Source organism: Neolewinella antarctica, assembly GCF_011927835.1.
Classification (GTDB): Bacteria; Bacteroidota; Bacteroidia; order Chitinophagales; family Saprospiraceae; genus Neolewinella; species Neolewinella antarctica.
Map to the genome: position 1 here is coordinate 230,686 of NZ_JAATJH010000002.1, position 345,134 is coordinate 575,819.

Annotated in this window: 255 protein-coding genes and 3 tRNA genes (1 of these 258 running past the window's edge); 109 read left to right on the top strand and 149 right to left on the bottom strand. The window is 55.6% G+C overall.

Going from position 1 to position 345,134, the window contains the following annotated elements:
• The 3 genes from GGR27_RS06270 to gpmI form a co-directional block, all read right to left on the bottom strand.
• On the bottom strand, positions 1 to 483 hold the 5' portion of the coding sequence (locus GGR27_RS06270; protein WP_168036566.1) for an aldose epimerase family protein. It extends 552 nt beyond the left edge of the window; 483 of the gene's 1,035 nt are visible here — the first part of the coding sequence; its start codon is at positions 481 to 483; its stop codon lies beyond the left edge, outside the window.
• Positions 484 to 575: 92 nt separating this feature from the next.
• Entirely contained in the window at positions 576 to 1,679 is a 1,104-nt protein-coding gene (locus tag GGR27_RS06275) for a methylmalonyl-CoA mutase family protein (protein WP_168036567.1), read from the bottom strand.
• Positions 1,680 to 1,857: 178 nt separating this feature from the next.
• Complete coding sequence (gene gpmI / locus GGR27_RS06280; RefSeq protein ID WP_168036568.1) at positions 1,858 to 3,393, bottom strand: 2,3-bisphosphoglycerate-independent phosphoglycerate mutase; 1,536 nt, start codon at positions 3,391 to 3,393, stop codon at positions 1,858 to 1,860.
• Positions 3,394 to 3,648: 255 nt separating this feature from the next.
• Between gpmI and GGR27_RS06285 the strand changes: the two genes are divergently transcribed.
• On the top strand, positions 3,649 to 4,044 hold the full coding sequence (locus tag GGR27_RS06285; protein ID WP_168036569.1) for a DUF4783 domain-containing protein: 396 nt from the start codon (positions 3,649 to 3,651) through the stop codon (positions 4,042 to 4,044).
• A 14-nt stretch (positions 4,045 to 4,058) separates the two neighbouring features.
• On the opposite strand, the gene GGR27_RS06290 is transcribed toward GGR27_RS06285, so the two are convergent.
• Complete coding sequence (locus tag GGR27_RS06290; protein WP_168036570.1) at positions 4,059 to 5,084, bottom strand: glycosyltransferase family 9 protein; 1,026 nt, start codon at positions 5,082 to 5,084, stop codon at positions 4,059 to 4,061.
• Positions 5,085 to 5,220: 136 nt separating this feature from the next.
• Positions 5,221 to 6,114 carry an SdiA-regulated domain-containing protein gene (locus GGR27_RS06295; protein ID WP_168036571.1) on the bottom strand — a complete coding sequence of 298 codons (894 nt, stop codon included), beginning with the start codon at positions 6,112 to 6,114 and terminating at the stop codon, positions 5,221 to 5,223.
• Between the two features lie 58 nt (positions 6,115 to 6,172).
• Here GGR27_RS06295 and pdeM point away from each other — a divergent pair, with 58 nt between their 5' ends.
• Positions 6,173 to 6,850 (top strand): ligase-associated DNA damage response endonuclease PdeM, encoded by a 678-nt coding sequence (pdeM, locus tag GGR27_RS06300; RefSeq protein WP_168036572.1) that lies wholly within the window; start codon positions 6,173 to 6,175, stop codon positions 6,848 to 6,850.
• 89 nt (positions 6,851 to 6,939) lie between these two features.
• Here pdeM and GGR27_RS06305 read toward each other — a convergent pair whose 3' ends face one another.
• The 4 genes from GGR27_RS06305 to modA all read right to left on the bottom strand — a co-directional run bounded on the left by GGR27_RS06305 (position 6,940) and on the right by modA (position 10,121).
• On the bottom strand, positions 6,940 to 7,665 hold the full coding sequence (locus tag GGR27_RS06305) for an inorganic pyrophosphatase (RefSeq protein ID WP_168036573.1): 726 nt from the start codon (positions 7,663 to 7,665) through the stop codon (positions 6,940 to 6,942).
• Between the two features lie 125 nt (positions 7,666 to 7,790).
• Positions 7,791 to 8,612: an ABC transporter ATP-binding protein gene (locus tag GGR27_RS06310; RefSeq protein WP_168036574.1), complete on the bottom strand. Its 822-nt coding sequence runs from the start codon at positions 8,610 to 8,612 to the stop codon at positions 7,791 to 7,793.
• Between the two features lie 5 nt (positions 8,613 to 8,617).
• Positions 8,618 to 9,289, bottom strand: coding sequence for a molybdate ABC transporter permease subunit (gene modB / locus GGR27_RS06315; protein WP_168037273.1), 672 nt, complete (start codon positions 9,287 to 9,289; stop codon positions 8,618 to 8,620).
• Between the two features lie 13 nt (positions 9,290 to 9,302).
• On the bottom strand, positions 9,303 to 10,121 hold the full coding sequence (gene modA / locus GGR27_RS06320; protein ID WP_168036575.1) for a molybdate ABC transporter substrate-binding protein: 819 nt from the start codon (positions 10,119 to 10,121) through the stop codon (positions 9,303 to 9,305).
• 27 nt (positions 10,122 to 10,148) lie between these two features.
• Between modA and GGR27_RS06325 the strand changes: the two genes are divergently transcribed.
• The 3 genes from GGR27_RS06325 to purE all read left to right on the top strand — a co-directional run bounded on the left by GGR27_RS06325 (position 10,149) and on the right by purE (position 13,234).
• Positions 10,149 to 11,681, top strand: a complete 1,533-nt coding sequence (locus GGR27_RS06325) for a nicotinate phosphoribosyltransferase (RefSeq protein WP_245184472.1) — start codon at positions 10,149 to 10,151, stop codon at positions 11,679 to 11,681.
• Between the two features lie 246 nt (positions 11,682 to 11,927).
• Positions 11,928 to 12,641: an NUDIX hydrolase gene (locus tag GGR27_RS06330; protein ID WP_168036576.1), complete on the top strand. Its 714-nt coding sequence runs from the start codon at positions 11,928 to 11,930 to the stop codon at positions 12,639 to 12,641.
• A gap of 101 nt (positions 12,642 to 12,742) precedes the next feature.
• Complete coding sequence (gene purE / locus GGR27_RS06335; protein ID WP_168036577.1) at positions 12,743 to 13,234, top strand: 5-(carboxyamino)imidazole ribonucleotide mutase; 492 nt, start codon at positions 12,743 to 12,745, stop codon at positions 13,232 to 13,234.
• Between the two features lie 66 nt (positions 13,235 to 13,300).
• Here purE and GGR27_RS06340 read toward each other — a convergent pair whose 3' ends face one another.
• The 3 genes from GGR27_RS06340 to GGR27_RS06350 all read right to left on the bottom strand — a co-directional run bounded on the left by GGR27_RS06340 (position 13,301) and on the right by GGR27_RS06350 (position 18,823).
• Positions 13,301 to 15,607 (bottom strand): TonB-dependent receptor domain-containing protein, encoded by a 2,307-nt coding sequence (locus GGR27_RS06340; RefSeq protein ID WP_168036578.1) that lies wholly within the window; start codon positions 15,605 to 15,607, stop codon positions 13,301 to 13,303.
• A gap of 278 nt (positions 15,608 to 15,885) precedes the next feature.
• A complete protein-coding gene (locus GGR27_RS06345) occupies positions 15,886 to 18,438 on the bottom strand; it encodes an ankyrin repeat domain-containing protein (protein ID WP_168036579.1) in 2,553 nt (850 codons plus the stop codon).
• On the bottom strand, positions 18,431 to 18,823 hold the full coding sequence (locus GGR27_RS06350; RefSeq protein WP_168036580.1) for a BlaI/MecI/CopY family transcriptional regulator: 393 nt from the start codon (positions 18,821 to 18,823) through the stop codon (positions 18,431 to 18,433). Before GGR27_RS06350 ends, GGR27_RS06345 begins: the two co-directional genes overlap by 8 nt.
• 329 nt (positions 18,824 to 19,152) lie before the next feature.
• On the opposite strand from GGR27_RS06350, the gene GGR27_RS06355 reads away from it, so the two are divergent.
• Positions 19,153 to 19,665, top strand: coding sequence for a hypothetical protein (locus GGR27_RS06355; RefSeq protein WP_168036581.1), 513 nt, complete (start codon positions 19,153 to 19,155; stop codon positions 19,663 to 19,665).
• Between the two features lie 122 nt (positions 19,666 to 19,787).
• On the opposite strand, the gene GGR27_RS06360 is transcribed toward GGR27_RS06355, so the two are convergent.
• A complete protein-coding gene (locus tag GGR27_RS06360; protein ID WP_168036582.1) occupies positions 19,788 to 20,834 on the bottom strand; it encodes a hypothetical protein in 1,047 nt (348 codons plus the stop codon).
• 285 nt (positions 20,835 to 21,119) lie between these two features.
• On the opposite strand from GGR27_RS06360, the gene GGR27_RS06365 reads away from it, so the two are divergent.
• Together GGR27_RS06365 and GGR27_RS06370 are read left to right on the top strand one after the other, a co-directional pair.
• Complete coding sequence (locus GGR27_RS06365) at positions 21,120 to 22,403, top strand: AAA family ATPase (protein WP_168036583.1); 1,284 nt, start codon at positions 21,120 to 21,122, stop codon at positions 22,401 to 22,403.
• Between the two features lie 87 nt (positions 22,404 to 22,490).
• On the top strand, positions 22,491 to 23,063 hold the full coding sequence (locus tag GGR27_RS06370; RefSeq protein ID WP_320060348.1) for an RloB family protein: 573 nt from the start codon (positions 22,491 to 22,493) through the stop codon (positions 23,061 to 23,063).
• Positions 23,064 to 23,065: 2 nt separating this feature from the next.
• Here the strand turns inward: GGR27_RS06370 and GGR27_RS06375 are convergent, their stop codons facing one another.
• The 3 genes from GGR27_RS06375 to GGR27_RS06385 are packed head-to-tail and all read right to left on the bottom strand — an operon-like array spanning position 23,066 to position 29,127.
• Complete coding sequence (locus GGR27_RS06375; protein ID WP_168036584.1) at positions 23,066 to 24,382, bottom strand: restriction endonuclease subunit S; 1,317 nt, start codon at positions 24,380 to 24,382, stop codon at positions 23,066 to 23,068.
• On the bottom strand, positions 24,382 to 26,013 hold the full coding sequence (locus GGR27_RS06380) for an HsdM family class I SAM-dependent methyltransferase (RefSeq protein ID WP_168036585.1): 1,632 nt from the start codon (positions 26,011 to 26,013) through the stop codon (positions 24,382 to 24,384). Before GGR27_RS06380 ends, GGR27_RS06375 begins: the two co-directional genes overlap by 1 nt.
• Before the next feature lie 15 nt (positions 26,014 to 26,028).
• On the bottom strand, positions 26,029 to 29,127 hold the full coding sequence (locus GGR27_RS06385) for a type I restriction endonuclease subunit R (RefSeq protein ID WP_168036586.1): 3,099 nt from the start codon (positions 29,125 to 29,127) through the stop codon (positions 26,029 to 26,031).
• Positions 29,128 to 29,335: 208 nt separating this feature from the next.
• Between GGR27_RS06385 and GGR27_RS06390 the strand changes: the two genes are divergently transcribed.
• The gene (locus tag GGR27_RS06390) at positions 29,336 to 29,914 is read left to right on the top strand and encodes a YdbT family protein (protein ID WP_168036587.1); all 579 of its coding nucleotides are present in this window, start codon (positions 29,336 to 29,338) and stop codon (positions 29,912 to 29,914) included.
• 340 nt (positions 29,915 to 30,254) lie between these two features.
• Here GGR27_RS06390 and GGR27_RS06395 read toward each other — a convergent pair whose 3' ends face one another.
• The 3 genes from GGR27_RS06395 to GGR27_RS06405 all read right to left on the bottom strand — a co-directional run bounded on the left by GGR27_RS06395 (position 30,255) and on the right by GGR27_RS06405 (position 33,082).
• The gene (locus GGR27_RS06395) at positions 30,255 to 31,157 is read right to left on the bottom strand and encodes an ABC transporter substrate-binding protein (RefSeq protein WP_168036588.1); all 903 of its coding nucleotides are present in this window, start codon (positions 31,155 to 31,157) and stop codon (positions 30,255 to 30,257) included.
• A 165-nt stretch (positions 31,158 to 31,322) separates the two neighbouring features.
• Positions 31,323 to 32,036, bottom strand: a complete 714-nt coding sequence (locus GGR27_RS06400) for a LytR/AlgR family response regulator transcription factor (RefSeq protein WP_168036589.1) — start codon at positions 32,034 to 32,036, stop codon at positions 31,323 to 31,325.
• The gene (locus tag GGR27_RS06405) at positions 32,033 to 33,082 is read right to left on the bottom strand and encodes a sensor histidine kinase (protein WP_168036590.1); all 1,050 of its coding nucleotides are present in this window, start codon (positions 33,080 to 33,082) and stop codon (positions 32,033 to 32,035) included. The genes GGR27_RS06400 and GGR27_RS06405 overlap by 4 nt, the downstream gene beginning before the upstream one ends.
• Before the next feature lie 212 nt (positions 33,083 to 33,294).
• On the opposite strand from GGR27_RS06405, the gene GGR27_RS06410 reads away from it, so the two are divergent.
• Entirely contained in the window at positions 33,295 to 34,161 is an 867-nt protein-coding gene (locus GGR27_RS06410) for a DUF5694 domain-containing protein (RefSeq protein ID WP_168036591.1), read from the top strand.
• Between the two features lie 264 nt (positions 34,162 to 34,425).
• On the opposite strand, the gene GGR27_RS06415 is transcribed toward GGR27_RS06410, so the two are convergent.
• Both GGR27_RS06415 and GGR27_RS06420 read right to left on the bottom strand, forming a co-directional pair.
• On the bottom strand, positions 34,426 to 35,820 hold the full coding sequence (locus tag GGR27_RS06415) for a YfcC family protein (RefSeq protein WP_168036592.1): 1,395 nt from the start codon (positions 35,818 to 35,820) through the stop codon (positions 34,426 to 34,428).
• 60 nt (positions 35,821 to 35,880) lie between these two features.
• On the bottom strand, positions 35,881 to 39,012 hold the full coding sequence (locus tag GGR27_RS06420) for a DNA polymerase III subunit alpha (RefSeq protein WP_168036593.1): 3,132 nt from the start codon (positions 39,010 to 39,012) through the stop codon (positions 35,881 to 35,883).
• Positions 39,013 to 39,519: 507 nt separating this feature from the next.
• On the opposite strand from GGR27_RS06420, the gene GGR27_RS06425 reads away from it, so the two are divergent.
• From GGR27_RS06425 to GGR27_RS06445, 5 genes are all read left to right on the top strand, one after another.
• Positions 39,520 to 40,539 (top strand): hypothetical protein, encoded by a 1,020-nt coding sequence (locus tag GGR27_RS06425; protein WP_168036594.1) that lies wholly within the window; start codon positions 39,520 to 39,522, stop codon positions 40,537 to 40,539.
• A 532-nt stretch (positions 40,540 to 41,071) separates the two neighbouring features.
• Positions 41,072 to 42,106 carry a hypothetical protein gene (locus GGR27_RS06430; protein ID WP_168036595.1) on the top strand — a complete coding sequence of 345 codons (1,035 nt, stop codon included), beginning with the start codon at positions 41,072 to 41,074 and terminating at the stop codon, positions 42,104 to 42,106.
• A gap of 335 nt (positions 42,107 to 42,441) precedes the next feature.
• Entirely contained in the window at positions 42,442 to 42,672 is a 231-nt protein-coding gene (locus GGR27_RS06435) for a hypothetical protein (protein WP_168036596.1), read from the top strand.
• Entirely contained in the window at positions 42,650 to 42,850 is a 201-nt protein-coding gene (locus GGR27_RS06440) for a hypothetical protein (protein WP_168036597.1), read from the top strand. Before GGR27_RS06435 ends, GGR27_RS06440 begins: the two co-directional genes overlap by 23 nt.
• A 155-nt stretch (positions 42,851 to 43,005) precedes the next feature.
• A complete protein-coding gene (locus GGR27_RS06445; RefSeq protein WP_168036598.1) occupies positions 43,006 to 43,746 on the top strand; it encodes a (Fe-S)-binding protein in 741 nt (246 codons plus the stop codon).
• 160 nt (positions 43,747 to 43,906) lie between these two features.
• Here the strand turns inward: GGR27_RS06445 and GGR27_RS06450 are convergent, their stop codons facing one another.
• On the bottom strand, positions 43,907 to 44,719 hold the full coding sequence (locus tag GGR27_RS06450) for a transporter (RefSeq protein ID WP_168036599.1): 813 nt from the start codon (positions 44,717 to 44,719) through the stop codon (positions 43,907 to 43,909).
• A gap of 167 nt (positions 44,720 to 44,886) precedes the next feature.
• On the opposite strand from GGR27_RS06450, the gene GGR27_RS06455 reads away from it, so the two are divergent.
• On the top strand, positions 44,887 to 45,600 hold the full coding sequence (locus GGR27_RS06455) for a polyprenol monophosphomannose synthase (protein WP_168036600.1): 714 nt from the start codon (positions 44,887 to 44,889) through the stop codon (positions 45,598 to 45,600).
• A 305-nt stretch (positions 45,601 to 45,905) separates the two neighbouring features.
• On the opposite strand, the gene GGR27_RS06460 is transcribed toward GGR27_RS06455, so the two are convergent.
• Positions 45,906 to 47,015 (bottom strand): OmpA family protein, encoded by a 1,110-nt coding sequence (locus GGR27_RS06460; protein WP_245184474.1) that lies wholly within the window; start codon positions 47,013 to 47,015, stop codon positions 45,906 to 45,908.
• Between the two features lie 233 nt (positions 47,016 to 47,248).
• Here GGR27_RS06460 and GGR27_RS06465 point away from each other — a divergent pair, with 233 nt between their 5' ends.
• Complete coding sequence (locus tag GGR27_RS06465) at positions 47,249 to 48,892, top strand: ArnT family glycosyltransferase (RefSeq protein ID WP_168036601.1); 1,644 nt, start codon at positions 47,249 to 47,251, stop codon at positions 48,890 to 48,892.
• A 78-nt stretch (positions 48,893 to 48,970) separates the two neighbouring features.
• On the opposite strand, the gene GGR27_RS06470 is transcribed toward GGR27_RS06465, so the two are convergent.
• The 3 genes from GGR27_RS06470 to GGR27_RS06480 form a co-directional block, all read right to left on the bottom strand.
• Positions 48,971 to 49,732, bottom strand: a complete 762-nt coding sequence (locus tag GGR27_RS06470; protein WP_168036602.1) for a TIGR03915 family putative DNA repair protein — start codon at positions 49,730 to 49,732, stop codon at positions 48,971 to 48,973.
• A gap of 163 nt (positions 49,733 to 49,895) precedes the next feature.
• On the bottom strand, positions 49,896 to 50,852 hold the full coding sequence (locus GGR27_RS06475; RefSeq protein WP_168036603.1) for a TIGR01777 family oxidoreductase: 957 nt from the start codon (positions 50,850 to 50,852) through the stop codon (positions 49,896 to 49,898).
• 64 nt (positions 50,853 to 50,916) lie between these two features.
• Positions 50,917 to 51,915: a PorP/SprF family type IX secretion system membrane protein gene (locus GGR27_RS06480; RefSeq protein ID WP_168036604.1), complete on the bottom strand. Its 999-nt coding sequence runs from the start codon at positions 51,913 to 51,915 to the stop codon at positions 50,917 to 50,919.
• 376 nt (positions 51,916 to 52,291) lie between these two features.
• Here GGR27_RS06480 and porU point away from each other — a divergent pair, with 376 nt between their 5' ends.
• The 3 genes from porU (at position 52,292) to GGR27_RS06495 (ending at position 58,203) form a co-directional block, all read left to right on the top strand.
• Positions 52,292 to 56,188 carry a type IX secretion system sortase PorU gene (porU, locus tag GGR27_RS06485; RefSeq protein ID WP_168036605.1) on the top strand — a complete coding sequence of 1,299 codons (3,897 nt, stop codon included), beginning with the start codon at positions 52,292 to 52,294 and terminating at the stop codon, positions 56,186 to 56,188.
• 117 nt (positions 56,189 to 56,305) lie between these two features.
• Positions 56,306 to 57,280: a polyprenyl synthetase family protein gene (locus tag GGR27_RS06490; RefSeq protein ID WP_168036606.1), complete on the top strand. Its 975-nt coding sequence runs from the start codon at positions 56,306 to 56,308 to the stop codon at positions 57,278 to 57,280.
• 56 nt (positions 57,281 to 57,336) lie between these two features.
• Positions 57,337 to 58,203 (top strand): glycosyltransferase family 2 protein, encoded by an 867-nt coding sequence (locus tag GGR27_RS06495; protein ID WP_168036607.1) that lies wholly within the window; start codon positions 57,337 to 57,339, stop codon positions 58,201 to 58,203.
• 15 nt (positions 58,204 to 58,218) lie between these two features.
• Here the strand turns inward: GGR27_RS06495 and GGR27_RS06500 are convergent, their stop codons facing one another.
• The 3 genes from GGR27_RS06500 to GGR27_RS06510 all read right to left on the bottom strand — a co-directional run bounded on the left by GGR27_RS06500 (position 58,219) and on the right by GGR27_RS06510 (position 62,751).
• On the bottom strand, positions 58,219 to 59,241 hold the full coding sequence (locus GGR27_RS06500; protein WP_168036608.1) for a glycosyltransferase: 1,023 nt from the start codon (positions 59,239 to 59,241) through the stop codon (positions 58,219 to 58,221).
• 59 nt (positions 59,242 to 59,300) lie between these two features.
• On the bottom strand, positions 59,301 to 60,065 hold the full coding sequence (locus GGR27_RS06505; RefSeq protein WP_168036609.1) for a class I SAM-dependent methyltransferase: 765 nt from the start codon (positions 60,063 to 60,065) through the stop codon (positions 59,301 to 59,303).
• A gap of 244 nt (positions 60,066 to 60,309) precedes the next feature.
• The gene (locus tag GGR27_RS06510) at positions 60,310 to 62,751 is read right to left on the bottom strand and encodes a DUF3536 domain-containing protein (RefSeq protein WP_168036610.1); all 2,442 of its coding nucleotides are present in this window, start codon (positions 62,749 to 62,751) and stop codon (positions 60,310 to 60,312) included.
• Between the two features lie 186 nt (positions 62,752 to 62,937).
• On the opposite strand from GGR27_RS06510, the gene GGR27_RS06515 reads away from it, so the two are divergent.
• Both GGR27_RS06515 and GGR27_RS06520 read left to right on the top strand, forming a co-directional pair.
• A complete protein-coding gene (locus tag GGR27_RS06515) occupies positions 62,938 to 63,645 on the top strand; it encodes an NAD-dependent epimerase/dehydratase family protein (protein ID WP_168036611.1) in 708 nt (235 codons plus the stop codon).
• Between the two features lie 48 nt (positions 63,646 to 63,693).
• On the top strand, positions 63,694 to 64,308 hold the full coding sequence (locus GGR27_RS06520) for a trimeric intracellular cation channel family protein (RefSeq protein ID WP_168036612.1): 615 nt from the start codon (positions 63,694 to 63,696) through the stop codon (positions 64,306 to 64,308).
• Between the two features lie 120 nt (positions 64,309 to 64,428).
• Here GGR27_RS06520 and GGR27_RS06525 read toward each other — a convergent pair whose 3' ends face one another.
• The 3 genes from GGR27_RS06525 to GGR27_RS06535 form a co-directional block, all read right to left on the bottom strand.
• Positions 64,429 to 65,049 carry a CatB-related O-acetyltransferase gene (locus GGR27_RS06525; protein WP_168036613.1) on the bottom strand — a complete coding sequence of 207 codons (621 nt, stop codon included), beginning with the start codon at positions 65,047 to 65,049 and terminating at the stop codon, positions 64,429 to 64,431.
• Between the two features lie 94 nt (positions 65,050 to 65,143).
• Positions 65,144 to 65,587: a hypothetical protein gene (locus GGR27_RS06530; RefSeq protein ID WP_168036614.1), complete on the bottom strand. Its 444-nt coding sequence runs from the start codon at positions 65,585 to 65,587 to the stop codon at positions 65,144 to 65,146.
• Positions 65,569 to 65,955, bottom strand: a complete 387-nt coding sequence (locus GGR27_RS06535) for an alkyl hydroperoxide reductase (protein WP_168037277.1) — start codon at positions 65,953 to 65,955, stop codon at positions 65,569 to 65,571. Before GGR27_RS06535 ends, GGR27_RS06530 begins: the two co-directional genes overlap by 19 nt.
• Before the next feature lie 372 nt (positions 65,956 to 66,327).
• Here GGR27_RS06535 and GGR27_RS06540 point away from each other — a divergent pair, with 372 nt between their 5' ends.
• The 11 genes from GGR27_RS06540 (at position 66,328) to GGR27_RS06590 (ending at position 82,114) form a co-directional block, all read left to right on the top strand.
• Positions 66,328 to 66,762 (top strand): HYC_CC_PP family protein, encoded by a 435-nt coding sequence (locus GGR27_RS06540; protein WP_168036615.1) that lies wholly within the window; start codon positions 66,328 to 66,330, stop codon positions 66,760 to 66,762.
• Between the two features lie 75 nt (positions 66,763 to 66,837).
• Complete coding sequence (locus GGR27_RS06545) at positions 66,838 to 70,551, top strand: efflux RND transporter permease subunit (RefSeq protein ID WP_168036616.1); 3,714 nt, start codon at positions 66,838 to 66,840, stop codon at positions 70,549 to 70,551.
• Between the two features lie 124 nt (positions 70,552 to 70,675).
• On the top strand, positions 70,676 to 71,905 hold the full coding sequence (locus GGR27_RS06550; protein ID WP_168036617.1) for a TolC family protein: 1,230 nt from the start codon (positions 70,676 to 70,678) through the stop codon (positions 71,903 to 71,905).
• A gap of 188 nt (positions 71,906 to 72,093) precedes the next feature.
• Positions 72,094 to 73,815 (top strand): efflux RND transporter periplasmic adaptor subunit, encoded by a 1,722-nt coding sequence (locus tag GGR27_RS06555; protein ID WP_245184477.1) that lies wholly within the window; start codon positions 72,094 to 72,096, stop codon positions 73,813 to 73,815.
• A gap of 50 nt (positions 73,816 to 73,865) precedes the next feature.
• Positions 73,866 to 74,135: a heavy metal-binding domain-containing protein gene (locus GGR27_RS06560; protein WP_168036619.1), complete on the top strand. Its 270-nt coding sequence runs from the start codon at positions 73,866 to 73,868 to the stop codon at positions 74,133 to 74,135.
• Positions 74,136 to 74,602: 467 nt separating this feature from the next.
• Complete coding sequence (locus GGR27_RS06565) at positions 74,603 to 75,166, top strand: helix-turn-helix domain-containing protein (protein ID WP_168036620.1); 564 nt, start codon at positions 74,603 to 74,605, stop codon at positions 75,164 to 75,166.
• 87 nt (positions 75,167 to 75,253) lie between these two features.
• Positions 75,254 to 76,000 (top strand): heavy-metal-associated domain-containing protein, encoded by a 747-nt coding sequence (locus GGR27_RS06570; protein WP_168036621.1) that lies wholly within the window; start codon positions 75,254 to 75,256, stop codon positions 75,998 to 76,000.
• Between the two features lie 75 nt (positions 76,001 to 76,075).
• Complete coding sequence (locus GGR27_RS06575; RefSeq protein WP_168036622.1) at positions 76,076 to 76,546, top strand: DUF305 domain-containing protein; 471 nt, start codon at positions 76,076 to 76,078, stop codon at positions 76,544 to 76,546.
• A 43-nt stretch (positions 76,547 to 76,589) separates the two neighbouring features.
• Entirely contained in the window at positions 76,590 to 76,919 is a 330-nt protein-coding gene (locus GGR27_RS06580) for a four-helix bundle copper-binding protein (protein ID WP_168036623.1), read from the top strand.
• A 74-nt stretch (positions 76,920 to 76,993) separates the two neighbouring features.
• Complete coding sequence (locus tag GGR27_RS06585) at positions 76,994 to 79,492, top strand: multicopper oxidase domain-containing protein (protein WP_168036624.1); 2,499 nt, start codon at positions 76,994 to 76,996, stop codon at positions 79,490 to 79,492.
• A gap of 285 nt (positions 79,493 to 79,777) precedes the next feature.
• Complete coding sequence (locus GGR27_RS06590; protein ID WP_245184479.1) at positions 79,778 to 82,114, top strand: heavy metal translocating P-type ATPase; 2,337 nt, start codon at positions 79,778 to 79,780, stop codon at positions 82,112 to 82,114.
• Between the two features lie 145 nt (positions 82,115 to 82,259).
• On the opposite strand, the gene GGR27_RS06595 is transcribed toward GGR27_RS06590, so the two are convergent.
• The gene (locus tag GGR27_RS06595; protein ID WP_168036625.1) at positions 82,260 to 83,264 is read right to left on the bottom strand and encodes an endonuclease/exonuclease/phosphatase family protein; all 1,005 of its coding nucleotides are present in this window, start codon (positions 83,262 to 83,264) and stop codon (positions 82,260 to 82,262) included.
• 513 nt (positions 83,265 to 83,777) lie between these two features.
• Between GGR27_RS06595 and GGR27_RS06600 the strand changes: the two genes are divergently transcribed.
• The 6 genes from GGR27_RS06600 (at position 83,778) to GGR27_RS06625 (ending at position 90,351) form a co-directional block, all read left to right on the top strand.
• Positions 83,778 to 85,898 carry a HEPN domain-containing protein gene (locus tag GGR27_RS06600; protein WP_168036626.1) on the top strand — a complete coding sequence of 707 codons (2,121 nt, stop codon included), beginning with the start codon at positions 83,778 to 83,780 and terminating at the stop codon, positions 85,896 to 85,898.
• Between the two features lie 193 nt (positions 85,899 to 86,091).
• The gene (gene cobA / locus GGR27_RS06605; RefSeq protein ID WP_209037893.1) at positions 86,092 to 86,850 is read left to right on the top strand and encodes a uroporphyrinogen-III C-methyltransferase; all 759 of its coding nucleotides are present in this window, start codon (positions 86,092 to 86,094) and stop codon (positions 86,848 to 86,850) included.
• Between the two features lie 67 nt (positions 86,851 to 86,917).
• Positions 86,918 to 87,739 (top strand): precorrin-2 dehydrogenase/sirohydrochlorin ferrochelatase family protein, encoded by an 822-nt coding sequence (locus GGR27_RS06610; protein ID WP_168036627.1) that lies wholly within the window; start codon positions 86,918 to 86,920, stop codon positions 87,737 to 87,739.
• A gap of 82 nt (positions 87,740 to 87,821) precedes the next feature.
• The gene (locus GGR27_RS06615) at positions 87,822 to 88,505 is read left to right on the top strand and encodes a phosphoadenylyl-sulfate reductase (RefSeq protein ID WP_209037894.1); all 684 of its coding nucleotides are present in this window, start codon (positions 87,822 to 87,824) and stop codon (positions 88,503 to 88,505) included.
• Positions 88,506 to 88,615: 110 nt separating this feature from the next.
• The gene (locus GGR27_RS06620) at positions 88,616 to 89,647 is read left to right on the top strand and encodes an NAD(P)/FAD-dependent oxidoreductase (protein ID WP_168036628.1); all 1,032 of its coding nucleotides are present in this window, start codon (positions 88,616 to 88,618) and stop codon (positions 89,645 to 89,647) included.
• Positions 89,648 to 89,739: 92 nt separating this feature from the next.
• Positions 89,740 to 90,351: a Uma2 family endonuclease gene (locus tag GGR27_RS06625; RefSeq protein ID WP_168036629.1), complete on the top strand. Its 612-nt coding sequence runs from the start codon at positions 89,740 to 89,742 to the stop codon at positions 90,349 to 90,351.
• A 130-nt stretch (positions 90,352 to 90,481) separates the two neighbouring features.
• On the opposite strand, the gene GGR27_RS06630 is transcribed toward GGR27_RS06625, so the two are convergent.
• From GGR27_RS06630 to GGR27_RS06645, 4 genes are all read right to left on the bottom strand, one after another.
• Complete coding sequence (locus tag GGR27_RS06630) at positions 90,482 to 91,120, bottom strand: O-methyltransferase (protein WP_168036630.1); 639 nt, start codon at positions 91,118 to 91,120, stop codon at positions 90,482 to 90,484.
• A 35-nt stretch (positions 91,121 to 91,155) separates the two neighbouring features.
• Positions 91,156 to 91,644 (bottom strand): TlpA family protein disulfide reductase, encoded by a 489-nt coding sequence (locus GGR27_RS06635; protein ID WP_168036631.1) that lies wholly within the window; start codon positions 91,642 to 91,644, stop codon positions 91,156 to 91,158.
• A gap of 19 nt (positions 91,645 to 91,663) precedes the next feature.
• Positions 91,664 to 91,984 (bottom strand): hypothetical protein, encoded by a 321-nt coding sequence (locus GGR27_RS06640; RefSeq protein WP_168036632.1) that lies wholly within the window; start codon positions 91,982 to 91,984, stop codon positions 91,664 to 91,666.
• Between the two features lie 114 nt (positions 91,985 to 92,098).
• Positions 92,099 to 93,118, bottom strand: coding sequence for a hypothetical protein (locus GGR27_RS06645; RefSeq protein WP_168036633.1), 1,020 nt, complete (start codon positions 93,116 to 93,118; stop codon positions 92,099 to 92,101).
• Between the two features lie 312 nt (positions 93,119 to 93,430).
• Between GGR27_RS06645 and GGR27_RS06650 the strand changes: the two genes are divergently transcribed.
• The 3 genes from GGR27_RS06650 to GGR27_RS06660 all read left to right on the top strand — a co-directional run bounded on the left by GGR27_RS06650 (position 93,431) and on the right by GGR27_RS06660 (position 97,855).
• Positions 93,431 to 93,952, top strand: a complete 522-nt coding sequence (locus tag GGR27_RS06650; RefSeq protein ID WP_168036634.1) for a YfiT family bacillithiol transferase — start codon at positions 93,431 to 93,433, stop codon at positions 93,950 to 93,952.
• A gap of 558 nt (positions 93,953 to 94,510) precedes the next feature.
• Positions 94,511 to 96,127, top strand: a complete 1,617-nt coding sequence (locus GGR27_RS06655; protein ID WP_168036635.1) for an LVIVD repeat-containing protein — start codon at positions 94,511 to 94,513, stop codon at positions 96,125 to 96,127.
• Positions 96,128 to 96,382: 255 nt separating this feature from the next.
• A complete protein-coding gene (locus GGR27_RS06660) occupies positions 96,383 to 97,855 on the top strand; it encodes an SLC13 family permease (protein ID WP_168036636.1) in 1,473 nt (490 codons plus the stop codon).
• A gap of 156 nt (positions 97,856 to 98,011) precedes the next feature.
• Here the strand turns inward: GGR27_RS06660 and GGR27_RS06665 are convergent, their stop codons facing one another.
• Together GGR27_RS06665 and GGR27_RS06670 are read right to left on the bottom strand one after the other, a co-directional pair.
• A complete protein-coding gene (locus GGR27_RS06665) occupies positions 98,012 to 98,866 on the bottom strand; it encodes a DUF4249 family protein (RefSeq protein WP_168036637.1) in 855 nt (284 codons plus the stop codon).
• Positions 98,867 to 98,869: 3 nt separating this feature from the next.
• Positions 98,870 to 101,272: a TonB-dependent receptor plug domain-containing protein gene (locus GGR27_RS06670; RefSeq protein ID WP_168036638.1), complete on the bottom strand. Its 2,403-nt coding sequence runs from the start codon at positions 101,270 to 101,272 to the stop codon at positions 98,870 to 98,872.
• 663 nt (positions 101,273 to 101,935) lie between these two features.
• On the opposite strand from GGR27_RS06670, the gene GGR27_RS06675 reads away from it, so the two are divergent.
• Complete coding sequence (locus GGR27_RS06675) at positions 101,936 to 102,793, top strand: alpha/beta hydrolase (RefSeq protein WP_168036639.1); 858 nt, start codon at positions 101,936 to 101,938, stop codon at positions 102,791 to 102,793.
• A 139-nt stretch (positions 102,794 to 102,932) separates the two neighbouring features.
• Here GGR27_RS06675 and GGR27_RS06680 read toward each other — a convergent pair whose 3' ends face one another.
• On the bottom strand, positions 102,933 to 104,018 hold the full coding sequence (locus tag GGR27_RS06680; RefSeq protein WP_168036640.1) for a trypsin-like peptidase domain-containing protein: 1,086 nt from the start codon (positions 104,016 to 104,018) through the stop codon (positions 102,933 to 102,935).
• A 155-nt stretch (positions 104,019 to 104,173) separates the two neighbouring features.
• On the opposite strand from GGR27_RS06680, the gene GGR27_RS06685 reads away from it, so the two are divergent.
• Positions 104,174 to 105,955, top strand: a complete 1,782-nt coding sequence (locus GGR27_RS06685; RefSeq protein WP_168036641.1) for a MutS-related protein — start codon at positions 104,174 to 104,176, stop codon at positions 105,953 to 105,955.
• Between the two features lie 163 nt (positions 105,956 to 106,118).
• On the top strand, positions 106,119 to 107,132 hold the full coding sequence (gene galE, locus GGR27_RS06690; protein WP_168036642.1) for a UDP-glucose 4-epimerase GalE: 1,014 nt from the start codon (positions 106,119 to 106,121) through the stop codon (positions 107,130 to 107,132).
• Between the two features lie 178 nt (positions 107,133 to 107,310).
• Here the strand turns inward: galE and GGR27_RS06695 are convergent, their stop codons facing one another.
• The 15 genes from GGR27_RS06695 to GGR27_RS06765 form a co-directional block, all read right to left on the bottom strand.
• Positions 107,311 to 108,210, bottom strand: coding sequence for a hypothetical protein (locus GGR27_RS06695; protein WP_168036643.1), 900 nt, complete (start codon positions 108,208 to 108,210; stop codon positions 107,311 to 107,313).
• Positions 108,200 to 109,216, bottom strand: coding sequence for a Gfo/Idh/MocA family protein (locus GGR27_RS06700; RefSeq protein WP_168036644.1), 1,017 nt, complete (start codon positions 109,214 to 109,216; stop codon positions 108,200 to 108,202). The genes GGR27_RS06695 and GGR27_RS06700 overlap by 11 nt, the downstream gene beginning before the upstream one ends.
• A gap of 324 nt (positions 109,217 to 109,540) precedes the next feature.
• Entirely contained in the window at positions 109,541 to 110,557 is a 1,017-nt protein-coding gene (locus GGR27_RS06705; RefSeq protein ID WP_168036645.1) for a DUF354 domain-containing protein, read from the bottom strand.
• Positions 110,554 to 111,714 (bottom strand): non-hydrolyzing UDP-N-acetylglucosamine 2-epimerase, encoded by a 1,161-nt coding sequence (gene wecB / locus GGR27_RS06710; protein ID WP_209037895.1) that lies wholly within the window; start codon positions 111,712 to 111,714, stop codon positions 110,554 to 110,556. The genes GGR27_RS06705 and wecB overlap by 4 nt, the downstream gene beginning before the upstream one ends.
• A 197-nt stretch (positions 111,715 to 111,911) precedes the next feature.
• A complete protein-coding gene (asnB, locus tag GGR27_RS06715; protein WP_168036647.1) occupies positions 111,912 to 113,759 on the bottom strand; it encodes an asparagine synthase (glutamine-hydrolyzing) in 1,848 nt (615 codons plus the stop codon).
• A 1-nt stretch (position 113,760) separates the two neighbouring features.
• A complete protein-coding gene (locus GGR27_RS06720; RefSeq protein WP_168036648.1) occupies positions 113,761 to 114,513 on the bottom strand; it encodes a formyltransferase family protein in 753 nt (250 codons plus the stop codon).
• Positions 114,514 to 114,530: 17 nt separating this feature from the next.
• Positions 114,531 to 115,382: a polysaccharide deacetylase family protein gene (locus GGR27_RS06725; protein ID WP_168036649.1), complete on the bottom strand. Its 852-nt coding sequence runs from the start codon at positions 115,380 to 115,382 to the stop codon at positions 114,531 to 114,533.
• Positions 115,379 to 116,344, bottom strand: coding sequence for a glycosyltransferase (locus GGR27_RS06730; protein WP_168036650.1), 966 nt, complete (start codon positions 116,342 to 116,344; stop codon positions 115,379 to 115,381). Before GGR27_RS06730 ends, GGR27_RS06725 begins: the two co-directional genes overlap by 4 nt.
• On the bottom strand, positions 116,341 to 117,468 hold the full coding sequence (locus GGR27_RS06735) for a glycosyltransferase (protein WP_168036651.1): 1,128 nt from the start codon (positions 117,466 to 117,468) through the stop codon (positions 116,341 to 116,343). Before GGR27_RS06735 ends, GGR27_RS06730 begins: the two co-directional genes overlap by 4 nt.
• A gap of 34 nt (positions 117,469 to 117,502) precedes the next feature.
• On the bottom strand, positions 117,503 to 118,537 hold the full coding sequence (locus tag GGR27_RS06740) for a glycosyltransferase family 2 protein (protein WP_168036652.1): 1,035 nt from the start codon (positions 118,535 to 118,537) through the stop codon (positions 117,503 to 117,505).
• A 10-nt stretch (positions 118,538 to 118,547) separates the two neighbouring features.
• Positions 118,548 to 119,723, bottom strand: coding sequence for a glycosyltransferase family 4 protein (locus tag GGR27_RS06745; protein ID WP_168036653.1), 1,176 nt, complete (start codon positions 119,721 to 119,723; stop codon positions 118,548 to 118,550).
• A complete protein-coding gene (locus tag GGR27_RS06750) occupies positions 119,720 to 120,988 on the bottom strand; it encodes a hypothetical protein (protein WP_168036654.1) in 1,269 nt (422 codons plus the stop codon). Before GGR27_RS06750 ends, GGR27_RS06745 begins: the two co-directional genes overlap by 4 nt.
• Positions 120,988 to 122,418 carry an oligosaccharide flippase family protein gene (locus tag GGR27_RS06755; RefSeq protein ID WP_168036655.1) on the bottom strand — a complete coding sequence of 477 codons (1,431 nt, stop codon included), beginning with the start codon at positions 122,416 to 122,418 and terminating at the stop codon, positions 120,988 to 120,990. The genes GGR27_RS06750 and GGR27_RS06755 overlap by 1 nt, the downstream gene beginning before the upstream one ends.
• 14 nt (positions 122,419 to 122,432) lie before the next feature.
• Positions 122,433 to 124,751, bottom strand: a complete 2,319-nt coding sequence (locus GGR27_RS06760; RefSeq protein WP_168036656.1) for a GumC family protein — start codon at positions 124,749 to 124,751, stop codon at positions 122,433 to 122,435.
• Positions 124,752 to 124,790: 39 nt separating this feature from the next.
• Positions 124,791 to 125,561, bottom strand: a complete 771-nt coding sequence (locus tag GGR27_RS06765; protein WP_168036657.1) for a polysaccharide biosynthesis/export family protein — start codon at positions 125,559 to 125,561, stop codon at positions 124,791 to 124,793.
• A gap of 456 nt (positions 125,562 to 126,017) precedes the next feature.
• Here GGR27_RS06765 and GGR27_RS06770 point away from each other — a divergent pair, with 456 nt between their 5' ends.
• Complete coding sequence (locus tag GGR27_RS06770; protein ID WP_168036658.1) at positions 126,018 to 126,902, top strand: YicC family protein; 885 nt, start codon at positions 126,018 to 126,020, stop codon at positions 126,900 to 126,902.
• Positions 126,903 to 126,918: 16 nt separating this feature from the next.
• The gene (gene gmk / locus GGR27_RS06775; protein ID WP_245184481.1) at positions 126,919 to 127,473 is read left to right on the top strand and encodes a guanylate kinase; all 555 of its coding nucleotides are present in this window, start codon (positions 126,919 to 126,921) and stop codon (positions 127,471 to 127,473) included.
• A gap of 548 nt (positions 127,474 to 128,021) precedes the next feature.
• Here gmk and GGR27_RS06780 read toward each other — a convergent pair.
• The 3 genes from GGR27_RS06780 to GGR27_RS06790 all read right to left on the bottom strand — a co-directional run bounded on the left by GGR27_RS06780 (position 128,022) and on the right by GGR27_RS06790 (position 144,505).
• A complete protein-coding gene (locus GGR27_RS06780) occupies positions 128,022 to 132,623 on the bottom strand; it encodes a putative Ig domain-containing protein (protein ID WP_168036660.1) in 4,602 nt (1,533 codons plus the stop codon).
• 238 nt (positions 132,624 to 132,861) lie between these two features.
• The gene (locus GGR27_RS06785; protein ID WP_168036661.1) at positions 132,862 to 139,920 is read right to left on the bottom strand and encodes a malectin domain-containing carbohydrate-binding protein; all 7,059 of its coding nucleotides are present in this window, start codon (positions 139,918 to 139,920) and stop codon (positions 132,862 to 132,864) included.
• 1,414 nt (positions 139,921 to 141,334) lie between these two features.
• Positions 141,335 to 144,505 (bottom strand): VIT and vWA domain-containing protein, encoded by a 3,171-nt coding sequence (locus GGR27_RS06790; RefSeq protein ID WP_168036662.1) that lies wholly within the window; start codon positions 144,503 to 144,505, stop codon positions 141,335 to 141,337.
• 142 nt (positions 144,506 to 144,647) lie between these two features.
• On the opposite strand from GGR27_RS06790, the gene GGR27_RS06795 reads away from it, so the two are divergent.
• Positions 144,648 to 145,241: a hypothetical protein gene (locus GGR27_RS06795; protein WP_168036663.1), complete on the top strand. Its 594-nt coding sequence runs from the start codon at positions 144,648 to 144,650 to the stop codon at positions 145,239 to 145,241.
• Between the two features lie 339 nt (positions 145,242 to 145,580).
• Here GGR27_RS06795 and cls read toward each other — a convergent pair whose 3' ends face one another.
• Together cls and GGR27_RS06805 are read right to left on the bottom strand one after the other, a co-directional pair.
• On the bottom strand, positions 145,581 to 147,044 hold the full coding sequence (gene cls / locus GGR27_RS06800; protein ID WP_168036664.1) for a cardiolipin synthase: 1,464 nt from the start codon (positions 147,042 to 147,044) through the stop codon (positions 145,581 to 145,583).
• On the bottom strand, positions 147,041 to 147,763 hold the full coding sequence (locus tag GGR27_RS06805; protein ID WP_168036665.1) for a phosphatase PAP2 family protein: 723 nt from the start codon (positions 147,761 to 147,763) through the stop codon (positions 147,041 to 147,043). The genes cls and GGR27_RS06805 overlap by 4 nt, the downstream gene beginning before the upstream one ends.
• Before the next feature lie 550 nt (positions 147,764 to 148,313).
• Between GGR27_RS06805 and GGR27_RS06810 the strand changes: the two genes are divergently transcribed.
• From GGR27_RS06810 to GGR27_RS06825, 4 genes are all read left to right on the top strand, one after another.
• Positions 148,314 to 148,799, top strand: a complete 486-nt coding sequence (locus GGR27_RS06810; protein WP_168036666.1) for a GbsR/MarR family transcriptional regulator — start codon at positions 148,314 to 148,316, stop codon at positions 148,797 to 148,799.
• Positions 148,800 to 149,108: 309 nt separating this feature from the next.
• Positions 149,109 to 149,966 (top strand): MBL fold metallo-hydrolase, encoded by an 858-nt coding sequence (locus GGR27_RS06815; RefSeq protein WP_168036667.1) that lies wholly within the window; start codon positions 149,109 to 149,111, stop codon positions 149,964 to 149,966.
• Between the two features lie 474 nt (positions 149,967 to 150,440).
• On the top strand, positions 150,441 to 150,923 hold the full coding sequence (locus tag GGR27_RS06820; RefSeq protein ID WP_168036668.1) for a GbsR/MarR family transcriptional regulator: 483 nt from the start codon (positions 150,441 to 150,443) through the stop codon (positions 150,921 to 150,923).
• Positions 150,924 to 150,976: 53 nt separating this feature from the next.
• Positions 150,977 to 151,627 (top strand): acyloxyacyl hydrolase, encoded by a 651-nt coding sequence (locus tag GGR27_RS06825; RefSeq protein WP_168036669.1) that lies wholly within the window; start codon positions 150,977 to 150,979, stop codon positions 151,625 to 151,627.
• A 449-nt stretch (positions 151,628 to 152,076) separates the two neighbouring features.
• On the opposite strand, the gene GGR27_RS06830 is transcribed toward GGR27_RS06825, so the two are convergent.
• The 9 genes from GGR27_RS06830 to GGR27_RS06870 all read right to left on the bottom strand — a co-directional run bounded on the left by GGR27_RS06830 (position 152,077) and on the right by GGR27_RS06870 (position 164,860).
• Positions 152,077 to 152,544 (bottom strand): hypothetical protein, encoded by a 468-nt coding sequence (locus GGR27_RS06830; protein WP_168036670.1) that lies wholly within the window; start codon positions 152,542 to 152,544, stop codon positions 152,077 to 152,079.
• Positions 152,545 to 152,652: 108 nt separating this feature from the next.
• Positions 152,653 to 155,949, bottom strand: coding sequence for an efflux RND transporter permease subunit (locus GGR27_RS06835; protein WP_168036671.1), 3,297 nt, complete (start codon positions 155,947 to 155,949; stop codon positions 152,653 to 152,655).
• Positions 155,950 to 156,047: 98 nt separating this feature from the next.
• Positions 156,048 to 157,172: an efflux RND transporter periplasmic adaptor subunit gene (locus GGR27_RS06840; RefSeq protein WP_168036672.1), complete on the bottom strand. Its 1,125-nt coding sequence runs from the start codon at positions 157,170 to 157,172 to the stop codon at positions 156,048 to 156,050.
• 67 nt (positions 157,173 to 157,239) lie between these two features.
• On the bottom strand, positions 157,240 to 159,636 hold the full coding sequence (locus tag GGR27_RS06845) for a TolC family protein (protein WP_168036673.1): 2,397 nt from the start codon (positions 159,634 to 159,636) through the stop codon (positions 157,240 to 157,242).
• Positions 159,637 to 160,072: 436 nt separating this feature from the next.
• Positions 160,073 to 160,630: an outer membrane beta-barrel protein gene (locus GGR27_RS06850; protein WP_168036674.1), complete on the bottom strand. Its 558-nt coding sequence runs from the start codon at positions 160,628 to 160,630 to the stop codon at positions 160,073 to 160,075.
• Positions 160,620 to 161,843: a hypothetical protein gene (locus GGR27_RS06855; protein ID WP_168036675.1), complete on the bottom strand. Its 1,224-nt coding sequence runs from the start codon at positions 161,841 to 161,843 to the stop codon at positions 160,620 to 160,622. The genes GGR27_RS06850 and GGR27_RS06855 overlap by 11 nt, the downstream gene beginning before the upstream one ends.
• Before the next feature lie 57 nt (positions 161,844 to 161,900).
• On the bottom strand, positions 161,901 to 162,209 hold the full coding sequence (locus GGR27_RS06860) for a hypothetical protein (RefSeq protein WP_168036676.1): 309 nt from the start codon (positions 162,207 to 162,209) through the stop codon (positions 161,901 to 161,903).
• Between the two features lie 188 nt (positions 162,210 to 162,397).
• Positions 162,398 to 163,171, bottom strand: a complete 774-nt coding sequence (locus GGR27_RS06865; RefSeq protein ID WP_168036677.1) for a glucose 1-dehydrogenase — start codon at positions 163,169 to 163,171, stop codon at positions 162,398 to 162,400.
• Between the two features lie 378 nt (positions 163,172 to 163,549).
• On the bottom strand, positions 163,550 to 164,860 hold the full coding sequence (locus tag GGR27_RS06870; protein ID WP_168036678.1) for an ATP-dependent DNA helicase: 1,311 nt from the start codon (positions 164,858 to 164,860) through the stop codon (positions 163,550 to 163,552).
• Between the two features lie 140 nt (positions 164,861 to 165,000).
• On the opposite strand from GGR27_RS06870, the gene GGR27_RS06875 reads away from it, so the two are divergent.
• The 4 genes from GGR27_RS06875 to GGR27_RS06890 all read left to right on the top strand — a co-directional run bounded on the left by GGR27_RS06875 (position 165,001) and on the right by GGR27_RS06890 (position 168,009).
• The gene (locus tag GGR27_RS06875) at positions 165,001 to 165,537 is read left to right on the top strand and encodes a DUF3575 domain-containing protein (protein WP_168036679.1); all 537 of its coding nucleotides are present in this window, start codon (positions 165,001 to 165,003) and stop codon (positions 165,535 to 165,537) included.
• Between the two features lie 676 nt (positions 165,538 to 166,213).
• Positions 166,214 to 166,774, top strand: coding sequence for a transposase (locus GGR27_RS20545; RefSeq protein ID WP_168036680.1), 561 nt, complete (start codon positions 166,214 to 166,216; stop codon positions 166,772 to 166,774).
• 104 nt (positions 166,775 to 166,878) lie between these two features.
• Positions 166,879 to 167,499 (top strand): hypothetical protein, encoded by a 621-nt coding sequence (locus tag GGR27_RS06885; RefSeq protein WP_168036681.1) that lies wholly within the window; start codon positions 166,879 to 166,881, stop codon positions 167,497 to 167,499.
• Between the two features lie 78 nt (positions 167,500 to 167,577).
• Positions 167,578 to 168,009 (top strand): FKBP-type peptidyl-prolyl cis-trans isomerase, encoded by a 432-nt coding sequence (locus GGR27_RS06890; protein WP_168036682.1) that lies wholly within the window; start codon positions 167,578 to 167,580, stop codon positions 168,007 to 168,009.
• An 8-nt stretch (positions 168,010 to 168,017) separates the two neighbouring features.
• Here the strand turns inward: GGR27_RS06890 and GGR27_RS06895 are convergent, their stop codons facing one another.
• From GGR27_RS06895 to GGR27_RS06960, 14 genes are all read right to left on the bottom strand, one after another.
• A complete protein-coding gene (locus GGR27_RS06895) occupies positions 168,018 to 170,354 on the bottom strand; it encodes an alpha/beta hydrolase family protein (protein ID WP_168036683.1) in 2,337 nt (778 codons plus the stop codon).
• A gap of 102 nt (positions 170,355 to 170,456) precedes the next feature.
• Complete coding sequence (locus tag GGR27_RS06900; protein WP_168036684.1) at positions 170,457 to 170,807, bottom strand: hypothetical protein; 351 nt, start codon at positions 170,805 to 170,807, stop codon at positions 170,457 to 170,459.
• Positions 170,808 to 170,929: 122 nt separating this feature from the next.
• Positions 170,930 to 171,793 (bottom strand): M15 family metallopeptidase, encoded by an 864-nt coding sequence (locus GGR27_RS06905; RefSeq protein ID WP_168036685.1) that lies wholly within the window; start codon positions 171,791 to 171,793, stop codon positions 170,930 to 170,932.
• On the bottom strand, positions 171,790 to 172,206 hold the full coding sequence (locus GGR27_RS06910) for a hypothetical protein (RefSeq protein WP_168036686.1): 417 nt from the start codon (positions 172,204 to 172,206) through the stop codon (positions 171,790 to 171,792). Before GGR27_RS06910 ends, GGR27_RS06905 begins: the two co-directional genes overlap by 4 nt.
• Positions 172,207 to 172,222: 16 nt before the next feature.
• On the bottom strand, positions 172,223 to 172,447 hold the full coding sequence (locus tag GGR27_RS06915; protein ID WP_168036687.1) for an AtpZ/AtpI family protein: 225 nt from the start codon (positions 172,445 to 172,447) through the stop codon (positions 172,223 to 172,225).
• On the bottom strand, positions 172,434 to 172,886 hold the full coding sequence (locus GGR27_RS06920; RefSeq protein WP_168036688.1) for a bactofilin family protein: 453 nt from the start codon (positions 172,884 to 172,886) through the stop codon (positions 172,434 to 172,436). Before GGR27_RS06920 ends, GGR27_RS06915 begins: the two co-directional genes overlap by 14 nt.
• A 162-nt stretch (positions 172,887 to 173,048) precedes the next feature.
• Entirely contained in the window at positions 173,049 to 173,540 is a 492-nt protein-coding gene (msrA, locus tag GGR27_RS06925) for a peptide-methionine (S)-S-oxide reductase MsrA (RefSeq protein ID WP_168036689.1), read from the bottom strand.
• A 358-nt stretch (positions 173,541 to 173,898) separates the two neighbouring features.
• Positions 173,899 to 174,945 carry a PorP/SprF family type IX secretion system membrane protein gene (locus GGR27_RS06930; RefSeq protein ID WP_168036690.1) on the bottom strand — a complete coding sequence of 349 codons (1,047 nt, stop codon included), beginning with the start codon at positions 174,943 to 174,945 and terminating at the stop codon, positions 173,899 to 173,901.
• A 288-nt stretch (positions 174,946 to 175,233) separates the two neighbouring features.
• Complete coding sequence (locus tag GGR27_RS06935) at positions 175,234 to 176,712, bottom strand: DASH family cryptochrome (RefSeq protein WP_168036691.1); 1,479 nt, start codon at positions 176,710 to 176,712, stop codon at positions 175,234 to 175,236.
• Between the two features lie 254 nt (positions 176,713 to 176,966).
• Positions 176,967 to 177,677, bottom strand: coding sequence for a hypothetical protein (locus GGR27_RS06940; protein ID WP_168036692.1), 711 nt, complete (start codon positions 177,675 to 177,677; stop codon positions 176,967 to 176,969).
• 95 nt (positions 177,678 to 177,772) lie between these two features.
• The gene (locus tag GGR27_RS06945) at positions 177,773 to 178,483 is read right to left on the bottom strand and encodes a hypothetical protein (RefSeq protein WP_168036693.1); all 711 of its coding nucleotides are present in this window, start codon (positions 178,481 to 178,483) and stop codon (positions 177,773 to 177,775) included.
• 103 nt (positions 178,484 to 178,586) lie between these two features.
• Entirely contained in the window at positions 178,587 to 179,867 is a 1,281-nt protein-coding gene (locus GGR27_RS06950) for a serine hydrolase domain-containing protein (protein ID WP_168036694.1), read from the bottom strand.
• A 56-nt stretch (positions 179,868 to 179,923) separates the two neighbouring features.
• Positions 179,924 to 182,032, bottom strand: coding sequence for a 3-hydroxyacyl-CoA dehydrogenase NAD-binding domain-containing protein (locus GGR27_RS06955; RefSeq protein ID WP_168036695.1), 2,109 nt, complete (start codon positions 182,030 to 182,032; stop codon positions 179,924 to 179,926).
• A 134-nt stretch (positions 182,033 to 182,166) separates the two neighbouring features.
• On the bottom strand, positions 182,167 to 183,381 hold the full coding sequence (locus GGR27_RS06960) for an acetyl-CoA C-acyltransferase (RefSeq protein WP_168036696.1): 1,215 nt from the start codon (positions 183,379 to 183,381) through the stop codon (positions 182,167 to 182,169).
• 452 nt (positions 183,382 to 183,833) lie between these two features.
• Here GGR27_RS06960 and GGR27_RS06965 point away from each other — a divergent pair, with 452 nt between their 5' ends.
• Entirely contained in the window at positions 183,834 to 184,379 is a 546-nt protein-coding gene (locus GGR27_RS06965) for a hypothetical protein (RefSeq protein WP_168036697.1), read from the top strand.
• 155 nt (positions 184,380 to 184,534) lie between these two features.
• Here GGR27_RS06965 and GGR27_RS06970 read toward each other — a convergent pair whose 3' ends face one another.
• From GGR27_RS06970 to dcd, 4 genes are all read right to left on the bottom strand, one after another.
• Positions 184,535 to 185,305, bottom strand: a complete 771-nt coding sequence (locus tag GGR27_RS06970; protein WP_168036698.1) for a DUF695 domain-containing protein — start codon at positions 185,303 to 185,305, stop codon at positions 184,535 to 184,537.
• Between the two features lie 380 nt (positions 185,306 to 185,685).
• Positions 185,686 to 186,486 (bottom strand): 3'-5' exonuclease, encoded by an 801-nt coding sequence (locus GGR27_RS06975; protein WP_168036699.1) that lies wholly within the window; start codon positions 186,484 to 186,486, stop codon positions 185,686 to 185,688.
• 69 nt (positions 186,487 to 186,555) lie between these two features.
• Positions 186,556 to 187,401: a peptide chain release factor N(5)-glutamine methyltransferase gene (gene prmC / locus GGR27_RS06980; protein WP_168036700.1), complete on the bottom strand. Its 846-nt coding sequence runs from the start codon at positions 187,399 to 187,401 to the stop codon at positions 186,556 to 186,558.
• 63 nt (positions 187,402 to 187,464) lie between these two features.
• A complete protein-coding gene (gene dcd / locus GGR27_RS06985; protein ID WP_168036701.1) occupies positions 187,465 to 188,001 on the bottom strand; it encodes a dCTP deaminase in 537 nt (178 codons plus the stop codon).
• A 123-nt stretch (positions 188,002 to 188,124) separates the two neighbouring features.
• Between dcd and GGR27_RS06990 the strand changes: the two genes are divergently transcribed.
• Positions 188,125 to 188,805 carry a DUF2459 domain-containing protein gene (locus GGR27_RS06990; protein WP_168036702.1) on the top strand — a complete coding sequence of 227 codons (681 nt, stop codon included), beginning with the start codon at positions 188,125 to 188,127 and terminating at the stop codon, positions 188,803 to 188,805.
• A 208-nt stretch (positions 188,806 to 189,013) separates the two neighbouring features.
• Here GGR27_RS06990 and GGR27_RS06995 read toward each other — a convergent pair whose 3' ends face one another.
• The 12 genes from GGR27_RS06995 to GGR27_RS07050 form a co-directional block, all read right to left on the bottom strand.
• Positions 189,014 to 191,575, bottom strand: coding sequence for a TonB-dependent receptor (locus GGR27_RS06995; protein WP_168036703.1), 2,562 nt, complete (start codon positions 191,573 to 191,575; stop codon positions 189,014 to 189,016).
• Between the two features lie 500 nt (positions 191,576 to 192,075).
• Complete coding sequence (locus GGR27_RS07000; protein ID WP_168036704.1) at positions 192,076 to 192,459, bottom strand: response regulator transcription factor; 384 nt, start codon at positions 192,457 to 192,459, stop codon at positions 192,076 to 192,078.
• On the bottom strand, positions 192,449 to 195,193 hold the full coding sequence (locus GGR27_RS07005) for a sensor histidine kinase (protein WP_168036705.1): 2,745 nt from the start codon (positions 195,191 to 195,193) through the stop codon (positions 192,449 to 192,451). The genes GGR27_RS07000 and GGR27_RS07005 overlap by 11 nt, the downstream gene beginning before the upstream one ends.
• Entirely contained in the window at positions 195,194 to 195,385 is a 192-nt protein-coding gene (locus GGR27_RS07010) for a hypothetical protein (RefSeq protein WP_168036706.1), read from the bottom strand.
• Positions 195,386 to 195,538: 153 nt separating this feature from the next.
• Positions 195,539 to 196,666, bottom strand: coding sequence for a TRAP transporter substrate-binding protein (locus GGR27_RS07015; RefSeq protein ID WP_168036707.1), 1,128 nt, complete (start codon positions 196,664 to 196,666; stop codon positions 195,539 to 195,541).
• A 12-nt stretch (positions 196,667 to 196,678) separates the two neighbouring features.
• A complete protein-coding gene (locus tag GGR27_RS07020) occupies positions 196,679 to 198,025 on the bottom strand; it encodes a TRAP transporter large permease (RefSeq protein WP_168036708.1) in 1,347 nt (448 codons plus the stop codon).
• Between the two features lie 105 nt (positions 198,026 to 198,130).
• A complete protein-coding gene (locus GGR27_RS07025; protein ID WP_168036709.1) occupies positions 198,131 to 198,628 on the bottom strand; it encodes a TRAP transporter small permease subunit in 498 nt (165 codons plus the stop codon).
• Positions 198,629 to 198,680: 52 nt separating this feature from the next.
• On the bottom strand, positions 198,681 to 199,940 hold the full coding sequence (locus GGR27_RS07030; protein WP_168036710.1) for a porin: 1,260 nt from the start codon (positions 199,938 to 199,940) through the stop codon (positions 198,681 to 198,683).
• Between the two features lie 154 nt (positions 199,941 to 200,094).
• Entirely contained in the window at positions 200,095 to 200,385 is a 291-nt protein-coding gene (locus GGR27_RS07035) for an ArsR/SmtB family transcription factor (RefSeq protein WP_168036711.1), read from the bottom strand.
• A gap of 315 nt (positions 200,386 to 200,700) precedes the next feature.
• The gene (dinB, locus tag GGR27_RS07040) at positions 200,701 to 201,819 is read right to left on the bottom strand and encodes a DNA polymerase IV (RefSeq protein WP_168036712.1); all 1,119 of its coding nucleotides are present in this window, start codon (positions 201,817 to 201,819) and stop codon (positions 200,701 to 200,703) included.
• Positions 201,779 to 202,216, bottom strand: a complete 438-nt coding sequence (locus GGR27_RS07045) for a hypothetical protein (protein WP_168036713.1) — start codon at positions 202,214 to 202,216, stop codon at positions 201,779 to 201,781. The genes dinB and GGR27_RS07045 overlap by 41 nt, the downstream gene beginning before the upstream one ends.
• A gap of 200 nt (positions 202,217 to 202,416) precedes the next feature.
• The gene (locus GGR27_RS07050) at positions 202,417 to 203,427 is read right to left on the bottom strand and encodes a DUF2279 domain-containing protein (protein ID WP_168036714.1); all 1,011 of its coding nucleotides are present in this window, start codon (positions 203,425 to 203,427) and stop codon (positions 202,417 to 202,419) included.
• 638 nt (positions 203,428 to 204,065) lie between these two features.
• Between GGR27_RS07050 and GGR27_RS07055 the strand changes: the two genes are divergently transcribed.
• Positions 204,066 to 204,139: transfer RNA gene (locus GGR27_RS07055), tRNA-Lys, on the top strand.
• Positions 204,140 to 204,372: 233 nt separating this feature from the next.
• Here GGR27_RS07055 and rpsO read toward each other — a convergent pair.
• From rpsO to GGR27_RS07070, 3 genes are all read right to left on the bottom strand, one after another.
• Positions 204,373 to 204,648 carry a 30S ribosomal protein S15 gene (rpsO, locus tag GGR27_RS07060; protein WP_168036715.1) on the bottom strand — a complete coding sequence of 92 codons (276 nt, stop codon included), beginning with the start codon at positions 204,646 to 204,648 and terminating at the stop codon, positions 204,373 to 204,375.
• A gap of 290 nt (positions 204,649 to 204,938) precedes the next feature.
• Positions 204,939 to 205,784: a mechanosensitive ion channel family protein gene (locus GGR27_RS07065; RefSeq protein ID WP_168036716.1), complete on the bottom strand. Its 846-nt coding sequence runs from the start codon at positions 205,782 to 205,784 to the stop codon at positions 204,939 to 204,941.
• A 178-nt stretch (positions 205,785 to 205,962) separates the two neighbouring features.
• Positions 205,963 to 207,237, bottom strand: a complete 1,275-nt coding sequence (locus GGR27_RS07070) for a ThuA domain-containing protein (protein ID WP_168036717.1) — start codon at positions 207,235 to 207,237, stop codon at positions 205,963 to 205,965.
• Positions 207,238 to 207,605: 368 nt separating this feature from the next.
• Here GGR27_RS07070 and creD point away from each other — a divergent pair, with 368 nt between their 5' ends.
• A complete protein-coding gene (gene creD / locus GGR27_RS07075; RefSeq protein WP_168036718.1) occupies positions 207,606 to 209,009 on the top strand; it encodes a cell envelope integrity protein CreD in 1,404 nt (467 codons plus the stop codon).
• A gap of 317 nt (positions 209,010 to 209,326) precedes the next feature.
• Here the strand turns inward: creD and GGR27_RS20550 are convergent, their stop codons facing one another.
• Together GGR27_RS20550 and GGR27_RS07085 are read right to left on the bottom strand one after the other, a co-directional pair.
• Positions 209,327 to 209,683, bottom strand: a complete 357-nt coding sequence (locus GGR27_RS20550) for a PIN domain-containing protein (protein ID WP_168036719.1) — start codon at positions 209,681 to 209,683, stop codon at positions 209,327 to 209,329.
• 235 nt (positions 209,684 to 209,918) lie between these two features.
• Positions 209,919 to 210,245 (bottom strand): hypothetical protein, encoded by a 327-nt coding sequence (locus GGR27_RS07085; protein ID WP_168036720.1) that lies wholly within the window; start codon positions 210,243 to 210,245, stop codon positions 209,919 to 209,921.
• Positions 210,246 to 210,460: 215 nt separating this feature from the next.
• Here GGR27_RS07085 and GGR27_RS07090 point away from each other — a divergent pair, with 215 nt between their 5' ends.
• The 3 genes from GGR27_RS07090 to GGR27_RS07100 all read left to right on the top strand — a co-directional run bounded on the left by GGR27_RS07090 (position 210,461) and on the right by GGR27_RS07100 (position 213,944).
• Positions 210,461 to 212,143, top strand: a complete 1,683-nt coding sequence (locus GGR27_RS07090) for a hypothetical protein (protein ID WP_168036721.1) — start codon at positions 210,461 to 210,463, stop codon at positions 212,141 to 212,143.
• A 719-nt stretch (positions 212,144 to 212,862) separates the two neighbouring features.
• Positions 212,863 to 213,402: a hypothetical protein gene (locus tag GGR27_RS07095; RefSeq protein WP_168036722.1), complete on the top strand. Its 540-nt coding sequence runs from the start codon at positions 212,863 to 212,865 to the stop codon at positions 213,400 to 213,402.
• 44 nt (positions 213,403 to 213,446) lie between these two features.
• Positions 213,447 to 213,944: a hypothetical protein gene (locus GGR27_RS07100; RefSeq protein WP_168036723.1), complete on the top strand. Its 498-nt coding sequence runs from the start codon at positions 213,447 to 213,449 to the stop codon at positions 213,942 to 213,944.
• Positions 213,945 to 214,122: 178 nt separating this feature from the next.
• Here the strand turns inward: GGR27_RS07100 and GGR27_RS07105 are convergent, their stop codons facing one another.
• On the bottom strand, positions 214,123 to 214,857 hold the full coding sequence (locus GGR27_RS07105; protein ID WP_168036724.1) for a LytR/AlgR family response regulator transcription factor: 735 nt from the start codon (positions 214,855 to 214,857) through the stop codon (positions 214,123 to 214,125).
• Complete coding sequence (locus GGR27_RS07110) at positions 214,854 to 215,927, bottom strand: sensor histidine kinase (protein WP_168036725.1); 1,074 nt, start codon at positions 215,925 to 215,927, stop codon at positions 214,854 to 214,856. Before GGR27_RS07110 ends, GGR27_RS07105 begins: the two co-directional genes overlap by 4 nt.
• Positions 215,928 to 216,172: 245 nt before the next feature.
• On the opposite strand from GGR27_RS07110, the gene GGR27_RS07115 reads away from it, so the two are divergent.
• The 5 genes from GGR27_RS07115 to GGR27_RS07135 all read left to right on the top strand — a co-directional run bounded on the left by GGR27_RS07115 (position 216,173) and on the right by GGR27_RS07135 (position 226,541).
• Positions 216,173 to 216,895, top strand: a complete 723-nt coding sequence (locus GGR27_RS07115; RefSeq protein ID WP_168036726.1) for a hypothetical protein — start codon at positions 216,173 to 216,175, stop codon at positions 216,893 to 216,895.
• Positions 216,896 to 216,957: 62 nt separating this feature from the next.
• A complete protein-coding gene (locus GGR27_RS07120; RefSeq protein ID WP_168036727.1) occupies positions 216,958 to 219,117 on the top strand; it encodes a carboxypeptidase regulatory-like domain-containing protein in 2,160 nt (719 codons plus the stop codon).
• A gap of 122 nt (positions 219,118 to 219,239) precedes the next feature.
• Positions 219,240 to 221,759, top strand: a complete 2,520-nt coding sequence (locus GGR27_RS07125) for a PIG-L family deacetylase (protein WP_168036728.1) — start codon at positions 219,240 to 219,242, stop codon at positions 221,757 to 221,759.
• A 203-nt stretch (positions 221,760 to 221,962) separates the two neighbouring features.
• Complete coding sequence (locus tag GGR27_RS07130) at positions 221,963 to 222,772, top strand: hypothetical protein (protein ID WP_168036729.1); 810 nt, start codon at positions 221,963 to 221,965, stop codon at positions 222,770 to 222,772.
• Positions 222,773 to 223,358: 586 nt separating this feature from the next.
• Positions 223,359 to 226,541 (top strand): cellulase family glycosylhydrolase, encoded by a 3,183-nt coding sequence (locus tag GGR27_RS07135; protein ID WP_168036730.1) that lies wholly within the window; start codon positions 223,359 to 223,361, stop codon positions 226,539 to 226,541.
• Positions 226,542 to 226,715: 174 nt separating this feature from the next.
• On the opposite strand, the gene GGR27_RS07140 is transcribed toward GGR27_RS07135, so the two are convergent.
• The 5 genes from GGR27_RS07140 to GGR27_RS07160 all read right to left on the bottom strand — a co-directional run bounded on the left by GGR27_RS07140 (position 226,716) and on the right by GGR27_RS07160 (position 234,275).
• On the bottom strand, positions 226,716 to 227,807 hold the full coding sequence (locus GGR27_RS07140; protein ID WP_168036731.1) for an outer membrane beta-barrel protein: 1,092 nt from the start codon (positions 227,805 to 227,807) through the stop codon (positions 226,716 to 226,718).
• A gap of 293 nt (positions 227,808 to 228,100) precedes the next feature.
• Complete coding sequence (locus GGR27_RS07145) at positions 228,101 to 229,195, bottom strand: outer membrane beta-barrel protein (RefSeq protein WP_168036732.1); 1,095 nt, start codon at positions 229,193 to 229,195, stop codon at positions 228,101 to 228,103.
• Positions 229,196 to 229,454: 259 nt separating this feature from the next.
• Entirely contained in the window at positions 229,455 to 230,708 is a 1,254-nt protein-coding gene (locus GGR27_RS07150) for a LamG-like jellyroll fold domain-containing protein (protein WP_168036733.1), read from the bottom strand.
• An 80-nt stretch (positions 230,709 to 230,788) separates the two neighbouring features.
• Entirely contained in the window at positions 230,789 to 231,199 is a 411-nt protein-coding gene (locus GGR27_RS07155; protein ID WP_168036734.1) for a thiol-disulfide oxidoreductase DCC family protein, read from the bottom strand.
• A 124-nt stretch (positions 231,200 to 231,323) separates the two neighbouring features.
• A complete protein-coding gene (locus GGR27_RS07160; protein ID WP_168036735.1) occupies positions 231,324 to 234,275 on the bottom strand; it encodes a glycoside hydrolase family 3 N-terminal domain-containing protein in 2,952 nt (983 codons plus the stop codon).
• A gap of 586 nt (positions 234,276 to 234,861) precedes the next feature.
• On the opposite strand from GGR27_RS07160, the gene metF reads away from it, so the two are divergent.
• From metF to GGR27_RS07175, 3 genes are all read left to right on the top strand, one after another.
• Positions 234,862 to 235,818, top strand: coding sequence for a methylenetetrahydrofolate reductase [NAD(P)H] (gene metF, locus GGR27_RS07165; protein ID WP_168036736.1), 957 nt, complete (start codon positions 234,862 to 234,864; stop codon positions 235,816 to 235,818).
• Positions 235,819 to 236,028: 210 nt separating this feature from the next.
• Positions 236,029 to 236,102 (top strand) — tRNA-Met (locus tag GGR27_RS07170).
• 58 nt (positions 236,103 to 236,160) lie between these two features.
• Positions 236,161 to 236,249 (top strand) — tRNA-Ser (locus GGR27_RS07175).
• Positions 236,250 to 236,869: 620 nt separating this feature from the next.
• Here GGR27_RS07175 and GGR27_RS07180 read toward each other — a convergent pair.
• From GGR27_RS07180 to GGR27_RS07205, 6 genes are all read right to left on the bottom strand, one after another.
• Positions 236,870 to 237,883, bottom strand: coding sequence for a DUF3078 domain-containing protein (locus GGR27_RS07180; protein WP_168036737.1), 1,014 nt, complete (start codon positions 237,881 to 237,883; stop codon positions 236,870 to 236,872).
• Positions 237,884 to 237,924: 41 nt separating this feature from the next.
• Entirely contained in the window at positions 237,925 to 238,785 is an 861-nt protein-coding gene (locus GGR27_RS07185) for a mechanosensitive ion channel family protein (protein WP_168036738.1), read from the bottom strand.
• Positions 238,786 to 238,793: 8 nt separating this feature from the next.
• Positions 238,794 to 239,087, bottom strand: a complete 294-nt coding sequence (locus tag GGR27_RS07190) for a hypothetical protein (RefSeq protein ID WP_168036739.1) — start codon at positions 239,085 to 239,087, stop codon at positions 238,794 to 238,796.
• 4 nt (positions 239,088 to 239,091) lie between these two features.
• Positions 239,092 to 239,688 carry an RNA polymerase sigma factor gene (locus GGR27_RS07195; protein WP_245184484.1) on the bottom strand — a complete coding sequence of 199 codons (597 nt, stop codon included), beginning with the start codon at positions 239,686 to 239,688 and terminating at the stop codon, positions 239,092 to 239,094.
• 238 nt (positions 239,689 to 239,926) lie between these two features.
• Positions 239,927 to 240,826: a DUF4249 family protein gene (locus GGR27_RS07200; RefSeq protein WP_168036740.1), complete on the bottom strand. Its 900-nt coding sequence runs from the start codon at positions 240,824 to 240,826 to the stop codon at positions 239,927 to 239,929.
• A 129-nt stretch (positions 240,827 to 240,955) separates the two neighbouring features.
• A complete protein-coding gene (locus tag GGR27_RS07205; RefSeq protein WP_168036741.1) occupies positions 240,956 to 243,340 on the bottom strand; it encodes a TonB-dependent receptor in 2,385 nt (794 codons plus the stop codon).
• Between the two features lie 258 nt (positions 243,341 to 243,598).
• On the opposite strand from GGR27_RS07205, the gene GGR27_RS07210 reads away from it, so the two are divergent.
• A complete protein-coding gene (locus tag GGR27_RS07210; RefSeq protein WP_168036742.1) occupies positions 243,599 to 245,605 on the top strand; it encodes an alpha-ketoacid dehydrogenase subunit alpha/beta in 2,007 nt (668 codons plus the stop codon).
• Between the two features lie 120 nt (positions 245,606 to 245,725).
• Complete coding sequence (locus tag GGR27_RS07215; protein WP_168036743.1) at positions 245,726 to 246,127, top strand: DUF5606 family protein; 402 nt, start codon at positions 245,726 to 245,728, stop codon at positions 246,125 to 246,127.
• 138 nt (positions 246,128 to 246,265) lie between these two features.
• On the opposite strand, the gene GGR27_RS07220 is transcribed toward GGR27_RS07215, so the two are convergent.
• Positions 246,266 to 247,456 (bottom strand): OmpA family protein, encoded by a 1,191-nt coding sequence (locus GGR27_RS07220; protein ID WP_168036744.1) that lies wholly within the window; start codon positions 247,454 to 247,456, stop codon positions 246,266 to 246,268.
• A 203-nt stretch (positions 247,457 to 247,659) separates the two neighbouring features.
• Entirely contained in the window at positions 247,660 to 249,786 is a 2,127-nt protein-coding gene (locus GGR27_RS07225) for a peptidylprolyl isomerase (RefSeq protein ID WP_168036745.1), read from the bottom strand.
• A 361-nt stretch (positions 249,787 to 250,147) separates the two neighbouring features.
• Here GGR27_RS07225 and GGR27_RS07230 point away from each other — a divergent pair, with 361 nt between their 5' ends.
• The 6 genes from GGR27_RS07230 to GGR27_RS07255 all read left to right on the top strand — a co-directional run bounded on the left by GGR27_RS07230 (position 250,148) and on the right by GGR27_RS07255 (position 266,435).
• Positions 250,148 to 250,516, top strand: coding sequence for a hypothetical protein (locus tag GGR27_RS07230; protein ID WP_168036746.1), 369 nt, complete (start codon positions 250,148 to 250,150; stop codon positions 250,514 to 250,516).
• Positions 250,517 to 250,555: 39 nt separating this feature from the next.
• Positions 250,556 to 251,095 (top strand): hypothetical protein, encoded by a 540-nt coding sequence (locus GGR27_RS07235; RefSeq protein ID WP_168036747.1) that lies wholly within the window; start codon positions 250,556 to 250,558, stop codon positions 251,093 to 251,095.
• Between the two features lie 156 nt (positions 251,096 to 251,251).
• Positions 251,252 to 257,164 carry a reprolysin-like metallopeptidase gene (locus tag GGR27_RS07240; RefSeq protein ID WP_168036748.1) on the top strand — a complete coding sequence of 1,971 codons (5,913 nt, stop codon included), beginning with the start codon at positions 251,252 to 251,254 and terminating at the stop codon, positions 257,162 to 257,164.
• Between the two features lie 687 nt (positions 257,165 to 257,851).
• A complete protein-coding gene (locus tag GGR27_RS07245) occupies positions 257,852 to 262,834 on the top strand; it encodes a reprolysin-like metallopeptidase (protein WP_168036749.1) in 4,983 nt (1,660 codons plus the stop codon).
• A 116-nt stretch (positions 262,835 to 262,950) separates the two neighbouring features.
• A complete protein-coding gene (locus GGR27_RS07250; RefSeq protein WP_168036750.1) occupies positions 262,951 to 263,205 on the top strand; it encodes a hypothetical protein in 255 nt (84 codons plus the stop codon).
• Positions 263,206 to 263,279: 74 nt separating this feature from the next.
• On the top strand, positions 263,280 to 266,435 hold the full coding sequence (locus tag GGR27_RS07255) for a reprolysin-like metallopeptidase (RefSeq protein ID WP_168036751.1): 3,156 nt from the start codon (positions 263,280 to 263,282) through the stop codon (positions 266,433 to 266,435).
• 158 nt (positions 266,436 to 266,593) lie between these two features.
• On the opposite strand, the gene GGR27_RS07260 is transcribed toward GGR27_RS07255, so the two are convergent.
• The gene (locus GGR27_RS07260; RefSeq protein WP_168036752.1) at positions 266,594 to 268,159 is read right to left on the bottom strand and encodes a hypothetical protein; all 1,566 of its coding nucleotides are present in this window, start codon (positions 268,157 to 268,159) and stop codon (positions 266,594 to 266,596) included.
• A gap of 231 nt (positions 268,160 to 268,390) precedes the next feature.
• Here GGR27_RS07260 and GGR27_RS07265 point away from each other — a divergent pair, with 231 nt between their 5' ends.
• Both GGR27_RS07265 and GGR27_RS07270 read left to right on the top strand, forming a co-directional pair.
• On the top strand, positions 268,391 to 269,545 hold the full coding sequence (locus GGR27_RS07265) for a 2-isopropylmalate synthase (protein WP_168036753.1): 1,155 nt from the start codon (positions 268,391 to 268,393) through the stop codon (positions 269,543 to 269,545).
• A gap of 103 nt (positions 269,546 to 269,648) precedes the next feature.
• Entirely contained in the window at positions 269,649 to 270,977 is a 1,329-nt protein-coding gene (locus GGR27_RS07270) for a serine hydrolase domain-containing protein (protein ID WP_168036754.1), read from the top strand.
• 71 nt (positions 270,978 to 271,048) lie between these two features.
• Here the strand turns inward: GGR27_RS07270 and GGR27_RS07275 are convergent, their stop codons facing one another.
• Complete coding sequence (locus GGR27_RS07275) at positions 271,049 to 271,903, bottom strand: S1/P1 nuclease (protein WP_168036755.1); 855 nt, start codon at positions 271,901 to 271,903, stop codon at positions 271,049 to 271,051.
• Positions 271,904 to 272,244: 341 nt separating this feature from the next.
• Here GGR27_RS07275 and leuC point away from each other — a divergent pair, with 341 nt between their 5' ends.
• From leuC to leuB, 6 genes are all read left to right on the top strand, one after another.
• Positions 272,245 to 273,639, top strand: coding sequence for a 3-isopropylmalate dehydratase large subunit (gene leuC, locus GGR27_RS07280; protein ID WP_168036756.1), 1,395 nt, complete (start codon positions 272,245 to 272,247; stop codon positions 273,637 to 273,639).
• A 91-nt stretch (positions 273,640 to 273,730) separates the two neighbouring features.
• A complete protein-coding gene (locus GGR27_RS07285; RefSeq protein ID WP_168036757.1) occupies positions 273,731 to 274,114 on the top strand; it encodes a four helix bundle protein in 384 nt (127 codons plus the stop codon).
• A 70-nt stretch (positions 274,115 to 274,184) separates the two neighbouring features.
• Positions 274,185 to 274,787 (top strand): 3-isopropylmalate dehydratase small subunit, encoded by a 603-nt coding sequence (gene leuD, locus GGR27_RS07290; RefSeq protein ID WP_168036758.1) that lies wholly within the window; start codon positions 274,185 to 274,187, stop codon positions 274,785 to 274,787.
• Between the two features lie 92 nt (positions 274,788 to 274,879).
• Positions 274,880 to 275,137: a hypothetical protein gene (locus GGR27_RS07295; RefSeq protein ID WP_168036759.1), complete on the top strand. Its 258-nt coding sequence runs from the start codon at positions 274,880 to 274,882 to the stop codon at positions 275,135 to 275,137.
• Positions 275,122 to 275,418: a type II toxin-antitoxin system RelE/ParE family toxin gene (locus GGR27_RS20555; protein ID WP_168036760.1), complete on the top strand. Its 297-nt coding sequence runs from the start codon at positions 275,122 to 275,124 to the stop codon at positions 275,416 to 275,418. Before GGR27_RS07295 ends, GGR27_RS20555 begins: the two co-directional genes overlap by 16 nt.
• 3 nt (positions 275,419 to 275,421) lie before the next feature.
• Positions 275,422 to 276,480 (top strand): 3-isopropylmalate dehydrogenase, encoded by a 1,059-nt coding sequence (gene leuB / locus GGR27_RS07305; protein ID WP_168036761.1) that lies wholly within the window; start codon positions 275,422 to 275,424, stop codon positions 276,478 to 276,480.
• 51 nt (positions 276,481 to 276,531) lie between these two features.
• On the opposite strand, the gene GGR27_RS07310 is transcribed toward leuB, so the two are convergent.
• The 6 genes from GGR27_RS07310 to gcvP form a co-directional block, all read right to left on the bottom strand.
• Entirely contained in the window at positions 276,532 to 276,942 is a 411-nt protein-coding gene (locus GGR27_RS07310; RefSeq protein WP_209037897.1) for a GNAT family N-acetyltransferase, read from the bottom strand.
• On the bottom strand, positions 276,827 to 277,066 hold the full coding sequence (locus tag GGR27_RS19815; protein ID WP_209037898.1) for a hypothetical protein: 240 nt from the start codon (positions 277,064 to 277,066) through the stop codon (positions 276,827 to 276,829). The genes GGR27_RS07310 and GGR27_RS19815 overlap by 116 nt, the downstream gene beginning before the upstream one ends.
• A 1-nt stretch (position 277,067) precedes the next feature.
• A complete protein-coding gene (locus GGR27_RS07315; protein ID WP_168036762.1) occupies positions 277,068 to 277,628 on the bottom strand; it encodes a phosphoribosyltransferase in 561 nt (186 codons plus the stop codon).
• An 88-nt stretch (positions 277,629 to 277,716) separates the two neighbouring features.
• Positions 277,717 to 278,049: a hypothetical protein gene (locus tag GGR27_RS07320; protein WP_168036763.1), complete on the bottom strand. Its 333-nt coding sequence runs from the start codon at positions 278,047 to 278,049 to the stop codon at positions 277,717 to 277,719.
• A gap of 394 nt (positions 278,050 to 278,443) precedes the next feature.
• On the bottom strand, positions 278,444 to 278,983 hold the full coding sequence (locus tag GGR27_RS07325; RefSeq protein WP_168036764.1) for a hypothetical protein: 540 nt from the start codon (positions 278,981 to 278,983) through the stop codon (positions 278,444 to 278,446).
• 217 nt (positions 278,984 to 279,200) lie between these two features.
• Positions 279,201 to 282,092: an aminomethyl-transferring glycine dehydrogenase gene (gene gcvP, locus GGR27_RS07330; RefSeq protein WP_168036765.1), complete on the bottom strand. Its 2,892-nt coding sequence runs from the start codon at positions 282,090 to 282,092 to the stop codon at positions 279,201 to 279,203.
• A 404-nt stretch (positions 282,093 to 282,496) separates the two neighbouring features.
• On the opposite strand from gcvP, the gene GGR27_RS07335 reads away from it, so the two are divergent.
• The 3 genes from GGR27_RS07335 to GGR27_RS07345 all read left to right on the top strand — a co-directional run bounded on the left by GGR27_RS07335 (position 282,497) and on the right by GGR27_RS07345 (position 287,027).
• Complete coding sequence (locus GGR27_RS07335; protein WP_245184486.1) at positions 282,497 to 284,212, top strand: glycoside hydrolase family 32 protein; 1,716 nt, start codon at positions 282,497 to 282,499, stop codon at positions 284,210 to 284,212.
• Between the two features lie 118 nt (positions 284,213 to 284,330).
• Entirely contained in the window at positions 284,331 to 285,671 is a 1,341-nt protein-coding gene (locus GGR27_RS07340) for a saccharopine dehydrogenase C-terminal domain-containing protein (RefSeq protein ID WP_168036766.1), read from the top strand.
• 6 nt (positions 285,672 to 285,677) lie between these two features.
• A complete protein-coding gene (locus GGR27_RS07345; RefSeq protein ID WP_168036767.1) occupies positions 285,678 to 287,027 on the top strand; it encodes a lipopolysaccharide biosynthesis protein in 1,350 nt (449 codons plus the stop codon).
• Positions 287,028 to 287,075: 48 nt separating this feature from the next.
• Here GGR27_RS07345 and GGR27_RS07350 read toward each other — a convergent pair whose 3' ends face one another.
• From GGR27_RS07350 to GGR27_RS07365, 4 genes are all read right to left on the bottom strand, one after another.
• Entirely contained in the window at positions 287,076 to 287,948 is an 873-nt protein-coding gene (locus GGR27_RS07350) for a class I SAM-dependent methyltransferase (RefSeq protein ID WP_168036768.1), read from the bottom strand.
• Positions 287,949 to 288,110: 162 nt separating this feature from the next.
• Positions 288,111 to 289,349, bottom strand: a complete 1,239-nt coding sequence (locus tag GGR27_RS07355) for an acyl-CoA dehydrogenase family protein (protein ID WP_168036769.1) — start codon at positions 289,347 to 289,349, stop codon at positions 288,111 to 288,113.
• 342 nt (positions 289,350 to 289,691) lie between these two features.
• Entirely contained in the window at positions 289,692 to 290,984 is a 1,293-nt protein-coding gene (locus GGR27_RS07360) for a T9SS type A sorting domain-containing protein (RefSeq protein ID WP_168036770.1), read from the bottom strand.
• A gap of 42 nt (positions 290,985 to 291,026) precedes the next feature.
• On the bottom strand, positions 291,027 to 292,523 hold the full coding sequence (locus GGR27_RS07365) for an SUMF1/EgtB/PvdO family nonheme iron enzyme (protein ID WP_168036771.1): 1,497 nt from the start codon (positions 292,521 to 292,523) through the stop codon (positions 291,027 to 291,029).
• 182 nt (positions 292,524 to 292,705) lie between these two features.
• On the opposite strand from GGR27_RS07365, the gene GGR27_RS07370 reads away from it, so the two are divergent.
• On the top strand, positions 292,706 to 295,075 hold the full coding sequence (locus GGR27_RS07370; protein WP_168036772.1) for an APC family permease: 2,370 nt from the start codon (positions 292,706 to 292,708) through the stop codon (positions 295,073 to 295,075).
• 211 nt (positions 295,076 to 295,286) lie between these two features.
• Here GGR27_RS07370 and GGR27_RS07375 read toward each other — a convergent pair whose 3' ends face one another.
• Entirely contained in the window at positions 295,287 to 295,925 is a 639-nt protein-coding gene (locus GGR27_RS07375; protein WP_168036773.1) for an outer membrane beta-barrel protein, read from the bottom strand.
• 261 nt (positions 295,926 to 296,186) lie between these two features.
• Between GGR27_RS07375 and GGR27_RS07380 the strand changes: the two genes are divergently transcribed.
• From GGR27_RS07380 to GGR27_RS07415, 8 genes are all read left to right on the top strand, one after another.
• On the top strand, positions 296,187 to 296,768 hold the full coding sequence (locus GGR27_RS07380; protein WP_168036774.1) for a hypothetical protein: 582 nt from the start codon (positions 296,187 to 296,189) through the stop codon (positions 296,766 to 296,768).
• Positions 296,769 to 296,775: 7 nt separating this feature from the next.
• Positions 296,776 to 297,627 carry a DUF3822 family protein gene (locus GGR27_RS07385; protein ID WP_168036775.1) on the top strand — a complete coding sequence of 284 codons (852 nt, stop codon included), beginning with the start codon at positions 296,776 to 296,778 and terminating at the stop codon, positions 297,625 to 297,627.
• A gap of 204 nt (positions 297,628 to 297,831) precedes the next feature.
• Positions 297,832 to 298,392, top strand: a complete 561-nt coding sequence (locus GGR27_RS07390; protein ID WP_168036776.1) for an RsmD family RNA methyltransferase — start codon at positions 297,832 to 297,834, stop codon at positions 298,390 to 298,392.
• A gap of 143 nt (positions 298,393 to 298,535) precedes the next feature.
• Positions 298,536 to 300,065 (top strand): GH3 family domain-containing protein, encoded by a 1,530-nt coding sequence (locus GGR27_RS07395; RefSeq protein ID WP_168036777.1) that lies wholly within the window; start codon positions 298,536 to 298,538, stop codon positions 300,063 to 300,065.
• 368 nt (positions 300,066 to 300,433) lie between these two features.
• Complete coding sequence (locus GGR27_RS07400) at positions 300,434 to 303,223, top strand: 2-oxoglutarate dehydrogenase E1 component (RefSeq protein ID WP_168036778.1); 2,790 nt, start codon at positions 300,434 to 300,436, stop codon at positions 303,221 to 303,223.
• Positions 303,224 to 303,650: 427 nt separating this feature from the next.
• Positions 303,651 to 305,297: an amidase gene (locus GGR27_RS07405; RefSeq protein WP_168036779.1), complete on the top strand. Its 1,647-nt coding sequence runs from the start codon at positions 303,651 to 303,653 to the stop codon at positions 305,295 to 305,297.
• Between the two features lie 75 nt (positions 305,298 to 305,372).
• On the top strand, positions 305,373 to 306,371 hold the full coding sequence (locus GGR27_RS07410) for an NADP-dependent oxidoreductase (protein WP_168036780.1): 999 nt from the start codon (positions 305,373 to 305,375) through the stop codon (positions 306,369 to 306,371).
• Positions 306,372 to 306,416: 45 nt separating this feature from the next.
• Positions 306,417 to 306,689 carry a hypothetical protein gene (locus GGR27_RS07415; protein ID WP_168036781.1) on the top strand — a complete coding sequence of 91 codons (273 nt, stop codon included), beginning with the start codon at positions 306,417 to 306,419 and terminating at the stop codon, positions 306,687 to 306,689.
• Between the two features lie 3 nt (positions 306,690 to 306,692).
• Here GGR27_RS07415 and argH read toward each other — a convergent pair whose 3' ends face one another.
• The 4 genes from argH to rsfS all read right to left on the bottom strand — a co-directional run bounded on the left by argH (position 306,693) and on the right by rsfS (position 311,779).
• A complete protein-coding gene (gene argH, locus GGR27_RS07420) occupies positions 306,693 to 308,036 on the bottom strand; it encodes an argininosuccinate lyase (RefSeq protein WP_168036782.1) in 1,344 nt (447 codons plus the stop codon).
• Positions 308,037 to 308,158: 122 nt separating this feature from the next.
• Entirely contained in the window at positions 308,159 to 308,833 is a 675-nt protein-coding gene (locus tag GGR27_RS07425; protein ID WP_168036783.1) for a nitroreductase family protein, read from the bottom strand.
• A 513-nt stretch (positions 308,834 to 309,346) separates the two neighbouring features.
• Positions 309,347 to 311,314, bottom strand: a complete 1,968-nt coding sequence (gene ftsH, locus GGR27_RS07430) for an ATP-dependent zinc metalloprotease FtsH (RefSeq protein WP_168036784.1) — start codon at positions 311,312 to 311,314, stop codon at positions 309,347 to 309,349.
• 69 nt (positions 311,315 to 311,383) lie between these two features.
• Positions 311,384 to 311,779, bottom strand: a complete 396-nt coding sequence (rsfS, locus tag GGR27_RS07435) for a ribosome silencing factor (RefSeq protein WP_245184488.1) — start codon at positions 311,777 to 311,779, stop codon at positions 311,384 to 311,386.
• A gap of 116 nt (positions 311,780 to 311,895) precedes the next feature.
• On the opposite strand from rsfS, the gene GGR27_RS07440 reads away from it, so the two are divergent.
• Positions 311,896 to 312,681: a biotin--[acetyl-CoA-carboxylase] ligase gene (locus tag GGR27_RS07440; RefSeq protein ID WP_168036785.1), complete on the top strand. Its 786-nt coding sequence runs from the start codon at positions 311,896 to 311,898 to the stop codon at positions 312,679 to 312,681.
• A gap of 56 nt (positions 312,682 to 312,737) precedes the next feature.
• On the opposite strand, the gene GGR27_RS07445 is transcribed toward GGR27_RS07440, so the two are convergent.
• The gene (locus tag GGR27_RS07445) at positions 312,738 to 315,536 is read right to left on the bottom strand and encodes an alpha/beta hydrolase family protein (RefSeq protein ID WP_168036786.1); all 2,799 of its coding nucleotides are present in this window, start codon (positions 315,534 to 315,536) and stop codon (positions 312,738 to 312,740) included.
• Between the two features lie 166 nt (positions 315,537 to 315,702).
• On the opposite strand from GGR27_RS07445, the gene GGR27_RS07450 reads away from it, so the two are divergent.
• Together GGR27_RS07450 and GGR27_RS07455 are read left to right on the top strand one after the other, a co-directional pair.
• On the top strand, positions 315,703 to 317,085 hold the full coding sequence (locus tag GGR27_RS07450) for a gluconokinase (protein ID WP_168036787.1): 1,383 nt from the start codon (positions 315,703 to 315,705) through the stop codon (positions 317,083 to 317,085).
• 115 nt (positions 317,086 to 317,200) lie between these two features.
• Entirely contained in the window at positions 317,201 to 318,364 is a 1,164-nt protein-coding gene (locus tag GGR27_RS07455; protein ID WP_168036788.1) for a T9SS type A sorting domain-containing protein, read from the top strand.
• A 128-nt stretch (positions 318,365 to 318,492) separates the two neighbouring features.
• Here GGR27_RS07455 and GGR27_RS07460 read toward each other — a convergent pair whose 3' ends face one another.
• Complete coding sequence (locus tag GGR27_RS07460) at positions 318,493 to 319,431, bottom strand: UbiA prenyltransferase family protein (protein ID WP_168036789.1); 939 nt, start codon at positions 319,429 to 319,431, stop codon at positions 318,493 to 318,495.
• A gap of 70 nt (positions 319,432 to 319,501) precedes the next feature.
• Between GGR27_RS07460 and GGR27_RS07465 the strand changes: the two genes are divergently transcribed.
• The 3 genes from GGR27_RS07465 to GGR27_RS07475 all read left to right on the top strand — a co-directional run bounded on the left by GGR27_RS07465 (position 319,502) and on the right by GGR27_RS07475 (position 323,766).
• Positions 319,502 to 320,053, top strand: a complete 552-nt coding sequence (locus GGR27_RS07465) for a class I SAM-dependent methyltransferase (protein WP_168036790.1) — start codon at positions 319,502 to 319,504, stop codon at positions 320,051 to 320,053.
• A 186-nt stretch (positions 320,054 to 320,239) separates the two neighbouring features.
• Positions 320,240 to 323,092 carry a TolB family protein gene (locus GGR27_RS07470; RefSeq protein ID WP_168036791.1) on the top strand — a complete coding sequence of 951 codons (2,853 nt, stop codon included), beginning with the start codon at positions 320,240 to 320,242 and terminating at the stop codon, positions 323,090 to 323,092.
• A gap of 44 nt (positions 323,093 to 323,136) precedes the next feature.
• On the top strand, positions 323,137 to 323,766 hold the full coding sequence (locus tag GGR27_RS07475; protein ID WP_168036792.1) for a hypothetical protein: 630 nt from the start codon (positions 323,137 to 323,139) through the stop codon (positions 323,764 to 323,766).
• 79 nt (positions 323,767 to 323,845) lie between these two features.
• Here GGR27_RS07475 and odhB read toward each other — a convergent pair whose 3' ends face one another.
• Positions 323,846 to 325,138 (bottom strand): 2-oxoglutarate dehydrogenase complex dihydrolipoyllysine-residue succinyltransferase, encoded by a 1,293-nt coding sequence (gene odhB, locus GGR27_RS07480; protein ID WP_209037899.1) that lies wholly within the window; start codon positions 325,136 to 325,138, stop codon positions 323,846 to 323,848.
• 381 nt (positions 325,139 to 325,519) lie between these two features.
• On the opposite strand from odhB, the gene GGR27_RS07485 reads away from it, so the two are divergent.
• The gene (locus GGR27_RS07485) at positions 325,520 to 328,648 is read left to right on the top strand and encodes a SusC/RagA family TonB-linked outer membrane protein (RefSeq protein ID WP_168036793.1); all 3,129 of its coding nucleotides are present in this window, start codon (positions 325,520 to 325,522) and stop codon (positions 328,646 to 328,648) included.
• Positions 328,649 to 328,663: 15 nt separating this feature from the next.
• Complete coding sequence (locus tag GGR27_RS07490; RefSeq protein WP_168036794.1) at positions 328,664 to 330,085, top strand: SusD/RagB family nutrient-binding outer membrane lipoprotein; 1,422 nt, start codon at positions 328,664 to 328,666, stop codon at positions 330,083 to 330,085.
• Positions 330,086 to 330,207: 122 nt separating this feature from the next.
• Here the strand turns inward: GGR27_RS07490 and GGR27_RS07495 are convergent, their stop codons facing one another.
• Complete coding sequence (locus GGR27_RS07495) at positions 330,208 to 330,801, bottom strand: 1-acyl-sn-glycerol-3-phosphate acyltransferase (protein WP_168036795.1); 594 nt, start codon at positions 330,799 to 330,801, stop codon at positions 330,208 to 330,210.
• Between the two features lie 253 nt (positions 330,802 to 331,054).
• A complete protein-coding gene (locus GGR27_RS07500) occupies positions 331,055 to 331,543 on the bottom strand; it encodes an asparaginase domain-containing protein (RefSeq protein WP_168036796.1) in 489 nt (162 codons plus the stop codon).
• A 255-nt stretch (positions 331,544 to 331,798) separates the two neighbouring features.
• Here GGR27_RS07500 and GGR27_RS07505 point away from each other — a divergent pair, with 255 nt between their 5' ends.
• Positions 331,799 to 332,176 carry an SET domain-containing protein-lysine N-methyltransferase gene (locus tag GGR27_RS07505; RefSeq protein ID WP_168036797.1) on the top strand — a complete coding sequence of 126 codons (378 nt, stop codon included), beginning with the start codon at positions 331,799 to 331,801 and terminating at the stop codon, positions 332,174 to 332,176.
• A gap of 1,162 nt (positions 332,177 to 333,338) precedes the next feature.
• On the opposite strand, the gene GGR27_RS07510 is transcribed toward GGR27_RS07505, so the two are convergent.
• From GGR27_RS07510 to GGR27_RS07525, 4 genes are all read right to left on the bottom strand, one after another.
• On the bottom strand, positions 333,339 to 334,289 hold the full coding sequence (locus GGR27_RS07510) for a hypothetical protein (RefSeq protein ID WP_168036798.1): 951 nt from the start codon (positions 334,287 to 334,289) through the stop codon (positions 333,339 to 333,341).
• Positions 334,290 to 334,316: 27 nt separating this feature from the next.
• A complete protein-coding gene (locus GGR27_RS07515; protein WP_168036799.1) occupies positions 334,317 to 334,886 on the bottom strand; it encodes a hypothetical protein in 570 nt (189 codons plus the stop codon).
• Positions 334,887 to 335,100: 214 nt separating this feature from the next.
• Positions 335,101 to 336,285: an acetyl-CoA C-acyltransferase gene (locus GGR27_RS07520; RefSeq protein WP_168036800.1), complete on the bottom strand. Its 1,185-nt coding sequence runs from the start codon at positions 336,283 to 336,285 to the stop codon at positions 335,101 to 335,103.
• A 104-nt stretch (positions 336,286 to 336,389) separates the two neighbouring features.
• Positions 336,390 to 337,862 carry a hypothetical protein gene (locus tag GGR27_RS07525; RefSeq protein ID WP_168036801.1) on the bottom strand — a complete coding sequence of 491 codons (1,473 nt, stop codon included), beginning with the start codon at positions 337,860 to 337,862 and terminating at the stop codon, positions 336,390 to 336,392.
• Between the two features lie 619 nt (positions 337,863 to 338,481).
• Between GGR27_RS07525 and tesB the strand changes: the two genes are divergently transcribed.
• A complete protein-coding gene (tesB, locus tag GGR27_RS07530) occupies positions 338,482 to 339,342 on the top strand; it encodes an acyl-CoA thioesterase II (RefSeq protein WP_168036802.1) in 861 nt (286 codons plus the stop codon).
• 87 nt (positions 339,343 to 339,429) lie between these two features.
• Here tesB and GGR27_RS07535 read toward each other — a convergent pair whose 3' ends face one another.
• The 4 genes from GGR27_RS07535 to GGR27_RS07550 form a co-directional block, all read right to left on the bottom strand.
• The gene (locus GGR27_RS07535; RefSeq protein WP_168036803.1) at positions 339,430 to 339,999 is read right to left on the bottom strand and encodes a DUF697 domain-containing protein; all 570 of its coding nucleotides are present in this window, start codon (positions 339,997 to 339,999) and stop codon (positions 339,430 to 339,432) included.
• A gap of 71 nt (positions 340,000 to 340,070) precedes the next feature.
• A complete protein-coding gene (locus tag GGR27_RS07540; RefSeq protein WP_168036804.1) occupies positions 340,071 to 341,084 on the bottom strand; it encodes a nucleoid-associated protein in 1,014 nt (337 codons plus the stop codon).
• A 222-nt stretch (positions 341,085 to 341,306) separates the two neighbouring features.
• Complete coding sequence (gene bamA / locus GGR27_RS07545) at positions 341,307 to 343,853, bottom strand: outer membrane protein assembly factor BamA (RefSeq protein ID WP_168036805.1); 2,547 nt, start codon at positions 343,851 to 343,853, stop codon at positions 341,307 to 341,309.
• A gap of 143 nt (positions 343,854 to 343,996) precedes the next feature.
• A complete protein-coding gene (locus GGR27_RS07550; RefSeq protein ID WP_168036806.1) occupies positions 343,997 to 344,740 on the bottom strand; it encodes an isoprenyl transferase in 744 nt (247 codons plus the stop codon).
• Positions 344,741 to 345,134 lie beyond the last annotated feature (394 nt).

A 345,134-nucleotide genomic window follows, 5' to 3' on the forward strand; every position in this document is an offset into this window, starting at 1 on the left:
GTAATTAATGCGCAGGGCGTTCTCGTTGTCCCAGGTGTAGGTGACGTGAACGGTAAGCTCACCCGGGAAACCCATGTCGCCGTCCGGGCTAACGTGGGTCAATCGGAGGCTAGCGTAATGGCTAGTTTCTTCGGTGCTGGCCGTCCAGACGTACTTATCGAAACCTTTGGGGCCACCGTGTAGCTGGTTACCATTGTCATTTGCCACGAGGTCGAACTGCTCTTCGTTTAAACTGAATTGTGCCCCGGCGATGCGGTTGCCATACCGGCCGATGGTGGCACCGTAGTAAGGGTTGCCCTCCAAGTAACCAGCTAAGCTGTCGAAACCGATTACCATCTCGCCACCGTAACAGACAATGGAAGTCACCAGCGCGCCGTAGTTGGTAATCTTAACCGTGTTGCCCAGGTCGTTCGTGAGTGCGTACTGCTGAACCATCCCCTGACCGGGTGCTTCGCCGAAATCAGTAGTGATAATTGTGGGCATAGTTGATGTTTACGCGCCGTCTGCTCGACCCACCACTACGGGGCGTACCGCAAGCCAGCACTGTTGTCTGAAATAGGAAATGTGAGAAATAGTTACAGATCTACGGCGGTAGCGAAACCACCCTGCTCGACCAAGTGCTGATAATTGTCGTAGGCGGCCTCGCTGAGCCGGTCCGTGATGGTTTTCAAATCACGTTCCTGAGCCAGGCTAGTGTATTCTTTGCGTAGTTCTTTCTGTACGTCGGTGGCGTGATTACGCGCGCGTACGGTTGGGGAATCGTCCACCTGCTCCAAGGGGGTAAGGAAAACCAGGTTGGCCCCACCCTGGATCATGGCGTGCGCGTGAAGACTTAAGCGCTTACGGTTTTCCGCCCAGTCGTTCGTGAGCGTAGTGACGTCGGTGTGGGCGGAAATAAGTACTTTATCTTCCGTCGTGGTTACCCCGAACTCTTCTTTGAGCACGGTTGTCCAGAGCCGGCGAATTGCGCGCAACTTGGCCACGTCGCCGTGGAAGGACGTACCGACCGAAAGGGCAAACTTCAGGTGCCCGCAAGCCTGCCGGGCCGGATAACCTGCCGCCTCCAACGTCTTGAGGTAAGCAACGGCTTTCGCCAGGGAAAGGGCTATTTCCGTATCCGCCAGGTCGGTTCCGTTGTTAAAGCCGGCCGCATTCACCTGCAGAACGGTAAAGCCGGGCATCCACTTAGCAACGAAGCGCAGTAAGCGCACCAGCGGGGGGAACGGCGGTTCCGACCAGTCCAGCAGGGGGTCGAAATCAACCGAGCCCACGACTTTACTCAGGTCGTACCCGTGCTGGCGCAGGTAGCGGACGAGGTCGCGAAACAACTCCGCCGGGTCCTGGCCGGGGTAACGCAGGGAGCAGTGGAGGCCCGTCGTGGAGGCGTCGATGTCTTTTAGGATTCTGTTGATCGTCGTCGCGTCCGGCTGGCGGTAGAGGCGGAACAAAAGTGCCTCGGCCCCGCGTTCGATCTCGGCTTTGGCGTAGCGATTTATTTCCCCGTAGGAACCCTCGTCCACGTACGCGCCGATGAGCCAGTCCGGTGCAGCCCGGCGCTCACCACCGCCCTGCGTAAGTTGTTCGGCCACCAGCCGGTCGAGGTCGGTCAGCGACCGGTCGGCCAGTAGGGTCTGGAGCGGTTCCGTCCAGTCGAGGGTGGGGGGGGAGGAAGCATTCATTGGCGAGGGGTGTGCGGGGAATCCTGTAAACGTCGGTGAAAGTTACGGTGTGCGGTGCTAGCATTGGGGCTTTTCACGGCTTTGCCGTTCCCATTTTACCCCGCACCCGTCCCGATAGCTATTGGAACGCAAAATTAGGGCGTGGTCGCGGGTGCCATGAAATGGGGATGAAGCAGAGTTATACCAACAACGAACGACCACCCATGACGGCCGGCTGTTCGAGGCCCATAAAGGCCAGTAGGGTAGGGGCTACGTCGCCGAGCTTACCGTCTTTACGCAACTTAACGGACGCATCCGGGCCGACGTAAATAACCGGGACCGGGTTGGTCGTGTGCGCAGTATGCACCGTGCCTTCCGGGGTCCGCATCACGTCGGAATTGCCGTGGTCGGCGATAACCAGCACGTGGTAACCGAGCGCCGTAGCGGTCTGCAGGACTGTGCCGAGGCAGCCATCAACAACCTCGGCGGCCTCGATGGCGGCCTCCCAAACACCGGTGTGGCCCACCATGTCGGTGTTGGCGAAATTCAGGCAAATGAAGTCTGGCTGGTTGTCCCGCATGTCCTTCACGATGGCGTCGCGGATACCGTAAGCGCCCATTTCCGGCTTCTTGTCGTACGTTTCCACGTCGCGCGGGGAGTCGATCAAAATCCGCCGCTCGCCGGGGAATTCATCTTCCTGGCCACCGCTAAAGAAGAAAGTAACGTGGGCGTATTTCTCCGTCTCGGCAATTCGGACCTGTGTTTTCCCGGCCTTTGCGATTACCTCGCCCATGGTTTGGTTCAGGTCGTCCGGCGTGAAGAGCACCTCTACGTCACGAAATTTCTCGTCGTACTGGGTCAGGCAAACGTAGTGCAGATCGGGCACCGGCGTCATTTGTTGTTCGGGGAAAGATTCCTGCGTCAGCGCCCGTGTGATCTGCCGGGGCCGGTCCGTCCGGAAGTTGAAATTGATGACCACGTCCCCCGGCTCGATGGTCGCGACGCGCGAACCGTCCGGATCGACCACGGAAATAGGGTCGATAAATTCGTCGGTTTGTCCGCTATCGTAGGCGGCCCGTACGGCGGCGAGTACGTCCGTCGTGGGTGTTCCCACCCCACGGACCAGCAGGTCGTAAGCTTTCTGGATGCGTTCCCAGCGAGTGTCGCGGTCCATGGCGTAAAAGCGGCCGATGACGGAAGCGAGTTTGGCGGGGCCGCTCGCAATGTGCTCCGTCAATGTTTTCAGAAAATCCATACCGGAGGTAGGCGCCACGTCGCGCCCGTCGGTGAAGGCGTGGATGAAGATTTTCTCGTTACCCGCCTCGGTGGCGATGTCCGTTAGTCGCAGCAAGTGGTCGATGTGCGAATGCACGCCGCCGTCACTGACCAGACCGATGAAGTGGACGTTCTTATCGTTCTCCCGGGCGTAGCGTAGCGCGTTTTGCAGGACGGGAAGTCGTTGCAATTCGCCCTCCCGAATAGCTTTGTTGATGCGGGCAAAACTCTGGTAGACGACCCGCCCGGCACCGATGTTGAGGTGGCCGACCTCGGAGTTGCCCATTTGACCTTCCGGCAGGCCGACTTCCTCGCCGTAGGTGACGAGCGTCGCGTGGGGGCAGTCGCGGTTAATACGGTCGAAATTGGGGGTTCTTGCCTGGGCGAGGGCATCGTCCGCGGGGCGGGCGCCGAGGCCCCAACCGTCGAGGATGATGAGGAAGGCTTTGTTGGAAGTCATGTTTTCGGGGGTACGTGGACACGCGAAGGTACGTGGTTTTGGGGGCGGGTAGCGCAGTCGCCACCTCCCGAACTTTAACCTTAACTTCACAATCCTGTTTCCCACGAAGACGTTTCCTGGCTGAATGCGACGTAACCCATAATCTACCATTCGAGCGCGAAAAGCTTTAATTGAAGTTCATTTTACTGCGCGTTCGCTTCCGGCCCACCCTCGCCGTACTGTACTTATAACACCACGCTTAAAAACCCTATCTCCATGAAAACGCTACTCATTCTACTTTCCGGGCTCTTTGTTTCTTCTTCCGTGGGCATCGCCCAGAAACCCGCTTCCCTGGAAGAAGTCTGTGCCGCCGTAGGGGCGGCCAAGGTCGAATCACTGGTGGCCGCAATTGGTGACGACCTGGAGCTGAGTATCCTGGATAATGAAGCCGTGTACAGCCGGGCCGACGCCGCCACGGCGCTCAAAAAGTTCTTCGCCGGCTTCACGAAAACGAGTTTTGGTAAAGTCCACCAGGGTGCTTCCAAGGCGGACGATGCGGAGTACTGCATTGGGACGTTGACGACGGATAAGGGCTCGTTTCGCGTCTACATCTACGTAGCTAAAAAAGGGCCGGGCATCGTCCTGGAGGAGCTGCGGTTCGACCCCAGCTAGGGTAAAACTTACTGTTATTCGCTCAGGATACTGGCGCAAATACTAGCCAATTCCGATGCGGACTGGTCCTTGATGCAGCGAAAATGCCCCCGGGGGCACTCCGCAAAACCGATCTTCGAACAGGGGCGGCAGGGCAGGTCAAGTACCTCCTGCCGCCTTTCTTTTTCCACTTTTTCCTGCCCCGGTAGGTAAGGGTACATCCCCAGCGCGGGCACCGTGTTACCCCACACACTCACGATCGGTTTACGGAAGGCGGCGGCGATGTGCATTAACCCGGTATCGTGGGTGATGACGGCGGTCGCTTGGCGGACCACATCGGCCGATCCGGCAAGGTTAAACGTCCCGCAGGCGTTCGTTACGTGGGGTAAATCATGAGCTATTCTTGCACCAATTTCTTTTTCCGCCGGTCCGCCGAGCAGGACGATCGGGTGGTCGAGCGCTGCACAAAATGCCCGCATCTGGGTTTCGGTCAGTCGTTTGGTGGCGTGGGCCGCACCGATGACGAAGGCTAGGTACTTTGTCGGAATACCCGCCTCTTCGAGGTCCACCCGGTCTTTTTCCGGAATAAAATAATCTAGCCCCAGGCCGTCATCCACGACGCCGAAGGGTGCCGCCGCCGCGAGGTAGCGCTGGACGATGTGGACCTCCGGCATCCGGTTGATCTTCAGCTTGGTCAGCAGGAACTTCTCGAAATTTAGCTTATCGAACGTAGTAATCAGGGGGCGCGGCCGCATGTGCCGGGTTAGTGGGAAGGGGAGCAAAATCCGGCACTTCAACTCCAGCGTTCGTAAGTTGCCGTGCAGGTCGATGCACCCGTCGTATTTACTTTGCACCAGCGACCGCGCCACTTCCTTTAGATCCTTTTTGATGACGATGACCTTGTCGACGTAAGGGTTTGCTTCGAGAATACCCGCAAAAGGTGCTTTCGTCAGAAAGTGAATCTCCGCCCCAGTCTGCTGCTTCAGGCACCGGATAACGGGAGTAGTAAGGACGATATCGCCGATGGACGAAAACCGGACGATGAGGACCTTTTTGGGCATGGCGTGAAGGTAGTCGCTTAATTGATCATCGGGCTTTTACCAAATTTTCACCACAAAGGACACAGAGTACACAAAGGGTAGCTCTACTGTGTGCTTTTTGTGTCCTTTGTGGTAGAGATTAATATGTCTCACAAGTTTATCTGGCTACGGGAGCAAGCTTAAATATTCTTGCCTTGGCTTTTCCTTTCGCTTCGGTGCTGATGTACAAGGTCCCGTCGGGCGCAAACGCGAGGCCTTCCGGCTGGGCGAAGTAGCTTTTTTTGAGCCGGTGTAATTCCAGAATATCGCCGGCGGGGCTGAGGACCATCAGTATTTTACCGACCGAAGAAGTCAGGTAAAGATTTCCCGTGCCGGGCTGGATGGCGAGGGCGGAGGGGGCCAGGTCGTACTTTTCCTCGGCGCTGAAAAAAGCGGTTAGTTTCTCGTGGTTGGCCGACCAGGTTGCTCCGGTCAGGTAATCATTAACGGCGGTGCGTTGAATGCCGTAAACGGGGTCGTCGGCCAGGGTTTTTGTGGCGAGGTCGAAGGCGAAAATGTAGCGGCCGTCCTTGGCATTTCCGTCGTCGTCCGCGTCTTGTTTGCAGGCGAGTAGGAGGCGGTTGTTGGCCCGGTCGTAGGCGAGGCCCTCGACGTCGTTATCGCCGGTCAGGGCGGTATTATACTTTTCGACCCGTTGATCCGGTTGGCCGGGGCGGATGATGTGGTAAAGCGTACCGGTGCTCTTGACGACCCAGATATCTTTGTCGACGACTTCAATGCCTTCGTAATCGCCGTCTTTCCAAAAATCTATGCTCCAGAGTACCCGGCCCGCGGCGTTGAGGCGATAGACTTTACCGGATTCATCCTGCACGGCCAGAAATTCGTCCGGGCGGTCGTAGGCGACGCTCAGGCCGGAGATTTCGGCGAGTTCATCGGGCAGTTCCGCTACCAACGTAGGGCTGGTAAAATCGTAGCTCGACGGGGCGGACTGGGACATAGCGAAAGCGGAGAAAAAAAGCAATAAGCTCAGGAGAGAGATTCGTGTTGGCATAGCAAAGGGTTCGGAAAATAAAACGACACTTATCGGACCGATGTTTTAGCCACAATTCGTGGTAGCCGACTTAGTTTTGCCACCGATTATGGAAGAAGTCTACGTGCACGGCAACCGGTTCTTACTGCACCCCCAAAAGGCGATCTACTGGCCGGCGGAGAAAGCGCTGCTGCTGAGTGATTTACACTTAGGAAAGGGTGCTCACTTTCGCAAGGCGGGCATCGCCGTACCCCGCAGCGTAGCGGACGTAAATTTCAAACGGTTAGACATTCTGATCGAAGACTGCCAGCCGGAACGCGTTATTTTTCTCGGCGATCTTTTCCACAGCGACTACAACCACGTGTGGCGGATGTTTTGCGACTACCTGTGCGAGTACAACCACGTCAGCTTCGAGCTCGTGCCCGGCAACCACGATATTTTACCGGGCTCGGCCTACGAGGAAAGTTGCATGAAAATGCAGCCGGAAATCCTGGTCGTGGGTAACCTCGCCCTGAGCCACCACCCGTTGGAAAAACATGAATTGCCGACTGGGACGTATAACATCTACGGACACATCCACCCCTGCGTTCGATTGGTGGACGCGGCGGGCTCGACGCTGAAGCTGCCGGCCTTTTTCTTCGGCCCCACGGCGGGTATCCTGCCGGCTTTCGGGGAGTTCACGGGGTGCGCGGAGGTGAAGGCGCGGGCGGCGGATCGGGTGTTCGTGCTGGCGGAGGGGGCGGTTATTGGGATGTAGATTTTTGGTCTTTGGTCTTTGGTCTGAGGTCTATGGTCTCTACTCTAGACTACAGACCAAAGACCAAAGACTACAGACCAAAGACTCTTCTACAAGTCCCCCAGAATAGTATCCCGACGCTGACCAAGGCGCATCGCTTCCATCAAGGTGCTCGACATAACTTCTTCCAGGTTACCGTAATGCTCCTGGTAGTCTTTACGACTCGCTTGAATCACGATTTTGGCCTCTTCCGCCCCGTAGACGTGGGTGATCTCACACTTGGGCGCTTCGCTCGGAAGTTGCTTGTAGGTAAGGAAGTAATGCTGAAGACGACGGAGGATGGACTGGGGCAGATCTTCGATGTCGCGCCACTTGTCGTAGACTTCGTCGTTTTCGAGCACGGCGATGATTTTGTCGTCGGCTTCACCACCGTCGAGCATTCGGAAGCCACCGATGGGGCGGGCTTTGACGATAATGTTTCCGTGGGTAATCTCCCGCTCGGTTAAGACGCAAATGTCGAGCGGGTCGCCGTCGCCAACAATGCCTTCGCGGCCGGTTTGCTTCATGCAGTAATCGGCCACGGCGTCCATACAGTAAGTCTGGGGGATGAAGCCGTAGAGAGCCGGAACGATGTTGGAGAACTTCTGGGGGCGGTCGATCATCAGAAAGCCGCTCTTCTTGTCGATCTCGTACTTGACGGTGTCGCTCGGAATAACTTCGATAAAAGAGGTTAGGATATCCGGGGCACGGGAGCCGATTTCAATGCCGTGCCAGGGGTGGCTGGCGTAGCGCAGGCCGATAAGTTTCCAGAGTTTGTCGTAGGCTTCGGATGCCATGGTCAGTCGTTTTCTTGTTGAAGGGGGCGCAAAGGTACGGTTTACCGGTGGAGGAAGATGAACGGGTGGATTATGATTACTGATCGGAGTACACTTCCTCGCATCAGCCAAATTCCGCACCCGCGTCAGCGCAAAATAGATACGCCGGACTCCGTAAAAACGATCGCAATGCGCTGCCCGGGGAAGAAGGAACGCCCCGCGCTGGGCACCCGTAAAAGATCGTTGCCGAGGCGGAGCGTGAGCTCATTTTTATCCACGTTGATGCTAATGACTTCCGCGGAAAGTACCCCGGCCGGGGGGAAATAATCTCCGGGTAACCCATCAAAAATCACCTGGCCCTCGCCCAAAACGAGTACCCGGTCCGCCAGAGTTTTGAGCTCCGTTGGATCGTGGGTAATGAGGATCGTCGTGATGCCAAACCGACTTTTTGCTTCTAGTAGGTAAGACTGCATTTCTTGGCGAAGTTCCGTATCCAGCGCGTTTAATGGCTCATCGAGGAGCATTAACCGTGGCCTTTGTACCAGCGTCCGCGCCAAAGCCACGCGTTGCGCCTGGCCACCGGACAGTTGCGTCGGCCGCCTATCGGCCAGCTGCCCAAGTTGGAAGCTTTCCAGCAGTTCGTCGATGAGTCGCGCGTCCTTATCCCGACTGGCGTAACGGAGGTTTTCCAGCACGGTAAGGTGGGGGAACAACGCGTAACCCTGAAAGACGAAACCTACCCCACGCTTGCCCGGGGCGAGGTTTGTTTTTTCGTCAAACCAGCGTTCTCCGGCAAAACTAATTTGCCCGCCGTCCGGCCGCAACAAGCCCGCGATCATCCGCAAAGTCGACGTTTTGCCTACCCCGGACGGTCCGTACAACCCCAGCGTTTCTCCCACCGCTAACTCGAAAGCTACCGACAGGTCCAGCGGCCCGGTCGCCGCCCGCAAGCGTTTATGAATATCCACCGAGATCATAGGACCGTGCGCCGCAGCGACCGCGCGTTAGTGAGGTAAACCAATAGTAGGATGCCGAAGCAGAGTGCGAAGAGCACCAACGAATACTGATTGGCACCCGCATAATCCAGCGCCTCGACTTTGTCGTAAACCGCGATTGACGCCACCCGCGTCTCCCCCGGAATATTACCACCGATCATCAGCACCACCCCGAATTCGCCGATTGTGTGCGCAAAGGAGAGCACGGTTGCCGCCAGTAAGGCCGGCCGGACGTTCGGTAACTCGATGCGCCGCAAGGTTTCCCAGCGCGATTTCCCCATCAGGTAACTAGCTTCCAGCATGGACTTCGGTAGGCCGCGCAGCCCGGCTTGAATCGGGTGGACCATGAAGGGTAGACTGTAAATGACGGAGGCGATCACCAGGCCGGGGAAGGAAAAAGCCAGGCGCAAACCCACCGTTTCGTTCAGCCACGCCCCGAACGTAGTCGTTGGGCTAAAGGCCAGCAGCAAGTAAAATCCCAGCACCGTTGGTGGCAACACCAAGGGCATGCTTACCAAAGCTTCCACCACTGGTTTCCACCGGCTTTCCGTACGCGCCAGCCACCAGGCCAGGGGGAGGGCCGGCAAAAATAGCAGCGCCGTCGTGACGGTAGCGAGCTGAAGCGTGAGGATGATGGGGGACCAGTCGATAACGGGTTTAAGTTTATTCCGGGCGGGGTGGTTCGGCGCCGGTCAAATATCCGAATTCCTGAAGGATAGCCCGGGCTTCGGCCGTCTGGAGGAACGTTGTGAAACGCTGAGTGCCTGGCTGCGCGTCCGTGTCTCTTCTTATGATCACTAAGGTCTGGGCGATTGGCGGAACTGATTCGCCGGACAGAATTGTGTGCGACCCTCTTCTGTTCTCGGGTAATCCCAGGGGAACCGCAAGGGCCGTAAAACCCAGTTCCGCCGCCCCGGAGGTCACGAACTGACTCGCCTGAGAAACGCTTTCCCCGTAGACGTATTTTGGCTGGAGTTGCTGCCAAAGGCCCACTCGTTCCAAGTAATTCTTTGCCGCCGCACCGTACGGAGCAATGGCCGGGTTGGGCAGCGCTACGTGTTTAACGGTGGACATTAGGAGGCCGTTCGTATCCGCCGGAACCGCCGCATTGAGTGACCAGATGATCAGTTGTCCGTAAGCAAAAGTGCGGGGCGGGCCGAGCGCGAAACCCGCCCGGAAAAGGCTGTCGGGATAAACCGCGTCGGCCGCAAGGAACAGATCGTAAGGCGCACCGGCCATGATCTGGGCGGTGAGTTTGCCGGAGGAGCCGTAGATCATCCGGCAGGCGTCTCCCGTCCGTGCTTCGTAGCGGGAAGCTAGTTTTTCCAGGGGCCCACGCAAACTGGAGGCCGCTGCGATGGTCAGGGGCGGGCGGTCGTCGGAGTTGCAGGCCGCTAGCATAATTAGCGGGAAGATCACGACGAAGCGAATCCGGTATTTCCTCAATTGCGCGGAACACTTGCACGGAAAGCCAACGTTCATTACCTTTACTTAAAATTTAAACTAACTATGAAGACCGCTTCCCACTTGTCTCAGGTTTACCGTCCGGATTTTGGCATGCTCACCGATTTGTACCAGCTCACGATGGCGGCTGGCTACTATCAGCAACGGATGCACGAGCGTAAGGCGATCTTCCACTTGTTCTTCCGCAAAGCGCCTTTCGGGGGTGATTTCGCGGTGGCGGCTGGTTTGGCCCTGGCGATCGAGCTCGTCAAAGGTCTGCATTTCTCGGCGGATGACGTGCAGTATCTCGGGCGGCTGAGGGGGATGAACGGTGGTCCGCTCTTCAAAGAGCCGTTTCTAAATTATCTGCAACGGATGAAATTCACCGGAACCATTCACGCCGTCCCGGAAGGTGAGATTGCCCTGCCGCACGAGCCGCTGCTGCGAATCGAAGCCCCGCTCATCCAGGCGCAACTCCTGGAAACGGCGCTACTCACGGTCATAAATTTTTCCACCCTGATCGCCACCAAAGCCGCCCGCATCAAGGAGGCCGCCGGTGACGATACCGTGCTGGAATTCGGCCTTCGCCGCGCCCAGGGCATTGACGGTGGCCTCACCGCCAGCCGATCTGCTTACATCGGTGGTTGCGACGCGACTAGTAATGTTTGGGCTGGCCGCTACTACGATATCCCGGTCAAGGGAACCCACGCCCACGCCTGGGTGATGGCTTTTCCCAGCGAGCTCGAATCTTTCGAGGCCTACGCGGAAGCGATGCCGAATAACAGCACTTTTTTGGTGGATACGTACGATACGCTCGCGGGCGTAAAAAGAGCCATGCAGGTGGGTCGAAAGCTGCGGGAGCGTGGCCACGAAATGCTCGGTATTCGGTTGGATAGTGGGGATTTGGCCGATCTGTCCATCAAGTCCCGCGCCCTGCTCGACGCGGGTGGTTTTCCCGACGCAAAGATCGTCGCTTCGGATAGTCTGGACGAATACGCCGTCCGGGATCTCAAGGCCCGTGGTGCCAAAATCGACGTGTGGGGTATCGGCACGAACCTCGTCACGGCAAAAGATCAGCCCGCGCTCGGGGGCGTTTATAAGTTGGCGGCGCTACAAAACGAGGACGGCTCCTGGACGCCAAAAATTAAGCGTTCGGAGACGGCGATTAAGACTTCTAACCCGGGTAAACTTAACGTGCGGCGGTTCACGAATTCTACCGGGCAGCCGGTCGGGAGCATCCTGTACGATGAGTTGCAACCGGTGGCAAAAGATCCGTCGGCATACGTAAAAGGGGAAGCGGAGGCACGGATGCCCCGACTAAGTGCGGGACTCGCTGGCGCATCGCGGGTGCAGGGAGGTGAGTTGAGGAGCAAAGAATTGTTGGCACCCGTTTTCGTGGATGGCGAGTTGGTCTACGATCTACCCGAGCTGCCGGCAATCCGGGAGTTAGCTCTGCGGAATTGGAAACTTTGGTCGGAAGCGGGCGAGGTTGGCTACGGTCTCAGTCCGGCGCTGTACGAGCAGAAGTTGGCTTTGCTGGAAGAATATGTGGGGGAACGGGGGACAATGATTTTTAATGATTTGGGGCAAGGATTTTAGGAGGTATTGACTGTGATCTTGGTAAGAAGCATATTTCACTGCACCCGCGGCCGCGCCAAAAATCTCTTTCCAACGTACTTTGCCCGTATCCGATCTATCAAAAACACGCGGTAGCACGAGCGCGGTGAGCAGAGCCGAGAAATCAAATATCGAGAGCACGGAGTACTGCGCAGCAAATCGCGTATCAAATATCGCATATCAACAAAACCGCTCACCCTATCTTAGCGCAATACCTAACCTAAGCCCATGCCAACCTACAAATATCCCCGTCCATCCGTCACCGTCGACATCGTCGTCTTCGGTTACGACGGCGGAGCACAACTCAAGTTGCTCCTCATCAAACGGGGTAGTGAACCCTACAAAGGGAGCTGGGCTTTACCCGGCGGCTTCGTCGACATGGACGAGACGCTCGAAACGGCCGCCCTGCGCGAACTGGAAGAAGAAACCGGGGTCAAAGACCTCTACGTCGAACAACTCTACACCTACGGCGCCCCCGACCGCGACCCCCGTGGCCGCGTCATCTCCGTAGCCTACTTCTCGCTCGTTAACCTCCAGGACCACCCCGCCGTCGCCGCCTCCGACGCCACCAAAGCCGAGTGGTTCCCCACCAACGAATTGCCTGATCTGGCCTTCGACCACGCCGACATCATCGCCGCGGCCACCAAACGCCTCGCCGCCAAAGTCCGCTACCAACCCATCGGCTTTGAGTTGCTCCCCGAAGAATTTACGCTCGGCCAACTTCAGCACCTCTACGAGACGGTCCTCAACGTCGAAGCTTTCAACAAGCGTAATTTCCGTACCCGGATTTTGCGTACTGGTATTCTTGAGGAAGTTGGCCGCCAAAAGAACGTGGCTCACCGGCCGGCGGTGTTGTACCGCTTTAATGAGACGGCTTACAAGAAGCTGGCGGAAGAACGGGATGGGGCGGTTTTGCGGCGGGCTTTGGATTTTGAGATTTAAATCACTTTAATTGGCTGCGGCCACAGAAACACAGAAATACAAAAGGTACGCGGATACGGCTTTCCGTGATTTTGTGTTTTTGTGGCTAAACAGAAAAGTACATGGTATCAATAATAATGGGTTCCGATTCCGACTTACCGATCATGCGCCAAGCCGCCGAGGTCCTCACCGAATTCGGCATCGCCATCGAAGTCACCGTCGTCAGCGCCCACCGCACACCGGACCGCCTCTACGAATACGCCAAGAAAGCCGCCGGCCGGGGCGTGCAGGTAGTCATCGCCGGAGCGGGCGGGGCCGCGCACTTACCGGGCATGGTCGCTAGTCTGACGCCGCTGCCGGTGATTGGCGTACCGATCAAGTCCCGCAATAGTATCGACGGGTGGGATTCCGTGTTGTCCATTCTCCAAATGCCGGGCGGTATCCCCGTCGCCACGGTCGCGCTGGACGGCGCCAAAAACGCGGGCCTACTGGCCGCCAGAATCCTGGGCGCAACCGACGAAAACATCCGCAAAAAGATGGCGGACTACCAGGAAAACCTGCGCGCCCAAGTACAAGCAAAATACGAGCGCCTGGAAAAAGAAGGCTGGCAATAAACTAAAAATGGTTGTTCAGGCCAAAACGCCTACCGCCTACCCAACTACCGCCTACCAGCCTACCGCCTATTTCCCCCCAAACCGATACTGCACCGTAAACCGCCCCCGCCACCGAGACCAAGTCCCCGACCCCTCCACCCGAAAATCAGGCCGAACAACTTCATTCCGATAGCCACCCACGCTGCGCAAACCGCCCGTCACCGTGAAGCGCTCCCCGAGTTTACGGCTTAGCGCGCCGGTAAACGTCGGTCGGCTCAGCCAAAACGTTTGTACCGTCCGGTAGGGAGTCTGATAGCTAAAGCGACCGGTAAAATCCAGTTCACCGGGCAGAGTAGCTTCGATCCGTAAGCTAGCGTAGGCGACCGACTGCGACGTGCTTAAGTCTTCCCCCTCGTAAAAACCCGTCTGCTCGAAGGCAAACCCGTTGACGTCCAGTCCGAAATTCAAATCTTCCGTCGGACGGTAATTCAGACTGACGTCCATGCCCAGCCGGTACTCTTCGTCGAGGTTGACCGGCCCGTTGATGATCGTGCCCGTCTCCAAACCGAAGAGATTATCTTCGAGTCTTTCGTTGACGTAGAACTGAAAATCCCGCACCACTCCAGCGTAAACGGCGGCCGTGATCGACCACTTGTCCGTTTTGGTCAGCACGTTGACCTCCACCCGATCGCTAATGACGGGTAGTAAATTCGGGTTGCCGACCGTGTAACGGGTTGGATCAGCTACGGTAGGGAAGGGGTTAATTTGGTATTGACGCGGCCGCCAGATGCGCCGGCTAAAACTCAACTGCGCCTGCGTCGCCTCACTAAATTTGTAGCTCAGGTTGAGGGACGGAAACAGCCGGGGGTAGATGCGGAGGTAATCGTCTTCCGGACTACCCGGGTAGTTGACTTCCTGCTCGGTGTATTCGTAACGAAGACCCATCTGTACACCGATCCATTCGCCCTCGTAAGCATACTGCGCGTACGCTGCGCCGATTCTTTCGATGTACGATAATTCGTTGTTCAGTTCAGGGAGCACATCTACTTCATAATCAACTCCGATAAAGCGGCGATCCCCCCTGAAACCGAATTCGGCCGTTGCTTTGTCGCTGAAAGGATGTACGTAATCTCCTTGTAGGAGCAGGTTTCTACCCATCTCGTCGTTCCTTGTTTCGTAGCGGGTTATGTTTCTTTCGGTGGGGACGGTCTGGTCGGTGAGGACGGAGTTCATTTCTGTTTCGTTCAACGCGTTTTGCTGAAAGATCAACGTTAGTTTACGTCCCTCCTGGGCAAAATCTTTCGCCAGGGATGCTTCGAACTGGCCGTAGCGATAAGGCTCCCGGTAGCTAGCTGTTTGCTTCCACGTTTCCGTGGGCTGGCCGGTAGTATCTGTATACCGGTAGTCCACGAACTGGTCGTCGATATTATCGATGCTGTTATAACTGTAGCTGGCCGTTAGGGTGGCCCTTTCACTAAGCTGGTAGTCGAAGCCGAAGTAGGTATTCCAAACGTAGTCGTTTCGCTCCTCCCGACTATTTTGATCGAGCCGTGCGTAGCGGGCTTCTCCATCTTGCCGTCGGGTAAGTTCACTGCGGCGGAGGTAGTCGGTGTAGCGAAGGCCACCGGTTCCGTAGAGTTTCCATTTTCCCCGTCGGTAGTTTAGGTTGAGGTCGGCCCGGTAGTCGGCGGGGAAGCCGCCAGTGAGTCCGATCGTGCCGCCGTAACCCCGTTCGGGATCTTTTTTCAGGATGATGTTAATGATGCCCGCCGATCCGGAAGCCTCGTAGCGGCTGCTCGGGTTCGTGATGATCTCCACCCGTTCGATGGCTGCGGCGGAGAGGCTCGCCAGCCCCCCACTTTCCGCCAAGGCGCTTGGCCGGCCGTCGATTAGGATCTTGACCGAGCCGTCGCCCCGCAACGATATTTCACCATCGGCCGAGACCGTGATCGCCGGTAACTGGTCGAGCACTTCGGTCACGGTGCCGCCTCGGGCCAGAGCATCCTGACCGATATTGAATACTTTTTTGTCCAGTTGCAAGCTCACCGTTGTGCGTTCTGCGCGGACTTCGATGGTTTCGGTGGTAACCGCATCGGGCTCCAGAATTAAATCACCCAGTTTAGTCGGGCCGTTAATTATACGCCGTTCGGATAGTTTGCCGTAGCCCAAAAATTCGAAGATGAATTCGTACGTACCGGGCTCCAGGTTCAGGATAAAGCTGCCGTCCTCCCCGGTTACCGTCCCTTCCACCAGGTTGGTATCGGCGTACACGGAGGCGGTGGCGTAGGCGAGGGTTTCGCCGGTTTCGGTCAGCAGGCGGCCGGTGACGGGCACGGCGGTGGCCAGGAGGCTACCGGACAGGAGCAGCAGCCCCAGGATTAAGTGGGTTCTCATTAGTTGATGGGTTTTGGTTTGCGCCCGGGGCTTTGCCCGCTTGGCTTTTTTACGTACTTACTTTACTCCCGTCCCGACTTAGTCGGGACGCAAAATGGAAGTGGCGCTAAGGCAGGTAAAAGAGGGGAATTAGGAAATAAGAGGTAGTCAGTTTTTCTGCCACACAGAACACAAAGAGCACATAGCTCCGCCATAACCGCTTTAGGTAGCTCGATGACAATAACGGATTTGGCTTTGTGTCCTTTGTGAACTGTGTGGTAAAACTTGTTAGAGGCAGCCTAGCGCCGCAGCATCCGGGCAACTTCCTCATTACCGGCAGCCACCGCAACGTCCAGCGCCGTCTTGCCATCCGAATTCTTAATCGAAACATCCGCCCCAGAATCAAGTAACAACTTGACGGCAATCGCGTAACCCCGCTCGGCGGTGTCCATCAGCGGCGTCCAGTTCTTGATGATGTGGACGTCGAACTGACTTGGTTTCAAATCCGTCAAGAAAGTGATCTTTGATAGGTCGACTTTCTTGGTATTGATTCGGAAAGTGACACGGTCGCCACCCTCGTTTAGGTCCATGCCGGCTTTGATTTCGGCTATCAAGGGGTCGGCGCTGCTGCTGCGTACGGACCGTAAGACTTCCGGCGCGCTGGCGTAGTAATTAATGACTTGGTCTTTACCGTCGCGGAAAGGGTAGACCATACTGGTGATGTTCTGGTCCGCAAGAATGTTAGCGGTCTTGGCCATGCCCGCCCAAGACGGCCATTCGTCGGTGGACTGGTCAGAGGGGTAACCCTCATAGCTTTCGTAACCTCGGTAAGCCTTGGTACGGGAGTTGCTACTACCGTCCGCTTCACATTCACAGTTTTCCTCCATCGTTTCCGTGCTGGCCCCAGCGTTAAGGAGTTGCTCGGCCACGTCCGTATGGTCGTGGGAGACGGCCAGTTCGAGGGCGGATTTATTGTGGTGGTCCCGCAGGTTGATGTCTGCCCCGGCTTTGAGGAGCAGCGCCACGATTTCGAAGTTTCCCTTGTGGGCGGCGATGCCGAGGACGGGGTGGCCCTCCAGCAGTTGGTCGGGGTCGGCGCCCGCTTTGAGCAGGCGGGCAACGTCGGCGGCATTCTCCGCTTTGACGGCGGCGGCAAGGTCGTTGCTACTTACGTTCGCGCCGGCTTTACGCAGGATGTCGAGGCAAGTGGTGCAGTTTCGTTTGGCGGCTTCCCGGGCGGCCGTCCATCCGCCGGGGCTGGCGAAATCGGCTCGTGCGCCGCCTTTCAGCAGCAAGCTCATGCCCTTGGTGTAGCGGTCGCTGGTCGCCTTCATGAGGGGCGTCCAGCCGTTGGGGCCGGTCAGATCGGGGTTTGCGCCATTGCTCAGTAACAGTTCGATTATCTGGGTTCTTCTGCCGTTTACTGCCGTAAAGAGTGGTGAGTTCAGGTCTTTCGTCCGGGCGTTCACGTCGACACCCCGTTCGATGAATAATTTTACGGATTTGCTACGGCCTTCGCGGATGGCGAGGAGTAAGAGGTCTAATTCGGAGTCGTTAACCGTGCGTTCTGTTCCAATTGTGGGCGCGGTCGCCGGTGCTGGGTTGATTGGGTTAGGAGCCATAGCCAAGTTGGTAGGTAGCTCTGCGGCAATTTCGCTCAACTTATCGGTCGGTACCATACTGGCCGGAAGGGTTGGGGGCGTAACTTGTTTCTCGGTTTGTACCGCTTGAGCTGCGGATACCTGATTATTCATTCGGTCGATCCCCTCTAGTTGTGCCGGAAATAACGCCAGGTAACCGGCCACGCAAAGAATCAAACCGGTCATGATTCCTTCGTTGAATGTTGCTCCGGTAAAAGCGCCGCCGACCAACCGGTGAATGCGGGTTGCGAGGGTAGAGGAATTCCCCCCGCCGGCCGCCATGGCGAGGTTTGGGGCGACGAGCTGGCGCGCCTGTAACTCCACCAACGTTTTAGCGTAACCAACGCGTTTCCCGGTCGCGGCCACGGCGAGGTCGTCGCAGCAGTGCTCCCGTTCTTCCCCGATGCGGGCGTTCATCCACCAAACGCCGGGGTGGAAGAAGAATAGGGTGTTGATCAGGCTCTGGACGATGCCGACTACGTAGTCGTGGCGGCGCACGTGAGCGAGTTCGTGGGCGAGGATGGATACGATTTCCCTTTGGCGTAGCTCGGCCAGTAGCTCCGGTGGGAACAGAATGGCCGGTTTCAGCCAACCTACGGTGAGGGGCGAGTTGACCCGTTGCGAGATTAGGTAGCGGACGTGCCGCTTCACGCCGATCTTCTCTTCGAGTTCTTGAATGGTGGCCGCCCATTCCGCCGGGAAGCGACTGACGCCGTAGTGCCTTAGCCGTTGCACGTAAGCTAATTGCCCCAGGAAACGGAGTTGCATGATCAGCACGCCCAGTAGCCAGAGGGTAACGATAACGGGTAGGTGGGTGTCGAAGTAGGCCCGCATTTGTTGGCCAATTCCGGTACTCGTCGCTTCAGTCTGGACCTGGTCGGTTCGGAACTCGTAGGAGCCTGGCGTCGGCACTGCCGTTCCATTAATCTCTGCACCTGCGGCCTCGCCCACATCTGGTGCACCTTTCAGGGAAACTATTGTTGGACTGGTGCTAGCCGTATTATAGAGCTGGCTAAAAGTAACGCCCGCCGACACCAAAAAAGCCGTCAGCAAACCAATCGAAACCAAGTAGCGGGACCGGGGTGAAAACCGGCGCAACAACACCAATAACAAGCCGAGTAAAAGCGCGAACGCGGCACCCTGCCAGAGGGCGTGGATCAGCGTCCAGCCGAGCGCGTGGGTGAGTTGGGGTGGGAAAATTTGCTCAATCATCGTCCTCGGTGTCTAATTGGTTAAGAAAAGTGCGGAGCTCCGCGATCTCCTGCTTGCTGGCCCGGCCGTTGCCGAGCGCCCGCATGACGAGGCCCTTGGTGGAGCCGCCGAACGTGCGGTCGAGAAAGCCGTCGAGTAGGTTTTCCTGAATGGCGTGTTTCTCGACGGCCGCGGTATAAACGTGCTTGCGGCCCGCGCTTTCCCGCGTCAGCAAACCCCGGTCGAAGGCGATTTGCATCGTCTTCAGCACGGTAGTGTAGACAACGGGCTTGTCGCCGTCGAGCGCCTCGTGAATCTCCCGGACACTCAGCGGGCCGCGCGCCCAGAGTTGTTGAAGGATGACGAGCTCGGCGGCGGTGGGTTGAAAATTGGGCGGTGATGCCATCTGGTACGAATTGATTCGTAGTAAAAGTACGGAACGTTTCGTAGTTGCGCAAGTGATCTACGAAGTATTTCGTAATTGGTGTTTGTTTATGTGTTTGATAAATACATTATTAAACTACTGCATCCCAAGTGAATGGCAATTTCCTGTACCTTAAGTACTTGATAAATTTATTATCACTTCTTTCTTGCTCCGACGGCTATCATGTCCCCCCTCTACCTTCGGACGCGTCGACCCCGTCGTAAGCCCGGGGGAGAGGGTTACAAAATACACGTTTAACATTGGTCAAGTACCTTGGCTCAACCCCTACCATCATCAACTACTGACGCCGCATGCCACACCAATCCGTCCTAATTTACTGCCTACTACTGAGCGTATTCGCCGCGTGCGGCAACCCAACCGGCGTCAATGCACCACCGACCGCAACGGTAGCGGCCAATCAGGAAGCCACCAAAGCCGCCATCCTCAAAGTACTCAACGACGAAACCATCGCCGCCTTCAACCGCGACTACGCCGGCTGGCAAGAAAAATGGGTACACGAACCCTACGTCGCCAAAACCTACATGAACTTCGCCGACAGCAGCCTGACCGAAACCCTGGGCTGGGCTGCGGTGGATGCTTTCGTAGTGGACTACTTCGCCGCCCACCCCGAACCCGATCCGCTACCCACGCCGCTTACGGACATCGACGTACGTCTGTACGGCACCGGTGCCTGGGTCAGCTACGCGCAGAACGACCCCGCCCGTGGCCGCAAGCGCGAAACCCGGTTGCTGGAGTTGGTGGAGGGCGAGTGGAAAATTGCCGGGATGCAGACGGTTATTTACGGAGAGGGCAGTACCGAGTAACGGGGAGCGAACGTAAAGGCGAACATGGATTGAGATTCTTCTCCATTCAGGTTGCTTGGGTAGGAAAGGATTGATTTCTAACTTGAAACTTCATCAGCAGCGACTCTTTTCGTTCCTCCACATCACCGCCGAATAACCCACCTGATACCGGCGCTCAGGCCGAAGTAGCCCGTCCCGGAAAGCTCTCCCGTCAGGTAGCGAAAGCTGGGTCCGAACTCAAGGGCGAAGTCTTCGCGCAGGAAATACTGCCCGCCGCCGGCCAGGCCGAGCGCCAGGTTAAAGCGACTGCCTCCGTCGATGATACCCGAAGTAGTGAAGCTACCGGACGCCGTGCTGAAGCCGGCACCAACCGAGGTCTCCCCGAAAAAACGCAGCCGGCTTACCTTCCCGAAAAAGCGGCGCAGGCGGACGTCCGCCGCTAAATTGAAACTGGATAGTAGTCTGTTGCTCCTGTCCCCGATCCGACCGTACCCCAGCAGCACGCCCGCCCCGATGGCCGTGCGTTCGTTCAAAAACCGGTAGGCGGAAGGGAGCACGGTAACCGACGTTCCGAGCCGCTGAAAGTTTGCGAGGAATAAATTAGTCCCCAGTAGGTAATCGCCCTTCACGTAGCCGCGCGGGACAAAAGCTTCGGCCCGGGGGCGGAGGTTAAACTCGAAGCGCGTACCCAGCGATACCCCGTTCGAAAAATTACCGACGTTGTAAGCCAGTACGGGGGCGAATAGAACGTTATCCGTAAGCGACAACTGGTAGCCCACTTCCAGGCCGGCACCCAGTTGGTTGTCGCTACGAGAGGTAAAACTGTAGTCCAGCGCAAGGCCGACGAATAGATCAGCACCGGGGGTATCGGTCACATAGTACCGCACGTTAGGAGATAACTGGAGAAAATCAGCGTTAAAACCTTCCCCAAAGCCGGAGAAATATGAAGTCTCCATGCCCACTAAAAACCGGTTCGTTAACGCGTACCGGGCGCTAACGGAAAAGCCCAGGGTGGTTTCTTCGAGCTCCGTAAAGATGGTCCCGTTCAAGTTCGTGCTCGCGATAGTAGTTTCGAAATTGGCTACGTTGCTTACGTCCGTGTCGTAGGAAAGTAGCCAGTCGCCTTTTTCGATTTGTGCGGAGAGGGATAGGGTGGTGATTAGGGTGATGAGCAGGGTAATGTGCCGCATGGATTGGTGTTTTTTGTAGTTAAAGGTGTTTGAGTGGGGCCGTTTGCTTACGGCGTGGGTTTGGGAGGTGAAAATAGCGACTAGTACCGGTTTTCTGTGTGCCCCAGACGTTAAGGCAGCCGTAAATTCTGGCGCGGCCGCGGGTGCGGGGGAGGTAGAAACGCCTTATTGACTTGTAGTACTTTGGGTGTAGACACTCAATACGGCTTCGGGGTAGCTCCGTGCTTAGGTAACCATCGAGGCGAATCGCAAACAAACCTTATCCCACCAAAAAACCTTATACTTGTGAAAATTTCACAAACCATGGTGCTCAGTTTCAGTGTCGGCAACTTTCGCTCCTTCCGTGAAGTACAGACCTTCAACATGATGGCAACCGATAAGAAGCCGCGTTTTGAGTTTCAAAACGACAACCTCATCCCGGTAACGGATAAGATAGCGGGGCTAAAAGTTAACGTGGCTTACGGAGCGAACGGTAGTGGAAAGAGTAACCTGATACAGGCATTTATCGAGTTTATACACATCTGCAAAAAATCTTTAGTTGGTCCCTCCGCACTCCAGGGCCTCGTTCCTTTTCTTTTAGCGGACGACTCCCCGAAGCAACCCACTTTTTTCGAGATCGTGGTAGCGGCGGAAGGTATAATTTACCGCTACGGATTTGAAGCCGACACCAAGCGATTTCACTCAGAATGGCTCTACGTGGAAGAGAATGGTCACGAAGAAATGTACTTCGATCGATCTAAAGAGGGCGTTAATATCAACGATCGATCCTTTAGCGAAGGGCGGAAAATTATGAGTAGTCTCGATCCCGAAGTAAGCACGTTGGATGATGACAAATTACTGCTTAGCTTAGGCATCTTGCAGAAAAGTAAGACGCTACTTCGTCTGCAAGCAGCACTAGAAAAGATCATTATGGTCGAAAACGAACTCGGAGATCATTTGCACGGACTCGCCATGGAAATGCTAAGGGATCAGGACGTTCGTCAGAAGACTGCTAAGCTGCTAAACAACCTTAGCGTCGACGTTGACTACATTCTGCATACGGGAGTTGCCGAAGATCAGGAATTCATCAAAGATTCCGGGGCAGCAATAGATAGCCTTAATGACAAAATTATCTTCGGCCACATTATGGGTAAAAACCCCGATGGAAAAGATAAAGTGTCCGCCTGGCTAATGGAAAGCCTAGAGTCCGCCGGCACCCAAAGGCTAACACTTCTGGCTCCCTACCTACTAGCGACCGTTGCTAAAGGCTACACCCTCATCATCGACGAATTCGAATCCCGCCTCCACACCAACCTCTCCCGCGCCATCATCGAGATGTTCATCGAGCCGGACAGTAACCCCAATAACGGCCAACTAATCGTGGCTACCCACGACACGAACCTGCTCAGCGCTAACCTGCTCCGGCGCGACCAAATTACCTTCTTGCAAAAAAAGGAGGATAAATCCACGGAAATCTTTCGCCTATCCGACATCAAAGGCGTACGCAGCGACCGTAGCCACGAGAAGGACTACCTGACGGGCCGCTACGAAGCCATCCCCAACATCGACCGCCTAATCTTCACGGAATAATGCCCAGAAACCCCAAAGCCTTCCGGCCGGTCGGCGAAGGGTCGGAAAACCGTCGAACGCAACCCGGTCGGTAAGATCTTCTACGTAATCGGTGAAGGAGAAAACACGGAGAAGTACTACTTCGAATCCTTTAGCCGAAAAGGCCAAGTACAAGTTAAATACCAGCATTACCGGCGCAGCAACCGCCAGTTGATCGAAAAAGCCATCGCCAATACGAGGGGCAAAAACTATTCCGCCGTCTGGGTAGTCATCGACCTCGATCTGAACCCGGCTATGGCGGAAGCTGAACAGTACCGGCAACTAACGGAAGACTTGGCTTACGCAGAAAGGAACAAGATCAATGTCGCCTATTCCGCGGATGCCTTTGAACTGTGGTTCCGACTTCACTACGAAAACGTCACCGGCTTTCTCGGCCGCGAACAACTCTACGAGGATTTGAGCCAGCGCTGGACCGTTAATTACGATCCTGACGGCAAAGCACAAGCGTTTGCGCAGTCAATCCCACAACTGATCTCGGAGGACGATGCCGCTAACCAAGAGAATGCAATCGCGTGCGCTAAAAATCAGCACCAAGCAGTACAACACCTTCCGCTCAGCGAGCAAGGTGCCGTAACTACCGTTTACCAGTTGGTTGCCGCGCTGCTGGAATCTGCCCGGTGACGTTACTGGGTATCGCCCACCGTCACCTCACCGCTCATCAGGAGGGGGAGGAGCCAGTCGCGGAGGTTGGCTAGTTGGGTGTTTTCTTTCAAGTTTAATTGCTTCTTAGCATCAAATTCATTTAGTAAATGGTAAAATTTTAACACAACATCTCTAGGTGGTAATGCAACTCGAATGGAAGCCATTGCCGAATCAAAAAGTAAATTCTTGATTCCGCTTGTCTTGCCTTCGAAATTAAAAAAAACTCCCTGATCGTACGCCTTTTTCCAGTGCATTACAAAGTAGTAGAAATATGCAGAATCCTTTAATGTAAGTGCTTTGCAAAAGTTAGAACAAATCAACGGTTTGTTAAACCGATTAAGAGCATACTCACTCACATATCCTAGACGTCCCGTTGATTGCGTTGGACTCCCTCCCGAAATTTCAACAATGAGATCATGCGCTGATAAGATTTTATGACTGTTCTTTTCAAGAATAAATCTATCAGGAGGACTGAGGTCGGCAATTCCAGAAAGGCCATCCAAATCTGTGCCACGCAGGCAGGTCACGTGCTTAACGTAATTACCTGTTTTAGCCTCCTTGCCCCAATCACCCCCTTTGTATTCTGCAATCAACTCACTGAACGTGTTCACTTCCCACTTAACCGGAATATCCCGCCCCAACCCCGCATCAAACCGCATCGCCCCACCCGAACTCCGGTAAGGCCGCCCCGCCGCATCCGGAAAATCAAACTGCAAAAACCAGTAGTCGTAGATCGTGCGGGCTAGGTTTTCTAGCTCGGTGTTGATGCGGTTGTTTAGGTCTATTTTGGCGTCTATATCTGAAAGTACGTTTGCAATTCTACATTGTTCTTCCATTAATGGAAGTGAGAGCTTGAATTTAGGGAAATCTGAAATTGGAATTCTTTTGACCGTTGCGCCTACGATAACGTTCTGCTCCATCGTTTGACGCCACTCCGAACTAAGGAAGTAGTAAAGTAAAAATTGAGGTAATACTTGCCGTTTGTCTAACCGTAGCAAAGCCATTCTTCTACCTAGGCAACATCTAAGGTTATGTGGCAGCAATCCGTATCTGTGAAGACTAGCTTCATAAATAAAAACTACATCGTTTTCTTGAGGTAAAACGCGTTTGGTCCAGCGACTAAAATCTTTCTCTGCTATATGCTTGATTTGGCTGAGATCCAGTCTTCCATCTTCATTTAGATTTTTTACTCCTAAGAAAACAGGGCCAGTTTCAGAAGGTGAAGGAGTTGCATGAGGTCCATCAAATAATCCTTCAATTATATCCTTAATCTTATACTCTTTCCAATTCTTTCTCATCAAGCTTGATTCAACTTTAGGCGGCTCATATTTTCTAATATTGCGGACTTCACGTCCGTAGACTCTTGAAATAACGTAGTAAGTGCCTGATTATAACCTTCAATTTTCTCCGCAAACTCCCCAGCAGTAATCTCCGAATACTCAATCTTAACCTCAAAATACTGCCCCGCCGAAAAGCTGTAATTCTTCTTCTTCAGCTCCTCATAAGTAACCGCCACGGTAAAGTCCTCCACCGCCTCCCGCGCGTTGAACGTCTCCGTAATCCGGTCCTCTTCTTTCATCGAAAGCACCGTTTTCTGGTTCTTCCCCTCCTTAACTTTCGTACCCAAATTAGAAGCATCCATCAGCAGCACCTTACCGTCGTTCGCCCGGTCCAGAAACAGGATGGATACGTTGGTGCCGGTCGTCGCAAAGATGTTGGACGGCATCGACACCACGCCGCTCACCATCTTACTCTCCACCAGCTTCTTGCGGATCTTCTTATCCGCACCACCCTGCGCGGTCAGGAAACCGGTGGGTAGTACGATGGCCGCGCGACCATTCTCTTTCAGTACGTGCATAATGTGCTGCACGAACAGCGGGTAGATCGCCATACCGTCTTTCTTCTTCTTCGGCACGTTCGGCAAACCGGCAAAAAACCGCTCGTTGTTCTCCGGCACGTCCAGATCCTCCACGAAATCACTGAAGTCGAGTTTGAACGGTGGGTTGGCCACTACGTAGTCGTATTTCAGTAAACTCCGGTCGGCCGCCCGGTGGGCCGGCGACAGAATGGTATTACCCTGGACCACGTTGGGGATCGATGCCACCAGGTTGTTCAGGATCAGGTTGAGCCGCAGTAGGCTACTCGATTTCTGGCTGATGTCCTGGCTGTAAATAGTACAGCGTTCTTCGCCCACGGCGTGCGCGAGGTTCATCAGCAGCGTACCGGAGCCCGCGCTGGGGTCGTAGCAGCGGATGTTGTCGCGCTCCTCCGTCACCAGGATCGCGGCCATGATCCGGGCCACCGCGTGGGGCGTGTAGTACTCGGCGTACTTGCCGCCGCCGTCCTTATTGTAGTCACTGATGAGGTACTCGAAGATGGTCGCGAAAAAGTCGTACTTCTCCGCAAAGATCGGCTCGAAACTAAAGGTCACCAGTTGGTTGATGATCGCGCGGCAAAAAGCATTGCGCTTACTCGGGTCGGCAATGAATAGGCTCAGCCGGTCGAACAGCGTGATCTTCGTGCCGCCGTCGGTCTGTACCGAAAAGATGTCGGCGTTCAAAATGGCGATGTCGATCAGCGTTTCGTCAAACCGCTGGGCGAAGTCGTTATCGTTCTGGTGGCCGAACAGGCTACGGATCAGGTGGTGGCGTTCCAGTCTGGCCGTGTTCTCCAGTAGTTGCAAGTGCAGCATTTCTACGTCGTCGTCGGAGTAGGTCGCCAGTTTCTCTTCCCAGTGCGGCGCTTTGCGCAGCAGCACGTCGAGTTGCTGCATCTCGTGGGCGAACTTATCGTTCATGAATTTATACAAAAACGCCTGGGTGATGATCTTGAACTCGTTGCCATCGTTACCCAGGCCGTAGGTGGCACAGGTCTTTTTCAGGCCGTCGATCAGTTCCTTGGTTTTCGTCTCGAATTGGCTGGTTGTCATGTACAGTAAGCTTCTTTATAATCCCCGAAATTCTCGCACGTACTCCCCGACAATAAGTTGGTTGATGTACGTCACGTCCTTCGGTCCCAAAGGTAATTTTTGTCGCGTTCTAAACTCGGATATGACCGACCTAATCAGCGACCGCTCGAAGAAGGCTTCGTTGGTCAGCACGTCCTGATTCTTCAGTACGCGGTCGTCCGCCTTGTCTTTTATACAAGTGACCGAGTCGAACAGCAGGCGGTCGCTGAGGCTGATGCTGTCCTTTTCGCGGAGCCGCTTGTGCACGCGCGCCGCTTTCTCATCGCCCCCGTACCTACTTTTCAGCTGGCGATTTTTTCGATTGAGTTCGCGCACTTTATCGCGCAGGGCGACGAGCGCCTGGTTGTTGGCGATCATGTCTTCCTGGCCGGTTTCGTCGAGTTGTTTGCCGCGGAATAGGCGTTCGAGTTCTTCGTAGAGTGATACGTATTCGGGGTCGCGCTTGTCGAAGTTGTCGGCCAGGGCCTCGCGGGTTTGGCGCAGATTACCCTTCAGCTCGTCGGCCAGGCGGAGTTCATTTTCTCCCACTTTGGTGAACAGGAACACGATGTCTTCCAGGGCCATGTTCAACAGGCTACTGTTGTCGCTCGCGTTGTCGAGTGCGTCGCGTTCGCGGAGCAGGGCCAGTCGGTTGTTGGCTTCGCGCGACAGGACGGCGATCATTTTGAAATCAAGCTTATCCATCATCTCTCTCTGCCCCTTCAGGCGGATGAGGTTGTACAGCTCCCGCGCACCGGTGAGCTGTTTGGTGATGCCGCGCATCGTTTCTAGGTCGGTGATCTCGCTCAACTGGCGGCTAAAAGCTTCGGGGTTTTCGGTATCGTAGGCAAACAAAAAGTCTTTGATTTCCTCGATCTCGGCGTTGATTTCTTCCTCGGTTTTGAACAGCTTCGAGTAGTGCTCCATCTCATCGCCCAGCTCGGCCTGCAACTCGTTGAAGTAATCGCGGTTGGTGGCGGCGAATTCACTGCTGATGTCGGCAAAGTCCACCACGTAGCCATAGCGGGCATCTTTGTACGTTCGGTTCACGCGCGTCAGGGCCTGCAGCAGGTTGTGCCGGCGGATGATCCGCGTGAGGTACAGCTTTTTCAGGCGCTTGGCGTCGAAGCCGGTCAGCAACATATTGTACACGAACAGGTAGTCGATCTTGCCGTCTTTGAAGTCGTCGACCCAGTCCTTGCGGTCCTGTTTGCTTCCGTTGTCGTGCAGGATCAGGGCGGCTTTGCTGGGTACCTGCTGCACGTAGGGCTGGTGTGGTATTTCACCAGTTATCATTTCCGCGTTTTTCGTTTGCGCGGTCGCGGGTGCCGGGTTGTTGGGAAGAGCGGGGGAGGAAGGGCTAATTTCCAGCTCCCGAAACTGCCGATATAACTCCCGGGCCTGTTCGGAGCTATCGCAGACTACCATCGCCCCCACGTCGGCGTGCAGCGGACCGGCCGCGCTCCGGCTCTCCGCAAAGTCTTCGGTGATGTAGCGCAGCATCGGGGCCACGAATTTCTCGTGGGCGTAGATCTCTTTTTTACTGAACGTCCCCTTCAGTAATTCGACTTCCTTCAGGGCCGCTTCCATCGCCATCTTATAGCGGGTCGAGATTTCTTCCCGGATCAGCCGCAACGTGTAGCCGTCGGCGATGGAGGCGTTGTAATAGTACTTGTGGAAGTAGTCACCGAATAAGTCTTTGCTGTCGTAGTCGGTACTCAGCAGCGGCGTGCCGGTCAGCCCGATCTTGATGGCGCCGGGGTCGGAGCGTTCCAGGTTGGCCAGGAAGCTACCCCTGGGGTTGTAGCTCCGGTGCACTTCGTCGAGGAAGTAGACGCGTTGGATGTCGATGGCGTAGTCGGTCGCCGCCGTTGCCGTGGAGTCGTCGCTGAATTTCTGGATGTTCACCACCGTGATCTCGGCCTGGCCGCCGGCGTTGTGGGTGGCGGTCTGCTTTTTGATGTCCGCCAGGAAATCCTTGCGCGAGTTAACGTGGTGGACGGTCAGCCCCCGCGCTCCGAACTCTTTGGAGGCCTGGGTTAGTAAATCCAGCCGGTCCACGATGAAGTAGAACTTCGGGATGGTCCCGACTTTACGGAAGTGCTCCGTGAGGTACTTCACGTTGTAGTAGGCCAGGGCCGTTTTGCCGCTGCCCTGGGTGTGCCAGACGATGCCTTTTTTCACGCCTGCGGTTAGCTTTTTCCCGATGGCCCGGGTGGCAAATAGCTGGGGATAGCGCATCACGTGTTTTTGCAGTCCGCTACTTTCCCGCACGTAGGCGAAGGCGTATTTCAGGAGGAACTCCAGGCGGTCGCGGCTCAGCAGGGAAGTGAGGATACGGTTGGTCGGCGTGCCGGGCGCTTTACTCAGCAGGAAATCGGGTGAGTGTTTGAGCGTCTGGTAGTTGACGTCCTTCAGTACTTGGTTCTCCAGTTCGTCGCTTGGTTCCGGCCCCACCATCCAGTCGGTGTCTTCCTCCTCGCGGAAGTAATTAAAGACGGGTTTCCCGTAGGCCGGCGCGGCGTAGAAAGCCCCCTGCAATATGGCCGACGTGCTGTCGTCGTATTCCATATTATTGCTGAAGATCATTAGCTGGGTCAGGTTCATAAACTTGCGGAAGGCCGGCAGACTGGCGCGAGTCTTCATCCGATCCTGCTCGGCGTGCAGGCCCCGGATGTTGTTGGGCTTTTTGACCTCTACGAAAGCCAGCGGCATCCCGTTCACGAGGCAAATGATGTCGGGCCGGAACTCCTCGTCGCCGTGCTTGTACGGTAGCTCGGTCACCACGTGGAAACTGTTGTTGCCGAAGTGCTCCAGGTCGAGGAGTCGGAAGCTAGTTTGGTCCGTTAGTTGCTTAAAAAAGGCTTCCCCCAGGTCGTGATTGCCCAGATTGAGTAAGACATCCTGATAAGCCCGGTCTACGTCCGCCGGGGTGGATCCCGGATTGATGCGCAACAAGCTTTCGCGGAATTGGGCCAAAAAAATATTGCTCTCTTCCTCCCACTGCACCCGCGACAGCGCCAAATACGTATAGCCCAGGCGACACAAATGCAGGATGGCGGGAATCTTTACGCGGGTGTCTTCATTAAAATTCATAGCGGGGGATAACCAAGTCGCTACCGTGAAAAAGCACGGTGCGCGGCCAATATCGGTAAAGTCTTTGTGTACACCAAATTGCCGGGTGCGTAAAGCGTTACGTGAAGCCTGGGGGTAGATTTCTCGCTGCTGACAACCCGGTGAACGGTAACAATTATTTACAAAGGTCTTTGTTCCGATATCTTTGTCTCGTTCGTACTTTTGGTTCATGAATGCTCCCGCAATTTGCGTTTCCAGAAAGCACTGGGCGACGTACACACCTTGGATATTTATCAGCCCCGTTGCATTTTTGTTTTTGTTAGGATCAATTGGCTCCACTACCTATAAAACGTTAGTTCTTACGATCGGGCTAACAATCTTGGCGGGGATAGTAAATAAAATTCTGTCACAGCGGGCGGTAAAGTGGTCGCTCTTTGACGATAAGTTGGTGGTGGAGTCCGGGTACCTTCCCTGGACAAAATCTTACTGGACCTTCCCAATCGAAACGATCTATGAATCTTTTTACGAATCTGGATTTTTACATAAATTATTGGGTTTCGGAACACTCGTCATTCGTCGGACCGAGGGTAGCACGACCAGCATCGAGTCGCGCGTAATGACCAATGCTTCCTCAATGGCTAGTGATATAAATTATCTCGTGAAAGAATTTAGGGGTCGGCAGAATTCTTCCAGTAACACAAATAGTGGGTCGGTAGCCGATGAGCTACTAAAACTGGGTGAATTACTGAAGCAGGGGTTGATTACGGAGCAGGAATTTAACCTGGAAAAAAGGCGTGTTCTGGGGTGAGGTGGATAATCAACTAATCGAGAATCAAACCAAACTCTTCTGGACCTCGTCATTTTCCTCCACGTCTTCACAAATTTCTACTGGATGGTGTTCGACGTGGCCAACAACGCGGCCGCTAGCGTTTAGGCGAACGTTTTTCGGGTGGTGACACTGATCCTTGCTACCAATCGGACGGTCTGGCGGGATAAGCGGGTCCCGATTAAGTCAGGGCTGGTGTAGGGTTTAGGGGAAGAAGCTGACCCATTCACTGAAGACCTAATCCTCTTCAAACACTACCGGCCCAGGATCCATCTACTTCTGCCGTCCCGACCTAATTAGAATGGGTGCTGAGAAAGAGATCTCAAAGCAGTGCGTTAGTCACAATCGCCGAAACCGCCGGTGCATCCCGTTCCAGCCCCTGTTCCTTCAGCCAGGTAAGAAAAGCGGCGACGTTTTGCTCGTTCATACGGCCCCAAGTGCTGTCGTCCCCGAAACTTCCCGCCGTAAGGGCCAGCGATTTTTGCAGGTCGATATTCTGGTCCCGCTCGGGGACGAAACGACCGAGGATGTCGGCGGCCTCCCGTTGGTGGTCCGCGGCGTAGCGGTAACCGCGTTTGGTGGCGGCAAGAAAATCAGTGTAAGCGGATCTTTTTTCCTCCAATAAAGCTTCGTTAGCGGCAATTACCGGCGAGTAGGAGTAGGGAATACCGTAGTCCGCCATCTTGAAATACTGGAGATCCGCTTCCTCGCCCGCCTGTACGGCTTCCCAGTTGAGGAATACCCAGGTAGCGTCAAACTCACCGCTCAGGAGCGTATTCCAGATACCCAGCTTAGCGGGGTAGTCGGTCGTCAACTCCCCGCTACCACCATCGTTACGAATCATTTGCTTCACGATCCCGTCCTCATAGCGAGCCTGGTAAGAAGCGTAACGTTTCCCATCGAGATCAGCCGGCCGGGCGATGCCGCTGTCCCGGCGGCAGGCGATGGCGCTCAGGTCGTCCTGCAGCACGGCCGCCACGGCAATCAGCGGGAAGGGATTCTTCTTCGTGCGGTAACTGATGATGCTCTCGATGGGGCAAAGGGCAAAGTCCGCCCGCCCGAGCTCGACTTTTTTTGCGGGCGTCGTCGCGTAATTGTCCTGGGAAGGGTCCTGAATATTCACATCCAGGCTCGCCTCCGCGTAAAAGCCTTTTTCGCGGGCGATAAAGAAACCGATGTGGTTGGTGTTGGGCGTCCAGTCGAGGGCTAGGGTTAGTTGTTGCATATTCAGGGGCTGAGATTGAGTTAAAGGTATGTCAAAGCTTTTGTTTGGATTGTTTTGCAGCCAATCGTCTTCCCTGCTTCAGCTCCTTACCCTAAGGGTGGAGATCAAGTATGGCTACCGTGCTCTAAGGTGCGTGCGATTATTCGGAAACGATACTTCCCTAGCTTACGAGTGCCCCTCCACCAAGCGCCAAAACTCATCGTGGTAGGTTTGGCTGACGGGCAGGTACACCCCGTCGAGCACCACCCGGTTGCGTTCTATAAACTCGATCTTATCCATGGCGATCACGTGGGAACGGTGGATGCGGCAAAACCGGGGAGGGTGCAGCCGGTTAGCAAAAGAACCGAGGTTTTCGAGGGTAAGCAATTTTTTACCGCCCGCCAGGTGGAGGGTTACGTAGTCTCCGTTACCGGAGAGGTACCGAATATCGTCCAAGTTTACCCGTTGGTGCTGGTGACCGGATTTTATGAACAGGTAAGCATTAGCCAGCGATGCTTCGGTAACTCCCTGGCTGACCGGCCCGGCGACTACTTTTTGCACGGCCCGCCCAAACCGTTCGTAACTAATGGGTTTCAGCAGGTAATCGACAACGTTTAAATTGTACCCCTCCAGGGCATATTCGTCAAAGGCGGTGGTGAAAACGATGGGTACGGTATCCCCCACGATCTGTGCGAATTGCAAACCGTCGAGTTGCTCCATCTGAATGTCCAAAAAAATAAGGTTCACCCGCCCCTCCCGCAGAAAGTGCAAAGCTTCGATCGGGTTTTCGTAAGCACCGGCGAGGGTTAGCCCTGCCAACTGCTCTACGTAAGCGGTAAGGAGTTGGCGGGCGAGTGGCTCATCATCAACAATCAAGCAGTGAAGTAGGTCGGGCATCATTTCGCACTTAAGGTAAGTCGAATGGAGAAATCGTTCTCGCCATCCTCCACGTCGAGTGTATGGCGGCCGGGGTAAAGGAGGTTGAGTCGCTGGCGGACATTAAAAATACCAATGCCGCCCACCTGATCGATGCTGGTTTTACGCGTTGACTTCCGGTTAACCACGGTGAACACGAGGGCGGAGTGATCATCTTCGTGTAATTCAACCTTAATCGGCGCGGTACCACGCGACCCGTCACCGTGCTTAAACGCATTCTCGACAAAGGGAACGAACAGCATTGGGGGTACGTACCATTCCTCGTGGAAAACGCCCGCGCTGATACTGGCTCTCCGATCAACTGACAGGCGCATGTTTTCGAGCTCGATAAAATCTACCAGGTAATCGATCTCGCGCGCCAGGGGAACAAGGTCCTTTTTTTCGTACAAGCTGTACCGCATCAGGTCAGAAAGCCGCTCAATTGTTTTTAGGGCCTGGCCCGAACCGGCCTGGACCTGCGCATAGACGCTGTTGAGCGTATTAAACAGAAAGTGAGGGTTCACCTGAGACCGGAGAAATTTCAATGCTGCCGTCCGTTTCTCTAACTCCGCGCGCTGGGCCCGGTCGCGGTTGAAACCCGACAGCCGGGCAAAGTAAAAGATCATCCCAACGCTGGTGTAAATAACGGCAAAGTATAGGTTGTCGAAAATATAGTAGCGGACGGTGGTAGCGGGGTTGTAATTTCCCCTACCGGTGACCCAGCGGAGGAGGCCTTCCTCCAGAAAAGCCCGGAAGAAAACACACACGAAAACACCCGCCAGGATCGCCACGAGCAGTTGCCACCAGGGCCGTTTTCGCTGAAAGCAGTAAAGGATCGAATACGCGGAAAGGGAATAGGAGAAAAAGGCTAGACAACCCGTAACGGTCAGTACTAGACTGGGCCACGTGACCAAATCACTAAGCTCTTCCACTGGGGTGGGAGACAACATTACCCTTCGTACCGGCCCCCGCAGAACGTAAACCAACAGGAACCAGGCAAACAGTTCGCAGGGGCGGAAGGGAAGTTTCATGCCTCAAGACTAAGAATTACGGGAGAGAAAACCGACCCGGAGCTACAATTATCGGCGGGTAATCGGTAGATGTCGGGTTTTGATCGGTGAATGAGGCGGATGAAAAATGGTGGCTCCACCGACGGACTACCGTATTCTAGCGATTTGAATTGCGTCACTCCGTCAGCATCCCGTCTTTTGAAGTATTCATTAACCCCGTAACGACCATTTCAATGCGCCTCGCCTTACTCCTCCCCTTCGCCTGTTGTCTGAACTTACTTTCCGCGCAGTCTACCGACCTGACCGTGTATGACCCCGACGATATCCTGGTGGCTGGCGATGCGCAAACCAAGGTCTTGCTTTTCGGGACTTTCCACATGGACTACCCCAACCTCGACGCTCACGTAACCGGTACGGAAGATCAGGTGGACGTGACCGATGCCAAGCGAGCCGCCGAAATGCGGGAGTTACTCGACTACCTGGCCCGGTTTGAACCTACTAAAATTGTCGTGGAACGCTGGCCGGAGAGCAACGAAAATGATAAGTACCGGGCCTACCGCGCGGGAGAGAAAAAATTAGGGAAGAGCGAGATCGAGCAGATTGGTTACCGCCTGGCCAAAAGATTTCAGCACGATTCGCTTATCCTGGCGGATGCGGGGACTTTGGTCAGGTCCTTCCTCAACGACCCCGAGTTGGCCTGCCTTCAGCCGAAACTGGACAGTATTTACGCCGATTGGGACTTTCGGAGTGAGGACAAGATCAGCCAACGTTACGGTAAAATGTATGCGCACGATGATGAGCTACTTCAACACAATACGCTGCTTGATTTTATGAAGTACGAGAACTCCCCCAAACGCATTTTACGGGGCCACGGCGCCTACCTCCACGGCGATTTTGAACTGGGGAACACCCGCGGTCAGGACGCGCTGGCCATGCACTGGTACGCTCGCAACCTTCGTATTTTTCGCAATATTCAGCGGACGTCCACCTCGCCGGAAGACCGGATCCTGGTTATTTTCGGTGCCGGCCATTTGGGTATTTTGCGGCAGCAATTCGAGAGTTCGCCCCAATTTGAGCTGATTGAATTCGGGGACTTATGAGGGAACATTCCCATATATAATATCACGCCGGGGGCGCGGGCGCGGGTGCAAAGTGATGGGTTCGAGCATTGCTGGAACTAAAATTAACATCCCTACCGAATGTCAAGGAAACGTGGTAAACGTCCATCATCAAACCACCTGATCACCACAAAAATGAAGGCGGTGAGCTTAACCCCACGGGATAACGACCTCGAATATCAGGAGTAAGCAGCATCGTACGGCTAATCGTAAATCGCGTAGCAAAAGGCAGTACGTCCCAATCACTCAAACGTACCCGATCGCCACCGCCACCAATAACCCCAGCCACGCCCAAACCAAAATAACCCCGACCAGCGGCAGCACGAACCGCAACCACCGATCGAAAGGCACCCGGCACAAACTCAGCATCGCCACCAACCCACCCAGCGAAGGGTTAAACAAATTAGTCACCCCGTCCCCCACCTGAAAGGCAAGAATGGACACCTGCCGCGTCAGGCCCAGCGCCTCCCCGAGCGGAATCATGACGGGCAAAGTCGCCAGCGCCTGGCCACTACCGCTCGGGATGAGCAAGTTCAAGCCGCTCTGGCCGATCGACATCCCGATCGCCGAAAGGTAGGTGGGCAAGCCCTCCAGCGACAGCGCGAGCCCGTAGCTGATCGTGTCCTGAATCTGCCCCTCCTCCAGCAGTACTTTGACCGTCGCCGCCATCCCAATAATGAACGTAGCCGGGGCCATCTCCGCCACGCCCCGCATCCCGGCCGCCGAGATCCTACTCAAACTCAAGCCGCTACAGAATGCCGTCGCCACGAAAACGATCAGAAAGATCGCCGAGATGTCGTTGATGAACCATTGATAATTGAACACCCCGAACAGTACCCAGCCCAGTCCGGCGAGGAAGATGCCGAGCAGCAGCCAGTCCCGCCCGGAAAGTGCGTATTCGGCCAGCGGTTTGGATAGCGCAAGTCCCCGCTCATCCAGGCCTTGACCAACGGATGCACTGGGGTCGCGAAGTATTTTGCGGTAGTAACGGACGTTAAATGCCGCCGTGATCGCCAACGCGCCAAAACAAAGGACCGAACGCAGCCCGGCCCCGCTGAACAGCGGTAGTTCCGCAATCTCATGGCCAATGCCGACGGTGTACGGATTGATCGGCGAAAGCCCGAACGCCACCGTCATGCCCCCGGCGCTAACCCCGGCGGCCAGCACCAAGTCTCCGCCGAGCGCCAGCACGACGACCGCCGCGATCGGGATCATCGCAATGTTGTTTTCGTAGCCCACCATGATGCCGAGCAGGCCGTAGAAAAAAGTAAGCAGCACGAGGATCAACTCCGCGCGCTTCGTCCCGAGCCGGTGCAGTAGCCGACCGACGGCGTTTTCGATCGTCTTGGTCTCGTCGAGCACGGAGAACATCAGGGCGCTGGCCAGGCAAATGAAGATGATCGGCGTCGCCACGCGGTAGCCCTCGGGAAAGGCCCGAAAGAGTTGCAGAAAGCCGATCGGCGTGGAGTCGACCGTCTTGTAACTTCCCGGAATCACCCGCATTCGCCCGGCTACTTCGGCCCGCTCGTAGTGCCCGGCGGGGAGCAGGTAAGTCAGTACCGCCACGAACACGAGGATGGCGAAAAGCATGATTAGCGGCGGCGGAATGTTGGCGTACCAGGGAGACTTTTGGGGCTTCATTATGGCAAAGCTAATCGCGAATGAGCTTCTCGGGCACTTAGCTGATTTTACAACCAGCGTTCACCCAAAGCGCAAATCCCCCAAATAGGCCAGCCGTTCCATCCGGTACACCTCCAGGCTCGGGTACTCGAACTCCCGGCTCACCAGCCCCCGTAACTCATAAACCCCCGCGCCCCGGAACGGAAAGGCCACCAGACTATCCGGGAAGTGCACCGTATCGAAATACTGCCCGTTCTCGTTGAGCCAGCAACCGAAACTCATCCGGTCGCCCCGGATGGTGGGGACGAGTTTGTCACACACGAAGTAGGCGCGCAGCGTCAGGTGGTGGCCTTCACGGGTACCGGCGAGGGGGTGGGGGGCGTTACGGCCCCCCCAGGTGTTGACGTTGGATCGGACGTGGGGGTGGGCGCTGTCGCGGGTGCCGGGTAGTGAGGAGAAAGCAAGGTCGTCGGGACGCACCGTTTGCGAAAGTACCGGTGGTAAGTTTCCTAACTCCCCCTCAGTCGACTTGGCAGCGGGCACATCGGAACCTTTAACAAGTAAGAACGGGGAGCAAAGCGGGTAACCCAGCAGTTCCAACTCGTCAAAAGCCTGGTCGAGTTGGCGGGCACTCAGGGGGTGGCCGGGGCGGTGGTTGGGGCTGAGGTCGAGGTGGAAATACTGTTTCGGCGCGGCGCTCGCAAAGAGTTCCGGCTCCTTGACGTGGTTAGCTTTGGGGTTGAAAACGGCGTTTTTTTCCCAGAGTAACTCCGCCTTCGTTTTGCCCGTAAACTGGAAGGCACCGCAGCGGATGAGTAATTCCAGCTGGCTACTCTCTACTTCGATCCGGTTGGTAAAATCCGTCAGCGTCCGGAAGCCACCGCCGCGCATTCGTTCGATAAGGATTTTTGTAACGATTTGCTCGGTCATCCCCTTCACTAGCCCGAAACCGAGGTGGACGTCGGTGCCGCGTAGCGTCGTCAGGTATTTAGAGTAGTTAACGCAGGGCGGGTGGAGGTTCGCGCCGTCCATTCGGCCTTCGTGGACGTAGAACTCCGTCTTGTAGAAGCCCCCAAAGTTGTTGATCACCCCGACGATAAATTCCAGCGGGTAGTAAGCCTTGAGGTACAGGGACTGAAAGCTCTCCATCGCGAAGCTGGCCGAGTGGGCTTTACAGAAGCTGTAGCCGGAAAAAGACTCTACCTGCCGCCACACTTCCAGGGCTGTTTCGTCGGAATGACCCAGCACCCGCGCCCCCGCAAAAAACTTGTGCTTCAGGTTCTCCAGCGTGTCTCCATCGTGCTTCTTCCCACTCATGATGCGGCGGAGGATGTCCGACTCGTCCAGATCCAAACCGGCGAAGTGGTGGACGATCTTCATCACGTCCTCCTGGTAGACCATGATGCCGAACGTCTCGCCGAGGTGCTCCTCGAAAACGGGCGCGATGTACTCGAAACTGTGGGGAAAGTGGTAGCGGCGGATGTATTCCTTCATCATGCCCGACTTGGCCACGCCCGGCCGGATGATGCTCGACGCGGCTACGAGGTGGACGTAATTGTCGCACCCCAACTTCGACAGCAAGCCCCGCATCGCCGGGCTTTCGACGTAGAAACAGCCAATCGCCCGGCCACTCTTCAGCATTGCTTTCACCTTTACGTCGTTCTTGACCGCGTCCAGATCGTAGATGTCCACCGCCTTGCCCTGGTTCTTTTTGACGAGCTCGACCGCCGAGCGCAGGTGCCCCAACCCACGCTGACTGAGCACGTCGTATTTGTGCAGGCCCATGTCTTCGGCGTGGTACATGTCGCAGTGCGCGACCGGAAAACCTTTCGGCATCATCCGCTGCGCCGTGTGGTAATGGATCGGCTTTTCCGTGATTAAAATGCCGCCGGCGTGGATACTGAGGTGGTTGGGCAGGCCGATGATGCCGACGGCGATCTTCAGTACTTCCGCCGCCTTGGGGTCCGCCGCCGCCCGTGCGTGGGGCTCGCGCACGAGCAGGTCGACCTCCTCCTTCGGCAGGCCGTAAACTTTGGCAACCTCCCGCAGCGCGGCACGGCCCTTGAAAGTAGAATACGTAGCGAGTAGCGCCGTGTGGTCCTTGCCGTACCGCTTAAAAACGTAGTCGATCACGTCGTCCCGCTCGTCCCAGCTAAAATCGATGTCAAAATCGGGCGGGTTAATGCGGTAGGGGTTGATGAACCGCTCGAAGTAGAGGTCGAGCTCCATGGGGTCGACGTCAGAAATACCAATGGCGAAAGCCACGATGGAGTTCGCCCCGGAGCCGCGCCCGACGTGCTGGTAACCCACCGCGCGGGCGTAGCGGACGATGTCGTAGGTGATGAGGAAGTAGGCGCAAAAATCTTGCTTCTTGATCACGGCCAGTTCGCGCTCCGTGCGCAGCCGGGCCTTTTGAAACCTGGGGCCGGGTGGGTAGCGCCGGGCGACGCCGGCCAGGCTGAGTTTTTCGAGGAGGGCGTAATCACCATCCTTGCTACCCGTAAAGCTCTGGCGGTTGATCTGTAATCCTGTTTCCAGCTCCGCCGTGCAGGAGTCGATAATCCGCTGGGTGTTCTCGACGATGGCGGGGTAGGGCTTGTAGAACTGGAGAAGGGTGTCCGGCGGAAGCAGTCGGTCACCTTTGCCCGCTAAGTCTCTGGGGGTGAGTTTGGTGTGGACGGTGTTCAGGTCGATGGCCCGCAGCGTTTTGTGGCGGGCGTAGTCCTGGTCGGTCACGCCGACGACGGGGGCGAGCACGACGAGTTTGTGCTGAAATTGCCGCAGTTCGTGGCTGAACAGCCGGTTGACGTGCTGGGGGCGGATGCCGAGAAGCTCGTTGTCTTTAAAGTCTCGGATCGGTTTGCAGAGGCGGGGGTAGATGATCCAGGTGTCGGGCAGGGGCGGGGGGCAGGTGGGGAGTTCTTTGTCTTCGAGGGAGTGTTTGCTGAGGTAAGCGCAGAGGTTGCGCCAGCCCTCGGCGTTGCGGGCCAGGCCGGTGTAGAGCCACTGGCCGTCGCGCCAGAAGGAAATACCTAGGATGGGTTTGATGTCCGCTTTTCGGCAACGGTCCACGAATTCGACGGCGCAACTGGTGTTGTTGGCATCGGTTAGGGCGAGCGTTCGAACGCCCCAGGCAGCCGCTTTGCTGACGAGCGCCTCGGGGGTGAGGACGCCGTAGCGTAGGCTGAATGCGGTGTGGCAGGTCAGGTGCACGCCCGGGCTAGTCTGGATGCGTGGTGGTGGGCAATGCGAAACCGTCCGGACGGCCGAAGCCTTCCGGTAACTGCGGGCCTGAGGGAAATCATGTTAATTGGAGTGAGTTAGTAAACTGGTGGAAAACCTACCGAACGGGGAGGTGGCAATAAATAATTTTAAAACAATACCTTGCAATAATAGTACAAATTCCGGTCTGTTTCAAATAAAATGTTTGTTTATGCCCAGAACGTCGGTAGCCGGGTCTTGCTTTCGGGACCGGCACTCAGTAAAATTATATATTATCGTTTTGTTAAATATTTAAGCTTATGGCCGGCTGGTCGCGGGTGAATCCACTACCTTCATTGGCGTAGCGCCCTGATTGCCAGCGGAGAATTGTTTTTCACCGGTGTTTAGCCGTTTTTGCGTAGGCAAGTTTTTGTATAATTGCAAAGTCAGCGGCCTGCATCAGTTCGCTGGCATAGTTGCACCCGCTGATTCGGAGCGGACGCTCAAATTGTTACGACCATGAGTGATGCGTCACCTACTTTTCAACACTCTTTTCTGGAGCGCGTACGGAGTCGTTTCAACTCCCGCAGTGAATTAGTTCGCTCCCTGGGCGAGACCCTGGGCTTAGGACGTGATGCCATCTACCGCCGCTTGAGGGGAGATACGGCACTGACGGCGGATGAATTGGTGACCATTTCACGTAAGTACCGCGTACCAATCGAAGAGGGGCGCGACCTATCCAACGTGCCGGTGATGTACTACCACAACGGAGAGTACAAGATCACCGATGACGAAGATTACTTCCGGGATTTTCGCAAACACACGGTGCACTTGCTCAATCTACCGGGGGTAAGGGTAGACTACGCCACTTCGGAACTACCCATCTTCTACGAACTATCCCCCCCCGTGCTGCGGGCCTTCAAGGTTTACATCTTCGGTGTCACGACCTGGAGACTAAAAAAATGGGAAGGCATCCCCTTTAGCCCCGCCTTGCTTTCACCCGCCACCAACGAAGTGATCGAAGGCATTATCGAGGATGCTTACCGGCTTCCCGCCCGGGAGCTGTGGTCGATCGGGATTCTGGACGTTACCCTGCGCCAGATCACCTACATGGCCCAGGTCGGTCGCTTCGCCGATGATAAAGACCTACTTACTATTTTCGAGGAACTACACGGGATCGTCAACCACCTGGAGCAAATGGCTAAATCGGGCAAACGCTTTCGCCCCGGTACGCAACCTACCGACGCTAGCCCTGACTTTTCGGTGAGCCACAACGAGCTTTCTAACACCAACAATGCCATCATCATTAACTCCGACGCGGGCCGCATGATGTTCAATACGCTCGTCAACCCCAATTACCTGATGACTACCGACCCGCGCATACTCAACGACGTGGCGAGTTGGTTCGAGCGGCTCGTGGAGAACGGAAACGCCTTGAACAATGCGTCGGGAAAGTACACGAACCAGTATTTTGGTCGCCTGCGCCAGCAAATTGACGCTACCAAAGACCGGGTTTCCTATACTAGTATGATTTTTTGATTAACTGATGTTACGCAGATTATATCGCCACGTAGCACGAAGTACTGCGAAGCAAAACACAAAAGCACAAAAATCGGTGTACGGCTACGCCGAAGCACCATTTACTTATTCTTGTGTGTTTATGGGCATAATCAGGTTGCGTAAGGTCGGTCTGGGTTTTTGCTGGTTAAAATATTAACAAGAAACTTAATTCCTGATGTTACGCAGATTATTTCGCCACATAAACACAAAAGCACAAAAATCGGTGTACGGCTACGCCGAAGCACCGTTTACTTACTCTTGTATGTTTTTGTGTTTATGTGGCATAATCCAGTTGCGTAAGGTCAGTTAATTCGTAAAGCGTAGTGTTTTGAGAACCTAGCAATACGTTATCTAATAATATTGATGAGCCACGCAGGTGCGAAATCACAATAAGCGGTGCCATTCGCAAACTGCACTTGTTCTTACGGTACGCTAATGTTATTGGGCAAAAACAATTTCTTGGAGTCCTTCTTTCTAAGTAGGGTTTAATTCTTCAGCGCTGCCCAATACTATGAGTTTTAATCATATCGATCAACAACGGGAATTTTTCTTACGGGTAGAAAGTTTATTTGCCTCCAAAGCAAAAATGGTTGCCGCCGTGGGGGAGGCACTCGGTATTGGTTCCAACGCGGTGTACCGCAGAGTGAAGGGAGACACGGTACTGCCCGCGGCTGAGATGCTGCACTTGGCGGGTCTTTACCACCTCGATCTGAATTTGTTCCAGGGTTTCGAAAGAGACGGGCAGACAATCTACGAGACGAACACCCCGGATGACCTAAGCTCGGAAGTAGATTTTTTTCGCATAATGAGCGAGCGGATGGAGTTTTTCATGCTACTCACGGACCGGCAGTGCCGAATGGTTACGCCAGAGTTGCCCCTCAGCTACGAAATGACCCAGCCGACCCTACGGGCTTTTAAAATTTATACTTACGGGGTTACTTCCTGGGACTTTAAAAAATGGGCTGACTTACCTTTTTCTCCCGAACTGATTCACCCCGATACGTGGCAACACGTGGATAATTACGTACGCATGTGCTTCGACCTGCCCAGCGTTCAGTTCTTATCGCCGGGGATGGTCGACATCACCCTCAGCCAGATTATCTATTTCGTCGAACTAGGCAAACTAAAGGATACAAAACTCGTCGATAGCTTATTTGACGAATTACACGCCCTGGTAAATCACGTGGAGCAGATGGCCAATCACCGTTTGCGCTACCTTATCGGAGATGTCGTAGACGATACAAGACCACAATTTAACATACGTAAAAACGAGATTCCTAGCAACAAAAGCCTTATCTTGCTAACCTCATTAGAAAGATCAATCGCGTTAATTCCTGATTTGCACCCCAACGTGTTGACAACGGTCAGCAAAGAAGTAATTCATAAATCAGAACAGTGGTTTAAGCTGCTAGCCGAAAAAAGCACGCTGTTGGGGCCCGGTGCGGGCAAGCAGACACACCGCTTTTTTCGGGACGTCCACCGACGAATCAACGCCGCGCAGGAGCAACTGCTAAAACGACGAATCAACTTAGCGCACTTCATTTAGCTACGGGTTGAACGTGCATTCTTAATATAAGCGAAATTTAAATATGAAGTTCTCCCATATCGCAGCCCCGGTAAATGTTGTATGACGTAACTTTGTGCCAGTTCAAAGGAACACAAGAATAGGTTTATTTTTCATGAGAGACGCTGTGGACAGCACAGTCGTATAGTAGACCCAGACGCGATTCGTCTGGGTCTTTTTTTTGTGACCGGTGCAAACGATTGCGGTGGTCGAGTCGAGATAAAGGCAGCAATCAAGCTATGCTCGTACCGTTTTGGCGGGTAGCTGCCCTCCGGTAGCACGGGTGGTTATAATTCCTTACCGTTATCTTTGTGGCTATGGACGGACCGCAAGAACTTCCCGGTTGGTTAAAATACGCCGGCTGGCTACCGCTCGTTATTTATTTCGGGCTCAAGTACCTAGTCATCGGGCCGGAAAACCTGACTCAACTGCAGGGCTTTATCTTACTCGGTGCGGCGGTGTTGGCGCACCTGGCCGTTTGGAAGTACCGGAAATCCTTCAACCCTCAACCAAAAGACCCCAACGATGGAACCCATCCGGAAAGATAAACCCTCCGTAGGCCTGTTCCTGCTCATGACGGCTGTTTACCTGGGCGCTTATTTTGGCCTTAAGTACGGCGTCCTCGGTGGTAACCTACCGTGGTACTACAACCTTGCCCTCATCGTCAGTTGCTTGCTGCTAGCTTTTTTCCTACGCAACAAAGTTGGGGAGCGTACGGGAGGGTAATCCTGTCTTTCGCAAGGACAAATCGAATCCTTCTGATTTCTTAAAAATTGGTATCCGGAGCTACCGTACGCACTTAGGTGTTCAAACTTAAAACGGTAGGAACGGGACACTCGTACGCTCGGTCGGTGTTAACTTGGCTGTTCAAGTATCAGCCCATGACCGTTGCCCTTTTCATCCCTTGCTACATCGACCAATTCTACCCCAAAGCCGGCATCGCGACGCTGGAACTACTGGAGAAATACGGCTGCACGGTCGTCTTCCCCCGCGAGCAAACCTGTTGTGGCCAGCCCCTGGGCAACTCGGGGATGGAGAAAGAAGCACGGCCGATCTACGAGCACTTCGTCGAGACGTTCAAGTCGTTTGATTACGTCGTTTGCCCTTCCGGTAGTTGCGTCTACCAGATTCGCCATCATTACGAAGCACTGGAGCAAACGCCGGACGTCGTTGCCCTACGGGAAAACACCTACGAATTAGCCGATTTTCTCGTCAACGTCCTCGGCGTGACGGAAGTGAACGCCAGTTTCCCCCACCGCGTCGGTATTCACAACAGCTGCCACGGACTGCGGGGCTTGCGCCTCGGCCAAGGGTCCGAACGCGTCGGCGAAGCCTTTAGCCACTATAAGTACCTGCTGGGCATGGTCGACGGTATCGAACTGGTTACCCTCGAGCGGTCGGACGAATGTTGCGGCTTCGGCGGCACCTTCGCCGTCAACCAACCTGAGTTGTCCACCAAAATGGGCCGCGACCGCATTGCCGACCACCTCGCCCACGATTCGGAAGTAATCACCTCCGGCGATATGTCCTGCCTGATGCACATGGAAGGTCTTATCCGCCGCGAAGGCAAACCGCTACGGGTGATGCACGTCGCGGAGATACTGAATAGTCAGAAAGTATAGCGGTTCGTTGGTCTGATGGTACGATAACAGTCTCACAACCCATTATCTTCCCAGACCCCAGACCCCAGACCCCAGACCCCAGGCCCCAGGCCCCAGGCCCCAGACCCCAGACCCCAGACCCCAGACCCCAGACCCCAGACCCTAGACCCCAGACCCTAGTCTACTCCACCCCCAGCTTAAAAATAACCCCCGCGTTCAGCCGCCCACTTTCCCCGATAAAATCCCCACCCAGCACCCACGCCCCGCCCCCCACGATGCCTAGCCAGGGTTTGATCGGGACGTAAGCCGTAATGCCGGCACGTTGCCAACTGGAGCCGGTGCCGGCCGCGGCGGTCTGGATGTCGGGGCCGCTTTCGAGGGAAGTAATGAATTCCAGCCAGCTTTCCACGTAGAAGTACCGGCCCCCGTAACCCGTCCGGAACAACAGCGGCCACGCGGAGCGCGTCTCGGGCGCGAATTGAAAGTCGATGCCCGACTGCGCGTGCAGAAACCAACCGTCGTCGTGCTGAAACTGATAGGCCAGCCGGCCCTGAAAAACGGTAGCGCGCTGGCCGATGGCCTCCACGCCCGTAACCTCGTAGTTGCCAATGGGGAAGCTGAGCCCGACGGCGGTGAAAAAGCGGCTCGCGAAACGGTCTCCGCGTTTATCCAGGTTCATGTATTTAATCCACACCGAAGCATCCTGCAGGCTTCCGTCGCGGCCATTCGTGATCATGTAGGGTAGGGTGGCGATCAACGAGCTGTTTTTACTCACGCCCACCTCCGCGAACAGGCTGTAACTAATCGTCTCGATATCCCGCGCCTCGCTTGCGTTGTCGGGGAGCAGATAAGTATCATATTTTTCCGCGCTGTAGCTCAACGCGATCACCGTTTCACCCTTCGGCGTGGGAAAACCACCAATCGGGCCCTGGGCGCGGACGCCGGTGCAGAGTAAAAGGGTAAGGCAGAGGAGGGTGGGCGCGCGTAAAGACATGAAACAAAGAACGGCAAACGGAGGAACATCGATTGCGCAAGAATAGCCGGGTGTCCGATCCTGACAATTAACGCACGAAAATTTACTTGCGGAATAAAATTCGGTGCAACTTTCTAATATCCCGCTCGCTCTTATCTTTACCCGGAACGAATTAACCCTACCACGTCTTGAGCGATAGCCTCGTCATCATCCCTACGTACAACGAGAAGGAGAACATCAGTAAGATGGTCCGAACGGTGTTTGCCCTCGCGCATCCCTTTCACCTCCTGGTCGTGGATGACGGCTCCCCCGACGGCACGGCTGCCATCATTAAGCAGCTACAAGAAGAATTTCCCGACCGTCTCTTCCTGCTCGAAAGATCCGGGAAGCTTGGCCTCGGCACGGCTTACCTCGACGGGTTTCGCTACGGGATGAAAAAATCCAGTGATTACCACTATTTCTTCGAAATGGATGCCGACTTCAGCCACAACCCGCAAGACCTCATCCGACTTCGGGAAGCTTGCCGGACGGGCGGTGGCGACCTCTCCGTGGGCTCCCGCTATACGTCGGGCGGTGGCGTGGAAAACTGGCCCTTCGATCGGCGCTTCCTCTCCTACGGTGCTTCCGTTTACGTCCGCGCGATCACCTGGATGCCCGTCAAGGATCCTACGGCCGGTTTCATGTGCTACACCCGCCCGGTGCTAGAGGCCATCGATTTCGACGCCATCCGCTTCATCGGGTATGCCTTCCAGATTGAAATGAAGCACACGGCCTGGAAGCTGGGCTACAAGATCGTCGAAGTACCCATTACGTTTACCGACCGGGTGCTGGGCGCTAGTAAAATGCACGGGTCGATCGTCAAAGAAGCGGTCAGGGGGGTTTTGAGTTTGCGGTTTGGATAGCTCGGTGTCCCGCCACGGCAATACGTAGCTGAATACTATCCGGTCGATGCACCGTCCCGGCGCGAGAGGGACAACCACCTTCCAAGTTAGATTTTCTCGCGCCGGGACGGAGTATCAGCCAGACGCACCGCGCAAAGAAGTATTTGTTTGTCGATACGTACAAACGGGTCCGTACGACCTAACCCGGCTGCCTACTGACCTAGCCTGCACCCGCGGCCGCGCCAAAAAAGCCCCTAATTACCGAAGTAACTAGGGGCTTTATCTTTTGTAACACTATGTCACTTCCGAAGAAGTAACGAAGTTATTTACATGTCCATGTTCAGTACACGGAACTCGGTACGGCGGTTAACGCGGTGCTCGGCTTCGGAACAGTTAACGCCATCGGCGCAACGGTTCGTCAGTTGGCTCTCACCGTAACCACGGGTTACGAGGCGCTGGCGGTTGATGCCACGGCTAACTAGGTAGTCAGCAACGGACTTGGCGCGGCGCTCGGAAAGATCCTGGTTAGAAGCGGCGGAACCACGGCTGTCCGTGTGCGCGTTCAACTGGATACGGATGTTGGGGCGCTCCTGGAGGAGGTTCAACAGGCGGTCGTCGATGATGCGGCGGCTTTCTGCGGTGATGGCGGCGCTGGCCAGTTCGTACTGGATGGGAAGAACGTTGTAGCTAGTCAGCTCACAGTCGATTTCTTCGTAGCTGCTCAGGCCACCTTTAGAAGCCAAAACTTCCTTGGTGATGGTCGTGTACTCAGCTTCAACGGGCTGTGAAGAAACGCTAGCGGGCTGGTCGACAACCTGCTTAGTGATCGTTTCGTAAACGGCTTCCACGTCGATTTCGCGGACTTGTGCTGGCGTGGCGATCACTTCTTTGGAGTAAGTAGAAGAAGAACCGGGAACGGTGGATGCGGTAGAATCGGCGTTGTTAGCGAGGCGCTGTACGGGGACGGTGCGGTACTCAGCTTCGTAAGTACGGTAACACAATACCTGACAATCGTTGGGGTCATCGGACTCACAGCCTTCATAGGCGGTGGTTTCCCAACGGCTGACTTCTGGCTTGATGAGTACGCGTTCGGTAGCATCACTAAAGGTAGCGGCGACCACGTTCAGGCTCGTTGCGGGGGCCTGTGATTCGTAAGAGACAGATTCCGTCCGGAAAGTAGCGGGGACGAATTCGTAGCGCTTATAAGCTTCCTTGACGAGTACACGCTCCGTTACCGTGCGGTAAGTGGCGGGGACGACGCTGAGTCGGTTGTAAGAAGGCTGCGTCTGGATCCGGGTCGTTTCCGTTTGGTAGACGTCGGGCGTCACACAACGAACGTAACACTTATTGGGATCGGGGTTGGCGGGGAGCTGCTGGGCCTGGACACTCGTGGTGCCAATTGCCATAGCGGCAAGAATGGTTAGTGGTAATCTCATATAAAGGATGTTGATTTGCGAGTAATTGAGCCGATGGGCTCAGTAGTAGAAGGTTAACTTTGGGATTAGTGTTCACTAAAACTAAGCCTTGACTAGTTCCTAGTGAGTAATAGACGCAGCCCACCAAGGATGGATGGGCCAGCGTTTACATCAGTATAAACGTAAATATTACGGGAAGTCACACTATTTCGTACAATTTTGTGTGCCTCACGTATAATAATTCCAAAAATTCTTTGGCCAGATTTCTTCCACTTGCGATTATTTTGCTCTTTGGCACCTGCTTTTTCGGGACCAATAATTTACAACTTTTTGACTGGGATGAGCTCAATTTCGCGGAAATCAGCCGGGAAATGTTGGTTACGGACAACTGGGTGCAGCCGACCGTCAATTATTTACCCTTCCACGAGAAGCCGCCACTGTTTTCCTGGATGCAGCTACTGAGCTACAAAATCTTTGGCGTCAGCCCCCGGGGCGCTCGGTTTCCAAATTTGGTCTGTGGCATCGTCACCTTCTTACTACTGTTGCAGTTAGGAAAGAAATCTTTTGGCGGAAATGACCGACGGTGGTGGCCATTATTTTTGGGCCTGAGCGTGCTACCGGCGCTTTACGCGCAGTCTGGCATCATCGACCCGTGGTTCAATCTCTTCACGCTGGCGGGGCTCTGGTGGAGCCTCACTGGGGCAGCGTTAACGGCTAGGCAAGTATTACTCTCCGGGCTAGTGCTCGGTTTGGCCGTGCTGACCAAAGGCCCGGCGGCGGGGTTGATCGCCGGGCTGTGCTGGTTGGTACTGCTGCTCGTAAACCCCGCCCACAGGGGGCGTCGTGCGGCTCGCTACTTAGCCATCGGCCTGCTCAGCTTGCTACCGATTGGAATTTGGCTGGTATTTTTGTGGCAGGAAGACGGTGGTTATTTCGCCCGCGAGTTCCTGCGGTACCAGGCGCGCTTATTTTTTCGGGAGGACGCCGGCCACGGTGGCTTCCCGGGCTACCACGTGGTGGTGCTCCTGCTGGGTTGTTTCCCGGCCAGTTGGCTCGCCCTACCGGCCCTGTTTAACCGGCGACGCTTTTCCGACCCCACCGACCGGGGGATGCGGGTGCTCTTTTGGGTAGTACTGGTGCTCTTTTCGGTAGTCAATACCAAGATCGTGCACTACTCGAGCTTGTGCTATTTCCCCCTCTGCTGGTTTGCCGCCCGTACGCTTACCGGCGGTGAAGCGCACTTATCCCCCCGGTGGCGGCGGGTCGTTCGCACCGGCCTGCTGAGTAGCTGGATTCTTTACACATTACTCCTGCTGGCCGTGCCGCTACTCGCAATAACGGCGGCATACTGGCTTCCCCTGGTCGACGACGCCGAAGTGACGGCGCGCCTGGCGATGCTCGTTACCTGGCCCTGGTACACCTTCGTGCCCGGTGTGGTGGGTATTGCGGGAATCGTATTCCAAACCAACGCTGCTCTTTTACGAACCAACCCGGCATCTACGACCGCGCAAAATCAGTTGAAGAACCGCGCCGCCACCTACTTACTGTTTACCGGGTTACTGACGCTAACTACTTTGTGTACCATCGTCCCGCGCGTCCAACAGTACACCCAGGGCGCGCCGGTGGCTTTCTTTAAAGAACTGCGCGGCCGGGACGTCTACGTGGGGACGGCGTACTACAAATCTTACGCCCACTGGTATTACGCCGACCTTCCGCCGGAACGGTACGCAGATGGCTGCCGCGAGCGTCAGTGCCGGTTCCACGAAAACATCAGTAAACCGCTATATTTCGCCAGCCCCGCGCGGGTGACGGAACAAGTTTTACGGGAAGTGCCGGACGCGGTGTTGCTGCGTCAGGCGGGCGGGTTTTCTTTTTATGTTAGGGAGGTGAAAAGGTAAGTGGTCTGGGGTCTAGAGTCTATGGTCTGTGGTCTTTACTCTTTATTCTATCCTCTTTTCTCCCCATCCCCTCACGATTCACTTTTCAATCAAATACTGCCAGTAGCGCCGCGGCACGTGCTGCAGGTGCAGGGGCATGTTGCGCCGCTCCGGAATATCCACCGCCCGGAAATAAGCTTTCCAAAGATCCTGGTACCCCGTTTCCTGGCTGGCGAGCATTTCCGCGGAAAGCTGTTTTAGTCTTCCGTTACTGGTGGTGGTGAGGGTGATGAATTCCGCCTTTTTGATTTCCTTATCCCAGTGCAGGCCGTACTGCCGGGTGGTATCGTAGATGAGCCAATCCATCGCCGGGTAACGGGCGCCGAAGTGTTCGCCGAGGAGCGGGAGGCAATTGAAATCTGGATTGATCAAACCGACGAAGAGACCATCCGGCGTCTCCTGAAAGCGCACGAACGCGTGCATGCGGTGCACCTCGCGGCCCATTTGCTGGTGGAGGCGTTGGAGGGCACGAATTTTCTCGTCGGCGGCATCCTTTTGGACGTCCAGCCGGCTTGCCATTTGGCGGCGGACGTAGTGCAGGATCAGCCGCTCGGTACCCGCCTGCTCGCTGAGAAAAATCTTGCGGAGCCACTTTCCGGCACCGGGGGAGCGCTTTTCCAAGCCCACTACTACGCGTTTGGCCTGCGCCTCGTCCGTTTGAATCAGGACCGGCTCGGCGAAAAGTTGTTGCTGGTGCTGGTCTTCGGGCACGATGTCTACGTCGCCGGCCTTACGGGCGAAGGACTGGAAGATGGCGGTTAGGAGGCCGGGGAAGGTGGTGTCGTAGGTGTAGGTTTGCATTTCATCCCAGTAGGGCCTCCGGCGGTTTCCAGAAGAAGGGTAAGAGGTATAAGAAGAGGAAGAAGTGTAGAAAAGTAACGCTTCCCCTTTCTCTCCTTATTCCTCCTTTACTTCCTCCCCCGACTAAGTCGGGACCGGAGGCAAATTCACGAAAGCACTAAGACTACCCCAACAAATCCATCAAAGCCTGGCTCAACTCCGGGTGCATAAACACAAACCCCGTCTCGGCCAACTTCTCCGAACTAACGTAAGCCGAATCCAGCACCGTGTGGCTCATCTCACCCATCGCCAACTTCAGCGCAAAGGCCGGGGCGGGGATCACCAGCGCCTTCTTACCCGCCGCCGGGGCTAGCATTTCGGCAAAAATCTTGTTCCGAACGGGCGTCGGCGCGACGCCGTTGTAAACGCCCGTGAGCTTATGCTCGATGGCGTGGGAGTAGGTCCGGATAATGTCTTGCAGGTGGATCCAGGAGTAATATTGCTGGCCACTGCCGAAGTAGGTACTCGTGCCGACCTTGAGGGGGAGCACCATTTTTTCCAACGCGCCGCCTTCGGGGTGGAGGACGATGCCCGTCCGGTTGATGAACACCGGGACGCCCTGGTCGGCGACCATTTTGGTTGCCTCTTCCCACAGGATGCAACTCCGGCTGAGAAAGCCACTGCGGGGCGCGTCCAGTTCGGTCAGGACCTCGTCGGCGCGGTCGCCGTAGTAACCGACGGCGCTGGCGGAAAGGTAAAGCTTAGGTTTGCGTTCCATGGCGGCAATGCCGCGGGCCAGCAGGGCGGTCGTCTCGGTGCGGCTCTTGATGATGACGTCCTTGCGTTTGGTCGTCCAGCGCTTGTCGGCGATGCCGGCACCGGCGAGGTTAATGACGTAGTCGACGTCGCGCAGGGCGGCGGGGTCCAGCTCACCCGTTTCGGTGTCCCACTTAAAGGTCAGGTAGCGGCCGCCGGGTTGGGGGCTACGGCTGAGGATGCGGACCTGGTAACCGATGTTGGTCAGGTGGCGCGAGAGGTGAGAACCGATGAAGCCACTGCCGCCGCCGATGAGGACGGTGCCTTTGTGATTCGGGGCGGGGGGCGTTGGGGAAGGGGTGTTTTCTTGGATGATGGTTGCCATAGTAGGGTTAACCGTTTGGCGGGGCGTTTGTGTTCGCGGGGCCGCTGCCTAAGGTCGACTGCCTTTACTGAAACATTCGGAAACACTCACTGTAGCGCCGGCGGAACCGATTTTTTTTCAGCCGGTCACTGTCCGCAAAATCAATCATCACGCTAACTTCGAACGTAGCGCCGAGCCCGCCGGGTACGTTGCGGAGGTCGGACACCACGGCATCGTAGCTAAAACCCACTCTCAAAATATCCTGTCGGAAGCTTACCGCGGTGATGAAACCGTCCGCATTCTCAAAAGCGTGGCGGTACCAACCACCGATGGCCAGGGGGCCGTAACCAAAATAAGACCCCAGGGTGAGTTGCCGCAGCTTCGCCTGGCCGACGTACAGGATATTCGGGGTTACGTAAGCCGGCCGCTTGCGCGTACTGATGCTCTTCAGGTCGATTTGTGAACCCGCCGTAAGCGTGAGCCGCTGGGGCCGGCCGGAGTAAAGCTGGTTGTTGAGCTCGAAAAGATTCTCGTCCGGCCGGTTGATGTGCTCAAAGCTGACACCGCCGTAGTGGGAGCCACCGTAGACGACAACGCCCGCGCCAAAATCAGCGGAAGTATTGCTGGCGGCCTCCAGGATTTCCCGGCTGGTACCTTCCGCGGAGCCGGTGACGGGGTCGAGGATGTCACCAAAAGTGAGGCGACTGAAGTCGAGGGAAGTGTTGAGAATACCGGCCGCCAGACCAAGGCGTGCGTGTAGGGTGGGGGTGAACTGAACGTCGTAACTGTAGACCAGCGCGGCTTCCGTGTTCCGGTAGGCACCCTCGAGCTGGCGGTCGCTCATAAACCGGACCCCGAAACTGGAAGGCGTCTTCGCAACCGGCTGCTCGTAACTGGCCGCCATGGTGACGAAGGCACTCGGGTAGCTCGTGTGTTGGGTGCGGTAGTTGACAGTTAGGCGTGGCGCGGCGCCGATGCCGGCCAGGGCGGGGTTGAGCCGCAGCGGGGCGGCGTAGAACTGGCTAAATACCGGGTCCTGGGCGCTCAGCGGGAGGGCCGTCAGGAACAACAGTAATAAGGGCATAAACTTTTTTGGCATCTGTTTAGGGCTGAAATCCGTACCTTAGTAACTCACCCGGCGTGAACGAATTGTGCCACAAAACACAAAGACACGGCAAGTCGTAACGAACGCTAGCACGGTGGCTCACGAATAATAAAAAAAGTAGCTTTGTGGTCAAGCAATCGTGCGGCCGAAGAATCTGCGTACGACAACTGGGTGATCATTTGTACTCCGCACGCTTATCTCCAAAGCTAGCAAAATTTACGTCGCGCAAAGGTTAAATGCGGCCCCGGCGGTCCGCCCCGCGACACCCCGCCGCGTTGCCCGCACATTATGTGTCCGGGCGGACAACGTTACTTCCTGGCACCGGTATCTTATTTTTGTGCTTTCCCTCCTGCCTATGCGATCCCTATTTACCCTCCTTTTCTTTCTTTTCATCGTACCCCTCGGTGCGCAAATCCGCGTACAAGTCACCTTCGAGTGGGCGCCGGAACCGCGCATCGTCAGCTGGGAGGAAGCCCGCCAGTTGCAGTATGGCTTCCGCACGGTAGCGCGGGGGGGCGCGGACGCGGGTGCCATGGAATGGGACGTAGCGCCAAGTTTCCTGGCCACCTTCCCCGCGCAACCCGGAAGGAGCTACGGGGTAGAAATTCTCAACGCATCTTTCGAACCCATGGCGGCGGGTAACCAGGGGCGGGAAGATTTCCCTACCGAACTCGTTTTCACCACCAGCGCCAGCCGCCAGCCGGAGGGTTACCTCGGTAAGGTAGCCGGCCCGGCCATCATCAACACGCCCACCGGGCTCCAACGGCTCACGGCGCTCGACCTGATCATTACGGCATCCGGCGGAAACGCCCAAAACCGCATGACCTTCGCCACCAACTCCGTCCTGCGCCAGGGGAATTGGTACCGGATCGAAGTCGAACGCGAAGGGGTTCATAAGATCGATCGCGCCTTCCTCACCGACGAGCTCGGTATCAATCTCGACGGCATCAACCCCCGCAACATCGCCCTTTTTGGCCAGTCCGTTTCCGGGAAACTCCCCGAGATCACCAACAACACCCCGCCGGACGACCTCACCGAAATGGCCATCACCATCGAGGGGGAGGCTGACGGTTCTTTCGACGGCAACGACTTTATTCTGTTCCACGCCCTCGGCCCGGACAGCCGCACCTACGATGCCGACCAGGACCGGTTCGGTTACGAAAAAAACATTTATACGAATACCAACGCCTACTTTCTGCGGGTCGGTGGGGCCGTTGGCCGCCGCGTAAGTGACTTGCCCATTGGTGTTACCACCGCAGACGGCGTGCCCACCACCACGTACGACGCGCTCTACCACTTTGAAGAAGATAAATTCAACGTCCTGCACGAGCTCGGCGGCAACGCCCACGGCTCCGGCCAGACCTGGTACGGCGATTTTTTTCGGGTGGCGCGCGAGAAGAACTACCCAAATCTCTTTCGGATACCCGGTCTGGTAACCGAGGAGCCGGCCCGCCTGCGCGCCGTCATGGGGTTGCGGAGTGACGTGAGCAGCCGCTTTGAGCTGACGGTGGGTGACCAACGAGCTCAGAGTTCCGCCGCGCAACGCGTCAACATCGGCCGCCAGGAACAGCAGAACGCCGTGTACGAGGCAACAATCAACGCCGGTATTAACCTGACCGATCCGAATTTCTCCGTCCGGCTCAACTACCCGACGCCCGCCGGTGCGGGCACCAGCGAGGGCTGGCTCGACTACATCGACTTACGCGTCCGCCGCCGCCTTCAGTTTGGTAATCTGGCGCAGTTTAGCTTCCGGGATGCGCTTAACCGAACTGCCTCCACGGTCTTTTACACCTTCAGCGACTTTCCCGCGGATGGCCGCGTCTGGCGGGTTGATGGGGCGGACATCCGCTCCGCTCCCGTTAGCGACAATCAATTTGGCGCCGTTGCCGGTGGGCGGTTATTCGAGTTCATCGCCTTTCGAACCGGCGCTAATTTGCCCGGCCCGGTAGGGGGTGAAAAGGTCGATAATCAGAACCTTCACGCGACTAATTCCGCCGAGCTAATCATCGTCACTCACCCGGAATTTCTCGTCCAGGCAACCGAACTGGCCGAGCACCGGCGGCAGCACAACGGGCTACGGGTATCGTTGGTGACGACCGAGCAGATCTACAATGAGTTCAGCAGCGGCCGCGATGACGTGGCGGCCATTCGGAACTACGCGCGGATGGTTTACGAGCGCGACCCGGAACTGCGCTACCTATTGCTCTTTGGTGACGGTAGTTTCGACCACCGAAACATCCTCGAACTCGGGACGACCTTTATCCCCACCTTCCAGCACGACGGGCGGCCCACGGAGGTAAACAGCTTTCCGGCCGATGACTTCTACGGCATTATGGGGGCCGCCTCCCGCGCCCAGCCGCTGGAGCCGGATTTGAACGTGGCCGTGGGCCGCCTGCCCGTAAAGACGGGCGACGAAGCCGTCGCGATCGTGAAAAAACTGATTCGTTACGATACCGACCCCAGTACCCTCGGGGATTGGCGCACCCGCATGGCGTTCGTGGGGGACGACGAAGACCGGGGGCAGCACACCGAGGACGTCAACCGGGTCGCTAACTCGGTTGCGGCCCGTAAACCCGATCTTAATTTCGACAAGCTATACTTCGATCTGTTCCCCCAGCAGAGTATTTCGGCCGGCGACCGCTACCCTGACATCACGGAAGGTCTCGACCGGGCGGTCTTTCGGGGAGCCCTGGCCGTGACTTACCTGGGCCACGGTGGCCCGCGTGGTTGGGCGCAGGAAAGGGTACTGACCATTCCGCAGATTCGCAACTGGCAGCGTCCGGAGAATTCCTCGAACCCCATCCAGCCGCCCGTCTTCATCACCGCAACTTGTACTTTCTCAAACTACGACGATGCTTCCTTCGTCTCCGCCGGCGAGGAAGCTTTGCTCACCCCGAACGGCGGGGCGTCGGCGTTACTGACGACGACCCGCCCGGTATTTGCTACCCAGAACTATGCGCTGACGAATAACACCGTACTGGCCATGTTGGAACGCGACGATGGGAAGTGGCGTAGCCTCGGCGACATTATTCGAATCGCCAAGAACGAAATTACCCGCCCTTCCACTTCGAATAGCCTCAGTTCCAACACCGAGAACGCCCGTAAATTTACCCTACTGGGCGACCCCGCGATGACGATTGCCTTCCCGGAGCACGCCGTCCGGACGACGATGATTGACGACCAGTTAATTAGCGACGAGCGCACCGACACCGTTCGTGCGCTACAGCAGATGAAGATTAGCGGCGAAGTCACCGACCTGGCCGGTAACCTCCTCGAAAACTTTAACGGACAAGTCTTTCCTACGATCTACGACAAACCCGTAACGGTGACCACCCTGGCGCAGGATGACGGGTCGCCGCCACTCGACATCCAGGTACAACGCAACATCGTTTTTCGGGGCCGGGCAACGGTGACGAACGGTAAGTTTTCCTTCGAATTCGTCGTCCCCCGCGACATCAACTACTCTTTCGGCGCGGGCAAGATCAGCTACTACGCGGCGGATAAATCTCAGTTTACCGACGCCGCTGGTTTTTACGATAAGCTCGTCATCGGGGGCACCTCCGAGGGCAACGTCGGTAACGACGAGGGGCCGACCGTCGAAGTCTTTCTCGATACGGAAGACTTCATGACCGGCGGCACGGTCGACGAAGACCCCGTGTTGTTGGTAAATTTGACGGACGACCTCGGTATCAACGTGACGGGCAACAGTATTGGGCACGATTTGGAGGCCGTCCTTGACGAGGACACGCGGAACGCCATCGTCCTCAATGATTACTACGAAGCGGATGCGGACGACTTCCGGAGCGGCAAAGTACAGTACCCACTCTTCGACCTGGAGCCCGGCCTGCACACCGTCACGGTGCGGGCGTGGGACGTGGCCAATAATAGCGCCATCGGTAAGACGGAGTTCATCGTCGCCGCCGATGGTGAGGACGCGATTACCCGCATCCTTAACTACCCCAATCCGTTTACCGACCGGACGTGTTTCCAGTTCGACCATACGCTGGTCGGCCAGGAAGTCGAAGCCATCATTCAGATCTACACCGTGACGGGTAAACTCGTCAAAACGCTCGAAGACGCTTTTCCCTTCAGCGACGGCACCATTCGCCGCGATGATTGCGTGGAGTGGGACGGCCTGGACGACTACGGCGACCAGTTAGCACGGGGCGTTTACCTGTATCAGGTACGCCTGCGTGGTGACGGAATCAACGTCGTGGACGGAGAACTGGAAAAGCTGGTGATCCTTAAATAAAGCCGCCCGCGTTGGACAGTGCGCGCCGGGTCAAACCACGGCCACCAGTTTTCAGAAAAAAATGAAACTTTAAGTCCCGGGAGCAATTATCTTTGCGAACCACCCGAAAAACCCTGCATGCCCCGGAGCCTGGATGACATAAAAGCGCCCATCGCCCGCGAGTTGCAAGCCTTCGAGAAACGCTTTCGGGATACCCTGCGCTCGCCGGTCGCGTTGATGGATCGCATCACCTACTACATCGTTAAGCGGAAGGGCAAGCAAATGCGGCCCATGTTCGTGTTTTTTGCCGCCAAAGCTTGTGGCGAGATCAACGATAATTCTTACGTCGCCGCCTCCCTCATCGAAATTCTCCACACAGCCAGCCTGGTGCACGACGACGTGGTGGACGAATCCTACGAGCGGCGGGGTTTCTTCAGCATCAATGCCCTGTGGAAGAATAAGATTGCCGTGCTGGTGGGGGACTATTTTCTCTCGAAGGGATTACTGATCGCCCTGAAGCACAAGCAGTACCGCATTCTGGAAATAACGTCGAATGCGGTGCAGGCGCTGAGCGAAGGAGAGCTCCTACAGATCGAAAAAGCCCGTCGGCTCGACATTGACGAAGCGATCTACTTTGACGTCATTCGTCAAAAAACGGCCAGCCTGATCGCGGCGGCCTGTGAGGCCGGTGCCGCCAGCACGACGCAGGACGAACCGACGCTGCAATTGATGCATGACTTCGGGGAAAAAATCGGGATTGCTTTCCAGATTCGGGACGATCTTTTCGATTTCGGCACGGATAAAGTCGGTAAGCCGCTCGGCATCGACATCAAGGAAAAGAAGATGACCCTGCCGCTGATCCACGCCCTCAATCAGGCTTCGGGTAGTGACCGGCGCCGCATTATCCGCACCATCAAAAAGTATTCCGATAAACCCGAAAAGGTGGCCGAAGTGATCAAATTCGTCCACGCGGGTGAGGGCATCCCCTACGCCGAAGCGGCCATGCACCGCTACCGGGACGAAGCTTTTGAATTGCTTCACCAACTCCCACACTCCGCGGCGCGGGACGGGCTGGAAGAGTTGGTTAATTACGTGGTGGACCGGAAATATTAGGAACGGAAAATTACCGCCCGTTTGCTCCTCGTCTTTATCACGCTCGCTACTATTTTATGCTCCAACCTACCGTATCCCTACTGACCATTGTGAAGGGCCGCCGGCAAAACCTCCACAACCTAGTGCGGGGGGTGGCGGCGCTGACGCGGGTGCCGGGTGAATTGGTGGTCGTTCATATGAACGAGCCAACCGACCCGGATTTACCCGACCCCGGTTGTCCGTTACGGGAAGTGAGCATAGTTAGTATCGGCAGCGATAAGCTACCCATCGCCCGCGCCCGTAATCACGCCGCGAAGATGGCTACGGGTGACATCCTGGTCTTTTTGGACGTGGACTGCATCCCCGCTCCGGACTACCTAGCTAATTTGGTGCCCGCCGTACAGGCCACCCGTGGCCTCGTTATGGGGTCACCCCACTACCTCCCCGCCGGCAGCGCCCGGGCCGACTGGACGACCGCCGAACTAACGCGGTTAGCCATCCCGCACCCGCTTTTGCCCGAACCACCGCGGGGCGGCGTGCTTGCGGGGCAGCCATACCAGTTGTTCTGGTCGCTTTGTTTCGGGCTGTACCGGGAAACGTTCGAACAAATCGGCGGCTTCGACGAAAGTTTCCACGGTTACGGAGGGGAGGATACGGACTTTGCCTTCGTGGCCAGGGCCGCCGGTATTCCTTTCTTCGTGGTGGATGCCCGCTGCTACCACCAGTACCATCCCACCTGTACGCCACCCTTCAATCACCTCGAAAACATCGTCACCAACGCAAACGTATTTCGGGAAAAGTGGGGTTTGTGGGCGATGGAAAATTGGTTAACGGTCTTCGAGCAGCACGGATACGTGCGGTGGACGGAAGACGAGCTACGGGTACTCCGACTTCCCACGCAGGAGGTTATCGATGCGCACCAAAGTACCGATCCGTTCGCCTGAAGGGCCACGAGCGTTCTATACTTTGCCCCGGAGGATCTCCGCGTACAGCCGGAGGTACCCGTCTACCATCTTATCCACGGAAAAGTGCGCCGCGCGTGACGTACACGCGGACCTTTGCTTGCTAGCGACTTCCCCCAGCACTCGCGCCAGCGCCCCCGTCTCTCCCTGCGGAACAATGGCCGAGCAGTCGGGCGTAAGAATCTCGGCGACGGCACCACTATCAAAAGCGGCGACCGGTGTCCCGCAGGCGAGCATCTCGACGCAGATGAGGCCGAAAGGTTCTTCCCAAATGGGGGTAACCACGCCGACGCTGGCCTGCGCCATCAGTACCGCCAACTCTAGCTGGGTGACGTGGCCGAGGTACCGAATGGACTCATCCAGCAGGGGCGCGATCTGCTCCTCAAAATAATCGTGATCCACAATCGGGCCGACTAGGTCGAGTGAAAAACCCGCCGCCCGTGCCGCCAGGGCTGCGTGGTGCGGCCCCTTCGTGGGGTGGATCCTGCCACACCAGATGGCGGACTTCGCAACTACCTCGTGCTCCGGCGAGAAACCCGCCAGGTTGATGCCGTTGTGAATAACGTGGCTTGAGTCGATGTACGGTGCCCACTTAGTGGCCACAAACTGGCTAATCGCGATGAAATGCTGGTTGCGGGACCGCCCCGCCAGCCTGGTGGCCCAGCGAATAAATTTGTACGGTGGCGTGTGGAGCGTCGTCACCACGGGGAAGGCGAACGAGCGGGCCAGCAGGACCGGCAAAAAGTAGAAACTGTTGTTGTGCAGCAAGTCGAACTGACCGCGTGCGATTAACCGGAGCGCGTGCCGGTAAGACCGGAAAACGGACCGGTTCGACGCTGGTTGCGCGATGGTTATGGGAACCAACGGGCAATCTTCGTCCGAGCCCGGGTGGGCGAAGAGGGTCACTGCGTGCCCCCGCGCTTGAAACCCCTTCACCAGGCTGTGGGTGTGCGCCTCGACGCCACCGGCGTAAGGTTCCGAAACCGGGTTGTTGAGGGGGGCTAAAATGGCAATCCTCATGGCGCGAGGTAGCGGTAAGGAGCGAAAGACTTACGGGGTTGCAAGCAATCGTACGCTGCTTATTTGTTGCGGGTAAAGGATAACCGGGCTAAATCTCGCTTGGTGGTCAACACGGAGTCCAACTGCTTAGTGAGCGGCATGAGCGCCGCCTGAATGCCGAGCGAAAGCTTCGTGAGTGGTTCACCCTCTTCGCGCACTTTGGGGTTGAGCAGCTTTCTGGTCGCGCCCGCCACGAGGTAACTCGAGTGGATGTTGATAAACTCGGTCTCCTTGAGGCCGAAACCACCCTTTCGGAACAAGTCTTCGTAGTAACCCACGGGGCGGCCCATGCACAGTTCGTCACCGGCAATGGGGTCGTCGATCCGCTCGAAGATGTGGACCTCGCCGTTCGCCACGCGGCAAATCTCGGCGATGATCGTCGCGAGCATTTGCTCGTCCGTATTGTGTTGCAGGACCGTTGCGGTAAACACGATGTCGAACGACTTATCCGCAAACGGCAGGGACGTCCCGTCGATCTTGGTTAGCTTTATTTCCTCGGGAAGGTGCTTACCCGCCAGCTCGACCATGGAGGTGGAAATGTCCACGCCCTGTATTTCTTTTGGCTTGAAGTTGTCGTAAATGTACTTGAGGTTGCCACCGGGCCCGTGCCCGATTTCGAGTACCGACTTGCCCGCAAAATCCACGTTACTGAGCATTTCCAGAAAGCGGTGGCGCTTATAGCGGTAGTAAGGCTCGTCGTCCCCCGCAATTACGTTTCTACCTCCGCGTCCGTCGATGCGGTCCGCTACTTTAGTCCAGTACGGTTCGGGATGATAATCGGCCATGCTCTGCTGTTATTTATGGATTCGCTAGTAGCTCGTTAAAGCTACGGATACAAAAGTAACCATTATTTGGTGATTCCGTTGGAAACTGATGGTGCCGGGCTCCGTAAGCTTTTGGCCCGGAGCACTTTGGCAAATCACCGTGCAAAGGGTCCTCGTTGGATCGGGCCATCTGGATCACCCAATTGCTGTGAACCGGGTTGTAGCCGGTTGATTATTGACTGTTTAGTATCAAGTCAACTTATAACTATCCGGTGACTTCCGGCACCATGCCCGCCGTGACTAATTGACCCAGTTCCAATTTCAACGCGCGTGCTACCGCCAGCCCCGCCCGCCGGTGCGGTTCCGACAGGGAGGAGGCGTAGTTCGCGGACCATCCTTCGAGAAAGATATTCTGGGAGCGGTAGAAGTTGGGTTGCAGTTTAAGTAACTCGAGTGAATCCAGTAGCTGCCGTGTCTCCGTCCAGTACTCCGGGTCATCGAGCCCGGCTTTGACCCGGTCCATCAGGCGGTCTTCTGCTGCCTTTTGCAGGTCGAGGTTGCTGTCCTGCCAACTGTGGTCCCAGTGCTGGAAGTCGGCGACGATGCGTGCGAGCCGCGTTTGGTCCAGCGGGCCGGCCCCGGTTAGTGCTTCGGAAAGCCGGCGGTGGAGCGTGTAACGAATGGATGCCTTGTACGCGTCCGGCAGGGGCATATTGTTGGCTTTGAGCGAGCCCATCAACTGGTAGTTATCGTAGTAGACGTCGCTGAAATTCCGGGCGGCGAGGCGCATCGTCTGGGCGGTCATCATGCCGAGGATGCGCTGCTTTTCGTCCTTGAACAGGTTCCAGATCGAGAAGGTCTCCGAGCCGAAGTTGGCGCTCATCAGGTTGATCACCTCGCCTACGTGGCCTACGCGGAACTCGCGTTCCAGTTCCGGCGCGACGGCCTCGAAGTCGGCGGCCTTGATGTCGTTCCGCAAGCTGCCGATCAGCGTTTGCTGGCCCAGATAAAGGACCGCAAACGTAAAGGTCGCCTGCGCCTGGGTGATGCGGGAACGGATGGTCATTCGTCCCAGCGCCAGGTTGTAGGAACCCGCCCGGACGCGCCGCAGCGAGTGAATTTCCGACCGGTAGTTGAACAGTTCGAGGTTATGCATATCCTCCTCGAAAAGGCTACTGGCGGCAAAGTGCATGCCCACTCGGTGTAAACCAACGCGAGCGGGCATAACGGCTTCACGGTAGGAGACGGCAGCGTTCTCCCGGACGTTAGAAGGTACGCTTTCCAGACTTTTGACAAACTCCGGATGGTGGTCCACCCCGGTAATGACCAGGCAGAGGTGTAGCGCGCGGTTGGCGTACTGGAGCACTTGTAAGGTCTCGATGCCCGTCACTTCGTTGAAGAACCAGGCGCAGCTCGTGTACATGAGCATCGCGTGGCGTTGCATTTCGAGCAGACGTAGCATTTTTACCCGCTGAATTTGGGTGAGGTCAGTCCGATTGGTGTGTCGGTCGAGGAAGGTGTTTGTCGTGTCGGTGTCGCGGTCGAGGATGAGCTCTACGTAAGCGTCGCGCGCGGCCCAGGGGTCGCGGAAAAGTTTGCCGCCTTCGGTCTCGAAAACGGTGATGAGCCGGTCGCGGACAACGTCGAGGGCATCACGTAAAGGCGCGCGCCAGCTTTGGTTCCAGCCCGGACCGCCGCCGGTGTGGCAGCCACAATCGCTCCGCCAGCGTTCGACGCCGTGGACGCAGGACCAGGAACTGTTGTCGTGGATTTGTGCTTCCCAGACGGGAGGGTGAAGTTCGAGGAACTGGGCGTAGTTGGTCAGTTCGAAGTCGGGATTATCCTCGACGTGGGTGAGGCAGGCGGCCAGGGCCATTTCTCCCTTGGCGTGGTGGTGGCCGTAGGATTCACCGTCGGTGGCAATTTGGGCGATCTGTACTTCGTCGTTCGCGTCCAGACTGTTCATCAGGCGGTTGGCCAGGCGGCGGCCATCGTTGAGAAGGCCTTCGAAGGCAACGCCTTTGCTGACGTCGCCGTCGTAGAAGAACAGGTCGATCGTGCGACCGGAGGGTAGGGGGCAGCGGTAGGCGCGGCGGCTATCAACGCCACCATTCACCTCTTGCCAGTCGTCGTTATCCTGGTGGCGGACGGATTTGCATTGGCGGGGTGCCAGGATGGTAAACTTGATGCCGTTATCGACCAGGGCTTCGAGCGTTGCCGTGTCGGTGGCCGTTTCGGAGAGCCACATCGCGTCGGGTTTGCGGCCGAAGCGGTGCTCGAAATCGGCCACGCCCCAGCGGATCTGCGTCTGCTTATCGCGCTCGTTGGCGAGAGGCATGATGATGTGGTTGTAGGACTGGGCGATGGCGTTGCCGTGGCCGCCGAAGCGTGCTTGGCTCTGCTCGTCGGCTCCGATGACCCGGGCGTAGGTAGCGGGGTCGTGCTCCTCAAGCCAACTTAGGAGCGTAGGCCCCATATTCCAGGAGATGCCGGCGTAGTTATTGCGGATCTCGCTGATCTGTTCGTCGCCGGTGAGGACGCGGGCCGTGGCGTTGGGGGCGTAACATTCTTCGTTGATGCGTTCGTTCCAGTCGTGGTAGGGCGCGGCGGATTCCTGGACCTCGATCGTTTCCAGCCAGGCGTTTTCGCGTGGGGGCTGGTAATAATGACCGTGGATGCAGATGTACTTCTTGGGGTTGCTTGGCATGGGCGGCAAGATACGACGGGGTTGGGGTGGGAGAGTATGAGAACCCGCTTGCATTTTTTGGAAAGTCCGGTGCCTGGCTCCTTTGCCATCGCTTGCCGAACTAACTTTGCGCTTCCCACGGCACGGCACCCGCGGCCGCGGCTAATTATTCTGCTGCGCTATCTTACGAGATTACAATATTATCCTATGGCCCTTCACGTATTACTTACCGGCGCGACCGGAATGATCGGTAAAGGCGTCCTGTTGGAATGCCTCGAAAGCTCCGCCGTCGCTAAGGTGCTTTCCGTCGGCCGCCAGTCGCTCGGGATGACGCACCCGAAACTGGAAGAGTTAATCCACCGGGATTTCACTGATTTCTCGACTAGCCAGGAGCAAATTTCCGCATTTAAGCCCGGTGCTTGTTTTCACTGCATGGGCGTCTCATCGTTGGGGATGAACGAAACCGATTACAGCCGATTGACCTACGACGTGACGAAAAGCCTGGCCGACACTATCTATCTGGCGAACGACCGTGCGGTGTTTACCTACGTCTCCGGCGCGGGGACGGACAGCTCCGAAAAAGGATCCCTCATGTGGGCGCGCGTGAAGGGGCGGACGGAGAATTACGTGATCAACCGGGGCTTTGGGGGGGCTTATGCTTTTAGAATTGGAATGGTAATCCCGGTAAAGGGCGTGAAGTCGAAAAGCGGTTGGGTAAATGCAATTTATACCATTACGCGGCCGATTTATGGTCTGTTCCAGAAATTGGACTCGGTAGTGACGAGCGCGCAGGTGGGGCAGGTAATGATCAAGTTAGCGGTTGCGCGGACGCCCCGACAGAGTACGGGACTTGCTAACGCGTCGCAGGTGCAGGGTGAATTTTTGGAAGCAAAGCAGATCAAAGCCCTCGCTTAAGCGACGCGGGCGCGATCAAATACGGCTCGCCGCCGTTAATCCCGAACTATGGAATATTTCATCATCAGCATCGATTACGCCGGGACCCTGGTCTTCGCCGTATCGGGCGCTCTGGCGGGGATGAAGCGGAAGTTCGACGTGTTCGGCGTCTTCATCATGGCCCTCGTTACGGCGATCGGCGGGGGTACCCTGCGTGACCTATTAATCGGTGCGACGCCCGTTGCCTGGATGCTGACGCCACGCTACGTCTACCTCGTCATGGTTGGCGTGGGCCTTACCTACCTGTTCAAGCGCCACGTGCGGAAGTTGCGGCGCAGTATGTTTCTTTTCGACACGATCGGGATTGCGCTTTACACGATCCTCGGTTTGCAAAAAGCTCTGGCGTTTGGTTTGGGGCCGATGGTGGCCATTATGCTCGGGGTGGTTTCGGCTACGTTTGGTGGGGTGATCCGGGATGTGCTTTCCGGGGAGGTGCCGCTTATTTTTCGTAAGGAGATTTATGCTTCTGCTTGTTTGGTTGGGGGTATTTTGTTCGTACTGATAGACTCCTGGTTCGGAACGGTAGCAGGGATGATCACCGCCATTTTAGTCGTTTTTCTGATTCGATTTTTTGCTGTTCGGAATAAGTGGTCTTTGTCGTTTGGCAATGATGTGGAAAGTTGACCGCTTAACCGAACGTTAGTTTAGAGCCACTGATTTTGGCTCCTCCGGTGTATTACCCGGCACCCGCGACCGCGCCCAATAGTTTTAATTACTCGAGTTGCTCTGTTGCGGGAAATGTATTTAAATAATATTTCCTAAATCATTCCCCGTAAGTGCACCGACGTTGGCCGTAATGCGCTCAATTTTCCAGTCCCACCATTTTAACTCCAGTAATCTTTTACTAGTTTCTTCCGGAAACCGCCGCTTGATTTCTCGCGCCGGATTACCACCCACAATGGAATACGGCGCTACATCCTTGACGACCGTTGCGTTCGTCGCGATGATGGCCCCGTCGCCGACCGTGACGCCCGCCATGATGGTGGCGTTGTAGCCGATCCAGACGTCGTTGCCGATGTTGATATCGCCTTTGCGCGGGTATTCCCGGCCGTCCATCGCGTCCTTCCAATCCTCCCCAAAAATAGCGAAAGGATAGGTGCTAATGGCGTCCGTCAGGTGGTTCGCACCGTTCATGATGAAGGTTACATCGGAGGCAATCATGCAGAATTTGCCGATGTTGAGTTTGTCGCCTACGAAGTCGAAGTGGTATTTGACGTTCTTTTCGAAATTGTGCACGTCTTCAAAGTCGTCGTAATAGGTGTAGTCGCCGACGGTGATGTTGGGGTTTTTGATGATGTTTTTTAGGAAGCAGAGGCGGTTGTAGTTGGCGAGGGGGAATTTTGTGGCGGGGTTGGGGGCGGGCATGGGTTAGTTTTTCTTGCGCGGTCGCCCCGACAAAGTACGGGACTAGCTAAAGCGTCGCGGGTGCGATGTTGCTTGGGTCTGTGGTCTAGGGTAATTAAGGTACCAAAATATTTATTACCGTTATTGACCAAATCAGCGTCCAGGTTCCGGTGCGCCACCAGTTGATGTTGATGAGTTTTGTAGAAAGGGCGCGGTGGTCCGTAGCTTCCCCGTCCAGCGCGGCGTGGAGGGGGACGGCGCCGAAAAAGGTGATCGCCCAGGCAGCGGCAATTAAAAAGGTATTCGCGACTACATCAATGCCGGGATCAGTCAGTATGGCCAGCGCGTAGACACCAACCTGCCCGAGCATGATAGGCATCACCACGTAAGTAACCCGCCGGGTATAAACCGGGTGCCAAACACGAAAATCTTCCGTCCGCGCGTACAAAAAGACGGGATAAATCACCCGCTGGACCAACCAGATCAGCACCAACGCCGCCGTATCAAAAATCAGCCGCCCCTCCGTGAGTAGTTCAGCACTCAACCAGTCAATCTCCATCGGTATACTTTATGGACGCGCCAGAGAATGAGGCCGAAGGGAACCCACCAGAGAAAATCGTTCGTGATCAAGGTGTAGAAAAAGCCGAAGGGCACGTCGCCGGTGAGGTAGTTCATGGCGAAGCCGATCGGGCCGAAGATCTTGCCCAACATCCCCACCGCCACGATCGGCCAGTGGCGCATCGGGTCGTAGCTGGCCCACCAGTAGCCCAGTCCGTAAACCCCGATGACCATGCCCATGCCCTGCCAGACGAGCGGGTGGGTCATGGGTTCCATCCCGACGAGCTCCCAGAAATGCTGCGGAAAAAGGACGGCCCAGGCGCCCCAGAGGATGTTGTAGATGGCGGCGGCGCGCAGGACGGTGCGCATCCAGGGGGGAGAGGTGGTTTCGATCATAATTAGGGTAGTAAGGACTGGGCGGCGGTTTGGTTCTGTCTCGTGGATAGTAAAGCCCGGTCACTAAGCTCACGCATGGATTTTCCTGGATCACGAGAGGCGGGGAAATGGAACACAAAAGAAACAGAAAGGAAAAGAAAAAGCACAAAAGAAGACCCGTGTACAAAACAGGCGTTGTCACGCCATTTTGTGCTTTTGTGCCTTTTGTGTTGAAAAATACAACAAAAGTGCTTGCCAAAGACCAAGCAATTCAACACTTGCCAAATCATGATCTAAGCTTTCGATATCATGTCACCCGCAAACAATCCCACTCTTTAAGCGTAATTTGTACCACGCCAAGCGCATATGTTGCCACGCCTCCTAAATATCTCCCTGGCCTTTTTGGTCCTCATCGGTTCCGTCGGTCTGCCCGTCAGCCGGCACTTCTGTATGGGGGAGTTGAAGTCCGTGGCGATCTTTGGGGAAGCGGAAAAGTGCCATGAAGAACAGCAAAAGGCGCACTGCCCCTTCCATCCTGCGCCCACGGCGGATGACTCGGCCACCGATAAAAAAGATTGCTGTAGCGACGAGCAAGACCTGATCCAAATAGACGATCAGGAACCGACCACGGCCACGGTCCTGCCGCCCGTCGTGGCCATCGTACCGGACTTCCCAACCTTGCTCTTTACGTATCGCCCCGCCTCCCGATTAAATCGGGACAAAAACAACAACTTCGAAAACTACCGCCCGCCCCCGCTACTGACGGACGTGGTGCGCGCCTTCCAGATTTTCCGCATTTAACGACTCGACGCTATCCAGTATCCCCGCCAGCCACCGCTGACCGGGGTTTTCGTGATTTCCGTCAAGTATCGCTTTATGCTCAACGCTTTCGTGCGCTTTTTCCTGGAAAATAAGCTCGTGGTCTGGCTCCTCCTGCTGCTCTTCGTCGGCTGGGGACTGGCTACCGCACCCTTCGAATTTAACATCTCCGGCCTACCGCGCGAACCCGTCGCCGTGGACGCCATTCCGGACATCGGCGAAAACCAGCAGATCATCTTCACCCAGTGGCCGGGCCAGTCGCCGCAGGACGTAGAGGACCAGATCACCTACCCACTGACGTCCACGCTGCTGGGCATCCCGGGCGTACGGTCGGTGCGCTCTAACTCCATGTTCGGCTTCTCCAGCATCTACCTCATTTTCGAGGAGGACGTGGAATTCTACTGGTCACGCAGCCGCATCCTGGAAAAACTTAACTCCCTTCCGGCTGATCTATTACCGGAAGCCGCTACGCCCACGCTCGGCCCCGACGCCACCGCCCTCGGCCAGGTGTTCTGGTACACCCTCGAAGGCCACGGCCCGGACGGCGAACCACTCGGCGGCTGGGGACTCGACGAGCTCCGCAGCGTCCAGGATTTCTACGTTCGCTACGGTCTCAGCGCCGCTTCCGGCGTCAGCGAAGTGGCCAGCATCGGCGGCTTCGTCAAGGAATACCAGGTGGACGTGGACCCCGACAAAATGCGCGTCTACGGCATCACCCTTAACCAGGTCATGAAGGCCGTCAGGGAATCCAACCTCGACGTGGGCGCGGCGACTTTGGAGATCAACCTCGCCGAATATTTCGTCCGCGGCCTCGGCTACCTCCAGAATCTGGAGGACCTGGAAACGGCCGTCGTCAGCGAGAGCAACAACGTCCCCGTCTACCTCCGCGACGTGGGCCGGGTGACCGTCGGCCCCGCCGCGCGCCGGGGTATTCTGGATAAATCGGGTGCCGAAGCGGTTGGTGGGGTCGTCGTCGCGCGCTACGGGGCGAACCCATTGGAAGTCATCAACAACGTCAAAGACAAGATTGCGGAATTGGCACCCGGCCTCCCAAAAAGAGAGCTGGAAAACGGGAAAATCAGTCAGGTAACCATTGTGCCTTTTTACGACCGTTCCGAGCTCATTCGCGAGACCATCGGCACGCTCGAAGAGGCCCTAACGCTGGAAATTCTGATCACGGCCATCGTCGTCATTCTCCTGCTTTTCAACCTGAAATCCTCGCTTTTGGTGGCCGGCACGCTGCCCGTCGCGGTGCTGATGTGCTTCATTGCCATGCGTTATTTCGGGGTGGACGCCAACATCGTCGCGCTCTCCGGCATCGCCATCGCGATCGGGACGATGGTGGACATGGGTATCGTTCTGACGGAAAGTATGGTTTCTCGCTTGGATGATCCGCCGGAGGGGGAGAGCCGGTTGGAGAGCATTTATGAGGCGACCGTGGAAGTCGGTTCGGCGGTCGTGACGGCCGTGGCGACGACCATCATCAGTTTTCTGCCCGTCTTCACGATGGAGGCGGCCGAGGGTAAGCTGTTTCGGCCCCTCGCCTTCACGAAAACCTTTGCGTTGATCGCGGCGATCATCGTGGCGTTGGCGATTCTCCCGGCGCTGGCCCACACTATTTTTGGCTGGGAGCGGAATAGTAAAAATCGAAAGCTGGCTGGTAATGGCTTACTGATTGCCGTGGGTGTTGCTGCCGGGGTTTACGTGGCCTGGTGGCTGGGCTTAGTCGCTATTCTGGCGGGAATACTAGGTCTGGCAACGGCACTTTTGGGCGCGGACGCGGGTGCCGGGCAAGAATGGAAAAAGCAGGGTTTAACGGCTACCATCAACGTGCTGATCGCGCTGGTACTGGCCTGGCTACTGGCTGGGTATTGGCTGCCTTTGGGCGTAGAAAAAAACCAGGCGATCAACTTCCTCTTCGTCGTCGTGGTGGCCGGTACCTTGCTGAGCTTCTTCTGGCTGGTCATCAGGTTTTACGCAGCGATTCTGGGCTTTCTCCTCCGGGTAAAATTACTCTTTCTCCTCCTCGTAGGTCTCCTCGTCTTCGCCGGTTTCCAAACCTTCCGCGACATCGGAGAAGAATTCATGCCCGCCCTCGGCGAAGGTGCTTTCTTGCTGATGCCCACCAGCATGCCCCACGCCGGCATCGAAGAAAACCGCCGCAACCTCCGCACGCTCGACATGGCCGTCACGACCATCCCCGAAGTAGAGACCGTCGTCGGCAAAGCCGGCCGCGTCAACAGCCCGCTCGACCCCGCCCCGCTTTCCATGTACGAGAACATGATCCTCTACAAAAGCGAATACCTCACCGACAAAGACGGCCACCGCTTACGCTTCAAGACTGACGATGAAGGCAGATTCTTGGTTGCAAATGCTGAAGAGGTTGCTTCTCCCCTCTCCCCCGGAGAGGGGCTGGGGGAGAGGTCATTGATACCCGACAAAAACGGTCAATACTACCGCCAATGGCGCCCCCACATAACTTCCCCCGACGACATCTGGGACGAAATAATAGCAGCCGCCCAACTCCCCGGCGTCACCTCCGCCCCCAAACTCCAACCCATCGAAACCCGCCTCGTCATGCTCCAAACGGGGATGCGCGCGCCGATGGGCATCAAGGTCCGGGGTCCGGATCTGAAAACAATTGAATCCGTCGGTCTCGACCTGGAACGCGAACTGAAAAACGTCGAAGGCGTAAAGGACGCCGCCGTCTTTGCCGACCGAATCGTCGGTAAACCTTACTTGCTTCTCGACGTCAAACGAGCCGCCATTGCCCGCTACGGTCTGAGCGTAACCGACGTGCAACAGCAGATTATGGCCGCCGTTGGAGGAATGAAGCTGACGACCACCGTTGAAGGCCGCGAGCGCTACGCCGTCCGCCTCCGCTACCCCCGCGAGTTGCGGGATGACCCGGAAGCGATCAAGAATATCTTGGTACCGACCCGCAGCGGACAGATCCGGCTAGGCGAACTGATCGACATTCGTTACGAGCAAGGCCCGCAGTCGATCAAATCCGAAGATGGCTTCCTGGTCGGCTACGTACTCTTCGACCGGCTGGACGGTTACTCCGAAGTGGAAGTCGTAGAAAACGCGACGGCCTACCTAAATGGGCTACGCGAACGGGGCACGCTAGATATCCCCGCCGGCGTGAGTTACCGGTTTGCGGGCAATTACGAACAGCAGGTCCGGGCCAATGCGCGCCTGGCGTTGGTGGTGCCCATCGCCCTCGCGCTGATCTTTTTGATTCTCTATTTTCAATTCCGTTCGGTAACGACGGCCCTAATGGTATTCAGTGGTGTTTTCGTAGCCTTCTCGGGAGGTTTCATACTACTCGGTGCGTACGGAGACCCGGGTTTTCTCGATTTCAATTTCTTCGGGGCCAACCTCCGCGAACTCTTCCAGGTGCGGACGATCAACCTCAGCGTGGCCGTCTGGGTGGGCTTCCTGGCTTTGTTCGGCATTGCGACCGACGACGGCGTGCTCGTGGCCACCTTCCTACGGGATAGTTTCGCGCGGAATACGCCGGATAACGTAGCGGAGATCAGGGCGGCGGTAATCGAAGGCGGCTTACGGCGGGTGCGCCCGGCGATGATGACGACGGCGACGACCATCCTCGCGCTACTCCCCGTCCTTACCGCGACCGGGCGCGGGGCGGATATTATGCTACCGATGGCGATCCCCAGTTTTGGTGGTATGGCGTTGCAGGTGGTGACGATGTTTACCGTCCCGGTGCTTTGGTGTATGCGGGAGGAAATTAAACTTAAATTTCGTTGATATGCGATATGCGATTAATTGCGCTGTACTTCGTACGCTTGATATGCGATATGCGAGTCTCGATATGCGATATACGATGTGCTCCGCTGATATCTGCTCGCTGCGCTCGTGGCTGCCGCGTGTTGTGGCTCTGCTCGTACTGACTATTCTCTGCACCGGCGTCCGCGCCCAGAGTTTGGACAGCCTGAAAGCCGAACTACGCCGCGAAAACCCGGAACTCCGCGCCCTGCAACTCGACTACGAAGCAGCCACGAAAATTGGCGCCCAGCAGAACCAATTACCCGACCTGGAGATCGGCGCTGGCGTCTTCGTATTACCGATCGAAACCCGCACTGGCCCACAGCAATTTCGGATCGGCGCAACTCAAATGTTACCCTGGCCGGGGAAACTGGCGGCGCTGGCGGAACTGGCGGACGCCCGGGCCCGGCCCGTCCTGGAGCAAGCGGCCGCGAAGCAACTGGAACTGATCTACCAACTCGAAACGGCTTACTACCAAATGGCCGCCCAAAGCGCCCGCGTCGCGATCCTCCGCGAGAGCCTCGACCTGTATGAAAGCCTGAACCGCCTGGCGCTGAGCCGGGTCGAAACAGGTCAGGGCAGTTCGGTGGACGTCTACCGCATCCAACTCGAAAAATCGCAAATCTGGCGGCGGCTATCGGAATTCGACGCGCTGATCGAACAGGATCGACTTCGAATAAACAACTTACTGAACCGACCTTTGGACACGCCCGTGGTCCCGGTCCTGAACCTGGAAGAAGCCGCGGCAACGGCACTGATCACCGCCTCACTGCTACCGGAAATCCCTGATCTGACCGGTCATCCGCAACTCCGAATTTACGAGTTACAGCAGGAAATCAACCGCCAGTCCATCGCCGCGAACGACCTCGATGCCCGCCCGGATTTCGGCGTCGGCCTCGACTACATCGCCACCGGCAGCCGCACGGACATGATGCCGCCGGGCAACGGCCGCGACGTAATCTTGCCCCGGGCGATGGTCACGTTACCTCTCGGCAAAAGGAAATACACTGCCAAACGGCAGGAGGAGGAAATCCGCATCCGCGCGCTGGCGACCCGCCAGGAGGGTGCGCTCCAGCAACTACAAACCGAAGTTGCCGCCGCCCGGGTGGTCATCACGGACACCGGCAAACAACTCGGCTACCTGGCGGAGCAACAACGCATCATCGCGGCTACGCTTTCCATCGCCAACAGTGAATACAGCAACGGAAAAAGACCGTTTGACGAGTTGCTCCGCTTGCAAAATCAGGCCATCGAGTTGCGTACGGTCACGGTCCTGGCGCAGGCCAAAATTCTTAATCAGCGGGCGATTATTGATCGCTACCTTTTAAACCAATAGAGATGAATACTCGAACGATAATTTATATTTTGGGGGGGGTGGTTTTGGGGTTGCTGGTGGGGTATTTCCTCTCCCAGCTTATTTCTAGGGCCCCATCCCCAGAAAACGCGTCTCCAGAAGAGGAGAGGGGAGACGTTGTAGGTGTTACAGGGCATGACCATGAAAATAGTGAAATATGGACTTGCTCCATGCATCCACAGATTCAGCAGGAAGAGCCGGGTGATTGTCCGCTCTGCGGTATGGATCTAATCCCCCTGGTGACTGGCAATTCCAACGATCCGGCGGTGCTTACCATGACGGAAGCAGCAGTGGCAATGGCCAGGGTACGGACAATAGTCGTCGGAGTCACTCCAACGTTCTCCCTCTCCTCTTCCGGACCTCCGCAGGAAGCAGCGCAGCTAAAGGGGCCGGGGGAGAGGACTATGAACGCGGGCGCGGACGCAGGTGCAAAAGAAATTGGTAAAGCAGGGTTAACCCTAACCGGCCGCCTATCCCCCGACGAGCGCACCGCCGCCGTAGAAGTATCAGAATTCGCCGGCCGGGTAGAACGTCTATTCGTCTCCTTCGCCGGAGAGCAAGTCCGCGCCGGTCAGCGGATCGCCACGGTGTATTCGCCGGACTTAGTGGTCGCCCAGGAGGAGTTGTTACAGGCTAAAAGATTCGCCGACGTCAATCCGGATCTGGTTGCGGCGTCCCGTGCGAAGTTGAGCAACCTAAAGGTCTCCGACGAGCAAATTGTCAAACTGGAAGAAACGGAAGAAGTCATCAGCGACTTTCCGATCTACGCGGACCAAAGCGGTACCATCCTGGTTACCAAAGCCGAAGTGGGCGAGTACGTCAAAGCCGGCGGCGCGCTGTACACTTACACCAACTTGAGTAATCTCTGGGCCTTGTTCGATGCTTACGAACAGGATTTAGCGCGGATTAACGTGGGGGATAAAGTATCCTTTACGGTCCCCTCCCGCCCCGGAGAAACCTACAACGCCCGGGTGACTTTCATCGACCCGGTCATCGACCCCAAAACCCGGACGGCGGCGGTGCGGGCGGAAGTCCGTAACCGGGGTGGGCGCTTGAAACCGGAGATGTTTATTGAAGGCACTATCTATACGAGCCCCGCTACGCGTGGAGTGGAAAATACCGGAGAGGCGGCGGGATCGGAAAGTTTTCTCGTTCCCCGCGGCGCGGTGCTGTGGACGGGAGAACGGTCCGTGGCCTACGTCGAACTGCCCGACACGCCGGTACCGTCCTACGAATTTCGGGAAATCACTGTTGGCGAGCGTGTAGGGGATAGCTACCGCATCACTGCCGGCCTGGCTGCCGGCGACCGGGTGGTGGTTAATGGTGCTTTCCAAATCGATGCCTCCGCTCAATTGAACAACAAAGCCAGTATGATGAACCGGGATGTACTCATCCGGGGAAGGGAAGCTGGCGAAGTCACTACGCTGACTATTCCCGACTACCGCCAAGACACGCCCGAAGCTTTCCGTAAGCAGTTGGGGGAAGTCGTTGAAGCTTACCTCCCGCTCAAAGACCGGATGGTGGCTACGGAGACAGCCGATGCGGCATCCTTAAATCCTTTGCGCGAAGCACTGGCTAAAGTCAATATGAGCCTCGTAAAGGGAGAAGCCCACGTCTATTGGATGCAGCAACTGGAAGCCGTGGAAGCGCACGCCGCTGCGCTCTCAAAAGCGGCCGAGATCGAAGCCCAACGGGAGCAGTTCGGCTTTCTTTCTCAAGCACTAATCAATGCCCTGACGGCCTTCGGCGTGGACGGCACTTACTACGTCCAGCACTGCCCGATGGCTTTTGACAACGCCGGCGCCAACTGGCTCAGCAACGAAGAACAAATTCGCAACCCCTACTACGGCAACCAGATGCTGACGTGCGGGAGCGTAACCGACGAACTATAATATTTTATTCACCCGGCTACTTTCCGAAAGCGGCCACAGTTTACTACAATATGTATTTTATTAAATCGATGGCCAGCCTGATATTGGTTTTGTGTCTCACTTTTGCCTTCACCGCCTGTGGTGATGCTGCCACGACAACGGACGCGGCCACGGAAACAACCATCGTTACTCCTCACGGCGAAGGCAAGGAATTTACTTCCGCCTACGTCTGCCCGATGCACTGTGCCGATAGTGGTAGCGATGCGCCCGGCAAATGCCCGGTTTGTGGTATGACCTACGTTGCTCAGGAGGAGCACACTGGTAATGACCATAAGCACTAGGACCCATACTACTGAACATTTTCCCTAGACGCTTGGAGGACCTCAACAATTACGCCTTCGGCTTCACGGCAGAGGACGCTCCAAGGTCCTTAAATAGGATTTTGGAACCTTGGAGCGTCTCGAAACTAAAGCGTAGCGAAGGGTTTCGAGTCCTCCAAGCGTCCGATTTGAAAATGTCCAGTAGTGTGACTAGAACCATAAAGGGAAGCAGTCGCTAGCCCTTCTTTACTCGGATAATTGAGCGGCTGTTTAATCAGTGATCTTACGCAGCTAGATTTCGCCACATAGCACGAAGTACTGCGAAGCGAAACACAGTGCATGAAATACTGCGAAGCAAATCACAAAAGCGCAAGTAAGAGGCGCTTCGGCGTAGCCTAAAAGAGCTTTTCTGTGCTTTTGTGCTTATGTGGCAAAAAAATCTAGGTAACCTCGGTTATTCATTATATTAGATTAAACGAAACGACAGCATGAAACTTGAAACACTCCACATCGATAACATGGTTTGCCCACGTTGTGCCACGGCGGTGACCGAGGTATTAAAAGAACTCGGCTGGGAGGTTCGGTCGGTTGAACTGGGCAGCGCTACGGGAATCCCGCCCGCTGGGTGGACCGGAGAGGAGGAACTCGAGCGACGACTTCAACGAATCGGCCTTAAGCTGGCGGACGAAGGCTCGCTGATCGGTCGAATGAAGGGCCTGATCATTGAATACGTACATCACGAAAAGAAATGGCCTAATCAAGTTCTATCCGATGTGCTGGCCGAGTCGCTTAACCGTAGTTATGGCCACTTGAGTCGAAATTTTAGTGAAGTAGCTGACCGCACCATCGAGGACTTTTACCAGGCCCACCGGATCGAGCGGGCGCGACAGTTACTTCACCAAACGGACTTACCGATCTCGGAGATCGCGCCGCAACTCCGTTACGGCACGGCAGCTCATTTTTCTAATTCCTTTCGGCAGCATACCGGTCAATCCCCCTCCGCATTTAAAAGATCAAAAAATTACGTCCCCAAAGATTTGACGCGGGTGTAGGCTGAGATCATAATGTCGCAAGTGATAGCAATGAATCGTTAGGCCTGGGATCGGTAGATCAGGTTTACTGTATAAATAAAAGGAACGATGAATTACGAAGTAAAAGGGATGACGTGCGGTAGTTGCGTCAATAACGTCCGTAAGGGGCTTGAAAAAGTGCAGGGTCTGGAAGATGTCCAAGTGCAGTTGGCGCGGCCGCAGGTGCAATTTAATACGGAAAGAGCCGTGCCGGTTGAAGAACTACAGGCGGCGATCGGTCACTACGAAATTAAACCCATCGCCGAGCCTAAAGTAAGCTTTGTTGAGACGCCGGTAGCTTCATCCGAACCAACTGAAACTGCCGTACCGGAGCCGAGTCTGACGGCCTACCGCCCCTTGCTCCTGATCGTCGGTTTCATAGCCGGCGTAAGCTTATTGGCGCAATATCCATTCGCGGATTTCAACGGCGGCCTGTGGATGCGTCATTTTATGGCGGGCTTCTTCATCGTCTTTGCGTTCTTCAAACTACTCAACATCGGCGGCTTTGCCGATAGCTACCGGATGTACGACATCGTCGCGGCGAAATGGCCAGTGTGGGGCTACGTCTATCCGTTCATCGAGTTGGGCCTTGGCGTGCTTTACCTAATCAACGTTTTCCCATTCTGGACGAACGTAGTGACCATCGTCGTACTCGGAGTGAGTAGCATCGGCGTAATCCAGAGCAACCTGAATAAGCGTAAAATTAAGTGCGCGTGTTTGGGGGATGTCTTCAACCTGTCCATGTCAACCGTTACGATCGTCGAGGACGTGAGTATGGTAGTGATGGCTGGGTTGATGTTGATTTCGATCGGTTGAATTACCGTCTTTTCCACTTAACCCTACACCTGCGACCGCGCAAAAAAAATTATTAACCATATTAAAAGATATTAAATGGAACACCAAAACGGGATGAACCCCTACCTCAAATTTGCCCTGATGATGGGCACGTCCTTTCTCTTGATGTACGCGATCATGTACCTCAACGTCGATCGCTTCGAGCACATTTATCTGGCCGACACCCGCAATTACATGACCACGCTGATGATCTCGGCCATGGCAATCGTAATGTTACTTTTTATGTGGGGCATGTACCCGAAAAAAGGAATGAACTACGCGATTATCGGTGGCGCGGGGCTCCTCTTCGTGCTCTGCTTAGTAGGAGTAAGAAATCAGACTTTCGTCGGTGACGTGCAGTGGATGAAGGGAATGATTCCCCACCACAGTATTGCCATTATGGTCAGTAAGCATGCGGATTTGAAAGATCCCGAAGTAATCAAATTAGCCGAGGACATCATCGAGGCCCAGGAGCGTGAGATCGCCCAGATGAAAGCGATGCTCGACCGATTAGAAAACGAAAAATAACCCGGTGCTCGCAAAGAAGCGTACACCACAAATCTATTTTATTATGAATGCATTAATTAACCCCGCTTACGCAAAATGCCTGGAAATCTGCCAGGAATGCCTGATCGACTGCAAAGTCTGTCTGGCGAAAATGGCCGGTAAGGAATCGATGAACGATTGCCCGTACTGCTGCGTGCAGTGCATCGAAGTGCTGCAGGCCACCATCGGCCTGATGGCCGCCGACAGCAAGTTCACCAAGGAGCAGTGCGAACTCTGCGCCAAAGTCTGTGACTACTGCGCCGACATGTGCGAAGCCCACGACCACGAGCACTGTAAGAAGTGCGCCGAGAGCTGCCGCAAGTGTGCGGAGCATTGCCGGAAAATGGCGAAGTAATCCAATAATCTATTGGTTAAAGAGCGTCCGTTTACCAACCGGTGGCGGGCGTTCTTTTATTAAAATATAATGATATGAAATTCTACGTTCCGATAACTTTACTGCTCGCGCTCTTTCTCCCCCTAATGGGCATGGCCCAGCAGATAGGGATGCAGCCACAAGGCTCTCTGGAAGGCAATACCGATAATTTGCCCGTGCACGAATATGAGCTCGTCCTCGAAGACGCGATGGTAAATAAGACGGGTAAGACAGTTCGAGGCATGACCGTCAACGGGGGCGTACCCGGTCCCGTGCTGCGCTTTAAAGAAGGGGAATACGCTAAGATTACCGTTGTCAACAAAATGAAAGAAATGACATCCGTGCACTGGCACGGTATCTTATTACCTAATTTCTACGACGGAGTTCCGTACCTCAACACGCCGCCAGTTAAGCCAGGGGAAAGCTTCACTTATGAATTTGCGATCAAGCAGTCTGGTACTTATTGGTATCATTCTCACCTCGCGCTACAGGAGCAAAGTGGCGTTTACGGTTCGATAGTCATCGAGCCTAAGGAGTCTTCTCTGGACTACGATAAGGATCTGGTGCTTATGCTTTCCGACTGGACCGACGAAGATCCGCACAGCGTACTAAAAAACCTGAAACGTGGCAACGAATGGTACGGCATCAAAAAAGGGACCGCCACGCCACTCAACCGCGTAATTGCCCGGGGCGGACTCGGCGCGCAAATCGACTTTTGGCGGCAGCGGATGGAAGGGGCGGACATTGCCGACATCTACTACCCGGCTTTCCTGATCAACGGAGAGTCCAGTTCGGAAAATCCAGAATTCGAGCCCGGTGAACGGGTACGCCTGCGAATCATCAACGGCGCGGCCTCCTCCTATTTCTGGCTGACCTTTGGTGGCCCGACGCCAATGCTGGTGTCCGCCGACGGCCTCGATGTCGTTCCCGTAGAAAGAAATAAAACGTTGATCGGAAACGCGGAAACGTACGATTTCATCGTAACGATTCCGGAAGACGGAAAACTTCAGGTGAAAGCGTCAGCCTTTGACGGCTCCGGAAAAGCAGTCACTACCCTCGGTACCGGCCAATTATACCCGGCAATGGAAATCCCCCGGCCCGATAAGATCGGGATGATGAAGATGATGGCAAAGATGAACATGCGGATGGGTGCCCCGGCACTGAAAGCTAATCCGAAAAAAGATGAACGCTACGAGATTAAGCGTAAGTACGGTATGCAGATGGATATGGACGGTATGGATATGCCGAGTATGCAAATGGACGATATGGGTATGTCCAAAAGCAAAGACAAAGAAGAGAAAATGGATGGCATGAAGATGCCCACGGACACGATGGCGATGACCAAATCCGAAATGCCCGCCATGAACGGTATGGACCACGGCACCATGAGTCCGGAAGAACACGCCAAGATGATGGGTAACGAAAAGATGCCCGACGGAGAAATGAAAATGAACGGTAAGAAAAAAGACATGGCGGGTATGAACCACGGAAAGATGTCCGGTATGAGCAAAGGCGATCCCAACCTGATGCCCCCGGCGGAAATGATGGGCCGCGCCTTCGATTATAATTACCTGCGATCTCCCGAAAAGACTACTTACGCACCGGACGCGCCGGTCACCGAGATACTGCTCAACCTGACGGGCAACATGAACCGCTATGTCTGGAGCTTCAACGGCGTCGGACTAGCGGAGACGGATAAAATAAAAATCAAAGCGAATGAAGTAACGAGGATTACCTTCAACAACTTAACGATGATGCATCACCCGATGCACCTGCACGGCCACTTCTTCCGGGTGCTCAATGAAAATGGCGAATACTCCCCGCTGAAGCACACGGTTAACGTAGCGCCGATGCAGGAAGTAACCATCGAGTTCTACGGTGATGAATACGGCGACTGGTTTTTCCACTGCCACATTCTTTATCATATGATGGGCGGTATGGCGCGTATCTTTAGTTACGATACGCCACGCGATGAGCGTCTGGCCGATTCGCCCTTAAAGAATTTAATCGCCGAAACGGATCAATTCTATACTTGGGGTATGGCGGACGTAGCGTCTCACATGAGCGGTGTTAATCTAGTTTCCTCCAATATTCGTAATCAATTTAACTTAAACGTCGAGTATGGCTACAATAAGAATTTCGAGGCGGAAGTATCTTACGAGCGCTATATCTACGACTGGGTGCGGGTATTCGGTGGCATCAACGTAGAGAATGGCGTGGAGAAGAGTTTTGACGACCCTTCGATCACGGCCGTAGCCGGTGTTCGCTGGTTGAGTCCTTATTTATTCAACGTCGATATGCGGGTAGATAATAAGCTACGGCCGCGCGTCAGTGTCGGTCGGAGCATCATGCTATTTCCGCGCTTATCTGCCTTTGGCTACTACGAATACGGAGCGGACTTCGGCATTGTGAGCGGGGAAGATGGTAACTCCGATTACGAGGGCGAAACCGTTTGGAACGCTGGCGTGGAGTACATGTTGAGCCGTAATTTTTCACTGATGGGCAGTTATGATAACCGCTTTGGATACGGTGGTGGTTTGAGCGTTCGCTTTTAATCAAAATATTTTTGGGTTGGGCGCGGTCGCGGGTGCAAACATAAAATCACTGAAGAGCAAGGGAGGTTTGATGATGATTAACATGGCTACCGGATAGTTTAATCACTGATCGTTCCACACTTTAATTGGTATCTTCTAATTCATATACATTAAATGTGCTAGACTTATGAAAGACTGTTGCAAACCGGACGAAAACCCAGGCATCCTAAAACGGCTACTCAACGGATTCACCATACTGGTCCTAATTGCCTTGGCGCTGTTTGGGGTCGCATCAATATTTATATTATGATCCACGCATATGCTATTTCCGGAATGACCTGCGACCACTGCGTTGACACGGTTCAGAAGGCACTGGAAGCCGTCCCCGGTGTCTCCTCCGCTGAAGTAAACCTGGACCCACCGCAAGCCGCGATCACGATGCACCATCACGTAAGTACGGAACAGCTCAACGCTGCCCTTTCTGCCGCTGGGAATTATCAGCTAGCGCCGGAATCCGGTCCCGTAACCGCAACGAAAGACCACCTGGCGGAACTCACGGAGCACGGTCACGAAGCTGCCATCAGCAAGGAGAATCATCAAGGAATGAATCACGACAAGATGGACCACGGGGTGATGGACCACGGCAAAATGGGGCAGGAAAAAATGGATCACTCCGAACACGAGGGCCACGGTAACCACGGCGATCACCACCGGATGATGATCGAAGATTTTAAGCGTCGGTTCTGGGTATCGCTAATCCTAATGCTACCGGTGCTTTTGCTTGCGCCGATGATTCAAAATTTTCTGGGGGTGACGTGGACCTTTCCGGGCGACCGCTACTTACAGTTCGTGCTTTCTTCCGTCATCTACTTCTACGGTGGTTGGCCGTTTTTGAAGGGGCTAAAGGAAGAGCTGGGGAAACGGACGCCCGGTATGATGACGCTGATTGCCGTAGCGATCACGGCGGCTTACGTCTACAGTTCCGCCGTCGTCTTTGGCCTGGAAGGAAAAACCTTCTTCTGGGAATTAGCCTCCTTGATCGTGGTAATGCTGCTCGGCCACTGGATCGAGATGCGTTCGGTACTCGGGGCAAGTAAAGCCCTGGAAGCACTCGCCGCGCTGATGCCGAACGAAGCCACGCGCATCGATAGTGATGGTCAGGCGCATAAAGTGCCGGTGAATGACCTGAAGTCCGGCGACCTGATTCTAATCAAGCCGGGGGAGAAAGTACCCGCGGACGGCGTAATCAAAGAAGGAAGCAGTTCCCTCAACGAAAGTATGCTGACGGGCGAAAGCGTCCCGGTAAGTAAAGCGGAGGGGGCCGAAGTCATCGGAGGTTCCATCAACGGTAGCGGTGCCATCAAAGTGGAGGTCAAAGGAGTAGGGGAGGACAGCTACTTAGCTAAAGTCGTAAAGCTGGTACAGGACGCGCAGGGCCAAAAATCCAAAACGCAGCACCTGGCCGATCGCGCAGCCTACTGGCTAACCATCATTGCGCTGGTAGCCGGTTTCGGCACCTTCGGTGTCTGGATGCTCCTGGGCAAAGAACTGGCTTTCGCCCTGGAGCGCATGGTGACCGTGATGGTGATTTGTTGTCCGCACGCCCTCGGCCTGGCCATTCCCCTGGTAGCGGCTATCTCCACCAGCGTATCCGCCAAGCACGGTCTGCTGATCCGCAACCGGACGGCCTTTGAGAACTCCCGCAAGATCACCACTATTGTGTTTGACAAGACGGGAACGCTAACTAAAGGCTCGCATGAGGTCACGCGGGTGGTGACACTGGCTGAAGATTGGGACGAAGTGAAGCTGTTACGCTACGCCACCGCGGTAGAAAGTAGTTCCGAGCACCACATTTCAAAGGGGCTGCAACGGCGGGCTAAAGCTGAAGGATTGACAATCCCCGCGAGCAAGGACTTTAAATACGAAGCCGGAGTTGACGTGAGCGGAACGGTAGAAGGGAAAGCGGTTCGCGCCGGCGGCTACCTGATGCTGGAAGCTGCCAGCATCACCGCCCCGGCCGATAGTGACGACGGTGTAGAAACCAAAATATTCCTGGTTGTCGACGATCGGCTCGTCGGCTTCATCACCTTTGCCGACCAAATACGCGAGTCCTCGGCGGGCGCCATCGACACCCTGCAAAAGAACGGCATCAAGTGCCTGCTGTTGACGGGCGATAACGAGCGCGTCGCCGCCTCGGTCGCCAAGGAACTCGGTATGGATGATTACCTGGCGGAAGTCCTCCCGGATCAAAAGCAAGACAAGATCAAAGAACTACAGGCGGCGGGGGAGTTCGTAGCCATGACGGGAGACGGCGTAAATGACGCCCCGGCCCTCGCCCGCGCCGACGTAGGTATCGCCATCGGTTCCGGAACGGACGTGGCGGCCGAGACCGCCGACATCGTCCTGGTCGATAGCGACCCGAAAGACATCGCTAACCTTATCCTATTTGGGAAAGCTACCTACCGCAAAATGATCCAGAATTTGTGGTGGGCTACGGGGTACAATGCGGTGGCGCTGCCGCTGGCTACGGGCTTTGTTCCCGGTTTTGTGATTAGCCCGGCCGTTGGGGCTGCGCTTATGAGTATTAGTACGGTTATTTGTGCTGTTAATGCTCAGTTGCTGAAGGGGCAGTTGGAGAGGTAAACCCGTATAGGTTAACGATTATAAGCAAAAACCATACTCCTGCGAAGTTGTCAATTCTCGTGCTTCCGCCGGATCCTATCGCCCTGGGTACTAGTGAGAAAGCGAATTGACACATTTAGACAGAGCGGGAAGGGGATACAAAATTCTATTCCGTCAGCGCCAACCGCACGTAAATAGGAAAGTGATCCGACCCGATATCCGGCCCTCGCTCCAGTTCCACTACACTAAACTCTTTCGTAACGAAAACATGATCGATCGGCCAGCGCATGTACCACTTAGTGGCATCGAAGGTACTAAGGATACTACGGCCAACGCGGACGTCATGGAGTATATTTTCCTCCGTCCCGACGAGTGTATTGGTGAAGCCCCAGACGACGTCGTTAAGGTCGCCGGCTACGATGTTGGGCAGCTCGCTATTGGCTACTTTATCACCGATCTTGAGTAGGGCGACCTCGTCCTGGCCTTTATTGTCCGGCAACTTCTCAAAGAGTTTCGGCGGGACGGGGTGGACGGTGTGGAGAATAATTTCCCGACCGTTCGCCAGCCGGACGCGGGCTTCGAAGGAGGGGACTTTTTCGTTATTGAGTTCAGTCACTTCTACGTCGAGCAGGGGGAATTTGCTGTACAAGCTCATACCGTAGCCGACTTCGTTGATCTTTTCTTGTACGTAGGGGTACTGCTCTTCGATGGGCCGCAAGTGCTCGTCCCACCACGCGTTGACTTCCATGGCGACGACGAAATCCGGATCCTTTTCCCGGACGAAGTCGATGATGGGTTGGGCGTCACGGTTCTCGCGGAGTACGTTGGCGAGCAGTAGGCTCACTTCGTCTTGTTCCGCAACCACGCCCTCCGCACTGGGCACCCGGGGGGAAACGAGCGGGGTATAATTGATTAGGTAGCGACCATTGATAAATATTCCACCAAGTAGACCGACAACTAGCGCATAATCGTACCAACGCCAGTGTTTAGTCATGATGATGAACAGGATCATCGTGACGAGGGAAGTGATGAAAAACTGAATGCGCGGGAAATCGAGCATTTTCAGATAGCGGTTCGGCGTATTGCGGAATACGGAAAGCACGGAGGCTAGCATTACGAGGACCGTGATGACGCAGAGGATGAGGTAGATGGCTTTTCTTAGCTTTTCCATGGAGGGGGTTGTGCAAGGGTAACCCGGTTTGTAGCGCTATGTTAGGGTGGATGGGGTTAGGTGGTAGATTTTTGGCCACAAAAGCACGAAAACACACAACAGGGTGCTTCCGCTATTCTTAATTTACTGTTTTGGCGGTAGTTGGGGAACAAATCTGTATATACTATTAACCTGACGGATATATTTTCTGAGTTAGTCCGGCTAAGCCACCGGTAGTAGGTGCGCGGAAGATCTCCATTCCCCGGTCGATTCCGTTGCTGCCTCCCCCCGTCATGGCACCCGCGTCCGCGCCACCTTGAAAGTATAGTGAAAGGAAACACCTACTTAGCTTAGGAAATAAGCAAAATTACGAATGGTTACAATATAGATGTGTTAAGATTACAATGTATGTGTTTTATAATGATGTATATTGGTCTAAAAATGAAATAGTTGGTCTAAAATATTATCCGTTCATACGTTCCTTTGTTCATGCTTCGACTCGACTAATCACGCTGCCCCCGGGTACCTTGGGGTATGATGACCAGCCAAAATTTAGACATTGCCCACATCGACGCCCCCGCCCGCGCGGACATTCAGGAACTCTCCGACCGCATCTACGCCTACCAGCGCGGCCAGGAAGATGAGGACCGTTTCAAGCATTACCGCCTCACCCGTGGTGTATACGGACAGCGCCAACTCGGCGTCCACATGTTCCGTACGAAGATTCCTTTCGGCCACATTACCCCCGACCAATTAATTGCGCTGGCCAACATGTCTGAACGCCACACGAACGGACGTTTGCACATCACGACGCGGCAGAATATCCAGATGCATTACGTCAAACTGAACGACAGCCCGAAAATCTGGAAGGAACTCGCCGAAGCCGGCATGACCGCCCGCGAAGCCTGCGGCAACACCGTCAGAAACATCACCGCCAGCCCGTTAGCCGGTGTCGACCCCGACGAACCTTTCGACGTGACGCCCTACGTCCAGGCCAGTTTTGAATACTTTTTGCGCAACCCCATCTGCCAGGAAATGGGCCGCAAGATCAAGCCCGCCTTTTCTTCCAGCGAACAAGACAGCGCCTTCACCTACTTCCACGATTTCGGCTTCATCCCCCGCATCGTTGATGGCGTAAAGGGCTTCAAAGTAGTCATCGCCGGTGGCCTCGGCGCCGTCTCGATGATTGCTCCCACGGCTTACGAATTCCTCCCCGCCAACCAAATCCTCCCCTTCATGGAAGCCGGCCTGCGCGTATTCGACCGCTACGGGGAGCGCGAAAAACGGATGAAGGCGCGGATGAAATACCTGCTGAAGAACATGGGCCTGGAGACCTTTATGAAGCTGGTCACGGAAGAACTCGCTGCGCTACCGGACAAAACCGTCGAGGTCGACGAAAACCTGGTTCCTGGTCTCGGCGATATCCCCTCCGATGATTTCGAATTCGCCGAACCACTCCACCCCGAGTTATACGCCGAGTGGTTGAAAACCAACGTGACCGAGCAGAAGCAGGGCGGTTACCGGGCGGTAGCCATTCGTATTCCCCTGGGTAACCTGGAAGCGGAGCAAGCCCGCCTCCTCGCCGGCCTGGTGCAGCAATTCGCCAGCACCGACATCCGTCTGAGCGTACAGCAAGGAATGATTTTGCGCTACGTCCCGCCGACCGCGCTGCCCCACCTGTTCAACGGTCTCTACGCCCTCAACCTCGGCCTGCCCGGCTACGACACGACGGCCGACATCACCGCCTGCCCCGGCACGGATACCTGCGCCCTCGGCGTGACGAACTCCACCGGTCTGGCGACGATCCTCGAAAACCTGGTTCGCGACGAGTTCCCAGAAATGGTGACCGAGGACGACATCCGCATCAAAATATCGGGCTGCATGAACGGCTGCGGCCAGCACATGGCGGCCAACATCGGTTTCCACGGGTCCAGCATCCGGGTGGGTAAGAAGATTGCCCCGGCCATGCAGGTCGTCGTGGGCGGCGGTATTACGGAGGATGGCCGTGGATTCGTGGCGGAAAAAGTAATCAAGGTCCCGACGCGGCGGATTCCGCAGGTTGTGCGCGACCTATTTAACGATTATAAGGAATACGCTGGCGAAGGCGAATACTATAACGATTACGTCGTGCGCCAGGGGAAACGGTATTTCTACAATATACTCAAGCCGCTCGGTGACGCTTCCACGATTACGGAACAAGAGTTTTACGACTGGGGCCAGGACGCTGAATACGTGCAGGAAATCGGCGTCGGCGAGTGCGCGGGCGTGAGCCTCGACGTCATCGGTGCCATCCTGAATGACGCCAGTAATAAAGTCATCGCGTCCGGCGAGGCACTGAAGGCTGGTCTGGTGCCGGACGCTGCTTACCACGCATATACCGCAATGATTACCGCAGCCAAAGCTTTAATGCTGGCGGAGGATAAGAAGTGTAATACGCACATTGGTATTCTTCGTGATTTCTCCGAGCATTTCGGCAACCGGTTTTCCGAAGCGATGCCGTTCGAAGAATTTGTGTTGCGAATCAAGAAGCAGGAACCTACCGAAAGCTTCGTTACCGAATATTTAGCGGACGCGCGCGCTTTTGTATCCAAAGCCATTAAGGAACGCGAAAGTCAACTGGACAAGCAGGTGATTGGGGAATATTATAAAGCATAGGCCCGGAGGGTCGTCTCTCGTAGCGTGGGGTGCAGCCCCACGTTTTCGTTTATTACCAGCATTTTCCCACGTTTTCGATTATTACCAGCGCATTCCCCATATTTCCAATTATTACCAATGCAGCCCCACGTTTTCGATTATTACCATTGAATTTTCCTACGTCCAATTTAGTATCTACCTAAATCATAACCAAATGATTTCCCCCCACATAACCCTAGTAGGCGCCGGCCCCGGAGACCCCGACCTAATCACCCGCAAAGGCCTAAAAGCCATCCAGTCCGCCGACGTGATCCTCTACGACGCCCTGAGTTCCGACGAATTGCTGGACGAAGCCCCCGCGCACGCCCAGAAGATCTTCGTCGGTAAGCGCGCCGGTTGTCACTACAAGAAGCAGGAGGAAATTAATCGGTTGATCGTCGCCTGCGCGTTCGAATACGGGCACGTCGTGCGGCTGAAGGGTGGCGATTCGTTCGTGTTTGGTCGCGGTCAGGAAGAGGCCGCTTTTGCCCGCACGCACGGGATTGACGTGACGGTCGTTCCCGGTATTTCCAGCTGCATCAGCTTGCCGGCATTACAGGGCGTCGCACCCACCAGCCGGGGTTACGCCGACAGCTTCTGGGTATTGACCGCCCACACGCGCGACCACGGGCTGAGTGCCGATTTGCTGCTCGCGCCCCGGTCCGACGCGACGGTGATCATCCTGATGGGCCTCGGTCGGCTCGACCAGATTTGCGCGCTGTGGGACGCCGAAGGCAAAGGTGACTTACCCGCGATGGTCATCCAGAACGGAAGTCGGCCGAACGAAAAATGTTGGTTGGGCACGGTCAACGACATTAGCGAGCGCGTGTTTGCGGAGAAAGATAAAGGCCCGGGCATCATCGTTTTGGGGCAGACGGTGTCGCAGCACCCGGACTTTAAATTGAAAATTTCTGATTTAGCATTTAAAATTTAATATTTACCAGAATATCAATGATTGCCAGAAAATGTTGAATATTAAATATTCAAATCAAAAATATTAAATGACTAACCAACTATACCCCGCTTTTTTTCGTCTTGATCGCTTGCAACTGCTGGTGGTCGGGGCGGGCGAAGTAGGGGAGGAGAAGCTAAGTTTTATCCTGAAGTCTAGCCCCAACGCCCGCGTTGTCATCGTTGCGCCTTGGATGGGGGAGGAGTTAAAGGAGTTGCTAGACAAATTTGATATGGCGGCGCAGTCGCGGGTGCAAAGTAAACCGGATGAAGCAGGGTTCGGGGGGCAAAGCCTCCAGGCGGCCCGCTTCAACGACGAAACCCCGAGCGGAGAATGGCAAACCCCCGCTGGCGGAACGGTAATCTACTACGCTCGGAAATTCCGGACTACGGACGTAGAGATCGCCGACCTCGTCGTCGCCGCCACCAACTTCAAAGAAATCAACCACACCGTCTGGTCTGCCGCCAAGGCCGCCCGTAGACTAGCCAATATTGCCGACACTCCAAGCCTCTGTGATTTTTACCTCGGCAGCATCGTAACCCGCGGTCCCTTAAAGGTCGCCATTTCTACGAACGGGCAAAGCCCCACCTTCGCCAAACGCTTCCGGCAGTGGCTGGAGGCGGAGTTGCCCGAACTCGAAACAACTTCCCTGCTGGAGAACCTAAAACTGTTTCGCGACCGGTTAACCGGCGATTTTCAAACCAAGGTGCGCGAACTCAACGGCGTCACGAATAGTTTGCTTGCTTCCACCGCCGGTGATGAGCCGGTTTACCGGTGCCCGCCGGGTGGTTGTTTGGTTGCTGCTGCGGCCGCTAAAGAGTCTCGGAAAACAGTTGAGCCGGACCTGAATAGTACCGCTCCTTCCGCGTAAACCCTGCACCCGCGAAGCCTAAGCAAGTCCCGTACTTAGTCGGGACGACCGCGCCCATCCAACCACTCCCACTAAACTGACTATGACTGCCATCCCCAGACCGATTCTGAAAGTCGATATAGAAGCCCTCAACGCAGAGTTCGAGCACCTGACCTTTGAGGAGCGATTCACCCGACTCTACGAGCGTTTTCCGGTGGACGAGGTGCTTTTCACCAGCTCCTTCGGCACCAAATCGGTCGTGATGCTCACCTTCGTCAGCCGCGCTAATGCCCGACAAAAGGTACACATGCTCAACACCGGCTACCACTTTCCGGAAACCCTAATTTATAAAAACACGTTGAGCGAGGTGACTGGTCTGGAAGTCGTCGAGATCCTCCCCGACCCGGCGCGCCACCGGCAAACCCTGGAAGCTGAAATGTGGGACAGTCAGCCCAGCCGCTGCTGCCACTACAACAAAGTGATGCCGTTAGCGGGCGTGAAGGCGGCGCACACGGTCTGGATGTCCGGCGTTCACAGCTACCAGACGATGAACCGCGCGGCGATGCGCATCTTCGAAGCGGTCGACGGACTGATCCACTTTCACCCGCTGATCGACATCACGGAGGGCGAGTTCCTGTATTACCTAGAAAAAGACCAGCTCCCCCGGCACCCGTTGGAAGCCCAAGGCTACGGATCGATCGGCTGCCACCACTGTACGCACCCGGGGCAGGGGCGGGCGGGGCGCTGGGTGGGCAAGGAGCGGGATGAGTGTGGCTTGCATACTTAAAGCATAAAATTTACGCCACAAAAACACAAAAGCACAAAGCAGTACGATCTTTACAAATCAATTTTTGTGTTTTCGTGTTTTTGTGGCTAACTGAGAATAAATATAATAGCGTGATTCAAACAGACATCCTAATAATCGGCGCCGGCCCCGTAGGCCTATTCACCGTTTTCGAAGCCGGACTATTAAAACTCCGTTGCCATTTAATTGACTCCCTCGGCCAGCCCGGCGGACAGTTGACGGAGATCTACCCTAAAAAACCTATCTACGATATCCCCGGCTACCCAACCGTGCTGGCTGGAGAGTTAGTGGATAACTTGATGAAGCAGATCGAGCCGTTTAATCCGGGCTTTACTTTGGGTGAACCCGCCGCGAAGATCGAGGAAGTCGGTGAAAAAATGTACCAAGTGACGACCGTGAAGGGAACCGTTCACCAGGCGCCGGTCATCATGATCGCGGGTGGCCTGGGTGTCTTCACGCCCCGCAAACCACCGATCCCCAACATCGATAAGTACGAGGATAACGGCGTGGCTTACGTGATCCGCGATCCGGAAGTTTACCGGGGTAAGGACGTACTGCTGGCCGGTGGCGGTGACTCCGCCCTCGACTGGACGATCTTCCTGGCCGACGTAGCCAACAGCGTTACACTCGTTCACCGCCGTGATTCTTTCCGGGGTGCGCTCGATAGTGTAGAAAAGGTCACGGAGCTGGCGGAATCTGGCAAGATCAATCTGGTCACGAACGCTCAGGCCGTCGGGATCATCGGTGAGGAAAAAGTAGAAGGCGTGACGGTCAAACACAAGTCCGGTGAGCTGGAAGACATCCCCGTCGACAGCTTTATCCCCCTCTTCGGTTTAGCACCGAAACTCGGTCCGATTGCGGAATGGGGCCTCAACATCCACAAAAACGCCATCATCGTCGATACGAAAGATTACAGCACGGGCATCCCCGGCATCTACGCCATCGGCGACATCAATCACTACGAGGGCAAGCTGAAGTTGATCCTCTGTGGGTTCCACGAGGGGACGATGGCGGTGCAGAGTGCGTTCTCCTACATTTACCCGGATAAGAAGCTCAGCTTTAAGTACACGACGGTGAACGGGGTGCAGGGTTTGCCTAAGGAAGCGGAAGCGGCGGTAGTTTGATGCTGTAATTAAAATTAGTAAGAGGATTACGGGAGCACGAACCAAAGTTCGTGCTCCCGTCGTTTTTATCCGAAACTCGTATCTTTATATTTATGACAAAGGCCATCACGGAATATGGACTGGAGGAAGCGCCGAGGAGGGATGAGCGCTTTCGTTGGACGTTGGAACGGTATCACCTGGCCATCACGGCGGGTGTAATCACGCCGCTCGATAGGGTAGAACTGGTACGAGGAAAATTAAAGGATAAAATGGGATTAGGCGTTTTACACAGCGAATATCTCTACTACCTCACCGAGTTCATTCGTCAATTTGCGGGGGATTATAAGGTCCGGGCGCAGGATGCAATAACGTTGCCGCCGGATTCTGAACCGGAGCCAGACTTAGCCGTCGTAACTAAAAAAAGGTACACCGTAGCGGGTGGCCACCCCGGGCCGGAAGATGTTTTCTTTCTGGCGGAAGTCTCACACTCCACGCTTAGTTACGATATCGGAGATAAAGCCCAGCTTTTTGCCGGAGCGGGGATTAGGGAGTACTGGATTATCGACGTCAAAAATGATCAAATTATAGTACACCTATCTCCGAATAAAGAGGTGGGCGTTTACAATTCCATTGCGAGGTATTCGCGTGGAGAGAATTTTGAATCTCAGTTTTGTGGGATGGTGCAGGTTGAAGATGCACTCATGCCTTTCGTTGACGAGGTATAAAGGGGAAAGCCAACTAAGTTGATTATCTCTGCTTCGAAGTAACGTCCTTTTTTCTTATTAAAAGAAAACATACTGGGGAGCGGACAGGAATTGAGTAGTATTTGTAAGCTATTTCGTCAGCGTAGACCAATCAAACCCGCCGCGCCAGACTTAACCCATCGCGAAGCGGTAAAACAACCGTAACTACTCGCGGGTCCGTAGCCACGAGCTCGTTGTATTCCCGCAGTGCCGCCACGTCCGCGTTCTGCTTGCCACCGTTGCTGACTTTGCCATCCCACAAGATGTTATCCGCGATCAGGAGGCCGCCGGGGCGGAGGCGGTCGATCAGCTCGTAAAAATAGCCCGGGTAACCACGCTTGTCGGCGTCGAGGAAGATGAGGTCGAAGGTATCGGGCAGGGTAGGGAGGACTTCGGCGGCCGTTCCCACGTGCAGCGCAATCTCGTCGGTAAACGGAGAAGCGGCAAAATTCCTTTTCGCCCAAAAAGCGTTTTCGGGGTTGCCCTCGATGGTGTGGACGGTGCCGCCGGGCGCGAGGCCTTCGGCGAGGCAGAGGGTGGCGTAGCCGGTGAAGGAGCCGATCTCTAATACGGCAACCGGTTTGACCAAGTGGGATAGCAGGGAAAGAAGCCTACCCTGGAGGTGGCCGCTCAGCATTTGCGGGGCCATGGTTTTTAGGTAGGTTTGGCGGGCTACTTCCTCTAAATAACTGGGGACGGGGCCGGAGAGGGCTTCGGCGTAGTCTTGGGCCTGGGTTATTTTGTCGCGCATGGGGTTTGGTTGGCTTCCGCCGGGAGGAATACCGTCTAGTCAAAAAGCTCCAACAAATCTACGTTTACCCCCAGGACAACTCCGTCCGCCCCCACCAAAACATTGCTGGGTACCGAATTAATCCCGTAGAGATCCGCAATCGGGCCATTCAGGAACTTCAGACTGGTCGTTTGCTCCATCACTTGGTAATCCCAAAACCTGGAATCCTGCGTCCGCGCCCTAACCCAAGCAGCGCTATCCCGCTCAATGGCTACGCTGACGATGGTAAGCTCGCCACCCACCCGCTCGTGTAAGTCAACCAGGACCGGACTCTCTCGCCGACAAGGGCCACACCAGCTACCCCAAAAATCGAGCAATACGGGCGTACCGCGCAGGTCACTCAGTGAAAAGGTTTGCCCGTCCGCCCGCGTGGCCGTGAAGTCCGGCGCGAGCTCATTTGCGGTGGCGTTGGGGCTAAAATACCAGGCCCGCCCACCGAAGTACAGCGCCAAAAATAGCAGGGGAATAAAAAGTTTTTGCTTCACGGTACTTGTACTTGGCGCGCTACCACGCATCCGCATCGTCGACGGGGGGGCTTTTGATGGTTTGTTGGGTCGCTAACCGCCGCAGTTGCCGCGCGTAAAGCAGCCGCGCCAGGCCGAGATTTGCGGGCTCCGGAGCGGAAGGATGAAACGCCCGCGCTACGCCCGCTTCGTTTACGTCGAGCGTGTAACAAAGGCTCATGAGCTCTTCCATCCGGTACTGCATCCAGTAATCCACCGCGTCGGCGAGTCGCTGAATGAACTCTTCTTCCGAGAACGTGCGCCCGTCCTTTGGGGCAGGCATATCCAGGGCGTTCATCAGAGTTGTTGCGGGCGTCTGCATCCCGCAAAGATAGGTTGAGGGCTTACAAGCCCGAACGCACGTGCGGCAGCTCTCTACTGGAAAGCTGCCGCACGATCGTTCGGGCAATAGACCCTCAAACCTAAAGCTACATAATTACTTAAGCACCACCGTGCCCGTCCCAACAAAGAATCCTTTGTTGTACAACTCGGCTACGTAAGTACCTTTCTGAAATTCCTGATTCCCAACCGCCCAGTTAGCGCAGTGGCTGTTGGCGCTGCCGTCGAAGTCGAACATGACCTGGGTCGTGTAGGGGATGCGGTCGCCGGACTCGGTGCTGGTGAAAACGCCGGAGCCGTCGGCGTCGATCTGAATCGTCTCGCCGGTGGGGTTGATGAGCCGGACCTGGAAAGCTTCTTCGCCCGCCTGCGCCACGGCGTTGTCGAGGCTGTTGAAACAGACGTTGATGCGCTCCACGTTGCGGGCCGTATTGCGGTTAACCCACTTGCCGTTGTTGCGTTCTTTCTGGCCGACGACGTTGATGTTGTTGGCCTTCAGGACGCTGGCGATGCCGACTTTGCGGCTCAACTCCTGGTTGTTGGACGTCAGGCGTTCGCGTTCGGTGACGAGCACGGCGCGTTCGCTGCTGAGGCTTTCGTTTTGCTGGCGGCTGTCGGTCAGGTCGGTGGTCAGTACGTCGCGCTCGCTGGTCAGGCGCTGGTTATTTTCGGCCAGGGCGGCGTTGGCCAGGCGGAGGTCTTCGATCTCGATGACGTAGCTCTGCACCTGCGTTTTCATGTTCGCCAGTTCGCTGCGGGCGGCGCCGAGGTTGCGGCTATCGCGGGTGAGGCCTTCGATTTTATCCTTCTGGGTGCGCAGCTCTTCCTTCTGCTGGTCGATGAGGGCGTTGAGCTCCTCGTTGCTGCCGCGCATCTCTTCGAGTTCGGCGATGGATTCGTAGTACTGCTTCTCGGAAGCGAGCTTGAACTGTTCCATTTCGGTGTAGTCGGCCGACAGTTCGGCGTTTTCCGTACCGCGGCTGACGTAGGCGATGCCGAGGCCGATCAAGCCGATCAGCAACACGGCGATGATACCGAGCAGCAGGGGCGTCCGGTTGGGCTGGGGCGTCGGGCCGGGGCTAAATTTGGGGTTGGGGTCGTTGATAATAGTAGACATACGTATTGGTTTGTTGGGGCTAGTAAACGAGGCAGCGCCAGTGCAACGGCGGGTGCTTCGGCCCCTGTATGATCGATCCGCGGGGGCTTCCCTTGGATTCGGTTTGTTAAACGTTGTTCGCCGCAAAAGTATTACTAAAATCCGGTAAAGTTGTATTTTGGGGCGCGGTCGCGGGTGCAGGGCTGGGTGGGAAGGGGAGCAGACACGGCTGGCTACGCGTCAAGGCTGAGGGCATCCTGCCCGAACGTAACGGCGGAAGCGCTGCCGTATGAGCGTTCGGGCGGGATGCCCTCAACCTTTAAAATTACCACCATGCAGTATCCCATCGGTAAATTTCAACTACCCACCCTTGAAGTCGCCGCCGCCAACCGCCTGGGATACGTCCGCCAAATAGGTGACCTCCCCCAGCAGTTCGCCGAGGCCGCCCGTAACCTGAAAGCCCGCAAACTCCTCGACACCACCTACCGCCCCGGCGGCTGGACGGCCCGCCAGGTCATCCACCACGTTTGCGACAGCCACGTCAACGCCTACGTCCGCCACAAACGCATCCTCACCGAAGACCACCCGACCCTGACGGGCTACGACGAAAAACGTTGGGCGGAGTTGGCCGACGTGACGGCCGTCCCGATCGAAGTGAGCCTACGGGCGCTGGAAGCTTTGCACCTGCGCTGGTCCGTGCTACTGGCAACCTGCTCGCCCGCGCAGTGGGACCGAACGGCCTTTCACGGTGGCGCTGGGGTCGACTACCGGTTGGATCAGTTGGCGGCGCAGTACGCTTGGCACGGGCGGCATCATTTGGGGCACTTGGGGGTGGTGGGTAGTTTAGGTAGCTAGCTTAAATTTAATTTTGATCGGTGCAGATACCCTAAATAATTCTATAATGGAAGAGGATGTTGTCGTTTGGTATCATGATGTTGCGAATAGAAGCTTCTTTTATTCTAAGCAACACGACAGATCAAAAACGTGGCTACGCATGAACGATTTTCCCGACGAGCCGCTGTATACTCTTCACGCAAACGGTTGCGAGGTTCATTTTGACGATCTTCCAAAACCTTGGACGGTAAAGTTTTATGATGATTAGATGTCAATAAGTATGGTTGAAAATTAGATTGCTCTTCACGGCGGCGCGTGGATTGACTACCAATTGGATCAGTTGGGGGCGCAGTATGCTTGGCACGGGCGGCATCATTTGGGCCATTTGGAGATTATTAGGGGGTAGGAAATTAGGCGGTAGGCGGTAGGCAGTAGGAAGAAAGGCGGTAGGCAGTAGCCTCCAACGTGCGGATGCCCTACTGCCTACTGACTACTGACTACTGCCTACCGCCTTTCTACCCACCACCTATTCCTTCCCTATCTTTAGACACTTCAGCTGACCCCGCCAACATTCTTCTAATGTTCAAAAAACTTAGCTTTTTCACCTGCCTAGCCTTGCTTCTGCCCGTCTTCCCCGGCACCGGCGTCCGCGCCCAACAGGCGGAAAACATGACTTTTTTGGGGAGCTGGGATGACCAGACGCTCGAGCGGTACAGCGACCTCTGGGGCTACGCCGCCGGCGGAAAAGAGTACGCCCTACTAGGTTCGGCTTCCCTCGTGCATATTCTGGACGTAACCGACCCCGCCAACATTACGGAACTGCACCGGCTGAACAGCTACGAGAATTCGTCGACGATCTGGCGGGACATCAAGGTGTACGGCGATTATGCTTACTGCGTGACCGACCGCGCAAACGAAGGGCTACAAATAATCGATCTGCGTGACATAGAAAACACGCGGAGCGAAGATATGATCGTGTACAGCAGCACCGCGTTTTTCGCCCAGGCGCATAACTTATTCATCGACGAGACGACCGACCCCGTCCGGCTGTACGCATTCGGGACGGACAGCACGCGTAATGGATATATTGCATTAAGCCTGGCCGACCCGATCAACCCGGTAATGATCGGCAACGTAGACCTATCCAACAATGGCGGATATATTCACGATGGCTACGCCATTAACGACACGCTTTACGCCAACAGCGAGGCGCGGGGCATGTACGTGTACGACGTGTCGCAGCCCGATACCGCCGTCGAACTCGGTCTGCTCAGCAACTACGTGGAGGCCGGCTACAACCATAGCGTTTGGCGGACGCCCGACGGCACCCACGCGGTCATGTGCGACGAGACGCCGGACCGGGGCGTCAAGATTGTCAACGTAGAAAATCCGCTGGATATGGAGGTCGTCGGCCTGTTCCGGTCGACGCTTAGTGACCCGACGAGTGACAGAAGCCTGGCCCACAACCCTTACGTACTGGACGACGACCGCGTCGTGATGAGTTATTACGGCGACGGTATTCAGGTGTGGGACATCTCCGATAAAGAGAACCCCACCCGGCTGGGGTATTACGATACTACGCCCAAAACCACGGCGTACGGCAACGGCGTTTGGGGCGCTTACCCCTACTTACCGTCCGGCAACATTATCGGTAGCGACATACTTAATGGCCTGTTCGTGGTCGCCCTCGACGGGGCATTACCCGTTACGTACACGAACTGGTCGGTGACGGGCGACGGTAAAAATGCTATGCTGGACTGGTCCGTCGCCGCCGAGGTGAACAACGCCGGCTGGTCGGTGGAGCACGCGCTGGAGGGGGGCACGTTCGCCGAGATCGCTTTTGTCGCTGCCGGTGAGCGCGAAAATCATTTCCTGCACGAAGCCCCCGGCCCGGGCGTGCATTATTACCGCCTGCGGCAAATGGACCTCGACGGGGTGGCGCACCTGAGTGAGGTGCGGACGGTTGAATTCGCCGGGCTTGCGAGTGCCATCACGGTATTCCCGAATCCCGCGCGGGTGGGGCAGACGGTAGCGCTGGAGGGCGCGGACGCGGGTGCCGGGTGGAGTTTGTGGACGGTGGGTGGGCAGCTGGTGCGGCGTGGCGTGGGGGCTCGTTTGCGGGTGGACGTGCCGGCGGGGGCTTACTATTTGCGGGTAGGAGAGGAGGTTGTCGGAGGGGTAGTTTTTCTGGACTAGCGTTTGCGAACTACGTGCGGTGGTGGTTTAGTCCGCGCCCCGTAAGCGGTCGAGCAGCTGGCATAATTGCGCCGGGTTTTTGATGGCCAAGTTCAAAGTGGGCTCACTTAATAATGGTCCTGTCGCTCAAGAAAACGCCGTGCCGATTTGTTCCCTCATTTCGTGGCTGGGTTACTGGTAGTTACGGTAATGCTTACCGGCGGTCGCTATTCCGCCGTCCGTGCCGCATCTTCACTCCCGCGCTAATCCCTGACCATGAACCAATCGACCAACCGCATCTCCCTCGTATGCGGCCCGGCCCTCTTCGTCCTCATCCTACTGTTTTTCCAACCGCCGGGGATGTCCGACCAGGCGAATGCCGTTTTAGCCTGTACGGCCTGGATCGCCACCTGGTGGATCTTCGAAACCCTGCCCATCAGCGTAACGGCCCTGCTCCCCCTGGTAATTTTCCCGTTATCGGGCGCTTTAGATATTCAGACAACCGCCGCCTCCTTCGGCCACAAATACATTTTCCTGTACCTGGGCGGCTTCGTCCTGGCCATCGCCATCGAGCGGTGGAATCTCCACAAGCGCATAGCTCTGAACATCATCAACGTGATGGGCACCAGTATTCCACAAATCATCCTGGGGTTTATGGTGGCTACGGCGGCGCTGTCCATGTGGATATCGAACACGGCCACTTCGGTCATGATGCTACCGATCGGCATGGCCATCGTCAGCCAACTCAACGACAACCCGGCGACCGTTGCGGACGAGAACAAGCTATTCGGCAAATCACTAATGCTGGCCATCGCCTACGCCGCCTCGATCGGTGGCATCGCCTCCCTCATCGGCACGCCACCCAATCTCGTGCTGGCGGGCGTAGTCGAGGAATTATACGGCATTGAAATCTCCTTTTTACAGTGGATGAAGTTCGGTTTGCCCATTTCAATCATTCTACTCGCCTGCTGTTGGGTCTACCTGACTAAAATAGCGTTCCGGTTCAAGCAAGCGGAGTTCCCCGGCGGCCGGTCGGAGATACAGCGGTTGTTGCGGCAACTCGGTCCGATGGGGCACGAAGAAAAGATAGTACTGGTCGTCTTCATCACTACGGCCCTCCTCTGGATTCTTCGCTCCCTGGTCCTCACGCGTTTTCTACCCGCGTTGGACGACACGATCATCGCCGTGACGAGCGCCATCATCCTATTCCTCCTTCCCGCCCGGGGCGGTGAGCGCAAGCTCGTCACCTGGGAGGAGGCCGTCAAATTACCCTGGGGCATTATCCTGCTCTTCGGCGGTGGCCTGGCCCTGGCCAGCGGGTTTCAGGAATCTGGCTTAGCGGAATGGATCGCGACCCAACTCACGCTCCTACAAGGTGTCAGTTTGGCTATTTTACTGCTGATCATCATCACCTCGGTCAATTTTCTCACCGAGATCACTTCCAACCTGGCGACCACCGCCATGCTCTTACCCGTGCTGGCGCCGATGGCCTTGTCCCTTGGTTTTCATCCCTATATTTTGCTAGTCGCCGCCACCGTTGCCGCCTCCTGCGCCTTCATGCTGCCCGTCGCCACGCCGCCCAACGCGGTGGTATTCGGCTCCGGTTATTTGCGGATTCCGGACATGGTGCGGAATGGGGTTTGGATGAATCTTTTTTCTGTTTTGGTGGTGTTGTTGGCGGTGTATTATTTCTTGCCTGTCGTTTGGGGGTTTGATCCGTTTGTTTATCCGGTGGGATGGGGTGGTTGATCTGCTGGAGTAGGGGAGTGAGGCGCGGTCGCGGGTGCAGAGTTTATTAGTAGAATTGTTTTCCCATCCATTTCGGCCAAACCTGACGATTCACACCACTTGAGGAAGAACTATTTTGTACCTTACAGTAGACCAGTAGTATGGTCTCCGATACCTCTATTCTAAGCGAATCAATTGTCGTTTTTCGTGGAAGTAGGACAGGAGGCCGAATCCACCCTCCAGGTTACTTATATCCTTGATCTCCGTTAGAGGAAGCTCCGAAGCCCCCAGTGGTATGCGGATCAAGGCTGCTTCCGCTTCCAAGTATTGAGTCAACTCCTCGCTGTAACGATAGGCCACAAATTGTAGTCCGCTCAGGGAGATGGTTGTCGGTTGAGGTACTTCGGGAGGTGTTAGTTGACGCGTAATCTTTACGGAAAATGTATCTAGCAGGGCTGAATCAGGCCTATCGATCATACGGAGTTTGAAGCCTGGGAAAAAGCTATCTACAGCCTCATCAATTTCAAAGTAGATCCAATCTTCCCCAATCGAGTAGTAGCCTAGTTGAAAATTTGCGTCGGATACCTTCTCGTTAATTTTGAAAGAAAGTGTAGAATTGGACCTTGAGATCGTATCTATTATACGATCGGCCCCTAATTCTAAGGGGGGTATCGTAATTTCACCCTCAATGGAGGGGTAGGCCGGGTGAGACACTTTTAAAGTATATTTAATGTCTGGCAGAAGAGCGTATTCGTTGGTCCCTACGTACAAATCATTCTCAAACGTAAGGCTATCTACTATCCGCTCATTAACATATATGAGAACAGTTGCATCCATCAATGCAATAAGTTGACCGGCTTCCGTTACTCCTAAGCTATTGCCAACAAAGACCTGGTGAGGTTTCCCAATAGACCAAATTGCGTAAACAGTCATTTTCTTCTCCGTTGGCAATTCAAAATTGATCTCTTGCCTAATAACGGAGCAACCGTAAAATCCTAATCCACAAAAGATAGCGACCCAGTACCGATTCATAATCTAGTAATTAAATGATTTACTGAAGGCCACGTACGGGAGCAAGCCAAATACACCGTTACCCAGCGTCCTTCGTTCTGGCTGATTAATGGGAAACTTTGTATCCTGCCTGGGTATGATCACCGAACCGAATGTGAGGTCGGTTGGGTTAATTCTGTTATAGACATTGTACACACCTGCACTCAGCGTATTGTTATTTCCTCTTTTGCCCGACCAATGACGATCCAAAGCCAGATCGAGCCGGTGTACTGCTGGAAACCGTGCATTATTCACGTTACGGAAGACTGGAACGTTCCTTGACAATCCTAGCCCTGGAATTGTCGCAACGGGTGCCGTGTAGGCGATCCCGGATTGGTAAAGGAGCTGCATGTTTAGGCTCCATTTGTTCGCGGCGAAAGATTGACTTAACCAAAGATTTGCGGAGTGCCTACGGTCGAACCGTGGTGAAAACCACGTATTATTAGCAACATCCGAGAATCGGACGCTGGACTTTGCCAGCGTATAATTAAGGCCGACGTTCGTAGCGCTGTGCTCATACTCAAGACTTGTTTCTACCCCGTAATTTTCGCCCTCGCCACCGGTAAGGCAGCAAACTGGACTCGTAGATTGATTGTCTTCGCGTAATACGGCCGTCAAATCTTCGGTTGCCGTTCGGAAGAGTTGATTTGCCTTGCGGTAATACAAAGCCTGTAAGACTGTCCAACGTGGACTAATTTGAGACTGCCAACCAACTTCTACACGATCGGCAATTTGCGCCGGGGCCTGTTGCGAAGACGGAAGCCAAGTATTGAGCTGCCAGGCTCCCCCGAAGGCAGGAAGCGCGTGTTCAAATTGCGCTACCCGTTCCAGAGAAAATCGCAGTAGTAATGCTTCGGATGCTTGGTGACTGAGCTGTAAATACCCGGTCGGAATAATTGTGGAGTAGTTGTTTACCCGGTAGCCATGTACCTTGCCCGAAGCTTTCAAACGCGTCCGACTACCCATACTATAATCCGCAGAAAAAAACGCATCGATTCTTTGGGCGGAAGTTTCCGAAAAAAGTTCCGGAACGATATTTTCTGCTTCCAATAATTCAATGGGATTGAATAATTGTATTTTGGCGTTGATTCCTCCAATGAGGTTAATTACTTTATTTTGATAACTTTGATTTGCGCGCAAGCCAACATCCTGAAGGTTTCCCTGAAATGTGAAGCTAGCTTGATCGGTAGGATATTGTTCCGTATTTTTGATGCTGTAATTGTAACTAGCAAAATATGCTTGGAGATAAGTCTTACGCCCCCGCTCCTTGATTTCATAAGTGATCGAAGTCCCCAAGTTTGACCATTTAGTTGCGTCACTCTCCCGTACGGTAACAAATTCGTTGTTTCTCGCCGTGGTTGTAGTTGTAGCAAAGAATGCCTCATCGTGCGTATAGAAGGCACGTAGTAAAAGGTCATTTTTCGTACTGCTTTTGTACCGGTAGGCTACGTTGATATCCCCCAACTCAATCAAGGTAGCGTTACTAACCGATTGGCGATCTACGAACGGGCTGAGAATACTGAGCGGAGAACCCCGCAGGGCCACCTGAAGAGCAGTTTTGTCTTTAGCGCCCAGGGGGCGGTTTAAGTAAAACCCACTATTTATCGGACCTACATTAAATTCTGTAGCCTTCGCAAATAAATTAGGCTTTCTTGTGGTCGCATCGAGGAGTGCACTGATTCCACTTCCTTTCTCCACGGGAGCCGCCGTTTTATAAACCGTAAACGACTCCAGTACCGCTGCGTTGAATACGGAGAAAAGTGGCCCTACGTGAGTTTCGTTATACACTGGCACGCCATCCAGCAGGGTAAGGTTTTCACCGGGCAGTCCACCCCTTACGTGCAACCTACTGCTTGCCTCACCACCACTTTCGACGCCGGCAATTCTGAGCGCCGCGCGTAGTGGATCCGCTTCTCCCAGGAGACGCGGTACAGCGTTGATCTCGGTCTTGCTCAATTCGTTTGCCGCGGAAAAAGGATCCCTTCGCTGGGAGGTGACGGAAATGAGTGTAATGTTTTCATTTTTGGGTAATAAGGTGATGTTGGCGGTAGCGGGGTTTTCACTCATTAAAACCGTATCCGGAAAATACCCGATGTGGCTAGTTATAAATTCGTCCCCTATCGCCCCTAACAGGACCGCTACCCCTTGCTGATTGGAGACTCCCTTAATTTGAGAGGAATGGTTCCCTAGAAAGTAAACCTCGCTAATTGGCAACCCGGTTACGTAGTCGTTCACAACGACGGTAAGTTCCAGGGAATCTTGCGACCGCAACGGACAGGCAAAGACAACCGCCAGAAAGAACTGAAATAAATAAGCTGACCAGGATCTTCCTGGCCAGCTTATACTTGATAATTGTTGTATTACTATGATGTCGTAACGTTTAATCATACTCTATTTAAAAGGAATTGTAAGTTTTGTCGGCACAATCCTACGGACAACAAGCAAACGTAATTGAGCCATTCTCTTCATCATCCCTGACGCCACTCGTAACGTAATCAAGTCGGTAGTTATTGATGGCTGTGGTGACTTCCGAAATGAAAGAACCTATAAAATTGGTTGAGGTGATAAAGGAATTCTGCTGAAATTAACGATTTTTACGGTAATCTATTTTCTGCATGTGTCATTTCCAAAACTGCCTTTCAGCTAAATAACTAACTTTACGTAACCAGACTTTGCCTCACAAACTACACTATTGGACATTTTCAAATCGGACGCTTGGAGGACTCAATACCCTTCGCTACTCTTCAGTTTCGAGACGCTCCAAGATCCTTAAATAGGATTTTAGGACCTTGGAGCGTCCTCTGCCGTGAAGCCGAAGGCGAAATTGTTGAGGTCCTCCAAGCGTCCGGGGAAAATATCCAGTAGTGTGCTCACAAACACAATATCGCAAGGGTATAACTAAGAGCTGCTTCGGCACAGTTGAAAAGAGCTTGTCTCTGCTTTGGTGTTTATGTAGCTGAAAACTATGCGCGACAGCAGTGAATAACTCAGTAGCGTAACGTTAGAAGCACTTCCGCTCGTTAGGAAATAACTCACTCACCCCTCTCAAAAATGCTAACCAACCTAAAAAAATACCACACCCAGTGCGCCACCGTCCAAAAAACCATGGACGTCCACCAACAAAAGATCCCCTACGGCCCCCACCCCCGCCAGTACGCCATCGTAGTCCAAAACCGCGACCCCGCCCTGCGCCAACCTAATAAATACGCCTTCTACTTCCACGGCGGCGCTTGGACCTTCGGCCAGCCCGAAACCTTCACCCCCGCCGCCATTCCCTGGCTGCGGATGGGCTTCACCGTCATCCTACCGAGCTACCGGCGGCCGCCTTTCGTGGGGCTCAACCGAATCGTGACGGATTGCTGGGCGGCGGTGAACCACTTCCGCCCGGCTTCTTCCGCAATAAACCGTGCACCGGCGACCGCGCCAACTACCGAGCAACAAGCATTGACCGACCCCATCATTCACCTCGGCGGCATCAGTGCCGGTGCCCACCTAGCCGCCGTCCTAGCCACCCAACCCCAAAAATGGCTAGCCGCAGGATGGGGCAGCGCGCCCGAAAAAGCCCTCCTCTGCGCCGGACCGCTTTCCCTCGGCCACCTCCGCACCGGCCGCCTGTTCCTGCCCCGTTACGACCACCTCGACCCCATCCAGCTCCTCCGGGCCCCGCGCTCCGACACGCCAATCGACTGGCAACTCCTCCACGGCACCAGCGACCCGGTAGTCGCTCCGGTACATTCACAATTATTCCTCGAAAAACTACAATCCCTGGGCCACCAAGCAAACCTCCGTTACCTAAAAGGCGGCCGCCACCTCGACGCCGGCCGCTGGATGTTCGGCGAAACTGCTAGTGATACGGTAGCGAATTTCCTGGCCCAAAAACCTGCCCAAACTAGTACTCCGAGGAGGTAGCCTAAATAGCCTAGGGCACGAAGATTTGTTATACGTTGACGAGCGTAGCGAGCTGCCTTGTCTCCCCTCTACCTTCGGACCTCCGCAGGAAGCAGCGAAGCTAAAGGGGCCGGGGGAGAGGGCTCCGTCGCCTAAAACCCTAATCCCCCGAAACAACAGTACTACCAGCCCCCAACCACCGAGCCCCAAACCGCTCTACCAAAATATCATCATAATAATCAGCCCGCTCAAACAAATGCGTGAATCGCGGTAATGCCGCTTCCACCGTTAAATACCGATCGTAGATCAATAAAGACAAGATTACGTCGCGCCCGTAGGTGCTGAACGTCAATTGTTTCAGATTAAAATTCTCCCGCAACAAGTACGCGAACAAGCCCGCCTCGGGGATTTCCGGTAAAGAGCACAAATAAGCATCCCCCGTCACCAAACCACTGTCCTCGTGGTAGGCCAGCTGGATGATCGCGCTGCCCTGGCGGATGTTCCAGAGGTTCGGGCCGCGCCGCGCCAACCTGGGGTCGTGGCCCGCGTGGCTAATGATGTCTTCGACCGTAGCCGGAATACCGGTGGCTAGGTAATCCTCCAGCATATTTGGTAAAACAATCGCTTCTCCGCAGTTCGGACAATACCCTTCAGGATTCTTTACCACCTCAAACACCACCCGCTGACAGTCAAAACAACGCGCCGCACTGTCGCCCTCTCCCTCCGCAAACCGATCCAGCGACTCCCGCAAATAACTTGCCGGTAAACTCAGCGCGCGGCCCTTCCCCTCCTTAATGTCGTACATATTGATGCCCACCAACCGACCCTCCGCATCAAATAAAGGACCACCGCTGTGCGCCGCATCCTGCCACGCATCGTGCAGAATAAAGGGAATGCCGTGGTGCAGATGCCCGAGTTCCAGCACGTGGCCCTCGCTTCTCCGCAACGGGTGTCCGAAATGCTGGCCGATCGCCAAAACGGACGCTGCTACCGCGGGCGGACGGGTTTGCAGAGGCAGTTCCGGTAAATCTAACGGCTCCGCTAACCGCAGAAAAGCCAGGTCGTAATAAGCATCCAAATAAACCACAGGTGCCAACTGTTCCGGCAGGCCCTCACCCCCCACGACCACGTTCGCATTATCCCGCACGACGTGCTCGTTCGTGACGATCAGTCCGCAAGCGGGCAGGTACACGCCGGTGCCGGTGCTGAAGGGGGTGGCGACTTGAATAACGTACTTAGCTAACATTTCGCAAGATAGTATGTACTATGATACCCAGTGCGCAGCACGCTACCACAGACCACAGACCAAAGACCAAAGACCACAGACCAAAGACCAAAGACCAAAGACCAAAGACCAAAGACCAAAGACCCTAGACCCTAGACCAACTATCTTCACCCCCCATGAACCCAGCCCAGGATTTCTACGAACAATTACGCACCCGGCAACTGTCGCTCTACGCCACGTCAAAGAAGGAATACGACCGGTTTGCCATCGTGCGACTGGTGGTGATTCTGGCGCTGCTGGTGGCGGTGGTGCTGGCGTTCGGCTACAGTTTTTTGGCGGGGTTCTTGTCGCTGCCGGTTTTCGTCGGCGTGTCCTATTTCCTCGTCAAAAAGCACGACAGCATCAAACGGACGGCCGACCGGGCGGAGATTCGGGCGGCGCTGGCCGATCGGGAGTTAGGCGCGCTGAACCACGATTTTCGGGTGTTTGACGGTGGTGACGATCTCCTCGACCCCGCCCATCCGTACGCGCTCGATCTCGACATTTTTGGTCCCCACAGTCTCTTTCAGTTTCTCAACCGGACGGTTACGGCGGGCGGTCGCCGGAGCCTGGCCGATGCATTGTTGGCGCCGCAGGATCAGGATAAGCGGGCGCGGACGCAGGTGCAGGGAAAAGACCTGAGCGCGATGCCGGCGTGGTGCCTCGAATTCAGAATGCTGGGGGAAGGATTAAATGATTCGCTCGCTCAGCAGCAAAGACTACGGGATTGGCTCCTCCGCCCCGCCGTGGTGCAATCTGGTTTGGATAAGGCCTTACTGTACGTCATTCCGTTTCTGACAATCGGTTCAATTGCCGCCATGCTACTCATCGATCCCTGGTTTGTTGGCTTGATCGGATTAGTCCCGGCCGTTCTCCTGTACCGAAAATACTCTGCCGCTATCGCTACGGAACACGCGTACACCTCCGCGATGGGAAGTCTCCTCAAGCAATACGCCGATCTGCTACAACACGCCGACGGTTGGTCCGGAGCCAGCGCGGACGTAGCCCGGTCCGTCCCGGCCATCCGCAAACTATCCTACTACATCAGCCAGCTCGACGTGCGGAGTAACCCCTTCGCCATGCTCGTAGAACTGGGTGGCGCGTGGAGCATGCAGTGGCTCACCAACCTCGACGGCTGGCGGGAAACATACCGGGAGGAATTACCCGTCTGGCTGGACACCATCGCGCGGGTCGATACGCTCGTGAGCTGGGCGACCCTGCGGTACAACCACCCCGACTGGGTGGACCCGGAGTTTACCGACGAACCCGTCTTCCAAGCCACCGGCCTCGGCCATCCACTACTCAATCCCGCCGGTAGAATCACCAACGACATCGACATGCGGACGGATGGCCACATCCACTTGGTAACCGGTTCCAACATGGCGGGTAAGTCAACCTGGCTACGTACGGTAGGGATCAACCTCGTGCTGGCCCAGGCCGGCTCCCCCGTATGTGCCTTGCACCTGCGACAGCGCCCCCTCCACGTCTGGACGAGCATGCGCACCCAGGACGACCTGAGTGAATCTACCTCGTCTTTCTACGCCGAACTGAAGCGCCTCCAGTCCATCATCCGCGCCGTTAGTGAGAAGGACGAAGACGTCTTTTTCCTGCTCGACGAGATCCTGAAGGGCACCAACTCCCGCGACCGCCACACCGGCTCCCGCGCGCTCATCCGCCAGTTGATTCGCGACCAGGGTGCCGGCATCATCGCCACCCACGACCTCGAACTGGCCGTCCTCGAAAACGAACCCGGCAGCCGCGTCGAGAACTACGCGATGGAAGTCCAGACCCGCGGCGACGACCTCGTTTTTGACTACAAACTTCACCCCGGCGTTTGTACCAGCTTCAACGCCACCGCCCTGATGGCCCGTATGGGTATCGAAATCCCCGCCGAAGAAATCAAACTCCACCACGACTAATTTCTGAAATAATCAGGGCAAAAAGGTTGGGTAACCAGCAAAATAAAGATATTTACGTTCTTTCCACTTAATCAAACCACGCATTAGCCGCTGAGCGAGCCTAACCGTGACTCCAGGCCAGCGGCTCGCAAGACTAATAACTTAGGAAACACACACATTTATCATGAAAAAAATCTTAGTAACCGGAGGTACCGGCTACATCGGCAGCCATACCGTAGTGGACCTCCTCCAGAATGGCTATGAAGTAGTCACCGCCGACAACTACTCCAACTCCCGCCCGGAAGCCCTTGCCGGCATTAAAGCCATTACGGGTAAGCCCGTGCAGCACCACTCCGTCGACCTGGCGGACCGCGCTGCGACCCTCGCCCTGTTCGAGCAGCATAAGTTTGACGGCGCCATCCACTTCGCCGCCTACAAACAAGTCGGCGAAAGCGTGGACAAACCGCTGGAATACTACCGCAACAACATCAATAGCCTCCTCAACGTCATCGAAGGTTTGGCGGCGCAGGGAAACAGTAACCTAGTCTTCTCTAGCTCCTGCTCCGTCTACGGCAATGCCGACGAGCTGCCCGTCACGGAAAGCACGCCGCGCAAGCTGGCCGAGAGCCCCTACGCGATGACCAAGCAAATCGGCGAAGACCTCATTACGGATTACTGCGGGACGCGGCCGGACTTCAAGTCCATCATCCTCCGCTACTTCAACCCCGCCGGCGCGCACGAAAGCGGCCTGATCGGGGAAGATCCTTCTAACCCGCCCGCCTCCCTAGTCCCCGTCATCACTGGCGTCGCGGCGGGCAACATGAGTTTCGATAAAATGACCGTATTCGGTACGGATTACCCCACGCGCGATGGCTCCAACATCCGCGACTACATCCACGTCCAGGACCTAGCCCGCGCCCACACCCTCGCCCTCGAATACCTGATGGGCGGCAAAATGAAGAGCAACCTCGACTTATTCAACCTAGGTATCGGCGAAGGCCTCACCGTCCTCGAAGTCATCAACGCCTTCGAGAAAGTGACCGGCGAAAAACTCAACTACGAGCTCGGCCCCCGCCGCGCCGGCGACGTCGTTGCCGTTTACGCCGACCGCACGAAAGCCACGAACGTACTCGGCTGGGAACCGACCAGAGGCGTTGACGAAATCATGCGGACGGCCTGGGCTTGGGAGAAAAAATAACGCCTAGCAAGGCCCGGAGGGTCGTCTCTCGTAGCGAGGGTGCGCAGCCCCTCGTTTTCGTTTATAATGAAAGAATTATTTGTGTTTTCAGGACGAATCACCAATTCAAAATAAATAGGTAGACAAAAAAAGGGTCATTAGCACAGCTAATGACCCTTTTAAACATCAATTAGTCACATCACACCTCCTGAGCAACCGGGAAGTTCTCCTCAATCATGTGAATATTCTCGGCAATGTGCTGCTTCGAGCCGGAGCCGAATAGGACGGATTCGATTCTCGGGAACTGACCGAGGTAGGCAAATGCTTCTTTCGGCCGCAACGCGCCGGCTGCCAGGGTCTGCATGGCAATGGGCCGGAAGGTCTTTTCCCTTAGATACATTTCATTACGCTCGATACCACCGGACATCCGAAAACCCGATTTATTAATGGACGCACAGATGATTGGATTATAGATACCCACCGATTCCAGTGCATCCAGCAAATCGGGCATGTTCATGGTGATGTAGCCCGGCTCGACGTTGTATTTCTCGCGGATGTACGCATCATAATCCTTGAATACCTCGTACATGCCGAGGCCCAGGATCATGTCCACGAGGACGTTCTGGATGAAAATGACCGGGGTATCGATTTTATCGAACATCTTCATCTCCGCGTCGATCAGGATCTGCATCAACTTACTGTAGTTGCCCCGTACGACGGCCATTCCGCCCTTCGCAAAGGTGCCGAAAAGGGTGCCGGGTACGTACTGGTTGATGGTCCCCATAATCCCCAACTCCGTGACGGCGTTGGCGTACTTATGTGCGTACGGCATACAGGGAAATATCTTGAAGCCCCGGTAGCGATCCGGATGGGCCCGCATGTGGTTACAGATGTTGGCGATCCGGTCGTGGGTGGTACACATGAAGGTGCGGACCCCAGCTTCGTAAGCCTGGTCGAGCACCCTAATGATGGACTGGTCGTCTTTAAAGCGCATCGCCTGGGCGCGGGACTTGTCGTCGGAGGCGTGGTTGACCCCAAAGAATTGGTTGTCCCCAAAGAGGACGCGGTCGAGGTGGGTGTGGTGTGTGTTAGGCTGCATTTTTAATAATCATTTCGATGACCTTATCGGTGTAAAGTCCTTGTTCAAAAGTGTTGATGGTACCGGGTTTTTGGCGACGTACGTTTTCGACGAAGTATTCGATCTGGGCGCTGTATTCTTCTCCGCGGAGGTAGTAGCCAACGGGAAGGGCCAGGTCGGTGATCCACTTGATCGTCCAACCAGCTTCGAGCCCCTCGGCTTTATTCTCCTCCTTCAGGTAGATCTTCAGCTCGGTGGCGTCACAAACGATCTTGCCGTTCTTGCCCTGTACGGTTAGGGAAGTCGACATCTTGCGGTACGTCTCGTCGCTCCAGTTGACGAGTAAGGTGCCGGTCAGACCGTTCTTTAGCGTGATTAAAGAGTAAACGGCGTCTTCTACTCCCTTGGAATAGATTTCTTTGAGAAGGCTGCCGTTGATTTCAACCGGGCGGCTCACGACTTCCTGCAGTAGGTTCAGTACGTGGGATGCGTAATCGAAAAGGCAACCGCCTCCCTCGCTGGATTTCGACCGCCAAGTGCCGCCCTTCGCTTTGGTAACTACCGGCCCGTAGGCTTCGCCGCTAAAGTGGACCAAGTCCCCAATTACATCAGCGGCCAACAGCCGCTTCATTTCGCGGAAGGTGCCGATAAAGTGGTTGTGGTAGCCCAATTGATTGACCAGCCCCTTGCTCTCGGCCAGTTGCACCAATTGCTTACCCTCGGCACTGTTCAAGCTAAACGGTTTTTCGCAGAATACGTGAACGCCCTGCTCGAGGGCGGCTTTGACCATGTCGAAATGCAACTTCGTGGGCGTGGCAATAACGATGAGGTCGAGATTTTCCTTCCTGAGCATCTTACGGTAATCCCCGTAGATTTGCGCCTTGGCGTACTTCTTGAAGGCATTAGTAACGATCAACGAAGTATCGCAAACGGCCACCAAGTCTACCCCTGGCTGAGCACTAACGATAGCTGCGTGGGAGAGCCCCATCTTACCAAGGCCGATTATTCCGGCTCTTAATGTTTTCATGTTTAAGTAATGTTTTAGTGTATGTGTGGAAAGTACCAATTGAGTTGGCAGTGTGTAATAGATAATGCGCTACTAGATTTAACTATAGCGTAGATCGGCCCCTCCCAGAATTGTTATTCTGGGTGTTAAAGCGGACTTTATGGTCGTATGTGTAATTGACGCGTGTGTGACGTAAGATAATCAATAATGTAACACGCTGAGAAATATTCATTTTGCTGAATTGATTTAAAAATCGGAGGTGATCGAATCAGTCCCCTCCGCACCGGCAATAGCGAGCCCGTGAGAATGTGCTCCCACCGTTGTCGGATGCAGGCGGCTTGGTGTTTAGGAGGCGCGTAAATCATGGATGTTTTTTAGAATAAGGTGAAACGCAACGCCCCCGGTTTCGAGCACCGACCGGTCGCGGGGTTTTTTAGCCCCACCGCTCAGCAACTTCTGAATGCCCGCGTAGTCCAGTTGCGGGTCGACGTGCAGTAGCCCCCGGTCGACTAAATACTCGTCCACGGCCAGCAGATCAGCCTGGTAGATCGATACGACGGGAACGCCCAGCACGGCTAGCTCCCGCGTCATCGACCCCCCCGCCCCGATGAAAAGCAAACAACCGGAAACGATGTCACGCAATTTCAGCGGGCCGTCCGGTACCCGCACGCCGGCAAACTCCGGTTGGCGGTAGTGGTCCGCCTGGTTTTTGTCGCGCGGTAAAACGACTATTTCGTATTCTTTGGCCAGTTCCCGCAACGCTTCGTCGAAGAAATTGAGCGGGCCGTCGTAGTACTGGGCCGACCAGGGCTCGGGCCGGAAGTAAATCTGGCGCTTGGGTTCGTCGATGGCGGCCAGAAGGTCGGGTTGTTGGGATAGGTAAATCGCCTCCTTCACCCCGGGGTAAAAACGCAAACGATTCTGGAGATAAGGTTTTTGCGTGGCCGGTGTGCCCCTTAGTGGTTCGGGTAAGAACACCTTCGTCGCGAAGCGAAAGCCGAAAAAATTACCCTGCGCGTGCTCGTTATCATTCGTGTACAGGCTCGGGACGCCGAGTAGCTTAGCAATCAGAGGCAGGTAAAAACTGCTCTGCCCCGCCGCTACGTCCGGTCGGCGCGTCCGGACGAACCGGTACAGCGCGAGCATCCGGCCGGCGAATTGTTGGGCCTTGTCGAAGGTCCCGGTGCCCACCCGCTTGCCCACCACGTGGTGCGCGAGCCCGTGCTGCCGTAGCAAGCCGACGGTGTTGCCGGAATCCCGACACGTTAGCAGCAACTCGTGCCCATCACTCTCCCAGCGCCGGATGAACGGTACAAAAAATGCTACCTGCGGGGTGTTGATGAAATCGAGCCAAATCTTCATACCGACGTCGTTGTACGCGCGGCGGCGATGATGGCCGCGACGATCCGGTCTGCGGTCTTACCGTCCCAGTATTCGGGGGAAACCGGTTGGTTCGGTAGCTTAAGGGTGGCGTAAAATTCTGTGCGGATGCGCTCGACGTCGTTGCCGACCAGCACGCTCGCCCCGCCGTGCTCCCGCAGCGTGATCGGCCGTTCGGTGTTCCAGCGCAGCGTGAGGCAGGGCGTGCCCAGTACGCAGCATTCTTCCTGTAGCCCGCCGGAATCGGTGAGCATAATTTTCGCCCCCACGTTGAGGCGCAGCATGGCGTGGTAACCGATGGGTTCCAGCAGCAGAATGCGTGGGTGGTGCAGTACTTCTTCCCAGAGGCCAGCGGTTTGCAGTTGTTTGCGCGTCCGCGGGTGCAAGGGCCATACGATCGGCACCTCCTGGGTGGCTTCGTCCATCAAAAAACGCATCAGGGCGGTTAGTATTTCCTTGTGGTCCACGTTGGAGGGCCGGTGCATGGTCATCAACCCGTAGGTGTTGTCGGCCAGGGAAATTTCTTTGCGGGGCTGTTCTTTGATGGAGTTCTCGGCCACGATTTCGGAGATCAGTAGCTTAGCCGCCTCCGCCCGGTTGTTCTCCAGGGTATCGATCATGATGTTCCCGACGAAGCAGATCTTTTCTTCCGGGACGCCCTCGTCCGTAAGGTGCTTACTGGCAATCCGGTCCGGCGTGAGCAACAGATCCGATAACCGGTCGGTCACGAGGCGGTTGATTTCTTCGGGCATCTCAATGTCACCCGACCGCAGGCCGGCTTCGATGTGGGCTACCTTTTTCTTCAGGCGCTTGGCAATGACGGAACAGGACAACGTAGCGTTCACGTCACCAACCACTACGATCCAGTCCGGATCGTGCTCCACGACGACCGGTTCGAAGGCCATCATGGTCTGCCCCAACTGCACGCCGTGGCTACCGGAGCCGATCTCGAGGTTCACGTCGGGGGCGGGGATGCCCAGCGAGTCAAAAAAGGAAGCCGACATCCGGTCGTCGTAGTGCTGGCCCGTGTGTACGAGCACGTGGTCGATGTGTTCGCCCCCCGCCTTGTTGTGCCGGTTCACGGCCTGGATGAAGGGCGCGATTTTCATGAAGTTCGGTCGGGCTCCGACTACTGACATTATTTTCATTGTATTGATATTTTAGAGCTTGCTGGGGAATTGATTTTCTGACCGAGGGAAGTCTATTTTAGTCTGATCAAGGTCAGAAAATCATCTTATAATGGGTTATTAGTTGAGTTTTTGGATGAAGATCAGGCTGAAAAAAGGCGTTCGTAGGTCGAATACTAAGTTTCCGATAAGCTCTTAATTTGTAGATATTATTTCGCTTGCGTGTCCAGCCAGAAGTAAATACTCAATAATAAGAATATCTGCTTCTCGCGGTTGTACCCCGTCTGGTGCTGGGTGATGATTTCGCGCACCGCCGGAAGGTGAAATACCTTGCCGAAGGCGGAGCTGTCGTCCAGTAAAAGCGACTGGATTTCGGTAGCGCCGTCCCGAAACCAAAGTTGGGTAGGCGACTGAAATCCCTTTTTTTTACGATTAATGATGTTCGCCGGTAATCGTTCGCGGGCGTACTGTTTGTGGATCAGCTTCCCGCCACGGAGATTTAATTTGTTGGCCGCCGGTAGCGACTCGATGTACCGCACGAGTTCCAGGTCGAGCATGGGAACTCGGCATTCGAGGGAGAAATTCATGGTGACCTTATCCGTGTAGTTCAGCAGGTCGTCGGCCAGGTTAAGCCGTGTATCCAGGGCCATCATCCTTTCGGCGCCAGCGGGCCTATTTTGGCAACCGAGCAGCTCGTAAAAATAGGCTATTCTTGGCTTGCTCAGTTTGTCTTCGGTTCCGATCAGTCCGCTGATTTCGCTGGGCGTAAAGACTTGGTAAGCGGCTAAGAAACGGGCAATTTCGTCGGTCTCGGCCAGGGCGGCGGCGCCCCGGCTGACTTTCTCGTTACGGCTACTGATCCCGCCGAGCGCCGCGGCAACGGGGGCGCGCAACACGCGGGGGATTTTTTCCCGCAGTAGTTCGGACTTGTACCGCACGTACCCACCCAGGGGTTCGTCGGCGCCCTGCCCCGTTAGTACCACTTTCACGTGCTGTGCGGCGAGCTCCGCCAGGTAGTACATGGGGATGATCGAAGTCGTGGCCAGCGGTTCCTCAACGATGCGGACGCATTCCCGCATCGTACCCAGGAAATCCGTAAAGTCAATGCGCTTGACGTGGTGCTCCAGACCCAACAGCGCGGCCGTTTCGGCTGCGTCGTTTATTTCGTCCTCCTGGTGTTCTCCCCGAAAGCCGATCGTGAATGCTTTCAGCGGGGTAGTGCTTTTCTCCTGCGCCAGCGCCGCTACGATGGCCGAATCCACCCCGCCGCTGAGGAGAATCCCCACCTCCACGTCGGCGAGTAATTGCCGTTCTACCGCGGCGGCTATTTTTCCGCCGTACCCGGCCACGGCTTCGTTTTCATTAATCACCCGCGTGGTTGGTAACGGCGCTAGATAGGGTACTTCCCGCAGCTGCGTTTGCTCACCCCCGAGGTCAAAATGAAGATAATGCCCGGGCCGAACCTTGTCAATTTGCGTGTATAAAGTGTCTGGTGCGGGGTTGTAACGTAATCGCAGTAGCGTTGCCAGGGCATCTTTATTCAGGGTGGTATTGCCGAGAATTGCCTGGAGTGGGCGCATCTCGGAAGCGAAAGCCAGTTTGTTGCTACCTGCGGGCTGACAATAATAGAGGGGTTTGACGCCGAAGGGGTCACGCGCGATTTGCAGGGTCTTGGCTTCACGATCCAAAAAACCCAGGGCGAAAATGCCATTGAACGCTCTTACGCCCTCGATACCGTGAGCAATTAAATAATGTAGTATCGTTTCGGTATCCGAATGGCCCCGGTAATCGATCGTGGCCGGAAGTTCGTCCCGCAGGTCCTGGTGGTTGTACAGCTCCCCGTTGTAGATCAGGGAATAGCGCCCGCAGGGGCTATTCATGGGTTGGTGGCCGGCCGGAGACAGGTCGACGATCGACAGCCGGCGCTGCCCAAAATACACTTCGAAACTGCCGACGCTCGCCCGCTCGATGCCACTATCGTCGGGCCCGCGGTGCGCTAGCAAATTCAAGATCTCGTCATCGACCTCAACGTTAATGGTCCCTAAAATTCCACACATATTATTTTCTTTTCCAGATTCTGTACTGTAGCCTTAGCCACTGCCGGAGATCCGGTAGCGTATACACCTTGCCAAATTCTTCAATCTCCGGAGGTACAAACTCCGGGTTGGCGAGCCGAGTCAGGGCGGCATGTAGCATCGGTTCGCTCATCCGCAGCGCCCGCTCGGTGAGGCGGTCGACGTCGTCCCCTTTTTCGATGGGAATTGTCATCTCGACCAGTGGCCGTCCGTTGTCCAAACCCGGCGTAAGTAGCTGTACCGTTGCGCCCATCTCCGTTTCTTCATTGTAGAGTTCCCACAGTGCCATTGGCATTCCTCGGTAATTCCGCATATCCCCGTGGTGGTAGGAGACCACACCGCGCGGGGCCGCATCGATCATTCCCTTCTTTACGATACCGAACCCATCCACTAACACTAAAGCGTCGAGCTCGCTATTTCTAACCTTCGTCAGCGTTTCCGTTCCGTAGGGTCTATTGGTTCGGTGCACCTCGATACCGTGGCGTTTGCAGTAGGTTTCCGTGTTTTCTTGCGCGGACGCGGGTGCAGGGTTTGCCGAAGGCAGCCGTGAGGCTAAATTTCGTAGGGCCATGACGATCACGTAGCCACCCCGGCCCCGGCGCAGATTGTTTCTCAGTCGTTGCCCGGCGGACTTTTGCGGCCGGTCGTCAATCACCGCCACGACCACCGAAAAGGCCGGGTCCGTGAGGACGGGCCGCAGGGTATTCTTCCGGAAGGCCCCAATCGTGGGGCTCATTAGTAGTCCTATTCTCATCATTGCCGGACTGCTTTGAGGTACTGCCACGCCCCGCTGGCTTTCAGCGCTAGTTCGTGGGGGTTAGCGGTGTCATTCACGTCGAGGCGGTGGAGGCGGTAGAGATCCGTTGTGGCGTCGTTGAAGCCGTGTTCGACCGTCAGGCCACACGCGTAACCGGCGTTCTTGGTTTCTTCGATGGTGCCGGCGTCGTAATCGCCATTGGGGTAGGCCAACGCGTTGATCCGCAGGCCGAAGTCATTTTCGAGTTTTTCCTTTGCTCCTACCAGAGTAGCCTGCACCCGCGCTTGTCGGCAACTGGTTAAAATAGGGTGGAAGCGCGTGTGGGACTGGAAATTAATGAACGGCCGCATCTCCTCAATTTCCCGCGCGGAAAGCGCCTGACGTACGTCGTATTCCTCTTCCTCGTTGAATCCAATGTCGGCTAACTCTTCGAGGCGCTCCTGATTAGTCAGCAGCTTGAGCTCTTGCACCGGTAACTTGCCCTCGGCGTGAAGAAACCAGAAGTGGCGCTGAGTATTCACGATGGCGGAGCACAGAAAGATGGTGGCGGGCACGCCGTATTTTTTGAAAACGGGCAGCAGCGCGTAATTGCCGCGGTGGCCGTCGTCGAAGGTGATGACGGTGGAATAGTCGGGTAATTCCGCCGTCGTCCCGTTACGCCTGGCTTCCAGGTAAGCGTCGAGGCTGATGATGTGGTACCGCGCCGTGAGGTACGCCAGGGCGCTTTCCATGGCGGCGGGCGTGGGGTCGTGAAAGAGCAAGATCGTAACCTTGCGCCGCTGGTGAAAGCTGCGGAATAAGCTGGCCAGGCCGCCCACGTGGAGTATTTTGAAGAGTTGATCTATCATTTAGTCAGCAGTTTTTGCTCCGCCCGCTCGTAAAGATCGGCCCAGCGGCGGCTGATGGATTCGTGATCGTATATGCCTTTACCGATGAAAGCGTTACGTATTTGCGTGCGATCCGCCGCAAAAGCTGCCGTGACCGCCGCGGCGATCACCTGCGGGTCGCGCGTGTGGACCACCCGGCAGGACGGTACGTTTTCGACCATTTTGGCCACGTCGCCAACGGCCACCGACACGACCGGCAAGCCACAACTCAGTGCTTCCTTCACCGCCTGGGGCGAGCCTTCACTGACGGAGGTCATCACCAAACAATCGGCCCGGTTCATCAGGTCCCTTACTCCGGTGCGCGTCAGTTTTTCCAGAGGTGCGAAAGCTACCTCCGTTCCGGTCTGAAACTTTACCTCTGCCATAATGCGCTCGAAAAGAGGGAAATCTTTGACCGGCACGCTGGGCGACCCCGGAAAGACTAACAGCCTACCCGGGCCCCTGCTCGTGTGACCGGTTGGCTTGAACAGATCGACGTTGACGCTGCACGGGAGCATCTCGTAGGCGTCGGTGTACTGGCTTACGATGGCGTTCATGTTGTCGTTGAGGGTAAAGACGCGGTCTACTTTCGGGAGTAACCTTTTGGTGATCGCCACCTGCGCGTGCTGCCCCTGCTCCTTCTGAATATCCGCCCCGTGTAGCGACAAAAACACCGGCACGTCCGGCCGGTAGAACAACCGCCACAGGCCGGCGAGGCCGTAGTGGACGTGAATGAGGTCGTAGTTGCCCCGGCGGATCATCCGCGGGACCAGGTAAATAGCCTTTAAGTATTCCTTCCAACCGTGTTCCATGCCATTCATTAGGTACACGTCGTGGGAGGCATCCAGATAGCGGGCCGCATCCGCGATCTGCTCCTTCACGAAGATGCCAAAGACGGGCTTTTTCTCCGTGGGGTACATGTTGGTTACGTAGAGGATTCTCATAAGGGCAGGGTGTTTTCGTGTGCCACTGGCTTGGTATTCGATCCTGGGTGGGTTCCCATCACCCTACGTAGGTAGGGCATCAGTTGTGTATCCACGATGTGCGCGTAAGAGAATTGTGCCGCCCGTTCGCGAATTTCGGTAGCGGAGAAGTCAGTGCGGCGGCGGTAGATTACTTCCAGGCCTTCGGCAAAAGACTCCGGCGTGTTCTTAATGAGGACGCCGTTGTGCGGTTTGATGATCAATCGGTGTTCGTGGGTGGCGGTAGCGATCACGGGTAAGCCCGCAAGAAAGTATTCGTAGGTTTTGGTAACCGGCTGGAAATTGTAGTAATCCGTGATCGGTACGTAGGAGACACCTACGTTCGCCCGGCTCAGGTACGGTCCTACTTTGTCGCGCTGAATAAATCCGGTCATTTCCACCACCTCATCCAGTCCGTAGCGGGTGACCGCCGCACGCATCCGCTGCTTTTCCGCGGCGGAGCCCCCCCCGATGATGGTGTACTTACACCTAACCTCACCCGCATGGCGCTGGTAAAAAAGACCGAGACCGGCGATGGACTCTTCAAGGTCACGGGTCTCAAAAGTGCCAACGTAGAGGAGGTGTAATTCGTCGTAAGACCGCACGGGAGCGTCGGTAACGGAAGCGCCCAGCGGAAGTACGTTGTAGTTGGTGAACCCAAGGGACTTTCCCAAACTATCGGAAATGAAGGAGTTATGGCGAAAAGCTTTCATCTCCGCCTTCAAAATGGTATTCTTTATGAGTCGCTGAATCGCGCGCCCGTTAACGCTGCCGGTGCGGACATCACAGACCAAGCGCTCTTTCAGCTCACCAATGCCCGACAACACCAGCGACGCTCCGTGAAAGTGAAAAATCAAGGACGCCGCGAAATCGGGAAGATGATTTTTCAATTCGCGCACAAATCGGCGGTTACGGGCAATCAGGCTTCCGTCGCGGCTGGAGTAGATCACTTCCACACCGGGGGCTTCCACGCGCGGCCGGTTGTAATCCCAACAGAAATAAGTGACGTCGCAGTGACGGGTCAACTCCCGCGCGTAAGCGTAGGGGTCCACGTGGTAACCAAACTGGTCACGGGTGACGAGAAGGATTCTTTGTCTTGGTGACATCAAAGGAGTAGTCGGATGATTCAAAATAGCTGGATTAAAATTTATCGTAACGGATAATACAGCGAACCACCAATTTCATGAGAGGTAAAGGGTGGAAATATAAGATATTATGGGCGAACGATTTACGTGCGTAGAAAATAAGCGTGCGGATGCCAAAAGAAGTGGCTTTTTTAGTGATGAAGTAGAACCGGTTGGCGGCTACCCGCCGGAACGCCGCCACGTCGTATTTTTTGTGTTGTTCGTTGTGGCGCAGTAGCCCTAGCAACCAGTCTAACGCGGCTACGTACTGCGGGAAGGTCCGAAACGTCAAGTCTGAATTTAGGATACGGTGAATCCTCAATTCCACGTCGGTGGCGGACATCCCAAACCGTTCGAGTGCCTTTCCGTGCACGATTTTCGAAATGGCAAAAGCACCTTCCTCCTCGGCGTCAAAGCGCTGCGTGAGGCTGTTCTCCGCCGCTCGGTACCGGTAAAGCGCTCGCTGTACAATCCCGAACGAAAAGTGCTCACTGCACCGTAACACAAAATCATAGTCCTCGGCTACGGGTAAAGTGATGTCGTATTCTAAGCCGAATTTACGCACGAGCTCCACCCGCAACATCACCGTGGCGTTGGGGATGATGGGCGTAAAGAGCAAAAACGCACGGAGCACCGCGGGCGACTCCGGGGGGCGCCCCGTGGTTTCTTTACCGGCGCCGAACAGCTGTATCCAACTTCCGCAGGCACCTAGTTCGGGGTGGTCGCTTAGGTAGCTCAGTTGGGTTTCCAGGCGATCCGGGGTGATGAGGTCGTCACAGTCCAACCACGCGAGGAATTCTCCCCGTGATGCGGCGATTCCAGCGTTGCGGGTGTAAGCAACGCCCTGGTTGCCGTCGTTGGCTAACAATCGGATACGCGGGTCGGAGAAAGTATTGCGCACCAGGGCGGGGCCACCGTCCGCTGATCCGTCGTCGATGACCAGGAGCTCCCAGTCCGCGAACGTTTGTTGCAGAACACTTTCGATGGCGGCGACCACGTAGGGCTCACCGTTGTACATTGGCATGACTACGCTGATGACGGGCTGCTGCATTGTGGGCGGATTAAATGGCTTGTTTGTAATACTCGGCGGTGCGGGCTACCTGGGTTGGCAGGGAGAAATATTCTTCGAAAATCTCGTAAGATTTATTCCCCATGCGCCGCCTCTTTTCCGGGTCAGTGATCAGCTCGTAATAGAATGTCGCGAGGGCCTTGTCGTCACCCGGTTTCATCGTGTATCCGTTCTCCCCGTGGTGGATGATTTCGGGGTTACCGCTCACGTCGCTACCCACGCACGGTAGGCGACACGAACAGGCTTCCATCACCGAGACGGGCAACCCCTCCTTACGGGAAGGCTGGGTGTATACGTCAAAGGCGGGTAGGATTTTAGTAATATCACTCCGCACCCCGAGCCAGTGTACGTGCTCGGAAAGGTCCAACTCGGTGATCGTTCGTTTGAGCGCCTCCAGGTGGTTACTCGTTTGCGCCCCGGTACGCAGACCGCCGATGTGACAAAAGGCAAAATCACGTAGCCCATACTCCGTCCGTAACCGGTTGAGGGCGAGTAAGATGGTGTCGATTCCTTTGATTGGCTCGATGGCGGAAACGTTGACGATTAACACCTGGTCCGGCGGCAAACCCAGCCGTTGGCGAATTGAGACCGGGGTCTCCTCAGTGCCGCCCGCCTCGACCCCCAAGTACAATGCTTTCACGTTATCCCGGTCGCCTACGAAATTTAGGTACTCCTCCTGCACTTTGCGGGACACGCAAAAACAGAACTTGCTGTTGCGCGCCAGGAAGCGCAGGTAGTTGCGCATTAAAATTGTTTTCACCCGCCCTTTCTCCGCCCGGTACGCAGCGGGGGATGGAAACGGGGTGATCTCGGAGTGAACGCTGGTAATCAATGGCACGCCGAACCAGCGGGCACAGATGGTAATCATGACCTTCAGGCGGTCATCGAAGTGCGTGTGGGCCAGCGCGGGGCGGTATTTTTTGAACAGCCGGTATATTTGCCGGAACTGACGCGATGCCGATGCGTTTTCCTTAAGCAACTCGACTACTAGTTCCGCCTCGGTAATGTCATTCGCTAGCGTCGGTGCGTAATCTAGGGTATCCACGAATACCATCACGGTCTGGTAACTCTCCGTACGCATTCTTTGCGCCAGAGCAATGCTGAACTTGTCGAAGCCGGAATAGACGATCGGCTGGTAGTTCATAAATTGTAGGATGTGTTTTTTCATGGTAGATTTTTGACGGGCGTAGGAAAAGGACCGGGTTGCTGGGGGAGGTAGTATTTTCGCTCGATACCGTCTTCCTGCACCACGACCGTCCGCAGTTGGATCACGTGGTAGATGTAAAGCGCGAAGACGGTAGCAATCACGTAATGGTGGTGGTAGACCGAAAACCAGGTCACGCTGGTAAACAGTAGGTACCACAAATAATATTTTAGGTACTGGTACTCGGCCGGTAAGGGGACGGTAAAGCTCCGGTACCACATCAACGCGAAGCCCAGGATGGCGAGCAGACCGAAATTTGCGTACACCGCAATGATGCCAACGTCGGACAGGTAATAGCCCCGCCGGTTACCGAGTAATTCCACGAAGCGACCGTAGTAGCCTTCGCCCCAGCGCGCCACGCCGTTGCCGAACACTTGGGCCGGCCACTCGGGAGAAAAATCCGTGAGAAAGTAGGTGCCGGCCCGGACGCGGATGTATTCTTTGCCAAGGTCGGCATCACGCTGCCCGGCTGCGATCACACCGTCGATTTGGGGAATGTCGGCGTTCAGGAGACCGATGAGAAAAAGCCCCGCCGTGGCCAGGGTGACGATGCGGAGCAGAATGTTTTGGGAACGCAGCACGTGGTAGAGAATCAGCAGCGTCATGCCGAGGATAAACTGCCGGGTCACCTGCATCACCGGGATGATGAGCCCCATGGCCGCCAGCGCAATCCAGAACGGCCGACCCGGAGCGCGGGAGGTGATCTTGTTGATTGCCATGAGCGCGGCAAGGATAAAGATGCCGGCCCCGGGAAAGATGATCCGGATAACCCCCCGGTCAACGGAAAACGTATCCCCCCAGAGTGAGCGGCCGAAGTAAATGGTCGGGGCCATCACGAACTGAAAGAAATAGAGCGCCAGGTAAACCAGGCTGAAGCCGACGATTATTTTCTCCAGCGTCGCAATGGAAAAGTTAAGTCGGATCAGTACGAAGAAATAGATCCAGGGCAGGTAGGGTAGCGTTTCGAAAACGGAAACGCTCAGGCTCTGCCCCCACACCAGGTAGGCCATGGGGATGGAGAACACGATGGCGAATACGATGACGCGTACGGCCGGCGTGAACCCACCTTTAGCGCTGATGAGCTGCGGAAGGGCGGCTAGCGCACTAGCACTGATCAGCAGGTAGTTGGTGTAATTTAAGAACTTCGTAGGTACGAACTTGGCGTCGAAAAACTTCAGCGCGAAGGCAGTGATCGTAATCAGGTACAGGGTGGGTAGTAGCTTTTTCATCACCGTACCGCCGTTTTGTAGGTTCGTAAAGTGTACCAGCCCATCCCGCCGCTGATGAGTAGCCAAATTGCCCCCTTCCACAGCCATACTTGTTCGGTAATGAGCCGGTCCGCCGCGGTGGTTACCACAAAAAGCACGATGGCCAGGGCCCAAACCCAGCCTGCCCCCTTAACCGTGATGGCTAGTTTGGTCCGAAAAACGTACCACAGGTAGAACTGAAACAAGACAAACGCAACCACGTAAGCGTAGGCGAGGCCTACCGCACCGAAGTAGCTACCGTAGAAGAGTAAGGGCGTAGCAAAGAGTGAATTAACGATGGCGAGCTGTAGAATGTAGCGCTCGTTGTCGGTCGCCCCCAAAATAGTACCCACCCCGCTGTCGATGGACGTGAGAAAAAGGTACCACACCTGCATCTGGCAAACTACCACGGCTGGTAAGTAACTCGCGGGAAACAACAGGTCTACGACTTCCCGGATGAACAACGAGAACGAGAAACACATCAACAGGCCCGCCAGCATGAAATACTGAAAACCGCTGCTGACGAGCGATTTCAGGCGACTACGGTCACTGACCCACAGGGAAGACAGGTTGGGGAACACGGCCGCCATGGCAAAGTCAAGCACCAAAGAAACCGGTCCGATCAAACGCTGCGCCAGGTTGAAGTAGCCGACCTCGTCGCTGGTCGAGTTGATGTCCAGGAAGTTGTTGGAAAGCCGCGTAAACGGTAACATGACGAGCAGCACGAGGAAGTAAGGCCAGCTCTCGGTCAGCAGGGCGCGGGATGATTCCCAAAAGTTTTTGATCTGACCCTTGAGCAGGTCGTACTTGACTAAAAAGTAGTACAAGAAGACTGCCTTACCCAGGTAAAGACAGAGGTAAATCAGAAAAAGATTGTTGGGCTCGATGAGCTCTACCGGCAGCAGAAAAACCGCTAAGAACCAAAGGACGCTGTGAATAATACTCATCAGCGACGGCGGCAGCATCCGCTCGTGGCCCAGGAAAGCATTCTCGAATAAGTTGCCAAAGACGTTGACGAAAGAAAAGGCGAACACCAGGAACAACTGCCAGGCGTCCAGCGTCCCGAAGTAATAATTATAGATCAGGTAAATCAGCGACAAAGCAATTAGGGAAACCGTTCGCAAAATGGCACCGTTGACCATCAGGTCGTTCGTCCGCTCACCATCCCTAGCGATCGACCGTATGATGATGTTGCGGATGCCAAGGTCACCCACGCTCATGAGCAACATGCCCTGGGCCGACAAAAAAGTAAAAAGCCCGTAGTCGTTCGGAGCCAGTAAGCTCGTCACTTTCAGCACGGTGAAAAAACTAATCACCTGCGCCAGCGCATTACCCGCCGCCAGGTAGGAGAAGTTCCGAACCACCTGGTGGTTCAGGATACCTTTGATCCACGATGTAGCGGGAAACCTCACGCGTGTTGCTTTACTTAAGTGTAGTAGTCCTGCTGACCGGAAGTAACGGAGTTCAGCACCAGGACGGGGTTCATCAGGCGGTCCGCCTCGATTGTTTCTCGGCCCTGCTTTAGGGACGCCTTGGTGCTTACACCTACCCGAATGACGTAAAGCGAGGCGGTGATGTAGCGGTGGAGCAAAACAGCGTCGGACAAAATACCGATCGGGGGCGCATCCACGATGATCACGTCGAAACGTTCGTGTAGGTGCGCGAAAAAGGCTGCTAGTCCCCGGTCATTCGAGATCAAGTCACCGGGGTTCTCAAAGTAGTCTCCGGCGGGCACGTAGTGAACGCCGAGATCCTCACCGGCGGAGTGCACGACCTCGCCGACGCTCGCCTGACCGCCCAGGAAATTGCTGAGGCCCGTGCCGTTGGGCTGGCCCAGGTAATTAGCCACCTGAGCGTTGTAAAAATCAAAATCGACGATCACCACCCGCTTGCGCGCGTGGGCGAAACTTACCGCCAGATTAGCCGCCACGAATGATTTACCCTCTCCCTTTCCGGCGGAAGTCAGGAGAAATACGTTGTCGGCGGCGGGGAAGTGGAACAACAAATTATTACGGAGCGAGCGAAATTGGTCCGATATTTCGCTGCGGGAGGAACCAGCCACCGCCATCCGGTCCTTCCCCCGGTGCTTACTGATCTGGCCCAGTACCGGGCGCCGGGAAAATACCCGTTTGACGTCGCGGACCGCCCCGACTTTGTAATTAAAGATTTCTTCCCGGGCCACGGAGTATAAGAACGGAATGGCTCCACCGAGCACCAGGGCGAGGAACATGAACAGCTTTTTGTTCGGGCTAACGGGGTCGGAGCCGGCGTGGGCCGCGTCGATGATCTCGGCCGTGGTGACGTTGTTGACGTAGGCCAGGGCGGTCTCCTCTTTCTTTTGCAGCAGGTAGACGTACAGGTTCTCGACGATCTTCTGTTCCCGCGAGCGATCCTGCACCTCCCGCTGCTTGGTTGGTACGCTGCGTAACTGGCCCAGGGAGCGGTCGTACTGCGATTGGATGAGCGACTGCCGTTCCACGAGGCTCTGGCGTAGGTTGGTGACGGAGCTTTCGATCGCGCCGCGCAAACTCGCGATGCGTTGGCTAATGGAAATAACGGCGGGGTTGTCCGTCTGGCCCGAAACCAGTAATTCTTTTCGTTCCAGGACGAGCCGGTTGTAGAGCTGCACCTGGTCCGGTATCTGCCCGGTAATCAGCACGGAATTATCGATCGAGATCAGTTGCGGCTCGTCCCCGCGTACGTCCAGTACGCGCTCTAACGAGCGTAGGATGTTGAGTTGCAGCGTGAGGTTTTCTTTTTCCCGCCCGTACTGGTCTACGTTTTGCAGCACGAGGTTGAGGTCGGAGGTCGATTCGTCCGTGATTTCGTTGTTGAGTTTGTACCGCTCCAGGTTGGCCTCTATGCGTTGCAGCTTCTGGTTCGCTTCGGTCAACCGTTCGTCGATGAAGCCCAGCGTATGCTGCGCCGCCTTGTCGGCCTCGGCCATCTTCATCTCGTTGTAGTTGGTCATTAACTCGGTGAGAATGTCTACCCCACGGGCGGGGACGGCGTCCTGAATGCGGAGCAGGACGGTGGTGGAGTTGATGCCCGTGAAGTTGGCTTCCAGGCGGCTGAGGTACGCGTTGGCGACCGCTCGGGTATCGGAAATGGATACGTGCAGCGTCGTTTCACTCGACTGGGGCAGCGCGCCGTTGAGCGCAAAGCGAAAGACGCCAAACTTAGTGGTGATGAGCGAGTCGAACGGGTAGTTACCGACCAACTTGTCGTCCGTGTAAAGCCGGAAGCTTTCGTAGTCTTTCGGTTCTAACCGGAAGCTCAGGTCCACGGGGCCTGCGTTCAGCGGGAGAAAAGAATCGATCAGTACCGGGAAGTCCCGGTAGCCGTCCTTTCGCTCCAGGCCCGCTTGGGTCCAGTAGCCGTACTGAAGGTCTAATTCGTCGACCACCGAGCTCATTAGTTCGTAGGACGTGATTCGCTCGATCTCGTTGTACACGTTCTGAGCCGCGGAAAACACCTGGGTGCTGCGCCTTAGCGGGTCGTCGGTGGGGCCGGTATCGTCACGTTCCGTGATGACGATGCGCGCCGTGACCGCGTATTCGTGCTGCTTCGTCTTGAGGTAAAAGAACATGGCGGCGACCGCGGCCCCCACGAAGAGCACGTAGAGGTACCACCGCCGTAAAAAGTAGCGGCTCAGTAAGTCGACGTAATCGACTTCGGTGACGGCGGAAAGCCCCCTGGTCGGTTCGATAATTAAACCGGTAGGGCCCTGTGGTTGCTCGCTCATGCGGATGGGTTGTGGCGACGGCCGGGCGTGGCGGAGTCGTTAGTTTTGCGTGAGGTTGATGATGACCGCCAGAATGGTCGCTACGGCCGTGATGATGGGAACCGTTTTCGACGTCTGGTCGCGAATTGCCCCGCCCTTCGCCCGGATGGGTTCTACGTACAGCAAGTCGTTCTGTTTGAGGTAGAAATATTCGGAGCTGAAGACGTCGGCCGACGTCAGGTCGAAGCGTTCGTAGTAGCGCTGCCCGTTGGTCTCCCGCACCAGCAGAATGTTGCGGCGGTTCGCGTAGTCGCTGAGGCCGCCCGCCCGCGCAATGGCTTCGGGGATGGAAATGCGATCGTTGAAAATACTGAAGGAGCCTTCCCGGTTTACTTCACCACTCACCGTGACGCGAAAACTCAGTAACCGGACGTTCACAACGGGGTCTTTCATGAATTTCTCCAACAGGCCGACCATCATTTCCCTGACCTGGACGATAGTCTTGCCCTCCACCGGTACGCCACCGACTTGTGGGAAAAAGATGTTGCCCCGGTCCGAGACCAGGTACCCGCCGAGCTGGATCGCCTCTACGTCGATGATGTTGGCGGACGTAGTTGACTTGTTGACGAACGGGGCGATGATTTTTTCGTCGGGCCCAAAGACCTCGATGCTCAGTACGTCGTTCGCCTGGATCTTGATCTCGGGCAGATTGTCGATGGACTGGGAAGTCGCGGCCGGAATGTCCCGCTGGTAGTTGACTAACTCACGGTGCGGGACGCAGGCCGTCAGCAGACAGACTACTCCTAAAACTAAGAGGGAGAAAAATTTCATTGAGCAGTGTTGTGTACGAGCTGAGCAGCCGCTGGTCGGGAAGTGCGTTAAAAACCAACCGGTAGATTTATGTATGAGAGAACTAAAAAGCAGCCCTGCTCAAACGTGCGGGTAGGACGACAGAAAGTACGAAAGTAACGCATTGCTCCGACAATCGTAACCACATGCCCCCACTATTTCTTGTTGGGCCCCCGCGACGTTTCCGTGTTCTTGAGAAAATAATTGTCGACCCGTGGGTGCATTCCGCAGTCTCTTTTGGCTCACCAACAAATATCTCACCCCCCAGGCTGACGCAAAGATTTCTCTGGCGCGGACGCGGGTGCAAGCAAATTGGGTGAAGAAGCAAAATTTACTACCCAAAGACTAAAGACTAAAGACTAAAGACCCCAGACCAAAGACCACAGACCACCAGACCCCAGACCACCAACTCCCAAACTATCCAACTACCTTTACCCCATGCTTCTATCCATGACCGGCTACGGCCGCGCGACCCAGACCGCGAACGACAAAACCTACACCGTCGAGATCCGCTCGCTGAACACTAAGCAGAACGACCTCCGGCTACGCGCCAACCAAACGCTACACAAATACGAAGTCACCCTACGTAAATACTTGCTCGACGCGGTCAAGCGCGGGAAGCTCGACGTTTCCGTAGACATCACCGATGAATCGGGTGGGGGAGCCGTCCGCGTCAACACCGCCCTGCTGACAAAGCTCTACGAAAGCATCTGGAACGATTCGCCCGTCAGCATGGACAATCAGAACCACGAGAATGGCCTGTGGGCCGCCCTCCTCCGCGTCCCGGGCATCATCGAAAGCGCAAACGAACGCCTGTCCGACGAAGATTGGGCCATCGTGAAAGCCACCGCCGCGGCCGCCGTGCAACACCTCAACGAGTACCGGACCCAGGAAGGCGAAGCCATGGCTACCGACCTGACCGGCAACTGCCAAACCATCAAGGACCTTCTCGAAGAAGTCGGTAAGTACGAAGACGAGCGCATCCAGTCCGTCCGCGACCGCATGGAACGCCACCTCGCCGACTTCATGGGCCGGGGCAACGTGGATAAGAACCGTTACGAACAGGAAGTACTGTTCTACCTGGAAAAGATGGACGTCAACGAAGAAAAAGTCCGCCTGAAGCAGAACTGTGACTACTTCGTCGAAATTATTACCAACGACGACGACGTTAAGGGCCGCAAGCTGGTGTTCATCAGCCAGGAGATTGGCCGCGAAATCAACACCCTCGGTGCCAAGGCTTACTCCCCGAACATCCAGAAGCTGGTCGTCAACATGAAAGAACAGCTCGAAATGATCAAAGAACAACTCGCTAATGTCGCCTGATACGCCTACCGGTAAAATGCTGATTTTCACCGCCCCGTCCGGTGCCGGTAAAACCACCATCGTCCGCCACCTACTGAAGCAATTTGACGAACTATCTTTCTCCGTCAGTGCCACCAACCGCCCGTTGCGGGACGGCGAGGTGCACGGCGTCAGCTATTACTTTCTATCCGACGAGGACTTTCAGCGGTGCATAACGGACGATAAATTCGCCGAGCACGAAGAGGTCTACCCCGGTCGCTTTTACGGCACGCTAAAATCCGAGATCGAACGCATCTGGGCCGAGGGGAAAACGATTGTTTTCGACATCGAAGTCAAGGGCGCGACCAATCTTAAAAAGATGTACCCCCGGCGGGCGACGACTATCTTCATCAACCCCCCATCCGAAGAAGCCTTGTTCCAACGCCTCCGCGACCGGAGTACGGAAACGGAAGAGCAATTGCGCGTCCGCATGGAACGCGCGGTTATGGAGCTTGGGTACGTCAATTCGTTTGACCGGGTGTTAGTTAACGATGATCTGGCAATTGCGCTGGCGGAGGCGGAGAAAATCGTGTCCGGTATTTTAAGTAGCTGATGTTACGCAGACTATTTCGCTACACAGCACGAAGTACTGCGAAGCAAAACGCAAAAGCACAAAAACCGGTGTACGGCTACGCCGAAGCACAGTTTGCTCATTCTTATGTGTTTTTGTGCTTATGTGGCATAATCCGGTTGCGTAAGGTCAGTTAAGCAGTTGAGATTATCCCTCCGCTTGTATTAGGTTAAAGGGGCGGGAAAGCATGAATTTAAAAGATATTTTTAAAGATTATCTTGGGGCATCACGAATATGCTTCAAAATATCTACTGTACGCTTTCCATGCCCCCTTGCTTTGTTCCGGTACGTCACGCTCGATTTTACGGGGCGGTCATTTAATCAGGACCGCCCGTGCGTGGATAAGATCTTGTCCCCAGCCGAGAGTGAGAAAAGGTTGCTAAACCCTACCGTAGGTGATCATAGCCGGTGATAGAAGACACTGAAATAATCTTGGTTATCCGGTTTAACGGTGGATGGGCCGACCAGTCATTCGTGCGTGAATTTAACCGGCACGATCGAGTAAGGTCGGCCCGCCGCCGGCGTTTCGCTTACCGAACAATGACTCGCTTCGTCCAGTGATCGGAATCAGTTTTGGCGGAAAGAAGGTAAACGCCTTCGGCGAGATTGGATTCGGTTCCGTCCGGTGAGCCTTTCGACTGGAGGAGTGAAGTCGTAGTAGAAGTGGCTTTTCGCTGCCAGACGACCCTTCCGTTGAGGTCATAGAGGGTCAGTATGGTCGACTCGTCGGTTGGTAATTGGATGGTAAATTCGCCATCGCTGGGATTGGGGTAAACAACCAGTTCACCGGCCGCGATGCCTCGCTTTAGGTACACCACGTCGCTGTAAGTGAAGCTATCGTCCAGGTCCACCATCCGCAGCCGGTAGTAAGCGGATTGGGGTGGGGCAACGTCGTGGTAAGTGTACGTCCGCACTTCTCCAACTTGCCCTGCACCCGCGACCGCGCCCACTACTTCCCAGCCGCTAGCATCTTCCGGTAAGCGTTCTAATTCGTAGTAATTAAAGGCCTCTTCGCTGGCCGAAATCCACTCGAGGGTATTTTGCTTTTTCCCCGTGCGTCCGAGAAAAGAAACAAGTTCAACGGGCAAAATGGCCCCGTCTGATAAGTTGCAGATCTGGATACCTTTCAGGGCGGGGTTTTCGATGCCGTGAATGAACTCGATGTCCAACGTGCCGTCCATCACCGTGATGGTAGCGGAGCGGGTGAAAGCGCCCTTTGCGCCGGCAATGGCGAAAGGGTCGATGTCGTCAAATGCGGGTAGCACGATCCCCTCGATGGTAACGTCAAATACCCGATCTCCCACCTGGTTGATTCCTCCGAAAAGCTCCGCAAAAAGTAGGGTTATCTGAACCTCAGTACCGGGTGTTACGGGGAATTCCCATTTCATTTCTGGATTCGAAGTACCGTCGTAGCGCTCCGTGTTAAAGACGGCAGCCGGTGCGGAGGTAGGAACGGTGGGGTCGGTCATGATGATGGGGCCACCGTGCGCGCTACCGGCATTGCCGCTGTAGATGCTACCGCCTCCTGACATGGCAGCTAAGAACGGCGAGTTGCCTGCACTCATGAAGTTGCCCACGTCGGAGCTCCAGCCAAGAGAAGTAGTATCCGCGGAAGCCTGCGCCGGGCCGCCAACGTTGACGCGGTAAAGGGTGTTTGCGCACGGCTCGGGTAGTTCCACCGGGATAGTTTCGTCCACCGTGAAGGTGACAACGTCGTTGATGTAGCTCGTCGGATCGTTCGGGTTAGACAGGAATTCTTCGTGAAACTGATCGGCAATACGGATGACGACCGTATTAGTACCGGCGGTGATGCCGTCGGCGTCGGTCAAATCCCAAAAAGTTTGCTCGATGGCGGATGCCGTCGATATGCGGTCGTCAGTATCTAAATTATTTAGGTCCTGCGGATTGACGTAGAGGTGAAAGTGCTCTTGCCGACCGTACAGTACCTCCGTAGCCGTCCATTCTATCTGCACGTCGGTACTGGTCACCGTTGCGTTATCCAACGGTGACGTTAAGTCCACCTGGGGGCCGGAGACCGTCACGGTGACGACATCAGATCCACTGAGGTTGCCACCATCCACGACGGTAGCGGTGATGGTTTGGCTACCCGGTGTCACTAGTTGGCCGGTAATGCTGGCGCCCACGCCGCCACTTACGGCGTCCGGCGTAAACTGGGTGTCACTGGAAGACCACTGTAAGCCAGTTTCCAAGTTATTCTCTTCCGCATCGGTTACCGTGCCGGATAAGGTAATATTAGTGCCCCGGGGCACGGCGGACCCATCAACCGGCGAATCAATCGTAACGACGGGTGCCGTATTTACGATGACGGGTTCACTGACGGTCCAAGAGAACGTAGTCGCAGCGTTCAGAGTGGGGGTCCCATCGTCCGTGACGGTTACCGTAACGGAATAAGGCGTAACCGATGCTGCGCCCACAGTGATGGTGCCCGAGATTAATCCACTTTGATCGATAATTATTCCCGCCGGAAGCCCCGTAGCTGTATAAGCGAGGATATTTCCCGCGTCGGGATCGGACGCGGTAGTCTGGAGGCTAATCACGTCGCCTTCGGTGCTGATTTGATCGGAGATGGTTGTGATACCCGGAGCGCCATTAGCCGGGGTCTCTTCGTTTACTTCCAATATTTTCCAGGTTGCCGTAAACGGGTTTCCGTTCGTAGTGCTAGAACTTCCGGTAGTAGTAGTTGAAATAATCCCAACCGCTAGTACTCCGTTAGCAATAAAACCGGAAATATCGTAAGGTGAAAACGCGGCTCCAACTGGCACCCCGTCCAGTTCGTACCGGGGCGTCGCCATACCGGCAGCGTCCACGTCGATGTACAGATCGACTAAGGAAGCAGCTTCGATGGCCGCCGTATTGACAAAATTATCTTCCGACGGTACGTCATTGACTTCCGAAGCGCGCTGGGCCCTAACGTTGTTGCCCTGCACCCCGAGCACAAATTTCATGAAATTTGCTTGGGTTCCGTCACCCACCTGAATTCCGGCGCTCTGGTACTGGTTGCCCGTGAATCCCGCAGGAAATGGATTTTCTAATTGACCGTGAATGGTGTAGGCACCCGCGGGGACGGTGAAACCAAGTTGAAAACCATTATTGGCATTATTCTGAGTCTTAAATACGTCGCCCGCGTCGGCTGACGTAAGGTTGATGGTTAGCGTTCCCGCGCCATTATCGACGGTGATGTTGTTGGAGTTAAACTGGTCGAGGTAGTTTGTCACCCCGTTACTTTGGATGCCGGTGAACCCGGAACAAAGCAGCGTATTCGTGATTTCAGCATCAAAGCTCAGGTTGATGGGTAGTGTTTGAGTAGTTCCGTTGGCGGCATCCAGTGCAAATATGTCTAACTCATCCGTCACGCCGTCACCGTCGTCGTCGGTATCTAGGCTGTTGATTTCGCCATCATTATTTAAGTCTACGGCTCCGATGTCAGAACAATCCGCCGCCACGCCTCCATTTACGATGACTTCTAAAATCTCGGTGTCCGAAAGCGGGTTGGTTGGGTTACTGTCGGTAACCGTATAGGTGATAAAGTAGGAACCCGGAGTATTGGCGTCGACCGTTCCGGAAACTTGAATCGCTGCAGTGAGGTCACCATCCTCGGCATCAGTGGCGGTAGCTCCGGGATTAGCGAAAACATCCCCCTCGGTAATATTTAAAGGGTTAGCACCAGCCACGGTAATCACTGGCGGTGTATTGACGGCGGTTGTGAGTGGCGTAAATTCAAATTCGTCGCTATTACAACCACCGTTAAAATCTAATCTGATTTTCTGTAAGCCAGCGTTGGTGAAATTGACATTAGTGAGAAAGTCATCATAATTTTGCCATCCGTCATTAGGGACATTTACGGACCCGATTGTGCTAAAACCACCGTTATCTTCAGATAAGGTGACCGTGGTGATTCCACCGTTTCCTTTAGCACCGCTGAACCGCCATTCGTAGTCACCGGCTACCGGGACGTTTACCCAGTACTCCACGAAGTCTCCGCCGTCAATGTATCCAATGTTCTTGGCCGTGTTGTCTTCGATAGCGACTGAAAAACCTGCTCCCGGTGGTGAGCTACCGTACCAGGGAAAGGGGTTGCTGAATGTCCGGGATAAAATTGTCCCCGGAATTTGCTGCGCTACGTCAATTGAGAATGATTGCGTGACCTCAGTATTAGAACCATCATCAGCCGTGACGACGGCTCGGTACGACCGACCTGCACCAGCTAGTGGTGACCAGGAAAGGACGTAGTTTCCATTACCGTTATCCGTAAACGTATAGCCAGTTATGGCGGTACTGGGCATGAAAGGATTCGTCCCGCCGTTACTTTTATCAAATATCTGTAGGGTGGCGGATGGTAAATTATCGTCGGTCACTTTTATGTTCACCGAGATTAAATCGCCTTCGTTCGCGACGACATCGGTAATTGCCTCGATGGCCGGAGGATTGTTAACCAATCCTTCGACGACCCAGTTAAAACTAATTTGCTCGCTGAGTGGAGCCGGGCTTCCGTCATCCGTAGCCGTGACGGTAACCGCGAACGGGCTCGAGGCGAGGGCACCGGAAGTAATCGTACCCGAAATAATACCCGTCGTACCGTCAATACTCAACCCGGATGGCAGGCCCGTTGCCACGTAAGTAATAACATCATCGTCGGGGTCGTCAGCGCTTGCGTCGAGCGAGATTATATCGTTTTCTGTACTTACTTGGTCGGCGATGGTGTTATTGAAAACGGGTGGCGCGTTAGTGCCATTAATCGTGATGGTAGCACCGGTGGTGGTTCCCAGGACGAGGTCACCACCTCGCGTGATTCTAGTTACGGGGTTTGCCGGCCCGGGGCCAAATGAAAAGTCGATAGAAGTCGTGCCCGCCGCCTTGGCCGTCAGGTCGATCGTCAGGTAGTCAAAGGGGCCGGTAGCGAAACCACTCAGGCGGGCGGACGCCCCGTCGATGTTACCCAATGGATCAAAATTTCCGGGGTCTAATAGCATCACGTTCAACTCGGTAGTGGCGTTATACACAACCGAATCGATGGTGATAAACGCGGGGTTGAAGTCTAAAAAAGCTTGAATGCCGTCTATTTCTTGGGGGCCCGCGGCCACCCGCATAACCACCGTCAGTTTGTCTCCCACATCAACCGTTGAGGTAGCGGGTAACAATACTAAATCGGCCTGCGCCCGAGTAACCTGACTCGATAGCAGGAAACAAAATAGTAGGCATACCTGAAAGCATTGTTTCAGTAAGGAACATACGGATGCTAAAGAGCGTGAAGTGGGCTTCATAAGTAGATAGTTGTCGTTGTCAGCATGATTTTGTTAACGGGGCCGGGATGAGCTTAAGCGCAGGCTCATCCCGGCAAATAAGGTGTTGTCAATTGTTGTCTAAGGAGGCGCCGGCCTGCAGAAAATTAGAAGTTAGTAGTGAAACGTCTTGGATATTAGTGAGGCCGTCACCGTTAATATCCGATGACTCCCCGGCCTGCAGAAAAGTGTTGGCCAGTAGTGAGAAATCTTGAATGTCTACTAGGTTGTCATCATTCAAATCACCCGCTCTCAACTCGTCGAAAGTGACGGCCGTGTTGCCACTGTTCAGCGTCAATTCTTGTACTCTTTGCAAATACCCAGCTCGCTTGACCAATACTTTGTATTCGCCGGGGGCAAACACCGGAACCGTCATTTGCCCGTTTGCGTCGGCAATCGGTGCGTAACTGCGCAGGGGGGTATTTAAATCGTCCAGTGCGTATAACTCGACCGTATGCACACCACTAGCGTTGGTGCGGCCCTGGCTTGTTGCGGTAAGTGTCAGGCTGGCCGCTGGTTGGTCCGTTACGTCCCAGGTAAAGGAGGTTTGGGCGCTGCCTGCCGGTACGCAACTATCGGTTACCGTTACGACGACGTCATAGGGGCTACCGTCGGCGGCGCCTACGGTTCCACTTTGGCTGCGTACTGACTCGGGTAAGTTGAGGTTCTGTGGATTACCGTTGTAATCTGAGCGTGACAATACCATCCGGTCAATTGCGTGGGAAGAAGACCGTGCGGATACTTGAATGTTATAAACACCGGGTGCATCAAACCTGGCGAAGATCGGGTGAGGGTCGTTATCGCTGGTGTTGGTACCCCAACTCCAGTTGTTTGCACCACTGGAGTAAATTTTAAACCAACCTCCATTTCCGGCACCATTCGGCGCGGCGCCGACGCATTCATTTTCCCCGGCGGCTGAGCCTTTGGGGCAGACGATGCTTCCACCTTTCTGGCCATAAAAGGCATCGGCTTCAATTTTTAACCAGGAATCATTGTGCTCCGTAGTGTTCGTCCCGTTACCCACCTGATTACGCCACTGGAATCGATATACCCCAGGCTCCGTAATCTCTACGGGATAAGTCAGTACGCCATTACCCGGGGCACCGAAGTACTGAGGACCCTGCCAGGTAATAAAATCACTGCCGGTGGCACCGGCCGGGTTATTGATGTTCGGCGAAGAAGTGGTGCTATAGGTAGCCGCATTTTTCCAGTCGCCGGGTAGCGTTTCGATTGACTCCATTTCGATCACGACAATTCCCCCGCTCTCGATAAACGCACCATCCGACCCACCTCCGATACCAGCAACACTTTCGTCCAGGGTTCCCGTAATTAGACCCGAGCTGGGGTCAATGGTCAGGCTGGGTGGAAGCCCCGTCGCGCCGTAGCTAAGGCCACCACAGTCGTCGCTGTCGGTCGCATTAATTTGCAGCGATACCACATCGCCTTCCTCTCCGAATTGCGCCCCGGGGTTCATTACTATTGGTGGGTCGTTAGCGGAAAGTGTGCCGCTACTGATAATTTCAATGGCTTTGAGGTTGGGATTCTGTGCTCCCTTAATAAAATCAATATCCAGATTACCGTCCGTGACGGTTACGGGAATTGATTCTACGCCGGCCGTATTCCAGCCGTAAGCTGCCGTCTGATCAAAGTTGTCGAGTATTGAGATCCCTTCCACCGACACACCAAAGACGCGGGTGCCGGCCGTCTGCGCACCGGTCCAAATCTCCGCGAACAGTAGGTTTACCGTATAATTACCATTTTCTACTGGGAAGTCCCACTGCATATTATCTGGATTCACTACTGAACTGTACCGCTCGGTAAAGAATAGCTCGTTGGGATAGCCCGTGTTGTTGGCTCCCGTGAAGTCGGCACCGTAAGTAATATCTTCCGCCGGAGCAGTGAGGTTGTAGTGCGGAGAAGGGGTGCCCGTGACCGCGGTACCATTAGCGGTAACGGCAGCCTGATCAGCCGACCAGTTCATAGTATCGACGTCGTTCGTGGCGGTAAGTGGCCCACCCGTGTTGAGCCGATACAGGACCGTACCGGGGGCTACTCCGGTACCAGTCAGCGCAACGGTGGCGGTGCTGGCGTTTCCGTAGTCGATCTCTAACGTAGCCGTTTGCCCACCTGTGGAACCGGCGAAGCCTACGGTGAGGTCTAAACTGACCCCGGGTGCGAGCAGGGCAAACCCGACTGGAGTGTCCAGGGAGAACGATGCAGCATCCGGGCCGGTAATTGTTACGTTGGTAACGATAATACCGGTATTACCGCCCGCACAGCTTACCGGAATGTTAGAGTTACCGTTCGCACTGATATTCGCACTGGCGGGTACCTGGAGCTGGCTAGCAGTGAGTGGTGTTCCGAACGGATCGTCCGTGCCGAGGTACTCCATTTTCTTCATTGTTCCACCTCCGCCCTTACTGTTGGAGCCAGCCGTCACGTGAATTCCATTTCCCGAGACAATTGCCTGGGTGCCGTGTCTTTCGGTGATTAGGTCGGCCTTAGTCGACCAAGTCCCCGTGGCGGCATTGAACGCTTCGGTCGTTTTCACGGCATCGTCGATGTCGTTGCCCTGCAAATCTTTTCCGATCTCTCCGCCGATCACGTATAGTTCGTCCTCAAAGGCGGCCACGGAGGCAGCTGCCCGGGGTGTGGGTAAATCGGGTACGGTTGACCAAGTACCGGTAGAAAAATCATACACGTCTACTTCCGCAATTAAGGGGCCGAAAGTGCCGCCCGGGCCGCCGGATAAGCGCCCGCCCGCCAGGTATAGTTTGTCATCAATTACGCCGGCGTGAAAATGATCCCGGGCGCGGGGGGAGTCCGCTAGGGCCGTCCAGATGCCCGTCGCGGGGTCGAATTCATCGAACCAGGGAATGTAGCCACCATTGTGGCCAATGGTATTACCCGCAATAATGTAGAATTTATCGTTATGAATGACCAACCCAGCCGAGCCCCGCTTGCGGTCGGTCGGAACCGCCGGCCCCTGGATCCACTCATCCGTGGCGGGGTTGTAAGCCCAGACAAAATCAGCCGGCACTTCATTGGGGAAATTATTGGTCTTAAAGGCACCAATTACCCAGATTAGCCCCCGGTACTCCAGCGCCTGAAAGTGGTTAAACTCAGCCGGTGCGGAGGTGGCAATTTGACTCCAGGTCTTTGCCTGGTAGTCGTACACATCCAGCGTGGTGGCGCTTTCCCGACCGCCAAATAGATAGAATTTATCGCCAGCCTGCACGAACGAGCATTCGTGGCGGGCCGTGTAGTTTTCGTCGTCCGTCTGGTTGGTCCAACTCGCATTTTGCACTGGGGCGGTAACCGTCCAGGCAATGGGGACGGTAGTGGCGGTGCTACCGGGTTTATCAACCGTAAGGAGTGCATTGTAAACGCTACCCACGCTGGCCCCGGTGGTAATGGTGCCGAAAATCAACCCGGTGGTTGGCTCTACTTGAACTCCCGGTGGCAGACCGGAAGCGTTGAATGAAAAGTTTTCGGTGGCGCTCCCGCCCGCGGCCATTACGGTTAGGTTGATGAGGTCGCCTTCCATATTATTTTGATCGGGGATCGGCGTTACCGTAATGGGTGGTGAAATTGGGGCGCTGGCCGCCAGAATTTCAATGCCGTTGATCAACGGATTTTCGACTTCGTGTTCAAATAAAATATTAAGGGTGCCATCCGTCAGGGTGACTGGGTATTCAAGCATACCAGCAATTTGATGGCCGAAAGTCGCCACGAGGTCGAGGTCATTTTGCACGACCGAGCCTTCAATGGAAATATCAAATACGCGCTCGCCGGGTTGGTCAGTCCCACCGAAGCCATTTCCCATGTATAATCGCACCAAATAATCGCCATCGGGTAAGCCGAAGGTCCATTCCATCTCCGGAGCAGCCCCGATATCGTAACGTTCATTGGTAAACAGGGCCTGCGGCACGTAGGCGGGTACCGAGGCGCTACGTCCCGCCGTATTTTGGGTAGAAAGTAATCCGGTGTTCACGGTATACGTCATGCCGTTAAAGCTGCCGCTCTGCGCACCAAAATCTAGTCCACCCAACCAGTCCGGGTTAGCCGCGTCGGTAGCCGCCAGCGTTGGTCCGTTCGCCCTGATGCGTAGGATGGGCGTAGCCTCTTCGGATACCGTAACGGAAAAGATTTGTTCCACGAACAAGCCATCGTTATCGGTCGCCCGCACGGTAAACACCGCAATTCCGGGCGTGGGTGGGAAGGACAGCGTCATCGTACCGTCCGTAATGCCCGCGGTAATGGTTGGGTTAGTATTAGATTCGACGGAATAAGTAAGATTATCATCTCCATTATCGTCGCTGAAGTACTCGTCGAGATTGATGTTTTGTGCACTAGCGTTGACCAGTTTCTCGATATTCGGTAATACCTGCTGAACGAAGGGCATGGCGCTTTTTACGTATAAATAATCCCAAGTCCCTTCCACTTCCTGACCCGCCGCACTAGAGGTACCGATCAATCCCGTAGCCAGCGGTTCGCCAGGGTTTTGGATAGCCGAGAGAATACTGCCCTGGGCGGTGATGGTACCCAGCGTCTGTGTGCTCAGGCTGTCTACGGTGTACTGCAACGTGACGTCCCCGCTGGCGGCATTCACCCGAAAGAACATCACGATACTTCGGTTAGCCGAAACGTTTGCGGTTATGGGCGTTTGGGGAACGTCGTTGATTTCCTGGAGCGCCTGCAAGCTGCCGCCAGCGGTAAGAACGAATTTAATGTAGTTGCTCTGGGTGCCGTCGCCGATAAACAGGCCTAGTTCACCATTCTGAGGAGCTGAATTTCCGTAGAGTTGAAGCGGGTCGGAGAAGTTAACCAGGCGACCTTCAACGGAAAAAGTATTGGTGCTTTGGTCCACATTTACGCCGTACTGGAAGGCTTTCTCCTGGGTGTTCGTGTTTCCTAGCGCCGTGCCGGCGGTCATCTGCATGGTCATGGCACCAACCGCACCGCCGAGGATGTCGTTGGGGTTAGGATCGCTGGGGCTGTCGCGGCGGTCGAGCCAATCCATCCAGTTGGGGTTGGCGGCGCCATTATTCATCATACCCGTGAAGCCGAGGCCCAGGTATCCCTTCAATTCTTGGTTGTCGGAAAGCAGATCGTTGATGACCGGTAAATTGAAGGCATCGCTGCCGCCGACGGTCGGGTCACCCAGTTGGAAAGGGTCATTAGCATCGGGGATATTGTCATTGTCGTCGTCTAAATCGTTTAGATCCGAGGTGAGGGTACCACCCGCTGCCTTATCGAAGTCATTGGGCTGATTGCCCCCGTTACAGATAACTTCCTTTACCGTCTGCGCCGCATCTTTGTTATCAATCTCGTCCTGGTTCGTATAGCCGTCCAGATCATTATCTCCCGTTGCGGAATAACCAGGTTCGCCGGGTTCGAAGCAAACAAAATCCTGGGGCTCGAGTACCTTGATGGTACCGTTAAAAGTAGCGACCCAAACGGTGCCGGGAAAAGGGTCGACGTCACTGTTGCAGGTAATACCGAGTGCGTTACCCCCCAGGTTGGATATGAAAGAAGGCGTCAGTTGCAAAAGACCGCCGTTGGCGTCTAATTCAACCCGGCGCAGAACTCCTCCGTTCTTGCCAGCCAGTAAGTTACCCTGCATCGCTCCGTTGAAATTGGAGGCCGTGTACTCGTCAATACCGTTGGTGTTGGTGCCCCAGGTCGTTACGAGTACGTCATCGTCACCGTCCGGATTAGAAGTTCCCGGGCCCCGCCAATCCCCCTCGCGGGCGTCGGCCAAACTCACGGGCACCGGCGGCCAGTTGGCGGGCAGTCCGATGCTGGGGTCATCCGTGTAACCAGCCCCGCGGGAGCCATCGGGGTCGTAGATCAGCGTACGAAAGACGGAATTGGTGTTGGCATTGACCGTGGGGTTCGTGAATAGGCCCGCCCCGGTCGGATTGGCTCGTACGGGCACGGGGTGGCCACCGTAAAAGCTCCCGAGGCCGTAGCTCTGAATATCGTTCGTAATTAGGGTAAGGTGATCCTGATTATTTACCTGCTCCCCACCCACCTGGCTGGAGCTGCCGGGTTCGGATGAAATGTATTCGTTGGTAACCAGACCACCACCTTCGTTGGCGGGCAGACCTCCCCAGCCTCCATTGGCACCATTGTCGGTGCAAAATACCTTGCCAGCCGCGGTAACGACAAGATCATAGGAATTACGGTATCCCCCCGAAAAAATCTGTACGGGGCCACCGACAACCATCATGGCCTGGTTGAGCCCGTCGTTGCCCCCCCAGGGGTCGTTGATGTCTATACCCGTGTATCCTACTGCATCGGGGTCGATAATACCGTTCGCGTTAGACCGCGTGGGGTCATCCAAAGTAGGTAGATCGTAAATGAATTTTCGGCTGGAAATGGGGTCGGTTGTGGGAGGTATGTTCTCCAGTTGAGTCAGGTTGACCGACAGGATGGCTGCGGACAGTGCGTACTCCGTCGTCCAGGCGAAGTTGTCGGATGGCGACCCCGCATTGGTGTGGCCACCGGAGCAAACGATCAGGAAGTCGGTGCCGTTTACCGTGACGAACTCTAACCCGTTCGTAGCGTGATTTTCCTCGGAGCGGGGAAGACCCCTCACGATATCAACCACGTCCCAGGAAGTACCATTCCAGGTCAGCCGGGTGATGACTCCGGAGTTAGTATCGAGGTTCTGATCACCACTGGGTCCACCAATCCGCGAATCGCTGGAAGTGACGTAAATCACGGGTGCGGCAGCCGTACCCGCTACCGTTAGTCCCGTAGCCTCCCGCTTGTTGCCAATGTTGGCGAGCCCGTCGTCGTTGTGGTTGGGAATATTTTTTACGTCAAGCAACTCTTCGGAACTAAGGACGACGTAATCGTTCGGCCCGTTCCTTTGGATGGAGAAAATATCGACCGCGCCATCAATGCCGACCACGTAAAGCCGACCGTCGGGGCCAAACATTAATGAAGTGCCTTTGGCTACGCCACCGATGTTGTTGAAATCCAGGTTACTTTCCCCAAAACTTTGGCCCCTTAAAATGGGGGTTGTAAAAAGAAGAAAACCTAGCAGTACGTAGCGTACGTTAATCAGTACGCGGCATAGCAAGGTTTTATCCGTAGTAGTAGGTAGAATGATGTTCATAACTGTTTGGTGTTGTTCAAAATCCAAAAGCTGGAAAAATAGGGTTACAACACATTGATGTGCTGTACAGCGTGTCGTCACGCCGTCCGGTACCGCTAAGTATGTTGTGAAGTCCAGTGTGCTACTCAGGCTTTGTCAAATACGCAAGCCAGTGCACAATTAGTGCGGCATCCGGTGCAGGCTATAAATTATAAGGTCAGTGTGTAATCCGCGTGTTCCCGATTGTTGCCGAGCACGCATACCGGTGCGTTGCCCGTCCAGCGGGCTGCTAAACGCACTGTCCAGTACGATTAAATGTGCGATAATTATCGAGGTACGGTTGAGCGTATTGCTCGGTGCGTCGCTAGCGCGCCGTTAAGCGCAGTCAAACGTGTCGTAAAGTCCACTATGTCTCCGGCGTAATACCCAGCACGCAATTCAATGCGTGTTGGTGCAGATGTCCGGGACATATAGTCCAGTGTGTTGTGTCGTTGTTGGAAATATCAGTGTATAATCAAAAGTGTTGTTCAATGCGTTGCCGCTGCGCTTCTCAGCGCCGTCTACCGAGTCGTAAAGTCCGTTATATCTCCAGTGTAACGCCTGGTACGCATTTCAATGCGTTGTCAGATCAGCTACCCGGGGCATATAGTCCAGTGTGTTGTGTCGTTGTTGGAAATGTCAGTGTATACCAAATGCGTCGTCGCCGCGCTTTTCAGCGCAGTCTTACCGAGTCGTAAAGTCCATTATGTTTCCGGTACGGCGCTCGGCACGCAATCCATTGCGTGGTTTAAGCAGCCAACCGTGTAGTAAAGTCCAGTGTGTTGTGTTGTTGTTGTAAATGCTCTCTCTAAATCTAAAGTAAACATACGTCACTTTTCTTACATAACAAAACAGGAGAAACTTTTTTTTAGAATATAATAGCGTAAAATTTTGCATTCGTTTTAAATTAGCCCGTACGGGAAAATCTTGGCGACCCGTTTTCAATGGAGTAGTTGACAAGGAAGAATGATCGGGAGGATCCTCCCGACATCATCAAGTACTTGTCTGGAGTACCTCTCGGAAATTTTATAGAAAGCTGCTGCCCTCAAATTCGGGTGAAATAAGGAAAAAAATTAACTGACCTTACGCAGCTCATTCTTTTCCTATCACAAAGGGCACAGAGAACACAAAGAAAAGTTACCCTTTGTGATCTCTGTGGGCTATGTGGTTAAATCTTTTGCGTAACATCAGTAACTAAATCTCTTTGTCCAGCAATATCGTAGGAGTATATGCGGAGTAGCCAGTCCGATTAATAGTTACTCGTTACTATAGTGTACGTTATTTGAATAGTAGGCTTTTAAATCATTATTTAATTATCAATGTACCCCATAGGTGGGTCATGTCCCAGCGAATTGCCCCTTCTTAGAAGTGGGTTTGTTGGCCTCGCGTCCTGATTTTACCCCCGCGAATAACGCAAAGAAACCATCTCGGTCTCTCCACCATCCCGTGGCAGCAAAACACAAAACAACCGCGCCACGCCACTGGCCGTAACCGCCGGAATACTCCCCCCGTCCGCCAGCGCGTAGTCCCCCGCCACGAAATCCCACGAGAAATCTTGTGGTGCCAGTCCCATTTTATCCAGTGTTCGGAGGAGCTGCGCTTCGTTCTCTAACCAGGCTCGTTGCTGCGCTTCCGCAGTGGGTTCGGTGGCGGCATCCTGCTCGGGGTAAACGCGCGTCCACTTGACGGGCACATTAAATTGATATAAATGCGGCGCCAATTCAGCGGAAAAACGGCTATTGTCCAGCGCCTCGTCCCAGTCCACCCGTTTCTCGGGGTGCTGGCGACGGAAACGCGTAGCCATCACCTCCGGCAGCGGATAATCCCCGAGCGGGCGGGCACGGTAGACGAAATCGGCGTATTGCCGCTCCATGCCGTGAATGCCTTTGCGAAATAAGGTGAAATCCTCGCTCGCCGAAACGATGGGGTAGCGGTGGCCCCGCCCGGCAAAAGCACGGCTGAATTCTAGCAGTAGCGCGGTATCGCGGCCGACGCTGCAACCGTGGATGATAATTTCGGTCGTTTCGTTAACGACGTTGCGACCCAGCTGACCCGCCGGTTGCCAGGCGGCGAGTTGGGCACTCGTGACGCGTGGTTCAGCGCTGTTCATTGCCAACTTCGTCGCGAGGCCGGTCCACTGGTTGCCGTGCGCCACAATATGTATCTTTTCCCATGCACCCTGCACTCCCGATAGTGATCGGGACCGCGCCAAAAAATTGTGCACTTCGGCGAGGCTCCGAAAGTCCGTGATCACCCGTTCGCCCGCCTCCTCCGGGTGCCAGCGGAAGTACTCGGCGGCGCGGGTATAGTAAGCGTTAGTGCCCTCGTCTTCGCCCAGGATGAATGTGATATTCCGCTCGCGGGCATCACCCTCCGCCTGAATTTTTGCCACCTGAATATTCCCCTGGGCGCGGTCGCAGGATGCCGTGAAGAGGGGCAAGGAGCAAAGAAGTACGAGCCCCAGCAAATCACGCGGCCCCCCGAAACCCGTGAAATCCGGCCAACCCTTCCGCCGTACGATGCGGTATCCGATCAGGAATAAAATCAACCCACCGAGGGCAAAAATGCTCCAGTGCCAGCGTACCTCCGTAGTCGGCAAACCGGCCACGCCCAGCACTCCGAGGTCAAACCCGACCGCCGTAGCCGCCACGTTCTGCGGCAGCGGCAAGGGTTGCTTGACCGTCTCCAGCGGAGCGTTCGGATCAGCCACAATGATCTCCTCCACCGCCACGAAACTGGTGTACTGGGTTAGTAAATTGTAGTCCAGACCAAGCTGCGTAACCTCTTCGATCAGGGTGGAATCCGATCCGTAAGTCAGGTCGTTGTAATCATCCAGGCGGCGGATCCGTTCCCGCGCCCAGAGTTGGCCGAGGGCGGCGTGGCGCTCACTGTTCTTGGCGTCCTTCAAGTTATACGTAAAGGTCTGCTTGCGATAGTTTGCCTCGTCGGTATTCGTGGTGCTTTGCAGACCCGTTGGCCCGCCCGTCCCTGCCAAACCGGTGTATCCGCCGTAACCCGTTAAGGTCATCTTACCCTTCGCCTTGCCCCGGTACTTCCCGAAAACGACCAGCGGCCGCTCGCGCGACACGTCGGGGATACTAATGGGTTCCACGTCGTACGCGTCGAATTTATCCCCAAAATCCAGACTCAATTCCGTCAGGACGGGCTCACTGATGTACCGCTGAAAACGACTGGCCTCCGCCTCCGCGTCACTGGGGTCGAGTACGTAGGCCGGGCGCCCCTGCCCCACGCGCGCCATACCGTCGATCAGGTGGCTGTTCACGCCGGAGCCGATGCCGAAACTGTAGACGTTGGCCTGATTAAGGTTATTCCGGATCAGGTCGAACGCTTCCGGCTCCACGCTCACGTAACCGTCCGTGACGATGACGATGTTGCGGCTCAGACCGGTGGAGGAGCGGGGGAGGGCGTAGGCGACGTTGAGGGCGGGGAGTAACTGCGTGCCGCCGCCGCTACGGGCGTTTTGCAGAAAGGCCAGGCCAGCCTGCAGATTAGCTGGCGTAGCGGACAAAGATTCCTGCGACCAGACGTCGCTAGCCCCCGCGAAAAGAAGAATGTTGAACCGGTCGACCGGGCGAAGCTGGCCGACCAGGTTGGTCAGTAATTCCTTACTCACGTCGAGTGGAAAACCGTTCATGGAGCCGGATACGTCGACGACGAAGATGAACTCCCGGGGCGGGTAGTCGCCCTCCGCGACGGTTGCCGGTGGCTGGGCCATGTAAAGAAAATAATTTTCGTCTGCTCCCTCGAAAACGAGCATCCCGGTCTGAATTTCTTTGCCTTGCAAATTGTAGTCCAGGACAAAATCCCGGTTACCGCCCTTCGACTCCGAACCGGCCAGCTCCACACTCACCGCCTCGCCGTAGCGGGTATTGACGACTTTGTGGCTGGGGCTGGCGACCGTGCTGATCGGCATCCCGGCGTCGAGGTGGACGGAGAGGTCGAAGGCGTACGTCGGCGTGCCCGACTTCGTATAAGGTTGCGCGGTGTACGCTTCCCGCGCTGCTTCCGGGCTCACGTAACGTGGGCCAACGACCGTGGGGTAAACGAACGAATACACCCCGCCCGTCGGGACGAGCACTTCCGTGTACTTCAATTCAACCTTCACCGTATCGCCCGGCAGGATGTTGGCGACGTTCATTTGAAAGACGTTGGGCCGGTGCTGCTCCAGCAAACTGGCACGTTTACCTTCCTCTTTGGCCTTTTCGTAGGTTTCGCGCGCCTCTGCCTTCCGCTGAATTTCGCCCTTGATACGGCGGTTACCGACGATCATCGTCATACTGTAAACGGCGGAGTTATTGGAGCCGGGGAAAACGTAGGTGGCTTCGAGTCTGTTGTCGCCGTCGTTCACGTACGTCTGCGTGACGGTCACGTCGGCAATTACACCGCTGATGTCGACGTTGGCGGCGGTGGCTTTGAGGGGGAAACTGGCGCCTTCTTCGGTGAGTTCGAAATATGGGCTTCCGGTTTTTGGATCTTCGAATGTGCCCTGGGCGAAAGCAAAATGGCCGAGGAGGCAGAGTACGAGAAACAGCAGTAAGTTCTTCATAGCGCGGTAGATTTTCGTTTTGTCTACCGCAAATTTGGGGGCGGGGCCGGGCGGTCAAACCGGCCAACTAGTATTCGTGGCGGTTGGTCTAGCATTTGGGGGCAGCATTGACTCGTATAGATGATTTTGCTATCTTGGTGTGATGAAACGAGCGCTGCTATCCCTACTTCTTCCTTTTGCGCTAACGCCCCTAACCGCCCAGCGCGCCGTGGATCTTAGCATCAACACGCTTGCGCTTCGCTACGAAAATAGCCTGACGGGGGCGGCGGAGGTGTCGATTCTCCCCCGGGTAGGTATCGTTTTGGGCGTAGCTTACCAGGGTGATCCTTTCGACTTCTCGGGTAACGACCTCAACGGCCGCCGCATTCGCATCATCCCCGAAGTGCGCTATTACCCCTTTGCTACCGAAAATGGCAACGTCACGCTGGAAACCTACCTCGGTGCGTACGGCAAACACGTTCTGATCGATAACCGGACGGAAGCGGGCGACTGGGGCAACCGCCGGAGCAAGAACGTAATCGGCGGCGTCGTGGGCGGGAAACTCCTCTTCTGGGGGAAGCTGCTGGTCGAAGGAAACGTTGGCATGGGGCGCATCATTGATCCCGTTACCCAGGAATTCCCCTTACCGCTGGGCTTCCAAATCGTAAACCGGAGTACTTTCGATCTCCGCCTCAATTTTTCGGTGGGCTACCGCTTTGGCTCCGTGCTCGGAAGGGTTAAGGCAAAAAATAAATAACCAGGTCATAAAAACTCCTTTACGTATTTGCCGATTTTATTGATTGGTTCGATTGGTAGACAACTGGCTTTAGGTAAATGGACAATATTGAAGCAACTTGTCAAAGCCCCCTCCCCGGCCCCGAACGACATCAAGGTCTGGGTGATCTCCGTCTTGACCGGGCTAGCCGCTACGTGGTGACTAAAAAAAGTTAGCCAGCAAACCGCCGATCGACACTCTAACGCCTGCGAAACTAGTGTAGAGAAAAAGAGGTAGCGACACGTAACCTGAATTGAAACAGTAAAATAAAAGTGGTTCCCCTTGGATGTCGGAAGAAGAAGTCGGATAATGGTAGGCGCGTCAGAGCACTGGCGATAACAAGCGCGCCAGCTTCTCCCCGAACCGAGCAGCCACCCCACGCTCATTCCACGTCGCCAGGGTGAGCTCGACTGCGTCACGGCAGTCGGCGGCGTAGAGGTCGGCTATTCGGTTGCCGGTGTCCTTGTCGTAGACAATTGCGTTGATCTCAAAATTCAGGTCGAAGCTCCGCACGTCGAGGTTGGCCGTGCCGACGATCGCCACCGAGCGGTCCGCGACCAGCGTCTTCGCGTGTACGAATCCCTTTTTGTACCGGTAGATTTTGACGCCGGCCCGCAACAGGCGCTCGTAGTAAGAAGCCGCCGCTTTGCTGACGAATATGCTGTCCCCCTTCAGCGGCGTAAGTAAACGAACGTCGACCCCGGAGCCCACCGCGATGCAAATGGCATTCAGTAAGCTTTCGCCGGGAATAAAATAGGGCGTCGTAATCAGTACCTCCCGCTGCGCCAGATTGATGGCCTCGATGATGGAATACATGATCGCCGGCGCATTGGAGTCCGGGCCGCTAGCCGTAATCTGGACGGGTTTATCGCCGGAAGAGTGGGTAGGAACTGAAAAATACCGGGCTTTCATTTCGTCAAAAGGTATTTCCTGGCCGGAGCAGAAACGCCAATCGTTAAGAAAAACCGCTTGAAGTTGCTGCACCGCGGGGCCGGTGATCATCAGGTGGGTATCCCGCCAGAAAGGTGCTTTTTTGTCGTCGCCCACGCCGTTCACGTAGTCTTCGCTAACGTTGATGCCGCCCACGAACCCGGCCCGCCCGTCCACCACGATGATTTTACGGTGGTTGCGGTAATTGATGCGGTTGGCAAACGCGCTCAGGGTGATCTTGTAGAAGGGCACGACCTCGATACCCGCCTGCTTCATGCGCTCCGCCATCTTGCCCCGGATGCTGCGGCTGCCAAAATCGTCGTAAATCAATCGCACCTTCACCCCGGCCCGCGCCCGCTCCGTCAGTGCTTCTTCAATGGCCCGACCCACCAGATCGTCTTCGAAACGGTAATACTCTACGTGGATGTGATCGCGGGCGTCCCCCAATGCCTCCAGCACGCGCGGTAGCTTTTGCTCTCCGTTAACCAGTATTTCTACGGTATTGCCCACGGTTAGCGGATCCAGGTTTTCGTTCAGCATCAGACGGGGCAGGCTGGCGTAGGTGGTCAGCAGTGGTGACTTTGCTATTTCTTCCTCACTTTGCACCCGCGACCGCGCCACGATGTCTTGCCGCAACGGAGAGTCGCCAATCAATTTATTGCGGTACAATTTGCGCTTGCGGTGGTTGGTGCCGACGGCGTGATAAAACAGGATGCCCACCACGGGAAGCAGAATCACCAGCAGTAAATAACCCAGCGTTTTGGCCGGGATTTCCGTGTCGTAAACGATGCGAACCACCGTGGCGGCGAGCACGAGTAAGTAAAGCAGTTGCGCCAGTAAAAGCCAGTAATTCATGGTCGCGCGTTATTTCGTACTTCAGAAGTCACGACGGCGGGGTCGTCCTGTCGGCTAGCGTACCAGCCGGCCAGCACGATCAGGCACAACAGGCCGATGAGGAAGCCCGCCGCCACGTCCGTAAACCAGTGTGCGCCCAGGTACATCCTGGAAAACGGAACGGTGAAGATCAGTGCCAGGCAAATGATTGCGGCCGTCCAACGTAGCCACGTCCAGACCCACGTAAGCCGGTACATCAGGAAGACCACGAAACCGAAGAAGGTGACGTAAAAAGTGACGTGCCCACTCGGGAAACTCTGAAACTGCGCGTCCTCGATGATGCGGATGAGGTCCGCCGTCGGCCGCGGCCGGTCGATGAGTATTTTAATCCCATAAATCACCGCCCCGGATAGTAAGGTGAGCAAAGTAAATAGTGCCTCCCGCCGCGCACCCAGGAGCAGGAACGTAAGCGCAACGAGCGCGGGAATTAAGCCCGGAGCAATGCCGTTACCGAACCAACTTACGGCGTGCATGGCCGCATCGAGCACCGGGCTCTGGTCCTCCTGCACCTCGAGGCTAAAGCCCAGGTCGAACAGGGCGGGCGGGACGAACAACACCAGCAGGGTCAGCACCACAAAGCCGGCCAGGAGTAGCAGTGATAGGTGCCGGAGCAAACGCACGTCGCGCTGGACGTAAGCGGAAAGCGCCCGTAGCGACTGTAGTAAACGATCGATGAGCATGAGCATTTTTTGGGGGCGCGGTCGCTGGTGCAAAGTAAATCGGCGTGAAGCAGCCCGGGGGAGAAATATTACTTTTCGGCTAACGACGGTTGGGGTGAAAATGATCGCTACCACGCTGGTACATATTTACGGTACAACTTTAAACGCTTTAACGACCCGCGAGTAACGCTCCGCGTCAATTCAGTTAAGGCTCAGGTCTGCGAGCCCCGGTACAATCCAAATTGTGTTCAAAACGTTTCGCGGTACGTCCGGCGAGTGGGGGATTTGGACCGGTGGTTGTCCTTAATCCGCCTAATCAGCGGCTGGTACATACGTCGGGTCAGGCACCTTATTAGAGAGTAATAAGCACCACAACGGCACCATAAATATTGTGGGGCAGGTACGTGACGAAAAATTCGGACATCGAAGAGATTTAAAAAAGCGGTAAGCGAACTACGGGCAACAATATACACAACCTTATGGTTCTGTACTTAGCGAACAACATATTGAGTACGCGATAATCGATTAGTGTTAACTTCGGCCTTCCAAAAACCAAAAAAACCAAACTCTCTTGACGAACGATAACAAACAGGAAATAGAAAACCTCGGCACCTTTTTCGAGGGCCGGGGCATGACGCCGATGGAAGCCAGGGTATTTGCGCTATTGTTGCTGTCAGAACCCCACTACCAGGATTTTTTCACCATCCAGGAAAAGCTTAGCGCCAGCAAAAGCGCGATCAGCAACGCCGTCAACCGGCTAATGAACGCAAAGCGGGTCGATTACCTCACCCTGCCCGCCGACCGTAAACGATACTTCAAGGTGAACCCCAACCAGTGGTTGGCGGAAATGAAAGTAGAGATTGCCGCCGTTGCCCCCATGCTGGAAAAGGTTAACGGTATTCTCCGGAAACGCGCCGACATGGACACGCCCGAATTTAACGAAGAGTTGGAGCGCGTGCGGGACTTTTTCGCTTTTATGGCTAAAGAATTTCCAAGGTTGATCGCGAAGTGGGAGAAAAAGAATGCTAAGGCACGAAGCGGTGTGTCGGTGCTGTGATCATACTCCCTAATCTCCCAGCGGCTATCAAAATTAAGAATCCATTACTCGGGTATTATGTAAAAGGAGAATATAAGTATCTGGACAATATTAAACGAACATTCTGTAACCCTCTCCCCCAACCCCTCTCCGAAGGCAGAGGGGAGCAAAGGCAGCTCGCTTCGCTCGTCAAAATGTCACAATAATATTGTCCAAGTACTTATTTAGTAAATTCATTACTAAATGAATGATGTTAACAATCATCTTTGCCGTATAGCTACTATGCTACGGTAAGTAACACCGTGAAAAATTAGGTAAGTCTCCATCAATATGTCCGATCCTACTTGGCAGATAAAACTTTTCGGCACCCGTGGTTCTACACCCGTCTGTGAAAATGGCGTGCAACTCCACGGTGGCAACACAACTTGTATTTACGCGGATTTGCTCACCAACGACCGTAGTAAGGGGTGCATCGTTTTTGACGCCGGAACCGGCATTCGCCGCCTCGGTAAAGAGTTGAGCGACGGCACCTTGCCCGATGTCGACAGTATTTTCATCCTGCTTACTCACTTTCACTGGGACCACATTCAGGGCCTGCCCTTCTTTGGCCCGATCTATAACCCGTCCCAAAGGATTTGTGTCTTCGCCCCCCACGAAGACATGAGTGATACCCGGCTTCAGGAAATATTCGAGCTCCAGATGCAGGAAGAGTACTTTCCCGTGCAGTTGGATAATGCCGGCGCAAAGTTTGAATTCATCACGCTCGAAAAACAGACGACATCCCTGCTGGCTGATGGTGGGGTGCGCCTCACTTACCGACTGCACAACCACCCCGGCGGAGCCTTCAGCTATCGCCTCGAAGCGAACGGTAAGGTTATCGTGATCTGTACCGACCTCGAGCACGGTGAAACCATCGATGAAGCGACCGTTGCTTTCTGCCGGGGGGCCGACCTGTTGATCCACGATGCGCAGTACACGGACGGTGAACTTGCCGAACACCGCGGCTGGGGGCACAGCAGTTACTCACAAGCCATCGAAGTGGCCAAACGCGCCGGAGTAGCGCAGTTGATTTTTACGCACCACGACCCCGACCACGATGATGACTTTCTGGCACGCACGGAAAAGGAATGCCAGCAGATTTTTTCCAACTGCCGAATGGCGCGGGACGGTATGGAAATTTTGGTGTGACGGGCGGTGCATCGACGCTTGTGCAATAATATCGACGTAGGCGGTCGGGGTAAAATTTAATACGCTTCAAGTCCTGTACCGGGTTACGCATTCATTGAGCAAGAAATTAGTTAGCCTAATCAAGTTCTTTTATTACCGAACAAGAAGTTGTATCTTTGTGTTGTTGTCACGACGGGACTGACCACCGTAGAAGGGCTGATTTTTCTTTTCCTCCTGTTCACCGTGTTTCTAGCTCCCCCCGTAAGACAAACAAACAGGTGTCAAAAGATTCCCCCGGTCGACCCGGCGGCCGACAAAAGAGGACCGGTCGACCCGGCGGCCGACAAAAGAGGACCGGTCGGCGCTACCCGGGCGGTTCGGACTGTTTTTGGTGAAGATATTAATGATTCTGAGGACTGCATTACCCCTACCCGTCGTCTTATCTTTTAAAATAATTTAATGGACTACTCCTAATGAGTAGTAAGCCAAAGGCACATGATTAATCAGACCAGTAAAATTGCGGCTTTAAAACAGAACGTTGAAGAGCTCGGGGTCTTTTTCGAGACCACCGGGCTGACACCGATGGAAAGCCGGGTATTCGCACTACTCTTACTTTCCGACCCACCCGAACGTTGCTTTAACGACATCTGGACCTTTCTTTCGGCCAGCAAAAACTCCGGAAGCGTTGCCCTTCGCCGTTTGGCGGAAACGGGCAAAGTCACCAGCCAACCTGGTGCCGTTAATCGTAGGCGAGCATTCCGGGCGGACCCCGCTGGCTGGCTCCAACACCTGGAAGCGGCACTTGCTAAGGCCAGCCCACTGGCCGCCGTCCTCGATCACGTTGTCCGGCAAAGGACCGTTGATCCACCGTCAGACTTCTCCAAAGGTTTGACGCACGTACGTGATTTCCTGCACTTCGTAGAACTAGAAACAGCGGACCTTTACGAACGACGAAGAAAAATTACCAACGATAATTAACTCAACCACGCACGGTCCCAAAGTCCGGGACCGCACCCGTAAACTATTAGTCCATGTTCAAATTTACCCTTGCCTGCCTACTTTGCGTCTTTACGGCATCCGCGTCCGCCCAGTCGACTGACGCCAACTTCACGAATTGGTCCGCCCACGTCGGGGCCAATCGGTTCTTTCGCAGTGGCATTAATTTCGTCGAAGGCGAGATATCCATCAAGGAGTCCATTTCCTACACGGCGGGGTTCAAAAGAATGTTGCCCTTCCAGCGGGCCGCCGGCCTGTCCTACACCTTCGTTCCTACCGTCTTGAGCTTTACGCCGGACGCGCGCTACGCTACCGAATACGACGGCGGGGCAGCCGACATGAATATCCATTTTATTAATACGAACGCTACCCAGTACATCGGTGCGGGACCAATCGTGGGCTTCTTCGATGCCGGCGTCGGTCTTGCCATCTATGACATCACCAGCGAGGACATAAAGACGCGCACTCACTTCCTCATGAGCTTCGGCGCGGGCGTAGAATACGCCGTAACCGAGCGCATCGGGATTCGCCTGAATGGCGGCCTCAAACTACCGCTCTTTGCCAGCAGCAACGGTGTTTACTGTGGCATCGGTAGCTCTTCCGGCGTCAACTGCGGGCTTTCCCTCAACAGCGGCGTCATTATGACGCACTGGGAACTCGGCGGGGCGGCTATCTACAATTTCTGACAAATTCGGTACATACGGCTGAAACTGGGTACGGAATAAGGTGCTTGTTTTGCCCGGGCCGGAAGTTGATGAGTTGTTTTCGCGGGGTTTAAGTAAGTGGAGAATATTTAAGTAATCAATTAATTAGCGATCAAGCGCTACGTGCCTCCGGAGGCAGTAGCCTAATTATGCGCGGTCGCGGGTGCAAGGGGGATTGGGCGTAGTCGGTTGGTTTAAACCAGTGAAATTGTAAAGGCCAGGCTGAAAAGTTTAGAGCGTGTTTGAATGCTGCTAATCCGAGCATTATCGATTAGCTCCGTTGCTTCCGTAGGCTTCCTGTTCCATTTAAATAAAAATGAGCTTTTTTGCTCCTCCGGGAGTGCGAGTCCAGCGAGCTAAAGGAGTCGATTTCTGGGAAGCCAGGTGCGTAAAACATTAGTGGTCAGGAAGGTGGAAATTTAAACACGACTTTAGTCTAGATAATCCAGCACCTTCACGTAAGTCTCAGGATTATCCTCCACCTCTTCCTGAGAAATTTCCACACCCATTGACCCGTTGGGCGTGTACTCCCCGTCTTCGGCGGTCAACGTCCGGTAGGCACCATCACTCCAGACGATCAGGTTTTTCCAGGTGCCGGTGGATTCCTCGTTCTTGAGGTACACCGGCAGCTTTACGACGGTGGTATTAGAGATGATCTCGTTACCTTGGTTAGTAACGTACAGGTTACACCCTCCCGAACCACAGTTCTCCATACCCATCAGATAAACTATATATTCGGTGGTTGCCGGATTGCCATCGAGGTCCACTACTTGTTCCAGAAACCTTACGGTATCCAGGTAGGCAGCATTAAGGTCCGTGCTTTGCGCAAAACTCAGTAGTCGGGTGCGGTCAGTCGTGTTTATGGCACCTTGGGGATACGTCGTATTTGAATCCTCCATAGTGCTGACAATGCGCCGATTGCAAGAAAAAATTGAAAAAACGCAAAATACTGCCAGAACTGAAATTCTTATGTTGTGCATAAGCTTATTATTTTCTATTGTATATATTTAATGCGCTTCGGTACTGATTTCAGGGGCGGCGGTGTCGCCTCCCTCCCTAATTCGAAACAACAACTTATAAACAACCGGCACGAATAACAAGGTAATCACCGTGGCAAACAACAGGCCGATCATAATGGAAATAGCCATCGGCTCCCACATCAAGCCACCGCCCAAGTAGAGTGGAATCAACCCCAGGGCCGTGGTGAAAGTAGTCAGTAAAATAGGCCGGAAGCGTTGCTGGCACGCATCGATAATGGCGTGAAATTCGTGCTTCCCCGCTTTCTCCTCGATCTCGATCCGGTCGAGCAACACGATGGCGTTGTTGATCAGGATACCCGCCAGCGAAATGACGCCCAGAAAGGCCATGAAACCGAAATAAGACTGAAACAGCAGTAAGCCGATAATCACCCCGATAATCCCCAGCGGAATCGTCGCCAGCACAATCCCCATTTTCCGGAAGCTGTTGAACTGGACCATCAGTAATAGGATGATGATGAAGCCCGCAAGCGGTAGTTTATTTGCTACGGCCATCATGGCTTCCGCGCTCCGCTCGCTCTCGCCGCCAAGTTCGAACTTGTAGCCGATCGGCCAGTCTTTTTGCATCTCTTTGAGTTTCGGCACGAGTTGCGAGGTGAGGTCCGTCGCCGTCGCCCCTTCGAGCGCGTCGGCCGAGATCGTCAGGGTCCGGTACAGGTCGCGGCGAATAATCTTGGCGTACTGCCACGCAACGTCCACCTCGGCTACTTGCGTGAGGGGGACGTTATTGCCGGTCGCCTGCGCAAACACGTTGAGGCCCTTCAGATCCTGCACTTCGTACGCTTCGGCACCGATGCCCCGCATCATGATCGGTAAGGACTCTTCGCCCTCCCGGAAGGAACCCGCGTTGAACCCGGATAGGCTCGTCCGTAGGGAGACCGCAATGTCCTGATTCGTTACCCCGGCCCGGTTGGCCTTATCCTGGTCGATGTCGATGACGACCTTTTTGCTCTTTGGGCCCCAGTCGTCGGAAATATTGGTCGCTACCGATATACCGGTCATCTCCCGCTTGATGTCGTCGGCAATGCCGTAAAGCACGGCCACGTCGTCGCCGCTGACGCGCACGGCCACGTCGGCACCGCCGCCGCCGCCACTGCCCAGTGGGCCCACGCTGATGTCCGCATCCGGGAAGTTCTCAAAGGTGTAATCTTCCAGCTTACGGATCATCGCCCGGTTGGCTTCGTAGCTACTGGTGTTCATCAGTAAGTGGGCGTAGCCGCTGTTGGCTTCGCCCGGTTGGTACCCCAGGTCGTAGGACTGCGGGCCTTCGCTGATGAAACTGGTAAAGTCGGTGATTCCCGTCGCTTTTTCATCGTCCCCGGTCACGAGTAACGATTCGTTGATGTAGGTTTCGATCTGCGCCACGATGTCCGCCGTCCGGCCGATGTCGGTGCCCAGCGGCAAGTCGATGTCCATCGTAATCAGGTTCCGGTCACTATCCGGAAAAAAGGTAAACGGGATCAGGGGGAACAAGAAAAGGGAACCGATGAACATTCCGATAATGAGCGCCAGCGTCAACCACGGCCGCTTCAGTGCCGTATAAATCAGGTTGCCGTAATGCTTGTTCAGGCGGGCGAAAATGTCGGGTTTTTCTTTCGTCTGCTCCTCTTGCCCACCTACGCTTGCACCCGCGTCCGCGCCCAAAAACGTTTCTTCCGACCCCACTGCGGAGGAGGGGGACGCAACGGTATCCACGAAGACAGCATCACCGGACGTCTCGGATACTATTAACGCCTCCGACGCCCGAGCCGTCTCCTCGTCTCCGTCGGGCATGGATGAGGGCTGCTTGACCCGAATCAAAGCCACCCCCAGCATCGCTACCACCGTCATCGCCATGATCCAGCTACTCAACAGCGCGAAGGTGATCACCACGAAAAGCGGCCCCATCATCTCGCCCATGGTATTCTCCGCGAGGAAAAAGGCAAGGAAAGCCGCCGAGGTCGTCAGCGAAGAAATGAGTAGCGGAATGGCCAGCTCGGAGGTCGCCGCGTAGGCCGCGTCCCGGGGTTTCATGCCCTCCTCCATCCGCACCATCATCGCTTCGGAGATCACGATGGCGTTGTCCACCAGCATCCCGAGGGCCATGATGAGCGCGGCCAGCGTGACCTGGTTGAGGCCGACGTCAAAGACGTTCATCAGCAGCAAAGTCATGATGATCGCCAGGGGGATGAGGCTGGCCACGACGAGGCCCGTCCGCCAACCCAGGAACAAAAACATGACGACCAGCACGATGCCCACCGACTGCAAAACGTTGCTCAAAAAGCCGCTCACGCTCGCGCTCACGTAGGTGTCCTGGCTCGCGATCCGCTCCACTTTCATGCCCACCGGAAGCGTCTGATTAAAAATCGCAATCCGCTCGTCGACCTGCTCGCCGAGCTGAATCAGGTTAGCACCCTCCTTGACCGCGACACCGACGACGAGGCCCACCTGGCCGTCGACTCGCACGATCCGCTCCGCCGGGGTAGGGTAGCCGCGCGTAATCTTGGCAATCTCTCCCAGTTTAGCCGTTTCGGTCTGGTTGAGCTGAATAATGATGTTCTCCAGGTCGGCGAGGCTTTCGAAGTTACCCGTCGGTTCCAGCACCACGCGTTGGTCGCCGAGGCCCACGTCGCCGCCCGGGAAAACGATGTTGGTCGCCGAGATCGTTCGCTGCAGTTCATTCGCCGAAAGGCCGTAGCGGGCCAGGCGGGCGTTGTCGAATTCTACGTAAATCTGCTCGGTCCGCAGGCCGTTGATTTTTACTTCGGCGGCGTCCTCCAGCTTGACCAGGTCGTCGCGAATGTCCTCCGCTTTTTCCTTCAGGTCTTTCAGTTGATAACCCCCGCCGGTAAGGCCGACCTGGATGCCGTACACCACGCCCAGGCCGTCGTCCTTCACGTTGATCGTACCCACGCCGTCGGGCATGGTCACAGCCAGTTCTTCCATTTTACGCCGCAGTTTATCCCAGACCGGCTGCATGTTTTCCTTAATTACGCTGGGTTCCAATTCTACGTTGACGACGCTCAACCCCGTTCGGCTTTCACTCGTAATTTGCTTGACGGCGGCCAGCTCCTGGGCGACCCGTTCGATGCGTTCCGTCACCAGTTCTTCCACCCGTTCGGCACTCGCGCCGGGGAAGGACGTCACCACGCTGGCCACCCGGATCGTGAAGGGCGGCATGGCGTTGCGCGACAGGTTACTGTACCCCACCAGGCCCATGATGGCGATCATCAGTACGACCAGAATCGTGACCCGGTTGTTCTCGAGGGCCGCTTTTGAAATATTCATCGCTAAAATTAATTAAATACCGTTTCGCCGCATTTTTCGGCGCCCCGATAGCTATCGGGGCAGGTGCAAGGAAATTGGGGAGTGCAGGCTTGGGGGGGCTATTCCATTAGCCGGACTTCCATGCCGTCGAGTAAGGACTTGATCCCGGCCGTAGCTACTTTATCACCGGCCGCCAGGCCCGCCGACACCGCAAAACCAGCGGTGTGTAAATCACCGATGGTGACGGCTTGTTTGTTGGCTACGTAGGTGCCGCCCGCGCCCGCCGTGAGCAGGTAAACGAAACGACCTTCGGGGCCTTCCGCTACTGACTCGATGGGGGTGAGCAACAACGGCCCGGCGTCATTGCCCTCCCCAAACGTGAACCGGACGTTGGCCGCCATCCCGGGCCGGATGCTGGACGTGGCCTCGCCGATCCGGACCGTTACCGGATAACTGGGTGCGTCACCGGCGGCGTAAGCCACTTCACTCACTACGCCGGCGTACTCCCGGCCGGGAAGCGATGGGAAAGCGATGGTCACTCGCATGTCCCGTTCGATCGCCCCGATGCGATTTTCCGGTAAGTTGACTTCTACTTCCGGATCTTCCTCCGTGCTCAGCGTCACGATGGCTTTGCCCGAGCCCGCGAACTCGTTGCGTTCTACCTCTACCCGCGTAATCACGCCGGCAAAGGGAGCCGTCAGCCGGGTATAACTCACCTGGTTGCGGGATGCCTGGACCGAAGCACCACTCGCCGCTAGCTGACTTTTAGCCGCCTGCACTTGCGCCTGCGAGCTTTTGAACTGGCTGCGTGCCTGCTCGAATTCGCTGAGCGAGACGCTGTTGTTCTCGTATAATTTCAGAGTGCGGTCGTAGGCGGCCCGGGCGGCGATCAGTTGGGTTTCTCCGCTTTCCACCTGCGCTTCGGCCGCCTGGTAGTTGGCGCTGGCCTGGCTACTTTGGACTTGTAAATCCACCGGGTCGAGCGTAGCGATCAGCTGTCCGCGCCGGGTGCGATCGCCCAATTTTACTTTCATCTCCCGAATGGTGCCGCCCACCCGAAACGATAGCGGTGTTTCCCCCGCGGCCGTCACCACGCCGGTGTAGGACTGGCTGGTACTGCCGTCGTCGGTAACCACTTCGCCGTAGCGAATGGCGCGGAGCGGGAGTTCCGGGGCGGCTTCTTCCCCACCGCCACAGGCGGTCAGCAAGGCAAGAAAAATCGGTATGACGGATAAATATCTCATGGGTGTATTTAAGGTTGAGGACCTCCAGGTCCGAATGCATCAGGTTACGCTAAAGGCTTTTCCGGCCCTATTTAAATTCCATAAACCGCCGCAAGAAATCCGCCTGGTTAGCGTCACTCTCCAAAAATTGGTACGACCCGGTGCTGCGTTGCAAATTGATGAAATCGGCAACGAATTGATACCCGGCGTTGGTAGCGTTGATGTTGGACTGCAGCGTCACGTTCTGCGCGTCGACCAGACTGGTGATGTTGGTCACGCCCGCGAGGTACAGGTCTTCCACGATGGCGAAGTTTTTCGTGGCCGTCTCCGCCGCCGAGCGTGCCAACTGTACGTTGCGGTAACTGGCCACTACGCTTTCCACGTCGGAATACAGCCGCTGTAGGAGTTGATTTTGCACGTCCTGGCGTTGCGTATTTGCCTGCAGGGTGGCCACGCGCGACCGCTCTACCTGCAACTTCCGCCGGCCACCCTGGAAGATGGGTAACGAGGCGTTGAGGGCGACGTTGTAGGTGCTGCGGGGCCGGTCCTCGCTGGCGAAATCAAAGCCCAATTCCGGAGGTAAGGGCACGGTTCCGTAGTTCGCGATGCGGTAATTGTACTGCCCGCCGATGCCGATGGTCGGCAGGTAAAGCGACCGGCGGGAAGCCAGCAGTTGCCGTTCCTGGGCGTTGATGGCCGCCTCCAGCTGGTCGAGCGTCGGTAGGTCGCGGACTGCTTCCGCGGCCAGGAAGTTGGCGAGCCGGTCGAGATCGCGCGGGCTGTTCAGTAAGGGGATTATGGTCTGGCCAATGGTGCCCAGCAGACTATCCTGGCCGGTAAATTCCGGCAGCGTGAATTCTTCGTTGATCGGCCGGTTCAGCAATTGGTTAAGGTTGTAACGGGATTGGGCCAACTGCGCCTGGGCGTTATTGACGTCGATCCGGTTTAGCGCCAGTTCACTCTCCCAGCGGTACACGTCGGAGGCGCCCACCGCCCCGGCTTCCCGCTTGGTACTCGCCGCGTCGAGGTTGGCGCGGGTGACGGCCAAGTTATCGTTCTGTAGGTCCGCGAATACTTTTGCCTGCACCGTGTTCAGGTAGGCGGTCGCTACGTCGAGCACCACGTCGAGCTGGGCCACTTCCAGCGCGGCCTCCTGGCCTTCCAGGAGTAGTCGGTTAATGGCCACGTTGGCAAATGCCGGCTCCGAAAGAATTACTTGATTGACGGTCCCCTTCGCCGTCCAGTTCAAACTTCCCTGCTGGCCGAAGGAGCTGGCGATGGTCTGCGCGTCGAGGTGGGTGAGGGTGGTGGCGATTTCGGCCTGGGGCAACAGATCGCTTTTGGCAATACCCAGGTCGCTCCGGGCAATGTCCACGTCGTAGGCAGAAAACTGGTACCCGAGGTTGTTGGCCAGCCCTTCCAGGACGGCGCCCCGCAGCGTCAGCTCCCGGGCATCGGGTAGATCGTTTGGATTGAGGAGTATGGCCGTTTGCATCGTCTCCCACGATGGGTAGACCCCCGCCGCGCGCGCCGTAGCCATGTTGATGACTAAGCCGGAAGTGGCGGCGGAAAGTTCGGTGCTTAACTCCGCGGCGGGGATGCCGTCGAGAATGCGCAGGACGTCCAGTGCCACCCGCCGGGGTAGTTTACTAATGTTCTCGGAGGAAGAGTGGGCGGCCAGGGCACCGAGTTCGAGCAGGGGCTTATCCAGTAGGCCGAAGGTTGCCGCACCGCGCGCGGTTAGGCTGTCCAGCAAGATTTTCTGCTGGGGGTAGGGTAGGGTAGTCTCTAGAGGCGTCAGGTACACGGCTTTGGTTTCCCGTGGAATTTGCCGGAGTATTTCGGTTACGGTCCCGGTAGCCGTCACGTAATCAACCGGGGTGCTCAACGCCTCTTGAATGACCGGGGCCAGGGCGGGCCGTAAAGTAGCGGTGGTCAAGACGGTTAGCCGGCCGAAATCGGTCATGGCTTTGAGGGCCCGCAGGTCACGCCCGATGTCGAATGGCGATTGTACGAAAGTGAAGTTGGGGATGCCCGTCCCGCTCGTTTCTCCCACTTGCCCTGCACCTGCGACCTCGCCCTTGTTCAACACGACGGCGGCGATGGTCGATTTAGGGTACTCCGTAAGGTTCATCAGCGCGGAGCTGGTACCCAACCCACTACCGACGACGAAATCCGAAACCGCGTAAGCCTGATCGGTGGCGGTGCGGATGTCCGCCGTGCGGCCACCGGTGTAGACGATGTCCAGCGTCAGGTCGTAGCGGCTGCCCAGTAAAGCCGCTAATTCATCGGCGATGAGCGCATCGAGGCTCGGTGTTGTAGCGGTTTCCAGATCGGACAATAAGGTAATCCGTAGCGGGGACTGGGCGAACAGGCCCGTATTTAAACCTGCTATAAGCACCAGTAGCAAAACCAATTGCGTAGGGGAACGAAGTCGTAAAGCACCCGTCGGAAGCATTTCTCGGTAAAGCTGGAATGAAGGCATATTCTTGTGTTTCGCGGTGGACCGTTGCTGCAACGCACTCGGAAACAAAAGGTTCTTTTTATTAAGAACTAAACACATTTTAAACGGAGCTTATTCTCGTAATTAAATGTGGCTCACCGGGAGTGAAAATTATTTCGACGTTGTCCGAGTAGATTCATCACCGACGTGATCTGGACCAGATCAGTTAAGTTATCGAAATTTCGCGTTACTTCACTACGTGCGGATTATCTCAACGGGAATAATTGCCTTGGCGAGCCAATTAGGCAACTGGCATACCGCGGTTTAGAGAATAATAGGACTTTACCTTCCAGCCTTGTTTTAGCCACTTCTGCGCTAGTTGTCACTGACAAAATACTCACTTAGCTATGACTATCCCGAAGGAGTAGCGCAGCTAAAGTACCAACGTGCCCCAAGTTTATGCTCAGCTACCGCCGCGTCAAAAGTCTCCAAAATCGTAAGCAAACCCCAACGTGAAATCAAGGTGTGGAAAGTCGTTTAGGTAACTGTACTCGGCACCCAATCGCAGCGCCGCTTGCTCAGTCAGCATCAGAACCCCGCCGGCACGGACCCCAAAGCCGACGTAAGTATTTCCCTGGCGCTCCAGCGTAGAGAGCGAAGGCCCGACAATAGCTTTGATCTGGTGGATCGCCCCGGAAAGCCCTACGTAAGGAATAAAGCGCCGGGTTTCGGAGAACACGTAATCTACCCGCGGCCCGATTCGAAACGAGCGTACTTCCAATCCCTCGATCCGGGGTTTGTACTCTACGTAACGGGTATCGAGGCCCACCGACACGCGGTCAACGGAATAGCTAAGCCCCAGGCCGATGCCATAGTTGGCATCCGTCAGGTCACGGAAGCTAAAATCTGGCGAAAATTGATCGTCGAGCGGTACGGACCGAACGATGAACAGCTCCCCCCAGGCCTGCCCCGCCAGGGGAGGGCTTACGGTTGCCGCCAGGAGCAAAAAGACAAAGGGTAGTTGTTTAAAATGCATTGTATCCAATTGACCATTCGATGTAATCCGCGGCAAACGTCCGCGCTTTAAGCCCCGCCCCGACCACCAGACCATTCCAGACCCGGTACTGTACCCCAAACCGCTGGTAGTGTACACTCGTGTACTCATACCTGCGGGCTACGTGCACGCCCCAACCCACCACGAACCCCCAACGGTTATACACCGCTTCGTGGCCCGCAAAAATGCCCAGGCTGTACAAGTTGTTGGGGTTATCTCGGTCAGCTACCGGGACGATATCACGCGGCCCCTCCCCGGTATTATTTGAGGAATCATAAAATACGTCCGCCTGCACGAGCCAGCGGTTACGGTAGCCGCTCCACCATTTGTAAGCCAGGCCAGTGGTGGAATTGAAGTAGCGTTTGCCCCCGGAAGTGACCTGCTTGCCACCGATGGCCTGGTAAACGAATAAACCATGGCGAGATGTCCACTCGGGAATGTCGTCACGCTTAAAGGTCGTCGGCCGCTCCCGCACCAAATGGTGCTTAATTTGCAAATTGGGGCCAATCATGTTCATCCCCTGGTTCGGTAAACTACTCGCCCCGTTACTAAAGTGGATAAACTGAAACCCGCCCCTGATGTCTATTGATTCGGATAATTTGTGGCTAGCCCAAAAGCCCAGATCAATAAATACGTTGTTGTAGGAGCCAATTACGTTGTTGAGCGGGTTAAAATCCGGATTATTGGGCTGGAAATTAAAGCTCAACCCGCCACCAATGTGGTAACCCCACGTCCAGCGCCGCTCCGGTGAAAAGGTTTTTCCCGGAATATCGATGTAGCCGAATAGTGCATTCGGCACGCCGAAAACCTCATCGTTGTAGAGTTTAACGCCATAGTACCCCACGCCCCATTCCGGATAGCGCCAAAGTTGCTGATACACCCGCCGGCCGGTGGTTTGGCTACCCATTCTGAAGTCGATGGATAGGAAACGGGGCCGCTCGACTAAGGCTTTCGGTCCCTCCATCAACAGGTTTACGCCCGAAGCGGCGTTTCCGGAAAGCACCGGATAGAAATTATGCTTATTCGCGGATAAGGTGTCCGGCAGCTTTTCGTCGAAATATTCGTAGAGCGCGCGGGCGGCGGGTCTCGCTACTTCGTCCTGTCCGTTGAGGCTTAGGGAAAGTAATAAGAAGAATGCCAACAACGTACGGCTCGCGAGGGAATATATTATGTGCGCGGTAGCTATTACTTTCATATGGGTCCATTTAAATGAGCGCGGATTTGAGGAATAGAAGTAATTAATTTTACGGTATTAATTTATCACCTCCTGGAGATTTGCCACTGCTCCGGCTGATTTACTTTGCACCAGCGGCCGCGCCCCGTAGTAAACATTATTTGGCGCTGACGCAGGTGCGGGGGAGGTGGCCGGGAGCCAAAACGGAAAGGCTAATACGCCAGCACCGAGTACCGTGTGCTCCTCGTTCGCGATGGAATCGCGCGGAAGTGGTAATGGCGTCGTACCCCACAACACGAAGTACTGAATCGCACCATTAATTAGCGTATTGATCGTACTACCCTTCAAGGCATCTTGAAATAACTGCGTATCGGTCTTGATTTCCATGAAAGCGGATTGGTAGTTGAATAAAATGGCCAACCGTGCCGCAAACCAGTTGGGAGCACTAATTCCCCGGCAAGCGCTTGATCTAATGCTTCGCTGAACGGGCTACACTAGTATTTGTGAGGGATGATCGGCGCGGACAAAAAATAAGCCGGCAGTAAACAGACCGTCTACCGCCGGCCACAAATCATCTACTCCAACACCTGCTCACCACCACCATTCACAAAAATGGTCTGGCCACTGACCCACTCCGATACCGGGGAGGCGAAGTAGAGCATCGCCCCGGCAATGTCGTCGGACGTGCCCAACCGTTTAATCGGCGTATGCGCCAGCATGGTCTTTTCGATCTCCGGCGTCAGGACTGATTCCAGCGCGGCGGTACGGGTAGCGCCCGGCCCGACACAGTTGATTCGTACCTCCGGCCCAAAGTCGTGCGCAAGGTTAGCGGCCATGTGGTTGAGGGCGGCTTTAGAGCTCGCGTAGCCACTCATGTTGGGGCTCTTGTTGATGCTCGACATGGACGTGGTGATCACAATCGAACCGTAGCCGCCGTCCTTCATGTGCGGTACACAGAGTTGGCACAAGCGCCAGGTGCTGAACACGTTAAGCTGAAAGTCGCGCTCAAAGTCTTTACGGTCAATCTTAAACGGGTTCTCCCGGCCACCGCCACCACCACCGGCGTTAGCGATCAGAATGTCGATTCCGCCCAGGTCTTTTACGGTGCGGTCTACAAGATTTACGAGTTGGTCGTCTTCCAGTATGTTACAGGAAACGGCAAGTGCTTTTACACCGAGTTCACGAATCTCGGCGGCGGTTTTTTCGGCATCCGCTAGTTTGAAGTCTCCGATGGAAATGTTGGCGCCCGCCTTGGCCAGCATGACGGCCGTAGCCTTGCCAATGCCGTTGGCGCCGCCGGTTACGATGGCAGTCTTACCGCTGAGGTCGAATAATTTTGAGAAGTCCATTATTAAGAATTTTTAGGATTAAGAAAATATGTTTGAAGCATCGCCGAGAATAAACGAGATAAATAATTATACTGCTTTATTGGTGTAATAATCACTGTATCAATGGCCTGAAATTATTAGCTGCTCTCAGCGACACAGCGTCCACAATCAATCGGCGAGATCCCAAATATACATATTTAACCTAAAGTTCAGAAACTAAAGAACTAAAAATCTGTGCTGTGTAGGCATGACGCTATCATTTTCAAACTAGAGAGGCTTGAATAATTATGAATACCGATCTACGGGCGTCGGCTACCGCCTTGGTTCCGTGCCCGGCAGAATCAACAAGCCGCCCAAATAATAGATTGACCAAAGACCAAAGACCCCAAACCCCTTCCTTCACCGCCGCATCATCTCATAATACTCCACCACCGCCGGGTCGATCATCACGTCCCGCGGCGTCAACGGCCGGCGCAGCACGATGCCCTCCAAAGTCCGGCAGCGAGATAAGGCTACGTACGTCTGCCCGTGCTCGAATGCGCCACCGCTTCCCAAGTCGATAATGATTCGGTCGAACGTCTTGCCCTGCGACTTGTGAATCGTCACCGCCCAGGCCAACCGAACGGGGATCTGCTTGAATTTCCCCATCGACTCCGTACCGATTTTCGTCAGGTCCGCGTCGTCGGCTTTGTAGCGGATAATGTCCCACTCCTCGTAACCGACTTCGATGTCCGCCGTCTTTCCGTCTTCTTTGATGGTGATGATGACCGATTCCGGCTTGCATTCCTTCACCGTGCCGATCGTTCCGTTGACGTACTTGCGGTCGGTGTCGTTGCGCACGGTCATGACTTGTGCACCAACCTTTAGCTTTAGCGCACCCGGGACGGGGAACAGGTTTTCCTTAAACGAACCGGTGACTTTCGCCACGTACAGCATCTCCGGGTTTTGGTTTTCGGCCAGCGCCGTGACGTTGATTTTATTGACGGTTGCATTACGAGCGGCGAGCGTGAGGTAATTATCTCCTTCCTCCACGGTAAAATCCTCGACGTGGCGCTCGTTCAGGCTTTCCAGTTCTTCGTAGTCCATCGTTGCGTTGCGGATCGCCTCCAGCAGCCGTAAAAAGTGGGTCGAGTCCTGTCGGTAAACCTGCTGTAGTTCGATCATTTCCAGGTCGATGTAGTCCAGACAGGGCGCGGCGAAAAAGTAGGCGCTCGAATATTTTAAGCTGAACCAGTTCCGCTCTTCCTGCGTGCTCACGACGGGTGGCAATTGGTACAAATCCCCAAAAAAGATCACCTGCACGCCGCCGAAGGGCTTGCCGCTGTCCCGGTTAATCTTCAGCGCGTAGTCGATCGCCATCATCATGTCCGCACGGACCATGCTGATTTCGTCGATGACCAAGGTTTCGAGGTTCAGAAATAGGCGCTTGTAGCGGCGGTTGGGCCGTACGTCCTTCTTTTGTAGTAAGCGGGGTGGAAAGCCAAACAGGCTGTGGATCGTCTGCCCGCCCACGTTCAGCGCCGCCACGCCGGTGGGTGCCACGACGACGACGTTTTTCTGCGTGCTGCGCCGGAAAATTTGCAGCAGGGTAGATTTGCCCGTCCCGGCCCGCCCGGTAATGAATAGGTTCGCGCCGGCTTCCATCCGTTCGAGGGCGTAATTAAAATCGTCGGAGAGAATGAGCGGTTCGAGGGCGGTGGGGTTTTCCATGGTTCGCGAAGATACGGTGGGCGGGGCGTGGTAAGACGGTCTTAAGCCGCTTTCCTAAAGGTCTCGTAAAGCTTTGTCGGGCACTGGCACGGAGACTTTATTTAGGCGTTCCTTTGCCCCGCGCCAAATAGTAACACATCATGGTCCGTTTTCTTCTGCTCGCCTTTTTTTGCTGTTTGTCCACCGCTTCCTTTGCGCAGCTGCGGGTCGACGCTAAGATTAACGTCGGCTCTCTAGTTACCGGTGGCATCAACGTGTCTGGTGACGCCATGGTCGATCCGAATCTTTCCGTAGCGGTCGGCCTGGCCTACGCGACCACAAAATTTAGTCTGAACGATGAAGAGTTCCGCCGCCGGGGTGCTCGCCTGATTCCCGAAGTGCGCTACTACGTTAGCCCTAGCCTGGGCGCGGACCGGTTCTTCGTCGGCGCTTACGGTAAGGTCGTACTCGTCAGGGCGGAAGAAATCGGTGCCGACCTGTTGTTAAGCGGCACCCGTGGCGTGCTTGGTGTTCTGATGGGCTACAAGTGGGTCTCCGAGCGGGGCATCGTTATCGAAACCAATGCCGGCCTCGGGCGGGGCACTTTCTTTGGTGCGCGCGATCTGTCTTCGCGCGCCTTCGGCTTTGCGAGTTCGTTTGATTTGCGTTTGGGTATTTTGGCGGGCTACCGGTTCTAATGTTTTTATTGCGCGGTCGCGGGTGCAAAGTTGATGGTATTTTGCCCAAGTAGCGTACGGGAGCTTCAATTTAGGCTACTTTTTTGATAATGCTTTCGCAGCTATTGGGGCAATGTTAGGAACGGGCTGCGCTGCTGATTTATTTAAGTTTACTCGGGACTGCCTGCCGTGTGAAAATGTTTGATCGCTTACGTCTGTACCGGCACAGAGAGATAATCCACTCATAAATAGTTGGCTTAGGTATTATGATATTGCACAATAAGTCTTTCTCTTTAATAGAGAAGCGATCTCAGAAAGGCTAACAACCCATAGGGTGTAATTCAGATTGTCGCTTATGAAATATTGAGTGAATAGAAGACTTTTAGCGGACATCAAGTGTTTGTTGGGCCTCAAGTTAAATAGCGTATTTGAAGATACGACAATATGAATTATACCTAACCCCATACTACTGGATATTTTCTCCCGGACGCTTGGAGGACCTCAACAATTTCGCCTTCGGCTTCACGGCGGAGGACGTCCCAAGGTCCTCAAATAAGATTTTGGAACCTTGGAGCGTCTCGAAACCAAAGCGTAGTGAAGAGTTTCGAGTCCTCCAAGCGTTCGATTTGAAATGTCTAATAGTGTGACCTAACCCATACATTATGCGTATAATAATGATCCGTTCAAATGGACAGGATTGTTCCACGTCGAGGTTACCGAAACGGACGAAGTTTACCAAATCGCTGGAGAAAAAGGAATTGCCCACCTAGATCCTCAAGACCCACCTCGGCGGAGGGCTAATAAAAAAAAGGGGCTCGGTAACTTCGCCAACGACCGACCGGGAATAATGGGAACGATCGGACGTGAGACGGGCCTAGTACGTTTGCACGTCCGACAGCGCACGACAAAAGTAGAAGTCCAGAGCAAGTTAGCCGAGCAACGAATCATGAGAGGAAGTTGCCATACTGATGAGCATCTAGCTTACTGGAAGCTCGCTGATTTAGGCGTTCATCACGCAACCGTCTGTCACCATATTAAAGAATGGGCTAAAGACGATGATGGAGATGGAATTAATGAGGTATATACTAATACGGCGGAAGGATTTTGGACTGGACTACGCAATTTTCTGAGACCTTTCAGAGGCGTTAGCAAACACTATCTTTGGCATTACGTCGGCATGCATCAGTGGTTTCATGATACTAAAATTGTCACGAGTGAATTTATCCAAGCAACGGCTTTCACCCCTCAAAATACATGAGCCAAAGAAATAAATTTAAATGCATATCCTGGGGGGGTGTATTGTATTATTCTAAAATTCGCCGATGGATCAGAGAGTCAAACTTCTAAATTTGTAATTGTACGATGATGAGAAAACATATTATTATCTTATTTCTGCTAGCAACGCTGGGTCAATTAGATGCTCAATCAAAATACGAATTGAGTGGAAATGTCGAATACGGAATTTCAAGAATCGAAGGTAGACACATTTCCAACAAGTTCACTTGGGGTAACACAGCTTTGGTAGGTTTGTACTACCAAACCAGTGAGAAGACAAACTCTTTTGTATTAGGATTTGGCTACAGGTATTTTTCCACTGTTAATTCTTTCAACGATCTCTCCATTGGTCGATCTTCCGTTCGACTTGAATTAGGGTTTAAACGTACAATACTTGCGAAAAAATTATTCGGTACCGTTTCTGTTTATGGTGACAGATTAGTTGCAACTTCCGCAAATTCGGATGACGCAAGAATCAGTAGCGATTTAGAAGCCTTCTCTAAAAACTATGAAGCGGGGTCAGTCGTAAGACTTTACTGGAATATTGCAAGCTTTGTAAAGGTCGCTGAAAAAAGGTCTGTTTTGCTTAGTATTGGTTACGAGTTTGGTTTTTCTAACTTGTATGACCGGTATTTTAACTATTTGTCAGCAACGGCATTACCTATTCGAAGTAGGTCAATCAGGGCTGGCATCTCAGTGGGTCTGTAGTTTGTTGACAATGAATCGAGAGCTTCACTCCTACTCAATCTCCAAGTTCTTCCCGGTCCCCGCTACCTTACCCCCCAAATGAAAAAGAAAGAAACCGCCCGCATAAAATCCCGCCGCCCCGCAGTGCTCGCCCACGCCGAATCCGTTCGCACCGATTACCAATCCGGCGATCTCAACCCCAAACGAACTACCGGTGGTTTAGGCTACGTGATCCACGAGCGGGGCGATGGCCGCCAACTTCTGCGCGGCGAACGGGTGCAAGTCCTTTACGTAGGCTTACTCTCCGCGACCGGAGAAGTATTCGACGATAATTTTGCCTCCGGTAAGCCCTTTCGCTTCCACCTCGGTAATGGCGAGGTAATTGACGGCTGGGATGTTGGTATTGCGCTCATGCGGCGGGGTGACCGCGCTACGCTGTTTATCCCACCCGCTTTAGGCTACGGAAAAGATGGTTATCCGCCAGAGATTCCGGGTGATAGCGAGTTAGTCTTTTACGTTGAGTTGGTTTAACCAATCAATTAAGCCTTTTTGCTCATCCATGTTTCCATCTCCCAGAGCATGTGTAAAATACTTTCTTCCGCTGCATAACCGTGGTCCTCGTAGGGCAACAAACACAAGCGAGCCGTCTTGCCGAGCGCATTGAGTGCTTTGAACAGTCGCCGACTCTGCACCGGGTAAGTGCCGCTGTTGGAATCTTCCTCCCCGTGAATCAACAACAAGGGCGCGTCGATCTTATCCGCGTACATGAAGGGGCTGAGCTTGATGTAGGTATCCGGCACCTCCCACAAGGAGCGTTCTTCCGCCTGAAAACCGAATGGCGTCAGCGTCCGGTTGTAAGCACCCGAGCGGGCGATGCCCCCGGCGAAAAGATCCGTGTGCGCTAGTAGGTGCGCGGTCATAAAGGCACCGTAGCTGTGGCCACCGACGTAAATGCGCTCGGGGTCCGCCACACCTGCATCGACCAGCGTTTTTACCGCCGCCTCCGCGTTCATTCTCACTTGTTCCACGAACGTTTCGTTGGGCTCCACGTCACCCTCACCGACGATTGGCATGGCGAAGTCATCGAACACGGCGAAACCGGCGGCGAGGAAGGGTAGGGGAGCTAGTGGAGATATCCGGGTAAATTGGTGGGGGCTGGTCGTCACCTGTCCCGCATTGTCCGCGTCTTTGTATTCCTGTGGGTAAGCCCAGAGAAGAATGGGCAGGGGAGCGTCTTCTCCGGCTTTGAAGTGCTGCGGCGTGTGCAGCTCTCCGGAAAGCTTCACGCCGTCCGTCCGCGCGTACTGGACCTTCTCGTAGTTCGCGTCGCGAAGCTGCGGGTAGGGATGCTCGAAGTGCGTCAGTTGCGTTTCCTCGCCCGTCAAAATTTGCCGTAGAAAGTAGTTGGGTCGCTCCGTCTTCTGCTCCCGCGCGAGGATGAAGTAATCCGGGTGCTGGTCGAGGAAAAACAGTGGCCGTTCGAAGTGGGGCGGGGTGCTTTGCCAAAGGCGCTCCGTTGCTCCGGTGGCGATGTCGTATTCATCCACGAAGGGTTGGGTGCCCGCCGGTCCGTGGCCGGAGCCGGTCAGCACGAGCTTTTTGCCCTGGTCGCGCGTGAGCAGCACGTTGTGGTCCTGGGGGTTAGTGATGCTCACGAAGCTACCCGGGTCGTTGTAGCTATCCTCCCAGTTCACGTCGTACATGATGACGGGCTCGCGCGTAGGTTCGTCCGGCCACCAACGGCGGGTAACCTGGCGGCGTTCCTTCCAGCTCCAATCGACAATGATGGCCAAATCACCCCGGCACCAGCCGACCGCGCCGTAGCGAAGGGGCAGCTTGACGCTGGGCTCCGGCTCGCCCGTAAAGGGTTCCGTGAGGGCATAAAGCTGGTCGCGAAAATCAGCTTCGTTGCGGGGGTCTCCTGCGTCGAGTGCCTTCGTCCAGAAAACCTGGGCCGGATGGTCACTCCGCCAGGTGAAGCGGCGGCGCTCGGTGATAACCGAACCAAAAGCGGGGGGAAGGTGCTCCATGGTTGGCCGTTCTTCCAGCAAGACTACCCGCTCCCCGTGCTCGTCAAGAATCTCGACCCGGTCGGCAAATTTGTCGTAGGGTACGTTGAAACTGAAGGGCTCCTCGACGAAAGTGACCAGGAAGTATTTATAATTGGGGCTGGCCGCCAGACCGGCGATGATGCCCGCCGACCCCCACTTTTCTTCCGTTCCGCTAACCCCGTCGTGGAGGTAGAGTTGGCCACTACTGTAGTACCGGAACAGGTCTACGTCGTACTGGGTCTGAAGCAGATTCGTGTACGTGCGGTTGCTACCTTCTTTCCCGCTCGTGTCACGCACGTTCGGCCCCAACACTTTCTTCTCCTTCACCGGGCGTACCGCCGCCGGATTCCGCCGCCGGATGAGGTACGTGTTGTCGTTGACGAAGTCGAAGGGGGAGCCACCGAGGCTATTGTTGATGGTAGCTTCCCCGTGCGGGGTGCACTCCAGGTCATCGATGGAACACGACCACAACTGCAAACCCGTCGGCGTAGCGAGACAGAACGCGATCCGCTTACCGTTCGGCGACCAGTTAAAGTACCGGAAATAAGCACCCGCCGGGACGCCGCGCAGCGGTAGTTCTTCTTCGGTATCCAGGTTGCGGACGCGGGGGTCGAAATAGCCCCGGTGCCCGTGCGGCGTGAATGTGTCGGGGTTGATGAGCCGGCCGGCGAGCTTGAGTTTAGGTTCCCGTAGCTCTTCGATGGAAGGGTAATTCGGCCGGTCGGCCATGACGATGTGCTTACGGTCGGGGCCGAAAAGCATGAGTGGGTCCGGTTTGAGGTTAACCAGGTCCGCAATGGCGGCGGAGGGTGTTTGGTAGTGCATGCAGTGTGGGTGGGGTGGGCCGTAGGTGGTGGATGGTTACGAAGTAATCCGTAATCCAGAAAAGCAAATCAATCTTGTCGGGGGGTACGTGCGGAGGCCGATTTATTCCTCCTCGTCGTAAGCGGCGTCGACCGTGTCGATCACCATATTACTTAAAGTAAAGTCCGCGTATTTCTCCAGCTGCTCCAAGTCGAGCTTCTCGGGCCACAGCTCGGTATCCGGAATCCACTCTTCCAGGAGCGTTTCCAGGACGGCATCGGCGTTTTGCTCCACCCAGTCCTCCGCTTCTTCCATGTCTCCGAAATCGGGCAGCAGGTAAACCGTCGCCAGATCGTCCGTATCGTCGGGGTCTACCTCCTCACTCAGGGTCGGCTCCTCGCTGATCGCCCATTTGAGCAGCGCTTCACTGGGGGTGACGATGAGGGCAAAGCGATTGATGTCGTATAATTCCATGCTGGGCGATTTATGGGAGCAACAAGATATTTACGTGGCAAGTTCTTGGGTCTAAAGTCTTTGGTCTCTGGTCTACAGTCTTAAGACCGTAGACTACAGACCAAAGACCGTAAACCAAAGACTCACCTACAAGCCCGATTAATCCCCAGCACGTAATTCTCCAGCACCCGAATACTAACCGCCGCTTCCGCCCCGTCGAACCCGCTGATGTCGGCGTCCTTTAGTTGGCTGGCGGCGTAGTCGGTCAGGCGGGCGGCGAGGGGGACGTAGCTCCAGTGCCATTTTTCTTCTTCGTAGCCGTTGGGGCGACCGTCACCCTTGGCGGTGTAGGGTTGGCAGAAGCCGTAGGTTACTCCGTTCGTGGTGAGCCAGTCGTAGACTTTCTTGCCGGTGCCGCTGGCGAAGTAGCTGTTTTCCAAGTCATTTAGGTCGATATCCGTGCCCCAGTGGTGGCGGCTCGTGCCGGGCATGGAACTGTAGCGGAGGATGGCGCGGGCGCGGTCGGCGGGGTCCGGGTAGACAACATCGGCCTTTTGCGTGCCTTCCAGCAGGCGTTGGCCGTTCCACTTAGCTTCCCAAATTTGCTTCTGCCGGGCGAAGTTGCGCGTGGCGGAAACCATCGTTAACGTGACGCCGTCGGCCTTCGCGGCGGCGTGCATTTTTTCGAAAGCGACGTAGGTTTCCCGGTGTAGAAGGTAGGGGTCACCGTCGGTGTACTCGGCGGCTACCGGTACGAAGTCTGGGTGAACGGCCGGGTCGAATTTGCCCGTCAGGTATTCGTAGCTGGGAATGGGAGGCCTGGTCGAATCGTAGTTTGTGGGCGCTATCGCCGGTGCCAGGTTAGTTAGGGAGGGAGCAGTGGTGTCCCGGGTAACCGAACTTACGCTGCTCTTCCGGACTTCCACGGCACCCGCGTCCGCGCCCTGCGGAGCGTCAACGGTACAGCCGAACAAAGGCAGCGCGAGCAACCAACTGAGATACTTCATGAGGTTTCGAGTTTGGCCGCCGCTTCCGCTTCCTGCGCCTCGCCGGCGATGGTCACCAGGCAAATGATCTCCAGCAGCGTAAAGACAAAATAGGAAGTGAAAAAGGGGATTATGAACATCTTACCGGCCGGCTCCCCAAGCACGATGTACGCCCCGATCAAGCCCCCGCAGGCAAACATTTTGACCATCGTAGCCCCCATGAACACATTGCTGAACAAAAACTTATTCGCCGCCCCGACCGTCCTTTTGCTCAAGTAAAAGATCGCTACGCTGAGCAGCAGCAAAAGGATGATCATCCCCACCGTGAGGGGGAGGGCGTAATCAATGTCCCAGTAAGCGTGGGCCGCGGCGGCCAGTAGCCCCGCGATGAGGGTGGTGACGGCCAAGAAGATTCCGTAGCGTGCGTAGGTCATGAGCGGCGTTGTGGCGCTAGATAAAGTCGCGCAAAGCTACGTACAAACCAGCCCCTACGCCAGTTAAGCTCAGCACCAAAGTCCAGGTCGAGCCCGTCGCGAACCGCTCGTCGAGCCAGGTGCCGGCGAAGACGAACGCGCAGATCACGGCAACCATCTGGAAGCCGATCGCGCTGTACTTCACCCAGTCGCGATTCTGATCGAGTTTCCGGTTTGGCTTCCCGGGGTCAGGCGTTTGCATTGGCTAGTTGTTTGGGGGGTGGGGCCGTGTCGTTGTCGTTGGGTGGCCCGAGGTACGGCACGGTACAAGCACCGGCGATTTGTGCGCCACCGAGCACGGCCATCTTCTGCGCCCTGATGTCGCCATTAAGCTGGGAATTGCTTTCCAACGTTAGCACTTCCCGCACGAGTAAATTACCTTCGAAATTACCCTCGATGATGGCGTTCTGACAAGTGACGTCGCCTCTGATAGCTCCCTCCGGGCCGATGATGAGCATCCCACTACAGTTCAAATCACCAATCAGCGTCCCGTCAATACGCAGATTGCCGTCCGCCTTGATGGTACCCTCCACGCGAGTCCCCGCGTCGATAACGTTAACACCCGTACCGGATTGGCCGGGCGATCTACCTGGTAAGTCTTTTTTGATGTTCTTACCGGATTTGTAGCTATTCCAGGCCATGAGTTGGGTACTGTAGTGGTCGGACTAAGTGCTAGTTCAGCACTCGCCCGGCCGCGTAAGGTAGCGGTTTGTCCGTTGAGTTGGACCGCAAAATTTGAGCGTGCTTCCGTAGGGCCTTTCCGCCATCGGCAGCGTAAACGGGCCTAATGAATGCAGGCGGTTCTAAACGAAACTACCAAAGCGTTCCGAGTGGCAAGTGTACCCGTTGGGGTTTTTAACCAGATAGTCCTGGTGAGCGGGCTCGGCGGCCCAGGCCCGGGTGAAGGGCTCGAGCGTAGTGGCGGCGTCGGCGCGCCATTTGCCGGATTTGTTGACCACGGCGATCATTTCCTTGGCGACCTTTTTTTCTTCTTCGTCTTGAAAAAAGATGGCGGACCGGTAGCTCGAACCAACGTCATTGCCCTGGCGGTCGACGGTCGTCGGGTTGTGGATACGGAAGAAGTAATCCAAAATGAGTTTGAAGGACGTCTCCTGCGGATCGTAACTCACTTCGAGCCCTTCGGCGTGGCCCGGGTGGTTGCGGTAGGTCGGGTTTTCGTTCTCGCCACCGAGGTAGATGACCTCCGTGTCCTTAACGCCGGGCCGCACCCGGAACAGGTCTTCCATCCCCCAGAAACAGCCACCGGCGATGTACGCTTTTTTTAGATTGCTCATTGTCTTCAAATTTATGGTTGAGGTTAAGCCCCCGCATCGGTTTGACGCTCCGGTAGGCCGGGTAAAATTGTTACCACCACTCAAGCTTCTTCGTAAATTCCGGAACAAGTAAAAAGTTGATCCCCGCAGCGCGTTGCCCGCCGATTTGGTCGATTTGTCCACCCGGGTCACCCCGTATTCTAGCGCAGGTCGAATCACCAGACGAAACTGATTAAAGCAATGATCCGGGTGACCAGCGGACTGATGTCCAATAAAGAGGGACGCACCGACTCCAAGCCAGTACGTCCCTTTTCTATGTTCTTTACTCTTTGTTCTTTACTCCAAAAATCCAGAAGTATAAAACAAAGATCACCATTAATTAAAACGTAGGACAGTACACCCCCCGCTGCTGCTTCCCACAAATCTTGTACTGCAGACTCAGCTCGAAGCCGCCGTTGCCGTTCGTCACGTCACTCAGGCCGCTCGTGTTGATGTCGTAGCTGAAGCCGAGGGCAAAGTTTTCGTAGTCGAAGCGGCTGCTGAGGATGATGGCGTCCGTCAGTACGCTGTCGTCGAGGCGGTTACTCACCCGCGTCCACAAGCCGACCTGAAAGGACTGAGTATTGGTGTTGCGGCCCCCGTCGAGCAGGAATTTTACGTTGGTGCCCGCATTAACCTGGAAGCTTGGCCCCTGGCTCATCATGATGACGCCCGGCACCAAACCGATGCGCCGACCGAGCATGAACTCACCGCCGGCGTGGACGGTGTAGCGGCTGTACAGTAGGTCCTCTTCGGCGCTGCTGAAACTCTGGTCCGCCCGGTTCAGGTGGTGAAAGGAGCCACCGGCATAAAGGCTGTTGTTTTCGTCAAAGACCATGAACCAGAGCAGGCCGGCCGCCAGGTCCATGAACAGAAATTGATCGCGGTCGAAACCCGTTTCGAGCGTCGGGGCGGCGGGGTCGAACCCACCGGCGCCGTCGTGCTGGGTGCCCCAGCGAAGTTTTAGGAAATTAAGGCTGCGCTGCGCGGCGCCGCCTTCAACGCCGGCCACGAGGTAGTTGCCGTACTTGCGGCTACCGCCTACTTTCTTGGCGTAGCTCGCCGACAGCTTGCCGGTGGTGGTTGCAAAGTCTGCCTGCCCGGCCCGGTCGCCCCAGAAGGTGGCACCGATGCCGAAGTTATCGTCACGTCCAACGGCAATGCGCTGGTCGTAGCTGACGGAGTAAGTTTGGAAAGCGGAACTGCCCAGAATGGACGCCCACTGGCTGCGGTAGTTGATCGCGACGCGGCTGTTGCAATTCATCACCCCCGTCATGGCCGGGTTCAGATTGAGCGGCGACATGTAGAACTGAGAGAAGTGAATGTCCTGAGCGGAAACGCTGAGGGAACAAACAATGAAAAAACAGAGAGAGTAAAATGTACGCATAATTTAAAGTAGGCTACACTGGGTGGGTAGGAAAGGCCGCTGAATCGAGCAGTAGACAGTCGGGATGAAGCAAATGTACGAAAATCACCCCGGGCTAAATGTCGGGGGAGTGTTAAGGACCGTTACCGGGAGTTAACGGGCGCTTCGATAATCGTAGTCTACACGAATCCATCTTTAGCCCTTACGGTCGTGGAGATTTAACTCGTCTCGCTTCGCGCTCGACACTTACCGTTCTTCCTAACCCCACAAAAAGGTCGACCTGGTAAGTAAATACTTCCCTTCACCAATTCAACGCCGCCGCCGCCCGCGCCCCGCTTTGTGTGCCCCTTTTTTCTTCATCCATTTCTCGCTCGGCACCAGTGGCATCGGGTAACTGGCGCCCAGGCGTAGGTCGTACTGGCTTTGCTGCGCATCGGTTAGCCCATCCGGGTGGTGGACGGACTCGGCCGGCACCTGACCCAGTTCCGGCAACCAAAGTTTCACGTATTCCCCCTGGGGGTCGTAGCGTTGCGCCTGCGACATGATGTTGAAGTACCGGTCTTCCCGGGGGTCGGAGCCGACGCCGGCTACGTACATCCAGTTGCACCAGTTGCTCGTCACGTCGTAGTCCGTCAGGATGTGCTCGAAGTACTCCGCACCCATGCGCCAGTCGATGTTGAGGTCCTTGACCAGGTAACTCGCCACGTTCTGCCGGCCGCGGTTGCTCATGAAGCCGGTGCGGGCGATCTCGACCATGTTGGCGTCGATGAAGGGCGTGCCGGTCGTTCCGTCCACCCAGCGCTGGAATTTTTCTTTGTCCTGCGACCAGTCCTTCGCCTCCTTCTTGATGCCGCCCTTGTGAAAGATCTTGTTGCCGTACTTCTTGCCGAGCAGACGAAAAAAGTCCCGCCAGAGCAGCTCGAAGTGCACCCAGTAAGTGTTGTCGTTGGCGCCGTTCTTGTCCTCGTACGCCTTCAGTTCCCAGTAAATCTTCTTGGGGCTCAGGCAACCGTTGGCGAGCCAGGCCGAGAACTTCGTCGAGTAATCGGAGCCGATCAGCCCGTTGCGCGTTTCCTTGTAGGTATCGACGGCCTGGCTTTCGAAGAAATAGTAGGCAAGTCGGTCCAGGCCGGCCGTTTCGCCACCTCGCTGGCGGATGGCCGCGCGGGGGTCTTCGGGGGGGAGGCGCAGGTCGAATTCGCTCAGGTCCGGAATCTGTCCGTAGTCGATAGCGTCCTCACAGGCGTGGATCTTACTGGGGGCCGGTAGGGGGTCACGGACGGGCGTGAAGCGCTCGGTGTCCTTACGGAATTGCGTGAACACGTCCGGCGTTTGGGTGATCGGAAAGGGTAAATCGGCGGTGTAGTAAAGTAGCTTGCCCCGGCTGAAGTAGACTTCCCGGCCGATCGCCCACAACGCGATTTCGACGGCGTTCTGGATTTTCAACTCCTCATCCATCCTTTCCCGGTTGCAGAAGACCCAGCTGGCGTGGGTTTCCTGGCTGAGTTCGGCCAAGACTTCTTCCGCCTTGCCGAAGCGGACGAGCAGATCACTCCCCCGGTCGCGTAAATTTTGCTTCAGGTCGATCAGGCTTTCCAGAATGAACTGGCCCCGGTGCGCGCCCATCTTACGGTAGCCGGTCAGGGGCAGCGTGTCCCGCCAGACGCGGGGGTCGAAGATATAAACGGGTAGTAGTTCGTCAGCGTGTTTGAGCGCGTCCGTCAGCGCTTCGTTGTCGTGTAATCGTAAGTCGTTCCGGAACCAAAGTATGCCTAATCGCTTCGCCATGGGGGTGTTAATAGTGTTCCTGGCTAACGGGAGGCGGGGGGCTTGGTTGTGGTTTCTAACCGCTTTTACCTGGGTTTTACTTTGCTTCCGACAATCACTTTTGTGCGCGGTCGCGGGTGCGGGGTTTGGTGGTAGGAAGGAGCCTGAGCTCGCAGTCGAACCGGGTACGTGGTCCCTAGCGGACCTGCGCACCCGGTGTTAACGGGGTCAAACCAATGGGGGGGGGGCAAGGCCAACGCGCAAGTACGAGGGCCTTAACGGAAGAGCACGAAGGAAAAACCGATCGTAGATACCTTATAGCTGTTACCAAAGCTAAGTTGCGTTCCACCGTCGTCCAGATCGTCAGTAATAGAACTACCTAAGTGAGTGCCATGACGAGCGAATATGCCATAACGCCGGTAGGTCACGTTGAGCCCGGTCTCGAAGAATAAGTGGGTTGGTCTGATAGAGCCTTCAACGGCTTCTATGAATGTCTTCACTTGTTCTTCCCAAACACCAGGAAAGGAATCCGTGTCTTTGTTCTTGTAAATTTCCGTCAAGTACTTTATACTTAGTATTGGCTGGACGCTAAAATTACGCGGCAATTTTATCTGATAACTCGCCTCTAGGAAAGGGACTATGTATTCTTTCGTATTTGTTATAACAGACTGATCGTCAACACTAGTGTTACTGTTTGGCACTTCTAAACGAGTTATAAAAGAGGTGGTTATTGTCCTGTTGTGTGCACCGATGGACAAGACAATACTTTTATCGTTGAATAGCGTTAGATCAAATCGACCCCCAAATTCCGTATATCCAAAGGCATCGTTATTGACTTCGTATCGTACGTTAGCAAATTCTCCTGTTGTGTTGAGCGTGTGCTTGCTGCGTGAATGCTGTACGAAAGGGGTAAAGCTTACTTTTTGTGCACTTAGATTGGGCGCGTACGTCAGTAATAAAAATAGCGTGTAGATAATGAAACGCATGTAATCAATTCTTGCTGTTATGAATGAGACTTATTACCGACCTAACTCTCGTTGGGTACATGTTTTCAGCGGATAGAGACACAAGCGTGGAGTTCTTACCTGAAAAGTTCGTAGGAAAGACCAATCGTCGACACTCTATAGCGGTTACTAAAGCTACGCTGCGTGCCATCGTCGTCTAGGTCGTCCGTGATAGAACTACTCAAATGGCTCCCATGACGGATAAACACGCCATAACGCCGATAAGTCAGGTTAATCCCATACTCGTAGAACAGATGGCTTGGCTTGATGGAACCTTCGACGGCTTCTTCAAATTCTTGTATATCTGGTTCCTCCTGACGTGGAAATAAATCCGTGTCCTTATTCTTATCAATTTGCGTCAACCACTTTATTCCTAATACGGGTTGAACCTTAAATTTGTGTGATAGCTCTACCTGATAACTTGCCTCCAAAAAAGAAGCTATGTATTTTTTGGTGTTTACCATAACGAAGATGTCCTTAGTAGAGCTAGTCATGGTTGGTACTTCTAGGCTGGCTGCGAAAGAAGTACGTAGTCTTCTGCCGTGTGCACCAATGGACAGAACGATATTTCTATTGTTGAATAGCCTGAGATCAAAACGACCCCCAAATTCTAAATGATCAAATGACTGATCACTGATTTCATATAGTACGTTGGTAAAGCCTTCTATTGATTTTAATGATTGCTTATTGCGTGCGTTTTGTATAATAGGGGTGAAGCTTACTTTTTGCGCACTGAGATCAGCTGCGTACGTAAACAACAAAAGTAATGTATATATAGTGAAACGCATATAATCTATTCTTACTCCCATGGAAAATGAATATTATCGACCTAACACAGTTGCTGGTTAGGTCGATAATATTTTGCTACGTAGGTAGGGCTACGTTACGCAATTACCTGGCACCCGCGTCCGCGCCCTCCGCTTCCGTCAATTCTTCCCTGATCGCCTCGAACAACCACAAATATCCACCATCCCACTTCTTGCCCAGCCGGACCATGATCAGGTTGTCCGTGGGGTCGACGTACAGCAACTGGTTCAGGATGCCCTGGGCGTAGTACTCGTCGGTGGCCGTGTCGAGGTAGTACTGACCGGGCTTGCGTTCGCTGGCCATGGTCCGGACGTAGTCCGCCTCAATTTGAGGAGCGTAGGCCGCCGCCGCCAGCGAATCCGGGAAGTACATCACTTGCTTACCGTCCGGCTCCCGCAGCGATTCCCCGATGCTGTACCACTGATATTGATACTGATCGTTGGCAAAATCCGGCGTCGTGGAAGCCTCGATCCACGCCTCGGAAACAATACGCCGGTCGCCCGCCATCCCCTTATTTAGGTACAGCCGGCCGATCTTCGCCAGGTCGCGCGCCGTAGCGTTCACCCCGGAGTAGGCTTTCGCCGAGCGGTGTTTCTTGTCGTCCAGGCTCACGGAAGCGGCGTATTCCATGCCCAGTGGCTCCCACACTTTTTGCGCGAGGTAGTCGCCCAGTGGCATACCACTCGCCTTTTCGACTACGATGCCCAGGATGGCCGTCGACACGCTCTGGTAACGGTGGACCGTTCCCGGTTCCTCCCGAAAGTCCATCTTCTCGATCTGCCCCAGCTGGTCGCGCCCGTAGTAAAGCTTAGCCATCGGCGCGAACGGGTTGGAATACGATTCCGTGTAAGCCAAACCCGACCGCATGTTGAGTAAATGACGGATCGTCTGGCGCTTAAAGCCCTCCGCCGCATCCCGCAGCTCGGGAATGTACTTCGTCACCGGGTCGTCTATACTTTCGATAATCCCCTCGTCCACCGCAATGCCGACGAGTAGCGACGTGATGGATTTGCTGACGGAGAAGAACGTGGAAATGTCCTGCGGCTCGTAACCGTTGAAATACCGTTCGTAAAGAATGGAGTCGTTACGGATGACGAGGAAGGCCGTCGTCGACGTTTCGTTTTCTAGGTACTGCGAGACGTTCATCTTCCCCCGCTTCGGCACCCCGAGGCTCACTTCGTCCACCAACGCCGGGCCCAGTGGCTGGACCGCGAAGGGCGCGGGCGCACTCGACGCGGGGAGCTCCGTGGCGGGGAAGATCTTGTGGTCGGTGATGTTCGCGAAGTTGTAGACGAAAAACCGACCGATGTGGCAGCTACTCAGGCTGGTGACAAGCAGGAGAGCCGCCAGGCGTAATACTTTCATTTTGGGTGTTTGCGGGGCCTGCGCCCGTCCGGAATGGCCCTAAATATAATCTACATCTAGCTCAATTCTCGTAAGTACTTCGGCACCGTGAATCGCTGCCCGTACCGTTCGATCAATTCCCCGCACCGCTGCTGGAACCGCTCGTGCCCGTAACTCTCTACGTAGCGGAGCACGCCACCGGTGTATTTGGGAAAGCCCCAGCCGTACACACTCCCTAGGTTAGCCGCGGCTTCTTCGGTGATTACCTTTTCCTGCAAGCACCAGGCGGATTCGATGATCTGGCAGAAAAGAAAGCGGTCTTCCATTCTGCGGCGGTTGTAATCATCTTTCGTTACCGGGAAATACTCCGCCGATCCTTCCCAGAGCCGGCCGCGCCCCTGCGCGTCGTAATCGTAGAAGCCAGCTCGCTTCTGCCGGCCACCGCGGTTAATGTCGTTCAGCATTTTCTCCAGCGCGGGCACGGCGGGGTGTTGCTGGTAACGGTCGCCGTAGTGCTCGGAAGCCTGCTGCTCGTAACGCATGACGAGCTCCAAACCGAGCTCGTCGGCCAGGGCGAGGGGGCCGACCGTCATGCCCGCCTGGCGGCCCATGTTTTCGATCAGCGCCGCGGGGTACCCCTCGTTGAGCATCGTGACGCCCTCCAGGATGTAAGTGTTACGGACCCGGGCGGCGAAGAAGCCCCAGGTGTCCTGGACGACCAGGGGAAGTTTCCGGATCGCCGTGGCGAAATCGAACGCACGGGCGATGGTTTCGTCGCTCGTCCGCTCGCCCTGGATGATCTCGACGACGTTCGACAGCTCCGCAGGGGGGAAGAAGTGAATGCCCACGTAGTTTTCCGGGCGGAGGCTCTGCTTACCCAGCTCGGTGATGGGGATGGAGATGGTATTGGTCGCGAAGACCGCGAACTCGTCCAGTTGCTCCTCCGCTTCCCGCGTCACTTTTTGCTTGATGGATTTGTTCTCGAAAACGGCCTCCACGACGATGTCGCAGTCCAGAAAATCTTTGCTCTTGTCCGTCGTCTTGATGCGGCTGAGCAGGTCTTCTCTCTCCTCGGGCTGGAAGGTTCCGCGCTCGATGTACTCGTCTATTTTGGCGATCACGAAGTCGCGCCCCCGGTCGGCGATCGGCTGGCTGACGTCCTTCAGCACGACTTCTAGCCCGTTGCGCAGGCAGAGGAAAGCGATTCCGGAGCCCATTTGCCCCGCGCCGATGACGCCGACCCGCCGGGGCCGAAAGCGCCCGAAGCCCTTCGGCCGGCCCAGTCCGTCCCGAATCGCTTGCTTGTCGAACCAGAAGGTCGAAATCATATTCTTGCTGACCTCCCCGGTAACGATCTTGGCGTAGTGACGGCTGTCCACGCGGCAGGCCGTCTCGAAGTCCAGCTTAGAGCCCTCCGCCAGCAGGTCGATGATGGCCCGCGCGGCGGGGTAGAGGTCGTTCGTGTCGGCGGACAGGCGCGCCGTGAGCAGGCGGATGCGGTGGCCGAGATTTGGGTCGGCGGCGGAGCCTCCGGGGATTTTTGCGAAAACATCGTCCCACGGGCGGCGGCTCGGCGGGTCGGAAAGTAACCACTTTTTTGACTTGCTCATCAGTTCGTCCTGGTCTTCCGCCAGCTCGTCGACGATGCCGACCTTGACGGCCTCCTGGGGGCTGTAGCGGCGGCCTTCCATCAGTAGCGGGTAGGCGCGTTCGATGCCTAAAATCCACAGCAGACGCATGACCGCGCCTCCGCTGGGGATCAACCCGATCTTGACTTCCGGGTGGCCGAGGCGCATTTTGGGGTTCGCCAGGGCGATCCGCCGGTGGCAGGCCAGGGCGAGTTCGAAACCCGTGCCCAGCGCGTCACCGTTGATGGCCGCGACGACGGGCACGCCCGGCATTTCCAGGTCCCGGAGAAACTGTTTGAGGTCCTGGGCGTGGTCGAACGCCTTTTTGGGGTCGGTTAACTCGCGGAGGTAAGTCAGGTCGCCCTGCCGTAGGAAATCTTTTTTGCCCGAAGTAATGATGATGCCGCGCAGCCGCCCGGCCTTCTTTTCCCGCTGGAGGTGCTCGATGACGGGCTTGAAGGCGCTGACCAGTTCGTGGTTCAGCAAGTTGCTTTGCCGGCCGGACATGTCCAGGATCAGCGTGACGATGTTGTCCGTGTCTTTTAGGTATTCAATCATGGCTTGGTGCTTGTGTCGCTAACCGGAAGTCTTGAAATTAAAGTTGAAATCGGAAGCCTTTTCTGGAGTTTTGCCCCAAAAACATTGCTTCCCCGGCGGATGGGAAAAACTGAGGGGACTGGGATAAACAACCCTTACCCCACCCGCTCGATGATCGTACTGACCGCCAACCCGGCACCCGCGTCAATCGTCAAACTACCCAGCGTCAGGTCGCGCCGCTCCAACTCCGTGAGCAGGTGGCAGAGCATCATGCCGCCGACGGCGCCCAGTGGTTCCCCGAGCGCGATCGCGCCACCGAGGACGTTGAACTTGTCGGGGTCGATGTCCAGGTCCTGCCGGAAGCGGAGGGTGGGCGCGGCGAAAGATTCGTTGAACTCCCAAAGGTCAATGTCAGCTTTGGTGAGGCCGGCCTGTTCGAGGGCCAGGTCGGAAGCGTTGACGCCGCCGGAGAGTAGGGTCGCGTCCACGGCGGACATGGCCACCGCCCGAATGCGCGCGCGGGGTTTTAAGCCCAGTTTCTCCCCGAAAGCCGCGTCGCCGAGTAGCGCTAGTGCGCAACCGTCGGCTGGTTTACTAGTGTTGCCGAGGGTGTGGAGGTGCTCGACGTGGTCGACCAGCGGGAAGCGGTGGAGGGCCATCTCGTCGAAGCCAGCCAGGCCCATCTCGGCGAAGCGGGCGGGTAAGTCTTTGAGATCCTCGGTGGTGAGTTCCGGCTTGATCACGCTGTCGTGGTCGAGGATGGTGAGGCCGTTCTGGTCCAGGATCGGCTCCATGCTGGAAGCGAAGTGACCGGCGTCGGCGGCGGCGGCGGCCTTGCGGTGGCTTTCGACGGCGTAGGCGTCGAGGTCCGCCTGGGAAAACCGGTAGCGGCTCGCGACGAGGTCGGCCGCCACGCCCTGGGGGATGTAGTGGCTGTTGATGACCGTGGCCGGGTCGTTCATCATCGGGCCGCTATTGAGGTAGGTCGGCACGCGGCTCATGCACTCGATGCCCCCGGCGATCATCACCCGGCCGTAGCCGGCGTTGATGCGCGCTGAGGCGAGGTTGATCGCTTCGAGGCCGGAAGTGTTGAAGCGGTTGATCTGCAGGCCACCCCGCGCGTTGGCCCACCCGGCGTTGAGTAGGCCGGCGCGGGCAATGTTGTAGCCCTGGTCGCCGGCCGGTGTGTTGCAGCCGATGATGAGGTCGTCCACGCTCGCGGGCAGGTCTTCGATGCCGGTGCGGCGCTGGAAGGCCCGCAGGCACTGGCTCAGTAGGTCGATGGGCTTGACTTCGTAGAGGTCGACGGTGCCTTCGGCGCGGCCGCGGGGGCTGCGGAGGGCGTCGTAGATGTAGGCGGGGATGGGCATTTTTGGTCTGGGGTCTTTGGTCTGCAGTCGGCGTAAGTTACTTCATCCGGTTGGTTTTGGTTGGGGGGATTTTGGGTTTGGTGGTAGGCGCGGTCGTCCCGACTAAGTGCGGGACTAGCTGGCGCGGTCGCGGGTGCGGGGTTTTTTAGCGAGGAGTAACGATACTGTGTTTGCTGGTGCGAGCGAAATATTTTCCTGCCCCGGGTGCAGGGCGTGTGGGCGGATAAATACCTGAGCCGGGTGCGCCCAACTGCGTATGGTGTGCTGTATCCTGAGTGAGTTACCGACCGCAACTCGTGCCGCTACGCTGCGACGCAAAGCCCAAATCTCGCTAATCGTTTATATTTGTGGGGTGATGGTTTAGGTGCTTCCTGATGCAAATAGTATCAAGTTGGAGTATTAACCGACGCGCTCTGGGTTATGACTTATTACGTGAATAAACAGCAAAATAAATGGAACAGGTAAACGTATTATTCTTTATTCTCAGCACTTTTTTTGGTTTGGGAAACCCCTCCGTACTAGCTGACAAAACGACCGTAACGATAAACCCCCAGGCACAACGGATGGAAATAACGCAGGAGGACTTATTCACTTTTTCCAGATCGGCGGAAGAAGCAGCACTCGTACTGAAACAGTGGGAAAAAATCGTTAACTGGGAAGATAACGAAACACCGTGGTCAACGGAATTGGCTGCTTTTCCCGGGAAGAAGCTCACCTTGCTTTCCGGTGAGGGGGGCATACGGACGAGGATAACCATCAGCTACACGAACCCCGAGGATTTGGAAGTATTTGGAATCTGGTACGATGCGGGTAAAGACCGATATTCGACCAACCAAGTACCTCAGCTAAATATCAAAACGGAGACGGGAGAATTAGCGGGTAACTACTGGCGTTTCAATGGTGAGGGTGCTTTTAGCTTCGTGGTGGAGCCTTTCTTGCAACTGCCCGAAAAGATATTAAAAACAAAAATATCAGTGGCTGAACTGCTGGCGGAGTGAGTGGGGTTGATGCCTTTGTATTGAAAAAATAATCAATTCAGATTTCTGCCGACATTCTGACTAATCCTACGTCGCTGCTACAGATACGTGTTGGCTACAGTCGGTTACCGTTCGATTAGTAAAGTAAAGTTTGTGAAAGCATGAGTGAGTGGATTTTAATCCTGCTCAATTGAAGTCTCCCATCCATCATAATTGCCATCACATTTAATCGCAGTCTTTCGTAGTGAGGAAGTAATCTTGTTGATTGAATCAATGTCGACTTTATCAGTTCTCCAAATTTGAAGTTGAAAATTTAGTGAAGAAGATTTAATTTTTCTAGAAGTATGAATGACAAATTCTTGTTCCTCTACTTCTTTCTTACACTTCTTCATGTCGCGCGCGGTTGAGAAATATAACCAATGATCGACCCTTCTCACCTTTGTCAAAGAGTCCCCACCTTTTTTTAGGTTCTCGACGACCGATGCATCAGCCATGTAATTGAGTATCTCTTGATTTGGATAAAGGAAGTCCTGGTAACAGGTCCAGTCTTTGTCCTCTTCAACCTTCAGGTGAAATCCAAAACCAGCGTGTTTTTGCGTATAATACTTCTCGATTTCCTCTTTGAGGTGCAAGGTGTCACTCACGTAAAAGTATTCTAATCTCTCTCCATCGTGCGTGAACGAACCCACCGGAAGAGACTGAGTGACATGAGTGATTAATTCAGTCAGTTCTTCTCCGACTTCGTACAAAAAATCCAACGTACCACTCTCTGGGAATCTATCTTCTCTGGTAGTTTTGTACGAAATCCCCGTAATTACGATAAAAGGGAAATTATGGAACGGAACATTATTTATTAAGTCCATTCTCAAAGTTGTAGATCCCGGCAGTCCGTTTTCGTAAGCAGCGATGTAAGCATCCCAATTTTCTGCTTTTTCCTGAGCGGCCATGGTGGTTACTGTTGTAAGTAATAATAGGATTATTGTAAATAATTTCATTATTTGGGTATTTCAACAGTATTACTTTTTTTTCCTGGCGCTTCCCAATATTTTTTATCTGGATTACAGTACTGTTTACCACACTACTGGACATTTTCAAATTGGACGCTTGGAGGACTCGAAACCCTTCGCTACGCTTTAGTTTCGAGACGCTCCAAGGTTCTAAAATTCTACTTGAGGACCTTGGAGCGTCCTCTGCCGTGAAGCCGAAGGCGAAATTGTTGAGGTCCTCCAAGCGTCCGGGGACAATGTCCAGTAGTATGACTGTTTACGTTAATAAATGGCCATTTTTCAACCTGAATGAACGTGCAATATACCATTAAAATAGATACCTACCCCCGCCGAGCATCATCAATAGCCTTAACCAACGCCTTAACCTCCGTAGAAAAGTCCTTACTCAAAATCCACTTCAGGTAGTGGGCGTCCTTACTAAACACGTCCGCCACGTTCTGCCCGGAATACTTGCCGAAATTGAACTGGGGCGTGCCGTCGGGGCCGCGCTTGAGTCTGCGGGTCGCGTCGAGAAAGCGATCGTCGGCGCAAAAGGCGGCTACGGCGTCCATATCGGCGAAAGGGTGGATGGTCTCTTTGCCTTCCTCCGCAAACTCGGCACCCGCGTACGCGCCCAACTGTCCTTCGAATACGTCGACGGTGGCGCGCACGTCGGCCAGGGCGTCGTGGGCGTTGGTCATTTCCTTTTTGGCGTAGAATTTGAGGGCGGCCGCGAGCGTGCGGGGCTCCATTCGGTAGAAGATGATCTGGGCGTCGATTAGCCGGCGGGCGCTGGTGTCGAGGTAGAGCCCGGCGCGGTAGAACTCTTCCTGAAGCATCGGGACGTCGTAGCGGTTGGAATTGTAACCGCCTAAATCGGACTGGCCGATGAAGTCGTACAACTGCTGTGCAACCTCCTTGAAGCTCGGTGCGTCAACCAAATCTTTTTCGTAAAGACCGTGTACCTCGCTCGCCTCGGCGCTAATGGCCACGTCGGGCTTGATTTTCATCTCCAGCTCCTCATTCGGCCCACCGTCGGCGCGGAGTTTGATCAGCGCAATCTGGACGATGCGGTCGGTGATGATGTTGAGGCCGGTGGCTTCGAGGTCGAAGAAAACGAGGTCTTTGTCGAGGGGGAGCATGGGTTTTTATTTTCGGGGTGTGGCGCAAGGTACTCAGAATTGCCGCGTCCCAACACGGTGCACCGTGGTCTATTGAGTCGCGGGTCGGGTTCCCCGTACCATCCGCCATTTTCCTTGCAGATCTTTGCGGCGTTCGACAGCGTAGCCCTGCTTTTCAAAGAGCGCAGCGACCTCCGCGTTGTTGAATTCGTTCGTTTCGACGTACAGTTGGCCACCGGGGCGTAAGCGTTTCCATCCAATTCCAGCGAGCGCACGGTAAAAGATCAATGGGTCGTTTTCCGGCACGAATAGCGCCAGCCCCGGTTCGTGGTCGATCGTCGAAGGAGACATGTTGGCCTTCTCCGACGGTGGAATGTAGGGTGGGTTGCTACAAATAATGTCGTAAGTGGGCTGGGCTGGGCTTCCGGGTCGTAGGATGTCAAACTGGCTAAAGGCCACGTCAAGTTTGAGTAGGCCTGCATTCTCTCTTGCCACGGCCAAAGCGCCTTCACTCACGTCGGAGCCGGCGCAAGTCCAGAACTCGCGCTTGGAAGCAATAGCCAGGGGAATACAACCGGAACCGGAACCTAAATCCCATAAGGCAAAGGGCACGTCGCGTGGATTATCCGCCAAAATCCACTCCACCAATTCCTCCGTTTCCGGCCGTGGAATCAGCACGTCGGGCGTCACTTTGAACTGCAAGCCATAAAAATCCGCAATCCCGGTAATGTACTGCACGGGCTCGCCGGCCACGAGGCGGTTGACGGTCGTCCAGGCGAGCACTTCTTCATCCTGGGTCAGGAGGCGAGGGCGGTGGCCGCGGCGCCAACCGAACAGGTCTTCCAGCACGAGGCGGCTGACGGAATTGGCTTCGCCGACGCCGAGGGTGGGGGAGAGCTCGGTGATTAGGTGTTGGGCTAGGTCGGAGGTGCGCATTTTTGGTAGGGTAGTCTTTTAGTATGGTGGTCTGATAGTCTGCGTGACCATTAAATCGTCACCCTAAAAGGAATTCTTCCACATCATGGACTCCATCGGCCGCTCCGTCACCTTGTTGTATTTCGCGCTCGGCTTTTTGTTGTAATAGTTTTCGATGTCTCCTTCGACGGCGAAGTAGATCAACTGCCCGATCGGCATGCCGGCGTAAACGCGGACGGGGTGGGTGCAGGAGATCTCCAGCGTCCAGTGGTTGCAAAAACCGACATCGCCCTTGCCGGCCGTGGCGTGGATGTCGATGCCGAGGCGGCCGACGCTCGATTTTCCTTCGAGGAAGGGGACGGAACTGTGGGTTTCCGTGTACTCCAACGTCACCCCGAGGTAAAGCGTATTGGGGTGGAGAATTAGTCCTTCCTCCGGGATTTCGTCGTGGATGATCTCGTTGTGCGCGCGAGCGTCGAGGATGTGGTCCTTGTAACGGGCCACGTATTTACCGAGGTGGACGTCGTAGCTGTTCGTGCCGAGGTTGGCGCGGTCGAAAGGCTTGATGACGATTTCACCGTTAGCGACGGCGGCGAGGATTTTTTTGTCTGACCAGATCATGGCGGCGAAGGTAACGTGGGGAAGAGGGATTAAGGAGTGGGGAGCTGAATTCGTGGCTTTCACCTTCTGGTCTGAACTCGTTAACCAAACAGAATACCTACCTTTTCCCGAAATATTGAGTGCATGATAGTTATCTGGAAAGTGATCAAATGGATATTTTTACCACTACTAGCTCTCGTAGTGCTTTACGTTGCGTTTTCGTTCCTGCTTACTTACATCCCTACCGGAAAGGAAGTCGCAGGAAATAGAGAAACCACCAAAGTCTACTTCTTCTCCAACGGCGTCCACCTCGACTTCGTCTTCCCGCTTGAGCTCATTCCCACCGACCTCCGCTCCCAGTTTACCTACACCGAATCAGCCAAATTAATGGGCATTGGCTGGGGCGACAAAGGCTTCTACCTCGACACCGAAACCTGGGCGGACCTCAAAGCAAGCGTAGCGATCCGCGCCATGTTCCTCCCCAGCGCCACAGCCATGCACGTCACCGAGCACCCGGGCGTGTCTAGCCAATGGTCCTACGCCGAATTTACCGACGCGCAACTTGCCGAAATCTGGACGCATATCCGCGAAACCTTCGAATACGACGCCGACGGTAAAATCATCGAACTAGTCGGCGAAGGCTACGGCGACCTCGATCGCTTCTACGAAGCCGAAGGCAATTATTCCTGCTTCAAAACCTGCAACACCTGGGTTAACACCGGCATGAAAAAGATCGGCTACCGGACTGCGGTTTGGACGCCACTGGATAAGGGTGTGCTTCGGTATTTACCCCTGGTCAGCGACCCTGCGCCTACGGAAGATTAGGCGGTAGGCACGTAGGCGGTAAGGCTTACCGATAACTAATACACCAGCAGAAGAATAATACGTAAATCAGAAAATTACCTCTTAGGCCCGGTAGGGTCGTCTATCGTAGCGTGGGACCCCGAAGGAGCTGCGAAGCACATGCTTCCCCACGTTTTCGTTGTTGATGGATATCCTTCCCCACATCTTCTCTGCATTTCGTTGAAACCATTCAAAAATCAAACCCCAACCCAACCATATAATTCCGCCCAGCCTGCGGGTACATCCCCTTCAGCGTAGTCTCCGCCCCGGCGGTGCCGTAGCGGTAAGACCACCCGTTGGAGACATAAAGCCGATCCGTAACGTTCCGCACCAAAAAGGTTAACCGCAGGGCACCCAACGGAGATTCCGTAGGCGCAAACCGGTAAGAGACCCGAAGGTCGGCGTAGTAGTAAGCGTCCAGCGCGGACTGCTCGAAACCACTATTGTCGACAAAACGCTCCCCCACGTATTTACCCTGAAGCGCGGCGGAAAGACGGTGGTTCTTAGTAGTGATCGCCAAATACTCCAGCCCGAGCGCACCCGTGACGGAAGGGCTGAACGAGAGCGGCTTATCTTCCTGAAGCCGCTCCTCTTCACCTATATAGTTACCAGCGAGCCCACCTTCATCAAAAAGATCGAGCCGCTCCGTAAAGCTGGCTACCCGGTTACGGCTCAACGTCACGTTGCCGCCGAGCACAAAGTCGCCGAGCTGGTAACCGCCCTGTAATTCCACGCCGAGGCGGTAACTGTCCGCTACGTTCGTGCGTACGTTCTCCCCGACGTCATTGATCGCGCCCGTCAGAACAAGCTGATTTTGGTAATCCATGAAGTAAGCATTTACCCCATAATTGAAACTACCCGCCTGCTTGCGAATGCCGATCTCCGTATTGAAGAGTTTTTCCGGGACCGGCCGGCTATCCACCGGGTTGTCCACGAAGTCGCTCCGGTTCGGCTCCCGCTGGGCGATTCCGAAACTAGCGTACGCCTGGCCGTCGCCAAAGTCGTAGAGTAGGCCGAATTTCGGGTTGAAAAAGGTCAATTGCTCATCCTGGTTAATGAACTCACCGGTGTTGTCGATGCCCTCAAAATCGTAATTTACCGTCCGGACCTGAAGGTCTACGTAAGCGTTGAATCCATCCGCAAAACCATAGTTTGCCCGTAGGTAATTAGAAAAATCCCGCTTAGAGGCATCGTTTTCGTAATACCGGTCCCGAATCTCGGAATCTCCCGCATCCCGCGCCCAGATCACCTGACCGTAGTGGTCACCCAGGTATTCGTTGGCGGAGCCGCCGAAGGTGAAGTCAAGGTTCCGGGTTGCCCGGTAGCGCAAGCTGTAAACCGTACCGTAGAAGTGGTTATCCAACCACCGGCGGCGGATGACGTCAGTCTCCTCAACGCCCGCGTTGGTAATTAGGTAATCTGCGGGGTCTTCGTCCGCTTTGTACTGTTCGAAATAACCGAGTCCACGCGTGTAGTGGCCGGAAACTCCAAAGTTCCACTTACCGCCAAACTCATTGTTGTAGTGGAGCTGGTAGTGGTTCTGGCGGTAGTTGTCTACTTCATTGTCGTAAGGTTCTCCATCTTTTTCGGTGCCGACGGAGTTGTAAGTACGTCCGGCTTCGTCGATGTCGCGCTGCGTTATTTCGTCCGCTAATGGTTGTAATATTCCGCCCAGCACTGTTTGGTAGGACCTGCGGCCGGCCGCGTCAATCTCACCCTGCGTCACGCCGTTCCAGGATTGGTAAGTCACCTCGTGGCCCCCGAATGCATTAAACCGCAACACGGCGTTAGTGCCCGGCTTATTGTAGGTTACTCCCGCGTAATACCCGTCTAGATCTGCGGACGCCCGGTCGATATAACCGTCGGAGTGAATTTTGCTGTAGCGGGCGTCGACCTTCAGGCCGTTATCCAGCAAGCCGGACGTGTACTGTACCGCGCCGCGCCGCGTCCCGAAACTACCGAGGGAGCCATCGACGCTCAGCTTACGCGCTTCCGCTAATTGATTAGTATTGAAGTTGATGCTGGCCCCAAAGGCTCCAGCACCGTTCGTGCTCGTTCCCACGCCGCGCTGAATTTGGATCTGGTCGGCCGAAGAGGAAAAGTCGGGCAGGTTGACCCAGAACACGCCCTGGCTCTCTGAATCGTTATAAGGTATGCCATTAATGGTAACGTTCGTCCGCGAAGGGTCGGAGCCCCGGATCCAGATCCCGGTGTACCCGATACCCGTGCCCGCGTCGGAGTTGACGACTACGGAAGGCGTCCATTTAAGTAAGTATGGCGCATCCTGACCCAGGTTCCTTTCTTGGATTTCCGCTTTCTCTAAATTAGTGTAAGTGACGGGCGTCTTGGAGGTAGCCGCCGTCGCCGATACGATGATTTGATTAAGTTCGTATCCAGTGGGCTGCATGACAATCCGCTGCGGCTTGAACGTCATGACGTCGAGGATCTGGAAGCTGCGTTGCGCGTAGCCGATCGACTGAAAAGAAAAGATCCGGTCATCCATTGGAGAGCCGTTAGCCGAGAGTCTCGCCTGATTGTCCGACGAATTGTAAGTTGCTTCTTTATCCGGCGGGGGCAGTTGAAACTTGCCGCGCCCGTCCGTATACGTCGTTTGCGTTGAGGTGGGGCTCGTGATGGCTACGCCCTCGATCGGAAAGCCTGCATTATCAACAACGGTGGATTGATCGAATTGGGCCGTTAGCGTACAGATAGTAGCCAGCGCCAGGCCGGCGCTTAGTAGAAATCGCTTCATGCGAGTAAAAATTTTCCCTTCCCGGCATTACCCGGGCAGGTTCCTGATTAAAAAATCTAAGGGTTTGATCTCAGCCGGCGCTCTAATTGAGCCAGCACCCCTTGCTTGTGGCGCGAAGATACGCTTTTGATATGCGATATTTGATACTTGATATCCGATATTTGATTAGCTGCGCTGCTACCTGCGGTGGTTAGCTACCGCACGGCTCTTTCGTCGCTTCACTTCTCATCTATACGTCATCGTGGTGGCTAGGGATGCTTGGTAGCTGAGCGAAGCGAATGTAAGAGCGGTAGCCAAATCGAGAATCGAGAATCGCATATCGCATATCGAGAATAATCGTATATCCTGATGGCGCGGTCGCGGGTGCGGGGTAAATGGGAAAACGCGCGCGGTCCCGTCTGTCTCCGGATTGAGGGGACAAGGTGCCGCGTGGGTGAATCTTCCCGAAGCGGTAGAATTTGTTGTTCCGGTTGCGCGACGCACCACTCCCGTAAGCGGGCTTACTTTTCCCCCGCCCGCGGTGGCAAGTTGCCGTGGACTGTTTCCAGCAGTTCCTCCATGGCGTAGGGCTTGACGATGTAATCATCCCCCCCGGTAGCGTATCCCTCGCGGCGGTTGTCTTCCATTCCCTTGGCGGTCAGGTAGACGATCCGGGTATCCAGGCTATTGGAGTCAGCGCGAATCTGGCGTACCATATCGTAACCGTTGAGTTTCGGCATCATCACGTCCACCAGGATTAGGTCCGGACGGAAACTCCGGTATAGCGCGAGGCCGGACTGCCCGTCAGCGGCAACCTCTACTTCAAAGCCTTCGAGTTCCAACAGCGTACGGATGGCGAGCAAGATGGATTGTTCGTCGTCGACGACGAGAATTTTATGGGTCATTCGGGGGTAATTGTAGGGTGAAGCTAAACTCGGTCCATTGGCCCGGCTGGCTGCGTACGCCGATCGTACCGCCGTGCCGTTCGATGATCTTGCGGGTAATGGCCAGGCCGAGACCGGTGCCGCGGGCCTTATCCGCCCGGTCCTGGTGAACCTGCACGAAGCCCAGGAAAATGCGCTCGCGATCCTCGGCGGAAATACCGATGCCGTTGTCCCGTACCGTGAGGTGGAGCAGCCCACCGGCCGCCGTCGGTTCTTCCCGGGCCTGAATCCTCACCCAGCGGTCCGCCTTGGCGGGGTCGGCAAACTTAAAGGCGTTGTCGAGCAGGTTGATAAATACCTGACTCAGTTTATCCGGGTCGGCCCGGGCGATGACCGCCCGCTCGGGAAACACTATTTGGACGTCGACACCCTGCCGCCGCGCCAGGGGTTCCAGGCACTTGATCGCCCGGGGTAGCCACTCGTTGAGGTTCACCCGCTCCAGCTTGAGTTCGGTACCGGTCTGCCGCAGCTTTTCGAACGTCAGGATTTCGTCGATGAGTTTACTAAGTCGTTCGCTTTCCGTGCTGATGATGTTCAAGAACTCTCCCTCCCGCTCGCGGAGGTCGTACTTCTTGCTGGCCAGCATTTCTGAGAAGGCCCGGATCGACGTCAGGGGCGTTCTTAACTCGTGGGTAACCGAACTAATGAATTCGTCCTTGAGGCGGTCCAACTCCTTCAGCCGCTCGTTGGCGTACTGCAACTGCGCGGAGGTGATCTCCAGGGCGCGGGACTTTTGCTCCAGGTCACGGGAATAGGAGATGGCGGCGGTGGCCTCGGCAACGACCTTCAGTAACTCGCCCTCGGTCAGTGCTTTGCGTTCGACGATCTTGGAGATCAGGACACGGGCGGCGGTGCTACCGACTACGCCGGTCAGTAGATTTTCCGCGTAGTGGATGAAATTAGCCGTCACGTTGTCGCTTTCGCGGAAGTCTACCGCGTACTCGGCTTTGTAGTCGGCGATCAACTTTGCCGCGTCGCCTTCACCGAAAAAGCGACTGAGCAACTGCCGGAGTTTCCGGAAGGGGACGCCGCTCGTGTCGTACGTGCTGGTAATATTATTACCGATGAGGTTCATCCGGTTGGCGTTGAAGATTTCCGCCTGCTCCATCTCGTACAGGTCCGGCGAGGTGGTCAGGGAAACGACGATGAATCCACCCGCGTTGAGCAACAAACTCCAGAACATGCCGTGGGGAATGTTGCCCATACCGGTGTAACCAAAAAGTGCGTAGGGTCGCAACATGCTGAAACCACCGACGCCGGTGGACAATACGTCGAGGTCCAGCAGCAAGCCGGCTTTCACCATTAGGGGAAACACGAGGGTGAACAACCAACCGGTCACCCCGAGCAGCAGGCCGGTAATCACGCCCTTTTTGTTGCCGCCCCGCCAGAATACGGCGGCGTAAAAGGCCGGTGCCAACTGGACGATGCCCACGAAAGAAACCAGGCCGATCTCTACAAGCGAATGCTCCGTAGCCACCAGCCGCAGGAATACGTAGGAGAGCGCCATGATCGCAACGATGCTCAACCGCCGGGAAATGATCACGAGGCGGGGGTACTGCGCATCCTCCAGCTGCGGGAAGTAGGGTAGCACGTTGGCCAGCACGAGGTTGTTAGATAGCATCATCGAAATGGCGTAGGCCGAAGCGATGATCATGCCGGTCGCCGCGGCGAACCCCCCGAAAAAGACGAGTAGCGACAGGAAGTTGTGGCCCTGGGCTAACGGTAATAGCAACACGGTCATATCGGCGTCGATGGGTTGGCCCCGAAAGTAGATCAGCCCACCCAGCGCCAGCGGAATGATGAAAATATTAATGGCCAGGAGGTAGAGGGGAAACAACCACGTAGCGGTGTGGCTGTGCTCCTCGTCCGTATTCTGTACGCCGATGAGGTAGAACTGGCGGGGGAGCAGCATAAAAACGAGAAAGGAGAGATTGACTAGCATGAACCAATCCCAGTAACCTCCCGCGCTACTCGACTGGACGCTGACTACCTGGTTCATGACCAGCTGTTCGCTAGCGCGGGTAAAGATGTCTCCGAAGCCGTTAAACATCGAAAAGGTAACGTACCCACCCACCGCGAGGAAAGCGACGAGTTTGAACACCGCCTCGAAAGCGATGGCGTACACCATACCCTCCTGCCGCTCGGTGGCGTCGATGTTGCGCGTTCCGAATACGATGATGAATACGCTCATCAGCACGGCCGTAATTAGCCCCGCCTGCTCGGTGATGATGCCGTCGGCGTCGGGCACGAGCGCACCGACCAGCGTGGTAAAACTGACCGAGATGGCCTTTAGTTGTAGTGAGATGTAGGGGACGATCGCCAGGATGCAAATGAGGGCCACCATCGACCCCAGCAGGTTGCTGCGACCGTACCGCGTGGCGATGAAATCCGCAATCGAAGTGATCCGCTGCTTCTTGCAGATGCGGATCACGATCTTGAACAGGTAAACCCACGCGCCGGCCAGGATGATGGGCCCCAGGTAGGTAGGCAGGAAGCCGATGCCGCTGGTTGCCGCCTTACCGACGGAGCCGTAAAACGTCCAGGCGGTGCAGTAGGTCGTGAGGCTCAGGGCGTACACGTAGGGGTTTGCGATCAGGCTACGCCCTAGTTTGCTCCGGCGCTCGGCGTGGTAGGCGATCCCGAACAGTACCAGCAGGTACGTGATGCACATCGCGATGATTTGCCAGAGCTGCATTTATTCGCCTGCTTTTCGGGAGAGTAAATAATAAACGAGGATCAGCATGACCCAGAGCAGGTACAAATAGAGGTACACGCCGGGGAACAGCCCCCAACTACCGGAAGCGTCGGCGATGGCCAAAAACGGAAAATTGACGAGCAGGAAACTGATCGTCAATACTAAGAAAACAATGCTCAGCGGGTGCTTCATGGGGGCCGGGGGATCGGTCTAAGGTAAGACTAAGGGCCGGTACGGATCAAAAAGTAGAAAACCGCCCGGGAAACCTAGGTTCCCGGGCGGTGGATCGGCATTCAGTCGTCAACAAATTCTTGGTGGCGAGTCGACGGAGCGGGGGAGCGTTGACTACTTTTCAATCTTGTCGTAGTAAGCCCGTTCCGTGATGGCGGACCAGGCTTTCGCCTTGGTGCGGAACGCATTGTAACTCGCGTAAACTTTATTGGCGACCGGGTCGGAGCCGATCAGTTCGGTGATCGCTTCCTCAGTGTATCCCCGCAGCGCGCTGAGTACGGCGTCCGGGAATTCCTTCATGACCGTGCCTTCCGCCTTCATTTTTGCGAGGTATTCGCCGTTGCGCGCGTCGAACTCTGCGAGTACCCAGGCCTGTACGCGGAGGGTGGCGGTGTAGAGGATCTCCTTGAGGTCGGCGGGTAGTTTGTCGTGAGCGTCCTTATTGGCAAAAAACTCCAGTTGGGTGCCGGGCTCGTGCCAGCCGGGCGTATAGTAGTACTTGGCTACTTTGTTGAGGCCGAGTTTGTAATCGTGGTAAGGCCCCACCCATTCGGTGGCGTCGATGACGCCGCGTTCGAGGTTGGTATAGAGCTCTCCCGGTGCGACGTTGATGGAAGCGCCGCCGGCTTTTTCGAGCGCTTTTCCGGCCAGACCGGGGATGCGCATTTTCAGCCCCTGAAGATCGGCTACCGAATTGATCTCTTTATTAAACCAGCCACCCATCTGCACGCCGGTGTTGCCGGCCAGGAAAGGGACTAGGTTAAAGGGTGCGTAGACTTCCTTCCACAACTCGTACCCCTCCGCGTCGCCGCCGATTAGCCAACTCTGTAGTTGCTGGCCGTTCATGCCGAAGGGGACGGCGGCGAAAAAGGCCGCCGCGGGCGTTTTCCCCTGCCAGTAGTAGGACGCGCCCGCGCCCATTTCGGTAGTGCCCGCCGCCGTGGTGTCGAAGCTTTCCAGCCCGGGAACGAGCTCGCCGGAACCGAATACCTTGATCTTGAAGCGTCCGCCGGACATGGTGTCCACCCACTCACTGAGTAAGTTGGCCGCCTCGCCGAAGACGGGGAAATTCTTTCCCCAGACGGTCGTCATGCGCCAGTCGAACGTTTGCTTGAAAGCTTGCTTGGCACCCGCGCCCGCGCCCACCTGCTCCGTATCATCCGCACAACCGACGAGGGCCGTCGCGCCCACTATGCCAGCGGCACCGAGGAGACCTTTTTTGAGAAATTCATTGCGTTTCATGGTAGTTGTATTTTATTTTATTAAGTAAATGATTTCGGGAAACAGGACGATCAGCCCGATCACCAGCACCTGGATGATGATGAATGGAACGATGCCCCGGTAGAGGTGCTGGGTGGTGATGCCCGGCGGTGCCACGCCCTTGAGGTAGAAAAGCGAGAACCCGAAGGGAGGCGTTAGGAAAGAGGTTTGCAGGTTGATGGCCATCAGGATGCCCACCCACAGCATGTCGACTTCGTAGAGATCGAAAATGGGTGTCACGACGGGCACGAAAATGAAGATGATCTCGATGAAGTCGATGAAGAACCCACAGATGAAAATGACGATCATTACGATGGCAAGAAAGGCCATGGCCGAGAGGTCGGCCGCCTGGATTAATTCGGTCAGGTATTCGTCTCCGCCCAGGGTGCGGAAGACGAGCGTGAAGGTGGTCGCCCCCAGCAGGATCCAGAAAACCATGGCGGTGAGCTTCGCCGTTTGCTGCATCACCTGGCGCAGTATGTCGAGCGTCAGCCGCCCTTCGATGAGCGTCAGGACGGTTGCCCCGATGGCCCCGACGGCGGCGGCCTCCGTCGGCGAAGCGATGCCGGCGAAGATGGACCCCAGCACGGCCAGGATCAGTAGCATCGGCAGGACGAATGCTTTAAGCACTCGCCCCAGAAAACCCGGGCCCCGGAACGCGGCGATCTCTTCCGGCGAGACGGAAGGTGCCCAGTGGGGGCGGAGGATACTTATGACGGCGATGTAGACAATGTAGGCGACCACGAGCAAGAAGCCGGGAACGAACGCCGCGCGGAACATCGTGCCGACGTCCACCTGTGCCGCCCCCTGGGTGCTGGCGTTGATCTGTTCGGCCAGTAGGATGAGGACGACGGAAGGCGGGATGATCTGGCCTAGAGTCCCGGAAGAGCAGATGACGCCGGTGGCTAGCTCTGGTCGGTAACCGCGCTTGAGCATCACCGGCAGACTGATGACGCCCATCGTCACGACGGTTGCCCCGACGATACCCGTCGAGGCGGCGAGCATGGCACCCACCAGCACCACCGAGATGGCCAGCCCGCCCTTCAGCCGGCCGAGCAGGTTCGCCATCGTTTCGAGGAGACTCTCGGCCAGGCCGGACTTTTCCAGCATGATGCCCATGAAAATGAACAGCGGCACGGCCATCAGCATGAAGTTGTCGATCGTGCCCATGAACCGATTCGGCAGGAGACTCAGGTCCCGCATACCGATGGCGTCGGGGACGAAGACCATCAGGATCAACGCGAACAGGGTAGACACGCCCGCCAGCGTAAACGCCACCGGGTAACCCTTAAGAATGAGCAGAAAGATGATGCCGAATAGCAACAGTGCGAGTGCACCCATGGGAGGTTGGTTTTTTCGCTGCCCGGCCCGGCAAACGGGCAAAGCGGTGGTCGGCCCGCCGGTGACGGGTCGGAATAACGGAGCGATATTGTAGGGGAAAGGAGACTACCGCTGGCGGAGCGTCTGCACGGAGCGCAGCGCCAGGGCCAGCCCCTGGATCAGGAGCAGCACAAAGCCGAACAGGATGATGAACTTCAGCACCCAGACGGCCGGCAGTCCGCTCGGTTGGGAGGATACTTCGCCTAACTTGAAGGAGTTATAGGCGTACTTCCAGCACGTAAAAATGGCGACCAGACACCACGGTAACAGAAAAAAAGCGGTGCCTAGTAAGTCGACCCAGGCCCGGCGACGCTCGCTCCACTTGGCGTAAAACAAATCTACCCGTACGTGGCTGTCGTGCTTTAGCGCGTAGCCCGAAGAGAACAGGAACGAGAGGGCAAAAAAGTAAGTCGTCAGCTCGCCGAGTTGCTGGTTGAACGAACCGAATCCGTACCGCATCACCACCAGGAAGAAGATCACGGCTACCATCAGCGCGGTGCTCCAGGCGGCCAGGCGGCCGACGCGCTCGCTGATGGCTTCCAGAAAATTAATGGTGGTCTGCATGAGGAAGGTGTTTGGGTGGGATGATAATGCCGGTGCGGTGCCTGAAGCAAGCTTACATGAAGAAGTGAAACTGCAGGCGGAATTGCTGCTGGTTGACCTCCTCGTTAATGTTGATGCCGTGGTACTCGCCGGTGACTTTCATGTTGTGGCCCGAGATGAAGTAGTTCACGCCGGCGTTGATCGAGTTGCCGTCAGTGGCTTCGGCTTCGTAATCGCGGGTCTGGTAGGACAGATACGGCATCACTTTCTTGCCCGGAAGCAGGTAGCCTAGCTCACCGTAGAAAACACTGCCGGTGGCGGCGCGGACGGCTACGTTGGTGTTCGACTGGTTCGGTCCGTAATCGAAGTTGTAGTAAGCGGTGTAGGCGTGGAGCATCCCGTTGGCGCCCTTTTCACCGAAGGGCAGTTCCAAAAAGGCATCCACGGAAAGGTGAGTAACGTTGTGGTAGTCGAGCGTTTCTCCGCTGGGGTTCGACACCGATCCTTTCGGCACGGCGTAGAAGCCGGCACCCAGGTTGAATATCTTCTTGCCGCCGAGGTAGCTACCGACGTAGAAGGGTAGGGCATTGCCTTCGGTATCCCAGAAACTGTAGCTGAAGTACCCTTCGTAGATGCGTTTGCCACCGTCGGGTAGCGACCAGGCACCGTACTGGGCCGTGCCCGTGCCGTCGCTCGGCGCTTCCGATAAACCACCGCCCATGCGGGGGTCGGAGATGGCGACGCGGTAGTTGAAGGCGTCGCCAAACGTACCCTTTACGTACAGGCCGAGTTTTCGGGCGAACTGGTTCGTCAGACCGATGTCGTTCCAGTGGACGAACGGGCGGGTCGCGTCCAGGGTCATCAGGTTGATGGTACTGAGATTGGACATCCGGCTGAGCCCCTGCCAGTAGTGCAGGCCGTAGCCGACCTGGACGTACTTGTTGAAATTGTACTCGCCCCAGGCGTCGTGCAGGAACATTTGCGGCCCGTCGCCCCCGTTACCGAGCGCGTCGAGATTATTTGGGTCGAGGCTGTTGAGACCGAACTGCATGAAGATCTGAAACTTTGGGGAGAACTTAGATAGGAAGGCAAAGCGCGACCGGCGGATGGAAGATTGGATGCGGTTGTCCGCGTCCTCCCGTAGATCGGATACCGCCCAGAATTGCTGCCAGGTCAGGAAACGAACGAAGGCCGAGCCATCTTCATTCAGGTTCAGCTTCATCGGTTTGTAAGGGAATGTCTTCGGTATGGGCACCTCCGGAGCGGCTTGTGCCGTGAGGCAAAGAGCACCACTAAAAAAGAGCACGACCGAAAAGAGTAAACGTATCAGCATAATTGAATAATCGAATAGTTAAATATTCCAATACTCAAATATAGTATCGCTCAAGCTTGCCGTCCAAATTTTTGCGTAAAAATTCGGCGCAGCCGATAAAGTTGGTGCTTTAGATTACTCTAATGAATGGTTGCCAAACATAATTCTGCTGGGCCTACAGGAAAAGCTCCAAAATTCGGAGTGCTTTTTCGTTCTCAATGCGGTAGAAAACCATGTTGGCCTTTTTGGCCGACCGCAAAATCCCCTTACTCTTCATCTGCAGCAGGTGGTAAGAGGCAGCAGCTTGCTCGATGTTCAGGGCCTCCTGGATATTGCTTACCGTCAGCGTGGGGTTGTCTTTCAATAGGTCGATAATGGCCAGCCTGACGGGGTGGGCGAGGGATTTCATGATGTCGGCCGTGCTTTCCAGCACGGCAAAGTCGATGCGGCTCTTGAAATTTTCCATGCGGGGGGTAGGGTAGGGGCACAAGATAGGTTTCTGACGCTGCTTGTAGAAAGATTAACGGCCTCTAGCCGCCTTATGACTACGGTCAGCTTCTCCCACTGCCAGCAGCATAACTAAAAAAAGCAATGATCCCAATGGCGTGATATTAGCAATTGAGCGTAGCGAATAAACCGGCAGTAGTATCCCTGACCAACGCAGGTAACACTATAAAAGGCGGTAGCTGAGCGCAGCGAATGCAGCAGCGGTAGCACCGCGAAGCAGCTACGAAGTAAAATCAAATATCGCATATCGTATATCGTATATCGCCAATCATTCCTATTCTTCCTCCCCATCAAAAGGCAACAACAACTGCACCCCAACCCCACCTTCCTGCTCCAAATTAGAAACCGACAAACCCAACAGCCGCACCACCGGCACCGCCTCGATGTTCTCATCTAACAACTCGTAAGCCGCTTCCTTCAGCTTCGCCAGCGTCCGAATCTCTCCACCAAAACTCCGCGAGCGGGTGTGGATGATAAACTCCGGCGTTTTCATCTTCAGGGTAAGCGTCCGCCCGAAGTTTTGCCGCTCGGTGAGGTAATTAAAAATCTTTTCGGCCAGCCAGTCGAGCTTGTCGCGCATGACGGCGCGGGTGCTGACGTCGTCGGAGTAGGTCCGTTCCGCGCCAACGGACTTTCGGTCCCGATTTGGGTTCACCGGGCGGTTATCGAGGTTGTTGACGATCTGGTAGAGCTTGCGGCCGAACTTGCCGAAACGGGTCGCCATCTCGAACTCGGTGAGGGCAACGAGGTCGGCGCCGGTCCGGAAACCCATCTTTTCCATCCGCTCGGCCCCTTTTTTGCCGACACCATGGAAATCCTTGACCCGCAACTGCGCGATGAAGTCCGGTGCCTCGGCCTGGGTGATCACCTTCATGCCGTTCGGCTTGTTGATGTCCGAAGCGACTTTGGCCAGAAATTTGTTGAAACTGATGCCAGCAGAGGCGGTCAGGCCGGTTACGTCGAGAATGTCTTTACGGATTGCCTTAGCAATCAACGTCGCGGAAAGCGGTCCTTTTTTAGGGACGGTGACGTCTAGGTAAGCTTCGTCGAGCGAGAGGGGTTCGACGAGGTCGGTATAGGATAAAAAGATCTCCCGGATCTGCTCGGAAACTTCTTTATACCGGGGGAAATTAGACTTCACGAAAATTAAATCAGGGCACATCCGCTGCGCGGTGATGCTCGGCATGGCGGAGCGGACGCCGTAGACTCGCGCCTCGTAACTGGCCGCCATCACCACGCCGCGCCGCTTGGACCCACCGACGGCTACGGGCTTACCGCGCAGCTCGGGGTTGTCGAGTTGCTCCACGGAGGCGTAGAAGGCATCCATGTCGACGTGGATGATCTTGCGGTCGCTACTGGGGGGCGGTCGGTTGGCTTTTCGCTTCCATTTCATGCATCAGTACCTCGGTGTCTTGCGTGAGGTCATCTAGTTTACGCTTGCCCTCGGTGGAGAGTTCGTCGCCTTCGCTACGTAACAGGTCTTCGAGTTCGCCGCGGCGCTCGACCAGCTCGTTGAGGCGGTCCAGCGCGCCGGAGTCTTTGACTTTTTGGGCGCGGTCTTTCAGGTCGGCATACAGTTTGTCGAGCTTGTCGAGGGCATCGTCGTACTTGCCTTCGTTCATCTTTACTTTTTCGGATTTCAGCAGTTTCCAGGCATCGCCACCGATGTCACGCACTTTACCGACCATCTCGCGGCTCTGCGCTTTCTCTGTTGCGTCGCCCAAAAAGTAGTTGTAGCCCACGATCCCCACGACGAGTACTAGGCCGATTTTTAAAATAAATTTGATCATAGTTTCCGGTAGTATTAAACCCGCAAGGTAAGGCGGTAGGAAGAAGTAGGCGGTAGCGATGTTACTTGCGCCTACCGCCTACCGCCTACCGCCTACCGCCTACCGCCTACCGCCTACAAACCTACCGCCTACCACCTACCACCTCTCTTCCTAATAATGCGCGGTCGCGGGTGCCAAGCAACTCCGGGAAAAGCAAAGATCTACCACATCAGCCAGTGTCCTTTAAGCTTACCCTCGCTGTACTCCAGCGCCGGTGCCGGTAACTTGATGAAATCCAACGCCCCGAGCACCAGGCGGACCCACCGCTTTTTCGTGGGGATGCGGCTGAGGTAGACGTCCGGGCTCAGGAACACCTGCCGGTAGCCCTCTTTTTCGTACCGAAAACGTTGACCGTTCTCGGTCCAGCCATTACCGTAAGCGCCGTAAACGTTCTCGGAGCCGTACCCTACGGCGACGTTTAGCCAGGTCGGGAGTCGAGATTTTGGGAAGAATGCCTTCGGGTTAGCACTCAGCCAAATGGTTTGTGCATTGTAATCTTTGAGGTAGCGCTCAAGGAGATTTTCTCCGAACCGCGTCCGGCTCGGATAGGAGAGGTTACTGATGGCCCCGTTTCCGTTGGTGACGGGCACGTCCGGATGGTCCCGCAGATCGTTGGATACCTTCAGTAGAATCCGTTGCTCCTTCCAGGCGATGTCCTGAACCGTAAAGAGTAAACTACCGCTCAGGTTAGCCCCCATGTCCGACCAGCTAAAGCCCCACTCGGCGGAGTAGCCGTCCATTACTTCGATCGTCCCCTGCAGTAAATTGGCGACTCCGAGGGCGGCGTACCGAGCCGCCGGCCGTTTCATGCCCGCCCAGCGCAGGCCGGCGAAAGAATAGCGACTGAAGATGTAAGCGGAAAAAGCGTGGCCCGCCTTGTCCATTTGGTTCCATTCCCCCCAGTCGTCAAAGGAACGTAGCGGCGCTCGTTCGTAGTCCGCGTACCAGGCTTGGTACAGCCCGTAGCTAGCGGACCCGTAGAGTGCCGCACCGACGCCCAGTGAGGTGTAGAAACGCCCGGCACTGAACGTACTGTCGGGGCGTAGCCAATTGTCCGCCGCGACGCCCTCGAGGGGATCACGCTCTGTGAAATCAGGATTTATCGGGCGGCCCTGCCCCGATAGAATGGGCGTCCACAGGGTGAAAAGTAGTAGAAGTTGTAAATGGCTCATTCGGTGGTGAAAATATCTTAAAAGAAAAAGTTTGACTCCTAATTTGCATTTTGGAACGGTAAGGTGCCATAAACTGCGTGTGAAGTGGAAATACCGGTAGATTAGTTGGCGGATGGCTCTTACGTTAGTGTATCATTCGGCGTATCCGCGCGGTGCAAGTTGATAAATATTTTACTGCTGGGTTGTACAAATACAATAATTATCGCATATTTGTCTTACTGTCGTCGGTAAAGCTACTTCGCTTGTTCCGTAGACGGTTTATACTTTATGGGATACTGGCACAAGTGGCCATCATCTCACTTTCAACATAGCACAGCGTTCGCCAGGAGCGACCTACTTCGTCTTCTGTATTTATCCCTGGCATTGACGTTTCTCTCATTTAAACCTAGTTTTTTCTTTTTTATATTTACCTACTTCAGGCAGTAACACAAGTCTCTCACTGAAACTGACCAAACTTATTTGCACGTAAGCGTTGCTAACGCCGAAGATTCTTTTAGTAGGAAGCCGCCCCCGAGCAATCGGGGGCGGTTTCTTCATTCAAAAAGAAACTTTTCCCAAGTTAAAAATATTTGATGGTCACCTTGTCTATTTACGATAACCGAATTACCTTTGCGTCGCTTTAGAGATGAAGTAGTGATGATTCCTTAGCTCAGCCGGTTAGAGCATCTGACTTTTAATCAGAGGGTCCTGGGTTCGATCCCCAGAGGGGTCACTTTATAAAACCTCGTTCGCTAACGCGAACGGGGTTTTTTTGGTCGCGCCACGTGCGCTTAGACGCTTCGCTTGCAGACTGCCGTATGTTTTAGCCGTGCGGCCGTCACCCGCGGTAGCCTAAAAGCGAAGCGTCTAATCAGCGTAGCCCGCCTGAAAGCATTGTTTCGCACAAACAAAAATCCCCACCCAGCGAAGCTGAGCGGGGATTTTCCTTTACGCGAACAATGCGTTCTACTTACGGATGCCGAGTTTGGCGATCAACTCCCGGTAACCGGTCAGGTTCTTCTTTTGGAGGTAGGCGAGGTGGCGGCGGCGCTGGCCTACGAGACTCAACAGGGCCTTCCGGCTGCTGTGGTCCTTCCGGTGGCGCTGGAGGTGCTCGCTGAGCTCCTGGATGCGGTAGGTGAATAGGGCGATTTGGCCCTCGGTGTTGCCGGTGTTCTTGGCGTCGCCAGCGTATTCGGCGAAGATTTCTTCGATCTTCTCTTTAGCAAGATATACTGCCATAATAAAAAAGCTTGTGGGGATCACGTGGATCGGGTGAAGCGAAATTAGTTTCGGGGCACGAAGGTACGAGGAAAAGGGGAGAATGGGAAATCTTTGGCGTGGGCGCGGGCTCCGGCACTACGTACGTAAACGAGACCCAAGGCAATGACCGGCTACGCCACCATTCTAAGCTGCCCGTTTATCCTTAACGGGGGCGGACGGTAATTCTTCCGGGCCGTATAAACCAACTGACATCATTGAGGTGCACGTACCTACCGGCCTACGAGTCTACCGCCTATCAGCCTACCAACCTACCCCCCTCCAACCCGCTTCCCCGCCAAATGACTAAACACCACCCGCACCGTCTTCCGCTTAATGTCCCGCTGTAACTCCCGGTCGAAGCGCTGGAGGCGGTACTGGAATTTAAGTTCTAGTGAGTCCTTGTGCATGGCAACGACTCGTAGATTAAAGGATTCCGGCTCGATGTATTCGTCGAACTCCGTAAGCGCCGCCGCCAGGTCGCTTTCGAGTTGCTCGATGGAGTCTACGTTGTTGATGTTCACCTCGAAATCGACACTCATCGCGCGGGTATCCCGTCGGGTGTAGTTGATGATTTCGGAGTTGTAGACTTTGCCGTTGGGGATCAGAACGGAGTCGTCGTTGTCGTTCAGCAGGCGGATCTTGAGGATTTGCAGCTCGGTAATCTTGCCCTTGTACTCGCCCATCTTGACGTAGTCGTTGATCTCGAAGTTGCGGCTAAAGCTGAAGTAAAGGCCGACCAGGAAGTCGTTGATGTATTCTTTGGTGATAATCGCGATGGCCGCCGCGACGATGCTCATCGACGTCAGCAACGTCTGTGGGTCGACCCCGAAGAACCGAAAAGCGTACACCAGCCCACCGAAAGTCATGACAACCTTGGCGATGTTATCGATGCCGTACTCAAAATTACCCTTTATGCCCCGGTCCCGCCAAAATTTAGGCGCGTACCAGAGCCCGATGAGTCGCCGCAAAGCATCGACGAAGGCAAGGAAAATCATGAACTCCGCCAACAGTGCGAGGCCGTCCGGGTAACCTTTTAACCACTTGAGTAGCCGACTTCCGTAGAGGAAGTACACACCGATCAGAATGATCTCCAGAACGAATAGGACGTACCGCATGGCGAAGCTTGCTTTGACGGCGGCAAAGGTAGCGCAAACAAAACCCCTAATTCACAAGCCGTGCCCGCCCGCCGCCTGATTCCGCCGTCACCGGTTGTTGTTAGTCTGAACTCCGTGGAAGAAGCAGCGTGCGCTACCGCTTGGGATCCGAGCCTGGGTTACGGAACGAGCAGCCGACCTACCGAACCCGCCACCGCAGCGTCTCGGTGCCGAAGGGAAAGCGAATGAAGTACACACCCGGAGTGAGGTTGGGTAATGTGTTGGTTCCCTCCCCAAGCGAAAGGGTGGCCATGCGCCGGCCGTTTGCGTCAATGATCCAGGCCGCCTGCGGACCGTCTTTGGGCACGGCAAGCGTCGCTCCTCCGTCAGCATATTGCACCCGCGGCCGCGCCCCCGGCTCCGCCAAAGGAGGTGCCGTCAACCAGGGGCTCCAGGTGGCAATGCCCGAAAAATCAGTGAAGCGCAGGCGGTAGTAGAACCACCGGACGCGGTCGGTCGGCGTGTGCTCCAGCGCACCGGAAAATCTGGATGCGCCGGTAAGCCTCGTCAATAACCCCGCCTCCGTCTGGGCGTAACCACCGTGGAGTTCGACCGTGCTCGGGAGCTCGCCGTAAACCTGATACCACACCCGATCGACACGTTTGCCCCGCTCCAAACCAACGCTCGTGATCTCGATCGGCAAACTGGCGGATTCCGCCGCAACGGCCCAGCAGAGCGCGTCGCGCAAATGCAGGCGAAAGTTATTATTTGGTTCGGTGTAGTTGCCGGCGGCGTGGCCGAGGCCGGTGTAGAAGGAGCGACCGCCAGAACCGAACTCCTGGAACCAACTGATGGGCCGCGGGGCGTCGTAGGGTGCGTCGCCCGTGCTGCGGACGCTCAGTACCGGGGTGATCGTTTTCACCAATCCGGTATCCGGCCAGTAGTAATATTCTTCCTGCTTGGGGTAGGTGCTTGGTAGCTCGGCCGTGCTCGGGTGGTCCCCCACAACGTCCATCGTGCCGTTAAAACGGTTCGACGTGTGGGCGGGGCTGTTGCGTCGCTGGCCGCCCATCAAGCCGGTGTAATACGGGAAACTGCCGTCGCGGTACATGTCCGTCGCCGCGTGAATACCCAGCACGCCGCCACCGCCGGCTACGTACTGCTTCAGGTGCTGACGTTGGGTCGCCGTGAAGGGAATGTTGCCGCTTGTATTGGCGAAAATGATGACTTGAAAAGACCTCAATTCTGCTAAATCATCGAAGACGGTTAACTCGCGCGTATCCACAACCGTAAAGTTCTCGTCCGCGCCGATGGCGGAAAACATGGCGGCGCTTTCGTCGCGGGTGCGGTGATCGAAACCGGCGGTTTCGGTGAAGTGAAGCACCCGAAATGTTCGGGAGCTACCGCAGGTGTTTTGGGCGGCTAAGGGCAGGGAAACGAAGGAAACAAAAAGAAGCAAAGCAAAGTGACGCATCGTTGGAAAGAGTTTTGGGGCCGTGCGTTCACCGCGGAAGGTCGGAAATTATTCGGAGAAAACGTTACCATTAAGGATCCGCTCCGCGACATAAACCAGCTTTCAGTCCCCTTAACGAGTAGCCGCCTTTGCCGCCACGGACCGCCGAACCTAATTATGGCTGGAACCCTACGCTCACTAGCCAGAAGCCAACGAATTATACTTTGTACAAAGAACTTCGAAAAACAAAGTATATTTGCATTGTCATTGCTCGGACTGAGACTTTTTGAGTAAAGACCCAAAACCCAAGACCCAAGACCCAAGACCCAAGACCCAAGACCCAAGACCCAAGACCCAAGACCCAAGACCCAAGACCAAAACTCCTCCCCATGCCCTTCTACGAACGCCTAAATAACTGGATCAAAACCAGCCTAACCCTAAAGCTCGCCATCATCGGCATCCTGCTCCTGCTGTTGATGATCCCAACCTTGCTGATCGACGAACTCATCAACGACCGCCGCCGCCTGCGGGACGCCGCCCAGGACGAGGTTGCCAGTAAATTCGGCCGCGAGCAGACGTTCGGTGGCCCGGTCGTTTCCGTTCCCTTTTCTCATAATGTGACCAACTACGCGGCCGACGGCAAAGCCATTATCTCCACTCGCACCGGCTACGCACACTTCCTGCCGGAAGACCTGGAGATCGACGGCGAACTCGTGCCGGAGGAACGCCACCGGGGCATCTTCGTCGTCGTGCTCTACAATACCCAGTTTACGGTGACGGGCCACTTCGACGGGTTCGACGCCGCCGCCCTCGACGTGCCCGAAGAAGCGTTGCGGTGGGAAGACGCCCGCTTCACCGTCGGCATTTCGGACATGACGGGCGTCGACGACGAGATCATGCTAAATTTCAAGGACTCTACGCTTAACCTCGGCCCGGGAACGGTCACGCGCGATATTTTTAATAGCGGCGCGAATGCCCCGATCAATCTCGACGGTACGGAGGGGCGGACGGAATTTAGCTTCGCCATCAACCTGAACGGTAGCTCAGGGCTGTACTTCCGGCCCTTCGGCGCCAAAACGACCGTCAACCTGGAAAGCGCCTGGCCCGACCCCAGCTTCGATGGCACTTACCTGCCGCAAGACTATACGTCGGCCGAGACCGGGTTCAATGCTAACTGGGAAGTCCTGCAGCTCAACCGGAACTATCCGCAGCAGGGCACGGGTGCCTTTACGCCGCGTTTCAATAACAATAACCGCGCGTACCCAGCTAGGGTCGAAGACATCGAAGGACCCGCCGCCACCTACGGCGAAGACCGCTTTGGCGTCCGGCTGCTCCTGCCCGTTGACGAATACAGCAAGATCTACCGCAGCACCAACTACGCCCTGCTGTTCATCATCATCACTTTCCTTACCTTTTTCTTCATCGAGGTGCTCAATAAAAAGCGTGTTCACCCCATCCAGTATTTGCTCATTGGCGCGGCGGTGATTCTGTTTTATGTGCTTTTATTGTCCATCAGCGAGCACCAGTATTTTGATGTGGCCTACTGGATTAGCGCGCTGACGATCACGGTCCTCATCACGGCTTATAGCTCTACGGTCCTGCGCAACACGCGGCTGACGGCGCTCGTCGGTGGGGTACTGCTGATCCTTTACGCGTATTTCTACAGCTTGTTGCAGTTGCAGGATTTTGCCTTACTGGTCGGCTCCGTCGGGTTGCTGATGATTTTGGCGACGATTATGTATTTGACGCGGAACATCGATTGGTACGGGCTGAATGGTGGGGGAGCGGAATAAGCCTGCTTCTTGCATATTTCACCGCACCCACGTCCGCCTACCACCTAATTTCATACCGCCTAATAATGCGCGGTCGCGGGTGCAAGGGGATTTAGAGCATGTTGGGACTTTAGCTTCCGGCCTTGTTTTGGCCACTTTTTCGGTGGTCTTCGTTAGTAAAATCCTCATTCCCCGATAGCTATCGGGGTGGCTAAACTCCGGTTTTGCTGCCTTAACCATCACAAAACTGTCTCACCACGCAGTAGCAGCGTAGCTAAAACCGACCAGGAATCCAAAGTCCTAACATGCTCTTAGTGTGGCAATTCCAGTTAATTACTTCACGGTCTTATCATCGGGAAGGGGTCGGGCGGGATACGATTTCTAAATAAGTGAGAGAACACTATATCTCCTGGAAAGGGATTTACGTACCGAAGGTCTGTTATTTGTAAGAAGTCTTTATCGTTGCGGGAGATGAGTGTTAGATCACTAACAATAGCTGTTGCTGCAATCACGGCATCAGGTAGCTTAATATTGTAATGTCTGTGAATTTCGATTGCTTTCTCTTTGACATAATCGTCAAGTTCCAGACAGGTCAATTCTTTTACATAACTGACCTTACGCAACCGGATTATGCCACATAAACACACAAACACAAAAGAATAAGTAAATGGCGCTTCGGCGTAGCTATGCACCACATTTTTGTGCTTTTGTGTTTATGTGGCGAAATAATCTGCGTAACATTAGTTACATAATTTTCAGCAATCAAGTTTTCCTGCTGGGTGCCATTCTTAAAACCCCTTACTTCTATCTCACTTATAATAGAGATAGCAATCGAGGCGGGGTGGGTATACCGCTGCAAAATCTTTTTGATTTTAACCGGAAGTGAACCGTTGATCACGTAGATGACGATGTTTGTATCCCAGAGATGAGTTAAAGCCATCCTTCACGTCCTTTCTCGATCTCTGCGTCAATTTGGTCGAGGGTCAGGTCCTTTCTCCAGGCTCCATAGTAACTCCAAAGACCAGTGTTCTTTGCATGGCTTTCATCGTGGTCCCAAACCCCTAAAAAATCCAACAGATTTTTTCGCTCCGTTTCAGGTTGTGATTCATTAGGCAGGTTCTCATTGGTGGAGGTGACGGGCGAGGGCGTTTCTTCGGATCGAATAATTCGCAGCACGTTTAACTTGCGTAAACCCTCCAGAATGTCCATCCCGTCCTCTTTAAGCAACTCGATTTGTAATAGCATGGCTTTATTCATTTAGTCAAAATAACGAACTCAAGATAAGCATAGTTGCCGGATGAATGCTAGCCCCAAACCTTGCATCTACGACCGCGCCCGCTTATTCAGGATAATCAGGACCCGTACTTTACCGACGTGCACCAGACGTTTTCTCACCCAGAACAGTATTGGCGGTCAACGGCAGGGCATTGTCGTGATTTAAATCTATTTTGCAATTCTAATCAGCACCAGCCATGTCAGAAGAAGAAAGGGAAGCCCTCAACCGCCACTTAAGCCAATTTGCGAACGAACGGAACAACACGCCAGTCGATGACTTTCTCGGCCTTAATCCGGCTCAGGTTCACCAATTGCGCAGTGATCCCCTGGGGGAGGGCTGCGTTTTGCGGTGGCGCGATGACATCTCGGAAGTAGTGCTGGATGAAATTCCGGCACTACGGATAGCTACGGAACTGCTGAATCGCCTCAGCACGAAAGAGATCAAGTTGACGGCCAAGGGAAACCTCCCGCGCGCCACCGTCCGGGACCTTTTCCTGCTCGGTCTGGCACCGGAAGACCGAGCTAACTTTAACGTTGCGGACATCAAGTCAGAGGACGACACAGTAATGGTTACTTGCGTGAAATTAGTCCTGGGCGATCTTGGGCTGACCAAGAAGCGACAGGGGAAACTAAGCCTGACGGCAAAAGGCAAAAAAGCTCTCAAGCAGCCCCGGAAAGTGCTTTTGAAAGATCTTTTTACTAAAACCACCAAAGCCTTCAATTTGGCCTTTTACGTAGGCTGGGGTTTCGTGGATGATGACGAAACGCACATCATCCAGGAAAACGTTGGGTTCGCTCTCTACACACTACTCCAATTAGGTAAGGAATGGCGGCCGATCGACGCCTACGCGGAGGCATTTTTGGTAGCCTTCCCGGCGGTGCTCGGTGAATTTAGTGACAGCCCCTACCGAAGCCGGGAGGAGAAAGTAGTTGCGGATTTCAACAGTCGCTTCACCCAGCGGCTCTTTCCCTGGTACGGCCTGTTGCGCCAGCGGGGTGAGTATGCCGTCAAGGGTGACAACCGCGAAGTCATGGCGACCGACCTGTGCCGCGCCCTTTTCGAAGTCGATACCGAAGCCCGGGCGCCCGAGACGGACGCGGACGTCGACACTCAAATCCGCTCCGCCCTTTTCGACGCCGAAACGGGGGGCTCCTCCTGGACGGCTGCCGGTACCGATCCGGAAATACAAAAGCATTTCCACGAACAGATCCGCGCCTTCCACAGTAAGGAAAATGAAGTCGGCCGCATCACGGTCGGCAGCCTGATGGCGGGCATCGAAACCGTCGACCCGGACAGCCTTACTGACGAAGAAGCGGCCATACCACTGGTCGGTGAACTCGCCCAGGCGATGGCGGACCGCGGCGTCTTCTTCCCCCCGCCCGCCCACGTGCCGCCGATTTTACTGTACCGCTTCATGGTCACGGACCTGCTTGCTCACGAGATTCCGCGGCCGTCGCCGACGATGCCGGCCTTTATTCCGTTTGAATCGGTAGCGACCGATCTTCCGATCCCTAGCGAAACGGCCTGGGCCGCCGAAAGTCTGCTGGCCTATCTCTTTACGCTCGACCGACCGCTGCCGAAAGATGCTTTTTCTCCGACGATGCGCCTTGGTGACCGGGTTGTCCCCCGCGCCGAAGCACTGGCCCACGCGGATCGGTGGCGTGGAAAGTGGTCCTCCATTCGTCCGCTTTCGTTTGGCCTCGGGCCCGTCGAGCCGGGGGAGGATGGGGTGGTTTTCCAGTTCGTACAGGTTAGTTACGAGGCAACGGATCACCAGGGGAAGATGACGCTTTTTGACGGGCCGGGTACGGTGCAGTTGGCCCCGTCGGAGGAGGGGTGGTTGATTCAGGGGGGGACTTTTGAGGGGTTTGGTTTTTAGGTTGGTGGTTGGTGGCCTTGGTCAGCCGTCAAAACACTAATCGAGCTTACACTCCCTTATTTTGTTCCAATCAAGTCGGGATGCCTGCACCCAAATCCATCAAATATAATATTTTCATGCCTTCCGTAACTTCCCGCAACCACCCGCACAAATGAGGCGAAACTAGCTAAAAACCTGCACCAAAATCATGCCTGAATTCGCGCTGGAGAGCTTTATTTGATCTAGCTCACCCTAAGCAACTGTAGAAGGCGATGATCACACTGCTATAAATTTGGATGGAAAATCACCAACGAATCCGTCAATTTTGGGGAAATTACGCTGGAGAAAGAACCCTTTGGCGTTGCCCTCCAGAGGTTTTCTACTAGTAGGCGGAATAGCTGAATTAAGTTAGTGTACGTCGGTCAATATTTCATCTTTGATAGCTTGCGGTAGTGTTATGTTTGGCGTTACGAGGTTTAGTCGGTAATTTCCATACCTATTAACTCACACACACTAAGGATGAAAAGAATTATCAATACCCGACTAGAAGCGTGCATTGAGGCAAGTACTGATTATCCGAGAGCGCTACTCATAAAGAAATATCATATGGTGATGGCTTCCCCAACGCACCACGCGCCAGGGACTGCTTGGCGAATTCCGTATTCAACCGACCGACCGCCCACCTCCTGAGCTAAGTGAGTGGCGTTCCGGAAAGGGTACTGCTGGAACAGACCATAATAATGGACCCAAATCAATCGATCTATCCCTGGTTTAGCAGCAACAGCGGCGGAGGGGGCTTGACTTCCGGTAACGGTCAAAACTTCTCTATTCACTATACCGATAATTTCTTTTCCGGTGACCCTAGCTCGTATAATAATCACGGGTATGGAAGAAACACCTATAAGTGGCTTTTCATTAGTTCTCATGAGGTAGTGCACATCAAGCAAAATATTGATTGGGCTATATCTTTAGGTTACTATTCGCCTCCAATGTTAGTGAAGAACGCTTATCTGGGGCACGCTGCCGGGCAGTATGCTATTGCGGGAAGCCACGATGGGGCTAGAAACGAAATATTGGCTGACATTGGAAGTGAAACGTTCAAGGACTTCGACAAATTTATCGATAAATTTGCTAGCAATCAAGCTTTGATCAAGTTGTTAGAGTCGCAGCATGCGGATGCATTTAAAGTCGCTCAAGTTGATAGATGGTGGAAGAAGTATCGAGTAAAAGTAACAAAAGGTAGGGGTGGCGCTATATTTTTAGGGAATAACCCCAAATAATCAGGCTACTCGAGAGTTATGCATGCCGAGGAATATTTAAAATTATGAATTTACTTTCTATTGTCAATAAAAACTTTGTTAATATCAGTGAGGGCAGCGTAAATGTACTACAACCTTCACGCCGTCTCCACCCAATTGTGTCGTTAAAACAGCGGTATATCGTTAGTGGAGTTATTACGATCCTGACTTTCATCCTGTCAGGTTGTGTTAATAACGTTGTGTACTTGGACGTTGATACCGAAACGCTGGTGCCTTGCGGTACCTCAAGGATAACCAGCGTTACCCTTGAAGATGAGAATCATAGACTGATAAGACTTAAGGCTAAATGGGAAGTGGCAAGCGCAACCCTACCTTTACGAATAGTTCCGGAGCAGTACCAGATAAATGTTGTATTTGAGGATGAGAATACCTTTACACTACTTCCTAACATGACCTACATCGTTGAGCACAGTACGCACGGTGACGCAGGAATGGATGATCTAACATTTAGAACCGACGCGACGGGGAAAATCATCAGTGCAAGCAGGACTGCTTGCGATTGATTGGGTAGTGGCTGTTAGTTGCGACAAATGGCGTAGCAAGGGAACGGTGTTATCGGGCGGAGACGTTCAGGCGTGATGAGGAGCGGTTGTGGTGGTTGTCTGACCTACATAAGAAAATAGTAAAGAGGGGAATAAATTCAACTCAAACGCCAGAAGCAGCCTCAAGCACAACCAATCACTAAAGCAACCGCCCCCCCGTCAACCGTTCCGTAAGCGCCTCCCGATTAGGCCGGCTGATCGGGAGGAGTTTCGCGCCGATCCGGACCTGGTTACCAACGATTGCCTCCACGGCGGCCAGGCGGATGAGGTAGGAGCGGTGGATACGGAAAAAGTCGCTGGTGGGTAGGGCTCCTTCTAGTTCTTTAAGCGGTAACAGCGGCAGATAGCTGCCGTCACTGGTGTGAATACGGCAGTAGTTTTGCATGCTTTCCGCGTAGAGGATCGTGGCGGGGTCGATGCGTTCTACGCGGCCTTCTTCCTTGATGAAAACGTGTTTTGTTTTGGGCGTGAACGCGGGTGCAAGGTGGGATGGGGGAGCAGCAAAATCGTTAGACCGTTCTCTGACTTTCAGTACGGCCTTGAGAAACCTCGGAAACGAAATGGGTTTCAGCAAATAATCCACCGCATTCAGCTCAAAGCCTTCCACGGCAAACCCCGGGTGGGCGCTCGTGAAGATAATGGCGGGTGGGTTCGCTAAACTTTGTACGAGTTCCACCCCGCTCAGGCCCGGCATCTGAATGTCTAGCAGGATCAAGTCAACGTCTTCACCCTGCACCCGCGACAGCGCCTCCATGCCATTGCGTGCCTGAGCTACCTCCAATAAAAAGTCGGTACGCGAGACGTAATCGCTCATGCCTTCCCGGGCGAGGGGCTCGTCGTCAACGATCAGGACGCGTAGAGGAAGCTGGCTCACTGGAGGGGGATATCTAGGTGGACGGTGAACGTATCCGCCACTTTTTCGGTGGTGAGGACGTGGTCATTTGGAAAAAGTAAGGCGAGTCGGCGGCGAATGTTAGCCAGCCCGATGCCACTCGCGTCCAAATCAGCCGCCGGCGCGGTCGGGCTGGTCTGGTTGCGCAGCGTAAACCGGAAGCGATCGTCACTGACTCTGGCCGACCCCGCCACGCAGGCACCGACGCCCGGGCTGTACTTGAAAGCGTTCTCCATGAGCGGCAGAAGCAACATGGGCGGAATGCTCGCACCCGTATTTAAATCCGGTTGACTAAACTCGTACTGAAAGTCTTCCTCCGTCCGCAGCCGCTGCAACTCGGTAAACTTCGCCAAGTGCGCTAATTCATCCGCCAGCGGAACGGTCGCCTGCTCCGACTGATAAAGTTGGTAGCGTAACAGGTCCGAAAAACCTTCCAGCGCCGCCCGCGCCCGGTCCGGATCGCGCGCAATCAAGACATATATCCCGTTGAGGGCGTTGAACAGGAAATGCGGATTAAGTTGGCCCCGCAAGTACGCCAGTTCCGTCGCCTGCTGGCTCGTTTTTAGTTTTGCCGTCCGTTGCTCCTGCTCGTGTTGCCGGCCATAGAGAAACAGGCCCGCGGTAACGGCCAGTGCCATGCCGAGTCCGCCGAAAATGGCTTCCAACCAAGTGGTAGCGTAGCCCAGCAGATCCGCAAGCGGAAGGGGCAACAGCGGTCCCATCCCCATCACGAAAAAGATAACAATCAGCAGTAGTAGAATAAAAGTCACTACGATCGTCACGAGCCCCAGCAGATAGGGGAGTAGACCCAGGCGTTTTTCCAGCCGGGGCCGTAGTAAGTAGTGCAGGTGTAGGTACGTTGCCGCCGCCTGCCCGCTCATCAGGATAAAGGAGATCAGCAGGTTACCCGGCTCGAAGCGATCGGGCGCAAAGATGAGGTGGCAGAACAGTCCGTAACCGATCCAGAGCAGTAAGTCGTGGCGGAAACTGCGGTGCAGGATGTAGGTCGGCCCCGTGGCTGGAGCAGTCGGTACGGAAATAGCGTTGCGCATGCGAAGTAAAATAAAGACAATCGGTCAAATGCGCAACGCGCTCACTCCAGCTTGGCCTAGCCACCGGGCGCAAGATTGACGAACCGCCCGATATAGTTGATGAACGGTCGGGGTTCCACTCGTCACTAGAAACCGTGGACTTAGCAAGTAAACTGGGGGCTTGCCAAGCGGTCCGCTAGTTTAGCTGGCGTCCACCAAGTACCCGGTCCTGATCCAATCCAACTAACCTCATAACCACGTCTGCCATGCGCACGCTACTCGTTGTTCTTACCGCAATATGCTGTTTCACCCCCCTCGCCGCCCAGTGCACCGACGGTGAAGACCTCGCCTACCGCGCCTACGTCACCAACTCCACCGCTGACTACGCCGCCGCCGTCGCCGCCACCCAACAACTGCCAGCTACCGCCGAAAATCACTTCACGCTCGCCAGCCTCGCTCACCAGGCCGCCACCATGACGATGGTCTCCGAAAATACAGACGAGCTGGAACGTTACCTCGACCTCACCGAGCAAGCCATCGACGACCTCTGGGAACTCGACGCCGAGCACCCCGGTGCCCATGGCCTTTACAGCGGCTACCTCGGACTACGCATTGCCCAGACGCCCATGAAGGGAATGATTTACGGTAGCAAAGCCGCCAAGTACGCCCGCACCGGTGTCGAGCTGGGGCCGGACGACCCGGTCGCCAATTATTTCCTCGGCTCCAATCTTTTTTACACGCCTGAAGAGTGGGGCGGGAACAAAAAAGCAGCCTTGGCCGCCCTGAAAACTGCCGCGGCTAACCTGCCCGCCGAGTCGTCAGCCTGTGACTGGATGGCCCTACAAATACTGACGCTCTACGGCCAGGCGCAGGCAAAAATGGGCGATAAAGACGGTGCCCGCACGACGTACCTACGCGCCCTCGCCGCAGAGCCGGATTTGAATTACGTCAAATACGACCTACTGCCGCGGTTGGATAAAGAAAAGTAGACGGGCCGGCGCACAAAACACCTCGGCTTCCTCCGGAGCGAAACACTCAAAACTGATTTACAATGCGGTACGCAAGAGCCACTTTGCGGCATATTTTTCCGGTCAGTCGGTGCTTACGGAACGCGTTGATCCTCTTACTCCTCGGTCTCCTGCCCGGCACCCGCGTCCTCGCCCAAATCAACATTAACGGAATGGTGCGGGGAGCGGAAGCTGAAGCACTAACCGGAGCCTACGTCTACCCCGGAAATGACCCCGGCGCGGTCGTCACGACCGATTCCACCGGCCGGTTTGCGTTGGAGTTGGCGCAACCCGATACGTTGCTGGTCACCTTCCTCGGCTACCGAACGCTGCGCTACTACGCAGCCAAAACAGCCGAAAATATTCTCCTGGAATTGACGCCGACGGATGCCAGCAGCATCACCGCCCTGACCGTCCGCGCCAGTAAAATTCCCCACGGGGAACTGGCCAGCCTCCGGTTCAACCAGATGGATGTGTACCGCGACCCCGCCGCCAAGGCCGATCCGCTCCTGGCCGTCAACAGCCTCCCGGCGGCGACGAACCCCGACGAAACGGCCAACGTCTCCCTGCGCGGCAGCCCTTCCGAAGCGACGGGGATCTACCTCAACGACGTACCGATCCGCTCCGCCGTGCGGCTCGACCAGAGCAACGGGGTAGGGCAATTTTCCCTATTTGGTAGTCTACCGCTGCGGGAAGTGAACGTCTACGCCAGCGCGCCACCCGTGCCCTTCAGCCAGACGAGCGCCGGGGCCGTAGCCATCTACACCGACCCCCGGACGCCGACGAACACGACGACCGGCCTAAGCCTGCACGTCGCCGGCGTCGGCCTTTCCCACGCACGGCCACTGGGCGAGCGGACGGGCCTGCGGGCTTACGTAAACGTCGGAAACGTGGCTGCCTTCCGCGCGCTGAACCCCAGTGGATTAAGGGAGCTACGGAAATCCCAGAGCCTGGACGGTACGCTGCAACTCACGCACCGCATCGCGGAGGGGAAATCGCTGGAATTCTTCTACCTTGGTTTCGACGAGACCTTCCGGTACGAACTCACGACACCTTACTTCAGTGGCAACTTTGCTCAGCGCAAGCCGCGCCATTTGGGCATCATCAATTACCGCCAGGAGTCCGGCAACTGGGAAGTAGCCATCAACCAGGCGTTGGACTGGGAACGGGGCGAGTTTGCCTTGGGGAATCTGAACAACACCACCCGCCGCTGGCACAACCACACGGCCCTGCACGGTACGCACCGGTCGTGCGGGCGGACGGTGCGCCTCGGCGCGACGCTGAACGCCTACGATGACCTGACGACCGGCCGTGCTCCGGTGCTGGATTACCGCTTGGCACCGGAGGATGCCGCCGTCGCCTACCGCAGCGCGGAGCGGCACACGTTGATCGAGGCTTACGCTGCGGTGAGTGAGCGGCTGGGGAGTAGGTGGCTGGCGTCGGTTGGTATCAAGCCCATTCATCAACTGGAGGTAGGTCAGCTGCGGCTGAACGCCCAGGCGAGTCTGCGCTACCGGCTGGCGGAGGGGAATCACCTGCACTTGAGCGGCGGCCGCTTCGCGCAGTTCTTGCCCCCCGGTCCGAATATTTTTGCCTGGCAAACGCTCGATCTGACGCAGGGCGCGCTGGAGTACAAAGGCACCGACGGCAACTGGCGGTGGACGGCGGCGGCCTTCGCCAAGCGGGAACTGTACTCGGCCGCACCGGACCTCAACGTGCTCGGCGCCGAGGCGCGGCTGGATTACGAAAAAGGCCCGTGGCGGACGTGGGTGAGTTGGACGGGCGTGCGCAACCGGGTGGTAAATACCGGCGAACCGACGCGGCGGGATTTTCCTTTTCTGGCGCGGACGCGGGTGCACCGGGAGTTACCGGGAGCCATGACCGCGGGCCTGGCGGCTACCTACCGGCGGGGCACGACCGTTCGGTCTCTGGTTGACCGGGAGGAGATTTTGGGGACGGACGGCTGGTTCGCTCCGATCTACGCGGCGACCGGGGAGCGGCTGCCGAATTACGCGCGGGTGGACTTGGCGTTTACGAAAATGTTTATCCTGGGGGCGGGCACGGTGGTCGTTTATTTGAACGTCAATAATTTACTGGGGACGGAAAACGTCCAGGGGTACGAATACAACGCGGCTTTCCTGGAGCGGCGGGCGGCGGTTTATAGTCGGCGGCTGGTGTTTTTTGGTGGGGTTTGGCAGCTATAGGTGAGTTGTATTTCCGCTCATTATCGTAATTGACGAGCGTTAACGTTTGGTTGTGGTATGCTCGTTACAACTCCGTGCCCCCGTAACTTGTCCTCCGATTAGCCAAATCGAAATACCCCCCCGTGAATAGACTGCTACCGTACCTCTCTACTCTGCTCCTTACTATTTTTCTGTGCACCAGCGTCCGCGCCCAAATGGCCGACCGCCCTACCTCCGGCGAGCTTTACGCGGGGATCGAAAAACTGCAAGTCCTCGGTAGCGCGCTTTATATGGCCGCCCACCCGGACGACGAGAATACTCGACTAATTGCTTACCTGGCCAACGTCGACAAGGTAGAAACAGCCTATTTGAGCCTCACGCGCGGCGACGGCGGCCAGAACCTCATCGCCCCCGACATCAGTGAATTACTGGGCCTTACCCGGACGCAAGAACTCCTCGCCGCCCGCCGCATCGACGGTGGGACGCAGTTTTTTAGCCGCGCCAACGATTTCGGTTACTCGAAGCACCCCGACGAAACTTTCAACATTTGGGATAAGCAGCAGGTGCTCGCCGATGCCGTTTGGGTCATCCGTAAGTGGCGGCCCGATGTGATCGTGCTCCGTTTCGACCCCCGCGACCCGGGCTCCACCCACGGCCACCACACGGCCTCGGCGATGATCGGTATGGAAGCTTTCGACCTCGCGAACGACCCCAACGCCTTTCCCGAACAACTCAAATACGTCAAGCTCTGGCAGCCCCGCCGTATCTACTGGAACGCCTACACGTGGCGCGGCGTGCCCGAACACATGGACACGACGAAAGTCATCAACGTCGACGTCGGTAAGTACCTGCCGTTGCTGGGGGAAAGCGTCGCCGAGATTGCCGCGCGGAGCCGTAGCCAGCACAAATCTCAGGGTTTCGGTAGCCGCGGCCAGCGGGGCGAGCAGATCGAAGAACTCGAACTCCTCAAGGGCGACGACCACGACGTCGAGGGCGAAACATTTGGCAACATCGACCTGACGTGGAACCGCGTGGTGAGCGGCGCGCCGATCATGCGGGCGCTCGCGGAAATTCAGCAAAACTTTGATTTTAGTAATCCGTCCGCTTCCGTTCCGGGGATGGTCGGGGTGCGTAAAATAATCGCCGCGCTCGACGCGAACCATTACCGCGACGTGAAACTACGGGAATTAGATGACCTCATTTCCGGTGCTCTCGGCCTCTACTTGTCTGCTTCCGTGGACGATCCGATTACGACTTCCGGCGCTACGTTGGAATTAGAAATCGAAGCCACTAACCGTAGCGGCCAGCCGGTTCAACTACTTAGCTACCAAATTTTGGGCGCGGACGTAGATGCAGCGCAGGTGGGAAAAGAGCTGAGCGCTAACCGTCCCTTCACGAAAACCGATACCGTGAAGTTGCGGGATGATTTTGCCGGTAGCACCCCTTACTGGCTCCGCGAAAACTGGGCGCTCGGTATGTACCGCGTCGACGACCAACTTGAACGCGGCGAGGGCGAAAGCCCCGATCCGGTCAACGTCCGTTTTTCACTCGACATTGGTGGCGAAATAATTACCCTCACGCGCCCCGTCCGTCACGCCTACACCGACCCCGTAAAGGGCGAGCAGGCCCAGCCACTGGAGATCATGCCCCCCGTTTTCGCCGAGCTCGACGAAAGCAGCTACCTCTTCACCGGCACGGAGGCTAAGTCCGTCCGCGTCAAGGTCACTTCCGCCAAGGCTGACCTGACCGGCACCGTTGAACTACGCGTTCCGGAGGAATGGCGGGTTACGCCGGATTCCTACGAGTTTGATATTCCCCGCAAGGGCCAGGAGGAATACTTCACGTTTCAGCTCTCCCCGCCCGCAGGACAGGTGTCGGGCATGATCGTTCCGATGATCAAACTCGATGACGGAGACGACACGGAATACTCGCGCAAACTGGTCACCATCGACCACCCCCACCTGCCCACGCAGCTAGCCGACCTGGACGCTTCCGCCCCCGTCGCCAAACTCGATCTGAAGACGAGCGGCAAGGAGATCGGCTACGTCTCCGGCGCGGGCGATGCCATCCCGGAGGCCCTAACGAGTGTCGGTTACAATGTTTCCGTGCTAAGCGCCGGTGAGTTGGCGACGGGAGATTTAAGGCGGTTTGACGCTATCGTGGTTGGGATTCGCGCCTACAACGTGGAGGCTAACATGGCTAACTACAACCCCCGTTTGCTGGAGTACGTCAAGAACGGCGGCACGATGGTCGTGCAGTACAACACCAGCCGGGGCCTCAAGCTGGACCAGACCCAGATCGGTCCGTACCCCTTCCAGCTCAGCCGCGATCGGACGACGGTGGAGGAAGCCGAAGTTCGCATTCTCGCACCGGATCACCGGGTACTGAATTACCCCAATAAGATTACCGCTACGGATTTTGAGGGTTGGGTGCAAGAGCGTGGTCTTTACTTCCCGAGTAGTTGGGATGACCACTATACGCCCATCATCAGCTCTAACGACCCGGGTGAGGATGCGCACGACGGCGGCCTGTTGGTGGCTGAATACGGAAACGGGCACTTCGTTTACACGGGTTACAGCTTTTTTCGGGAGTTGCCGGCGGGGGTGCCGGGGGCTTTTCGCTTGTTTGTGAATTTGGTTAGCTTGGGGGGGGAGACGCGGTAATGACTGGCAGCTATATTCTCACGAATCTCTTATGCAGGAGAAATATTATGTTGCTCCTACGTAAGATAATATCTTGCACTTAACCTGAGCCTTGATGGAATAGTAATCGTCCGGATTAATAGTTCTGTCCCTCTTCACAGGTTTGATCAGGTCAGAATCAGAAAATCTGCCAGTTTTCGTAACATACAAATAGTAACACGATCATGTTGGAACAGATTTTTGAGCAGATTTATCGTAAGGTGAGTGCGCACCTAAATTCAGTCAATACAGTACTGAAATTCGCTGATACTTTGTGGGTTGTAGCTGATGCGTCTGGAGAGGACATGAAACTTATATTCAAGAATGACGGTCGACTTATCGTGTCTAAACAGGGTAGGGTAACTCAAGGAGCCTACGAAATGCTAACGGAGGCAAACGCGATGATTATCACAATTGGGGATGAATCTCATCTGTATAATCATCGCTATACGGACGAACAACTGGTGTTTCTTCAATTGGACGGAAGTGCGGAACAGGCGTTTGTTTTAGTTAACAATAGCCTGCTAGGAGAAATGACCCCGCAACAATATCTTGAAGCGGTCTACTTAAAACCGGTGAGTGATGCACTAAAGTTAGAAGACACAAAGGCACGAGTGTCCAAATTACAGTTGCAACTAAAAAATAGAATTCCGATGTCGGATGGAAGTGTATTGAAGGTTTGCTTCTCTAAGGTCAACAGAAAACTGTATTTACTCCAAAACAACTCGTTCCTCAAATCCAAAAATTTTAGTATAACCATTGATGGGCATTCCAGTTTTTTCGAGGTAGCGAAAGATGGCGAATTAAAAGAGTGGTACATGCCAAAGAGATATACTGCAAATAAAGGAGCCGTTGAGCTAACCATTCACGAAACACCATATCTTCTTGCTTCAGTAGGAGATAGAGTGTTTATAAATGGCGCAGCGGCACCGGATGGTAATTACCGTATTAATTTCTTCAATTCTCACCAAGTTAAAGATGGACGGATAGTCTGATCACTTCCGCTCCCGAACGAGCAACTTCTTTAACTCAATATCTAACCTGAACTATTCGTACTGGTTGAAAGTCCTGGAATCTATGGCAGAGATGTTTTATGTAGAAGTAGTTTTTATTGGCATCGTAATTCAGTGAGTTTTACCTGCTTGTTTCAGGAGCTATCCTTGAATGAATGCGACTAACCGCCGAAATCTATATACGGGGCAAATAAATCCGCGACCTTACTGCTGCCAAAAGAGATTTATTCAGTTCGAAAGTGACTGCTGGCCTAACTGTGCCTCCAATCTTCCTGAAATCTTCCATAACCGAGCGGATAGACCCTTCCAGTAACAGGTAATCACCCTGAATTTTAAGGCGCTCCACCCTCATGAACCCAACGCCCAGCGATATGCTGAGTTACCGTTCTCCAGTCCTACCGTGCCCGTCGTGAGGAATTAAGTAGTTAAATTTAATTTCTTGTCACCTATATGTGCCTTTCTAAAGATTTTATGGTGTACTATTACAATGTGTGTATAACTTACACACTAAAGGATATAAGCCGAACTACTTCCCCGCATTATCACACCATAGCTTAAATTAATCATCATGCAATTTTTGTACTCGCGCACCTCGGTGCGTAAGGGCAGCCTCATGCTGTTACTCTCCATTTTCTTCCTCACCGGGCTCAGCGCTCAGTCCATCGTCAGCCAGCACGGACGCTTGCGGGTCGACGGTAACGAGATCGTTGACAAGACCGGGGAACCGGTGAGCCTGGCTGGCAGCAGCCTCTTCTGGAGCAACGCCGGCGACGTGACCGACTATTACAGAAAGGAAACCGTTGAAATCCTGGCCGATCAGTGGAACAGCTCGATCGTGCGCGCCGCCATCGGTGTAAAGGAGGACGGGGACGGCGGGCGCGGCTACGTAGACAGCCCCGCCCTGCAACTCGGCAAGGCTACCGCCGTGATCGACGCGGCCATCGCGAACGGCGTGTACGTAATCGTCGACTGGCACACCCACGAGGCGGAAAAGTACCAGGCCGAAGCAATTACCTTTTTCCGCGAGATCGCGCGGCGCTATGGTAACACCGATAACCTCATTTATGAGGTCTACAACGAGCCCATCGATCAAAACTGGCCGACGGTTAAGCGCTACGCCCAGGCGGTAACCAATGCCATCCGCGCGATCGATCCCGACAATCTGATCATCGTGGGCTCACCGTTCTACTCGCAGCGGGTGGACCTGGCCGCGGCCGATCCGCTTCCCGACGCCAACACGGCCTACAGCTTGCACTTCTACTCCGGCACGCACGGTGTGAATCTGCGCAGACAGGCAAAGGACGCACTGGACGCGGGCATCGCCCTGTTAGTCACCGAATGGGGAAGCGTGCTGGCTTCTGGCAAGGGAGCTCCCTTCAAGCAGAATACCGAAGACTGGCTCGACTTCATGCGTGAGAACAAGCTCAGCCACGTTAGTTGGGCCATCAGCGACAAAGTGGAGAATGACGGGTCCATCGGTGCCAACATGGTGGACTTGGGTAAGGGTGTTTTCGGACTACGATCCGACCAACTGACACCTTCGGGCGTGTACGCCAAGGAAATCATCGAGGACTGGAGTAGTGCCGCCGGCCCAACCGACCCGCCATCGAATACCGGTGTTTGTCGCTCGGTGGAGTGCATCCGTAGCCAGATGGCCTTAGCCACGCCAGGTAGCGAAATCGTCGTGGCCCCCGGTACTTATCAGGTTAACGATAAGATCCCAAGCACCTTCAATTTCGCTTACTTATTCTCCGATAAGAACGGATCGGCTCGTAACCCCATCACGCTGCGCGGTCAGGACCCTACTAACCCGCCCACCATTGTCGGCCGGGAAAACAGTAGTGGTTACCTGCTGAGCATTGAGGGCGATTACTGGGTCGTAAAGGACATGAACTTCCGTACGGGGGCTAAGGGCGTCGTGCTGGATAACTCCAACAACAGCAAGCTCATCAACCTAAACGTGAGCGATGTCGGCGAAGAGGCTATTCACTTGCGCGACGGGTCGAGTAACAACCTGGTGCAGCGCTGTACCGTCACCAATACGGGCCGTAACAAACCCGGCGTGGGCGAAGGCTTCTACGTTGGGTCCGATAAGAGCCAGCAGCTAGAAACTAAGGGGCCTAAGTCGAAGTACCTCCGCGCGTGTAATAACAATGTGATCGAATTCTGCACTTCGGGGCCGAACGTTACCGCCGAGGGCGTCGACATCAAGGAGGGTACGCTCAACACCATCGTGCGCAACAGCACCTTTATCGCTAAGGGCATTGCCGGCAAGGATGCCAACAGCGCCGATGCTTTCATCGACGCTAAGGGGTCAGAAGTGTTCATTTACAATAACCGCTTCCTCGCCGATGGGGAGCCTAATATTTCTTCCGGCGTCGACTTTCAGGACCGCGGCACCGACTTCAACACCGGCACCAAGATTGCGATCTACAACAACACCTTCGTGCTGGGCAGCCAGTCCGGTAAGGTGAGCGTGGCCCGCAAGAAGGGCGGCGACCCTTCCGCAGTGCACATCTGGGAAAACAAGGGCGTTGCCGAGGCCGATAAATTTCCCAGCGACGGGACGCTGAACTTCGTCACGCGGAGTTGCCCGAACGCCTCCTGGAATACGGTCATTCCTTGCTCCGGCACGCCTCCTCCCCCACCACCACCACCCACGGATGCTTGCGCGGGTAACGGTGCGTCGATTGCCGGCCGCATTCAGGCGGAAGATTTCTGTAAGCAGAATGGTATCCGGACGCAAGCCACTTCCGACGTAGGTGGTGGACAGAACGTCGGTTACATCGACCGGGGCGACTACCTGGATTACCGCCTGTCCGTTCCCAGTAGCGGTCGCTACACGCTGGCCTACCGGGTGGCTAGTCGGTTTGCGAGCGGAGAGGTACAGTTCCGATCCGGGAGCCGTGTACTGGCAACAACGGCCATCCCCAACACGGGCGACTGGCAGAACTGGCGCACGATCACGACCACGGTCGATCTGAGCGCGGGCAACCAGACGCTACGGTTGTTTGCTTCGGGCCCGAACTGGAACATCAATTGGTTCACACTGACGACGGCCAGCACGCCTCCCCCCCCGCCGACCGGTGGATCCTGTACCTTCGGCGCACCCAGCGGCAGCGCCTTACCCGCGCTGGACGCGCTGACCTTCAGTGAGGTCTATATTCTAGGCAACGGTGGACCGGCCCTGCGGAACTTCAAGAAGTTTAGCATCAACTACAGCGCGCAGTACGCCGATGTGTACCAGTTTGCGATCAATACCAATGATGGCAATCCAGGATTCTACGTCGACCTGAAATCGGCCCTGACCTACCGCTTCAACCTACCTCAACCGGATCTGTCGCTGAGCGGCACGGGTATCACTGGTCTGGACGGCAGCTACTGGATCGTGAAGGATGGCGCAAACGTAGCGTTGGTGGACAAGACGCGAGGTTTCACGCTTTACTTCAGCAATTCGGCTACGGCACCCGCTTGTGGCGCGGGCGCGGGTGCAAGAATTTCGACCGTATTCCGTGAGGAGACGCCGGGCGTATTCCCCAACCCGACGAGTGACGTCCTGTACGTAACGGGATTGTCTGCCTCGGCCGGTACTTACCACATCATCGATGTGCGTGGGGCCATCGTGCGCCAAGCTAGCTTCGCAGCCGGCGAGCGGTTGTCGATCGGAGTTACCGATTTGGCTACGGGCGCTTACTTGCTGCGTGTGGAGCAGCGTGAGGGTACGTTGACGGAACGGTTCGTGCGGCAGTAGCCGTTTGCGTAAGGTTTTAGGTGCAGGGTGGTCCTCGGATAGAGGGTCACCCTTTTTTTGGCTTACTATAAACGTTAGGAAAACCGAACCAACCGATGTGCCGGGCGAATAGGTAGTAAAAGAACTGCACTTCTCGGCTTACTTATTCAGTCGGTTTGCCTCCCTTTGCTGCCATCACTTTCGCCCCCGAACGAGCAACGCCCGTAACCCAAGACTTAACCTAACCACTTCGTACCGGGGGGACACCCTTGACGCTTGAGCAGATACATACTGACCATTTAAGTCAATACTCAGGTGCTTGCTGAGCCGGTGCATCACTCCGAGGGAAGCGGCTACGTAGTTAGTTGAGAAAGTAGACTTTGTACTGCTGCCCCTGCCAAATATATCGCCATCAGTCTCCTCCGTAGCTTCAAATCCAAACTCGCCACCAATGTAGGGCGCGAACCTCGCTCTCGGAAACGGCAGATAACGCAGCCCCGCCGACCCTCCAATTGATTTGCCCGTATAGTGGACGGATATGGGTACCCTGGAATCATTTTTGTCCTGACTAAAGTTTGCGGATATACCAACCTCGGCGAGTAAGTGATCCGACACAAAGTAACCTACCCGCGGGTTGAAATTAATAACTAGAAACTGCTGCGAAATGGTTTGAGGATCGACGATTTGTTGGGTGGAAGATATAGTCCCCCAATTCTGGTTAAGAATGAAAGTGCCCCGCTCGAAACCCGCCTCCCGATCGAGCGTACTGAGCTGGTTCAGATAAGTAGCGAACCCAAAGGTGAGGTCAAATACGTATTGTACCGACTCGATTCTGTTGTACAACAGCAGACCGGTTGCTACAATGCCGGGGGCGAGTTGTCGTTCCAAACCGACCGCCAGGTTATAAGTGGTCAGCCGTTCCCCAAACACCTTATCGGTGCCAATACCGACTTCCGCAAACATGCGTGTCCGCTGCCGGAGCAAAAAGTAGTACCGGGCGAACAGGAAACTTTCGTTAGCTTCGAAATTGGCATCACCCGAAAAATAATTGAACCGGGAGCTGATACGAGCACCTACCATTACTCGGTTCGTAATGCCGTAGCCTAAGCGAGCGGTCTGTAGGCCGCCGTCAACAAAGCTTTCGTAGACGTTAGTATTCAGCTCGCTGTCCAGCGATAAATACAAACCACTTACCGAAGGCCGGCTTACCGTGGTGTCAGTAATTTCGGACTGGCTGAAGCCTAACTGGGTGATCAGTAATCCACAGATTAGTAAGATCGAACGCATATTTTGAGGGTTTATGTTTATGCGGTCATGAGGTCGCTACCAGGGTATCATCTTGAATAGGAATAGTACATAGTTCGAAGCGCCCAAAGTGAAAGATGAATAGAAGGGCGAATAAGTAAGTCAAAAATTTTATAAATTTTATATATTCAGTAATTAAATATACGCTTAATTATAAATAATTAGCTATTTATCAAAGAAATTAATCTTTCTGCATACGTAATTGAGGAGGTTTACGTAAGAATTTTGGAATTAGGTAAGATCACGAGTTGGCTAATTTTTTAAGCCGAAAATCATCACTTCCGCCCCCGAACCAGCAAAGCTTTCAGCCCAAGGCTGAGTCTAACGCCGTTGAAACGAGAGAATGGCGCGCTCTCGGAATCGTCATACTGACTGGACGAGTACTGAGCATTCAGGTCAATACTCAGGTGGTCGCTAAGCCGGTGCATCACCCCCAGCGAAGCCGCTACGTAATTGGTAGAAAAGTTAACGTCACTACCCCCACTGCTCCCTTGGGTGTCAAAAATACTATCGCGATTTCCGACCTCGTACCCAACCTCACCACCAACGTAGGGCGAAAATTTGGCCTCCGGAAACGGCAGGTACCGCAGGCCCGCCGACACCCCGACCGCCGTCCTCGTATCGTTCGTGTCCAGAAACGGGTCAAAATTAAATTTTCTCCGGTTATGGGACGCAGATAAGCCAGCTTCCAGCATTAGGTGGTCCGAGACAAAGTAACCGGCACGGGGATTAAAATCGAAGCTTACGCTCCGCTCCACAAATAGTAGTGGAGAGTCGGTATCGGAAAACAAAAGCGTACCCCAGTTTTGGTTAAGTACGATGGTACCACGCTCGAATCCAATCCCCCGGCGGAGTTGACTCAATTGGTTTAGGTAGGCGGCGAACCCAAAGGTAAGCTCCACCGTATTTTGTTGTGAACCGGCTCCGTTGTACGCCAGCAAACCAGTCGCCACGATGCCGGGGGTAAGCTGATACTCCAGCCCGGCGGCCAGATTGTAAGTGACGAGCCGGTCACGCAGTACCTTGGTGCTCCCAACGCCAACCTCCGCAAACAGTCGGGTCCGTTGGCGAAGTAGGAAGTAATAACGGGCAAAAAGGAAACTGCCGTTAGCGTTAAAATCGTTACCGTACGCAGTAAATCCGATTCGCGAATTTATTCGAGCGCCCACCATGATTCTATCGGTAATGCCGTAGCCTACCCGAGCGGCCGGGAAGTCAACGGATCCGAACATGTCACTATTTAATTCGGCGTTCAAAGACAAATACCAACCTCGCACCGAAGGCCGGTTTACCGTGCTGTCCGAAATTTCGGTTTGGCTAAAGCCTGATTGGGCGGCCATTAGGCCACAAAGGAGTAGAATTAATCGCATGTTTAAAGGTCTGGGTTGGTGCGGTCACGACGCCGACACCGAGGTGTTAATAGGGAAAAGGTGTACTCTGGACCGGGCCGAATCAATGGTGCATAAACGTTGTCGTCCACTAGGACGAGAATTTACTGGCCAAAGGTTGCGTCGGGGCGATATTTATTCTCCCACGTCGGTAATTGGAGATTAACGGTACTAGTCCATAATAATAGATGCGTCGGGCGCGGCCGCGGGTGCAAGCGTGATCGGACGGAAGAGCTACGTCTTACCGCAACACCATCACGCTCCCCGATAGTACTTCTTCCACCCCCTTGCACTCGTACGCAATTCGCCAAACGGCTACCCCGGGCTCCACCGGCTTCCCCTTGAAGGAGCCATCCCAGCGTGCAAACGCATCCGTGCTCTGAAACATCCGGGCGCCGTAGCGGTCGTAAATCTCGAAGCTGAGTAAGTCCGGAACGGCAAAAGGATTAGAAATGCCAAACGTCTCGTTGGCGGCCGGGCCGATGCCGTTCGGCGTAAAAGCCGTGGGGAAGAAAACCTCGGAGCAGTCCAGCGCGGCGGGGTCGATTACCTGGAGAGAGATGCTGTCCATCGCCACGCAGCTCGACTCGGCGTTTTCGATGCTCACCACGTAAGTCTGCGTGCCGGCTGTTTCGGGCGTGATGATGGGGTCCTTGTCCGTCGGGCCATCTACGCCGGTAGCGGGTAACCAGTCGAAAGCGGTACCGCAGTTGCTGTTCACCTCGATCTCAACGCTTTCACCGAGAAAGAGGCGGCGCGTTACGTTCTGAATGCGGTCGGGCCCAGCGTAGATACTGGCTACTTCCGTGGTGGTAAATGCCCGGTTATAGATACGGAGTTCATCGATGAGCCCCTCGAAAGACCGCTCCCCGTTGTTACGGCAGGTGGACGATCCGATCGTTAGCTCACCGTCGTTCGTAACGTCGATCCGGCTTGTCGATGTGCTCTGGCCTACCTGTTCGGCGTTTAGGAAGACGCGCACGTTGTTGTTCGCGCGCACTACCGTCACGTGCTGCCAGCACGAGGCGTTACCGATTAAATAGTCTATCGTGGATTGTTGATTATCCTGGCGTAGGGTAACCGAAAGCGTCTGGGATACGGGTGCGTAACGCACGGCGAAAAAGCGTTGCGACGTACAGTTCGTATCCCGCTTCGTAATCAAAAACTGAGTCGTGTTGGATGCCCCGGTTGGCTTGAAGTAGAAACCGACCGTGAAGTCGTCCTGGCCGAAGATGCGGTTCACGTTATTGGTGTTCCCCCCGGCCACGGTCACGAAATCATCATCGCCGGAAAGAAAAAGCGCCGTAGCGTCCACGCCACAACCGAACTCCGCCGTGCTGTTGGAGACGCCGGCGTTAATGCCCGTTCCGGTTCCATCCTCCAGATTACCGTCAAAAGTATAAAAGGCCGTTAAGCCGGCATCCACCGCACCCTGTCCTTCCACGGCACCCGCGACCGCGGCAAAAAATACTACGAGTAGAGAAAATATGCGCATAAGTCCGGTTTACGAGCCCGCGAAGATACAAGATTTCACGACCCACCCTTCAACGGAACCGTACGAAGGGATAGTGCGAATCAGCCCACGAAACGCGGCTTCCATTCCGGACGGGGCAACATGCACTCCGCCCGTTTGCCGAACCACCGGTAGCGATTGCGGGCTACGAAACGATAAACGCCGTTGCGCAGGAACTGCGGGACGAGAAACCCCAGCCGCGCTAACTTGCCGTAAACACCACCGATTAACTGGCCGGTTCCAAGCGCCGCGTCGCTGTAAATCTGGGCGCGCCCGTCCCGATAAAGCACCAGACTATCCAACGTTGCCAAATCGATACCCGCCGCCGGCAAAAGCTCCTGCGCCAGGTCGGATTGCAAGCTCGCGAAGCGTAATTCTCCCTTCTTATCATTGGCCAGCAACCACTGTACGGCACCGTTGCAGAGGTTACAAACGCCGTCGAAAAACAGGATGGGATGGGAAGTCGCATTCATACCGTCACTAACGATATTCACCAGCGTAAGTTGAAAGGCGTACACTAGTGCGCGCGGAGCCACCCTCCACCCCACGCATCTATCCTCTTTTCTCTAACTTCTTACCTCCCCTCTTCCTCCCCATTCATTTCCCAAAAGTCCGCGAAGGCAGCAAGCTCTGGTAAGCCGCCGAATGCACCCGCAACCGGATGTCCAGCTTGCCAAACAAGTTGTTGTTCATACTCGGGTAGGTCCGGTTGGCGAGTACGATCACCGTCAGGTCTTCCACCGGGTCCGACCAAACGCAGATGCCCGTGAAGCCCAGGTGCCCGAAGGCGCGGTCGGAGGCCTGCGGGGCCATGTTGAGGTTCTTGTCCTCGTCCAGTTGCTTCATATCGAAGCCCAGTGCCCGCCTGGTCTCGCCGGCGTAGCGCTGGGTAAACAGCCGCACGGTTTCGGGGCGGAGGTACTGCACCCCGCCGTAATTACCTTCCTGGAGGAGCATTTGAAAGATCGTCGCCAAATCCCGCGCCGAACCGAACAGACCGGCGTGGCCACTCACCCCGCCCAGCATGGCCGCACCCATGTCGTGGACGTTGCCCTGCACCGTCGCCATGCGAAAATAAGTATCCTTTTCGGTTGGCGGCGTGCGGCTTTTCGGGAATTTCTCCAGCGGTTTGAACGTCAGCGTCTCCAGGCCCATCGGCCGGTAGAAATTGCGGGCGGCGTATTCGTCGACCGTCAGGCCACTTACCTGGTCGATGATCTTGGCCGTCAGGTAAAGACCTAAGTCGCTGTAGCGGTACTGCCCCTTGTTGGGTAATTCGTTCGTGTAGAGTTGCAACCACATGGAATCGAGATATTCCGACTTCATGTACATCTTGTCCGTAACCGGGATGACGTAATCACCCGTCTTTTTGGTACTGTACCACTGGCGCTTAGGCCGGCCGTTAGCGTCGAGGGTGTTCTTGTAAAAAGGAATCCAACTGCGCAGCCCCGACCGGTGGGCCAGCATGGGGCGCAGGGTGAGGAATTCGACGGCCGTGCCCCGCGTGTCCGGTAAGTAATTACTGATGGGCACGTCGAGGTTAACCTTGCCTTCGTCCACTAATTTCATCAGCGAGATCGTCGTTGCGGCCACTTTGGTCACCGAGGCGAGGTCGTAAACGTCGGTCGTTTTGGCCTTTCGCCGCCGATTGTAAGTATGGTGGCCGTACGCTTTTTCGAAGACTACCCTCCCGTTGCGGGCCACGAGGGCGACCATGCCCGGCGTAGCTTTTCTCCTCATTGCCTCGCGGGCCAGGGCGTCGATCTTAGCCGTGAGGAGGTTGCCGTCCAGGCCGACGGCTTCGGGCGTATCGAAACCCATGCGGAAGGCGGCGGCGGTCTCGACGCCAGCGTTGAAGCGGCTGTAGGGGCTGGCGGTGATCGGCAACCGTCCGTTCACGCGGTTCGCCCCGAATAATGCTTTTGCGGCGGCATCCTGGGCGACTTTATCGCGGCTGTAGGCCATCAGGACCGTTCCGGAAGCATCCAGCGCACTCAAAGAATAGGGGTTGCCAAAGACGGTTACGACCAGTTCCGCCCGCTCGTCGATTTGGCGGAGCAATGAGAGCACCCCCGCCTTGATCGGTACTTTTTCGCGGAACCGGCTCCCGTCGCTGTACAGCGCCACGATGACTTTATCGTCGGCCTTAAGTTTGCTGAGTAGCTGATCGCGCTCGCCGGAGCCCAGATCGTAGGCAGCGTTCAGGTGAGTGATTTTGGCGTAGTCGTCGAGGCGGCGGGAAAAAGTATTGGGCGAGGACTCACCGACGTGAATGGTGATTAGTTTACCCGCGACGGGCTCGCTGAGCGGTAGCAAGCCTTCCGTATCCCGTACGATCGTCATCGCATTTTCAAAAAGGCGCTGCTTGAGGTCGTAAGCTTCCGGGGTATTGAGCTGGCCGCGCAGATTCGTCAGGCTGGGGTAGGTGGCCGTCCGGCCGATCCCGAGGCGGTATTTCGAGAGCAACACGCGGCCCGCTTTCTCGCGAATGTCCTCCTGGGCGATGCGGCCTTCGTCGACGTAGCGTTTGATGGCGGCCACGGCGTCCGGCGTGCTTTCGGGTAGGAGGAGAATGTCGGAACCGGCGGCGATTGCTTCGGCTTCCACTTCCCCATTGCCGTAGTGTTTCGTGACGCCCTTCATTTCCAGCCCGTCGGTAAAAACCAGCCCGGTGAAACCCATTTCATTGCGCAACAGGTCGTAGACGATCGGCCGGCTCAGCGAGCTCGGCCGGTTCTTGCGGTCGTCGAGGGCGGGGATCTGGAGGTGGGCGGCCATAATGGAGCCGATGCCGTAGCGAATCAGCGCTTGAAAAGGGTAGAGCTCCAGGCTATCTAGCCGCGCGCGGTCGTGGTTGATGACGGGCAGGTCGTAGTGGCTGTCGACGCCGGTGTCGCCGTGGCCGGGGAAGTGTTTGGCGCTGGCCAGGATGCCGTTCTCCTGGAGGCCCATCATGTACTGGTAGCCCTTCACGGTCACGTTGTAGCGGTCTTCGCCGAAGCTGCGGGTGTCGATAACGGGGTTATTCGGGTTGTTATTAACGTCCAGCACGGGGCTGAAACTCACGTTGACGCCGAGGCGGTGCATCTGCCGGGCGATCTCGGCGCCGAGATCGTACAGTTGCCGATTATCGCGGATGGCGCCGAGGGCGATTTGTTTTGGGTAGCTGATCGTCTGGTCGGGCAGGCGCATGCCCAGGCCCCACTCGGCGTCCATGCTGACCATCAGCGGAACCTTGCTCAGGCGCTGGTATTCGTTCGTTAATTTCAGTTGATCTTCCGGCGTGCCCTGGAAAAAACAGAGGCCGCCGACGTGGTATTCTTTAATCTCCCGTTTGACTTTCGCAACGTGGTCCGCCCCGAGGTCAGAGTGCGCCCGCAGCATGATGAGCTGGCCGATCTGCTCTTCGTAGCTCATCCCGTCCAGCGTTTCGTTGACAAATGCCGTTTCTTCCGCCGTCATTTTTGAGAGGTCGGCTACGTACGGCTTTTGCGCGTTTAGGGAGGCACTAAGGCACAGCAGAAACAGGAGCGGGCGGAAAATTTGCATAATGGAAATCAGTAGTTGGAAAAGACAAAAAGTAAGTTAGAGAGACGATCAGAGGCCGACGGGTAAGATAGGAACTGCCGGGGCGCTTGTACTAATAACCGACGCGGAATATTAGCTATTGGCCTAAGCGGGGTTTATAATTTTTTGTTTGTCAATAATCCCACACTACTGGACATTTTCAAATCGGACGCTTGGAGGACTCGAAACCCTTCGCTACGCTTTAGTTTCGAGACGCTCCAAGGTTCTAAAATTCTACTTGAGGACCTTGGAGCGTCCTCTGCCGTGAAGCCGAAGGCGAAATTGTTGAGGTCCTCCAAGCGTCCGGGGACAATGTCCAGTAGTATGCAATAATCCTCCGGTATTGGGCGCGGTCGCGGGTGCCAGGTTTTTTAGGAAAGAAGACCAAAGACTAAGACTCTAGACCCCAGACCAAAGACCAAAGACCAAAGACCAAAGACCAAAGACCAAAGACCAAAGACCCAAACTCTTGACCCTTAGCTTACTTGTTACCCTAATCCCCCGCCGTATCTTCGCCAGCGCTGCCGCGCCAACCCCGGCCGGTCCACAGCTAATACCAGCGAGACACATGCGAGTTACCGACTACATCGACCAGGCCAACGGTCAAACCTTAATCAGTTTTGAAGTCCTACCACCCCTGAAGGGCGGCAGCATGCAGGCTATTTTCGACACGCTCGACCCGCTGATGGAGTTCAAGCCTCCCTTCATCGACGTGACGTACCACCGCGAAGAATATGTGTACAAAAAGCGCGCGAGCGGTTACTACGAAAAGGCGTCCATCCGCAAGCGCCCCGGCACGGTGGGTATCTGCGCGGCCATCATGCACCGCTACGGCGTGGATGCCGTGCCCCACATGCTCTGTGGCGGATTTACCAAGCCGGAAACGGAGAATGCGCTGATCGACCTGGGCTTTCTGGACGTACAGAACGTCCTGGCCCTCCGCGGCGACGCGCGCAAGTTTGAAGGCAAGTTCATCCCCGAAGACGACGGCCACCACTACGCCTCGGAACTCGTCGGCCAGATCGCGGGCATGAACCGCGGCGAATACATGGACGACCTCACGGACCAGTGCAACAAAACCAACTTCTGTATCGGCGTGGCCGGCTACCCCGAAAAGCACTTCGAGGCGGCGAACATGGAAATCGACCTGCGCTACATCAAAAAGAAGGTCGAGGCGGGTGCGGACTACATCGTCACGCAGATGTTTTTTGACAACGACAAATACTTCGCCTACGTCGAGGCCTGCCGCGCGGCCGGCATCAACGTCCCCATCGTACCCGGGCTGAAGCCACTGACGAAGCTCTACCAACTGAATTCCATTCCCCGGCTCTTTCACATCGACATGCCGGACGACCTGGTCAAAGCCATCTCCGAAGCCAAGAATGCAGCAGCCCGTACGCGGGTCGGGATCGAGTGGTGCATCGCCCAGAGCAAAGAGCTCAAGGAGCGGGGCGCGCCGATTCTCCACTACTACACGATGGGGGACAGCAGCACGATCCAGGCCATTGCCAAGGAAGTTTACTAGCTGATTTTTCCCAGCCGAAACAGTACTCTTTAAGACTTAGCTAAGAAACGCCTTGCAAATAATAAACCAAGTGTTATCTTTGCCGCCGCTTACGGCAACCAGGCGCGGTAGCTCAGCCGGTTACCCCGATAGCTATCGGGGAGGATTAATAATCCTTAGACCGGTGTTTGCGGTAAATAAGCGTGGTAATTTAGCCAGTTACCCGAAGAAGGCGCGGTAGCTCAGCCGGTTAGAGCGCAGGATTCATAATCCTGAGGTCGGGTGTTCGAGTCACCCTCGCGCTACATCAGGGCCATTCATCCTCGCGATGGGTGGCCCGAATTTTTTGTTAGGCTTTTATTTATCGCGAAGTTCGCTCAGCCGGTTACCCCGATAGCTATCGGGGAGGATTCATAATCCTGAGGTCGGGTGTTCGAGTCACCCTCGCGCTACATCAGGGCCATTCATCCTCGCGATGGGTGGCCCAAATTTTTTGGTAGGCTTTTATGTATTGGTACCTAGGTGTTCGGGGGTTAGATTCGGAGGTCTTTGGTGTACACAAAAATTTATGAGCTACAAGTTTCGGTCGACTATTGCTCCTGAACTCACTAAGATCCTTAGTACTTGTCGGTCGTCCCTTGAGCCTGGCCAATGTTTTGGTGCTTGGAAGGCGTTAAGAAATTCGTACTGTCTGAGCTACTACAAATTGTGTGCTGAAATCACTAGTTCATGCTACCAACAAGCTTAAGTCTGAAACACAAAGTGAGTGGCGAGTTTAGCTGCGCTGATCGTCGTGCCTCCTCTGAGTTACGAATTTTAGCCTTTCAAGTACCAAAATATTGATTAGCCAGGCTCACAGGGCAAGAATTTTGCTCCTTTTTTTCTAAAAAGGAGGGCAAAACGGGCAGAAACGAAAGCTACGTGAAGATATGTGTCCTATATCCCGAAGGTACGTGTGAGGGCCCACCCCACGTTTTCGATCACCTCAACTTCCAATTGCTAAATTTTTTCAATTAACCTTATCTCTCGTCAACTCAAACTTTTTGTCACCAATCTCTCAAATCCCCCCCCCTCAAAAAGTAGCCACATAACTCAACAACAACTGCTGCGTCAAACTAACCCGCTTCCCCAACCCATTAACCCCGTTCGGAAAGTCGTAATTCGTAACCTGTACGTTCAGGTCGTCATCGTAGAAGACGGAAAGCAAAGCCGTTAACTTCAAATTCTTGATCAGTGTATAAGATAAGGAGTTGTTCCAATCAACGTCCACATTCTGGGGGCTATCCAAGTAGTTGCTATACAGCCCGAGGGTAGAATTAAAGGCACCTTTATCTTTCTGAAACGGAGCGGCAAACTTGATTAACACCTGACTACCTAGCTGAGCGTCAATGTTATCGAACTCCGGATAAAAACCATTCACGGGCTCCCCGCTCACTTCGTTGCCGTGCACCCCCCGGGCGGCAATGGAATCATTCGCCACGACGATAAACTTGCCACCGAGGGGAGAGTAGAAGATAGATAGACGCTTATTAGGCTTGTAGTCGACACCCAGCGCAACGTTGATGGTAGCGGGGGCAAACAGTTTCGAGATCGGAGCCACGCCCCGGCCGCGCCAATCGCTGACGAAGTTGCCGGGGTAGGTATCGTTGTCGTACTGATAAGTGGGCAGGGCCTGCGTCTGAAAAAGTAAATTGCCGGTGTAAAAAAACTTGCTGTCTTCCTTGATGGCCACCCCGTATTTAGAGTTGATGCGCAAATCATCAATCTCTTTCTGAAAAGGTATTTTATCGTTCGCCCCCTGAGCAATTACGCCCGAACCCAGACGCTGGAGCCCGAACTGCCACAGCGCATTCGTCTCCCAGTTGATGCGGGCTCTATTAAAGTTAAAAAAAGAGTTAGTCGCCGAGCCAAACCCTAACCGGTTCTGACCGGCGCCTTGCCGGGGATTAATTTGCAGCAACTGCGCAAAGTCCAATCCAATCCCCGCGCCAATTTCCCAGCCCTGCACGGGTTCGTCTTTTTCCTCCTGTGCGAATAATACGAGGGGTAGCGCGCACAGCAGTGCGAGCGTAGTAAATCTTATCATCAAAGCTAATTGTTTAAGTCGTCAGTTTATCGACACGGTACCTAACCTTGTTCAACTTCCTCCAGGTTCGGAGGCAACGCCGGGCCGTTGCTGCGGCGGGCGTGTACCTCGACCGAAGACGCGGTAAGCTTGCTGAACGGAATGATAAACTCACTCTCATCCGCCCTTAACACCAGGTCGCTGTTGTTCATCGTCACGATCTCGCCGCGCATGCCGTCGATGCTGACCTCGTCGCCGACGTGCAGCCGGCCGCGGTTGTAAAAACTGGCCAGCAAGTTTCCCATCACGTGCCGGGCCGCTAGTCCGTAACCAATCGCGAAGGCACCGGCCACGCCGGCCAGGATAACGGTAATGTTCTGCTCCATAAAGCGCGTTTGCAACTGTGCCTGACCCAGGGCGATTAGCACGATGTTGAGCATGATGAAGTAAAAAACTACGTTGGCCAGTAGGTTGCCCGCGGTGATGTTGAGGCTGCGGCAGGTCTCATAGACGATCTTTTTGACACCGTCCGCCAGCACGATCCCGAAAATAAGTACGATCAGCGCCGTGACGGCATTGGGGATGTAAGTAATCAGGTCGTTGAGTAGATCCGAAATAATTTTGAGGCCCATCGCCTCCACCGAAGCCATCACGAAGATGATCAGGATGAAGTAGTAGGCGGCCGAGGAAATAATCTTGGAGGGGACCAGATCGAACTTGGCATTTTTAAACATCTCAATTCTCATCAGCCGGTCGGCCAGGCTGTCTACCCCAACGGCAGACAGGAGGCGCTTGAGCAGGTTACGCACAATCCGGGCTAGAATGTAGCCAATAATGACAATCACCAGCGCCTTCAGCAGGGCTGGAATGATGGTAAATAGCAGGGCCACCTGGGCGCTCAAAGCTTCGATAATAATTTCCATGGCTCGTCTTAACGGATGATCTCACCCCGGTTTTCGGGGCCTTCGAGGTGCCGAACGTCTGGTTTCAGCGCCAATTCATTTTCATCAATGGTTGGGTAGTCGTGCTGCCCCTCGATGGCCTCGCCGCCCATCATGACGGTAAACGTGTCGGCCATTTTTGGGAAAAACAACTCGAGGGTGTTACTGATGAACTCGCTAGTTCGCAGCCGACTTTCCACTCTGGTACGTACGGTGTCCTGCCGGTTCTTGACGAATTCGGCCATTTCAAGGTCCCGTAGTTGCAGAAAACTATTCTTTTTCATTCGTTCAGGTGGTGGAAGAGTTGTATTGCTCTCCGTAAATACGTTTAGCTTTCTCCTTGGCTCGCTTCAACTGCATTTTAATCGCGGATTCATTTTTGCTAACCATGAGGGCAATGTCTTTAATTTTCACGCCATCCTTGTACTTTAGCAGTAACAAAGTACGGTCGGCATCGGGTAACTTGGCCAGTACATTTCTCAGCTCGCTTACCTGCAGGTTCGCCAGTTCGCCGGCGTGGTCCTCTTCGGCGGCGCGGTCGGGTAGGTTTTCCAGTTCGTCGGCGAATAACTCCCGGCTCCGCTTTTCCTTGCGGATCTTGTCGATGCAAAAATTATACGTTACCGAATACACCCAGGTGGAGAACTTGGCGGTGCCCGCAAACTTGCCCAGGTTGAGAAAAATCTTGGTGAATATTTCTTGCGTAGCGTCCTGCGCCTGTGTCTCATCGCGCAGCATGGTTAATGCCTTACTAAAAATGCGCGCGGCGTAGCGATCGTGCAGAAGTCGAAAGCAAGTACTGTGGCGCCTTTCCCGGTAAGCCAGGATGATCTCCAGGTCTTCCATTTCTGGCAGACAAGCGTACCTGGTGGCGTGAGATGACATTGGTTAGTTTGATCCGGCAGCCGCCGCTAGACAACGTAGGTACCTTATGGAGACGTGAAGGATGGGTTTACGTCACACAAGATAGGAAAGACAATAGGTTCGGACTCGGAATTGGTACGTAAAATAGTTAGGGCGCGGTCGCGGGTGCAAAGATTTGGGGGATGGAGTTGTAAAGAAAACGGACGAATAAAATTCCGCGAATATTACTATCGGCTACCTGAATGAGCGCAAAGCAATACTACTCCACGATCCGCTCGATCCGGGCTACCTCCGCTACGTTGAAGAAACCCAGGACTGATTCCTGCGTATCGACGTCAAAGATGTTCCCCGGCGAGTTAGCTACCGGCAAGTCGAAAAGCCCACTTTGCCCGTTGTTGATCTGCTCGGTTACGATGCGCAGGTAGAGGTAAGCCGCCTGGCTAAGGCCGACGATCTCCACGGCAACTTTTTCACCCGGTTGCAAGGCCACCGGCCCACCATCGTCGTCGGTTTTGTTGATCCGGAAACGGATGGGAAAAATAAAGGCCACGCCGTCGGTGTTGGTGCCGGGGCTGAAAGTGGCATCGTACGCCAAGTTCAATTCACCGGCGCGCAACAGCAGGGTATCGTTGATGGTGCTCCGGATGAAATAGGCATCACCGATCCCCACCTGATCGCGCGCGTAAATCTGGGCGTAAATGCCTTCGTCGAGGCCGAGCGACTCTTCTTCCACCTGAAACGACAAGGAGTCGATGATGGCCGTGCGGTTGATGTTGGTTAGTGCGGCGTACTGCTGCTCCCCCCGCTGAATGCCCAGGCCGAGGGTCGTGCCCACGTTACCCAGCGTCTGCCCTTCTTCCGGTGTCCACACGTAGCGGCCGGAATCCTGGTGCTCGAAAACGTAAAGATTGCCCGTCGGCACGGAGTCGATCACTTCGGAGATGACCACCTGCGCGTCCGTCACGCCGTCCGGTAAGCGGTTGTCATAATAATCCTGGCTTTCCGTGAGGATGATCGTCTGTGGCTCCGACTCGTTCGTCAGCCACGCCTCCACGGCTAGTTCCGACCCTTCGAAACGAGATTCTAAGGTGATCTCGTCGGTGCAGGATAACAGCGCTCCGAAAAGACAAATAGCTAGTAACGTTCGAGAATTAGTCATAGTGATCTGTATTGTAATACCTCGTCTTCCATCCGGAAGTAATAAATATTTAGAGAGAGGGAAACATGTCTGGCATCTAGTCGAGACCTCCTGGCTCCCCCGCAAAAGCTCTGCACCCGCGACCGCGCCCTACCTAAACTTAAAATTGTAACTAATACTAGGAATAAAATTCCCCACCACACTCAACTTGACCGATTCCGTATTGATTGCCTGACCCAGAATCGGACGAATATCCGAGTCCTGCCGCCCGGAAACCGTGATCGGGTTGCGGCGGGAATACAGGTTATACACCCCAAAAATCCACTGCCCCTGCCACCGCTTATCGGCGTTCTCCTTCTTGGGGTCGAGCGTCACGGAAACGTCGAGACGGTGGTAATCCGGAATGCGGAAGTTGTTCCGCCCGTTGCCCTCGTTGTTGGGCACGAAGTAACCTAGCTGATAGTAGCCACTACTCGCCAACGTCACGGGCGTTCCCGTGATGTAGGCAAAGGTTGCGCTGGCCGTCACCCGGTCGCTGACCTCGTAAAAGCCGGTCACGTTGAGGTTGTGGGTCTGGTCGAAACGACTCGGGTACCAGTCCGTCTTGTTGATTCCCGGCGTCAAGAGCTCGGTGCGGGCTAGCGTATAGTTGATCCAGCCGTTCAAGCGGCCTTTCACTTTCTTAATTTGAAATTCCGCCCCATAAGCCCGGCCTTTGCCCGAGATGATCTGCCCCTCGACGAGTTCGTTAAGGACTAAGTCAGCACCGTCGACGTAGTCGATCAGGTTCTGAAAGTCCTTATAATAGGTCTCGATGCCGAACTCGTACGTATTCGACTTGAAGTTGCGGAAGTACCCAATGGCGTACTGGTCGGCCAGTTGCGGTTCGATGTTGTTCGTGCTCGGCGTCCAGATGTCGAGCGGGACGGAGGCCGTCGTGTTACTCAGCAGGTGGATGTACTGCGCCGTGCGCTGATAACTGGCCTTGAGGGAACTCGTTTCGGTGAGTTGGTACTGCACGGACGCGCGCGGCTCCAGGTTGAACCAATCTTTGATCGTTTCGCTCCGCTCGCTGGGTTCCGCACCGGTCAGCGGGCGGGCCAACCCTTCACGGGGCGCTTCTCCAAACTCGTAAACGTTGCGACCACCGAGGTAAGCGAAGTGGCTGGCGCGTAGGCCGTAGTTAAGCTTAACCCGGCCTTCAAAAATGCTCTGCTCATTTTCCACGAACACCGCCGTTTCCGTCGCCCACTGGTTAGCTACGGAAATATCGATCTCCGTGCCGTCACTCACCGCGATGGCGTTGGCCGGTTCGAAGCGGTAGTAAATGCCCTGGCCACCGAAACGGATCACGTTATCCGGGTTGATGAAGTAGCTAAATTCGGGTTTGGCACTGAAGTTGACGATGCTCGCGTCCCAGTCGAAGGCATCTTCCTCGGGGTCGTCGCCGAAGTTGATCGCGTAGTCGTAGTCGGAGTAGTAGAACGTCAGGTTGCTGAACAGCTTGTCGCTGAACAGGTGGTTCCAGCGCAGTGTCGTCGTCGTGTTGCCCCAGCTGAAACCGGCCTGGTCACCGGGCGCAAAGTTGTCGCGGCCGAAGTAGCCGGACAGGAAAACCTGGTCTTTATCGCTGAATTTATAGTTGGTCTTCAGCGTCAGGTCGTAGAAGTTTAGGCTCGTGCCGGCCAGATCGTCGCCCAGGAAGGGAGCGGCCAGCACGTCGATGTAGGAGCGGCGGCCGGCGATGAGGAAGGAAGATTTGTCCTTCACGATGGGTGCTTCTACGGACAGCCGGCTGAAGATCGTGCCGATGCCCCCGTCCATTTGGAACTGCTTGGAATTGCCCTCCTTCATCCGCACGTCCAGAATACTGGAAAGGCGGCCACCGTAACGGGCGGGGATGCCACCTTTGTAGAGCTTGACGCCCTTAACCGCATCCGGATTAAACACTGAGAAGAAACCAAATAGGTGGCTGGAGTTAAAAACCGGCGCTTCATCCAAAATCACTAAGTTCTGATCGATCGACCCGCCACGCACATTGAAGCCCGCCGCGCCTTCCCCCACCGTACTCACGCCGGGCAGCAGCTGAATACTCCGCAATACGTCCACCTCACCGAGCAGGGCGGGTAGGCGGGCGATCTGGGAAATGTCGAGTTGCTCGACGGACATCTGTACGTCGGCCACGTTGGCGTCGGCTTCTTCGGCGGTCACGACGATTTCCGCGAGCTGGGTGCCGGACTCGGCGAGTTCGAAGTCGGCGGTAAAGTTGCCGATGAAGGTTTCGGTGCGGGATTGCTCCTGGTAGCCGAGGTAACCGGCGGCGATGACGTACTCTCCGGGCTCGACGGTCAGGGAGTAAAAACCGTACTCGTTAGTCGTCGTGCCCTTCGTGGTCCCTTTCAGGTAAATTGTCGCACCGATGAGCGTTTCGCCGTTGGTGGCGTCGGTCACGGTACCCTTGACGGTAACCTTCTCCTGAGCGGCGAGGGTCAGGCTTAAGAAGAAACTGAGGCTTAGGAGTAGTGCTTTTAGCATAAACTTGGTCGTTGAGAGGCTGGTAGGCGGTAGAAGGGTAGGCGGTAGGAAATTAGGCAGTAGGAAGAGAGGCGGTAGGCTGGTAGGCGGTAGACCTGTCGCCTATCCCATATACTACCACCTACCGCCTAAAAGACTACCGCCTACCAGCCTACATACGTCCCCAGCCCGAAAAGGATTGCTGAGCCTGGGTTAAATAATCACATTGGCCCACGAAAGACATTCGCCTTACCTTACCGAGCCATTAAAACCCTCGCCATGCCCACCACGCTCCCGGCCCTTGATTTTGCTCGCTTCGATTACCCCAACGAAACCCTGCGCGAGCTCTACGAGCAGCTTCTCCGGCCCCGGTTGATCGAGGAAAAGATGCTGAAGCAGCTGCGCCAGGGCGTCATCTCCAAGTGGTTTTCTGGCATCGGCCAGGAAGCGATTAGCGTGGGTTGTGCGCGGGCGCTGGTGCAAAGTGAGTGGGTATTCACGATGCACCGTAATCTCGGTGTGTTTACGTCACGCGATGTACCGCTGGCTAAGCTCTTCGCCCAGTGGCAGGGAAAGCCGGGTGGGTTTACCGAGGGGCGGGATCGTAGTTTTCACTTCGGCTCGCGGGAGCACCACATCGTGGGCATGATCTCTCACCTGGGGCCGCAACTGGCGCTGGCCGCCGGGGTAGCACTACGGCACAAACTACTCGGTGAGCAACGAGTCAGCCTTGCCTTCACCGGCGACGGGGGCACGAGCGAAGGAGACTTTCACGAAGCCCTCAACATCGCCGCCGTCTGGAAACTACCCGTCATCTTCGTGATCGAGAATAACGGCTACGGCCTGTCTACGCCGGTCAGCGAGCAGTACGCTTGCGACCAACTATCCGACCGCGGCATCGGCTACGGGATGCGGGCCATGACGATCGACGGAAATAACATCCTGGAAGTCCACGAAACCATTTCCAAATTAGCTGCGGAGTTGCGGGAGAACCCGGAGCCGGTTCTGGTAGAATGCCAAACCTTCCGCGTGCGGGGCCACGAAGAAGCTTCCGGCGTTAAGTACGTCCCCACCGAAGAGATCGAAGCCTGGCAGCAGCGCGACCCGGTGGATCGGTTTGGCGATTACCTGATCGAACGGGGCGTGATGACGGAGGCGGAGCAAACGAGGTTAGCTAAGTCCATCAAGGCGGAAATCATGACTGGTTTGCGGGATGCCGATAACCTGCCGGCGGCTACGGGGGATCCGGAACGGGAGAACGCTGCTCTTTTTCAAAATCACCCGGCACCCGTCCCCATAGCTATCGGGACGACAAATGATCAAACCAAAGAAATTCGTTTCATCGACGCCATTTCCGATGCCCTCCGCCAGTCGATGCGCAAACACGAAGACTTGGTGTTGATGGGACAAGACATTGCTGGCTACGGGGGCGTTTTCAAAATCACCGATGGCTTCGTGGAAGAATTCGGCCTGGAGCGCGTCCGCAACACCCCCCTCTGCGAAAGTGGCGTTGTTGGCGTCGGTCTCGGCCTGAGTATCGCCGGCGGCAAAGCAATGGTCGAGATGCAATTTGGTGATTTTGTAACCTGCGGCTTCAACCAGATCGTGAATAACCTGGCGAAAAGCCATTACCGCTGGGGACAAAACGCCGACGTGACCGTCCGGCTACCCGTAGGCGGTGGGGTAGGGGCCGGCCCCTTTCACAGCCAGACGATGGAGTCGTGGTTTACCGCCGTGCCCGGCCTGAAAATCGCCTACCCCAGCACGCCAGCCGACGCCAAAGGCTTACTGATGAGCGCCCTCGCCGACCCTAACCCCGTCCTCTTTTTTGAACACAAAGCCCTCTACCGTTCGCTGACGGACGAAGTCCCGCAGGGCGACTACTACGTTCCCTTCGGTAAAGCAGCCACGGCGAAAGCTGGTACCCAAGCCAGCATCATCACTTACGGAATGGGCGTTCACTGGGCGCGCAAGACCGTGGAGGCGGAAGGTCTCGACGTAGAAATAATCGACCTGCGCACCCTCTTTCCGTTGGATTACGACGCCATCCGCACGACCGTCAAAAAAACCAGCCGCGCGCTCATCCTGCACGAAGCTAGCCTCACCGGTGGCTTCGGCGGTGAACTCGCGGCCTGGATCGGGGAACACTGCTTTGAAGATCTGGACGCACCGGTGCGGCGGCTGGCGGCGATGGACACACCGATTCCCTTTGCCGCGGCGTTGGAGGCAGATTACCTCCCCGAAGAAAAATTAGCGAGTGCGTTGCGGAGCTTGTTGGACTACTAACGGCCCGAACGTGGAGTCCTGAATAGGTCACCGGTTTGCACGGAACGCTTTGTCAGGGAGCAATCTTATCGTCACTCCACCCAACTAGCTTACCTTTGCTCGTCAAAGAATAAATACCAAATGAAACTAAGAGAAATCATCTCCGTCACCGGTCTCTCCGGCCTGTATAAAGTCATCACGGAGCGCAAGGGCGGCTTCATCATCGAGTCACTCGCCGACGGCAAACGCCGCTTCGCCCCCAACCGTAAGCACCAGTTCGCGCCCCTCGAAAGCATGGCCATGTTTACCGACGACGGCGAAGCAGAGCCCCTCGACAAGCTCTTCAAGCGCATGAACGAGCAGGCCGAGGATAACCCCGCACCCGACGTTAAAGCCAGTAAGGACGTACTTTTTGAATACATCGCCGACGTGCTCCCCAACTACGACCCCGAGCAGGTACACGCCAGTGACATCAAGCGGTTGTTGAAGTGGTACCACTTCATGGCGGCGAACGACTTGTTTGGTGGTGATGAGGAAGAGTAGTAGGAGAGTATTGTGCTGCGCACAAAGTATGGTAGTACTGTGCTGCGCATAAATTATGATGGTACGGTAGCCGCTGCCACTCTTCGGAGCAGTTACTATCATACTACTATACTAAGCACGAAGTGCCCTACTATTATACTACCTACTAAGCTTCAGGATTTTGACCTCCACCCGCTGGTTCCGCGCGTTACATTCCGCATCTTCCGACCGACAGACCGGCCGGGTATTGCCATAACCGCGTGGAAACATCCGGTTGACGGGGATGCGGTGCTCCTGTAGGTATTCTATTACGGATCTGGCGCGTTGGCCACTCAGGGTGTTCGCGTAACCGGAGCTTGCTTTGTAGCTGGCGTGTCCACCCACTTCGATAATGACATTATCGTTGTCCCGTAGGAAACCAATTATTTCTTCCAGGGCTTCTTCGCTCTCGCTCTCGATTTCGGCGCTGTTCGCTTTAAAAGTGATGTTTTCAATTCTGAAGATCGCGCCCTCCTTTAACGACGCGGTTGTCGTACCCAATTTTACCTGAGGCTCCTCCGGTTCCGCCGCGGGTGGCGTACTTACCGGCTTGCGTGGGCTGGGTAAGTCACGTCGGACGATGGGTTGCGTCATAATATCCTCGTCCGGGTCGACCAGAGTAATGGCCGGTTCTGCGTCAATTGGTGCGTCGGGGACGCTGAGGTCCTTGTCGCAGTCAATCGGCTTGAGCGCCTGGGTGTTGTCAAGGAGGATGTTGCCGTTGTAGGGCAGCATCGTCTGGGGCTTGTAATAAACCTCGAAAGTGATGTAGGTGTACGCTTCGGTTGGTGACAACTTCACCCGAAATTCACGCCAATCGTAGTTCTCCACGATGTCGGACTGACCAATCTTTTCTCCGCGTTGGCACACGGAGTAACCGCCGTAGACGCGTAGGACGGCGGGCGTAACGTAATTACTCTGCAATTTTGTGCGTTGGCTACGGCTTAGGTAAATTTCCGAACGCGCCATTTGAATATTCAATTCATAACACTGCCCGGCTACGACGGGGCTGGAGAGTTGTTGGCCGACGGATTCGTACGTTTCGTTGTCCCGGGTTACCATGCCTAAATAAGTCAGCCCGTGCTGGGCTTGCTTGGCGACGCGAAATTCAAAGCGCGGATCGGGGTGCACGTCGGGTGCGGATTCGCCGGGGAAGCCACAGTCCGTCCAACCCCGGGGGGCGGCACTGTTACGTGGCATGTCCTCAAAAGAGGGATTACGTAATAGAATTTCACTGCTGTCCTGAGCCTGAACGAGCGAGCAGACGAGCAGTAGTAGGGCGGTAAAGTAACGGGGTAGGGTCAAATGCATGTGCAAATGCTTGTGGAATCAGGTAACGCGTAATACTTGGTTCCTGTTGCGCTCCGGTAGCTATCGGGGCGGGTGCAATGAAAGTTGGCGTGGCGGAGAAACCGGGGTGAGCGAAATCAGGCTACGCATTCGGAAAAATTCAAAAGCCCCACGATCAGCAATGACCGTGGGGCTTTTGGTTTAACTCGCAGGGAACTTAGTCACTAGCGGCAATCCTGGCTAGCGCGTTCGTCTTCCACGTCCGCCGCAAGGCGAAGGGCGGGCATAATGCCGGCGGATGCCTGGCTACGCGTGCGGCTGTTCAGTTGCGTGCGGGCTCCGGGTAGACTGCCACTCGTACCGGTAGCTGCGTCGGTGATGGCCTCGACTACGTACACGCCAGTGTTTCCGACAACGGTGATCGGTTGGCCGATCGTTGCGCGTGCGGCGGCAGCAATGACTTTGGGTTCGTTACCAATGCGGGGTAAACTGCTCAGGGAAGGATTACTCGATACGGTATCGATAGTTACGCCATACTGCGCCGCGACGTTGCTCAGTGACTGGCCACTAAGTTCGCCCCGGACGCGCGCGCCAACCACCCGGTTACGCACCTGGGGGCTGACCGCATCGCGCACGGTGGCGACCGGCGCGACTCCGGCCGGTACGACTTCCTTCAGGCCCGCAACGACGTACTTATTCTCGTAGAATAGGACCTCGTCCGTAAAGCGGTAAACGCGACCACTCAGGTCACCGGCGTCGGCGGAAAAAGCCCAGCACATCAGGTCTTTGATCTCCTGTCCGGAACCGAGCTCCGGAAGATTGTAAGTAGCAAGCCGTACGGGGTTGGTCGTAGTGACTTTCATGCCGGCGTCCGCTAAAGCCTTTACGCTGGTCTTTCCGTTAACGAATTGCTGCGCTTCTTGGAGGCGGGTGTCTTCCGTGTCCGAGGAAGGCGTAATGGGTTCGACGATCGTGGCTACCATGGCGCGGGGGCTGGTGGAAGCGCTGCGACTCATTACTTCCACTACGTGGACGCCGTAGGAAGTACGAACCTTATATAGCTTACCCACGTCACCGGTGCGGAAGAGCACGGCGTCGAAGGGGCGGACGAACTGCCCGGGCGTTACTTTTTCGTAAACACCTTCGTTGTCCTTTGAACCCGGGTCCTCACTGAATTCGGTTACCATTGCACCGAACTTCCGACGGTTGCCGTTCAGGACGTTGATCAGGCTATCGGCGCGGGCATCGGCGGCGTCGAACTGACCCGGCGTCTGAGCGCTCAACAAAATGTGGCGGGTCTTGGCGCTGTCGGCCATCGTGACCCGGTCACGGAGTTTGACGAGGCGCATGGTGTTATCCTGGCGGTAAGGGCCGTAAATGGTTCCGATCTCCATATCGTCCAGCACGCGGTCGGCTACTTCACCGTCGAGGCGCTCGCGAGGTTCGTAGTTGCCGGTGTAGGTGCCGCCGTTAGCAACGGCGAACAGGCTATCGCCATCGGCGGTAGTTTCCTGGCGCCACTCGGCGGCGGCCGTCGTCAGGTTTTCGTTTAGTTTCGCCATATCCGCCGGGGTAGCCTCTACGTCAAAGACGATGTACTCCAGCACGCGCGTTTCTTCGGGGTTGTTGAAAATGCTGCGGTTTTCGTCGACGTAAGTTTGGATGTCGGCGTCGGTGACTTCCTGGTCGTCGGCACCGAGGTCGGTAAAAGGAATCTGTGCGACGGCAACGCGGCGGTTGCCGAGTTGGGCGTCAGCAAAGGTTTGAGCCTGCCAGCTGGGTGCGTACATGGCTTTAGAGACCAAAGCGTTCATTTTTTCCTGCAGGCGGTTCGTCACGATGTTACGCCGCTGGTAGCGCCAGATGGTCCGGATGTCCGGATTGAGCTCACCGTTCTGGATGGCTTGGTCGACGGTGTTAGCGTCAATGTGGCCTTTGATCTGATCGAGTAGCGTGCGGTTGAGCTGGCCGGTTTGTGGGTCCGTGAGGTTACGGCGGATGATGGGGCTGGGGTTACTGCCGAATTCTAGTTCTTCCAACTCTTCTTCGCTGACGGTCAGTCCGATTTCCTCGGCTTCTTCGGTGATTACGCCCTCGTCAACGTAAAACTGCCAGAGGTTATCGCGGTTCTGAAAAGCATCGCCACCGTTGAAGGCACCGGAGAGTGTCCGTTCGAATTCATTGCGGTCGATCTCCCGCTGGCCGACGCGGCCCATGATTTGTTCGGCGGGGCCGATGGGACCGGCGGCGCCGCCGTTGGTCATTTCCGAAAGGATGAACAGCGCGATACCGCCACCAATGAAGAGGAGGACGATGAGGGGGTTATTCCTGATTTTTCCAATCAATGCCATACTGCAGAGTGCTTTAGCGAATGCCCACCGGGGCGGTGGGTCTTTTGGTGATGCTTCGTAATAAAAACGTCCCGCACGGGGCTAAGCCGGGGCTAAGTTCGTTAGGGCCGGCGAAGATACGATAGTTTTTTATACGGGGGAGGGGAGGGTTCGGGGCGGCGGCATCGACTTCAATATTTAGATAATCTTATTTTTTGGCGAGTAGTTTTGCTAAGGCGGTAGGTGGGTAGGCGGTAGTCGTGGTAGCATCACAACAGGTACCCCGGTTTTTCAGTTACAGCAAATCGATGATGGCTACCTTAATCCATATTAGGATACCTACCGCCTACCGCCTACCGCCTACCGCCCAATCTTACTAAACATGACCGACGAACAACGCCAAAACCTCCGCCCAACCCTCAACCTGGCACCCGCGACCGCGCCCCTGGAACGCTTCCAAAACGAAACCCTCCGGCCCATCGCCAAACTGCAGAACGACCTGCTGATTGCTACCCTGAACATCTTTCTGGCGAAACGTAAGGTGAAGATGGACCAGGTTGCCGTGAAGCAGCGGTTCGACAAGGTAAAAGAATTGGTCGCGCGTGATAACCGCCTGCGCGGGCTACTATTCGGCATCATCATTGGACAGTTCACCGCCGCGGAAATGGCTTTTTACGGCGAGTGGGAAGGGGACATCAACCGGCGGCTGACGAATTTACTGACCGAGCGCCTTACCGAGTCCGTCCGCTAATCGACGTATCTTTTTCCGGGCCAGTGACGTTGCACGTAAATGGTGAGACTATTATTGATTTTACTTTCAGCAGTCCCAGTAATTGCGAGCGCGCAGTTTCCTTTATCGGTGGAGTTCGAGCAAATCCTCGACAGTTTCGACGTGCGCGTCAATCACCCCGACGAGCAAAGCTGGAAAGTACTCAACCCCCACGATAACGATTACCTCAGCGAGCAACAGCGACTGTACAGCAAGCCGGACAAACTCGAAGTCCGCTTTACCATCCTCGCTGAAGACAGCGCCGCCGCCTTTTTTCAGTATCCCCACATCCAGGCCGGGCACCTGGCGATGAATTTAGCCAGCAACGAAGAAGACGCGCTGACGACCGTCCTCAGCCTCGACGAAGAAGAGATGACCGCCCTCAACGCCGACTGGGCGCGCGTCTACCTTTTTCGCCCGAAACGAGGTTTCGCCGACCGCCGCCAGGCGCAACTCGTGGCTAGTTATAAGGAAGGGCGGGGGATGCTCTACACCGTCCTGCTTTTTGACCGGCCACCGGCTGATCTGCTCGACCGGCAACTGACGTTGATGTGGCGATAATTTGCCGAAAGAAAACTTTGGGCTCATAACCGGCGTGATTGGGGGGGCAAATGTCACAAAGGCCAGATAAGATTTTGACACCCGGCTTACTTCGTGTATGTTTGCCTTACACCACGAATATCGTGTCGTACCTACTGCCCCTATAACCTAATCTCCATGAGAAATTTTTACCTGTTAAGTATTCTACTGCTTAGTAGTATGCTTACTGCGCAATACGCGCCGTTCACTCCCCTTCAGCCCGCCAGCGATATCTCTACCGAGAAGCAGGCTCTGAATGGTCCAACCAAAGCTTTATACTTTTCGACGGATCGGCCCGCCGAACTCGCAACGTTTTTGCGCGAAGTGCCGGAGGAAAAGACCAAGGCGGCGGAAGAACCCACGCTGCTGGAGTTGCCCAACCCCGATGGATCTGTCGTCACCTTTCGGGTGCAACGATACCAGATTATCCGACCCGAACTACAGGCCGTTTACCCTAGCTTCGTAACCTTATACGGTTGGGACGTAAAGAACCCCGCCCGCCGCGTTCAGCTCGACTGGACGGACCGTGGCTTCGGGGCCAGTGTAATTGGCGGTGAAGAGGGCCGCTGGCTCGTCGAGCCCCTCTCCGAAAAGCGGGTAGATCAGTACCAAAGCTTTTTCGCTAGAGATTTCCCCGCCGGGGATAGCAGTTCCCGAGAATGTGGTTTTGAGCCGGACGAAAAGGTCATGGAAGAAATAAACTTCCACGCCAACGAGAAAAGGGCCGGAGACTGCGAACTCAGGGAATACCGCGTAGCAATCGCCTGTACGGGAGAATACTACGCCGCCGTCGGGGGCACGGAAGCGCTCGTAGTCGCCGAAATAATGCGCGCCGTTAACCGACTCAATCAGGTTTTTGCGGCAGAAATCTCCCTGCAACTTACCCTTGTCAACCTGCCCGTCGCGGGCGGCGGGGTACAACTCCTTTTCAATAACCCAAACTCAGACCCCTACACGAACAGTGACAACCGGGCGATGCTGGACGAGAACCAGAATACCATCGATGCCATCATTGGTAACGAAAATTACGACCTCGGCCACGTGTTTGGTACCGGTGGCGGAGGTGTTGCGCAGCTTAGGTCCGTCTGTAGAGGTGGCAAAGCCAGGGCCGTGTCGGGGCAACCTTCTCCGATTGGCGATCCATTTTACGTGAGCCTGGTCGCTCACGAGATGGGCCACCAGTTCGGTGCTACGCACACGTTCAACTCCGATTCGCCCAACTGTGGGCCGAACCGTGCCGCTGAAACGGCTTTTGAGCCGGGGGCTGGTACCACCATTATGTCCTACGCGGGTATTTGTGGAACCGCGTCAAATATTCAGTTTGTTGCCGACCCGCAGTACCACGGTATTAGCATCCTGCAAATTGCTACTTACATGGAACTCGGTGGCGGCAGCTCGTGTGCGGTAACCACCAGCACCGCTAACGCTGAACCAACCGCCATCGCCGGCCCTGACTACTCCATCCCGGCGGGCACTCCCTTCGTTTTGTCTGCCGCCGGGACCGACCCCGACGGTGACGGCATCACTTACTGCTGGGAACAGTTCGACTCGGGCCAGGAATTGGACGGCATGCCCGACGGAAGTGAAGTAGCGGGGCCGCTGTTCCGCACCTTTCTACCGACCGCCGACCCACAGCGCTATTTCCCTAACCTACCCGCCGTCGTTGCCGGAGGAGGCTCCCCCTGGGAATCCCTACCAACCGTAGCGCGGGAGATGAACTTTACCGTTACCGTGCGGGATTTTGGTGCCGCCGGTTACGGTTGCCCCACGCAGGATCAGATGGTCGTAGACGTAGTCGATACCGGCTCTCCTTTTGCCGTGACGGCCCCGAATGGCGTGGAAGCTTACCCGGGTGGTTCTATTCAGACGTTCACGTGGAACGTTGCGGGCACCGACGCTGGCGCCATCAACTGTGCCACGGTCGATCTCGTCCTTTCTACGGACGGCGGACTAACGTTCACCGAAAGCCTCGGAACTTTCCCCAACAGCGGAACGGCCTCGGTCAGTCTACCCGCCGTTACTGAGCCCGACGTGCGTTTGATGATTAAGTGTACGGACAACATCTTCTTCGATGTCTCCGACCAGGATTTTTCCATTGAGCAACTGGATTACGTAGCGCAAGCCCTTACGGGAGCCGCTACGGTTTGTGACGGTATCGATTCCGTTGATTTTATCTTCCAAATTAGAAGCTTACTGGATTACGAAGGAACCATCACTTATACCGTTCAGGACCTACCCACCGGTGCGAACGCCTCTTTCAATCCTGCATCCACCGTACTCGAAAAGGACAGTTCGGTTACGGTTACCCTAGCCGTGACTGGCCTCAACGCCTTAGCGGACAGCAATTACGCCTTCACGGTCCTCACGGACGACGGTAATGTGCAGAAGACCGTAGAACTCTTTCTCGAAGTTCTTCCCCCGCTCGAAGCACCGACTTTAATCATTCCGTTTGATAATGGATTTGTTGCGCCGAACGGTGCGGGTTTTGACTGGACGGACGTACCCAACGTGGACGTTGCTAGAGGATATACCATCGACTTCTTTAACGATGCGGCCGGTACCGACCGCCGCGGAGGAGCAAGACTTAATGGGAGTCGTGCCAACTTCGGTTCTAACCTGGATGGCTTCTTAGTCCCGGGTGAGACTTACTGGTGGTCCGTTACCGCCATAAATTCTGATTGCGATCCGCCGCAAACGGCGACCTCAGAGCTTAATCAATTTACGTTCGACTTCGCGCCGCCAACCGGCCAGTCCATACTGGCGACCCCCCTGAGTCAGGGCCTGTGTGGCGGAAGGAGCGCGGAGGACTTTTTCCTTGTTTTCTTCGAGGGCGACCTGAACGGTCCCGTTGATGTTGTATTGGGAGAACTTCCCGTTGGCATCACCGGATCACTCTCACAAACGACGTTGAGTGACCGGGATACCGCCGTGATTGCGCTCGAGGGTACCGAAAACCTTTCAGTAGGTTCGTACAAATTCAACGCTACGGCTAGGGGGGCCAATGGCGCAATCGAGACCGTTACCTATATTTTGGATGTGCGGGATAGTGGTATTAACCTCAACTCTCCGCTGGAGGGTAGTACGGTACTGATCAACCGGGACGGCACCGGGGCCATTCCCCTCGATTTCGATCCCCTCCCGGGTGCGTCGAGTTACCAGGCAACCGTGACGTTCCCCAGTGGCGGAATGGGGTCAACGTCCTTTTTCCCGATTACCTCGCTAGATATCACGCTCGGCCCCGTCGAAGACGGTGGAGTGTACGGAATAAAAGTCACCGCCGATACCGGAGAAGAATCGTGTGTAAATTTCTTCACTTTCGTAGCGGATACCAGGTCCTTAGTCGGAGACCCCCTCACGCAGGATCTTTGCGGAGGCTTCGAAGTAGAAGATTTTACCGTCACTTTCTTCGAAGGTGACCTGACCGGACCGGTCTCCCTTGCTCTGGAAGGTTTACCGGACGGCGTTACGGGGTCTTTGTCACAAACCATGCTGGCCGATTCACAGACCGCGGTAATTACCCTCCAGAACACGGAGAATCTTCCGTTGGACACTTACACCTTCGACGTTACCGCGACGGATTCTAACGACGTATCGGAATCCGTGACGTACACGCTGATCGTGCGGGAAAGTAACCTCACCATTAACACCCCGGTGGATGGCGGAATAGTACCAATCGAAGCGGACGGCACTGGCGCCATTCCCCTCGATTTTGAGGCAATTCCCGGAGCGACGAGCTACGTGGCGTTCACAACCCGCCCCGATGGCGATATTACTTCAACCAGCCCCTTCGATACTACTTCCATCGACGTTACGGTCGGCCCCGTCGAGGACGGTGATGTGTTTGGCGTGAGAGTTGAAGCAAACACGGGGGAAGGGTCCTGCGTAAATTTCTTCACTTTTCTGGATACGACACTACGCACGAGTTACACCGCGCAAGCCGTTCAGGAAACCGTCACGGTATGTGATAGTGTCGACTTTACGGACTTTAGCTTTGAACTAGAGAGCATCAGGGATTACGCGGGGACGATCACTTACACGAGCCGGAACTTGCCCACTGGCGGACGGATTTTCTATGATCCTTTGTCCACCACGCTCGCGGCGGACGAAACCGCTACGGTAACGTTTACCCTGGCTGGATTGGGTACGCTTTCCGCGGGTAGTTATTCGTTCACCATCGTGGCGGATGACGGCAGTACGCAAACGGAAGTTGACTTCACGCTTGAAGTTCTCCCACCACTCGAAGCACCCACGTTACTTACGCCAATCGACGGGTCGACCCTCGACCCCGGCGCTGCGGAATTTGACTGGACTGACGTAGCAAACGTAGACGCTACGGATGGTTACATCATCTCATTTTTCAACGATGCGGCCGGTACTGATCGGCGTGGAGGAACTACAACTGACGGAAGCACTGTTTTCTTCGGTGGAAACCTAAACGGATTCTTGATTGTAGGCGATACCTACTGGTGGTCCGTTACTGCGGTTAACAGCAGTTGCGAACTGCCGAAGTTTGCGACTTCCGAGCTCGGTCGATTCACCTTCGGACCGCCGCGTCCTGAGTACGGTGTACAAACCAGCCAGGATTCCTCATCCGTATGTAACGGTGGAAACTTTGCCGACTTTGGTTTTCAACTCGAAAGCACGAATGGTTACGAGGGTAGGATCACTTACTCGGTCCAGGATGTGCCCGCTGGTGCGAGGGTCTTCTTCGAACCCAGGTCAACTGACCTCACGGCGGACACTACGGTTTCAGTCTCCTTTACCCTGGCTGGCCTGAGGGGGCTCGCAACGGGCACCTACCCGTTCACTGTGGTGGTAGACGATACTACCACGCAGCGAGAATTGGCATTCGTTCTGAACGTACGTTCCCCGCTAGACGCCCCTACGCTGCTCACGCCGACTGACAACGACACCGTTGCACTTAGCGCTGTTCTATTTGACTGGACGGACGTAATGGACGTCGACACCGTCGATGCCTACACCGTGCTGTTCTTTGGTGACGCAGCGGGTACCGATACACTAGGAATGGTCGATTCGATCGACCAGAGTGAGTTACTGTTTGAGTCTAACCTCAATCAATTCTTGACGAGGTACGAAACTTACTGGTGGGCCGTCCGCGTCACGGACGCTACCTGTGACCCGGGACAGACGGTGACCTCTAGTCTTAGCCGATTCACGTTTGGTGTATTTGCTAATTCTCTGTCCGGAAACACGACGGGTCAGGATCTTTGCGAAGGACAAGTTGCGGAAGACTTCGTTCTAACGTTCAACGAAGGAAACCTGACCGGTCCGATATCTTTCACGCTGGATTCACTTCCTGCGGGCGTTACGGGGTCATTCTCTCGGGCCACGCTGGACGACGGGCAATCCGCAACGATCACCCTACAGGGTACGGACAGTCTGTCTTTAGGCACTTATACCTTTATGGTTACGGCTACGGGAGTGAATAACGAAAGTGAAACCTTGACGTACACGGTAATTGTTAGAGAAGGCGATATTTCACTTACTTCCCCGACGGACGCTAGCGAGATACTGATCAACTCAGACAGTACGGGCACTATTCCATTAGATTTCGACGGCGTTCCCGGTGCGACTAGCTACACGGTAAATATCTTGTCTCCCGATGGAGGAGTGGATTCCGTAACTTCCGTTACCGAAGGTGACGACATTGAAGTCGGCGCCGTACAGAACGGCGACGTATTCGGCATCCAAGTGATTGCGAACACCGGTGAGAAGTCATGCTTCAACTTTGTGACCTTCGTGGACTCACTGACCATCGTCTCCACGAACGGAACGGCCACAGGAAATTCACGCAACATCACGCTGTATCCAAACCCAACCACGCAACGGCTATTTATTGACGCGGACGCGGGTGCCGGGGAGGTACTGGAGTACACACTGCTTACGAACTTCGGCCAAGTCGTCCGCCGTGGTGAACTTAACGGGCAACGTACTGAAGTCAACGTAGCTGACCTACCGAATGCCGTTTATCAAATCATGATTACGAACGGTACGGACTTCCGGAAGACCTTCCGGGTGGTGAAACAGTAAGTCAATACCTGATTTTATTTAAGTTGAAAAGGCTTGCTCCATCGTGATGGAGCAAGCCTTTTTTTAGTTACTGACCTAATGTGAATCTATTTTGCCACAAAATCACTGGGCACAAAACAATGCTAAGCAAGTCCCAAATGCATAGCCGAAAAGTATTTTTCTGGACTTTAAAAATCTGCGTAACATCAGTTAGTTTGTAGGAGACCAGTGCCGACGCCAGGCTCTTAACCCGGGGAACGAAACCAACCCTTGCTCGCTTACTTTTTGGGTACTGCTTGGAGTCTGGTGGTCGAACAAATTAATGATGGTTTACCCGCTTTATGGTTTTCTTGATTTTGCGAGTCAGTGCGTTGACACTCGTTCGCACCAATCTTTTCCGTCCCTTAATGGATCTCTGCTGGCCGCCGTTGGATGCGCTCTTGAGTAGCTTCCAAGAAGGTCGAGCAATACTAAATGGTTTTTATTTTTTAATTGTCTACCAGTTGATCTGCTCGACCGACAACTGACGTTGACGTAGCGTCCAGTAATTATTTTGATACGTCAACCCCCCTAGTATGGGTGCGAACGCGGATACTGGGATAAATAGCTGGAACTTGTCGAAAGATAAATTTTAACATTCAGCTTATTTATCTAAGTTTGTGTCGCGACTTGTTCACCGCACTTCTTTTAGCCATCTATATCCATCTCATGAAAAACCTTTACGCACTCTGCGTACTGCTTTGTAGCAGTATGCTTGCAGCGCAGTACGCGCCCTTTACTCCCCTTTCGTCCGCTAGCACCGCAATCTCCGAGAAGCGAGCGCCCAACGCCCCGGCCCGGGCGCTGTATTTCGCTACGAAGCAGCCTGCCGAATTTGCTGCTTATCTCGCTGCGGTACCCGAAGAGCGCGGTACGGCGCGGGAGGAGTCTAGCTTGCTGACCCTCCCCGCGCCCGACGGATCCGTCGTCACGTTTCGAGTCCAACGCTACCAAATAATTCAACCCGAGCTGCGGGCCGTTTACCCCAGTTACGTCACGCTGTACGGCTGGGACGTGAAGAACCCCGGCCGCCGCGTGCAACTTGACTGGACGGACCGGGGCTTCGGCGCCAGCGTCGTGGGCGGTGAAGAAGGCCGTTGGTTCGTGGAGCCGCTCTCCGAAAAGCGGGTGGACCAGTACGAAAGTTTCTTCGCCAAGGATGTCCCTTTCGTGGACGACGGCTCCCGGGAATGTGGCTTCGTGCCGGACGAAAAGGTGCTGGAAGAATTACGCTTCCACGCAAATGAGAAACGGGCCGGCGACTGCGAACTCCGGGAATACCGCGTGGCGATCGCCTGCACCGGCGAGTACTACGCCGCCGTGGGCGGTACGGAAGCCCGCGTCGTCGCCGAAATTATGCGCGCCGTCAACCGGCTTAACCAGTTATTCGCAGCCGAGATTTCTCTCCAACTCATCCTCGTCAACCTGCCCGTAGCGGGCGGGGGCGTAGAACTCCTTTACAATAATCCGAACTCGGACCCCTACACGAATAGTGAAAATGCGACCATGCTTGACGAGAACCAGAACACCATCGATGCGGTGATCGGCTCCGATAATTACGACATTGGCCACGTTTTCGGAACCGGCGGCGGTGGCGTTGCACAACTCGGCTCCGTCTGTGGTGGTGGAAAAGCCAGGGGCGTTTCCGGGCAGCCCGTCCCGCTGGGCGATCCGTTTTACGTAGATTTAGTCGCTCACGAGATGGGGCATCAGTTCGGTGCGACGCACACCTTCAATTCCGACTCACCCAATTGTGGGCCCAATCGGACCGCGCGGACGGCGTTCGAAACGGGAAGTGGCAGCACCATTATGTCCTACGCGGGCATTTGCGGACCTGCGTCCAACGTCCAGCTCGGTGCCGATCCGCACTACCACGCCGCCAGCATCGCACAGATCGCGACGTACATGGAATTGGGTGGTGGGAGTACGTGCGCGAGGACTACTAGTTCCGACAATTCGGAACCTACGGCGCAGGCCGGAGCCGACTACTCCATACCGGCAGGGACTCCCTTCGTGTTGACCGCCGCCGGGGCTGACCCCGACGGTGACGGTATTACCTACAACTGGGATCAATTCGACGCGGGGCCGGCCCTAGACGGCATGCCGACGGGAAGCGAAGTCGTGGGGCCCTTGTTCCGGTCTTTCTCGCCCAAAGCCGACCCGCGGCGCTATTTCCCCAATCTGCCCGCCGTCGTCACGGGGGAGGGATCCCCCTGGGAAGTGCTACCCACCGTAGCCCGGCAAATGAACTTCGCCGTCACCGTCCGGGATTTCGGTGCCGCTGGATATGGTTGCCCGACGCAGGACTTAATGGTCGTCGACGTGGTGAACACCGGAGCGCCCTTCGCCATCACGGCACCGAACGGCGCGGAAGCGTACCCGGGCGGATCTACCCAAACGTTCACCTGGAACGTAGCGGGCACCAACGCCGGTGCGATCAACTGCGCTACGGTCGATCTCGTCCTGTCCACCGACGGCGGCCTGACGTTCACCGACAACATCGGTTCCTACCCGAACACCGGTTCGGCTTCCGTCAACCTGCCCGCCGTGACGGAGCGCGACGTTCGGTTGATGATTAAATGCGCGGACAACATCTTCTACGACGTATCCGACCAGGATTTCTCCATCGAACAGGAAGACTACGCAGCCCGTGCCCTCACGGGTGCCGCGACGGCCTGCGACGGTATTAATTCCGCTGAATTCACCTTTGAACTCGAAAGCGTGCTGGGTTACGTAGGGTCCATTAACTACGCGGCCCAAGATCTACCCACCGGCGCGAGTGCTTCTTTTGCCCCCGCAACTACCACGCTGACCGCGAACGGTACGGAAACGGTCGCCATGACCCTGACCGGCCTGAGCGCGGTACCGGAGGGTACTTATCCCTTCACCGTCCTGACGGACGACGGGAGCGTACAAAAAACCGTCGCGTTCTCCCTGCAAGTACTCGGCCCCCTCGCGGCGCCCACGCTGCTTACCCCTAACGACGGCGGGTTCCTGTCCCCGGCTTCCGCGGGTTTCGACTGGAGGGACGTGCCGAACGTGGATGCTGTCGGTGGCTACACGCTGTCGTTTTTCAATGATGCGGCGGGTACCGACCGCCGGGGTGGGTCGGAACCACTCAACGGTAGCACCGCGAACTTCGGGGCAGGCCTCGACGGATTTTTGACCGAAGGCGACACTTACTGGTGGTCCGTTACCGCCCAGAATACAACCTGTGACCCAACGCAAACGGCAACTTCCGTCCTCAACCAATTCACTTTCGCCGAAGCTCCGCCGGCCGGCCAGTCTTTGTCCGGAAGCCCCCTGCTTCAAAATCTTTGCTTAGGCCGGCGTGCGGAGGACTTTACGGTCAGTTTCTTCACGGGCGATCTTACCGGCCCGGCCACGCTCGTGCTGGGTACCTTACCCGCGGGCGTCACGGGAGCATTAACCCGAACGACGTTAACCAACGGGCAGAATAGTACGGTCCTCCTGCAGGGTACGGAAAACCTCATGGCGGGGAATTATTCTTTCGACGTCACGGCCACGGGGGCGAACGGCGCCACCGAAAGCGTCACGTTCGTGCTCGACGTAGCGGCTGGCATCGTTATCAATTCTCCAACCGACGGTAGTGAAGTGCTGATTAACCCCGACGGCACCGGTACCATCCCGGTCAATTTTAACGCCATTTCCGGAGCAACCTCGTACACGGTAACCGTTACGTTCCCCGACGGGGGGACGGGAACGGTCCCCGCCTCTACCGCTACCACCCGTAACATCGGAGTCGGTCAGGTTACGAATGGTGCTGAGTACGGGATAAAGGTCACCGCCGATACGGGGGAGGAATCGTGCGTGAACTTCTTCACCTTCGTGACCTCACGCCAACCGGCCTACACCGCCGAAGCTACCCAGAGCGTGGCGTCGATCTGTAACGGTAGCGCCACGGCCGCCTTTACCTTCCAACTCGCGAGTACGAACGGATTCGCGGGTACCATCAACTACGAAGTTCGCTTCACCGGCCAGGATTTACCTCCGGGCACAACGGGCTCCTTTACTCCCGCAACAACTACCCTCGCAGCGAACGGATCGGCTACGGTCACCCTGAATTTGGGTGGGCTAGGCGGTTATCCGGCGGGTACCTATCCCTTCGTCATTAGAACGACAAGTGGTGGCGTACGGAGAGATGTAGACATTATCCTGGAAGTTCTCCCACCCCTCGCGGCACCTACGTTATTAATCCCGGCCGCGAACGGCGTTATTGCGCCCGATAACGCTCGGTTCGACTGGTCGGACGTAGAGGGCGTGGACGCTCAGGATGGTTATTCCTTTGTCATCTACAGTGACGCAGGTGGTACGATGCCCAGAATTAACCCCATCGTCGTTGACGCAAGTCGCGTCAATTTTGGTGCGAACTTAGCTACAGTCCTGACGGAAGGCCAGTCCTACTGGTGGTCCGTTACCGCTACGAACACCGACTGCAACCCGACGCAGACGGCGACTTCCAGCCTGCACCGGTTCAAGTTCAGCGCACCTTCCCTAGCCGGAAGCCCCGTGAGACAGAACTTTTGTGCGGGCAGGGGCGCGGAAGTATTTTCTCTCACGTACACCGTAGGGAACCTGACCGGTACGGCGTCGCTTAGTCTCGGAACGCTACCGGCCGGCGTCACGGGGTCCCTCGCGCCTGCGCAGCTCAACGACACGGAGAGGGCGATAATCACGCTGCAGGGGGCCGAAAGCCTTCCTCTCGGAACTTATACGTTCGACGTCGATGCAGTAGGCGCGCTGGGCGAAGAAGAGTCGCTGGCGTACACGTTGGTCGTGACGTCTAGCGAAATCGTGGTTAATACACCGCAGAATCGAACTGAGGTGCTAATTAATCAAGACGGTAGCGGTACTATTTCGCTTGACTTTCAAGCAGTCGCTGGCGCAACCGATTACACGGCAAACGTTGTTTTTGCGAACGGTTCCGACGGAACAGCGGGCCCCTTTACCTTCAATAGTGGTAATATCGGAATCGGCCCCGTTCAGGACGGCGATGAAATTAATATTCAGGTAGTAGCAAATACGGGAGAGCAATCTTGCTTCAACACGGTGATTTTCGTGGACATGCTATCCGTCCTCCCGGTAGAGTGGCTGAGTTTCGCCGCGCGGCCCCAGGTCAAATCGGTCGAACTGACCTGGTCCGTTCGTCAGGACGCGGCGCACGAATACTTCGTCATCGAACGGACAACCGATTTGGGTAGCGAGTGGCACAAATTCGGTGAAGTGACCCGCCGGGGGGCGGATGGCGTGGCCGACTATCGGTTCATGGACCAAACCGTAGCTGCGGCTACGACTTATTTCTACCGCCTACGCCAGGTCGATGCGGACGGCACCTTCAGCCATTCCGACGTGGAGACGGTAACGTTTGCCGGCCGCTCGCGCGGGGTGACGCTCTATCCCAACCCGGTTACGGACCGCCTGTTTATTGACGCTGCCCCCATGGCCGATGGGAGTGCCGGTGATGTTTTGGAGTACCAACTCGTGACGAACTTCGGCCAGGTCGTCCGCAGCGGAATACTTAGCGGGCAACGCAGTGAGATTGATGTTGCTAATCTACCGAACGCCGTTTACCAAATTATGATTACGAACGGTACGGACTTTCGGAAAACGTTCCGGGTCGTGAAACAGTAGCCAATGCTGTAATCTTCGTGGGTTAAAAGGCTTGCTTCGCTGCTGCGGGGCAAGCCTTTTTAGTTGGCGGAGGATGCACGATAATTTTTTGCTTCGTCAGAGCTAACCATACCTTTATGAAACGCTCACCGGAAGGCCTACTTGACCCAGTGCATCGCCAAATTCGACTTAAAGCCAGGAAGGGAGATGGTGGTGAGTGCCCTACATTATCCGTTGCTCCGTACGAGTGCAGGCTGACCCACAAGATTAGTAGCCCACCTTACGTAGTGACGTTGGCCCAAGCTAAGTTGGGTCAGCGGTACTGGGTGGCGCGGACGCAGGTGCAAAGGAGGTTTCGGGAGAGCAACCGTTTGGCGCATTCCACCCTATGAGCTAAATTTTTGTAGTTTTGGCGAGCCTTCTTGCACGAAGGCTTTTTTGAGCGACGCCCCGTACAAACCAGCAAATGAATTTTTTTTACACGCTCAGCGTACTGCTATTCAGCAGTATGCTAGCTGCGCAGTACGCACCATTTTCCCCTCTCCAAGCCAACGATCGCCTCGCCACTAAAGAGCGCGCGCTAACCGACCCAACCGAAGCACTATACTTTTCGACGGAAGACCCCGCCGAGCTTGCGGACTTTCTAGCCGCGGTAACCGAAGAGGGCGACGCCACGTCGGGCGAGCTAAGCCTGCTGGAGTTGCCCGCCCCCGACGGATCCGTTGCCACCTTTCGGCTTCAGCGTTACCAAATGATCCAGCCGGAGTTGCAGGTCGCTTACCCCGGCTACGTCACGCTGTACGGCTGGGACGTAAAGAACCCTGGCCGCCGCGTGCAACTCGACTGGACGGGCCGCGGCTTCGGCGCCAGCGTGATGGGCGGTGCTGAAGGCCACTGGTCGGTCAGCCCGCTTTCCGCTAAGCGAATCGACCGGTACCAAAGCTACTTCGTAAGGGATGTTCCCCAACCGGAGGACGGAACCCAGGAGTGTGGCTTCATCCCGGACGAAAAGTTGCTGGCGGAGCTGCGCCAACGATCCACCGAAAAGCAAGTAGGGGACTGCGAACTCAGGGAATACCGCCTGGCGCTCGCCTGCACCGGCGAGTATTATGCCGCCGTCGGTGGCACGCAAGCCCTCGCCGTCAGTGAAATGATGCGCGCCGTCAACCGATTGAACCAGATTTTCGTAGCCGAAATATCGTTGCAACTTACCATCATTAACCTCCCCGTCGCCGGTGGCGGCGTGGAACTGGTGTACGATGATCCGAATTCGGACCCTTATACTAACGATGATAGCGGCGAGATGCTGAACGAAAATCTTACTACCATCAACGCGGTGATCGGGGCTGATAATTACGACATCGGCCACGTCTTCGGGACGGGCGGCGGCGGCGTAGCTCAGGTGGCCTCCGTGTGCCGTAACGGCAAGGCGAGGGGTGTCTCCGGGTCGCGTTTCCCGGATACCGAATCATTTTACGGCCTGGTTGCCCACGAAATGGGGCACCAGTTCGGCGCTTCGCATACGTACAATTCCAACGCTACGCCCAATTGTGGACGGAACCGTAGCACCGACGGATCATCCGCCTACGAAATCGGGGGTGGCAGCACCATCATGTCCTACGCGGGCATTTGCGGACAGGGGCCAAACGTACAGTCCAACAGAGACCTCTACTACCACGCCGAGAGTATTCAGCAAATTGCCGACTACATGGAATCGGGCGGCGGAGCAGCGTGCGCAACGACCGTCAGTACCGCCAACATCGAACCGACGGCGAACGCCGGGGCGGACTACACGATCCCGGCCTCTACTCCGTTCGTGCTGACCGCGGGGGCGGCCAACGATGGTGATGGTGACGGCGTCACGTACTGCTGGGAACAGTTCGACCTGGGGCCGCCGGTAACCAACCGGCCTACCGGAAGTGAGGTAGAGGGACCCTTATTCCGGTCACTTCCGCCGAGTACTGAAAATCAGCGTTATTTCCCTAATCTGCCGGACTTAATCGCCGGCGACGACGCACCGTGGGAAATCCTACCAACCGTCAGCCGGGAGATGAATTTTGTCGTCACCGTGCGGGATTTTGGTGCCGCCGGCTACGCATGTCTCGTGCAGGACGGGATGACCATCGACGTAGTCGACACCGGCGCGCCGTTTGCGGTGACGGTGCCGAACGGTTCCGAAACTTATTTGGCTGGGTCGACCCAGTCGTTAACGTGGAACGTAGCGGGTACTAACGCTGGCGCCATCAACTGTGCGCAGGTCGATCTGGTACTCTCCCTCGACGGCGGTCTGACGTTTACCGAAAACATCGGTACGGTCGCCAATACCGGCACGGCCGCCGTGACGCTACCCAGCGTGACCGCGCGTGACGTACGCCTGATGGTCAAGTGCGCGGATAACATTTTCCTCGACGTTTCCGACCAGGACTTCGCCATCGAGCAATCAGAATACGTCGTGCGGCCCGTGGAGGAGACTGCCGAAGTCTGTGATGGTGGAAATACCGCTGAATTTACCTTTGAGCTCGAAAGCCTGATGGGTTATACGGGGACGATTAACTACGCAGCCCAGGACCTTCCCACGGGCGCAAACGTCACCTTTTCCCCAGCGTCAACCACCCTGGCCGCGAACGGGGTGACTACGGTTGCGATTATCGTGGATGGTCTTAGCTCCCTGGCCGCAAATAATTACCCCTTCACCGTAAGGACGAACGACGGTAATGCGCAAAAGACCGCGAATTTCGTTCTGGAAGTTCTTCCCGCGCTGGAACCACCCACGTTGCTAACGCCGGTCGCTAATGGCTTCATCGCGCCTGGTGCCGCGACTTTTGATTGGTCGGATGTGTCGAACATCGGTGATGCGGATGGCTATTCTTTTAACTTGTATCGCGATGCGGCGGGTACGCAGCGGGTGATCAACCCCGTGTTTACCGGTAGAAGCCGCGTCAATTTCGGCTCGAATCTGGATAGATTTTTGACGGAAGATGAAGTATACTGGTGGTCGGTTACCGCAAGAAATACGGAGTGCGATCCGACACAGACGGCGGCGGCCAGCCTGATCAGGTTTGTGTTCGCGGAGGAGGCCCTCCCGGTGGAATGGCTGAGCTTCGAGGCCCGGCCTACCGTTAAAACCGCTGAGTTAACTTGGTCCGTCCGCCAGGATGATGCACACGAGCATTTTGTCATTGAGCGTTCCGATAACCCGCAAGCGGGCTGGTTGGACGTTGGTAAGGTGGTACGTCAGGGGTTGGCTGGCGACGCCAATTATGCCTTTACGGACCGGGCCGTGGCCGCCGACGCTACCTACTTTTACCGTCTTTGTCAGGTCGATACGGATGGCGACTTCAGCCATTCCCAGATTGAAACGGTCGCGTTCGCCGCCGGTTTGCGTCGCATTACGCTGTACCCCAATCCAGTCACGCAGCGTTTGTTTATTGGCGCGGTCGCGGGTGCCGGGGAGGTCCTGGAATACCAATTGATTACGAGCCTCGGCCGGGTTGTCCGCAGCGGAATACTTGGCGAGCAGCGCAGTGAGGTTAACGTCGCGGACCTGCCGAGCGCCGTTTATCAGGTGGTGGTTACGAATGGAACGGACTTCCGGGAGACATACCGCGTCGTGAAGCGCTAGTCAATAGTTGCCGCGTGATCCGAAGCAACTCGGCTCTTCTCCCCAAGTCCTTTGCACCCGCGACCGCGCACTACTCGTTTCCTGAGATTAACGAGGCTTGCTCCACCACGGTGAAGCAAGCCTCGCTTATTAAAGTTGCCGCAAAGGACAGGCTGGCTCTAGACTTTGGCGGTTACTTCCGTGCTCTTCAAAAATTTGCGTCGGATAACTTGCTGCACCGTGACGCCATCGATTTTGGCTTCTAACCAACTCGGGATGTCCAGTAATGTAAACGGTCGCTTCTCAAAGGGCTTTTGCTTCACGCCGTCTAACTTTTCCTTCAGTTTGATGAATTCACCCTTGAGTTGCTCCTCCCGAATGCGGGGGATGCGGCGGAGGAAACGGAAGATGAGTTGCTGAGTTTCCTGCAAGTGCTCAACTTTGGCGAGGTAGCGGTAAACGGACTTTACCTGGTATTCGACCAGTTGTACGTTGCCCATCTCGAAGTGGCAGATCAAACTGAGGATGCGGGCGTAGGCCTGGATGTCCGACCGGTAATTGGGGCTGCGCTGGTTGATGATCTCGTTGAGGTAATCAATCGCCGAGTCGTTGTCACCGCTGCCGAAGTAGAGGCAGGCGATGCGGTAGTGGAAGATCATTTTGCGGTGCTCGTCCCAGTTGTACCGGTCGTCCTTGATGACCTCCATGATCTGGGGGACGAGGCCGAGCCCCTCCTTGAACGTGCCCTCCATGTAGTGCTTCCGGATCTGGTGGTCGAACTGGTAGAGATGATAAAGGCCCTGCACGTTGACGTTGTTGGTCAGGTCGAACTGGTGGGGGAACAGGTCCAGCTGTTGCAGTTCATCAACGAAGCGCTGGTACTGCCACATGTTAAACAGCGTAGCCAAGTTGTTGTGGATGCCCTTCAAGTACAGCGCCGCGTTGACCTCGATCATCTGCGGCCGGTTCCGAAAAAGCTCCACCCAGCGCTGGGTGTACCGGTAGGAGAGGGGTGTCTCGTGGCACATCAGGTGCATCCACGCGAAGGACTGGCAGCAGTAGACTTTGCCCCAGAAGTCGAGATTTTTGTACTTCGTATCCGGTTTCTGGCTGCTGAAGAACGACTTGACCATCACGAAGTCCTGCTCGTTGCTGACCAGGCCGACTTTCAGGTAGAGACCGTACAGCTTCAGGGCGAGATTACTCCAGGTGTTCGTGGCCGTAATGTGCCGGGTTAGTTTGGTGCACGTCTTGCTCAGTTCTTCGGCCCGGCCCTGAATACTACGCGTGATGTACTGACCCTCGATGAGCTTCTCGAACTGGGCGATTTCGAGGGCGGTGGTGTGTACTTCGATCTCCAGGGCCCGCTTTTTCGCCTTATCGAGTACGTCCAACGACTGGCGGTAAAGACCCTTGTTGTAGAGAATGCGCGCGTAATCGAGGTTTTCCCGCAGGGTTATTTCGTCGTCTTTGTTTCGGTTCAGTAGTCTGAGCGAGGTAAGCAACTGTTTGTACAGATGAGCTTTTAGGTTAGATAGCTGGCTTTTTTTGATGCCCTTGATTCGTTTGAGCAGGTATTCCTCGTCGTATTCTCCCGTCCGCTCCATGATGTCGAACAGTTGGAGAAAGAGAATTTCGGCGTCGGCCGCCTGGTTGCGTTTGACGAAAAGGCGGAAGTGTCTTTTTTCCGCCCGGTTCAAGGAAGCGATTAGCTTAAGGAGATCATCGGTTTTCTGCTTCGGCATGGGGTAAACTTTGTGCTTAAGGGGCTGTATATCAAAATAGTACCGATCTAATCGCTGGGCGCAACCGTGCTCGTTAATCCGTCGGGGGGTAAAGCGGACCTACTCGGTAAGGGGGAATACCTTAAATTTATCCCTCCCTGACCAATTCCACCACGAGGCGTGCTCCCAAGCGCGCCACTTTGTGTGTAGCAACAAAGATAGCTACGCCTAATTTCATAAGGATGCCTTAGTATGAATACCAACCAAATTCAGATTTTCGACACCACCCTGCGCGACGGCGAGCAGGTACCCGGCTGCAAACTCGACACGCAGCAAAAACTCGTCATCGCCCGCCAGCTCGAACTCCTCGGCGTGGACGTAATCGAAGCGGGATTCCCCGTCTCCAGCCCGGGTGATTTTCACTCCGTCCAGGAGATTGGCCGCACCGTCGTCGAGCCCGTGGTCTGCGCCCTGAGCCGCGCCGTGATGAACGACATCGAAACGGCCGCCGCCTCCCTCAAAACCGCCCGCCGTCCCCGCATTCACACCGGCATCGGGACCAGCGACAGCCACATTCAGTACAAGCTTCGTACGACGCCGGATAAGATCATCGAGCGTGCCGTAGCCGCCGTCAAGTACGCGAAAAGCTTCGTGGAAGACGTAGAGTTTTACGCCGAGGATGCCGGACGGACGGGCAACGAGTTCCTGGCCCGCGTCATCCAGGCCGTCGTCGACGCCGGTGCCACCGTGCTCAACATTCCCGACACGACCGGTTACTGCCTGCCCCAGGAATACATGGAAAAGATTGCCTTTTTGCGCGATAACGTCAACGGCATTCACAAGTGTACCATCAGTACCCACTGCCACAATGACCTCGGGTTGGCCACGGCTAACTCCATCGCCGGTGCCCAGGGCGGTGCCCGCCAGATCGAATGCACCATTAACGGCATCGGCGAGCGCGCGGGCAACACGAGCCTGGAAGAAGTGGTGATGATCATGCGCCAGCACGAAAGCCTGGGCATGTACACCAATATTAATTCCAAGTTGCTGCTCGAAACGAGCCACTTGGTCAGCGAAAGCATGGGCATGGTCGTCCAGCCCAACAAGGCCATCGTGGGCGACAACGCCTTCGCCCATTCCTCCGGCATTCACCAGGACGGCGTCATCAAACGCCGCGATACCTACGAAATCATCGACCCGGCGGAAGTCGGCGTCGACGAATCGAAGATCGTCCTCACCGCCCGCTCCGGCCGCGCCGCGCTGGCTTACCGGCTCAAAAACTTGGGCCACGACGTCACCAAGGTCCAACTCGACGAGCTGTATAAGCACTTCGTCGTGGTTGCCGACCGGCAGAAAGAGGTAGGTGATAATGACCTGGAAGAGTTGATGGGTTCGGTGGCCGTTTGATTTGACGATCCGGTAAATTTTTGCGGGTGCGCGCTGGTCGACGCTACACCTTCCTTCGTCGAAGGAGTGGGATTTTTACGGTATTCGACCGTAAATTAGAAGGATGAAACACACGTCCTTACTCAGTCTTATACTCCTTAGCCTCGTTACGTCCAATCTTTCCGCTCAGAAATTCGACCGATCCGCGCTCGATGGCTTTCTGGATACCCTCGCCGCGCACGACCAGGCGATGGGCGTTGTTTCCTTTTTTCAGGGTGACGAAGAAGTGTACCGCTACGCCATTGGCTATGCTGACCCTACACAAACCCGCCTGACCACGTCCGACGACGTATTTCGCGTCGCTTCCATCACCAAGACGTTCACTACCGTCATCATTCACCGCCTCGTCGAAGCCGGTGAGTTGAGCCTGTCCGACAAACTCGCGAAGTATTATCCCGGCCTTCCGGGCGCGGACACCATCACGCTCGACCAAATGCTGCGGCACCAAAGCGGTCTCCACAACTACACAGAGGATGCGGACATCATGGACTGGATCGGTACCGACCAAACCCCGGAGCAACTCATCGCCCGGATTAAAGCCCAGCCGCTAAACTTTGAACCCGGGACGGACGCCGCTTACTCCAACTCTAATTTCTTGCTACTGGGTTACATCGCCACTACCGTCAGTGGAAAAGATTACCGGCAGCTGCTCCGCGACCACGTGCTGGAACCGGCGGGATTGAAAAATACCTACGTAGGCGGATCGATCGACGCGGAGCGTGGGGAGGTCGTTTCCTTCGAATGGCTCGACGACGGGTGGGTGGCCGTCCCCGAATGGAGCATCCCGAACGCCGGCGCGGCCGGTGCCATCAGCTCCACGGCGGCCGACCTGAATACGTTCTACCGCAAACTGCTGCGGGGTGAGCTACTCCCGGCGGCGACCGTCGCGGAAATGATGGAGTTTAAAAACGAACTCGGTCAGGGGCTGCTCACCTTCCCTTTTTACGATAAAGTCGCTTATGGCCACAACGGAGGCATTGAGGGCTTTGAGACGCTGGCGGCGCATTTTCCGAACGACGACGTAACGTTTACGTTCCTCAGCAACGGTGTCAACCTGCCGAATAACGACGTGATGATCGGGCTCCTTTCCCTCTATTTCGGCAAGCCCTACGAGATGCCGGACTTTAGTCCCGTGGCGGATCTGCCCCGGGCAGCTACTCAAGTTTACGTCGGGACTTACGGCGCCGATACTTTCCCAATGGACATCAAGGTATTTCAGGAAGACGGTAGGCTGAAAGCTCAGGCATCCGGCCAGGGTTCCTTCCCCCTGACGACCGCCGGGGGACACGTATTTCGTAACCAAGCGGCCGGCATCGAGCTGCTGTTTGACCCGGTGGTGGGGACGCTGCTACTGCGCCAGGCTGGGCAAGAGTTCATGCTCAAGCGGGAGTAAATACCAAAAACTTCAGCTTCTCGGTACACTTCACTATTGCACCCGCGACCGCGCAAAAAGTAGTCTCGGGTTTAACGGTAAATCTTGTTCAACAGCGCCGCCGCCCGGTAACCCGCCGCCGCTAGCCGGTCTTCGACGATGGGCAGAAATTCGTGCTGGTAGTCCCAGGAAAAGTCGGGCAGGCCCGTCTCCCGGTCGGTGCGGTCGTAAAGGCTATTGTAGATGCGCTCGCGGAGCACGACCGATTCGGTGATCCATTCTTCGAGGCCGGCGTTCTCCCACGCCGCTTTACGCGCACGGGTGTGCATGCTGGCGAAGTTGGCAAATTCAGTGTAGCTCAGGCGCTCCTGTTCGATGATGCCGGAGTCCCAGACGGAGTGGAGGTTTTTGCGGTCGCCGTAGTAAAGCACCGTGATCTTGTTGCCGCCCGAGTCGCGGTTCTTGCCGACGTGCATCGGTTGGTGGACGTCGCCGATGAAGTGGATCAAAAAGGCCAGGGCGGTGGCGTCGAGGGAGCCGGCGAGTGGTTCCAATTTATTTTTGCGCATCAGGGCCGTCATCTGTTCCCGGGCGTCCGTCTTACCTTCCAGGATACCGACCATCAGCTCGATGCCTTCGCGCACGTCGTCTACTTCTCCGTTGGCGCGGTTTTCTTGGTCGACATCCACCACCGTCTGGTCGGGCTGGATGGTCATGTAGTGCCACGATTTAGCGAAATCCCAGCCTTTCTCGGCCTTGATGTAGTCCGGCCAGGTGCTGACCTGGGCGAGGTAGTTATCACCGAGGGCGGCGTCGACGCGGGCGCGAGCGTTGGGGTTTAGGTTATCGTAGCAAATTTGGGCGACGATGCGGTGACCGTTTGCCCCCCAGGCGGAGAGTAACTGGGGAAGGAGGACCAGGAGGAACACGGTAAGTCTTGCAGTCATGTGGCAAAGATATGGCGCCCCGACAAAGTACGGGACTAGCTCACGCGTTCCCGACTCAGTCGGGACGGGTGCCGGGTAAAGGACTATAGAAGCAAGGGTTTTGACGACTCTCGTACAAGATGTTACAAACAGCCAGATTTTGTGTTTTCCGTGCTTTTGTGGCCCAAGCTCTTTGCTTCACGCATTTTCGTTGCACCCGCGACCGCGCCCTACATTTCGTAATTTATTACTAACCCGGTTGAATAACTCTCGCCCGGCGAACTAACTTTGTCAGAACAACCTTGCCCCGGATCGGGGGTTAACTTGTGACTCGCTTCCGATCATCCGCAAATAAAAAATCCATGGCCAAAACGCTCTTTGACAAAGTTTGGGACGCGCACGTCGTCTCCGAAGTCCCCGGCGGCAACCAAGTTCTCTACATCGACCGCCACCTCATTCACGAAGTCACGAGTCCGCAGGCTTTCGACGGGTTACGGCAGCGTAATCTTCCACTACTACACAAAGAGCGAATCGTAGCCACGGCGGACCACAACGTGCCGACCAAGAACCAGGACCAACCCATTAAGGAGCCACTGAGCCGCAAGCAAGTACAGATGCTGACGGAGAACTGCGCCGAGTTTGGCGTAGAATTGTACGGCCTCGGCCACCCTTACCAGGGAATCGTGCACGTCATCGGCCCGGAACTGGGTATTACCCGGCCCGGCATCACAATGGTCTGTGGGGATAGCCACACGAGCACCCACGGAGCCTTTGGCGCGGTCGCCTTCGGCATCGGGACTAGCCAGGTGGAGCAGGTCATGGCGACGCAGTGCTTGCTGCTAAACAAACCGAAAACCATGCGCATCAACGTCGACGGCGAACTGGCGAACGGCGTGACGGCGAAGGACATCATTCTGTACGTCATCAGCACGCTCGGCACTGGCGGCGGCACGGGCTACTTCGTGGAGTACGCCGGCTCGGCCATCCGTGCCCTGAGCATGGAAGGGCGGATGACAATCTGTAACATGAGCATCGAGATGGGTGCCCGTGGCGGCCTCATCGCACCCGATCAGACGACTTTTGATTACATGGAAGGGCGTGAATTCGCCCCGCAGGGAGCGGACTGGGATGCGGCCCTAGCTTACTGGAAAACCCTGCCGACGGAAGCCGGCGCGACGTTCGACGGCGAATACCACTTCAAGGCCGCAGACATTACGCCGATGGTCACGTATGGGACGAACCCGGGCATGGGCATGGGCATCAAAGAAGCCATCCCCGAGCACAGCACGATCCATGGTGACGCCGGCCTGGCCAAGGCGATGAACTATATGGGCCTGCAAAAGGGCATCAAGCTGGAAGGTATGCCGATCGACTACGTATTTATCGGCTCCTGCACCAACAGCCGGATTGAAGACTTGCGTGCGGTTTCCCGCTTGGTGAAGGGAAAAAAGATTGCGGCGACCGTAAATGGTATCGTCGTTCCCGGTTCGCAGCAAGTGACGAAGCAAGCCGTTGCGGAAGGGCTGGACGTTATTCTGCGGGAGGCCGGGTTTGATTTTCGCGACGCTGGTTGTTCGGCGTGTCTGGGCATGAACGAAGACAAGGTGCCCGCTGGTAAATACTGCGTGTCTACCTCCAACCGGAACTTTGAAGGCCGCCAGGGGCCGGGGGCGCGGACGATTCTGGCTTCGCCGCTGACGGCTGCTGCGGCGGCTTTGACGGGGCGGGTTACTGACGTGCGGGAGATGATGATTTAAAATTTTTGATTTAGTATTTAATATTTTTAATTTGCCCGCATGACCGCCCGCATGACTGCCCGCATGACCGCCCGCATAATTCAAAGAGTACATGAACGCTAATGAACTTGAAGAAAGGTTGCTCCAATTTGGCGTTCGATGTACGTATTTATGTAGAGAGCTGCATAAGTTGAATTATTTTGATTCTAAGCACGTAGCCGGTCAGTTGTTGCGCGCTAGTACCCATGCTGGTTTTCATTACCCAGAAGCCAGGGCGGCGGAATCAAATAGAGATTTTGTTCATAAAATAAAGGTGTTGTTGAAAGAGCTAAGGGAATCAAAAGCGGAACTACAGTATGTTCGTTATATGAACTATTTTCCTGATCAAAAGACCGATCCGCTGCTGGATGAAGCGAATCAACTCGTAGCAATATTTACGGCAACGGTAAAGAAACTGGCGGTAAATAAGTTGGATAAAGCAAAGCGACTCAAATAGGATCTATGAATCTTTAGTAGCGCGTACAAATATTCAATACTCAATCACCAATCGAAAATATTAAATCATCATGACCCCCTTCATAAAACTAACTTCCTCCGCCGTCCCCTTACCCATTGAGGACGTCGACACCGACCAAATCATCCCCGCCCGCTTTCTCAAAGCTATTACCCGTGAAGGGTTCGGGGAAAACCTGTTCCGGGACTGGCGTTACGGTAAAGACGGCACCCCCAAGGTGGACTTTGTCCTCAATAACCCTATGTACTCCGGTCAAATACTAGTAGCCGGGGCCAACTTCGGTTGCGGCTCCAGCCGGGAGCACGCCGCCTGGGCCATCGGTGACCATGGCTTTCGAGTTGTTGTGTCCAGCTACTTTGCGGATATCTTTCGGGGGAACGCCTTGAATAACGGTATCCTGCCGCTGGTCGTTTTGCCAGAAGTGCTGCACGAGATATTCGAAACCATCGAAAAAAATCCTACCGCCCGGTTCACGGTTGATTTGGAGCAGGAACAGTTGACCAATGAGACAACAGGCACGGTGACGGCCTTTGAGATCGACCCCTATAAAAAAACCTGCTTACTCAATGGTTATGATGATATCGACTACCTACTGAGTCAGCGGGAGAAGATCGATGCTTTTGAAGCGGCGCGGGTGGACTACAGTTTGTTGTGATGTTGACCTAAATTGAAAAGAACCTGGTATGGACACTGCATACCCATACAACTAGCCTAGGTTGGCCTGCGTTCTTTGCAAAATATCTATCCATGTCAGTCACTCAATTACAGCACACCATTGTGGAGGAAGTCTCAAAGATTACGGGCGAACGCCAGTTGGAAGAAATTCACTCCTTTATTCGAGGGCTACAAACGGAAACCGTAAAGGATGAGGAACACTGGAATAGTTTGCCTGTGGAGGAGAAAGAAAGGTTAATAAGTACCGTAAAGAAATTTCAATCAGAAGGAGTCTCCGGGAAATCTCATGAAGAAGTGATGTTAAAGTACAAGCAGTGGTTCAAAAAGTAATCTGGGACCCAGTAGCTGAAGATCAGCTAGATTCAACCTTGCATTTGCATCTTTCTACCTTTTCAAGTAATTCAGCCCAGCAATTGTACGATGCGATCGATGAAAGAATACAGGTATTACTTAATTATCCGATGTCCGGAAGACCTACCACCGGTTCCGCTGTAGTTAGATATGTTCAAATAAGGAAGTCACATTACTTGTTTTATCAGACGAAATCAGACACCTTGCTAATTGTGGGATTACACAGCACGAAAATGTCTGAAAACCCCTTTTTTAAATAATTCATGGGAAATTACAACATCGCCACCCTAGCCGGAGACGGCATCGGCCCCGAAGTCATCAAGCAGGGCATCAAAGTCCTTAATCAGGTCGGCCTTAACTTTGGACATAAGTTTCGCTTCGACTTCGCCCCCGTCGGCGCGACGGCCATCGACCAAACCGGTAGCCCGCTGCCGGACGATACGCTCGCCCTCTGCAAACGTTCGGACGCCATCTTCTTCGGTGCCATCGGTCACCCGCGTTTCGACAACGACCCAACGGCTACGGTCCGCCCCGAGCAGGGCTTACTCAAGTTGCGTAAGGAACTCGGCCTTTACGCTAACCTCCGCCCCGTCGCCGGTTACGACGAACTGACGCACCTCAGCCCCCTTCGCCCCGAGCGGATGAAGGGCGTTGACATCCTCGTCGTCCGGGAACTGACGGGCGGTACTTACTTCGGGGATAAGGGCCGGCGCGACGGTGGTGACACCGCTTACGATACGTGTGTGTACAGCCGTCACGAAATCGAGCGAATCCTGGTGGTAGCTTTCGATGCGGCGGCTAAGCGGGGGAAGAAACTCAAATTAGTCGACAAGGCTAACGTGATGGAATCATCCCGACTGTGGCGGGAGATCATGCGGGAGATGGCCCCGAGATACCCCGAGATTGAGGTGAGCTACATGTTCGTCGACAACGCCGCTATGCAACTCATCATCAACCCCGCTCAGTTCGACGTTATCGTTACGGATAACTTGTTTGGCGATATCCTATCCGACGCGTCTAGCGTGCTGGCTGGCTCACTTGGCTTATTACCGTCCAGCAGCATCGGTGCCGAGATTGGCATGTTCGAACCCATTCACGGCTCTTGGCCGGAGGGAGCCGGGCAGGACCGCGCTAATCCCATTGCCACCATTCTTTCGGCCGCGATGATGTTAGACCATCTTGGCTTAGTTGAGGAGGGCGATGCAATTCGTCAAGCCGTCAACGAAACCTTGGCCTCCGGCGTGGGGACGGAGGACCTGAATCCGAAAAAGCAAGTCGGCACGGATGCACTCGGCGACCTGATCGTAGAAGCTATCCGGTAAACAACTTTGGTTAGCGTTCTTCGGGAACAGGACTTAGGCTGAAGTAGGTTTTTACAGCGGACGCATCATGAAAACGTCGCATCTAGTATGCCCGGTGTGTCCTAGCTGCCGGTCGAGATGGGTAAAACCGTACTGAGCGTAAAACTTCGCGGCGGCGGTCATGGCCGTCACCGTTTCCAGGTACATCGTTTTGAAGCCGGCTTCCCGCGCGCCCGCCAGGCAGCTTTCCATTAACGCTTTGCCCGCACCAAGTCCCCGCGCTTCCGGTAGGGCGTACATCTTGCGCAGTTCGCAGGTGACGGGGTCCGCACCGGCCAGCGGGGCGAACCCGGCTACCGCTACGATCCTACTTTGCTGCTTTCCAATCTCCCCGGCACTCCCGATAGCTATCGGGACCGCCCCCACCCATTTCCGTAACGAAATAACCAGACCGAGGGAGGGAATAAGTAGCGTAGAGGTCATCCATTTCCGGGTCCTGTATGGAATACCCCTCACCGACGCAGTTGAATTCGGGCATCACGGTACGGATCACCAGGGCGGCGGCGCCGTTATCGGCGGGCGTCAGCGGACGGATGGTCAGGTTCATTTTAGTAGTCTTCGGCGAGTTGATAAATTCCGGGTAGTTGGCGCCCCAGCCCGTCGTAGTCCAGCCCGTAACCGACCACGAACTTAGGCGGGATAACGAAGCCCGCCAAATCAAGTTGAACGTCCACTTGCTGGGCTTCCGGCTTGTGCAGTAAAGTCACCACCGTCACGGACCTGGGTTTCAGGGCCGCGAGGATGGGCAAAAAAGCCTGCATCGTGTTGCCGCTGTCGATGATGTCTTCGATCAAAATTACGTCCTGGTCCGTGACGAGTTCCGGCTCCGGCGCGATGTGCATTCGGACTTCCCCCGACGTCTCGGTACCCTTATAGCTCTGCGTACGCACGAACCCAATTTCTCCCCCTAGCCCGGAGGCGCGAATGAGATCGGCGGCAAAAATGAAGGCACCCTTGAGCATCACCAGAAAGGAGGGCTTACCGCTGCCGTGGCTCAACGCTAGTTCTTGGCCTAACTCAACTACCCGCAATTGGATTTCGGTGGGCGTGAGAAAGGGCACGAACTGGTGCTCGTGAAGCTTGATGCGGGCGGGGTTAGCGTAGGCCATACTGGTGGATTAAGTAGACGTGCAAAGTTATGGAGGTGATACCTAATTTTGGCTGGTCGTCGTTTTCGGAAACGTCGACGCCCGTGTTCTAATGACCGAAATTACGTTGGGGCTTCCGTAGAAAGCCGAGTCGTAGCCCGCCCAGACCGATCAGCCTGTCGGTGTCCACTTTCGGGCATTCGGAAGGTTGGAATCTTTCTTTCTGCGCTGGACGACGCAGCCAGTCGTTGGCCTGCCCTCCGGTAAATGTTTTGTGGTAGATGGCTTTTACCGCAAATGCGTCGATGGTTTGGCCGATAAATGGTTGGGGGAGCAGCGCACGCGGAACAATTACAAAAAATTTATTTACGACGGCAAACGCGCTTTTCAGCCAGCGGTCTGGATGGAGGACTGGTATGTCAAAAACAGTCGGGTGGCGCATTTAGGAATAATAGTGGTGCAACGCGTATTCACCGAAATTAAATTCTGCACAGCTGCGTGGTGATAAAATTAAATATAGATATTGACGCAACTAAGGATTGCCGTTTCGTTGCCAGGCCAACTATAATTTGTTAATATCGGATAATTACCCTGCATTATTTTACGATGGTGGCGCTACGAAAATTCCGTTGACAACCGGTAATTGAGTTCTTCATTGAAAAATTAAGGTCCGTATGTACCTATCTTTGGTTTAACGGTAAGGGGTTTACCCCCTTTTATACCAAAATTTTAATTTGATTTTATTTGGTTAGGGCTGAGGTGGTGCTGTGGTGGCACTGCCTCTTTTTTGGTCTGGGGGTTAGTAATCTATAGTCTGGGGTCTCTGGTCTCCGGTGTTACCACGCCACTTGTACCAAGGCGTCGATGTCGTCGCCGAATCTGTTGTCCTGTTTAGTTTGGACAGTATAGCCGTTCGCGGCTCGGTAGACTAATTCGCTAACGCCATCGGATAAAAACGTTCCCGTCTTGCGTTTAATCGTGATTTGGATGGGTTGGCCGCGGTCTTCTTCCACCTCCAACATCCGGGTCGTAAGCGTCGTGTCCAGCGCCGTATACCGCGTAATTTTGTGGGATCCACTCATCGTTTTCACTTCGGTATTGTACTTATCAATCCAAGCGGCCTTGTTGATATCCGCACTGGCAAAGAGCTGAAGATCACTACCGAAATCGAGGTCGTCGAGCTGCTGCGTTTCCGTTTTTCCGTTCAGCGTAATTGTTTTGTCCACCGTCAGGGGCACGCCACCGAGGCGGTCTACTTCCTCGTCGATGTAGCCTTTGAGGTCAAAAAAATTAAGGGTGTTAAGGCTGGCGTTATCGGGGGCGCTGTCGCAGGTGCAAAGTAAGAGGGGGAGGAGTAAGGAGAGGAGTAGCCGCATGCGTGGTAAAGGAATTAGGGGCTGGGTTAGTTCGGATTTTTAGGCGGTAGACTGGTAGGCGGTAGGAAGATTTAGGCGGTAGGCGGTAGACTCGTTATGCTCTACCGCCTACCGCCTACCGCCTACCAGCCTACTCCCTACCGCCTAATCCACCAATTTCCAAAAACAAGATCAACCAGCCATAACTAACTCACAGCTAGAGAACCCCATCTCACCACTACTGATAAGCCTCAATCGGTGGACAAGTACAGACAAAGTTCCGGTCGCCGTATCCATCATCCACCCGCGCCACGGACGGCCAGAACTTGTACCCTTCCCGTAGGTAAGACAGGGGGTAAGCCGCTTTTTCGCGGGAGTAAGCGTGCGTCCACTCGTCGGCACTGATTTCCGTGATCGTGTGCGGAGCGTTCATGAGGACATTGTCCTCGGCATCGACGTCGCCCCGTGCGACGGCGTCGGCCTCTTCCCGGATGGCGATCAGCGCGTCACAGAAACGGTCCAATTCTTCCTGAGACTCACTTTCCGTGGGCTCAATCATCACCGTCCCGGCCACCGGCCAGGAGAGGGTGGGAGCGTGGAAGCCATAATCGATCAGTCGCTTGGCAAGATCGGCCGCGCCCATGACGGACTTCAGTGGCCGTAAATCAATAATCAACTCGTGCGCCGAGCGACCCTGCACGCCCTGGAACAGTACGGTGTAGCTGTTCTCAATCCGCTTGGCGATGTAGTTCGCGTTCAGGATTGCGTACTCACTCGCCTGCCGTAGGCCCTTCGATCCCAGCATCCGAATGTACGCGTAGCTGATCAACAGAATCGAAGCCGAACCCCACGGTGCCGCCGATACGGCCGAAGAAGCTTTTTTGCCACCGGTCTCCGCCATCGGGTGACCGGGCAGGAAGGGTGCTAACTTCTCGTTACAACAGATCGGACCCATGCCGGGGCCGCCACCGCCGTGCGGGATGGCAAAAGTCTTGTGCAGGTTCAGGTGGCAAACGTCCGCACCGATCCGGCCCGGGCTCGTCAAACCGACCTGTGCGTTCATGTTCGCGCCGTCCATGTACACCATGCCGCCGGCTTTGTGAACGATGTCGCAAATCTCCACCACACCCGTTTCGAACACACCGTACGTGCTGGGGTAGGTGATCATCAGGGAGGACAAGTTGTCCTTGTGCTCCGCCACTTTTTTCTTGAGGTCGTCTACGTCGATGTTGCCCGCTTCGTCGGAGGCCACAACGACCACTTTCATGCCCGCCATGACCGCGCTGGCCGGGTTCGTTCCGTGGGCCGATTCGGGAATGATGGCCACGTCGCGGTGAAAATCTCCCCGGTCGTGGTGGTAAGCACGGATGACCAGGAGGCCGGCGTATTCGCCGCTCGCGCCCGAATTCGGCTGCAACGAACAGTCCGAAAAGCCACAAATCTCCGCGAGGTCTTGCTCCAGCTCGGTAAATATTTGTTTGTAGCCCTGCGCCTGCTCGATCGGTGCGAAGGGGTGGATGTCGGCGAATTCCGACCAGGATACGGGAATCAACTGCGTCGCTGCATTGAGCTTCATCGTGCAGCTACCCAGGGGAATCATGCTGTGGCAGAGGCTGAGGTCCTTGTTTTCGAGGCGCTTCAGGTAGCGCATCATTTTGGTCTCCGTGCGGTGGTTCTTGAAGTTGGGGTGGGTGAGGAAGTCGGTCGTGCGGAGGAGTGCCTTGGGCAGTCGATCCGTGATGCCTTCTACGCCGCCGTCCTCGGTGAGGTTGGCGCCCTGGTAATCCAGCGGGGCGGCAAAGATGCGGCAGACGGCCTGTAAATCCGTCGTCGCTACCGTCTCGTCGAAGCTGATCCGTACGCCACCTTCCTTCGGGTAGTAGAAATTATACCCTTCCGCCTGACTGCGGGCCTTGATTTCGGCTACCTTCTCCGGGTTAGCCTCCACGTGCAAGGTGTCGAAGAAGGCATCACCCGCCAGCGTGTATCCCGCCGCCGTAAGTGCGTCGGCAAAAATAGCCGTGAAGTGATGGGTGCGTTTGGCGATGGCTTTGAGGCCTTCCGCCCCGTGGTAAGTGGCGTAGAAACCGGCCATGTTGGCCAGCAGCGCCTGCGCGGTACAGATGTTACTCGTCGCCTTTTCGCGGCGGATGTGCTGCTCCCGCGTTTGCAGGGCCATCCGTAAAGCATAGTTACCGTGCCGATCCTGGCTCACACCGATGATGCGGCCGGGGATTTGTCGTTTGTACTTGTCCGTCGTGGCGAAGTAGGCAGCGTGCGGTCCGCCGAAACCCATCGGGACGCCGAAGCGCTGGGAGTTACCGACCACCGCATCCGCTCCCCACTCGCCGGGGGGCGTCAGCAGCGTCAGCGCAAGAAGGTCAGCGGCAACGACGGTGAAGACATCCGCCGCCTGCGCTTTCTCCACGACGGCCCGGTGATCTTCCACCAGACCGTTCGCACCCGGATACTGCAGGAGCATGCCGAAAACCTCATCCTGCGGGAAGTCGAATTCCTCTACCGGACGTACGTCGATCTTAATGTCGAGCGGCTCGGCCCGCGTCCGTAGCACGGCGATTGTTTGCGGTAATACTTGATCGGAAACCAAGAAAGTAGCGACCGGATCGCCCTTGGGCCGCTTGTTACGAACGCCGTAAAACATCGTCATCGCCTCGGCCGCCGCCGTGCCCTCGTCGAGCAGGGAAGCGTTGGCGACGGGTAGCCCGGTCAGGTCGCTGACCATCGTCTGGTAGTTCAGCAGCGACTCCAACCGGCCCTGCGCGATCTCCGCCTGGTAGGGCGTGTACTGCGTGTACCAACCCGGGTTGCAGAACACGTTGCGCAGGATAACGCTCGGCGTAATCGTGTTGTAGTAGCCCATGCCAATGAAGGAGCGCATCACTTTATTTTTTGCCGCGATGGCCTTCAGGTGCTGCAAATAGTAATACTCACTAACCGCCGCGGGCACGTCGAGCGCCTTGTGGTCACGGATGTTGGCCGGGACGGTCTGGTCCATCAACTCGTCGATGGAGCTGACGCCGACGACGTCGAGCATGGCGCTCAGTTCGGTAGCGTCGGGGCCGAGGTGGCGGTGGGTAAACTTATCGTAGCGGGGGGTGAGGGCGGGCATACTGTGGTTGTGAAGGGCGAGTAAAAGAGCGGTTCGGTTGGTAGCGTATTAGGGAGCGTCGCTGGTGACCGTTTACGAGCGCGCAAAGATAACGAGCGGGTCGTAATCCGGTTGTGGGGGGCGGCGCTTCTTTACCTGCGGGTGGCGCGGCCGCTGGTGCCGGGTTTATTGGATAGGGCGCCGTTGGCGCCCAGCAGTGTAAGTGCGCACTACCCGTCATGATACGAACCGCCCGGTAGCAACCTCTCCGCGTGTACGACCCAGCCAGACGTATTCCGTGACGAGTCACCACGTTAAAGGACTCTCGCTCCTCCTTCCTCACCCCCGGCACCCGCGGCCGCGCCCCGGGGCTCCCTTAAACCAAATAGCCCTACCACCACCGTAACAAACCGTACTTTTCGAGCATGAACTCCGGTATGCTGAAACTAACCTTGCTGCTCCTACTTGCGGCGACGTGCGCTACGTGTAGTGCGCCCGCCACCGTTCCCCCATCCGTAAATAGTTCCGAACCGGAAATGCAGGCCGACGACCAGGAACACGCCCCGCCCGGGTACTACGAAAACCTGCCACAAGAAACCTATGTCCCCGGCCAGTACGACGCCCGCTTCCGCCCCAAATTCCACTTCACCCCGCAGAGCGGCTGGATGAACGACCCCAACGGAATGGTCTATTTCGCGGGCGAATGGCACTTGTTTTATCAGCATTATCCCGACGGCAACGAGTGGGGCCCGATGCACTGGGGCCACGCCGTCAGCACCGACCTCGTCGCGTGGGAAGAGCTACCGATCGCCCTGTACCCCGACGAGAAAGGCTACATATTTTCCGGGAGCGCGGTCGTGGACGCAAAGAATTTAAGTGGCTTCGGCAAGGGTGGCGAACCGCCCCTGGTTGCCATGTTTACCTACCACGATATGGCCGCCGAGAAGGCCGGGAAAACGGATTTCCAGAGCCAGGGAATAGCTTACTCCAATGACCGGGGCCGCACCTGGACGAAGTACGCCGGCAACCCCGTAATCCCCAACCGGCGCAATAAGGACTTCCGCGATCCGAAAGTGCTCTGGAACGAAAAGCGCCAGGAATACACGATGGTCCTCGCCGCCGCCGACCACGTGGAATTCTATGCGTCACCCGACCTGAAAAACTGGACTTACCTGAGCAGTTTCGGCAAGGACCAGCCCGAGCAATTCGGCGTCTGGGAGTGTCCCGAACTCATCCCGATGCAAATCGAAGAAACTGGCGAAGATGCTTATCTACTCATCGTGAGTACCAACAAGGGAAACCCGAACGGCGGCTCCGGAACCTTCTACTACACTGGCCACTGGGACGGGGAGAACTTCACCAAGCTCACCGAAACCGCCTACAATACGCCCGGGACGAAGTGGCTAGACTACGGCCGCGACAACTACGCCGCCGTCTCTTTCGCGAACGTGCCCGACGGCGACGGCCGCACCATCATGATCGGCTGGATGAGCAACTGGGAATACGCCCAGGAGGTCCCTACCGAAGCCTGGCGTAGTGCCATGACCGTCCCCCGGGAAGTCACGCTGCACGACACGGAGTTCGGCTACCGAATCCGGCAACGGCCCGTCCGGGAACTCGAAAAATTACGGGGCGAGCGAATCGAGCTGGGAACGGATTACCTGGAGGATGGCCTCACGACCGTCGACCTGAGCGAGCTGGAGCACCCCGGCGTTTTCGAGCTAAAATTTTCGATCGATATGCACGGGAATTCCGAATCCCTCTACTTCACCCTGACCGACGCCGAGAGCAAAGACTTTTATCGCTTCGGTGTCGAGCGGGGCCCCAACGGGGCGTCCGATAAGTGGCTGTTCACGAGCCGCGACTTCGCCGGCCTGCGCGAATTCGACGAAGATTTCACCCGCGACGAACTCACCTACCTCGAACGCTTCTCGCAAAGCTCGGTAATCGATTTTCACGTGTTCTTCGACAAAACCTCCGCCGAGTTATTCCTGGATGACGGGCTCACGGTGGCGACGGACATCTTCTTCCCGACGACGGATTTTACGAAATTAACCATCGAAGTAAACGGTGGGCGGGCTGATATGGACGGCTACCTCGGCTTTTCAGTAGATGATTGGCGGCTGCATGAACTGAAGTAAATAGTAGCGTGGTCTGGTAGTTTCGTGGTCAGGTAGTACATTGCCAAGGAAAACACCAGGCCAAAGGCCAAGGACTACCGACCAAAGACTTCAGACCCAAGACCTACCCCCCCCCCCCATGTCCGCAAGAATCCTCATCATCGGCGCCGGCCGTTCTTCCTCCGCGCTCATTAACTACTGCTTCGAAAAGAGCGAAGCGCTCGGCTGGACGGTCACCGTCGCCGACGCCGACCCCGCCGCCGCCGCCGCCAAAGTGAACGGCCACCCCCGGGGCAACACCGCCTGGCTCGACGTAACGAAAACCAACGACCGGCGCGACCTCATCAGCCGGGCCGACATCGTCATCAGTCTGCTGCCCGCCCACCTCCACATTGAAGTGGCGCAGGACTGCATCCGCCTCAAAAAACACCTCATCACGGCCAGCTACGTGAGCCAGGAACTTTACCGACTCGGTGACGAAGCCCGCGACCGCGAACTGATCTTCATGGGCGAAATGGGCCTCGACCCGGGCGTGGACCACATGGTAGCCATGCAGCGCATCAACGCCATTCGCGAGTTGGGTGGTAAGATCACCGCGTTCCGCTCCTTCACCGGCGGCCTGATCGCCCCCGAGAGTAACGACAACCCCTGGGGTTACAAATTCACCTGGAACCCGCGCAACGTCGTCCTGGCCGGCCAGGGCACGACGCAGTATCTGAAGGACGGAAAACTCAAATTCTTGCCGTACCAGCGCGTTTTCAGCCGGACGTGGCCCGTGCACATCGAAGGGTTCGGCGATTTTGAAGCCTACGCCAACCGCGACAGCTTGCTTTACCGCAAACGCTACGGACTGGAAGCCATCCCGACCATTCTGCGTGGCACCATTCGCTACCCCGGCTACTGCGAAGCGTGGAGCGCGTTGGTGAAAATCGGCCTGACGAACGCCGACTTTCCCATTCTCGACAGCATCAAGATCACCTACCACGAATTCATGGAAGCCCTCGCCCCGAGTGGCTCCGGCTCGGTAAAAGACCGCATCGCCCAGATGCTCGACATCCCCACCGACGGGCCGGTCATGAAGCGCCTCGTTTGGCTCGGGCTGTTCCGCAAAAAACGCATCCGGATGCGCGACGCGACCCCGGCCCTGATTCTCGAGCAGCTCCTGCTGACCAAGTGGAAACTGAAGCCGGACGACAAGGACCTCATCGTCATGCAGCACCTGATCGATTATGAGCTGGACGGTAAAACGTACCGCGACGTAGCCGACCTGACCATGGTCGGTCAGGACGCCGAGGACACCGCTATGGCCCGCCTCGTCGGCCTGCCGATGGGCATCTTCGCCCGCCTCATCAGCGAAGGGAAAATTGCCGCGACCGGCGTCCACATCCCGACCATGAAGGAAGTCTACGAGCCCGTGCTGAAGGAGATGGAGGACTACGGCATGCGCATCACGCACCGGACGGACGAGCTAACCGATTAACCCGCCTTGGCTACCGACTCCACCCTCATCCGCGCCGGTCAGTTCACCCAGGTGGCTCGGCAGGGGGCGATCATCCTGGTGGCCCTGGCCCTGCCGCGCCTGGGCGTCGGGCGGGAGGTCATCGGGGAATGGGAGGGCTTACTTTACCTCGGATACATTCTTGGCTTCGGCTGGTTGACGGGTTTGCTGCAAGCTTACCTGGTGACGGTGCGGACTACTAAAAATACTGGTGGTTACTCCCACAAAGTACTCAGTTCGGTATTGCTGGCCTCGCTCCTGTTGCTGGCGCTGGCGGCCGGTTTACACGAGTATATTTTTCGCTGGCTGCGCCTGGGCGTGGCCCCGGTGGGGTGGGGTTTTTTCTTTGTTTTCTTGTTGTCGCAGTGGCCCGGGATGTTCTTCGAGCAACTGTTGCAGGTGCGTGGCCGGGCGTGGGCCCTGGCGGGGTTCGGGTTGTTTTCGGCGGCGGGTTACGTGGCGGCGGTGGTGTTGCCGATCTTGCTGGGCGGTGATTTAGCGGACGCGCTTTTCTGGTTGGCTGTGTTCGCCGGCGCTAAGGGGCTCATCATGCTGGGCTGGTTAGCGTTCGACTGGAGGCGGGGCCGGATAGGGTACGCACCCGAGGTGGTAGAAGCAAGTGGGCGCGGAGCGCGGGTGCCGGGAAATGGGCAAGGAGCCGGGGTAAGGAATCTCTGGCGGACGGCTACTCCGCTGATCGTCTACGCTACCGTCGGCGGGCTCGTTACCGCCTTCGACCCCTGGTTCGTCAATTACTGGTACGACGACGATGAAAGCCTGTTCGCCATTTTTCGCTACGGCGCGCGGGACATCCCCTTCGTCAGTGCGGTCACGAACGGGATGATCGTCGTTATCCTGCCCCTGCTTACGGAAAACGTCCCGGTCGGGCTCGACCAACTGAAACGAAGCTCCCGCCGCATCTTCCACTGGATCTTCGGCGGCGTCACGCTGCTGATGCTGACGGCTCCCTACTGGTGGACGTTCGCGTTTACGGAGCTGTTCGCGGAGGGGCTGCCCCTCTTCCGGTTCTACTTATTCATCACCGTGAGTCGTTTGCTGTTTCCGATGCCCATCATCGTGGCGCTGGGCTACACGCGCGGGCTGTGGCTGTTCAGCTTTTCGGAGTTGGTGATGAACGTCGTGCTCAGTATTCTGCTGGCCCCCGCGTACGGGCTCTGGGGGATCTTACTGGCAACCGTTATTGCGGACATCGTCAACAAGGGAATCCTGATGGCTTACCTCTACCGGCGGGCGGGGATCCTGCCGGCGCGGTACATGGACCTGAGGGTGTTCCTGGGTTGGTGGACGGTGCTGATCGTGGTGTGGGTGTTTTTCTAGGCACGGAAATTCTGTATCAAACCATCAGGCTAGCCCCGTCAGTGTCCGTTATAAGCCGCTAGTTACTTGCTTGTCCAACAAAAAAGTCAACCGACCCGGCTTTCGCAGCAACCAGTTCGCCAGCCCGTCCACCAGCTTCCAGAGCTCGAAGCTCAAATGCTGCGTGAACGTGTAGCCCCGTAAGTACACCAGGGCCTTGTTCGCCGAAGTAAACGCCCGCAAGCCTACGCCGGGGTGCGCCGCCATCAGATTATCCAACGAATCCTCCCGGAAGGAATGCAGGTGTGCGTGCTGTGGCGTGGACCGGTTACAGTGGATACACAGGGAGTACTGGATCTTCTCGTCGTAGGGCGTCGTCAGGATCGCCCGGCCGCCCGGTTTTAGGACGCGCAGCACGTTGTCCAAGTACCCCGGTAAGTACGGCACGTGCTCGATGACCTCCGAGGAGATTACCACGTCAAAACTTTCGTCTTTGAAGGGTAAACTCAGCACGTCCCCCCGCACGGCCACGTGGTGTTCACTCGGCACCCGCGCCAGCGCCTTGTTCAAATTAGCCGAAGCGATGTCGAAAGAAACCACCGTGATCCCCCGCGCCGTCAGCGCCGCGGCCACCCAGGCACTCCCGCAACCGACATCCAGCACGGAAGTCGTGCCCGCCGGAATCCGCTCCAGAATGGTTTGGTGCAACCGTACGCTTTCTTGCACCGTGGCGGGGTCTTCCGACGTGGCGAAGTAGTCAAACACGTGCGCGTCCCGCTCGTAGTGGTCTAAATAATCAAAATCCGATCCGTGCGCTTCGTGCGCGGCACTGCTGGCCTTTCCGTTTCCGGACACCGGCAACCGGTCGATCGGCTCGCGCCCCGCCCCGATTTCCGCCCCCGTGCGGGGAATTTTCAGCACCCGGTCGATTCGAAATGACATACGATTTGCGTTTCCACAAAGGTAGCGAAGTGGGAAGAGTAGTCGTTGGTCTGTGGTCTGTGGTCTATGGTCTGTGGTCTGTGATCTGTGATCTACCGCCTACCAGCCTACCGCCTAATCTTCCTACCAGCCTACCGCCTACCAGCCTACCGCCTAATCTTCCTACCCCCCAAAAGCATTCTCCCCCGTAACGTCCATCCCCGTGATCAACAAATGAATATCGTGCGTGCCTTCGTAAGTCACGACGGACTCCAAGTTAGCCATGTGCCGCATCACGGAATACTCCGACGTAATGCCCATGCCGCCGTGGATCTGCCGCGCCTCACGGGCGACTTCGAGGGCCATCATGACGTTGTTGCGCTTGCCCATCGAGATTTGCGCGGGCGTCGCTTCGCCGCGGTTGGCGAGGGTACCGAGGCGCCAGGCGAGGAGTTGTGCCTTACTGATTTCGGTGATCATCTCAGCCAGTTTCTTCTGCGTGAGTTGGAAGCCGGCGATGGGCTTACCGAATTGACTACGCTCCTTGCTGTAGCGGAGGGCGGAGTCGTAGCAATCCAGCGCCGCACCGATGGCGCCCCAGGCGATGCCGTAGCGGGCTTTGCTCAGGCAGCTCAGTGGACCACGGAGCGATTTGATGTCGGGGAACACATTTTCCTTCGGCACCTTCACGTCTTCGAAAACCAATTCCCCCGTGATGGAAGCGCGCAGGCTCCACTTGCCCTTGATTTCCGGCGCGGAAAACCCTTCCCAGCCACTTTCCACGACCATGCCGCGGATCTTGTTGTCTTCGTCCCGCGCCCACACGACGGCTACGTCGGCCACCGGGCTGTTAGTGATCCACATCTTCGCGCCGTTCAGCACGTAGTGGTCGCCGGCGTCTTTGATGTTGGTGCTCATCGAGCCGGGGTCGGAGCCGGAGTTGGGTTCCGTCAGGCCGAAACAGCCGATGAACTCGCCCGCCCCGAGTTTCGGGAGGTACTTTTTCTTCGTCGCCTCGTTGGCGTACTTAAAAATCGGGTACATCACCAGGCTGCCCTGCACGGAAGCCATCGAGCGTAGACCGGAGTCGCACCGCTCCAGTTCCTGCATGATGATGCCGTAGGCGATTTCGTCCATGCCACCGCCACCGTACTCGACGGGCAGGCTCGGCCCGAAGGCACCGATTTGGGCTAGTTCTTTGAACAGGTGCGTCGGGCAAACGCCGCGCATCGCCGCGTCGTCGATGATGGGACTCACCTCGGCTTTGATCCAGTCGCGGACGGCCTGGCGCGCCATTTTGTGCTCGTCCGTCAGCAGGTCGTCCACGTTCAGGTAGTCGTGGTGCTGGAACTGGTCGGTCTTAGAAGCTTGGTGAAAATCTTCCTTGGTGGTGTGCTTTTTAGCTTGGGTGGTGGAGAGCATGGTCGGTCGGTTTGTCGCTGGTCGGGCGGGTTGGTGGAGGAAGGACAAGATAACGCATTTTTCCAAAGGCTTCTTCATGCGCGGTCGCGGGTGCCAAGTAATTCAGAAAAGGGCGTTAATTCTTACGGTAAAACGACGGTGTGACGGGATACGTTGTAAAATCTTTGCTTTTTCCACGTCCACCCCGCACCCGCGGCCGCGCAACATTCAGCCAATCAGCACGATGCTTTTCGGACGATGCGCCGTCCTGGCGAGAGGTGGAGTTAGGGTTGAGACTACTCATAAGGAACTTGCTCGCGCCGAGATGGCGCGTCGACCGGCTTACCATATTGAGGTATTAGGTTATCGTATTCCTGCCCCACCGACAATCAAGATCTTAGCCCGAAATCCAGCCTCCGCATTCCCCACCCGAATCAAATACGACCCCGCCGTCAGCCGCGCAGCCAACTCAATCCGCGCCGCCGCCCGCCCGTTCCGGAACCGCTCCGTAAAGAGTTGGCGACCGGTGTTGTCCATCACCTGGATGGTGACTTCAGCCTCCGCCGCCAAACCTTCCGTCCGCACGTTGAAGTGGCGGCCGGTACTCGGGTTGGGGAACAACTGGAAACTCCAGTCGGCCTCCTGATTAAATTCAACCTCGATTAGGTGCGATAAGCTCACGGCCCCGTCAAAATCCGTCGTTTTGAGCCGGTAGAATGAGTTACCCTCCAGCGGGCGCTCGTCGTTGAGTTCGTAGTGCAGCACTTCGCCGGGTTCGGAAAATCCGGACGCCAGCACGTCGCCCACGTCGGCAAAAGCGATGCCGTTGCGGGTCCTTTCGATGGTGAAGAAGTCCGTGTCCAGTTCGTCCTCGGTTTGCCACTTCAGCAGTACGAAGTCTTCACCCGGAAACGCTTCGAAACTAAGTAGCGTGAGCGGTAGCGGAATCGACCCGGCGAACAGCGTCACGTCGAAGCCATCACCCGTGCCCCCGCCGTAAAGCCGGGCGAGGCTCGCCCCCGACAACGTCAGCCCGACCCGGCGCGTATCGAACCCATCGCCTCCGCCACCGCCGTAGAGCGCGGAGAGCATGGCGCCGCTCAGGGTAAAGTTATCCGTCGCGGCGTCGAACCCGTCGCCACTACCGCCGCCGAACAGTGCGGCCAGCGCTTGCCCGTCCAACGTGACGTTGATCTGCCCGTCGTCGAACCCGTTGCCGCTGCCGCCGCCGAAGAGCGCCGCGAGCGACTGGCCGCTCAGGGTGACGTTGAGTTGCTCGTCGTCAAATCCGTCTCCGGAACCACCTCTGAAAAGCGCCGCGAGTTCCTGCCCGGACAGGGTAAGACTCTGCACTTTCACGTCGAAGCCGTCCCCCCGGCCACCGCCGTAGAGGACGGCCAGATTGGCTCCGGCCAGGGTGAGTTGCCCCGTAGTTCGGTCAAACCCATCGCCGGCCCCGCCGCCGTAGAGGGCTATCACGCCGTTGGGAAGTCCGTCGAGCGTCAGCTGCACGGTGGTGCCGTTAACGAACCCGTCGCCGCTGCCACCGTTGAACTGTGCTTGCAGACTTGCGGGAAGAAAACCGGCGCAGAGCCCGCAGCAAAATAGCGCCCGGTAGGGTAGCCGTTGCAGCCACCGAAATAATTGATTATCCATGATTGTGCTTGTTGCGAGGGTGAAGAAATATTGGTTTCCTCACTAGTTCGCCGAGCGTCCGCCACGAATGCCTACGGCTAGCAGCGTCCTGTCGTCCGGTAAAAGGTTAGCTACCGCATTGCTACGGTCAGACAGCCAAGCGTCGTCTTCTACATCGATGAAAGAACCACCACGGTAGCCGCCACCGGCCGCATCGTCCTGGGGCCAGCCCGTTTCATTGGCGCTCCCGTTAACGCCGAGTATTCCGTCTCCGTGGTTGCCGGTAAAGGCACGGCCTTCGGGGCTACCGATCGATACGATCATTTCGTAAAGATTACCGGAAAGCTCCATGACGCCGTAGTAGCTGCCGCCGGTTTCTTCGCGGGTCGGGTTGACGGCGCTCGCTGCGAAAATACCGCAACGGACCATAGCGCGCAGGGTGTCGCGGGTTTCTCTGATGGCCAGGTTGCCGACACCTACGCCGGGGTTGGTAACGAGTGAATTAGGCGTGTACAAATTGGAGTAAACGTACTCGTTCGTGGTATAGTCCGGGCTGCCGTGAGCAAACTCCAGTTTGATGGGGTCCTGCGGTCCGCGGCCAGCCTTTTCGTATTCCATTTCCGTGATCGGGCGGAGCGCAGCCCAGTCGAGGTAGGCCATGGTAATTCTCCATTGTACGTAACTGAAGGGTGTATTAGGGTTCTTGGTCATGCCCGGGCCGGACTGTCCGGGCCACGCGAAACCATTACCTTGAATGGAGATGTTGTTTCCTCCCTTGGTGGGGTCCATGTTGATTTTTTGGTCCTGTGTCAGGGTGTTAAAAAAGGCTACGAATTGAGCCTGAGAAGCTTCGTACTTCATGTAATAAATGGCGTTGAAGCCTTTTGGAAAAGCGGCGGGGATGGGCCCTAACCCGTCACCTGTATTATTACCTGTAGTGGTAGTGTTCTCGTAGGTTATCCCCCCACCCGTGTTGCCAACGGCAATGCTGTTTTCGCTTATGACGCGGTAGGGGACGTTGACGGTATTTGAAAAGTCTCTTAGAGCAATCTTACCTATCTCGGAGATGACGTCCGCACTATTGAACGGTGTACCCATACTGTACTCGCCTTCCGAGATGTACACCATTTCGATGGCGAAGACCTGTACGTCCACCACGGCACTGGCGTCCACGCCGTCCACGCCGTAGTCCCAGACGAGTTGTACGTCGTTGAAGCTTACGTCGCCACTACCGTCGGTGCTGCGGTAGATGAAGGCACCTTTCCCGTCTTTAAGGTCCACGGTGGCTCCGGAAGGAGTGCTGCCGCCGGTGCCGAGTTGTGCGTGCATCCACCGGCCGTTACCGACGCGGTACTTGGCGAATACCCAGGCGGCATCCCAGTTGCCCGGCCCGGAGCTGATGCGCCAGGAGTTCTCCCAATTGAGGTCGAATTGGATGACGGAGGTTTCCGCGCCGGGGTTCTGGTCGGTCAGGGAGATGTTGGTGACTTCGACGTTGTTGGCGTGGGCGGTTAGTCCTAGGACCAGGAAGGAGCACAAAAGAGTAATTCTGCGTAACATGTTGGGTTGTTTTTTGAGCCGAGGCTTACGGCTCGTGGTTTCGGGGGTCTATGCCACCACTTTGTAATCCGTTATGGGGATTTTAAAATAATTTCGCTCCGGTTTCCTTATGACTGAGAACCAGCTTTTATCCTACGCCGTACCTTCACGCTTTCGCATTCCTATTCGCATTCCTACTCCTCATGAACAAACAGAAATTCGGTACCGCGCCGGTGTTCTTCACCGCCATCAGCACCATTCTCGGCGCGATCATGTTCCTGCGCTTCGGTTTTGCCGTGGGCATGACCGGGCTGCTGGGTACGTTCGCCATCATTCTGATTGGCCACGCCGTGACGATCCCGACGGCCATGGCCATCGCCGAAATCGCGACCAACCAAAAGGTGGAGGGTGGGGGAGAGTACTACATCATTTCGCGGAGTTTTGGCTTGGTGATCGGGTCGACGATCGGGATTGCGCTGTACCTGTCGCAAGCCATCTCGGTGGCGTTCTACATCATGGCCTTTACGGAGGCTTTTAATCCGTTGCGGACCTGGTTTTTGGAATCGTACCCGGTGCTGCCGTGGGCGCGGACGCTGCTGGAACAGCCCCAGACGATCGGCATCCCGGCGTTGCTGCTGCTGACCGCGCTGATCCTGACGAAGGGAGCGGACCTCGGCGTGAAAGTGCTGTACACGGTCGTGGCCATCCTGGCCGTCGCGCTGGTTTCTTTCTTCCTCGGCACGACGGAATACGCCGAAGCGAACGAAATAGATTTTTTCAACAAGTACACCGTCGATGCTAACCTGGAAGGCCTTGCTTCTTCCGGTGACGCGGCACCCGCGACCGCGCCCGATACCCTAAAATTCTTGCAGAGCAACGAGGTGGTCATGACGGCCTCCGAACCCGTGGAGGAACCTACGCCAGTCCTGCCCGTCATCAGTTTCTTCACCGTTTTTGCCATCATTTTCCCCGCCTTCACCGGCATGACGGCCGGCGTAGGCTTGAGTGGCGACCTGCGCGACCCGGGCCGCTCGATTCCGTTGGGGACGCTGGCCGCGACAATCGGCGGCATGGTTGTTTACTTCTTCATGGCCTGGAAACTCTCCGTCTCCGCCCCGCCCGAAGCACTGGCCGACACAAGCCGGCTGGTGATGGCCGAGATCGCCTGGCAGGGTTGGTGGATCATTCCGCTGGGACTGGCCGCGGCCACGATTTCTTCCGCGCTGGGGTCCATTCTCGTTGCGCCGCGCACGTTGCAGGCGATTGCCGCGGATAATATTTTCCCCGTGCCCGGCGTCAACCGCTGGATTGCCCGGGGCAAGGGGGAGCAGAACGAGCCTTATAACGCTAGCCTAATCACGGTGCTCCTGGCCGCTTTTTTCATCCTGTTGGGCGCGCTCGATAGCGTAGCCGAGATCATTTCAATGTTTTTTATGGTGACGTACGGCTCCCTCTGCCTGATCTCCTTCCTCAACCACTTCGCCGCCGACCCGAGCTACCGACCTACCTTCCGCTCGAAGTGGTACGTTTCCGCCTTCGGGGCGCTGGCCTGTTTCGGGCTGATGTTCTTCATGAATTCGACGTACGCGGCGCTGGCGCTGGTGTTCATCGGTCTGATTTACGTCTACATCAGCTACTCTAACCCCGATAAGCGGAGCATGGCGTTGATTTTTCAGGGCGTTATTTTCCAGTTCTCGCGCCGGCTCCAGATCTTTTTGCAGAAGGCCGATAAGGTGGAGAAGACCACCTGGCGACCGAGCATCATCGCCGCCAGCGATTCCACGTTTACCCGCCTGGGGGCGTTTGACTTACTGCGCTGGTTGAGCGAGAAATATGGCTTCGGTACCTACATTCACACCATCAACGGGTACCTGAGCCACGATACGAGCGAGAACGCGGCCATCATTAAGGAACGCATCATCCGCATGACCGAGGCGACGGATAGCCGCATTTACGTAGATACCATCGTGAGCCCTAGCTATACGTCGGCGATCGCTCAGATCGTCCAATTTCCGGGCATCGCGGGGACGGAGAACAACCTGCTGTTGCTGGAGTACTCGAAATTCAACAACGAAGGGCTCGATGACATCATCGATAACTACAGCCTGATTCGTTCCGTGGATTTCAACATGGGCATCCTGGCGCTGAGCGAGCGTGGCTTCGGTCTGAAGCGCAATATCCACATCTGGATCACCAAAGCACACTACGAAAGCGCTAACCTGATGATCCTGCTGGCTTACGTCCTCACGGGTCACCCAGACTGGCAAGACGCCGAAATTAAACTGTTCGCCGTTTACGAGGAGAGCGTCCTGGAGGAAGAGCAGCAGAACCTGTACGAGCGCATCGAGTCCGGTCAGTTACCCATCAGCCGCAACAACATCGAGGTGCTTTGCCGGAGCGAAGACGCTGATTTCCGGAGCGTCATGGTGCGCAAATCCTACGAAGCCGACCTGATTCTCACCGGCTTCCGCAACGAACAGATTAAACGGATGGGTAACAAAACTTTCGACGGGTACGAGGAGGTGGGGAATGTCTTGTTTGTTAGTGCGGCGGAGGAGGTTAAGATTCGCTGACGCTCGATATGCGATATGCGAATCTCGATATGCGATATTTGATTTGGCTACCGCACGGCTACTCACCTGCTTCGCAGCTTCGGTTTAGGCGTTGATAGGTATCAATATATATTTGACATGCGTGAGTGGCGAAACCACGAAAGAGACGTGCGGTAGCACAAATCGCATATCGAGTATCAAAAATCGCATATCGCATATCAAGCAAAGCGCCCTAAAATCTATACGCCACCGACCCAATCCACCGCTTAGCGGCTTGGTCCACCCGAAAAGTCTCATCCGCGATTGCAAAGTCTTCGCCGTACTTAGAAAAATTGCCGTCGTAGCGAACGTCGACCGTGAGTGGCCCGACGTCGATGGAGCCGCCGAAGGTGTAGCCGAGGTTGAAGGAGTCGAAGGTGCGTTCGCGGCCCTCGGCGTCGCGCAGGTCGGAACTCGAATTAACGAAGAAGTGGCCGACGGGGCCGGCGTTCAGGCGCAAAAAGGCGAGCTTGTAGGAGACCATGACGGGCACGTTCACGTCGTTGTAGCGCTCGCTCAGGACGCGCGAGGTTTGCGTGTTGGGGTCGTTGAAGCGAAAATTTGTTTTGGCGGAGTTAAGCGTGACTTCGGTCTGGAGGTCAAAACTTTCGGATAGGGGCACGCGGACGAGGGCGCCGAACTGGAAACCGTAGTCCGCTTCCGCGATCGCCTCACCGAGGTCCGCACGGCCACTTCTGGTGAGGTCGAATCGTTCTTCCTGGAGGGACTCGGTGGCGACACCGGCTTTGAGGCCGAAGCTTAGTTGCGCGGTCGCGGGTACCGTGCAGAGTATTAGTAGGAGCAGGGTAAGAAGGGCGAGTTGGTTTTTCATCGTCTAAAAAGTTTGAGCTGTTGAATAAGTACGTAAGGTTCGTCTTCCACCGGGGCGATAAGTTTAAAGCGTTTAAATTAGGGGGTGAATTGCCCTTAAAACGTTAAACAGCTTTTATCGAGCCGTTAAGGGCGAGGGTGGCGGAAGAGAAATTTTATCTAACAAACATCCCTGATTCCGTGCCGTTACACCAAACAAGCAAGAATAAGCATCCAATAGGTGCTCGAAAAGTTTTATACTTGCACAAACTAACAACCACTAATGCGCACACTCTTTAGCCTTCTCTTCCTGGCCCTGGCATTCGTCCTCGCCTTTTTTCTGTACAAAAGCATCGAGGAACCCATCAATTTCGACGCGCAACGGACCGTCCGGACGGACGCGGTAACCATGAAACTGGAAATGATTCGCAAAGCTCAGGAGCTGTACCGGGACGCCACCGGGGAGTTCGCCGGTAGCTTCGACACGCTCAAGCAAGTCCTTACCGAAGGCAAGCTGCTCAACGTCAAGGTTATTGGTGACGCCGACGCCACCGACGGCAGTATCGTTACTTACGATACGACATACATCCCCCTGCGCGACACGTTCCCCGGCCTCGGCATCAAGCTAGAAAATATGGACGTCGTCCCCTACACCGACGGGCAAGTCAAATTCAACATCGAGGCGAAGAACATTCCTTACCAATCCACCAACGTGCCCGTCGTGCAGGTTGGCGTTAAGAAGTCCGCTTTCATGGGTAAGTACGCCGACGAGCGCTTCAAGCGCTACGACCAGATGTGGGACCCCAACGCCCCGATCTACTTCGGCGACCTCACCAAGCCAACCCTGGCCGGTAACTGGAACTAAGCACTCATTGCAACCAAGCAGCTACGACATACGATCCGCCGCCTTCCAAGCCGAAAGCGCGCACCAGTACGAACTGTCCATCCTTACGGGGATGGACAGTTTTGCTTATGTAGTGCGCGACCGCGCGCAAAACCGCCTACTCGCTTACCGTTCCGTCCGGCTACCAATCAGTGGCGACCGCCAAGATTTCGCGGCGACGCTGGACGACATCATTCTGCAGGATGATCTGCTGCGAAGCCTCCGCTACGGCAGCGTCGTCCTGGGTTGGGAGACCGGACGCGCCAGTTTGGTCCCCCGCGAACTCTACGACGCCGAGCATCGCCGCGACTACCTCGAACAGCTCACCCTGATCGGCCTGGACGACACCGTACAGGAAGAGTGGTACAACGACCTGGACGCGCACCTCCTCTACGCCGCCAACTCCGATCAACTTGAAACCGTCCGCCGGGCCCTGAACGTGATGCGGACGCAGCATTTCGGCGGTGGTTTGCTTACGGCCTGGGGCATGCGCTCTCGCCGGTTGGGGGAAGTCGCCGTGTCGGCCGCCGTGCGGGGCGGGAGGATTTTCGTCGCTGCTCACCGTAGTGGCATGCTACAATTTTTCAACACTTTTGACGTCAACACTAAAGATGACGCACTCTATTTCGTCCTTTTGGCGTACGAGCACTGCGGGATGATCCCGAGCCGCGTCCCGCTCTACTTGTGTGGAGAGATTACCGAAGCGGGAGACATCTACAAGTTACTCTACACCTACGTCGCGGAAATTCGTTTTTGTCGCTACGGCGCTCCGCCGGCCCTGCCCCCGGAGTTCGTGAGCCTGCCTCCGCACGTGTATTTTGATTTGCTTTGCCTGGGGTGACGGGGCGAGTATAGAAGAAAGAGCAAAGAAAAAGGACGGGAATACTCGGCCGCTCCGCTTCATCGGCTAAATGAGTACACCGCACATGACTCTTCGGCTGAACACTTACTTAAGATTTAAGCTTCGACCCCAGACCCCAGACCCCAGACCCCAGACCCCAGACCCCAGACCCCAGACTAAACACTCCAGACTAAAGACCAAAAAATGCGCATCATCTCCGGCAAGCACAAAGGCCGCCGCTTCTCCCCGCCCGCCGATAATTGGCCCACGCGGCCCACGACGGACTACGCCAAGGAGGGCCTATTTAATGTCCTAAATAACTGGTTCTACTTCGAAGACCAGCGGTTCCTCGACCTGTTCGGTGGCACCGGCTCCCACGACTACGAATTCCTCAGCCGGGGGTGCACCGACGTAACGTACGTGGACAAGCACGGCCCGGCGGTCAAGTTCGTAGAAAAAACGATCGCCACCCTCGGCGCGGAAGCGCACATTAAGATTTTTCGGATGGACGTTTTTCAGTTCATCAACCGGCCCGTGCGGGAACCCTACACTTATATTTTCGCCGGGCCACCTTATCCGCTGCCGAATATTCCGGAAATCCCAGACCTGGTTTTTGCCGCCGGGCTGCTCGCTCCGGGCGGGCTTTTCGTGCTGGAAACTAACCCGCACCACGATTTTTCGGACGATCCGCGCTGCACGGAGAAAAGGAATTATGGGAAAACTATTTTTTGGTTCTTCGAGCACCCCGGTGCAGAGGAAGAATAGCCTGATTTAGGGATTTGGAATAGTCTTTTTTAGGGCCAAACATTCACCGCTCCTTTCTACGAACCAAGCTTGCCCCCGCGACCGCGCCAACAAACACTACGCGTAGAGTACGGGTTATGCTACGGTAACAACCCACGACCTACATGGCCTTTTACGGACAGATCATCAAGACCCTCCTCGAAACCAAGCACTCCCTGCTGCCCCACGCGCCGGCGGACCCGGAAGCGGCCCAGGAAAAGCAACTGAACGGTTTGCTGGAAGAGGCTAAAAACACCGCCTTTGGTAAGTTTTATAACTTTCAGGGCATTCTGGAGCAGGAGGATATCCGTGAGGCGTTCCGTAAGTCCGTACCGATCCACGATTACAACACCATCAACGACCGTTGGTGGAAGCAGCAGCGCCGCAACCCCGACATCACCTGGCCCGGTCGCCCCGAATTCTTTGCCCTCAGTAGCGGCACGACGGGCAAAAAGAGCAAACGTATCCCCGTGACCGATGAGATGCTCGCCTGCACCCAGGCCGTGGGCCGCGCCCAGGCCGAGTGCCTGGCTAACTTTAAGCTCCCCGCCGAAATCTTCGAAAAGGACATCCTGATGCTCACCAGTTCGGCGGACCTCAACGAGAAAGATGGTTGGCTCGAAGGCGAAATAAGCGGCATCAACGTGAGTAACATGCCCGACTTTATGGACAGCGTCTATAAACCCGGCATCGAAATTGCCCAAATCGCCGACTGGGACGAGCGCGTACAGCGCATCGCCGAAGAAGCCCCCAAGTGGGACGTCGGCGCCCTGGCCGGCATCCCCAGCTGGATCGTCATGATGCTGCGTAAGGTCATCGAGGTCAACAAGCTCAAGAACATCCACGAAATCTGGCCCAATCTCCAGATTTATACGACCGGCGGCGTCGCTTTCGAGCCTTACCGTAAAAGCTTCGAGGCGTTACTTGACCACCCCATCATCATCATGGATACTTACCTGGCCAGCGAAGGCTTTTTTGCCTTCAACGCCCGGCCGGAAACGATGGCCATGGAGATCGCGCTGGATCACGGCATGTACTTCGAGTTCATCCCCCACGACGAAGACGGCTTCGACGCTACCGGCCAGATGCTCGATAAGCCGAAAGTGGTCGACTTCCGCGACGTCAAGGAGAATAAAGACTACGCCCTGCTCGTCTCCACCCCCGCCGGCGCGTGGCGCTACATGATTGGCGACACGATCAAGTTTGTCGATAAGGAGAAAATGGAAATTGTGATCACTGGTCGGACGAAGTACTGGCTCAACGTTGTCGGCTCCCAGCTTTCGGAGGAGAAATTGAACGCCGCCATTGCCGAACTGAACGAGCAAATGGGTTCGGAGATCAAGGAGTTCACCGTCGGGGCCGTACCCACCGAAGACGGAAACGACTACTATCACCAGTGGGTACTGGGCATCAACGACGGGGAGTTGTCAGAGGAAAAGGCACTGGAAGTGCTGGATGCTCACCTGAAAAAGGTCAACAAAAACTACAAGGTCGCCCGCGAGAAAGCGCTGAAAGGCGTGAGGGTCAAAGTAACGCAAGCCAATAACTTGTACGACTTTCTCGAAAAGAAGAAGAACAAGAAAGGCGGGCAAATTAAGTTTCCTAAAGTGATGGTGGCGGATGATTTGAAGCAGCTACTTGAGTTTCTTGATTAAATGACTTTTATCAGGATAAAGTAACTGTTTAGCACTACGGGGTCTTTTCTCACATATTTGTGCGCCAAACCCCGCTTAGTTAGTTCTTTTTCCTGAACTTTGCGTGGATTTATTTTAGGGTAACCCATCCGCATTTTCGGCCGACACATCTGATGAACTTTTGAATATTTTCGCTTTGCGCAAACATCCAAAAGATACATCCGATGAGCATCCGAAAATACTAAATGCCTGGCCATTTTCACAGTGGCGAACACCAATAATTTTCGAGTGGATTTCTCCTCGGATGTATCTTTCCGCTAACGGCGCGCAGCGACGGTGCCGGAAAGTTCATCAGAGGTGTAAATCCACCCTATTCGCATCAACTAAGCATGAGCAACTTCTCCCACATCGCCAACGCGCACCCCAGTTACATCGAAAACCTGTACCAGGCATTCGAAAATGACCCCCATTCGGTGGAGGAAAGCTGGCGCGACTTTTTCCTTGGTTTTAATTACGCCTCCACGAAAACAAACGGTTCCGCGGGCGCGGACGCCGGTGCCGGAGAATTACCGAGGAGCAGTGACGGCGAGGTGGACTGGGAGCACGTCCGCAAAGAACTCAGCGTATTCGCCCTCATCAAAGCGTACCGAGTACGCGGCCACGTTGACGCGGCGATCGACCCCATTAACGTATTCGAAGACCCGGACGCCGTCCTCGAACTGAAAAGCTACGAACTGTCCGATAGCGACCTCGATACCGTTTTCAAGGCCGCCGAGCAAATGCAGCTCCCCCCGAGCACCCTGCGCGAGATCATCGCCCAACTCGACCGGATTTACCTCGGTAAGATCGGTTTCGAAGCCGACCACATTTTCAGCCGCGAAAAGCGCCGCTGGCTCCGCGACCGCATCGAAAACCGCGACCCGGCCAACCCCTACAACCTCGACCTCGACGACAAGAAGCACATCCTCGATCGCCTCACCGATGCGGTCACTTTCGAGGAGTTCCTCAAAGCCAAGTACGGCCCCACGAAGCGCTTTGGCCTTGAAGGTGGCGAATCCGCCATCGTTAGCCTCGACACCATCATCGACGAAGCCGCCAAGCAGGGCGTGGAGGATGTTCTCATCGCCATGGCGCACCGCGGGCGCTTGAATACGTTGACCAACATCATGAACAAGGACCTGGCGATCATCCTCCAGGAGTTCGAAGGCGCCACGCCCGACGACGTGAAGGGCGACGGCGACGTCAAGTACCACATGGGCTACCGGGGTAGTCTCGAAACCCGCGCCGGGAAGCACGTTCAGGTAGAACTAGCACCTAACCCCAGCCACCTGGAAGCAGTCGGCCCGGTAGTAGAAGGCTTCGCCCGCGCGAAAGCGGATATGCTCTACGATAACGACTACGACAAGATTTTACCTATCCTCATCCACGGCGACGCGGCCGTAGCCGGCCAGGGCATCGTTTTCGAAACCGCTCAGATGAGTGAGCTGGAAGCCTACACGACCGGCGGCACGATCCACTTCATCATCAACAACCAGATCGGTTTCACCACCGACCAGGAGGACGCCCGGACGAGTATCTACGCCAGCGGCGTGGCCAGCGTAACCCAATCACCGGTCTTCCACGTCAACGGCGACGACCCGGAAGCCGTCATGTTCGTTTCGCGCCTCGCCGTCCAGTACCGCAACGAGTTCAACTCGGACGTCTACATCGACATGCTCTGCTACCGTAAGAACGGCCACAACGAGGGTGACGAGCCCCTGTTCACGCAGCCGGGTATGTACGCCAAGATCAAGCAACACAACGACGTACGGGAAATCTACGTCGACCAACTAGCCAAGCGGGGGGACATGGATAAAGCCGCCGCCGAAAAGATCCACGACGACCTGCGTACGGAAATGCAGGAGATATTCGACAAAGTAAAATCCTCCGACGTCCCCTACACCCAGCAGGATAGCGAGGCTGCCTGGGATGCCATGGAGCGCGACCACTGGAAAATGAAGTTCTTTGAGCAATCTCCCGAAACCGGTATTGCCAAGGAGCGCTCGGCGAAGATACTTAAGCACCTGACCACGCTGCCGAAAGACTTCGATTACATCAAGAAGATGAATCGCTTGTTCAAGGGCTACAAAAAGTCGGTTGCGGAAGACAAGATCGACTGGGCGTTAGCTGAGTTGAGCGCCTACGCTGCGTTGCTACTGGATGGCCACGACATCCGGATGTCCGGCCAGGACGTGCGCCGGGGCACTTTCTCCCACCGCCACGCCATCATGACGAGTGAAGACGGTGAGGGTAAGTTGAACCGCCTCGACGGACTGGCGGAAGAGCAGGGTAGTATGCGGATCTTCAACTCGCTCCTTTCCGAATTTGCCGTACTTGGTTTCGAATATGGCTACGCTACGGCGAGCCCGAAAAATTTGGTTATCTGGGAAGCGCAGTTCGGTGATTTCGCCAACGGTGCCATGACGATGTTCGACCAGTTCATCGCCAGTGGCGAGAGCAAGTGGGCGCGGCAGAACGGCCTGACCATCCTGCTCCCCCACGGTTACGAAGGCCAGGGACCGGAGCACTCCAGCGCCCGCCTCGAACGCTTTTTGCAACTTTGCGCGGAGTTCAACATGGTAGTGACCAACATTACGATGCCAGCGAATATTTTTCACGCCCTGCGCCGCCAGTTGGCCTGGAATTTCCGTAAGCCACTGATCAATATGAGCCCCAAATCAGGCCTGCGCCACCCGATGGCGGTCAGCCCGGTTGCGGACTTTGGCCCCGGCACGCGCTTCCAGGAAGTGATCGATGACCCCACGGTACAGGATACTAAGCAGGTCAAGCGTATTCTGTTCTGTTCGGGCAAGGTCTACTTCGATCTGGCGCAGTACAAGGAGCAGAACCAGCGGGATGATGTGGCGATCGTGCGCTTCGAGCAACTGTTCCCCCTTCCCCCGGATCAAGTTAACGCGATCGTTAATCGGTACGAGGGTGCGGAGCTTTACTGGGTGCAGGAGGAGAGCCGCAACGCCGGTGCTTGGTCCTACATCAGTGAAAAGTTCGTCTACGATAAGGCCTTCGAGCGGAAATTGACCTACGTCGGTCGCCCAGCCACGGCCTCTCCGGCCACGGGGTACAAAAAGGTACACGTGCGGGAGCAGGAGGAGTTGGTGGAGCGCGCGTTTGCTAAGTGAGTCGTCGGGGAAGTAATAAATCTTTACGGGAACTAGGCCACGTTGGCTGGGCGCTCATTTTTGCGGGGGTCGCATTACTGGTTTTGCTGTGCTTTGGTGTTACTGAGGCTTCTTCGTTTGGCAACAGTTCATTTACTCCCGCCTGGAGGTTGTTCTTTTTGCTTGGCACCTACGGTTGCTTGCTATTAGCGACTTATTTTATCGTTCGCGGTGCACTGGCTAAAGAACCCGGTTCTGGTGCTACGGCGGTCGGGTGCATCATTGTGTGGCCGATTGTACTTTTGTACAGCTACGTATTTTATACCCTGGCTAATTTGTTTCTGGGGTAGGGGCGCGGTCGCGGGTGCAGGGGGGGGGACGAACGGAGTTGACCCTAATTTTCATTAAATTGCCTACGCACTATCTTGCCACCAACCAATTAGACCACATGCGTAAACTATACCTAGTGCTGCTCGCTATCGCCATCTTCGCCGGCGGCATGGCCGTAAACGAGCTGCTGACCAAATCCGACCTATTTACGGCCGCGAAGGTCCTGGGCCTAGACTTTCTCGACGACGACGAAGTGGAACTGATGCTCGAAGACGTGCAGGAGCAGACGGAAACACTGGAAAAGCTCGGTAAGATCGAGATTGATAATGATATCTCACCCGCGCTCGTGTTTAATCCTGTTCTCCGGCCGTCCCAACTCCCTGCTTCTTCAATTGTCTCTGCACCCGCGTCCGCGCCCAACGCACTGGAAAGTGAGTTGAATACCCCACTGGAGTGGGCCAGCGTGAAACAGCTCGGGGCCATGCTTAAGTCGGGGAAGACTACTTCCCGCAAACTCACGGAATTTTACCTCGATCGAATAAAGGAGCATGACCCGACCCTCCACTGCATCATCACGATCACCGAAGAAAGAGCCCTCGCCAAAGCCGACGAAATGGACCGCGAACTAGCCGCCGGCACCTACCGTGGGCCACTCCACGGCATTCCCTACGGCGCTAAGGATCTACTGGCCGCAAAGGGGTACAAAACCACCTGGGGCGCTAAACCCTACGAGAACCAGACCATCGACGTGGATGCCTCCGTCATCGAGCAACTCGACGCCGCCGGTGCCATTCTGGTCGCCAAAACAACCCTCGGGGCCCTCGCCTGGGGCGACGTCTGGTACGGCGAAATGACGCGCAACCCCTGGGACACCACGCAGGGCAGTAGCGGCTCTTCCGCCGGTTCAGCCAGCGCCGTCGCCGCCGGATTAGTCCCCTTCGCCATCGGCACCGAAACGCTCGGCAGTATCGTCAGCCCCAGCACCGTCTGCGGCACGACCGGCCTGCGCCCCACCTTTGGCCGCGTCAGCCGCTACGGCGCAATGGCGCTAAGTTGGACGATGGATAAGATCGGCCCCATCACGCGCTCGGCCGAAGATGCCGGTGTGGTCCTGGCCGCCATCGCCAATTACGACGAACGGGACGCCCACGCCATTCGCGCCGGCTTCCAGTACGAATGGCCGCAGGCACCGGCGCAGGGCACCCGGATCGGCTACTACCAATCCGTAATGGATGGCGACTACCCATTCCACGACCAGGATTCCATCGTGCTCAAAACGCTCCGTGGCCTCGGCTACGAACTCGTCCCGCTCGAACTTCCCGACGATCCGGACATCGGCTTCATCCTCAGCGTAGAAGCCGCCGCCGCCTTCGACGCCCTCACCCGCAGTAACAACGACGACCAACTCACCCGCCAAATTCGTAATGCCTGGCCCAACACGTTCCGCACCGCCCACTTCGTCCCCGCCGTCGCCTACGTCCAGGCCAACCGCCTCCGCCGGCAACTGATGCAAGACATGGACGCAATGCTGACGGAAGCCAACGTAGACGTGTACGTAAACCCCAGTTGGCACTCCAACAGCCTCTTCATCACCAACATGACCGGCCACCCAGCGATTTGCATCCCGAACGGCATGAACGAAGAAGGCACCCCGACGAGCATCACCTTCACCGGCAAACTCTTCGGCGAGCAGGAAATCATTGACGTAGCACACGCCTATCAGCAGGCCACGAAATGGGATGATATCCACCCTGAAGCATTCTAGTCTAGGGTCTAGGGTCTAGGGTACCCGAAGACCAATGACCGTAGACTTTAGACCACAGACCACAAATTCACCACCATGCAAAACAAACAACAACTCCTCCGCCACCGCCCAACTGGCCTCCCCGCCGAGAATACTTGGGAACTGGTCACCACCAAAGTCCCCGAACTCCAACCCGGGCAAATTCTCATTAAGAACCACTTCATCTCCCTCGACCCCGCCATGCGCGGCTGGATGAACGACGCCAAATCCTACATCGAGCCCGTGCAGATCGGTGAGGTGATGCGGGCCGGCAGCGTAGGCGAAGTCGTCAAAGTAAATGAGAACCCCGCGTTCAAGGTCGGCGACGTGCTCACCGGCTGGGGCGGCGTCCAGGAATACCACGTCACGGACGGAAACGGCTACTACCCGGTCGATACTCGGTTGGCACCCATGCAGACTTACATCGGTACCCTCGGTATGCCGGGTATGACGGCCTACTTCGGTATTTTGGAAGTGGGGGAGTTGAAAGAAGGAGACACCGTACTGGTCTCCGGTGCCGCAGGGGCAGTCGGTAGCGTCGTGGGGCAAATTGCCAAGATCAAAAATTGCAGGGTAATCGGTATCGCCGGCGGACCGGAAAAGTGCAAGTACCTCACCGAAGAACTCGGCTTCGACGGGGCGATCGACTACAAGAACGATAATATTTACGCTGGCCTCAAGGAACATTGCCCCAAAGGGATCGACGTCTACTTCGATAATGTCGGTGGGGATATTCTCGATGCTGCCTTGACTAAGCTCCGGATGAACGCCCGTATCGTTATTTGCGGCGCGATCAGCCAGTACAACAACACCACGCCGATCAAAGGCCCCGCTAATTACCTCAGCCTACTGGTTACTCGCTCGACGATGCGGGGGATGGTTGTTTTCGACCACGCCGCCGGCTACGCCGATGCCGCCAAGCAAATGGGGCAGTGGATGGCGGAAGGGAAGCTGAAGAGTAAGGAAGATGTCTACGAAGGAATTGAGAATTTCCGGGAGACGTTTTTGCGCTTGTTCTCCGGGGAGAAGCTGGGGAAATTGGTGTTAAAGCTATAAACACAAACCCCCAGTAGCCCCACTTAACCGCGACATTACAACCTCATGCCCGACTTCCGCCTCCCCCATTTTTATCACCTTTCGGTCGCCGTCTTGCTCGGTATGTTCGTCATGTCCCGGTTATATGACCTGGCCAGGTTACCCGGAGGTCCGCTCGAGAATACCGTAGCCATGGTGACGGCATTACCTGCGGCGACGGCGGCCTACTATTTCTGGCAGCAGTACCAGGAGCGACGCGAACTATCCGTCCGGGAAGGGATGTTCATCCTCACCGCCGTCAAGTTCTGCACCAGCATGATCACTTATTTTCTCGGGTGATCATTACTGACCGGCCAACTTGTGCAGGGCTTTTTCGGACCGTTCAAAGTCGAATGCCGCTAGCGCTTGGAGGCGTTTGGTCGTAATTCGGTCGTTACCCAGGTTTCCCAAACTACCCAGGTGGGTGTGTTGGAGGTTGGTTGGTGGCACGAAGGTTCCCGCATCGATATCCTTACCAACCTGCACGTAAGCGTCCCGGAATGGTACACCTTCCAGGACGAGGTTATTCACGGCTTCTACGGAATAGAGGTACACGTAACGCGGGTCCGTCGGTAATTCCTGGGCGCGGACGCTGGTGCGGGGAAGTGCGTAAATAGCCATGTCAAGGCAATCTTCGAGCTGATCCAGCGCGGGGAAGATGGCTTCCTTCAGAAGTTGATAATCTCGGTGGTAGCCGGAGGGTAAATTACCCGTGAGTTGCGCCATCTGCGCGGGGAGGGTCTGGAGGAGGTTACACCGCCCCCGGAGCAGTTCGAATACGTCGGGGTTCTTTTTGTGGGGCATAATGCTGGAGCCAGTCGTCAGTTCTTTTGGGAGCTGAAGGAAACCGAAATTCTGGCTGCTGTAAAGGCAAACATCCATGGCCAGCTTGCTCAGGGTTTGTGCGAGCCCGGCGATACCGAAGGCGGTCACGAGTTCCGTTTTGCCCCGGCCCATCTGCGCGGCAACGACGTTGACCACCGGGCTGGCGAACCCGAGTAATTCCGTTGTCCGGTCCCGGTCGAGCGGAAAACTCGATCCGTAGCCGGCGGCGGAACCGAGGGGGTTTTGGTCGACGACGTCGTAAACGCCCTTCCAAATCTTTAAATCATCCACCAGTGCTTCGGCGAAAGCCCCGAACCAGAGGCCGAAGCTGGATACCATCGCCACCTGTAGGTGCGTGTAGCCGGGAATGAGTTTATCCTTGTGTTCTTCACTCAAGTCCGTCAGCGTCTCACTCAGGGTACCGGTCTTCTCAACGACGGTCCGAATACGGTGACGGAAATACAGTCGTAGATCAACTAGCACCTGGTCATTACGGCTCCGGCCGGAATGGATTTTTTTACCGTCGTCCCCCAGCGCCTCGGTAAGCAAGATCTCTACCTGGCTGTGCACGTCCTCGACGCCGTCATCGATTACAAAGTCACCGGCCGCCGCCCGACCGTACAGCTCCTGCAACTTAACCTTGCACCGGCGCGCCGCGCCTTCGTCCAACAAACCTACTTCCGCAAGCATCCGGACGTGCGCCAGCGAGCCGAGGATATCGAACGGTGCCAGTTCCAAATCGAGTTCCCGATCACGCCCAACGGTGAAATCCGCGATGCGTTGATCGAGGGTGTAGTCTTTTTCCCAAAGTTTCGTAGCCATGGCCGCGAAGGTAGCGCGTGGGACATTAGGTGAGTAGGGATAGGTGATCCGTGTTGACCCTTAAATCGGGATTTTATTTAGGAACGTTAGAAACGTCCATCACGGTAAGTCAAGAACTCTAATCACTCAAACCAAACACTCACTTGCCTTAGTGATTTCCGCTCAATTACTGGCACTTCCACCCCCTCCGCCGGGTACCCAACTGGCAGCAAAAGAAACGGTCGCTCATTAGCCGGTCTTCCAAGAATCTGCTGTAAGAAATTCATTGGGCTCGGCGTATGCGTCACGGTGACGAGGCCAGCGTGGTGGATCGCGGCGATGAGAAATCCGCAAGCAAGGCCAACGGATTCGTTGACGTAATAATTTTTCTCCCGTTCTCCGTCCGCTCCGACGTCATAAGACTTCTTAAAGACAACAATGAGGTAAGGGGCGGTGGTCAGAAAGGGCTTTTGCCAGTCGGTACCGAACTTTTTGAGGTCGTCCAGCCAGTCATCCGACATGCGCCCGTGGTAATTTTCGTATTCTTCCTTTTCGGCGGCTTCCCGGATGCTTGCTTTCATGTCCGGGTTACTCACCACGCAAAACGTCCACGGCTGTTTGTGCGCGCCACTGGGGGCGGTGGCGGCGGTGCGGATTAGGTTTTCGATGATCTCCTTAGCTACTGGTCGGTCGCTGAATTTCCGCACGGTGCGCCGTTGGCTCAAGTCTGCGTAGAGTTGGCGCGAACGCAGGTGCATGGTTTCCGGGGAATGTTCCGTGAAAGTTAGTCGGGTAAAGCCTTCTTTATTTGCTGCCATATTAGGCCGTAAGGTATCCTAAAAAGGTTGAGGGCTTCCAGCCCGAACGCTCGTGCGGTAGCTGCCGCCATACGTTCGGGCCGGAGGCCCTCGACCTAAGGAGCGACATTTTACTAGGCCGAGGGCCTCCGGCCCGAACGTAACGGCGGGAGCGCTACCGCACTATCATTCGGGCCGGAGGCCCTCAACCTAAGGAGCGACATTTTACTAGGTTGAGGGCCTCCGGCCCGAACGTAACGGCGGGAGCGCTGCCGCACCACCATTCGGGCCGTAGACCCTCAACCTAATGGTTGAACCGTTTGCTGTAGTGTATCGTCAACCGCCCCGGTAATCTCGACTAGTGTCGGAGTGCTCCGTTAAGATCTGCGGAATGAAACCGATTTTTCCGCTGCCTTAATTGAGCAATAAGGTATCCTAAAAAAACTGAGGGCTTCCAGCCCGAACGCTCGTGCGGTAGCTACCGCGTTTACGTTCGGGCCAGAAGCCCTCAACCTTTAAAAATTTATACTACTTCTACAGCGTATTGTCAACCACTCCGGCACTCTCGATCGGTGCGAGCGGATCGGCATCGGAAGGACGCGGGCCAATCAGGCGAATAAGATCCTTGCTGCTGAGCACCTCTTTGTCGAGGAGTTCTTTCGCAAGTAGTTCTACTTCGTACCGCTTTTCAATCAATAGGTTCTGAGCGCGGATGTACTGACTTTCGAGCAAAGCGCGAACTTGATTGTCAATCAACGTTGCCGTATCGTCAGAGTAGGGGCGCTGATAAGCATCCCGGCTCATACCGTAAAAGCTCACCTGGCCAACTTGCTCGTTCATACCGTAGACGGTGATCATATCGTAAGCTTGCTTCGTTACCTTATCCAGGTCATTTTGCGCGCCAGTACTGATCTTATCGAAGATAACCTTCTCGGCGGCACGGCCACCAAAAGTCATGCACATCATGTCCAGCATTTGCTCGGTCCGGGTGATGTATTGTTCCTTTGGTAAATACTGAGCGTAGCCGAGGGCGGCGACACCACGGGGGACGATGGTTACCTTAACCAGTGGGCTGGCGTGCTCCAGGAACCAGCCACAAATGGCGTGGCCAGCTTCGTGGTAAGCAATAATTTCCTTCTCCTCGGGGTTGATGAGCTTGTTTTTCTTCTCCAAACCTCCGATTACTTTGTCGAGGGCGTAGTTGAAGTTGTCCAAGTTGATGCTAGTCTGATTAAGACGGGCGGCAATCAAGGCCGCTTCGTTACAGATGTTGGCGATCTCGGCACCGGCAAAACCGGGCGTCATCTCCGCCAAGGTGAACGCATCAACCAGGTTCTCGTCGATCTTGATCGTCTTGAGGTGAACTTTGAAGATGGCTTCGCGGCCGTTCAGATCCGGGCGGTCGATTCCGATCTGGCGGTCGAAACGGCCGGGGCGGAGTAGGGCGCTATCGAGTACGTCAGGCCGGTTCGTAGCGGCCATCAGGATTACCCCTTTGTCCGTGCTGAAACCGTCCATTTCTACCAGCAACTGATTCAGCGTGTTCTCCCGTTCGTCATTACCACCCTGCATGGCACCTTTACCGCGTGCGCGGCCAATGGCGTCGATCTCATCGATGAAGATGATACAGGGGGCTTTTTCGCGCGCTTGCTTGAAGAGGTCACGTACCCGGCTGGCACCAACCCCGACGAACATTTCTACGAAGTCGGAGCCCGACATGGTAAAGAAGGGAACACCCGCCTCACCGGCTACGGCCTTAGCCAGTAGTGTCTTACCCGTTCCCGGAGGGCCTACGAGGAGGACGCCTTTGGGAATTTTACCCCCCAGGGCGGTGTATTTTTTAGGATTCTTGAGGAAGTCAACGACTTCCATAACTTCTTCCTTCGCTTCGTCCAGTCCTGCTACGTCAGCAAAAGTGATGTTAACCTTACTGTTCTGATCGAAGAGCGTGGCTTTTGACTTGCCGATGTTAAAGATCTGTCCACCGGGGCCACCAGCTCCACCGCCAATACGGCGCATAATGAAGACCCATAGCAGTACGAAAATACCCAGGGGTAGCAACCACTGAAGGGCTTCACCCAGGTAGTTGGTCCGGCTAACGGGATTAACGGGGACGCGATCGCTGAAGGGCACTTCCATCCGGTCCTGCGCTTCGTCAACAAACTTGGTAAAGTTGTCCGGCGTAATGACCTCCATCTGGTAATCGTACCGCTGGCCACCGAGGCCCTTATCGGCGGCGTCCTGGTACTTATTGCCCGTTTTCTTCTCCGGGTCGATGTAGATTTCGGCGTACTTGCCGTTAACCAGTTCAATCTTGGTGATGGCACCATCGTCCTCCAGCATTTGGAGAAGACGCTTCTTGTCGATCTCGGTATTAGTACTACCGCCCAGTCCGGAAATGACCAGGGCGAGCAAGACCAGGGACATGATCGCGTAGAGCCAGTAGCTCTGGAACTTGTTCCCGCCGCCTTCCGGCTTAGTGTCTTTGTTGTTCGTATTCATATGTTCATGGCTAACGCACGATTACCGGTTTCGTTGGGTAATCGCAGCGCGTATTTCAAAAGGGGTCGCTCAAGCGTCTTCGTACCTCACGAACTCACCGTCGCTCCAGAGGTCTTCCATCTCGTAGAAGGCCCTGGTTTCGGGGTAAAAGACGTGGACGATCGTATCAAAATAGTCCATGCAGACCCACTTCGCCACGGTACCACTGTTGACGGATTTCGGGTATTCGCCAATCTCCCGCTTGAGGCGGTTCTGGATGTTGTCCGCGATGGAGGCAACTTGGGTAACGGATTCACCTTCACAGATGACGAAAAAATCCGTCGGCCGATCGTGGAGTTTGCGCAAGTCAATCTTTATGATTTTCTTGGCCTTGATGTCCTGCATCGCGTCAACGATAACGTCCAGGCGCTGAGCCATTTTTTCGGAAGTGTTGTCGGAAGCGGAGATGTTGGTGGAAGTATTCAAATCGAGGAGTTAATGTTAACGCTGGTAGCAAGTACCGTGCCAAGCACAACGGGTTTTTGGCCGTTTGGCTCACCCCAACTTGCTTAAATTCAGCTAAAAATTAGGATCAATCTACTGTGCCCGAAATAAACAAGCCGCTCGTAGCTAAAGTTGCCCGGACGTTCGCCCGCGCGGCGAGCACGAATGCCCTGGCGGTAGCCGCCATCACGTCCGCTACGCCCCCCGGTAACGGAGACGTTTTCCTAGCCCACGAGCAGACGGCCGGGCGGGGGCAGGGGAGCAATTCCTGGCACGCCACGCCATACGCTAATCTGAGTTTTAGTATCGTCTGCTATCCAACCCACCTCACCGTCGCACGGCTATTCGTACTTAGTCAGGTAACTGCGCTGGCCGTGGCGGCAACGGTACGAAGTCTTCTTCCACGAAAACTTGGCACCCGCGTCCGCGTCAAATGGCCCAATGACGTTTACGTTGGTGACCAGAAGATTGCGGGCATTCTGATTCAGAATGGTCTGCGGGGGAGTAACCTGGCCTGGTCGGTGATCGGCGTCGGACTGAACGTTAATGAATGGCGTTTTCCCCCTCAACTGAGCGCTTCGGCCACCAGCCTGTTCAAACTGACGAATCAGGAGCACGATCTCGATGCAGTACTAGAAACTTTGCTCGCCAACTTCGCAGAATACTACGCGCTAACGCTCGACCCGGCCGGGATAACCGAGCTAGATCGACTTTACGGAGCGCAACTCTACCGCCAGGATGCACCCAGCCGGTTCCTGCACGTAGCGACCAACCGGGAGTTTAGCGGGATCATCGACGGGGTAAACGACGCCGGGCAACTGACCGTGATCCAGGTCGGCGGCCGCACGAGCGCTTTTGATTTGCGGGAAATCAAATTGCTCTAATGCGGGAACACGTGCCCGGCATACGCTAAATTTTGCCGTGTTTATGGCCGGGGAAATTAACGGTCCGAAGCAGTTTCAAAGCCTTGCTCGATCCCCCGCTCCAGTGGAGAAACCCCGTCCCGCATCCAGCGCGGCATCGGACCGTCCATGAGGTAGTGATCGAAAAACTGGGCCATGCGCGTCTGAAAATCCGCCCGGTTAGGCGTTTTGACGGGCCAGTGCGGCTCGCCCCGGTAGTTGAGCAGCCAGGCCTTTTTATCCAGCCGGCGCAGGGCCGTGAACCACTCGATGCCCTGGTACCACGGCACGGCCCCGTCGGCGTCGTTGTGCAGGATAAGTAGTGGCGTGTTGATCTTGTCGGTCGTGAAAATCGGACTGTTTTCGATGTACCGCAGTGGGTATTCCCAGGGGCTGCCGCCGATGCGCGACTGCGTCCGTTCGTACTGGAATTGCCGACTAAGGCCCGAGCCCCACCGAATGCCGCCGTAGGCGGAAAACATGTTGACCACCGGCGCGCCGGACTCGATTGCGGCAAAGATGTCCGTTTTCGTTGCGAGGTACGCGACCTGGTAACCGCCCCAACTGTGGCCCTGGGCACCGATCCGTTCGCGGTCCACGTAACCTTCGCTGAGCAAGCTAGTGATACCGCTCATTACGCAGTCGTAAGCGCTCTCACCCGGGTAACCGACGCGGTAGATCACGTCGGGATTAAAGATGACGTAGCCCTTGCTGGCGTAATGCGCGTAGTTGATGGAACTGCGGCCGGGAACGGGCGTGCGGTGGCGAAAAACACCCTCACTGTTGCGTTCGTAGAAGTTGACGAGTAGTGGATATTTTTTGGTGGGGTCGAAGCCGTCTGGTTTGATCAATAAGCCCTTTAACGTACGGCCCTGGTTATCGATCCAACTGTAGTTTTCGGCCGTGCCCCAGCGGAAATTGGACTGCTGTGGATTAGCGTCGGAAACCTGGGGCGGTGCTGCTCCGAGGGTTGGTGTGAACCGTAAATCGGGGAACTGCCGGAAATCCGCTTCGGTAAACACGTACGCGGCGGCGTTGCGGGCCTTGGCAAAGCTGCCGTAGGATTTGGGGGCGGACTTTAGCTCCTCTACCGTACCGGTCTTCACGTCCAACCAGCCGAATCCGGCGTGGTTATTTTCCTCACGAAAAGTAGTCACGAGCTGTTTTGTGTCAGGGTCGACGAAGTTATTCTCCCGATCGAGGTTACGTAATTCGTAGCGGATTCCTTGCTCGCGGCCCCGCGTCAATCGTCGCGGTTCGTCCCGCCCGGCGGCGTCGAGCTGCCACAGATCGTAGCGGTCGTTGATGAGAAAGTGGCGGCCGTCGGCGAGCGTCCCGGCAAAATCGTAGGGGCGCGGGTCCATCGGGCGGTCGTTGAGTTCGTCGTAGAACACACCCAGGTCGTTGGTAGTCAGCTGGTGTTGCTGGCTGGAGCCGGGGTCGAAACTGTTCCAGGTGGTGTCCGTGGCGTTGTACCAACAGAGGTAGTCGCCGCCGGCGAGGAAGCGGGCGGGGGCTACCTCACCGGCGGGTAGGCGGGTTTCGGCTCCGGTCTTTAGGTTAGTGATTTTTAGGTCGCGCTTGCCGGAAAAGCCCTCCCAGGTAGCTTGTTTGGCGTAGGGGCGGTCGTCGTACGTAGCCACGTAGTCGCCGTCCAGGTCGGGCGGGGTTATGACGTAGGGGGCGGTGGCGTCGGCGATTTGCGCGATGGTTTTGCTTTCCGTGCGGTAGACGGCCAGATAGGTACGTTTTTGCTCGTCCTTTAGGCGAACGTTTTCCTGGGTGTACAGGCGGGGGTCTTCGGTGCGCCAGACTTCTACGTCGGCAATTTCGTCGTCGAGGAGGGTCGTGTCGCGGTCGGCGCGACGCGGGCGGTTGCCGAAAAAGAGATTGGTACCGTCCTCGCTGAAGCGGGGGGTATAATCTTTGCTGATGGCGTAGCCCTCGGGTGCGTAGGCCCGGTCGGACGCGGGGGCACGGGGGGCGTCATCGCCCACGCGCCAGTAGTTTAGTTGGTAGGGCGTCTGTTCGTCGCTTTCGTCAACTTCGGCGCTTAGAAAAGCGACCCGTTCTCCGTCGACGCTCAGGGCGAGGCCGGCGAAATCGAGGCTGTCCTGTGCGAGGGGCAGCCACCTCAGTTCCCGGGTATCGAGACGGTGGACCCCGGCCAGCCAGGTACTGTCCTTATCGGTGCGGTGAGCCAGGAGAACGGGGGCGTCGCGGGCAAACACGTAGCTCATCACGCCTTCGAGGTAGAAGCTGTCCTGGTTAGTAAATTTCCTGACGACCAGGCGTTTAGCTTTCTCGTCGAGCTTTTTGGCTAGGGAATCCGGGAGCGTGCTTTTGGTGGTGTACGCGTAGGTGGTCGCGTCGCGCTCGGGCATCATGAAGGCATGGACGCGGGGGGTGATGACGGGGTTCGGCTGGCGGAGGTCCCACACCAGCAAACTGTCCATTAGCGCCAATTTCTTCTCCGCTTTTTTCTTGTCGGTTAGCTTGATGTGACGCACGGTATCGTGGGCCGGTTTGAGCAGGCCGATGAGGTAGGTGCCGTCGTAGTTGAGCGTGGCTTCGTGGAGGCGGGGAAAGCGGGTTTCTTGTTTTGTTTGCGTATTGTACACGACGGCGACTGGGTCACCGACGTCCTTGGTCAGCGTGTAGAGGACGTGGGCCCCGTCGGCGGAGATCTGCTCGTCGGTGATGCGGTTCCAGTCCTGCATGTCGGCGACGGTAATGGCCTTGCCGGTGGGGTTGGGGGCGGTTTGGGCGCGGACGCTGGTGCAGAGGAGAAGGGGGAGGAGCAGTAGGTAGTGACGAAGGGTAGGGGTATGTTCCATGCGATTAACTTTAATTTCGAGGCGGTAGGAAGATAGGCGGTAGGCTGGTAGTCGGTAGTCGGTAGGCTAGTAGGCGGTAGGTCCAAGTCCTACCGCCTACCGCCTAATCTTCCTACCGCCTAAAAAAGCCTTCGCACAATATACAGTTTGAGGTCGTTTCGGAACTATGGTTAGTAAGTCCGGAGATCAATTCTTTGTTGGGGTCGACGTAGGGACCACCTCCGTCAAGGTCTGCGCCTTCGACGGCACGGGGAAAATGGTCACCGAATCCATCGAAGCATACCCGTTGGACCATCCGGAACCCGGGGCGGCCACGCAGTCTCCCCGTAAAATCCTGGCATCCTGCGGCCGCGCCCTGCAACGCACCGTGGCCGAGACGCCCGGAAAAATTGCCGCGATTGGCCTGAGCTGCCCGATGCACAGTGTGCTGCTGTACAACGAAAACGAAGGGTTTGACGACACGATCTATACCTGGGCCGACAACCGGGGGCAGGCGGTCATGGACCAGCTTTCGCCCGAGCTGCGGGAACGGTTGCACTACCTGACCGGCACGCCCGTTCACCCGATGAGCCCCTTGGTAAAAATTCGCTGGCTGATGGAATTTAGGCCCGAGAAGATGGCGTGGGCGACTCACATTTACGGCCTGAAGGAACTACTAACCTCCGCCTGGGCCACCGAGACGCTGCTCGACGAGCAACTCGCCTCCGCGACCGGGCTGTACGATACCGAGCGCGGTCAGTGGTGCCCGGAAGCCCAGCTCGCCGCGGTTCCGGTGCCAAAAACCGCCTTCGAGCAAAATGGCTGGAAATTCCAACTTGCCACGGTCAAACCCGCCACCCACCGGCTTCACTGGCGGCCCGAAATTGCCGAAGCGTTTGGCGTCACCGACGTGCCCCTGTTCCTCGGCGGCTCCGATGGCTGCCTGGCGAACCTCGGGAGCGGCATCACCGAACCAGGGCAAGTAGCCGTCACGATCGGGACGAGCGCCGCCGTCCGCGCCACCCACCGCACCGCCCGCGTGGACCCGGCACGGAAGCTGTTCAACTACCGCATCGACGCGCGGACTTTTGCCATCGGCGGAGCGAGCAACAACGGCGGTAAAGTGATCGAATACTGGCAGCAATTGTTACGTGCCGATTTCCCCGACGTCGCTTCCTTCATCGACGCCGCCTTCACCGTAAAAAAGGCGGATTGCCCCGTCCTGGAGCCTTACCTATACGGCGAACGCGCACCGCTCTGGGACGCGACCGCCAGCGGAGCGTTGCGTGGACTGCGCGGCCACCACCGCCCCGCCCACGTCGCCCGCGCCGTACTGGAGGGAGTGACGGATAACGTCGCGGCCATCCTGCACGATCTGGAGGCGGCGGTGGGGGAGGCTAAAGTGATCGAAGCCAGCGGCGGCTTCACGCGTAGCCCGGAATGGGTGGCGCTTTTGGGGGAGCGGAGTGGGCGGGAGGTGGTTATTGCGGATACGCCGCAGGCTAGTGCTTTTGGGGCGGCGTTGGTGGCAAAAAGGGGGCTGTTGCTATCAAACCTCGAAAACTTATAATAACTTTACTGCATATAAACTCGTGAACGAATTAGGTTGCTTTTATCAGATCCTGGAATTTGCACAATAGGCGCTAGTACTTCACGCTTCCTTTAACCCTTTATAATAACTTACCATGAGATTAATTTATTTACTGTTCTGCGCCCTGGTGGCGCAGACTACGCTTGTTGCGCAGACGCTAGACGTGTCCAATATCCCGGTCGTGGGTGATGTCTGGGCATCTTTTCTACTCCCTGGCGATTACGAACGCGCTGACTTTTCAGCGTTCGCAGCTACCGGTGCGGAGGCGACCTTCGACTTTCGTTTTTTGGGGTCGGAACGGGCATTTGCGGACGGCACGACGTACGACATGATTCCAGTCGATAGCTTCGTGACCAGCCGTATCCTGGCCCCGCCCGTCGCTGAAGATTTTGGGGAAGACGAGATCATTCCCGAGTTTCCGGAAGGCGCGGTAATTACGGATTTCAACCTTTTGGATCTGGCCTTCCGTAACCTGTCCGATGAAGACTTTGAGGTGGCCGTACTGGTGCCAACCAACGAAGGAATCATTTCGCCGGTCGGGGGCGAAGGCTTCGTAGAGGAAGGTGAATACTACGATATCATTGGCGACACGACATTTGTCGCCCTAACGCTGCCGTTCGGTCTCCAACTGAACGGTACGTTACGCCGAGAACGCTCGCGAACGTCGTTAAATGACGACGGTGAAACGGTTACGGAACAAATCATAGGCCGCTTTGAAGTAGTGAGCACGGGCACCCTCCGGACGAGCTTTGGCGACTACGAAAATGCCGTAGCCATGCGGGTGTTTTTATTTGACGAATTTGAATCCCCCGGCTTTTCTTTCAGCAGCGAAGGGAATTTCTTGAGTTATTACGTGCCCGGTAGCTACCTACCCATCGTTACACTTTCGCTCGACGAAGACGTAAACGAGGACGGAAGTTTACGCGATTCGATCGTACAGGTGATCGTTAACAAGCCCGTCAATCTAAGTACTGACGTAGCGGAGCTGGAGCGTGAACGGTTCCAGCTAGTGACTTACCCTAACCCCGCTACCGAACGTATCCAGGTAAAGTTCCAAAGCCAGGCGACCAACTTCACTCACCTTAACCTGCTGAGCATCGACGGTAAGCTCGTTGGGCGCCAAGTGTACGGAAATCTAGCCGCTGGCGAAGTAAACCTCAGTTTTACCATCCCCTCGGGCGTAATTAACGGTACGTACTTGCTTCAGGTCGAGCAGGCCGGTAAGACGACCGCGCGGCCGGTGGTGGTGAAGCGGTAAGCTTTGCGGTAATTAATTTTAGTACGGGAACCGGTGGTAGCGATTGATCGCTGCTACCGGTTCTCTACGTCAGGTAGTGATGGACGGCGGCGGGGGGCAGAGGAGGAGGCCGTTGACGACGATGTATATCAGTAGATATTAATAATGAGTGAGTGACTAAAATAATGCCACGCTAAACAAAATACTACCGGAAATAATAACAGCCCATTTACTGCGATCGCGTACCAATCTTCCTCTTGAAAATTGAAAGTAAGCAAAGCAACGGGGATACACAGCAAGTAACTCGCAGCCAACGTAATGGCGTAAGATATTGGGTAAGGCATAACCACTGTATTGGCAAAACCTAGTACCGAGCAAACAAGTAGCAGCAGCGGAACGATTATCTGCAGCAATTTTGGATGACTATTCGCAACCGTTTTAATGCCATGCAATTTATCTAGTTTAATGTCCCGTAGGTCGAAAAGTAAGGCAACCGCCAGCACGAAAGCAAACCGACAGATGTATTCACGAATGTTTATGGCCGAAGTATTTACTTCCGCAAACGTCCCACCACAAACACCAATAAAATGCCCCTGAACCATCCTGAGTGGCACGTCGTGCGTCATTATTGTCCAGGCGGCGGCTACCCACACGACTTTTAAATACGGAATATCCCGTAACCGGCGCCAACCCGGCAAGGGTGGAACGAGGTAAAAAGCGGTTAGCACGGCGGCAATTAATAAGGTCGGCCAGAGGCGGGGTAAGTATTCCAAGAGTAAATAAGCGGCCAGTGCAATGCTACTCAGCCCAATTGCTAAACTGAGATAAAAGTGTCGTTTGACCAACGCATATCGCTTAGTCTCCGGAATCACCGAAGCACGCCGGTAACTGATCATCCGATGCAGGGTATAGACACCAAGGGTAGAGAAAAAAAGCAGCCAAGGAATTTCATCAACTACACCACTTGGACGGATCATATCGACCGGCGAAGATAGCACTAGTGACATCCACCCCAAACCCGCCGCCCCCAGCGCAATCCAGATATGCCCATAAAACAACCACTCCTTGAGCACGCTAAAGATCTTCACGGCGCAAAGCTACGGTGCCCGTTAATAGGCTTACTTTTGGCGCGTTAAATCACGGTGCAAAGTTCTGTCTATGTCAACATTTTCTTTTCTTCTGGAAGGCTTCCGCCACATGAGAACCACCGGTACCCTGACCCGTTCCAGCCCCGCCCTCTGTAAGGCCGCCATTGACCGAATCGACTTCAAGAACGCCACCGTCGTGGTCGAACTCGGCGCGGGCGACGGCGTCATCACCAAGTACATTCTGGATAAAATGCCCGCGCACGGTAAGGTCATCGCCTTCGAAGTGAGCCCGGAATTGTGCGACGACATGCGCGCCTTCAACGACCCCCGGCTGATCGTTGCCCAGGACAGCGCCGAAAACATCCGCCACTACCTCGATCAAATCGGCGTCGACAAGGCGGACCACGTCATCTCCGCCATCCCCTTCGCCGCCCTGCCGGAAGCCCTCGGCAAAAGCATCGTTCGGGCGGCCAGGGACAACCTGCGGCCCGGCGGCTGTTACAACCAGGTCCACTATAGTTTAAAGACGAAAAACTACTACGAACAAGCTTTTGGTCGGGTGGAAACGCAGCGGGTGTGGGCCAATCTTCCACCGGCTTACGTGCTTTATTGTAATAAATAGGATATAGGCGGTAGGAAGGTTTAGGCGGTAGGCGGTAGGCGGGAGGTAAGCTACCATTCAGTATTTTGGGGATTATGCGCTACGGTTACTTTGTATCTGAAGAAAGAGCTATCATCACAATATTAACCGCCTACCAGCCTACCGCCTACCGCCTACCGCCTACCGCCTACCGCCTAATAACCTAATATGCGCCAAACCCTAAGAGCCCTACAAACCCTGCTCCTAACCACCCTCCTCTGCACCAGCGCCCGCGCCCAAATCGGCCTCCACCCGCCGGAAGTCGACTGGCAGCAAATCGTAACGGACGAAGGCAATGTCATCTACCCCAAAGGGTACGAGGTGCGTGCGCAACGGGTAGCCAACCTGATGCACGCCGTGTACGAAAACCACCGGCAAACGGTGGGCGATAAGCTGTACGAATTCGACCTGGTGCTGCAAACGCCCAACACGACGATCAATGGCTACGTGGGTCTGGCGCCCTTCCGGTCTGAGTTTTTTCTGACGCCGCCCCAGCAACCGAACCTACTCAGTAACACCGATTGGGTTGACCTGCTGACGATCCACGAATTCCGCCACGTTCAGCAATTCAGTAACGAGCGGCGGGGGCTGACAATGCTCTGGTCCGTCCTGTTCGGCCAACCCGGGTGGGCGCTGGGGGGGCTCGGTACGCCGAATTGGTACAGCGAGGGCGACGCCGTTGTGATGGAAACCGCCCTGACGCACGCCGGCCGCGCCCGCACGCCCGCCTTTTCCGCCGGTCTGCGCGCGCTGCTCGACGAAGACATTGTTTACAGTTACCGCCGCGCGCGCAACAACTCGCTCAAGCGGTTCATCCCCGACCACTACCGCTACGGCTACAACACGATCGCCTACGGGCGCGAGCAATTCGGGGCGGAAGCGTGGACGAAAGCGCTGCAAAAAAGCGGTGCCTGGTCCGGCCTGCTCTACGCCTTCAGCAACCGGCTCAAAAAAGAAACCGGGCTCGGCACCAAGAAAATGTACCGCGCCGCCACGGAAGATCTGCGGGCGCGTCAGGAACGGGACCTGGCCGAACGCGGGCCGTTCGTGGAGGGCCTGCCGGTGGAGAGTGCTCTGAAAGCAGTGACTAATTATACCTACCCGCAGGTGGACGATCGGGGCCGCCTGCTCGCGCTACGCTCCGGCTATCAGCACACGCCGCATTTGGTAGAAATCGACCGGAAAGCCGGGAAAGAACAAGAGATTATTCCCATCGGTATTCAGCGCGAATCCTACGTGCACGTGCGCGGCGGCTCGGTGACGTGGATGGAAAATCGCAACGACCCGCGTTACACGAACCAGGGTTACAGCGACGTCTTTGTTTATGATTTTGCAGAGGAAAAAAAGGTGCGCCTGTCCACCAACCAAAAGTATTTTTCGCCTTCTTTAAGTTTCGACGAAAGTAAAATCGTCGCCGTGGAGGAGAACGAACTGACCGGGGTTTTGCAGCTTGTTGTGCTGGAGGTTGCGGACCAGGAAGGTGTGATCGCTACTATTCCAATCGACGCAAATTCCGCCGCCCTCCCCAAATTTTCTCTAGACGGTCAGACCATCTACTACTACGAAAAAACCTTTGCGGGCACGGCCATCGTTGCCGTGGTTCCGACCCCGGCAGCCATCGGGGGCGCGGTCGCAGGTGCCAGGAAAGTGGTAAAGGAGCCGAGTTTCGAACCCCTCGGTAACCTTGATGTGAGTGCCGGCGGAAAAATCATTTACACCAGTGGGCGCGACGGCATCGACAATGTCTACAGCCTCGACCCCGCTACCGGCGCGGTCGATCAACTCACCAACGTGCGGATCGGGGCCGAGTACGCCTCCGTGACCGCTAACGACGAACTTTACTACACCGAGTCCACCTCCCGGGGGATGCACCTGCGCTATCTAGAAAAAGTGATGGCGCAGACTCCTAGGCCAGCCGGACCGAACGTCTACGAGCGCCCCGCCGCACTGGAGGAAGAGGTTTTTGACCTGACCGATAACGTCCCCGAACGAGCGTACGAAAGCCAGGACATTCACGATAATTTAAGCGGCATCCGCCTGCACACCTGGAGTTTTGCGGGTAGTGCTCTGGAGCCGGGTATCGGGCTGATTGCGAGCAACGCGCTGAACACGACCGTCCTCGCCGCGACGGGTACGTACAACTTCAACGAAGAGCGGCCACGGTTTGCCCTCTCTGCCGCCTACGGTGGTGCTTACCCAGTGCTCTCCGTGGGGCTCGGTTACGCGGAACGGAACTTCGTTACCTCCGACCTGACCGATGGCCTCGCCCTGGTTCTCAATAACCTCAGCCAGGTTGAACTTAACGTCAACGCCTCCGTGCCGTATAACTGGACGGCCGGGGAGTACTCCTTTGCCGTAATTCCCGCGGTGGGGCTCACCGGCTACGTCCTGAGCGATGAATCGCGCACTTCGCTGCCAAATAGCTTCGTGGGTGGCCAGACCACCATTGCCGCCCAGGTACTCAAGCGACGCGCCCGCCAGCAGGTGCACAGCCGGTTGGGTGCAACGGTGTCTACCGACTTCCGACGTACGCTGAGCGGTGACAACCTCGGCCAGGCGCTGCAGTTCTTCAGTCGCCTCTGGCTGCCGGGTATTGGCAGAACTCACGGCGTTCGCCTCGACTTTGCGTACCGGTCGGAGAGCTCCGAACGGCCCTACCAGTACGTTGATAACTTCCAGTACGCCCGTGGCTACGACGTTGACTTTGTCGATAATGCGTACCGTGTAAGTGCGAATTACGAGTTTCCGCTGCTGCATCCGGACATCGGCCTGCTCGGTATCTGGTACCTCCAGCGCATCCGGCTCAATGCCTTTATCGACCACGGCGCGTACAACCTGGTATTGTTCGAGCCACAGAATATGACCTCCGCCGGGGGAGAAATTTACTTCGACCAAGTATGGCTCAATGCCGGCTCGGGTAGTTTGGGCTTCCAGTGGGCGCACATTTTAGCGGATACGGACATTCAGGGTAACCGGAGTGGGGATACGGTATTTCAGTTCATTATCGGGCAGCGGTTTTAACCGAGCGGTGAGGATTAATTTATCTTTGGCCAAAATTTTAAACTATGTATGTTCAAAAGATTTTCACCGGGCTGCTGCTCGTCATCCTACCATCGATTAGCCTACTGGCGCAAGAAACCTCCGCGCAGTACTACACGGACGTTGCCGAGAAGACTTGTACGTGCATGACCGATAAGAATGCTGCGTCCATGTCCACGCAGCAACTCCAGACGCAGCTGGGGGTGTGTATGATCACTTACGTGAGCGGCGACATGGCGCGCTACGAGAAATTATTCGGCGCGATGGACTTCACCGACCAGCGTAAAATGGAGAGCTTCGGCCAGCAAGTGGGGATCCAGATGATGAATTTTTGCCCGGACATCATGATGACCGTTGCGGGAAACGCGCCGCCCTCAGGAGCTAGTGTGAGCAGCACGAAAAGCTTAGTGTCTAAGCTGGTCGCCACCGGTACGTTCGTAGGGGTGAACAAGGCCGCCCTGGCGGAAATAACCATTAAGCAGGACAACGGCCCCGCCCTGAAGCTAACCTGGTTGGAATACTGGCCCGGTTCAGAATCGATAGGCGAACTCGCCGGCAAGCAGGTGAAAGTCGGTTACGACCTCCGCGACCTGTACGACGCCGCCAGCGACGACTACGTCACGCGCAAGGTGATCACTAACCTAGAAGTACTCTGATAGCAAGTTCCGCCCAAAAAAAGAAAACCCCGACCACGTAACTACGCGGTCGGGGTTTTTTGCTTCTTACAATGGCTGTTTAGAGGCCCAGCAGCAGCAACGTCGGGTCTTCCAGCAACTCCTTGACCTTCACCAAAAAAGTAACCGAGCTGGAGCCGTCGATCACGCGGTGGTCGTAACTCAGCGCGAGGTACATCATGGGGCGGATCTCCACCTGGCCGTTAACGGCGACGGGCCGCTCGATAATGTTGTGCATGCCGAGGATGGCACTCTGCGGCCGGTTGATGATCGGCGTGGAGAGCATGGAACCGAAAACGCCACCGTTGGTGATCGTAAAGGTGCCACCGCTCATTTCGTCGATGCTGAGTTTGTTGTCGCGGGCCCGTACGGCGAGGTCCTTCAGCTTGGATTCGATCTCGGAAAAGTGCAGCGACTCGATGTTGTGAATCGGTGGGACGACCAGTCCGGCCGGCGTACTGACCGCAAAACTGATGTCGACAAAATCGTGGTACACGAGGCTCTTTTCGTCGTCACCGATGTGGGCATTAACGGCGGGAATTTCCATGAGCACCTGGGCGCAGGCCTTGGCAAAAATGGACATGAAGCCGAGCTTGACGCCGTACTTGTCCACGAATTTCTCCTGCACTTTTTTCCGTAGCGCCATGACTTCGCTGAGGTCCACCTCGTTGAACGTAGTCAGCATCGCCGTTTCGTTCTTCGCTTCCACGAGGCGGCTGGCGATGGTGCGGCGCATCCGGCTCATTTTCTCCGTCCGGGTTTCGCGGCTGAAGGATTGCTGACCGGCGGAAGGCGCGGCGGCCTTTCCGCTGGTGCCGGTCACTTTGGCTGCGGCGGCGGCTGGTTTTGCGGTAGCCGGGGCGGGAGCGCTGGCGGCTTTTTGCGCGTCATCCTTCGTGATGCGGCCATCGCGGCCGGTGCCGGTTACGCTGCTGCTTTCCACGTTAGCTTCGCGCAGGATTTTACCCGCGGCGGGGCTGGGGGTACCGGTGGCGTAGGTTTTCGTTGTGGCGGGGGAATCGGACTTGCCGGTGGCTTCCTGCGCCGGGGCGGGCGCTGCTTGTTCTTTGCTGGCTTCCGCGGGTGCGCTGCCGCCATCGCTTTCGCCGTTGGTGGCGCTGGTATCGATCTTGGCGACGAGGGCACCGATCTCCAAATCGTCCCCTTCGGCGGCGACGTAAGTAAGTTTTCCGGCGGCTTCGGCGGGAAATTCCAGGGTAGCCTTGTCGGATTCAAACTCACAGATAGGCTCGTCGAGCTCAACGTAATCGCCGTCGGCCTTGAGCCATTCGGAAAGGGTTACTTCGGTGACGGATTCCCCGATGACGGGTACTTTCATTTCGACGATGCTCATGCTGTGGGGGTCTTCTTTTGGGTGGATTCTCTGGGTCTTTAACGCTTTATGGCCCGCGAGGTTGGGTGACAAAGGTACGTTGCGCCGCCTGTTTTTAAACCCCCTTCGCGTGCGATTATAGGGGCGGCGGTAGTGGGGGGATCTTGCGCGGTCGCGGGTGCCGGGTGATTGCGAAATGAACGCGGATGATGAGCTCCACCGTGACGGTCCGCATCAATTGGTATACGAATACCCCAAATTACCGGACGTACGGAATTTAACAATTTGCCTTTTGTCTCGGCATTTGTTCTATATTTAACCACGTTGTTTCGTTTCGGCTACGTCGCAACCGGCCGTAGGTAGTTTTCGTCTATTTTAAATCACGCACTAAAATTCTGAGAGATGCCAGTACTTTACCCAGTTCGGCTGTTCGCCGTGATCGCTCTGTTTCTGCTAACGGCCGCTGCGCTTTCTGGCCAGCAATCCGCCACCGGCACCGTAGTGGGGGAGGACGGATTACCGTTGATCGGCGTCAGCATTCTCGTTGCTAATTCATCGAGCGGGACGATTACCGACGCCGACGGCCGGTATTCTCTGTCCACCGCCCCCGGTGCCGAACTTGTTTTTTCCTATACCGGATACACCACCCAAAGGCTTAGCGTTCCGCCGTCCGGGGCCCTCGACGTTACGCTTCAGTCGGGCGCGCTACTGGACGAAGTCGTCGTGACCGCCCTCGGCATTACCCGCGAGAAGAAAGCACTAGGTTACTCGGTTGATGAGCTGCAGGCCGATGAAATCACGCAGTTGCGGCAACCCAACATCGTGAACGCCATGCAGGGCCAGGCGGCGGGGGTGCAGGTGAGTAGTGCCGGCGGCGGGCCCGGGCAGGCGGCGCGCATCATCATCCGGGGCGTCAACTCAATCGACCCCAGCGCGGATAACCAGCCACTATTCGTCATCGACGGCATTCCCATTAGCAACGAAACCCTGACCGTCGGCGGTGGCGGTAGCCGTAATGTATCCAACCGCGTTGCCGACATTAATCCTAACGATATCGAGACGCTCACCATCCTCAAGGGTGGGGCGGCCACCGCGCTCTACGGCCTGCGTGCCTCCACCGGGGCGGTGGTCATTACCACGAAGCGCGGCAAAGCCGGTAAAGTCAGTATCGACTATTCCAGCTCGTACGGCTCGGAAACGGTGAATAAATTCCCTGACGTCCAGAAGACCTACACCCAGGGCTTCGGTGGCGCTTACGATGCGGACAGCTTCTGGCCCAGCTGGGGCCCGACCGTTGCCGAGGCTCGCAACCAGGACCCCAATCACCCCGCCGAACTTTTCAACAATTACGAAAACGCTTTCGGCCGTGGCGAACAGTGGCGGAACACCGTGAGTGTTTCTGGCGGTGACGAGAAGGCGCAATTTCGTACTTCCCTTTCTCACCTCACCCATGATGGCGTTCTCCCGTTTAGTACTTACGAGAACACCAGTTTTCTCATCAATGCCGATTACCGCGCGAGTGAAAAATTCAGCTTCGGCGGTGGCATGAATTACATCCGCAGCGGTGGAAACCGCGTGGACGCTGACCGCTTTAACACCCGTTTGACCTACTGGGCTCCCCAGTCGGACGTCAACGACTTCATTCAGCCCGACGGCAGTATGAACGGTTACCGCTTCAACGGCGCGGGCGGTAACAACCCGATTTACGGCGAGGCCACCAACAAATTTGTCGACGACGTGGATCGCTACATCGGTAACCTCAAATTTACTTACTCCCCAACGGACTACCTAACCTTTAATTACCTCCTGGGCCTGGACCAGTACACCGACTTTCGGAGAAATACCGGTCAGGGGCCCGTCTTCGTCGGTGCGCCCAATTTTGAAGACAACGGTCTGGGTTTCGTTGAGGAAACCAGCATTCGACGGCGCGACCTGACTTCTAACATTAATGGTATCCTCACTAAGGACGTCACGCCCGATTTTGGCGTACGTTTTCTGGCCGGGTTCGACGTATTTGACTCCAACTACAATCGAACGAGCGTGCGGGGTAGCGAACTGGATATTTTCGACCTGTATACCCTCGGTAACGCCAGCGTCTTTACCCGTAGCACTAACGTCACCGAACGGCGGCTGCTCGGTTTGTACGGCGACCTGAGCTTCGAATTCCGCAAAGCGGTTTACCTATCCATTACCGGGCGGAATGACTGGACGAGTACACTCCCCAAAGACAGCCGCTCGTTCTTTTATCCTTCCGTGAGTTTGGGCGTCGTCCTGTCCGACCTCACCGAGTTGCCCGAGGCGCTGAGTTTCGTGAAGTTCCGTGCATCGTACGCCGGCATCGGTAAAGACACCGAACCTTACCGGACTAACACGATATACGCGACCAACAACCCAATCAACGAAGGCACACTTTGGACCCGCGGGAACCAACAGGGATCACCAGACTTGACGCCAGAAAGGACGAATACCTTTGAAGTCGGTGTTGACTTGCGGTTTCTCGACAACCGAATCGGCGTTGATTTTACTTGGTACAATGCTACGAGTATCGACCAGATCCTCGCCGTCCCGGTAAGTAACGCGACGGGCTTTACCACTTTCGTACTCAACGCCGGTTCCCTCCGTAACCGGGGGGTGGAAATGCGGCTGACGGCAACGCCGGTCCGGACGGAGAAATTTAGCTGGGACGTAAGTGCCAACTTCACCCGCAACCGCAACGAGGTACTGGACATCTTCGAAGGCCTCGACGAAATCCCCATTAGTAGCTCTTTCGGCTACGCTGGCTCGTCTGCTAGTATTCGCCTCGTCCCCGGTCTGCCCTACGGAAATATCTACGGGACGAGTTACGCCCGGTTCAATCCTGACCTAAACCCCGACCCGGACGAAGATCCTAGTCTCTTTATCGACGAGAGTCAGCCACGCTTGATTGGCGACGACGGCTTCCCGGTGCGTGAAACCAACCAAAAAATTCTTGGCAACGCCCAGCCACAGTGGTTTGGCGCTTTCAATAGCACCATCCGGTACGAGCGTTTCTCTTTCTCCTTTATGCTCGACACGCGCCGGGGTGTCCAGAAGTACAACCAACAGGGTAATTTCTTTTCCGCCTTCGGCATCTCTCCGGAGACGCTGAACAGGAACGAAACGATTGTCTTTGAAGGCGTTACCGCCGATGGGCAACCTAACACCAAGGAGGTTTTCCTGGGCCAGGGAGTGGGCCCCGACGGGGAGGATTATGGGGTGGGGTACTACCGCAACGTCTTTCGGGGCGTCACCGAAAATTTCATCGAGGATGCGGACTGGATCCGTTTGCGCAACGTGAGTTTGAGTTACGATCTGCCCGCCTCCCTGTTCGCCAATAATTTCCTTACCGGCGCCAACGTCACGTTTACGGGCAACAACCTCTGGCTGAGCACACCCTTCAGCGGTTACGATCCGGAAGGTAACCAGGGAAATCAGAACGGTGACGATGGCTTCGGTGGGTTTACTTACCCCAACGTCCGCAGCTACTTCGTCACGCTCAACGTAAAACTTTAAAAAAAGCCCACACTAATGAATTACTCTATTGCTAAAGTCGTGGCACTCTTTACGCTACTGCTTTGTTCCGTCGCCTGTAGCGAAGATTACCTCAACGTTAACGACAATCCCAACTTTGCTACCCGGCCACCCCTCGACGGCTTACTGGCGAATGCCAGCACGCAAACCGGACTGAACCAGTTTCGCGTCGCTGACGGGCACGTGACCAATTTCGTTCAGTACATCGCCAGCCCCAACATCAGCAGCGATACGGACATCTACCTCGACGTCGCCAGTGGGGGCGCGTGGAGTAGCCTGTACGGAACCATGACCGATTTGTACGACTTGATCCGGTTCGGCCGCGAACAGGAGGCCGAAGGGCACGTTGGCATCGCGCAGGTCCTCATGGCGATTAACCTTGGTTTAGTGGTCGATAACTGGGGAGACGCTCCCTACTCCGACGCTTTTACCGGCACCACCATTCGGCCCACTTACGACAGCGCCGAAGAGCTCTACGCTACCATCTTTACGCTCCTTGACGAAGGCGAAGCGAACTTGCTTGCTTTCGACGGTACTCCGGGTATCCGTGTTGGTGCGGACTTTATTTACGGAACAACGAACGGTGACGAGGTCGAACCGTGGCTCAGGGCCATCGCCTCCCTCCGCGCGCGCTACCTGAACCACCTTAGTGAGACCGACGCTTACGATCCGGTAGCCGTTCTCGCGGCCGTGGATACTGGGTTTACGAGCAATACTGACAACGCTAGCTTAACCATATTTGAGGTGCGGAACCCCTGGGCGGGCGTGGCAATCGCCAATGCTGCCTTATTCCTGGGCGGCTGGCTTTCCGATCAGTTTGTCGACGCGCTCAACGGTGATACTTACGGTACTTTCGACCCCCGTTTACCGCTCATTACGGATACAACCTCTTTCGGTGATTACCGCGGGACGGTGAACGGTGCGGGCCGCACCGGCACCGGTACGGACGCCACGGAAACCTACCTAAGCGCCAGCCTCGGCCCCGCCGACGTAAATGCCCCGGTCATCATCATGAGTTACGCGGAGCTAAAATTTATTGAAGCCGAAGCAGCTTTTCGTACCAGCGATCAGGACAGAGCCGACGCAGCTTTCCGGTCTGGTATCCGCGCCAGCATGGACGAATACGGGGTGTCCGCGGCTGATCGGGACGCCTTCATCACTGCCGCCTACGGAGCCGAAGATGATGACGTGGACCTGGACGATATTTTCCGGGAGAAGTACACCGCGCTGTTCCTAAATCCGGAAACTTGGGTTGACGCCCGCCGCTACGACTACCAATACCAAGATTTTGACCTCGCGGAAAACGCAGCTCTGAGCACCTTTCCCGTCCGTTTGCAATATCCTAACTCGGAGCTAGATCGCAATCGAATCAACGCACCCACCGTCACCCTGCTGGATCCTATTTTCTGGGACGAGTAGCGGCCGGGGTCAGTTATTGGTCAGCAGTACCATCCCGTTGACTGTGAGTAAGCAAACGAGCACCGTTGCCGCTGGTCAGTGGTGCTCATTCTCATTATAGCTTGAAGTCAATCAGGTACTTCTCACTCCCGAACCTCCGGCAATAAATCCAGCACCGCCGGATCGTAAACAAAACTGTTGTCCGGTTTAAGTCCCTTGATGCCGTCGAAGTGGCGGTAGATATGATCAAAGTCCTCTCGAATGTTGCCAGTCAAGTAGTACGGCTTGGAAAACTCCACTTTACGCTCGCCGAAGTTGAAACGGCAAAAAACTAACGGGACGTCCGCCTTCAGGGCGATAAAATAAAAGCCCGTCTTGAAGTGCGTGACCTTGGAGCGCGTACCTTCTACGGCGATGCAGAGTTTAAAGTCGTTTTTCGTCTTGAAAATATCCGCCACCGCCTGCACAAAATTTGTGCGCTTCGAGCGGATTACCGGAACGCCACCCGCCCACCTCAGGATGGGGCCAAGGGGCCACTTGAATAGGCTATCCTTGGCCACGAAGTTGATGTACTGACCCATGATGGGCCGCGAGTAGATGCCGTACGGAAAATCACGGTTCGATGTATGGGGAGCGGTCGGGATAACGCACTGGTCCGGCCAGTCACCGTTATTGTGGTCGACAATCTCCACGTTGTTAAAGCGCAGCATAGTACGGGCGAGCCATTTGGGAATCATAGGTTGGGAGCGCTGCGCGCACTTTTAAGGTAGTTTGCCTCTCCAGGCGTAACGCATTTGGGTAGCCGCTAGGCGGAACGAGTAGTTAAATCGATGAGCTGAAATCTAGGTGGGAAAGATAGCAAGGTTCACGCAAGCTCAGGCATCGTGTCACAAAGGTTTCAAATACACCCGCTATCGGGTCCATCCAAAAGCGCAGCGTTTACTTGGTGGGTAGGGTACCTCGCGGCACCGCTCCCTAGTTATGCAGCAACTAAACACTTTCGAAATAACCCGTCGATAGATTCTTCTGGACGCCGTCCCAGGGGAAGTAGCGCCCGTTCATGGCGACGTAGACACCGGGCGGTAGGGTCTGGACGAACGCCAGGGCGCTGCCCAAATTAAAAAAGCCATCCGACGAGGAGCCAAAGGCATAGGGGATCATTGCCCCGGTAATCACGATCGTTTTGCCCTTGATGTCGGCCCCGGCTAAGAACTCCGCCGTGCGTTGCATGGTGTCCGTTCCGTGCGTGATGAGAATCTGCTTCGTTTCCACGCCCCGGCAGTTGTGGGCGATGTTTTCCCGGTCCATGTCCGTTAGGTCCAGACTGTCGACCATCATTAGGGTCCGCACGTTTACGTCGAGGGTGCACCGCCCCCGGTCGAGCATTTCGGGGAGGTTGGAATCGTGGAAATAGAGCTGGCCGGTGACGAAGTTGTACTCCTTGTCAAAGGTGCCGCCGGTTACGAAAATTTGGATCACAGAGGATGATTTTGCGCAAAAATGCGGAATTATTAAGGAGCGTACACGAAGGGTAATATTTTTTTGCCACAAAAGCACAGAAACACAAAACGGTAGGGAGGGCTTCAAAATACTCCGTCAGTCCTTATTCTGAAATACGCTATTTTCAACACTATGCGAAAGAACTTGACTGACTGCTTCTATACTTAGAACGATCTATAAGTTGTGCAGTCACGCATTTCCGTCCTAAACCCGAACAACACTACCTTACGAGCTATGCTTCACCTACCCGGCTTGTACATCAGAAATACCAACGGCCACGGCCGTGGCGTCTTCACTACGGAAGCTATTCCTGATGGCGGCATCATCGAATTAGCCCCAATCATCCTCCTCTCGGGCGAAGACCGGACAAAGATCCACGCTACCCACCTACACGACTATTACTACCAATGGGACGGCGACCGTGCCGCGATTGCCCTCGGTTACGGTTCTCTTTATAACCACTCCGAACGTGCCAACGCCGAGTTCGAGCTTGATTACGAACAGCAGATAATTCGGTTTGCCGCCCTCCGCGATATCCGGGGAGGCGAAGAGATCACTACTGATTATCGGGTAGGTGACGCGGAGATGCAACTCTGGTTTAGTCCGTCCTAAAGCCCCATTCAAGATTTTCAAAGAACTAGACGGGATTGAGCAAAGGCATTAAAAATATTGTAAAGATTTAAGCTAGTTGACGATATTATCATAAAGATTTAATCTTTAGAATGAAAATACTTGCACATAAAGGCTAAATGATTGCATCTTTGCTATTGAAAGGACGAAGCAACGGCAAGTCTTGAAGTATAACAGTAGCAGCACACACACAGTAAGAAAAAGTAGTAGTACTGCAATGCATTAGCAGAAGCACTACCATACGATCATACTAAGGCGAAGCCGCTACTACCATACTAAATTGTAGAGTGATGAAATTGGCAGCCATGCCCGCTTGTCTCGCGGGTGGGGAATCAGGAACAAACCACGGTCACGGCTCTAGCGGAGTCTAGCTCTTCCGGAGCGATGAACGTTGGCTAACCACCCCTTGCAGGTTCGACTCCTGCCTCTACAGCGAAGAATGTGGACTACAGTCTTTGGTCTATAGTCGTGAAGACTAAAGACCACAGACTGAAGACTAAAGACCACAAACCAAACCCTGTAGGGTGATGAAATTGGCAGCCATGCCCGCTTGTCTCGCGGGTGAGGGTTAGGGGACAAATCAGCTATCTAATAACTGGCTAACTCCCTCTTGAAGGTTCGACTCCTTCTCCTACAGCACTGAAAGCCGGACGCGATTGCGCGTTCGGCTTTTTTTTGTCACCCTCGCCATCGATTGTCGGCGGTAGGGGTATAGTTCAGGTTGCGCGGGCGCGGGTGCAAGGTTTTTGTCAGGAAGCAACCCCACGCTGAACCAGATTGCCGGAGGCTCCATAGTATTCGTACCTCCATTGGGCGCGGCCGCGGGTGCCGTGCTGGGTGGAGGGGGAGTTGACCATAGCAGTATCACCACCGCAAAGAGTAAAGGTGATAACAGGAATGAGAAACGCCGTGTACGGTAGGGTATACTTCACACCCTACCGTACACGGCGCTTACGAACAATATTCTTAGTTAGATGACCGACCTTGCGCAACCAGATTTTGTCACATAACATGAAGTACCGCGAAGCAAAATACAGAACCACAAAAGCGTAGGTGGGAGTTGCTTCGGCGTGGCCGAAAAGAGTTTTTCCGTGCTTTTGTGTTTATGTGGCTAAAAAAATCTGCGTAACATCAGTTAGATAGATTATAGGCAATCCGTGTCGAATACGATCAAACCATCACAGTGCTCGATCTCAAACTCATCGGAGGTAATAAATGTACCTGTCGTTACTTGAATTGTATTATCCGTATCGTTTATATCAAAGTTATACCTTACGCCATTTGCCATAATTATACGGTGAATTCCGCCACCAGGAAATCCTTGGAGGTATTGCGGGTCAATTGTGTGTTCACCGTCGTTTTCTGTCACTACGCTGTAAACCTGACTTTCCGTGGGATAGGACATGGGAACTCCGTCAGGAAGCTGTTCTTGTTCACGGATAGTTTCTTCGGCATAATAGACTAATGCAATAGCAACTTCCTCTTGTGGAAGTAAGGACTTCACATTGACAGCGTCATCTGTGTCCCACGTTAATACCAATCCATCATTACTTGATATCCTTCGGGTCTGTGCATAACCAGGTGTCGCATTCAACATTACGTTACGAAGGACCGGAGTTGATATTTTTTTGCTTAATGAGCCAAAAGAAGAACTCTCCAGATCTAAACTTACTTCCTGTCCAGTAAATAAGCTGTGGATTTTGTTATAATCTGTCGGAGGCGTTCCACTCTCAGAGTCAAAAAACTGACTGAAGATTTTACCAGCAGGATTAACACCCTCTTGATCTGCAACTGTGGTGGGAGGAAGGAGGACACCATTTATGGTGAGGCTACTATAAGTTGTCGCTACACGCTCGTTGCTGTACAAAGAGCCGGTTACATATATTGAGGGTCTTGTAATTTCAGTACCATCACCAGCTACTGCGATGATTGCAATGGAGCCTTTGTCTTGAATATTGGAAGGTGCATCTTCGCCAATACTAAATAAATATGGCTCGGGGTTTCCGTCTCCTGATAGAGCAAAATCCGAGTCATCTTCGCAGTTGAAAAATGAAAGCATCAAACCTGCACAGAGTAGAATATTTCTAAAGTTCATTTTAGTTAATTTTATGAGTTAAAAGCATTAATCAGAGCAACCACAACTGAAGCATCGTCGCCACTTAGGCTCAACTGATACGAGACCAGTCGGAAAACTTCCGCTATCTAACATCGGTAAATTTTCAGAAAATCTAGCTTGGCCATTTGAGCGGACGCCACCGCCTGCTGTACCACATGCATTACCATTTGGATCGCCTCCCATGGGCCCCTGTCCAGAACAACAGGTTGCGCATGAGAAGGTCACGGTCGTTTCTAACGTAAACAAACCTAACCTAGGTATTCTAAGTGGATATCTCTTGCTATACAAGTCGAAGAGGCTATTGGATACTCTCTCTTGTTCAAAGTAAATTTCTTCAATAGATACGCCGGAAAGATCAACAGAATTTACCGTGAATTCTATGATCACGTCTTCTACCCCTTCAAGATCTTCCTGGCATGACCCATAGATGCCAAGAGAGCCAATTGATACATCGACTAATCTTGTGGGGCCATCGTTAGTGGAACTTGGTGGTGGAAGCCCGTCTCTACACGCCGAGGCTACTGTAAGTACCACCATAGCTACAGTTAATTGAAAATACAATTGAAGTCTTTTCATGAAAGAATTTTTGCACAATATCGCCCCCCCCCCCCCCCATATTTGCAAATTAATCTATAACAAAAAAGTAAATACGTTAAAATAGAGTGCAATTAGCCGAATGATGCTAATTAGCGTTTAAAGCGCGCATATCCCCGGTATACCGAATGAGCACCTGCGCCGAACGAACTCCGCCACTCCCGTATTTTATTGGTACCTGCGGCCGCGCCAAAATTTAGACCGCTTCTACAACCACCGCCGAAGCGCCACCGCCGCCGTTACAGAGCGTGGCCAAACCGTATTTACCCTCGTTCGAGTGCAGAACGTTGATCAGCGTCACCAAAATCCGCGCCCCGGAAGTACCGAGTGGGTGACCCAGCGAAACGCCGCCGCCGTTGACGTTCATGTTCTTACCGTCGAGGCCTAACTCCTGCGTAAAGGCCATCGGAACTACGGCAAAAGCTTCGTTTACCTCCAGAAAATCCATGTCCGACATCTTCAAACCGGCCCGCTTCAATGCCTTTGGCGCCGCGAGGGTAGGGGCGGTTGTGAACCATTTCGGCTCCTGGGCGGCATCGGCGAAAGCGACAATTTTGGCGATCGGCTTCAAACCTAATTCCTTCATTTTTGCCTCCGACACCAAGACCAGCGCGGCCGCACCGTCGTTGATCGTGCTCGCGTTGGCCGCCGTGACGGTGCCCTCCTTGCCGAAAGCCGGACGCAACGACGGAATCTTATCAAATTTCACGTTTTTGTACTCCTCGTCTTCGTCGATCACCAGGTCGTCGCCGCGCCGTTGAGGAACGGTGACCGCCACGATCTCGCGCCGGAACGTACCGTCTTCCGTAGCGCGCTTGGCCCGCTGGTAACTTTCGACGGCGTAGGCATCTTGCTGCTCGCGGCTGATATCGTACTTGACGGCCGTAGCGTCGGCGCAGACCCCCATGGCGTTCTGGTCGTAGGCATCAATGAGGCCGTCTTTGGTGAGGCCGTCCACTAATTTACGGTCGCCGAACTTGGCGCCCCAGCGTGCGTCCGGCACGTAAAATGGGATGTTACTCATGCTTTCCATGCCACCGGCCACAACCACGTCGTTGTGGCCCAGCGCAATCGACTGGGCGGCGAACATCACCGTTTTCATCCCGGAAGAACAAACCTTGTTAACGGTGGTACAGGGCACGGAATTTGGGATGCCAGCGTGGATGGCCGCCTGGCGAGCGGGTGCCTGACCGACGTTGGCGGAAACGACGTTGCCCATCAGTACTTCATCGACGTGCTCGGGTTTTACGCCGGCTTCTTCGAGGGCACCTTTGATGGCCGCGGCCCCGAGTTGTGGTGCGGAAAGAGTAGAGAACTGGCCACCGAAAGAGCCGATGGGCGTGCGAACGGCGGAAACGATGTAAACGGTTTGGTTGGGCATAATCGATTTAAGTTAAAGCGTACTCACCCTGACGGCTAGCGGAGGAGGTTTGTTCTGGCGCGCACCGTTTGTTCGCCACTTTTTAAAAAGCATGCACGTAATTTCTACCGTTTTCCGGCGGCTGGGTGGTAGACCGGGAGGGGTAGTCGGTGGTAATCGTCCCGCAACAGCACGACCGACATGGCCAGTTCTTCAAAGGTGGAATACGCTTCCTCCGTTTGCCAGGGGGCAATTTTGGCGAGTAAGGCCAGCGTAAGGTCGCGGTCGTAAAGCTGGCAAAGTCGGCGGCCAAAGTTGTTGGCGTTGTGCTCGGTCAGGCGAGCGATGGCCCCGGGGAGCAAGGCTCGGATAGATTCGCGGCGGGGGTTGTGGTGAAAGCCGGGGAGTAATTGATAGCAGGCGAAGACGTAGATGCCGGGTTCGTGCGACGTGCGGGCCAGGTCTAGCCAGTGCTCCGTAATCCGGGTTCCGTGAGCATCGTCCGTAGCTAAGTTGCTCAGCGCGACGGCGGCGAAATTAAAAATACTAACGCTGTTCTCCCGCTCGGTCATCTCAATCAGCCGGTCTACAATGACTTCGGGAAGGGCGCCGCGGCGAGCGGCGGGCTGGGCAAAGTAGCTGCGGTAACCGCCGCCGGGCCGCCGGTCGGTCAGCAGCCGGGGAAGCTGGGTGTAAGCAGCCAGGTGGAGGGCCGCACAGGTGCTGCGAAATTCGCTGGCGTCGGCCAGCCGTTCGGCCAAAAGCACGATCGTCGCGGGGAGCAAGGGCTGGTTGAAGAGCGCGTAGTTGACTTCCGAAACGTGCCGCCGGTGACTCGTCTCGCCGGTGGGCCAAGTGTTGCGGTCGAGGTTTTGGCGAACGTATTCGTCGAGCGTCGGCACGAGTGGCCCGGTGTATCCGGCGGCCAGGAAGTCTTGGCGGAAGCGACCGTGCAGTTCCACCCAGTCGTCGCATTCGTGGCAGGCTGCGACGAGGGTTTCGACGGGGACGTCGTCGCGGCGTAGCAAATAACGGACGCTGGCCTGGGAGGTGTGGCCGCTGGCGCGTAGTTCCCGCCAGGCTCCGGCCAGCGTGCGCGCTCCACCGCCGGGCAGGCCGGTCGTAGGAAAATCTTTGGGGAATTTGCGCTCGCACACCCGGGCGTATTCTTTCCGGAACGCAATTGCTTCCGGGAACTCGAAATGCCCCAGCGTTCTCACCAGTGAAAGCGTCCCGACCCAGTTATTCATTTCGATGCTTAAAAGCAAGCGCCGCGCGACTTCTCGCACGCGATCCGTGGGAAAAAACAGCAGCGCATTGAGCAAACGCGCACGTAGGGCGGAGTCTTCGACGTGGTCTAAGATGAGAATAATGATCTCCTCGAAAAAAGGGCCACCGACCTGTAGCTGATAGACTACGTTGGACCAGTTGATGCGTGGGGCGGCAAATTCTTCGATAATCTGTGCCAGGACATGGGCAACGTGGTACCAGTGCGTTGCGTGGTCACGAAAAGTGCGGTGAAACTTACCCGTCCAAATATTTATGTCCCCTTCTTTATTGACTAGTGGGCGTACATTTTCGGCCGCCAAAGTAACCATGCGTAGACCAGCAAATCTTTTTGGGGTTGATAGCCCGCAGGCCCAGAGCGGCGTAGCGTACGCGAGCAGAGAATGATACAAGCTAAGCGTTCGCTCAAAACCCACCAGATCGGTCCCCAACGTCAGGCGTTTTGCACTTCGGGGAAGGGCTGAGAAGGAATCAGCCGAGGTCACTAAACTACCGTGATCGTCGACCGATAAGTCAATCCGCAACGTGGTACCTAGTAGTGTAGTGGAACAGGAGACATTGGTAATAAGCTTATATTTTGGTGTAGCAACACGGTAAAAACGTGAATGGGTGTTACCCTTATAAGTTTTTGCCGGTCTACGTCTTTGATTTCAATACGGTATGGGTGGTCAAGTACGGGTGCCGTGGCTCATTTATCGATCGTAGCAAAGGCTATCTCTGTAATCCCGTATGCCCGCTCCTTTCTAAATTTCCCTGCACCCGCGACCGCGCCAAAATAAATCGATCGGCCAGAATCATAAGATTTGCTGATTGTCAATTGGGCTAACTTTCTTCCTCCTTCCTCTCCCTATTCTTCCTCCACTTCCTCCGGCAACCAGCGGAGCGCCACTCGAAGGCAAACCTCAACCCACCCCAACAGGTTACCTCCCCATGCAAAAAGTCTCCGAACTACTCAACCTCCTCGATCTCGAGCGACTGGAAGTCAATCTTTTCCGCGGCGAATCCAGGTCCATCGGCTCCCCCCGCGTATTTGGCGGGCAGGTGCTCGCTCAGTCGCTGGCCGCGGCGATCAAAACGGTGGCCGAAGATCGGTTCGTCCACTCACTGCACGGTTATTTCGTGCTACCTGGTGACCTCGACATCCCCATCATCTTCGAGGTCGACCGAATTCGTGACGGTGGCAGTTTCACGACCCGCGCGGTGAAGGCCATCCAGAACGGAGCGGCAATTTTTCACCTGACGGCCAGCTTCCAGAAGACCCAGGAAGGCTACGACCACCAGGCAACGGCGCCGGACGTACTACGCTACGACGAACTCGTGAGCTACGAAGGCATGGCTAAGCAATTCGGAGAAAAGCTGCCGGAAAACATCCGTAAAATGCTGGCCATCAAGCGCCCGTTGGAATTCCGCCCGGTCGAATTTTTGAACCCGTTCGCCAACGAAAAGTACGAACCCATCCGCAACGTCTGGCTGAAAACGAACGGAGAGATGGGCGACGATCGTCACCAACACGAATTGGTGCTGGCCTACGCATCCGACTATAATCTCCTAACCACGGCCCTGCTTCCCCACGGTAAGGCGATCGACCAGCGCAACATCCAAATGGCCAGCCTGGACCACGCCATGTGGTTTCACCGCCCTTTTCGGGCTGACGAGTGGTTACTGTACAGCATTGACAGCCCGTCGGCGAGTGGAGGGCGGGGCTTCACGCGGGGGAATATATTTGATGCGGAGGGGAAACTCGTTGCCAGCGTGGTGCAGGAAGGCTTAATGCGCAAAATGCGGCGTTAATAAAAAGCGCCCGTTCCCGCAGGTTGCGAGAACGGGCACCAATAGCTTGGGGTCAAAAGAGATTTCCCGGAATAATTGTCCGAGATTTTATCCTTTTACCAGAGCACCTAACTGGTTCGTGAGGCTGAGTTTAGAAGCATCCCACTTACCTTCCTTGATTTGGGCGATAATGTGATCGGCGATGCTCATGATGGTGATGTCGGCGGGGTTCTGTCCCAATTCCATTTTAGACTGGTACAACTTACCAACTTCAAGGGTGAGGAAGCCAGACACGGCCGCCTTGGTCGCTCCGTTCACGAACATTTTGAGGGGAGAGATCGTCCCGGCCAGCATACCCGCCGCTGCCGTCAGTACGCGGCCAACCAGTGCGGTGACGCCAGTAGTGATGGCCGTACGAAGAATTTGGTCATCAATGTCGAATTCGTAGATGTCCGCCAAATCTTTGATCATCTTGGTCTGGAGCGCCGTGGAGGCCGCAACGTCCAGGCCAAACACCGGAATTAAACCGCTAGCGGTACCCAGCAGCGCATAGCGTTTAATGAGTGCGTCAGATTCGGTCCGCTTTGCTTTTAAATCATCCGTCTGCGCGGCTTTGGCTACGGAAAGTTTATTAGATTCGGCGGTGTCTTGGATTTTGTCGAGGGCATCGTTTGCCATGGCTAGATTATTTTTGGTTCGATTATATAACCAGCAAAATACCCTTATTTGTTCGTTTTAGTTCCGCGAAGTCACTCTCCCTTCTGGTCCAGGAGCAGGGAAGCTAGCTCGTCACTATTGATGGTGATCTTGCCCGTAGTCTCGTCTACTTCGATTTGTCCGCTGCGGAAATGGTCTTTCGTGCACGTGATGCTCAGGCCACCGAAGCCGGCACGCAGGTAGTACTGCTTGCGGAGTGATCGCTTGTCGACCCGAAAACCTTCGTCGAGCTCACCGTCGGACTCGGTTAACATGTCCTGGAGCGGTTTATCGTTACCGTAAAAGAACTCGTCGAAGTCTTTGGCCCGAATGGTCTGTTGTGGTGCCTTAGCCGCGTACTTAACCAGGGCCTTCTCGAACTCCCCCTCGTTCATCGCGAAGCCGGTTTCTTTATCCGTCGGGACGGGTAGTTCCTCCACTAGTTCCAGGAAATTCTGCGTCAGTTCCGCACTCGTTTCCGGGCGGTCGATACCGACCCAGTCGGTAAAGTACTGACTGATCGAGCCCTGGGTGCGGGCGTGGCGGATCATCTGTACGGTACGCCCTTTGCCGGCCAGTAGGCGGACGGCCATGGCCATGTGGTCCACGTCAAGGTACTGGGTAGACGACAGTTTCAAATGGTCATCTTCCGGCACGAACACCAGCCCGGGGGTTTCCCGAATCAGAAAGATGCCGAGCATGCGCTGCTCTTCCATCGTGTAGTCCGCGTAGAGCAAGTACCCCCCCTTGGCCCCGATAACCCCCTGGAGGCTTTGCCGAAGGATCTTCATCGTGTCGTTCGAAAAGACGATGAAGTTCTCCCGGTTGCGGCCGTCGTTCAGCCAGTTTTGGTAGTAGGCTGGAAAAAGGGACTCGTCGGGTTCGGCGAGGAAGCCCTGAAGTAGGTCATTCTTGCGCTCGAAGATCTCGTCCAGGCGGCCAATGAGCTCCTGGCTCTGCTCGGTGATGGCGAGCGGTGCCTTGGAGAGGATGAGCTCGGCGTCGGCCATCTCTGGCTGCTTCTTTAGCTCGTGGACGATTAGGTTGTGGACGATTAGTTGATCCATTGCTTAGTCAAGTGGTCTTTTAGTCTCTAGGTCTGATAGTCTTTTGGTCCCTTAGGTCTGCGGTCTTGCCGGCACTTCACTTTTTACTCAAAGCCCAGAATCGGGCATCTCTAGCCTGATATCGTCTAATTATGGGCGCTGGCGCGGGAGCAAAGCTATGCGGGCGCGATGTAATCGCAAACACCCCCGAGTTAATGGGCCAAAGCATAACGGAATAAACCCCTATTCCGGCTCAAACCCAAGAATGATGTTAAACGTAGTCAAATTGCCATTTTCCGCCCGCTCCGCGTCCTTGTCGAAGCCGTAGCCCCAGTCAAAGCCGAGCGTACCGAACATCGGTAGGAAGACACGCGCACCGAAACCAACGGACCGCCTCAGGTCGAACGGGTTGAAGTCCCGGGAGGAACGCCAGGAGTTACCGCCCTGCGCAAAGGCTAACACGAAGATGGTACTCGATGGGTTCAAAGAGATTGGGTAGCGGAGTTCAACGGTGTATTTGCTAAAGATTGGTGCGGCCGTTTCTTCCCGCGCGCCCGTAGTCGGGTTGCGAATGAAGTTATTTGGTAGCTCACTCGTCTCGTAACCCCGCAGGGAAACGATGTCCACCCCGGCAAACTGAGCCTGCTGGTTGTTGATGCCGTCGCCACCGAGTTCGAAACGCTCGAAGGGGGAGACACCGACCAGGTCGTCGTAGGCTCCGAGGAAGCCGATCTTGGCCTGGGTCTTCAGAATGAGTTTACCGGCAATGGGCGTGTACCAGTCCGCATTAAGGCGCCATTTGTGGTACTCCAGGAAGCGGAATTGCTCGGCGGTTGTCTTGAGATTCTCGGGGTCATCGTCCACTAAACCGAGCTTACGGTAGGGTGGCGTGAGTTTAACGGTCAACTCGATGTTGGAGCCTTCCCGGGGGAAGATCGGGTCGGTTGCCGTACTCCGTGCGAGGGTAAACTGTCCGGAGAAGTTGTTGAAGTTACCCGTCGATATCTGCTCGCCTTCGTCGGTCCGGAAACGCTGATTCCAGCCATCCAGACTAAGGATCTGTACGTTTACCCCCGCGCGGAATACGAAGTTATCGTCCGGCCACCGCAGTCGCGTACCAAAGCTGACGGCCGCCTGCTGAATAACCAGCTTGTTGGGCCGGACGTCGTTACCGATGTTGTACTTATTGTAAAAAGCGGAGACGGTCAGGGACGTGGGGCGCTTGCCACCCAGCCACGGTTCGGTCAGGGAAGCGTTGTAGCTCTGGAAAAAGGTACCGTTCGTTTGCGCGCGCAAAGACAGACGTTGGCCGTCGCCCTGGGGCAGCGGGTGCCACGCTTCCCGGTTGAAAAGGTTACGCAGGGAAAAGTTGTTGAACGTTACGCCCAATGTACCGATGATGCCCTGGCGGCCACCCCAACCGGCGCTCAGCTCGAGTTGGTCGGAAGGCTTTTCTTCGACGGTGTAAATAATGTCCACCGTGCCCCGGTCGGGGTTGACGGGCGTTTCGATGCCGAGGGCCTCCTGGTTGAAGTAACCCAGGCCGATGATCTGGCGCTGGCTACGGATGATGTCCGAACGGGAGAACTTCTGGCCGGGCCGGGTAAAGACTTCGCGGCGGATGACGTGCTCGTGCGTCCGGTCGTTTCCGTTGATGACTACCTTGTCAATCGTCGCCTGCGGGCCCTCAAAGATGCGCATCTCCAGGTCGATCGAGTCGCCGTCGATGGCGACTTCGATGGGGTCCACGCTAAAGAATAGGTAGCCGTTGTCCATGTACAGACTCGAAACGTCGGAGTTCGTCTGGCTGAAGGATAGCCGCTCCTGGAGCTCGTTGTTGTTAAAAACATCGCCTTTTTCAATGGCCAGCACCCGCGCCAGCGCCTCATCGTTATAAATGGAGTTACCCTTCCAGGTGATGTTGCGGAAGTAGTACTGATTGCCCTCGTTCATGTTGATGTCGATTACCAAATCGCCATCCTCGTCGCGGTAAATGCTGTCGTTCAAAATGCGCGCGTCGCGGTAACCGAGCGTGTTGTAAAAGTCGACGACCGCCTGCTTATCGTCTTTGTACAGGGCCGGCTGGAATTTAGAACTCTTGAAAATCTTACTTTTCAAGTTTGTCTCTTTCATCTGCTTGCGCAGCTTTTTGTCCTTTATGGCCGTGTTGCCGATGAAGTTGATCTTGTCGATCTTGACGCGGTCCATCTTGTCCACGTCGAAGACGAGCCGGACGGAGTTAGCGCGCGTCGTGTCCACGATTTCCTGTACGTCGACCTTCGTATCGAGGTAGCCTTTTTCGATGAAATAGCGGCGAACACCCTCGGCCGCGTTGATCTTGGCGTCTTCCGTGACGATGCCACCACGGACGATGTAACCGTTGACGACCTCGTTCAAATCTTCGTGCTTACCCTGCTTGACGCCCGTGTAGCTGTGGCGCAAAAAGCGTGGGCGCTCTGTAACACGAACCGTAAGAAAAATGACGTCGCCGATCGTTTTTTCCTGCTCGATGCGCACGTCCGTGAAGAGCCGCAGGCGCCACAGGTTTTTGATGGCCCGGGGAATGTCCGGCCCGGGGATGCGAATCTGGTCGCCCACACTGAGGCCCGTCACGCCGATGATGGCGGTCTGCTCGGCGAAAAAAGCGCCCTGGACGCTGATGGCACCGATCTCGTACTCGGAAGGGTTGGAGTAGTCGTAGACGGGGAAGTCCAGAGAGTCGCTCTGCGCGGTCAGGTTGCTGAAGCTCAGCAGGCAGAGGAGTGAAAGAAGGAAGGCGCTTAATCTCATTCGTCGCTTGTGTTTGCTTCCCAATTAGTAGCGGTGGGCGTGGTCGCGGGTGCCGGGGGCGGTGGGAAGGGGAATGTTTCTGGGGCAAAGCCCGAAGCATTCGGGGGGAAAGACCCCGGGGGGCGTTCGGTGGTTGGTAAGGGTCAGGTGAGTTGTTCGGAAGTCTGGCCAAACCGCCGTTCCCGTTGCTGGAAATCGAGGATGGCGGCGTGTAAATCTGGTTTGCGGAACTCCGGCCAGAAGACGGGGCTAAAATGAAATTCTGCGTAAGCGGCTTGCCAAAGGAAAAAGTTACTCAACCGGTGCTCCCCGCTGGTGCGGATGATGAGCTCCGGATCGGGGAACTCCCGCGTGGCTAGTTGTTGGTTGATAATCGTCTCGTCGATGGCCGAAGCCTCCAGCCGGTTAGCGGCCACCTCCCGGGCGATGCGGCGGATGGCCGCGGTTAAGTCCCACTTACCACTGTAGTTGAGGGCGAGGATGAGGTCCATCCCTTTGTTCTTCGCCGTCTGTGCGATGCCGTACTTGAGTGCGTCCTGCGTCGCTTCCGGCAGCTTGGACGTGTCGCCGATGGCCCGCAGGCGAATGTCGTTTTCGAGCATCGTGCCCATCTCGGAGCCGATCGTGTCGATCAGCAACTGCATCAAAGCGCCGACTTCCAGTTCCGGGCGGCTCCAGTTTTCGGTGCTGAAAGCGTAGAGGGACAGGCATTCGACGCCGAGCTCGGCGCAGCCCTCGACCGTGGCACGGACGGCCTCCACGGCGCTGTGGTGGCCGAACACGCGGGGTTTGCCCTGCTCGGTCGCCCAACGGCCGTTACCATCCATGATCACGCCGATGTGGCGGGGTAGGTGGTCCTTGTCAATTTTGGCTTCGAGTTCGCTCATAGCTTGGTTACGGGCGGCAAAGGTACGAATGATATTTTAGGATGGTAGGACCGTGTTTTTGCGGTACGCACGATGGGATGGATGGGGGCGTTAGCGGTGCGCGGGTCTAATTCTAGGCCCTCGGCCTAATAAAATGTCGCTCCTTAGGCCGAGGGCCTCCGGCCCGAATGGTGGTGCGGTAGCGCTCCCGCCGTTACGTCCGGGCCAGAGGCCCTCGACCTAATAAAATGTTGCTCTTAGGCCGAGGGTCTCCGACCCGAATGATAGTGCGGTAGCGTGCTGCCGCCGTTACGTTCGGGCCAGAGGCCCTCGACCTAATAAAATGTTGCTCTTAGGCCGAGGGTCTCCGACCCGAATGATAGTGCGGTAGCGTGCTGCCGCCGTTACGTTCGGG

What these genes read in the sequence shown, in the direction of transcription:
- GGR27_RS07130 (WP_168036729.1), top strand. Translation starts at nt 221,963, where the DNA reads ATGTTGGAACAGATTTTTGAGCAGATTTATCGTAAGGTGAGTGCGCAC.
- GGR27_RS06935 (WP_168036691.1), bottom strand. Translation starts at nt 176,712, where the DNA reads ATGGCGAAGCGATTAGGCATACTTTGGTTCCGGAACGACTTACGATTA.
- GGR27_RS06505 (WP_168036609.1), bottom strand. Translation starts at nt 60,065, where the DNA reads ATGGCCGATTATCATCCCGAACCGTACTGGACTAAAGTAGCGGACCGC.
- GGR27_RS07015 (WP_168036707.1), bottom strand. Translation starts at nt 196,666, where the DNA reads ATGAAACGCAATGAATTTCTCAAAAAAGGTCTCCTCGGTGCCGCTGGC.
- GGR27_RS06440 (WP_168036597.1), top strand. Translation starts at nt 42,650, where the DNA reads ATGGAACCCATCCGGAAAGATAAACCCTCCGTAGGCCTGTTCCTGCTC.
- GGR27_RS07350 (WP_168036768.1), bottom strand. Translation starts at nt 287,948, where the DNA reads ATGTCATTTCGAATCGACCGGGTGCTGAAAATTCCCCGCACGGGGGCG.
- GGR27_RS07360 (WP_168036770.1), bottom strand. Translation starts at nt 290,984, where the DNA reads ATGGATAATCAATTATTTCGGTGGCTGCAACGGCTACCCTACCGGGCG.
- galE (WP_168036642.1), top strand. Translation starts at nt 106,119, where the DNA reads ATGAAAAAAATCTTAGTAACCGGAGGTACCGGCTACATCGGCAGCCAT.
- argH (WP_168036782.1), bottom strand. Translation starts at nt 308,036, where the DNA reads ATGGCTACGAAACTTTGGGAAAAAGACTACACCCTCGATCAACGCATC.
- GGR27_RS06655 (WP_168036635.1), top strand. Translation starts at nt 94,511, where the DNA reads ATGTTCAAAAAACTTAGCTTTTTCACCTGCCTAGCCTTGCTTCTGCCC.
- GGR27_RS07025 (WP_168036709.1), bottom strand. Translation starts at nt 198,628, where the DNA reads ATGCAGACCACCATTAATTTTCTGGAAGCCATCAGCGAGCGCGTCGGC.
- GGR27_RS07540 (WP_168036804.1), bottom strand. Translation starts at nt 341,084, where the DNA reads ATGGATCAACTAATCGTCCACAACCTAATCGTCCACGAGCTAAAGAAG.
- GGR27_RS07335 (WP_245184486.1), top strand. Translation starts at nt 282,497, where the DNA reads ATGAACTCCGGTATGCTGAAACTAACCTTGCTGCTCCTACTTGCGGCG.
- GGR27_RS07005 (WP_168036705.1), bottom strand. Translation starts at nt 195,193, where the DNA reads ATGCAGCTCTGGCAAATCATCGCGATGTGCATCACGTACCTGCTGGTA.
- GGR27_RS06700 (WP_168036644.1), bottom strand. Translation starts at nt 109,216, where the DNA reads ATGAAAACATTAAGAGCCGGAATAATCGGCCTTGGTAAGATGGGGCTC.
- GGR27_RS07120 (WP_168036727.1), top strand. Translation starts at nt 216,958, where the DNA reads ATGCGGTACGCAAGAGCCACTTTGCGGCATATTTTTCCGGTCAGTCGG.
- GGR27_RS07445 (WP_168036786.1), bottom strand. Translation starts at nt 315,536, where the DNA reads ATGGAACATACCCCTACCCTTCGTCACTACCTACTGCTCCTCCCCCTT.
- GGR27_RS07490 (WP_168036794.1), top strand. Translation starts at nt 328,664, where the DNA reads ATGAATTACTCTATTGCTAAAGTCGTGGCACTCTTTACGCTACTGCTT.
- GGR27_RS06470 (WP_168036602.1), bottom strand. Translation starts at nt 49,732, where the DNA reads ATGCAAACCTACACCTACGACACCACCTTCCCCGGCCTCCTAACCGCC.
- GGR27_RS07235 (WP_168036747.1), top strand. Translation starts at nt 250,556, where the DNA reads ATGGTGAGACTATTATTGATTTTACTTTCAGCAGTCCCAGTAATTGCG.
- GGR27_RS06885 (WP_168036681.1), top strand. Translation starts at nt 166,879, where the DNA reads ATGATGAGAAAACATATTATTATCTTATTTCTGCTAGCAACGCTGGGT.
- GGR27_RS07220 (WP_168036744.1), bottom strand. Translation starts at nt 247,456, where the DNA reads ATGCATTTGACCCTACCCCGTTACTTTACCGCCCTACTACTGCTCGTC.
- GGR27_RS06955 (WP_168036695.1), bottom strand. Translation starts at nt 182,032, where the DNA reads ATGATTGAATACCTAAAAGACACGGACAACATCGTCACGCTGATCCTG.
- GGR27_RS06960 (WP_168036696.1), bottom strand. Translation starts at nt 183,381, where the DNA reads ATGCCCATCCCCGCCTACATCTACGACGCCCTCCGCAGCCCCCGCGGC.
- GGR27_RS06640 (WP_168036632.1), bottom strand. Translation starts at nt 91,984, where the DNA reads ATGCAGACGCCCGCAACAACTCTGATGAACGCCCTGGATATGCCTGCC.
- GGR27_RS06345 (WP_168036579.1), bottom strand. Translation starts at nt 18,438, where the DNA reads ATGATTGAGCAAATTTTCCCACCCCAACTCACCCACGCGCTCGGCTGG.
- GGR27_RS07525 (WP_168036801.1), bottom strand. Translation starts at nt 337,862, where the DNA reads ATGGTTACTTTGGCGGCCGAAAATGTACGCCCACTAGTCAATAAAGAA.
- GGR27_RS06500 (WP_168036608.1), bottom strand. Translation starts at nt 59,241, where the DNA reads ATGAGGATTGCCATTTTAGCCCCCCTCAACAACCCGGTTTCGGAACCT.
- GGR27_RS06665 (WP_168036637.1), bottom strand. Translation starts at nt 98,866, where the DNA reads ATGAATCGGTACTGGGTCGCTATCTTTTGTGGATTAGGATTTTACGGT.
- GGR27_RS07485 (WP_168036793.1), top strand. Translation starts at nt 325,520, where the DNA reads ATGCCAGTACTTTACCCAGTTCGGCTGTTCGCCGTGATCGCTCTGTTT.
- GGR27_RS07195 (WP_245184484.1), bottom strand. Translation starts at nt 239,688, where the DNA reads ATGTCATCTCACGCCACCAGGTACGCTTGTCTGCCAGAAATGGAAGAC.
- cobA (WP_209037893.1), top strand. Translation starts at nt 86,092, where the DNA reads ATGATTTCCCCCCACATAACCCTAGTAGGCGCCGGCCCCGGAGACCCC.
- GGR27_RS06630 (WP_168036630.1), bottom strand. Translation starts at nt 91,120, where the DNA reads ATGCGCGACAAAATAACCCAGGCCCAAGACTACGCCGAAGCCCTCTCC.
- GGR27_RS06760 (WP_168036656.1), bottom strand. Translation starts at nt 124,751, where the DNA reads ATGAGCGAGCAACCACAGGGCCCTACCGGTTTAATTATCGAACCGACC.
- prmC (WP_168036700.1), bottom strand. Translation starts at nt 187,401, where the DNA reads ATGCGCACCTCCGACCTAGCCCAACACCTAATCACCGAGCTCTCCCCC.
- purE (WP_168036577.1), top strand. Translation starts at nt 12,743, where the DNA reads ATGGTATCAATAATAATGGGTTCCGATTCCGACTTACCGATCATGCGC.
- GGR27_RS06875 (WP_168036679.1), top strand. Translation starts at nt 165,001, where the DNA reads ATGGTCCGTTTTCTTCTGCTCGCCTTTTTTTGCTGTTTGTCCACCGCT.
- GGR27_RS19815 (WP_209037898.1), bottom strand. Translation starts at nt 277,066, where the DNA reads ATGAACCTGACCATCCGTCCGCTGACGCCCGCCGATAACGGCGCCGCC.
- GGR27_RS06450 (WP_168036599.1), bottom strand. Translation starts at nt 44,719, where the DNA reads ATGTCTTTACGCGCGCCCACCCTCCTCTGCCTTACCCTTTTACTCTGC.
- GGR27_RS06735 (WP_168036651.1), bottom strand. Translation starts at nt 117,468, where the DNA reads ATGTCACCAAGACAAAGAATCCTTCTCGTCACCCGTGACCAGTTTGGT.
- GGR27_RS06900 (WP_168036684.1), bottom strand. Translation starts at nt 170,807, where the DNA reads ATGGAATTATACGACATCAATCGCTTTGCCCTCATCGTCACCCCCAGT.
- GGR27_RS06390 (WP_168036587.1), top strand. Translation starts at nt 29,336, where the DNA reads ATGAATGCTCCCGCAATTTGCGTTTCCAGAAAGCACTGGGCGACGTAC.
- GGR27_RS06460 (WP_245184474.1), bottom strand. Translation starts at nt 47,015, where the DNA reads ATGAGATTACCACTAACCATTCTTGCCGCTATGGCAATTGGCACCACG.
- leuC (WP_168036756.1), top strand. Translation starts at nt 272,245, where the DNA reads ATGGCCAAAACGCTCTTTGACAAAGTTTGGGACGCGCACGTCGTCTCC.
- GGR27_RS07410 (WP_168036780.1), top strand. Translation starts at nt 305,373, where the DNA reads ATGCAAAACAAACAACAACTCCTCCGCCACCGCCCAACTGGCCTCCCC.
- GGR27_RS06725 (WP_168036649.1), bottom strand. Translation starts at nt 115,382, where the DNA reads ATGATAGATCAACTCTTCAAAATACTCCACGTGGGCGGCCTGGCCAGC.
- GGR27_RS06540 (WP_168036615.1), top strand. Translation starts at nt 66,328, where the DNA reads ATGTTGCCACGCCTCCTAAATATCTCCCTGGCCTTTTTGGTCCTCATC.
- GGR27_RS06945 (WP_168036693.1), bottom strand. Translation starts at nt 178,483, where the DNA reads ATGCGTTTCACTATATATACATTACTTTTGTTGTTTACGTACGCAGCT.
- GGR27_RS06275 (WP_168036567.1), bottom strand. Translation starts at nt 1,679, where the DNA reads ATGAATGCTTCCTCCCCCCCCACCCTCGACTGGACGGAACCGCTCCAG.
- GGR27_RS07285 (WP_168036757.1), top strand. Translation starts at nt 273,731, where the DNA reads ATGAACGCTAATGAACTTGAAGAAAGGTTGCTCCAATTTGGCGTTCGA.
- GGR27_RS07320 (WP_168036763.1), bottom strand. Translation starts at nt 278,049, where the DNA reads ATGCGCCACCCGACTGTTTTTGACATACCAGTCCTCCATCCAGACCGC.
- GGR27_RS06830 (WP_168036670.1), bottom strand. Translation starts at nt 152,544, where the DNA reads ATGGAGGATTCAAATACGACGTATCCCCAAGGTGCCATAAACACGACT.
- GGR27_RS06930 (WP_168036690.1), bottom strand. Translation starts at nt 174,945, where the DNA reads ATGCGTACATTTTACTCTCTCTGTTTTTTCATTGTTTGTTCCCTCAGC.
- GGR27_RS06380 (WP_168036585.1), bottom strand. Translation starts at nt 26,013, where the DNA reads ATGACAACCAGCCAATTCGAGACGAAAACCAAGGAACTGATCGACGGC.
- GGR27_RS06860 (WP_168036676.1), bottom strand. Translation starts at nt 162,209, where the DNA reads ATGGAAATCAAGACCGATACGCAGTTATTTCAAGATGCCTTGAAGGGT.
- GGR27_RS07190 (WP_168036739.1), bottom strand. Translation starts at nt 239,087, where the DNA reads ATGAAAAAGAATAGTTTTCTGCAACTACGGGACCTTGAAATGGCCGAA.
- GGR27_RS07225 (WP_168036745.1), bottom strand. Translation starts at nt 249,786, where the DNA reads ATGGCATTGATTGGAAAAATCAGGAATAACCCCCTCATCGTCCTCCTC.
- GGR27_RS07260 (WP_168036752.1), bottom strand. Translation starts at nt 268,159, where the DNA reads ATGCCGAAGCAGAAAACCGATGATCTCCTTAAGCTAATCGCTTCCTTG.
- GGR27_RS06670 (WP_168036638.1), bottom strand. Translation starts at nt 101,272, where the DNA reads ATGATTAAACGTTACGACATCATAGTAATACAACAATTATCAAGTATA.
- GGR27_RS07115 (WP_168036726.1), top strand. Translation starts at nt 216,173, where the DNA reads ATGCGCACGCTACTCGTTGTTCTTACCGCAATATGCTGTTTCACCCCC.
- GGR27_RS07250 (WP_168036750.1), top strand. Translation starts at nt 262,951, where the DNA reads ATGAAACGCTCACCGGAAGGCCTACTTGACCCAGTGCATCGCCAAATT.
- GGR27_RS07140 (WP_168036731.1), bottom strand. Translation starts at nt 227,807, where the DNA reads ATGCGTTCGATCTTACTAATCTGTGGATTACTGATCACCCAGTTAGGC.
- GGR27_RS06395 (WP_168036588.1), bottom strand. Translation starts at nt 31,157, where the DNA reads ATGCAACAACTAACCCTAGCCCTCGACTGGACGCCCAACACCAACCAC.
- GGR27_RS06495 (WP_168036607.1), top strand. Translation starts at nt 57,337, where the DNA reads ATGCTCCAACCTACCGTATCCCTACTGACCATTGTGAAGGGCCGCCGG.
- GGR27_RS07155 (WP_168036734.1), bottom strand. Translation starts at nt 231,199, where the DNA reads ATGAATGCGACTTCCCATCCCATCCTGTTTTTCGACGGCGTTTGTAAC.
- GGR27_RS06850 (WP_168036674.1), bottom strand. Translation starts at nt 160,630, where the DNA reads ATGCATTTTAAACAACTACCCTTTGTCTTTTTGCTCCTGGCGGCAACC.
- GGR27_RS06525 (WP_168036613.1), bottom strand. Translation starts at nt 65,049, where the DNA reads ATGCCCGCCCCCAACCCCGCCACAAAATTCCCCCTCGCCAACTACAAC.
- GGR27_RS07255 (WP_168036751.1), top strand. Translation starts at nt 263,280, where the DNA reads ATGAATTTTTTTTACACGCTCAGCGTACTGCTATTCAGCAGTATGCTA.
- GGR27_RS07070 (WP_168036717.1), bottom strand. Translation starts at nt 207,237, where the DNA reads ATGCGTCACTTTGCTTTGCTTCTTTTTGTTTCCTTCGTTTCCCTGCCC.
- GGR27_RS07520 (WP_168036800.1), bottom strand. Translation starts at nt 336,285, where the DNA reads ATGCCCAACCAAACCGTTTACATCGTTTCCGCCGTTCGCACGCCCATC.
- GGR27_RS06660 (WP_168036636.1), top strand. Translation starts at nt 96,383, where the DNA reads ATGAACCAATCGACCAACCGCATCTCCCTCGTATGCGGCCCGGCCCTC.
- GGR27_RS06435 (WP_168036596.1), top strand. Translation starts at nt 42,442, where the DNA reads ATGGACGGACCGCAAGAACTTCCCGGTTGGTTAAAATACGCCGGCTGG.
- GGR27_RS06865 (WP_168036677.1), bottom strand. Translation starts at nt 163,171, where the DNA reads ATGGACTTCTCAAAATTATTCGACCTCAGCGGTAAGACTGCCATCGTA.
- GGR27_RS06940 (WP_168036692.1), bottom strand. Translation starts at nt 177,677, where the DNA reads ATGCGTTTCATTATCTACACGCTATTTTTATTACTGACGTACGCGCCC.
- GGR27_RS07295 (WP_168036759.1), top strand. Translation starts at nt 274,880, where the DNA reads ATGTCAGTCACTCAATTACAGCACACCATTGTGGAGGAAGTCTCAAAG.
- leuD (WP_168036758.1), top strand. Translation starts at nt 274,185, where the DNA reads ATGACCCCCTTCATAAAACTAACTTCCTCCGCCGTCCCCTTACCCATT.
- GGR27_RS07475 (WP_168036792.1), top strand. Translation starts at nt 323,137, where the DNA reads ATGTATGTTCAAAAGATTTTCACCGGGCTGCTGCTCGTCATCCTACCA.
- GGR27_RS07240 (WP_168036748.1), top strand. Translation starts at nt 251,252, where the DNA reads ATGAGAAATTTTTACCTGTTAAGTATTCTACTGCTTAGTAGTATGCTT.
- cls (WP_168036664.1), bottom strand. Translation starts at nt 147,044, where the DNA reads ATGAATTACTGGCTTTTACTGGCGCAACTGCTTTACTTACTCGTGCTC.
- GGR27_RS06805 (WP_168036665.1), bottom strand. Translation starts at nt 147,763, where the DNA reads ATGCTCATCGATCGTTTACTACAGTCGCTACGGGCGCTTTCCGCTTAC.
- GGR27_RS06650 (WP_168036634.1), top strand. Translation starts at nt 93,431, where the DNA reads ATGCAGTATCCCATCGGTAAATTTCAACTACCCACCCTTGAAGTCGCC.
- GGR27_RS06340 (WP_168036578.1), bottom strand. Translation starts at nt 15,607, where the DNA reads ATGAGAACCCACTTAATCCTGGGGCTGCTGCTCCTGTCCGGTAGCCTC.
- GGR27_RS06820 (WP_168036668.1), top strand. Translation starts at nt 150,441, where the DNA reads ATGATTAATCAGACCAGTAAAATTGCGGCTTTAAAACAGAACGTTGAA.
- GGR27_RS06785 (WP_168036661.1), bottom strand. Translation starts at nt 139,920, where the DNA reads ATGAACATCATTCTACCTACTACTACGGATAAAACCTTGCTATGCCGC.
- GGR27_RS06560 (WP_168036619.1), top strand. Translation starts at nt 73,866, where the DNA reads ATGTATTTTATTAAATCGATGGCCAGCCTGATATTGGTTTTGTGTCTC.
- GGR27_RS06595 (WP_168036625.1), bottom strand. Translation starts at nt 83,264, where the DNA reads ATGGAAAAGCTAAGAAAAGCCATCTACCTCATCCTCTGCGTCATCACG.
- GGR27_RS07035 (WP_168036711.1), bottom strand. Translation starts at nt 200,385, where the DNA reads ATGGAAAATTTCAAGAGCCGCATCGACTTTGCCGTGCTGGAAAGCACG.
- GGR27_RS06355 (WP_168036581.1), top strand. Translation starts at nt 19,153, where the DNA reads ATGCCACACCAATCCGTCCTAATTTACTGCCTACTACTGAGCGTATTC.
- leuB (WP_168036761.1), top strand. Translation starts at nt 275,422, where the DNA reads ATGGGAAATTACAACATCGCCACCCTAGCCGGAGACGGCATCGGCCCC.
- creD (WP_168036718.1), top strand. Translation starts at nt 207,606, where the DNA reads ATGCCCTTCTACGAACGCCTAAATAACTGGATCAAAACCAGCCTAACC.
- GGR27_RS06475 (WP_168036603.1), bottom strand. Translation starts at nt 50,852, where the DNA reads ATGGCAACCATCATCCAAGAAAACACCCCTTCCCCAACGCCCCCCGCC.
- GGR27_RS07340 (WP_168036766.1), top strand. Translation starts at nt 284,331, where the DNA reads ATGTCCGCAAGAATCCTCATCATCGGCGCCGGCCGTTCTTCCTCCGCG.
- GGR27_RS06400 (WP_168036589.1), bottom strand. Translation starts at nt 32,036, where the DNA reads ATGATGCCCGACCTACTTCACTGCTTGATTGTTGATGATGAGCCACTC.
- GGR27_RS07365 (WP_168036771.1), bottom strand. Translation starts at nt 292,523, where the DNA reads ATGTTACGCAGAATTACTCTTTTGTGCTCCTTCCTGGTCCTAGGACTA.
- GGR27_RS07215 (WP_168036743.1), top strand. Translation starts at nt 245,726, where the DNA reads ATGAAACTAAGAGAAATCATCTCCGTCACCGGTCTCTCCGGCCTGTAT.
- GGR27_RS07000 (WP_168036704.1), bottom strand. Translation starts at nt 192,459, where the DNA reads ATGACCCATAAAATTCTCGTCGTCGACGACGAACAATCCATCTTGCTC.
- GGR27_RS06580 (WP_168036623.1), top strand. Translation starts at nt 76,590, where the DNA reads ATGAATGCATTAATTAACCCCGCTTACGCAAAATGCCTGGAAATCTGC.
- modA (WP_168036575.1), bottom strand. Translation starts at nt 10,121, where the DNA reads ATGAACGTTGGCTTTCCGTGCAAGTGTTCCGCGCAATTGAGGAAATAC.
- GGR27_RS07205 (WP_168036741.1), bottom strand. Translation starts at nt 243,340, where the DNA reads ATGCTAAAAGCACTACTCCTAAGCCTCAGTTTCTTCTTAAGCCTGACC.
- GGR27_RS07505 (WP_168036797.1), top strand. Translation starts at nt 331,799, where the DNA reads ATGCTTCACCTACCCGGCTTGTACATCAGAAATACCAACGGCCACGGC.
- GGR27_RS07470 (WP_168036791.1), top strand. Translation starts at nt 320,240, where the DNA reads ATGCGCCAAACCCTAAGAGCCCTACAAACCCTGCTCCTAACCACCCTC.
- GGR27_RS06425 (WP_168036594.1), top strand. Translation starts at nt 39,520, where the DNA reads ATGAGTGATGCGTCACCTACTTTTCAACACTCTTTTCTGGAGCGCGTA.
- GGR27_RS06360 (WP_168036582.1), bottom strand. Translation starts at nt 20,834, where the DNA reads ATGCGGCACATTACCCTGCTCATCACCCTAATCACCACCCTATCCCTC.
- GGR27_RS06770 (WP_168036658.1), top strand. Translation starts at nt 126,018, where the DNA reads ATGCTTCTATCCATGACCGGCTACGGCCGCGCGACCCAGACCGCGAAC.
- gpmI (WP_168036568.1), bottom strand. Translation starts at nt 3,393, where the DNA reads ATGACTTCCAACAAAGCCTTCCTCATCATCCTCGACGGTTGGGGCCTC.
- GGR27_RS06845 (WP_168036673.1), bottom strand. Translation starts at nt 159,636, where the DNA reads ATGCCTTCATTCCAGCTTTACCGAGAAATGCTTCCGACGGGTGCTTTA.
- GGR27_RS06385 (WP_168036586.1), bottom strand. Translation starts at nt 29,127, where the DNA reads ATGAATTTTAATGAAGACACCCGCGTAAAGATTCCCGCCATCCTGCAT.
- GGR27_RS07455 (WP_168036788.1), top strand. Translation starts at nt 317,201, where the DNA reads ATGAGATTAATTTATTTACTGTTCTGCGCCCTGGTGGCGCAGACTACG.
- GGR27_RS06325 (WP_245184472.1), top strand. Translation starts at nt 10,149, where the DNA reads ATGAAGACCGCTTCCCACTTGTCTCAGGTTTACCGTCCGGATTTTGGC.
- GGR27_RS06675 (WP_168036639.1), top strand. Translation starts at nt 101,936, where the DNA reads ATGCTAACCAACCTAAAAAAATACCACACCCAGTGCGCCACCGTCCAA.
- GGR27_RS07310 (WP_209037897.1), bottom strand. Translation starts at nt 276,942, where the DNA reads ATGACCTCTACGCTACTTATTCCCTCCCTCGGTCTGGTTATTTCGTTA.
- GGR27_RS07510 (WP_168036798.1), bottom strand. Translation starts at nt 334,289, where the DNA reads ATGAACTTTAGAAATATTCTACTCTGTGCAGGTTTGATGCTTTCATTT.
- GGR27_RS07135 (WP_168036730.1), top strand. Translation starts at nt 223,359, where the DNA reads ATGCAATTTTTGTACTCGCGCACCTCGGTGCGTAAGGGCAGCCTCATG.
- GGR27_RS06285 (WP_168036569.1), top strand. Translation starts at nt 3,649, where the DNA reads ATGAAAACGCTACTCATTCTACTTTCCGGGCTCTTTGTTTCTTCTTCC.
- GGR27_RS07045 (WP_168036713.1), bottom strand. Translation starts at nt 202,216, where the DNA reads ATGATCAAATTTATTTTAAAAATCGGCCTAGTACTCGTCGTGGGGATC.
- rpsO (WP_168036715.1), bottom strand. Translation starts at nt 204,648, where the DNA reads ATGGCAGTATATCTTGCTAAAGAGAAGATCGAAGAAATCTTCGCCGAA.
- GGR27_RS07110 (WP_168036725.1), bottom strand. Translation starts at nt 215,927, where the DNA reads ATGCGCAACGCTATTTCCGTACCGACTGCTCCAGCCACGGGGCCGACC.
- GGR27_RS07065 (WP_168036716.1), bottom strand. Translation starts at nt 205,784, where the DNA reads ATGCGGTACGTCCTATTCGTTCTGGAGATCATTCTGATCGGTGTGTAC.
- GGR27_RS06625 (WP_168036629.1), top strand. Translation starts at nt 89,740, where the DNA reads ATGACAAAGGCCATCACGGAATATGGACTGGAGGAAGCGCCGAGGAGG.
- GGR27_RS07370 (WP_168036772.1), top strand. Translation starts at nt 292,706, where the DNA reads ATGAACAAACAGAAATTCGGTACCGCGCCGGTGTTCTTCACCGCCATC.
- GGR27_RS06600 (WP_168036626.1), top strand. Translation starts at nt 83,778, where the DNA reads ATGATGACCAGCCAAAATTTAGACATTGCCCACATCGACGCCCCCGCC.
- GGR27_RS07325 (WP_168036764.1), bottom strand. Translation starts at nt 278,983, where the DNA reads ATGCGGCTACTCCTCTCCTTACTCCTCCCCCTCTTACTTTGCACCTGC.
- porU (WP_168036605.1), top strand. Translation starts at nt 52,292, where the DNA reads ATGCGATCCCTATTTACCCTCCTTTTCTTTCTTTTCATCGTACCCCTC.
- GGR27_RS06680 (WP_168036640.1), bottom strand. Translation starts at nt 104,018, where the DNA reads ATGTTAGCTAAGTACGTTATTCAAGTCGCCACCCCCTTCAGCACCGGC.
- GGR27_RS07535 (WP_168036803.1), bottom strand. Translation starts at nt 339,999, where the DNA reads ATGGCAAACGATGCCCTCGACAAAATCCAAGACACCGCCGAATCTAAT.
- GGR27_RS06765 (WP_168036657.1), bottom strand. Translation starts at nt 125,561, where the DNA reads ATGAAATTTTTCTCCCTCTTAGTTTTAGGAGTAGTCTGTCTGCTGACG.
- GGR27_RS06965 (WP_168036697.1), top strand. Translation starts at nt 183,834, where the DNA reads ATGGAACAGGTAAACGTATTATTCTTTATTCTCAGCACTTTTTTTGGT.
- GGR27_RS06750 (WP_168036654.1), bottom strand. Translation starts at nt 120,988, where the DNA reads ATGAAAAAGCTACTACCCACCCTGTACCTGATTACGATCACTGCCTTC.
- GGR27_RS06405 (WP_168036590.1), bottom strand. Translation starts at nt 33,082, where the DNA reads ATGAAACTTCCCTTCCGCCCCTGCGAACTGTTTGCCTGGTTCCTGTTG.
- GGR27_RS06415 (WP_168036592.1), bottom strand. Translation starts at nt 35,820, where the DNA reads ATGAAGCCCCAAAAGTCTCCCTGGTACGCCAACATTCCGCCGCCGCTA.
- GGR27_RS06730 (WP_168036650.1), bottom strand. Translation starts at nt 116,344, where the DNA reads ATGAGAATCCTCTACGTAACCAACATGTACCCCACGGAGAAAAAGCCC.
- GGR27_RS07030 (WP_168036710.1), bottom strand. Translation starts at nt 199,940, where the DNA reads ATGCTGATACGTTTACTCTTTTCGGTCGTGCTCTTTTTTAGTGGTGCT.
- wecB (WP_209037895.1), bottom strand. Translation starts at nt 111,714, where the DNA reads ATGTCAGTAGTCGGAGCCCGACCGAACTTCATGAAAATCGCGCCCTTC.
- GGR27_RS06570 (WP_168036621.1), top strand. Translation starts at nt 75,254, where the DNA reads ATGAATTACGAAGTAAAAGGGATGACGTGCGGTAGTTGCGTCAATAAC.
- GGR27_RS07375 (WP_168036773.1), bottom strand. Translation starts at nt 295,925, where the DNA reads ATGAAAAACCAACTCGCCCTTCTTACCCTGCTCCTACTAATACTCTGC.
- GGR27_RS06410 (WP_168036591.1), top strand. Translation starts at nt 33,295, where the DNA reads ATGCGCCTCGCCTTACTCCTCCCCTTCGCCTGTTGTCTGAACTTACTT.
- GGR27_RS07180 (WP_168036737.1), bottom strand. Translation starts at nt 237,883, where the DNA reads ATGATAAGATTTACTACGCTCGCACTGCTGTGCGCGCTACCCCTCGTA.
- GGR27_RS07400 (WP_168036778.1), top strand. Translation starts at nt 300,434, where the DNA reads ATGAGCAACTTCTCCCACATCGCCAACGCGCACCCCAGTTACATCGAA.
- GGR27_RS06290 (WP_168036570.1), bottom strand. Translation starts at nt 5,084, where the DNA reads ATGCCCAAAAAGGTCCTCATCGTCCGGTTTTCGTCCATCGGCGATATC.
- GGR27_RS06950 (WP_168036694.1), bottom strand. Translation starts at nt 179,867, where the DNA reads ATGAAAGTATTACGCCTGGCGGCTCTCCTGCTTGTCACCAGCCTGAGT.
- GGR27_RS06990 (WP_168036702.1), top strand. Translation starts at nt 188,125, where the DNA reads ATGATAGTTATCTGGAAAGTGATCAAATGGATATTTTTACCACTACTA.
- GGR27_RS06645 (WP_168036633.1), bottom strand. Translation starts at nt 93,118, where the DNA reads ATGTCTACTATTATCAACGACCCCAACCCCAAATTTAGCCCCGGCCCG.
- GGR27_RS07200 (WP_168036740.1), bottom strand. Translation starts at nt 240,826, where the DNA reads ATGACTAATTCTCGAACGTTACTAGCTATTTGTCTTTTCGGAGCGCTG.
- GGR27_RS06835 (WP_168036671.1), bottom strand. Translation starts at nt 155,949, where the DNA reads ATGAATATTTCAAAAGCGGCCCTCGAGAACAACCGGGTCACGATTCTG.
- GGR27_RS07160 (WP_168036735.1), bottom strand. Translation starts at nt 234,275, where the DNA reads ATGCAAATTTTCCGCCCGCTCCTGTTTCTGCTGTGCCTTAGTGCCTCC.
- gcvP (WP_168036765.1), bottom strand. Translation starts at nt 282,092, where the DNA reads ATGCCCGCCCTCACCCCCCGCTACGATAAGTTTACCCACCGCCACCTC.
- GGR27_RS06790 (WP_168036662.1), bottom strand. Translation starts at nt 144,505, where the DNA reads ATGAAGAACTTACTGCTGTTTCTCGTACTCTGCCTCCTCGGCCATTTT.
- GGR27_RS06520 (WP_168036612.1), top strand. Translation starts at nt 63,694, where the DNA reads ATGGAATATTTCATCATCAGCATCGATTACGCCGGGACCCTGGTCTTC.
- GGR27_RS06970 (WP_168036698.1), bottom strand. Translation starts at nt 185,305, where the DNA reads ATGGCCGCTCAGGAAAAAGCAGAAAATTGGGATGCTTACATCGCTGCT.
- bamA (WP_168036805.1), bottom strand. Translation starts at nt 343,853, where the DNA reads ATGAGATTAAGCGCCTTCCTTCTTTCACTCCTCTGCCTGCTGAGCTTC.
- GGR27_RS07550 (WP_168036806.1), bottom strand. Translation starts at nt 344,740, where the DNA reads ATGAGCGAACTCGAAGCCAAAATTGACAAGGACCACCTACCCCGCCAC.
- GGR27_RS07355 (WP_168036769.1), bottom strand. Translation starts at nt 289,349, where the DNA reads ATGCTCTCCACCACCCAAGCTAAAAAGCACACCACCAAGGAAGATTTT.
- GGR27_RS06535 (WP_168037277.1), bottom strand. Translation starts at nt 65,955, where the DNA reads ATGCGCACCGTCCTGCGCGCCGCCGCCATCTACAACATCCTCTGGGGC.
- GGR27_RS06815 (WP_168036667.1), top strand. Translation starts at nt 149,109, where the DNA reads ATGTCCGATCCTACTTGGCAGATAAAACTTTTCGGCACCCGTGGTTCT.
- GGR27_RS06430 (WP_168036595.1), top strand. Translation starts at nt 41,072, where the DNA reads ATGAGTTTTAATCATATCGATCAACAACGGGAATTTTTCTTACGGGTA.
- GGR27_RS06490 (WP_168036606.1), top strand. Translation starts at nt 56,306, where the DNA reads ATGCCCCGGAGCCTGGATGACATAAAAGCGCCCATCGCCCGCGAGTTG.
- GGR27_RS06445 (WP_168036598.1), top strand. Translation starts at nt 43,006, where the DNA reads ATGACCGTTGCCCTTTTCATCCCTTGCTACATCGACCAATTCTACCCC.
- GGR27_RS06705 (WP_168036645.1), bottom strand. Translation starts at nt 110,557, where the DNA reads ATGAAGATTTGGCTCGATTTCATCAACACCCCGCAGGTAGCATTTTTT.
- GGR27_RS06585 (WP_168036624.1), top strand. Translation starts at nt 76,994, where the DNA reads ATGAAATTCTACGTTCCGATAACTTTACTGCTCGCGCTCTTTCTCCCC.
- GGR27_RS06685 (WP_168036641.1), top strand. Translation starts at nt 104,174, where the DNA reads ATGAACCCAGCCCAGGATTTCTACGAACAATTACGCACCCGGCAACTG.
- GGR27_RS07415 (WP_168036781.1), top strand. Translation starts at nt 306,417, where the DNA reads ATGCCCGACTTCCGCCTCCCCCATTTTTATCACCTTTCGGTCGCCGTC.
- GGR27_RS06840 (WP_168036672.1), bottom strand. Translation starts at nt 157,172, where the DNA reads ATGAGATATTTATCCGTCATACCGATTTTTCTTGCCTTGCTGACCGCC.
- GGR27_RS06295 (WP_168036571.1), bottom strand. Translation starts at nt 6,114, where the DNA reads ATGCCAACACGAATCTCTCTCCTGAGCTTATTGCTTTTTTTCTCCGCT.
- gmk (WP_245184481.1), top strand. Translation starts at nt 126,919, where the DNA reads ATGCTGATTTTCACCGCCCCGTCCGGTGCCGGTAAAACCACCATCGTC.
- GGR27_RS07245 (WP_168036749.1), top strand. Translation starts at nt 257,852, where the DNA reads ATGAAAAACCTTTACGCACTCTGCGTACTGCTTTGTAGCAGTATGCTT.
- GGR27_RS06530 (WP_168036614.1), bottom strand. Translation starts at nt 65,587, where the DNA reads ATGGAGATTGACTGGTTGAGTGCTGAACTACTCACGGAGGGGCGGCTG.
- odhB (WP_209037899.1), bottom strand. Translation starts at nt 325,138, where the DNA reads ATGAGCATCGTCGAAATGAAAGTACCCGTCATCGGGGAATCCGTCACC.
- GGR27_RS07085 (WP_168036720.1), bottom strand. Translation starts at nt 210,245, where the DNA reads ATGAATAAAGCCATGCTATTACAAATCGAGTTGCTTAAAGAGGACGGG.
- dcd (WP_168036701.1), bottom strand. Translation starts at nt 188,001, where the DNA reads ATGATCTGGTCAGACAAAAAAATCCTCGCCGCCGTCGCTAACGGTGAA.
- dinB (WP_168036712.1), bottom strand. Translation starts at nt 201,819, where the DNA reads ATGAAATGGAAGCGAAAAGCCAACCGACCGCCCCCCAGTAGCGACCGC.
- GGR27_RS06910 (WP_168036686.1), bottom strand. Translation starts at nt 172,206, where the DNA reads ATGACCTACGCACGCTACGGAATCTTCTTGGCCGTCACCACCCTCATC.
- GGR27_RS06895 (WP_168036683.1), bottom strand. Translation starts at nt 170,354, where the DNA reads ATGCACTACCAAACACCCTCCGCCGCCATTGCGGACCTGGTTAACCTC.
- GGR27_RS06695 (WP_168036643.1), bottom strand. Translation starts at nt 108,210, where the DNA reads ATGCAGCCTAACACACACCACACCCACCTCGACCGCGTCCTCTTTGGG.
- GGR27_RS07315 (WP_168036762.1), bottom strand. Translation starts at nt 277,628, where the DNA reads ATGGCCTACGCTAACCCCGCCCGCATCAAGCTTCACGAGCACCAGTTC.
- GGR27_RS07095 (WP_168036722.1), top strand. Translation starts at nt 212,863, where the DNA reads ATGGACCCAAATCAATCGATCTATCCCTGGTTTAGCAGCAACAGCGGC.
- GGR27_RS07090 (WP_168036721.1), top strand. Translation starts at nt 210,461, where the DNA reads ATGTCAGAAGAAGAAAGGGAAGCCCTCAACCGCCACTTAAGCCAATTT.
- GGR27_RS07395 (WP_168036777.1), top strand. Translation starts at nt 298,536, where the DNA reads ATGGCCTTTTACGGACAGATCATCAAGACCCTCCTCGAAACCAAGCAC.
- GGR27_RS07230 (WP_168036746.1), top strand. Translation starts at nt 250,148, where the DNA reads ATGACCGACGAACAACGCCAAAACCTCCGCCCAACCCTCAACCTGGCA.
- GGR27_RS07390 (WP_168036776.1), top strand. Translation starts at nt 297,832, where the DNA reads ATGCGCATCATCTCCGGCAAGCACAAAGGCCGCCGCTTCTCCCCGCCC.
- GGR27_RS06870 (WP_168036678.1), bottom strand. Translation starts at nt 164,860, where the DNA reads ATGGAAAACCCCACCGCCCTCGAACCGCTCATTCTCTCCGACGATTTT.
- msrA (WP_168036689.1), bottom strand. Translation starts at nt 173,540, where the DNA reads ATGAGCAATCTAAAAAAAGCGTACATCGCCGGTGGCTGTTTCTGGGGG.
- GGR27_RS06610 (WP_168036627.1), top strand. Translation starts at nt 86,918, where the DNA reads ATGACTAACCAACTATACCCCGCTTTTTTTCGTCTTGATCGCTTGCAA.
- GGR27_RS07010 (WP_168036706.1), bottom strand. Translation starts at nt 195,385, where the DNA reads ATGAAGCACCCGCTGAGCATTGTTTTCTTAGTATTGACGATCAGTTTC.
- GGR27_RS06555 (WP_245184477.1), top strand. Translation starts at nt 72,094, where the DNA reads ATGCATCCACAGATTCAGCAGGAAGAGCCGGGTGATTGTCCGCTCTGC.
- GGR27_RS07425 (WP_168036783.1), bottom strand. Translation starts at nt 308,833, where the DNA reads ATGGCAGCAAATAAAGAAGGCTTTACCCGACTAACTTTCACGGAACAT.
- GGR27_RS06375 (WP_168036584.1), bottom strand. Translation starts at nt 24,382, where the DNA reads ATGAGAAAGAATTGGAAAGAGTATAAGATTAAGGATATAATTGAAGGA.
- GGR27_RS07495 (WP_168036795.1), bottom strand. Translation starts at nt 330,801, where the DNA reads ATGATTCCCAAATGGCTCGCCCGTACTATGCTGCGCTTTAACAACGTG.
- GGR27_RS06920 (WP_168036688.1), bottom strand. Translation starts at nt 172,886, where the DNA reads ATGGCCTGGAATAGCTACAAATCCGGTAAGAACATCAAAAAAGACTTA.
- tesB (WP_168036802.1), top strand. Translation starts at nt 338,482, where the DNA reads ATGCAAAAAGTCTCCGAACTACTCAACCTCCTCGATCTCGAGCGACTG.
- GGR27_RS06575 (WP_168036622.1), top strand. Translation starts at nt 76,076, where the DNA reads ATGGAACACCAAAACGGGATGAACCCCTACCTCAAATTTGCCCTGATG.
- GGR27_RS06350 (WP_168036580.1), bottom strand. Translation starts at nt 18,823, where the DNA reads ATGGCATCACCGCCCAATTTTCAACCCACCGCCGCCGAGCTCGTCATC.
- GGR27_RS06890 (WP_168036682.1), top strand. Translation starts at nt 167,578, where the DNA reads ATGAAAAAGAAAGAAACCGCCCGCATAAAATCCCGCCGCCCCGCAGTG.
- GGR27_RS06330 (WP_168036576.1), top strand. Translation starts at nt 11,928, where the DNA reads ATGCCAACCTACAAATATCCCCGTCCATCCGTCACCGTCGACATCGTC.
- GGR27_RS07150 (WP_168036733.1), bottom strand. Translation starts at nt 230,708, where the DNA reads ATGCGCATATTTTCTCTACTCGTAGTATTTTTTGCCGCGGTCGCGGGT.
- GGR27_RS06615 (WP_209037894.1), top strand. Translation starts at nt 87,822, where the DNA reads ATGACTGCCATCCCCAGACCGATTCTGAAAGTCGATATAGAAGCCCTC.
- GGR27_RS06745 (WP_168036653.1), bottom strand. Translation starts at nt 119,723, where the DNA reads ATGAAAAAACACATCCTACAATTTATGAACTACCAGCCGATCGTCTAT.
- GGR27_RS07450 (WP_168036787.1), top strand. Translation starts at nt 315,703, where the DNA reads ATGGTTAGTAAGTCCGGAGATCAATTCTTTGTTGGGGTCGACGTAGGG.
- GGR27_RS07100 (WP_168036723.1), top strand. Translation starts at nt 213,447, where the DNA reads ATGAATTTACTTTCTATTGTCAATAAAAACTTTGTTAATATCAGTGAG.
- GGR27_RS06565 (WP_168036620.1), top strand. Translation starts at nt 74,603, where the DNA reads ATGAAACTTGAAACACTCCACATCGATAACATGGTTTGCCCACGTTGT.
- GGR27_RS07185 (WP_168036738.1), bottom strand. Translation starts at nt 238,785, where the DNA reads ATGGAAATTATTATCGAAGCTTTGAGCGCCCAGGTGGCCCTGCTATTT.
- GGR27_RS07380 (WP_168036774.1), top strand. Translation starts at nt 296,187, where the DNA reads ATGCGCACACTCTTTAGCCTTCTCTTCCTGGCCCTGGCATTCGTCCTC.
- GGR27_RS06825 (WP_168036669.1), top strand. Translation starts at nt 150,977, where the DNA reads ATGTTCAAATTTACCCTTGCCTGCCTACTTTGCGTCTTTACGGCATCC.
- GGR27_RS06915 (WP_168036687.1), bottom strand. Translation starts at nt 172,447, where the DNA reads ATGCAAACGCCTGACCCCGGGAAGCCAAACCGGAAACTCGATCAGAAT.
- GGR27_RS06590 (WP_245184479.1), top strand. Translation starts at nt 79,778, where the DNA reads ATGATCCACGCATATGCTATTTCCGGAATGACCTGCGACCACTGCGTT.
- GGR27_RS06905 (WP_168036685.1), bottom strand. Translation starts at nt 171,793, where the DNA reads ATGAAGTATCTCAGTTGGTTGCTCGCGCTGCCTTTGTTCGGCTGTACC.
- GGR27_RS06305 (WP_168036573.1), bottom strand. Translation starts at nt 7,665, where the DNA reads ATGGCATCCGAAGCCTACGACAAACTCTGGAAACTTATCGGCCTGCGC.
- GGR27_RS07210 (WP_168036742.1), top strand. Translation starts at nt 243,599, where the DNA reads ATGCCCACCACGCTCCCGGCCCTTGATTTTGCTCGCTTCGATTACCCC.
- GGR27_RS06995 (WP_168036703.1), bottom strand. Translation starts at nt 191,575, where the DNA reads ATGAAGCGATTTCTACTAAGCGCCGGCCTGGCGCTGGCTACTATCTGT.
- GGR27_RS07020 (WP_168036708.1), bottom strand. Translation starts at nt 198,025, where the DNA reads ATGGGTGCACTCGCACTGTTGCTATTCGGCATCATCTTTCTGCTCATT.
- GGR27_RS06480 (WP_168036604.1), bottom strand. Translation starts at nt 51,915, where the DNA reads ATGCCCTTATTACTGTTGTTCCTGACGGCCCTCCCGCTGAGCGCCCAG.
- GGR27_RS07515 (WP_168036799.1), bottom strand. Translation starts at nt 334,886, where the DNA reads ATGAAAAGACTTCAATTGTATTTTCAATTAACTGTAGCTATGGTGGTA.
- GGR27_RS06545 (WP_168036616.1), top strand. Translation starts at nt 66,838, where the DNA reads ATGCTCAACGCTTTCGTGCGCTTTTTCCTGGAAAATAAGCTCGTGGTC.
- GGR27_RS07275 (WP_168036755.1), bottom strand. Translation starts at nt 271,903, where the DNA reads ATGACTGCAAGACTTACCGTGTTCCTCCTGGTCCTCCTTCCCCAGTTA.
- GGR27_RS07465 (WP_168036790.1), top strand. Translation starts at nt 319,502, where the DNA reads ATGTCAACATTTTCTTTTCTTCTGGAAGGCTTCCGCCACATGAGAACC.
- GGR27_RS07050 (WP_168036714.1), bottom strand. Translation starts at nt 203,427, where the DNA reads ATGAGCCATTTACAACTTCTACTACTTTTCACCCTGTGGACGCCCATT.
- GGR27_RS06855 (WP_168036675.1), bottom strand. Translation starts at nt 161,843, where the DNA reads ATGAAAGTAATAGCTACCGCGCACATAATATATTCCCTCGCGAGCCGT.
- ftsH (WP_168036784.1), bottom strand. Translation starts at nt 311,314, where the DNA reads ATGAATACGAACAACAAAGACACTAAGCCGGAAGGCGGCGGGAACAAG.
- GGR27_RS06510 (WP_168036610.1), bottom strand. Translation starts at nt 62,751, where the DNA reads ATGCCAAGCAACCCCAAGAAGTACATCTGCATCCACGGTCATTATTAC.
- GGR27_RS06740 (WP_168036652.1), bottom strand. Translation starts at nt 118,537, where the DNA reads ATGCAGCAGCCCGTCATCAGCGTAGTCATGCCAATGTACAACGGTGAG.
- GGR27_RS06975 (WP_168036699.1), bottom strand. Translation starts at nt 186,486, where the DNA reads ATGCTCCCCCTCGACAAAGACCTCGTTTTCTTCGACCTCGAAGCCACC.
- GGR27_RS07265 (WP_168036753.1), top strand. Translation starts at nt 268,391, where the DNA reads ATGAATACCAACCAAATTCAGATTTTCGACACCACCCTGCGCGACGGC.
- asnB (WP_168036647.1), bottom strand. Translation starts at nt 113,759, where the DNA reads ATGTGTGGAATTTTAGGGACCATTAACGTTGAGGTCGATGACGAGATC.
- GGR27_RS06720 (WP_168036648.1), bottom strand. Translation starts at nt 114,513, where the DNA reads ATGAGCCCCACGATTGGGGCCTTCCGGAAGAATACCCTGCGGCCCGTC.
- GGR27_RS06515 (WP_168036611.1), top strand. Translation starts at nt 62,938, where the DNA reads ATGGCCCTTCACGTATTACTTACCGGCGCGACCGGAATGATCGGTAAA.
- GGR27_RS07405 (WP_168036779.1), top strand. Translation starts at nt 303,651, where the DNA reads ATGCGTAAACTATACCTAGTGCTGCTCGCTATCGCCATCTTCGCCGGC.
- GGR27_RS07145 (WP_168036732.1), bottom strand. Translation starts at nt 229,195, where the DNA reads ATGCGATTAATTCTACTCCTTTGTGGCCTAATGGCCGCCCAATCAGGC.
- GGR27_RS06795 (WP_168036663.1), top strand. Translation starts at nt 144,648, where the DNA reads ATGAAACGAGCGCTGCTATCCCTACTTCTTCCTTTTGCGCTAACGCCC.
- GGR27_RS07270 (WP_168036754.1), top strand. Translation starts at nt 269,649, where the DNA reads ATGAAACACACGTCCTTACTCAGTCTTATACTCCTTAGCCTCGTTACG.
- metF (WP_168036736.1), top strand. Translation starts at nt 234,862, where the DNA reads ATGCGAGTTACCGACTACATCGACCAGGCCAACGGTCAAACCTTAATC.